Source organism: Massilia sp. W12, from assembly GCF_037300705.1.
Classification (GTDB): Bacteria; Pseudomonadota; Gammaproteobacteria; order Burkholderiales; family Burkholderiaceae_D; genus JACPVY01.
On record NZ_CP147776.1, the window covers coordinates 691039 to 1152411 of the forward strand.

Below are 461373 nucleotides of genomic sequence, written 5' to 3' on the forward strand. Positions count from 1 at the left end.
CTTTGAGCGCACGCAACGCGCCAGCCTGCGCGCACCGGAAACGGTTGAAGACGCGCCCAACGGGGCAGACGCACAACACGCTTTTGAGGAAGACGCGGCGGATGCCGATGCAGCGGCTTGGCAAGCGGAAGATGCTGCGCAACACGATGTCGCAGAGGCGGCGGCAGAGATCGAACAGCCGGCAGAGCAGCAAGCCGGAGAATACACTCAGGAGTGGGACGAATCCATACCGCAAACAGACACAGAGGATGTGACGGATGCATCACTGCTGCAAGGGCAAGAACAAACCGAACCGGAATGGCGGCAGCAGGCAGAGCAGGACAGCGCATATCTCGACCAGCAGGCCCCGCCTGAAGACTGCGCGGCGCAGGCCGGGCAAGAGGATGCCGCCTGGCGCGACGAGGCTTTGCAAGAGAATTGGCAGTGCGCCGGACAAAGCGGCCTGGATGTGTTGGAAGAGTTGATTGTTGCGCGCACCGGTGTGGCGCGCGAGCAGGCGCGCTGCCTGTGTCAGCCCGGTTTCTTTCTGGATGACCCGGTGCTGCCGCCCTGGTTGTATGTGCGGCATGCCGGGGCCGAATTATATGCCCAGCCATTTGCGGCAGGACGCGCCAGCGGCCCGCGCCGTTTCCTGGCGCATTTGCCGCCGCATGCTTTGCTGCCAGCGCTTGCGCCGCATCCGCATTGGCGCCTGCTGGTCGCGCCTGGCGCGCCGGCCTGCGTGGATGCCTGTCCCGGGCCGCAGGATGCGCCGCAGCAAGAAATCAGCGAACAGGAATTACAGGCGTGGCAGAGCGAGCGTCAATCTTGTTTGCAAGCCTTGCAACCGCTGCTGCACGCGCTGCAGGAAATTGTTCCCTCTGTCACGTCCCCCGCCTTGGTCGATTTGTATTTTGAGGCAGCCCCGCATGCGCGTCTGCAGCAATGGCTGCATGCCTGTCTGGATGAAATCCGCGATCAGCGCAAACCCATGCCCTTGGCGCAAATCGAAGCGGCGAACCTGGATGCGCGCCAATCCGCCTTAATCAAAATGGCCACCGTGCTGGAGCCGCGCGCGCGTCCCAAAAACCGGCAAAACCAGAGCCTGGCCAGCGTCGCATGTGTGGTGGCGCAAGCCCAGGGTTTGCATTTGCACAAAGACGCCGATCAGGGCGTGCCGGATGAAAGCTTGCACGATTGGGCCAAACGCAGCGGATTGCGCTTGCGCAAAGTCGCCTTGCGCAGCGGCTGGCGCCAAGCTTCCGGCTTGCCTTTGCTGGCGTTTTACGCCGATGAAGAGGGCCGCCCGCCCGACCCGCAGGCGTTGCGCGGGCCGGCGATTGCGCTGCTGCCGGACGCTGAGCGGCCCTATTGCTGGCAGGATGCCAGCGGCGCCAGCGGCCAGGTGGATGAAGCGTTTGCCGCGCGGCTGGCGCCCTTTGCCTGGAGCTTGCATGGCCGCCTGCCGGATAAGGTCTTGCATATCCCGGATCTTCTCTCTTTTGGCTGGCGCGCCGCACTCCAGGATATCGGTTTATTGCTGGGCGGCGCCTTGAGCGCCGGCATCCTCGGCATCCTGTCCCCACTGGCGGTGTCGTATGTGTTTCACAGCGTGATTCCAAGCAGTGAATTATCGCTATTGCTGAATTTCGCCCTGCTGGTGTTATTGGTCAGCGTGGTGGCCGGCGTGCTGCATTTCAGCGCCGATCTGGCGGCCTTGCGGATCGAGGGGCGACTGGGCAGCGGCCTGCAAAGCGCCATCTTTGACCGCCTGCTGCGCCTGCCGCTGGCGTTTTACGCCTCACTCACCAGCGGCGACCTGGCCAATCGCATCGCCACCGTGGATGTGGTGCGGCGCAGTCTGGCCAGTTACAGCGTCGCCATGCTGACCTCACTTTGTTACACCGCCGGCGCCTTGGCCACCATGTGTTATTACATGCCGCGCGCAGCCTTGCTGGTGGCGCTTTGCATGTTGATATTCTGGTGCGTGGCGGCGCTGCTGGGCTGGAAAATGGTGAAAAGTCTGTACGAAGGCGAGCAAATCGAAGGCAATATCATCGCCATGGTGGTGCAGCTGGTGCAAGGCATCAATAAATTGCGTCTGGGCGGGGCCGAGGATCGCGCGTTTGGTCTGTGGGGACGCGGTTTTGCTGAATTACGCACCCGGCTGGGGCGCGGCAAGATTTTGAATGTGTATCTGCTTGCATTGGTGGCGCTGCTGGAAACCGCCTTGCCGGCCACCGTGTTTGCCTTGCTCGGCTATGGCGACGGCGAAAAACCGGACACTGCCAGTTTTTTAGCATTGATCGCGGCCTTGGCCACCTACAGCGCCAGTGGTTTGAGCGTGGGACAGACATTATGCCGCTTGATCAGCCTCAAGCCCCTGTTTGAAAGAATCCGCCCGATTTTGCAAAATCAGCCGGTGGCGGCGGCGGAGGGCGAAGACCCCGGCCCGATTAATGGGGCGCTGGAGGTGGCCGGCTTGAGTTTTCGCTGGCCCGGACAGCGCGACGACTTATTGCACGACATTTCATTTCAAGCCCCGAGCGGCAGTTTTACCGCGATAGTCGGCAGTTCCGGATGCGGCAAATCGACCTTGTTGCGCCTGCTGCTGGGCCTGGAGCAGGCCAGCGCCGGCAGTATTTATTATGATGGCCGCGATTTGCGCAGTCTGAACCAGGATCAATTGCGGCGCCAGATTGGCGTGGTATTGCAAAGCGGCAAGACCATGCCCGGCACTTTGTATGAAAACATCAGCGTGTCCCACCCCTGCAGCATTGAACAAGCCTGGGAGGCGGCGCGCTTAGCCGGCTTGGAGGAAGATATCCGCGCCATGCCGATGGGCATGCACACCGTTTTGCCGGAAGGCGGGGCTGCGCTTTCCGGCGGCCAGGCGCAACGCCTGTTGCTGGCGCGCGCATTGGCCGGGCAACCGCAAATACTGCTGCTGGATGAAGCCACTTCGGCGCTCGACAACCGCACCCAAGCCTGGATCACCTCATCGCTGGCTGCGATGGCCATGACGCGGGTGGTGATTGCGCACCGCTTATCGACGGTGCAAAAAGCCGATCAGATCCTGGTTTTGCACCAGGGCCGGATTGCAGAGCGCGGCACATATCAGGAATTAATGGAAATGCAAGGCTTGTTTGCCGCCTTGGCGGCGCGCCAACTCAGCTGAAAAATGCCGCGCGCCCTGCGCCAAAGCGCCTTGCAACGGGGCAGGGCTTGGACTATGGTAAAGAGACCGCGCCGCAGGGCGCTGTATGAGGGGCAGCTGTCTGGCTGCTGACGATCTTGATTCCGGCGCAAACATCCTGCGCCGGCCTTTAACGGGACAGACGATGCGCAAGGTTTTGTACATCCTGGGCGAGTTGTCAGATGACGATGTGGAATGGTTGGCTGCGCATGGCAGCCGGGAAAAAGTCAAACAAGGCCATATTCTCGTCACTCAGGGAAAACCGCTGTCCTGCCTGTATTTCATTCTCGATGGTCAATTTGAAGTCAGCGTTGCCGGCGGTGGCCGGCTGGCGCTGGTCGGCTGTGGCGAAATCATCGGTGAAATTTCCATGATAGACGGCAGGCCGCCGACAGCCACGGTCAGCGCTTTGAGCGATGGCGTGGTGTTGGCGCTGGAGCGCAGCCGTTTGCAAAAAAAACTGGCGGCGGATATCGCTTTTGCCGCGCATTTCTATCGTGCCGTTGCGCATTTTCTGGCTGAGCGCATGCGCGCCACAGTGCAGCGCATCGGCAGCAAGCAAGCGCAGGATGTGGAATTGGATGAAAGCTTGCTCGACAACGTGCATCTGGCCGGCGCCAGATTCGACAGAATATTAAAACGCTTCCAAGGCTAGCGGCCAGCCGGGTTGGCGATTGAAAAGCAAAGGCAGCACTTATAACTGAATTCAGCGTGGGAGAACGTCATGGCGGAGAATAAAAAGACTTGGCCCGGGAATGACCTGTCTGATGAAGACTTGGACATGGTGGTAGGCGGGGCTGGCGCGCAAAATGTTGATCTGGACGCCCATCCTGAGCTGCAGCATGGCGAGCACAGCCAGGACGCCAAACCGGGCGATACGGGGAAACCGGGGGATACGGGGAAACCGCCGCAGGGGGATGGCAAAAATCAACCCCCGCAGGGTAAACCCGGCGATACGGGCAAGCCGCCGCAGGGCGATGGCAAGAATCCGCCGCCGCAGGGCAAGCCGGGGGATACGGGTAAGCCGCCACAAGGCGATGGTAAGACACAGCCGCCGCCACAGGGTAAGCCGGGCGATACGGGCAAGCCGCCGCAGGGAGATGGCAAGAATCCGCCGCCGCAGGGCAAGCCGGGGGATACGGGTAAGCCGCCGCAGGGCGATGGTAAGACGCAGCCTCCGCCGCAGGGCAAGCCGGGTGATACAGGTAAGCCGACGCAGGGTGATGGTAAGACACAGCCTCCGCCACAGGGCAAACCGGGCGATACGGGCAAGCCGCCGCAGGGCGATGGTAAGACGCAGCCTCCGCCACAGGGCAAACCGGGAGATACGGGTAAGCCGCCGCAGGGCGATGGTAAAACGCAGCCTCCGCCACAGGGCAAACCGGGCGATACGGGCAAGCCCCCGCAGGGTGATGGTAAGACACAGCCTCCGCCGCAGGGCAAGCCCGGTGATACAGGTAAGCCGCCGCAGGGCGATGGCAAGAATCCGCCGCCACAGGGTAAGCCGGGCGATACGGGCAAACCGGGCGATACGGGCAAGCCGCCGCAGGGCGATGGTAAGACACAGCCTCCGCCACAGGGCAAGCCGGGTGATACGGGTAAGCCGCCGCAGGGCGATGGCAAGAATCCGCCACCACAGGGCAAACCGGGCGATACGGGGAAACCACCTCAGGGCGATGGTAAGACGCAGCCTCCGCCACAGGGCAAACCGGGCGATACGGGCAAGCCGCCGCAGGGTGATGGTAAGACACAGCCTCCGCCACAGGGCAAGCCGGGTGATACGGGTAAGCCGCCGCAGGGCGATGGTAAAACGCAGCCTCCGCCACAGGGCAAACCAGGCGATACGGGAAAGCCGCCACAAGGCGATGGTAAGACGCAGCCTCCGCCACAGGGCAAGCCTGGTGATACAGGGAAGCCGCCGCAGGGCGATGGTAAGACCCAGCCTCCACCGCAGGGCAAACCGGGAGATACGGGCAAGCCGCCGCAGGGCGATGGTAAGACACAGCCTCCGCCGCAGGGCAAACCGGGTGATACGGGAAAACCGCCGCAGGGTGATGGCAAAAATCCACCGACGCAAGGCAAACCGGGCGATACAGGCAAACCGCCGCAGGGCGATGGTAAAACGCAGCCTCCGCCGCAGGGCGATGGTAAGACCCCGCCACCGCCACAGGGCAAGCCGGGCGATACGGGCAAGCCGCCGCAGGGCGATGGTAAAACACAGCCTCCGCCACAGGGCAAACCAGGCGATACGGGGAAGCCGCCGCAGGGCGATGGTAAGACACAGCCTCCGCCGCAGGGCAAACCAGGCGATACGGGGAAGCCGCCGCAGGGCGATGGTAAGACCCCGCCACCGCCACAGGGCAAGCCGGGGGATACGGGGAAGCCGCCGCAGGGCGATGGTAAGACACAGCCGCCGCCACAGGGCAAACCGGGCGATACGGGCAAGCCGCCACAGGGCGATGGTAAGACACAGCCGCCGCCACAGGGCAAACCGGGCGATACGGGGAAACCGCCTCAGGGCGATGGTAAGACGCAGCCTCCGCCACAGGGCAAACCGGGCGATACGGGCAAGCCGCCGCAGGGCGATGGTAAAACGCAGCCTCCGCCACAGGGCAAACCTGGCGATACGGGTAAGCCGCCGCAGGGCGATGGTAAAACGCAGCCGCCGCCACAGGGCAAACCGGGCGATACGGGCAAGCCGCCACAGGGCGATGGTAAGACCCAGCCTCCGCCACAGGGCAAGCCTGGTGATACAGGGAAGCCGCCGCAGGGAGATGGTAAGACACAGCCTCCGCCACAGGGCAAACCGGGCGATACAGGCAAACCGCCGCAGGGCGATGGTAAAACACAACCGCCGCCCCAGGGTAAGCCGGGTGATACTGGCAAGCCCGGCGATTCAGGCAAACCGCCGCAGGGCGATGGCAAGACGCCGCCGCATCACCATACAAACGGCATGCCAGGCATGCCGCCGGTTGGCGGGTTTGGCGACTGGGGCGAGCATGGGCCGCAAAGCGATTATGGCCAGGTCGCACAAGAAGCTTTTATGGAAGCCTGGAATGATGGCGACACTGATATGACGCCGGAAGAAGCCTTCCAATCCGCCATGGACGCCATCCGCGATGTGATGGAAGATTCCGGTCTGGATATGAGCAATTTTGAGACCGATGTTGAAACCGCATTTGAAGTTTTCACCAATGCACTGGAGGATGGTGAAGAACCGAACGAAGCGTTCAATATGGCGCGTGAGGCGGTGGAGGAAGCGAATCGCGACAACTTCGGCCCTGGCATGGGCGGCAGTATGTAAGGGGGCGGCTGCGGGCGCGATGATGTAAGCCTGCAGCGCCCTGAAAAACAAGCGCGTGCTCAGTATGGACGGGATTTATCAGACAGGATGTTGCTTGCCGGAAGCAAACAGGCGCTGACTTGGGCTGCTGCATGAAACACAGCGCAAAAAAGCGCTGCCCAGGCAATCCAAGCGCGCTGCCTTCGGTTAGAATCGCAGCATGAAAATCCTGATCAGCAACGACGATGGCTATCTCGCGCCAGGCATTATTGCCCTGGCGAATGTGCTTGGCCAGTTCGCCGAAGTCACCGTGGTCGCGCCGGACTCCAACCGTTCCGGCGCTTCCAACTCCTTGACGCTCGACCGCCCGTTGCGCGTCTCGCGCGCCTCCAATGGTTTTTATGTCGTCAATGGCACCCCTTCCGATTGTGTGCACATCGCCCTCACCGGCTTGATGGATTCGCGCCCTGATCTGGTGGTGTCGGGCATCAATAATGGACAGAATATGGGGGATGACACCCTGTATTCAGGCACTGTCGCAGCGGCAACCGAAGGCTATTTGTTCGGCATCCCGGCGATTGCTTTTTCGCAAGTCGCGCATGGCTGGACTGAGTTGGACAGCGCCGCCCGCATCGCCGCAGAACTGGTGCAGCGCCGTTTCATCGGCATGCATGCGCCATATTTGCTGAATGTGAATATTCCGAACCTGCCTTACGAAAAACTGCAAGGCTGGCGCGCCACCTGCCTTGGCAAGCGCCATTACGCCGAGCCGGTGATTCGCGAACGCGACCCGCGTGGCAATGAAATTTTCTGGATAGGGCCGCCCGGCCCCACCCGCCTGGCCGGCGAGGGCACTGATTTTCATGCAGTGGCCGCCGGCTTTGTTTCGGTCACGCCGCTGCAAGTGGATTTGACCCACACCACGCAGCTGGCCGTCTTGCGGGAGAATTTTGCGTGAACGGCCGGGGCAAGCAATTTCCGCTGCCCCTGGCGGCTGTGGTCAGCGGTAAATCCGCCCGCGACGCCGCTATCGCCACCCCGCAAACCGCAACCCGAAACGCGCTGGATCATCCCCGTCCGAAAAGCGACTGGCGTCCGCCGGCGCCAAAAGCCCTTGATGTTTTGCCTGAGCGCAGCCCGCAGAATTTTGACGCCATCCGGCGCGCCATGGTGCAACGTCTGCTGCGCCAGGGCGTGCGGGATGAATTGACCCTGGCCGCGATGGATGCGGTGCCGCGCCATCTTTTTATCGATCCAGCATTGAGTGCGCAGGCCTATATTGACGCCTCGATTCCCATCGGGCATCAGCAAACCATTTCCCAGCCGTATATTGTGGCGCGCATGTTGGAAATTCTGCGCAATGGCCGGCAGTTGCAAAGAGTGCTGGAAATCGGCACCGGTTGCGGCTATCAGGCGGCGGTGCTGTCGCAAATCGCCCGCGAAGTCTATTCAATCGAGCGCATCAAACCTTTGCATGATGTGGCTAAAACCAATTTGAGGCCCTTACAACTGACGAATATCCGCCTGCATTATGGCGACGGCATGCTCGGTTTGCCGCAAGCTGCGCCGTTTGATGGCATCATACTGGCTGCGGCAGGACTTGAAGTGCCCCCCGGATTGTTGCAACAACTGGCCCCGGGTGGCCGGCTGGTGGCCCCGGTGGGCGGCAAGCGGCAAGTTTTGCAACTCATAGAGCGCGTCAGCCATACTGAATGGAGCAGTGAGACGCTGGAAGAATGTCATTTTGTCCCGTTATGCAGCGGCACGACATAAGCTGCCGGGATTTTGAAACACGATGTGAAAGCATGAAATCTGAAAAGACTTTGTTGTCATTGTTGGCTGCGCTGGCATTGGCGGCCTGCAGCTCCACCCCGAATAAAGCGCCGGTGATTGAGCAATCCAGTGGCCGCACTCAGGATGCGCGCCCGCTCGCCACGCCTGCGGCCCCCAAAGCGCCGGATGCGCCCGGCCAATACACCGTCAAAAAAGGCGATACCCTGATCCGTATTGCGCTTGACCATGGGCAAAATTACCGTGATCTGGTGGCCTGGAATAATCTGGCCAACCCCAACGATATCAAGGTCGATCAGGTGTTGCGCGTGACGCCGCCGGAATCCGGCCTGACCACGGGCAGCGTGGCGGTGCACAGCGTGCCGCCGCCGGGCAGTACTGCGCCGCAAGCCGTGCCGAATAAAAATTGGCCGCTGGGCGAAAAGCGCCCGTATTCCGACGCCACTCTGGCCGAGCTGCAAAAGGCTGAAGCGCCGCTCAAACTGGCTGAAGCCAAAAAGCCGGCGAAAGTGGATAGCAAGGCCCCGGATACGGCAACCGGCGCCGGCGCAGTGGCCGCCGCCACACCGACGCCCGCCGCGACGCCGGCCCCGGCTGGCAGTTCCGCTTCCGCCAGTGTGCCGAATACAACATCCACACCGACGGCTTTAAGCCCGGAAGATGAAAAAATAGGCTGGATTTGGCCTGCGGATGGCAAGGTGATCGCCGGCTTTGACGACGGCAAGAGCAAGGGCGTGGACATCGCAGGACGTGCCGGGCAGCAAGTTTTGGCTGCGGGTTCCGGCAAGGTGATGTATGCTGGCAATGGAATTCGCGGCTATGGCAATCTGGTGATCGTCAAGCACAGCAACACGCTGCTGTCGGCTTATGCGCATAACCAGGCGATTTTGGTCAAAGAGGGACAAAGCGTCTCGCGCGGCCAACCCATTGCCGAGATGGGTAATTCAGACAGTGATACGGTGAAATTGCATTTTGAGATCCGCCAGCAGGGCAAGCCGGTTGATCCGATGCGCTTTCTGCCCGCGCGTTAAAGCGCCGTTTGGCGTTCGCAGTTTGCTGTCAGGTGCAAAGGTGTCCCCGTTATGCGGGGACTGGGTTCAACCACGAGCAGAAGCCGAATATGAGCCACAAAGCGCAAGACTACCTGGATGACGAAGGCGGGGCCGATGATTATGCGGACGGCCCGGCAGAATTGCAGGACGCTGACGCCGCCGAATTGCAAGGGCAGGAGGGGCACGGCGCCGAGCCTATCGAAGAATTGCGCAGCGTGCTGGCGGCTGAGCTTTCCACTGACACCACACAGCATTATCTGAATCAAATCGGCACCCGGCCCTTGCTCACGGTTGAAGAGGAAGTGCGCTACGCCACCCTGGCCAAACAGGGCGATTTTGCCTCACGGCAAAAAATGATCGAGCACAATTTGCGTCTGGTCGTTTCCATCGCCAAACATTACATCAATCGCGGTGTTGTTTTGCTCGATATGATCGAGGAAGGCAATCTGGGCTTGATGCGCGCCATCGATAAATTCGAGCCTGAGCGCGGTTTCCGTTTTTCCACATACGCCACCTGGTGGATACGCCAAAGCATTGAGCGCGCCATCATGAATCAGGCGCGCACGGTGCGCCTGCCGGTGCATATGGTGCGCGAATTAAATCAAATCCTGCGCGCCAAATATCATCTTGAAGCTCAGCAGCATGATGGCAAAGACGCTACGGTGGAAGACATCGCCCATTTCGTGCAGCGTCCGGTGGAAGAAGTGCAGGATATTCTGGCCCTGTCCGAGCACGCCACCTCGCTTGACGCGCCGCTCGATAATGATCCGCAATCCAGTTTGATGGATTTGCTGCCGGGCGATGGCGATGACAGCCCCGATTCACAAGCCGAGCACCATGAAATGACCATTCTGGTGCGCGATTGGCTGGCCAAATTGCCGGATAAGCAGCGCATCGTGATCATGCGCCGCTTTGGTCTGGATAATGACGACCCGGCCACCCTGGAAACCCTGGCCGACGAAATGGGCGTCACGCGCGAGCGGGTGCGCCAGATCCAGCAGGAAGCCTTATCCAAACTCAAACGCGCCATGGCGGCGCGCGGAGTGGTGCGCGATTCCCTGCTTTAAGCTATTATCCCTGGCTTTTCCAGGCTTCACACACATCATGCAACAACTACTTGAGATTGAATCGCTCGACATGGAGGCGCGCGGCGTCGCCCATTTGCCGAACGAAGACGGCAGCCCCGGCAAAGTGATTTTTGTTGAGGGCGCCCTGCCCGGCGAACGTGTCGAATATTCTTCCTTCAAGAAAAAGAAGAGTCACGAATTTGCCCAGGCGACCAAGCTGCACAAGCAATCCTCATTGCGTGTGGAGCCGCGTTGCCCGCATTTTGGCATGTGCGGCGGTTGCGCCATGCAACATCTGGAGCCATCCGCCCAGGTGGCGGTGAAACAGCGCGTGCTGGAAGATAATCTGGCGCATATCGGCAAAGTCAAACCGGAACAAATTCTGAGCGCGATTCATGGCCCGACCTGGGGTTATCGTTACCGCGCCCGCCTGTCGGTGCGCCATGTGCGCAAAAAAGGCGAAGTGCTGGTCGGCTTTCATGAAAAGCGCTCGGTGTATGTGGCGGATATCAAATCCTGCGCGATTTTGCCGCCGCATGTATCCGACTTACTGCTGCCTTTGCGCAAATTGATTGCCGGCTTGTCGATTATTGAAGACTTGCCGCAAATCGAGCTGGCCGTTGGTGAAGAAGTCACGGTGCTGGTGCTGCGCATCATGCAGGCGCTGACAGAGGCCGATGAGCAAGCCTTGAAGGCATTCGCGGATCAGCACAAAGTGCAATTCTGGCTGCAAACCAAGGGGCCGGATACCGCCAAACCCTTTTACCCGCTCACCCCGGAGTTGTACTATCTGCTGCCGGAATTCGGTGTGCGCATGCCTTTCAAACCGACTGATTTTACGCAGGTGAATCATCACATTAACCGTGTGCTGGTGGCGCGCGCGCTGCGTTTGCTGGATGCGCAGCCGCAAGAGCGTATTCTGGATTTGTTTTGCGGCCTGGGTAATTTCACGTTGCCGCTGGCGACGCAGGCGGCGCAAGTGGTGGGAATTGAGGGCAGTGAGGCGCTGACTGCGCGCTCACTGGAAAATGCGCAAGTCAATGGTCTGGCGCACAAGCTTTCCTTCCGCAATCGCAATCTGTTTGAAATGACGCCGCAGGAATGGCAGACCCTGGGCCAGTTCGACCGCATGCTGATTGATCCGCCGCGCGATGGCGCACAAGCAGTGTGCGAAAGCCTGGCTGGCGTGGCGCGCGAATTCAAACCGCGCCGCATCGTGTACGTCTCTTGCAGCCCGTCCACCCTGGCGCGCGACGCCGGCATTCTGGTGCATCAGGCCGGCTACCATTTGCGCATGGCCGGCGTGGTGAATATGTTCCCGCATACCTCGCATGTGGAGTCGATGGCGGTGTTTGAATTGGTGTGAGGCAAGCAAAACAAAAAAGCCGGTCAGCGCAAACTGACCGGCTTTTTTGTTTTTGCCCGGCATGCAGCCGGGCCGGGATTGCTCAGTCTTCGCCGCCAAAGATGCCCAGCAGGGACAGCAGGTTGGAGAAGATGTTGTACAGGCTGATATAGATGCTCAGCGCTGCGGTGATGTAATTGGTTTCGCCGCCGTTGACGATCTGGTTCACGGTGTAGAGCAGCATCATCGAGCTCAGCAGAATCATCATGGCCGACAGCGCCATCACCAGCACCGGTTGCTGGAAGAAGAAGGCGTTGAGCAAGCCCAGCACGATCACCACCAACATGCCGATAAAGGCCCAGCGGCCAATGCCGGAGAAGTCGCGCTTGGAAACCGTGGCGATGCTGGCCATCACCACCAGAATCGCAGCCGTGCCGCCGGCTGCCATGGTCAGCAATGCCGCACCGTTTTTAAACTGCAGTGTGCGACCGATCAGCGCGGACATCATCAACCCAAGGAAGAAGGTCAAGCCCAGCATCAGCAATACGCCCATGCCGGAATCCTTGAATTTTTCGATCATGAACACCAGACCGTAGAACACGCCGAAAAACACCAGTACGCCGCCCAGCATGCCGAGCGATTGGAACAGGTTGAATTTCATGCTTACGCCCATCCAAATCCCGGCGATGGTCGGCAGCATGGATAGCGCCAGCAGCAAATACGTGTTGCGCAGCACGCGGTTGCGCTGCGCCACATCCATATAAGCGCCGCCGGCACTGTAAATCTGATGCAAGCTTTGGTTCATGTTATTCCTCCATTAGAAATCATAAGCTATACAGGGCCAACGGCCTGAGTGTAGCACTTCGACTGTATTCTAAGGTATTTGTGGACAAATTCATTTCACTTTTCATGAAGTCAGACTGCTAAATAGAGGAAGGATGTTGCGCTGCGTCAGCGCCTGTTGGCGTTTTGGGTTCTGTGTTAAAATCGAAGGTTGCTTGGCATCCCGTATTTCAAACGCGGGATGCCCCTTTCAACTTTTTTGGAGCATTTCTGATGGCAATCGAACGCACCCTGTCTATCATCAAGCCGGACGCAGTAGCAAAAAATGTTATCGGCCAGATCTATTCCCGTTTTGAAAACGCCGGTCTGAAAATCGTTGCCGCCCGCATGACCCATCTGTCGCGCGCTGAAGCGGAAGGCTTCTACGCTGTGCACCGCGAGCGTCCTTTCTTCAAAGATCTGGTTGACTTCATGGTCTCCGGCCCGGTCATGATCCAAGTGCTGGAAGGCGAAGGCGCGATCGCTAAAAACCGCGAACTGATGGGTGCAACCGATCCGAAGAAAGCTGACAAGGGCACCATCCGCGCAGACTTTGCTGATTCCATCGACGCCAACGCCGTACACGGCTCCGACGCTGCTGAAACCGCAGCTGTCGAAATCGCCTACTACTTCCCGGCGCTGAACGTTTATTCCCGTTAATACCGGCTTGGCGCTGTCATTGTCTGAGGCAAGATGACTGAACTCACCAATTTGCTCGATCTGGACCCGCAACAATTGGTCGCGTACTGCGCGGCCTTGGGTGAGAAGCCATTTCGCGCCAAACAACTGACACGCTGGATACACCAGTATGGCGTGAGCGATTTCGCGCAGATGACTGATCTGGCGAAATCGCTGCGCGAAAAACTGGCGGGCCGCGCTGAAATCCGCGCGCCCTCCGTGATCAGCGATCACACATCGAGCGACGGCACGCGCAAGTGGCTGCTCGATGTCGGCGGCGGCAATGCCGTCGAAACTGTTTTTATTCCCGAAGAAAATCGTGGCACGCTGTGCATTTCCAGTCAGGCTGGGTGCGCGGTGAATTGCCGCTTCTGCTCCACTGGCAAACAGGGTTTCAGCCGCAATCTGAGCACGGCGGAAATCATTGGTCAGCTGTGGATGGCTGAATTCGCCCTGCGCCAAAGCGCGGGGATTGAAGCCGGCCCCAAAGGCGAGCGCCGCATCACGAATGTGGTGATGATGGGCATGGGCGAGCCTTTACTCAATTTTGAACCGGTGGTGACGGCCTTGCGCCTGATGCTGGACGATAATGCGTATGGCTTATCGCGCCGCCGCGTCACGGTTTCCACCTCCGGCGTTGTGCCGATGATGGACAAGCTGGCGCGCGAGTGTCCGGTTGCGCTGGCGGTTTCGCTGCATGCGCCGAATGATGCGCTGCGCGACGATCTGGTGCCGCTCAACCGCAAATATCCGTTGGCGGAATTGATGGCGGCTTGCCAGCGCTATCTCGAATTTGCGCCGCGCGATTTCATCACGTTTGAATACTGCATGCTCGATGGCGTCAATGATACTGACGCCCACGCGCGTGAATTGTTGCGTCTGGTGACTCAGGGCGCGACGGCTGTCTCATGTAAGTTGAATCTGATTCCTTTCAACCCCTTTCCGGAATCCGGCCTGTTGCGCTCCAAAAATCCGCGCATCAAGGAGTTTTCCCAGATTCTGATGGATGCAGGCATTGTCACCACTGTGCGCAAAACGCGCGGCGATGATATTGACGCCGCCTGCGGCCAGTTGGCGGGCGAAGTGCAAGATCGCACCAGGCTGCAGCAGAGGATGGAGAAAATGCAGGATAAATACGGCAAGGACTTTGGCCGCATCGTGGAGATCCCATCATGAAACTTGCCTGGCGTGGCGCCCTGCTGTGTCTGACAGCGGGCGTATTGGCCTTGAGCGGTTGCGCAGGCGGCATGCGCAACACCGGCAGCAGCAAGGAATTGCTTACCGCCTCCGATCAAACCCAGCAGCAAAAACGGGCCGATATCCGCCTGCAATTGGCAGTCAGTTATTATGGCCAGCAGCAGTGGGAGATTGCGCTGGATGAAGTCAAACAGGCGTTGCAATCCTGGCCGGAATTTGCCGACGCTTATGGCTTGCGCGGCTTGATCTATATGGAAATGGGCGAAAATGCGCTGGCTGATGAAAATTTCCAGCGCGCGCTGAAGCTGGCCCCGAATAATCCGGATCTGTCGAATAACTATGGCTGGTTTCTCTGCCGCAGCGGGCGCGGGGCCGATGGCTTGAAGTATTTTGACGCCGCGCTCAAGATGCGCAACTACAGCTCGCCGGAAAAAGCCCTGAACAATGCCGGCTCCTGCAGCCTGACATTGCGCCAATACGATCAGGCTGAGCAATATCTGCGTGAAGCCTTCCGCCTCGATCCTGCCGGCGTGATGACCAACAGCAATCTGGCGAAGCTGTATTTTCAGCAAAAAGACTACCAGCGCGCCAATTTTTATCTGACCCGCGTGGTCAAGCAAATGCAAGATCAAATTATGCCCGCAGATATTCTCTGGCTGGGCATTCGTATGCACCGTAAGCAGGGCGATAGCGCCGCTGAGCAAGCCTTGGCGACCCAGTTGCGCCGCCATCACCCCAAATCAAATGAATTCAAAGATTGGCAACGCGGGGCGTTTGATGAGTGAAACAGAAGCAAGCATGGAAAAAGCTCCCTTGAGTGCAGGCATGCGCCCGGGCGCGATGTTGCACGCAGAGCGTGAAAAACAGGGTTTGAGCCTGGAGCAGGTGGCCGAGCAGTTAAAACTGGCGCCGCGCCAGATCACTGCGCTGGAGCAGGATGATTATGCGAACTTGCCGGGTATGGCGATTGTGCGCGGCTTTGTGCGCGCCTATGCCAAATTGTTGAAACTGGATGCCGCGCCGCTGGTGGCCATGATCGAAGTGGACGGCGGTCTGGCGCAGCAAAGCGCGGTGCGGGTGTCGTCCACCCGGTTTGCCGAAACGCCGATGCCTTCGCAGCGCGGGCGCAGCATGACCCCTTTGCTGATCGGCGGCTCTGCGCTGCTGGCGGTGTTGGTGGCCGGTCTGGCCTGGTGGTTGCAACCCGCCGACAATAAATTGCAAGCGGCGCAACGCGAATCCGCCAGCGCCATTCTGAGCGCGCCGACGCCGCCCAATACCATCGTCACCACCTTGCCCTCGCCCTTGCCGGGGACGGAGCAAAATCCGCCGGCGGCAGGCGACAGCACGGCGCAGGCCAGCCCATCGCCGGCCCCTGTGGCGCAGGCCAGTCCCAGCCCGCTGACGAGTCCGCTGCCGATGGCGAGTCCGCCCCCGCTGGCGACGCCGGCGCCCGGCCCGCTGGCGGCGGCCAGCGCCACGCCCAAGCCCCTGACCAGTCCGACGCCGGCCTTGGCCGCAACGCCGACCCCGCCAGCGCAGGCTAACCCGCCGGCTGCGCAGGCCGGCGGCAATAATCAGCTGGTCTTGACCTTGCGCCAGGATTCCTGGATTGAAGTGCGCAAAGTGAATGGCCCGGTATTGTTGTCGCGTCTGGTGAAAGCCGGCAGCACGGAAAGTTTTGACGCCGCCAGTCCGCTGCAATTGGTGGTTGGCAATGTCAACGGGGTCGAGGCCAGCTTGCGCGGGGCCGCCCTGAATCTGAAAAACGGGCCCGGCAACACCGCGCGCCTGACTGTGAAATGAGTGCGCTGATGGAATCCGCATGTTTGCCTGAATTGGATGGCATCGCCAGCGGCCCGGCTGCGCGGCGCAATACGCGCGCAGTCGCGGTGCGCTATGGCGCGCGCCAGGTGTTGATCGGAGGCCAGGCCCCGGTGGTGGTGCAGTCAATGACCAATACCGACACCGCTGACGCGATCGGCACCGCGATCCAGATCAAAGAATTGGCGCGCGCCGGTTCGGAAATGGTGCGCATCACCGTCAATAATGACGAAGCAGCGCAAGCCGTGCCGGCGATTCGCGAGCAACTCGACCGCATGGGGATTGATGTCCCTTTGATCGGCGATTTTCATTACAACGGCCATTTGCTGCTCAGCAAATATCCCGGCTGCGCCGAAGCGCTGTCGAAATACCGCATCAATCCCGGCAATGTGGGACAGGGCGCGAAACGCGACACCCAATTTGCGCAAATGATTGAAGTCGCCTGCCGGCATGACAAACCGGTGCGCATCGGCGTGAACTGGGGCAGCCTCGATCAAAGCCTGCTGGCGCGCATCATGGATCAGAACGGCAGCCGCGCCACGCCCTGGAGCGCGCAGCAAGTCATGTATGAAGCCCTGATCGCCTCCGCGATTGAAAGCGCGCAAAGGGCGGAAGAACTCGGTTTGGGACGTGACCGCATTGTGCTGTCGTGCAAAGTCTCGGCGGTGCAGGATTTGATTGCGGTGTATCGCGAATTGGCGCGCCGTTGCGATTACCCGCTGCATCTGGGACTGACCGAAGCCGGCATGGGCAGCAAGGGCATCGTCGCTTCCACCGCCGCGCTGGCGGTCTTGATGCAGGAAGGGATTGGCGACACCATCCGTATCTCGCTCACGCCGGAACCCGGCGGCGAGCGCAGCCGCGAAGTGATCGTCGGCCAGGAAATTTTGCAAACCATGGGCTTGCGCAAATTTTCGCCGATGGTGATTGCCTGTCCCGGCTGCGGGCGCACCACCTCGACCGTATTCCAGGAATTGGCCGACCGGATTCAAACCTTTTTGCGCGAGCAAATGCCGCTCTGGAAAAAAGACTATCCGGGGGTGGAAGAAATGAATGTGGCGGTGATGGGCTGCATTGTCAACGGCCCGGGCGAATCGCGTCACGCGAATATCGGCATTAGCCTGCCCGGCACCGGTGAAACGCCGGCTGCGCCGGTATTTGTCGATGGCGTTAAAACTGTCACCCTGCGCGGTGAGCGGCTGGCCGAAGAGTTTCAGGCGATTGTAGAAAACTATGTCAAAACCCGCTATGGCCGCGCGCCGCAAGCGGAGAATGGAAAGCCATGAGTGAAAAGAAAAAAGCGGTGAAAGTGAATGCCGTGAAAGGCATGAACGACATGCTGCCGGCCGACGCCGGCTTGTGGGAATTGGTGGAAAACACGGTGCAATCGGTGGTGAAAAGCTATGGCTATCAGCAAATGCGCACCCCGATTGTGGAAGACACCGGCTTATTTGTGCGCGGCCTGGGGGAAGTCACCGATATCGTCGAAAAGGAAATGTACACCTTCATCGACAGCCTGAACGGCGACTCCCTGACCCTGCGCCCGGAAGGCACTGCCGGCGCGGTGCGCGCTGTGATTGAGCACAATCTGACCTATGACAGCCCGAAGCGGTTGTGGTATTACGGCCCGATGTTCCGCCACGAACGGCCACAGCGCGGACGCTATCGCCAGTTTTATCAATTCGGTCTGGAAGCGGTTGGCTTCACCGGCCCGGATATCGACGCCGAATTGATTTTGCTGTGCCGCCGTCTGTGGGACGATCTCGGCTTGCAAGATGTTGAACTGCATCTGAACTCGATTGGCGACGCCAGCGAGCGCGCCGAACACCGCGCCGCCCTGATCGCCTATTTTGAAAAGCATCAGGATCAGCTCGATGAAGACGCCAAGCGCCGCCTGTACAGCAATCCGCTGCGCATTCTGGACACCAAAAACCCGCATATGCAAAAGCTGGTGGATGGCGCGCCCAAGCTGCTCGATTATCTGAAAGAAGAATCGCGCGCGCACTTTGAAGGCGTGCGCGCGATTCTGGATAAGAATGCCGTGCCCTACATCATCAACCCGCGCTTAGTGCGCGGCATGGATTATTACAACCGCACCGTGTTTGAATGGGTCACCACCAAACTCGGTTCGCAAGGCACGATTTGCGGCGGCGGGCGTTACGATCCCTTGATCGAAATGTGCGGCGGCAAGCCGACCCCGGCCTGCGGTTTCGCCATGGGGGTGGAGCGCATTATTGAATTGCTCAAAGAAGAGGGCGCTGATTTCAGCCAGGCGCAATGCGATGTGTACCTGGTGCATCAGGGCGCCGAAGCGCAAAGCGAGGCGATGGTGTTGGGAGAGCGCTTGCGCGATGCCGGCCTGGATGTTGTGCTACATTGTGCGGGCGCCAATGGCATGGGCAATTTCAAGGCGCAAATGAAGCGCGCCGACGCCAGTGGCGCGGCATATGCCTTGATTCTGGGCGAGGATGAAATCGCCAAGGGCGTGGCGGCGGTGAAAAATCTGCGCGGCGAACAAGGCGAACAGCAACAAGCCGAAGTGGCGCTGGAAGAAGTGGTGGAATATGTGGTGGACGCCATTATTTCCGACGATGCGCACGAGCACCTGCATTTACATCCCTGACAATAAAACCAGCGCGCTGCGGCGCGCTTTTACAGACTGAAAAACGGATAGCAAAGCAATGGCATACGATCTCGAAGAACAAGAGCAATTAGCCACCCTGAAAGCCTGGTGGAACACTTACGGCAATCTGGTCACCTGGCTGCTGGTGCTGGCCCTGGCGGCTTTCTCCGGCTGGACGTATTACAACAACGATAAGCGCAGCAAGGCGCTCGAAGCGGCCACTCTGTATCAGGAAATGGATGCTGCGCTGAACGCCAAAGACGCGGCCAAAATCAATCGTGTGGCGCAGGATATGCAAACCCGCTTCGCCGCCACGCCGTATGCTGTGATGGCTTCGCTGCGCGCGGCCAAAGCCGCATTCGACGCCAATGATCTGAAAACCGCCAAGAGCATGTTGCAATGGGTGGTGACACATGAAAAAGAAGGCGAAGCGCTGGCCCTGGCGCGTCTGCGCTTAGCCGGCGTGCTGCTGGATGAAAAAGCCTACGACGAAGGCATGAAGCAACTCAGTGCTGAATTCCCGCCGGCGTTTGCCGCGCAAGTGGCGGATCGCAAAGGCGATATTCTGCTGGCGCAGGGCAAAACCGCTGATGCGCGCGCCGCCTTTGAAGAAGCATTGAAAAAGACCGGCGAAAAAGACGCATTGCATCAATTGTTGAAATTCAAGCTGGACGCCCTCGGCGGCGCCAAGGCTTGAAGCGGGGACTCGATATGAAAAAAAACGGTCTGTTGCTGGCCTTGTGCGGCGTGTTGAGTTTAAGCGCCTGCAGTTCGCTCAATCCTTTTGCCGATCCGCCGCGCAATCCGCCGGCCCAGCTGAGCGAGTTTAAACCAAGCATGGCGGTGCGCCAGGTGTGGAGTTACGCGATTGGCAGTTCGGGCGATTACGCATTCTCGCCGGCGCAAGCCGGCGACAGCCTGTTTGTGGCGGCTGCCGATGGCGCGCTGGCGCGCCTGGATGTGGCTTCCGGCAAAGCGGCCTGGCGCATCCAGACCGGGCAACGCCTGACCGGCGGCGTCGGCGCCGCCAGCGATGGCAATCTGGTGGTGGTGGCGACTGAAAAAGGCGGTTTGCAGGCATATGACGGCCAGGGCAAGCTGCGCTGGAGCGCGCAAGCCAGCAGCGAAGTGCTGTCCGCGCCGGCAGTCGGCGGCGGTCTGGTCGCAGTGCGCAGCCATGACAATAAAATCACCGCTTATGACGCCGAAACCGGCGCCCGCCGCTGGCAGGCGCAGCGCATTGCGCCGCCCTTGACCTTGCGCAATTCCGGCGCGCTGACGATTGACGCCGGGAATGTGTATGTGGCGATGCCGGGCGGGCGCATGCTTGCGCTGTCGGGACAGAACGGCAGCGTGCGCTGGGAAGTGGCGGTGGCTGAGCCGCGCGGCGCTACCGAACTCGAACGCGTCACCGACCTCGCCGGTGCGCCGGTGCTGGCCGGACGTGAAATTTGCGCAGTCACTTATCAGGGCAAACTGGCCTGTTATGACCGCACCAATGGCCAGCTGCGCTGGAGCAAAGAATTTTCCAGCGACGCCGGTATGAGCGTGGACGAGCGTTTTGTCTTCGCCAGCGATGAAAAAGGCAGCTTGTCCGCCTTCAACCGTGAAGGCAAGAGCCTGTGGCGCAATGACAAGCTGGCCTGGCGCCGCCTGTCCGCCCCGGCTTCGATCGGGCGCGCCGTCGCCGTCGCTGATTACCAAGGCTTTATCCATTTCCTGTCGCGTGAAGACGGGGCCTTTTTGGCCCGTCTGCCAGGCGACGGCAGCCCGACGCCCGGCATGCCGCTGGTGGCGAACGACAGGCTGATATTGCAAACCAAAAACGGCGCAGTGCTTGCGCTGGCGGCAGATTGAGGCCAGATGAAACCTGTTATTGCATTAGTCGGGAGGCCGAATGTCGGCAAATCGACACTTTTCAACCGCTTAACCCGTTCGCGTGATGCGCTGGTGGCGGATTTGCCGGGCTTGACGCGTGACCGCCATTATGGCGAGGGACGCATGGGAGAACGCCCGTTTCTGGTGATCGACACCGGCGGTTTTGAGCCGGTCGCCAAAGAAGGCATCCTGTATCAAATGGCGCGCCAGACCAAGCAGGCGGTGGCCGAAGCGGATGTCATTATTTTCCTGGTGGATGGACGCCAGGGACTGACCCCGCACGACAAAACGATCACCGACTTTTTGCGCAAGGCGAACCGCCCGGTGCTGCTGGCGGTGAATAAAGCCGAAGGCATGCGCTACACCTCGGTGACGGCGGAGTTTTATGAGCTGGGCATGGGCGATCCGCTGGTGATCTCGTCCGCCCATGGCGACGGCGTGCTGGATTTGCTGAATCTGGCGCTGGACACCGTTGAAGGCGCGCAGCCGCCTGCGCTGGAAGAAGCTGCGCCGGATGAAGAAGAGGATCTGGGCCGGGCGATTAAAATCGCCGTGGTGGGCCGGCCCAACGTCGGCAAATCGACCCTGATCAACACCCTGGTTGGCGAAGAGCGCGTGATCGCCTTCGATATGCCGGGCACCACACGCGATTCGATTGAAATCCCGTTTGAGCGCGATGGGCGGCAATATGTCCTGATCGACACCGCCGGCATCCGCCGCCGGGGCAAAGTGTTTGAGGCGATTGAAAAATTTTCAGTGGTCAAAACGCTGCAATCGATTTCCGAAGCGAATGTCGCGATTTTGCTGCTTGATGCGCGGCAGGACATTTCTGAACAGGATGCGCACATCGCCGGTTTTATTCTGGAGTCAGGCCGCGCCCTGGTGGTGGCGGTGAATAAGTGGGACGACCTGGATGTCGATCAGCGCGACCAGATCAAAATGGATTTAGAGCGTAAACTCGATTTTCTCTCGTTTGCCAAAACCCATTTTATTTCCGCCTTGAGGGCCAGCGGCATCGGGCCTTTGATGAAGTCGGTGAATGGCGCTTACGCCGCCGCCACCGCCAAGCTGCCCACGCCCAAACTCACGCGCGCGCTGGAAGAGGCAGTGCAAAAGCAAGAGCCTAAACGCAAGGGATCGATCCGTCCCAAGATGCGGTATGCCCATCAGGGCGGACAGAATCCGCCTGTGATTGTGATCCATGGCAATGCGCTGGAAGCGATCAGCGAACCATACCGCCGCTTTTTGGAAAAACATTTCAGGGAAACTTTTTCGCTGGTCGGCACTCCTTTACGTATCGAGTTCCGCAGCAGCAAAAACCCGTTTGTAGTGGAAAAGAAATAAGCGGGCGGCTGCGTCATACGATACTTTGCCTGATGGATTCTCAGTGAATTCCCAATGCGGAAATCCTGGAACTCGGGCACAATGCAAGTTTTCCGGCCAACCGGATGCAGGCAAGCCACACATCGTTTGCGTGTGGCGTCAGGGCGCTGCCAGCGCGGATTGTCCTGACAAGGGTAAATGGAAGCTGTACTTGAAATAAATCGAGTCATCTCCAAATTTGACTACAACAACACGATGGAGCTGTTATGAGCAACAAAGGGCAATTGTTACAAGACCCATTTCTGAACGCCTTGCGCAAGGAACATGTGCCGGTCTCGATCTATTTGGTAAACGGCATCAAACTGCAAGGCCATATCGAATCTTTTGATCAATACGTGGTTCTGTTGCGCAACACCGTGACGCAAATGGTGTACAAGCACGCGATTTCTACCGTGGTGCCGGCGCGCGCAGTCAATCTTTCTCTTGACTCCGAACAGGAATAAGGCGAGCCAATGCCAGAGCAGATCCGTGCGGCCCTGGTCGGGGTAGACTTTGGCAAGGGCGAGTTTGCCGCCAGTCTCGAAGAGCTGGTGCTACTAGCGCGCTCAGCCGGAGCTGAACCGGTCACCGTGGTCACAGCCAAACGCAGCAGCCCGGATCCGGCGTATTTCGTCGGTTCCGGCAAGGCGGAAGAAATCGGTCATGCGATCGCGGATCTGCAGCTCAATCTGGTGATTTTCAACCATGCCTTAAGCCCGGCGCAGCAGCGTAATTTGGAAAAACTGTTGCAATGCCGGGTGCTGGACCGCACCAGCCTGATTTTGGATATCTTTGCCCAGCGCGCCCAAAGTCATGAAGGCAAGGTGCAAGTTGAGTTGGCCCAGCTGCAACATCTGGCCACCCGCCTGGTGCGCGGCTGGACTCACTTGGAGCGGCAAAAAGGCGGTATCGGCTTGCGCGGCCCTGGCGAAACCCAGCTTGAAACCGACCGCCGATTATTGGGCGAACGCGTCAAAATGCTGCGCGCCCAACTCGAACGGCTGCAACGCCAGCGCGAAACCCGGCGCCGTTCGCGTGCGCGCAATCACACCTTTTCAATTTCCCTGGTCGGCTACACCAACGCCGGCAAATCCACCCTGTTCAATACCTTGACCAAGGCCGGCGTGTACGTCGCGGATCAATTGTTCGCCACGCTCGACACCACCTCGCGCAAGATTTATCTGAACCAGGAAGTCGGCAGCGTCGTGCTGTCCGACACCGTGGGTTTTGTGCGCGAATTGCCGCACTCCCTGGTGGCGGCTTTCCGCGCCACGCTCGAAGAAACCATCCATGCTGATTTGCTCTTGCATGTGGTGGATGCGGCAAGTCCGGTGCGCATGGAGCAGATTGAGCAAGTCAATCTGGTGCTGGATGAAATCGGCGCACGCGATGTGCCGCAAATTCTGGTATGGAACAAGATCGACGCCGCCGCCCTTGAGCCGGCAATCGAGCGCGACGAGTATGGTAAAATCCAGCGGGTTTTCATCAGCGCCAGGAATGGCGCCGGACTGGATTTGCTGCGTGCCGCGATTGCAGAATACGCCAGCGCACATGTGGAAAAAGTGCGTGAGGCGCCGCAAGACCCCCCGTTATCCCACGCCCATCTGACCTAAGACCGCGAATATGAAGCGATTATCCCTTTCAAACTGGCTGGGCCGCCTGCGCATTGGGCGCCGCGCGCCCTTTTTTGCCGCAGATGGCAACCGACCGGGCGATGGCCCGCCCGATCTGGATCAGCTCTGGCGCGACTTCAACCGCCGCCTGTCCTCGATGTTTGGGCAAGGCCCGCGCCCGCCTTCCGGCAATAATAACGAGCCGGCCGAAATCAAAGGCGTAGGCGTTGGCATCGGCGTGGTGATGGTGGTGGCCGGGTTCTTATGGCTGTCCAGCGGCTTTTTCATCGTGCTCGAAGGCGAAACCGCCGTGGTGCTGACCTTTGGCAAATACAGCCGCACTGCGCCCGCCGGTTTCAACTGGCGCTGGCCCAGCCCGATTGAAAGCCATCAGGTGGTGAATGTTTCCAGAATGCGCACGGTGGAAGTCGGTTACCGCCGCAGCGCCAAGAATAAGGAAGCGAAAGAAGCGCTGATGTTGACAGATGATGAAAACATCGTCGAAGTCCAATTCGCCGTCCAATACAAATTGAAAAACCCCTCAGACTGGATCTTCAATAACCGCGAAACGCGCGACGATGATGACAGCTTCCTGCGCCAGATCGCCGAAACCTCGGTGCGCGAGGTGGTGGGCAAAGGCAAGATGGACTATGTGCTGTACGAAGGGCGTGAAAAAGTCGCCTACGACGTCAGCCAGCTGATGCAGCAGATTCTTGACCGCTACAAGAGCGGCGTGCAGGTGGTCAACGTCACCATGCAAAACGTGCAGCCGCCTGAGCAGGTGCAAAACGCCTTCGATGATGCGGTGAAAGCAGGGCAGGACATGGAGCGTTTGAAAAACGAAGGCGCGGCCTACGCCAACGACGTGATCCCGAAAGCGCGCGGGCAGGCCGCCCGTATGCTGCTCGATGCGCAAGCGCACCGCTCGCGCGTGGTCGAAACCGCCAGCGGTGATGCCGCCCGCTTCAAGCAAGTGGTGACCGAATACGCCAAGGCGCCGACCGTCACGCGCGACCGCATGTATTTGGAAACCATGCAACAAGTCTTCAATAATGTCACCAAGGTCATGGTGGACAGCAAGACCGGCAATAATTTGATCAATTTGCCGCTGGATAAACTGATTCAAGGCGCGGCTGCAGACCATGCGGCGCAGCAGGCGGTGCGCACCCAGCAAGCTGCCAGCGGCCAGCAGGCGCCGGAACAAAATGTTGATGTGCGCGCGCGCGAATCGCGTAAAGCCGATGTGCGTGAACGGGAGAGCCGCTGATGAACCGCCTGATTTCTCATTTAATCACGCTCGGCCTGGTGCTGATGCTGGTGTACTCCTGCATGTTTGTGGTGGATCAGCGGCAATATGTGATTGTGTTTGCGCTGGGTGAAGCCAAGCGCGTGATCACCGAACCGGGCTTGAATTTCAAGCTGCCGCCGCCGTTCCAAAACACGGTGTCGCTGGATAAACGCATACGCACCATCGACAATACCGACGCCGACCGCTTCATTACGGCGGAAAAGAAAAACATCGTGGTCGATTCTTTCGTCAAATGGCGCATCACCGAACCGCGCCAATTCTTCGTCAGCTTTGGCGTGGATGAAAAGCGGGCGGAAGACCGTATGTCGCAAATCGTCAAAGCGGCCTTGAACGAGGAAATCACCAAGCGCAATGTGCGCGATGTGATTTCCGGCGAGCGCGGCAAGGTGATGGACGCTTTGCGCAAAAAAGTCTCTGAAGAAGCGCGTCAGATCGGTGTGGAAATCGTCGATGTGCGCTTGAAGCGGGTCGATTATGTCGATCAGATCAACACCTCGGTGTACGAGCGGATGAAGGCGGAGCGGGTCAAAGTGGCGAATGAAAAGCGCTCGACCGGTGTGGCTGAATCTGAAAAACTGCGCGCGGAAGCCGATCGCAAGCGCACCGAAATCCTGGCTGAAGCTTATCGCGAAGCGGAAACCATTCGCGGTGAAGGCGACGCCAAGGCCACCCAGATCTATGGCGATGCGTTTGGTCAAAACCCGGAGTTCTATAAGTTCTACCGCAGCCTGGAGGCGTACCGCGCTTCCTTCCGTGGCCATGGCGACGTGATGGTGATCGACAGCAACTCTGACTTCTTCAAGTATTTCAGAGGCACGAATGGCGCAGGCGAAGCCTCCGCTAAGAAGAAATAAGATACGCGCCCCGGCCCGGGGCGCCAGGAATCAAGATCATGCCGAATTGGCTGCTCCCAGAAAATATTGCCGATGTTTTGCCATCGGAGGCGCGCAAAATTGAAGAATTGCGCCGCGCCATGCTCGACAAGTTCCGCTCTTATGGCTATGAGCTGGTCTTGCCGCCCCTGCTGGAATACCTCGATTCACTGTTGGCCGGCGCGGGTGAAGACACCGATTTGCGCACCTTCAAACTGGTCGATCAAATGTCCGGGCGCACCCTCGGCTTGCGGCCGGACATGACGATCCAGGTGGCGCGCATCGACGCCCATCTGCTCAACCGCCAATCCATCACCCGCCTGTGCTATGTCGGCAGCGTATTGCATACCCGTCCCTCGGGGCTGCACGCGACGCGCGAACCGCTGCAAATCGGCGCCGAATTGTACGGCCACGCCGGCCTGGAGGCGGATGCTGAAATTCAAGAACTGGCGCTGGCCTCGCTGCGTTTAGCGGGCGTGACAGAAATGCGCATCGATTTGTGCCACGTCGGCATTTTGCGCGCGCTCTTGCAACAAGACCCGGCCGCCGCCGCGCAGCGCAGCCAGATCATCAGCCTGTTGCGCGCCAAAGACATTCCCGGCCTGCTGGAATTGGGCCGCAGCTTCCTGCCGCAAACCCGCGCCGCCTTGCTCGCACTGCCTGAGCTGTATGGCGATTTGCGCATTTTGCCGCAAGCGCGCGCGCAACTGCCGGCGCTGCCGGCGATCGCCAAAGCGCTGGATGAGCTGGAAGCCCTGGCGCGCAGCGCAAGCCCGGCCCGCGTCACGCTTGATTTAGCCGACCTGCAAGGCTATCAATATGAAAGCGGCGTCACCTTTGCGATCTATGTGCCGGGCTTGCCCAACGCAGTCGCACGCGGCGGCCGTTACGACCATGTCGGCGAAGCATTCGGGCGCGCCCGTCCGGCCACCGGCTTTTCGCTGGATTTGCGCGAATTGGCGCGGCTCTTGCCGGGCGCCGTGCGCAAATCCTCGATCCGCGCGCCGTGGGACGAAGACCCGGCCCTGCGCGCCACCGTGCGCGAATTGCGCGCCGCCGGCGAAATCGTGATCCAGTCTCTGCCTGGACACGAGAATGAACAGGAAGAATTTGATTGCGACCGTACGCTGGTGCGTGCGCGCGATGGCAACTGGATACTCACTAACCAGGAAAACTGATGTCACATCCTAACAAAGCAAAGAATGTGGTCGTCATCGGCACCCAATGGGGCGATGAAGGCAAGGGTAAAGTCGTTGATTGGCTGACTGATCACGCACAAGGCGTGGTGCGCTTCCAGGGCGGCCACAATGCCGGCCATACCTTGGTGATCGGCGGGCAGAAAACCGCCCTGCAATTGATTCCTTCCGGCATCATGCGCGCCGGCGTGGCCTGCTATATCGGCAATGGTGTGGTGTTATCTGTGCCTGACGTGCTGCGCGAAATCGACAAGCTGCAAGCCGCCGGGGTGGAAGTGGAATCGCGCCTGAAGATTTCCGAAGCCTGCCCGGTGATTCTGCCTTACCACCTGGCGCTGGATGCGGCGCGCGAAGCCGCACGCGGCGAAGCCAAGATCGGCACCACCGGCAAGGGCATCGGCCCGGCTTATGAAGACAAAGTGGCGCGCCGCGCGATCCGCGTCGCCGACTTGCTGAATGAATCCCGCTTTATCGAAAAACTGCGCGACAACCTGGACTACCACAATTTCGTGCTGACCCAATATCTGAAAGCGGCTGCGCTGGATGTGCAAAAAGTGGCGGATGACGCGCTGGCTTTAGTGCCGCGCATCAAGCACATGGTGACAGACGTTTCGAGCGCACTGTACGCTGCGCACAAAGGCGGCGCGAATCTGCTGTTTGAAGGCGCGCAAGGCAGCCTGCTCGACGTCGATCACGGCACCTATCCCTTCGTCACCTCCAGCAACTGCGTGGCCGGCAATGCCGCCGCCGGCGCCGGCGTTGGCCCGAATATGTTGCATTACGTGCTGGGCATCACCAAGGCTTATACCACCCGTGTCGGCGGCGGCCCCTTCCCGTCCGAATTGCCGACTGATCAGGGCGTCGGCAAACACCTGTCTTCCATCGGCCATGAATTTGGCGTGGTGACAGGCCGTGCGCGCCGCTGCGGCTGGTTTGACGCCGCCTTGCTGCGCCGCTCGGTGCAAATCAATGGCGTGTCCGGGATTTGCTTGACCAAGCTCGACGTATTGGACGGCCTGCCCAGCCTGAAGCTGTGCACCGGCTACAAACTGGATGGCCGTGAAGTCGATATCTTCCCGGTCGGTGCGGAAGAAGCCGCGCGCTGCGAACCGATTTATGAAGAAATGCCGGGCTGGACTGAAGCCACCGTGGGCAAGAAGAGCATGGACGAATTGCCGGCCAATGCGCGCGCCTACGTTGCCCGCATCGAAGAATTGATCGGCGTGCCGATCGACATGGTTTCCACCGGCCCAGACCGGGAAGAAACCATCGTCTTGCGTCACCCCTTTAAGTGATGCAACCGCGCCTGTCAGGCGCACACTATCAAAGCCGCCTGTTCGCAGGCGGCATTTTTTTCAGCGCAGCCTGATGGCCAAAGGCGCTTGATACGACAAGAAGAAAGGAAAAACCATGACGCCCCCGAAAAATGACGATGCCCATTTGTGGGTCAACTGGGAAGAATATCACCGCTTAATCGAGCGCCTTGCCCTGCTGGTGCATGAATCCGGCTGGAAATTTGACCATGTGCTGTGCTTGGCGCGCGGCGGCGTGCGTCCCGGCGATGTGATTTCCCGCATCTTTGATGTGCCGCTGGCGATTCTCTCCACCAGCTCCTACCGCGAAGATGTCGGCACCAAGCAAGGCGATCTCGACATCGGCAAATACATAACCATGACCAAGGGACACCTGTCCGGCCGCGTGTTGCTGGTGGACGATCTGGCTGACTCCGGCGTGACCTTGAAGCGCGTGCAACAGCATTTGAAAGACTTCTACCCGGACGTGACGGAAGTGAAATCGGCGGTGATCTGGTGCAAAGCCTGCTCCAGCGTGCGTCCTGATTATTATGTCGATTTCCTCGAACACAATCCCTGGATTCACCAGCCGTTTGAAGAATACGACGGCCTGCGCCCGCATCAACTGGCGGCCTGGCTGAAAAAGGGCGAAGTCTGAAAATCATTTGCAGTAAGTTGCGCCGGGCCTCGCGCCCGGCGCATTCCCCCTCAGCAGCTAAGGCGGATTGCGCACCACGCAGCGCTGTTTGCAGCTAAAGTTACCTGCCACCATTTTCTAAAAGTGGCTTTACAAAGCCAATACAGGAGGGCACAATGATTCATATTGTGCAAGCTGAAAAGATGGCTAAATGCCATTGTTTCTATTTCTTTTAAGAAATAAAGCAACTCCACATCCTTCAGCCGCTTCAATTCTTTCCCCGCATCCAAGTTCTTTTTTGCGCCGGACGCATGTCCGGGCTGTGTTAAGGGGCATCATGAGTCTTCGCAATTTTTTTGTCGCAATTCTGTTGAGCAGTTTAAGTCTGGGAGCATGTGCAATGGGTGGCAAAGTGATGTTTTCCGCTGTCACGGCGCAAGTCGTGAAAGGCGGCAAGCCGGTAGCCGGGGCCAAGGTGGTGCGCGAATACACCTGGCATTGGGATGATAAAAAGGTGGTGGAAGAAACCCAAAGCGACAGCAATGGCCGCTTTCAATTTCCGCGAGCGGAAAAGGGTGCGTTTTTAGCATCCTTTATTCCACATGAGCCGGTGATCTCCCAAATTATCAGGATTCACCATGAAGGCAAAGAATTCATGGCCTGGAATCTGAACAAACACAATTACGACGACAACGGCGAGTTGCATGGCAAACCGCTCAAATTCGTTTGCGACCTGCAGGATAAGCCAGGCGCATATCTTGACAAAGACATCTGGGGCTTATGCAAGCCGCAATAAAAAACTTCCAAGGAGACAGAAATGACAGCATTGACCCCCAAACAAGCTGCGCAGATTGCGAAAAAAGTCTATGACTTGCGCAAAGACGCGGATTGGGATTTGCGCGTGGCGCGCGGCGTTGAAGGGCTGGATACCGCGTTCGACATCAATGGCATGTTCACACTCAATGGCGGCAAGCGTATGAACGGAACCAGCGGCGGAACCTTCCTGCGCGCACGTTCCGGTTTTGGTTTCATCGCTTCCGGCGTGGGCAACCGCTCGAATGAATTATTGATTGCAATCCGTGGTACTGCCTCGCTTTTTGATGGCGTGACAGACCTGGTGCAAAGCGTAACGCGCGGCCCGTCCGGCTATATGGTGCATGCCGGCTTTCATCGCACCTTTGATTCCTTCAAAGAAGACATCGCGGCAGCCATTGCAGGCAGCAACAAACCGGCTACCGTGCATGTGGTCGGGCACAGCCTGGGCGGCGCGCTGGCCACCATCACGGCTGATTTTCTGTCTGAACAAAGAACCCCGGTCAAGTTGTACACCTTTGGCTGCCCGCGCGTCGGCTTCACCGGTTTTTCCCGTTCGCTGACGCAAAAACTGGGCACGCAAAATATGTTCCGTGTGCATCACAGCGCAGACGTGGTCTCGATGGTGCCGATTTTTCCGTTTTCGCACACCCCGATCAATCGTGACGAATATTCCCTGCCGTGGAATGGCGCCAGCATTTCAGTCAATGCGCACTTCATGGATAACTACATCCAGACCATTGGCGACATGAACTGGGATGGGTTGATCCGCACCAATCCGGAGCCGTCCAGCTGGCAACAGGCGGAAGATTGGCTCAAGGCTGCCGCCACCAATGGCGGCGTGTGCAAAATGCTGTCTGCCGGCACGCTCTGGATGTTGATGAAATGCATTGACTGGATTCTGGACAAAATCGGCACAGCCACCAATGTGGTGGCCGGTTCAGCTGCCCTGATCGGCGTCACGGTGATGGATCGTCTGGCGCAGATTCTGTATCAAGGCGCCGCTGCCTCGGTGCAAGTGTCGAGCTATGTCGGGAATCTGATGATCGCGATTCTGCGCTTCCTCGGCCGCGCCGTGGTGAAGACCGTCAGCCTCACCGTGCAATTTATCAGCTGGGTTTTAAATATGCTGTACAACGTCATGTCGCAAATCGCACATACTGCATTGCAGCGGCTGTTCTGATGCCCTGGCGGCCCACCCGCCAGGGTGGGCTGTGCAGCATTCCCGCAACATCCTCCATCCGCAGCCGATTTTCCCCCTTTACAGCGCACAATGCTGTGTGCATACTGTCCTTCCGTTTGCCTGAAGGTAAACCTAAAATTATAACTGTATTGCAATACAGTTTTTCCACGCTGAACCGACGCTAAGGCCGACCGGAATGCAGCAGCGCAGAACAGCGGGCGAGACAATTCAGGAGGATTTCATGCATGCTGCAGCACAGCCTTACCGCGACCAAAAGCGCTTCTTGTGGTTTCTATCGCTACTCATACCCGGCATCAGTTTTAGCGGCCCGAATCTGTATCAACTGACCCAAAGCTATGCCGTGTTTTGGCTTCCCGTTGTTCTCAGTTACATCATTTTTCCCCTGCTGGATTTATGGATAGGCGCCGACCGCAGCAATCCGCCGGAAGAAATCGTGCCGCAGATTGAAGCTGATCCGTATTACCGCTACATCACCTTCGCTCTGGCCCCACTGCTGTGGCTGGGCTATATCGGCGGCATCTGGTATTTCACCCAACATCAACTGCCCTTGCATGTGCAAATCGCCGGCGCGCTCACCTGTGGCGGCCTGGGCGGTTATGCGATCAATCTGGCGCATGAATTGGGGCATAAGAAAAGCCGCTTCGAGCGCGGCCTGGCGCGCCTGGTCTTGATGATGACCGGCTATGGCCATTTTTATATCGAACACAATCACGGCCATCACCGCGATGTGGCCACGCCGGCAGATAGCGCCTCCTCGCGCATGGGGGAAAATATCTATCGCTTCATGTTGCGTGAAATGCCGGGCGGCTTGCTGCGCGCCTGGGCGCTGGAAAAGAAACGTCTGGCGCAACTCAACCTGCCGGTCTGGCATGGGCAAAATAAAATCCTGCAGGCCGCCGCCGGCACCTTGCTGATTTACAGCCTGCTGCTGCTCTGGCTGGGCTGGAGCGCACTGCCGTTTATGCTGGGCGCCGCCTTCTGGAGCAATTTCCAGCTGACCACCGCCAACTATATTGAGCACTATGGCCTGCTGCGCCAAAAAGACGCCAATGGCCGCTATGAAATCTGCTCGCCGCGCCACTCTTGGAACAGCAATCAGCTTTTATCGAACTGGGCCATGCTGCATCTGCAGCGCCATGCCGACCACCACGCACACCCGACCCGGCGCTATCAATCGCTGCGCCATTTTGATGATGCGCCGCAATTGCCGAATGGCTATTTCGGTATGTTCGTGCTGGCCTATCTGCCGCCCTTGTGGTTTAAGGTGATGGATGCGCGTTTATTGGAAACTGTCGGCTTTGATGCGCGCCGCATCAATTTTGACCCGAAACGCAAACAGGCCCTGATACAGCGCTATCAATTGGACGGCGCCGGCAAGTAAATCAGCCGCCGCCAGCGCCAGGCTCAGCCTCATCGCGTGCGTCTGGCCTGGCGCATCTGCGCGGCCAGACTGCGCCGCAATTGCGCACATTGCGCCAACACTTCCGGCGTTTCCAGCCAGCTGATGGTGAGCGCAAATTGATAGCCGCGCTCATGCCATTGCTGCAGGCGGGCGCGCATCAAAGCGGGCGCCGGTAAAAAGCGCCACAAGGCCGGCCAATCTGCAGGCGGCGGTTTGTGTTCAAAATCGGTTTTCAACAAAGCCAGATCCTGGCGCGCGCTCAAGGCCTGGCGCACCAAACGGCGCGCCGCATATAAACCCAGGCGCTGTTCGACGCAGGCCAACAGCACAAACACATTATCTTTTTCCAGAAAGCGCAAACCCTGCTCCTGCAAAGCTGTGCGCCAGGCATCGCCATGCGTGACGTGCAAATCCGCCCTTTGCAACACCACGCCGCTGAGCGAGAGCGGGGCGCTGCTGAGCATGCTGTCGAGCGCGCGCATTTGCGCTTCCGGCGCCATCAAATCGAGCAGGCGGCGCAATACCCGGGCGCAAATTTCGATATGTGCGGCCAGCACATCGCGCGTAAAACACTGGCTCGCGGTTTGGCAAATACAGTTGAAAAAATGCGCCGCATCGCGCACATTCTGCAGGCTTAAAAAATCCAGAATCTGGTGGCAAAACTGGGCGAATTCCTGATGGTTCACAAAGCGGTTCGGCAGGCGCGCATAGCGCACCGGATCTTGCAGCAACTCACACACCATGCGCCCGTCATGCTTGGCCGGCATGCTGGTGATATTCAAATACATGCGGAAATGGGTATGCAATTGCAGCCGCATATGGGCATGCGCATCCGCATCCGGCGTATAGGCGAAATCGCTGTGTTCGAGCTGCGGAAAAAGCCAGCACAGGGCGCGCTGAACCTCCTCTTCCGGCGCGGCCACTTCACGCCAGGCGCTGCGCGTATCCGCCGTACTGTAGAGGCCATATTCATCCGCGGCGAAATGCATTTCACGCGGCGCAAATAAATAATGCGGCGACTTGAACAGCACACGCAAGGTTTCCGGCGTGACGATTTGCAGCGCTTCCATCACCAGCACATCGCCCAGATTCAAGCGCTCTTCCAGGCTGCCAAACACCCAGCGCAAGCGGTTTAACCAGCGCTTGGCGTCGCGCGGATGGCGCAATAAGCGCGAGACAAACCACATCGCTTCATCCAATTGCGCCTCTTCAAACGGACTCGGGCGCCAGCTTTGTTGCGCCAGAAAACGCAGACATTCTGCATGCAGCCAATCGCGGAAAATCCAGGGCGTGAGCGGGGGCAGGTGACAGGCCAACTGCACAATCTTTTCCAGATAAGCAAAACCGGAAGCGATATTGCCGTCATAGCAAATCGCCTGCGCCACATAGCGCGCGTCATACGCCAGCAGATAATGCACGCCACGGAAATTGGCCACCGCTTTCACCAGCTGCACCATGGTTTGAATCTCTTGCTTGCGCAGGCGGTCAAGATCATCAATCACCACCACCACGGTTTTATCCAGCGCCTGCAAGGCTTGCTGAATCTGCTTGCGCGCGCCATGCAGACTGGGGCGCGATTCGGCCCCCAATTTTTGCAAAATCTCACGCCCTTCGCGGATTTCTTTTTCGTGGTCTGCGACAAACTGGCCGATTGGGGCCACGCCCGGCACATATTTCAGATATTTCAAATAACTCAGCTTTTCGCCATACGCCGCCAGGCTGCGCGCAAAGCCTTTCAACTCCTTGGACAGCTTGCTTTCGACTTCAGCGAATTCGTGCAGCTGCGCCGCCAGCTCATCCATAAACGCCGCGATCAATTCATTTTCCGAGCCGATTAACCAGGGATTGAATTGCAGCACCACGGTATCGCCGCGCGCCTTGAGCAGCTTGCAAACCCGCTCAATCACCCAGCTCTTGCCGCCGCCCCATTCCCCCTCCAAGCCCAGCACCAGGCTGTCTTGTTGCGGGGCCTGGCGTAAAAATTGCGCCAGTTGCGCGGCAAACTCAGCGCGCCCGAAGGGATCTTCCTGACTGCGCGCGACATCGGCATCCAGATTCATCGGCTTATCCTCTCACAATGCCGCGCTCACCATCTGCAGTGATAAACGCGGCCAATTGATACAGCGCAGAATCAGCGCGCCGCACATCTTCCAGCGCCAGATATTCGGTGCGGCAGGCAGACGGGCTGATATGTTGCAACATAAAGCCGCGCACATCGCTGCGGCCAAAGCGGGTATGCGGATTATCCGCCAGATAACGATCAGTGCGGCTTTGCGCGCGCGAAGGGGAGGTGACAGAACTGCCGCAAAACTCGGTGGCCAGCACCGGATTCGCCGCGCTCACCGGGCGGTTGAAATCGGCCACCAGATTGGAGGCGTAAAAAGTGTGCACATCGCCCGACATCACCAGCGGATTGCGCACCTGGCGCAAGTGCTGCAAGAGTTGCTGACGCGCCGCCGGATAACCATCCCAGCCGTCTGTCCAATAGCGCCCGCCCGCCGCATCTTTCACCGGCAGCTGGCTGTTGCGCGCCATAATGGTTTGCTGCAGCAGCAGATTCCAGCGCGCCGGGCTGTTCTGCAGACTCTTTTGCAGCCACGCTTCCTGCTGCCGGCCCAACATGCTGCGGCGCGCATCGTGCAGGGCGCGGCAAGCCGGGGTGACCGAAGTTGAGCCGCCCTGGCCTGGCTTCAAACAAGCCTGGCCGTCGCGGTATTGCCGGTTGTCCAGCAAATACAAGCGCGCCAGACGTCCCCAATCCAGGCTTTGATACAGTTGAAAGCTGGCAAAAGATGCCCCCGGCTTGATCTGCGCGCGCAGCGGCAAATGTTCGTAATACGCCTGGTAAGCGGCAGCGCGGCGCGCGGCGAATTGCGGATCAAGCCGCTCATCCACCAGATTCGCGTAATCATTCGCCACCTCGTGATCATCCCAGGTCAAGACCCAGGGCGCGGCATGGTGAGCGGCTTGCAAATCCGGGTCAGATTTGTATTGCGCATAGCGGGCACGGTATTGTTCCAGCGTAAAACTCTCATCCACCCGCGCTGCGCTGGCCGGATGCGTCAGACTGTACGGCCCCCATTCGTAGATATAGTCGCCCAGAAACGCCACCAGATCCGGGGCGCTGGCGGCAATCTGCCGATGTGCGCCAAAGGCGCCGAATTCCCAATGCTGGCAAGAGGCCAGCGCCAGCTTGCATTGCGCCGGCAATTCATGCGCGGCCGGCGCGGTGCGCGTGCGCCCGGTCGGGCTGACCGCATCGCCCAGCATGAAGCGATACCAATACCAGCGCCCCGGCTGCAAGCCGCGCACATCGACGTGCACGCTGTGTCCCAACTGTGGCAAGGCGTCACAGCGGCCTGCCGCCGCAATCTGGCGGAAAGCCTGATCATGCGCCACTTCCCAGCGCAAACCAAGCGCAGCAGCGCCGCTGGCGGCGGGGTTGAAGATCTGCGGCAAGACGCGGGTCCATAAAATCACGCTGTCCGGCAGCGGGCTGCCGGACGCCACACCGAGCGAAAAAGGGTAGTCCGCCTGGCGCGCTTTATGTGCGCTGCTGACTTGTCCCGCCTGCGCGGCGCGCAGCAAGCCGGCAGGCAGCGCCAGCAAGGGCAGGCTGGCGGCAGCCTGTAAAAAATGCCGTTTATCCATTGTGCTCAGTGTTTATTCCTTGGCCGCATCATGCACTTTCAAATGATCCGGCAGATCCGGCGCATGGCCGTGCAAGCTTTCCAGCGGCGGCAATTTGCGCGGCTTGCGCTGTTCGTCTGTGGCCACATAGGTCAGCGTGGCCTCGGTGACTTTGACGCAATCCGCCTGCAGCCGGTTGCGCTCGGCAAACACTTCCACATACACCGTAATCGAGGTATTTCCGACTTTCACGATTTCGGCATAAAAAGACAGCAAATCGCCGATGAAACTGGGATATTTGAAGAGAAAGGAATTCACCGCAATCGTCACCACGCGGCCATTGGCGCGCCGCGTCGCCGCCAGCGCGCCGGCGATATCGACCTGGGCCATAATCCAGCCGCCAAACACGTCGCCATGCACATTCGCATCCGCCGGCATCGGCACCACGCGCAATTCCGGGATGCGTCCCGGCGGCAGACCTCTGACCGGCCCCGGCGCCACTGCGCCATGCTGTTTGTCCTGTTCCATATATTCCCCGTTAGCGAAAGCGTGCGATACTTGCTGCATTGGAACATAAAACCGCACAATCCGCCAAAACTATGCGCCGCCACGCCTCTTCGTCCTCAACGCCCCTGCCTGCTGCGCCATCTGCTGATCCGCGCAATGATTGGGCCACCATCAAAACCCTGATGCCCTGGTTGTGGGTGTACAAATGGCGCGTCATGCTGGCCATGCTGTTTTTATTTGCCGCCAAGGTGGCGGTGGTCGGCGTGCCGCTGGTGTTAAAGGAAATGATTGATGCGCTGCAGGAATCCGGCGCGCGCGGCATGGTCTTATTGCCGGTCGGCATCCTGCTTACCTATGGCGCGCTGCGCTTGTCCACCACCATCTTCACCGAGCTGCGCGAATGGATGTTCGCCCGCGTCACCCAGCGTGCGGTGCGCAATATCACACTCTCGATTTTCCAGCACATGCACAGCCTCTCGCTGCGCTTTCACTTAAACCGTCAAACAGGGGGCTTGACGCGCGACATCGAGCGCGGCACGCGCGCGATTTCCTCCCTGATTTCCTACACCCTGTTCAATATCTTGCCGACGCTGGTGGAAATCAGCCTGGTGCTGGGCTATCTGGCCTTGAATTACGACATCTGGTTCAGCCTGATCACCGGCGGCGCGCTGCTGCTGTACATCACCTTCACGGTGCTGGTGACAGACTGGCGCACGCAATTCCGCCGCAATATGAATGAACTCGACTCACGCGCCAACACGCGCGCAATCGACGCCCTGATCAATTATGAAACAGTGAAATATTTCGGCAATGAAGCCTGGGAAGCCAAACGCTACGACGCCGGCTTGCAACAATATGAAGCGGCGGCCTTGAAGTCGCAATCCTCTCTGTCCCTCTTAAACAGCGGTCAATCGCTGATCATCGCTATCGCCCTGACCCTGATTCTGTGGCGCGCCGCGCTCGGCGTGCAGCAGGGCAGCATGACCCTGGGCGATCTGGTGGCGGTGAACGCATTCATGCTGCAACTGTATATGCCGCTCAACTTCCTCGGCGTGATTTACCGCGAAATCAAGCAAAGCCTGGCGGATATGGAAAAACTGTTTGCCCTCTGGCGCGAGGGACGTGAAGTGGCGGACGCGGAAAACGCGCCGGCGCTGCATTTGCATGGCGCCCACATCCGCTTTGAACATGTGGATTTCAGCTATGAAAGCAAGCGCCAGATCCTGTTTGATGTCGATTTCAGCATCGCTCCCGGCACGACCACCGCCGTTGTGGGCAGCAGCGGCTCCGGCAAATCGACCCTGGCGCGTCTGCTGTTCCGCTTTTACGACGTGGGCGCGGGACGCATCTCGATTGATGGCCAGGATCTGCGCAGCGTGACCCAGGCCAGCTTGCGCGCCGCGATTGGCATCGTGCCGCAAGACACAGTGCTGTTCAATGACAGCATCCGCTACAACATCGGCTATGGCAGGCCGGACGCCGGCCAGGATGAAATCGAAGCCGCCGCGCGCGCCGCCGCCATTCACGATTTCATCCAGAGCCTGCCGGACGGCTATGACACCGTGGTGGGCGAACGCGGCTTAAAACTCTCCGGCGGCGAAAAACAGCGTGTGGCGATTGCGCGCACCTTGCTGAAAAATCCGGCGATTTTGATATTGGACGAAGCCACTTCAGCGCTCGATTCCAAATCCGAGCAGGCGATTCAAAGCGAATTACGCGAAATCGCCAAAAACCGCAGCAGCCTGGTGATCGCGCACCGCCTCTCCACCATTGTCGATGCCGATCAAATCCTGGTGATGGAGCATGGCCGCATCGTCGAGCGCGGCGCGCATGCCGAACTGCTGGCGGCAGGCGGCGTGTATGCGCAAATGTGGGCCAGACAACAAGCCCCGCTGGAAGATGTTGCTGCGTGAAGCTTTGCATATGGGCAAGTATTTTCCCGTAGTGCGCGCAAAATCGGCAGGCAAAGTGCTACACTGCGCAGCGACGGCAGCCTAGCCGATCGTTTGCCAATACAGGAGAAAACATGAAACTATCCACTGCGATTGCCATTCTGTGCGGGAGCGCTCTGTTGAGCGGCCATGCAGCAGTCAGCGCCCAAGAATTGACCGGCACCTTGAAAAAGATCAAAGAGTCCGGCACCATCACCCTGGGTGTGCGTGATTCTTCGATTCCGTTTTCTTATCTTGACGATAAGCAATCCTACCAAGGCTATTCGATCGACCTGTGCATGAAGGCGGTGAAAGCGGTGCAGCGTCACCTCGGCATGAGCGAATTGAAAACCGTGCTCAACCCTGTCACTTCGGCCACCCGTATTCCGCTGATGGCGAACGGCACGATTGATCTGGAATGCGGTTCCACCACCAATAATCTGGAGCGTCAAAAGCAAGTCTCGTTTGCGCCCACCATGTTTGTCACCGCCACCCGTTTGCTGGCGAAAAAATCCTCCAACATCCGCAGCTTGGCGGATTTGAAGGGTAAAAACGTGGTGTCCACCGCCGGCACAGCGAATCTGAAGCAGATCACCATCATGAACGGCGAGCAAAACCTGGGCATGAACATCCTGATCGCGAAAGACCATGCTGAATCTTTCCTGATGGTGGAAACCGGGCGTGCGGTGGCGTTTGCCATGGACGACATCCTGCTGGCCGGCTTAGCCGCCAACTCGAAGAACCCGAATGATTATGAAATCACCAAAGAAGCGCTGTCGGTGGAACCCTACGGCATCATGATGCGGCGCGATGACGCCGCCTTCAAAAAGGTGGTGGATACCGCGATTGCGAACGTATATACCTCGGGTGACATCAATGCGATTTACACCAAATGGTTCCAAAGCCCGATTCCGCCGCGCGGCGTGAATCTGAAATTCGCGATGCCTGAGCAAATGCGCGCCGTGTTCGCCAAACCGACCGACTCCGGCGACCCTGCAGCCTATGCCGTGGTGCCGGAAGCGCAAAAAAATCTGGGCAAGAAAAAGAAATAATCTGCTTGCGCAAATAGGCAACGGGGGCTGCGGCCCCCGTTTTTTATGGGTAAGCGGGAGCCGGGATCACAATGCCTTGTGAGGCGGGTGGCATCGCGCTTGACTCGCATCCCTGCCAAAAAACAAACCCCGCCTTTGTCAAAAAGCGGGGTTTGTTATCTCACAGCCAGCGCCTGCCTGCCGCGCTGGCCGCATTTTGCTGACGCATCAGCTCTTGGCCTTGGCTTGCTGCGCGTTGTTGCGGATGGTTTCCAGTGTGGCGTTGGGGGTGATCAAATTGCCGTCGTAGCGCAATTCAATGATGGCCGGCAGGCTGTGTTCGCGCGTGAAGGCGAGGGCGCGCGCTAAGGCCGGGCCGAATTCGCCGGTCGTGTTGACGATTTCCCCTTGGGCGCCATAAGCGCGCGCCAGGGCGGCGAAATCCGGGTTTTTCAGCGTGGTGCCGCTCACCCGGCCCGGATAGTCGCGCTCTTGATGCATGCGGATGGTGCCATACATCTCATTATTGAAGACCAGGATGATGACGCCGGCGCCGTATTGCACGGCAGTCGCCAATTCCTGACCATTCATCAAATAATCGCCATCGCCGGCAAATGTCAGCACAGTGCGTTGCGGCTGGCAAATCTTGGCGGCGATCCCGGCGGGCACGCCATAGCCCATTGCGCCATTGGTCGGGGCCAGCTGCGTGCGCTTGCCGCCATACGGGAAGAAGCGGTGCGCCCAGGATGCATAATTGCCGGCGCCATTGGTGATGATGGTGTCGCGCGGGCATTGCGCAATCACTTCTTGCACCACTTGCCACAGATCAAGCGGCGCTTCATTGCTGGCGAATACCGGCGGACGCGCCTGCCAGGCGGCCAGTTCGGCCTTGGCTTGCGCCAGTTGCTCACGCCAGGCCGGCTGATCCAGCGGAGCCATTTGCGCCAGGGCTTGCGCCATGCTTTCCATGCCGGCGCAAATCATCAACTCGGCCTGATATACGCTGCCCAGCTCATCCGGGTCGGGATGCACATGGATCAGAGTTTGGCTCGGGGTGGGCGCTTGCAGCAAGGTGTAGCCGCTGGTGGTCATTTCCCCCAGGCGCGCGCCCAGCACCAGCAAGACATCGGCGTTTTTCACGCGCGCGGCAAGTTTGGGGTTGATGCCGATGCCGACATCGCCGATGTAGTTCGGGTGATGGTTGTCCAGCAAATCCTGAAAGCGGAAGGCGCATGCGGTCGGCAGGCCGTTGCGTTCGGCAAAGCTGGCGATATTTGCGCAGGCTTCGTTATGCCAGCCCGGGCCGCCTAACAGCAGCAGGGGATTTTTCGCTTGCGCAAGCAGCTTGCGCACGGCGTCGATTTGTTGCGGCGCGGCTTGCGGCTGGGTCGGGCGCGCCGGCTTGCTGTCGGCCACGTCGGCGCGTGTGATCAGCATGTCTTCCGGCAAGGCCAACACCACCGGGCCGGGGCGGCCGCTGCAGGCGACCTGGAAGGCGCGCGCCAGATATTCGGGGATGCGCTCGGCGCGGTCGATTTGCGCCACCCATTTCGCCATTTGCCCGAACATGCGGCGGTAGTCGATTTCCTGGAAGGCTTCGCGGTCGATGAAGTCATTGCCGACCTGACCGATGAATAAAATCATCGGCGTCGAGTCTTGAAACGCGGTGTGCACGCCGATTGAGGCATTGGTTGCGCCGGGGCCGCGCGTGACAAAACAAATGCCGGGTTTGCCGCTCAATTTGCCATAGGCTTCGGCCATGAATGCCGCACCGCCTTCCTGGCGGTTGATGATGAAACGGATATTCGAGTCATGCAGCGCATCCAGCACATCCAGATAGCTTTCGCCGGGTACGCCAAAGGCGATTTCAACGCCATGTACTGCCAGTGCATCGACCAGGATCTGGCCGCCAGTTCGGGAGGTAGTCATTGTGGTGTCGCGGGGGTGTTTTGCAAAAGAACGATACCGTAACAGAAAATCGGGGCAATCGCTATGCCATTTGCAGCTTTGCGCGGGTGCGTCCGGATTCCCTGCTACAATGCGGCCTGATGCAGGCCAGACAGCCGCTGGCCGGCAGATTGAAAAATCTGCCGGCGGGAGGAAGGTCCGGACTCCACAGAGCGGGGTGACGGCTAACGACCGTCCGCTGAAAGCCTGGTTGCCAGGTATAAGGCGAGGAACAGGGCCACAGAGACGAGCGTATTCAGTTACGGTGAAACGCGGTAACCTCCACCTGGAGCAATTCCAAATAGGCACGCGTTGATGTTGCTCGCGGAGCGTGCGGGTAGGAAGCTTGAACCCGGGAGTAATTCCGGGTCTAGATGAATGGCTGTCATAGCGGGCTTGCCCGCCGTAACAGAATCCGGCCTACCGGCCTGCTTCAATTCCTTTCGCCCAGACCATGCGAACGATATAAAAACAACAATAAAATCCCGCGCTGATGAATGACTGCCGGTTATCGTTTCGCCATCTGCACAGAACTGCAGAAACAATCCCTCTCTATAGGAGTAAAATGAGGCGAATTGCCGGCTTGTCGCCGGAGTCGTTGTTTCAATGTGTTTGATATTGCTTTGCGGTATTGGCCTGCACAAAAATTTTGTGCACTTTTCATCTATTCCTTGGTGTTGACGACTTATGCCTCATGACCAGGTGTCTTGTGTGTCCAGCGATGCCCGGCTTGCGCCGGATGCGATGCTGCGCACCATGCTTGACCTGAGTGAAGAGGCGATGCTGGTGATGCAGGGCGGGCGTATCCTGGCGTGCAATGTGGCGGCGGTGAATCTGTTGCAAATGGCGCAGCAGGATTTGTGCGGCATGTCTTTGGTGCGCCTGCTGGCCGCCTGTCCGGAGCAGGTCGGGGCCGCCTGCAGCGCTTTGCTGGAGCGTCTGGCCTTGCCGCCGCAAGAGCGCGAAGTCATTGAAGGCTGGTTGCAACCCGGCAAAAGCGCGCCATTTCTGGCGGAAATCATCAAAAAACCCTGGCCCCAGGATGAAAAAGGCTGGTATGTGTTGCTGTTGCGCAACGTCAGCGCCCAGCGCCGCGTCGAGCAGGCATTGCAGGATAAAACCGTGGTCTTGCAATCTTTGCTGGATAACTTCCCAGGCGGCGTGTCCTTGATCGACAAAGATCTGCGTTTCGTGGTGTGGAATCGCGGCTTGCTCGATATGTTTGAATTCAGCGAAGAGCAGTTCCAGCCTGATAACCCGCCCAGTTTGCCGGATCTTTACCGCTTCAATATTGCGCGCGGCGAATATGGTGAGGTGAGCGATCCGGAAGCCCTGCTGGAACAAATGATTGAGCGCGCGCGCCGTTTTGAAGCGCATTTGTTTGAGCGCACGCGCAACAACGGCGCGGTGCTGGAGATCCGGGGCGCGCCGATTGTGCATGGCGATAAGGGCGGCTTTGTCACCACCTACCTGGATGTTTCCGCGCGCCATGTGATGGCGGAAAAATTGCGCCGCCAATCCGTGCTGTTGCAAGCGGTATTGGAAAATCTGCCGCAGGGCATCTGTGTGTTTGATGAAAAATTGCGCGTTGAATTATGGAATTCGACTCTGGCGCATATGTTGGGCTTGCCGCAGGAATCATTTGTGCGTGGGGTGGAATTTGAAACCCTGTTGCGTTTGATGGCGGCGCGCGGCGATGGCGAATCGCCTGAAACCGAGCGCGAAATCATGGCGCGCATGAACCAGATCCGGTCTTTCCGCGAACACCGTTACGAGCGCACCAGCAAGAGCGGCAGCACGCATCTGGTGCAGGGCAAGCCGGTTTCGATTGATGGCAAGCTGGCGGTTTTCATCACGACGCTGACCGATATCACCGACCGCAAACAAGCTGAATTGGCGCAGTGCGAAAGCAATGCCCAGCTGGCGCGCTTAGTCAAAGAATTGCAGGAAACCCGCGCCGATCTGGTGCGTAGTGAAAAATTGGCGGCGCTCGGGGCGTTGGTGGCCGGGGTGGCGCATGAATTGAATACCCCCTTGGGCAACAGTTTGCTGATGGCCAGCGCGCTGCAGGATGCGACCGGCATGATACGCGGGCGGCTGGAAGCCGGCGGCGTGGCGCGCACCGATCTTTCGGTTTATCTGGAAGAGGCGGCGGACGCCAGCGCCTTGATTTTACGCAATCTGGGCACAGCGGCGGAATTGATCATCCGCTTTAAACAAATTGCGATTGATCAGGCCGGCGCCGAGCGCGGCGTTTTCAAATTGGCTGCGCTGGCGCAGGATACGATTGATTTGCTGCAGGAAAAAATCGATCAGTGCGGGCATGAGGTGGTGATTGATATCGATGGCGCAATCGAAATGGACAGCTTCCCCGGCCCGCTGGAGCAGGTGATCGCCAATCTGGTCAATAATTCGCTGCTGCATGCCTATGAGGGGCGGCGCGGCGGACATATGCGCTTGTCGGCGCGCTTGTTGCCGGCGCGCGCCGCCAGAGGCCCCGGCGCAGCGCTGGAAAAACCATCGCCGCGCGTCTTGCTGGAGTTCCATGACGATGGTTGCGGCATTGCGCCGGACATCCAAAACCGTATTTTCGATCCTTTTTTCACCACCAAAGTGGGGCGCGGCGGCACCGGCCTGGGCTTGTCGATTTCGTATAACATCATCACCTCGCTGCTGGGCGGGCAGGTCAGTGTGCACAGCTCAAGCGGGCGCGGCGCCAGTTTTCTGCTGGATTTGCCGCTGATTGCGCCGCCGCAGGCGGATTGACGCGCAGTATTATGCCGCCGCCTTGTCCTGGCCTGGCGGCAGGCCGGCGAGGGCGCGCAAAGCGCTCAAGTACAATTGTTCCGGATCCCAGTGTTGATGTCTGATGCCAAAAAAATCCAATGCTTGCGCATAACGCTGGGCCAGATGCATATCGGCGATGATGTGCACAGCGGGCGGATGTTTTCCGGCCCCCATGCGCCGCTGCATATCATGCAATTCGGCCCCGATCAGCAGGCCGGACAGATACGAGGCGGCATGCAAGGCCGGCATGTGATCTGTCACCACCAGCGCGCGGCAGGTGAAGATTTCATGCGTCAGCGCGGCGGCCTCGCTGCCAGCACGCCGCAAGCCGGCTTCAAAGCGTCCCTGGTCGTGCTGACGCATAATGGTCAGGCTGGCGAGTGAGCCTTGCCGTCCGAGCAAATCATATAATTCGCCCGTCATATAACTTTCCAGCTCGCGCACCGCGCCGTATTCAAGCCGCACCCATTTGCTGTGCCAGCCCGGCAGCACCACCCAGCCATGTCCTGCGCCTTGCAGTGCGGCGCCGTACAGCAATGTCTCTTCGCCGCGCATCACATCCGGCAAACCGCTCTCATCGGTGTAGCAGACGCCGGGCACAATGCGGCAGCGGGTTTGCGCCAGTTCACGGCGCTTGAGTTTGACTTCACATAACCCTTGTCCGAGCATGGATAAATCCTGTCCCGCGCGCAGATAGGGGGTTTCCAGCCAGCCTTCGCGACTGCCTGCCATGCCGGAAATCAAGACATCCGCATGCCGCAAGGCCCACATGTCCATCAATTCGAGCAGCGCTTCTTCAAACTCGGATTCGCGCGATAAATCGCCTTTGTCATCCAGGTGTTGGCCCAGCATCTGGCCATGTTTGTCGAGCAGCCAGGCGCGCCGGTTGCGTTTGCCCCAGTCAATGCCGATCACGGGTGTGTATCCGGGATTCATTCTCTCTCCTGACGGGCGTATGAGGACAGCCCGATTGTTATCGATATGACAATCAATTGTACGGAGAATGCTGCGCGCCGGCAGCTGGGGATACTACGTAGCCGGCGCTGCAGCGTGGCGGGGCTTCAGTGTTGGGCGGGGCCGGGCGGGGCGGCTTCGGGATCGGCTTCCTGAGCGGTTTTGCTGATCCGGTATTCTTCATTGGCCCAGGCGCCAAGGTCGGCCAGTTTGCAGCGTTCGCTGCAGAAGGGGCGCCAGGGGGAATCGCTGCTCCACACCACGGATGCGGCGCAGCGGGGACAATTGACAGTGGTGGGCATGGCTTGAAATCAATCAGAAATTACACAGTGTGAGTTGAAACGGGACATCATCTTCCAGCGGGCGCGGTTTCATATCGCCATCCTGGGAGGTGAAGCGCACCCACAGCATATATTTATTGGCGGAGATTTCAGGAATCGCACCCAATCCGCCATCCAGCGTCAGGCGCAGCATCTGATATACCTTGCCTTGCAGCATTTGTTGATAGCTGCCGGCATGCGCAATCATTTTCACCGGGCCGCCGGAGTCGCGCAGCAGGCGCAACACCAGACAGAGCGCATCAAACAGCGGCAACAGCGGTGCGAACCAGTGCGCGATGTCCCTGTAACGCGCTTCGGCGCTGTGCTGCTGCCAGGCGTGATAGGACGGCAGGTCAAATTCACATGCGCCGCCGGGGATGATGGTGCGGCCCCGGATGCTCATCAGCCATTCATTGTCGCGCACATTCTGGCCGATTTTGCCTTGTGCGGTGGAAAGTGCTGCGGTGGCGCGGTCAAGCTCATCCAGGATGGCGTTGAGCGCATCCACTTGCACATTCGGATTGGATTTGTAACCCATCAGACTTTGTCTTTGTCTTTCGAGTTCTTGCAGCAAATCCGATTTCAAATCGGCGCGACCAGCCACTTCGAGCATCTCGAAGATGGTGGATAAGGCAACATGGTGTTGCAGTGGATGTTCTTGATGCAAAAAGAACTGGAATTTCTCGTACAGGTCTTCCAACCGCAACAACGTGCGTATCCGCTCGTTGAAAGGGTATTCGTAGACAATCAAAATGACATCCCTTTAAGGTGGGGGCAAAGAATCTCATGATTCTGAACGAATCTGCGCAAAATTACAAATGTCCTCCACACTCTGCACGCATTTTCCTGTGCAAAGCACGGAAGCGCGCCGGATTTTCTGTTAATTCATATTGTTTTGGCAAGTTCCAGATAGCGTTGATGCAGCAGCGCAACTTGCGATGGCAAATTTTCCGGGCCTGCGCTGTTGTCGATCACGTCATCGGCGGCGGCCAAGCGCGCCTGCCGGCTGGCTTGCGCCGCCATAATGGCCAGTACTTGTTCGCGGCTGAACGCATTGCGCGCCATCACGCGTTCGATTTGCTGCGCTTCACTGCAATCCACCACCAGTACGCGGTGCAGCTTTTGGCGCCAGTGGCCGGATTCGACTAAAAGCGGAATCGCGAACATCAGATAGGGGCCGCTGGCCGCTTCGGCGCAGGTTTGCGCCGCTTGCTGGATCAATGGGTGCAGGATTTGCTGCAACTTTTCACGCGCGTCGGTTTGTGCAAATGCTTGCGCACGCATACGCGCACGATCCAGTGCGCCGTCCGCTTGCATAAATTGCGGGCCGAATGCCGCCACAATCGCCGGCATCGCGGCGCCGCCCGGCGCTGTCAGCTGGTGCGCCAGAATATCGGTGTCGATCACCGGCACGCCCAATTCTTCAAACAGACGCGTGACGCTGCTCTTGCCGCTGCCGATGCCGCCGCTGACGCCTACTGTGAAACGCGGCGCCATCACATGCTCAGTAAATTCAGAATGGCGGGGCGGTACAGCATATAAATCAAGCCTGCTGCCGCCAGATACGGGCCAAATGGCATTTGCCCCTTGTCTGGACGGCGATCAATCAGGTTGGCGATGACAAAACCGAAAATCCCGACGACAGAGGACATTAATATGATGGGGATCAGGGATTGCCAGCCAAACCAGGCGCCCAGCGCAGCCAGCAGCTTGAAGTCGCCATTGCCCATGCCTTGCTTCTTTAATATCAACTCAAACAGGTAGTTTACCGTCCATAAAGACATGTAGCCGATCACGGCCCCGAGCACGGCGTTGGGCAGGCTGACCAGACCGGTGATCATATTGATCAGCAAGCCGCTCCATAACAAGAGATAGCTCAAGTCATCGGGAATTTCTTTGATATCGATATCAATAAACGTGATCGGGATCAGTAAAAACAGAAACAGCAGCGCGCCCAGACCATACCATCCGGTGCCAAAGCGCCAAGCCAGCAAGGCCGCCAACAAACCTGTCAGCAGTTCGACGGCAGGATAGCGGACAGATATCGGCGCTTTGCAGGCGCTGCATTTGCCGCGCAGAAAAAGCCAGCTTATAACCGGAATATTTTCCAGCGGGGTGATTTTGTGGCCGCAATGCGGGCAGGCTGAGCGCGGCACGATCCAGTCGTAACGGTCTGTGTGCGGCAGTGGCAGCGCTTCTTTGGACGCCGGCTGGCCGCAGTGACTGCAATCCTGGCGCAAACCCTGCAGCGCGCTGTCTGGTTTGAGATGGTTAAGCTGATCCACCACATAGTTATCAAACTCGCGTTGCCACATACGCGGCATGCGGTGGATTAACACATTCAAAAAACTGCCGATCATCAAACCAAACAGCAGCGCCAGCATGGCTGGCCCGATACTGCCAGGCGGGGCGAACAAAAATTCCATATCAGACCACAGAACCGAGTTTGAAAATCGGCAGATACATCGCTACCACCAGGCCGCCAATCAAGCCGCCCAGAATCACCATGATCATCGGTTCCATCAAAGATGACAGCGAAGCCACCGCGTCATCCACTTCCTCTTCATAGAAGTCGGCCACTTTGCCAAGCATGGAGTCGAGTGCGCCCGATTCTTCGCCAATCGCCACCATCTGCGTCACCATGGAGGGGAACACATCGGCATTTTGCATCGCTACGGTCAGGCTGGTGCCCGTGCTGACCTCGCTTTGAATTTTCTTGGTGGCATCAAGATAGACGGCATTGCCGGACGCGCCGCCCACCGAATCCAGTGAGTCAACCAGCGGTACGCCGGCGGCGAACATGGTGGCCAGGGTGCGTGTCCAGCGTGCAATAGTGGCTTTGCGCACCACATCGCCAAACACCGGCACTTGCAGCAACAGGCGGTCCATGGCTCTTTGCATTTGCAATGAGCGTCGCCAACTCTGGAAGAACATGTACAGACCTGCGAAGATGGAGCCGAAAATGATGTACCAGTACTTCACGACAAAGTCAGAAATCGTGATCACGAATACCGTGGGGGCGGGCAAGTCGGCGCCGAAGTTTTTAAACACATCTTTAAACGCCGGCACCACCCAGATCATGATCACTGAGGTCACCACAAAAGCCACGGCCAGAATCGAGACCGGATAGAACAGGGCGGATTTGATCTTGGCCTTGATGGCCAGGGTTTTTTCCTTGTACACAGCAAGCCGGGTCAGCAGATCTTCCAGAATACCGGCCTGTTCGCCAGCCCCGACCAGATTGCAAAACAGCGCATCGAAATACAAAGGATATTTGCGGAAAGCCTGGCTCATGCTGGTGCCGGTTTCAATATCCGCGCGCAAGTCCAGAATCAATTTCGCCACTGAAGGGTTGGCGTGGCCGCGTCCGACGATATCAAAGGCTTGCAACAGCGGAACGCCCGATTTCATCATTGTCGCCAATTGGCGGGTGAACAGGGTGATGTCTTTATCGGTGATTTTTTTGCCGCTCTTGAAACTCTTTTTCTTGATGCTGGTGACCATGATGCCCTGCTTGCGCAGGGTGACATTGACCACGGCTTCGCCGCCGGCGCGCATTTCGCCTTTGACTTTTTTGCCGGTCTTGTCTTTGCCTTCCCAGGCGAAAATCTGTTCTTTCACGCCTGCCAGGGATTTGCCTGCCGAGGTTGCCATCTTCCGTCTCCTGTTATTCGTTGGTGCAGCCCAGCACTTCTTCCAGGCTGGTGACGCCGCTTCTTACTTTAACCAAACCGGCCTGGCGCAGTGAGCGCACGCCTTCCGCTTCGGATTGCTGGGCGATATCCATCGCCGTACCGCCAGTCAGAATCAGCTTTTCAATTGCTTCGGTGATTGGCATGATCTGATAAATGCCAACCCGGCCCTTATAGCCCAAACCATTACAGCGTTCGCAGCCGACCGGTTCATAGGGCTGCCAGCTGCCATCCACCTCTTCTTCTTTAAAGCCCGCCGCCAGCAGAATTTCCGGCAACACTTCGACCTGCTTTTTGCAGGTGCACAGACGGCGCGCCAGACGTTGCGCGGTGATCAGAATGATGGAGGAGGCGATATTGAAAGGCGCCACCCCCATATTCATCAGGCGCACCAGGGTTGACGGCGCGTCATTCGTGTGCAGGGTGGAAAACACCATATGGCCGGTTTGCGCCGCTTTAATCGCAATATCCGCAGTTTCCAGATCGCGGATCTCACCCACCATGATCACGTCAGGATCCTGACGCAGGAAGGATTTGAGCGCAGCGGCGAAGGTCAAGCCGGCTTTATCATTCACATTCACCTGATTAATGCCGGGCAGGTTGATTTCCGCAGGGTCTTCTGCGGTTGAAATATTGATGCCGGGTTTGTTGATCACATTCAGGCAGGTGTACAGCGACACGGTTTTGCCTGAACCGGTCGGCCCGGTCACCAGCACCATGCCATACGGGCGTTCAATGGCATCCAGCAAAATGCGTTTTTGCTCCGGCTCATAGCCCAGCGCATCAATCCCCAACTGCGCCTGGGTGGCGTCAAGAATACGCATCACCGTTTTTTCGCCGAACAGGGTGGGCAGCGTGCTGACGCGGAAGTCGATGGATTTGGTGGCGGACAGGATCAACTTCATGCGGCCATCCTGCGGCACGCGTTTTTCCGAAATGTCCAGTTTCGACAACACTTTGATACGCGCCACCAGCTTTTCGCGGATCGACAGGGGCGGTTGCGCATGTTCGCGCAAGACGCCGTCGACCCGCATGCGGATACGGTAAAACTTTTCGTATGGCTCGAAGTGAATATCGGATGCGCCCAGATTGATGGCATCCATCAAAATCTTATTCAGGAATTTAACGATGGGGGCGTCATCAATGTCGCTGTTGGCGTTGCTGTCAGCCGCTGCCGCCGCTGCCGCCGCATCTTCCTCATCGCCAAAATTGATATCCTGCTCATCGCCCATCATTTCGCTGATGCTTTGCTCAGCGCTCTTACCCATCGCCACCAGAATTTGATTCAGCGCATCGTGTTGTACGATCACCGGCTCAACCGTGGATTCGGTTTGGAATTTGATTTGATCCAGGGCCTGGGTGTTGGTGGGGTCGGCGATGCCGACGGTGATTTTGTTGCCGCGTTTAGCCAGCGCCAGTACGCGTTGCGACTGCATTAATTTGGGATCAATCAGCTTTTGCGGCAGATTGGCCAGATTGACCGCCTGCAAATCCAGCATCGGGTAGCCGAATGTCTCAGAGCAAAATGCAGCCAGTGAACGGGAGTCGATTGCGCCGCTGCTCAGCAGAGTGTCTATGAAGGGGGTTTTTTCCGCGACCGCCTTCTTGTGCGCAGCATCAGCCTGCTGTGGCGTTAAGCGCCCTGCCTGAAGCAGCGCTCGCGCAAGGCCGGGCATGATCCCGCCTGAAGCTGGTGAAGGAGGAACTGCTGCCATGTTCAGTTTACCGGTTGGTTATTCATCTTGGTTTATGCAAGCCCGGGCTGCTCTGCGGTATAAGCTGCTTGCGGCAGTGAAATCCGGCTGCCCTGGCGCTCATTACGGCAGTGACGCGCTTGTTCTACAGGGCCGGCAAACTTCCTCAGCTTGCAAGCCGCTTTCTTAAGCTTTGCATTTTAACCAAAAAAAAGCTGCAAAACGCTTGATCGCTTTATCCAAATCATGCCTTGGCCCCTCTGATTTGTAAAGGAATTGCTGGGAGTGTTGCAGAATCTTGCGCAGATTGCGGCATGCATAGTTTTTGCTGTAATTGCAAGGAATTGGATCAATGTTTGTTCAAACTGATCAGTTTCACAGTTTTGATGGCCTGATGTTGCGCCTGCACAATTTCAAAAACACAATCATCAATCCGCACGGCGACCGGGTGATCCGGAATTTCCTGCAGGATTTCCAGCAACAGGCCATTCAAAGTTTTCGGCCCATCCAGTGGCAGATGCAAGTCCAGCCGTTTGTTGACTTCACGCAACGCAACGCCGCCTTCCAGTTGACAGCTGCGCTGCGCGTTCCAGCTGAAAGCCTCGTTCCCGCCCGGGGTTGAGGTGGTGAATTCGCCAATCATTTCCTCAATAATGTCTTCCAGCGTCACCAGACCCTGCACTTCGCCATATTCGTCCACGATGATGCCCAGACGCTCGCGTTTTTCCTGAAAATACTGAAGTTGGGCGAATAAGCCTGTATCCGGTGGAATGTAGTATGGCGTTGACAGCAGCGGACGGATGTGGGCAGCGCTGAATTCCTCTGTGTTGAGCAGGGCTAAGGCCTTGCGCACATGCAGAATGCCGACAATCCGGTTGATTTCGCCTTCATACACTGGCAGCTTGTTGTGATAGCAAGTGGCCAGCTGCTGCTTGATGTCGGCTGCCGGGGCGGCCAGATTCAGCGCTTCAATCTGCGCGCGCGGCGTCATGATGTCGTCAACCGAAATAGTCTCCAGGTCAAACAGATTGAGCAAAATGCTTTTGTGTTTTTGCGGAATGAAATTGCCGCCTTCTAACACAATCGAACGCAGCTCTTCAGGCGAGAGGCGCGGCAGTTCGGACGCTTGGGCGCCGGGTTTGATGCGCAACAGCAACAACAGGCGCGACACAAACAGATTCACAAACCAGATGGCCGGCTTGCCCAGCCGCATCAGCGGTTTAATGAGCAAGCTGGAGAGCAGGGAAATTTTTTCCGGGTGGGTGGCGCCGATCACCTTGGGCGGAATTTCAGCAAACACAATCAGCAAAAAAGCGATCGCGGCGGCGGTCAGGAAAATCACGCTTTCCTCATGGCCGAAAGCGGAGATGGCCATGGATGTCAGCAGTGCGGCGATGAGGGCGTTGAGCAGAATATTGGCGATCAGCACCAGCAACAACAATTTATCTGTGCGTTCCAGCAGCCAGAGCGTGGTGATGGCGCGTTGATTGCCGTTTTTCGCCAGATGGCGCAATTTGTGACGGTTGGCCGCCATCAGGGCAGTCTCGGCCATGGCGAAAAAGGCCGAGCAGAGAATCAGCAGGGCCAGCGCAAGCAATTGCGCCCATAAGGGAATGGTGTCCAATCGTTCGCTGCTGTATCGTTGAAAACCAATGCAAGTCAAGATCAGCTGATATTCAGCACTTGTTGTTGCATGGTTTTATGTTTATCCGAAAAGGAAATGGTCGGGGTGAGAGGATTCGAACCTCCGGCCTCTACGTCCCGAACGTAGCGCTCTACCAGGCTAAGCTACACCCCGAATTGATGCGATGTCAATCTTTTTTGATTTTCATCGCTGTCTGAAGAAACGAGATTATACACAGATTTTTTTGAAATCCGCAAGTACTTTTGAATTACTTGCTATCCCGTTTTGCTGTTGACAAATGCGCATTAAGAAGGTTAATGGTTTCTGTCAACTGCGAAAGAGCATAATTGTAGCAGACTTTCTTTGAAAACGCCAGGAGGAAATCCGGAAATTGCGTCGCGCGCTTTTTCCGCCGCCGCCAGAGCCTGCTGACGGGTGTACTCCAGCGCGCCGGAGTGGGTGATGGCGTGCAGGATGTCGTCAAAATGCGACTCATCACCCTGTTCGATACAATTGCGCACCAGTGCGCGCTCGCTGGCGCTGCCATGTTGCATCAGCCAGATCAGCGGCAGGGTCGGTTTGCCTTCGCGCAAATCGTCGCCGACGTTTTTGCCGATCTGGCTGGCGTTGCCGGAATAATCCAGCACATCATCAATCAATTGGAAGGCGGAGCCGATTGAGCGGCCATATTCTGCGGCGGCGGCGATGTGTTCCTCGCTGGCGCCGGCAATCAGGGCGCCGAGTTCGCCGGCGGCTTCAAACAGTTTCGCGGTTTTGCAACGGATCACTTCCAGATAGCGTTCCTCTGTAACATCCGGGTCGTGCATATTCAATAATTGCAGCACTTCGCCTTCGGCGATGATATTGGTGGCGTTGGCCAGAATCTGCATGACGCGCATGCTGTCCACTGAAACCATCATCTGGAAGGCGCGCGAATACAGGAAATCTCCCACCAATACTGAGGCGGCATTGCCGAACAGGGCGTTGGCGGTTTGCCGTCCGCGCCGCATGGAGGATTCGTCCACCACATCATCATGCAGCAAGGTGGCGGTGTGAATGAATTCCACCACCGCCGCCAGCAAATGATGGTGTTCGCCGCGATATTGGAAGCAGTTCGCCACCAGCAGCACCAGGGCGGGGCGGATGCGTTTGCCGCCGGCGCTGATGATGTATTCGGCGATTTGATTGACCAGCGCCACATCGGAATGAAGCTGGCGGCGGATGACTGCATCGACCGCCTGCATATCGCCAGCGATAGTTTCGGCAATCGTATTCTTTTGGATGTGATGAGAAGCCAAGGCGAACCTGCGATATTGAAAAAAGTTGGCCGCAATTATATACGATGGGGCGCTGGCGCAAGCGCAGCGGGCTGCGGCATTGTCCGGGCAGGGCGGTTTGACGTATTTCTGAAAGCTTGCTAGAATTGCGGATTCCCTGCAGGACTATTTGCGTTTGTAAATTGCTTTGCGGGATTTTCATTCATTATTTGATGAGGTTTCCAATCATGTACGCGGTCATAAAAACCGGCGGCAAACAGTATAAAGTTGCCGTTGGCGAAAAACTCAAAGTAGAACAGATACCTGCTGACATTGGTTCCGAGCTCACCATTGACCAAGTGCTCGCAGTGGGCGCTGGCGAAACCATTAAGTTTGGTGCGCCGCTGGTCGAAGGCGCCAAGGTGCTGGTGAAAGTGGCTTCCCACGGTCGTCACGACAAAGTGCGGATTTTCAAGATGCGTCGTCGTAAGCACTATCAAAAACGTCAAGGCCATCGCCAAAATTACACTGAACTCGAGATCCTGGCGATCAACGGTTGAGTCAAGGCCGGTTAATCCGGGTTTTGCGTCCATTTATTCACAAGTTTCCAGGAGCTATCCATGGCACACAAAAAAGGCGGCGGCACTACGCGCAACGGCCGCGATTCAGAATCGAAACGACTTGGCGTTAAAGTGTATGGCGGTCAAGCCATCAACGCCGGCGGCATCATCGTCCGTCAACGCGGCACCCGCGTGCGCGCTGGCGACAACGTGGGCGTGGGCAAAGACCACACCCTGTTCGCACTGAAGGACGGCAAGGTACAATTCGTGGTGAAGGGCGTCGGCCAACACCAGTACGTCAGCGTCGTCGCATAATCTGCACGCTTTCTCCGTCCGCGCCGCTGGTGCGGACGTTGTTACGCTGGTCCGGCCGTTGGCCGGACTTTTTTCATTTTGGAGCACCGCAATGAAATTCATCGACGAAGCAAAAATTGAAGTCGTCGCCGGGGATGGCGGAAATGGTGTCGCTTCCTTTTGTCGCGAAAAATTTCGCCCTTTCGGTGGTCCGGATGGCGGCGACGGCGGCAGGGGCGGCAGTATCTGGGTAGTGGCGGACCGCAATATCAACACCCTGGTTGATTACCGCTATTCAAAAATGTACCGCGCAGACCGGGGCGAAAATGGCCGGGGTTCGGATTGTTACGGCAAAGGGGCTGAGGATGTCTATTTGCGCATGCCGGTCGGCACCCTGATTCATGACGATAATACCGGCGAGCTGATTGCTGATCTGACTGAGCACGGCCAGACTGAATTGTTGGCCAAGGGCGGCGAGGGCGGCTGGGGTAATATCCATTTCAAGAGTTCGGTCAACCGCGCGCCGCGCCAAAAGAGCGATGGCAAGCCGGGCGAGCGGCGCGATTTGCGTCTCGAACTCAAAGTGCTGGCCGATGTCGGCCTGCTTGGCATGCCGAATGCCGGCAAATCCACCTTTATCACCGCCGTATCCAATGCGCGGCCAAAAATTGCCGACTATCCCTTCACCACACTGCACCCGAATCTGGGCGTGGTGCGCGTCAGCCATGAACGAAGCTTTGTGATCGCCGACATTCCCGGCTTGATCGAAGGCGCGGCGGAAGGGGCGGGCTTGGGCCATCAATTCCTGCGCCATTTGCAGCGCACCGGCCTGCTGTTGCATATTGTTGATCTGTCGCCGTTTGAAGAAGGCGTCGATCCGGTCAAGCAAGCCAAAGCGCTGGTCAAAGAATTGAAAAAATATGATGAAAGTCTGGCGGATAAACCGCGCTGGCTGGTGCTGAACAAAATTGACGTGCTGGATGACGATGCGCGTGTCAAGCGGGTGAAAGACTTTATCAAACGCTTTGCCTGGAAAGGCCCGGTGTTTGAAATTTCTGCGCTCTCGCATACCGGCTGCCAGGAACTGGTGAATGCGATTTACCAGCATCTGGAGCAGAAAAAGCACGCCGAGCAACGTGCGGCGGAAACCCGCATGGCGCAAGCTGTGCGCGCAATTGATTCAATCGACCCTGAAGACCCCCGTTTCAAGGTGCTCGACGAGTATTAATACTGAGTTGGCAAACGGGAGATGGCATGAGTGAAATTCGCAGTGTATTGCAACAGGCGCGCCGCCTGATTGTGAAAGTGGGTTCTTCGCTGGTGACAAACGAAGGGCGGGGATTGGATCAGGAAGCGATTGCGCGCTGGGCTGAACAAATCGCAAACTTGCGCCACATGGGCAAAGAAGTGGTGTTGGTCAGTTCCGGCGCAATTGCCGAAGGTATGTTGCGCTTAGGCTTTCAAAAGCGCCCGACCGATGTGCATGAATTGCAAGCCTGCGCCGCTGTCGGTCAAATGGGCCTGGCGCAAATCTATGAGAGCAGTTTTGCTGCGCATCATGTCAAAAGCGCCCAGGTCTTGCTCACGCATGCCGATTTGGCAGATCGTGAACGCTATCTGAATGCACGTTCCACCCTGCTCACGCTACTGTCTTTGCAGGTGACGCCGGTGATCAATGAAAACGACACCGTGGTTACGGATGAAATCAAATTTGGCGACAACGATACCTTGGGCGCTCTGGTGGCGAATCTGGTGGAAGCGGATGCGCTGGTGATTTTGACGGATCAAAAAGGCTTGTATTCCGCCGATCCGCGTAAAGATCCGGCGGCGTATTTGATTGCCGAAGGGCGCGCAGGCGATGAAAAGCTGGAAACCATGGCCGGCGGCGCCGGCAGCGCGATCGGGCGCGGCGGCATGTTGACCAAAATCCTTGCCGCCAAACGCGCAGCCGGTTCCGGCGCGCACACCATCATTGCCTGGGGGCGCGAAGATAACGTCCTGGTGCGCTTAGCGCAAGGCGAGGCGATTGGCACCCAGCTGCTGGCGCAAACTGCACGCACCACAGCGCGCAAACAGTGGATGAGCGACCACTTGCACACTGCCGGCCAATTAGTGCTGGATGAGGGCGCAGTGCAAAAACTGAGTGCGGAAGGCAAGTCTTTATTGCCGGTGGGGGTGATTGAGGTGCGTGGCGAATTTTCGCGCGGTGCGGTGTTATCCTGTGTGGCGCAGGATGGGCGTGAAATCGCGCGCGGCCTGTGCAATTACGGCAGCAGCGAAGCGCGCCGCATTATGCGCAAACCCTCCAGTGAAATTGAGGCGATTTTAGGCTTTGTGGAAGGGCCGGAATTAATCCATCGCGATAATCTGGTTTTGCTGTAAGCATAAAAAAAGCGGATCGGCTGATCCGCTTTTTTTATCAAGTCTTGGCCAATGCTTCCGGCACAAGCAAATTCACCGCCCGGTCTTCCTGCTGGCGTGGGCCGTGCGGCTGGCGCAGATAGCGCGCCGTGTTCCGCTGGCCGCCGGTTTTTTCTTTCCAGTGCACAAAACGCGACAATTCCTGCAAAGCGCGCTGGTACACATCTCGCTTGAACTCAATCACCACATCCATCGGCACCCAATATTCATGCCAGCGCCAGGCGTCGAATTCCGGGTGATCGGTCAGGCGCAAATTCACCTGCGAATCTTTGGCCTGCATGCGCAGCAAAAACCAGATTTGTTTTTGCCCGCGATAATGGCCACGGATTTCACGTTTAATGAAATGATCCGGCACTTCATAACGCAACCAGTCGCGCGTGCGGCCCACGATTTTCACATGTTCCTGGCGCAGGCCGATTTCTTCTTCCAACTCACGGTACATCGCCTGCTCGGGCGTCTCACCATATTTGATGCCGCCCTGCGGGAATTGCCATGAGTGCTCACGCACCCGCTTGCCCCACCACACCTGATTGTGCGCGTTGAGCAAAATGATGCCGACGTTGGGGCGGAACCCTTCACGATCCAGCATGTTATCACCTCGTGTGTCTGTGCCGTGCCGCTGCTAACCTTTCTTTCTGTGTTGTCTTCAAGGGCGCAAAGCTGCGCCTTGCCCGAGCCTGCTGCATCATTTCGGTTCTGCGAATCACGCAAAACAATGGCTCAGCGCACAATTGAAGAAAGTATGGTCGCATCAGCCAGCTAATCCTTTAAAATTGGGATGATTATAACCCTCCTCTTTTCAAAAGAATTACTGTTATGCGTGCCTCCCAATATTTTATTTCCACATTGAAAGAAGCTCCCGCCGACGCTGAGATCGTAAGTCATAAGCTGATGATGCGCGCCGGTATGATTAAACGCCTGGGTTCCGGCATCTATACGTATATGCCGCTGGGCTTGCGCATCATCCGCAAAGTCGAAAACATCGTGCGCGAGGAAATGAATCGCGCCGGCGCGCTCGAACTCTTGATGCCGGTGGTGCAACCGGCCGAGTTGTGGCAGGAAACCGGGCGCTGGGACAAAATGGGGCCGGAATTGATGCGCGTCAAAGATCGCCATGGGCGCGACTATGCGATCCAGCCGACTTCCGAAGAGGTCATTACCGATGTGGTGCGCGGCGAAATCAAATCCTATCGCCAGCTGCCCTTGAATTTTTACCACATTCAAACCAAATTCCGCGATGAGCGCCGTCCCCGTTTCGGTCTGATGCGCGGGCGTGAATTCACCATGAAAGACGCGTATTCATTTGACCGCGATGTGGCCGGCATGCAAAAGTCGTATGAAGCGATGTATGCCGCTTATGTGCGCATTTTCAGCCGCTTCGGCTTGAAATTCCGCGCCGTGGCGGCAGACAATGGCGCGATCGGCGGTTCCGGCTCGCACGAATTCCACGTCATCGCCGGTACAGGCGAAGACGCCCTGGTGTACTGCCCGCAATCGGATTTTGCTGCGAATATTGAAGCCGCTGAAGCACTGGCGCCGCAAACGCCGCGCAGCGCGCCTGCTCAAGCTCTGGAAAAAACCGCGACGCCAGGCAAAGAGCGCTGCGAAGATGTGGCCGCTTTCCTGAATCTGGATTTGCAGCGCACCGTGAAATCTGTGGTCTTGGCGTGCGACCGCGAAGTTGACGGCAAACCCGCCAACCAGATTGTATTGCTGCTCTTGCGTGGCGACCATGATATGAACGAAGTCAAAGTCGGCAAGCTGGAAGGCATGAAAGAAGGCTTCCGCTTCGCCACCGAAAGCGAAATCCTGCAAGCTTTCGGCAGCAAGCCCGGCTATCTCGGCCCGATCGGCGCGCAAGGCGTGCGCATCATCGCTGATCGCAGTGTGGCGGTGATGAGTGATTTTGTTTGCGGCGCGAATGAAGCCGGCTACCACTACACCGGCGTGAATTGGGGGCGTGACCTGGCCGAGCCGGAAGTGGCGGATCTGCGCAATGTGGTGGAAGGCGATCCCAGCCCGGACGGCAAAGGCGTGCTGGCGATTGAACGCGGCATCGAAGTCGGCCATGTGTTCCAACTCGGCACACGCTATTCGGAAGATATGCAAGCCACCTATCTGGATGAAAACGGCAAACCGCAATTGATCCAGATGGGCTGTTATGGCATCGGCGTGACCCGCATTCTGGGCGCGGCAATTGAGCAGAACTATGACGACAAGGGCATTATCTGGCCGGCATCGATTGCTCCCTTCACCCTGGTGCTGTGCCCGATGGGTTACGATCGCAGCGAACAGGTAAAAGCTGAGACCGACAAACTCTACGCCAGCCTGCAAGCGGCAGGTGTGGATGTGATTTTGGACGATCGCGGCCTGCGCCCCGGCGCCATGTTTGCTGATTGGGAATTGATCGGCGTGCCGCACCGCGTGGTGATCGGCGAGCGCGGCTTGAAAGACGGCAATCTGGAATACCAGGGCCGGCGCGATGCGGAAGCGGTGAATATCGCCGCAGCTGACATCCTGTCTTTCCTGCAAGAAAAATTGGCGGCCTGATGCGCAAGTTGTTGTATTGCAGTGTGCTGGGCGCAGCTTTGCTGGCTGCCCCGGCAGCGTATGCCGGTAATCAAAAAGAGGAAAAACTGGCCGATGGCGTGCGCATCGCATTATCCAATGCGATTGCCGATGCGCGTCCGCCGCGCCCGCAGTTTGCAGATATCAACCAGCGCATCTTGTATCTGCGCTGGTTGACAGAAATGTCGCAGCGTTTAGCGCGCCGTGTGCCGGATGTGCAAACCCGGCGTGAATTCCTGGAAACCCTATGGTATGAAGCGCGCCGCGCCGGGCTGGACCCTTCCATGGTGCTCGGCCTGATCCAAGTTGAATCCGGCTTTCGCAAATACGCCGTCTCGATTGCCGGCGCGCGCGGCTATATGCAAGTGATGCCGTTCTGGACCAATGCGATTGGCGATGGCGACCGCCGCAAACTGTTCCATATGCAAACCAATTTGCGTTACGGCTGCCAGATCATGCGCATGTATCTGGACATGGAGGGCGGTAATTATTATCTGGCGCTGGGGCGTTATAACGGCAGCCGGGGCCGGCCTGAATATCCAAATGCGGTGCTGGCCTCCTGGAAGCGCTGGGAATACCATGGCGTGGACGCCAGCTTGAGCGCACAGCACAGCGCGCCGGAAGTCAAGCCGGCGGCGCTGCTGCGATAAGCGCAGTTTGCCGCGCATGTGACAGATCAGAGACAGCCGTAAAAGGGACGGATTGTATTTTGCGTCAGGCGCAGAGATGACGCAGATTGAATGCGTGCAACAGATGTGAAGGCGGGGGAGGTGAGTCAGGGGTGGCAGGCTGCGCACCTTGCGATGCGCAGCGCATGTGCTTAAAACGCATGCTGCCCGGATGCGGCGGCGGCCAAGCCGGGCTTGACCGCCGGAAATCTTCAGCTCAGATGGCCGGAGATCAGTTTGGTCATTTCAAACATCGAGACCTGGGCTTTGCCGCCGAACACAGCTTTGAGCTTGTCGTCAGCATTGATCATGCGCTTGTTGGCGGCATCTTGCAGCGAATGCTGCTTGATGTAATCCCACACTTTCTTCGTCACTTCAGTGCGCGGCAGGCCGGCTTTGCCAACGATGGCAGCCAATTCAGCCGAAGGGGTCATCGGCTTCATGAAAGCAGCATTGGGTTTGCGGGCTGGGGCTTCTTTTGCGGCGGGTTTGGCGGGAGCTTTGTCTGCGGGTTTGGCGGCGGGGGCTTTCTTGGCCGGAGCCGCTTTCTTTGCGGGTTCAGCTTTGGCTGCTGCTGGTTTTTTACTTGTTGCCATCTTCGGGCCTCCTTTTAACTCAATCTATCACAGGGAAAATGCGCGGTTTCTTGCACCCCGCTTATATTGGTGCTGTTTCCCCTGTGACGCAAGTGTTTTTTCGCAATTTCCGGTATGAATTTCTCTCTGTGGCGCCAAGTGTGGCGCATAACCACCGTTTTTTACCTGCCAAGCGTCCCCAGTCTGGCGCAGGACTGTCACAAGCCGGGAATCATGCCCTTCATGCTGCGCATCATTTTCATCATGCCGCCGCCCTTCAATTTCTTCATCATCGACTGCATTTGATCGTATTGTGTCAGCAGGCGGTTGACTTCCTGCACCGGCACCCCGGCCCCGACTGCGATACGGCGCTTGCGTGTGGCCTTGATCAATTCAGGCTTGGCGCGTTCCGCCGGGGTCATTGAATCGATGATGCCGCACATGCGGCGCACTTGACGTTCCGCCTGATCCATATTCGCGCCGCCCGCCATCTGCTGAAATTGCGCCGGCAGCTTGTCCATCAGGCCGGAAAGCCCGCCCATCTTCTTCATCTGGCCGAGTTGCGCCTTGAAATCATTCAGATCGAATTTGCCGCCGACCTTGATTTTTTGCGCCAGCTCCTGCGCCGACTCCATGTCCACGCCTTTGCGCGCCTCTTCCACCAGGGCCAGAATATCGCCCATGCCGAGGATGCGGTTGGCCATGCGCTGCGGGTCAAATGCCTCCAACCCTTCCAGTTTTTCCGAGACGCCGGCGAATTTAATCGGTTTGCCGGTGATATGGCGCACTGAGAGCGCCGCGCCGCCGCGTGAATCGCCGTCCAGCTTGGTCAGCACAATCCCGGTCAGCGGCAGGGTGTCATTAAACGCCTTGGCGGTATTGATCGCATCCTGCCCCAGCATGGCGTCCACCACAAACAGGGTTTCAATCGGGTTTAAAGCCTGATGCAAGGCGGCGATTTCCTGCATCATCGCCTCATCCACCGCCAGCCGGCCAGCGGTATCCACCAGCAGCACATCGTGATAATGCTTTTTCGCATAATCCAGCGCCGCCAGCGCGATATCGACCGGTTTGTCGCTTGCCTGCGACGGGAAGAAATCCGCGCCGGCCTGGGCCGACACGGTTTGCAACTGGGCGATAGCGGCCGGGCGATACACGTCAGCGGAAACGGTCAGCACCTTCTTTTTCTTTTCTTCGCGCAACCAGCGCGCCAGTTTGCCGGTGGTGGTGGTTTTACCCACGCCCTGCAAACCGGCCATCAGAATAATCGCCGGCGGCTGGGTGGCGAAACTGAGCTGGGCCGCCTGTGCGCCCAGATCCGCGCCCATGATGGACGCCAATTCGCGCTGCACCACGCCCACCAGCGCCTGGCCTGGCGAGAGCGAACCGATGACTTCCTCGCCCATCGCCTTTTGCTTGACATTGGCGATGAATTCGCGCACCGCCGGCAAGGCCACGTCAGCCTCCAGCAGCGCCATGCGCACTTCGCGCAGCATTTCGGCGGTATTCGATTCAGTTAAGCGGGCTTCGCCGCGCATCGTTTTGACGACTTTGGCAAGGCGTTGGGTCAGATTGTCTAACATGGCGACATACTCAGCAATGCCGGCAAAAGCCGGCAGGTTGGCGGAAAAATAAACCCCCTATTTTACCGCAAGGGGCAGCACAGGCGAGATACGGTGCTGCAACATGTCGCAACATCGAATTGCCGCTATCATGACGGCACTCACATTTGGAGAAATATGATGACCAGTCTGAATTTGAAAACATCCCTGCGCAAACTGAATATTCTGGGCGTTGCCGTGGCGTTGTGCGGCATGACTGTATCAGCACAGGCGCAAGAAGTGGTGCGCTTGGGGAATTTGAAATTCGCCCACTATGGCGCGATTTCCTACATCAAAGAAATCGCCCCCAAATGCGGCATCAAAGTTGAAGAGCATGTGTTCGCCAAAGGCCCGGACATCATGCAAGCGGTGATCGCCGGTGAACTCGATGTCGGCGCCGCCTCCTCGGAAGCCGCGATTGCCGGCCGCGCCAATGGTGCGCCAGTCTATGTTGTGGCCGGTTTTGCCCGTGGCGGCGCGCGCCTGGTGGCCCGAAGCGACGCCGGCATCAAAGCGGTGCGCGATTTGAAAGGCAAAAAAGTCGGCGTCACACGCGGCGGCATCCAGGAAGTGCTGTTGCTGGCACAGCTGGGCCAGCATGGTTTGAGCTGGAGCGATCAGCCGGGCAAAGATGTGCACATTGTCTATCTCGCCTTTGCTGATCTGAATCAGGCGCTGGCGGCGAAAAACCTGGACGCGATGATGCAATCCGAACCGCAATCCTCGCAAGCCATCAACAAAGGTTTTGGCGTGGAAATCCTGAAACCCTATGACACGCCGATTGGTGAACCGGTGCGCACCCTGGTCATGACGGAAAAGTTTTACCGCGAAAAACGCCCGACCGCCGAAAAATTCATGCGCTGCTTCCTGGAAAGCACGAAAACCTTTATCGACAATCCGGGCCTGGCGGAAAAATACGTGCGTGAAACCATCTTCAAAAATCAAATCACCAAAGATGATTTTGAAGACGCCATCAGCAACTCGCCCTACAGCTACAACATCAGCCCGGAGCATATCCAGATCACCACCGACGTCATGGTCAAATATGGCGTGGGCCGCATGAGCAAACCGCCGGTGGCGCGCGACTGGGTCAAAACCGATTTGCTGGAACAGGCCAAAAAAGGCCTGAACCTGAAATAAGGGCCGCCGATGCGCATGCGCAATCTTTTGAGCGGGCTGATTGTGCCCGTGTTCTTGCTGAGTCTGTGGCATGTGGTGACAGCGCAAGGCTGGGTCAATCCGCAAATGTTGCCATCGCCCTGGGCGGTGGCGCATAAGTGGTGGGAATATATTTGTCCGCAGCAAGCCTTTGAAGGCGGCGGCGTCGCCGCCTGGCTGGCCTGGTTGATTTCGGGCGAAATGGTGAGAGACGCCGCCGGCAGTTTGTATCGCGTGATCACCGGCTTTCTGATCGGAGCCGGACTGGGTTTGCCGCTCGGCTTGTGGATGGGCGCCAGCCCGCTCGTGTATCGCCTCTGGAACCCGGTCTTGCAAGTGTTGCGCCCGATTCCGCCGATTGCCTACATTCCGCTCTCCATTCTCTGGTTTGGCCTGGGCAATCCGCCGGCGGTGTTTTTGATTGCGCTCGGCGCATTTTTTCCCGTGCTGATGAACACCATCGCCGGCGTGCGCCAGGTCGATGCGATCTATCTGCGCGCCGCGCAAAATCTGGGCGCAGGCAAAGCCACCCTGTTTTTGCGCGTGATGCTGCCGGCCGCCGTACCCTACATCTTAGCCGGCGTGCGGATCGGCATCGGCACCGCGTTTATCGTCGTGATCGTGGCGGAAATGGTGGCGGTGAATAATGGCCTGGGATTTCGCATTACTGAAGCGCGCGAATATTTCTGGTCAGACAAAATCATTGCCGGCATGCTCACCATCGGCCTGCTGGGCCTGTTGATCGACAGCGGTATGAACCGTTTGAACAACCACTTGCTGCGCTGGCATCGCGGCCTGGAGCACTCATGAGCGCAGAGATCAGCATTCAAAACGTCAACCAGGTGTTTGGCCAAGGCGAGTCCCCGGTGCAAGCCCTGCAAAACATCGACTTGCATATCCCGGCTGGCCAATTTGTCTGCCTGCTGGGGCCGTCCGGCTGCGGTAAATCGACCTTGCTCAATGCCGTGGCCGGCTTTCTGAAACCCTCCAGCGGCCAGATCATCGTCGGCGGCGCTCAGGTGCAAGGACCGGGGCCGCAACGCGGCATGGTGTTTCAGGAATACGCGCTGTTTCCCTGGATGACGGTGGCGCAAAACATCGGCTTCGGTCTGGATATTCAAGGGCAGAACAAAGCTGCGATTGCGGCGCGCGTGACAGAGCTGGCCGGGAAATTGGGACTCACCGACTTTCTGCAGCGATTCCCGAAAGACTTATCCGGCGGTATGCGTCAGCGGGTGGCGATTGCACGCGTGCTGGCGCTTGATTCGCCGGTATTGCTGATGGACGAGCCATTCGGCGCGCTGGACGCCCTGACGCGCCGCAATCTGCAGGATGAATTGCTGCGCATTTGGCAGGAAAGCGGCAAAACCGTGCTGTTTGTGACACACAGCATAGAAGAGGCGATTTACCTGGCGGATCGCATCATCGTCATGAGTTATCGCCCGGGCACAGTCAAGCGCGACTTAACCGTCAATCTGCCCCGTCCACGGGATGCGGCGGACGCCGATTTCAATGCCTTGAAACGGGAACTTGGCGCGCTGGTGATGCATGAACAGGAACGTTTCCGGCAAGCGGAAATGGGTAAAGCGGTTTCCTGTGATTGAGGATGGCAGGCGCAAAGCGGAAATTCTGATTCAAACCTGGGCTGCAGCCAGTCCGTTTCCAAGGGATTGTGATCCGATTTGAATTTCGCTGTGTCACAAGCTTGCCATCATCCGCTCTGGATGCAGGGTTGGCCTTGTGTTTTTTTGCGGATTTTCGACAAATTCAGGATGAGCGGTTTTTTAAAAACGACAAGCTGAGGCTGAGTGGCTGTGTCAACTTTGCTGCACAGGAAAAACAGAGCGATAAGGAATGGCAAAGCCAAAGTTGCAAACTCCCTGCAACATCTTACATCTGCCTGAAATGCTGCAAATAACTCCTGCTGACCGGCAGCACCTCATCACAGTCGCGCAAATACAAATCAGCAGTTTCATTCACGCCGCGCACCACTTCGCGCACAAAGTGCAAATTCACAATCACGGCGCGGTGGATTTGCACAAAGCAATCCGGGTCGAGTTCTTCGCTCAATTCTTTAATCGTTTTGCGGATCAGCGCCTGGCCGCCTTGCCAGGCCACCATCGTGTATTTATCTTCGGCGCGCAGGAAAATCACTTCCGCCACCGGAATCAAGCGCACGCTGGGGCCGACTGAGGCCTTGATCCATTGCAGCCATTTGCGCGCCGCAGCCGGCGCGGCGCTGAGTTGCTGCAAGACCGCCTCCAGCGCAGGATTCGCGGCAAAGGGACGCAGCAGGCGTTCCTGCAGGCGCGCCACGGTGTCGGCTAAGCGCGCCGGCTCCAGCGGTTTGAGCAGATAATCCAGCGCGCCATGTTCAAACGCCTGCAGCGCATATTGTTCGTAAGCGGTGATGAACACAATATGGGCGCGCCGCGCCAGTGCGCGCGCCACCGCCACACCATCCAGACCGGGCATGCGCACATCCAAAAACACAATTTGCGGCTGCTGCGCCTCAAATATTTCCAGTGCTTCCACGCCATTGCGCGCATCCGGCGTGAAGTCGAGCGCCGGCCACAGTTGCGTCAATTGGCTGCGCAAATGCGCGCGCAACAGCGGTTCATCGTCGGCAATCAGGGCGCGCATGCCGGCTTGGGCGGGAGGCGGAATCAGGGACATAAAGCTTGTTTGTCGTCAAAATGCAGTTCAACGCGCAGACCATGGGGGGCGACTTCCAGCAGCTCCAGCCGCGCTTGCGCGCCATAGCATGCTTGCAGACGCGCTTTGAGATTCGTGAGACCGGCCCCGGGCTGGGCCGATTCAGACAGGCCCACGCCATTGTCGGCGACCCATAATAGCACGCGCCCATCTTGGCGCTGCGCGCCGACTTCAATCATGCCGCCGTGCATGGCGGGATCAATGCCATGCTTGACCGCATTCTCCACCAGGGTCAGCAACAGCATCGGCGGCAGGGGCAGACTGAGCAACTCTGCGGCGGCGTCGAGCTTGAATTGCAAGCGGTCCGGCATGCGCATGCACATCAATTCCAGATAAGCGCGCACCAATTGCAACTCCTGCTCCAGGCTGGCCTGGGTTTGCTCCAGGCGCGGCATGGCGGCGCGCAAATACGCGATCAAGTGACGCAACACCGGCGCCGCGCGCGGCGAGCCGGATTCCACCAGCGCCAGCACATTCGCCAGGGTATTAAACAGAAAATGCGGTTCGATTTGCGCTTGCAGCAGACGCAGGCGCGCATCCAGCAAATCGCGCTCCAATGCGATGCGCTCGCGTTCTGCGGCGCGCTCGCGCGCTTTGCGCTGCAGATACAGCGCCACGCTGGCGAACAAGAGGCCGAAAATCAGCCCGATCAGCGTCAGCGCGATCACGCTGGCGAGCCCATATGATTTACCGAGATAGGCGCTGGCACGTCCTATTCTCGGCAGTGCGATGATGGCCAGCGCGGCTGGCGGTGTGATCAAACTCAGATACAAGAGGCGCGCCAGCGATTGCGGCAACCAGGACGGGCGCCAGGCGCCGGCGGCGCAAAAGGCCAGCAATTGCGCCAGACTGAGGGGAATCATGTGCAATACGCCATCCAAAAATGGCTGGCGCGTCAGGCTGGTCAAGCCCCACGCCACACAAATCGTGTACAGCTCAACGGCGGCGATCTGGCGCCAGGTGGGGAGGCGGGTGCGTGACATGCGACAAGCATAACCGCGCACAGGCCGTGCTTCAAGCCGCAAAAACCGCCGTTTGTCGCAATAAAGCGCGCGCCGCGATTGCTGCAGGGCGCTTGCCGCCTATGCTGGGCCTGAATACATTTTTGAAGGAGGCTTTGCATGTCCACCGTGATCACTTCAGCACCCGTGCTTTACAAAATGGCGCCGCTGGCGCAGCGCGCCATGACGTGTGCGCTTGCCGCCTGGGGCGGCGTATTGATTGCCGGCCAGTTGCTGTTTGCCTTGTATGTCGCGCTGTTTTATGGCGGCGCTTTATTGCGCGGGACGCCGACCGACTGGAATAAAGTGCTGCCGAATGGCTGGACAGCAGGCGATCCCGCCGGCAATCTGGCCTTGGCTGCGCATGTGCTGTTTGCGGTCGTCATCATGTTGTGCGGCATCGTGCAATTACTGCCGGCTGTGCGTCGGCGCGCGCCGCGTCTGCACCGCATCAGTGGCCGCATCTATCTGAGTCTGGCGGTGTTGGCCAGTCTGGCTGGCTTGTACATGGTCGCCACGCGCGGCGTGATCGGCGGCACGGCCCAGCACATCGGCGTGAGCATCGCAGGCCTGCTGATTGTGCTGTTTGCGGCGCAGGCTTTACGCTATGTGCGGCGCGGCGATATTGGCGCGCACCGGCGTTACGCCATGCGCCTGTTCATGGTGGTCAGCGCGGTCTGGTTTTACCGGGTGGGCTTGATGTTTTGGATTGCCGTCAATCGTGGCCCGGCCGGTTTTGATCCCAAAACTTTCACCGGCCCGTTTCTGGACTTCCTGGCCTTTGCCCAATTTCTCTTGCCGCTGGCGGTGTTGGAGCTGTATTTCCGGGTGCAAAACAGCAGCGCCGGCGCGCGCCTGGGCTTTGCCGCCCTCTTGCTGCTCTTGACCGCCGCCATGGCCGTAGGGGTGGCGATGGCAATGATGGGGATGTGGCTGCCGCGTTTGTAAGTGCAGACGCCACCCCTCAAAAATCATGCTTCATCCCCAGCGCCAGCGCGCGCGGTTTGGCGCCCATTGTGCCGGGCGCGCCGGCTTTGCCGCCGGCTCCGAGTTCATAGGCGGACGCCGCGCCATTGCGCAATTGCAGCGCATGCGCCCACAGTTCGCTGCGCTTTGAGAGTTTATAGCGCCAACCCAGTGAGATCAGGCCGGCGGCGCTGTCCGCCCCGGTGTAGATGCCGGAAAACACCGGGGTTTGCGCGCCGCTGCCGGCCCCGGCGCGGTAATACGCCAGTTCAAATTGATGCGCGCCATAGCTTTGACGCCAGTTGAGGCCCCAGGCGCGCTGGCGCAAGTCTTGCAAGCCGGGGTTGTCATAGCGCAAAGTCTGCCACCAAAAACCCAGATAATGTTCAGGCGCGATTTGCCAGCCGCCGGCCAGCATCCAGATTGCGTCATTCAAGCCCTCGCCGCGCACATGGTGGTGAAACTGGGCCGCCAGCGCCAGCGTCCAGCCCTGTCCCTGGTATTGCAATTTATTCGACGAAGCCCTGGCCCCGCAACTGCTTTCCCCCAGCGCATATTGGGTGGCGAAACGCCAACCGCCGGCAAACAGCGGACTGTCGTAGCGGATCGAATTGCCGATCCGGTTATCAAAGGCGAAGCTGTTGGCGTTGCCGTCCGGCCCGGCCACTTGCACACAGCCGCGCGTGCCGCCGCCAGCGAATAAATTGCTGTAGCCATTCGCCCAGAAACCATTCAAATTGTCATTTGTCACACTGGTGACCCAGCCGGGGCCGGCAATCGAGTGCAAATCATCCAGCGGCGAGAGCATAAAGCCGAGCTTCACCTGGCCCCAGGGGCCGGCCAGTCCGACGCTGGCTTCGCGATTGGCCAGACCGCCATCGCCGGTGTCGGCGGAAAAACCGCTTTCCACCATGAAAATCGCCTGCAAACCCTGTCCCAGATCTTCGCTGCCTTTCACGCCCAGCCGGCTGGAGAGACTGTGCAGGCGCGCGCCTTCCGGGTGGCCGGGGCCGTAGCCGGCATAATGCGTCAAACCGAGGTTGAGGCGGCCATAGACTTGCGTATTCGTCTGCGCCTGCGCGGGCAGGGCGCTGCACAACATCGCCAGCGCCACCCGCAACGGCGCCTGGTTCGCGGAAAAAAAGGCAGTCATGGCAAGCTCCTTCTCAAAATGTGGTCAGCGCAAGTTGTGCCACAGGCTGGCGTCTTGCAGCGGGGTTTGCGGCGGCAGCAGCGGATTATGCAAGCGCAGCAGCCGGCGCCGGCCCAAATCGGCCTGCGCCAGCGCAGTGGCATGATGCTTTTGGAAAATAGTTTGAAAACTGCCGTCTTTGAGCATCATGCGCAAGCCGCTTTCGATTCTGCGCCGGCGCGCTGCATCGCCTTTGGCAAAGAAGAAGTAATACGGCCAGGGATAGTGCAAGACCAGATTTTTTTCAATGCGCAGATTGGGAAACGCCGCTTTATGCTGTTCATATTCAGCAAAAATCTCATTCACCCCGCGCGGAAACAGATCAAAGCGGCGATTGTCCAGCATAGCGAACAGATTGCCGTATTTGGCGCGCACCACTTGCATGCCGAGCGCTTCATAAATCCGCGCATCGCCCCAATTTGTTCCCTGGCCCACGCTGAAATGCTTGAGTTGCGCCAGATTCAGCGCTTGATCGAGTTTTTCTTGCATTTCTTGATGGATCAGACACAGGCGGTAGCCCAGCAAGCCCCGGCGCAGCGGAATGCGTAAGGGCAGGAATTGCTGTTCCAATTCAATTGAGGTGGAACTCCAGACAATATTCGGTTCGCGGCCCTGTTCCAGCAAAGCCATATAGCGCGCTTTTGACATTGGTTCCTGCGCCGGGCTTAGCTGGTAGGGGCCGAATTCGGGCGTGGTTTTGTCCAGTGCGGTGCGCAGAATTTCGATCAGATCGGCAAACCGGGTGTCGTTCGGGATTTCATTGGCGGGGTAGATAAAGCGTTGCGGCGTGTTTTGCGCCCACAGCCGGGGGCTGGCGCACAGCAGCAAACTGCTCAAGACGAAACGGCGCGATGCTTGCAAGGCTGGCGGCATGGATAGGCTCCTGCAGTGCGATGAGCAGAATTATGCGCCGCGCCTGTCTGCATGTCTATCGCGTTGTCAGGGCTGGCTTGGCTTACAATCAGCAGATTATTTTCTCTGAATGCATGGATGATGTGTGCCTCGCTTTGGCGCATTCTGCGCTTGGCTGTCTGCCTGCCTGCTTTGCTTCCGTTTGCCTGGGCCGCGCCGGCTGGCGGCGCCCCTGTTTTGCGCGTGGATGGCGTGCCGAATACGATTGCGCAACGCGCGCGCGCCTGCACCCAATGTCATGCGGTGCGTGACCAGCAGGTGGCGGATCAGTATTTCCCGCGCATCGCCGGCAAACCGGCGCCCTATTTGCAGGCGCAGATGCAACATTTCCGCGATGGCCGCCGCCATCATCCGCTGATGCGGCATATGTTGAGCAATTTATCTGATGCCTATCTGGCGGAGCTGGCGGCGTATTTCGCCAGCCAAAGCCCGCAATATTTAAGCCCTGATGCGCCGATTGCCCCGGAGCAGGCCAAGGCCGGTGAGCAACTCGCTTTGCATGGGCGGGACAAGCTGCCGGCCTGCACCGCCTGTCACGGCGTGGATTTGCAGGGCAGGCCGCCGGCGATTCCCGGTTTGCTCGGTTTGCCGCGCGCCTATCTGGCGGCGCAACTCGGGGCCTGGAAAAATGGCGCGCGCAAAGCCACGGCGCCGGATTGCATGGCGCAAGTGGCGCAGCAATTATCGGATCAGGATATCGGTGCGCTGACCGCCTGGCTGGCCACGCAGAATGTGGCCAAGCCGCCCAAGAGCGCAGCCGCGCCGGCCAAATTGCCGCTGGAGTGCGGCATACAGGAGGTCAAATGAATTGGCCGCGACTGCCGCGCTGGCTGCCCTGGCTGATGTTGCTGCTGTGGCTGGCATATGTGGCCTGGGTGCTGATCTGGGCGCGCGCGCAACGCAGCGCGCCGCTGCCGCCGCCTTCCACCTTGTCGCAAAGCGAATTGCGCAAGCGCGGCGAGTATCTGGTCAAACTGGGCAATTGCGCCGCCTGTCACACCGCGCGCGGCGGTGCGCCGTGGGCCGGCGGGCGCGCTTTTGAAACCCCGTTTGGCACCGTGTATTCAGGCAATCTGACGCCGCATCCCGAGCATGGCCTGGGGCGCTGGACGGCGGATGATTTCTGGCGCGCCATGCATGAGGGTAAAAGCCGCGACGGACATTTTCTGAACCCGGTGTTCCCATATCAAAACTTCGCCGCCATCGCGCGCGACGATAGCGACGCCATGTTCGCCTGGCTGCAGCAATTGCCGGCGCAGGCTGCGCCGCGCCGCGCACATGCTTTGCGCTGGCCCTTCAACACCCAATTCAGCCTGGCGCTGTGGCGCGCTTTGTATGTCGAGCCGCAAGCCGCGTTGCAGGAAGCGCCGCAGGACGGCATGGCGCGCGGCGCGTATCTGGCGCGCGGCTTGGGTCATTGCAGCGCCTGCCATGCGCCACGCGACCGTCTGGGCGGTTTCAATCCGGCCAGCCTGGGCGGCGGGAAAATGCCGGTGTCCGGCTGGTATGCGCCGCCGCTTTTGTTGCAAGAGCGTTGGGAAGAAGCGGATTTGCGCCTCTGGCTGGCCAGCGGCCAGGCCGCGCGCCATGCCGCATACGGCCCGATGGCGGAAGTGATTTTCAGCAGCATGCAATATTGGAAGGTGGAAGATATTGCGCTCTTGGCGGCCTGGTTGAAAGCGCAACCGGGACAAACCCTGCCGCCGCATCTGCAGCTGCCCAAGCTTGGCCAATTACAGCCGGAAGAAGCGCAAATCGCGCAGCGCGGCAAGCAGCTGTATCAAAAACATTGCGCTGAATGCCATGGTGAACAGGGGCAGGGCGTGCCTGGCGTGTATCCGGCCTTGAATCGCGACAGCAGCGTGCAATACGCCTTGCCGGAAAACGCCTTGCGCCTGATTTTGCATGGCGGTTTTGCTCCCGCCACCGGCGGCAATCCGCGCCCGTATGGCATGCCGCCCTTCGCCATGCATCTGAGCGAGCAGGAAGTGGCGGATGTGCTGTCCTGGCTGCGGGTGGAGTGGGGCGGCGCGGCCAAAGCCGATCCGGCGGCGGCGCAAAATAAAGTGTTTATCAGCGCACCCGGGGTGGCGCAAATGCGTTCATTACCGGCGGAATAGAGGAGAAGAGTATGCGCAAAGGATTGATCATCAGCGGCGTTTTGATATGGCTCTCAGCCGGCGCTCAGGCCTGGGGCCAGGAGCGGCGCGCCGAGTATATTCCCCTGCTCAAGGCGGCCAAATTGGAAGACGCCTGGCAAAAAGCGCAAACCGCGCTGGCGCAGGATGGCTGCAAGGCCGAGGCGCTGTTGGTGAAGTCTGAATTGCTGTTGGAGCGCAGCGGCGACAATCTGGATGAGCATCTGACGCAAGCGGAGAAATGCGCCGCGCAAGACAGTAAAAACAGTATGCGTCAGGAAACTCTGGGCTTAGCGTATGGCGCGAAAGCCATGAGCGGCATGATGGCCGGCATGCGCTACGCCGGCAAATCGCGCGATGCGCTTTCGCACGCCTTGGAGCTTGATCCGAAAAACATGGGGGCGCGCAAAGCGTTGTTCATGTATTACCTGATGGCCCCCGGGATTGCCGGCGGCAGCCATGAAAAAGCCAGAATTCTGGCGGACGATTGTCAGAAAGTGGATCCCGCCGGGGCCGCCATGTTGCACACGCTGCTCTTGATGGAAGAGAAAAAGCCGTATGACAAAGCGTTCAGCCAGATCATGGCGCAGCCGGGCGCGGATTATGAGCATCAAATCCTGCAATTGATGGTGTTTAACAGCGCCGGGCAAACCTTGCTGGAGCAAAAGAAATTCAGCGATGCCGAAGCCGTGTTTAAACGGGCGGCGGAATTTTATCCGGAGCATGAATTCGGCAATTACGGCCTGGGCCGCGTGCGCCAGGAGCAGGGACAGTTTGCGCAAGCGCTGCCGTTTTTTGAAAAAGCCGGTCAGCTCAATCCGCGCAATGCGCGGGTCTGGATGCGCACCGGTCAAACGCTGCAAGCGCTCGGCGGACAGTCCCAGCGCGCCATCGCTGCGTTTGAAAAAGCCTTGGCGCTGAAGCCCGGCTTGAATAAAAAAATGCGCGAACAGGCGCAAGAAGCTTTGCGCAGTTTGAAAGGATAAGCCATGACGGGATATCAGATCCGTCCCGCCAGCGGGGATGATGCGGCGGCGATTGCGCAGATTTATTCGCACTATATTTTGCACACCACCATCAGTTTTGAAACAGAAGCGGTGGACGGCGCGGAAATCGCGCAGCGCATGCAGGATGTGCAGGCCTGCGGCTTGCCCTGGCTGGTCTTGTGCGCAGAGGGACAGGTGCAGGGCTGGGCTTACGCCAGCCGCTGGCGCACCCGCTGCGCCTATCGCGGCGCGGTGGAATTGAGCGTGTATTTAGCGCCGCAGGTTTGCGGCCGGGGCTGGGGCGAAGCGCTGTACCGCGCCTTGCTGCAGCAAGTGCGCGCCGCCGGCTTGCACACCGCCATCGGCGGCATCGCTCTGCCCAATCCCGCCAGCGTGGCCCTGCATGAAAAGCTGGGCATGCGCAAAGTTGCGCATTTTGAGCAGGTCGGGCGCAAGTTTGAGCAGTATATTGATGTTGGCTATTGGCAGATGGTTTGGGAATAGATTGGCCGCAGCTGCTGTCTTCCTGATAACACGAATTTTGCTCATTACTCCCCCTCTTTATTGTCACTTTTATGCTTGCGCCAAGCGTTTTCAGGAACGGGGGCTGTGTATTCGTCCAAGCTCAGACCTTCGTTTAGTTCAGCAAGTGCATCCAGAAATTCTTCATTTTTTGCTACAGTCGGATCATTTGCGCGCACGGTTAAAATGCCGCGCTCCGAATCAATCACCATAAAAAGCTTTGTATTGGATGGGAGGATTGCCAGCGCTTGAGGGGGCAAGATAAGTTGCCCATCAATAATCTCACTATATACAATTTGCATTGTCATTTCATATTCCATCCAGAGTGTGAGTTGTGTTGCGCGTGATTTGTGGTTTTGGGATGCGTTGCTGGTAAGTAATGCTTGCAAGTTTTGGTGCAGGTGAGCAACATTACCAGAACAATACAAGCAGGGTAACTTCACGCCTCATGTTCATGTTAAGCGAGGCCACAACTCGAAAGAGCGAGTCGGCAAGCTCTTTGTGATCCAGTTTGCAACGATCAAGCCGGATGAAGGTCAAATCCATAGCTTGATGTTAAATTTTCCATTGCAAAAAATTTCAATTGTAATAAAATGTGTGCCGTGTTCTGCGGTGCATCAATTCTGCTGTTTGTTCCCAATACCAGCCAAACGTTTTGCGCAGTGTGTATGCATTGCAGGGGCACTGCTTCGCTTCCGGTATTGAAGCGGGGCTGGAGACAGTCCGGGGCCTCCATGTGTGTTGCTTGAAATAAAGATTTTCGTGGCAATTCACTAATTTTTCGTTGTATCATTCCGCCCTGTCATGTGTTTGACGCCACCTACGTCAAAAAAAGCACATGGCATCTATCTCCAACGGAATCCTCCCTTTGTTTCAACTTCATAACAAAAGCCTTAAGGCTTCAGAGATCATGCACATGAACACCAAACTCCTCTCATCGATGGAACACTACAACCCCAACCGTTTGCTGGACGCCATCATCGAAAAATTACAATTGAAAAACGATGCAGCCCTGTCGCGTGCATTGGAAGTCGCTCCCCCGGTGATTTCCAAGATCCGTCACCATACGCTGCCGATTGGCGCCACGATTTTGCTGCGCATGCACGAAATCAGCGATATGTCGATTCGCGAAATGCGTGAATTGATGTCTTACAAAGAGCAGGAGGATGACGCGCACAACGGCATGCGTGAGCAAGCCTGAAAGCAGAGCGGGCACCCATCCGGCAGCCCCGCCAGTCATCCGGAAACAAGGCCAGCGTTCACAGCTGGCCTTTGTTTTTTGTGCAAGGATGTGATTATTGATCCGCTTTGGAAGTGAAGGCGTCAGCGTAAAATTCTTCCGCAGGCAAGGCCGCGCGGGCGCAAAAATCACGCTGCGCCGCCGCCACCATCAGCGGCGCGCCGCAGGCATACACCTGATGCCCGGACAGGTCGGCGTAATCCGCCAACACCGCCTGATGCACAAAACCGCTGCGTCCCTGCCAGCCGTCTTCCGGCAAGGCGTCCGAGACCACCGGGGTGTATTGGAAATGCGGTATGTCTTCAAGCCAGCTGCGGCACAGCGCATCCATATACAAATCCTGTGGCCGCCGGCCCCCCCAATACAAATGCATGGGACGTTGGCAGCCGAGGAATTTGGCATGTTCAATAATGGCTTTGAGCGGCGCAAAGCCGGTGCCGGACGCCAGCAGAATCATCGGCTTGTCACTGTCTTCGCGCAGGAAGAAGGTGCCCAGTGGAGCTTCAAAGCGCAAAATCTCGCGCTCCTTCATTTTGTTGAACACGTGGTCTGTGAACAGGCCGCCCGGCATATGACGGATGTGCAATTCGAGTTCGTCGGCGGTGTGCGGCGCATTCGCCATGCTGTAGCTGCGCCGCTCGCCATTGGTCAGCATGAATTCCAGGAATTGCCCGGCGTGGTATTGCAAGCGCTCATTGGCCGGCAATTGCAGCTTGAGCACGATCACATCCGGCGCGGCTTTGCTGATCGATTTGACGCGGGTCGGCATTTTGCGCAGCGGATGGTCGCCCACGCCCAGCACTTCACGCGCTTCCAGCGTTAAATCGCTGTGCGGCACGGCGCAGCAGGATAGCATCCAGCCCCGGCTTTCCTCGCCCTCGCTCAAGGCTTTTTCCTGGTGCGGCTGGTGCCGCACTTCGCCATCGATGCGCTTGCATTTGCAACTGGCGCAGGCCCCGTTTTTACAGCCATATGGCAGACCGACGCCGGCGCGCATCGCCGCTTCCAACACGGTTTCGCCCTCGTCACATGTGAATTGACGCCCGCTGGGCATGACGGTGATCTGAAAAGTCATACAATCCCTGATATGGAAAAAAAACATCAAGCAAAATTTGGACGGCCCGGCTTGCTCATGCTCGGCTGCGGTGCGGTGGCGCAACAGCTCTTGCCGCTCTTGCTGCCGCGTTTTCGCGTGTTCGCCGTGTTGCGCGATCCGGCGAAATGCGCGGCCTGGCGCGCCGCCGGCGCGATTCCCATCGTCGCCGACCTGGATGCGCCGCACACCTTGCGCCGCCTGCGCGGTCTGGCGCATACGGTGTTGCATCTGGCCCCGCCGCCCGCTGCCGGCGCGCTGGATAGCCGCAGCCGTCATGTGTGCGCCATTTTACCCGCTGGCGCACGTCTTGTTTATCTCAGCACCAGCGGCGTGTATGGCGATTGCGGCGGCGCGCTGATCGATGAAACCCGGCCCACTGCGGCGCGCAATGCGCGTGCGGTGCGGCGGGTCGATGCGGAGCAGGTTTTGCGCATCCAGGCGCGGGCGCGCGGCTGGCGCCTGACGATTTTGCGCGTGCCCGGCATTTATGGCCATCAGCGTCTGCCGCTGGCGCGCATTGAGCAGGGTTTGCCGGCCCTCTTGCCGCAGGAAGATGTGTACACCAATCACATTCACGAGGAAGATTTGGCGCGCGCCTGTCTGCATGCGCTGGATTTTGGCCGCCCCTTGCGCCTGTATCATGCGGTGGATGATTCGGACATGAAGATGGGCGAATATTTTGATCAGGTGGCCGCCGCCTTCGGTCTGGCGCCGCCGCCGCGTCTGCCGCGCAGCGTGTTGCCGCAATATCTCAGCCCGGCCATGCTGTCTTTCATGGGCGAATCGCGCCGCTTGCAAAACCGCCGCCTGAAGCAGGAATTGCGTCTGCGCCTGCGCTATCCCACTGTGGCGCATGGCTTGCGTGCGGCTTTACAACAAGCCCCGAATTGATGTTGTGCGCCGGACACAGATTTTGACATTCTGTTGAGTTTTGTGATCTGGATTACAAAAACTTGCCAAATTTCCTGCCAGCATGGGCTTGTCATTGGTCAGCACCGGTATTACATGCAACGTTAAGCCGGTATCCCTGGCGGGCCCAGTCAGCTGCCCGCCATGAGGCGAAATGGCAGGCTTTTCACCCTCTGCTCGGGTTTCTTGAAAGCAAGAACAGAGACTATTGTGAAAGCACAGGCAATGCAGTTTGCCGCTTGGCGGTAAGGAGGCAGAAATGGATAAGATTGTGATTGCGCCCAGTAAAGAAGCGGTGCGCCAGTTTATGCAGCAGCGTTTGACAGAGCGCCGCCCGCCGCCCGATGTGCAAACCATACGCCGTCAACTGGGCTGGGAATTACAAGCGGCGACGCGCGAGGCGGCCAAGCGTTGACGTCGCACCAGCCTCACAGCTGGTTGAAAGGGCGCCCGTCGCGCGTATTGCCGGGCGCTGCGCTGCGCAGATTATAGACGCTGCCCTTGCTGCCATCATCCGGCGCTTCGAGCACCCAACTGGTATTATTTTCCAGCACCGGGTCCCATGGCAGGGAGCGCAGATATTTTTTCTCTACCAATTCTTCCAGTGACTCGGGGTAGCGCCCGGTATCTCCATAAAATTTATCGATGGTTTCGCGCGTGATGCGCAAATTGTCCGCCAGAATGGTTTCCCTGGCCGTGTCTATGCTTTGAAAATAGCGCGGCAGCGCAATCGTCGCCAGTAATGAGACGATGGCCATCACCACCAATAATTCGATCAGCGTGAAAGCGCGCCTGGCATTATTCTTCATTGCTTCACCATTTGCGGTAAGGGATGCCGTTCAGACCGGTTTTGTCTGACAGCGAATACACATCATACACATCGTCGCCTTCGCGCGGTTCATTCGCTTCGCTGGCGTAGCTGCGCTTGCCCCAGGTTTGCGCATCTTCCTCATCCGGATTGGCATTGAGCGGGTCGCGCGGGATGCGGCGCAAAAAATAAATTTTATTGCGCTTGGGGTCGCGTTGATCCGCCACCCCCTCGACCAGCAGTTCCAGGGTTTTCGGATAGCCGCTGGCGCCCAGCGGTTTGGGAATCCTTCCCTCATCGCTGGCGCGCTTGTAGGCGTCGATGCCCTGGCGGATTTCGCGCAGGGCGTGGCGCAATTCCTGCTCTTTGTGCCGCTGCACCGTGATTTGCGCCACCGGCAACACGGCGCTGGCCAATAAGGCCAGAATCGCCAGCGTCACCAGCAACTCAATCAGGGTGAAAGCGCGCCGCTGCATCATGGCCGGATTTGCACCACGTAAGGGGCCGGCATCTGAGCCACCACGCCGCTGCCGCTGGCGGTGACCGGGGCAATCGTGATTAACTGCACGCGGCTGGAATCGGTGGCGGCCAGGGCGCGCAAGGTCAGGGTGATGATGGAGCCGCCTTCGCTCGCGCCGCCATTGCTGCGCGTGACCGAGGCTAACACTTGGCCGCTGCTTTCCACCTTGCTGGTGAAAACGGTTTGGCCGCCGCCTTGTTTCAGGAAGTCGCCTTCGCTCACCGCCGTCACTTGCAACACCTTGGGGTCGAAGCCGATCGCCAGCGGCAAACTGGCAATCGGTTGATCCGAGCGCAACACCAGTTGCAGGCTGAAGTTTTCGCCGACTTTGACCACTGGCGGGCCTTGCCATTGCATTTGCGGCGGGGTCGGGGCCGGCGGCGCGCTCCCGGTTTCCAGATTGCCGGTGGCGCCGGTGCCGGCGCTGCTGCCCGGATTGGGCGGGCTGTAAATGCCACCGCTGGTGCTGCCTGCATTGCCGGCGCCGGTTGATAGATTGCCGCCAATGTCTGTTTTCACAGGCGCCGGCGCCGGGGCAGAGCCTGCGCCCATGCCTGCGCCAGTGCTGACGGCGCCTGGCAAGCTGCTGCTTGCGCTTGCGCTGCTGCGCGAGGGCAGGGTGACCGGGGCCGAGGGCGCATCGGGCCGCACGCGCATGCTGGAATCGGTGCCGGCGCGGAATTCGGCGATGGTGGATTCTGGCCGCGTGATATTGCGCACCAGGCGCGGCGTGATGGCCAGCACGATCTCGGTTTTTTCATTATTTCCCAAGCCGCTGCCAAACAGCCGGCCCAGCAAGGGCAATTCGCCCAGGCCCGGCACTTTATTGCCGCTCTTGCGTTCTTCATCATTGATCAAACCGGCCAGCACCTGGGTTTCGCCATCTTTCAAGCGCAGCGCTGTGCTGGCGGTGCGGGTGCCGATGCGGTAGGCGTTGCTGCCGGACTTGGTTTGCGATTCCGAGACGATGTTCGAGACTTCGAGCATGACCTTGATCCCGACATCATTGTCCAGATACACATTCGGCTCGACTTCCAGCTTCAAGCCGACTTCGACATAATTCACGCTCTCCGAGACAAAGCCGGTTGAGGTCGAGGTCGAGGTGATGTTGGGCACCCGTTCGCCGATCATGAATTTGGCTTTTTCGCGGTTGCGCGCGCGGATGCGCGGGTTGGCTAACAGATTCACATCCGAATCCACTGTGCGCGCCACCACCGTGGTCTGGCCGACTGAGGCTTCGACGGTGCGGCTGTTGATATTGCTGCGCACATCGGACAGCAGCAGTTTTCCGCCGGCGGTGGAGGGCAGCAGAGTCAGATTCATTTTTTCCGGCCAGTTGATGCCCAGTTCCGTCAGCTTGGTGCGTTTGATTTCCAGCACTTCGACTTCCAGCATCACTTCCGGCTCGGGTTGATCGTGCAGCGCGATCAGTTTTTCCGCCACCTTGATCGCATCCGCGCTGTCGCGCAGCACAATCATATTCAGCTTTTCATCCACCACCACATCGCGCGTTTTGACGATTGTTTTGATGCTGTTGGCGACTGCTTTGGCTTCGGCATTGGTCAGGAAAAAGCTGCGCACCAGCACTTCCTGATATTCCTTTTGCTTGGCCGGCTGGTTCGGGAAAATCAGGATGGTGTTGCCATCCATGACTTGCTGCTCCAGCTGGTTGGTCATCAGAGCGTAGTGAATCGCCGCTTCGACATTGCTGTTTTTCAGATAAATCGACATCCGCTGATCTTGCCGCACATCTTTATCAAACAGGATATTCAAGCCGGCGGTGCGCGCAATCACTTCAAACACCTGCTTTACGCTGGCGTCTTTGAATTCGATGGTGATCGGTTTGCGCAGCGATTGCGCCATCTGGGTTTGCGGTGAATTGGCGCGCGCCAGCTCATTCAATTCTTTTTGCAGCGCCACGGCGCCGGGGTGGGCCGGGTTTTCCACCAGGATCAGGCTGATTTTGCTGCGTGCGCCGGCATTGTCTTTTTTCTCCAGCGCGCTTTTGGCTTCGTCCAGCCATTTTTGCTGGCGCGCCCGGGCTTCGATCTGCAGCAGGCCGGCGCTGGCGCGCGCATTGCTGCTTTCCAGCGCTAAAACACGGCGGTAGGCCTCAGCGGCGGCGCCCGGATCGCTGGCTTGCAGCCGGTCGCCCTGGCGCAGCAAGTCATACACCGCTTTTTCGCGCGCTTGCATCAAGCCAGCGCGGAATTGCGGCGAACGCGGATCTTCATTCACCGCTTGCTGCATTTTCTGCAGACCTTCTTCGACCTTGTTTTGTGCGATCAGCTCGCGTCCGTCACGATAGGCGCGCTGGCCGGCGCAGGCGCTGAGCAAGAGTGCGGCGGCCAGCGCCAGCACGCCAGCACGCGGCAGGGTGGGGGAGGTGCGCTTCATTCGGCGGCTCCTATGCTCAAGGTTTGGGTTTGCTTCAAAGGCAGATAGGTAAATACCATCGAAGGCGGTTTAATGCTTTCTATCTTGTACATGTTTTGCAGGGTTTCTTTTTCGTGCACGATCAGGGTTTCATTGCCTTGCGCCAGATAAATTTCCCAGCGTCCGTCTTCCAGTTTTTTGCCGATGAAGGTGAATGGCAGCGGCGGCGCGCTGGGCGGCGGCGGGGGCGGTGGCGGCGGCGGCGGTGGCGGCGGCGGCGTCCAATTGTGCGCGCCGAATAATTTGTCGGCGCTTTCCGGGTTCACCGGAGCTGCTTTCAATTCCGCAGCCTTGGCCTGTTTGGCGTCCTTGAATTTGGCGCCCGGTTTGTTTTCCTGCAGAGCATCGGCCTGATGCGCGCCGAATAATTCTTTGCGCTCGGCCAGCAGGCTGATGCTGATCGGACTGGCCGGCGCGGATGCGCCGGCGCTCACACTGGCGCGCGCTGCGCTGGCAGTCGCCGCAGCAGGATTGCCTTTGCGCGGCAACGCCTGCAAATCATCTTCCGCCGGCTTGGGCGCAAACACGCTCAAGCCCACTGTGGCCAGCAATGCCGCGCCCAGCAAAAGCGACCTTTGCTTCATTGATTTTCCTCCTCACCATCTTCGCTTTTGCGCTTGGGATCGATGACTTTTTCGCGTTGCGGGGCGGGATGATCGATGGCGGCCCTGCTGGCGTGCGCTTCCATCAACATGGCGTTGAGCATGGCTTCGGCGATGCTGTCGGCGTCGCCCAGATACAGGCTCAAACGCAGCCGCGCTTCCAGATTGCGATTGGCCACGATTTCCCGTTTGAAGCTGATTTCATCCAGCGCAGCAAACGGGATTTGCAACAGGGTTTGTTCGCAGAATTGGCGCAATTGCCCATACGTGCCTTTCACCGGCAGCGTGATTTGATAATGATAAAAACCGCCGGCTTTATTGAAGCTGAGCTTGTATTCTCCCTGGCGCAGGGTGAGGCCGGCGCGCTCGGCGATGCCAAACAGCAGGTTGACTTGCTGCTCGACATAGCTGCGCTCGCCCAGCGCATCATAAAAGCGCACCAGATTGCGTTCGGCCACCGGCTGCGGTTTGGCCGGCATTGCCGGCACGGCTTTGGGCTGGGCGAAGGCGGCTTTGATTTTCTCCACCGCCTGACGGTTTTGCTGCAGCATGGTGTGTTGCTGCGGCAGCCAGATCTGCCAGCCATACAGCGCCAGCGCCAGACCCAGCAGCGCGCAGGGCGTCAGCCAACCCAGATGCGGCAGGCGCAGGCGCAGTTGCAGGAATAAAGAGGCGGGCGGCGGCAACTTCATGGTTTGCCTCCCTTGATCGGCTTGCCGATCACGTCCGGCTCATTGGCGGCCTTGCGCGCGCGCATGTCTTCCAGTCTTTCCTGGCTGTCATCGTCTTCATTTTCAAAGCCGATCAGCCAGCGCGCTTCAAATTGAAAGCGCAATGGCCGGTTCGGATCTTGTTCATTGACTTCATGTTTGGTCAGCAAAACCTGATCAAAAAAACCGGCCACGCGCAGTTTGCGCATATACGCCGCCATATCCTGACTGGTTTTGGCCTCGGCGCTGGCGCGCAGCAGGCGGCGTTGCGGATCCGGCTCCAGCGACAGCAGGGCGATATTGGGCGGGGTGGCGGCTTCCAGCGCATCCAGCAATTCATGCCAGGGCAGGTTTAGATGCGCCACAGCGGCATTCACCGCCTTGGCCTTGGCTTCGGTGACGGTGGTTTTCAGCACTGGCGGCTTGGCTTTGCTGCGCTCATCCAGCTGGCGTTGATAACGCTGTAATTGCGCGCTGGACTGCGCCAACTCGGCTTCCAGCGCTTGCTGCCGCAAACTCAATGACAGCAGGCTGAGGCCGGCTGCGCCAAGCAGCAGCCAGCCCGGCAGCGATGAGCGCCACAGGCGGCGGCGCCAGTGGCCGGGGGCGAAATCGATTTCCGCACAAGTCATGACAGCACTCCTTGCATGAGGCGCAATGCATAGCTGCCGCCGGGCGCGCTTTGGCCGCCCAGCACGCTGTATGCAAGTTGCGGCAATTCCTGCGTCGCCAGCTTGGCCGGCAGCAAGCCGCCGAATTGCAGCGCTTGCGGTGCGTCCAGGTTCAGGCGCAGGCTTTCGCGCGTCAGCCATTGCGCCAGGGCTTGCGGTTCGTCCCAAAAATCGGGCGCGAGCAGATAGTTTTGCAGCGCTTGCACATGGCCTGCGCTGTGGGCCAGTAAATGCAAACCCTGGTTGTGAAACAGGCACAGCCAGCCATTGCGCACAAGCTTGCCGCGATATGTGCGCAGGATGTCGATGGCCGCCGGGGCGCAGGATAGTTGCAGCAAACCGTGCGCCGCGCATTGCGCTTGCACCCCATCCAGCAGGGCGGTTGGCAGGGCGCAGGCGGCAAAGGCGCGCTGTGCATGCCAATCTGCGCTCAAACGCCAGTTTTGCGCATCTTCGCCATATAAATGCGCGAAACGCAGTTGTGCGGCGGCTTCCAGATCAGCGCTGCGCTGGCTGTTGGCCGGCGGCGTCACCATGAACAGGCGCGCAAACTCATCGGCCAGCACGATTTCGATGCGGCGCGGCAGTTTTTGCGTTGCTGCGGCCTGTTCCAGCAGCGCGCCCAGTCGGGCGGGCCAATCGGTTTGCCAAAACGGCTGTTCCAAGCGGTTTTGCGCCAGCAGCCGGCGGCTGCGGCCCAGCGGCGCGATAAGCGCCAGGGCCATGCCATCCGGGGCTAAGCTCAGGCGCAACCAGGGACGCCATTGGTAAAGCCGCAACGGCCAGGGGCGCGGCGGCATGATCACCTGCTTATGCATGCAATGTCACCCGTTTGATTTCTTCCAAGGTGGTGGCGCCGCGCTTGGCCAATTCCAAGGCTGCTTCGCGCAAGCTGCGCGTGCCATTTTTGCGCGCCACCTCTTTGATCTGGCGGATCGGCCTTTTTTCGATCACCAGCTCACGTATTTCATCATTCATCAACAAAATTTCCGCAATCGCGCGCCGGCCCTTGTAGCCGGTGCCGTGGCAGTCGCCGCAACCGCGTCCTTCCATGAAACGGAAATCCTGCACTTGTTCCGGACTCAGGCCCATGCGCGCCAATTGCGCCGGGTTGGCCTTGACTTCGTGCGCGCAATGCGGGCAGACGGTACGGATCAAGCGCTGCGCCCAGATCCCGTTCAAGGCGGACACAAAGGAATACGGATCCAGCCCCATATGCGTAAAGCGGCCAAACACATCGAACACATTGTTGGCGTGCACTGTGGTCAAGACCAGATGGCCGGTGAGGGCGGATTGCACCGCGATTTCAGCGGTTTCTTTGTCACGGATCTCGCCGACCATGATTTTGTCCGGGTCGTGCCGCAGAATCGAGCGCAAGCCCTTGGCGAAGGTCAGGCCTTTTTTCTCATTCACCGGGATTTGCAAAATGCCCGGCAATTGGTATTCCACCGGGTCTTCAATGGTGATGATTTTGTCGCGCCCGTTATGGATTTCAGTCAGCGCCGCATACAGCGTGGTGGTTTTGCCCGAGCCGGTCGGGCCTGTCACCAGCAGCATGCCATACGGTTCTTCGGCCAGCGCGCGCAGATGCACCAGCGATTCGGCGTCATAGCCCAGCGCTTCGAGTGAAAGCGAGCCATAAGCTTCGATCATGGCGCGCTTATCCAGCACGCGGATCACCGCGTCTTCGCCGTGGATGCTGGGCATGATCGAGACGCGCATATCGATTTCGCGGCCGCCGCTTTCGACCCGGAAACTGCCATCTTGCGGAATGCGCCGCTCGGCGATGTCGAGTTCGGCCAAAACCTTGATGCGCGAGACAACCTGTTCGGCCAGTTCGATCCCGTTCACATTGGTGGCGTGGTCAAGCACGCCGTCGATGCGGTATTTCACCGCCAGCCCGGTGGCGGTGCTTTCCAGATGGATGTCGGAGGCGCCGACTTTGAGCGCGTCGTACAGGGTTGAATTGACCACCTTCACCGCCGGGCTGGCGGCTTCGCTGACCGAGGCGAAAGACAGATGGGCGGCCATTTTTTCGCGCCCGTCGCGCCGTCCTTCCTCGCCGCCCTGGCTCAGATTGTCAACCGCGCGCGCGCCTTCTTCCTGCTTGCTGAGATAGGCGTGGATATCGGTGGCCAAGGCCAGCGCCAATTGCAATTGCTGTCCGGCGCAGTGGGCCGCCAGCAGGGTTTGCAAATCCAGATCAAAAGGATCGGCGATCACGCCCACCAGCTGCGCATCATCGCGCCGCAGCAGGGCGCAGGTTTTTTGCATGGCGCGCGGCAGCGGCAGCAGATCAAATGCGCCTTCCATTTCCAGCATTTGCGCGGTTTCCAGCACCGGCAGTTGAAACGGTGCGGCCAGTGCGTGCACCAGCTGGCGTTGCGGCAGCTGGCAATCCTGTTCCAGTTGCGCCAGCAAAGGGCGCTGGGCGGCGCGCGCGGCCTCGCGCGCGCGTTGCAAAATCGTCGCGTCCAATGGGGGCGCAGCGCCAGGCATGTGGCTCATGACAAACTCCCGGCCAGATCAAAAATAGGTAAATACAGTAACACCACGATCGCCCCCACCACCACCCCGATGCCGGCCATTAAGAGCGGCTCGAAGCTGCGCGTGAAGCGCTCAATCATGCGGCTGATTTCGCCATCGTAAAAGGCGGCGGATTGGGTCAGCATCTGCCCCATTTCGCCAGAGCGCTCGCCCACCCGCAACATGCGCAGCGAGACCGGGGTGCTCAGATTGTGTTGTTCAAAGGCGTTGGAAATCTGGCCGCCGGATTCAATTACCTGGCTGGCGGCTTGCAATTGCTTGCGGATATGCGCGGGTACGATGCCTTGCACGGTATGCAGCGCCGGCACAATCGGAATCCCGCCTTCCAGCAGCATGCCCAGGGTCAGATACAGGCGCGATAATTGGTAAATGCGCAGTCGCTCGCCCAGGCCGGGCAGGCGGCTGATGAGTTGCAGCATGCGCCCGCTTTCAATCAAATGCCACAGCAGTAAGACGATGCCGGCCAGACTGGCCAGAATAATCGCCGCCAGCATGGTGCTGTGCTGGCCGGCGAATTGGCCCCACTCCAGCAAAAGTTTCGACATCCAGGGCAGATCGCGCCCGGCGCCTTTATATACTTCGGCAAAGCGCGGCACCACAAAGCCGATCAGGAAAAACGTCACGCCGCCGCCCACCAGCAGCAAAATGCTGGGATAAATGGCGGCGCTGATGAGCTTGCTTTTCACCGCATCGACGCGCTGCTGATAATCAATGAAACGCCCCAGTGCGCGCGGTAAATCGCTGGTGCCTTCGGCGGCCTTGACGATGCCGACATACAAAGGCGGAAACAAATGGGCTTGTTCAGACAGGGTTTGGGAAAAGCGTTTGCCTTCGCGCAAACCTTGCAGCATACGGGTGAAAATATTGCGGATGACGGGATTGGCTTCTTTTTCCTGCAAGGCTTCCAAGCCTTCGACAATCGACAGGCCGGCGTTGAGCAGGGCCAGTAATTCCTGGCTGAACAGCACCAGCGGCAAGCGGCCAGTGCTTGTCTGTGATAACAGTGAACGGCCTTGCTGCGCTTTGACGCTGGCGCACATCAAACCGCGCGCTTCCACCTGGCGGCGCGCATCCTGCTCATTGTCGGCATCGATTTGCAAAATGCTCATCACATTGTCGGCAGAGAGTGCGCGCACTTCGTATTGCATACGGTTTCCTGGCGGTCGGAAAAGAAAAATGAAAAATTTACTAATAAAAACTAACAGACTGCGGAGTATGCCAGTGCAGAGAGCAAATATACACGCTGAGCAGTGCTTAGTGCGTAAAATCCCGGTTAAAAATCAGTTCTTACGTGATAAAGGCGACAGCACAGAGCAAGAAAATGGAGGTGCATAAAGTGGAGAAAATGCAAGCTCAAGCGACGGATGTGAACGCCTGTCTGGACTTCGCCAGCCCCAATCAGTGGCGGGTGCAGCGTTTGCAGTTGCAGCATGCCGCGCTGTTGCAGGATTTATATCAGCGCAATCCGGCGTATTTCATCATCAGCGGCGACGCACCTGCTGCCCCGGACGCCGCTTGGCGCGATCTGGCCGCAGGTGCGCCGACTGCCTGGCCGCATCGGGCGCGCGCCATGTATGCCCTGTGTGATCAGGACGGGCAGGCGCAAGCCGCAGTGGATTGGGCCGCCGACTTGTTTGCCCCGGGAGTGTGGCATATCGGCTTTGTGCTGCTGGATGCGCGCTGGCAGGGACAGGGGCAGGCGCGCGCGCTGTATCAAGTGCTGGAACAGCATGCTTTGGCGCATGGCGCACGCTGGATGCGCTTGGGCGTATTGCAAAACAATCCGCGCGCGCAAGCCTTTTGGCGCGCCTCTGGCTTTGCTTTTTTGCGCAGCCGCAGTATCGGGGAGCAAGGCGCGCCGCGCATGGCGGATGTGATGCTCAAATGCCTGCGCGCGCACAGTGCGGCGGAGCAGCAACAAGAGCGCGCCGCCTATCTGGCGCAGGTGGCGCGCGACCGGCCGGACGCCGCATAGCTCAATCGCCTGCGCGCCATTCGTCCGGCAGGTCTTGCAGCACGCCAGCCGGACTGTTTGCCACCTGGCCCGGATGGGGCGCCGGATTGCAGGCGGCTTGATCTTCGCTCGCCAGCTCGGCGTCCGGCGCGGCAGCGGCGATTTTCAGCAGGGCTTGGCACAGCAAGACTTCCTGTTCAGACAGCGGCAGCAGCCAGGCCATATCGCAGGCTGCGATGTGGCGCGTCTGGATTGCCTGGTGCAAGGCTTGCCAGCCCGGCCCCAGCGCCTGTCGCGCCGGCCAGCGCAGGCTGGCGATTTCGCCTTGCGGCAGCCAGCCGGGTTGCAGCACGCCGGCTTGTCCGCTGGCGTCGCTCAAGGCATGCGGCAGCGCATGCGCCAGCGGCAGGCAGAGGTCGGTTGTGACGCCGCCATCCGCGCCGCGCCGCCAGCGCAGCAGCCAGGCGGCGTCAGCGCGCATGCCGTGATGCGCCAGTCCCAGCGCCAATTGCTGGCGCGCCCGCATCAGCTGCTCTGCTTGCGGCCATTCCATGCCGGCGGCGCCCGGACTTGGCGCCAAAGGGAGGCAAACCAGCGCTTGCGCCGCTTGGGTTTGGATTGCGATGTGCCCATCTGTCATGGCCGCTCCCTGCGCTGCTCACGGCAGCAGTGGCGAACAATCCTGCAAACCCTGGTGCAAGGCCGCACTCATGCGTGCGCGCTGCAGAGGATCTTGCAAGCGCAACTCTTCATCCGGATGCGCCAGCACCCCGGCTTCAAATAAGAGCGCCGGCATGCTTGCGCTTTTCAGCACCACCAGATCATCAAAATAGTGCACCCCGAGCGCGGCGTCGGCCCAGGGCCGGTTTTCGCCCGGAATATTTTCCGCATGATGGCGGCTATGCTGAAAACCGGCGGCTTGCAGACGCCGCGCCAGCGCTTGCGCACACAGCAGACTGGCGCGCCAAGCCGGGTTTTTGCGGGATACGAACAGCGAATATCCTTGCGCATGGCGCGTGAAGCGTTGCGCCGCGCCCTGCCATTCCCAGTGCTGTAAATAGCGTTCCTGCACCGAATCATGATGCAGCGATACGAGCAGGCTGGCGCGCTGTTTGGCGGCGCTCGCGGCGCGCCCGGCCAAGTCGCTGGCCATGCCATCCGCGCCGATCAAAACATGCGCCTGCCCCGCCTGCTGCAAGTCTTGCGCCAGGCGTTGAGCCAAGGCCAGATTGAAGTCAAATTCGCGCGCGCCGCGCGCACTGATGACTCCCGGCTTGGCGTGGAAATGGCCGATATCGAGCGCAATCACGCTCTCGCGCGCCGGCGCAGTGGCGCAGGCGCTGACGCAACACAGCAGGGAAAGTAAGAGTGACTTCATGGCCGGCGGGAAGGGCTGCAATGCTTCATGATTGCAGATGCATGGGCGCAGGGCAAGCCGGCGCTTGCCCTGGCCCGATAGGTGGATCTCAGGCAGGCGCTTATGCGCGTTGCGGCGTCATTCTGAGCAACATTTGTTGCAGAACCTGTTGCACGCGGGATAAGGCCGGGGCCTGCGCTCCGGCATATTGGCAAGATGCGCTGCCGGCGGCGACGGCGATTTGTAAATGCTCATCCCAATCGCGGTCAGGGAAATGCAAAAGCGAGAACAGCAAGCCGGCCATCGCCGCGTCGCCTGCGCCTACCGTATCCACCACCTTGATTTGCGGCGGGCGGCTGATCCATTCGCCGCTTTCATGCAGCAAGCGGGCGCCGGAAGCGCCAAGCGAATGCATAATCGCCGCTTGCGGGGCCAGGCGGCGCAGTTCACGCAAGGCGCCGGCTTCGTCGCGGGTGCGGAACAGGCCGCATAAATCTTCGCTGGAGACTTTGATCACATGCGCCACTTGGCACATTTCAAACAGAATATCGTCGTAGTCCTCGCCCATCAGCTTGCGGTAATTCGGGTCGTAGCTGATTTTCACGCCTTGCTGCTTTAAGCTGCGCGCCATGCCAAGCAAGGTCTCGCACAGGGGTTGGCGGCTCAAACTGATGCCGCCAAAATGCGCCCATTGCAGCGCGCCGTTCCAATTTTGCGGCAATAACTGGGGATCAAAGTACAGATCCGCGCTGTCGCCGCCGGCAAAGAAATAATCCGGCGGCGCCACCTGGTGCACAAAAGCGAGCAGCGGCGGACGCGTGACTTTTTGCATAAAGCGTAAATCCAGGCCGGCGTTGCGGCTGGCTTTGATGATTTCGTCGCCAAACAAATCCGAGCTGACCGCGCCGGCGAAGGCGCTGCGGCAGGCCCAGGCGGCCAGGGTGCGCGCCACATTCCAGGGCGCGCCGCCAGGGATTTGCAGCCATTGGTGGTTAGGCTGGCGGATCATATCGGTCAATGCTTCGCCGACCGCAATCACTTGCGGCATGGGGGTGTCGTCGTTGGCGACTATGGCGGATGCGCTACTAATCAAAGGCTTGGTATTCATGTTTTGCTTACGCTGTGATGATACTTCGAGGGTGCGGTGGGATGTCGGCAGGCGGGCAGGGTGACTAATGGCCGTATGGCCGTATGGGGAATGCTCGCCAGAAACCGTGACCTGTGATTATAGACAGTCTCGCGCAAAATGCAGTCGCTGTTAGATTTTACGCAATACTTGCTCAACGGAAATTGTTCCCGCCTTTTTGTTTTTTGTGATTTTTATCTGTTTATATCAGGGTGGCCAGGGTCAGTTGATGTTCCAACTCTTTGACCGCTTCCTGCAGGATGGCGTCTTGCTGCTCAATCTTGATTTGCGGATGGTGCAAGCGTTCGATCTGGCTGGCCGCATGCCACATGCCCAGCGTCAGGCAGCCGGTGTGCAGGGCATCGATTTTGGCTTTGCGCACAGGGTCCTGCGCCGTTTGCGCGAGTATGGGGCGGGCTTCCATCAACTGTTTTTGCAGCGCGCGATAATACGCTTGCAAACGTTCGCTATTCAGATTCAAGCGTTGCATCACGGCGCCGGGCTGTTCCGCCAGGCCGCTCCAGACTTTTTTGAGGATTTTGCGCAAATGCGCTTGCGCTTCCTGCGCATTGAAGGGCTTGATGATGTAATCCGTGGCCCCGGATTTGATGGCCTGCTGCACCGTGGCCAGATCAGAGGCGGAAGAAACCAGCACTACCGGCAGCCGGTTTAGCAGCGGATCGCCTTTCACCCGCTGTAAAAATTCAATCCCGGATAAGCGCGGCATGCGGATATCGCAGCAGCACAGCAAGATCTGTAAGCCGTTTTGCAGCAAGTCCCAGGCTTGCTGGCCGTCTTCCGCTTCGACGATTTCAAACGGCCCCAGACTGGACATCAAGTCCACCAGGGCCATGCGGGAAATCACATCATCATCCACCACCAGGACTTTCATGGCGCCTCCGGGATTTGCTTGGCTTGGCTATTGTAACCACATCATGCCGCGCCAGTGTGATTTAAACCAGTGTTGGCATACTCGCATTGTCATAATAAAACGGCGTGACGCGCGCGCCATCCCATTCATAGCGCAAATAGCGCGCATGACGGCAATTCGCCAGCGCCAGCGTGCTGAAGACGGCGGCGCAGACGCTGCCGGGCGCGCGCACGCTTTGGTACAACAGTCCCAGGCTGCCTTGTTCGCGCAGGGTTTTGGCATAGGCTTGCGCCGCGCCGTAATGTTGCGGGTCTTGCAGCGGATCGCTGGCGGCGGCGGCGCGCGCATCATGCAGCCGGCCACACACGTCCACATGATATAGCCGCATTTGTAATTGTTGCGGCGCTTCGCTGGTGGCGCGCATGAAGCGCGCTGAGTGATAACAGGTTTCCGCAATCGCTGTGTGGGCTTGTTCTGCGGCGTAAAACACACCATAGCCGCCATCCGAAAAACGGCTGCCTTCTGGATTCAAATGCGTGAAGGCCGCCATGATGGGGCCAAAGCCCTGGCCATAGCGGCGCTGCTCTGGCGGCACCAGGCTGATTTCGCCGACTTCTTCGCGCAAACGCGGATTGGTCATGGCTTCGAGTAAATATAAAGCCTCGAAATCTTCTTCTTTGGCGACACGGTCAAACAGATTGATACTGGGAAAGCGGGAGGGAATCACACGAAAGCCCGGGCGCCAGTCGATATCGGCGAGCGGGGTGGCGTGCGGACTCAGATGAGGCGGGTTTCCGGTCAGGTGCATGCCTGCTCCTTATTGTTGAATCGAGGGAGGTTGCAGTGGGGCGCGCCGGGTTTTTTTGGATGGCGTCGCCCGCCGGGTTTCCAGTCCCCGGCCAGTCGTGCTGCGCGCTTTGGCAGCGCTGCTGTCTGCGCTTAACCGCCGCGTTGCGCATCCAGATATTGCCGCACCACAAATAAATCAGCCACATTGCCCGATAACATCCGCTGCAAGGCGCTTTGGCCTGAAAACAAGGGGGCGTGGTTGGGACGTTTGATCCAGCCATCGGCGGCGGCGGGATCGGGCAGCAGGATTTGCAGGGCTTTGTAAATACCGAGGATATACGAAATCCGCTCCAATGTGTCGCGTTCCAGGCGCGCGGTATGCGGTTCTTTTTTCCAGCGGAACCAGGTCGAGCGCGCCGGGTTGCCCAGCAGAATCAATTGCTCATCCACCGATAACTGCCACAGATTGGCGATGTTTTGAAAGGCGCGGATGGCGGCGGCGCACACTTGCGGCGATTGTAATTGCAGGCCGCTGTGCAGGGCGGGATGGTGGGGCGCATGATCGGGGCGCATGGTTGGCTCCAAAGTGTATCGTATAGATGCATTCTAATCCAAATCTGGACTTTCTTCAATGAAAGTCTTGTTTGGGATTTTGACGCATCTTCTTCAGCGCGTGCTGGCAGTTTTGCCGCCGGGCAAGCCTGGCCCGGTGTTTATAATCGCTGCAGATTGAGAGGGGGAGATATGCAAAACACAAGCGAGATCATCATCAGCCGTTTGCGCGTGCAAGATGCCGTCATCTATCGCGAACTGATGTTGCAGGCCTACGCCACCCATCCCGACGCCTTCACCTCCAGCGTGGAAGAGCGCGCCGCCTTGCCGCTATCCTGGTGGGAACAATGCCTGGCCACAGGCGAGGCGGCGGAAGTGGTGTTCGGGGCCTGGCTGGATGCGCGCTTGTTGGGCGTGGCCGGCCTGGCTTTTTCGCAGCGCGCCAAAACCCGTCACAAGGCGGATGTGTTCGGCATGTATGTCAGCCCGGAGGCGCGCGGCTTGGGGCTGGGCAAACTACTGCTGCAGGCGCTGGAACACGCCGCACGCGCACGCGGCGTACAGGTTTTGCAATTGACGGTGACTGATGGCAATGCCCAGGCGCAAGCCTTGTATCGCGCCTGCGGCTTTATTCCCTTCGGTCTGGAGCCGATGGCGGTGCGGGTGGGGCAGGGGTTTGTCGCCAAGGAATATCTGTGGCGGCGGCTGCAGGCGTAAAAAAAGCCCCGCATTCAGCGGGGCTCAGATTTTAATTTCAGAGATAGGCGGCGAGCGCGGTTTTCATCTTTTTCAGCGCTGCGGTTTCGATCTGGCGGATGCGTTCCGCCGAGACGCCGAATTCCGCAGCCAGTTCGTGCAGCGTGGCGCCGGAACCGTCGTCATTCGCCAGCCAGCGCGCTTCGATGATGCGGCGCGAACGGTCGTCCAGTTTCGACAGCGCTTCTTCGAGACCTTCCGACTGCAGGCGCATTTGCTGTTTGGCTTCCAGCACGCGGGTCGGCTCGCCCGAATCCGAGGCCAGGTAGGCGATTGGCGCGAATTTGTCGTCCTCATCGTCCGCCGGCGCTTCCAGCGCCACATCGTGCCCGGCCAGACGGGTTTCCATCTCGATCACTTCTTCGCGCTTGACGTCGAGTTGCTTGGCAAGCGCGTCGATTTGCGCCGGGCTCATCGCGTCCAGGCCTTGCTTGTGGCTGCGCAGGTTGAAAAACAGCTTGCGTTGCGCCTTGGTGGTGGCGACTTTCACCAGCCGCCAGTTTTTCAAAATATATTCGTGGATTTCCGCCTTGATCCAGTGCATTGCATACGACACCAGGCGCACGCCCTGGCTTGGATCGAAGCGTTTGACGGCTTTCATCAAGCCGATATTGCCTTCCTGGATCAGGTCGGCGTGCGGCAGGCCGTAGCCTAAATAACCGCGTGCAATCGAGACCACAAGGCGCAGGTGCGAGAGCACCATTTTTTGCGCGGCGGCCAGATCATTGTGTTCGCGCAAACGCTGCGCCAGACTGCTTTCTTCTTCCTGGCTCAGCATCGGCAGACGGTTGACGGCAGAGATATATGCGTCCAGATTGCCCAAGGCGCCGCTGAAACCAAGCTCAAGCGCATTGCTGCCTGCCGGAACCAAAGCCAACTGTGCGGATGCTGCGTTCATATCTTGTTCTCCTTGCTGCTGATGGTGCGGCGTTTGCGCCGCTTGCATTCTGCTGTCCAGCCACATGGCCGGTTTATCTCAGCGCTTATGTTAGCACTCTCATTGGATGAGTGCCAATCCTGTTTTGTAATATGCTTACTTCAGTAAAATCTGAAGGTGCATTTGATGTATACAGTTTTTATCGGATTTGATTTGAATAGAAGCATGTTTTTGCTGAGTTACACATACTTTTTTCAGATTTTATGGAAGTGATCCCGGATAAGCCTATTTCCTCTATATGAAGAGGGAATGCCAGTGCGAGGATACAGGCGTTACAGCGGCGGGTGTTTGTAAATCGGTGAAACAATTTGTTGCAATTGCGCCGCGCGCTTTAATCCGGCTTTTGCAATTCATATTCAAACAGCCAGAAATTATCCAATTCGCGCCAGGCGCAGTGGCTGGCGCTGGCGGCCAGTAATTCCGTCATTTCGGCTTGCTCAGGGAAATTTTTCAGGACTTTGCGTTGCGTGCCGTCATCCAGCGGGCGCATTTGCCAGGTATTGCCCAGCGCATCGCGTTCGACAAGCGGATAGTCGCGGCATTGAACCCGGCTGTTATCGAGCAAAATCACGCGCGCGCCCGGCGCAAGACGCGCATGCAGAGACTGCAAAAACGCGCCGCGCCGCTCAATCGGCACATGGGAAAACCACAGACCGGCAAAGGCGGCGTCAAATTCGCCCAACTCCGCGCCCAGCGCATAGGCGTCTGCAAGGGCAAAGCGCACCTGCGCACAATGCGGGCGCAGGCGGGCGAAGGCCAGCGGCTCAGCGACGCCATCAGTGGCGGTATAGGCGGCGGCATGCGGCGCAATCCATTGCGTCCAATAGCCGGTGCCGCAAGCCACTTCCAGCACGCGCCGTCCGGCCAGGACGTGCGCCAGATGCGCTTGCAAAAACGCTAAATCGGCGGCGCGCTCCGGCTGCAGATACACCCGGTCATAGTAAGGCGCGCGGGCGGCGTAGTAGGCCCGCATTTCCCGGGCAGAATCAAATGCGGTATCGCTGCCTTCATGGTTTTGCATCAGAAAACACCCCTTTTTTCTTCAGTCTGGCATAGCCCAGCATCCAGCCGCCAAACAACAGCGCCAGATTCAACATGCTCATGGCAAGAAAAGACCAACTTGATTCTGCACCGTAAAACAGCAGGGTGAACAGGGTTTGCAAAACGAATAGCAGCAAGGGCGGCAGCAGGGCAGGGCTGCGGTATTTATGAATCAGGAGCGCGCCGGCCCAGACAGAAAACAGGCAGCCCGGCACAACCAGCCAAAGCGCAGTCAGACTGACCGGAAAGCCATCGACAAACATCTCTTGCAACTGCTGCGCGCTATAACCCTGAATCAACAGGATTTCCTGCATGATCAAGCCAGCCACCAGACTGCCGAAGATATCCAGCGCCAGGGCGGCAAGCAGGGCTTTCCATAATGGCGTGCGTGTCTGGCCGGTGTCGAGGTCAGCCTGCGGCGGTTTGAAATTGTCTTGTAAGCTCATGAATCTTAATGCATGCGTTGCAAATGGCGGCGCACGGACAGCCAGGCGCCGCACCAGCCCAGCAAAATCGCAAAAACCAGCAGCAATACGCTATCGATCAGGGCCAGCGGGCGCAATTGGAATTCGCTGGCGTACAAATGCGCCAACTCCGCAATCAGACGGTTAAACGGTTGCAGCGTGAGGGCCACCATGCCCAGAGCCAACAAGCCGGCGCAGAGGCCCAGCATGGCGCCGCCATATAAAAACGGGCGGTGAATAAAGCTGTCGCTGGCGCCGACCAGGCGGCTGACGCTGATTTCCGGCAAGCGTGTCAAAACCTGCAGGCGCACGGTGTTGAACACCACCACCAGCACCACTACCATCAGGGTGGCGGCGATAAACGCCAGCATCAGCCAGGCCAGTTGCAAGAAGGCGGCCAAACGCTTGACCCAATCGGAATCGACTTGCGCCACATCCACGCCCGGCAGGTTTTTCAAATCCTGCACCAGCGCCGGCACCCCTTGCACCGCACGCGGATCGGCCACTTGTTCCAATTGCAGCACCCAGGAATCGGGCAGCGGGTTTTGTCCCAGGCTGCCCAGCACATCGGCCAGCGCGCCGCGCGCCTGCAATTGCGCCAAAGCTTCTTCGCGCGGCACAAAACGCATGCGCGCCCGCACCTTGTATTGCTGTAATAAGCGCTCAATGGGTTCGCCCAGCGCGCGCCCTTCTTCCTGCGTCAGCGCGGGTTTGAGGAAGATGCTTAATTCCGGCTCCACCGCCAATTGGGCCGACAGCGGGCGCAGATTTTGCAACAGGGTGAAGCCGGCCAGCGGCAGCGCCAGGGCGCACGCCACCACCAGCACATTAAAGGCAAAGCCGGCGGGCGCGGCGCGCAGATGGGCAAACGCGACCGCCAGCGCAAAGCTTTGTTGACGCCACCAGTTTTTCATGCGTTTTCTCCATTCGCCGCTGGCGCGCTGTCTGCCGCCAGCCGTCCGGCGTGCAGGGTGATGACGCGCGCCGCCTGCTGCAAAATGCTCTCATCATGGGTGGAAATCAGGCAGGTCACGCCAGCCGCATGAAAACTCTGCAGCGCTTGCATGACTTGTTGTGCGGAAGCCTTGTCCAGATTCGCGGTCGGCTCGTCAGCCAGAATGATTTGCGGGCGGTTGACAATTGCACGCGCAATCGCCACGCGCTGCTGTTCGCCGCCGGACAATGCTTGCGGGCGCGCATGAATTTTGTCCGCCAGCCCAAGCCGCTCCAATGCTGCCTGAGCGCGCTGACGCGCTTCTTGCGGCGCCGCACCCAGCACCACCAGCGGCAGCATCACATTGTCCAGATTGCTGCGGTCTTCCAGCAAATTGGTTTGCTGCAGAATAATGCCCAGATTGCGCCGCAAAAAAGGAATCCCGGCGGGCGGCAGGTGACTGATATCCTGACCATTCACCAGCACCCGGCCCCGGCTCGGACGTTCCAACGCCGCCAGCAGTTTGAGCAGTGTCGATTTGCCGGCGCCGGAGGGGCCGGCCAGCAGCACCATTTCGCCGCGCTGGATGGTGAACGATACGCCGTCCAGCGCGGCAGGCGCGCCTGGATATTGTTTGCTGACCGCTTGCAGTTCAATCATGCCGCCTCTCCTGGCTTCTTGTCTCAGCCAAGCAGGGCGTCAACGAATTCGGCGGCGTTGAACGCTTGCAAGTCTTCAATCTTTTCACCCACGCCAATGAAATACACCGGCACCGGACGGGTGCGCGCAATCGCCGCCAATACCCCGCCCTTGGCGGTGCCGTCGAGTTTGGTGATCACCAGGCCGCTCAATTGCAAGGCGTCGTCAAATGCTTTGACTTGCGCCAAGGCGTTCTGGCCGGTATTGCCATCAATTACCAGCAAAACTTCATGCGGCGCGCCATCCTGCGCCTTGCCCAATACGCGCTTGATCTTTTTTAACTCTTCCATCAAGTGCAATTGGGTTGGCAGGCGGCCAGCGGTATCGACCATCACCACATCCATTTTGCGCGCGCGGCCTGCGGAGACGGCGTCAAACGCCACCGCCGCCGGGTCGCCCGATTCCTGCGCGATCACGGTGACATTATTGCGCTGCCCCCAGATACTGAGTTGCTCACGCGCGGCGGCGCGGAAGGTGTCGCCAGCCGCCAGCAGCACCGATTGGCCATGCGCTTGCATATGCTTGGCCAGCTTGCCGATGGTGGTGGTTTTGCCAGCGCCGTTGACGCCGGCGATCATCATCACCAGGGGTTGATTGCGCCCCAGTACGAAAGGTTTTTGCAGCGGTTGCAGCAATTCTGTGAGCAGGGTTTTCAGCGCGACTTTGACTTGTGCGGCCTCGGTCAATTTTTCATCCTTGACCTTCTTTTTCAGCGCATCCAGCAGATATTGGGTGGCTTCGACCCCGGCATCGGACATCAACAGCGCGCCTTCCAATTCTTCGTATAAATCGTCGTCGATCTTGGCGCCGAGGAAGAGCAAGGACAGATTGGCCGAGGTTTTGGCCAGGCCGGCTTTCAAGCGCGCCAGCCAGGAGCGTTTGCCTTCCGCCGGGTTGGGCGGCGGCGCAACGGTTTCTGTGCTGCTTGCGGATAAATCGCCATATGCGATGCCGGGCGCAAACGCTTGTTCCTGCTCCAGCGGCAGCACGGCGGGCGGCGGCGATAGAACTTCTGCGCTGACGGGCAGGGCGGATGCCAGCGCCGGCGCCGGCGCATCAAGCGGGGCGGCTGGCGCAGTTTGCTGCGAGGTTTCTGCCGGCAAGGTCAGCGGCGGCGTGGCGGCGGTATCAGTGGGCTGGTTTTCCAGGGCAGGCGCTGGCGCGGCATCTGCCGGCTTTTTTTTGAAAAAACTGAACATGGATCAGGTGTCGGGCAATCGCTGAGAATGCCGCATTGTAACAGAGCTGGGGCTGGCGAATCTGCTGTATAGAGCGGTTTGGCGGGCGGGGATTGTTTTCAGCGCAGGCGCTTGCTGCGCGGTGAGGAATGTTATACATGAGAGGTGGCGATATACAGATCATTTTTAAGCAATCCGGCGTAACCCGGCTGGCAGCCATGAGGCCCGCCTGTTTTTGAAATTTGCACCAAACGGCGTATGCCTGCGCCTTTCCCGCGTATGGCGAGCCTCATCCGCCGCCTCACTCGTGGCGCAGGGCTTGAATCGGGTCCAGTCTGGCGGCGCGGCGCGCCGGGACGTAGCCGAAAATGACGCCGATCGCAGCCGAAAAGCCAAACGCCAGCAAATTAATTCCGGGGTTGAATAAAAACGGCATCTGCATCAGCGCGCTTAAGCCGTAGCAGGCGGCAAACGCCAGGACGATGCCAAACAGGCCGCCAAAGGCGGATAACACCACCGCTTCAATCAAAAACTGCAGCAGCACTTCATGCTCCAGCGCGCCGATCGCCAGGCGGATGCCGATTTCGCGCGTGCGCTCAGTGACTGAGACCAGCATGATATTCATGATGCCGATGCCGCCAACCAGCAAACTGACCGCCGCCACCGCGCCCAGCAGACCGGTCATGGTGCGGATCGTGCCGGACAGGGCTTGCGCAATTTGCTTGGTGTCCATCAGATTGAAATTGTCGGCTTCGTTTTCATCCAGCTTGCGCAGTTCGCGCAGCAAGATGCGGATCTGCGCCATGGCGCTGTCGGCGTTGACCCCGTTTTGCAAGGTGATCATGGCCAGCGGGATCTCGCTTTGGCCGGTGATGCGGCGTTGCATGGTGGCCAGCGGCAGCAGCAGGGTGTCGTCTTGATCCATGCCCATGCTGTTTTGTCCCTTCGAGGCGAGCAGGCCGATCACCAGGCAGGAAAAACCGCGCAGGCGGATCGCTTCGCCCAGCGGGTCACGCTTGCCGAACAGCTCGCGCCGCACGGTTTCGCCGATGATGCAGACCGCTTTGCCGCTGCGCTCTTCGTCTTCGCTGAAAGCGCGCCCGGCTCCTAAGCGCCAGTTGCCGGCTTCCAGATAGCTGTTGCCGGCCCCGCTGACGCTGCTGGCCCAGTTGTTATTGCCGGCCACCAGGGTCATGCCGCGTGTGGCGAGCGGAACCACCAGCTGGATGCCGCCAATCTGGTTGCGGATGGCGTCCAAATCGCTTTTTTTGAAATTCGGCGCGCCGGCGGCGTCGCGCGGGCCGCCGATGCGCTGACCGGGGCGCAGTATGAGCAGATTGCTGCCCAGGCTGGAAATTTGCTCTGTCACCATTTGCGTGGCCCCGTTGCCCAGTGTGACCATGGTGACCACGGCTGCGACTCCGATCACAATTCCCAGCACGGTCAGAAAGGAGCGCATTAAATTGCGGCGGATTTCGCGCAGCGCCAGCAGCAGGGCGTTTATGAACATGGCGCGTCCCCTTGCCCGCTTGCGGCTGTGGCGCGCGCCGGGTTGCGCTGATCGCGCGCCACCTGGCCATCGACAAAATAAATCACGCGCCGGGCGTATGCCGCCATCTCCGCCTCGTGGGTGACCATGATGATGGTGATTTTGTGTTCGCGGTTGAGGCTTTCCAGCAGCGCCATGATTTCGTGGCTGCGCGTGGTGTCGAGGTTGCCGGTCGGTTCATCCGCCAGCAAGACCAGGGGACGGGTGGCGATTGCGCGCGCGATTGCGACGCGCTGTTGCTGGCCGCCGGAGAGTTCCGCCGGGGTGTGGTGGCCCCAGCCGGCCAAGCCGACTTGCGCCAGTGCGGCTTGCGCCTGTGCGCGCCGCGCCGCTGGACTTTCGCCGCGATACAGCAGTGGCAATTCGACGTTTTCCTGGGCGCTGGTGCGCGCCAGCAGATTAAAGCCTTGAAACACAAAGCCCAGGCAATGGCGGCGCAACAGGGCGCGCTGGGCGCGGCTGAGGTTTTGCACCGCCACCCCCTGGAACAGATATTCGCCGCTGCTGGGCAGATCCAGGCAGCCGATGATGTTCATGACGGTTGATTTGCCGGAGCCGCTTGGCCCCATCACGGCGACGAATTCACCGTCATGTATGGATAAATCAACGCCGCGCAGGGCTTGGAATGCGGCTTGCCCGCTGCCAAAGGTTTTGCTGATGCCGCGCAGCTCGATCAGGGGCGCGGCGGCGGCGGGCTGATTCATTTGCCGCCTTCTTGCATATCGACAATCAGCGCCATGCCGGGACGCACTTCGCCGCCGGTGATTTCGGTCTGGCGGCCATTGCTCAAGCCGGTTTGGACTGCAATCGCCTGCGGCCCCTGCGGGCCGACCACCCACACCTGTTTTTGCGCATCCGGCGCGGCCTGCGCTTTGCGCGCTTGCGGCGGCAGCTTGGGGATCAGCGCGGAGACGATGCCGCCCTGGCTTTTTTCTTTTGGCTGCGGCGGGGTGAAGCGCAAGGCGGCATTCGGAACCAGCAGCGCGTTGTCGCGTTGCGCGGTGATGATGGTGGCGTTGGCGCTCATGCCGGGACGCAAGGCCAGGTCTTCGTTTTTCACGTCCAGCACGGTTTTGTATGTCACCACATTCTCGCTGATGGCCGAGCCCAGGCCGATGCGGCGGATGCTGGCGGGGAATTGCCGGCCCGGCCAACCGGACACGGTGAAGCTGGCTGGCTGGCCGTTTTTGATTTGGCTGACGTCGGCTTCATCGACTTTGATTTGCAATTCCATTTGCTTGAGATTTTCCGCCAGGGTGAATAAGACCGGGGTGTTTAAGGCGGCGGCTACGGTTTGTCCGGGTTCCACTTTGCGCGTCAGCACCACGCCGTCTATCGGTGAACGGATCGAGGCTTTGCCCAGATTGGTGCGGTCGGTTTTGAGTTGCGCTTGCGCTTGTTGCACATTGGCGCGCGCGCCGGCCAGGGCGGCGTCGGCGCGCAGCCAGGCGGCGTGCGCGGCGTCCAGTTCGTGCCGGCTGGGAATGCCGCCTTGTGACAGTTCATACATTTGACGCAGGCGCTGGCGTTGTTGTGTGCTTTCAAACAGGCTGGCCTCGGCTTGCCGCACGGCGGCTTGCGCGCCGGCCAGGGCGGCTTCGGCGCGTTTCACCGCGTCTTGCAGTTTTTCTGTATCCAGCGTGGCCAGCAATTGACCTTTGCGCACCAGGTCGTTTTCTTGCGCCAGCACGCTGGCTAAGGTGCCGGACAGTTCGCTGCCGACATCGACCGAGGTGACAGGTTGCAATGTGCCGCTGGCGCTCACGCTGACGCTCAGGCGGCCTTGTTGCACGGTTTCAGTTTGGTATTGGATGCGCGCGCCGCTGTTGAATGCCGGCAGCAGCCGCCAGGCGCCGGCGGCCAGCAGGGCAAGCAGGATCAGCCAAACCCAGGGGCGGCGTTTGCTGCGCGCGGATTGTTGCAGGATATCTTGCAGGGATGGCGCTGACATAGTGAGTTCCCGGGAAGCCGGCGCAGATGCGCCGCGCTTTTTATGATAGCAGCGCGCGCCGCCGCGCTGCCCCGGCGCGGCCCGGCTTTGCAATTCTTTACCCGCGCCTGCGGTATTTGCGCCACATCAGTCCGGCGCCAGATGCGCCTGGCGGTATTCCAAGGCTGCCGGCAATAAGGCGGATGGCAGCAGCAGCGGGGCGATCAGCGGCAGCAGCAGGGCGCTCAGCCAGGCCCAGCCGGGCAGCGCGCTCCAGGCCCCGTCAGGCAGCGGCGGCAAGATGCTGTTGAAGAAGCTGCCGCCGGTTTTACGCCAGCGCAGCCACAGCATGACCCAGCCGGAGAGCAGAGAAAACAGCAAGCCCAGCGCAAACAGCAGCAACAGGGCCTGGTTCCACCAGCCGAATTCGCCCCGGTGGAAGGGAATCCCGACAGCGGTGGCTTGGCTGAAGGCGCTCATTTCCTGCCAGCCGCTGTAATACAGGCGGGAGCCGTCGCCGGCGTCGAGCGCCAGTTCAAATTTGTGTTGCGCGGCGTTGGCGTCGGCGTTGCGCACATGCCAATACGGTTTTTGCGCGCCCGGGGCGCTCAGTTGCAAGGCGGTTGGCGGGGCGTGGCGGCGTGCGGCCTCCAGTGCGGCTTGCCAGCTGATGCGCGCGCCGCTGGCGGCGGCGGGACTGGCGGATTGCAGGCCGGCGGGAATGCGTTTGCCGGCCTGGCCGCTCTTTTGCACCAGATAGCGCACATTTTCGCCGCCGTATTTGCTCCAGGTCAGGCCGGTCAGCAGAATCACGGCGCTGATTGCGGCCAGGCTGGCGCCAAGCAAGCCATGCCAGGCGCGCCAGGCGGCGCGGCCCTGTTTGCCTGCCGGGCTGAGGGTGGCGCGATTCCAGCGCGCCGGCCACCATAAAATCACGCCGCTCAACAGCATCACCAGCAGCCAGCTGGCGCCGAGTTCTATCATCCAGCGCCAGCCGTCGCCCTGCAGCAAATGGGCGTGCAAATCGGCGGCCCAGGGCGTGAAACGTTCCGCTTCGTCCAGCGTGCCCAGGGTTTTGCCGGTGTATGGGTCGAGATACACGCTCAGCGTCTCAGCGCTCGGGTGCTCGGGGTGGTGCTGGCCGTGCTGGTGCGGGTTTTTAAAACGGATCTGCAGGCTTTCATCGGCCGCTTGCGGAATGCGCAGATTTTGCAGCCGCCAATGTCCCTGCGGCAGCGCGCTTTCAGCTTGTGCAATCAGTTGATCCAGCGCCAGCATGGGGCGCTTGGCCTGCGACACTTGCAGCAAATGGCCATGGCGCGCCTGTTCGATTTGCGGGCTGAATAAATACACCAGGCCGCTGCCGATGGCGAGCAGGGCGAACGGCGTGGCGATCAGGGTGGCCCAGACGTGGATGCGCAGCAGAATGCTGCGGCGCAGAGCGCGCAAAGCGCCAGGGTTCAGCTCGTCCATTTCAACTCCGCTTGCCAAGTGCGTTGTGGGTAGGGGTGGAAATTCCAATATTGCTGATTATTCAGATTGTCCACGCCGAGTGCGGCGCTCCATTGCTTATTGATACGCCACAGTATGCGCGCATCGGCGGTGAAATAGCGGCTGCCGCCTTGATAAGCATAACCATTGTGGTCGCTATTGTTCAAGCTTGCATATTGCAGGCCGCTGTAGCGCGCGGCCAGGCTGGCCTGCCATTGCGGCGTGATGCGCCAGCCGGCTTGCACGGTGGCGCGCCATACCGGCACGCGCGGCTGCCGTTTGTCGATGGTGTCGCCGGGCGTGCTGACAAAGCCGCGATTGGCGCGGATGCGCGAATCGGTCCAGGTCAGGCTGGCGTCCAGATCCAAACCGCGCCAGAACACATCTTGTGCGTTATAGACCGCTTCCAGGCCCAGGGTGCTGATGCGCGCAATGTTTTGCACCCGGCTGATATTGGCGTTGGCGCGGCTGTCAAACAGGGTTTGCGCATACAGGGCGTCGCGCACGTCTTCGCCAAACAGGGTCAGGCGCAGATTCTGTTTCGCCAGGCTGTATTCCCAGCTGAGTTCGGCGGTCCATGATTTCTCGGGGGCCAGATGCGGGTCGTTGATATATTGTGAGTTCGCGCTTGCGGTCGCGCCATACAACTCGGCCACGGTCGGCATGCGCACGGCGCGTCCCAGCGCGGCTTTGATGACATGCGCCGGCGCGCTCTGCCAGGCCAGCGCCAGTTTCGGCGAGAGGTGGTTTTCCTGCCGCGCGGCATAGCGCTGTTGCCGGGTGGCGGAAAAACGGGTCAGGCCATCGCTGGCTTGCCATTGTTCCAGGCGCAGGCCGAGCACGGCATGCCAATCGGCTTGGAATTTCCAGCGTTCTTGCAGCCACAGGGAATGCAATTGCGAGCGCCCGCCGACTTCATTCGCCAGACTGCCTTGCTGGTCGGTTTGCCAGTTTTGCAGATTGCTTCTGACGATGCGCAGTTTGTAGTGCTCGGCTTGCAGGCCGAAGTCGATGATGTGTGTTCCGTCTGCGCCTTGCGGGCGCCAGGTGGCTTTGGCCGCCAGTGCGCGCCAGCCGGTGCCGCTTTGATCTTGCAGCGTGCCGGGGCCGCCCAGTTTGCCGGCGGGCGGACTGCTGCCGGCGCTGCGTTGCAAGTCGGTGCGGTAATCAAATTGGCTGGCCGAGATTTCCCAATCAAACATGGCGCGCTGATGCTGCTTGAGGTGCAGCGCATGCATCCAGTGTTCCAGCCGCTCGCGGTTGTGCGGGAAATCATTTGCGGCCAGGGTATAGCCTTTGCCGCCGATATTCAGATTGCCGCTGTACACCGGCTTGCCTGCGCTGTCGCGCAAATAGCTTTCGGCCTGGGCGTCGGCGCGGTTTTGCCACAGGCCGAAGCTGTAAGAGGCGCGCAAGCCGGGCTGGATGTCGTATGCCAGCTTGAGTTTGCCGTGCTGTTGCAGGGTGTGGTAGGCCGTGCCGGCGCCAATGATCCACCAGGGCTGATGATTGCGGTCTTGCCCCAGCCAGGCCCCGCTGACCGCTTGCGCATTCGCCGCCGGCGCATTATTGCTCAAGGCGCGGGTGGCGAAGGTTTGCGGCTGGCCCCGGCTGTCTTGCTGGCTCAGATTCAGCCACCAGGAAAAAGCGCCGTTGCGGTCGCCCAGCCCGGCGCTGGCTTGCAGGCCATGGTAATTCGCCGCGCTTTGGTAGAGCGCAAACGCCTGCCGGCTCAAGCCCAGCTTGGCATAGGCTTTAAAGGCTTTCGGCATTTGCGTCACATATTCGATTACCGCGCCGGCGGAATTGCCGCGATAGGCGGCGGAAAACGGGCCGTACATCACATCCACCCGCTCGATTTCGGCTGGCGTCACCATACCCCAGCGCGGCGCATAGGTGGCGCCATTGCCCAGATAGTTGGAGAGCAGCACGCCATCCGCGTACACCGCCGAGCGCGCGCTGTTGCCCGTGCCGGATGCGCGCGAAGACAGCACGGCGTGGTTGTAGTCGCCGGGATAGCGTTTGCGCACCAGCAGACTGGGCAGATATTTGAGCGCGTCTTCGCTATCGCTGGCGTTGATGCTTTCTTCGATCTGACGCGCCGTGACGCCTTCGACTGTGGCCGGAATGTGCGAGGGCAGGGAGGTGGCCTGAGGGCCGTTGATCACCACAGTGCCTATGCTTTTTTCCGGCGCTGCGCTGTGATCCGCCAGGGCGCTGGCGGGAATGCTGGCCAACAGGCACAGCCAAAGGCGTTTGCGGGCAGGCGGATGGATGGCTGAGGGGCGGTTTTTCATGCGCGATAAGCTGGTGCATGTTAAACGCGCAGCTTAAACGCGATTCATGACGCGGGGAATGCGACAGATTGTCGCAGCGGGGGGGCTGCTTGCGTTTATGAGGCCTTGTTGACTCCCTCCAATTGCGCGGGCGCAGGAGATAGCTCCAACATGCGATGACGCTGCAGTTCTGCAGGACTCAGAATGCCGTATGCGGATTTGATCAATTGCAAGTCTGAATAGCCGATGTTTTGCGGCGCAATCTGCTTGTACACTTCGAGCAGGGTGCGGGCTTTTTCTAAATTGGCGGGACTGGCTATGCCCCATTTGCTGAAATGTATTTGGGCGGCATGAATATTTTGCTGCAAGGTAGCGGATTCATCATACAACATGCCTAAGGCTCCGCTGATTAAGCAATTTAATTCTTCCAATGTAAAATCAGGCACGTCGCCCTGACTTGGATCGGCCAATACTAAAATTCCCAGCTCATCCGGATATTCAACTAAAGCATCATTGGCAAGACGGATTAACATAACGTTGTCCTTATTTGTTTGGCAAGTTCACTTTTCAATGCATTAAATTGTCCATAATTCGCATGGGGATGCTCGCTGAGCACCCACGCAACGCCTCCTTCAGTGGTAAATCTCGACAAATGCTGCAGCTTGTGTTGAAGCGCTTGATGCATTGCGGCGGCTTGGCTGCTATACAAGCGGACTTTTAATCTGCTGCCACCCGGGCGGCGCGCTTCAATTTCGTCAGTCAGGAGATAAAAACCCAGGATCGAGATACTATGCAGATCAGGGGTGAGCATTTGTACAGCCCTGTGCGCGATGGCCAAAGCAATTTGAATTCCATTGGCTTGCTTTGCTTTCGCAGAATCCATGCTGCCTTCCGCATCAGAAAATTTTAAGCCGATGACATATCCATCAATTCCCGCTACTTTGTTATAGCTCAGGATGACATGAAAGGGGATTCCTTGCACGCTTACCGTCTCGGTTTTGCTGCGGATTTGATTTAAAAGTGGATGGCCTGCCGTGCCTACTTGGTGTATGGAAAAGTGGGGCGCGACAAGCAAGACAGGCAGCTGTCTTGCCTGGGAGCCTGTCGGGGTTAGAGAAGCGTAGCGAAAAAACAGCAGGGCGAGGATAGATTTTGCCGACTTTGCAGCGTCAATAGCGGAGCTATTGATCAAAAAGACGGTGAGATATGGCCCGTTCTGATGGTTTTGCAGTAGATTTTTTCTAAGTCCGACAGGCTTCTGGCGGCATTGCAGTCAGCGTGGCGCACCCTGCCGCTGCACTTGCTGGCCTTGGCCCATTTCCGGAACCAGCACCAGGCGGCAGCGTCCGGCGATGGTGTCGCCGCGCGGGGTTTTGATCTGCGCCGTATCGCCTTCTTTTTTCCCTTTGCAGGCGTTCAGCACTTCCGCCGGCGGGCCGTGATGGCCGCCCGGGCCTTGCCCTGGCCCTTGCCCGCCCGGCCCCTGGCCGCCGGGAGCCGGTTGCGCCTGGCTGGCGCCGGCCAGCAGGAAGCCGGCAAACAGCATGACAAATTTGGATTGCATTTTTTTCTCCTCAGGCAGGCTGCGCGCATTGGCGCAGCAGGGTTGTCAACTCGCCAGCGCTTTGCAAGATGTGCGTGGCATTCCAGTGCGGGATTTCTTCTGCATCGCAATAACCCCAGGCGGCGGCCAGGCCTGGCATGCCGGCGGCGCGGGCGGCTTCAATGTCGCGCGCATCGTCGCCTGCATACCAGCAATCAGCTGGACGCAGTTCCAGCCGGCGCACCGCTTCCAGCAAGGGGGCCGGATGCGGTTTGGGGTGCGCCGTGCTGTCGCCGGAAATGGCGCAGGCGGCGTGTCCCAGGCCGACTTGCGGCAAGAGCGCATCCGTAAAGCGCGCCAATTTATTGGTGACCACGCCCCAGGCGATGCCTTGCTGCTGCAGATAGTCCAGCAATTCCGGTACGCCCGGAAACAGGCAGCTGCGCACAGCCATGGCCTGTTCATAAATACGCAAAAACTCATCGCGCATGGCCGGCCATTGCGGATCTTGATTGTCGATGCCAAAGGCGGCGCCGAGCAGGCCGCGCGCGCCTTTTGAGGCTTGCACGCGCAGCAGTGCGTAATCGGTCAGAGCGACGCCACGGGCGTTTTGCATGACGTGCACGGCGCCGGCCAGATCGGGGGCGCTGTCGAGCAGGGTGCCGTCCAGATCAAACAGCACGGCTTGCGGGCGGGGCAGGGCGTGCATCAATTCTCCTTGCGACAGGCCACCATGTAATTCACATCGGTGTCCTGATTCAAGGAATACACTTTGCTCAAGGGGTTGTAGGTCAAACCTTTGATCGCATCGAGCTGCAAGCCGGCATTGCGCAGGAAGGCGGATAACTCCGCCGGGGTGATGAATTTTTGATAGTCGTGAGTGCCGCGCGGCAGCATGCGCAACACATATTCGGCGCCGACAATGGCGAACAGCCAGGATTTTGGATTGCGGTTGATGGTGGAGAAAAACAGATGTCCACCCGGTTTGGTCAGGCGCGCGCAGGCGTTGACGATGGATTGCGGATCCGGCACATGTTCCAGCATTTCCATACAAGTCACGACATCGTATTGCCCGGCTTCGCGTTCGGCCAGGGCTTCGGCGGCAATCAGCTCGTAATGCACGCTCACGCCTGATTCCAGGCTGTGCAAATCGGCTACGCGCAGGGCTTTTTCAGATAAGTCGATGCCGCTGACCTGGGCCCCTTTTTTCGCCATGCTCTCAGCCAGAATGCCGCCGCCGCAGCCCACATCCAGCACTTTTTTGCCAGCCAGCGGCGCGCGCGCATTGATCCATTCCAGGCGCAGGGGATTGATTTCATGCAGGGGGCGGAATTCGGATTGCGGGTCCCACCAGCGGTGGGCCAGGTCGCTGAATTTTTGTAATTCAAGGGGATCGGCGTTCATGATCGGGCATAAATGAGCGTAAAACGTTAGTGTAACAGCCCTGGCGCGGGCCAAGCGTTTTGCACGGGTATGGCTGGAATCACGGCGGGCGGAAAACAAAAAACCCCGCAAAATGCGGGGTTTTTTGTCAAGCGGGGAAGAATCAGTTCTTCTTCACGCCCACCACTTCGATTTCAACGCGACGGTTTTTGGCGCGGCCATCAGCGGTCTTGTTGTCAGCGACCGGCGATTTTTCGCCCTTGCCTTCGGTGTAGATACGCTTTTCATCCAGGCCCTTGCCCTTCAGATAGGCTTTCACAGCTTCAGCGCGACGCAGCGACAGTTTTTGGTTGTAAGCGTCAGAACCGACCGAGTCAGTGTGACCAACTGCGATCACCACTTCCAGATCCACGCCTTGCAGCTTGGAGGTCAGGTCGTCGAGCTTTTCTTTACCTTCTTTTTTCAGCACAGCTTTGTCGAAGTCGAACAGGGCGTCGGCGTTGAAGCTGACTTTGGTCGAGATCGGGCCGACTTTGACGCACTTGCCTTCACGCAGCACTTCGTTCGGAGCGCAGGTCACTTGCACCGGCGGCGCGGGGATGTCAACGCACTTGTCGCCTTCCAGACGCTGGTTGGCGCCGCACACCACTTTCTTCGGCACGCACTTGTTGTCCACCAATTCTTCATTCGCTTTGCAGGTCGGAACCAGCGGCTTGTCGCAGCCGCCCACGGCGTCAGCCGGGGTCCAGTAGCCGGTGCGCCAGCACAGGCCGGTGGCGTTGCGGGCGATTACGCCACGGCCATCTTGCACATAGGCGCTGTAGGGGGTGTTGGCTTTGATGTCGTTGGCGAGTGCGGAACCGCATGCCAAGGCTGCTGCGGCAGCAATCACGAATTTGACGAATTTGTTCATTCTTTTTCCTCTCGGGTGTTTGGATTCGCAGAAAAACTGCGCAACGATGACAAGATCGACGGCAATTCTAGCACGGCATCAGAGGCAATACGTGCATTGCTGCAGTGCGGGCAGGCCGGTTCGACCCGTAACGCGGCGCCGGGGAAAAAGGTTGACTGGCGGAAAAATCCCGCAGAGCGTGGCTCTTCCCACAGGAAAATATTGCCGGCGCGCATCAATGCGGCATAATCTTGCCGGTAGGGAATTGTTACAGCTTTCTGCTGTATTGTGGCGTTTGTGCAACGCGCAGGGTGGTTTTTTGCGGCGCCGCAGATGTGCGGCGCCGTATCTCGCAGCGAGCAGGGACTTACTTGGCTGCGCCCTTGCCTTCGATCACCACGCGCCGGTTCGGAGCCAAGCATTCGATCAGCTGTTTGCGCGGCAGTTTGTCATCGCAAGCCTTGATAGCCTGGGTTTTGCCCATGCCCATGGTTTCGATCTGGGTCGCCACGCCTTTGGACTTGAGGTAGGAAGCCACCGCGTCAGCGCGTTTTTCAGACAGTTTCTGATTGTATTGCTGGCTGCCGATCTTGTCGGCGTGGCCGGTGATCACAATCAGATCCACTTTGGCGCAGGTGTCGAGTTTGGGCAGCACTTCGGCGTCGATGCGCGCCTTGGCCGCCGGGGTCAGCACCGCTTTGTTAAAGGCGAATGTCTGGTCAGTCGAGAAGGTGGCTGAGAAATCACAGCGTTTCGGCGGGGCCGGCGGGACTGGCGGCGGGGGCGGCGCCGGGATATCGACGCAGGCGCCGCCTTCCAGGCGTTGATTACTGCCGCATACCGGCGCTTTTTTCACGCACTTATTGTCCACCAGCTCTTCGCCGGAACGGCAATCCGGGACCAGTGGTTTGTCGCAGCCGGCCACGGCGTCAGCCGGGGTCCAGTAGCCGGTGCGCCAGCACAGGCCGGTGGCGTTGCGCGCGATTACGCCGCGCCCGTCCTGCACATACGCGCTGTAGGGGCTGTTGGCTTTGATGTCTTGTTGGGCGTAGGCTGCGCCGCTGAGTGCGGCCAGGGCGAGGCAGAGCGTGGTTCTGGAAAGCATATCCTTCTCCTTGAGATTGAGAAACGCCAAACGGGCGGGAGCCTTGCATCGCCCTATTTTGCGGTAAATGCCGCGCTTTGTGTGGAATTGCGCGCGCTTTTGCGTCTGTTGCGTGGCTAACGCGACAAAATCAGGCGCATCGGGCGCGCTTGTCTGCGGCGCTGCGACAAATTTTCCGGCCCTGCCTGCCGCCATGATAAAATCAGCAGGTTATAAGGCCGGCATTCAACGGCTTTGCGGCAGATTCTTTCTGCCGGTGATTAATCTTTGCAGCGGCTTATGGCCTGCTTGCTTCTATCAGTGCTAGCCAATGGATCAATTCGCAAAAGAAACAATCCCCATTTCCCTGGAAGAAGAGATGCGCAAGAGCTATCTCGATTACGCCATGAGCGTGATCGTCGGGCGCGCCTTGCCGGACGTGCGGGATGGCTTGAAGCCGGTGCATCGCCGGGTGCTGTATGCGATGCAGGAAATGAATAATGTCTGGAACCGCCCGTATGTGAAATGCGCGCGCGTGGTCGGCGATGTGATGGGTAAATACCACCCGCACGGCGATCAATCCATTTATGACACCCTGGTGCGCATGGCGCAGGATTTTTCTCTGCGCTACACCCTGGTGGACGGGCAGGGCAATTTCGGCTCGATCGACGGCGACAATGCGGCGGCGATGCGTTACACCGAATGCCGCCTGGATAAAATCTCAAATGAAATCCTGGCCGACATCGACAAAGAAACGGTCGATTTTGTGCCCAACTACGACGGCAAAGAAAAAGAACCCTCGGTTTTGCCGACCCGTATTCCGAATCTCTTAATCAATGGCGCATCCGGCATTGCGGTCGGTATGGCCACCAATATCCCGCCGCACAATCTGACCGAAGTCATCAATGGCGCCCTGCATTTGCTGGCCAATCCGCAATGCACGGTGGATGAACTGATCAATATCATTCCGGCCCCTGACTTCCCGACCGCCGGCATTATTTACGGCGTGTCCGGGGTGCGCGATGGCTATCGCACAGGCCGAGGCCGCATTGTGATGCGCGCCAAGACCCACTTCGAGGAATTCGGCAAAGACGGCAGGATGGCCATCATCATCGACGAATTGCCGTATCAGGTGAATAAAAAGTCGCTGCTTGAGCGCATCGCCGAAAACGTGCGAGATAAAAAGCTCGACGGCATTTCCGATATCCGCGACGAATCCGATAAATCCGGCATGCGCGTGGTGATTGAGCTCAAACGCAATGAAGTGCCGGATGTGGTGCTCAATAATCTGTACAAGCAAACCCAGCTGCAAGACACCTTTGGCATGAATATGGTGGCGCTGGTGGATGGCCAGCCCAAGCTGCTCAACCTCAAGCAGATGCTGGAATGCTTCCTCTCGCACCGGCGCGAAGTGGTGACGCGGCGCACCGTGTACGAACTGCGCAAAGCGCGCGAACGCGGCCACTTGCTGGAAGGCCTGGCGGTGGCGCTGGCGAATATCGATGATTTCATCGCCATCATCAAAGCCGCGCCCACCCCGCCGGTCGCCAAAAGCGCCTTGATGGAGCGCGAATGGGACAGCTCGGTGGTGCGTGAAATGTTGGCGCGCACCGGCGAAAACAATGCCGCCGGCATCGCCGCTTTCCGCCCTGACAATCTGCCGGCGCATTACGGCATTCAAAAGAATGGCCTGTACCGCCTGTCCGATGTGCAGGCGCAGGAAATTCTGCAAATGCGCCTGCAACGCCTGACCGGTCTGGAGCAGGATAAGATCGTCAATGAATATAAGGAAGTGATGGCGGAAATCGCCGACTTGCTGGACATTCTGGCCCGTCCCGAACGTGTGACTGCGATCATCAAAGACGAAATGGCGCAAGTGCTGTCCGAATACGGCGAGGCCAAAGATACGCGCCGTTCGCAAATCGTGATGGACGCGACTGATCTGGAAACCGAAGACCTGATCACGCCGCAGGATATGGTGGTGACACTCTCGCACGCCGGCTATATGAAGAGCCAGCCGCTGTCGGAATACCGCGCGCAAAAACGCGGCGGGCGCGGCAAGCAGGCCGCCGCCACGCGCGAAGACGACTGGATCGAACAGCTCTTCATCGCCAACACCCACGACTATATTCTGTGCTTCTCCAACCGTGGCCGCATGTACTGGCTGAAAGTGTGGGAAGTGCCGCAAGGCTCGCGCGCCTCGCGCGGCAAGCCGATCATCAATATGTTCCCGCTGGTGGAAGGCGAAAAGATCACCGTGATTCTGCCGCTCTCGGGCGAAAACCGCAATTTCCCGGAAGACCGCTATGTCTTCATGGGCACCAGCCTGGGCACGGTGAAGAAAACCGCGCTGACCGAATTCTCCAATCCGCGCAAAGCCGGCATTATTGCGGTTGACCTGGATGAGGGCGATTTCCTGATTGGCGCCGCGCTCACCGACGGCCAGCATGATGTGATGCTGTTCTCCGACGCCGGCAAAGCAGTGCGCTTTGACGAAAACGATGTGCGCCCGATGGGCCGCACCGCACGCGGCGTGCGCGGCATGAATCTGGAAGAAGGGCAGCAAGTGATTGCCCTGCTGGTGGCGGAAAACGAACAGCAATCGGTGTTGACCGCGACTGAAAACGGTTACGGCAAGCGCACCCCGATTGGCGAGTACACCCGCCACGGACGCGGCACCAAGGGCATGATCGCGATTCAAACCTCCGAGCGCAACGGGCGCGTGGTGGCCGCCACCCTGGTGGATCAGACTGATGAAATCATGCTGATCACCACCGGTGGCGTGTTAATCCGCACGCGTGTCTCGGAAATCCGGGAAATGGGGCGCGCCACTCAGGGCGTGACTCTGATTGCAGTCGAAGACGGCACCCGTCTGTCCGGCCTGCAGCGCATCGTCGAAGCCGATGCGGAAGAAGACAGCAACACTAACGGCGAGGGCGCCGCCCCCGCCGCCGAATGATGAAACAAGGAAAATCCATGAAAAAAATGATTGCATGCGCAGTTGCTTCGCTGGCTTTGCTGGCTTCCCAATCCTCTCTGGCGCAAGCCAGCGCGTCGGCGCATGCCGGCCACAGCCATGGCCATTCGCATGGCGCAGCGGACGCCAAACCGGCCCCGCCGCCCAGCCCGGAAGCTGAAAAAGCCGCACGCGAATTGCTGGCCGTGATGAAATACCGCGACTCCACCGCCGCTTCGGTGCGCATGCTGCTGCAAAACCTGCCGATGGCGCTGATGCAATCCACGCATCAGGAACTGGGCAAGGGCAAGCTGGGCGACGAGCAAAAGAAAGCCGCCATGGCCAAGGCCGAAAAAGATGCGCCGGAAGCCGCCACCAAGATGGGCAATGCGCTGCTGGGTGACAACAAGATGTGGGACGGACTGGAAAAAGAAACCGCGACCGTGTTCGCGCGTCATTTCAAAGCCGATGAACTGCGCCAGCTGGCTGCTTTCTACAAAACGCCGATTGGCGTGAAAGCCCTGCAAGCCTTCCCGCAAGCGATGGGCGAAGCCAGCATGCTGGGACAAAAAACCATCATGCCGCGTCTGCAGCAACAAATCGAAAAATTCGCTGTGGAGCACGCCAAGTAATCCACAGTCTGACAGGGGGCGACCCCTGTCATTTCACAAGGGGTGAGCAGTGAGCGAGGTGTTCAATTTTTCTGCCGGCCCGGCAGTCCTGCCCAAGGAAGTGCTGGCGCAGGCGGCAGCGGAAATGCTGGATTGGCATGGCAGCGGCATGTCGGTGATGGAAATGAGTCATCGCGGCCCGGAATTCATGCAAATCCATCAGCAGGCGCTGGATGATTTGCGCGAATTATTGCAAGTCCCGGCGCATTACAAAATCCTGTTTCTGCAAGGCGGCGGAATGGGGGAAAACGCCATCGTTCCGCTCAACCTGTTAGGCCGCAAGCCGCAGGAACAGCGCGTAATCGACTTCGTGCACAGCGGCGCCTGGTCTGGCAAATCCATCAAAGAAGCGCACAAATACGCCAGTGTGAACGTGGCCGCCAGCAGCGAAGCGCAAGGTTTTTCCTGCGTGCCCGATCCGGCCAGCTGGCGCTTGCGCGATGACGCCGCATATCTGCACGTTTGCACCAACGAAACCATACACGGCGTGGAATTTCCTTTCGCGCCGCAAGCCGCGCGCCCTGATATTCCGGTGGTGGCGGATATGTCATCGCATATTCTGTCCAAAGCCATCCGGGTGGCAGACTACGGCGTGATTTTCGCCGGTGCGCAAAAAAACATCGGCCCCGCCGGCCTCACCATTGTGCTGGTGCGCGAAGATCTGCTTGGCGGCGCGATGTCTGTCTGTCCCACGGCTTTTGACTGGAGCCAGGTGGCGGCGAATAATTCCATGCTGAATACCCCGCCGACCTGGGGCATTTACATCGCCGGCCTGGTGTTTCAATGGATTAAACGCGAAGGCGGGGTGGCGGCGCTGGAAGCGCGCAACAAGCAAAAAGCCGATTTGCTGTACGCCTGCCTCGAAAAAAATCAGGCCTTCTACCGTATCCCGGTGCAAGCGCCATTCCGTTCGCGCATGAACGTACCGTTCTTTTTGCGCGACGACAATCTCAACGCCAGCTTTTTGGCGCAAGCCAAAGAAGCCGGTTTGCTGCAACTCAAGGGCCACAAGTCCGTCGGCGGCATGCGTGCATCGATCTACAATGCGATGCCTTTGCCGGGCGTGATTGCGCTGACAGAATTCCTCGATGCATTCGCGCGCCGGCATGGTTAGCCGGCGTGCTTCTGGTGAGTCCCTTCCATGATCAATGATGACCGTTTAAAACCCTTGCGCGAACAGATCGATGCGATTGACGCGCAAATTCTCGACCTGCTGTCGCAACGCGCGCGCGTGGCGCAACTGGTCGGCCATATCAAGTCTGAAACCCAGGCCCCGGTGTTCCGTCCCGAACGCGAAGCCCAGGTCTTGCGCAAAGTGGCCGATCACAATCGCGGCCCGCTGGCGGCGCACGATATTCAAACCATTTTCCGCGAAATCATGTCGTCCTGCCGCGCGCTGGAGCGGCGCGTGGTGGTGTCCTATCTCGGCCCGTCCGGCACCTTCAGCGAACAGGCGGTGTATCAGCAATTCGGCTCGGCGGTGGAGGGGCTGCCCTGCGTCTCGATTGATGAAGTATTCCGCGCGGCGGAAGCCGGCACCGCTGATTTTGGCGTGGCCCCGGTGGAAAATTCGAGCGAAGGCGCAGTCAACCGCACCCTGGATTTGCTGCTGCAAACCACCTTGCTGATTTCCGGCGAAGTCTCAATTCCGGTGCGCCACAGTTTAATGAGCAAGCGCGGCGATATGCAAGGCGTGAAAGCAATTTGCGCGCACTCGCAAGCGCTGGCGCAATGCCAGGCCTGGTTGAACTTGCATTATCCCGATATCGAACGCATCGCCATGGCCTCCAACGGCGAAGCGGCGCGGCGCGCCGGCGCGGATGACAGCCTGGCCGCGATTGCGAGCGAATTGGCGGGCCAGCAATATGGCTTGCAAGTGGTGAATTCCTCAATTCAAGACGACCCGCACAACCGCACCCGCTTTGCCGTGCTGGGCAATCTGCAAACCCTGCCGTCCGGGCGCGACCAGACCTCGATTGTGTTTGCCGTGCCGAACAAAGCCGGCGCGGTGTACAACATGTTAGCGCCGCTGGCCACCCATGGCGTGTCAATGACGCGCTTTGAATCGCGCCCGGCGCGCATGGGCGCCTGGGAATATTATTTTTATGTCGATATGGAAGGCCATGCGCATGACGCCCATGTGGCGCGCGCGCTGGCCGAGCTGAAAGAACAGGCGGCGTTTTTCAAAATGCTTGGCTCCTATCCGCTCTGCGTTTCTGCGCAGGACAGGGAAGCCTTGCCCTTGCCGCAAGATGATACAAACTGAGCAAACTGCACAAGCGAAAGAGAGCGAATCATGTCCGTATTTGGTTTGGATTACGTAAGAGCGCTGGCCCCATATCAAGCCGGCAAACCGATTTCTGAAGTGGCGCGCGAATTCGGCCTGGATGAAAGCAAAATCATCAAACTGGCCTCGAATGAAAACCCGCTTGGCGTTCCCGCCTCCAGCGTGGCGGCGATGCAAAGCGCGATGGCCGATCTGGCGCGCTACCCGGATGCAAACGGCTTCGATTTGAAAGCCGCGCTGGCCAGCCGTTTCGGCGTGCCGCAAAACTGGCTGACCTTAGGCAATGGCAGCAATGACATTCTGGAATTGGCCGCGCATGCGCTGGTGGCGCCGGGCGAATCGGTGATTTTTTCGGAATACGCTTTCGCCGTGTATCCGCTGGCCACGCAAGCCGTGGGCGGACGCGCCTTGCGCATCCCGGCGCGCGACTATGGCCACGATCTGGACGCCATGGCCGCTGCCGTGCAGGACGACACCAAGCTGATCTATGTCGCCAATCCCAACAACCCGACCGGCGCCTTCATCGCGCCGGACGCCCTGCACGCCTTCCTGAAAAAAATCCCGCAACGCGTGGTGGTGGTGCTGGACGAAGCGTATAACGAATACCTGCCGGCGGACTTGCAATATGACGCCGTGGCCTGGCTCAAAGAATTCCCGAATCTCTTGATCTCGCGCACCATGTCCAAGGCGTATGGCCTGGCCGGTTTGCGCGTCGGCTTTGCAATTGCGCAAGCCGAACTGACCGATATTTTGAACCGCATCCGCCAGCCGTTTAACGTCAACTCGCTGGCGCAAGCCGCCGCCGTGGCGGCCTTGAACGACAGCGAATTCCTGGCCAAAACCGCCGCCTTGAACAATGAGGGCAATCAGCAATTGTGCGCAGGCTTCAAAGCCATGGGGCTGGAATATGTGCCGTCCTATGCCAATTTTGTGCTGGTCAAAGTCGGCGATGACGACGGGGCCGGCGCGCGCATCAATCTGGCTTTGCTCAAACAAGGCTTGATCGTGCGCCCGGTCGGCAACTATGGTTTGCCGCAATGGCTGCGCATTTCCATCGGCCTGCCGCATGAAAACGCGGCGCTGCTGGCCGGCTTGCAAAAAGCGCTGCAGGACGAGGGCCGCGCTTGAATCAGCCCCTGTTTGCGCGCGTCCTGATTGTCGGCGTCGGCCTGATCGGCGGCTCGCTGGCATTGGCGGCGCGGCGCGCAGGCGCAGTACAGGAAGTTCGCGCCTGGGAGCGCACGCCGGAGATCCTGGCGCGCGCGCATGCGCTGGGCATCATCTCAGCGCCCCCGGCGGATATCGCAGCAGCCTGCGCGGCTGTTGATTTGGTCGTGCTGGCCGCGCCGGTGGCGCAGACCGGCGCGATTTTGCAAAGCCTCTTGCCGCACTTGCCGCAAGAGGCTTTGATTTCCGACGTTGGCAGCACCAAGCAGGATGTGGCGGAGGCCGCGCGCAGCGTGCTGGGCGCACAAAGCTGGCGCTTTATTCCCGCCCATCCCATCGCCGGGCGTGAAGTGCACGGCCCGGAAGCCGCCCTGGCTGATTTATTCCAGGGCCGCAAAGTGGTGCTCACGCCCTTGCCGGAAAACCGCGCGCAAGACATTGCCCGCCTGCGCGCGCTGTGGCAAGCCTGCGGCGCGCAAGTGCAAATCTTAAGCCCGCAACAACACGATCAGATTTTCGCCGCTGTCAGCCATTTACCGCATTTACTGGCGTATGCCTTAGTCGAGATGCTGGCCGCGCGGCCTGAACGCGCACAATTTTTCAATTACGCCGCCAGCGGTTTTCGCGACTTCACCCGCATCGCCGCCAGCTCGCCGGAAATGTGGCGCGACATTGCGCTGGCCAACCGCAGCGCCTTGTTGCAGGAAATGGACGCCTATCAGAGCAGTCTGCAGCATTTGCGGCAATTATTGGAACAGGCCGACGGCCCCGCCATGCATGACCTGTTTGCACGCGCCCAGAGCGCGCGCCAGGAATGGCAGCAAAGCCAGGCCAATCCTCTACCGAATTCAGGAAGCACAACATGAAAGCAGTCAAACATTATCCGCGCCATATCGACTTGGCCCCATCCTCGCGCGCCAGCGGCTGCGTGCGCCTGCCCGGCTCGAAAAGCATTTCCAACCGCACCCTGCTGTTAGCCGCACTGGCGCAAGGCGAAACCCGCATCCTCGATTTGCTCGCCTCAGATGACACCCTGGTCATGCTGACCGCCTTGCAAAGCCTGGGCGTGCATTGGCAGCAGGAAAGCGAAGGCGGGCCGTATCTGGTGCAAGGCGCGGCAGGGCGCTTCCCTGTCCAGCATGCGGATTTATTCATGGGCAACGCGGGCACCGCGATCCGTCCCCTGACTGCGGCCCTGGCGCTGATGGGCGGCGACTACACCCTGCACGGCGTGCCGCGCATGCACGAACGCCCGATTGGCGACCTGGTGGAAGCGCTGCAAAGCATAGGCTGCCGCATTGATTACACCGGCGAACCCGGATTTCCGCCGCTGCACATCCAGCGCGGCTTGCCCGTGCCGAAAACCTTGAAAGTGCGCGGCAATGTATCCAGCCAATTCCTGACCGCCTTGCTGCTGGCCGCGCCCTTGCTGGCGCGCGAGCAGGACGTGGTGATTGAAGTCGAAGGCGAATTGATTTCCCGCCCGTATATTGAGATCACGCTGAAATTGATGCAGCGTTTCGGCGTCAATGTCGAACGCCAGGAATGGCAGCGCTTCATTGTGCCGGCTGGCCAATGCTACCTCAGTCCGGGCAGCATCCACGTTGAAGGCGACGCCTCTTCCGCCTCCTACTTTTTGGCGGCCGGTGCGATTGCCGGCGGCCCGGTGCGGGTCGAAGGCGTGGGCGCGGATTCGATTCAAGGCGACATCCGCTTTGCCGAAGCGCTGGCCATGATGGGCGCTGAGATCAAGAGCGGGCCGAACTGGATCGAAGCCAGCGCCGCCGGCCCCCTGCGTGCGCTGGATCTGGACTGCAACCACATTCCGGACGCCGCCATGACCTTGGCGGTGGCCGTCTTATACGCCGACGGCCCCAGCATCTTGCGCAATATCGGCAGCTGGCGCGTGAAAGAAACCGACCGCATCGCCGCCATGGCGGCAGAATTGCGCAAAGTCGGCGCGCTGGTGGAAGAGGGCGCCGACTGGCTGCGCGTAACGCCGCCGGCGCAGATTCAGCCCGCCTCCATCCACACCTACGACGACCACCGCATGGCCATGTGTTTCTCGCTGGCCAGCTTAAACGGCGCTTTACGCGGCGGTAATAAGATGCGCATTCTTGATCCGAAATGCGTGGCGAAAACCTTCCCGGATTATTTCGATGCCTTCGCGCAAATCACCGCCAGGCCTGAGTGAAGCCGAAACAGCCAGGGCCGCCGCCCTGGCTGATTTACGCCGCATTCCCGGCGTGGGGAAAAGCATTGCCCAGGATTTTTATGATCAGGGCCTGCGCGCCGTGACAGACTTCATCGGGCGCGACCCGCAGCAGCTGTATCAACGCCAATGTGAAATCCAGGGCTGCCATGTGGACCGCTGCTGGCTGTACGTGGCGCGTCTGGCGGTGTACTTCGCCGAAACCGCGCCGGCACAGCATGAAAAAAGCAAATTGCTGTGGTGGAATTGGAAAGATCGCGTGTCAGGCTAAGCGAAGCCCTGCCCCACACCCGCAGATACACAAAGTTGCAGGCGCCAGCAAAAAAATGCAGGCTGGGTTGAGCGCAGCGATAACCCGGCGCCCGACACCGGTGGATCCCCAAAGAAATTTGAGCGAGCCAATCCCCCCATCACCCCGCCATCAATTTCTGCAAATCCTCTTCAATCTGCGCACATTCCGCGCGCAGCGATTGCATGAAGTGCTGCAAAATCGCCGAATCCGCCCGGTGCTGCGGAATAATCGCGCTGACGGTATAGCGCACCGCCTCGGAAAAACGGCGGATCTGCAAACCGCGCGCGGCATAATCCAGCGCGCTCAAAGGATTCACAATCGCCAAACCCAAACCCAGATTCACCGTGGCGCATACCGCCGCCGCGCTGTGCGTTTCGACTGCCATTCTGCGCGCCACGCCATGACGGCGGAAAATCTCATCCACCGCCTGCCGATACGGATCAGACGCGCCGAAATAAATAAAATCCTGATCGGCGAAATCCTCAGGGTGCAAGACTTTGCGGGCGCATAAAGGGTGTCCCGCAGGCAAGACGCAGACCACATCCAGCGCCAGCAAAATCTCCAGCGTGGCCCCTTGCGGCGCATGATCTTCCTCACTCAAGCCGAGATGAAAGCGCTGCGCCGCCAAAGCCTGCTGCATCAAAGGCGTTTCCTCCGGTGTGATATTCACGCTGATGCCGGGAAAGGCGCGGCAAAAGCGCGCGCACACGCGCGGCAACAGCGCTTGTGAAAACGCCGGCAGGCAGATAATCGAAATCTGTCCCTGGCGGAATTGGCGCAAGGCTTGCGCGGTGTGCGCAATCCGTTCCAGACCAAACCAGCTGCGCTGCACTTCTTCAAACAGCGCCAAACCCTGCTCCGTCGGCTCCAATTTTCCAGCGCTGCGTTTGAACAGCGTCAAACCCGTCACTTTTTCAAAACGCGCCAATTCGCGGCTGATGGTGGGTTGCGAGGTGTGCAGGAGATTGGCGGCGCCGGTGGTGCTGCCGGCGGTCATGATGGCGCGGAAAACTTCCACATGGCGGGCGCTGAATTTCATGCCTGTTCTGACCTTATATCAAAAATGAATAGCCTATCAAAAAATTGATATTTTTCAAGCTTATTCAGAACCCGCATAATTCAACTCGCAAATAGAGAGTGTGAATCAGGGGTGTACGGACTGCAAACGTTGTTACGGGGGTACGGCGTTTGCAGTCCGATTTTCTCCATGACGGGCTCTCTTTTTTTTCGCCCAGAGAGTTCGCACATGAGTCATTTTTCTTATCAGTCCGGGCAATTGATGCTGGAAGGCGTGTCCGCCGATGCGCTCGCGGCGCGTTATGGCAGCCCGCTGTATGTCTATTCACAGCAGGCATTGCTGGATAATTTGGCGCAATTGCGCAGCGCTTTTTCCGCCTTGTCGCCCTTGCTCTGTTTTTCGATCAAGAGCTGTCCCAATTTATCGATTTTGCGTTTGCTCGGCCAGCATGGCGCCGGCATGGATGTGGTCAGCGGCGGCGAATTGCAGCGCGCCTTGCGCGCCGGCGTGGCGGCGGAAAAAATTGTTTTCGCCGGCGTCGGCAAATCCGCCCAGGAATTGCAATTTGCGCTGCAAGCCGGGGTGTTTTTATTCAACGTCGAATCCGAAGGCGAGTTGGAGCGCCTGGATGCGCTGGCGGCTTCCATGCAAGTGCAGGCGCAAGTCGCCTTGCGCATCAATCCGGACGTGGCCGATGCCGCCACACCCGATAAAACCGCAACCGGAGGGCGGCAGACCAAATTCGGCATTCCGCTGCTGCAAGCGCGCCAGCTGGCCTTGCGTCCCTGGAAGGCGAGCAAGGTGTGCGGCTTGCATGTGCATCTGGGGTCGCCGATCGCTTCGGTTGAGACATATTTGCAAGCGCTCGACCGCCTCGAATTATTGGAACGTGATTTACACAAAGCCGGGCGGCAGATTGAATTCATCAATCTGGGCGGCGGCTTTCCGGTCAGCTATGGCAAAGCGGGCGAGCAGCATGACAGCGTGCAGAAAATCGGCGCGATTTTAAGCGCCCGCCTGCAAGCCTGGCGCGCCGCCGGCAAGCATTTCTTACTCGAACCGGGACGCGCCATCGCCGCCAATGCCGGCGTCTTGTTGAGCCGGGTCGAATATGTGAAACAGGGCTGGGAACAGCGCATCGCCATCATGGACGCCGGCATGCATACTCTGTTGCGTCCCACCTTGTATGAAGCTTGGCACAGCATGTGGCCGACCCGCGACCCGCAGGCGCAAGGCGATTGGCTGCAAGTCTGCGGCGCGGCGCGCGCCGATCTGCAGCCGCTGGATGTGGTCGGGCCGATCTGTGAAACCGGCGATTATCTGGCCCTGGGCCGGCCCTTGCCCAATCTGCAGCAGGGCGGATTGCTGGCGGTGTTTTCCTGCGGCGCATATGGCATGAGCATGGCCAGCCAATACAATTCGCGCGGCCGGCCTGCGGAAGTGCTGGTGCACGGGACGCAACACCGCTTAATCCGCCAGGCCGAAGTGCAACAGGATCTGGTGCGGCACGAACTGGCCTGCCTGGATCAGGCTTTCAGTCAAGACTCGCTCTGACAGCAGGCGCCGTTTTCCCGAACGGCATTGCTGTTTTTTCTGCGGCTGCTTTTGCTTTGCAAAACAGCCGCTTTTTCTTTATGGCGCCGGGTTAAACAAATAATGCCCGAACAGCGCCTGCCAGCCCTGTTTTTCCGCCGCCGACAAATGCCCCATATGCCGCAAGCAATGCAGCAGGCAGGAAATCGCCGCGTGCTGTCCCTCTTGCTGCTGATGCGCCGGCCACCAGTAATTCACCAGCACATTCAAATCTGCCAGCGATTCGACCTGATGCCACCACAGCGGCGGAATATACAGCGCATCGCCCGGGGCCAATTCGACTGTGTGCGCAGCCTCCAGCGCCTGCTGCAAACGCGGCATGCGCAGCAAATCGGGGCGGCGTAAATCGGCCAGACTGATAGGAGTTGGCGTGGGCGCAAAATCGAGCGGGCCGATATACAGATTGCCGACCTGTTCCGGCGGCAGTAAAGTAAAGCGGCGCCGTCCCGCCATGACACAGGCGATATTGCATGATTCATCAAAATGCGCCGGCGTCAAAATCCGGTTGCCGATCCAGATGCGCGGCGCCACCGCCTCATCCAACAGCGGCATGCGGTGGCTGGCCAAGACCCCCGGCAGACAGTCCGCCAGCGGCGCGCTTTGAATCGCCATTGAAGGCGGGTTCGCAAAATGCGAATAGCGCGCCAATTGCTCCAGTGCAGCCGAGACCGTGAGCGGCTTGCGGAAAAAATTAAAACCATCCATCTGCGCGTTGTAAAACACCCGCCCGTTTTCCTCGGGGCGCAGCAAAATCGCCTCCACGCTTTGCCCCGCATCCTGCGCCGCCAGCCATTCCAACAATGCTTGCGGCCCCTGCAGCGCCTTGGACACGCCCGGCCAATGCGCCACCACGCCGCGCAAAATCACGGGTTGCGCAGCGCTTTGCAGCTGGCTGGCTGTGGGAAAATCTTGTGAATATTCAGGAAAAGGGCAGGGTTTCATGGTGTGCGCAGAAAAAAAATTGCGGGGGCAGGCAAGACAGGATTGTAACGTGCGCCAAGCGGGATGTATGCTGACAGGGCAGAGAATGCCGCAATCGCGTAAAATATCGCCCTTTTGACTTTTATAAAGCTTGACGCCCATGTCCATCCAATGGTTCCCCGGTCACATGAATGCTGCGCGCAAAAAAGCCGCAGAGACGATGGAAGACACCGATTTGGTGATCGAAGTCCTGGATGCGCGCCTGCCGCTGGCGTCCAGCAACCCCATGGTCGAACAATTGCGCCTGCACCGACAGCGCCCCTGTTTGAAAATCCTGAACAAATCCGACCTGGCCGACCCGCAAGCCACCAGCGAATGGGCGGCTTACTTCCAGGCGCAAAAAGACACCCATGTGTTAGCCATCAGCTGTAAAAAGCCGGGCGATGTGAATAAAATCCCCGCCTTTTGCCAGCGCCTGGCCCCGCATCGCGGCGTACCGACCAAGCCGCTGCGCATGATGATCATGGGCATTCCCAATGTCGGCAAATCCACCCTCATGAATGCGCTGTTGAAAAAGCGCGTCGCCAAAGTCGGCGATGAGCCGGCAGTCACCAAAACCCAACAGCGTTTGTATCTGGGCAAACACATGGTGCTGGTCGATACCCCCGGCATGCTGTGGCCGAAAATCGAGATGCCGGATGACGGCTTGATGCTGGCCGCATCCCATGCGGTAGGCGTGAATGCGATTGTGGAAGAAGAAGTGGCTGCCTTTTTGGGCGGCATCCTGCTCGAACGCTACCCGCAATTGCTCAGCAGCCGCTATGGCTTTGCCTGCGACGGACTGGATGGCGTGGGCGTGCTGGAACAGGTGGCGCAGCGGCGCGGTTTGCGCATCAAGGGCGGCGAATTCGATCTGGAAAAAGCCTCCCATGTTCTGCTGGTGGACTATCGCAGCGGCGCTTTAGGCCGCATCAGCCTGGAAACCCCGCGCAGCCGCCAGGCCGCGCTGGAACGCTTTGCCAGCGAGCGCGCAGAATATGAGCGCCGCCAGGCCGAACAGCAGCAGGCGCGCGCCGAATTGGAGCAAGCCGGGTGATATGCTGAAATCTGCGCGCCACCCTGGCAACGCCGCAGCAGGCGCGCACTGCCGCGCCTTTTGCCCCGTTGTGAAAAGCTGACAGCAGCCCGCCGCAACAAAGAAATTCCCGCCTTTATTTTTCCCCTATGGTGAAATCAACCTATCATGCATGATAGCGGCATTGCTTATATGTATTGAATATGGTACGTATTAAAATAGTAATAAATTAACCATATTTATTTGAAAGCTATGCCCGAATCAGCAATCCGGGCCGGACTTGCGCCGGCCCCTGCCAGCAAAGGGGAGCAGGCATGCGTGTTAACCGGGGTAAGGCAAACAGGGGATTCGCCGGCGGGCCGCTTGGCCGCTGGTGCGCCGTGTTGCTGCCCTTGTTGTGCAGCGCCTGCTTAAGCCAGCGCGCCGCTTACCATGTGCCGCCGATTGAACTGCCGGCCAGCTATGCGCAAGCGCCCGGCGCCGCCGACCCGCGCAGCGCCGTGCTGCAAGTCGCCGGCCTGGCGCCGGAATTGGACGAGTGGTGGAAACAGTTGGGCAGCGCAGAATTGGAGCGGCTGGTTGCGCAAGCCTTGCAACATAATCCCGATCTGAAAATCGCCAATCTGCGCATGGAACAGGCGCAATTGCGCGTCAATCAGGCGGCTGGCGCGCGCTGGCCGGAACTCAATCTGCCGCTGCAAGCCAAGAGCGAAGCGCCAGAAGATGGCCTGGGGTCCTTGCGGCCCGGCCAGCCCAGTAAAACTCAGCATACCTATCAACTCGGTTTGCGTCTGGATTGGCAACCCGATATCTGGGGCGAAAAACAAGCCGGTCTGGATGCCACCCGCATGCAGTGGTACCGCGCCCTGTTTCAGCGCGACGATACGCGCCGCCAACTATTGGCCAGTCTGGCCAACGCCTATATTGAATACCTGAGTTTGAACGACCGTCTGCGCGTGGCGCGAGAAATCGGCCAATTGCTGGAAGGCATGCTGCTGGCCGTGCAGGCGCGCTATGACAGGCAGGACGCCACCATCACCGAACTCGAACAGCAGCGCGCCGCCGTGTATGCGGTGCGCGCCACCATGCCGGCGCTCGAATTGCAACGCGCCGAAAGCCTGCACGCCCTGCAATTTCTGAGCGGCACAGCACAGCCGCTGCAACTCTCCGACGCCGGCCTGGACTCCTTGCGCGCGCCGCAAGTCGCCCCCGGTCTGCCTGCGCTGTTACTGCTGCGGCGGCCTGATATCCGCGTGCTGGAAGCGCGTTTGCTGGGAGCGGATGCGGATATCGATGTGGCGCGCGCGCGCATTTTGCCAAGCTTCGATTTGTCCATGCAATACGGCATGGGGTCGCATGTGTTGAGCGAATTGTTTTCTCCCCAGGCGCGGCTGTGGAATGTGGTGACGAATTTGTCGGCGAATATTTTCGATGGCGGCAAACGGCGCGCCGAAGTTGATTATGCCCGCTCAGTACACCGCGAAATGGTGGAAAGCTATATGCGCGTGATCTATCTGGCCATGCGCGAAGTCAATTCCGCCCTGACCAGCGTGGATACAGCAAAACAGCGCGCCGGCTTACAGCAAGTGGCGGTGGACGCCTCGCTGCGCGCCTGGCAACACAGCCGCCGCGCCTGGGACGCCGGCGCACTCGATACCGCCAGCCTGCTGGAAGCCGAGCGCAGTTATCAACGCAATCTGGATGAAAGCTTACGGATCCGGCAAGAACATTTGCGCGGTCTGGTCAATCTGTTTGCCGCCTTGGGCGGCGGTGTCACGCCGCAGGCCGCGCTGCCAGGGCAGGGCAGCCGGCCACAACAGCACTATTTACAAGCCAGCGTCTTGCTGGCGCCGGCCAGCCATGCGGCCAAAGCGCACAGCGCAAGACTGGATGGGCAAAGCGCAGCGCCATCCGCCCCTGAGACGCAGGCCAGCACGCCGCCAGAGCAAGAGCCGGCGCGCCTGAGCGCTCCCGGACTGGCCTTGCGGCAGGCCGGGGAAGCGGTTTGGATTGCCGAGCTGGGCGCGCTGGGACAGCGCGCGGATGCGGCGCAACTCTGGCGCCAGCTGCGCCAGCGCTTCCCGCAGGAAATGCAAGAGCGGCAATTGCTGATGCGCAAAGTGGGCGGCAGATTACTCGCCTACGCCGGCAATTTCAGCAGCATCGAAGAAGGTGAACAATGGTGTGAAACGCTGCGGGAAATATTGCCTGCCTGCCAGATTTTGCCGGCCCAAGCGATTGGCGGCCAATCCGCTCCGCTCAAAATGAGCACCGTGCTCGGCGCCAGTGAAGCGCAGTCGCAGGACATGCCCAGGATGCCGGATCTGATGGGCAGCATGGCGCAGGAGGCAGCCGATGGCGCGCGCCAATGAACTCAGCACAGCGCAAAATGACACCGATGGCCTGACCCCGCGTCAGCGCCAGATTTTGCAGCTGCTCAGTGAAGGCAAGGTGAATAAAGAAATCGCCCAGGAATTGCAAATCGGCGTCGGCACCGTGAAACAACATGTGGTGGCTTTATTCAAACGGCTGCACGTCAGCAACCGCGCGATGGCGGTGGCGCGCAGCAAACAGCAAGCCCCGCGCAGCGTCTTCACCAGCCAGCCGCAAGACACCATTCTGCAGCGCCGCCCCTGCCTGATTTTATGCATCGAATTGCCGCCCGCGCATGCCCGCTTGCGCCAATTGCACGGCCACCTGGCCGGCTGCGCCTATCAATATGATGCGCTGCTGCTGGCGCGCAAAGGGCATGTGCTGGAAATGGTGTTCGGCCTTTCGCGCATCAGCGAAAACGAAGCCATCAAAATACTGGCCCTGCTGCAAACCCTCTACCCGCTGGCCGGCAGTCTGCGCGCCGTGCTGTCCGCCGGCCTCTTGTGCGCCAGCATGTACAGTCAGGGCGGATGGAGCGGCGAAGCGATTGCCGGGGCCAGTCTGGGGCGCGCGCGTGAATTATTGCGCCAGACCAAGCCGGAACAATTACTCATCGCCAGCCCCTGCTGTCAATTACTCGAAGCGCTGGGCATGATCGACCCGCAAACCCTGAGCCAGCACAGCCAGGCCGACGGCCACGCCTGCTTTGAGCTGGACGGCCTGCACATGTTGTATTGGCGCGGCGAGCGGCCCGCTTGCGCGCGCGCAGGCCGGGAACAGGAATGGGCCATGCTGAGCCAGGCGCTGGAACGCATGTTTGCGCCGCGCAAAGCGGCGCAACCCTGTCCCTTGCTGCTGCTGTCGGGCGAAACCGGGATGGGAAAATCGATGCTGTGCCGCGAATTGGCGAATCTGGCCTTGGCGCGCCAATTGCCGCTCATGTTTTTACGCGTGGTGGCAGACGTTGACGGCGTGTTTTTGCATGATGTGATTTGCGGCGTCAGCGCCGATTGCGCCAAGCTGGAACAGATCTGGCGCGGGCACGGCCTGTGCATCATCGATGATTTGCATCTACTGCCGCCGGCGCAGCAAATCGAGCTGATTCATACCGTGCAACAGCGCGCCAGCCTGTTGCTGCTGAGTGCGCGCCGCTTTGTCCCCGCCTTGGGGACTTTGGCGCCGGTGCAGGCCGACTTGCGCTTGCAACACCTGCCCCCGGCGGCGATCCAGGACTTAATCAGCACTGTCTGGCGCCAGGAAGCCGGCCAGCACACCCTGGGGCGGCAACAATTGCAACAACTCTGCGAGCTGGCCGGCGGCGTGCCGCTGTTTGCGCTTGAGCTGGCGCGCCATTGCAAACGGCGCGGCGTGCAAAGCGGGCCGGAACGCCGCAACACCCCCGGCCTGACCCTGGCCCTGATTGTGTGCGCCCGGCTGGACGAATTGCAACTCGATTGCCGCCTGTTGCAAATGGCGGCATGCAACCCCGGCATCACGCGCAACGCCTGGCTGCAAGCCGGCGGGGCCGAAAGCGCATTGCAACTGGCGATCGCCAGCGGAGTGCTGCGCGGCAGCGGCAGCGGGGCAGAAATGCGCCTGCAGATCGCGCACCCGATGGTGGAAATGGTGCTGGCCTGGCTGGCGGAGGGCTGCCTGTGAAACGGCTCGCCAATCTGTTTGCCGCCGCCAGCGCCAATCCATTCATGCGCCAGGACAGCAGTGCGCGAGCGCAAGACAGCGCGCCCGATACCGCCCTGCGTTCAGCCTTGCACAGCATCTGGCATTCGCCCGATCTGCGCCGCATGCTGCCCTGGATTGGCCTGGCAGCGCTGCTGGCCAATTTGCTGGCCGTGGTTTTACCCATGGCCATGCTGCAAATCATGGATCGCGTGGTCGCCAATAAATCGCTCGACACACTGTTTTTCCTGGTGCTGGGCATCTTGCTGGCGATTTTGCTGGAAGAAATTTTGCGCTCCATGAACGGCATGATCACTGCCTGGCTGGGGGCGCGTTTTGAACACGCCATGAGCAATCGCGCCTTGGCCCATTTACTGTATATGCCGCTGGAAACCTACCAAAAACAGGAATCCGGCAGCTATTCAGAAAAAATTCAAGCCGCCTCACGCGTCGCCGAATTTTATTCCGGGCAAGCCTTGCTGGTGCTGTTTGACCTCCCGTTTTCCCTGCTGTTTTTGGGCCTGATCATGTTCATTGGCGGGCCATTGGCGATTTTGCCGCTGATCTTGCTGATGGTGTTCGGCCTGGTGGTGATCCGCTTTGCGCGCTGGCTGCGCCAATTGATCATCGAACGGCAAAACCTGGATGAGCGCCGCTTTTCCTTTCTCGAAGAAGTATTGGCGAATATTGTCTCAGTCAAAGTGATGGCCCTGGAGCCGCAATTACAGCGCCGTTACGAGCGCCTGGAAGAGGCCAATGCCGGCATGGGACAGAGCCTGACCCACGCCAACAATCTGGCCGCCAGCATGGGTGGCCTGTTTGCGCAATTGATGATCATTGGCATTATTTTCGGCGGCAGCTTGCTGGTGATGCGCGGCAATATGACGCCTGGCGCACTATCGGCCTGCATGATGCTGTCAGTGCGCGCACTGCAACCGCTGACCCGCTCACTCGCGGTCTGGCTGCGCTATCAATTGTTTATTGAAGCGCGCCAGCGACTGGATCAGATATTGCATCAGCCGGTGGCGCAGGAAATGGGGCGTCCCGCCTTGCTGCCATTGCAGCAAAATCTGCGCCTGCAAGATGTCTGCATGCAAAAAGAAAACGGTCAGACCCTGTTTCAGCATCTCTCGCTTGAATTGGCGGCGGGCGAATGCATCGCCATCAGCGGCGACAGCGGATCCGGCAAAAGCTGCCTGCTGTCATTGTTGAACGGCTCGCTGCGCCCGGCGCAGGGACGGGTGCAGATCGACGGCGTGGATCTGCACAGTTTTGATGTGGCCAGCGTGGCGCAGGAAATCGGCCTGCTGGCGCAAAGGCCGACCATTTTTTCCGGCACCGTGCTGGAAAACATGACCATGTTTCAACCCGGGCTGAACCGCGAAGCGCAACAAATCGCCGTCCAGCTCGGCCTGGAACGCATCGTCGCCGCCATGCCGATGGGCTATGAAACGCGGCTGTCCGAAGGCGTGACAGAAATTATCCCGGAAGGCGTGCGCCAATTGATATGCATGGTGCGCGTGATGGTGCAAAAACCCTCAGTCCTGCTGTTTGACGAAGCCAACACCTCGCTCGACATGGACGCCGACCGCCTGCTGCAAAACTACCTGCGCAGCCAGCAAGGCAAAATGGCCATGGTACTGGTGACGCACCGCCCCTCACTCGCCGCGCTCGCCACGCGCCGCCTGTATCTGTATGACGGCGCCCTGCACACCGAAGCCGCGCCGGAAAGCGTGACGCCGGAAATCGAAAACCACGACCACGACATACCGCCGCAGCCGCAGCAAAGCGAAAGCCTGGAGCAATTTGTGCAAAGGCATTTCCAACAAAGCTCAGACTTTTCCGCATGCCTGATTCCGCTGCTGCGCGCCTTGCAATGGCAGGAAGACCGGCGCGAACTGGCCGAAGCCATCCCGCATCTATCCGGCCAGCTCGACTTAACCGGCCTGTGCATGCTGATGTCGAATCTGGCCTGGCAGGCGCACGCATTTAACAGCAGCCTGCGCGAATTGGATGCGCGCCTGTTGCCGGTCTTATACATACCGCCGCACGCGCCGGCCTGCGTGATCCTGGCGCGCAACGAACAAGGCTGGCTGGTCTGGGACGCCGCATCGCAGAGTGAAATCGTGTTGCCGGCAGACGAGCGGCGGCAAGTGGCGTGCATGTTATTCCGCGCCGGCGAAATCGAACACCTGACCCCGGCCAATAAAAGCTGGATCGCCGAATTATTCTGGAAACAGCGCAGACAGGTCGGCACCGCATTCGGACTGTCCCTGCTGGCGACATTTCTGGCGCTCGCGCCGCCCCTGTTTGTCGCCAGTATTTATGATCGCGTGATTCCTGCCGGCGATATGCGTTTGGGCATGTTATTGCTGCTCGGCGCGCTGCTGGCGGTGGCCTTGGAATGGCGCATGCGCGGACTGCGCAGCCGCATCATGGCTTTCTTCGGCGGGCGCAGCGAATTCTTATTGGGCATCGGCATTTTTGATCACATTATCAGCCTGCAAACCGCCAGCATGGACGGAATTTCAGTGACACGCCAACTCGGCCGCATCAAAAATCTGGAAAGCTTGCGCGACATCTTCCTCGGCCCCCTGGCGCTGCTGGCGTTTGAATTGCCCAGCAGCCTGATTTTATTACTGGCGATAGGACTGATCAGTCCCTGGCTCAGCCTGGTGGTATGTTGCACCGCCGCCTTATTCACCGTGCTTGGCCTGATTTCGCACCATTTCGGCCATGCGATTGCCGGCAACGCCAGCAATCTGGTCAGCGAACGCAATGAATTCCTCAACGAATTGTTAAGCCATATGCGGGCGCTGCGCAACGCCGGCGCGCAACAAGCCTGGCTGCAACGTTTTCGCGATTTGTCAGGCGCAGCGGTGATGGCGAATTTCGCCAGCAACCGGCGCCAAGCCCTGTTTAACAGTTGCGGCCAGCTGCTGGGCGTATGCGCCGGCGTGGCCACCCTGGCCACCTCATCCTTGCTGGCGATCAATGGCGTCTTGAGCGGCGGCGCCATGATCGCCTCGATGATGATCGTCTGGCGGCTGGTGGGGCCGATGCAAGGCATGTTCAACGCCGGCATGACCCTGGTGCGGGTGCGCACCACCATGCGCCAGATTGAAAACCTGATGCACCTGAAAGGCGAGCGCGACGGCGGCGCGCGGCAGGCGATCCGTCCCCAATTTCAAGGTAATTTGAATTTCCAGCGCGTCTCATTCCGCTACGCAAATGACGCCGACCCGGCTTTGCTGGGAATTAATATGAAGATCGACTTTGGCCAATTCATCATCGTCACCGGCCCGAATGGCTGTGGCAAATCGAGCTTGTTGAAACTGGTGGTGCGCCTGTATCAACCGCAAGCCGGGCAAATCCGGCTGGACAATGCCGACATCCGCCAACTTTCCGCCGCCGACCTGCGCGCCCGCATCGCCTATATGCCGCAGCAATGCGAACTGTTTCACGGCACAGTAGCGCAAAATCTGCGCCTGGCCCATCCCGGCGCCTCAGACGCGGAAATCGACTGGGCATTGCAAATGGCCGGCTTGAGCGAAGATGTGGCAGCGTTGGCGCAAGGTAAACACACCCGCATTTCCAACAGCAGCGCCGAATTGCTGCCCAACGGATTTCGCCAACGCCTGTCCCTGGCGCGGACAATCTTAAAGCCGGTGAATCTGGTGTTGCTGGATGAACCGGGCAAGGGCATGGATGAAACCGGTGAGCAAGCCCTGCTGCGCTGCCTCAACTACTGGCGCGGCAAAGCCACGATTTTGATGGTGTCACACAGACCGGGACATATGCGCCTGGCCGACCTGGTGTTATACATGGAACATGGCGCGATCAGCGCCGCCGGCCGCTTTGAGCAAATCAAAGACAAAGTATTGGGAGGGGGACGGAAATGAATCAGCAGCCGGATGCAAGCAAAGGCCAACAGCTGGGCCGGCGCCAGCGCCGCTTATTGGCCGATTCTTTGCATATTGAAGAAGAAATGGCGCCGCGTTTCGTGCGGCGCGGCATTCTGATACTCGCCCTGATTGTATTCATATGCGTGGGCTGGGCCGCACTCACCGAAATGCCGGAAATCGCGCATGCGCCGGGCGAAGTGATACCAAGAGGCGAAATCAAAGTGGTGCAACATCTGGATGGCGGCATCGTGTCGCAGATTCTGGTGGAAGATAAACGCCTGGTGCAAGCCGGGCAAACCCTGCTCAAACTTGATGGCGCGCAAAGCCAGGCCGAGCTGGCCCAATTGCAAGTGCGTTACGACGGCTTGCGCGCCCGCGCCGAACGGCTGGCCGCACAAGCTGATCAGCGTGTCCCGGAATTCAGCAAATTGGCCTTGCAGGACAGGCGCAGCGCGCTTGATCAGCAACAACTGTATCAAAGCGCGCTCAGCACAAAGCAATCCGCGCTGGCGATTTTAGAACAACAGATCGAGCAGCGCGGCAACCGCCTCAAGCAACTGCAAGCCAGTTTGCAGACCGCGCAGGAACAGGCCAAAGTCGCCAGCGAAATGCAAAAGCTGCGCGAAGATCTGGCCGAGCAGCGCCTGATCAACCGCGTCACCCTGTTGGAAACCCGGCGCGCCGCCCTCAGCGCACAGGGCGAAGTCGCCCGCCTGCAGCAGGAAATCGCCGTCATCACGCATGAAAGAGATGAAGTCTTGCAGCGCCGCGCCGACTATCTCAACCAGGCCCGGCGCGATGTATTGGCCGAACTGGGCGCGGTCAATGGCGAAAGCAGCGAAGTCGAACAATCGCTCAAACGCCTGCGCGCCAAAGTCGAACGTCTGGAAGTGCGTGCGCCGGCCACCGGCCATGTGCATGATTTGCGCGTGCAAACCGTAGGCCAGGTGATCATGCCCGGCGCCTTGTTGATGCAAGTGGTGCCGGACAATGTCACGCTGGAAGTGGTGGTGCGCATTTCCTCGCAGGACATCGGTTATGTCAAAGTGGGCCAGCCGGTCAACTTGCGCTCCACCAGCTACGACTATGCGCGCTATGGTTTCGCCAAAGGCGTATTGCAGCGCATATCCGCCTCCCATCTGGTGGATGAAAACAACCGTCCCTATTTCCGGGGCTGGGTGCGCTTAACCCAACCCTGGGTTGGCAACGAAGCCGGCAAATATCCGCTGCGCACCGGTATGGGCGTGATCGGTGAGATCCGCACCGGCGAAAAATCATTGTTAGCCTATTTGACCAAGCCACTGGTCAACGCGGTCTCCGGCGCCTTCCAGGAAAGATAAGGAACTATAACCTTTGGCTGTCTGGCGGCTTGTATTTGCCGCAATACACTGCAAGCTGAGCCAAGGCGCCTGCGCGCCGGCAAACAGATGCGGAGCACATCATGGCAGAGCAAAATAACAATGAAGACGGGGCGCAAGAACAAGCGCAGCATGGCGCCAGAACACAGCAGGATATCAACCAGGAAGCAGCGCTGTTTGATGATCTGACAGTGTTAAGCCGCAACCAGGGCGGGAATGCGGCAGAACAAGTGCTGGACAGAATTGATGCGCCGGAGCGGGGCGAGAACAGCGGCAATGAAAATGTGCAGACCGCCATGCGCGACAACGACCAGCGCGTGCAGCAGCGTGAGCAAAGCGGCCAGCGCATGGAGGAAAATCTGGAAATCGCACGCCAGGGCAGCCGCGCTTCACAGCACATCGCCGGCATGTCCGACCGCAGCGCCGGACGGCAGGATGGCGTACCGATGGAAGAGGGCGTGCGGCCAGCGGCGGAAATTGATCCCGCGATTGACGCTGTGCAGGCTGGCGGCGAACACGATGCGAACGATTTTGGCGAAGTGACCCCGCAAGGCGCAGGCCGCAGCGGCGCCGCCGGCGCGCAAAACCGCGCTGAAACGCCAGCGGAAAAACCGACCCCGAATCAAGCCCCGGAAGGCGCCAGCAGCACAGTCGCCGCAGCGCCAGCCCCCGCCGAAGCCAATCCACAGCCCACCCCGGCAGGCGCGCAAGCGACATCGCCACAAACAACGGCAGAAACCTTCGCCAATATCCCGCAAGCAGAACAGCCGGAAGCCGCGCGTGGCGGGGCGGATGTGGCGCAGAATGTGGCGCCGGTGGTGAATGAAACCCCGGCGCCGACGGAAACGCCTGCGCCGACGGAAACCCCGGCGCCGACGGAAACGCCGGCTCCGACGGAAACGCCTGCGCCGACCGAAACGCCGGCACCGACGGAAACACCAGCACCGACGGAAACGCCAGCGCCGACGGAAACCCCGGCCCCGACCGAAACGCCAGCGCCGACGGAAACGCCTGCGCCGACGGAAACCCCTGCGCCGACAGAAACTCCGGCCCCGACAGAAACTCCGGCCCCGACGGAAACGCCAGCGCCGACCGAAACTCCGGCCCCGACGGAAACTCCTGCGCCGACCGAAACACCAGCGCCGACGGAAACACCGGCCCCGACGGAAACCCCGGCTCCGACGGAAACACCGGCCCCGACGGAAACTCCTGCGCCGACCGAAACACCAGCGCCGACGGAAACACCGGCCCCGACGGAAACACCGGCCCCGACGGAAACCCCGGCTCCGACGGAAACGCCGGCTCCGACGGAAACGCCGGCTCCGACGGAAACGCCAGCCCCGACGGAAACGCCAGCACCGACGGAAACGCCAGCGCCGACCGAAACGCCAGCGCCGACCGAAACTCCGGCACCGACCGAAACCCCGGCTCCCACGGAAACGCCAGCGCCGACGGAAACCCCGGCTCCGACGGAAACACCGGCCCCGACCGAAACTCCTGCACCGACGGAAACGCCTGCGCCGACCGAAACGCCAGCGCCGACGGAAACGCCTGCACCGACGGAAACACCAGCACCGACGGAAACCCCTGCGCCGACCGAAACGCCAGCGCCGACCGAAACTCCGGCACCGACGGAAACACCGGCGCCGACGGAAACGCCTGCGCCGACCGAAACACCGGCTCCGACGGAAACCCCGGCTCCGACGGAAACACCTGCACCGACGGAAACACCAGCTCCGACGGAAACGCCTGCACCGACGGAAACGCCTGCACCGACGGAAACGCCAGCACCGACGGAAACGCCAGCACCGACGGAAACTCCGGCGCCGACCGAAACTCCGGCGCCGACCGAAACCCCGGCGCCGACGGAAACGCCGGCCCCGACGGAAACCCCGGCTCCGACGGAAACTCCTGCGCCGACCGAAACCCCGGCGCCGACGGAAACACCCGCACCGACGGAAACGCCAGCGCCGACAGAAACCCCGGCTCCGACGGAAACACCGGCTCCAACGGAAACACCGGCCCCGACGGAAACGCCTGCGCCGACCGAAACACCGGCCCCGACGGAAACACCAGCGCCGACGGAAACGCCGGCACCGACGGAAACACCGGCCCCGACGGAAACCCCTGCGCCGACGGAAACCCCTGCGCCGACGGAAACGCCGGCCCCGACCGAAACCCCGGCGCCGACGGAAACACCCGCACCGACGGAAACGCCAGCGCCGACGGAAACGCCAGCGCCGACGGAAACGCCAGCGCCGACCGAAACTCCGGCTCCGACAGAAACCCCGGCCCCGACGGAAACGCCAGCACCGACCGAAACACCGGTGCCGACCGAAACACCAGCGCCGACGGAAACACCGGCCCCGACGGAAACGCCTGCACCGACCGAAACGCCGGCCCCGACGGAAACCCCGGCTCCGACCGAAACACCAGCACCGACGGAAACGCCTGCACCGACGGAAACGCCAGCGCCGACGGAAACGCCAGCGCCGACGGAAACGCCAGCGCCGACGGAAACGCCTGCACCGACCGAAACGCCGGCCCCGACGGAAACCCCTGCCCCGACCGAAACACCAGCACCGACGGAAACGCCTGCACCGACGGAAACACCGGCGCCGACGGAAACACCGGCTCCGACGGAAACACCAGCGCCGACGGAAACGCCTGCACCGACGGAAACCCCGGCCCCGACCGAAACTCCTGCGCCGACGCAAACCCCTGCGCCGACCGAAACACCAGCGCCGACGGAAACCCCGGCCCCGACGGAAACCCCGGCTCCGACGGAAACGCCGGCTCCGACGGAAACGCCGGCACCGACCGAAACGCCGGCACCGACCGAAACACCAGCACCGACGGAAACGCCAGCGCCGACCGAAACTCCGGCGCCGACCGAAACACCGGCTCCGACGGAAACACCGGCTCCGACGGAAACGCCAGCGCCGACGGAAACCCCTGCGCCGACCGAAACACCGGCACCGACGGAAACACCAGCGCCGACGGAAACTCCGGCTCCGACCGAAACTCCTGCGCCGACGGAAACACCAGCGCCGACGGAAACCCCGGCTCCGACGGAAACTCCGGCTCCGACAGAAACACCGGCGCCGACGGAAACCCCGGCACCAACGGAAACCCCGGCACCGACCGAAACTCCTGCACCGACGGAAACGCCTGCGCCGACCGAAACGCCAGCGCCGACGGAAACGCCGGCACCGACGGAAACGCCAGCGCCGACAGAAACGCCAGCACCGACGGAAACGCCAGCACCGACGGAAACGCCAGCACCGACGGAAACGCCAGCGCCGACGGAAACGCCAGCGCCGACCGAAACTCCGGCTCCGACAGAAACCCCGGCCCCGACAGAAACCCCGGCGCCGACGGAAACACCAGCGCCGACGGAAACGCCGGCACCGACGGAAACGCCAGCGCCGACCGAAACTCCGGCCCCGACGGAAACGCCAGCGCCGACCGAAACTCCGGCTCCGACAGAAACACCGGCGCCGACGGAAACACCGGCTCCAACGGAAACACCGGCCCCGACGGAAACCCCGGCTCCGACGGAAACCCCTGCGCCGACCGAGACCCCGGCACCGACGGAAACACCGGCTCCGACGGAAACGCCGGCCCCGACGGAAACCCCGGCTCCGACGGAAACGCCGGTGCCGACGGAAACGCCTGTACCGACGGAAACGCCTGCACCGACGGAAACGCCTGCGCCGACGGAAACACCAGCGCCGACAGAAACCCCGGCGCCGACTGAAACCCCAGCGCCGACAGAAACCCCGGCGCCGACTGAAACACCAGCGCCGACAGAAACACCAGCGCCGACCGAAACTCCGGCTCCTACGGAAACACCGGCTCCAACGGAAACACCGGCCCCGACGGAAACGCCCGCGCCGACCGAAACACCGGCTCCGACAGAAACGCCGGCACCGACGGAAACGCCAGCGCCGACGGAAACTCCTGCACCGACGGAAACGCCAGTGCCGACGGAAACACCAGCACCGACCGAAACACCCGCGCCGACGGAAACTCCTGCACCGACGGAAACGCCAGCACCGACGGAAACGCCTGCGCCGACGGAAACACCAGCGCCGACAGAAACCCCGGCGCCGACGCAAACCCCGGCGCCGACGCAAACCCCGGCGCCGACGCAAACCCCGGCGCCGACGCAAACCCCTGCGCCGACGCAAACCCCGGCGCCGACGCAAACCCCTGCGCCGACGCAAACCCCTGCGCCGACGCAAACCCCTGCGCCGACGCAAACCCCTGCGCCGACGCAAACCCCTGCGCCGACGCAAACCCCTGCGCCGACGCAAACCCCTGCGCCGACGCAAACCCCTGCGCCGACGCAAACCCCTGCGCCAACGCAAACACCAGCGCCAACGCAAACGCCAGCACCGACGCAAACGCCAGCGCCGACGCAAACCCCTGCGCCGACGCAAACCCCTGCGCCGACGCAAACCCCTGCGCCGACGCAAACACCTGCGCCGACGCAAACACCTGCACCGACGCAAACACCTGCGCCGACGCAAACACCTGCGCCGACGCAAACCCCTGCGCCGACGGAAACGCCGGCACCGACGGAAACGCCAGCGCCGACGGAAACACCAGCGCCGACCGACACGCCAGCGCCGACGGAAACACCAGCGCCGACGGAAACACCGGCGCCGACGGAAACACCGGCGCCGACGGAAACACCGGCGCCGACGGAAACGCCTGCGCCGACGCAAACACCTGCGCCGACACAAACACCTGCGCCAACGCAAACACCAGCGCCGACGCAAACACCTGCGCCGACGGAAACGCCTGCGCCGACGCAAACCCCTGCGCCGACGCAAACCCCTGCGCCGACGCAAACCCCTGCGCCAACGCAAACCCCTGCGCCAACGCAAACACCTGTGCCGACGCAAACACCTGCGCCGACGCAAACACCTGCGCCGACGCAAACACCAGCGCCGACGCAAACACCAGCGCCGACGCAAACACCAGCGCCGACGCAAACACCTGCGCCAACGCAAACACCTGCGCCGACGCAAACCCCTGCGCCGACGCAAACCCCTGCGCCGACGCAAACACCTGCGCCGACAGAAACCCCGGCGCCGACGCAAACCCCTGCGCCGACGCAAACACCAGCGCCGACGCAAACGCCAGCACCGACGCAAACACCAGCGCCGACGCAAACGTCTGAACCAACACAAACCCCATCGGTGACCACGACGACGACACCGACGCAAACACCTGCGCCAACCCAAACCACCGGGCCGGGGAATGGCAACGGCAACGGCAACGGCAATGCGACGCAAACGCCAGCGCCAACGCAAACGCCAGCGCCAACGCAAACGCCAGCACCGACGCAAACACCTGCGCCAACCCAAACCACCGGGCCAGGGAATGGCAACGGCAACGGCAACGGCAATGCGACGCAAACACCTGCGCCAACGCAAACGCCAGCACCGACGCAAACGCCAGCGCCGACGCAAACGTCTGAACCAACACAGACCCCATCGGTGACCACGACGACGACACCGACGCAAACACCTGCGCCACCCCAAACCACCGGGCCAGGGAATGGCAACGGAAATGGCAACGGAAACGGCAACGGCAACGTGACGCAAACCCCTGCGCCGACCAGCACGCCGGCGCCGACCTTGACGCCTGCGCCGACGGAAACCCCGGCGCCGACGGTTGCGCCGGAACCCAGCGTGACTCCGGCGCCGACGGCTACACCCGCACCGACAGCGACACCGGCGCCGAGTGCGACGCCAGAACCAAGCGCCACGCCAGCGCCGAGCAGTACGCCAGAACCAAGCGCCACGCCGGCCCCGAGCAGCACGCCGGCGCCAACGGCCACTCCGGCGCCGACGCAAACCACTTCGCCTGGAAAGGATAAAGACAAGGACAACGACAAAGACAAGGACAAGGACAGCACCAGCGAACCTGCGACTACCCAAACCGCAGAGCCGGCGCAGACCAGCACGCCCGAGCCGAAACAAACTTCGACCCCCGAACCGAAGCAAACTTCGACGCCTGAGCCGAAACAAACTTCGACCCCGGAACCGGTCAAAACCGAAGCTCCGGCTGAGCCGGTTGAAATTGAGGGCACCAAAGGCAATGATGTGATCAAGGGCAGCGACGCCGATGAAAACATCTATGGCGGCAAGGGCAATGACACGATTTACGGCGGCGCCGGCGATGATCAGCTGTACGGCGAAGCCGGGAATGACTTGTTTGTCTTTGGCGAGCTGGATGGCCATACCTGGGTCGATGGCGGCGGCAGCGGCAAATGGACGGATGTGATTGAAGTCGATTTCGGCGGCGGGCCGGGCGCTTCCACTGCGCATGGCGGCTGGACGCTGGAAATCGATGGCAAGCAAGTCACCAGCGGCAGCGAACACGGCAGCATTGATATCGGCGATGGCAAGCACGCGGTGATCCGCACCGAAGATGGCGTGATTGACATCGACAATATCGATAAACTGCAATGGTAGGCGCGCTAGTTCTCGCAAAGCGGGACGGATGGGCAGCGCAAGGACGCCGCAAGCGCCTTGCGCTGTTCATGGCATGTGTCAAGTTTGCCACTTTGGCGCAGGCCAAAACCCAAGTAAGATAGGGGTCTGCGCCTCACCCGGGAAAAATATGAGCACAGCCCCAGACGCTAGCGAAACTGACGCCGTACAATCCGGGCGGATTTTTGTCGCCATCGCCGCCTATCGCGATCCTGATTGCCGCAACACCGTGCGTGACTTACTGCAAAAAGCCGCCCACCCGTCTCGCGTGACGATAGGCGTATGCCTGCAAATCGCGCCGGAAGATGAGGATTGCCGGCTTGACGCGGAACAGGCCGAATTCGGCGCCCGCCTGCAAATCTTGTCACTGCATGCGGAACAAAGCCGTGGCGCCTGCTGGGCCAGAAACCAGGTGCAAAGCCTGTATGACGGCCAGGACTATTATCTGCAAGTCGATTCGCACATGCGCTTTGTCCCCGAGTGGGATAGCAAAATGATCGCCATGCTGCACGCTTGCGCATCCGCCAAACCGATTCTCAGCACCTACCCGCTGGCCTTTACCCCGCCCGCCGAGTTCGCCGAAGAAGGTATTGTGCATATCCACCCAAAAGGCTTTAGCGAAGATGGGATTTTGGCGCAGCGCTCCACCCTTTCCAGCCTGCGCCACGCGGCCGACCAGCCGCAAGCCGCCTGGCTCATCGGCGCCGGTTTGATTTTCACCAAAGGCGAGTGGGCGCGCGAAGTGCCGTATGACCCCTATCTGTATTTTGAAGGCGAGGAAATCAGCCTCGCGGTGCGTTCCTACACCCATGGCTGGGATGTCTTCACCCCGAATGCGGCGCTGGCCTGGCACGATTACGGCAAACGGCCCGAGCGCGCACGCCATTGGAAAGATCAGGCCGACTGGAGCGAAATGAACCGCCGCTCCTTCGCCCGCATCGCCCACATGCTGCAATTCAAAACCTGCAACAACCCCGACTACTTGCTCGAATCAGCGCGCTATGGACTGGGACAGGAACGCAGCCTGGCCCAATTTGAAGCCGGCAGCGGCATCGACTTTTGCGCCAGACTGTATCAAGGCCAGCCTTTGCCGCTCTCCGAGTTAGCGGCTGATACCGAGCAGCAGGCGCGCGAGCGGCGCGAAACCTTCACCACGATCTGGGTGAATAACGCCTGGCGCTGCCCGGAAACCCGCTCCGGCAATGGCTCCAGCCTGGCGGAAACAGTGGGTTTGCGCCAATGGCTGCCGGAAATTTTAAAATTTCTCAATTGCCAGGTGCTGGCTGATATGGGCTGCGGCGATTTGAACTGGATGCAGGAAATCATCCCGCAACTGCGCTTTTATTTCGCCTACGACATCGTGCCCGGCCTGATCGGCGATTTGCGCCACCGTTTTGTCAGCCACAATAATTGTTTTTTCAGCGAATGGGACTTGGTCTTGCAAACCCCGCCGCAAGTCGATGTGATTTTATGCCGCGATGTGCTGACCCATTTGCCGCTGGATGCCGCCCTGATGGCGCTGCGCCGCTTTCGCGCATCCGGCGCACCGTACTTCATGGCCACCACGCATAACCGGGGCCGCAACCGCTGGGTGGCCAGCGGCTCCTGGTATGCGATGGATTTATCCGCGCCGCCTTTCAATTTGCCGCCGCCGCGCTTGCAATTGCAAGAAGGCGGCAGCAAATTGCTCGGCGTATGGGCCGGCAGCGATCTGCCGGAAGCGCCATGAGATTAGGCCGCGCCGTGCATTGGGAAACGGTGGTGCTGCCAGCGTGGCGGCGCGCCGCCTGCAGCAGCGAAGATGCAAATGCCGACGTGTGGCGCCACCTGCCGCCGGATTGCTGCTGGCTGCAAGGCGAAATTGAGACGCCCGATATTGAAAAAATGTTCATCATCGGCTCCCAGGATTGGTTTGATGTGTTTGGCGCTTATCAATTGGGACATATCGCACAGCGCATTCAGGCTGACCGCGCGGCCCAGGCCCCGGACGATATCTGGCAACATCACAGCCATGTGCAATATCTGTATGACAGCTATTGCCGCCAAAGCAGACCGGCGCAACCCTTGATGCTGGCGGCGGCGGATGCGCGCGGGCCGTTTGTGCTGCTCGATGGCAACCACCGTGCGCTGGCCCTGTATCTGTTGCGTCAATTGGTGGGACAGCCCTGTTTTGTGGCCCTGCATGCGAGTATGGAACAGGATTTTTTATGGATGCGGCGCGCATTGAGCGCCCTGTCATAACCCTTTTGCCTGGAGGCGATATGCGCAAGCGCAGATGGTGCGCGCTGGTTTGCGGCTTGTGTTTGCTGTTTGCGCGCGGCCTGGCGCAAGCGCAAGCCCTGTCTGCTGAATTCAGGCTGGAACTGGAAATTCTGGTGCATTTTTTTCAGCCGGGGCCAGCCAGTTTCGAGGCGCAGAAAAAGCAATATCTGGCAGCGCTGGAAAAAAACCAATTACCATCGCGCAGCCTGGCTTGCGTGAATAACCGCATGACGCGCGCTTGGCAGCGCGAAACCATGTTGCGCGAATTCACACCGCACGCCGGCAATCTGGATCAGGCGCGCCGCTTGAATCTGATGCTGGCGCTGCCGGCGATGCGCAAAGCATACGCCAATCTGTCCCCCGCACAGCAGGCCCAAGACAATCCCCTGCAGCCGATCAGCGGCGGAAAAAGCAGTTTCACGGAAGAAGAATTGGCGCAACTGGTGCTGTTTTCCGATACCCCGGAATGGCAGATTTTTTTGCGTCTGGGCAGTATGGTCAAGGGCGGGGAATTTTTATTGGATGCCTCGCTGGCCTTGCTGAATCAATGTATGAGCAGCGAGCAAAAATAAACGGCGCCACGCGTCATCGCAACAGCAGGAGGTAATATGCAGACATTTTTCAGCTTGCGCGGCATGTGCGCCGGGATGCTCTTGGCCAGTGCTGCAGTATGGGCGCCATTGGCGCAAGCAGCGAAACTCGAAACCGAATTGCAGCGCTTTATCCAACTCTACCGGCCAGGCGAAATGGCCAGTCATATGGTGGCGCAAGTCGTCAAGGCGGGGCATCAACGGGGCGAAATCAGCGCTGCGCGCAAAGACTGCCTGCTCGAAAAATTGAACCCCGGCCTGATGAATCAAGCGGCCCTGATTGTGGCGCGTGAGCGCTTTGGCAATCTGGCGCGTTTGCAGCGCATCAATGAATTCCTCGAATCGTCCACCGGACGCAAAATGATCGATCTGACCAGCCAGCAATTCAGCACGCCGGGGGCGCAGGATTTTTCCAAAGAATATGACGCCGGCAATGTCATGCGGCAAATGAGCGCAAAGGAGCTGGAGGAAATCGGGGCCTTTGAAAAACTGCCGGAATATGCCGATTTCAGCAACTATGTGAACCATGGCTTGCAGCAGATCAACCAAAATCCGCAAGTGCAGGCACTGATCAGAGACGCGCTGAAAAATTGCCAGCCCTGATAGCGCGTCTGCCTGTCATCTCAGCATGGATCGCCGCTGTCACTTGGCTCTACCGCCAGCAACATGTACCCGCGCGCCATGCCGCTTTGGCTGTCTGCGTATTGCATGGCTTGCCACAAGTCGCTCAGCGCGACCCAATGCGGCGGATATTTGAAGCGCGCCACATCCAGCAGCAAAACCAGATCGCGCCCGGCGTGGTAGCCGCCGATGGGGGAAAAATGGCCATCGCCGGTTTGTCCCAAGGCCGCGCGCGAATACGCCGCCAGCAGTGCGCGCCCCGGCAACTCATCTGCGCCGCAGGGACTGCCATCCGGTCTGGCCCCGTGACAGACCTGTTGCACCAATTGGCGGAATTGCTGCAGCCCCGCGCCGCTGGCGTCAGCATGGACGCATTCCGCCGCCAAGCCATTGCAGCGCGCCATGCCGGCCAGACCATGCAGCGAGATACCGTCTTTTTCTATCGCCTGCAATTGCTGGCAGCAATCGGCGATTTCCTCGCTATACCAACGCCATACGCCTTTCCATAAGCGTTTCGGATCGACTTGCAGCGCGTTTAACACCATCACCAGGCTGCTGATGCCGCAATAGCTGGGTTCGGCCTGGGTGTGAAATTGCTCAATCAAGGGGAAAAAATTGCGCATGCCGCCAGCCAGCAGCGCTTCTTGAAACAGCGTGCGGCCGCTGTCGGAGGAAAATGAAATTTGTTGCGCCGGCAGGGCGCGTTTGTAAAAACCGCTTTCGGTCTGGGTGTGGGGTTTGGCTTTGCAAATCATGCTGGTTTCCTGTTGTATCCGCCGTCACAGCCGGCTTGCAGCGCGCGTCAAAACGCGTGCGGCAAGTCACGTCAGAATCCTGCTTGCAAGTGCGGCAAGGGCTTCTTATACTGTATAAAAATACAGTATCACCGCAGCGCAAGCCTGTTGTCTGGCATTGTAGCAGCGGCCTGTTTCAAGCAAAGCGAGAACGCCATGTCTGATCTCTTATCCGCCCGGCCCGCGTCAGCGGCCACACTGCAACAAGATGCGCAAACGCTGCGCGACTTCCCTTGTGAATTGCCAATGCCGGCGCATCGCATCCGCGCCGGGTTTCCTTCGCCGGCGCAGGATGAATCATGCGGCGAATTGGATTTGAACAGTTTTTTAGTGCGCAATCCGGCCGCCAGCTTTGTGTTTGAGGTGCGCGGCGATTCCATGCAGGGGGCCGGGATATTGGAGGGCGACCGGATTATTGTTGATCGCTCGCGCCAGGCGCAGCAGGGCGATATCGTGGTGGCGGCGGTGGAAGGCGAATTTACCGTCAAACGCTTGTTCATGCGCCGCAATCAGCTCGAATTGCACCCCGAAAACCCGGCCTATCCAGTGCTCAAACTGGATGCCGACAGCGATTGTCTGGTGTGGGGCGTGGTGGTCGGCGTGGTGCGCCGGGTGGGCGGCAGGAGTGTGCTGTGAGCGCGCTGTCTGCACCGCAAGCCTTAGCGGCGCCGGAGCGCGCACTCGCGCCGCCGGGGGCGTGCGCGCAGAGCGATAGCGAGGCCGCCGGCCTGATTGTCTTGCCGCGCTTTGCCCTGGTGGATGTGAATAATTTTTATGTTTCCTGTGAGCGTGTGTTTCAACCTGCTTTGGAAAAACAGCCGGTGGTGGTGCTCTCCAATAATGACGGCTGCATTATTTCGCGCAGCAATGAAGCCAAGGCGCTCGGCATCAAGATGGGCGCGCCCTGGTTTGAAATGCGCGAATTGGCCAAGCGCCACGGGGTGCGCGTGTTTTCTTCCAATTACGCCTTGTACGCCAATATGAGCCAGCGCGTGGTTGATGTGTTGCGCAGCTTCACTCCCGATATTGAGGTGTACAGCATTGACGAATCTTTTTTACGGATTGAGCGGGTGGCGGCGGCGCAGGCTGATGCTGTCGGCTTTGCGCAGGAAATACGGCAGCGCATCCGCAACTGGACCGGCTTGCCGGTCTGCGTTGGCATCGGCCCCAGTAAAACCCTGGCCAAATTCGCCAACCACATCGCCAAAACCCGGCCCGGGTTTGAAGGCGTGTGCGACTTGCACAGCCTGCCCAAGGCGCAGCGCCTGCAACTGATGTGGCAAACCGATGTCGGCGAGATATGGGGCGTGGGCCGCAAATTGCAGCGCCGTCTGCGCCAGCTGGGCATTGAAAGCGTGCTGGATTTGCGCAATGCCGAGCCGGAATACATCCGCCAGCAATTCGGCGTCGTGTTAGAACGCAGTTGCTGCGAGCTGCGCGGCCTGTCCTGCCTGAATCTTGAGCAAATGGATGAGCCTAAACAGCAAATTCTGTGCTCACGCTCCTTTGGCGAACCGGTTTTCACGCTGGATGAATTGCGTGAAGCGATTGCCAGCCATGTCGCCAGCGCCGCCGTGCGCCTGCGCCGGCAACACTCGCTGGCGGGCGTGTTGACCCCGTTTATCGAGGGCAACCGCTTCAAGCCCGATTACTACAGCAATGCCCTGACCTTGGCTTTACCGCTTGCGCTGGACGATACTTTGCAGCTCACGCAATACGCTTTGCGCGCGCTGGATAAAATCTACCGGCCTGGCTGCCGCTATCAGCGCGCCGGCGTGCTCTTGAGCGCCTTGTGCCCGCGCGCGCAGCGGCAGTCTGATTTATTTGAAGATGGCGCCGCCTTGCAAAAATCGGCGCGTTTGATGACGGTATTAGACCGTATCAACCAGGAACATGGACGCAACACTGTGCAGGCTGCCGCCGCCGGCATCGGTCAGCGCTGGGGCATGCGCGCCGAGTGGCGCAGCCCGCGCTACACCAGCGATTGGAATGAATTGCCGCGCACCGTCAGCCACCCCGGCCAGGCCGCGCCGGCCAGCGCGGCTTGAGTTTTCGCGCGTTTTGCATCTGCGCCTGCAATCGCGGCGCATGGCAATGTCCGGGGGCGTCTGCGCCTGCCAGTTGCGGCAAGCCTGTGGCGTGGAAAGTGCGTGCAGGCAGCGTGATCAGCCGGGTTTACAAACCGCGTTCCAGGCGGCTGATTGCATCGCGGTAAGCGGCTTTGAGCCGATATACTTGCGCCGGCCGATGTGCGCCAGTGGCTTCTTGTACCCCGGGGACTTCTTCCAACATATCCATTTCCTGTATTTTGCGGCGGAAGCTGACTTTGTTAAGCGGTTCGCCCAGCAGGCTTTCATAGATTTTTTGCAGCTTGGGCAGGGTGAATTGTTCCCCGGCGAAGTGACAGGGCAGTGAGGAATACTGGCTTTTCAAGCGCACCCGCTCACGCGCGGCGGCGATGATGTGGGCATGATCAAACGGCAGCGCCGGCAGATGGTTGACATCGATTAAGCGCACAGCGCCGGATTTTGGGCCGCCCAAGCCGCCAGCCTGCAGCGTGTGCAAGGGGGCTAAGGCGGTGTATGCCACTGAAACCGACCAGCCGCGCGGATCGCGCGCCGGGCCGGAAAAGGTGGCAAGTTGTTCGAGATAAGGCGGGATGATGCCGGTTTTTTCCCGCAGCACGCGCAGGGCGGCGTCTTGGGTGTCGGCATCCTGTTCGGTGTGCACATAGCCGCCAGGCAAGGCGAGCTGGCCGGCATAGGGTTTCCGCTCGCGCAGCAGCAGGGCGGCATGCAAGCTGTCCTGCTGCAAGGTCAGCAGCACCACATCAACGGTGCAGATGACGGAAGGAATAGGGTCCATTGGCGCCTCGCATTGATCAGATGAATGCAGTATGCCATGGATAGTTTAAAAATAAAACTAAGTGTAAAGATCAGGATTGCAGCAGGCGCTTGCGGGCGCGACTTTCATCGCGAACAAGGCCGGGGCGCACACAAGCGCTGATTCGGGGCTAAGGGCTTCAATCCCCTGCCACAAATCAAGCGACGGCTGGTGGCGGCGCCAATGTCGGCAGGTGGCATGCTGCAGCGCTATTCCCGGTGGGCAGGAACGACTTCAGTCGCGAATCAGGCATGGCATTGGCCTTGTGCTATTCGCGGCTGAAGCCTCGCCTGCCAGCATGCAATCACATGTTCGCCGCGCTGCCGGAGTGCTGCCCACAGTCTGGCGAAGTCCCACTGTCCACCATTAACTAAGCGCATACCACTTGCACACTGCTGCGTCCCCCCGCACCTTTTTGCACCACGATCTTGGTCGCGATTTGCTCTGTCATTTCCTGCACATGCGAAATCACGCCGACTTTACGCCCCAACGCTTGCAAATTGTCGAGCGCGGCCATGGCCATTTGCAGGGTTTTGCCGTCCAGGCTGCCAAAACCTTCGTCGATAAACAGCGATTCGACATTGACCCGGTTGGCTGAGAGCGAGGCCAAAGCCAGCGCCAGCGCCAGCGAAACCAGGAAGCTTTCCCCGCCAGAGAGCGAATGCAGGGAACGTTTTTCTTCGCCCATTTCCAAATCCAGCACCAGCGGCGTCAAGCTGCCCGGAATGCGCTCCAGCCGATAACGCCGGCCCAGTTGCTGTAAGTGCAGATTGGCATGCTGCAGCAAAACATCGAGCGTGAATTGCTGGGCGTAGTTGCGGAATTTTTTGCCATCAGAAGAGCCGATCAAGTCCGCCAATGCGGCCCATTTTTGCGCAGTCTGCTGGCGCGCCCCGATTTGCTGTTGAAGCTCCGCCGCCGCCGCCTGTTTTTCATTGTCCGCTTCCAATTTGGCCTGCATGCGCGCGGCCAGTTGCTGTTGCGCGCGCTGCTGCCTTTGCAAGCTGCTGTACGCCTGTTGCAAATGCTGACAACGCTCGCCCGCAGCAGCCAGCAAGGCGCCGGCATCGATTGCCGCATCCGCCGGCGGCCAGCTGGGCGGAGTGCGCCAGGCCGGGGCTTCCGTGACGACCGGCAATAAGCCCTGGCCTTCCTCGGTGCTGGCTTCTGCCGGCAGGGCGCTCAGATCATTAATCCGGCTGCTGGCCGACAGCCATTGTTTGTCGCGCTGGGTGCGCCGTTCGCGCAAGACGGTGGCGGCGTCTTTTTCGCGTTCATCCAAGGCGCGCAATTCATCCGCACGCTGTTGCAGCCATTGCGCGTCATGCGCCAATTGGCGTTGCAATTGACGCAAATCCAGCACGTCTTCTTTTTCCTCGCGCCAGCGGGCCAGCCATTCCGATAAGGCTTCCTGCGCTTCTTGATGCGCCTCGGCGCTGACTTGCAATTGCTTGTCAATCTGCGCTGCTGTCGCCAGCGCTTGCGCCGCCAGCAGCGCAGCTTGTTGCGCTTCTTCCTGTGCTTGCGCGGTTTGTTGCTTGCTTGCCTCCAGACTGTGTTGCAATGCGGTTTGCCAATCCTGCCATGGCCGTTGCGGCGACAGGGTTTGCAGCGCTTGTTGCAATTCCTGCGCCGCTTGCTGGCTGGCGCGCCATTGTTGGCTGGCTTGTTGCGCGCTTTGCGTTTGCTCGGCCAGACGCAAGGCCAGGGCATGACTTTGCTCCAGGGTGCGTTCCTGCGCCTGTTGCAAGGTGCGCGCCTGCTCTTGCCGTTGCCGCCACGCTTGCACCAGGTCGGCGCAGCGCGCCAAATGCAGACCGCCATCTTCTGTGCACAGGGCCGGCAGGCTGGGGCGCAAGGCTTGCGTCAACGGGGCCAGCGCGGCGCGGCTGGCTTGCCAGGCGTTGGCGGCGGCTTGCGCCTGTTGCAAGACATGCGCGGCTTCCTGTTGCGCCGCTTCCTGCCGGCGCATGGCTTGCTGCAATGCGCTGCGCTGCGCTTGCAAAAGCAGGCTGGCTTGTTCGAGCGCTTGATTGTGTCCCTGTAATTGTTCCTGCTCTTCCTGCCAGGCCTGTTCCTGTTGTTGCGCTTCATGCAGCGCGCGTTTGCTGTGTTCGGCGCGCTGTTGCAGCCAATGCGGCAGGGCTTGCGGATCGGCCGCATGTTCGCAGGCGTCCAGCGCTTGTTGCGCCAGTGCGCAATCGCGCAACAGCAGATCCCAGGCGGCGCGGGTTTCCTGCGCGGCGCGCGCCAGTTCTTGCGCCTGTTCTTGCAAGTCTTGCAGCTGGAGTTGCTTTTCCTGCCGTACCGCTGTTTGCTGCACCACTTGGTCATGGCTGTTTTGCCAGGCTTGGCGATATTGCTCTGTTGCTTCACGCAAGGCGGTCAAGCCGGCTTCGGCGGGGCTGGGCGGCGGCGCTTTTTTGCGATAAGGGTGCTGTTTGCCGCCACACACCGGGCAAGGTTCGCCTTCACGCAATTCGGCGCGCAATGTTGCCGCGCTGATGCTGTGCTGCGCCAGCTCATACATTTCCTGTGCCTGGCGCCAGCGCAGCTGTTGCTCGTGCTCCTGCTGTTGCAGCGCCACGCCTTCCTGTTCCAGCTGGCGGCATTCTTGCAGCAAGCTTTGCACGCGCTGTTGCGCCTCTTCTTCTTGCAAACCGGCCTGACGTTGTGCGCTCCAGCTTTGTTCAATCTCTTGAATTTGCGTAAGCTCTTGCCGCCAATTGTGGATTTGCGCTTGCAGCGCTTGCCAGGCTTGCGGTTTTAAGCGGGCCTGGCTTTGATCGCGTTGCTGTTTGCTGGCGCTATGCCGGGCCTCGGCATCGTTGCAAGCTTGTTGCAGGGTTTGAATGCTGGCCCCGGCTTCTGCCAGTGCTTGCGCGCAGTCTTGCTGTTTGCGCACAAAATCCGCCTGCTGCGCCTGTTCTTCCTCAAAGCGGCGCACCAGGCTTTGCTGTTGCTCCCAGCTGTGCGCCAGCTGTTCCAGCGCGGCATGCGCCTGCAGCCAGTCTTGCAATGCTTTGGCCTGGGTGTTTTGCTGCGCCGCTTCCTGTTCCAGGGCTTGCGCCTGCTGTTGCAGGACTTGCAAGGCCTGTTGCCGGCTGTGTTGCGCCTGTTCTTCTTGCGCCAGATTGTCTTGCAGGGCGTCGAGCCGGCTTTGCAGCGCGCGCGCCTGCTCCAAGGCGGGCGCGGCGGCTTGTGTTTCGGCTTCGGCCTGCTTGAGCGCGTTTTGCGCTTGCGCCAGGGTTTGTTGCATCTGTTCTTGCGCCGCTTGTGCTTTTTGGCTGTGCAATGCTTGTTGCTGCGCTTGCTGGCGCAGGGTGTGCAATTCCTGTTCGCAGGCTTGCACTTGCTGCAGCAAAGGGCGCGCGCTTTGCATGGATTGGGTCAACTCCCATTCCTGGCGCACAGTCTGCGCCGCATCCTGCGCTGCTTGCGCCGCCTGTAATTCGTGTTGCGCGCTGTGGCAGGCTTGTTCCAGTTCGCGCCAGTCTTGCAGGGCGCGCCATTCGGTTTGCACATTGCGTTCCAGCACAGACAGGGCTTGCGCTTGCGCCAGCGCCGCTTGCTGCGCGTTGTCCCAGGCTTGGCGTTCGGCGGCGCTGGCCGGTAATTGGCCTTGCAAACCGCTGCGCAGGATGTGCAGCTGCTCTTGCTCTTGTTTATGACGCTCCCAGGCCCGTTTCGACAGGGTGGAGTAGAGCGGGTTGCCGGCCAAAATTTCCAGTAATTCGCCGCGCTCGGCGTCATCCGCTTTTAAAAATGCGGCGAATTCGTTTTGCGCCAGCAGCACGGCGCGCGTGAATTGCTCAAAATTCAGCCCCAGGCGCTGCACGATTTCGGCTTTGACTTCTGACAGCTTGCCGGCAAAAAGCTGGCCGCCGGCGTCGGCGCTTGGGCTGAATTCCTGCAGCGTCATCTCGACTTTTTGCAAAGCGCCGCGCGCCTGATTGCGCGCGCGCCGCACCGCCCAGCGTGCGCGCCAGGCGCGTCCGTCGCTGCCGATGAATTCCACTTGCGCATAGCCTTCGCTGGCGCCGCGCCGCAAGAGATTGCGCGTATCCTGCTGGGTTAAGCTGGATTCGCCCACATCCGGCAGCGCGGTGCGGTTGGCTTTGGCTAAGCGCGGCGTGTTGTCAAACAGCGCTAAGCAGAGCGCGTCAAGCAGGGTGGATTTGCCGGCGCCGGTCGGGCCGCATATGGCAAACAAGCCGCATGCAGCCAGCGGCCCTTGGGTGAAATCTATACAAAATTCCTGCGCCAGCGAGGCCAGATTTTTGCCGCTCACAGTCAGGATTTTCATGCATCCTCCATCAGCATCAATTCTGCGAATAATTGCTGGATATCAGGCGGCGGCGCGCTGCCGTATTTTTCCTGGTGCAAATGGGCGAAAATCGCCGCCGGTTGCAGGCGCTGCACCTCGTCCATGCTGTGATGTGTTTGCACTGGCGCCGCCGCATCCGCTTCCTGCCGGGCATACGCGGTTTCGTAGCCGGCCATGCGCACCGCCTTGCCTTCCAGCGCCTGCTCCAGTCTGATGCGGATATCCGCTTGCGGCCCTTCGATCAAAATATACGGGCGCACCAGCGCTTGCTGTTCAAACGGAACAGGCGGGGCCTCCAGCGCACGCAGCGCTTGCAACACCTCGTCCAGCGGCGCGGGACGCGCCGGCACCCGCAACACCGGCACGCTGCGCGGCACATACAGGCTTTCCACGCTGCGCAAACGCGCGCCGTCCAGCTCCACCAGCAAGACCTGGTGTTTGTAATCGGTTTCGGCAAATGAGAGTGGCAGCGGGCTGCCGCTGTAACGGATATGGTTTTGTCCGCCGACTTGCTGGGCGCGGTGTAAATGGCCCAGTGCGACATAGGCCACGTCGGCCTCAAACATGGCGGCGGACAGCGCTTCGCTGCCGCCGATCACCAGCGGGCGTTCGGAGTCTTCTGACACCTGGCCGCCTTGCATATGACAATGCCCCATCGCCAGCAATGCCGCGCCGGGCGGCAGTTGCGCGCGCGCATGCGCTTGCAAAGCCTGATACAGCTGCGCCACGGCCTGCGCATATGGCAGATGCTCGCCGCGCGCCAAATCGCCCGGGCGCAGAAAGGGCACAGCCAGCACTTGCGCGCCGATGCCGCCGTCTGCGCGCAACAGCGGCGCGCATAATGAATTGAGATCCGGCTCGCCGCGCGCATCGCGCCCCGGCTGGCCGATAATGCGCACCCCCAGCGCGTCTAACAGCGGGCCGGGCGCTTCCAGCCGTCCGGCGGAATCGTGGTTGCCGGCGATGATGATGGTTTGTAAAGCAGGTGCGATGCTGCGCGCCTGGCGCAGAAATTGGTAAAACTGGCGCTGGCTGGCGGCGGATGGATTGGCGTTGTCAAACACATCGCCGGCGATCAGCAGCGCATCGATTTGATATTGCCGCAGGCTTGCGCACAACCAGTCCAGAAAAGCCTGGTGCTCGGCGCTGCGCTCGAATTCGTGCAGACTCTGGCCTAAGTGCCAGTCAGATGTGTGCAACAGACGCATGGTGGCTCCGCAATCGGGAAGGAATTCCTGCATTGTAACAAAATGCTGTATGAAAATACAGTTGTCTGCACAATTTGCGGCATGCCGGCTTGCTGCCCCGGCATGCCGCAGCAAGCCCGCCTTTGCGCTTATGCGATAAAGCTGCAGGCGATGTGCGCGCTGTTGCCGGTTTGCACGCCGATGCGCCAGCCGTTTTGCTCTGGCGCCACATTCAGCAATAAAAAGCCCTGGTAATCCTGCTCGCTCCACAGTATTTCGCTGCTGAATTCCAGTCCGTCCGGCAAGCGGCGCTGGCTGTGTGCTTGCATATCGCTCACTTTGGCGTTGATGAAGTGATAAGGCGCAAAGCAGGGTGAGGCCACCACGCTGTGCGCCAGGATGCTGCGCACGCCATCGCTAAACGCTAATTGGCAGACAAAGTGGGCGTGCAAATCGCCGCATAAAAACACCACATGGCCAATTTCATGTTCCAGCAGAAAGCGGCCCAATTGCGCCAATGAGGCCGGATAGGCTTGCCAGCCGTCGCTGCGGCTGAGATAGTCGCCGGCCTCGTCATGCGCCAGCGGGGCCAGAATGCTGGGACTGGCGATGAATTTCGGTGCGTCCGGCGCGCGCCGCTGTTGCGCCAGCAGCCAATCGCACAGGGCTTGCATTTGCACATCGCTGATTATGCGGCTGGATGGGGTTTCTTCTTTCAGGCAGGCGTGGCGCGCTTCGCGTTCCAGGCGGGTGTCGAGCATGAAAAAAGGCAGGCCGGCCAGCGCAAAGTTGTACCAGTAATGGCGCGCCCATTGTTCGCCGGGGGCCGGCGGCCAGCCATTGCGCGGGCTGTGCGCCCACTGCCAGCCGACAAAGCAGGCTTGTCCCATTTCATTCCACATGCGCAGATGCTCATTCGGCGTTTGCGGCATCGGTTCCCAGTCGTTTTGAATTTCATGATCGTCCAGCATTTGATACACCGGGGTTTGCGCCATGAAGCTGCGCGCATGCGGGCTGTTGAAGGCGTCTTGATAGCGCTCCCAGAAAATCTCCAGGCGCGCATCTTCATCCAGCACGCCGGCGCTGGCGTCCACATAAATCTGATCGCCCAGCATCAGGCAGGCGGCCGGATCAGCCCAGCCCAGACGCATGCCTTGCAATAATTCGGCGAATGGGCGGTCGGCGCGTTGCTGGTCCATCGCATTGCTGGAATAGCGGCAGGAGCCGAGCGCAAATTGCAGCGCTTGGGCGGCAGGCCCGGCCAGCGCTGCGCGCCGTGCGCTGGGGCGGATCTGCACCAGGTTGGCGGCATCCGGATCTTGCTCTAACCAGGCGCAAAACGCATAGGCCTGGGTTTCCAATTGCGGCTCTTGCGCCAGACTGTGGCTGCGCAAGTCGCACAGCTGCTGCGCTAAGCTATCGGCTTGCGGCATGCCGGGGATGCAGGCTGCTTGCGCTAAGCTGCTGAATTGCGCCTGGCTGTGATAGCGCACCGCCAGACGGATCCCGGCGCAGGCCGGATCCAGCGTCAGCTCCGGCAGCGCCAGCAAAAAGCCGGGTTCTTGCAACACTTGATGCTGGGCATAGCTGGCATGCAAGGGCTTGCCATTGGCGTCGCATTGCACGCTTTCGACGCAATCGATGCGGGCGATCTCAGGCGCGGCGCGCAGCCACAGGCGGCAGCGCAAACCGGCTGCGCCATCTGCTTGCAGACTGCCAAGCAAGGGGCCGCAGCTGGCTGCGCGCCGCCGCACAGTTGCGCCGCCGATGGGCGTTGCCGGCAGCATGCCGGCGTGCGCCGGAAACGCTGGCGCATGCTGTAAAAAGGCGACGATTTTGCCGAACACATCGCGCGCCGCATGTTTGCCCACCAGCGGATCAAGATGGCCGTAGCCGGGCAGGTTTTGCACGCTGAACAGGGTTTGCCCGAACACATGGTTCAAAGCTTGCGCTGATTGCTCGACGCCCTCGCGGCTGAAGACGTCATTGCGGTCGCCATGCATGAAGCAGGCCGGGAAGCGGTAAAACGCCAGCATATTTTCCTGCGTGACGTAGAGATTGCGGCCATATTGATCGAGCAGTTTGCCATCCAGCACGGCATGCAGAATCTGGCGGTAGGTGGTCATATTGGTTGCGCCCAACACTTCCGCCAGACGCAAACGGGTCGCCGGCGCCAGATTGTCCAGCTCAAACAGGCGGCCAAACACGGCGGCTGAGCGCAGATATACGGCGATATCGCGCCGCAGGCGCAAAGTGGGACGCAGCTTGCGCTCCTCTTGCGGCGGCAGCGGATATGTGGCCAGCAGGCGGTCCAGCAGCACTTGGCGCCAGTCGGCTTCGCTTTCATTCATACTCGAATCAAGTTCATCGATATCCATCATCCAGTCGCGCATCTGAGCCGCAAATTCACCCCGGATACGGTTGCCATGCGAGACTTTGAACACCGGCCCGACTTGCAGCATGACGGCGGCGCGGATCTTGCTTTTGCCTTGCGCCCCTTGCAGCTGGCCGGACAGCACCGCCAGATTAAACATGGCCGAGCCGATGCAATGCGCCACCACATCCAGCGCTTCGCAGCCGCAGTGCTGCAAGATGTAATCAACCGCCGCCGGGATATCCAGGCGCGCGATATCATCCAGCTTCCATTGCTGTTTGTGGCCGGGCAGGGCGATGCTGCTGCGCAATTCCAAAATCCACACATCGCGCCCGGCCTGGCACAGGCTTTGGGTTAAATTTCCATTCGCATGGTCAATGCAAAACTGTTTGCCGCAAGAGCCAAAGCCATGCAGTAACAATACCGGCGGCAGCGCTGTATCGCTTTGCGGCGGCGGGCGTCGCGCCTGATAACGCGTCAAAGGCAGGGACAGTGTGCCGTTATGCGGCTGGCGCGCATGGCGTAAGGCTTTGCAGTGGTGCTCGCTGCGCAGCAAGCCGGGCAGCTCCGGCGTTTTGCGCAGCTGATGCGCCTCCGGCGCGTAATCCGGTTTGCGCAGATTCCAGAAATGAATGCGCAGCAGGGCGCGCAAAAAGAAACCGCCCAGGCTGATCAAGTCCAGCATGGCGTAGGGGTTTTGCTCACATGCGCTGATCTGAAAAGACTTTTCACGCAATAAACGCACCCAATCCAATTTCACCAGACCGCGCGCCAGATGCGGGCGCGGCTGACCTTGGCGATGCAAGATCAGCGCCATTTCCGACAAGGAGCGCCACAGATTATTGCCGGCGCGGTATTCCACATTTTTCACCCCCACCAGCCGCCAATGTAAATCCGGCCCCAGCGCAGCGCAGATTTCCTGTCCCGCTTTCGGTTGCAAGATATAGCGCAATTGGCGCAAGCTGCCGATGTGGCTGGCTAAACGCAGCAGGGCGCGGATGCGGCGCCACAGCGGCACATGCTGTTCGCCCGCTTTGGCTTTGCGCTGCCGGCTTGACTGATAATCCGGCCACAGCCGCAAGCGCACATATTGCAGCAAGGCGCGCGTCACTTTGCGCGGATTGCGCGCCGGGCACAGATGCAGCCAATGCACTTCGCCATGCAGGGCGATGACGCCGATGCCCTCCAATTCCAGCCGCGCGTTGGCGATTGTCAGGCTGCGTTGCGGATCGCGCACAAAGGCCGGCAAATCCACATCAAACACAAAATCGACGCACAAACGCGCTTTGCAAGGATGGGCGCGCGAGGCGATCTGCAATTCGCCATCCATCACTTCTGAGAAGCGTAACTCGGTAGGTTTGATGCTTGGCGCTTGATAATCCAGCGGCCACAGCGGCAGGCTGCGCGCGGCGTGGGCGAAGCGCTCTGCCGCGCTGTTTGCAGAGCGCGCAGCATCCAGTGCGGCGGGCTGCGCGCAATCCGGGGCCGGCAATTGTCTGGCGCACCGGGTTTGCCAACCATGCTGCTGAATGCAATGCGCCGCCGCACGCTCCGCCAATGCGCTGATGGTCAAGAGCGGATTGATGCCAACCGGGGTGGGCAGGATGGCGCCATCCCAGACATATAAATCCGGCCAGGTTTCATAGCCGCCATCGCGGAACACCGCGCCATATTCATCCACCACGCCCTGTTCGCCATGTTCGCCCATGCAGCAGCCGCCCAAAGGGTGCACAGTAATATGGTGGCCGCCCGGCTTATTGCCTTCCAGCACATGCGCCAATTCAGTCGGCCAGGCGCGCCAGGCCGGATTCGCCAACAGCGTGCCGCCCAACTGCTGCACCGCCGGGGCCAGCCATGTTTCGCTGCGGCTGGCGAAATCCGGCGCGTCTTTGTAGCTGTTCGGGCTGGTTTCCGCCAGCACCTTGGGGCTGCTGACAAATTTCAAGTGGCCTTGATTTGGCGCAAAACCTTTTTGATTGCGCCGCGTTTCTTCCAGCTTGCTGTAATGCAAACTCATACTCCAGCGCAAACAATCGCGCCCCATGCCCAGATACAGCGCACTGTGTGCGATTGCTTGCGGATCCACGCTGTCCGGATCATGTTTCATATGCAGCTCAGAAGGCGCGCTGCGGCTCATGCGGTACAGCACGGCGTTGGTCGTGAGCAATTCAGCAAACAGGCGATACAGCGGCGCCGGCACGGCGCAATCCTGAATCACCAACTGATGATGCGGATGCGCGCGCCCATCCAGCATGGCGCTGATAGTCGGCCCCACTTTGCGCGCACTGTGCGCCACGCTTTGTTCGGCCCCCGGGCGCACCGTCTGGTCTTGCGCATAGCCGGCCCAGATCATGTCGCCATTGCCATTGAAATTGTGTCCCAGACGGGGCGACATGCTCATGCCCTTGTGATGCGAGCGCAGCAGAATTTCTGTGCTGCCCAGGCTGCCGGCGGCGAGCACCACGCAATGCGCCTGCAGCTTGAATTCAAGTTGGCGCGCTTGTTGATTTGGCGTATCGCTCAAGGCGAAGCAGACTTCCCAATGCTTGTCGTTGCTGCTGCGTTGCACATGGCTGACCTTGGCCCCGCAAAACATTTCCACCCCCTGACGCTTGGCCAGGGCCAGATAATTGGTGCATAAGGTGTTTTTGGCGTTGAAATTACAGCCGGTGAAACAATCGCCGCAGCCGTTACAGGCGTGCTGCACAATTCCGTGCGGGTTGACGCCTTCCTGCAAGTTCAGCGCCACTTGCACCGTTTGAAAACGGCTCGCTCCAGCGTGCGGCGGCATATATTGGCCCAGGCGTTGCAGTTGCAGAGTTTTTTGCGTGGCCGGCGCAGCGCATACGGCCAGCATCTGTTCAGCGCGCGCATACCATTGCGCAAAGTCGCCCGCCAGCGCCTCTTCCCGTAAGCTGTGCGGCCAGCTGTTGTCCTGCCACACCGCATCCGCCATGCGCTCCGCCACACCGGCATTAATCAGAGAGCCGCCGCCCAAGCCATTGCCGGACAAGACGGTCAGATCCGGGCTGATATGAATGTCATACATGCCATCCGCATTGCCCTGCACCCGTCCCTTATTGTGACGTTGCAGCCGCACTTCACGCCACAACTCAGCAAAACCGGCGGGAAATTGCCCCGGCAGAATTTCACGCCCGCGTTCCAGCAAGCCGACCCGCAAGGGCGCGCCATCACGGTTTTGCAAACCGGATAAACGCGCCGCCGCCACTGCGCCGCCGTAACCGCTGCCGATAATCAGCACATCAAAATCCACCCCATGACGCTTGCGTAATAAACGTTTGCACAGTACTTCCACTCCAGACGACAGAAATTCATGTATGGCAGGCATAGCATTCTCCTGTAGGGCCGAAAGCAATAATCTTGCTAAACGATAAATAGACGCAAACGCTATGTGCGCATATGTAACAATCATGAGCGCAAAAAAGCCCCGTTGGCGCGCACCGTGCATGGCGCCATCGTTGCTCAGTATTTCGTTATGCCGCGCCGATTGGCGCAGCGCTCAGGCTTGTTGCAGCATACGTGCGATGTGTTCGCGCAATGCTTCCGGTTCAACAGGTTTATTCATCAGTGGCAGACCGCTATCGGCAACATCGCGCAGTTTGGCCGGATCGGTTTCACCCGAAACCAGCAAAACGGCGAGACCAGGCTGACTGTTTTGCAGCAGCTGCGCCACTTGTAAGCCGCTCACCCCATCCTGCAGGCGCAAGTCGGCAATCACCATTTGTATTTGATGCTTTGCGATGATGTCCTGTGCTTCTTCCCTGGTGGCGCAACCATGGGTCTGGATGCCCCAGCTGCCCAGCAGCAGTTGCATGCCATGCCGGATCGGCGCTTCATCTTCCAGCACCAGAATGCGCCACTTGGGATTGATCAGGCGCTGGCTGTTTTCCAGCGGCGCCGCTTCAGCTGCATCTTGTCCTGTCCCGCGCCGATCGAGCGGCGCCAGCCAGGAGAAATTGGAGCCTTCATATGGTGTGGAGGTGACCGTGATGCGGCTGCGCACCAATTCGGCCAGCCGTTTCACAATCGATAAACCCAAACCCAGGCCAAGATCGCGATTGCGGCCAGGATTATCGAGCTGGTAAAACTCTTCAAAAATGCGTGACACTTCCGATTCCGGAATGCCGCGCCCGGTATCCTGCACCGAGATCCGCACCTGTTCGCCTTCGTTGCGCACCGAAACCAGGACTGCGCCGGCATCCGTGTATTTGATCGCGTTTTCAATCAGATTGCGTGCGATTTGCTGAAAAATCAGCGGGTCGGTGAAGCAGCGCAAGGGCAGCAAATCCGTGCACAGGAACAATTTCTTTTGCTGCGCCAGCGGCTGAAATTCCGCCACAATGCGCTGCAGCTCGGCTTTCACATCAAAGCTGCGCGCCTCAATTTGCACCACGCCGGCATCCAGGCGGGACACGTCAAGCAAGGCATTCAACAATGCGGACAGCGCGCGCACCGAGAGATTGATTTGTTTCGAGACTTCTTCCAGCGTGGCCGCTTCCGGTTTTTGCGCCAGCACCGCGCTGTACAGTGACAGTGCGTGCAAGGGTTGGCGCAAGTCATGGCTGGCGGCGGCCAGCACGCGGGCTTTCGCCTGTCCCGCTTCTTCGGCATGGTCGCGCGCTTCTTGCAGCGCTTGCATGGTCTGCTGCAATTCGGCATTGCGCTGCTGCAGTTCTGTATTCATTTGCGCATGTTGATAGCGCATCAGGAAGGAATCGCAAAACACCTGGTGATTATCTTTGGCGAACATATACAGCGTGACGCCAAAGAACAGGATTAAAAAACTGATCAGCGGCTGGCCGGCAAACCAGGTCCAGGCAAAAATCAAGGGGCCAAGCGCGGCCAGCATATACGCCAGCAAGACGCGCGGGGTGGCGGCGGAGGTGGCGATGCCGCCCGCGCTCAAGCCCAGCAAGACCATGGACATCATGGCGCGTTGCGCATCATCCAGCGCGCCAAAAAAACAGAGTGGCGCGAGGCCAAACGCCAGCCCATTTAAAAAGGCAAAACCGGTCAGATATTCGAGCGCGCGGCCCGCATCCGGCATGGCCGACAATCCGCGCTCTGCGGCCTGGGTTTGGCGCATATACTTGCGCGCATACAGCAGGCGCACCGCCAACGCCAGCACCACGCCGCCCAGCCATAGCAAAGCATGGCTGATTTTGACTTGTTTGTGGGTAACCATGGAAAACGCCGCCACACTGGCGGTAATGGCGATGAAAGCGGGATTTTTTTGCACTTGCAGCACCAGCATACGCGCCTGTTCGCGCAACCGCGCCGCGTCCTGCTCCGCCGCCGGCGTCTTGTCTTGCGACGTATCGCCGATGGCGTCTGGCGGCGTTAGCGAATCTGCTTGCCGCGGACTCATGCTTGCGCCTCCGACTGCCCGACCTTCCAACCTCGCCGCCCGGCCTCCACCACCGCCATGGTGCGGCTGCTGACATTCAGCGCGCGATAGATTGCCGCCAGATGGCCTTTCAAGGTGTTTTCACTGATGCCCAGTTTGCGCACAATCAATTTATTCGGCCAGCCGAGCAGCAGACAATCCATGACTTGTTGTTGGCGTTCGGTGAGTTCCAGCTTGGGCGCGTTGTGCGCCGGTTTGTCTTGATTCATAAAGGCCGGCGGCAAATAGATGCCGCCGCCCAGCACCTGTTGCAGCGCCTGCACCATGGTTTCCGGGCTTTCGCTCTTGAGCACATAGCCCATCGCCCCGGCTTCCAGCGCCTCATGCATGCGGCGCGGGTTTTCATCGCTCGACACCACCACGGTGCAAATCTCAGGCCGCATGTCTTTAATCGTGCGGATCACTTCCATGCCATTCTCGCGCACCCCGTCGCCCTTGCAGTCTTTCAACAACAGATCAACCAGACAGAGCTTGATGTCATCATGTTGCTCCAGCAAATCCGCCGCCGCCTGGCAGCTGTCGGCTTCCAGGATGGCAAGATCACGTTGCATCGCCCCCAGCAGCAAGCGCAAGCCGCCCCGGAACAAAGCATGATCATCCACCAGCAACAATTTCATGGGTCAGCTCCACATGGGTTTGTGATTTCTTGTGCTGAATTGTAAGCGGAAATGGAGGGGAGGGGAGTAGCCTGTTTGGGTGGGGAGGGTGTGCTCCGGTTGATGCTCATGGCATAGCCTTTATGTCGTGTGGTGCGGGCGTCAATCGCAATGCTATTTTTCTTTTGCGCCACATGCGGCGTGATCTTCAACTTATGCACGTCTTCAACAAACTCTTTTACCAGCCGCAACATGCATGCTTGCGCCGCACAATTGCTTTGCCATCAAACGAAAATCGCGCCTGCAGCACCACCCACCCCAACCCGCCCCCTGCAAAGCCAAGCCCCGCAGCCCCACAGTCCGCGCCCACCCCAACCCACCATTGCATTATTTGCTGTAATGCACTGTTCTCACCCGTAATTTGATGTAATGGCAATCCCTTCCTGCAAGCACTACCTTTAGGCATCGCTTGCAAACGCAAGCGAATTTCAAAGAGCGGTAGAGCTGAGACCGGGCATACAACAATCTCATTGCGGGCGCATGCCAGGCGCCCGCCGGCCCGGGGAATTCGCGCAATCACATTCATTTTGATTCTTGCATGCCGGCTGTGGCCGACGCATGAATGGCATCACTTATTCAATTTGGTATGGCCCGCATCAAGCAAGCGGCTTGCCGTTGCACGTCCCTCCTGCATGGCGCGAGGGCGCAGGGAGGCTGTTTGCTTGATGTAGGGCAAATCCGGCGCAATGCAGTGCGCGCTCCGGAATTGCCAGATGGAGGAGGGCGTGACAGCAAATCTTTTTGTTGTTTCGCAACATACCGCTGTGTCGCCAGACCCGGCTTTTTTTCATATTTGATTTGTGAGGAAGCTATGCCCATTCAGGTTCAAACCGCCACCCTGCAACCAGGCGCCACCAAGAGCTTTAACTTTTCCGACACCATCACCCAGCGCATGGTCGGCATTTCCGCCTACTCGCTCAGTTATGGCAGCAGCACTGATCATCATGTGGAAACCGTTTCTGTGTCCCTTGTGGTGAATCAATCCGGCAACACCCTGCAAGTCACTGCGCACGCCACCATGGTGGATGCGAATGGGCATAATTTGAGCGCTTCCTCGTCCTCGATCACGGTGGTGGCGGTGGCTTGGGTCGGGCTGGATGATCCGGGCTTGAAACTGGCGAACGCCAATGGCATCGGCAATGGCGGCACGAGCAGCCCGATTGTGTTGTCCAACACCAATCCCTCGATTTTGCAAGCCGCGCTGTCCGGTTTTTATCTCAGCTATGGCAGCACCGACCACCATATGGAAACCTCGGCGGCGGCGGTTGGCACCAGCTTGAATGGCAATGAAGCATCCATCACCGGGGTGGTGTATATGTATGACGAAAATGGCCACAACGCGTCCCAGGCCACGGTTGATGGCGGCATGTTCGCTAATACCGACCCGTCCCTGGGGGCGTATGTGTTGGCGACCGACAGCTTGCAAAACAAGAGCGAAACGCTGACCTTCCCGGCTGCCGTGAATAACGTGTACCCGCTCTTATCCAGCTTCAAAGTGCAATTCCAAAGCAATCATGACCATCATGTCAAAACCATGGGCGCCAGTCTGACGGTCTCGCACCAGGCCGGCAGCAATACCGCCACGGTGACCGGGGCTGCCGTGCTGAAAGACAACAGCGGCAATTCACAAGACAACAATGTCAGCAATGTGACAGGTTTCGTGATCGGTTTTTAAGACGCTGCGGTAAGCGCGGTGAGACTTGCGCCGCGACAGCGGCGCGCCCCAGGTCCGGCCGGGCAAGCGTGGCGCACTTGCCCGGCCTCATTTCATTTTCAGGAGCAGCATGTCATGAGCGATACCTCACTACCCAGCATTCGTACCTTCCAGATGGACGCCAGCACGGTTGGCGTGCTGAAAAGCAGCGTGAATCTGTTTCGCGGCGATGTGAATTTGACCCAAAGCCTGTTTTCCATGCCGGGACGCAATGATAACGACGGCTTGCAAATTGATGTCTCGATTCAATACCAAAGCAATATCAATCTGGACGCCATGACCTGGAATCGCGAACGCCCGACCGGCGTGCTGGGCTTGGGCTGGGAATTGCCCTTGTCGCTGATTTCCTATGATGATCAAGGTTCGCCCTTGCCCGGGGCCGGCATATATTCGATCAGCCTGGCCGGCGTCAGCAGCCAATTGGCGCAAGAGCCGGACACCCCGTTTTTATTCGCCATGGATCAGGCGCTCGCGTCTTCTCTGCAAAACGGGGCGCAGATTCCGCCGGCGGTGCGCAGTGAATTCGTGAAACGCGGCTTGCCGCTTTCGCCCAACAGCGTGCTGCAGGGCGGCGCCGGGAGCTGGCTGGTGCAGGATGACGGGCAGGAGCAATTATTTCAATTGAAACAGCAAAACGGCGCCTTGAATGCCTATGACGGCGGGGTCTCGTTTCAATTGGTGAATTACAAATTCTGGAAAGTGCTGTATTACAGCCAATATGAGCGCTGGCTGGTGATCAATGAAACCGGGCAGCGCATGTCGTTTGGCGGCGGCCTGGGCTATACCGCGCAGCAATACCGCAGCAGCGCCGGCAACAGCATCGAATGGGCGGTGCAATGGTGTGACGCCAACGGCGTCGCCTTATGGGATGGCGACAGCGCGCAAAGCGCCGGCCAGCGTCAGGTGGCGCGCGCCTGGCGTTTGCGCCGCACCTTCAGCCGCTTTGGCGAATCGGTTTCCTATGGGTATAACGAATTCGCGCGCGACGCCAATGGTTTGCTCACGCATGGCGCGGAGCAATTGGTGGGGGCCGGCGGCAAGCCCTATACCAAAGCCTGTTATCTGACCAGCGTGACAGACGTATTTGGCCGGCGCGCCAGCTTTATGTATGCCGACAAGCTGTGGAGCAACGCCAGCCCGTCCAGCCCGCGCGAATACAGCGATCCGCACAAAGCCGTGCCCGACACCACGCCGAATGGCTTCCAAGACCGCTACGAAACCCAATATTTGCAAAGCATTCTGGTCAGCCATACCGATGGCGCGACCTTGTTTGGCTTGAATTTTGATTATGATCCCAGCCCCGGCGCCGGCAGCGCCAGCGCCAGCGCGGTGGCGAATGTGGCCGGCGATTCCGGCGACACCGCCAAGCGCTACCTGAGCGGCTTTGCGCTGCATAATCCTGCCGGCTACAGCCTGCCGGGTTTCCGCTATCACTATTATCTGGATAAGCAGCAAAACACCAATCTGGGCGCCCTCAACAGCATCACCTATCCCACCGGCGGCGTGACCAGCTACGCCTACCGCAGCGCTGTACTGGATATCTGCCAGCGCGAATTGCCCAGCCAGGCCCCGGCCCCCTTGCCGCAGCAGTCGATTGCGCGCGTCTGGTTCGGCCCGGACTATGCCGTGCTGACCTGGAATAACACCGGCAGCCAGATGTTGTCGCTGCAGATTTTCACCTGGAACGGGGCGTGGAATATGTGGCAACCGGCCACTGATTCGCCTCTGATTTTGCAAGGCAATGGCGGCACGGACTCCAGTTCTTTGAATGTGCTGACCGGGGCTGATTTTGTCGGCGTGGTGTATGACACCAGTCAAAACACCAATCTGCACCTGTTCCGCAAAGATCCGGCGCGCCGCGCGCAATGGGTGGCGGCGCAAATCGCCGGCGGCGGCTCGGGCGGCTGCAACAGCCCGACCTGGAGCTGGAGTAAGGCGAATGGCAAAGTCTCGACCTATGCCGGGCGGCGCTATGTGCTGGCGACGCAGATGAACAGCTCGCAAAACAAGGGCGCATATGATGTCTTCACCTGGGACTGGCCAAGCCAAAGCTGGAATCACAGCACGCAGGCGACGCCGACTTACGCCTGGTTTGCCGCCAGCAATGATTATTACGTCAGCATCGACACCGCAGCCAAACTCAGCTTGCAGCATTTGCCGCCGACCGGAAGCTGGCAAAGCGGCGGCGTGCAACAACTCGGTTTTTCCGTCAGTAATCTGACCAGCCTGGCGCTGGCGGCGAATCTGTCCACGGTGGCGGTGTCGCACTTTATTTCTGGCGGCGCTTCGATTGCGCAGCAAAGCTATGATGTGTTCCTGCTGCAAATCAAAGGCGATTTCAGTTTCACGCCGGCGGTCAAATTCAGCTTTACCGATAAATTTGATAAATCCTACCCGACCAGCTGGAGTCCCAGCGTGGTCACCAATGGTCTGGTGGCGGTGGCCGGCAATTTGATGCGCTTTGATGGCCATCAATGGCTGGTCAACAGCAATCTCAAACCCAACAGCGGCAGCGTGTATGGCCAGCAGCGCTATGCCTACGGGCCGGACTTCGCCACCCTGATTCTGGTAAACGGCAATACCGTCAGCGGCAAGCTGCTCGGCTATGACGCAAATAACGCCTCCGGCGTGTGGGACACGCAGCCGACGGCGATCAATGGCTTGAGCGTGCCCAGCGTGAATCAGAGCAGCGCGAACTGGGTCGCCGCCGGCAACCCGGATTATCTGAGCATCGGCACGCAACTGTATTTCCGTGGCGTGGCCAGCAACTGGCAAAACGCGATTGGCCAGAGCATCGCCGATATGCAAACCCTGATCAACCAGGCCGCCGGCACAAGCAATCGCTATCAGCTCAATTCCGCCTCGGTGATCAATCAGGGGCCGGGCTTCATCGCCTGCGCCGTGTACGACACGCAAGGCCCGGCGGGCAGCGCCAGCGCCAGTTCCGCACTGCTGTTGCGCAATGGCGCGGTGTATGGCCCGGCCTCCCTGCTGCCGGGGCAGAAAATGTGGACTTCGCAAGAGAATGATCGCGGCGCCTCCGGTTTGTATCCCGGCGGCCCGGCGGCCTTCTACACTTATCCGGACAGCGTGAATAATCTGGATGGCGCCACCCGCGTGTATTTGCACCGCTACGCCGCGTATGCGATTGCCGGCCCGATCAGCGATTGGCCGGTGGCTGCGATCAGCATTGACGACGGCTTGTCGGAAGCGTTCAGCTCCAGCTATGTGCAAGACCAGAGCAATGCCGCCTGCGACGCCAGCGGCGAAGTGGTGAAGTATTACAAGAGCACGGTGTATGCCGGCGGCAGCCCGGAAAATCCGGTGAATGGTTCGGTCGTCAGCACCTATTTGAACGGGGCCGACACCGATTTGGCCGATTACTACGACATGCTGGATGGGCTGCTGCAATCGGTGCAGTGTTATGACCGCAATGGCGTGCAAATCGCTTCCAGCACCAGTTTCTGGCAAGGCTTTGTCAAGCGCGCCGCCGATCCCAATAATGGCGCGCTGACGCCGCAGCAATTGTATGGCGCGTATGTCTTGAAGCTGCGCCAGGACAATCAAAGCGATGGCGTGCTGAGCAGCCAAATCACTTCCTACACGCCCGGCAATCTGCAGTACACCTACACCGGCCAGCCCGCCAGCGTGTCGCAAACCACCGTCAATGGCGGCGGCCAGACTGAGCAGGATGTGCAAAGCAATGTGTATGCATGCGAAGTCAATCCGGTCAGCCGTGTGTTGAACGATGTCGCCAGCAGCGTGCAACTCAGCGTCAGCAATGCCGGCGTGATCACCTCATCCAGCGTCACCGCCCTGGCTCCCACCGCCACTGTGTGGGGCAGCGATGTGCTGACGCCGGCGGAAGAGGCTGACTTTGGCTGGACTGGCGGCAGCGCCAGCTTCCCCTTCGCCACCTATCAAGCCGGGGCCAATCCGGAAAACTGGCAAGTCACCACCCGCAATCTGCTGCGCGCGCCGAATGGGGCCGTGCTGCAACAGCAAGACGGGGCCGGCACTGTGTGCAGCACGATTTTTGCGCAAACCCTGGGCTTCCCGCTGGCGACGTTCAAAAACGCCACCCTGGCCGAATGCGCCTTCAACAGTTTCCAAAGCTATCAGGACCAAAGCAGCTGGCGCAGCAGCGGCGTGAGCGTGAACACCGAACAAGCCTGGTTTGGCGAACAAAGCTTGAATTTGCCCAAGGGCGCGCAACTCTCCACCAGCGTCACGCCGGGGGCCGGGCGCAGCAGCTATCTGCTCGGGGTGCGCTATCAAACCCCGGCCGGCTTTGACAGCGGCAGCAGCGCGATCAGCGTCAACATCGCCGGCCAGGTGACAAACCTGCCCTGGGCCGACACGCAGGGCGAATGGCAATATATGACAGCCGTGTTCGGCGTGCCGGCGGGGGCCGCCAGCGCCACGCTGAGTATGCAAAACAGCGGTAACGCCACGGTCTTGCTGGACAGCGTATTGTTTGTCCCCTTTGGCACGGATGTCACCGCGCAAAGCTGGTATCACGACACCCGCCTGCTGCGCGCCAGCATGAGCGCCGGCGGCAATACCAACTTCACCCTGTACGACAATTTCAACCGCCCCTTGGGTGCGGTCGGGGCCGACAACCGCCTGCAGGAATTGGATGTGCGCTTCTTGTCGCGCCAGGGTAATCCGCAAAGCGTGTTTGACGACGCCAGCCCGAATGCAGAATTGACCCTGCACTTTGCCGAAGGCGGCAGCGCCGAAACCTTCCGTGACGGCGGGGCCTGGGCGCAACGCTGGCAACCCGGCCAGCCGGCATTGTGGAGCACGCAAAACGGCATACTGCATAAAAACAGCAGCACGCCGGACAGCCTGAGCTGGCGTGGCGAAACCGATAGCGTGGCGGCGTACTTGATTGAATTCACGCCGCAGGGCGCACTCTCCGGCGCTGTCTCGATCAGCTTTGGCGGGAATCAGGAAATCTCCTGGACGCCCGGCCAGGGCTGGGCCTGGCGCGCCGCCGGACAAAGCGTGCAAAACCCCTTGGCGCAAGCGCCGGCAATGGCGCAACAATGGCTGCTGGTGCTGGGCAATGCGCAAGCGCTGTTCTTTGCCGATGGCCAATTGCTGTTCAGCCACGCCAGCAGCGCCACGCCGGCGCAAGGCTTTGCCTTTAACAGCGGGCCGAATGCGCTGCAAATCCAAAATCTGATTCAAGGCGATATGCCAAGATTGGGCTTGTCCTACACCGACGGCGCAGGTCGGCAACGTCAGGTGCAGCAACAATGGGGACAAGACAGCCGCGTCATGGCGATTATTTACGACGCACTGGACCGGCAGATCGCCGCCACCCGTTGCGCACCGGGCGATTTTGGCAGCGGCGCCGCCGCCCCGGCCTTGCAATACCGCCCCGGTTTTGTCGATGTCGGCGCGTTCCTGGCCGCGCAAGCGAACACCTGGGCGATGCGAGGCGATGTGGCCGATTATTACGCCGGCCAGCGCGATGGCCCGATTGTGCGCCCGAATGACCAGGGCTATCCCTACAGCGGCTTGCGCTATGAGGCTTCGGCGCAAAACCGGATTGTGGAAAGCGGCAAACCCGGCTTGCAGCTGTCGATTCACGATGTCAACAGCACCACCCCGGCGCAGCGCCAAACCACCCGCACCAACTATGGCATGAGCACTTCCGCCGACCCGCTGCCGGCTGGCCAATACTATGCCACCAACACCACCACCCCGAGCGGCTACCAGGCGCGGCAATTGGTGGATAAAGACCAGCGCGCGGTGGCGAATATGCAATTTGACCAGGCCGGGCAAAATGTCGGTCAGAGCATCGCCGCGCCCAGCTACAGCGCACAGAGCGGCAGCGCCGGCACGCTTGGCACAATGCATTTGCCCAACGCCTACGGCAACGGGCCGCAACAAAACCCGGCGGCGTTTGTCCGCACCACCTTGCAAAACCCATTGGGACAGGCCAGCCACTACAGCGACCCCGACACCGGGGCTACGCAATATCTGTTCAATGGCAAAGGGCAGCAACGTTTTGTGCAAGTGCCGCTGCAAGCCGGCGAACAATACTTCCTCTACTCCAGCTATGACGCTCTGGGACGTATCGTGGAAGAGGGGATTGTGCAAGCCGCCTGGAATGCCGCTGCGCTGCAAGAGCAGGCCGACAATCCGGACTACCCGACAGCCGCAGATGGCGCCGTGATCTCGCGCCGCTATGCCTACAATGGCGATGGCAGCCAGCCCAATAATCTCGACCGCCTGATCCGCTGCACCACCTATAACCAGGCCCCGGCCAGCGCAGGCGCCAGCGGCCCCATCACGGTCGAAGAGAGTTGGCAATATGACGTGCTGGGACGTGTCACCCAGGCCAGCATGACGGTGAGCGGCAGCGCCAGCCTGCAAGCCACGGCGCGCTACTACTACAACAATCTGAACGAAATTGTGCGGATTGATTTGCCCGAAGGCAGCCCGCTGCCCAGCATCACCTACAGCTATAACGATCAGGGGCAAATCACCGGCATCGGCATTCCCGGTCAGGCGCAAGCCATCGCCAGCTATGTCTGGAACGCCGACGGCCAATTGCAAAGCGCCACACGCGGCGCGCTGGCCGAAGTGTGGAATTACGATTCGCCCGGCAATATCCTGCAACACAGCGTCAGCGTGCAAGGCAATCTGCTGCTTGCGCATGACTTCAGCTACAACCCGGACAGCCAGATCCAGTCGCGCCAAACCACGGTCGGCTTTAACGGCGCCGCCAAAGATTGCACCGTGCAATATCAATATGACGGGCAGCAACGCTTTAGCCGCGCCACCGCTTCGGACAGCCAGCCGGGCAACCAGAGTGTCAGCCAATACGATGCAAACGGCAATATTTACAGCGCCAGCCAGGACGGGCAAAGCTTAAGCGCGCAAATGAAGCCGGGCACTGACCAACTGGCCAGCGCCACCTTGCCGGATGGCAGCCAGGCCAGTTTCAGCTATCGCGCCGATGGCCGCCCCAGCGCATGGCGCGGACTGCAAATGGAATACGATGCCGGGCTTGGCATTGTCTCTTGCGTGGTGAACGGGGCCAGCCAGGTGCGTTATGCGCGCGGCATGAATAATCAGCGCATCGTGCGGCAACAGGGCAGCAGCCAGGAATTGCGCTTTGTCGGCGCCGGCAATACTCCGCTGATGATCTGGCGCGATGGCCGCGCCCAGCTTTGCATCTGGGGGCCGACCGGTCTGGCTGCGGTGCACGATGGCGCCTTGCGCTATCCGATTGCCGACCATCAACAAACCGTCTGGGCGGTGGCTGACAGCGCCGGGCAAGTGGTGGCCAGCTTCAACTATCTGCCGTTTGGCGGTTTGCTGGCGCAAGACGGGCCGGAAGCGCAAAGCTGGCAGTTCAAATATGCCGGCAAGAGCTGGGATCCGGCCTTGGGCTTGTATGACTTCGGGGCCAGACTGTATGACCCGGCCTTGCTGCGCTTCACCGCGCCCGATCCGGTGCGCCAATTCGCCAGCCCCTATGTGTTCGCCAGCAATAATCCGATGAATATGGTCGATCCGAGCGGCAATATCTCGGTATGGGCGCAGGTTGGCATCGGCATCGCGATGGTGGCGGTGGCGATTGCCGGGATCGCGCTTGGCATCGCCACCGGCGGCGCGGCGGCGCCAGTGGCCGGCGCGGCGGAAGCCGCCTTGGTCGGGGCCGAAGTGGGCGGCGAAGCAGCCGTGGTCGGCGCGGCGGTGGCAGGCGAGGGCGCTGCTGCTGGCGCCGCCGGCGCGGCTGGTGCGGCGGAATTGGCGGTGGACGGCGTGGCGGCAGGGGCGGGTGAAGTCGCCGCCGGCGCTGCCGCCGCCGGTGAAGCGGCGGCGCCGCTGACCACTGCGCAAGTGGTCGGGCAAAACCTGGCCTCAATCGGCTGGAGCGCACTGAGCAGCGCAATCACCGGGGCTGGCACCGGCGGCTTGAGTTACGACATCCAGCACGGTCGCGACTTCACCGCCAAAGGCTTCTTTACCGCGATGGGGGTGGGCGCGCTGAGCGGCGCAGTCTCGGGCGGCGTTGGCGGCCTGGCCTCAATGCCGGCCACAGTCGGCTTGACGCAGGGCATGAGCATTACCGCCACAGTCGCCTTCCGCGCTCTGACCCAAGCCACCGCCAGCATGATAGGGTCGGATCTGGCGACCCTCTTGAGCGACGCCATCACCGGGCAAAAAGTCACCGCCGGGCAACTCTTGCTGAGTTCGGCGCAAGGCTTCGGGATGGGCGCATTGAGCGGCGCCAAGAGTGGTTTGGGACAGATCAAACCCGAAAGCGTGGCGGTCAGCGCATCCGACCGCGCCCTGGTGCGGGTCTCGACCTCGCTCGACAGCGCGATTGAAAGCGCAAAGAGCGCAGCCACCTCGCAGGCGGCGATTGCAGCCTACATCGCCGGCGGCTTTTTCCTGGTCAGCGGCTACACCGTGTGGGGCGTGTATGAAGGCAGTAAATCTTCATCTTGATGGCGGTGCGCACTGAAACCGCGTAAGCCGGCAACCCGGCGCGGCCTGGCTTGCGGGCCAGGCTGCGCCGCACAGAAAACAAGGAGCACAGCATGTCAGAACGCAGCATGACGATACATATCGCAAACTGGGTGGAGGGCGTCAACCTGGAGTTTGTCAGCGCCGACGCGAGCCAAGGCCCGCCTATGCAAGCCAGTCCGCCGCAAGCCGCATATGGCGCTTCGCTTACCGCCAGCGCCACCAATAAAAATGGCGGCTGTGTTGGCGCGTTTCGCATGGCCGACGCCGGCTTGAGCTATGCGATTTCTTATAATCATCCATCTGGCAGCGGCAGCACCACGGTCTCGGTGGACTGCATGGCCGGCTACATCAGCGGCGCCAACGCCCCCACTTTTCCCGGACATGACTCGGTGGCGTATTTGAATTTATACCGCGCCATCAACGCCAATAATATGGCCTGGGTCGTGCCGCTCGGTCTGTTGCAAAATCCGCCGCGCAATAATTGCCAGGATTTTGTCAACAGCCTGTTTGGCGAGAATACGCGCAGCGTGAATGTAGTCAAAACCGCATACAACAATCCGTCCCCGAATGGCTATGTGTTGCCGGCGGATTTCACCGGCGGACAGATGGCCGGCTTTGTCGCCAGCTGGGTGCAGCAATGGGTGAATCAGGGCAATCCGGCCAATCCGGCAGTCACCAGCGCGGACGCCAAATTACTCAGCGTATTGGCGAATTACATCAATAGCGCCGCCAGCAATGGCCCGCTGACCTTGTGGATACCGCAAATCAGCTATGTGGCCGGAACCAGTCCCTCAGTGTTTATGCTGAACGGCTATCAGTCCTATCAATTCAAAAACGGGGCGAACTGGGACAGCGATACCGTGAATATATTCCTCAGTCTGTTAGCGGCGGGGGCGCACATGGTGGCGATCAGCGCCAACGCCGATTTACCGCCGGGCGTTGGGGTGCAATCGTTTGATGTGTTCTTCAACAACAGCGGCCTGAGCAGCCGCCATGATCCGGGCAACTCGCATTACGCCGGCATCACCAACACCACCGGGACTTATTATTTGAGCATCCAAGACGACTTCGCGCCGCCCGATTGCTCACTGATCCTGGCTTTCTTAAACGCCCGCACCGTCAACGACAGCAGCCTGAAAGCCGGCCAGTACAACACCTTTATCCAGCTGGAAGGCTGGCAAGCCGGAACCAGCCGCCACAACGCCGATTACGACAACTACAAACAAACCCTGTGGAACGTCTCGACTTTCGGCGCGATTCCATATAGCGAAAAACGCGCCACCACAGTATTTTTAGCGCCGCAAGGCTGGGTTCCGCAGGTGTATCAAATCACCTGCATGATGCCCTACGTCGGGGCCTACGCCAGCAAGAACGGCAAGCCGCAAGGCTGGCTGAACACCAGCCTGGTGCAAATCCCGCCAGACGCGCCGCCGCTGCCGCAGCGGTATATTGAGAGTTGAGGAGGAGAGCAGAACAGTGTAGCGCCGGCGGCGCGCGCGGATGCGGCAAGCGCGCCGGCGTTTTTTGCCGGCTGTTCGGCCTGAGACGGTTCTTGGGCAAGCTGGCAGATGAAAACAGGGGGCTGCCAAGCGCTGCGCGAACGGTATCGCGGATCTCTGCAACCAGAGCGCCAGCGCTATTTTCGCAGGCAGATCGCCCTGAGATGGTCGTCGGGTTTGGCGGGATCAGGAAAAATGCTTCGACAGGCTCAGTATGAACGGTAAAACGCATGCTGGCCTGCTTGTGCGCCAGACGCCGTTTTGTTTCACCCCCTCCTGACATAAACCCTTGATTTCGTTATAATTTCGCACCCGTGAAATGATGATGAAAGCCGCGCATGAGCCTTGCCCCCGATCAAATTGAATTATTAGCCCCCGCCCGCACTGCAGAAATCGGCCGGGAAGCGATTTTGCATGGCGCGGATGCGGTGTATATCGGCGGGCCGTCCTTCGGCGCGCGCCATAATGCTTCCAACAGCGTGCAGGAAATCGCCGGACTGGTCGAATTTGCGCACCGCTTTCACGCCAAAATCTTTGTCACCCTCAACACCATTCTGCACGAAGCCGAATTGGCGCCGGCGCAAAAGCTGGTGCGCGAGCTGTACGACGCCGGGGTGGACGCCCTGATCGTGCAGGATATGGCGATGCTGGAATTAGACCTGCCGCCGATTCAGTTGCACGCCAGCACCCAGTGCGATATCCGGGGCGCGGACAAGGCGCGCTTTCTGGCCTCCGCCGGTTTTTCCCAGCTGGTCTTGGCGCGCGAACTGACCTTGCCGCAAATCGCTGCGATCAAATCTGAAGTCAAGGTTCCGCTCGAATACTTTGTGCATGGCGCTTTGTGCGTGGCGTTTTCCGGCCAGTGTTATATCTCGCATGCGCAAACCGGGCGCAGCGCGAACCGGGGCGATTGTTCGCAAGCTTGCCGCCTGCCTTACACCTTGAGCGATGCCGATGGCCGCGTGCTGGCGTATGAAAAGCATCTGCTGTCGATGAAAGACAATGATCAAAGCGCGAATCTGGAAGCGCTGCTCGACGCCGGCGTACAGTCTTTGAAGATCGAAGGCCGCTATAAAGATATGGCCTATGTCAAAAACATCACCGCCCACTACCGCCTGCTGCTGGATGAAATTCTGGAGCGGCGCGGGCAGTGGCGGCGCGCCTCCAGCGGGCGCAGCGAAATCGCCTTCACGCCGAATGTCGATAAGACCTTTCATCGCGGCCACACCGATTACTTCGCCACCGGGCGCAAAATTGATATCGGCGCTTTTGATTCGCCCAAATTCGTCGGCCTGCATCTGGGCTATGCCGGCAAAGTCGGCGCCGACAGTCTGGAAATCGAAACCGATGAAACCCTGGCCAATGGCGATGGCTTGAACTATATGCACAAGCGCGAAGTGGTCGGGCTGGCGTTGAACAAGGTGCAGCAGCTGCGCCCCGGCCTGTGGCAAGTGTGGCCGAATGAGCGCATGAGCGATTTGCCCGGCTTGAAGAGCGGCATCGCTGTCAACCGCAACCGCGACCACCGGTTTGACCAGGCCTTGACCAAAAAATCGGCTGAGCGGCGTATGGGTTTGCGCATGCGCTTGCGCGATCTGCCGCAAGAATCCGCGCTGCTGTTGGAATTGCAAGATGAAGACGGCATTTTGTCGCAAACCCGCATGACGCTCGATTTGCAAGCCGCCGAGCAGGCCGAAAAAGCGCGCAAATCCTTGAGCGACAGCATCGCCAAACTGGGCAATACGCATTACCGCGCCGATGCCGTCGAGCTGGCTTTGTCCGGCGCCTGGTTTGTCCCGGCGGCGCAAGTCAACGCCTTGCGCCGCGCCGCGATTGAAGCGCACGACGCCGCCCGCATGGCCGCCTATGTGCGCCCGCTGCGCGCGTATGAGCAGGAAGTCATGCCTTACCCGGAAACCAGCTTGAGTTATCTGGCGAATGTGTATAACAGCCTGGCGCGCAAATTTTATGAGCGGCACGGGGTGCAAGTGATTGCCGCCGCCTATGAAGCGCATGAGGAGGAAGGCGAAGTTTCACTGATGATCACCAAGCATTGCCTGCGCTTTGCATTCAATCTGTGTCCGAAGCAGGCCAAGGGCGTGATCGGGGTGCAGGGACAGGTAAAAGCCGAGCCGCTGACGCTGGTGAATGGCAATGAAAAACTGACCCTGAAATTTGAATGCAAGCCTTGCGAAATGCATGTGATGGGCAAGATCAAGAAAAACATCCTGCAATCGGCCCCGCCTTCGTCAGTGCCTTACAGCCCGCTCAAGTTTTATAAGAGCCGGCCCAAGGCTTGATATCGCTTTAGTAAGCTGAAAACGGCAAGCGCGCGGGCGATTGCTGTTTTTTTCGCGCAAGCTGTGTTGCTGCACAGTGGCAGGAGATGTCAAACTGTATGTGCTTAGAAAGTCTTGATCTGCTGCTGTTATCAGGAAAAGCGAAGTGATAAAATTATCTTTTTCACATCTTTTAAAAATTCCCCATGAGTAATAAAGCATCGACAGGCGCCCGTCTGTCCAGCATGCACACGCCGTTGCCGCCCGATCGTTTTGGTGAGCCAGCCTTGACTTTGCGCGAAGTCAGCGGGCGCGAGGCGATCAGCAGCTTGTTTGCCTACCGCGTTCTGGCGCACAGTATGCGGGCCGATTTGTGTGCGTCGGATGTGCTGGGCCAGCGCGTGCACCTGCAGTTGCAAGACCAGGATGGCAAACCCTGTGAGCTGGATGCTGTGGTCAAGGCCTTCAGTTGCTGCGGTCAGGAACGCGATGTTTTTTTATATGAACTTGAACTGGCGCCATGGTTGTGGCTGGCGGCGCAGAACGCCGATTGTCGCTGTTTTCAGGAAATGGATACGCGCGAGATCATCAATCAGGTGATGCAAGCCTATCCCTGGCCGCTGCGCTGGCAGCTCAGCCTCCCGCTGCACAAGCGCGAATTTTGCGTGCAATACAATGAAAGCGACTTTGCTTTTATTTCCCGCCTGCTGGAAGACGAAGGCTTATCGTATTACTTCGAGCACGAAGCAGAGCGGCATACCATGGTATGTCACGATTTCCTGGCGCCTTCGCGCAGTATTGCCGGACATGACAGCTTACCCTACCTGAGCAGCGCCAGCCAGCGCGTGCATGCGCGCGAAGCCTTGCGCGCAGCGCGCCAAAGGCTGCGGCTGCGCAGCGGGCGGCATGTCACAGGCGACTTTGATTTCAAAAAACCGCGACAGACGAAATGGAATAAATACGCCCATCCGAAGCAGCATGTGAATGCAGAGAGCGAGGTGTTTCAGTGGCCAGGCCGCTTCCAAGCGATGAGCGATGGCGCACAGCGCGCGCGCCACCGGCAGGAGGAACAGCAAAGCTTGCATCAAGTGATTGTTTTTGAGAGCGATGTGCGGGCTGCCGCGTTTGGCGCCAGCGGCGCGCATTTTGCCTTGAGCGGTCACCCGCAAGCCGAATACAACCGGCGCATGATTGTGTACGCCAGCCAGATGCGTTTTTGTGAAAATCCCGGTCACAGCAAACATGCAAGCGCAGCACCGGAATGGCGCATCAGTCTGCATGCCTTGCCCATGGATTGCCAATTGCGCCCGGCGCGGCGCACCCCATGGCCATGTATTGCCGGGGTGCAGACAGCGATTGTCAGCACCCCGGGCGAGCATGAAATCTGGACGAATCAATATGGCCAGGTGCGGATTAAATTTCACTGGGATCGCTTGGCGCAGGAAGACGGGCGCGATTCCTGCTGGGTACGGGTGTCCTCCAGCTGGGCCGGGCAGGCGTATGGCGAATTGATGTTGCCTCGCAAGGGACAGGAGGTGATCGTTAGCTTTATCGACGGCAATCCGGATCGACCGATTATCACCGGACGGGTGCATAACGGCGCACAGCACAGCGAGCGGTTTGCGAATGCCAGCGCTTTGCCAGGCGATGTTGCGCTGGCCGGGGTCAAGAGCCGGGAGTTGGGAGGCGCGGCCTATAACCAGTGGCTGTTTGATGATACGACGGGTCAAGTGCGGGCGCAGTTTGCAAGCTCACACGGGAAAAGCCAATTAAACCTGGGATGGCTGGCGCAACCGCGCAGCCAGTCCAAAGCCGCGCCGCGCGGTGAGGGCTTTGAATTGCGCAGCGACCACACCGGGGCGGTGCGGGCAGCCCAGGGTTTGCTCTTGAGTACGGAGGCGCAAAGCGCAGAAAACGGGCCGCAATTGGCGCGCACGACTTTGCTGGATGTGACACAGCAAGCTTTGCAGCAGGCGCGCGCGCAAGCGCAAAACGCCGCCATGCATCAAGCAGGCGGCGGCGATTTAGAGCCACAGGAAAGACTCAGCAAAGCGCTGCAAAACTGGCATCACGGCAGCAATTTGCAAGCCAGGGGAGAGGGCGGTCAGACACCGTTGGCCGCCTTGTCAGCGCTCGCCGGCTTTGCCCTGGCGACCCCGGAATCCGGTTTGCTGGCTACCGGAAAACATCTGGATTGCGTCGCGGAGCAGCATTTGCAAAGCACGGCGGGACAGGATATTCACCAGCGCGCAGGCCGCCATCTGACCCTGTTTGCGCAGAGCGGCGATGTGAAATCCATTGCGCATCAGGGCAAACACATCATTCAGGCGCAACACAATGATGTTTTGATCGCCGCCGAAAAATTGGTGCAAATCAGCTCCAGTGCAAGCGCAGTGACAGTGCTGGCGCAGCAACAAATCAAACTGATCTGCGGCGGCAGTTATCTCTTGATCAAGCCGGACGGCATTGAGCTTGGCACAGGCGGCACGATCAGTATGAAGGCGGCGCATATTGATTACCAGGGGGCGGCCAAGATGGAGGCTGAATTGCCGCAATTCGGTCAAGGTGAGACTGAAAAGCGCTTTGTGCTCAAAGCTGGCAATACCGATACGGTATTGGCGAATGCCGAATACATCATGCAGATGGCCGACGGTCAGATTATCAAGGGTGTGACAGATGCATTGGGGCAAACCGAAAAAGCACTCAAGGACAGCATGCAAGTGGCGACGATTCAATTCTTGGGGAAAAAAACATGACAGCATTGCCGCACAGTACAGCACAGGGGCAGGGCGTGAGTATGGCAGGCGGCTTGCCAGGCGTGGTGCGCCAGCCCTTGCCTTTACCCAATCTGGTGATTCTGGTGCACGGCGTGAATGATGTTGGCGAAGCTTATGCGGCGCAGGATCAGGGTTTATGCACTGGCTTGAACCGGCGCTTGAACCGGGGGCATCAGAAGCCGCAAGAAGGCGATTTATGCCCGATCAATTACAATCCGCCACCCAAGCCCGCGCCCTTGCTGCCCAATCCGGATGCGGTGTATTTCCGCCCCGATGCCGCACAAAGCCACAGCCCGGTGATCCCATTTTATTGGGGCATGCGCGAAGAAGAAGAGCACATTATCAAAGATGCGTACCACGACCAGTGGACTGACCGGCATGGCACAAGAATTGATAAAAACGGGGCCAAGGGCGGAGGCCCGTTTGCGAATGCGACCAATAATTTGAATGCATTCTGGGGCCATGGTTTTACCGGCAAAGTGGCGAATATGGAATGGCTGGGAAAAGTGGGCAGCGCGCCGACGCATGATTTGCGGAAAGCGGAACCGCGTTATTACATGTTGTTGGCGGCGAAGCGCCTGGCGCTGTTAATCAAGCTGATCCGCAAACATCCGGCTTACCAGGCATGCGCCATCAATCTGCTGTGCCACAGCCAGGGTGGCATGATCAGCTTGTTAGCGCATGCCTTGTTAAAAGATGAAGGCGAAGGGCTGGCCGCTGATACGGTGATTTTGCAAAACCCGCCTTATTCGCTGCGCGAACCGGGGTTGGAAGCGGCGGATGGCGTCTTGCACCGGCGTCAGCAAACCACGCTGTCGCGTATCAAAACCTTGAGCGCGATTGTGAATTACATCGGAGCTTGCCGCAAAACTGCGCCAGCGCTGGCGGAAGTGGGACAGCGTTGCCAACAGGAAAACGGCGCATACGGCCCGCATTGGCAGGCCGGGGCCGGGGCTAAATACTGGCTGGATCAGGAATACACCTTTCAAGAGCGGGACAATCGGGGCAAGGTGTATTTATATTTCACCCCGGCAGACGGCACCGTTTCTTTGCGCAATGTGCAAGGGATTGGTTGGGATGGCGTGCCGGATCTGTGCGACAAAACCCCGGATGCGCAAGGGCGAGTGCTGCGCCATCCTGCCTTGAGTGAATTAGACAGCGCCACCTTTCGCCAGCGTTTGTTTATCAATCAAGTGGATCAGGATAAGCCGTATCAAGTCGGGCGCGCGCCGGAAACCGTGCGGCTGCGCAGCTATTTGGGCGGGGTGGCCAGCGCCGGGGTGGACAGTGGCGCGCAGCGGCAGATCAATGGCGAAGCATTAAGCCCGCCCTTTGAATGCTATTTGCAATATGGCGAAGTGGCAGAGGGAAAATTGATGAATGGTCCGATTGATGGCGCAATCGCGATTGCCGCCAAAGGCGGGATGCGCACTGCACAATGCTATTTGGACGACAAACGGGGGCCGGGGCGTTTTCGGCGTTTGCCATTGAGCAAACAAGAATTGCAGGAATTGGAACAAGATCTGCCGGGTCAACGCAGCAGCAGCCTGCCTGAGCAACGCTTGCGCATCACCCATGTGCAACATGGCTTCGGCAGTGAGCATCAAGGCCAGTTACATGTCACTTACACCAGCGAGACCCCGGATGAAGCCAGGCAGCGCTGGCAAAATCAGACAGAAGATAACAGCCACCACTCCTCCATCCCGGCCAACCCGCTGCATGCGGAAAGGGTGACGGCGTATGATGTGTCGCTGGGAAAAGAATTGCCGTTGGCGAAACAGGATAGGGAGTTTTTGGTGTTTTTGCGGGCGGTGGCGGATTGGCGGGTGGATTGGAGCTTAGTTTCTGAAAAAGATTCAAAAACCATGCAGATATTGAAACAGCAACTGGCAAGGTTGACGGCGCCTGGCGCGCAAGCCTTGATTGATGCGGCTGGATTGTATTTTCGGACTGGCAAAGTGCCCGCCGACATTGCGCAAGATGGTAAGTTTCTGATGCCCAAACCCTCAGCGATTTGGAGTCAAACCCTGGAAGACCGCGACCGCGGAATGGAGAAGAGTGCAGAATGAAAACCGTCTTCTTGATGTGTGCTTTATTGCTTGGGCCTGTGTGTTCCGCTCAAACGCTGCTGTATAACCAACACTCGAAAATTTTTAGCAAGGAACAAAGCATGGGAACAAGCCAGACGCAAGCATTATCCAAGCTTGAAATACTGGGCGTGGGCATGTCCGTCGGCAATCTGCGCCAGAGCATGGTGTGGCGCAGTATGTTGGCGCAAGGCGATCAGTTTGTGTTTGCTGACATCATCGGGAAAATGCAGAATGATGTGGATAACGATCCTGTCTCGGAAAAAAGAGCGGCAGATGCTTTGGAGTGGGGAGTGAATCCCTTTATTGAAAAATGGCACATACCTTCGCTCAGTATTTGGCCTGATATCAAAAAAGAAAACAAGCCCTCAAACTACTTCCCGGAGCACGGATCATATGGGTTTTTTTATGATTTCATAAATAGACACAGACCGCCGGCAGGCATGCACCACCACAAAATCGCCAGCTTAGGCGCTTATTTCAAAGACAATCCCGAAGAAGTTTTGGAACATGCTTTCCGTTTCATGGAGCAACATCCGCAACTGCCTGCCATGCTGCTGTATGCAATGGATGGTGAACCGACGCGCAGTTTAACCGCAGACATGTCCCGTGAAAAATTCTGGGAACGCGGCCCCCGCCTGCGCGGTATGCTCACCGAAACCTATATTGCCCTGTTATTGGCGCGCCGCGAGCGGATCGACGCCATGCGTCCGCAAGCGGGCAAGCCCGCCGCGTTTGCGCCCTCGACCTATCTGCCCAAGCCTTGGACGGCAGAGCAGATTGCACAAGTCGATTCTCTGCCCACCATCGCCTGGCTGCACCGTCCACAGCGCATCAGCTATCAGAAAGATAAGAATGGTCAGGCCGTGTTTGACGCCGCCCAGGCCAGCCAGCGCATGAGTCAGCGTGAACAACATGCAGCGATGCAACAAGCGCTGGCGCAGCTGCTGAAACAGGGACAGCCGGCGCGTCTGTTGTATGACACGGGCGAAGATAATGCGCGCATTGTTCCCTTGAGCATGAGCATGCAACAACTGATGCCGGATTTTGATGTATTTGACGCGCAGCGCGGTTTTTCCATCAGCCGCCGTTTGGGCGACACCGGCGCCGCCAGTCCTTTTGTGCAATGGGCGCTGGCGGCGGTGTGGGCGTGGCGCAAGCAGGAAGCCAGTATCAGCGCGCATCTGCGGCAAAAAGATGAGGCCAGCCTGGTCTTCATCAGCCCATCCGGCGACAAGCGCAAGCATCGCCTGGGTGACCCTATCGATTTTGATCTGGCGCCCTTGGATGGTAGCTTCGCCAAACCGGTGCAACACATTCCCCCCCTTGAGGCTGAACCCAAGCCTGCCGGCGCGAAGCTGCCGCCACTGACAAGCCTTGATCCTGAGGCCACGATTCCGCCCGGTGTGCTGAGCGCGCTGCCGCCAGATTGGGACCCCGACGCCACCTTGCCGCCGGGTTTTTTGGCGAGGCCATAATGGCGCAGCCTATCCGCTTGGGCGACACCACCTCACATGGCGGCAAAGTGGTTTCCGCCTCCAGTCATAGCGATTTCCATGGCCGACCCTTAGCCCTGCTGGGCGACGCCTGCACCTGTCCGCTGCATGGGCCGGGCGTCATCGTCAGCGGCAGCGCGCATTGGTCGGCGCAGGGCAAACCGGTGGCCTTGCATGGCCATCAAACCAGCTGCGGCGCCCGCCTCTTGGCCAGCTTGGCGCAAATGGAGGATTGCGGTTGAAGGGCGCCATGCTTGTCTCGCAGTCTGACTGAAAAACAGCCCGCTTGCCATGGCAGGTGCCGAAAAAGGGTAAGCAGCGGCTTCATTTGCATACATGCTTGCCTGTTGCGCAGCATCCGATCCAAGACGCAAACACCACAGGCATTGTCCCCCGATTTGGCAGCACATTCAGTGCATCGTCTCACTTATGCGCACAAGACTTGACCATTGGTGCAAAACGCGTAAGCATGTTCAGGCTTTGTCCCGGCACACGCAGCCAGCCTGGAAATATCACTTAAATAAGATTTCAATAATATGTTATGCATGCATAAAAAGCTTGCAGACAGAATTGCAGACAGCAGCCACGGCGCGCCAGGCCTGGGGCAATCAAATACAGTCATTACGCATTATCCACCGGAGCTTCTGTATGGATGCAGTGCCCCATCTGTTTGCTAACCGTGAATCCATCGCCAATTTGGAAAAGGCGATTCAGGCCCATGCCGTCACCGCTGAGGGCACGCCTTTGCGCCTGCATCTGGCCTGGTATGTGCGGCAAAGCGACCGCGCGCGGGCGCGCGAATTATTGCAAAGCATGGAATTCGCCTCCGGCGTGGCGCGCCGCACGCGCGAATTGGCGCAGGCGCGCAGCCATTTGATTCAAGCGGAATGGCATTGGCTGGATGGCCAGCAGGAAGCCGGCATCGGGCTGGCGCAACAGATCTGGCGTCAGGCCCAGGATTGGCAGGATGATGCCTTGAGCGCAGACGCCTGCCTGCTTTTATGCTGGTTGTATTTCTCGGAAGGCGATGAAGTGAATTGCCGCCAGCATTTGATGCGTATGAAAGAAGTGGCGCAAGATAACCCGGAACGCAGCGCGGTGGCGCATGCTTTGCTGGCGCGCCTGCAGTCGCGCAGTGATTGCCAGCGCGCCGCCAGTGAATGGCAGCGCTGGCAAGAGCAGGCCCCGGCCCCGCTGCCGCAGGCTGCTTGCGTGACGGTGAATTGTCTGAATGGCATGTTGGCGCATGGCCAGAATGAAGATGCACAGGCGGTGCGCCATTTCGCCCTGGCCTGGCAACAGGCGCTGGAATGCGGCCAGATCTGCGAAGCGATTTACGCCGCCAGCTGCGTTGGCGACAGTTTCAACCAACTCAATGAATACCATGCCGCGCTGGAGTGGATGCAGCGCAGCCTGCAGCTGGCGCGCCAGCATGCCTGGCCGGGGCCGCTGGCGATCAGTCTGATACAAAGCGCCAACACCTTGCGCTTGCAGCAAGAACATGAGGCGGCGCGCAAATTGCTGCTGGAAGCCTTGCACTTGCTGGGGCCGCTGGGCAAGGGCTATTACCATGCGCTGGCTTCGATGTATCTGGCGCAAAGCCGGCTCGACTGCGGCGAATATATGCAAGCCCTGCATACGCTGCAGGAGCCGGAGCCGCGCCGCAAAGCGCTGGGCGGCGATTTACTGTCCTGGGCCTTGCGCGCGCAAGCCCAGGCGCTGGCGCGCCTGGGGCAGGAAGAACAGGCGCTGCAAGTGGCGCAACGCGCGCTGCAGACCGCGCACAAGCTGATTGAAGAAAAAATTCCCGCCTTGTGCGTGCTGGCCAGTCTGCACCGCGAATTTGCCCATTTGCCGCCGCCGCCTGAATGCGCTGCGCCGCGCGCCGCCTTGCATTATTTATTGCAGGCGCTGGAACTGGCGCGCGGCATGGAGGGTTACCGCATCCCGGCGGAATTGCATCAAATGCTGGCCGGCGAATACGCCAGCCTGGAGCAACATGCATTGGCGTATCAACATGCTTTGGCGGCGCTGCATGCGCGCGAACAAATCCACACCCGCGCCGCCGACAAGCGCGCGCTGGCGCTGCAACTCAATCACGAAACCGAAAAACTGCGTCTGGAAGCCGAGGCGCGCCGCGCCGAACTGCTGCAGGAAACCAATGAAACCCTGGAATTATTAGGCGGCATCGGCCAGCAAATCACCCTCCATTTGCAAGCCGAAGATGTGTATGCCGCCTTGCACTACCATTTGCACGATTTATTGCAGGTGGACAGTTTCGCCATCTGGCTGCTGGATAAAAGCGGGCTGCTGCTCAAGCGCGTGTTTTGCATTGAATTTGACGAGCGCCTGGATGGCGCCGAAGTGCCGCTCTCGCAACTGCAAGAAGCGCTGGTGCGCTGCGTGCGCGAGCGGCGCGAATTGCGCGACTGCCGCGCCGACAGCGCACGCCGCGCCGCGCATGCGCGCGAAGCCATGGATTCCTCACTCTTTATGCCGCTCTTGCTCGAACACCAGGTGCTGGGGGCCATGAGTTTGCAATGCCAGCCGCCGCATGCTTATGGCACGCGGGAATTGATGATCGCGCGCAATCTGGCCGCATATGCCGCGATTGCGCTGGACAATTGCGCCGCCCATGCCGAACTGGCGCAGGCGCATACCGAATTAGCCGACGCCCATCTCGATCTCGACCGCGCGCACCGCCATTTGCAAGACACCCAGCAGCAATTGGCGCAACAGGAAAAAATGGCCACCCTGGGCCAATTGATCACCAGCATTGCGCATGAATTGAACACTCCCACCAGCGCCATGAAATCGGCGAGTCAGAGCATTGCCGATTTACTGCGCCATGCGCTGGATGAATTGCCGCGCCTTTTATTGAGCATGAATGAAGCGGAGCGCAGCCTGTTTGCGCGGCTCTTGCGGCATGCCGGCGCGCCGCTGGACAGCCGCAGCGAACGCCAGCTGGCGCGCCAGCTGCAACAGGATTTGCAAGAAGCCGGGGTGGCGAATGCGCGGCATAAGGCCGGCGTGCTGGCGCAATTGCAAGCGCAAGGCGATTGGCATGCCTGCCTGCCGCTGCTGCTGCGGGTCGATGCGGATCACATCCTGCATCTGGCGCAGCAACTCGGCAGCGTGTTAGCCAGCGCCGGCGCCATCCGTCATGCAGTCAACAATGTGTCAAAAGTGGTGTTTGCGCTGCGCTCCCTGGTGCAGGCGCCGGGCGAGGCGGAATTGCAAAGGGTGCGCCTGCCGGAGAGTCTGGAAACCGTGCTCACCCTGTATCAAAGCAAGCTGCAGCAAGGCGTGCGCCTGAAGCGGCAATACGAGCAGAATTTGCCGCTTTTATTGTGCCGGCCGCATGATTTGCAACAAGTTTGGATGAATTTGATACAAAATGCCTTGCAGGCCATGCAATATCAAGGAGAACTGACTTTGAGCGTGAGCCGCCAGGAACAGGAGCTGGTAGTGGCCATCATTGATAGCGGTTGCGGGATTGCGGCAGATTTGCAGGAACGCATTTTTGAGCGCTTCTTCACCACCCGTGCAGTCGGGGAGGGCAGCGGCTTGGGATTGACGATTGCGCGCCAGATCGTGCAGCAGCACCGTGGCCGCATTCATTGCCATTCCATTGCGGGATGCGGCAGCAGCTTTTTTGTGCATCTGCCGCTGGAGACGCGGGGGGCGCGATGAAAATGTTCGCCTGCCGCCTCGATGTGCTGGCTTTGCAGCAAGCCGAGGAGCTGGACGCGCAAGGAAAACTGCGGCTGGCCTGGTATTTGCGCCAGTCCGATGTGGCCGCCGCGCAAGCGATTGCGCAGGAATTGGCGCCGCACGCCACGCCGGCCCAGGCGGCGCGCCTGCGCCTGATTGCGGCGGAAGCGGAATGGCTGCAAGACCGCTTCGGCCCGGCCTGGCATATTGCGCAGCAACTCTGGCGCCAGACCCGCAGCGAGCAGGCGGCTGCATTGTTTTCGCCGCATGAGGCGCTGCTGCTGGCGGCTGACGCCGCCTGTCTGATGGCCTGGATTGCGTTTGACCAGGGCCGCCGCAATTTGTCGGAATATTGGTTTGCCGAAATGGAAGCGCTCTCGCACGACCTGCCGCAGCGGCGCGGCATGGGGCGCTTGCGCAGCGCTGTGCTGTACGGCTTGCGCGAACCGCAGCTGGCCTGGCGCGCCTGGCAGGATTGGTCAGCCTTGCAAAAAGTGGCGGATGATCCGGGTTTGCACACCTCGGCGCGGTTTTTGTTGGCCGCCGCCTGCCGCGAAGAGCAAGACTGGGTGCAAGCCCTGGCGCACGCCAGCGCGGTGTTTGATCAAAGCTGCGACGCCGGCATGCTGCGCTTAGCCTTTGCCGCCGCGATTTTCGCCGGCAATTGTTTCAACCGCCTGCAAGCTTCGCAAACCGCGCTGGAATGGGTTGAGCGCGGGCGCGACTTGGCGCAGCGCATGGGTTCGCGCCGCCTGCAATCGCGCTGCCTGAGCCAGAGCGCGGAAATTCATCTGCAATTACAGCAATATCCGCAAGCGCGCCGCCTGCTGCAACAGGCGCAAGCGCTGTTGATGCGCCTGCCGCAAGCGCGCCGCGAATACGCGCTCTGCCTGCAGCAATGGCTGCCCTTGCATCTGGAATGCGGCGAAGCGAAAGAGGCGCTGGAGCGCGGCATGCAATTGCAAGCGATTGTGCAGCCGCAGCAATGGCGCGAATTATTGCAAAGCGCCTTGCTGGCGCAGGCGCGCGCCTTGTTCAAACTGGCGCGCAACGCCGAAGCGCAACAAGTGTTGGACATGTTGTTAGCGCAAAGCAGCCTGGACCCCGGCGCGCACGCCCAGGCGCTGGCGCTGCAAGCGCAATTGCAGCCGGCCGCGCAAGCCCTGGCGCTGTTGCAACGCGCCTTGCAACTCACCCGCGACGATCATGCCTTAAGCGCGCAACTGTTGGAGCAGCAAGCCGCCCTGCACATCGCCGCCGCTGATTACGCCGCCGCCGATCAAGTCTTGCTGCAAGCCCTGCAAGCCAGAATGGAGCAGGATGCGCGCCTGCAGGATGTTTGCACGCGCGCCCTGCAACTTGATCAGGAAACCAGCGAATTGCGGCAACAGACCGCGCGCCAATTCGCCCAATTACAGCAGCAAGCCGAACATACCGCCTTGCTGGCGCAAACCAATCGCATGTTGGAGCAACTGGGCCGCGCCGGCCAGGAAATCACACTCGAATTGCAAAGCGAACGCGTGTGCGCCGTCTTGCACAACCATTTGCACAGCTTGCTGGCGTGTGACGCCTGGGCCTTGCTGGAAATCTGGGGCGATGCTTTATGGCTGCAGGCCGGCGCCCTGGACGGGGTGCGCCTGGAAGAACGCTTTCTGGCCTGGAGCGAATGCGAAAGCGAATTGCACGAAGCCCTGCGCGATGACAGCCTGTTATTGTGTCAGCGCGAAGCCGGCGCTTCCTGCTGCCTGCAAAAAGACAGCGGTTTTACCAGCGCGATGTATTTGCCGCTCTCCAACCGGCACGACAAATTGCTGGTGGCGTATGCGCGGCGCGAACAGGCCTTCGGCGCCACCGCGCAACAGATTTTCAGCAATCTCGGGGCCAGCGCCGCAATCGCCCTGCAAAATTGCGCAGCGCACGATGCGCTAAGCCAGGCGCTGGATGCGTCCGCCGCCGCACACGCGGAATTGCGCCAGGCCCATGCCAGGCTGGACGCCGCGCACCGCGATTTGCAGCAAACCCGCGCCCGCCTGCTGCAACAGGAAAACATGGCCGCGCTGGGGCAATTGATTGCGAATGTGGCGCATGAAGTCAACACCCCCGGCAGCGCCATGCAATCAGCGGCGCAAAGCATACTCGACTCTCTGCAGGAATTATTTTCCGGCAATGGCGAGCGCCTGCTGCAGCTTGACCAGGCGCGCCAGCGCCTGTTTTTGCAACTGGTGCAGCAAGCCGCACACAGCGCGCCGATGCTCTCCAGCAAGCAAGAGCGGCAGATCCTGCGCGCCTTGCAACAGGAATTGGAACAGGCCGGCATCGCCCAGGCGCGCCATATGGCCGGCGTATTGCATGATTTGCGCGCGCAGGACTGGCGCCAATGGCTGCCGCTGTTGCAAGGCGCCGATGCGCAGCAGGTTTTGCAACTGGCGCAGCAATTGGCGCTGATATTGCGCAGCGCCGAGCGGATCCGCCTGGCCTTTGATAATCTGGCCAAGATCGTGTTTGCGCTGGACTCCTTCGCGCCGCGCAACGGCCCGCGCGCCGAATTGCAAAAAGTCTCACTGCGCGACTGCCTCGACGCCACCCTCGCGCTGTATCACGGCAGAATGCGGCGCAATATCGAACTGGATTTGCAATATGAAGAGGTGCCGCCGCTGTGGTGCCGCGCCGATGAATTGAATCAGGTCTGGATCAATCTGGTGAAAAACGCGCTGCAGGCGATGCAATACAACGGGCGTTTGCAAATCCGCCTCTACCGCGAGGGGCAGCAAGCGGTGGTGGCGATTGCTGATTCCGGCTGCGGCATCGCGCCGCAACACCAGGATAAAATTTTTGAGCGCTTCTTCACCACCAAGGCGCAAGGCGAGGGCAGCGGCTTGGGGCTGGACATTGTGCGCGACATTGTGGAAAGCCATGGCGGGCGCATCAGCTTCACCTCGACCCAGGGACAGGGCACTTGTTTTTATGTGCACTTGCCGCTGACCGCGCCAGCCAGCGGAGGGGCCGCATGAAACTGTTCGCCAATCCGGAATTGCGCGCCTTTTTGCAAGACAGCTTGCGCCGTTTGCAAGGCGGGCAACTCTGCCACAGCCTGCTGGAACTGGCCTGGTATGTGCGGCAATGCGATACCCGCCACAGCCTGGACTTGCTGCAACAGCTGGAACAGCACTGGCACTGTTGCGATGAGCAAAGCCGCAGTTCGATGCAGGCGCGCGGCCAATTAATACGCTGTGAAGCCGACTATCTGATATCCACCCGCGCCACACAATTGCAGCAAGTCCATGCGCGCGCAGAAAAAGTGCTGGCGCAGGCGATGGGCATGCGCGATGAAATTTTATGCGCCGACGCCTGTTTTTTACTGGCCTGGGTTGATTTTGCACAAAGCGGCGCCGCCGCCAGCGCCAATTGGCTGCAGGAAATGATGCAACATGCGCTGCCGGATGACTGGGTGCGCGCCGATATCGCCCAGGTGCGCTTAATCCGCCTGCAATCGCTGAATGACCATGAGGCCGCACGCGCCGCCTGGCACGCCTGGCACGCCATGCACCCGTTGCCGGAAGACAGCGCGCTGCAGGCCCACATCGAATCCTTGCAATCCGCGCTCACCTCGCAGCGCGGCGAATACGCCAGCTCAATCCGTCATCTGAGTCTGGCGCATGAATTGGCGCAAAACACCGGCCAGGATTTGCAAGCCTTGATTTGCGCCTGCAATTTAAATGACGATTTCAATCAATTGCATGCTTACGCCAGCGCGCTGGAATGGGCCGAAACCAGCTTGCAAACCGCGCGCCGGCACGGCTGGCCGCGCATGCTGGCCGCCAGTCTGAGCCAGGCCGGCAACACCCTGCATCTGCAACAGCAATACGGGGCTGCGCGCAGCATGCTGCAAGAAGCCCAGCAACTCTTATTGCAAATGCCGCAAGGCCGCACCCACGCCATCAATCTGCAATACTTGGCGGCCAGCTGTCTGGCGCAGGGCGATACCCAGGCCGGATTGCAGCATGCGGCGCAAATGGAGCGGATTGCGCGCAGCCAGCAGTTTGCCGATTTGCTGTCGGTGGCGCACCGCCTGCAAGCCGATGCTTTTTTACAGCTCGGCGATGGCCATGCCGCCTTGCAACAGGCGCAGCAAGCCTTGCATTCCTGCGTGCATGTGAATGCGGAAAAAATCGCCGCCTGCTGTTTGCTGGCGCAAATCTATGCGCGCCATGACTTCGCGCCGCCGCCCGATCTGCAAGCGCCCAGCGCCAGCCTGCATTATTTATTGGAAGCGCAAAGCATGGCCGCCAGCTTGCAGGGGTATCAAGCCACCCCGGAATTGCTGCAGCAACTGGCGGCGGAATACCGCCGCCTGGGACAGTTGCAACAAGCGTGCGAATATGGCCAGCGCTGTCTGCAAGCTTATCAGCGCACCCACACCAGTGCGGCGCGCGCGCGCGCCCAGGCGCTGCAATTGCACAATGAAGCGGAACGCCTGCGCGCCGAAGCCGCCAGCCAGCAATTGCAACTGCAACAGCAAGCAGCGCGCGCCGGCCTGCTGCAGCAAACCGGGGCCACCCTTTTGCAACTGGCGCGGTTGGGCCTGGAAATCACCTCGCATCTGGCCCCGCAGGCGGTGTATCAAAGCCTGTGGCAGCAATTACAGCAATCGATGCGCGCCGACTCCTTCGCCATCTTCCGTCTGGATGAGGCGCAGCACTGCTTGCGCAGCGTGTTTTTTCATGAAGAGAACAGCCCGCAGCTGGACGCGCAAATCGCGCTCGACGCGTCTGACAGCATGACCGCGCTGTGCTGGCGCGAGCAGCGCGAAATCCATGTCAATTTTCCGCCGCACGTACAAGCCCGGGCCAGCGCCCGCGCCGCTCAGCCGATGGGATCGGCGATTTATCTGCCCTTGCGGGTGGAAGGGCGGCAATTGGGCGTGTTGACAGTCAAAGCGCGTGCCGTCAGCGCCTTCGACCGGCGCGAGCGGCTGATCATCCGCACCCTCACGGTGTATGCCGCGATTGCGCTGGAAAACTGCGACGCCTTCGCCAGTCTGGAACAGGCGCATAGCGGACAATTGGAAGCGCACCGCGATTTGCACACCACCCACCGTGAGCTGGAAAGCGCACACCAGCAATTGCAAAACAGCTGGGAACAATTATTACGCCAGGAAAAAATGGCCTTGCTCGGCCAATTGCTGTCGCAAGTCGCGCGTGAGATCCGTCAGCCGACCCAGGCCATGCAAGCCGCCTCGCAGCAAATCAACGCCGCCCTGCCGGCCCTGCTGGAAGCCTTGCCGCAGCTGCTGGCCTGGCTGCTGCAACATGGCCGCAGCACGCCATGGCTGCGCTGGTTGACCCCCGGCGCCGCAGACATGCCCGATGCCCCCCCGCTGTTACAGGAAATCCGCCGCCAGGTCGCCAGTCTGGAACAGGGATGCGACGGAATTTTGCAAGCGGTGGCGGCGATCAGCGCCCTGGTGCAAGCCTTGCGCAGCTTTGTCCGCAGCAGCGGCGAGCTGGCCGGAGCCGGCGATTTATTAAGCGGCTTGCAAGCGGTCTTGACCATTTACCGCCAGCTGTGGCACGGCCAGGTGAGTTTGCGCCTGGACTGGCCGGAACTGCCGGACTGGCCGATCCGTATCGGCGAATTGAATCAGGTCTGGATGCATGTGCTGCAATTCCTGCTGCAAGCCAGCGGCCAGCATGGCCATTTGCACATTGCGCAAAGCCGCGAAGACGAATGGCTGCATGTGCGCTTTGAAATCCAGCCGGAACAGGGCGCGCGTCTGGAAAACCTCGACCCCGGCCCCGGCATTCGCATCGCCCAGCGCATCGTGCAGGAATTGCAGGGCAGCATCGCGTATTACAGTCAACCGCACAGCGCAGCGGTGGAAGTGCTGTTGCCATCTCCGAGCGGCAAAACAGACAGCTAGCAGCCTGCCCGGTGTGGAAAAATTGACTGCATCAGGCTCCAGCGCTTGGCGACGCTGCCGCCTTATCCGCTTGGCGCGCATAGCGCTGATATCCGCTGACCTGCGCCAAGGCCAATATGCTTGCGGGAAAAGAGGAGATATGTTCAATATTTGCAAGGGGGATGGACTTGCGAACGTCAAAAACCGGCGATGCCAGCGCGAAAGGATATAGTCAAAAAACATGCTGCCTGGAAAAAAACAATGCAAAAAGTTTTTCTTAAGACAGTATTTTGCGCATTATTTTTCTATATTGATAAAAAAGATGAGGCAAAAATCAAAGTAAAGCGGCAGACGCTTGTTGCCGGCGTTCTGCAGTTTTCATCTGTTTTTCAGCGCTGCACTATTTTCTGTCAGGGTGAGCGCCTTGCGGCTGAGAAAACTGTCCCCACATCGGGCTGGATGTTGGCATGCGCAGCAAAGCGCCGCCGTCCCGCCGGGCGCCCCGCAGCCACGGGGAAATTTGGGCGTGGACTGTTGTCATAAAAAGTGGCTGATTCGCATTTAAATTTGAGCGCTGAAGTGTTGTACGCTTTGCGGCATGTCCGCCATGCCTTGCAGCGCAGCGCTGGTTCGGGCCTTACGCCCCTTTTTCAGGAGTGATGTATGGATGTGAAACAAGCAGTGTTGGCGCTCAGTGTGACAGCCTTGGCCGGGCAGGCGATGGCGCAGGGCAATGCCGCGCAAAACGTGCTGATGTTGGGCGCCGGCTTGAGCTATAGCGCGGAATATGACGGCGCGGATAAAAAACGGGCCAAGCCGCTGGTCTTTTTTGATTACCAGCACGCCAGCGGTTTTTTCGCCAGCATGATGCGCGGCTTCGGCTATCGCCATCAGCTTGACGCATGGCAATTATCGGCGGCCATAGGCTACGCCCCCGGGCGCGAGGATGAGCGCGGCGGCGCTTTCAGCCGTGGTTCGGACGATTTGCGCGGCATGGGCGACATTCCCGGCAGCGCGCAATTGATCTTGGGCGCGGTCTATGATTTTGGCGCCTTGAAAACCGGGCTGCGCTTCCAGCAACCTTTGTCGCAACGCGAAACCGGGCGCAGCCTGCATCTGAATCTATCCGGCACGCTGTATCGCGACCAAGAGCAACAAGTGGAGCTGGAATGGAAAACCGCATGGGGTTCCGCTGAGCACGCACAAACCTGGTATGGCGTGACGCCGCAGCAAAGCGCCGCCTCCGGCTACCGCGCATATCGGCCGGGCAGCGGGCTGGAAGCGATGGAGCTGCAAGTCAACTGGACCCGCATGTTAAGCGCCCCCTGGTCGCTGCGCATCAGCGGCGGCGTGCAACACCTGCTGGGCGACGCCGCCAGCAGCCCGCTGGTGCGCAACAAGAGCAATCCGAAATTCATGGCGGCGGTGAATTACCGGTTTTGATCAACTGCGCCGGTGAGTCACGCTTGCCGCCCTGCGGGAATGGCTGGCAAAGGGGGATTCCCGTCCCATTTCAGACGCCAGCCAGAGGAAACCATTGTTTCGCGGCAGAAAGGCGCAGCGGCGGTATCAAACAGGCTAAGCAAAGCGATAGTTGGAACAGCGCTGACTGTATGTGTCCGGCGACATCAGCGCTGTTGTGATACTGATGACGCAAGCACAGTGCAGAAATACCGTCATAGCCTTTACAGGAATACAGCGCAAAGGAGATGGCGCCAGCCGCAACCGTGCAACGCGCGGTGGTGGGAAATATGAGGGCTGGCCGCCTCTTTACTTGAGATGTGTTTTGGCATTCCCTCTTTCAAGAAAAACCATGCAGACAGTTTAACGCCACATCGCAAACGGCGATCTGGTGGCGGCTTATACATTGTCTTTTAACTGCGATGGAGCGTGCTGTTCACGTTGCGCGACAGCTGCTCAGCCTGCTTCCGAAAAAATTCTTTGTTACAAACTGAAGGTGATTTCACACCTGATCTCAGCCTGCGCATGTGAGGCAAGGGCTGGATTCTGTAAAGATGCCTTTTACTTTTGTTGCAAACTGTTATGGTTTCAAGTCCCGTCTGTACGCCCGGCTTGCGTCTTCCCTTTTTTGCTTGTCTCTCTGATAAGAAACGCATTTGTGCTTATCAATTCCAGGTTGTGCCGGAAACTGTATTCTTTATTTAAGCGATAATTAAATATTCTTTATTTCTATAATCGGAAAAACAAGTACAAGGTAATAAAATAAAGTGCGCAAAAAGCAGGCACAAATAAAAGCAAAACACCTCAAAAAATTAATAAAAATGCCAAAAAAAACCTTTGACGCGCCTCAAAAAGCGGCCTATATTTCGCTCAGGCAAGGAAATAACAGTCCCGAAAAATAGCAAAAACATGCAAGACAATCGGGGCGTAATCGGCGCGCAGCATGCCAAAAACACAAATCAGCAGCTGCCGGCCTTGCTTTCAACCCTCTTCCACCCATGCGCACACCGGACGCGGATGGGAAAACCGGCAGCACAGGCTGGACTATTTCGGATCAGCGCGCCATTGGCGCAGCTTGGCAGTTATAACAGAGCGCCCAACCCGCAAGCAGGCTTGCAAACCGCCGGGAATGCCGCGCAAACAGGAATGAGGATCATCATGTTGACATTGCAAAAAAATCTGAGCATTGAACACAGCGAACAAGCTCTGCCGGCCTTGACTCTGCGCTTTTCTTATCCGCAATGGACTTACAGCCTGCCGCCAGCTGCAGGGGTTGCGCCAAGCCGCACGCCAGGCTCGCTGCAGACCTTGCTGCAGAGCCAGCAAAGTGGCGCGCGGCAATATCAAATTTCCTTGCCGTCAGCGGATCTGCTGGGGCAGCAGGCATCCGCCTGCGCGGCGTACATGCAGTATGTGCTGTGCGCCCAAAATCCCGATGTGGATCAGCTGGCGCTGCAGATCCAAGTGCAATTCGATGACGCTGACAGCGGCGCAACTTTGGGAGAGCAAAGCTTGCACGCGCTGCTGATGCCTCGCCAGTCTGCCGCTGTGGTTCTGTGCGGCCAAGGCCAGGCCCGTGGCGCCCAGCTGGCGCCGCAGGATTTTTATTTATTGTCGCGCACCGGCTACGAAGCCTTGCATGCCGGTTTTTCCAGCATCACAGGCTGCGCGCAAAGCGGTGTGTTTATCTGGTTGCTGCGTGAAATGCTGGATTATGTGCCGCAAGGCGCGTATGTCCCGGATGTGCTGCCAGCCAAATTGCTGGCGCGTTGCAAAGCGGTGTTGCGCGCGCAAGGGGCAAGACAAATCGAGGCCGCGCTTGATCTGCTGCAAAACCGCTTTGATATTCTGTTTGACTTCAGCCTTTGTTTCAGTCCGTCGCGCATGCTGGATATTGCAGGCCGCCTGCAAGTGGTGAATCTGGATGGCGCGCCGGCGCTTTCGCGTGAGGCTCTGCGCCGCTATCAGATCAGCGTCGAATATCTCTCACCCGATGCGCAACAGGCCGGCAGTTTTCAGGCGGTTGAACTGGATTGGGATGCGCAATCCGGCTCTGCCGGGAAAAGCGGGATTGCTTTTGCTTTTGGCCCGACCTGCCCGGTGCCTTCGCATGTGCAAACCTTGCTGCATGTGCAAGTCAAGGCGCCGGATGGGGCGCTGGTGTGGAGCCAGTCTTTCCAAAAAGATGATCCGGCTTTGCGTTCATTGTTAATTGTCTGCTTCCAACCGCAAGCCAGCCTCAGCGCTGCGGACAGCACCCGCAAGGCGGAGTCCGCGCCGCTGTGTGTCTGAGGCGGGAGTGCGGCTGCTTGGAATGGGAGAAGTTACAGTTTTGCAATACAAAAGCAATGCATGTATGATAAATTGCGCCCAAGCGTGATCTCACGCGCTACTCCAAGAGGATCAAATGAATACTGCCAAGCGTGTACAGATGAGCTTGTGCTCCAGCGTTTTAGTATGTGGTTTGTTGGGTTCAAGTCCGGTTTTCGCGCAAAGCGATATGAGTGAATTAAGCGGAATGAGCGCCATGTCGGTGCTGATTCTGCCGCTGGCCTTGGCGCATGAAGCCGGAAATTTAAGCGTGCAATCGGTGCAAGTCAGCGCGAAGGGTTTGGAGGTGGTGGTGCAATCGGCAGTCAGCGGTGCGCGCCACACCTTCCAGTTTTCCCGCCGCATGGGGCAGGATTTTTCCCAAGCCACGGCGGCCAGTGTGGAATTGGTGGCGAGCGCCAGCGGACAATTGCTGGTGGCTTCCGGCAAAGTGCTGGGCATCATTCCAAATGAACAGGGGCGCGCGCTGTTACACCATTCACGCAACCGGGAGCCGGCTTGAATTCCAACGCCTGATCAACAGCGCTGAGGAATCTTCATGAAAACCGGCAACCCCCTTCATTTTGTGTGCGCCGCTCTGGCGCTGTGCGGCGCCTTGCATGCCAATGCGCGCGAACATCTCCTTTCCAATCAAGCCAGCGATGACAGCATTTACGCCTCCATGATGGTGGTGGGCGGCGCCAGCGTGCTGGCCGGTGGGGCCAGCGAGTTTGTGTTGGAAGCGGTCGAGGCGTCCGGCAAGGGCGTGCTGCTGATCCTGAAAAGCGCGCTCGATGGTTCACGCGTGAGCGTACGCGCCAGCGCGAAGATCGTGCGCGACGCTTCGCTGGCCACTGGCGCCAGTGTGCAAGTGGCGGCGATATCCACCGGCTATGTTTTATTGGCCTCAGGCCGGGTGCTGGGTTTGATTGTGAATGAAAGCGGACAAAGCCTGGTGCACCATTCCCATTCCAGAGAGAAATGATGAACATTTTGCGTCAAAGCTGTTTTGTATTTGCGCTCGGCGCGCTGGTGTTGCACGGCGCGCCGGCGCAGGCCGGGCGCTCGTGTGAAGAGCGCATGATCAAGGCGGACAGTGCGATCAAGGCCATGGATTTGGCGCAGCGCACTAAAAATGCGCTGGAGGAGGCCAATCCGCGCTTTGCTTTTATCGCCCGGGTCGGCCAGGATTTATCCAAATACCAGCTGCGTTACAGCCATGCCGGCCTGGTCTGGCGGGATCATCCCAAGGGCCGCTGGCTGGTGGTGCATGAGTTGAATACCTGCGGTACGGCGCAGTCGGATTTATATGATGAAGGACTGGGCAATTTTTTCCTCGACGATATGTTTGCGTTCGAGACCAAGATCCTGATTCCCGGCCCCGAGCTGCAAAACCGTCTGGAAAACCTGTTCGCCAAGCGCAAATCGTATCTGATGCATTGGCCTGACTACAATATGGTGGCGTATCCCTTTTCCACCAGATATCAGAATTCCAATCAATGGCTGTTAGAGACCTATGCCGCCGCGCATCTGGACAATGTTGGCAGCGAGCCGCGCAAAGAGGCGCAAGCCTGGCTCAAGCAAAACGGCTATCAGCCCAGCACCTTGCGCATTTCCACCCTGACCCGGCTGGGCGGGCGCATGTTCCGCGCCAATGTGGCGTTTGACGACCACCCCTTTGACCGCCGCATGGCAGGGCAGATTGACTCGGTGACGGTGGATTCGATGTTTGGCTTTTTCAAGCAGCGCGATCCGGCGGCGCAGGTGGTGGAGATTAAGTTGCCGTGAGGCATGTCACAGGCTTTGGGTAGCAAAGACAAGCGCACAGCTCGCCGGCGTGTGCGTATGGATGTGCAGGGATTGTGCGATTTTCAGGATGAAGCTGCGGTTAGCCTTGAACCCCTTTTTTTGATGGCAAAAGGAAGCGCCTACCCATGCCGCCACCAGTTCATTAAACAGCAGATGCGCATCGTGATGTTTGGTGGAGGCTGGCAGGGCGACCGGTTTGCCTTGGCTGATCAGCCAAGTGGCGATGCCGGCCTTGATTTCCAGCGGGTCAAGGAATGTGCAGATTGGGAAGGCATCGCATTCGATCTGAAATCGATCATGCAACCAGTCTATTTTACGTAAATCAGATACTGTTTTTTTGATGTGATGAATCTTTTGCACGATTTCAATCGCATCAAGAATTTCCTGTTTAAAATCGAGTATCTTTGTCGTCATTGTCAGGTTTTACTGAGTTCCGCCGCCATCTTTTCAGCCCAATCCGGCTCTTGTTTGTTTAACTTTTCCAGCAAAGCGCGCATTGCTTCGCTTTTGATTTTGACTTTGCTGTTCCGAATCGTGACGCTCAGCTTTTTTTTCTCTTTTTCAGCTGGTTCCTGCTGTGGTTTGGTGAGCGAAGGATGTACCGTGTTGTCGCGCATTTTTATATGCCCTGTCTTACTCGCACGCACAATATTTGAGGCACGGCCTTGTGCTGGCGAATCTGGTTCGTATCCATATCCATGCCTTTTCCCGATATTGCTATGGCTGCAAAAGCATAGTCAATAGCGGTAACGGCTGAATCCATGCTCTTTTGAACTGCTTGCTTGAGCATGGCATGAGCGCAAGCTTTACGCAGTTCAGAAATACCTGCTCAGGGCGTTCGGAATGCTGGATACTCGCCCTTTGATTTGGCAGGTTGAAAGCTAAAAAAAGTGTAGCACAAAAAAGGCAGTCTGCTCATTTCAGGTGATTTTTTTCAGGTGACAGACAGGAGGGCGTTGCCCTCCCTCCAACTGCGCTCACACATCCAACTGCTGCAACAAATACAGCCTCTGATAAATCCCCTGTTCAATTCCCATCAGCTCCTCATGCCGGCCCTGTTCGGCGATGCGGCCATGGTTGAGCACCACGATTTGATCGGCGTCGCGGATGGTGGAGAGGCGGTGCGCGATGGCGATGATGGTGACTTTGCCGTGCAGTTGTTGCAAGGCTTTTTGCACGATCTGCTCGGTTTCGCTGTCAATGTGGGCGGTGGCTTCGTCCAGCAGCAAAATGCGCGGTTCGCCGGCCAGCGCGCGCGCCAGGGAGATCAGTTGCTTTTGTCCGCTGGAAAGGCGGCTGCCGCCTTCGCCCAATGGCGTGTCATAGCCTTGCTCCAAAGCGCAAATGAAATCATGCGCATGCGCGGCTTTGGCGGCGGCTTCGATTTGCGCGCGGCTGATGGTGCGGCCCATGGCGATGTTTTCCGCCACGCTGGACGCCAGCAAGAATGGGTCTTGCGGGGCTAAGCCCAGCTTGCTGCGGAAGGTTTCTTTGCTCAAATCCTGCAGCGCATGTCCGTCCAGCAAAATGCGGCCCTGCTGCGGCTGGTAAAAGCGCAGCAAGAGCGAAAGCAGGGTCGATTTGCCGCTGCCGGTGTGGCCGACAATGCCAAAAAATTGGCCAGGTTTAATCTCCAGATCCAAGCCATGCAAGACGGTTTGCTCTTCATTGTAGGCAAAGCGCACTTGCTCCAGGCGCAGGCCGCCGTGTTCGATTTGCGCCTGGCCCTGGCGCTGGTCTTGCGCGGCTTCGTCGAGCAGGGTGGTGACGCGCGCGCTGGCGATAATCGCTTGCTGCAATTGTGAAAACTGCATCGTGATTTGGATCAGCGGATCAACCACCCGCGAGGTATAGCTCAAAAAAGCGTACAACACGCCGACTTCCATTGCGTCCAGCGGGCGGCGGCCAAAGGCGTACAAAATCGCCACCGTCAGCAGGATGTTCAACATGTCCAGCATCGGGCGCAACATCCAGGCATTGGCGCGCATCTCGCGCATGCGGCTCAAATATTGCTGTTCATTGGCCTGGTGAAAACGCTGGCTGAAGCGCGGCGCCGCATTACTGGCTTGCAAGACGCTCATGCCGCCGATGGATTCCGCCATTTGCGCATTGATTTCGCTGCGCAATTCGCGCGTGCGGGCGACCGCCGGCGCGCTCAGTTTTTGATACAGGCGCACAATCACAAGCACCAGCGGGGCTAATAAGAGCACGATCAGCATCAGGCGCCAATCCAGAAACGCCATCGCCACCATGGTGCCCAACAGCAAAATGCCGGAATCAAGCAAGACAAACAGCACTTGCACATACAGCGCCTTGACTTGTTCGGTGTCATTCGTCACGCGCGAGACCAGCTGGCCGGTGATGGCGCGGTCGAAATACGCCATCGGCAGGTGCAAGACATGGGAAAACACTTGCTCGCGCACGCGTTGCACCGAGCGCATCGCCAGGCCGGCCAGGCGGCGCAACTGCAGATAGCGCAGCAGCGAGGCGAAACTGCCGGCCAGAAATGCGCCCGCCACCAGCCATAAAATCGCTTCAAAATCATGTACCCCGGGGCGCAGATACTGATCAATCACATGTTTGCCCAGCCACGGCGCCAGCACATCGAAAGCGGTGGCGCAGGCCAGCCACAGCACGGCGGCGTATAAGTGTTGGCGTTCCGGTTGCGCAGCGCGCACCAATAAGCGCAAGGCGCTCCAGTTGGCGTTCGCTTTATCGCGTGCGCGTTGGCGTTCTTGCCGTTCAGCTTGCCTCAAGACTGGCCTCCAATTGCTGATAACGCCATTGGCTGGCGTACCAGCCGTTCAATTCCAGCAATTGCTGGTGCGTTCCCTGTTCGATGATATGGCCTTCGCGCAAGACCAGAATATGGTCGGCGTTGACCACGGCGCTCAAGCGGTGGCTGGCCACCGCCACCATTTTGTCTGGCTGCGCGGCGCGCATTTCCTGCAGATGTTGCAAGATGCGGGTTTCGGTGCCGGTATCGACGGCGGATAAGGCGTCGTCCAGCAAGAGCAGGCGGCTGTCGGCCAAGAGCGCCCGCGCCAAGGCCACACGCTGGCGCTGACCGCCGGATAAAGTCAGGCCGCGCTCGCCGACTTCGGTTTGGTAGGCATGCGGAAAGCGCGCGATGTCTTCATCAATCGCCGCCAGTTGCGCGACTCTGCGAACCTCTTCAATATCCGCTTGCGGCTTGGCCAGGGCGATATTCTCAGCCAGGGTGGCGGAGAATAAAAACGATTCCTGCGGCACCCAGCTGCTGGCCTGGCGCAGCGTGTCCAGGCTGTAGTGCGCCAGTTCCGCATCGCCCCAGACAATGCGCCCGCTGTCCGGCGAATATTGGCGCAGCAAGAGGCGGATCAGGGTTGATTTTCCGCTGCCGGTGGGGCCGACCAGACCCAGGGTTTGCCCCGGTTGCAAGGTGAAGCTGATGTCGTGCAAGGCCGTTTGCGCAGCTTGCGGATAGCGGTAGGACAGCTGTTGCACTTGCAGCGCGCCTCGCGGCGCGACAGTCAGCTGGCCTTGATCGGCAATATCCGGCGGCGCGGACAACACCGGCCACAGCCGGCCCAGAGCGGCGCGCGCGCGTTCAATCAAAGCCAGCACCCAGCCGGCGGCGAACATCGGCCAGATCAATTGGCCCAGATACATGCTGAAACTGGTGAGCTGGCCGATACTCAATTCGCCCTGCAAAATCAGCCAGGAGCCAAGACCCAGGGTGGCGGCGATGGCCGCCGCCAAGGTGATGCCGACCGCAGGTTCATACGCCGCTTCCCAGCGCTGCGCGTCATAGCTGGCTTGCGCCGCTTCACCGGCGTGTTGCGAAAATTCGCCGGCGCAATGCTGCTCCAGCCCCAGCGCGCGCACATTGCGCACCCCGGCCAGACTTTGTTGCACATGGTCGTTTAAATTGCCGAAGGCGCGCAGGGCGCGTGTTGAAGCTTCGTGAATGTGTTCTGAGATATACCAGAAGGCCCAGGCCATCAGCGGGAAGGGCAGCAGGGCGACCAGACCCAGGCGCCAATCCACCCCCAGCACCATCATCGCCACCACCAGAATCAGGGTCAGGCTGCCATCAAACGCCGCCAGCATGGCTTCGCCTGCCGCCATTTCAATCGCGTCGATATCATTGGTGGCCAGCGCCATCAAATCGCCGGTGCGGTGCTGATTGTAAAAACCGGGGCCGTGCAACATCAGGCGCTGATATAAGCGGGTGCGCAATTCCTGGCCCAGACGATACGCCACCGCGAATAATTGCAAACGCCAGCCGACCCGGCACAGATAAATTGTGACGGCAATCGCCAGCAATTGCGCCAGTTCCAGCATTAATTCTGTGCTGCTGATGCGTTGCGCGGCAAGCGCGTCAACCAGATGGCCGACTTTGCGCGGCACCAGCACGGTCAGCACGGCAATGCTGGCCAGCAGGAAGGCGGAGATGAGATAGGCGCGCTTATGGCGCAGCACGAATTCGCCAAGCAGGCGGCTTAGGGTCATGCGGGGGCCTCTTTAGCTATGGCGCCGGGGGACGTATTGCCACCCGGCAAACCATCAAGTTTAGCGATGTTCCAAGACTCCCGCAATGAATCGGCGAGGCGGGATTACTCTTGCAGGGTTTCCGGAGTGGCTGCGTTTTCCAGATTCTCGACCACGGCGCTGACAGTGGCGTCAGTGATCTGGCTGTTGACGGCGACGGCGGGCGGGGCCGCGCTTTCCACTGGGGCGCTGGCCGGGGCGGCGGCTTTTTTAGCCGGCTTGGCCGCTTTTCCGGCTTTTGCCGGCGTGACTGCTTGCGGCTCAAGCTTGGCCGGCTTGGCTGCTTTCGGCGCTTTTGCCTTCGCCGGTTTGGCTGCCGCCGGCTTGATGCTGGGCGCTTCCGGCAAATGGGCCGGGAAGTGTTGTGCTGCGGCTTTTAAGACTGGATTGCTGTCGGCGGCTTTTTTCACCTGGCGCGCCACTTTCGCTGCTGCGCGCTCGACATTTTCGACGGCATCCTCGACGCTGTCTTCCAGCGCTTCGACAGCCTCATCCACCGCCTTGACCACGGCTTTTTCAAATTTGCGTCCGGCTTCCTGCGCCACTTGCAGCAGGCCGGTTTCAAATTTGCCGGCGTGTTTGCTGGCGGCTTTCATGACTTCATTGCCGGTTTCGCTGGCGATCTGGCCCATTTTCGCGCCATAGTTCAACAATGCCTGCCATTCCGGCTGCAGATGATCCAGGCTTTTCAGCAGCACATCTTGCGGTTGTTTGGATTGAATCAGTTTCTGCGTCAAGTCATGCGCTTTTTGCAGTTGCGCGCGCCCGGTGTTCAGGCTCAGATCCAGCATGCGCTGGGCGCCGTGCAGGGCGTGGTTGCTGACATCTTCAAACAGATTGACTTGATTTAAGAATTGGGCTTGCCATTGGTCTTGCACTTTATGGTGCAGGCGTTGCTCGCCGGCGAAAGGATTGCTGTAAGAAAACACGTGATTCTCCTCATCTGCAGGAAAGAAGGCGCTGCCATGGCTGTCGGCAGCCGGGCGCAGTGCGATGGTGCACTGCAATATCGGCATTGTAGCGGGTTTTGCCGTGCTTGCCGGCTTAAATAATGCGCAGCAAAGCGATTTTTTTCAATGAAGAGGATTGCGGGGAAAATTCTTGCTGCAAAGCAAAAGAGCGGCTTGCGCCGCTCTCTTTCAGTCATATGCCGGTTTAAGCAAAATTGGCGGCGGCAAAATCCCAGTTCACCAGATTGCCCAGGAAGGTTTCCACATACTTGGCGCGCAGATTGCGGAAGTCGATGTAGTAAGCGTGTTCCCACAGATCGCAGGTGATCAGCGGCACATCCGCCGTGGTCAGCGGGGTGGCGGCGTTGGAGGTGTTGACGATATCCACCGAGCCGTCAGCTTTTTTCACCAGCCAAGTCCAGCTGGAGCCGAAATTACCCACGCAAGCTTTGGTGAATTCGGCTTTGAAATTGTCATACGAACCCCATTTTGCGTTGATCGCATCGGCCAAGGCGCCAGTCGGTGCGCCGCCGCCGTTGGGTTTCATGCTGTTCCAGTAGAAAGTGTGATTCCAGATTTGCGCAGCATTATTGAAGATGCCGCCGGAGGATTTCTTGACGATTTCTTCCAGGCTGGCGTTTTCAAACTCGGTGCCCTTGATCAGGTTGTTCAGATTGGTGGCATAAGCCTGATGATGCTTGCCATAGTGAAATTCCAGGGTTTCCTGGCTGATGTGCGGAGCCAGTGCTTGCATATCATACGGCAGGGCGGGCAGAGTATGTTCCATATTTTCCTCTCGTTGGGTGAATGAAGCGCCTTACGGTAGCGGCAGGCTTGCCCGGGCAAGCCGCGCAACTTCCAAATGAGGCGCATATTGTATGCCGGTTGCCGCCGATGCGCAGACTTGTGCGCAAATACCCGCAACGCGCTTGCGGGTATTCGTGGCGACAGACTTATTCCGGGGTCGCGCCGGCGCGTTTGCGGCTGGCCCGTTTTTTGCCCCCATCCTGTCCCAGCGGCGGATGCGGCTTGCTGCTGGCAAGCTCGAAGCGGGCCGAACTTTGCGCTGTGTGCAAAATCAGGCCGGCTCCCGGCCCCAGGCTGGCGGCGTCGCGCACCAGCGCGCCGGCCTCATCCTGCGCAATCGCATAGCCGCGCGCTAAGGTGCGCGCCGGATTGAGCATATCCAACTGCGCTTTGAGCATCGCCAATTGCTGTGCGGCGTGTTGTTGCCGCAGGTTTTGCGCACGCACCATGCGTTGCTGCAATTGTTGCAAATATTGTTGCCCGGCACGGCTCGACGGCAGGCAGTATGTCAGACGGGTTTGCTGTTGCTGCAAACGGTGGCGCGCGGCTTGCGCCCGGCGGCTCCAGGCGGCCTGCATGCGCTGTTGCAAAGACTGCAATTCCAGACGCAGGCGCGCCAGCCGCTGTTGCGGCCCTTCCAGACGGCGCGTCAGCAGATCAAGGCGTTGCGCCTGTTCGCGCCAGTGGCGATGTTGCAGGGTTTGCAGGCGGCGCGCCGCGCCTTGCAGGACTTGCAACCACTCAGTGCGGCTGCGCGCCGCCAATTCCGCTGCAGCGGTGGGCGTGGGCGCGCGCAAGTCGGCGACAAAATCGGCAATCGTGAAATCAGTTTCGTGGCCAATTCCGGCAATCATCGGCAGGCGGCGGGCGGCAATCGCGCGCGCCACCACTTCCTCATTGAAACTCCATAAATCTTCAATACTGCCGCCGCCGCGCACCAGCAGCAGCAGGTCACACTCGGCGCGCGCATTGGCGGTAGCGATCATCTGCGCGATTTTCTCGCCCGCCCCGGCCCCTTGCACCGGGATCGGGTAAATGATCAGGCGCACATGCGGCGCGCGCCGCGCGAATGCGCTCAACACGTCTTGCAGCGCGGCTGCCTGCAGGCTGGTCAAAATGCCGATGGTGCGCGCAAACAGCGGCAGCGCCAGCTTACGCTCCGGGGCAAATAAACCTTCGTGCTCCAATTGCGCTTTCAAACGCAAAAACTGCTCATACAAATCGCCCACGCCGGCGCGCCGGATCGCTTCCACATTTAATTGATAGTCGCCGCGCGGCGCATACAGCGAGACCTGGGCGCGCACTTCCACCTTATCGCCTTCGCGCGGCGTAAACGAGGCATATTGGGCGCGCCCCTTGAACATCACCGCGCGCACCTGCGCTTGCTCATCCTTGAGCGTGAAATACCAGTGGCCGGAGGCGGCCCGCACCATATTTGAGACTTCGCCGGCCACCCAGCACAGTGGAATATGCATTTCCAACAGCCGCGCCACGCTTTGATTTAACAGGCTGACGCTGAAGATTTTTTTATTGTCCATGGTGTTTCCGTTCAGAAAAGGGCGCGCGGGCGGCTTATCCACAGCCGGCGCAAGGCGCGCCCGCAGGCTGTGGATTTTGCCATATAATTGTCATATTTCACTGTATGAAATCACAGTATTTATCAAGTCATTGATTTTAAAATGATTTTGAAAAAGCAAGCGATTTATCCACAGTTGGAAAAAAGAAAGAAAAAGCGTGTCAGATCAAGCGCTTTGACTGCCTGCACCCAGCTTATTCACATTTTTATCCACACATAGCCCTGTCCCCTTGTGCAGCTTGTTGATAAAACCGCCGCCGCAGCCTGAAACATGTTCCACGCAATCGTTTGCGCGCGCACATGGCATGATTTTGCAGGATTTTGCTGAAAAAATAAGCAGGGATCAGAAATTGCTTAAAATTTGTGCAGAGCAAAAAAATTATTATTTTTCAATGGCTTATATAGTGCTGTGGAAACTTGCGCACATGCTTTTCCACAAAAATTGTGAAAAGATGTGGAAAGCTGCATGGCGCGCCGGTCTGGCGCGCGGCTGAGCGTTCAGGCGCGGCGCTTTTTCCACTTGAACAAGAGGAATGCAGCGCCGGCAAGCAGGCTGGGGCCGGCGATATACAAGAGATAAAACCTGAGCGCCGCCAAATCGTTTTCAAAGTCCCAGCCGTGCTCCAGCACGCGTAAAGACTGGCCCTGCAGCAAAGTGTGGCTCATCTGCGGGTTGTATTTAATGGGAAAATGCGTGCCAACCGGGATGTGCTTGAGATACTCCGGCGCCGACATGGCAGGCGCTTCGAGATCGATGTAGATTTCCTTGCTGCCGTTGACTTCGCCATACAGAAAAGGGGCCCGATGTTCGAGCACCCCGGCGCCGGTGACGGCGAAGCGCGCATCTGTATACTCATGCCGGGCGCTGTAGCGCAGATAGGCGCCAATTGCGGAAATCAGAAACAGGCAATTCGCGCTGAATATGATCAGCGCGCCACACGCCAGCATGATTTTCTTGCGCTTTGCAGACATATGCCAGCCTCCTCACAGTGTGCGCCGATGCGCTTTGCGTTTGCGCAAAACAGATCAGTGCAAGCGTTGCCAATCCCGGGTTTTGCCGGACAGACTGGATTTCAGGCGCAAGATTTTTTGATCCGCCGCCAAAATTTCATCGCTATCGACAAAGCCGGGTGTAATCGATGGATGGCTGGAACGTTCATAGCGCCATATTAATTTATTGCCATCAACCCGCCATGTGCCGGCGGCATCCAGCACTGGTGCGCCATTCGCCCTGGTGCTGCTGGTGAAAGTCTGATCTTCTTTCAAATGCACAACGGAAGCCATGCTGACGCCTTGCTGCGCGACATTGATATGCCACATGCCGTGTAAGGCGGCGGCTTGGATGTTGTGTTGAGCCGATGCGGGCGCACACAGGCTCATGGCAAAGACCAGCAGTGTTGACAGAATTTTCATGATTGATATTGGAGCAGTATTGAATGGGACGGGAAGGCGAAGTTGTGCTTGTGTTTCAGCCTGCCTTATTATAGATGCATGCAGTTTTTCCAGCTTGGCGCTTTGAATCAGGCTAAGCGCTTCCAGGCGGATACCGCTCTTTCACCCCTGCCGGTTTGCTGATGCCATAGAGACGCCATGTTCCTCTCCTTTTGCTTTATCCCGCTCAACACCACACTTGGCGTGCAAGAAATTGCTGCGCTGCGCAAGATATCGCCCTTGTCGATCGTTGAGCTGCGCCTGCATGCTGCGCAGGGCCGCAGTGTGCTGGAGATGCCGGCATTGTGGGGCGACTGGCCGCACAATGTGCCGCAGCTCAAGCTGATCTTGGATGCTATCGAAGATGGCCAACTGCCCTTGCGCGTGGTGTTGGCCGAGGTCTATGAAGATGAAGCCTTATCTGATTCTATTGATTTGACTGTGGATGAGGCGCGGGCGCAGATGGAAGACTATCTGCGGCAAGATCCGCATGCTTGAACTGCCCGCTGTGCTGTGCGGCGCTTGATTTGACTTCCGGCAGTGAGGTGCGGGCGCTGACAGTTTGCCGAACTGCGCAGCGGTATGTGCCGGTGCGCTGCCTAAAAAACAGGCTGAATAAAAATTTCTTTTATTATCAGATGCTTAGCTTGAGGTGGCGAAACTTGCGCACATGCTTTTCCACAAAAACTGTGCAAAGCCGGCAGCTTTTCCCCAGGCTGACCGGCTTGCCTCAGCGCTTTGCAACTTGTGCACATTATTTTGTTTTCTTTGCAATTATGATTTTTCTGTGGATAGATAATAGTTTTCCACTGCCTAAAAATTGAGCATTGAAATTAAATTCAATAAAATCAAATACTTAATCAAAGCTTTTCATGCTTTTCCACATGCTTGCCCACATTTTGTGTGCAAAATGCCTGAGTTATCCACTTCCGCCCCTGTTTGTCTTGTCACGGCGCTTTGCTTGCCGTGTGCGTATCCCTTCATGGCCGGCTTGGCAAATCTGTCTGAAGTCGTGGCGGCGGTCTGCCCTGGGCCTGCCGCAGATCAGCTCAAAGCGGGCGTTTTTTGTGGAGAAATGCATTTTTCTGCTATGAAGCAAGGGACAGAAAAGCGCGCGCGAGGAGGGCGTAAGACAGCCAAAGCGCCGCTGTTTCAGCAGGCCGTGGTTGCAAATGTATGCGCCACTGCGGTGAGGGAGGTGTGCGCTGATTAAAAATTGTGCAATTGCAAAAAATCGTTTTAAATCAATGGCCTAACATCCTATGTGGAAACTTGCGCACACGCTTTTCCACAAAAAATGTGAAGAGCGCGCAATTTGTGCACAGCGTCGCAGATGTTCTGTACGCATGGCGCCTTTTTGCAGGAAGCGCTTGGCAGAAAGCTGTTTTCTGTGGATATCTATCCAGAATAAAACTGCCTAAAATTTAGGCATTAAAAATAAATTCAATCAAATCAATTACTTATAGAGTGCTGACTGCGCTTGTCCACATGCTTGCCCACATTTTGTGTGCAAAATCACTGACTTATCCCCGTAAGCGCATAATTTGCCGCTTTATGCTGAATTTTGCACTGTTTTGGTGCGGAATTGCAGGCGCATAAGCCTGCTTTCAGGCTGGATGGCGTCTGCGCAGCGTTCTGCTTAAAATTTGTGCAGTGCAAAAAAATCCTGCAAAATCAAGCGACTGCAGCGCAGTGCCGGCGTTTCCCCACATGCTTTTCCACAAAATGTGTGCACAGTCTGGGCCGCAGCTTGGGCGATGGGGATAAGCTGGCGGTGGCCGGGTTTTCTTGTAAATTGACAATGTTTTTTAAACAAAGCACGCAGGGTAGCGATGAGATGCCTGCCCAAAAAATGAGCATTGATAGTTTATTCAATAAAATCAAATGCTTATAGATGTCTGTCGGTGCTTGCGCACATCTTTTTCCACAAAAAATGTGCGCAAAGGCAAATGCCGGCGCATCCCGTTTTCTGTGGAAAACGCCTTGACTGCAGCCGCCTGGCGGCGCCGGAGCAGGGCGGACGGGGCTGAAGCGGCATTGCCTGTTTTTTGGGCATTGGAAAAATAGTGTATTAAATCAATAGCTTAGGAATGGGTGTAAAGGCTTGCGCACATGCTTGTCCACAAAAAATGTGGGCAAAGCCAGACTTGTGCACATGCGGTGTGGGCGGCAAGTGATTGATTTGCAAGATTGCGCGCATTGCCGCCGCGCTGCTGTATCATATAGGCCGCCCGTTCGCCGTCATCGCGGCAGTGCAAAAGGAGGGGCGGAGCAGGCCCGCTTTGCCGCGCATCATTCAACAGGAGTGTGTTTTGTTTTCCATTATTTCCCAGGCCGGCTGGCCGATCTATCCGCTTTTGATCGCATCCATCATTTGCGTCGCCCTGATCATTGAACGTTTGCTGTATCTGCGCCGCAACCGCGTCCTGCCCCCGAATCTGCTCAAGGAAGTGATCACGGTGTATCACAATGGCAAGATCAACCCTGAAGTGGTTGACTCGCTGGAAAAAACTTCGCCGCTGGGCCGTGTGCTGGCCGCCGGTTTGCGCAATGTGAATGCGCCGCGCGATGTGATGAAAGAATCGATTGAAGAAGCCGGCAGCGCCGCCGCGCATGAGCTGGAGCGTTTCCTGACCTCAATCGGCACGATTGCCTCGCTGGCCCCGCTGATGGGTTTGTTTGGCACCGTGGTCGGCATGATCGAGATTTTCGGCGCGCACAATGGCCAGGGCACGAACCCCGCTGAATTGGCGCATGGTATTTCGGTGGCGCTGTATAACACCGGCTTTGGTTTGCTGGTGGCCATGCCGGCGCTGGTGTTTTACCGCCATTTCCGCGCCCTCATCAACAGCTTTGTGGTGGAGATGGAGCAGCAGGCGGTGAAATTCGTGGACACCGTGCACGGTTCGCGCAAATAAAGGTGGCGGCATCATGAATTTTCGCAAGGGCCAGGGGCAGGAAGATCCGGAAATCAATCTGATCCCCTTCATTGACGTGCTGTTGGTGATTTTGATCTTTTTAATGGTCACCACCACCTACAGCAAATACACCGAATTGCAAATCACCCTGCCTACCGCAGATGCGGACAAGGCGATGGAAAAGCCGTTTGAGCTGGTGATTGCGATTGACGCTAAGGGCAATTACGCCCTCAATGGCCGCGCGGTCAGCTTCCATGATGTGGATGGGCTGGCGCTGGATTTGAAATCGGTGGTGCAAGCCGCCAATCAAAAAGACCCGGTGGTGATTTTGAATGCAGATCAGTTCGCCACCCATCAATCAGTGATCAACGCCATGCAGGCCGCGCGCGTGGCCGGCTACGGCAAGATCACCTTCACCGCCCAGGCCAGCGGCAAGCGTTAAGCCATGGCCGACATGCAGGGGCGCGTCAGCCGGTATTTACAAGCCGGCTGGCGCTCACATAATTGGCTCTCACGCAGCCTGTTGCCGCTGTCTTCTCTCTACTCCCTGATTTCCAGTGTGCGCCGGCGCCGCTTGCAGGCGCGCGCCGCCCGTTTGCCGCGTCCGCTCGCGGTGGTTGGCAATATTTATCTGGGCGGGGCCGGCAAAACCCCGTTCGTAATCTGGCTGGTGCGGCAATGGCAGGCGCAGGGTGTGCGCGTGGGGGTGATTTCGCGCGGCTATGGGCGGCGCGGCGATGAGGTGCGCGAAGTGCACGCCGACAGCCGGCCCGAAGACTGTGGCGACGAGCCGCTTTTACTCAAGCGCGCGCTGGCATGCCCGCTGTTTGTGGCGCGCCAGCGTTACCAGGCGGGACTGGCTTTGCTGGCGGCTTACCCGGAGGTGGAGATTTTGATCGCCGACGACGGTTTGCAGCATTACGCCCTGGCGCGCGATGTCGAAATTGTGCTGTGCGATACGCGCGGCGTTGGCAATGGCGCCTTGCTGCCTGCCGGCCCATTGCGCGAAGGGCCTGAGCGGGCGCGCGATTTCACCGTGTTTAACGCCGGCGTGAGCGGGCAGGCGGCCCCGGCGGATGCGCCGCAACCCTGTTTCACCATGCGCCTGCAAGCCGGCCTTTGCTGGCGCTTGCAGGCGCCGCAGGAAACCGCCGGTTTGGATGCATTGCGCCAGCGTCATGCCGGTGCGCCAGTTCTGGCGGCAGCCGGAATAGGCGAGCCGGCGCGCTTTTTCGCCCTGCTGGCGCAGCATGGTTTGCCGGCGGCGACGCTGGCCTTGCCCGACCACTACGATTTTGCGCAGAACCCCTTTGCCGCCAGTGACGCGCAACTGATCCTGATTACAGAAAAGGATGCGGTAAAATGCGCCACTCATGCCAGCATGCGCGAGGATGGCCGGATCTGGGTGGTTCCTGTGATTCCGCATTGCGACCCGCTGCTGGCGCAACTGATTTTGGAGAAATGCCGTGGATGCTCGCCTGCTTGACACCCTGGTTTGCCCGGTTTGTAAAGGGCCATTGGAATACGATAAGGCGGCGCAGGAATTGATTTGCCGCGCCGACCGTTTAGCCTTCCCGGTGCGGGATGGCATCCCCATTATGTGGACCGAGGGCGCGCGCCAGATTCCGGCCTGAGCCTGATCACCCTGTCAGGAATCGCTATGGATTTTCACGTCATCATTCCCGCCCGGCTGGCCTCGACCCGGCTGCCGAATAAACCGCTGGCCGATTTGCAAGGCAAGCCGATGGTGGTGCGCGTGGCTGAACGCGCGCGCGCCTCGGGCGCCGCGCAAGTCGTGGTGGCGACTGATCATGCCTCGATTCTGGCCGCCTGCGTGGCCCATGGCGTGAGCGCCTGGCTGACGCGCAGCGATCACCCGTCCGGCACTGATCGCATCGCTGAAGTCGCCGCCGCCATGCAATTGCCGCCGCAGGCGGTAGTGGTCAATGTGCAGGGCGACGAGCCTTTGATTGAACCGGAATTGATTCGCGCCACCGCTGCCTTGATCAATCAAGACACGCCAATGGCCACCGCCGCCCATCCGCTGCATGCGATTGCCGATGTGGCGAATCCGAATGTGGTGAAAGTGGTGCTGGATAAGGCGGGCCGTGCGCTGTATTTTTCGCGCGCTGCGATTCCCTGGGCGCGCGACGCCTGGGCTCAGGGCAGCCCGAATTGCCTGCCGCATGGCATGCCGCTGCTGCGCCATATCGGCTTGTATGCCTATCGCCATGATTTTTTGCAAACTTACCCCACCTTGAGCCAAAGTCCGCTGGAGCAGTGGGAAGCGCTGGAGCAGTTGCGCGTCCTGTGGCATGACTACCCGATTGCGGTGCATACCTGGCCGCATGCCCCGCATGGCGGGGTGGATACGCCAGAAGATTTGGCGCGCGTGCGCGCTTTTCTGGCGCAGGGCGGCAAATGATGCAATCGCTGCTTGGCGGCCAAGGTGCGCAAAAGCGCGCACGGCTTAAAAACTGTGGTAAGTTAGAAAAGATGTGCATTTCGGATATGCTTGTGCTTGATCAGGGCGCGCAGTTTCCGCTTTGCCAATAAGACTAATTCAAACTCGTATCAGGGAATAAACAATGCGTCTGATTCTGCTCGGTGCGCCGGGAGCTGGCAAAGGCACCCAGGCCAATTACATCAAAGAAAAATTCAATATCCCGCAAATCTCCACCGGCGATATGTTGCGCGCCGCAATCAAGGAAGGCACCGAGCTGGGCAAGGCGGCCAAGGTGGTGATGGATGCGGGCAAACTGGTGTCTGACGATATCATCATCGGCCTGGTGAAAGAGCGCCTGAAAGCGGCGGATTGCCAGCAAGGTTATCTGTTTGACGGTTTTCCGCGCACCATCGCACAAGCCGAGGCGATGAAAGAAGCCGGCGTGGCGATTGATTATGTGCTGGAAATCGCCGTGCCCGATGAGGCGATTGTGGAACGTCTGTCAGGCCGCCGCGTGCATGTCGATTCGGGCCGCACCTATCATGTCAAATTCAATCCGCCCAAAGTTGAAGGCAAAGACGATGTCACCGGCGAAGACTTGATCCAGCGCTCAGACGACAGCGAAGAAACGGTGAAAAACCGCCTCAAGGTGTATCACGATCAAACCGAAGTGCTGCTTGGCTACTACAACCAGTGGGCGGAATCGGGGCAGCCGGGCGCGCCGCAATATCGCAAAATTGATGGCGTCGGCGAAGTGACGCATATTCGCGATAAAGCCTTTGCCGCGCTTGGCGCTTAAATTGCAGATGCGCATCAAAACGGACGCCTGACGTCCGTTTTTCATCTGCGCACAGATCCAGCCGGCGTCATGGCGATCCCGTGGCGCCGGCTTTACGTCATCCGCAAGAGGCATCCTTGATTCCTCAGTTGGACGGGAAACAAGTAAGCGCGTCTGTCGCGTTCTCACTAAACGGGGGATGGCGTATTTGCTGGAAATTTCGACACAATCAATGAGTTCTAAAGCTTAAAAGCGATCAACTGAGGAAGCTGGGATTATGCAAATTCAAGATCATGTATTCATCATCACCGGCGGCGCATCCGGCCTGGGCGCTGCGACAGCACGGTTATTGGCGCAACATGGGGCGCGTCTGGTGCTGGCCGATTTGCAGCAGGAAGCCGGGCAAGCCCTGGCGGCTGAACTCGGCGCGCGCTTTGTCAAATGCGATGTCGCCTCCGAAGCCGACGGCCAGGCGGTGATTGCCGCCGCGCGCGAGCTGGGCAGTCTGCGCGGCTTGATCAATTGCGCCGGCATCGCCCCCGCCATCAAAACCGTCGGCAAAGATGGCCCGCACCCGCTCGACGCCTTCGCCCGCGTGATCAATATCAATCTGATCGGCAGCTTTAATATGTCGCGTCTGGCGGCGGCGGAAATCTCGCAGCAGGAAGCCATCAACACCGAACGCGGCGTGATCATCAACACCGCTTCAGTGGCGGCGTTTGACGGTCAGATCGGTCAGGTTGCATACGCCGCCTCCAAAGCCGCTGTGGCCGGCATGACCTTGCCGATGGCGCGCGATCTGGCGCGCAATGGCATCCGCGTAATGACGATTGCGCCGGGCATTTTTGAAACTCCGATGTTGCTGGGCATGCCGGCGGAAGTGCAGGACGCACTCGGCAAATCGGTGCCTTTCCCCTCGCGTCTGGGCAAACCGGCGGAATATGCCCATTTGGCCAAGAGCATTATTGAAAACATGATGCTCAACGGTGAAACCATCCGCTTGGATGGCGCGATCCGCATGCAACCGAAGTAAGCCGCTATCCGGCAGGCGGCTTGCCGCCTGCCTCCTGCCTTTCCCCATTCCAGTCCATGTCCATGAAAATCTCCAGTCTCTTGCCATCCCTGCTGCTGGCCCTGGCCCCGCTGGCGCACAGCGCACCTGCGCAAGACCCCGCCGCGCCGGAAGGCGCCAGCGGCATACAAAGCAAGCAACTGAGTTACGCCAAAAAACATATGGTGGCGGCAGCCAATCCGCATGCGGTGGAGGCGGGACTGGCGATTTTGCGCAAAGGCGGCTCAGCAGTCGATGCCGCCATCGCCACCCAGCTGGTGCTGGGCCTGTGTGAGCCGCAATCGTCCGGCATCGGCGGCGGCGCCTTCATGCTGTTTTTCGATGGGCGTGGCGTGCATGCCTGGGATGGCCGCGAAACCGCGCCGGCGGCGGTCGATGAAAAACTGTTTTTGCAAGCCGACGGCAGCCCCGTGAAACGCTATGAGGCGATTGTCGGCGGGCGCTCGGTTGGCGTGCCGGGCGTCATGCGCATGCTGGAGGCGGCCCATAAAGAACATGGCAAACTGCCTTGGGCCAGCTTGTTTGAACCGGCGATTCAATTAGCGCAGCAAGGTTTTGCGCTCAGCCCGCGCTTACACAAATTGCTCAGCGATGAACCGTTTTTAAAACGCGATCCGGTTGCCGCCGCTTATTTTTATGACGAACAGGGCAAGGCGCGCCCGGTTGGCTATCTGCTGAAAAACCCGGAATACGCCGCCAGCCTGCGCCTGCTGGCCGCCAAGGGCGCAGCCGCCCTGCATGAAGGGCCGTTAGCGCAAGCGATTGTCGATAAAGTCAATAAACACGCCGCCAATCCCGGCAAATTGAGTGTGCAGGACATGCGCGACTACCGCGCCAAAAAGCGTGAAGCGGTATGCCTGGATTATCGCAAGTACACAGTGTGCGGCATGCCGCCGCCATCCTCGGGCGGAATTGCAGTGGCGCAAGTGCTGGGCATGTTGGAAGGGCGCGATATGGCCGCCTTAAAACCGGGTGCGCAAGGCATCAGCGCCGAGGCCATGCACTGGATCAGCCAGGCCGAACGTCTGGCCTACGCCGACCGCGACCACTATGCCGGCGACAGCGATTTTGTGCCGCTGCCGGGACGCGGCGTGGCGGCTTTATTGGATAAGCAGTATTTGAAACAGCGCGCCGCTTTGATGGGCGAAAAAAGCCTGGGTCAGGCCGCGCCCGGTTTGCCGCCGTTCAAACCCGGCGCCAACGATAAGCTGGCGTTTGGCCGCGACCAGTCGCCCGAATTGCCTTCGACCTCGCATTTCTCGATTGTCGATGCGCAAGGGCATGCAGTGGCCATGACCACCACCATCGAAGACGGCTTTGGCGCGCGGCTGATGGTGGGCGGCTTTTTACTGAATAACCAATTGACTGATTTCTCCTTCGTGCCAGCAGATCAGCATGGCCCGGTGGCCAACCGGGTGCAAGGCGGCAAGCGGCCACGTTCGACCATGTCGCCGACGCTGGTGTTTGAACGTGACAGTAAAAAATTGCAATTGGCCGCCGGTTCTCCGGGCGGGCCGGCGATTGCCCTGTACGTCATCAAAACCCTGGTCGGCGTACTGGATTGGAAAATGGATGTGCAGCAGGCGATTGCCCTGCCCAATTTCGGCAGCCGCAATGGCGGTATGGACGTGGAAGAGGGGGCGTTTGATGAATCCGTGCTGCAAGACTTGCGTCAGCGCGGGCATCAGCTGCGCACCTGGTCAATGACATCCGGCCTGCATGCGATTGAGCGCCGCATGCGCGATGGCGAAAGCGTATGGGCCGGCGGGGCCGATCCGCGTCGCGAAGGGGCGGCGCGCGGCGATTGACTCGCCAAAGCCCGTGCTTCCTGTTAATCTGAGCGGCATGGAAAATACGGGAAAAACCGGCTTGATTCTGTCTGGCGGCGGCGCGCGCGCAGCCTACCAGGTGGGCGTGCTGCACGCGATTCACCAGATCCTGTGGGAGGCCGGCTGGCCGCCCGCGCACAATCCCTTTGAAATCATCTGCGGCACCTCAGCCGGCGCCATCAACGCCACCGCGCTGGCTTGCCGCGCCGATAATTTTGACGAAGGCGTGCAAAAGCTGTATGACACCTGGCATAACTTTGAAGTCGGTCAGGTGTACCGCGCCGACTCTTTGGGCGTGCTGCGCTCCGGCGCGCGCTGGCTTTCGCTGCTCTCGTTTGGCTGGCTGCTGCGCAAATGGCATGCGGCGCCGCCCAATTCCCTGCTCGACAATACGCCGCTGGTGGGTTTATTGCACCGCATGCTGGATTTGCCGCGCCTGGATATGGCTTTATCCGAAGGTTTTTTGCATGCGCTGGCGGTGACCGCATCATCGTATACCGCAGGCCATCACATCACCTTTTATCAAACCATGGCCGATGTCGAACCCTGGGTGCGCACCCAGCGCATTGCAATGCAAGATCAGATCGGCGTCGAACACTTGCTGGCTTCCAGCGCCATCCCCTTTATTTTTCCCGCCACGCCGCTGTATTTGAACGGGCGGCGCGAGTTTTGCGGCGATGGCTCGATGCGTCAATTAGCCCCGATTTCACCGGCGATTCACTTAGGGGCCGACCGCGTGCTGGTGATTGGCGCCGGGCGCATGAATGAAAGCAAGCGCGCGCTGCCGGACAATCCGCAATATCCCAGCCTGGCGCAAGTGGCCGGGCATGCGCTGTCGAGCATTTTCCTCGACAGTCTGGCAGTGGATATTGAGCGGCTTAACCGCATCAACGCCACGATTGCCAATATTCCACCGGAATTCCGCAAAAACACCGTACTGCGCCCGGTGCAAATTCTGGTGATTGCGCCGTCTGAGCGCCTGGATGATATCGCCAGCCGGCATACCGCCAGCCTGCCGGCCCCGATCCGCACCTTGCTGGGCGGCATCGGCGCGACTGAGGCGCGCGGCTCGGCGCTGGCCTCGTATTTACTGTTTGAAGCCAGCTATACACGCGAACTGATACGTCTGGGACAGCAAGACACTATGCAAAGAAGCGCCGATGTACTGGCATTCTTCGGCATACAGCAGCGCCCACCCGTGGCGGCGCTTGCCAAGTAAGCAGGCTTGATGCAAGAATGGTAGAAGTGACAAAGCGCCAGTCGGGCGCAGACAAACATGGCGGGTTCAACGGGGTGGCCGCTGGCTGCATACTGGAGGCGGGATGGCAGGGCAGGAAATCGATGTCGCTCAGGTCTTCACACACATGCGCGCTGCGCTGGGGGAGCGCTGTTCGCCTGCGCAAATGCGCGCCGCGCTCGACGCCGCTTTGCAAGAACAGGCTGCGCCGCCAAGTCCGCTCAGTCCCGCCGCACGCGACGCTGCCGACGCCGCGCTGATGCTGGGCCAGCTGGCGCAGCACAGCCTGCCCATGCTGCAATGTCTGTTTGACTATCTTCCGCTCGCAGTTTCCTGGTTTGACGCCGATTTGAATATGCTGGCGTGCAACCGCGCCTATAAAGAATTACTCGATTTTCCTGAAGCCTTATTCGCCAGCGGCGCGCGGCGCTATGAAGACTTTATCCGCTACAACGCCATGCGCGGCGAATACGGTCCCGGCGAAGTGGAACAGATCGTGCAGGAAATCGTCGCCCGCGCCCGTCTGTCCCAACCGCATGTGTTTCAGCGGGTGCGGCCCGATGGCTCGGTGTTGGAAGTGCGCGGCGCGCCTTTGCCGGGCGGCGGCTTCATTTCGCTGTATGCCGACATCACCGCACACAAAAAAGCCGAGCAGGCCGCTTTGCGCAATGAAACTTATCTGCGCGCCGTGATCGCCCAGTTGCCGCTCGGGCTGACCGTGATTGATGAAAACCTCAATATCTTCCTGTGGAACCGGATGTGGGAAAGCGTTTGCGGCGCGCGTCCCGGTTATTTATTTGATGGCGTCACATTTGAAGAAGCGGTGCGCCATTTGGCGGAAAACGGCGAGTATGGCGGCGGCACGCCGCAGCAGATTGATGAGCAGGTCAGCATGCGGGTCGGCTTAGCGCGCCAATTTGTGCCGCACAGCTTCCGGCGCAGCAGGCCGAACGGGCGCGTGGTTGAAATCGAAGGCCGTCCCCTGAGCATAGAAGGGCGCATCGCCGGCTTCATCACGCTGTATAACGACATCACCGACCGCCTTTCGATAGACGATTTGAAGCAGGCCAAGGAAGCGGCGGAAGCCGCCAACCGGATGAAGAGCGAATTCCTGGCTCTGATGAGCCATGAGATCCGCACCCCGCTGGCGGGCGTGATCGGCATGCTCAAACTGGCCCTGCGCGACGCCCTGCTGCAAGCGGAAACACGCGATTTGATCGCGCGCGGCGAAGACAGCGCGCACGCCTTGCTGACCATCATCAATGATTTGCTGGATTTCTCCAAAATCGAAGCCGGCAAACTGACGCTGGAAAACATCGACTTTGATTTGTATCAATTGCTGGGCGATGTGTTGGAAATGTTCAAAGCCCAGGCCAGCCAGCGTGGCTTGAGCCTGCAGCTGGAGCGGGCCCCGGAAATCGGACAATTTGTGCTGGGCGACCCGGTGCGCTTGCGGCAGATTTTGATCAATCTGATCGGCAATGCCCTCAAATTCACCGAGCGTGGCGGGGTGGCGATTCTGGTCACGCTGGAGAAACGCCAATTCGGCGTCAGCCACCTGCGCTTTGCCGTGCGCGACAGCGGCATTGGCATTGCGCAAGATGCGCTGGGGCGGATTTTTGAGAAATTTGAACAAGCCGACAGCGCCACCACGCGCCGCTTTGGCGGCACCGGGCTGGGGTTGGCGATTTGCCGCCAGCTGTGCGAGCTGATGGGCGGCAGCATCGGCGTTTCCAGCGAACCGGGGCAGGGCAGCGAATTTTATTTTCATCTGCCGCTGCCGGATGGCGTGGCCCCGCAACGCGATGCCGATGAAGCGAAAAATCTGCAGCCGCACAGCCACCGCTTGCGCGTCTTGGCGGCAGACGATTTCCCCACTAATCAAATCATCATCCGCATGCTGGTTGAGCAAATGGGGCACAAGATAGACGTGGTGGACAGCGGCGAAGCGGCCCTGGCGGCGGCGGCCAAAGCCGATTTTGATGTGATTTTGATGGACGGGCGCATGCCCGGCATGGATGGCGTCACCGCCTGCCGCTTAATCCGCTCCGGCGGCATGCCGGATGCGCCGGTGCGCGATAAAGATATCTGCATCGTCGCCGTCACCGCCAACGCCAGCGAGCAAGACCGCAATCAATATCTGCAAGCCGGCATGGACAGTTTTCTGTCCAAACCGGTGGAAGAATGCAAGCTGCACCGGCAGCTGGAAAAAGTCATCGAGCGCCAGCTGGCGCGCGGCATCGCGCTGCAGCCGCGCGTGCTGGCCAGCCAGGCCAGTCTGGACGCCATGTTTGGCGCACTGCCGGGTCTGGCGCCGCAAGGCGCCGCGCCGGCATACAATATGCGCAAGATCAGCGAAGAAGAGCGCACCGAGCGCATGATACGGCAGCAAATGCATGGCGCCTTCGTTGATGATGTGCTGGAAAAGCTGGCGCAAGTCGAGCAAATGTTAAGCGCGCGTCGCGCCGATGATTGTGGCCGTCTCTTGCACAGCATGCGCGGCTCTGCGCTGTATCTGGACGGCACGCATGAATTACGCAAATTATTGCTGGAAATGGAGCCCATGGCCGACGCCGCGCGATGGGACGAAGTGGAGCAGCGCATGCCGGCTTTACGGGACAAAGTCGCCCAATGCCGGCAGCAGCAAGGCAACGCCATCAATGGGGAATGCCAATGAGAGTGCTGGTGGTCGATGATGATTCAATCTCGCGCATGGTGCTGCTGCATTTGCTCGGCAGCCTGGGCGTATTTGATGTGATCGAAGCCGAAGACGGTCAGGTCGCCTGGGAATATTTGAGCCGGGGCGAGCCGGTGCAACTGCTGTTTTGCGATGGCCGCATGCCGCGTCTGTCCGGCATGGATTTATTGCAAAAAATGCGCGCCGCACCCCCCTTGGACAAACTGCCCTTTGTCTTTATGTCAGCTTCGGAAGATGAAGACACCGTGCAGCACGCGCTGCAAAGCGGCGCCAACGCATATGTGATCAAACCCTTTGTGCTGGATGATGTGCGGCGCATGTTGGAGCAATTGGTGCGCGAACAATGGCGCGACTTGATCGAGGCCCCCGGCGTCAGCCTGCGCCGCTTGCAATTACAGCCGGCGCAATTGCAGGGCTATTTGCAAGCCTTTGAATTCCAGCTGGAGCAAACCGGGCGCGAATGGCGCAACCGGCTGGACGCCGCCGGCAGCCTGGCGCAAGAGCAGGGCAAAATCAATAGCGTGCAACAAGCTTGCCAAACCCTGGGTTTGCACTATGCGGCGCAGATTTGCCCGCGTTTAAGCCAGGTCAAGAGTGTCGCTGCATTGCAGGCATTGATGACGATTTTGACCAATACCGTCGAATATCAAATCCAGCAATTGCGCGAATTGCAGGGCAGGGTGATGGCTTGAGCCTGGCCTGCCCTATGCGCTCAAACGTCTGCTGACAGCATTTCACTACTGTTCATACGCCACCAGCCGTGGCAATTCCTGCGCGCTGAATTTACTTTCGCGCAAAGTCTGCAGCGCAGCCAGTTTGCCGGCTTCATCGCCCGGCCCGGCAAGCAGGCGTGCGCGTTGCTGCAGGAAGTCGGCAATACGTTGCTTCCATTGCTCCTCTTCGCGATCCACTTCCGCCAGACGGGCGGCGGCTTGCGGCGAAAAGGTGGCGGCGCGGAATTGATAGATTTGCTGTTCGCTCGCGCCTTGCGCACGCATCTGCGTCACCTGCTCCTCGGCGCGCGCAATGCGCAGCGGCGCCTCACGTTCTTCGCGCAGGGCGGGCGGCATGGCGGCGTCGATTTGCGCCAGCTTGTCCTGCTTTTGTTGCGCGTTGAGTTGCTTATCTTCGCTGACTTCAATCCGCGCAATCGCGTCCAGATCGTAGGCGTCGGTAAAGCCGAACAAGGCCTTGGATTCGCTGGCGCTGAAAAAGCGGCTGCGTGCGGCTTGCATGGCTTGAAAGCGTGCGCGCAGCGCAGCCGCTTGCTTGCCCTCCTGGTTGGCGGCGTATTGCGGATTGCTGTCCAGCGCGATCAGGGCGCGCTTGTAATCCAGATAGTTGGCGAACAGGCGGCGCGCCTGTGCTGCGGCCTTGGGTGAAAGTTTGCGGCTTAATTCCAGCTCGGTTTGCTGGATAATCGCCGGCAATGGTTTTTCACCGAGCGCGCTTAAATAATAATCAAACATGCGCGTCAACTCTGCATCCAGCACCAGATCGTCGCCAGGGCCGGTTTTCAAATCGCCATCCGTGCGCGTACCTTCCAGCGAACGGACAAAGGCGTAAGGATCTTGCGGTGCGCGCGGCACAGTGCTTTCTTCCGTCTGGCTGCCCAAGTAATACAGGCCGCCCACGGCGCCTATCAGTAAGCCCAGGGTGGTGAAGGCGAGGGTGCTGCGTTTCATCATGTGTTTCTCCTGTTTGCGGCGTCAGATGCGCTGCGCGCCTGATGACAGCGGTGAATCAGGCGCAAGCAAGGCGCAAGCGGCCACGATAAAGCAGCTTGCGCCGGTCGGCTTACAGTCCCATTTGTTGCAGGCGGTTGGCGTGTTGCCGGAACACTGTCACCGGATTGGTTTCAAACAAATGCACGATGCCCACGCTCTGGTTGATTTCATCCGCATGGTTCATGGCGTAATCGTCGCGGATCACGCGCCCCAGGTGACTGGAGCAGCTGGCCACCAGGCCATCGTTTTTCGCGCCGCCAAAGGCCAGCCCGGTCAAGGCCATCGGCCCATCCAGCGGATCGAATATATTGGTGAAGGTTTTTCCGCCGCTCCAGGAGAAATACGCCACGCCATTGGCGAAATACGCGCCTTCGCCGCATGCGCTGGCGGGCAGGCCGCCCGGGTGCGCAGCGTTAAAGCGCGCCGCCCCTTCGGTCGAAAGTGAGCGCGCGGCGGCCATCGCGTTTTGCGGCAGATTCGGGCTGCCCGAGAGTGCCGACAGCAGTTTGCCCAGGCCATCGGCGATGGTGCGCAGCACTGAGTTCGATAAGCTGCCATCCGGGGCCACGCCCAAAATGATGTCGGCCACTTTGGAGCCTTTATTCACGCCGGCGATTGAGGTCGCCGAAGCCACCAGATCCGGGCGCACCGAGGCCACGTAGCGGATGGTCGGGCCGCCATGGCTGTGCCCCATCAAATTCACCTTGGCCTTGCCGGTGACGGCGACAATGCGTTTGACTTCGCTCAGCAATTGCTCGCCACGCACTTCGGTGGCGTTGGCGGCGGAAACCTGCGGCGTATATACGGTTGCGCCACCGGAGCGCAGTGCGGCCGGAATGCCGTAGAAATATTCCACCGGGCCGATGCGGTCGAAACCGAATAAGCCGTGCACCAGCACGATGGGGTATTGGGTTTGGGTGTAGCCGGCGGCTTGGCCGCTTAAGGGCAGAGTGGCGAGCAGGGCCAAGCCTGCGAGCTTGCGCATGGAAAATTTCACGGTAATCTCCTGGAAATAAACGAAGTGAAGGATCTGCGTCCTTTTCAGATGGGAAGCTTTGCAACCATTGCAGAGCGAGCGCTCGATTTGCAATGAGGAAGAGTATAGGCAAAGAAAATTCGACTGACAACAGTTTTGCCAATATTTTTTCTGTTTCTTTAAGGAAATTGCCATGCGGAAAATTGCGGCGGTGGCATACGGTAGAAAAAGCATTCGACCAAAAGTATTGTTGCAAATAATAAATATTGCATTGCATCAATTATAAGTATTTGTTCTCTAATGCATTTTTTGAATTTGCTCATTGCGAAACTGTTCTATGGTTTTCCTTGGAAAAGGCTAAACTGCTAAAAGTTAGAGATTACTCTCAGTGGCAAACAACGGGAAAAAAAGGCTGGCGATGTTATAATGTTTCCATCAATTAATGTCTGCTTGGCGGATAAAACACAAGCCCGGCGCCGGCCCCATGCCGGCATGCAGACAGCGCCAGCGCAATCCCGCTCCGGTTTTGTGTTGCAGCAGGGCAGAACCGGCTTTTCCAGCAGAAAAGCACAATTCAGATAAGCGAATACAGATGAATATGAACAGCACCGCAAACAGCACCAATCAGCCAGGCAGCGCCGTCGTGCAGACGCCGCTTGAGCTTGCGCCTTTGCCGGTGCGGTTCACCCTGGCGCAGTTTCGCGCCGCGCTGCCGATTGATGAGCACAACATCTGGGGCTATCTGCTGGAGCGCAACAGCGAGCGCATCGGCGTCAAGCGGCGCGAAGTGGCGCGCGACAATCTGCAAAAAATCATTCAAGCCACCTTCCGCCTCGCCAATACGGTGGGTTTCCGCACCATGACGCTGCGCGATTTGTGCCGTGAAACCGGCTTGTCGATGGGCGGTTTATATGGCTATATCGAAAACAAAGATCAGCTGGCGAATATGATTGAAGACATGGTGCGCCATGTGACTGAATTGCTGCCGGGCTGGTTTAAACATGTCGCCATGCCGCTGGATGAAATTGAAGGACTGCTGCGCGCCCATGTGTATTTGTCCGAAATCTTTCAGCCCTGGGCGTATTTTGTGTTCCTGGAGTCGCGCACCTTGCAAAGCGAACAGCGCGATATCGCCAAAGGCTCGGAATTGAATGTGCAAAATCATTTGGCAAGCTTGCTCAAAACCACAGGCCGCTTCGGGCATGAGGAAACCCAGCTGTTAGCGGCGCACTGCATGTCGCTGGTGCAGGATTGGCATTTGAAACGCTGGAAATTCGGCAGTGTGAATGTGGATGCCGATGCATTTGCCGACAGCGTGGTGCAATTTGTGCGCAGCTATGTGCGCGGCATGCGCGAGGACAGCAGCGAAGAGGATGCGCGCTTGCGCCAGCTGGCGGCTTGAGTCCGCTGTCCGCCGCTTCAGCCGCTGAAGCGCTGCAATTGCGCCTCTTTCTTTTCCATATCCGTGTCGGAATCCGCATAGCGCAGCGCGATATCCTGAAATTCCTGCTGGATTTCCATAAACGCATCCACGATGTCCGGGTCAAAGTGTTTGCCGCGCCCCTCGGCGATGATGGCGGCGGCTTGCGCATGGCTCATGCCCTCTTTATAGACGCGGCGCGAAATCAGGGCGTCATACACATCCGCCACCGCCATTAAGCGCGCTGAAATCGGAATCGCATCGCCGCGCAAACCTTGCGGATAACCGCTGCCATCCCATTTCTCCTGGTGGCTGTAGGCGATTTCCTTGGCATATTTCAAAAAATCCACCTCCATTCCCAAATCGCGCTCAGCGGCGGAAATCGCATCGCGTCCCAAAGTGGTGTGGGTTTTCATGATTTCAAATTCATGCGGTTCAAAGCGTCCCGGTTTGAGCAGAATGCGGTCGGGAATGCCGACCTTGCCGATATCGTGCAGCGGCGCCGATTTGTACAGCAGCTCAATGGTTTTATCATCCAGGAAATAACCGAAACGCGGATGCAGCCGCAATTTATGCGCCAGCGCTTTGACATAGTTGGAGGTGCGCCGGATATGGTTGCCGGTGTCGCTGTCGCGCGTTTCGGCCAGTGAGGCGATGGTGTGAATGGTGACATCCTGCAGCGCTTGAATCTCGCGCGTGCGCTTTTCGATTTCATGCTCCAGGAATTTATTCTGATCGCGCAGAAAATCATTCACGCGCTTGGCCGCAAGCTGGGTTTTAATGCGCGCCTGCACAATCGGCGGGCTGATCGGTTTGGTGATGTAATCCACCGCGCCCATTTCCAGACCCTTGGCCTCATCATCCACTTCGCTCATGGCGGTGACGAAAATGACCGGGATATCGCGCGTGGCCGGATTGGCTTTCAAGGCCATGCAGACTTCATAGCCGCTCATGCCGGGCATCATGATATCGAGCAGAATCAAATCGAGGCGGGTTTCTGAAAATGCGATTTTCAGCGCGCGTTCGCCATTGATCGCAATCTTGGTGCGGTAATTGCCTTCCAGCACTTCGCGCAACAGGTCAATATTTTCCGGCACATCATCAACAATCAGGATAACCGGCTTGTCAGCTTGATTCTGGTTCATATTTTTTCCTCAACCGCGTGCATGGCGCTGACCGCCGCCAGCGCGTTTTGCAATAGTTGTGCCGCCTCGTCAAAATCATATGCGGCCAGCGCCTGCTCCAGCGCTTGCGCCGCGCTGTCTTGTTGTGCGGCCTGCAGCAATGGTTTTAATTCTGGCATGCGCTTGATCGCCATGGAGTCATTCTCGTGTATCAATTCCAGAATTTGCGCACCGGATTGTTGTATTTTACGTGCCAAGGCGGGATCCAGCGGCGCCGGATTGGCGTCCGGCGCGGGCGGCGCGCTGTGGCTGACCGGCTTGTTGCTCAGTTGCAGCGTGCGGCGCAAATGTCCCAGCAATTCTTTCATCAATTGCGCCAGCTGGAACAGCATGGCGGCCTGACCTTGTCCGGTATCAGTCAGCGCCGCTTCATCCATCCTTTTTTCCTTGATCCATTTTTCCAGCTCCGCCGCACCGTGTTGCAATTGGGTGGCGCCGATATTGCCGGCCAGTCCTTTCATGGTGTGGGCTTCTCTTTGTGCGGTTTCCATATCTTGCTGCGCCAAGGCAAGGGAGAGTCGGGCGGCCCAATCGGCCTGGGTTTCGACAAAGCGCAGCAATAATTTATGCAGCAATGCGCGGTTGCCGCCGACCCGCTTCAAGGCGCCTTCTAAATCCAGGCCGGGAATCTCGTCGGGCAAGATTTCCGCAGGTTTGGGCGGCGCTGCCGGCGGTAATTGCTGCACCCATTCCGCCAGCGCGGATTGTAATGGGGCCGGTGGCGCGGCGCTCGCAGAAGGCGCTGCCGCGCTGCTTTGGCGCGCTGCCGGCTTGATCCATTTCGCCAGCGTGCAATACAGTTGCTCGACATCAATCGGCTTGGCCACAAAGTCATTCATGCCGGCAGCCAGGCATTTCTCGCGGTCGCCCACCATGGCGTTAGCGGTCATGGCGATTACCGGCAAGGACTGGAGCACGGGATCGCGGCGCAATTGGCGTGTGGCTTCATAACCATCCATCACCGGCATTTGGCAATCCATCAAGACCCCGTCATAAGCTTGAGCTTGTTGCCGCAACATAAACAGCGCCTGTTCGCCATTGCCGGCTATCGCCACGCTGACGCCGATTTCGCGCAGAATGTCCTGCGCCACTTCCTGGTTGACTTCATTGTCATCCACCAGCAGCAAATGCGCGCCGCGCACCGCGTGTGCGGCGGCATGCGAGGCATCTTCCCGTTCACGCCGGCGCGCACGGTACACCGCATCGCGCCCGAAACAGGTGAGCAGGGTGTCGAGCAGGGTGGAGGGACTGACCGGCTTGGTCAGCACGGCGTCGATTTTCAGCGTGCGCGCGCTTTCCTCCAATTCCTCGCGGTTATACGCGGTGATCATGATGAAGGCCGGCACTTGCGCCAATTTCTCATGACGGCGCATGTGTTCAATCGCTTTCACGCCATCCATGCCGGGCATTTGCCAATCCATCAAAACCAGGCCGTAATCCTGGCCCCTCTCCTGCGCCTGTTCCATCGCGGCTAAGGCTTGGGCGCCGCTGGCCACTGCTTCAGCGGCAAAGCCCAGCATGTGCAACATGCTGACCAGAATTTCGCGCGCGCTGGCGTTGTCGTCCACCACCAGCACGCGCATATTTTGCATGCCGATTTCAGCGGCATGCGGCAGCGCCGCCAATTGTTCCTGCGCCAAGCTGAATTCGGCGTCAAAGTAGAAACAGGCCCCTTGCCCCGGCGCACTCTGTACGCCGATGCTGCCGCCCATCATTTGCACCAGCCGGCGTGAAATCGCCAAGCCCAGGCCGGTGCCGCCATATTTGCGCGTGGTCGAGGCGTCAGCCTGGCTGAAGGCGGTGAATAAGCGCGCCTGCTGTTCTTGTGACAGGCCGACGCCGGTATCGCGCACTGCGATATGCAAGCAGATGCGGCCAGGGCTGGGTAATTTGTCCTGCGCGCGCCGGATCGACAGCACCACCTCGCCGCGTTCTGTGAATTTAATCGCGTTGCTGACCAAATTCAGCAATACTTGATTCAAGCGCAGCGGGTCGCCCTGCAAACTGCCCGGCACCCCGGGGCCAATGTCGAACAGCAATTCCAGGCCCTTGTCCTGCGCCTTGATCACAGACAAATCCGCCAATTGTTCCAGCACATCTTCGAGCTGGAAGGGAATGCTTTCAAAACTGAGTTTGCCGGCCTCGATTTTGGAAAAATCCAGGATGTCATTAATGATGCCAAGCAGGTTTTTAGCAGCGGCATCGACTTTTTCCAGGTATTTGCGTTGCTTGGGTTTGAGTTCGGTTTGCAGCGCCAGATGGGTCATGCCGATAATGCCATTCATCGGCGTGCGGATTTCATGGCTCATATTCGCCAGAAAATCAGACTTCAAGCGCGAGGCGATTTCCGCTTCCTGCACCGCCAGCCGCAGCGTTTGCTGTTCGGCCAGGCTTTGCGTCATTTTGTCGAGTGCGCGCAAGAGCTGGCCGGTTTCATCCAGGCTCAGATCAATTGGCACACAACGCAAATCGCCACGCGAGACGCGCTCAGCCAGCGCCACCGCATTTGAAAGCGGCTCGGTGATCGAGCGGGTCGTGCGCCAAACCGAGAGCGCACCCGCAGCCAAGGCCAGCACACCCAGCAATAGCATGGCGTTACGCAATCGCGTCACACGCTGGCTGGACTCAGTCGCACTGTGCATGACTTCATGCTCCTGCAGTTTGACCATCAACTTGATTTCATTCAACATGCTTTCCAAATGCGGCAGGGTTTTTTGCCGCAATAAGCGCATGGCCAGATCCGGCTCTTGAGCCTCCACCAGATCCGCTAATTCGATGAATGAATCGTAATAGCGCGCGCGCGTGCTGGATAAGTCGAAAATATGTTGGCGCAGTTTCGGATGAATGCTGTGTTTTTGCAAATCGGCGAAGGCCTGGTCAATCACTCTTTTTTCATGGTCGATACGCGGGTAAATGGTTTTGCGCTGTTCCAGGTCTGACACCAGCAATTCCTGCGCCAGACGGGCCGCCTGCAAAGCGCTCGCATCAATCGTGTGAATCGCTTTGGTGGCCTGCCAATCTTCATTGAGCAGGTGACGGTTATGTTGCTCGATGTCGGAAATACCCTGCACCGCAGCCCAGATGATGCCCGCCATCAAGAACAGCAAGATGCCGTATCCGAGGCCGATCCGGATGCTGATTTTCAAATCGCGCCAGCGCCTCATTCCTGTCCCCCGTGTTGCGATGTCCGCACGCTCTCGCCAGCTTCCGGGGCCTGCAAGGGCAGGATCATGGATAAGCGCGTGCCTTTGCCGAATTCGCTGTGCAAGGCGATGCGGCCACCCAGAACGCCGCTCACCAGATTATAGACAATATGCATGCCAAGCCCGGAGCCGCCTTGCCCCAGTTTGGTGGTGAAAAAAGGGTCAAACACGCGTTCCAAGTGCTGTTCGCGGATGCCCACCCCGTCATCCGAAAAACAGATTTCCACCTGGCCGTCCGGCAGTAAATGGGTATCCAGATACATATTGCCCTGTTCCCGTCCCTCGAAGGCGTGGGCTAAGGCATTGGTGATGAAATTGGTGACCACCTGTCCCAGCGGGCCGGGGTAAGAGTTCATATTGATGCCGCTTTGCAAATCCAGGTGCAGGTTGTACGGCGTTTTTTTATATAGTGGTTCGAGCGTGATCACCACTTCTTCCAGCACCTGGCGCAAATCGAAGTGGCGCTTTTGATTGCTGGATTGATCCACCGCCACCTGCTTGAAACTGCTGACCAATTCAGCCGCGCGGTGCAAATTGCGCACCAGGATTTCCGCGCCCTTGGCCGACGATTCCAGATACTTGTCCAGCATGGAGCGGCGCGCATTGCCGCCGCGCACTTCCGACAACATTTGATTGGCGCTTTCCTGCAGGGTTGAAGCGACGGTGACGCTGTTGCCGATAGGCGTGTTCAATTCATGCGCGACGCCGGCCACCAGGCTGCCCAGCGCCGCCATTTTTTCAGAGCGGAATAATTCGCTTTGCATGGTTTGCAGTGAAGTCAGGGCTTGGCCCAATTCCTGATTCGCATTTTCCAGTTTTTCAGTGCGCTGGCGCACGCGCTGCTCCAATTCCGTATTCAATTCGCGGATCTGGTTTTCGATTTCGCGTTGGCGCGTGATGTCAATCGGGGAAAATAAAATCAGCTTGCCCACGCCGGTGTCCAAGAGCCGCGCCGATAACTGGCAGATCGCAACGCTGCCATCGCGCCTGCGCATATGCACTTCGATCCGGTCCACCGACTGTTGTTTGAGCAATAAGTCCAGATAGGCCTGGCGCTCATGCGGATAGACCCACCAGCCGATGATGTTGCTGGTTTTGCCGCACACCTCATCCCGGCTGTAGCCGCTTTGCTGCAGCAGCGCATCATTGATTTCCAGCAGCACCTCGCTATCCAAACGCTTCAAGGCCAGCGGCACCGGCGAGTGCTGAAACAGGGAGGCGAATTTGCTTTCACTGTTGCGCAATGACGCTTCCGAGCGGTGCAGGCGGCGGATGTGTTGCAACAGGAAAAAAGTCAAAATCAGAATAAAGCCTATCGTTGCGCCGGAAAACAGGGCGCGGTCGATTGAGCGTTTTTTCCAGGCCGCCAATATGCTGTTGTAATCGCGCGCAAACACCGTGGTCAGCGGATAGCCGCTGATTTTGCGATAAGTGTAGAGCCGCTCGCCGCCGTTGCGCTCATCCAGAAAACCCTGGCCGCTGATAGAGCCTTCCTGCGCTCCGCCATTGAGCTGGCGCAACATCGGGTGCGCTGAAATATCCATATCCAGATAACGCATTTCAAACGGCGAGCGCAACACCACAAAACCCTCATTGGCGAACAGGGAAACCAGGGCGTTGCTGTTTTTCGCCACCCGCGCATAGACATTGCTGAAATAGGAAATCGAGATATCCGTGCTGATCACGCCCAGATAGCGCTGTTTGCTGTCATACAGATTGCGCGCAATCGGCAACACCAGTTGCTGATCATAAAAGCGTTTTAAAGGATGACCGATGATGGCGCCTTTGTGCTCCGGGTGGCGTAACAGAAACCGCAAGTAATTACGGTCGTAGGCGTCAAATTGAAAGGCGGGATAATCCAGTGACGTCACCCAGTTTTCCCCGGCGGGATTGGTGTATTGCAGTGCGGTCAGGAAGCGGTTGTCATGCAAGCCCTGATTGATTAATTGCAAAATTTGCTCACCTTGCAAGCTTTGTGCGGTGTGCCGGTCTTGCGCGATTGCCGCCGCCACGGTATCGAGTTTGCGCTCAGCGTCCTGCAAGGTTTGGCTGGCGTGCTCTTCCAACAGGCGCACGGCGATCAAGCCATTGCCTTGTTCAGATTCCAGCGTCAGCAGACGATCTTGCGCCACCGCCCACCAAGTTTGGCCGATGATGGCGGCGATTGTCAGGCTGACAAAAAATAGCAGGACCGGACCGGCATCAGCCGCCCGGCTTCCCGGCTGCGCTGAATTCATGCAGACACGCTCCGCAAGAAATTAAGAACTTCAGTGTACAGGATTTGCCAGTGTGCGGGCGGATTGGAATGTCGCTGTGCGACGCATCTGCTACACTGCGCCTGCTAATCAGGGAGGAACGCATGAAACCTGTCGTCAAATATCTCGCCTTGGGCTTGGGCGGCGTGTTGTTGCTATTGCTGGCGCTGGGCGCCTGGCTTGCCGCCACCTTTAATCCAAATGATTACAAACCTGAGATTATTGCCATGGTGCAGCAAAAGAAACAGCGCACCCTGGTCATTCCGGGCGAAATCAAACTCAAATTCTTACCCCGCATCAGCGTTGAGCTGGGCGCCTTCAGTCTGTCTGAGCGCAATAGCCAAAATGAATTCCTGGCCGTGCAGCAAGCCAATCTGGCGCTGGAATTCTGGCCCTTGCTGCAAAAGCAACTGGTGGTGGACAAGCTTGCTTTCGATGGCGTGCGCTTGCACCTCAAACGCGACAAAAACGGTCAGACCAATTTGGATGATTTGCTGGAAAAAGAGCCGGACAGCGGGCAAAAACTGCGTTTTGAAATTGCCGGTGTGCAGCTGCGCAATGCCGATATCCTGTGGCAAGACGCGCAGAGCGGACAGCGCGCCGAACTCAAGGGGCTGGAATTGAAAACCGGCCCGATTGCCGAAGGTGTGGCCAGCAAAGTCGAGGCGGCGGCGCAGATTGCCGCCACGCAGCCGAAAGTGCAGGGCAAATTCCAGCTCAACACCGGTTTCCGCTTTGCTCCGGGGCAGGAAAGCAGTTTGCAGAAGTTGCAATTTCAATATGAAGGCGATGCCCTGGAATATAAGCAGATCAAGGCTTCGCTGAGCGGCGATGTGAAATTGCCGCCACAAACCCCGCCCCCGGGCGCCGCTGGCGCATCAGCCCCGGCCAGCGCGGCTGCTTCAGCCGGGGCCGCCGCAAGTCCCCTGGCGTTTTCCATCAGCGATTTCAAACTTGATGCGCAAGCCATGCAGGGCGCGCAAAAATTGCAGGCGCAGATCAGCTTGCCGCTCTTGGATTGGCAAGACAAATTCAAGTTGGAAAAAATGCAAGCCAAATTCAGCTTGCAGCAAAGCGCAGCGCACAGTCTTGAAGTTGATTTGCAAAGCGGGGCCGCGCAGGGCGATGCGAAACAGGTGCGCCTGGGGCAATTGAGTCTGCAATTCAACCTCAAACAGGAAGGCTTGCAAGCCAAGGGGCGTTTGCAAGGCGCACTCGATCTGCAGCCGGAAAAATTGCAAGCGCGCAGCCAGGATTTGCATTTGCAAGTCGAAGGCGAGGCCAGCGGCACGCCGCTGGCGCTGGATTTGCACACCCCCTTGCAGGCTGATTTGCAGCAAGGGCGGATCAAACTGGCCGCACTCAAAGCGCAGGCGCGCCTGCCGCATCCGGCGGCTGCGCGGGCGGGCGCGCCGAAAAATCTGGAGCTGGCCTTAAACGGCGATGTGGAAGCCGACCTCAAGCGCGAACAGCTCGACGCGCGCATGCAAAGCCGCTTTGATGAAAGCAATCTGCAACTCAAACTGGGAATGCGCGGCTTCAAACAAGCGCTGTATCTGGCGGATATCAATATCGATAAAATCGACGCTGACCGTTATCGCGCAAATGCGGAAAAACCGGCGGCGCCAAGCGCCAGCCCGACCCCGGCCACAGCGCCGGCCACGCCAGCGCAGGAGCCGGAAATCGCATTGAAAGCCTTGACCGGGATGAATCTGGAAGGCAGCCTGCAAGTCGGCAGTTTGCATCTCAGCAATTTGAAAATGCAAAACCTGGGCCTGAAGCTGAAAACCCGGCCCGGCAAAGATGGCGGGCGTCTGGAATTGAGCAATTTGCAAGCGCAGCTGTATGGCGGCAAGCTTGACGGCAGCCTGGCCTTGCTGGTGCAGGGCAAAACCCAGCAATTGCAGCTCAAGCAAAATTTGAGCGGCATCAATATCGCGCCGCTGCTCAAAGATCTGCAAGGCAAGGCCGCGCTGGAAGGGCGCGGCAATGTGCAACTCGATCTGCAAACCGAAGGCACGCGTTTATCCAGCTGGCGGCGCAATCTGCAAGGCGGCATGAAAATGAATTTGCAAGACGGCGCTCTGGTCGGCTTTAATCTGGCGCAAATCATCCGCAACGCCAAGAGCGCACTTGGCGCAGCCGAGAGCAAGACCGGAACCTCAAGCCAGCTGGAAAAAACCGATTTCAGTGAATTGGCCGGTTCCCTGCAATTTAAACAAGGCGTGGGCCATAACGAAGACCTGAGTTTAAAGTCGCCCTTATTCCGTGTTGCCGGCTCCGGCGATATTGACCTGGGTGCGGAAAAGCTGGATTACCTGGTCAAGCCCACGGTGGTGGCCAGCTTGCAAGGGCAGGGCGGGCCGGAATTGCAGGCCTTGAAAGGCTTGACCATCCCGGTGCGCTTGAGCGGCCCCTTCACCGCCATCCAATGGAAGATCGACATGGCGGCCCTGGCCAAGGAAGCCGCCGGCCAGAAAGTGCAGGAAAAGAAGGAAGAAGTGAAGAAGAACCTGCAGGATAAATTGAAGGATGGCTTGAAAGGCTTGTTTGGCAAATAAGCGCAGGCGGGCGGCCTTATGCCGCCTGCCATCAGCCGAATTGCGCCAGCTTTGGCAAATCATATTTCAGGCGCACCATGTCATGCGCCAGACTGGCGTCATACACGCCACGGATGCGCCCGGATTGCGCGCGCAAAAAGGTGCGCTCGATGTGCGGCGGCAAGCCATCCGCGCCGGTGGCTGACAGCCAGTCCGGCGGCAGCTGAAAACGCGCAGCGCATGCGCAGCGCCGCTCAGCGGCATCACCGTAATCGAAAAAACGGCAAACCATCAGCCCGTTTCCCCACCCCCAGCGCACTATGCGCGCGCAAGCGGCCGACTGTGTTGATCTTGCAGCCTGACGTCGGCGACTTGCCTGAACTTGGATAAATCATCCCCGCGCGGACGCAGATCCGCCCGCGCATACCAAGGCTGCTGAAGGCGGCGCCTGATATCCAATTGCGTAATGTATTGCTGGTATGCATTTTGCTTCTTCTGTTTTTAGTCATGCAGATGGTTTTTCCGCTGGCATGGCGAAGCAACAGGGTTTGAAGATGGAGCAATCGTGGAAAGAAATATTTCCTGGTGGAAAAGAAAGATATACAATGCACATACTATTTAACATGCATGCTTGTATTCATCGGCTTTGCCGGATTCACCGGTATGCAGACGCGCAAGCGCCAGGGCTTGGCGAGCTCAGCTTGAGTATCGGCGCACTGAAATTTACGCAATAAACATATTGCGCAAGGAATTCATCATGAAAAAAATTGTTATGTTGTTGGCGGCGCTGGGTTGCCAATCTTTGTCAGTTGCCTATGGCGCTGATCTGTATGCCGGTAATGGCGGCGTCAAAATCGGCGTGGATGGCAATGGCAATGGCGGGCGCAGCGTGGCCTGGGACGGGGTGCTGGAAGTCAATGACAATGAAGTGGTGCGGGTGGACAGTATGGATATCTGCTATGTCCGCATCTGGCATGAAGCCTATGCCAAGGATATGACGCCCAACACCACAGCAGTCTTGCGCTCGCTCAGCAAACACGGGGCATGGCAGATTGTGCCGCATGTCTCTGCGCAAGGCATGCTGCAGCCGACGGTGTATGGCGCGATGATACGCAAAGGCAAGAATCTGGTTGAGATCATGCTTGACCCGGATCATATTCTGGCGGAAAGCAATGAAAACAATAATAAGAAAAGCTTCAGCTTGAATTATCAAGGCAATAAATGCGATGTGCGCGGGCCTGGCGCCACCCCCACGCCCACCCCGACTGCGACGCCAATTCCGACGGCCACGCCAACCCCGACTGCGACGCCAATTCCGACTGCGACGCCAACCCCGAGCGCCACGCCCAATCCGCGCCCCACGGCGACCCCGGCGCCAAACCCGCCGTCGCCCAGCCCCACGCCAACGCCAACGCCGCCCAAAAACAATCCAGGACGCGCAGATTTGCAAATCGATACGCTGAACACCCGCATCGCCAATATACTGATTCCGGCTAAAGATACCTTGCTTGAGCTGCCGCCTGGCAGCGCACGCATGCAGGCAGATGGTAAATGCGGATTTGAGATTGTGTTCGCTGAATATAATGCCGGAAAGGGGGATGCCGGCCCTGCGCTGAGCCGGATTTGGCGTGATCGCCTGAGTATCCTGGATTTGCCCCGGCAAGGTCTGCAGGCCAACTATATAACGGCGAGCGGTGCGATGATTTTGCTGCCGCCCGGCCGCAGCCGATTGCTTTGGGAGGTTGACAGCAATAAGCAAGTGCAGGAAGACAGCGAGTCGAATAATCAGATCAGTTTTGATGTGATGGTCCGGGATACTTGCCAGCCCAGCGCTACGCCGACCCCGACGCCTGCGCCAAGCCCCGTGCCGACACCCGGCGCCAGCCCGACGCCTGCGCCAAGCCCCGTGCCGACGCCCGGCGTCAGTCCGACGCCGACTGCCACGCCAGCGCCGCAACCCAGCCCGGTTCCAGGCAAGCCGGCGCGGCCAGTGGAGTCGCCCGTGACAGCCGATTTGCGTTTGATCGGCGGCCTGACCTTAGGCCCGCGCGCATTGGCCTGGGGCGGTGAGTACGCCTTAAGCGCCGCAGATCTGACGCCGGGGCGGGGTTGCCGTTTGCCGCTGCGCTTCAATGTGGAAAACGCCGGCCAGGCGCCCGCCTTTGCGTTTTACGCCAGGGTTTCCTTCGGCAATGGACAGAGTGTGGAAATCGGCCCGTTTAACCAGCCTCCTGGCTCCAAGAGCGAAATGGCGGCGACCCTGACCTTGCCGCATTACACCAGCGGGCTGACTCTGCTGCTCGACAGCCGGAATCAGGTGGTGGAAGCGGAAAAACGCAACAATGTCGGCGCCATCCGCCTGAATGTCGGCGCTTTGTGCAAGCCGCTTAAATAAGTCCTCATCTTCAGGGCGGTGTTGGCATAGCCTGCCAACACCGCCAGCCGCCTCCATCAGCCAGCAGCGCTGACAAAAATTGCAGCAAAGAAACATAATCTCCTTCCAAAAAATTTCTCATTGGCAATTTTTGTCATAAGAACTGACCAATCTTGTCGCCTTCCCGGATCTTACTGCCGCAGTTTGGGCTGGCACGCTGTTTGCTGTACTCCTGACGTAGCCGAAGAAAAACGCAGCATAACGAAAAGATGCGAAAACCCAAGCTGGTAAGGAGAACAAAAATGAACGCAAAATCCATCGCCATCGCCTGCACGCTGCTGTGCGCTTCCTGGCAAGCCCTGGCCGCCGGAGCTGATTTGCAAGCCATCACGGGAATCAAGATTGGCGGTGGGGTTGGCACAGGCGGCAAGCAGGCGGCCTGGGGCGGCGCGCTCAGCCTGAGCGAGGCGGACGCGTTCATGCAAAGCAATGGCAAATGCGCTTTCAATCTCAGCTACATCGTGAAAAACGCGGGCGATATGGCGACTGAAGCGAAATTCCGCAATCAGATCTTCGCCAACAGCACCGTGGTCTCGATTCAAAGCAATCTGTCGGCGGGCGCGGGCGAAAGCCGGGTCATTCATACCCAGGCCTATCTGCCGCAGGGAGATTACCAATTAAGTCTCAAACTCGATACCGACGGCCAGGTGTTGGAATCGAATGAGGCGAATAACCAAGCCAGCATCAAACTCAGCTTCAAGGGCGCCTGCCAGGGCAAGCCGGTTGAGAATAAGACTGGCGAAAGCAAGACCGGTGACAATAAAAATCAAGACAAAACCGGCGACAACAAGAGCGGCGAAGGCAAGCCAGCCGATAACAAGACCGGTGACAATAATAATCAAGGCAAAACCGGCGACAAAAAGACCGATGCGAAAACTGATAAACCAGTGGAAACCCCGCGCGCAGAGTTGCATGCAGTGGGCGGGGTGAAAATCGGCAGCAAGACGGGGCCTTGGGGTGGCAGCGTGGAACTGGGCGCAAGCGATATTGTGCTTGCCGCCAACGGCAAATGCGCCGTCAATCTGAGCTATCAGATTGAAAACAGTGGCCGTGCTGCCGCCAATGGTTTCGCCAACCGTTTCACGCTCAGCAATGGGGTGGGCGCGGAAAACATGAATCTGAAACTGGCCGCCGGGGCCAAAATGGAAGTCAAAACCCAGCTGTACCTGAACCCCATGCAGAATACCCTGACGCTCTTGGTGGATAACGGCAACCGGGTCTCTGAGCTGGATGAAAACAATAACCGGGGACAGATGCGGATTTATGTCGGCAATGCATGCAAGGGCAAGCCGACAGAACAAAAGAAAACAGAAGAGCCGAAGAAACCGGCTGAACCGTCCAAGCCGGACGGACAAAAGAAAACAGAAGAGCCGAACAAGCCGGCTGAGACTTCAGGCGGGAAGTCAAACACCACAAGCAAGGCCAGCGACAGCGGGCGTAAGTAAGCAAAGCAGTGCGGGCATAAAAACCATCAGATTTTCACCCGCAACAGCAGCATTCGGGCAGCCTGTATGCTGCCCGTTTTTTTTCCTTCACATCTGCTTGAACAAGTGCGCATACAGCGGCGAGACCCGCAATAATTCTTTGCGCTGCTTGAGTTTGAGGGACAGCTTGCCGAATTCATCGCGCTGGGCGGCGGCGATACAGTCCGCATTCACGATTGTGCCTCGGTGAATTTGCCAGAATTGCTGCGCATCCAGCTGGGCCGCCAGTTCGCGCAAGCTGGTGCGGATCAGCGCTTGGGCATCCGCGCACACCACATTCACGTATTTATCCGTGGCTTCAAAATACACCACTTCCGCCACCGGAATCATTTTGACCTGATTGCCGATGGCGGCGCGGATAAAGCGCAATTGCTCCGTTCCCGCGCTGCTTGGCATGGGTGGCAAAAACGCCTGCAGGCTTTGCACCAATTGCTGCAAGGCCGGATCAGCCAGGCCGATCGCAGGCGGCGCGTTTTGCGGCGCGGCGACTTGCGGCAAGTGGCGCACCAGTTTTTGCACAGCTTTTTGCAAACGCGCTTCATTCACCGGTTTGAGCAAATAGTCCGTGGCGGATAATTCAAACGCGCGCGCCGCGTATTCATCATATGCGGTGACAAAGCAGACCAGAGGAAAGGGACTGTCCGCCGGCCAGTCTTCGGCCAATTCCTGGGCTGCATCCATGCCGCTCTTGCCCGGCATTTTGATATCCAGAAACAGCAAATCAGGTTTGTGCGCCAAGGCCATTTCTACCGCCTGAACGCCATTGCCGGCCAGCGCCACAATTTCCAATTGCGGCCATACTTTTTTCAACAAAGCGCGCAAAGCGCCTGCCAGGATAGGCTCATCTTCGGCAATCAAGGCGCGCGCCGCTGGCAAACTTGCCGCTTCAGTCATGCTGGATTCCTCACAATGCTTGGTTTATGTCTGTAATTGTTGCAGAGGGATGCGGATTTCCACCAGGGCGCCGCAAGTATGCGGGGCCGGGCGCGGGCTTAAATCCAGGCGCGCTTGTGCGCCATACAATGCTTGCAGCCGTTCACGCGTGTTTTGCAGCCCGACTCTGGCCCCCGGCTGTTGCGCTTTTCCCAAGCCCAAGCCCTCATCTTCGACCCGCAACAACAAAAAGCCGGCTTCCTTGCGCGCTGAGACCAGCACGGCGCCGCCTTCAATCTTCGGCTCCAAACCATGTTTGATCGCGTTTTCCACCATCGGCTGCAAGAGCATGGGGGCGAGTTGCAGCGGCGCCAGGTCAGCGGATAAATCCAGCGAAAATTGTAAGCGCTCGCCCATGCGGATTTGCATCAAGCTCAGATATGCGCGCAGTAAATCGAATTCATCTTGCAGGCTGCAGCGCTCAAGCCGCGCATTGTGCAGACTGGCGCGCAAAAACTGGATCAGCTGGTCCAGCATCAATTGCGCGCGCTCCGTGTCAAAACTGATCAAGCCCTGCAATGTGGCCAGGGTGTTAAACAGCATATGCGGCTCAATCTGCGCTTGTAATAATTGCAATTGCGCCTGCATTTGCCGGCGCGCGATTTGTTCCGCCTCCAGTTTGTGCTGTAAAGCTTCGCTTTTCAAATGATCGATACGGCGCAGCGCCCATAAAGTCAGAATCGACAGCAAAAACATCAGCGCCATCATGGACAGATACCATGACAACTCTCTTTGAATATTCACAAACAGGCGCGCCAGCGGAATGCCAAGGAGCGTACCGCCCAGCGCCAGACCGCCGCCAAGCGAGACGCCGACCGCCAGCATGACATACGGAACCAGGATCGGCATATGCAACAGGCCGCGCGTCTTCATATACCAGACCCCGCTGTGGCAGCTGAAGTAGGTCAGGGTGCCGATGCAAAATGAAAACACCAAATCCTGTTGCAGCCACCGGTAATCATTGCGAAAACTGCCCATCATCACCGCCACGGTGATATTGATCAGGGCGACTTTCCAATAATTGCTGACAAAATGGAAAGCCCATTTCTGTAAGCCGCTGTCCTGTTCTGTATTTTGGGAATTATTCATGGCCTTGAAGACGTTGCAATTCGCGCGCCATCATACGCTGATGCAAGCCGGTATTCGATCCCAGAAAGAAAGTTTTCACGCCATGGCAAAACAAACCGATGCCCCAGCCCAGCACTGGCCAGATGAACCACAAGTGTTGCGGCGTGGTGCTCAGATTGATCCAGATTAAAAAGCTGTTGATCAGAATATAAATCATCAAATGACCATAAAACTCCAGCTTGCGCGCCACCCGGCGCGCAGCAAGTGCGTATTCAGGGTCGTTGTGTGTGCTGTCGTGGTGTTGAGATGCGGTGCAGTTTTGCATGATGTTTTTCCTTTGCAACATGAGTGAGACAGGTTTAAAACGGGCCGAAGCGCGCCAATTCATGCGCGCTCATGTGATTGCGCAACGATTGTTTGAGCGGCGGCCAAAAGGTTTTCACGCCATGCCTGAATAAACCCAGGCCCCAGCCCAGCAAAGGCCACAGCGACCAGAATGATTCGGGCGAGAGAAATAAATTGATCCAGCCAAGCAAGGTCATGACCAGTAAATACGTCATTGCATGGCCGTAAAACTCCAGACTGGCTGGCCCCGCTGCGACAGCATTGGGCGCAGGCGGGAATGCTGCTGTTTGCATCATGTTCTCCATCATGTTCGGTATGGTTGGGGCGTGCAGCTTGTTTGATGCAGGCATTGTGCGGATTGGGGGCGCTGCTTCCCAGTGCAATGCGATGAAAGCGGTAAAACATGGCGTGGAAAAAGGCTGCAACGGCGCGAAACAGTCGGCCAACAGAGGAGGGCAGCGTCATCAGCGCGTCATATCGGCTGCCTACAGTGTGCACCCGGCTTGCTTTATTTGGCTGATAAATGATTTGTATTTAATGAATACAAATCAATGATTGCGTCTTGCCGCATTGCGCGGCTTCATCTGACCTTCCTGGAGAATCCTGATGTCTTACGCAGCACGTCTGGGCGCGGTATTTGCGCTGAGCGCCGTTTTTCATACCGCCACCGCCGCCGAATTTGATTACTACCTGCTGGCCGCTTCCTGGCAACCGGGTTTTTGCAAAACCAAACCGGGCAAACCGGAATGCGCCAATCTGGCTGGAAGCTATGCCGCCAGCAATCTGGTGGTGCATGGCTTATGGCCGAACAATTATGACGGCGCGCATCCGTTTTATTGCGGCGTGAGCAAAGAGCAAATCGCCCTCGACAAGCCGGCCACCTGGTGCAGCATGGCCAATTACGGCGCGTCTTCCAGCACCTTGTCGAATCTGGCGTATTACATGCCAGGCATCCAATCCTGCCTGGATAAGCATGAGTGGTATAAACACGGCGCCTGCGATGGCCGCAGCGCGGATGCGTATTGGAATCAAACCACGCAATTGGTGTCGCGCCTGGGCGCGACCGGCTTTAGCAGCTTTTTGCGCAGCAAAATCGGCCTCACTGTCTCACGCAGCCAATTGCTGAATGCGTTTAACAACAGCTTTGGCCCCAACAGCAGCGCCGCCATGTCTTTGCAATGCGGCAGGGTGAATGGGGTGAGCTATCTGACTGAAGTGTGGATCAATCTGAATCCCGCCACCATCAACCAATTCCCGGCGGCTGCCGCGCTCTTGACCGACGGCGCAATCAGCGGCACATGTCCAAGCAGCGGGATTATGATCGCCAGGCCTTAATGCAAAACAGGGCGGCCTGCCTGCTGACAAAGCAGATTGAAAAGTGGGGATGGGTTGTTGTCAGCGCTGGCGGCTTGATTGCGCTGTGCTTCAGATCCGGGCCGCCTCAACCTGAGCCTGCCAGCCCAATAAGGTTTGCAGCGCCTCTTGCAAGTGTCCCTTGGCGCCACTGGTGTAGCCGCGCAGCGTGGCGGCGGGCAGCGCGGTTTGCGCATCAAGGCCGTGCTGCTGCAACACCCGTTGCAATTGACGCGCAATCGCAGCTCCGGTGTCCACCATTTGCATCTGCCAACCGGCGGCATCCATTACCTGTCCCAGCGCCGGGCGTAAAAAGGGATAGTGGGTGCAACCCAGCACCAGGGTGTCAACGCCTTGCGCCGCCATGGGCGCGAGCCAGGCATGAAGCAGTTGCCGCAAACGCGGGCTGTCGAGTTCGCCCTGTTCCACCAATTCCACCAGACCATGCCCGGCCTGCAAAAAGAATTCGACCTGATAAAACTGCGCCACCTGCTGTTGCAGCAATTTGAATTTTTCCCCCGCCAGTGTGGCGGCAGTGGCCAGCACGCCGACTTTTTTGCTGTGCGAGGCGGCGGCGGCCGGTTTTAAACCAGGCTCCACACCGACCACCGGCAGGTGCGGATGGGCTTGCCGGATCGCTTTGATCGCCGCCACGGTGGCGGTATTGCACGCCACCACCAGGGCTTGCGCCCCTTGCGCCAGCAAAAAATCGACAATCGTCAGGCTGCGCGCGATGATTTCGGCTTCACTTTTCGGGCCATATGGCGCATATGCTGAATCAGCAAAATACAACAGCGCATGCGCCGGCAATTCCGCGCGGATGTGATGCAGCACCGACAAACCGCCCAGGCCGGAGTCAAACACGCCGACCGCAGCCGGGCCTTGCTGCATCACTTCAGACATGGGTTTATGCGCGCTTGATGTCGGCGGCGGCGATTTTGGCCGACCATTCCGCCGGCCCCGTGTTGTGCACGGACACGCCTTGCGCATCGACTGCCACCGTTACCGGCATATCCACCACGTCAAACTCATAAATCGCTTCCATGCCCAGATCGGCAAAACCGACCACCTTGGCGCCCTTGATCGCTTTGGAGACCAGATAGGCCGCGCCGCCCACAGCCATCAAATACGCCGATTTGTGCTTTTGAATCGCCTCAATCGCCACCGGCCCGCGCTCGGCTTTGCCGACCATGGCGATTAAGCCGGTTTGCGCCAGCATCATCTCGGTGAATTTGTCCATGCGTGTGGCGGTGGTGGGGCCTGCCGGGCCAACCACTTCATCGCGCACCGGATCGACCGGGCCAACGTAATAAATCACGCGGTTGGTGAAGTCCACCGGCAATGGCTCACCCTTGGCCAGCATGTCGGCGATGCGCTTATGCGCAGCGTCGCGCCCGGTCAGCATTTTGCCGTTCAAGAGCAGGGTTTGTCCGGGTTTCCAGGAAGCCACCATTTCCGGCGTCAGGCTGTTTAAATCGACCCGCAGCGAACGCTCGGTGTCGGCCTTCCATTCCACTTGCGGCCAATTCGACAGCGAGGGCGGCTCCAGATAAGCAGGGCCGGAACCATCCAGCACAAAATGGGCGTGGCGGGTGGCGGCGCAATTCGGGATCATGGCCACCGGCTTGCTGGCGGCATGGGTCGGGTACATCGCGATTTTCACGTCCAGCACCGTGGTCAGACCGCCCAGGCCTTGCGCGCCGATGCCCAGGGCATTGATTTTTTGATACAGCTCGATACGCAACTCTTCCAGCTTGTTTTGCGGGCCGCGTTGCAGCAGCTCATACATATCAATGTCTTCCATCAGCGACTCTTTGGCCAGCAGCATAGCTTTTTCCGCCGTGCCGCCGATGCCGATGCCCAGCATGCCAGGCGGACACCAGCCGGCGCCCATTTGCGGCACCATCTTCAAGACCCAATCCACCAGCGAATCGGAAGGATTGAGCATGGCGAATTTGGTCTTGTTTTCCGAACCGCCGCCCTTGGCCGCCACAATCACATCGATGGTGTCGCCAGGCACGAGTTGCACATGGATCACGCCGGGCGTGTTGTCGCGCGTGTTTTTGCGCTCAAAATGCGGGTCAGCCACCACGGAGGCGCGCAATTTGTTATCAGCAAAATTGTAGGCGCGGCGGATGCCTTCATTCACCGCTTCTTCCAGCGACATGGTGAAGCCCTCTAAGCGCACACTCATGCCGACTTTCAAAAACACATTCACAATGCCGGTGTCCTGGCAAATCGGACGGCGGCCTTCGGCGCACATGCGCGAATTGGTCAGGATTTGCGCGATAGCGTCTTTAGCCGCAGGGCTTTGCTCGGCTTCATAGGCGCGCGCCAGGTGGGAAATATAGTCTTGCGGGTGGTAGTAACTGATGTATTGCAGGCTGGCTGCGACCGATTCGATCAGGTCGTCTTGCTTGATAGCTGTCATAGTGTCCTCGGCGATTTGCAGGGCGGGCTGGGCAGCTTGCTTGGGATATTGCTGCACAGCATCGAAACAGGGCGATATTGTACACCCGCCGCTGTGGCCGCCGCGCGCAGGCCGCGCCGTTCTGAATTATTTATAATGCCACTTTAATACCAAATAAAAGACCAGTTATAATACCAATGGCGGCGCTTGCGCAATTCGCGCGCTGCCGCCAAAAAAGCGCGGATAATAAAGCGCCCAGCAGCCAGGCAAGCGCCATGCCGCCAGTAAGCTCACTGTAAGTCGCATGCGTTTGAATGAAGACTGCCGCAATAAGAAAATCAGGCGGCCCCGATTTTTGCAATTCTGATGGAGATAAGCATGGCAGAGACAGACAACGCGACGCCCAAGCAAGAGTCGCGCATTTTCCACCCGGCGCCCGGCATGGTGGCGCAGGCCAGAATTTCCGGCATGGAGGCTTACCACGCACTGTGCCGCGAAGCCGAAGCGGATTACGAAGGATTTTGGGCGCGCCTGGCGCGTGAAAATCTGCTGTGGCAGACGCCGTTTTCCACGGTGTTGAATGAAAGCGATGCGCCGTTTTACCGCTGGTTTGAAGATGGCCGCATCAATGTTTCCTATAACTGCCTCGATCGCCATCTGCAAAACGGGCAGGGCGAGAAAACCGCCTTGATTTTTGAAGCCGACGATGGCGCGGTGAGCCGCGTCAGCTACCGCGAATTGCACGCCAAGGTTTGCCAGTTTGCCAATGGCTTGAAATCGCTGGGCGTCAAAAAAGGCGACCGCGTGGTGATTTATATGGCGATGTCGATTGAAGGCGTGGCGGCAATGCACGCCTGCGCCCGCATTGGCGCCACCCATTCCGTGGTGTTTGGCGGCTTTTCCGCCAAATCGCTGCAAGAGCGCATCATCGACGCCGGCGCAGTTGCGGTCTTGACCTGCGACGAACAAATGCGCGGCGGCAAGGCGCTGCCATTGAAAGCGATTGTGGATGAGGCGCTGGCTTTAGGCGGCTGTGAATCAGTGCAAAACGTGGTGGTGTATCAGCGCACCGGCGGCAATGTCGCCTTCCGCGCCAAGGCCGATGGCGGCCCCGATCTGTGGCTGCATGACTTGTTGCAGGGACAGGCCAGCGAATGCGAACCGGAATGGGTGGAAGCGGAACATCCCTTGTTCCTGCTGTACACCTCAGGCTCCACCGGCACGCCGAAAGGGGTGCAGCATTCTTCCGCCGGCTATTTGCTGTGGGCCATGCTGACCATGCAATGGACCTTTGATATCAAGCCTGACGATGTGTTCTGGTGCACGGCGGATATCGGCTGGATCACCGGCCACAGCTATGTCGCCTATGGCCCGCTGGCGATGGGCGCCACTGAAGTTATTTTCGAGGGGGTGCCGACGTATCCGCATGCGGGCCGCTTCTGGCAAACCATCGATAAACATCAAGTCAGCATTTTCTACACCGCGCCGACTGCCATTCGCGCCTTGATCAAGGCTGCCAATGTTGATCCTGCGGTGCATCCTGATCAATACAAACTCGACAGCCTGCGCATTTTGGGGACAGTGGGCGAGCCGATCAACCCGGAAGCCTGGGTCTGGTATTACAAAAATGTGGGACGCGAGCGCTGCCCGATTGTGGACACCTTCTGGCAAACCGAAACCGGCGGCCATATGATCACGCCGCTGCCGGGCGCCACGCCGATGGTGCCGGGTTCCTGCACCTTGCCGCTGCCGGGGATTGCCGCTGCGGTGGTGGATGAAACCGGGCAGGATGTGCCAAACGGGCAGGGCGGGATTTTAGTCATCAAGCGCCCCTGGCCTTCGATGATCCGCACCATCTGGGGCAATCCGACCCGCTTCGTGAATTCCTACTTCCCGCCGGAATTGGGAGGCCGTTTGTATCTGGCCGGCGATGGCGCGATCCGCAATAAAGACACCGGCTATTTCACCATCACGGGACGGATCGACGACGTGTTGAATGTCTCGGGACACCGCATGGGGACGATGGAAATTGAATCGGCCTTAGTCGCCAACCCGCTGGTGGCGGAAGCGGCGGTGGTGGGCAAACCGGACGAATTGACCGGCGAAGCGATTTGCGCCTTCGTGGTATTAAAGCAAGCCCGTCCCACAGGCGAAGAGGCCGCCGCGCTGGCGCTGGAATTACGGAATTGGGTGGCGAAAGAAATCGGCCCCATCGCCAAGCCCAAGGAAATCCGCTTCGGCGACAATCTGCCCAAGACCCGCTCCGGCAAAATCATGCGCCGTCTGCTGCGCGCCCTGGCGCGCGGTGAGCAGATTACGCAAGACACCTCCACGCTGGAAAACCCGGCGATTTTGGAGCAGTTAAAGCAAAGCGCATGACGCCTTGCTGAAGGCTGATGCGGAAATCCGCATCAGCCCAAGTTGCCGCAAGCTTGCCTTGCGGCAATCTTACTCTCCTGCATCACCCCTCTTGTGTTCAGTGCGCAATAAAGTTTTGCGCGGCGTTGGCAAAATGCCGCACTGCTGCCGATTTTTGCACAGAAAGACTGTGCATCATGCTTTACGCTTGCCAAACAGCAGGCTGCAACGAATACTCTGCCTCACCCATTTCAAAACCGAAAGGAGTGTCGCATGAGTGTCACCCGTCCCAATATCGTGTTGATTATGACTGACCAGGAGCGCTTTCCGCGCCACATGGATCAAGTGGATTTGCGCGCGCATCTGCCTAATCGTCATCGACTCTATGATAAAGGCGTGAGTTATCAGAACTTCTACATCAACGCCGCCCCCTGCACCCCCAATCGCTCGGTGATTTTCACCGGCTTATACACGCAGCAGACCTGGATGGTGGGCAATGCGGAAATGAAGCAACCGGATATGGACCCGGCCTTTCCCACCTTTGGCACAGCGTTAAAAGAATTGGGCTACGCCACCAACTACTTCGGTAAATGGCATTTGAGCACTGAGCCGTCCGGCAAACTGGGATTGGATGCCTATGGTTTTGAAAACTTTGCGCTTGGCGAGGAGTTTCACGGCGACGCGAATCAAGGTGGGGAGAAAGATCCGATCATCGCCAAGGCTGCCGCCGACTTTCTGCAAGTCAAGCAAAGCCAGCCCTTTTTGGCCGTGATCAGCTTCATTAATCCGCATGACATCATGTACTTCCCGGACGGCATGATTCCCGCCCAGTCTGAAGGGGTATATGAGGGCATGGACGTGCCGCCCAATTTCGAGACCTTGCAGCAATTGCGCCAGCGCAAACCGGATTGCCAGGCCCAGTACAAGCGTCTGTATGAAGCCGTCATGGGGGACATGCCAGACGACATCAACTCAGAAGCGGGACGCAACGCCTATGTGCACTACATGAATTATTATCTGTGGCTGCAGACCAAGGTGGATGCGCAAATCGGGGTGGTGCTGGATGCCTTGGAAAGTTCGGAAAACCGGCAAAACACGATTGTGATTTTCACCGCCGACCATGGCGATCAAATCGGCTCACATGGTTTGTCCGGCAAGCAATGCCTGGCCTATGAAGAATCGCTGCATGTGCCGTTTTGCGTGCGCGATTACAGCGACCAGGTGATTCCAGCGGATCAAGCGGGCAGTACGCGCAGCCAATTCGGCAGCTCAATTGATATTTTCCCGACCGTGCTTAGCATCGCGCTTAATGGCGAGGCCTGGCCGGAAAACTACAAGCATTTGCGCGGGGTGGATTTAAAACCGAATCTGCGCGACGCCAGTCAGCCGACCAAGAACGAAGTCTTGTTCACCTATGACTTCAATCTGCCCGGCGTGGTGTTTGGCCCTGACCACATCCGCTGCAGCATCACCCAGGATTGGAAGGGCGCGGTGTACAACCACTGGCAGATGGATAACGCCAATCAGCCACAACCAGACGATCCGGACGCCGCCGTCAGTATTCGCAAGGGCGTGGTGGCAAGAGAGTTATACAGCCGCAGCGATGATCCGCTGGAAATGAACAATCTGGCCAATAGTTCAACGCATGCGGATCAGATGGCCCAAATCGAAGCGCATCTCGACCAAGTGCTGGAAACAGAGCTGCGCGCCCCGCTGCCGCAAGAGATGCAAGCCGCATCCGATGCGGCGAAGGCCGGTTATGTGTCGTATCAAGTGTATGGCCCGGCGCCAATGCCGGAAGAAATCAAAAAATTCCGCAAAGATTATTTGGGCTAAGCGGCGGGGATGGTTGGTGCGGCATGCTCTGGTGTGGGGCGGGGCATGCTGTGTTTAAGCTGGTGGTGTTGTATTTGCGCGGCTTGCTCCATCAAATCGCTGTTCACTATTTTTTTCTGGTATATTTCAGTTCACGGGTGAGCTGAAGTTTCTTGCAATTGCGGGCTTGGCTTCACGCTGGGCAAGAGATTTATTCATGCCAGCTTGATGTTGTGTTGAGGCTTTGATCGTGTATTGGTTCACCAAGGCTGTTGCTGAAATTAGAATTGACCCTGTTGTTTTGTAGCTGGTGCAATTATTGAAAACCGTGGTCCCGTGCTTAATACTTCTGTTTGAAGCCGGAAAACCGAAGGTGGGCTTGCTGGGGATGTGTTCTAGTTGAATAAAAAACATGAAAAAAAGACACCTAATAAAAAAATCTGTAATGCTATTCGTTGATTTGAATGCGCAAATGCATAATGCAAATGCGAATAAGGAAGGATATAAAGATGTAAGAAAAATAGAAACAGTCATGAAGTATATTGAAGATAGAATTTTCACGCACTTAAAAGCAAGAGGTGAGGCGGGATGTATTTATCATATTGATGTCAGAATGTATTATGGATGGTTTTCTGGAAAAACAAAAGTTAGTTTAAGGAAGGCATTTGAGGAAAATAAATTCGAACAAAAAATTTTCTATGATGATGAAAATAGATCATCAATCATTTTCAAGAAAATAGATATTGCTACTTGTTTTGGCGATAAATTGCTGGTGCCTAATGGAAAGAGCTTGGATAAAAGATTGATCTTCAAAATCGATGCTCATCTTGTTGATACATGTCGAAATGTGGGGGGGGAGTGGCGTGAGAAAATGGTTGATTCGGCAATGGTTTGTGATATTTTGACTGTTGCAAGAAATTATGACTATGATTTGATTCGAGTGATGACTGAAGATGATGATATAATTCCTGCACTATTTGTTGCGGATAGTCTCGGGGGGGATATACGTGTTTTGAGTACTCGAGAGCATCAAAACAAATATTTAAAGATTGATGATTTAATTTCTCATTTTTAATGGAGGAAGCATGAATATGCGCTACGAGCAAGAATTAAGTAAATTTGCTGATATTGATCAACCATTTCATTCGCAGGAAGAGGACGGCTCGTATAATTTCTATTTTCACCTGAATGGTGATGATGTAAAGGTTGGTATTAGTAAAAATGATGGATTTGTTTCGTTTAGAAGGGGGGAGACAGCAAAGAAATTTTCAAGTTACAAAGGCTTATTAATGTCAGAGGATTTTTGCTTCTTAAAGAAGATGGCGAAAACTCAGGAATTGCAATACAAGGACAACGAATATACTGATATGCGTATCCATGGTTCTTGCGAAGAAGATATAAAAAGTGGAGAAATATTTGATTATGTTGAAAATTTCCTAACTGGAATTAAAAATCCTGATGTTGCAGGGGTTAAGGTCTTAGTAATCGACGGCGTTGCAGGCGTGGGTAAAACACACCTAATTAATAAGCTTGTGAACCAGCGAGCAAAGAATTTTGGACCTGGATGCGCACCATTAATTTTGCACGTCTCAAGTAGAGGTAGGCGTTTAACTAATTTAATGGATTTAGTTGCTTGGACTTTGCAAAATATGAGGTTGAATTACACCTTCGATCAAGTCCCGATTCTAATGAGAAATGGCTTGTTGCAATTAGCTATTGATGGTTTTGATGAATTGGCAGATCCGAATGGTTATGAGTCGGCTTGGGGGGCGATTCGAGATTTAATTAATGATGTAGGTGATGCCGGGGCTCTGATTCTAGCGGGAAGGGATACTTTTATTAATGCAGATGTTGTCAAAAAATATGTGCCAAAGTTGGATTGTGACTTAACAAAATCAATTCATTTAATGCCATTACCTGTTGGTGAGGCAATTGAATGGTTTCAACAGGAAGGCTGGGAAAAGGAAAGAATTGATCATTTGATTTCACTTGGGTTGTTGGAGCGAGAGTCCCCAGCTTTGAGGCCATTTTTTTTAATTCAATTAAATCTTTTAAAAGAAAAAATCAGTGGGGATTTGGGAAATCCAATTGATATACTAGTTAATTCTTTGTTGAAAAGAGAATGCAAGATATTAAAAACTGGTGACATTGATGAAGGCCTTTTTGAGAGTGGCCTCTTGCAATTTTTTATGGAAATTGCGAGAGATATGAGTGACAATGAAATTGATTATATTGATGAAGGAACGTTGAAGCTTCTATGTGAGTTGGTATTTTCTGATTATATTAATCAAGAGGATTTGCGTATTTTAAGTAATAAGGTTAAAAGTCTGGCCTTCTTGGAGGATGGCGGTGATGGGTTGAGAAAATTCCCACATGGAATTTTTCAAAATTATTTTCTTGCAAAATCACATATTCAAATATTGCTTTCTAAAGAGATTGCTGTCCCTAAGTCACTTCGGAGGAATATTTTTGGGGCCGAATTTTTTGAGATTTTTTTGATTGTTTTGCAACGTGAAACAGTTAAGAATTTAAATGATTTCCTTAGGATTGCTCTTGATTTTATTAAAGGAAGAGATTTTGGAGACTTATCTCGCTCAAATATAGCCTGTATGGCAGCAATGATTGCATCCGTACTTAGTGGATCTGATGCACTCCCTGAAGCTGTTGAGATTTATGGTGTAAATATTGCTTTTTTAATTTTTAGGGGAAATGTTTCAAAGATAAGATTTTCTGGTGTTGAAATATCGATGTTGGATATTAGAAATGCAAATATTCAGAATATTGTCTTTAATGATCAGTGTACGATATCTTCTGTCTTGGGGAATAATTCTACGGTGATCCCTGGGAGTTTTCCTGATGTCAATGTTGTTTCAGAGGATTTGTATAAAGATAGATTTAAGACGTACTATAAAAATGAAGCACTAAATTGGGTTAGTGAGAGAAAAGCAGTTAAGGACCGAGTAAAAATGGGGGAATGGGAAAGTTATTTCATTCGGCTGTGTGCTATATTCTCCAAGGAAATTTGGATTAGAGAAGATAAAGAAAATATTCTAGGCAGAATGTTGATTAATGAGAAGAAGAAATGGGCTAAGATTAAGGAAATCCTTGTAAAGCATGAGTTAATTGAGTTTCGAAGTGATGACAAGAAAGCTGGGGGGAAAAAAGTATATTTTTGTAGAATAAAGAAGGTTGGCAATTTTTTATTGAACGATGCAGGGGATGAAAAAGTCGCAATGGTATTAGAGGAGATTAAAAAAATGGACTTGTAGTTGTTTTTTTTTGAGTAAGGAAATAGCGGGGCGGTTCTAAGAAACTGTTTAATAACTCTACCGGTGACTATTCAGCCCCCAAAACTCTCAACAAGTGCTTGTAAACAAAGTCAAACTCGTGCATCCTGTCAGGCATGAAGAAAAAGCCAATCCGCCAGAATTGAACAAGATGAGTCACGCAGAAAAAGATGCGTTGATACTGACATTGTTTGCGAGGTTGGAAGCCTTGGAGAACAGGGTACCGAAAACGAGTCAAAATTCAAGCAAACCGCCATCGTCAGATGGATTGCAAAAGAAAACGCGCTCGTTGCGGGAAGCCTCAGGAAAGGCGGCAGGAGGTCAAGCAGGGCATATTGGAAGCAAATTGGAACGGATGACACAGGTCACTGAAACTGTGCGCAGCCCGCTGCCGCAATATTGCACACGTTGCCAGCAGAGCTTGGCGCATGAGCAGGCGCAACTGCTTGATAGCCGGCAAGTAATTGATATTCCACTGCTGCCGCTGCAAGTGACGGAATACCAAAAAATGGCGGTGCGCTGCCAATGTGGGCAGGTGCATACAGGTGAATATCCAAGCGGGGTAACGGAAAATGTTCAGTACGGCCCCAACATACGCGCCCTGGGTGTGCATTTGACACAGGGCCAAATGCTGCCATACTCCCGCGCCGCGCAATTGATAACAGACTTATACGGGCTCAAAGTTTCGCCGGGCAGTTTGTATGCGTGGGTTGAGCAAGCCAGCGCGACGCTTGCGCCAGTCCGGGATTTGATTGGACTGCAACTGGAGCAATCTGCGCTGGTGCATGCAGATGAATCCGGGCTGCGGGTCAGCGCCAAATTGCAATGGCTGCATACCGTCGCCAATCAGACCCATACCTGGTATGGCGTGCATCCAAAACGGGGCATGGATGCGATCAATGATCATGGCATCTTGCCGCGCTATACCGGTATCCTGGTGCATGATTGCTGGTCATCTTACTGGAACCTCGATTCTACACATGCGCTTTGCAATGCCCATTTATTGCGCGAACTGCTCTATATTCAAGAGCAATCCGGGCAAGATTGGCCGGCGGAATTGGCCAAATTCCTCAAGGGCAGCAATAAAATCTGCCATGCCTTGCGGGTTGGAAATCAAGCCATCACATCCGAGCAAGGCCGCGATTTCTTCACCGTATACGATGGCATTCTCAAGCGGGGTGAAGCATTGCATCCTCCTGCTGTCCCCGATAAAAATAAGCGCGGACGGACCAAACAATCGGATGCTTTCAACCTCCTCAAGCGAATGCGCGATCATACCCAGGCGGTGCTGCGATTTATTTCAGACCCCATCGTGCCATTCACCAATAACCTTGGCGAACGCACCATTCGCATGCCCAAGGTCAAACAGAAAATCTCCGGGTCATTTCGCACTGAGCAAGGCGCTGAGCATTTTTGCATCATCCGCTCTGTACTCGACACTTTCCACAAGCAAGGCCATGGCATGCTTGCTGTTTTACAGAGCGCTTTCTCCTCTGATCAAATTGTTCCAGCCTGGGGCTGAATAGTCACCTAATTTTAATTTTTTTACTTTTAGTTTCTTTTGTGCTGCCACGCGTGCTCAATTTATAGGGGGCTGGCTAATTGCTATAATCGCGATGATGGGATTATGCATTCGCCAGCCATTTATACATCACCAGCGCATCCACCAGTCCAAGTTTCGGATGGCGAAATGCGCGCGGCAAACGGCCTACGGTGGCAAACCCCAGCTTGCTCCATAAATGCACGGCCCCGCTGTTGCTGGAGGCGACAAAATTGAATTGCATCGCCAGATAGCCCAGCTCGCGCGCAATCTGTTGCGAGTGTTCGCACATGGCGCTGGCCACGCCCAGGCCGCGCGCTTGCGAGGCCACCATGTAGCCGCAATTGCAAACATGGCTGCCTGGGCCGGCTTGATTGGTTTTCAGGTAGTAGGAGCCCAGAATACGGCCATCCTGTTCATACACAAAGGTCTGGCGCGGCAGCTCCATCCATAAGCTGTGCGCTTGCACCTGGCTGGTTCCCGGTTCGTATGCATAAGTCTCGCCAGCTTGCACAATCTCTTGAAAAATCGGCCAGATCGCGGACCAGTCGGTTTCGGTGGCGGGGCGGATGGGCATGTTGTGCTCCAAGAAAAGGCTGTTCAGTCAGAGTCCTGACGTCGATTGAATTCTTTTAAAGCGTCAGCGAATATGGCTTCGTGCGGGTCGCAGGCAAGCGCTTTTTCAATTGCGTGCCGGATTTCTTGCGCCGGCGCTTTTTGCCAGCGCAGTAAGCGGCTCAGGTCATACCATGCCCATGCCTGGCGCGCCAGCGGCACATCCATTTGCAATACACGCTGCAACATGTCTTTGGCTTCGCTCAATAAGCGCCGGTTGCTGGCAGGGGATTGCTTGTGAGCTTCTGCCGCCAACTTCATTTTGACTTGTGCAAATTCATGCAGCGCTTTGGCGTCTTGCAAGACCGCTGTGCCAGCTAATTCAAAATAGCGATGCGCTTTTTGAAAGCGCCCGGCACGTTTTTCCTGAATTGCGGCATGAAACGCATCGCCCACGGCATCCAGCAGTGGTAAACGGTCAAGCCAGGCAATCGCTTTTTCTCTTTTATTTTTCTCAAGCCAGGCGCCGGCAATCAGCGTGATGAGGGGGGATGGGTTGCTGCCGGCCCCGCTGGCGTTAAAACTTGCAAACACATTTTCCGCGCCGGAAATATCCTCTTGCGTAATCAATTCTTTGGCTAACTCAAGCGCTACGCCAAGCAAAGTGGGGTTGGTTGAAAAGGTATCGCGCAAGCGTTGCAATGCGCCCTGCTTGTCGCCAATCGCGCGCAAATGCGCCACATCCTGCAGGGTTAAAATCGCTTGATATTCCGGGTGCACGCCAAGCGTCACGCGAAAAAAACTTCTGGCTTCATCAAAATCAAAGCGCGGCGGTGGCGAGCCATTTTGCGCCATGGTGCGCCTGACTTTGGGAATGCCGGTGCCGCGCCCCTCCGCCAATTTCAGCTCTTTCAAAAACTCGCCAATCCGGCGATTTCTGGCGGGCACGGGAGGAATCGGTTCGTCGCCATGCAAATGCCTGAGTTCTATGCCTGGGACTGGGCCGGGGTAGCTGATGATTTCCATCCGGTCGGGATACAGATACACCTTGGTCGGCTCATACGTGTCTTCATAAGAGCGATGATAAACCGCATTCACCAGCGCTTCACGTAAAGCGGGCAGGGGGTAACTGACCCAATGTCCGGCCTGAGTGCGTCCCGGCAATTTTTGTATCATGCGCACTGACAGATTTTCCAGATAGGCCAGACATTCCCGCAGTTGTTCATGCAGCGGGCGATGTTTGAATATTTTTTCCTCCAAAACATTGCCGGTGGCGTCACCAGTGAATTGCACAACTTCGATGCGCGCGCCGGGAAACCATTGCTCCGGGTTTTGACTGAAAAATAACAAGCCAGCATTGCGCGGCGCATCATGGCCATTCACCGGCTCGGCAATCCGTAAAGCCCGGTACAGGGTTTTGGTGTCGATTTCATCCACTAAGCCGCTATCGATATCGTGCAAAAATTCGCGCACTTTGGTTTCACGGATATCCAATACGCTGGCTTGCAAAGCGCGCCTGTCATCAAACGGTACGCGCGCGGTCAATTGCATGAGCTGGGTGCGCAATTCAGGGTAGCGATCCGCCTCAACAGTCTGCGCGCCAAGCCGGATGTAATATCTGCGCCCCGAACCGCTTTCTTCCGGCGCCTGGTGTGGCCGGGTTTGGCTGCCGGGCGCCCAAATCACTAAAATACGACGCCCTTCATGTAATTCCGGCGATAACACAGGCTGATATACCGGGTCGATTTTATTGCAATGACCACGTATCCATTTTTGCGCCAGATCAATTTCCGCTTCAGTCAAACCCTTGGCCGGCAACTGCGCGGCGCCATCCTGCTCGGCCACGCCCAGCACAATATAGCCGCCATTGATATTTTGAAAATCATTGGCGAAAGCACAGATGGTTTGAATGATTTGCTGGCCGCTGGTTTTTTCATCCCAGGAAGCTTTGAATTCGACGCGGGAAGACTCTACGCCGGAGAAGCGCAGCAGATGATCGATATTGATAGGCAGGATGGATGACATCAGATTCAAATCCATGCAATTCTTGTAAAACAGGCTGCAGCCCGGGAATACGGCAGCAGCGCCTTTTCAGCGCCAGCTATACACTTTGCCGCCTCACAATGCAAGGATACAGCAATGTCGCAAGTTTTCAGCCTCACAGTTTCGTTGCAGTTTGCGACTGGGCATGCAGAGTCAGGAAAAACAAAAAACCCCGCAAGCTTGCACCTGCGGGGTTTTAAAATCCTGGCGGAGAAGGGGGGATTCGAACCCCCGATAGGCTATTAACCTACGCCAAAAAATCGCATAACCCCTTGACTTATAAATGATTTTATGCTCTTTTCTTGCCTATTCGTTTTCTTACGCCACCGAATTATACAGAATGAGTGAAAATCCGCAACAGGCGTCAATAGTCAGAAAATTTGCATGCGCGCATTGCATTTGTTTGACACTGAAGGTTTTATTTTGTCGGATCAATTGGCGAAAATTGGCGAAAATCGACTTCCCCGCTAGCGCGCGCCGCCGGAAATAAGGGGAAACAGGGAGTTTGCAATATCCAGCGCCGGCAAGCCGGCGAGAACAAAAACAAGGATGGCGGCCCTGGCGGGCCGCAGCCAGGCTGAAGCCTGGCCATAAACAGCGCCGGCAAAGCCGGCGAGATTTATCACAACCCCGCACAACCCCGCACCAGTGCCTTCAGTTGCTCGCCATATAAGCGACGCTGAATCCGTTCAGCGCGCAAGGCCGACATTTGTTGCCAGATACCAGCATCCGACGGTAAGCCCGCAGTCGCATAGTCGGGGTCTTCAGGGATTTGCGCCGGCTTTACGCACAAGACCGGCGCTGGCATCTGCACTGGAACGGGGATATTCACTGGCGGCGGCGGTGTTGCGCAAGCTGCAAGCAGCACGGGGAGGGCCATCACAACTTTTTTCATCTTTCATCCCTTTCTTTTTTCAATTCGTCAGCAAACGCGATCCTGGCCGCATCGCATTCGTTCACGCCGGTGGGCGCGGCTTGCATCGCGAGCCGCGATGCTTTCGCAAGTTGCACGCGCTGGTTTTCTGCCATCTGTTTCAGAATCACAGTGCTGTTTTCCTGCGCTTTTTTTGATGCGTCTGTCAGCGCTTTCACAGCATCGTTCTGCTGTTTCACAGCGTCTGAAAAGCCATCATTGGCAACTTGCAATTGCCCATTGCGTTCCGCCGCCGCAACCTGGCGCGCCAAGGCATGACTGCGCCCGAGTGCATACCCCCCGGCGCCAAAGACCAGGGCGACAACCAGCACGGCCATCATTAATAACCTGTTCATGCAATCCCCTCCTGATAGCTGACAGATCCGTTTGAAAACGTGGCAGTCAGATTTTGCCGGCGCTGCTGGCCACTTGATAACCCAATGTGCACCCATGTGCCTTCGTAAATCAATTGGTCATACTGGATTTTGCTGCTTTTAATTGCGCGCGCAAGAATTAAAGGAGGCATGCCAGGGGCGAAGATGTCAGCAGCCAAACCGTAACAATGCGCGCTGTTTCGCGCACCGCCGATTGCAGCATTCAGTGCGGGCGACCGGTAGCCACTGCTGACTGCAATCGGCTGGCCGACCAGCGCACGCACTTTTTCAAGCGCGGCGGCCAGCTTGGTCAAATTCTCAATCACAGCAGCGCCAGGCGTGTTATCAATTCCTTTACGCGCTGCAGTCTGAGATGAACATAACTCTTCCAGAGAGAAGTGATTCGATAATTTCATATTGTCTTTCTTACGTCATTCACTGTTGCGGCGGCATCGTGCAGCATTTCCGCCACATCTTGATCTTTCCTTCTCTCAAACCACCGAGACACCGCCCCGCCAATCCACCAAGCCGGTAACGCGCTCGCGGCCATGACGATCCCTGCCAGGACCAGATAGCCATATTCAGGCGCGGCGCCGAACAATCCAGCAACCGCGCGCGCACTGGCAAACGCCCCCGGCCTGGCGTCGTACAGCCAAAGCACCGCACCAGATCCCACAGTGATCGATGTGGTGAATGCCAACGCAAAGCGCGCAAATGCCTCGCGCGGTGTTTTTGGCCACATCAACGCAAAACCGGCAGCGGTGGCCAGACCAGCGGCGCAAGTTGCCGCGCCAAGTGCTTTCAAACCGGCGGCACCGGCAGCGCTTTCAATTGTCATGATTAACTCCACCTAGAGTAATGCTGCTGATTTCGTCTATTGATTCTGCCTGATCGCACCGGTTTTTTGCAGCGCGCATCATGTCAAAATTATTTTTCCCTGCCTCAACCATTGAGGTGTACATTTCTCGGAAATCCCTTACTGACGCAATAGGCAATTCGGTATTATCCAATGCGCGCCACGACTCAACTCCCGCCGGAAGCTTATCGTTGTCGGCGTATTTCCCCAACGCAAGCATTGTTGCGATTGCATCAATATTTGACCTGCTCACTGGGTCGCACTGGATTTTTTTACCACGATGAGAGAAATAAGTGAAATTTTTCGCAGCGTACCAGTTTGCAATCTCAGACATTTTTCTGCTTTTTGCAATAGTTATTTCTGCGTCAGCTTTTTTAATTGGCTTACCTTCAGAAATTGTGTAGTTAAACCAATTCAAAGCAATATCATCATCCACCTGCAGGCATTTGCACTGCTCAGGTTTCACATCCTGAGCAATACCCTGGATGATTTCACCTTCTCTGCCGATCACTAACCAGCCCATCAGCGAACCCCTCTTTTAATTAAAATCCTGGCGTACAGTTCGGGCTGTCCATTTAATGCAGGCAAGCCTAGTTGATTTGAAACACTACTGCCGCGCAATTCCTGCTGCAAATACAACCACTTCGTTTCGCCCAGCACAAACTTATACGCCATCTGCACAACATGTTGCCCAGCACCGACGATGCCGCCAACACTACGGGCAATTGCCGAAACGGATGCAGCATCCCATAGTCGTAACTGCGAAAAACTGACGTTATTACAGGTTGCAAACGCTTGTATTTCATACGCCCCGGCTGGCAACGTTAATACACCGTTTTCGCCAAGGGCTGCGCCTTGTATTTGATTGGCAACTAAAGTATTAAGCCTTCGCGTTACAACGCCATTTAAAACGCCATCGCCTGCCGCTACACCGCTGGCTTGTTTTTCTTCGGCTATTAAATACTCATCGTAGCCAACCGGCCCTTGCCACCCTGTCCGGTCTGTAAATGGCGAAACATTTGATACACCGTTCACCCTGGCGCGATAGCAGAGACCATTTTCCGGTGCAATAACCAAATCTGCAGAATTATAGAAATTCCCAGCTGACCACATGGAAATATACTGGTGCTGTTGCGCAACATCTGCAGCGGCTTGCGCAATTTCTGCATTCCGCAAGGCTTGTGATACGTAGGCTGACGCTAAATTTGCCGATGCCAGCGCAGATTGCGCATATTGCGTCACAGATGCGGCATCGCCTGCTATTGCCGCTGCAGCAGCAGCGGCGGCGGCGGCATCCACGGCTGTCTGGCGCGCACTTTCAAACGTTTGCAGTAAAGAGGCAGTATTACTGGCGAGTTCTGCAATCTGAGATTGCGTTTGTATAATACTGTACTCGCCCGCTGCAATCGTCGCCCCTTTATATGCGCTGCTTAATTGCAGTTGTCCATCAGATATAACTTGCGCTACTTCATACAGTGCGCCATCAGGACCTTGAAATGCATATCCAGCTCGCACCATGAGCGTCCATGCTGTCCCTGTACCACGAACTGTTTTGTCATTAATTACGCAAGATACCAGCCCTGTTCTATACCAAGCCATTTTGCCCCCATTGATCCAGTTGCTCGCGGTCATCGCTGGCCATGATCTGTGCGCGCAACCCCTCTGCCTTGAGGCGCAACGATTGTTCAAAAGCGCTCATTTCTGACATTAAGTTGATTAAGTCCTGTCGATGTAGATAAACTTGTTTATTATCTGCCGTTGTCCAGGAGACCGTATAACCATCCACCTGAGTGGCAAGCTGCGCATGCGTCGCAAGTTTGTATAAATTCCATTGATAGCTCTCCCCAGCATATTCGACCACTGCGCCATGCAGCTTATTGTCGCGGTCGCTTTTTATGCGTTCCCAAGCAGCGGTGCGCACGTTATTAATTGTGCGCAAATCAATGATTATCCGATCTGGCATTTTCCAGCTCAGGCCAGATGTCCGCCTGACCTTTTCACGTTGCGCCAGTTCTTCGAGGCTGTATTCACACAATTTTTGAGTGATCACGTCAACATAATGGGTATTTATAAAACCCCAGCCGATCACTGAATTGCGCTGATATTCAACTTGCGTTTCGGGTATTTCAATTTCGCTCCAAAATTCGCCTGTTGCTTCGTGATACAGGGTCATTTTTACCATGCTCATTATCGTTTCACTCCTAGTAATGTGACAGACCAGCGACCCAGGACCCAGGCGCCATTGTTCCAGTCATTGCCAAACTGCACTTTGAAGGTGACCCAGCCGGGGGGGACAGTTGCTAAGCCGGTTGCCGCATGGGACAGTTGCAAGCCTGCGGCGGCGGAATCACTGCTGTGTACGACGGTCTGCCCTGTTGATGCTGTGATGCGAATGACTGTATTTGTCGCGCCTGCCGGCGCCCCGGCTTGCCAGGCCGCCATGGCAACGATGCTTGCCGCATCGCTGTAATACGCAGTGACTTCGCCTGCTGTCACCCACTGCCCAGGCGATATGCCGTTGTTGTCGCCAGGGCCGGACAGATACAGCGGGATGGTGACGGCGCTGCCTGCTAACTGCAGGGTGTCAATTGCGGCATTGCGGATTTTTACTGATCCAATACTGGCATCTTGTATGAATGCGGCATTGATGAAAACCTGCCCGTTTTGCACGACGAACGGCGCGGCGCTCGCGCCGCTGTTTACATCAATGACAGCAACCCGGTCTGCTGCCAGAAGAATCTGGCTTTCAATAACGCCGCCGCTGGAATTGACGCCTACGCCAAGCCCGGCAAGGTAAGTGCGCCCGTTCGCTGTGAGCTGCGTTTTAATCGTCTGCATCGCAGAAAGATTACCGATAATGCTGGCGCTGACATTGAGCGCTGTTTGTGCGCTGGCGGTTGCACCATCTGCAGTGGCTTGCGCTGTCGTTATTTGTGATGCTTGCGCACTCTGCGTGCTTGTCCGCGCATTGCTTTCTGCTGTGATCGCTGCGCTTAAATTCCCGGTTGTCGCAACCAGGTTATCTATGCGTTGCGCCAGTGCGCCATCGGCATTGGCGCGCGCTACGATTTCCGACGATACCGCTGAAAATGCATTGTTGACATCGGCGACGACAAGATCAACGCGCCGCGCGATGGCGCTATCCGCACTGACCCGCGCATCCGTTTCTGTGCGCACTGCTGCGGCTGCACCGGCGGTGGCGGCGGTTACGCTCACAATTTGCTGTGCGTGGCTGTCCAACGTGTTTTGCGTCGATTGCCGTAGTTCGCTCACTGCCGCACCGCGCGCGGCTGCCTCCTGCGCTACTTGCCGGGCGCTGGTGAGCATCGCATTTAATTGCGTCTGCCCTGCAGCGTCTTGCAATGCTGTTAAATTCCCGAGCAAGTCGATTTGCCTGCGTAATACTTGCCCCAGGTGGCTGGCGTCGATTTGACCTGTCACCCAGTCCAAAATCGCTTTTGCATCGCGGCTGGTTTCGCCTTTAATGCCTGCGCCCGCTGGAAACCAGGGGCCAATAACGCCCACTTTGTCGATTAAGCGCGCCCAGAAATAATAGGTGACGCCTGCGCCTTGTCCGGACAGTGTATGACTGTTGCTTGGCGCGGCAACTTGTACCAGGCGTTCTGCGCTGGCCCGGCTGGGGGTCTGGCTGTACCAGATTTCTGTTGATTCGATTGTCCCAACCAGGGCATCAGGGATTGACCAGGTCAAATCAATGGCGAACACGCGCGACGCGGCGGTCAATCCCCCGACCAGGGGGATAATGCTGCCGTGCAAGGTGTATTCAGTCGCTGGCACATCAGATAAGTCTTGTACTGATGTGCCAAAGACATTAAACGATGCGAGTTTGAAATACACCGTTTTACCCAGCCAGGCGGCTGGATACGTCCAGCGGAAGTTATTACCATTGATGGCGACGACTGCTGTTCCGGCGCTGTGAGCGCTGGCGGTGGACCCAAGCGCTCCTCTTTCGATGCCGCTTAATGTATATCGACCTGGGCCGCTCAACTGGCTGTTTGTAAAAGCAATGTATTCCCCATCCAGATACAGCACATTGACGAGATCATCGCCAGCGCCGCTACCATTTGACAGCAGCATGCCGCCGCTGTCTGTCATATCGACTTCGATGCTGGCAGCGCCGCTGGTGATGGGCGCTGCCAGCTTGCCGTAAAGTGCGCCGCCGCGCAGTGTGCCGATTCGCTGGTAATGCAGGTTGTCCAGCGCCGCATAGACGATGGCGCCGCCCCAGGCCGGGCCGCCGGCGGTGGCAATCCAGACTTGCGGTGTATTCCCTGTGATGCGCGCCGGCGGTTCAAAGATGACGGGCGGACGTGCATTGCCTGGCGGCAGACTGTGATTTTGCGCTGTGCTGCTGCGTTCTGGCGGTGTTTGCGGCCCCGAGTTCGCACCGCGCGGGAAGTCTTCAGCAATAATCGTCAGCGTGCCGCTTTCATCTTCGGATATTTCGGTAATACATACGGGATACGATGTCAGTCCTTGGGCTGCATAGTTGATCGCCACAATGTCCAGGGGTTCCAGCCACACATACGACCATGGCAAGCGGAATTCAAATCGATTGGTGACATATACAGAGCGCTGCAAGATGCTGGCGGCAACCCTTTGTGCGACATTCGCGTCGCAAATTTCTGGCATGTCGATCACATCACGGCTGCGCTTGCCGTTTTGCGCGATGTCCGCATCGTCCATTACTTCGGCGATTGCGTCAGCGTATTCCGCATTGCGATCTGCGTACTTGATACGAATGTGGTTATACACTTCATCCGCTGCGCGCTGACTGATGCTGACAATGGATTCTCCCTCTGCGAGCAAAACAGATTCGTCCAATATGGCCACCGGGTTCTTGTCCGGGTTGTATTGGCCATATTGACTGGAAACGGCGGTATCAGCATACGGCACAATTTTGAGCACGCCGGCTGAATAGACGCAGTCTGCATTGCCGATTTGCAGCAATGTCTTGATCTTGTCCCAGGCGGCTGCCTGATCTATATATGCAGGCGACACCCACAGCCCTGCAGCCAGGCAGTAGGCGCGGTAGGCGTCCAGGTTGCCAATCACATCAGGTTCTAATGCCGCACCTTGTGCGGGATCTGTGAGCAGGGCGGCGATGACGTCAGCGGGTTGTGCGTCTGGGTGATCTGGCGCGATGGAACCAGCGCCGGCGGCGATCACTTCGAAGGTGTGATTGCCCAAGCTGGCGCTGGAACCCAGATCATAGGCCGCGCTGCAGGCGTAGGCGATGCCGCGATAAGCCAGCGCGCGTTCCGGGTGATTTTGCACCATCCAGGGCCATGCGCTCTGTGTTGCGCTGCCTGAATACAGTTCTAAATTGAGTTCCGGCAAAGTGCTTTGCGCCTTGTCTCGCCACACGCGGGCAACACCTGTCACCGGGCCGGATGCCAGGGCCAGGACGGCGGCGGCGGTGTATGTGTAATCTGTTTGACTGGATGTGCTGCCGCCCCCTTTTCCTGTGCGGGTGGTGGTGGTATGCGGGTGGCTTTTAAAGTCTTCCCACTGGATGAGATTGGGCGCCACTCGCCGGGTGCCGAAGACCCAGGGGATTGCACGCCCCAGGGCCGACGTTTGCAGCCGAATATTGCCGATGATGGGGGCGCTGTTGCTGACGTTTTGCCCGCCGCCAAATAATCCGCTCATGCTGTTTTATCCGTATTGATGCGCCAACATCCAATCAGGCGGGTGCGCAAGTTTTCATTGGCGTTCAAATCTGTTTCGCAGACCTGGCCGACTTCCGCCCAGGCGTGAATGATGCAGGGCCAGGTGCTGACGATGCCGGCATGGCTGGCCGTGCGGCCAAATTTAAACAGGGCGATATCGCCCGCTTCTGGTTGATTGATCGGGTAGGCTTTGTCTGATAGGCCGAGTAAGTACAGTTCTTCACCACGGTGCAGGTGCCAATCTTTTGCATATGGGCGCGGGTCGTAATCCTGCTGGAGCACGCCGGCGGCTTGATAGGCTTGCACCAGGAGCATGACGCAATCAACGCCGGCGCCATGCACTTTGCCGGCATGGTGATAGGGCGTGCCCAGCCAGCGCCGGGCTTCTGCCACGGCGGCGTTTTGTTGATCTGCTGTCATTTTATATGGCTGTTTCTGGCGGCGGGACGAAGGGTGTCCCTTGGTAATTGAGCTGATTTGCAAACTTTGCACAGCCACGCGCGCCGCGCGTTTTATCGCAACCCGGCACAACAGTAAATCTGTCGCCAGGGGCGAGGTCTGCCGGCAATGGGTAGGACAGGTACAGTGTTCCGCTCGCATATCGAGCGATTGATCGCATCACGCCAGCATTTGCGCCGCTGGTAATTGTCACGCGCCCAAGGGCAAACCAGTCATCAGGATTGCCCAGGCCTGCGGCGATTGTTGTGCGGTCGGGCGATGTGATGACGGCGCCGGCGACAGTAAATGCGTTCACGTTCAGGCCGCATCCTGTATCAAACAGGGTGCGCATGCAACCGGCTTGGAATAATAAGCGCGGGATCTGTGTATTCAGCCTGGCGGCATCTGATACGACTGTCAGCGTGATGGATCTGTCGATACAGCGTGATTCGGACACATAGCCAATAAACCAGGGTACGGCAAATGCAGTGCTGGTCCACGTCTGTAAAAAGGCTTTATCGAGTTCAACGCGGGCGTTTTTTAACACGCCTTGGCGCACGGCAACCCACCAGGGCAAGCCGCCGATCATGTCACTGTCATTTGCGTGTATGCTCAGTTCAAGCTGCGATACTTGCACGCCGCGCACCAAGTGCAAGCGCGCACCGGAAAAGCTGATGCCATCGGCTGGGTACAATTCACTGCCGGCGCTGATGCTGACATCGGCATCGGTCGCTACAACCGTAGCGCCGGCGGCGGTGGTCAGGCGCAGCAGATTCGCTTTGCAGTAGGCATTGCTGGCCAGCAGGGTTTTCAGTGCTTGCGGTAAGTCCCTCATATGCGTCGCCCCAGGGTGCCGATCAGTTCGATTTTTTTACACTGCCACCAGTTTGCGCCCAAGCGGTCCAATTCGGCATCGTCATTTGCAAACCGGCATCGGTAAAAATATGAGCCTGACCAGGTTAAATTTCCAGCCGGCAAAGGTGCATTGAAGGCGATCAGCCCTGTTTCGCTGACGCCCCAGGCTGGGGCGGCGCTGCCGTTGAGTTTCAGCGCATCGATTTGCTTGACGTTTTGCACGGGTTCGCTCGCCACGCCCAGCGTGCGCTGTAGCTGCGCAGTACGCCGGTCGGCGCTGACAATCAGCGGTTGATCAATTACAGCGCCGTCCTGGTCAAACCAAAAATTGAATGCTTCAAATGCACCTTGGCGCCCATTGAAAAAACCAAGCAATGTTTGCCAGTGCCGATCTGCGCTGGTGGCGCTTAAAAATTCTGCGTGCAAGGTGATGTTGTACAGGGGATTGGCCATCACGGCTGCGCGGAATTCCTGGCCGCTGGCGGCTGTTTTAATTTGCGTTTTAAAACGTGGTCGGAAGCTGGTTTGCCAGTCGATGCCGGGCAAGTCGGGGAAAACGGGTGTTGGCATGATTATCGTTTCTGATGGTCTTGCAGCACTCTGGCAATGATGGCTGCTTTCCGTCGAATATCGTCATCTGTCAGCCTCCCGCTGTGATCGTTGTAATGAATCACAGGCGCCTGGGCGCTGCTGTCTGGTTCTGCACCGTTGCCTGCCAGGTTGCGGATCACGTTTGCGTATGGCGCAGGTAAAATCATTTCCTGCTCGTGAACTTGCACGATGGGGTTTTCAAAGGCGGGGATGCTGTAGCCACCTTTTGCCGACGCCAATGATAAATACCCCATCGCTGCCGCGCTGGCGGCAGCGCCGGCGGCTGGCGCAATCTCCCAGCCAATGACGGGGATTGCTGCTGCACTGGCGGTGGCGGCAGCACCAGCCACGCCCGCATTTGAGATGACGCCCGAGATTGCCGAGACTTTGCTGGCTGCTTGACCCAGTGCGAGATTAATCAACCACTTTGCCAGCATCTGCGCCAGCATACTGATGATGGCGTTCAGCACCACCCGCAGCATGTTGCGCAGGATGTCTGACATTTTCAGTGACCCTTGCAGTGTTTGCGCAATCACTTGTGCCCAGCCTTGTTGTACGGTCTGGAATAACTGCATTTGATCCGCTCGTTGCTCCAACACAACCGCATGCCGAATCTGTTGCATTCGGGCCTGGTGTGCTGCTTCCAGCTCTTCGCGTTTCGCGTGTAACTTCGCAATTGCAACGGGGTCAGTATCTGCCCCAGAACTTTGCAGTTCTGCTTGCTCTTGCTCAATTGCCGCACGTCGGATGGCGATGCGGTCTGCTTCAAACTGCGCTTGCATTTCCAGCAGACGGTCTTTTGTGAGTTGCCCCAAGGCGACTTGCTGATCCGCCTCTTTTTCGGCGAAATCAATACGTGATAATGCTGTTGCGTTGGCGCTATCAGTCTGCACTTGATTAATCGCACGCACCTGTTCTGCGCCTCTCAATTGTTCCGCATTGATTTTTGCCCTGGCATCAATTGCCTGCTTGCTTTGCTCTCCGTACATGTGCGCTGTACGGTTAGCCATATCAGTCAACAGTGTTAAGCGTTGCTCATGGTTGTTCTTAATGCCCTCAAGCTTTGCATTATCGGCTGCGAGCTCGCTTTCAAACGCTTCTTTACGCAACACTTGTTCCAAACTCAAGTATTTTCGCATGACGCCAGTTCGCTCTTCTTGACTCATTTTTACTGTGTCAAGCAGTTTCTTCCAGTAATCGCGCTCGCGCTCTTTACCATATTCCTGTGCGGTGCCTGCTTGCTGTTGCTGCTTTTCATAACCATCTCTGTCGAGTGCTAAGCGCTCTTCCCAGGCGGTCATGCGACTTTTGCTTTTTTCACTATCATTAAATTTATACTGCGGGGAATCAGATGGGGTATGTTTCTGGGTTATTTCAGGACTGGCTTTATGTCCTCTTGCGATGACATTATTAATTTGTTCTCTAGCGCTCCTCGCGTTATCGACGATCCTGTCGAAACTGCGTTGATTAACCGCTTCGACATCTTTAGCGCCATCTTCCCATGCTTGTTTGGCGCCCGAAAAATCACCATGCATCGCGCGTTCTGCGACTTTAGCTAAACGCGCGATTTCGGCCACTGCATTATCAATTAACGCGATCACCATATTAAAAACAGTCATGATGACTGTCCGAAACCCGATACATGCGATTTCAATGATTTTCAACATATTTAAAAATACCTGCATGGCGCTGGGTGCATCATGTCCGAATACGCTGGAGATGATCTCGCCGACGTTACCCCAGCCCGTAGTGATTACGCGCGCGACCTCCATCACCACTGACCCCAGCACACTGATGATGTTAATCACTCCATCGATTGCGCCGCCAAATAAACGACCTGCTGATGGCCCATAATTGGCTAACCATGCGCCCATTTGCGCGAATCGCGGCAATAACACTGCGCCGACTTGTGTTTCCAAGCTGGCTGTCACCAGCTTCATGTCATTTAACGCCAGCTTGTATTCCTTCACCGCTGCGACGTTTTCCTGGCCGACAACCAAGCCCAGCGCTTTAGCTCTCTGCTCGGCGTCTGTTAATGCGGGCGTCGTTAATTTTAAAATTCCTTTCATCTGATTCCATGACTCACCGTATAACTGCATGCCCGCGATGCTTTGTTCCATGGGGTTGGTGATGGCCATTAATTTCTCGTTGACTTCTCCCATCAGGTCTGCGGCTGGTCTGTACTGCCCATTGACGTCCCGGACTGTTATGCCGAGGACTTCAAATGCTTTGGAATTTGACCCGAGCTTTTCGGCCAATTTTGCGGAGGCTTCTGCGATTTGATCTATTTCAATACCAGCGCGCTTTGCTGCCAATAAATACACGCTGGCTTTTTCTGTCGATAAACCAAGAGCGCCTGCCAGTTTATTCGTCTCGCCGACCCATTCTGATTGAGATTCAATAATACCTTTGAAGGCTGCGCCGCCCGCTACCATGGCGGTCAATCCGGCAATCACGCCTGTTAGCGTTTGCATGCTGCCCATCAAGTTGCTCGATCCGCTTCTGAGCGCCTGGAAGCTGGCATTGACTTGAGCAGATGTTTCTTTCGCGCTGCGCGCAACAGCATTCATCGCTCGCGTGAAAATGCCAGGATCGGCGGTAATTTCATAATGCGCAGCATTTTCAGCCATTGCTTTCTTCCTTTACTTTCTAGGCGGGGGGAATGCTGCCATTAATGAGGCGATGTCGGCGCATTCCGGGTGGGGTTGATTTCCCGGACGAATAGCAGCGGTCGAGGGATGGCCGCTGGCAGTTTCGGCTTTCGCTGGTTTAATGCCCAGAAATGCAGCAACGCTTTCATTTACTGGCGGGGCTTGTCGCCAATAATCGAATTGCGTGCGAATGCTCGGTAAATCCCAATCACGCCACGCCTGTGCCGGGGTGCAGCCTGTGGCAGCAATTACGCGGGCGATGGCTCCGTCCAGGGTCAGCCCGGTGCTTCCCCTCTCATCCGGGCTTGTAACTCCCCCAGCTTGAGCGCCATGCCTGAAATTTGCATGACATCATCGAAGAGATCAATGGCGTTGCCTGTATCGACCCATTTATCAATTTCGTCCTGCGTGACATCCGGGTAATTACGAAGTAACGCCGCATGGACGAATTCTGCGATATCCGGGACAGGCGGGATTGCGCCATTAAAGCACGTTGCCAAGCGCCCGCTGTTTGTGCGCAGCCACCCGGCTGATAAGGGCGGCAGTGTATATTCGCGATCCCCTAATTTAATTAATTTACCGGGAATCATTCCGCCCCCGACCAACTGAATAAAATTCCGTTTGCGTCAGGCATCGCGGCCAAATCCAGGTCGTATTGGGCGTAGTCGTCCAATTTCGTGCCGATGGACAGCTTTTTACTGGTCACGCGTGGAAAGCTGATCGTGAAATGCTGTCCCTCAAACATTCCGCCAAAATCGATGCGGAAGGTGGGAGTCGCGCCAACGATGACGTTACGGACAGCCATGCTGCGACCTGTACCGACGCTATAAATGTAATCAAAGAACAGCGTTCTCCCGACATCTGCCGCATTGAATGTGAATTGTCCAGTGCCGTTTGTCGCGTACTGCCCGGGGGCTGGTGTTGCAGAGACGCGTTGCCAAGGGGTACCGTTGACTGATGAGCGAACGCCAACATTGGCAACATACGTCCCACCAGCGGGCGGTGTGACCGTTGTACTGGCCTGCGCGACTGCGCCAATATCGTCGATAACAACTATTTGCTGGCCATTAGCGACGGTTTGACCAAACACCAGGGCATTTAATGTCAACAATGAAAAGTTCATTGCTTTTGCCTTCATTTCAATCTGTCCCTTGCCCCGCATAGCACTGACTGGAAATTGACCACGTCCGTAGGCGAATTTCACTTCAAATTGAATATCAACGGTCACGTCCTGCACAATGCCGACCTGCGCCGGGGTCGGGATGGCAACGGACGTACCATTCGCATCGGTCAACTGCGTACCGAATAAGGTGCCTGTTCCGCAATAAAACATTTCGTCCTCACATGTGATTTTTATCTGACTTGTACTTGATCAGATATTCGGTTCTGGTTACAGCAACATTCTGCGCACTCTCTTCTGCGCGCGCTGTGCCGCTGATTCTGCGTAAATGCGTGACAAGCAGCTTCAATACTGTGTCACGCATCAGCACTTGATGGGCATCTTCGACGATGGCGTCGGCCCTTGTTTCGTAGCCTTCACCTACGACGTGCACATCGATCTGTACGGTCAGTTCGCAGCTGTCGATTGCATCGCTGATGGCCTGGCTGGTTTCAGTGGTCCATGCCACCGCGATTGCTGGACATTCGCTGTCTGTAATTGGTGACAAGCGGCCACGCCAAACACGGCCATCAACCGCCGGGATTGTTGTCAGTGCGCCGGTGATGACTTGCATGATGATTTCGCGCTTGCTCATGCGTCAGCCCTTATTTAACGGCAGCGATACAAATTCGCCATCGCCCAGCGGGATGGGTGTTTGCGCAATCCAGGCTACGCCCGCATGCTGCAAGCGCGTCCCGTATTTGATATTCAGCCGCCGGATGTCTGCCGCCTGCATGGTCAGCGCCGGGCTGGTGATGAGTTGACCCATTCCGCCCAGCATGTCGTTGGCTTGACCTGGTTCGTCGAAGATGGCTGTGAATTCGCCACCGCCTTCCACTAGCCATTTTTTGCCGAAGTCATAGATAAAAACCAGGTTATCTGCAGGGTCAATCATCTGCTTTCTTTTGCACTGGCTTATTCGCTGGGGGCTGCAGCAGCTTCAGTTGGTGCGGGTGAAGCGCTGCAACATCGTCGGGCAAGTCGATTTTATCGCCCACGCTCAAGCATGTGCCGTCGGGCATAGCAAAGCTGCCGGAAATGATTTCATATGTCTTCATTTCTTATCACCACCACCTTCCGCCGCTGGCGCCACCGGCGCCGCAGCGCCTGCGGTCACCAGCGGCGCCAAGGCTGCAGCCAGTTGTGCGTAATCAATCGCCGGCGCTGCAGCGGGGGCCGGGGCGGGGGCGGCTTGACCGGCGCTGATCAGCGGTGCCAAGGCTGCCGCCAATTGACCGTAGTCAATGCCCCCACCAGCAGCCGGCGCGGCAGGGGTCTGGATTTGCTGAGACTGATGTACAGCCGCCAGCACCTTGGTGGCTGTGTTGCAAACTGGTTCCAGTTTATGCGCATGCTCGGTTGCTTCAGTCGGCGTTAAGTCAACTTCCTGACCTTCGTGATAAGTGCTTTCTTGCACACGGGTCTCGCCTGCAACTTTCACAACTTTACGCAAAACAAGCACGAATCCTTTCCGGACCTCGTATGTCGCTACTTTTTCAGACATGTGTTTCTCCATTCAATCAGATAAGGGGGGCTTGGGCTTAACCGAAGCCTGGCGTCAAGGCATCGGTCATCACAGCGAAGGATTGCCCATGCCGCAAACCAAAATCGACGGTTTGAATGGCGCGCACAACGATATCGCCGCTCTTAAACAGCGTGGTGTCATATGGGTTGTAGCCCAGCTCAAAGACGCCCCACTGGGCGATCATGGCTTCTTGCCAATTGCCATAGACGATTTCAGAACAAATCCCGACCGATGTGCCCTTGGTCAAGTTGCCGCGTAATTGATTACTTTCGGCATACGGCTTGCCCTTCAGCTTATCTGGCGAGCCGGCAACCATGCCGCCCTGTGGATCCCACAGCGATACGCCTGTCGTCGCTTTCAGTGACGCCAGATAACCAACACATTTGCTGTTCAGGGCAAATGCATTCGAGCCGATTGCAGCATTCGCAATGCGGGGCGCCGTATACAGCTTGATCAGATCGTCGAAGTCGAGGGCTTTGCCATTCGCGCCACCGATGACCGATAGAACACCGGGTTGATTGACGATGCCAAGCGGTTGATTATTGCTGCCGGTGCCGGAAATACAGGCTTGATCCAGCGCCAGCGCCATCTGCATCAGCAAGTCGATACGCGCCAGCATTTCAATGCTGGGCGTGCTTTGCTGCATCATCAGGCGGGACAGGATTGAATATGCAGTCAGCATTTTCGGACGCAACTGCACTTTATCGAATGTGCCTTCGCTTTCAGAACCGGCTGACATTTCGCCAACCCAGCTTGCTGTGCTGGCGCCAACCTGGCGCGGGATATCAACATTGCCAATCAAGCCGACCAAGGTGCGGACGCCCAGCAGAGGCGTCACCAGCATATTGCGGAAGACTTCGATAAATTCTTCGGCCAGCAACGACGTGGAAACCAATGCGCCACCGGTTGCGGTGGCATTGGTCATGTAAGGGGCGCGCATCTGAATGGCGTCGCGGTAGCGTTTATCCAAATGCATCACGGCACGCTGGTGCTCGGGTGTCGGCGCAAAAGGCATGTCGGCTGACAAGAACAGGCCGTTCGGCGTTGACGGGTCACGGCCAAGCTGACGCGCGATATCATCCGACACTTCTTTTTCCAGCCCGGCTTCTTTGAAGTCGTTATTGGCAACGGCGCGCATGCCTTTCAAAAATGAATATGCCCGCTGTTCTTTGTGGCTTAAATCAACCTTCGCGCCCGCAACCGGACCTTGTTGCGCACCTTTTTCCAGGGCTTCCAAGAATGCTGCACGGGCTTCTTGGACAGTGCTTCCGCCTTCGATGTGCAGTTGTGCCAACTCCGGTTTTTTCCATTTATCGCCCAGGGCACGGATCGACGCAATACGATCACGTTCTGCGGCCCGGATTTGCTCGGGGTTCATCGGTGCACTGCCGCCGCCGCCTGAGCGGGTTTCGTCATGATGTTGATCCATGACGCGGATCTGTTGTACTGGCATCGGGGTTCCTTCGGTTGGTTCGGCTGGCGCCGGGTTGATGTGAGGTTGCCGCGTTTGGATGCGCACGGCTGGCGCGCTGGGGTCTGCACTGCGGTTGATGCCGATACTGGTATCGGCAGGGATAGTGACAATGGATATTTCAAGCGCTTCCCAACGCATGGCTGTATACACATCGTCGCTGCTGCTGCGGTTAGGATCGGCAGTTTCCAGCACGTAATCTGTCGCCTGATATGCAAATGAAACATTCCGTAGAATCAGATCATTCACCATGCCAACGACTTCATTTGCTTTTTCCGTTTTCGCAAAACGGACAATTGCATGACCACGCTTGTCTTCGCCGATCCAGGCTTTTTCAACGACGCCAATGACGCAATCGCGGTCGTGATTAAACAGGAGGGGGGCGCCGTCGTTTAAACGGGCCAGGTCTGCACATCCTGCGTCATGACACAAGATTTCATCCCCGTACCAGCGAGAGACTGCCGTCTCTGACGAAAATGTCAGCTCTAATGTGCGTTGCTGATCATCAATCTGCGGCGGCCCTGCCGCACCTTGCATGCTGACATCTCGGGTCTGCCGCCCAAGTTGATAGCCGTCTGTTAAGCGTGTGCTGGCATCTGGCATTTTTTTCTCCAAAAAAAACAGGGCCGCATCGCGGCCCTTGTTGATTAGCGTTTTAATTACGCTGTTTCTTCTGCTGTGTTTTCAGGCTTTTCTTCTGATGTGACTTGCTGCGCGCCTTTGCCATCGGTCATCGCTGGATCGGAATCCAGTATCAGCCCCAGGAATTGCGCGAACTTGCGTTCTTCTGCAAGCTGCTTCAAGACATCTTCGTAATCACCGCCGTTTTCACTGATCACGTCCCGGCGCGATGTTAATCCGCCGCGAATGCGTAATAAGTCAGATACGGTTTCTTTGTGCGGGTCAATCGCTGACCAGCCACGAGGCATCCAGCGCACATCTGCATAATGATCTGCGTCTGTCTCGTAGGCTGGTAAATCCAGCGCCCCGGACAAAACTGCCAGTTCAAGCCAGCGTTCATAGACAGGCTGTAAGAAGTCTTCAACAAACCAGGCTTGCAAGATGCGCCAGTTGTCCCGCTCTGGCAGCAGCGCCAGGCGTGACGATGAATAGTTCGACTGTGAAAAATCGCCAGACAGCGTTTCAAAGCTCTGACCTATCCCCGCCGCCACGCCGCGCAGCATGACCCGTAAAAACGGGTCCATTGCTGTATTGGGCGACCCCGGATTGAAGCCGGTGAATGTTTCACCAGGTTCCAGACGGCGGACCGTGCCTGGCTCGAAGTCCATCACGTCATCCGTGTAATCCTCTTCATCTTCATCCTGCAGTACTGGCGCTGCTGCTTCCGCCGGCTGAATAAATCCGACGACCGATGCTGTCGCCCTGGCTCTGACGATTTCGGCTTCTTCGTAACCGCCGATGTCGCCCAGTCGTTTTATGGCTGTGTGAAACCACGGGACGCAGCGGGTCTGGTTGTTTTCAAATACGCCCAGATGCAAGATTTCGTCTGCAGGCACACGTTTATACTTTTCCCGTCCACCGATATGGGTGAATTGATAATCGCCAGGGTGACGCGGATAAAAGTAATACGCCACGGGGCGTAGCCATTCGTCCAGCTCGACGCCCATGCGTATTTCGTTGCCGTTTTGCGCTCTGCCGTTGTGTTCGTCTGCCAGTAAGTCTGCGGAGATAATTTCCAGCGCCAGTGGGATGCGGGAGTCAGCAAAGCGGCGCTGCACAAATCGGATAAAAACTTCACCGTCAATTGCGACCATGCCAATCAAGGCCCGCTGCATCGCCTTAAAACTGACCTTGCCAGCGGTATGACAGCGCTTCTTATCTCCCCAGCGTTTCCACAGTTTTTCGATGCGGTCATTTATTGCATCGTCGAGTTGACCGCCGCGCCGCTTTTTGATTTGCGCTTGAAATTCAATGCCCTTCCCAACGATGTTATTGCGGATGTTGCGGACTGCTTTTTTGCCATAATCGTTATCACGTTCCAGCATCTGTGACAGTGCGCGCAAGCGACGTAGTGATAACCGGATTTCCGTATCTGGCGATGTGTTAACAGCCCAGGGATTGCCGTTGCGACTGGGTTTTGCCGCAGCATACATGCGCTGCTTTTGCTGCGCTGGCGCTGGCGCTGCCATTGACGCCGGTGCAGATTGCCGCCGGAATAGGTTTTTTATGAATCGAATCACTTGAACCTCACACGAATAAGCGATCCATCCGGCAAACCAGCACGTCTGCGCTGGTTGCGTTGCGCTGCTCGTAAACGGCGCAACAAGTCAGAGCGCATCGCTTGCAACGCCGCAAGCGGTTCGCGCGCCAGTTGCCTGCCGTTGATTGCGTAATTCAGAACTGCGCCGTTTTGCAGCCTGGCGCTGATCGCCGCATCCAGCGCTTCAAGATCGCGTTGATCTTGTGTGCGGCCATCGAATTGCGCCAGCGCGGCCAAGTTTGGGCGGACTGTCAATACACCTTGCCCGACCTGGCAGCGCTGGCCGGCGGTTGTGATGTACGCGGCCCAGTAAATTGTCACATCAGCGGCGCCAGTGTTCAGCGCTGCGGTCTGCTCTGCAGTGATGCTGCACGCCCAGTTGTTCCCGCTTGCTGGCCCTGTTACGTCCAGCGCCGTACCGGTTGCGCTGCGTAATGCATATTGCAAGCTCGCCGTCGCAGCGCTGACCGGCAAGCCGATATCGGCAGGCGTGTCAGTCCAGCCGACTGTGTCGCCGGCGGAGATTGATTTCGGTATATTCATTGCTTACCAGGAATTTGCAGACCAGCCGCGCTGGCGCGGCTGGCGTTGTTTTTTCTGCGGTGGTGGTGGCGGCGGTTTTGGCTGCTGTGGCGGCGCTGGTTCTTCCTGACTTTCATCAGGCTCTTGATTCGGCGCCGGCGTTTCAACCTGGTCAAACATTTCCGCCTGCCGGATCTTGTTTTCCAGCGCAAGCCATTGGCTTTCTTTGAAAAGATTGATTTTCAAAGAGCGTGCAGCGTGTAATGCATAGACCTCGCAGTCCAGCGCTTCATTCCGCTGTCCTGCCCGGACACTCCACACCTTCACATTCCGCTTTGTCTTGTGCGGAATCTTGACTTCTGCCGTGACCTGATCCCAGTAGTCCGGGCGCACGCAACTATACCAATGCGCCCGCCCTGGCCCGTTCCCCTGTAATTGAAAGCGGGCGGTTATCAGGTCTTTCGCTTTCATGGTGCCGACGATATAAGGGCGCAGGCCATACTTCCAGGCTTTCCCTTTTCTATCGACATCGACCGATTCAGACGGGCGCGTAAAGATTTCCTTTTTGCCGTGATCTGCTGAAGCACCTTTTATCGCCATGTATTGCCGGGCTTGACGCGCCCTGACGAATGCATAAACGGCATCTGACGTCTGGCCATCGGACGAGTCAATGCTCACCGCACGGATGTAAAGTGACGCGCCGCTGGCATGCTGAAACGCACGGGTCAAGAGTGCATCCAGCTCCACCCAGGCGCCAGCTTCCGGGATCAGCGTTTCACCGTGTATTTCTCCCCAGTAGATCAGCCAGGACTCTTCACCCCGGCCCCAGGATCTGATGATGATCGCCAGCCGATCATGCTGCACATCGACGCCTGCGGTCAGCAGCAGGCCGCCCCACGGGATAAAAAATTCCGGGTAATCAATCGCCCGACCTCGCAGTACATCCGCATCTGCCAGGTCTGTTTTGTACTTGTACGGCAAGCCTTCGGTGCTGTTCACGAACGCCCGCATTTTTGTATCGTCGCCCTGGTCTAAGTGGTGCAGGGCGGTCAAATACTTCTCTAGCAGCAGCCGCAACGTGCTGCCGGGAAAGGGGCTGTACAGCTCATTGATATAAAAACCAGCGACCCCGCTAAACGGCGCGGTTGCAACCCACGTTGCCCGGCGCACGTTTCGGTTTTTTTCGATGTCCGTCCACAGTGTGCCGCAGTGCGGGCAACTGTACCGAGCGCTGTTCAAATCGACGCGCCCAAAAATTTCATGCTGTGCCGCATCGCTTTCTATCCAGCGCACATTTTCCCAGGCCAGCACATGCGTTTCGTCACACGCATGGCAGGGGACCAGGAAGACGCGCTGATCAGAACTTTTATATTCAGCATCGATCTTTGAAAACCCGTCCACCGTCGGGGTGCCGCCAAAGATCACTTTGCGGCTGGCATAGGTTTTGCCGCGCTCTTCCAGCAAAACGATGGTATCGCCTTGTTCACGCAAGTTTGTGTTGCAATCGTCTGGTTCCTCAACGATGAGCACAGGCGCGCTGGTTGACTTGACCGAGCCGGGCGAATTTGACCCGACCAGTTTTAAAAATCCGCCGGGAAAACTTTTGAAATTCCAACTGTTGTCTTGATCTTTCCTGCTGTTGACCGGCAGCTTTTGCGTAATGCGCGGGGTGACTTCTGCCATCGGCAGCAGCTTTTCTTTGTTGAAGCTCTTGCCATCCATTTCCTTCGGAAACATGACGATGATGCCGCATGGATCGACATCGATGCGCTTGGCCATGTAGTTCAGCACCACCCCATCTGTCCAGCCGACTTGCGCAGACTTGCGCACGACGATTTTGCGGATGCGCGGATCGTCCAGCGCATCATGCATGCCCCGGACCCAGGGCGTTAAATCCGGATTGTATATGCCAGGCAGTGCGCTGGCTTTTCCGCTCAAGCGGCGATGTTTCCGCGACCAGTCGTAAGTGCTGATGCGCTCAGGTGGCGCCAGTAGTTTGCACAAGCGCCGGATCAGCATCCGGTTCGCTTGCCTCGTACTGGGACAGGTGAGTAAGTGTTGCGCAGACGGCTTCATTCAGATATTGGATATCAATGTCAATCCCGTGCAGCGCATCCAGCGCGGCTTTTAATTTCGCAGGCAGCGCCAGCAGTTCAGCTTTGAATCCGGAAAACATCTGTATCAATTCAGGTTCAAGTTCAGACACGTTGATCAACTGCGCCCGCTTTTCTGCAAGCTCAAGCATGCGCAGTTCGCGGGTCAGCCGTTCTGTCTGTACCCGTTCCATCACCAGATCAGCGCCGGCGGTTGAATGCCCGGACGCCTGCCCGCGCAGGCGTTCAATGTAGATCCGCCGGATTTCGTTCAGCGGCATTTCCCTCCAGTCGATTCCTGCCGCATTCAAGAATTCGCTGGCTGTTTTTTGCGCCATGAAAAGATGTTCTGCAACTTCGACTTGCGTTGGCATATCTGATCCTTATACTTATACCCCCCTCACCCTTTTCAGAACTACGCAAAATCCGGGGTCTTCGTCCCCGCAGGTGTTGATGGCTGGGAAGGACCCGCCAATTTCGAGGGGGGCGGGCTGGTCTTGGTCGGGGTGTGCGATCAGCCTGGCGTGGATTGGCCAGCATGGGCTAAGCGGTCCTTCAGGGCATAACCCATCAAGGGCCACACTTTTGTCAGCGCGTTCGTTTTTGCAATCATGCGCCCGATTTCTGCGTCAAAGTTATCAGGGTGCGCACATGCAGATTCACCTGTCACGATGAATCCGTTTTTTAACATGATCACGCAAAAGGTCAGGCACTCCAATTGACGGCACCCATGTGCATATGCCATAGCATCGGGGATTCTTTGGTGCAATTCTGCCTCATTCATTGCGCCATTAATTCCATGTTTTGCGGTGAAGTAGTGTTCGCTTGCAATGTTCGCCTCAATTTCAGCCGGGGTAATACGTGGTGCGGTCAGCCCCTTTGCCTGAATTTCTTTTTCAATGTCGTTCATGTTTTAAACATCCTGTGTTGTGAATAAAAGGGTTATTTGCGCTTGCGCGCCGCCCAGCGGTAGAGCAGGGCGGCGATACTCAGCACCAGGGTGGTGAGGATCGCCAATGCTGCACTGGCTGCGGCGCGCAGGGTGTTCGTGTTAAATGGGCTGGGGTTCTTCATCTGGTTCGCGATAAGTGTTTAATCTGCTGCCGTAAGATGACCGGAAATTTTTCCTTCATCAGCCGATTCAATGCTGTCTGCACCTTCTTATTGACAAGTCCATTCGGGACTGATGGCCCGAACAGTTCCTGTATCGGCAAGCCAGTCCATCGCGTTTTACCGTTACGGGTTACTTTCTTATGCTTTTTCCCCACACGAACGAAAACACCCTTGTGCCCGTTCGGCATCACCGCGATGAACGCATGTTTTATTATTTTCCTCCCGTTCTTGACATCAACTGACACGCCATCTGCTACCTGCCGTGCGTTGTACTGAATCAGCGGAATGGGCTTGCCGCTGGCTGTCAGCACTGCTGTCAGTTGCACGGCGCTGGCCTTTCTTGTGCTCAGCGCACCTTTTATTGTTGACGCCTTGAGCTTGTACCCCGCCGCTCTGATCTCGCGTGATGCGGCGGTTTTTGCCTGGGCAATAACCTTATTCAATGTGCGCGGGACAGCCTTATCCACCACATCGCGGCGCACCCGGCCTATGTCTGCAAGCACGGCTTGCATGCTGCCCTTCACATCAACTGTGATTGCCATCTTGACTTGACTCGATAAAAGAAACGCCGCCGCCTGAGCAATCAAGCGGCGGCGCAACAGCCCCACCAGGGACCACAGGAGACATATGCCAGTTCAAATCAGTTCGTATCTGCGCACCCGCCGGCGGCGGTTGATGCCGGGCAAGCTGTGCGGCAAGCCAGTCCCGCACCGCCTGTTTGTCTGGTTTTCTCATGTTCAATCGCCGTAAACGACAAGCGGCCCGGGGTTTCCGGGCCGCTGGACGGAATTATGCAACTTATCTGATAAGTGCGGATTTTCGACATATTTTGATGGGTTGTCAAGCCGCAGCCCGGAAAAGGGCATTGCTGGGCATGTTTTGTTGTGAGACAGCATCAGCGCTGCCGACCATGCCCAGCTCGCGCAAGACCGTATCGAATTGCGTCAGGGCGTCCTTTTCTTTATTGGTCAGCCACTTACTGATGGCGGTGACATATTTGCCCATGGTTTGCCGGTTGATTTCATACTCTGCCGCCATCGCATCGACTGGCGTGCGCTCGTTTTTACGCAGTAAATGCCGTTTTACGCAGGCAGCGCGAACTGCAAAGCTGGCATGCGCCCCGCCCAGGATCAGCTTTGCCTCACGGCTTAAGATGCCGATGGCTGCGACCCAGACCGGGTTAGCCTTGCGCCCACTGCAACAGGGGCGGGAACAGGGACAGATATCCCAGGCCGGCGCAGTGCGGGCAATCAGCAAAGCTTGATATAGCTCAGACAGTTCGCCCAGTTCGCGCAATATCATGCCCGCCTGCGCTGACCCATCCAGCCCACCCAAGCCGCGCCCTGATCCGCCGCCAGATGGCCCCGCCAAGCGGCCTAATACCGTCTTTTCGCCCGGCTGATAGTGATGGGCAAAAACCAGTGCGCTGTGTGCGCTCTCAAACAATGCTGCTTCCATTCTCAAATCTCCCGCTTCCGGTTTATTGATGTCCAACCTCAAAAAGGTTAGTCATGCAGGTTGGACAAAAAAAGCCCTTTTAAATCAACAACATGCCTAACTGTCTAACATGTCTAACCATTTTTGAGTAATTAAGCGGCCCCACGTATACGCGCGCATACGCATGCGGGCGCGCGCAAGGCAGGTTAGACAGTTGGACAAATGCCAAAAAAGTCTTATAAATCAATGATTTGCAATGTCTAACCTGTTAAATGGCAGGTTGGACAAGGTTGGACATCAGCCTTTTCCGGTGTCACCCGATCCCTGGCTGTCTGTCTGCGCATCCTCTTTCGGGCGCACATAGTAATAATCCCGGCTTGCGCCTGGCTTGTTTTTGCTTTCGCGCTCTTTTGGCCAACCCAATTGGCGCATGATGGCGCCAATGCGCATGGTTTCCGCTTTGTGCTGGGACAGCTTGGCGACCTCAAATTTCAGGCAATCCAGCAGGATATCTGCCGCCGTGACGCGGTTGCGCGCCGGCATGGGCATTTTGTCACCGCTGGCGCTAACACCATCGAGCCAATCGCGGATGATGGGCAGCCAGACATCCTGAATTTCCCGCGCCACCTGTTGCGGCACAATCAGGTTTTTTTCCTGTTCTCTGGTCGGATACCACTTCGTCCCGTTCAGATACATGTGAACCGCTTCGCCCAGCAGTGCGTCCCGATCCTGCCTTAAGCCTTGCAAGTCGATCTGCTTGACTTCGACCGGCCAGAATCGGCGGTTCCCGGTCGTATCTTTGAAATAGGCGTTTTCATTGGTTGTGGCGGCAAAAGCGGTGACTCGCAGATAATCCCGCGTGCGCCTTGCAAATGGTTCGCGGTAACGGTCTTTTTGACTCGACATGAACGCCTTGATGGCGTTCACCTCTGATTTGTTGAATTGTTCCAGTTCGGCGACTTCGTACAGCCAGACGCCACGGATGGCCATATAGCCATCTTTCGCCCCGATCTGAAACGGGGTGTCAGCAAACCACCGACCGCCCAATATTGATAAGGCGGTGGATTTGCCTTCACCCTGCGCGCCTTCAAAAACAGGTGCGTAGTCGAATTTTTCACCAGGTTGGAACACCCGCATAATCATACCGGTAAAAAACAGGCGGCTGATCAAGTGCGTGTATTCGTTGTCCTCTGTTCCCCAGTACGTTGGCAGCGCCCGTTCAACGCGCGGCACGCCATCCCACCTGTTTTTACAGTCTTCCAGATAATCCCGCACGGGATTAAATGCATGCTCATGCGCGGCCTGGCTCACGGCTTTTTCAATTTCCCCGATGGCGCCCACCACCATCCCATAAAACTGGGACATGAACACGCCAAGCTGGAAATCGTCATTACTGCCCCATTCATCACCCTTTTTCGAGCCAGTCCAGGGCGGATCACGCAACAGCACCTGCATATCTGAGAATTGATCATGCCCAACCAGGCCAGCCAGGGACGGATCACCCTGCAAAATGAACAGCACATTCTCGCGGCAGGCGCGCACCCCGCCATTTTGCGTTTTCAGCAGGCGCTCACGCAATTCATTCCGCACGGCCCGCGCGCCAGCGGGAGGAGGGGTAGAAGCCGGGGGCGCGCCGGCTGGCGCTGGCGGCGGCGCGGCTTGCACCAGCGCCGCCGCGCTCAGCTTAGGGCGCGGCGGCGCTGGCGCTGGCGCTGGCGCATCCAGCGGGATATAACTGGATAAGTCTGTCTCAGGTTCCGCCGTCGCTTGCACGCCGGCGGCTTGCATGATGTCCGCCACCCGCTGCGCGGCGGCGACATCGTAAAACCAGACCAGCACATCGTGCCCGACCAGCGCTTGCCAATCGGCTTTTGCCGCGCTCTCTATCCCGCCCGGCCAGGAAACGATATCGACATGCAGCGCCCAGGCGTGTTCACGGGCGCGCTGGGCGATGCTTTCGGACTCCAGCACCACCACCGGCAAACCTCTGAGGGGGCCGAGTTGATACAGTGGCCGGGGTTCCGGCCACATCATCCAGCGCCACGCCTGGCTGTCGCCATTTGTCGCGAAAACAAGCGGCAGGCGCTTTCCGTTTTCAAATCGGCAAATATAACCAAGCAAGCCCGCAGACGCGCCAAAGCGGCGGTATTCAAATTGCTGCACAACTTTCCCCAGCGTGCTGTGCGCATCGGGCGGCGGTGGCGCATTGTCCGGGACAGGCAGCAGCACTTGCCAGGGCGCCGCCGCTTCCCCCCCTTGCGCCGCTGGCGCAGGCGCGGTTTCCCCTTTGGCCGCTGGCGCTGGCGCGCGTTTGACAGGGACAGGCGGCGCAGGGCGGGCGGCGCTGGGGGCTTTGGCCGGATGTGCAAGCCGGGGATCACGCCAGCCGCCTTGTTTGGCCAGGTAGAAAATGCTCGCAGGCGTTGCAACCTTGTTGCCTGCGCGTTCCGCAAAGGTTCCCCAGCGTTTCGCATTACAGTCTCCCGCGCGATATTTTGACGAGCTGCTACTCCAGTACTCCCAGAGCGCCCGGCCCCGCTCTGATCCTGCTGTCGAATGATAGATCGCCGTGCCAATTTTAATCCAGGTGTCGTGCTCATCCGACGCGATATAGGGCAGGGCGGTTTCAATCCGGCGTAATAATTCCGCATCGGTTTCAGTGTAGGGGGCGGCGCTGGCGGGCGCTGGCGCGGCGCTGCGTTTTTTCGCGGCGTTGACGTGCTCTTGCAGGCGGCTTAAGGCTTCGTCGCTGATGTCCGGGCAACCTTCACCAGCGTAATAATTACCCGTCCACGTAAAAAACTGGCGCCCGCAGAAGACTTCCAAGCCGATCTTGTCGCTTTTGAAGGTTTGACACTGACCCGACATGAAGATATGCAGACCTGTGCCCGATGGGCTTTTTTCCGTGTAGCCGGGACACAGCGCCAACACTTCTTGCGCCAGCGCTGATACTTCCCCGGTGTCGGGGTCAAGGCATTTGTCAATGTCAATCCCGATCAGGCCATCACCTGGAAGAAATGCGAAGCCCAGCCCGATGTATTTCTCCTTGCCACCCTTCGCCAGCGCCGCTTGCGCCTCAGCCAGGGTAACGAGCTGGTCGCGGTCATTCGGTGTGCCTTGCGTTCCGTAACGCTTACGCCCGTTCGCGTAATACGGCACCTTCAGCGGTTTGCCGTCGGGTTTTTTCGGGTTCGACTCGAAACGCCACAGCAGCCACTGGGGCCGGGACGCGAGTGAGGGCGGGACGCGGGCGAAGTCTTCAAGGTTCATTTATCACGCATGGATGAATGAACATAAGAAACTGCAGATGTAAGGCTATCCTCACTTTGCAACCAGAGAAAATGGAGCAATGATATATATTTGGCTAGGCTTCCCTTTCCGCCCCGCTTCTTCAATTGAGAAACAGCAGCAGGAGAGACGCCGCACAGACGAGCTGTGTTGTTCACCCCGCCTAATTCTGCAATCATTTTTTCCATGTTTGTGAATCAGCCTTAACAATATTGGCTGAATTTAACAAGGTTAACAACCTTTGTCAATGGTTAGATTTCAAAGAAATTCCAATCGTGGTAGGATTTGTTAATTCGTAATAATTAGCCTGCCTATCATGAACGACACTTGGAATGACAGACTGAACTTGTTGCTCGACGAACGTAGCCACACAAGCCAGCGGGCTTTCGCCGATGCAATCGGAGTGTCGAACCCATCAGTGACTGGGTATAGATCCGGGGATACTAAAACTGTAGCGCACGACATTTTTTTACGGATTGCAAAGTATTTCTCAGTTTGCCCCCATTGGCTGGCTGGTGATGACTCACTTTGCAAGGATGGGGGAACCCCAGTTGCAAATGTTCACATTGATATTGCATCATTGATAGCAAAGCAAGCAAGTAAACAGCCTTCAAGCACTGTTTTGTTTGTTGCTATGCTGGATTTTTTTTCGTCCCTATCAAGTGAGCAACGAGAGTTTATTGAAGCCTATCTTTCTAGTTCTGATGTTGCTAGAACGATGGCATTGACACTACTTAAGGCGAATAAAGAGGGAGCGCGCGAATCAGAAACCAATCAACTGATTAGCGCTTTTGAAAAAATACAGAAGCAGGCGAAAAAATAAATCCGCCAATTTGAAGCGGATTTATTTGATGTGTCTAAAAAATCAATTATTTGGTTGCCTTTAAACTGCTAATAAAACGAAGTAATGCAACCTGCTCTTCCCCGCCTAAACCTTTGAATTCCTCTATATTCCGCAAGAACTCTTCATTATCTCGAATTTTCTTGGATATGAATAAGAGTAAAAATCCGACGAAAACCGCAAACATTACCCACATCGTTTTAAGCATGATCTCGCTGCGGTTTATCAATAACAAGTACGAGATGCTTAATATCCCCAGTGCTGCAAGTGACTCTCTCAAAAAGCCAAAAATAAGGTGGCCGATACAGGTTGCCGAAACATATGCAGTTGCAAAGAATATTGCACTGAGAGGGATGATGCGAGCGCTGTAGATAAATCGATACAATTCAGGAATGACATTTTTAGCATTCAGCAGGTAAGCGAATCCAATTAAACATTGGCATAACAAATCCACGATAGCTAAAAACAGCATGTGTCGCCGAAGGATAAGGTCTCGCTTCAGGCCATACGCCCATACAGCAATCACTATTGCAAAAAAACCTGAGAACGCAAAATATTCACCAGAGCTTTGATCCACTAATTTTAACTGGTGTAGTCCGACATACGAGAAAATCATTAATCCCGACAAAATCAATGCTGTCGCGATTCTGTCGTGCCATTTAGACATCATCATGCCCCCTCTACTCTATATACCTTCTTGTTAATTTTTTGGAGGCGGACCGTCACTTGCGCCTGGGTCTAACGACACATGATAGTGCTCACTGAGGAAGGCAGATGTGAACGATTGAGGTGCCACAGGTAAGACACCGCCCCCGTCTGTCGAAAAATTATATTCGTTAAAAATCCCTAAATCAAACATGCGTCACCCTCCAGAAGAAAAGAAAATTTGCACAAGTCGTTAAGCTGTGTTAAATTTGTTGAAAATTTAGGCTTGACTAACGGCGAGAGGCTGCGACATGTCTTATTACAGGCCCTTCATCAAAAGCAAGTTTTGGCGGGATCGGCGGCTCAGTACTACCGGCTTTAAAGCGAGGACGCGGCCCACCATCATTGCCAGGATCAGCAGCTAAGGCTGGATATGGGATTGCTATTGCCCAAAAAAAGGCAAGAGAAAGGATTGTGCGCATGGGAATGTCCTGCGGGCGGGAAATAAAAAGTCGATACGTGATTGTACCGATTGCATTTCCCCGCTGCAACCCTGAAGCACATTTAAAACCGGCACCTGTCAAGGTTGACAGGTGACAAAAAACAACAGTTATACGCAATTGGTTATATATAACCAGAAAAGGAAAACACCATGCAAGACCCAGCGCGCCATCCCCTCATCATGGACGAGGCTACGGCTGATGCAATACGTAAACAGTCAAGCTCAGCTGAATGCCTGGAGTGCCAACGCCGTCGATTAAATACGCTCGCGACGCAACGCGGAAAAACGCCGGCTCACCCGTTTCATATTTCACACCAGCAAACCGAAGAACATCGCCAGTTGTCGGCACCGCGCCGGCTGGCATTGGGGCTCGTACTGGCAGTGGCGCAGTTATGCCAGCGTGCCGAAGCATGGCTTCATCGTGAAAAAGAAGGTCAACCCATATAAGGCCTGTCATGTCATCCCTTTTCTGAAAAATTCAAAGTTGGAAAAGTGAAAAGTCTATCACGCAGGATTAACAGGAGAAACACCATGCAAGACATCAAAGATTATTTAACTACATGCGAAGAGCAATGGGATCGCAAGGGCCGCATTGCGCACGCATTTGCAACGTACTGGGGAGCCGCTGATACAGCGTACACGCGCCTGGTTTCACGCATTTTCTTTTGCAGCATGGTGATGCGGGCGCATCACCCCGGCGAACCCCTGCATTACGCGCCGGTGTTTATGGGCGGGCAAGGCGCAGGCAAATCGGAAGCACTGGCCATCTTGGGCGGCAAGTGGTTTTCAGATGCGCCGTTTAGCGTCGGCAAAAAAGAAGATGCTGGCCCGAGATTGAATCGCATTTGGCTGTATGAGATTGCTGAACTGGATATGTTCACGCGGGCCGAAATCGCGGCATTAAAAGCGATTATCTCATCCACAACCTACCACTACCGGGAGCGGCTTACGGCGCGCCGAGTGGCCGTTCCGCTCATCACATGCTTTGCATGCACCACATCTGACAACACCTTTTTCCATGACAGCACCAGCCACAGGCGCTTCTGGCCCGTGGCAGTGCAGCAGGTTGATCTTGACGCCCTGCGCCGTGATCGTGACATGTTGTTCGGCGAAGCCGTGCATATGTGGGAAAACGGCGCACTGTGGTTCCCGACTCGGGAAGAAGAACGGCACGTGCTCGCCCCGGCGCTGCATGCGGCTGATGTGCACTTTGAACAAAACAGACATCAGCTCTCAGGCGCCCACCTGCGCGGCGCGTGTGGTCAACTTTTTTCACCGGCGCAACTCGTCAATGGCGCCGATTAAGTCTTCTATTTGTGTTTCGATGGTTTGAGATAAGCGATTGATTGCCAGAACTTGCATCAGTCCAATCAGTTCCGGCAAGTGGTCTTTGATTTCAGTGACGCCGTATTTTTCTTTTAAGAGTTCCTCAGCTTCAAAGCGCTGTGCCTCTAATTTGAAATTGACTTCGGGTGTTCGCTTCTCTCTGGCCATGATGTCCCCTTTTGTTAAAACAAAAATGTAACACAGGAGAAGAACATGGAAAACACCAATCAAACAAATGCAGAGTGGTCAGCGCTGACATGCCTGTCCCTGGCGCAATTACAAGCTGCGCACGCTCAAGGCGTGCTGCATGCGATTTCTTGCTTTCCCCCACGTAAGGATTCAAAAAATGACTTCTTATACCCACTGTGGGAGGTTTTCGCAGATTTATTTGTCCCGGGCTACGATGGCGCGAAGTGTGTCCCTGTCACCCTTCAGCACTGCAATTCCCTGATGGACTTGCAGCGTACTTTCTCGGAAATGGGGTTTTCTAACCTTGAGTTTTCGATAAAGGGCTACAACACAGCAGAAAATCGCCACAGTACCGACGAATGTTATTTCCATGCTGAAATCCCCTGCCGCCAGCAGAACCCGTTTTGGCGCGCCGGATTTCAAGCCGCATGGATCAATGCTGCATCTGACGTCGCGAAGCCTATGACTGATGCGGAATTTGCAGCGTGGAACGCTGGTGTTGCCTTTGCCGAGGCGATGCAATGACGCCCCGCCTGAAAAGCTGGCTGATCAACGCTGTAATTATTACGGTCGCAATCCTCAGCTTTTACATGATGGCCGCCGGCGCGATTGATGCGGTAGCCGGGCCACCGTACCTGATTGCGTTTCAACCTAAATAAAAAAACCTTGAATGGTGACTTATGACAGTGAAGTCATGTACACATTGCGAGCACTTCCCGCATGCGTTCACATTTCCGCCGTATCCCTGCAAGCACGAGGCGGCGCAACGCATCAATCTTGTCAATGGCCAGCTTAGTTCGTTGGACTGTGAAGACGCGCGCAAACCAGGCGGCCCTTGCGGCATCACTGCAACCCTGTTTTCGCCGATGGAGAAAGTAAATCATGCCTAAAACCAGAAAACCGCGCCGCGATGCGCACCGCGCTGCGATCAACGCCAAGCGCGGCATGGGTGGATTATTTTTATTGCAACGCCGCCAGCCCACAGACCCCGACCGTGCCCGAGCGATGAAAATCGCCAATCACCTGGCGCTGGCCAATATGACCAGCGCGGCCAATCCAACAGAATCGGATTGGGCAAATGTGGGCGGCGCGCTCAACTTCGGGCAAGTGTTGGCGGAAATGGGACACATTGACGGAAATCCTGATGCTGTCGCGATTTTTCAGCGCGCATTGCAAGCTGCGCATGCCTGCCAGATGCGGGCGGCAACTGGCGCTGCCTGGCGCTTTTATGGCCCCGAGCTGCACGCAATTAATGAAGCAATGACGCTGCATGATGCGCAGATTGATGCGTGTTGTCAGCGTGATTTTGATCTGGCTGACGCGGAAATTTTGCGCCGCTTCCAGGCTGGCAACACGTTTGAAAACCTGCAGCCGCTGCAGGCTGCATGATGGGGGAATTAACCATGCATGATGAGAATATTGCTCTTAAGTGCGCCCTGCGCCGGCAAGCACATCAGGCCCACAGCGACAATCTGAACTGGATTGAGCAAGCCAGCACTAAACATGCCCTCAGTGCGCATGCTGGCGTCATTGCAAAACTGAGCGCGGTTGGCGTGCAGGTGGATCTGGATAAATTCGAGCTTGACAAAAAAGAACCCATGAAAGCGCGCTATGCGTTGCGTAATCCTGATAGCCAAAGCGCGCAAGCTGCTGCAATTGAATGTCTGCTGCAGGCTGGCTTTAAAGTGATGCGGCTTTCCGGGACAGAAAGCGCACCGCAAAGATTTGTGCTGTGTATGCGGGCGCCGGATGATCCGGTTATTACGCTGCCTGTCACACTGGATTGCAGCGCTGGATAAAACAATGCGACTTGATTTGCACGCATTGCTTGCATCAAGCGCCGCCCGTGCAGCGCTGACGCATGACGATGGCCGGCCTATGAGCGCCCGAGAAAGCGCCGCTGTGCTGCGCGCCTGGCTGCAGGGCGGCGCAGAGCTTGTGCAAATCACGCCACCCACACAAAGCCCCATGCCGCGCGTTTCTGGCAAGTTGGCAAGTGAGTTTTTAACATTTTTGGAATGCAAACATGACTAAGCCAAATTCATTCAGGAAGATGATTGACGATAAGACGATGCGCCGCGCAAATGCACAGCAAATCGAGTTGCATAATATTTTCGTCGAACCGGGCTTTAATCCAGAGGGCCGGATTTTAAATGATGAAGAAGACATGTCACTCATGCAGCATATTGCTGACGGTGGATCTTATCCCCCCTTGGAAGTTCGCCCCCGCGCAGAAGGCGGGGTATGGATTGTTGACGGACATCGCCGCCGGCATGCAATTCAACAGGCATTAGATAAGGGCTTATTGCCACGTAATGAAAACGGTTCTGTTTGGGTGCATGTTGCGCTGTTTGAAGGCAACGATGTTGATCGTGTTTTGCGCATCGCCACAAGCAGCGAAGGGCGGAAATTAACGCCAATTCAACAGGCAGAAATTTACAAGCGGCTGTCTAAATGGTTGACGCTGGAAGAAATCGCAAAAAAGACGCATAAATCAGAAGCCCACATCCGGCAAATGCAGATGCTTGCAAACGCCAATCACGACGTGCAAAACATGGTTAAAGCAGGCGAAGTATCAGCGACTGAAGCTGTACGAGTGGTGCGAGAACATGGCGAAAATGCGGGACACATTTTGCAAGAAGCTAAAGCGCATGTCAAAGATTCAAAAAATGGCCGCATCACTGCTGCTGCCGTTAAAAAAGCAGCACCACCACCGCCGGCTGCGCCTGCGCAGGCAAAAGCATCTGAGCAACAGCCGTCAGTACCTGCGGCCAAGCAGAGCATTACTGACGCGGACAGATTGGCGGCGCTGGAAGCCGCCATCCGTGACGCAAGCAACCAAGAGCACAGTATCCGCATTGCAAAGTGCCATGGGGAACAGACGCTTGTTTTGCGCCTTGGCCAGACTGACAAGTTTATTCATGGCGCAACACTGAAAAAGGTAGCAGATCAACTGATCAAAGGGCAATTCACAGACCTGGAAACTGAGGGTGACGATGATAAAACAGGCGATTTATTCGACGCTGCCGAGGTGAAGGAATCAGCATGAACGACGATATGAACGACGATATTACCGCCATGCTATTAGCCATAGCAGAACCTGAGACAGATGAAGAATGGACCGCAATGCTCGCTGGCGCTGCTGCTGACTGTGAAAACCTGCAGGCGCTGTTGATTGCGTCAGAAAAAAAGCTCGCTGAAGCGAATGAAAAGCTCGCAAAACTGGAAAGTGCGGCATCTGCAGTCATTGATGGGATTGGCCCTGTTTTCTGGCATCACGCAAATGAAAATATGGATGAATCACTGGCCGCGCTTAAGCGGTTTGCGAATGATTACGTCCGTTGGACGGAAGACCATACCGGCATGGCGCTGGTTTTTCCAGATGCTGGGTGCACATGGGTGTATCTCGATGGTCAGCCGGAAGCAGGACTGATGCATTAAAAAGGCGGCCCTATGTCGATCAATTTAAGCGAGCAGGAAATTCGGGATCTGACGCAAAAGATTCAGCGGAAGGCGCAAGCGCGGGAGTTGCGCGCATTGGGCATTCCCTATAGCGCCCGTTTAGATGGGTCGCTGGTAGTGCTGAAAGAGAATTTACCGATTGTGCATGCTGGCGCCGGACGCGCTGCGCTTGATCCTGCAAGCCCGAATTGGGGGGCCATGTGAGAAAGCGCAACAGCGAAAATAAAGGACTGCCCGCGCGCTGGCGCTGGCGCGGCAAGTCTCTGTATTATCAAGTTCCGCCTGCTGAGCGGGCGTTTTTTGACGATAAAGTCGAGTTTCGACTCGGTGAAAGCCTGTCTGAAGCGATGCAGACTTTTGCCCAGCGCCGGCGGGCAGCGGAAAACGCTGGGGCGATTTTGCCGAGGCAAAAAATCCTGACCGTGGCGGATCTGTTGAATCGTTATGAGCAGGAAGTTATTCCACTCAAATCGCTGGCCACACAGCGTCAAAACCGTAGCGCAATTAAGCGCCCGCGCAATGTGTTTGGCAGCATGGCTATTTCCGCGCTACAGCCTATGCATATTTATGAATATTTCGACCGGGCAGGCGGCACGACTGGCGCCTCAAGGGAGATTGAAATCATTTCCCATGCCTATACAAAAGCTGTCGAATGGGGAATCGTGGCGCGGAATCCGTTTATTGGCCAAGTACGCCTGAAAAAGGCGCCAGGGCGGGACCGTTATGTCGAAGACTGGGAAATCGCCGAGTGTCTGAGCATTACGCCGCCCCGGAAGCATGGCGGGATCGCTATGCTGCAGTGTTATATCCGATTAAAGCTACTGACAGGCTTGCGCCAGGGGGACTTATTACGCCTGCAGGTGGATCAGTTGCGCGACGATGGGATTTATGTGAAGCCGCAAAAGACCGCGCATTCGTCTGGCCGCGCTATCGTGATTATCTGGACTGATGAGCTGCGCGCGGTTGTGCGCGATGCGCTGGAAGCGCGGCCACGTAAGTTTTCTGACTTCGTTTTTTGCAATCTGCAGGGGAAGTCCTATTACAACCCGGAAACTGCCCGCGCCGGCGGCTTTGAATCGCTGTGGCGGGATTTTATGACCCGTGTGCTGGCGGAGACATCGGTAACGGTTCCGTTCACGGAGAACGATTTACGGGCGAAGGCGGCATCCGATGCTGACAACGTGCAGCACGCCAGCGCCCTGCTGGCGCATTCCAATACGCAGACAACGCAACGGTTTTATCGACGGAAGCCGGAAGAGGTGAAGCCGGTTGTGAGGAAGGGGAAGAATGGTGGCGGATGACTTTAAATTTACGCTGTACAACAAAGATTCCTGCCATATCGCTTCGTTGGCCGACCCATCATTAATTGACCAGTCTGGATTGCTTTTACAGTGCGGGGATACACTGAAACAAGGAGATCTATTTACATACCTTGGCCGGGCTGTGCATAGCAAAAAAAGCGCGGGCTTTGCGACGATATCCCTTAACCCCGGCTGGGTGCAGCGATACGAAGGGCGGATCAAGGCGCCGCTTAATTTCCTCACTGCGGAATTTGCACTCTTTACAGCGTGGCACTTTTCCGGGAAGAGCGCACTTGATGGGTTTCCTGGCCGTCATCCCTTTAATTATTTGGCCTATGCCATCATCAACCGGCGCAACCTGCATTTTACTAATGCCGGTTGCGCCGGGCGCGTGATTGAAACAGCCAAGATTGTCCGGCATTTCCGATCTGATTTTGATCGCCGGCGCTGTTCAGCCAGGCTACAGCCTGGCTGCGGCCCGCCAGGGCCGCATTACTTGGTTTTGTTCTCGCCGGCTTGCCGGCGCTGGATATTGCAAACTCCCTGTTCCCCTCATTTCCGGCTGCGCGCGCAAGCGGGAAGGTCGATTTTTTGCCTCAGCGCCGGTGGCCGACAGCCAGGTCAAGCGCCGGTGGCCGACAGCTAGGTCAAGCGCCGGTGGCCGACAGCCAGGTCAAGCGCCGGTGGCCGACAGCTAGGTCAAGCGCCGGCGCCAACAGCCCTTTTCCCGCTGCGCGCGCAAGCCGGAAGGTCGATTTTTTTGCAAAAGGAATTTGAAACCATGAACAGAAAAGCCGTGAAACATTCAGTTGTATCACGGCTTTTCAATAGGCAGACCGGGTGCGGATAGGAAATTGCCAAAAATAAAGCCGCTCAAAGGCGGCTTTATTTCCTGTAAAATCAACAGCTTATGTTCTGGCGGAGAAGGGGGGATTCGAACCCCCGATAGGCTATTAACCTATACACGCTTTCCAGGCGTGCGACTTAAACCACTCATCCACCTCTCCAGTTTTTTCGTAACGTTTTGCGTTGCGAGAAGCTAAGCATTATAGGCCATTTTTGAAAAAAGGGAAGATGTTCCAGCAAATTTCTGCAAATTTTTTTTGAATTTGTTGGAAGCTGGCTTCATTGCCCGCCGGCAGCATCCCGTTTGGGCTGGCTTGCCGCTTGCATCTGGGCCGGGGTGGCTTGCGCCGCCAGGCTTTGTCGGCTCAGATCGACTTCCGCCAGCCGGGTTGAGTTGCGGGTGGTGATGCAGGCGCCGCCGGCGACCAGCATGCTCAAAACAACAAACAGGGCGCCGGCGCGGTGCAGGGTGTTGAAAGCGGACATTGCGGTTCTCCTGAAAAAAACAAGCTTACACTGCGCGCGTGAGTTTTTCGACTTTATAGCCGAGTTCAGTGTCTGACAGCTTGACCAGTTTGACAATCGCCATGGTGCAGTTATCGCCATTGCCCTTGGCGCGCTCCTGCGCTTTTTCAATCAGCATTTCTGCGGCCTGACGCGGACTTTTGAGTGCGACTGCCGCCGCCAGCTCATTGTCGGCAAAATGCCGCCACAAACCGTCAGAACACAGCAAAAACGCATCGCCGGCTTGCAGCGCTTCATTTTTGCCATAGGTGATAAAGGGATTTTTCAGGGTGTTGCCCAAGGCATTCATGAGCAGGGCCGAGCGCCGGTGATTTTTCGCCGCTTCGCGCGAAATGCGCCCGTCCGCGCACAAGGCTTCAATATAGGCTTCATCGTTGCTGCGCTCAGTGCATTGTTTGCCATGAAAGCAATAAATCCGCGAGTCGCCGATATGCAGCCAATACGCCTGGCCTTGCGGGGTGACCAGCAACACCACGAAGGTGGAATGCGGTTCGCTTTGGCTTTCGCCTTCGGGACGCAGGCTGATGCGGTTGAGTTTGATCATGGTGTGCGCTTCATCCACCATGGATTCCAATAACTCACGGATTTTGACCCGCTCCGGGTTCCAGGCTTCAAACAGGCTGCGCGCAGTCAGCAAGGCTTGATCCGCCGCCAATTTGCCGCCGGCGTGTCCGCTCATGCCGTCCGCCAGCACCGCCAGCAGATATCCGGGCGCTGTGGCGGAAGTAAATAAGCCGGTGCGGTCCAGTTGTTCAGGACGGTTGCCTATGTGCTGTGCGGTTCCGGCTTCTATCTTGTATGTGATCTTGTATTGGCTCATGGGTCTGGCTGGATTAAACTATGCTCTGCAAACGCATTCAAGCTCAGTGTTCAGCTTAGCGCGCGCGACACAGCTTGCCAATGCTTTTGCCGATTTGTTGCATTTTGGTGTGCGGAATTGCTCTAAATGCAACAATTATACGCGAATTGCTTGGTTTCCCGGCAGCAAGATAAAGTGGTATGCCGCAACAGACTTCCGTCTCTGGACGACATCATGACTGATATTAAAGACATACAAAACCGTATCATTGAATTGGAAGTGGAGCATCGTGATCTCGATAGCGTGATCGACAGCTTAAGCCGTGAGGGACACCGCGATGAATTGCAGTTGCGCCGTTTGAAAAAGCGCCGCCTGCAGTTAAAAGACTATATCACCTTGCTGAAAATGCAATTGGTGCCGGATATTCCGGCCTGATGTGTAAGCAGCTTTTCTTCCTGATTCATAATCCGTGCGCCGCCAGCGGCGCGCATGACCCCGATTGCAGCGTATCTCATCTTGACTGATTCCACTCCACCAGCGGCGCCTGCGCCCACTGAATCTGATTTGCCGCTTGACTTCGCTGCGCCGCCCGAAGGGGTGCATGATGCGCAAGTTGAGCAGATTTTTTCCGCCGACGGCCCGCTGGGCGGTGCGGTGGGGCGCTTTTCCCCGCGCGCGTCGCAAACTGAAATGGCGAAGGCGATTGCGCAAGCCATCGCCAGTCAACGCACTTTGCTGGCTGAGGCCGGCACTGGCACCGGCAAAACCTTCGCCTATCTGGTTCCGGCCCTGTTATGGGGCGGCAAGGTGATTGTTTCGACCGGCACCAAAAACTTGCAAGACCAGTTATTTTTGCGCGACATTCCCACCGTGCGCAAAGCGCTCAAGGCCCCGGTTTCGATCGCCTTGCTCAAAGGACGCGCGAATTATCTCTGTCACTATCATCTGGAGCGGGTGAAAGAAAACGGGCGTTTGACTTCGCGTGAAGACGCCGGTTATTTACGCGATATTGCGCGTTTTGCCAAAACCACCAAAAGCGGCGACAAGGCTGAGCTGGCGCGGGTGCCGGAAAACGCGCTGGTCTGGAATCTGGTCACTTCCACGCGCGACAATTGCTTGGGGACGCAGTGCCAATACCATCAGGATTGTTTTGTGATGAAGGCGCGCAAAGAAGCGCAGCAGGCGGATGTGGTGGTGGTGAATCATCATTTGTTTTTTGCTGATCTGGCCTTAAAAGAAAGCGGCGTCAGCGAATTGCTGCCGGTCGCCAATACGGTGATTTTTGACGAGGCGCATCAATTGCCGGAAGTCGCCACGCTGTTTTTTGGCGAAACCGTATCCACTTCGCAAATTATTGAACTCTGCCGCGACAGCATTGCAGAGGGTTTGACGCATGCCAGCGATGCCTGTAAATGGCAGCAAACCCTGGCTCCGCTGGAAAAAGCTGCGCGTGATTTACGTTTGAGCGTCGGGCTGGATACGCTGCGTATGTCTGTCACGCAATTGGCGCCTTCATCAGATTTCTTTCCGGCTTTGCAAACCCTGCGCGATGAATTGGATAAGGTGCTGGGCTTATTGGAGTCGCAGGCTGAGCGCGCGGAAACCTTAGCCCAATGCCGCGACCGTGCGGTTGAGCTGGATGAGCGGCTGGCGAAATGGCAGAAAGAAAGCCAGCGCGCGATTACCGCCGGCAGCGCGAATGCCGCTGTAGCGGACGAGGCGCAGGAAGGCGAGGCGGTGTTGTGGATTGAAGCTTTCACCAGCTCGCTGCAAATGCATAAAAGCCCCTTGTCGGTGGCTCCGATTTTTTCCAAAACCCGCGCCGGCATTCCACGCGCCTGGATTTTCACCTCCGCCACGATGGCGGTGAAAAATGATTTCCGCCATTTTGCCGCCCAACTCGGACTGTCCCAGGAAGAGGCGCGGGTGTGGCCCAGTCCGTTTGATTATGGCAATCAGGGCTTGCTGTATGTGCCGACCGGCTTACCGGAGCCGCATCAAATGTATTACACCGATGCGGTGATTGACGCCGCGCTGCCGGTGATCGGCGCAGCGGGCGGGCGCTGCTTCTTTTTATGCACCACCTTGCGCGCGGTCAAGCGCACCGCTGAGCGCCTGCATGAGGAGTTTGCGCGTCAGGGTTGGGATTTTCCGCTGTTCGTGCAAGGCGATGCGGGACGGACTGAATTATTGGATCGCTTCCGCGCGTCCGGCAACGGGGTCTTGATCGGCAGCCAGAGTTTTTGGGAAGGGGTGGATGTGCGCGGCGAAGCGCTGTCGCTGGTTATCATCGACAAATTGCCGTTTGCGCCGCCGGATGATCCGGTGTTAGCCGCGCGCATCGAGGTGATGGAGAAAAAAGGCTTGAATGGCTTTATGCATCATCAATTGCCGGAAGCGATTATCAATTTGAAGCAGGGCGCGGGGCGCTTGATCCGCGACCAGGATGATCGCGGCGTGTTGATGATTTGTGATCCGCGCATTATCAGCAAACCATATGGCCGGCGCATTTGGCAAAGCCTGCCGCCGTTTAAGCGCAGTCGTGAATTGCCGGTGGTGCAGGAATTTTTCCGCCAGTTGGGACAGACGAATAAACCAGATCAGGAGCCGGAATGAAACAGGCAATTTGGCTGGGCATGCTGCTTTTTGCCTGCAGTGCGCAGGCGCAGCCGATCAGCGTGACAGACGACGCCGGACGTCAGGTGCAAATCGCGCAACCGGCGCAGCGCATCATTTCACTGGCGCCGCATGCCACGGAATTGGTGTTTGCCGCCGGCGGCGGCAAGAAGCTGGTGGGGGTGGTGAGTTACAGCGATTTTCCCGAGGAAGCCAAGCGCATTCAAAACATCGGCGACAACCGGCAATGGGATATGGAACGCATCATTGCTTTGAAGCCGGATCTGCTGGTGGTGTGGCAGCATGGCAATGCCGAGCGCCAGGTGGAGGAGTTGCGCCGCCTTAAAATTCCGCTGTATTACAGTCAGCCGAAAACGATGGCGGAGATTGCCGACAGCCTGGAAAAATTGGGGCAGTTAATCGGCACTTCCGGCGCGGCGCGTGAGGCTGCACGCCAATTCCGCACAGAGCTGGCGCAATTGCAAAAGCAATATGCCGGCAAGCGTCCCTTGCGCATGTTTTATCAAGTCTGGGACAAACCGTTGTACACCTTGAATGGGCAGCATATTGTCAGCGACGCGATGCGCTTATGCGGCGCGCAAAACATCTTTCATCAATTATCCGTGCTGGCCCCGGCAGTGAGCACAGAAGCAGTGTTGAAAGAAAACCCGGATGTGATTATCACCGGCGACCAGGGGGAGCAAAGCACCGGCGGCATCAAGATCTGGCGGCAATACAGTGCGCTGCAAGCGGTCAAGAGCGGGAATTTGTATGAAATTGACGGCGCTTTGCTGTCGCGCGCCGGCCCGCGCATGCTGCAAGGCGCACGCCAGCTGTGCCAGGCCCTGGAGCAGGCGCGCGCCAGGCAGGCCAAGCCATGAGCGCGCCGCTCTACCGCCGCATCGCCGCGCTTTCCACCGAGGCGGTGGAGACCCTGTATTTGCTGGATGCGCAGGATTGCCTGGCCGGGATTTCCGGCTATACCGTGCGTCCGTCCCGGGCGCGGGCGGAAAAGCCCAAGATCAGCGGCTTTTCCTCGGCGCAGCTGGAGCGCATTTTGCAGGTGCAGCCGGATTTGGTGATTGCGTTTTCTGATATGCAGGCGGATTTGACGCGCGATTTGATTCGCGCCGGGCAAACTGTGCTGACCTTTAATCAGCGTGATATCGCCGGCATTTACCGCATGATCGCCAGTCTCGGCGCCCTGGTCGATAAGCGCAGTGAAGCGGCGCAATTGGTGGCCGATTTGCAGCAGCAGGTGGCGCAGGCGGTCAGCCGTGCGCAGGGCTGGACGCGCCGCCCGCTGGTGTATGTTGAGGAATGGGATCAGCCGATTATCACCGGCATTGGCTGGATTGCGGAAATGGTGGAATTGGCTGGCGGGCGTTATGCTTTTCCTGAGCATGCCGCCGCGCCCGACGCCAAGAGCCGGATTTTGGCCGATGGCGATCCGGTCTTGCAACGCGCGCCGGATATTGTGATTGCTTCCTGGTGCGGCAAGAAATTCCGTCCAGAGCAATTATGCGCCCGTCCCGGTTGGCAGGATATGCCGGCGGTGCGCAATCAGATGGTGTTTGAAATCAAATCGCCGGATTTGCTTTCACCCGGCCCGGCAGCCATCACGCATGGACTGGCGCAAATCAGCGACATCATCGCCCGTTGGCAGGAGGCGCAATGAATCCCTTACCCTGGCGCACCCTGATGGTGCAAGGCACGACTTCAGATGCCGGTAAATCGACTGTGGTGGCGGCTTTATGCCGTCTGGCGATGCGCGCAGGGGTGCGGGTGGCTCCGTTCAAGCCGCAAAACATGGCTTTGAACAGCGCAGTGACGGAAGATGGCGGCGAGATCGGGCGCGCCCAGGCGCTGCAGGCGCAGGCCGCAGGTCTGGCCCCGCACACGGATATGAATCCGGTCTTGCTCAAACCCTCTTCCGACACCGGGGCGCAAGTGGTGGTGCATGGCAAAGTGCGCGCCGATATGCAGGCGCGCGACTATGATTTGTATAAAACCGTGGCCATGCAGGCGGTGCGCGAATCGCATGCGCGCTTATTGCAGCGCTATGAATTGGTCATGGTGGAAGGGGCGGGCAGTCCGGCGGAGGTGAATTTGCGCGCGCGCGATATCGCCAATATGGGCTTTGCCGAAGATGCGGATTGCCCGGTGATTCTGGTGGCGGATATTGATCGCGGTGGCGTGTTCGCCCACTTTATCGGCACCCTGGCTTGCTTATCCGAAAGCGAGCAAAAGCGCATCATCGGTTTTGTGATCAACCGTTTTCGCGGCGACATCAGTCTGCTCACGCCTGGCATCGAATGGCTGGAGCAAAAAACCGGCAAGCCGGTGCTGGCGGTGTTGCCCTATCTGCATGGCTTGCAATTGGATGCCGAGGATGCGATTCAAAACGCGCAGCAGGACGGTGCAAAAACATTCCGCATTGTTGTTCCGGTTTTCCCGCGCATCTCAAATCACACTGATTTTGATGCTTTGCGCGCCCATCCCGGTGTGGATTTGCAATTCATCGGCCCGCAGCAAAACATTCCGCCGGCGGATTTGATTATTCTGCCGGGCAGTAAAAACACGCGCGCCGATTTGGAATGGTTGCGCGCCCAGGGTTGGGACGCGGCAATTCAGCGCCATTTGCGCTATGGCGGCAAAGTGATCGGGATTTGCGGCGGTATGCAGATGTTGGGGCGCAGTATTGCCGACCCGCAGGGTTTGGAAGGGGCGCCGGGCAGCAGCGCCGGCCTGGGTTTGCTCGAACTCGTTACCGTCTTGCAAGGCGAAAAAACCTTGCGCCGCATGCAGGGCGTATGCGCCTGGCCGCAAGCGCAGGCGGCGCCGGTAGCGGGCTATGAGATTCATCTCGGCGCCTCCACCGGCGCGGCGCTGATGCAGCCGGCGTTTCATTTGCACAGCCTGGATGGAGCGCAGACCTTGCAAGATGGCGCGATTTCATCCGATGGCGCGATCCTGGGCAGTTATTTGCATGGTTTGTTTGATTTGCCGCAAGCCAGCAACGCCTTATTGGCCTGGGCCGGCTTGCAATCTCAACAGGCGCCGGATTTGAACCAATTGCGTGAGCAGAGTATTGAGCGGCTGGCGCAAGCCTGCGCCCCGCTCTGGGATGCATTGTTGCGCTTGCGCAACTGAACTTGCTTTTATGCATGCGCGTGCAGGCCGCATGCTTGCAGCGCAAACGCAACAGCGGCTGCGTGAAAGCGCAGGCCAGTCTGCAGCCGGCAGGGCAAGCGCGTACAATCGCGCTGGGCCAGCAGGCAGGAGGTAAGCATGATGTCTGATCCACATAGCGCCAATCCGCATCAATTCACCCCGGCGCAGATCGAAGGCGTGTATCGCGCAATCTACGAGCGGCGCGATATGCGCCATTTCATTCCCGGCGAGATTCCCGCCGAACAATTACTCCGTTTTATCGACGCCGCTCATCATGGGCCGAGTGTGGGCTTTATGCAGCCCTGGCGTTTTATCCGCATCACCGGGCAGGACATGCGCCGGCAAATCCAGGCGCATGTGGATCAAGAGCGCGTGCGCACTGCGCAAGCCTTGGGCGAGCGCGGCGACGCCTTTATGAAGCTCAAGGTGGAAGGGATTATGCAGTGCGCCGAAGTGCTGATTGTCAGCTTGATGGACCGGCGCGAAGAATATGTGTTTGGCCGTCGCACCATGCCGGAAATGGATTTGGCTTCTTGCGCATGCGCTTTGCAAAATTTTTGGCTGGCGGCGCGCGCTGAGGGGATCGGGGTGGGGTGGGTCTCGCTGTTTGAGCCGGAATTTTTGCGCCGCCTGTGTCAGATGCCGGATGGCAGCAAGCCGGTCGCCATTTTGTGCGTGGGGCAGGTGGCTGAGTTTTATCAAAAGCCGATGTTGGAGCGAGAAGGCTGGGATACACGGCGCAGCTTGCAGGATGTGTGTTTTGAAAATGTGTGGCGGGAAGATGGCTGAGTTTGGGCGCTTTGTTTGTTCTGCGCATATGCCGGCGCCGCGCACCCGTTGTGCTCAGGATGCGCAGGTAAAAACCTGCGCATCACAGCAGTCATGCCTTCTGTTGGCGGCCCTGTCTTAAGCGCGCAGCGCCAGCAGCGCCCGATCCGAACCGAGATAGACCGTGCCGTCGCCAGCCACGGCCAGGCCTTGCAGGGTTTTCCCCAGGCTGCCGGGCAATGGGCCGGGCTGATTGCCGATTTTTCCCCGGCTGCCGGCTACCGTGCTGAGGCTGCCGTTGCGGCCGATTTTACGCAGCCATTGCTTGCCTTCTTCGAGCAGATAAATTTCTCCCTGCGCATTCAGGGCCAATTCGCTTACCCGGCCCAAGCTGGCGCTGACGCCATCCGTATCGCCTGCCACGCCAGCTTGACCGGCGGCTGTGCTGACCTGGCCATCCGGGCTGATTTTACGCACCAGATAGTTTTCGCTATCGGCCACATACAGATTGCCAGCCGCATCGAGCGCCAAGCCTTGCGGGCTTTTGAAACGGGCGGCTTGGCCCTGGCCATTGCTGTCGCCCCTGCTGCCGGGTGCGCCGGCGAAAATGCTGACAGCGCCGCCCGGGGTGATTTTGAAAATGCAGTGCAACAGCGCATCAGCGGCAAACAAGGTTCCATCCGGCAGGGCGGCCAAGCCGCTGACCGACTCAAACAGCCGGGCGATGTGCGCGGGCAGGCTGGCATCGTCGCGCCGCCCGGCAATCTGCGTCACCATGCCATTGGCGGCGATGCGATAGAGGTTGTAGCCACTGCTGAGAAAAATATTGCCCGCGCCATCCTGCGCGATTGCGCCGGGATGGGGAATTTGCGTGATGCCGTTGCGCGCCGGTTCGCCAATCATGGTGCGGGTGCTGATGCTGCCATTGCCATCAAGCCGGTGCACCGCACCTTGGCCGTCCGTCAAGTAGAGTGCGCCATCGCTGCCCAGGCAAAACCTGGAGCTGCCAAAGCCCGGTCTGGAAAAATCCACCGTAATCTGTACGTTGTTGCTGCGCAGGATACGTTCCACGCGCGCAGGCGACAGCGGTTTGAAATCAGCTCCGCCAGCGCGGCTATACAGACCTGATATGCCATTGCTGGCGATACGGTCAACGGAATAATTCGCGATGCTGAGCAGCACTTCGCCGTCCGGCCGCACGGCAATCCCTTGCACGCTCAAAAATGGCATTTGCTGTGTCGCCTGGCTCAGAGTGGAGACGGTGGCGTCGGGCGCGATTTTGCGCAGGCTGTAGAGGTCGCTCAACAGTACATTTCCCTGCAGATCAAGGGCCAGCCGGGCCGGTGCGATGAATTGCGCATTGCGGCCTTGGCCGTCGATCGATTCGCGCAGCGCCTGGGCATTGTTTTGCGGTTTGCCGGCAAATAAACTCAGTTCGCCGCTCGGGCTGATGCGTTGCACCACGGCATATTCACTATCGGACACATACAGATTGCCTGCACGGTCAAACGCCATGCCGCTGATTGCGCCAAAGTGCCGGCTGAACGGTACGCCATTGTCTGGGCTGTGGATGGGGCCATTCAGGGCCAGCGTGCCAACCCGCCCAGACAGGTCGATGGTGCGGATGAGGCCGTGTTCGCTGTCGGCCAGATATAAGCGCCGATCCGGGCCAAACAGCAAGGCGCCGGGCCGGCTCAAACTGGCTTGCGCGCCCACCCCATCGGCCACTCCCGCCACCCCGGTTTGCCCGGCCAGGGTGCTGACCATGCCATCCGGGCTGATTTTACGCAGCACATGGTTGTCGCGGTCAGCCACATAAACATTGCCGGCCTCGTCCACGGCGATGCCATCCGGATGGGCAAAGCGCGCCTGGTTTGCCAAGCCATCGCTGCTGCCAGCCACCCCGGCCAAGCCGGCCAGGGTGCTGACCTTGCCATCGCGCCCAATCACGCGGATGGTATGGTTGCCGCTGTCAGACAGATACAGTTTGCCGGACGCATCAAACACCATCGGCCCTGGATTGAAATAGTGCGCATCCGCCACATTTCCATCCACATTGCCGTCGCCGCCGGTGTCGCCGGCAAGCAATTCAATTCGGGATAGTTGGCTTGCGCTTGGCGTTTGCGCAACCGTGCTTTTGTCGCCGCCACTGCCGCCGCAAGCGCTCAAGAGGCTGGATAAACTCAATAGACCCAGCCCGGTCAGGCAAAGGCGGCGTGAAGGGGAAGAGAGTGACATAGGGGCTCCGATGGGGAATCAGAATGCAGGTGTGGCATCTGCAAGCCTGTAAGTGGAAAGGTATAGATGCAGAATAATATCTTGCAAAAAGGAAGGTTGCAAAGCGCTTGCGGGAGACTGGATTTTTGCTATTTCCAGTGCGCAATATTTGATTGCGCAGGGCGCGCTTTAGCACGGCCCCGTCCCAGCCTGTTTGGCTGGCTGGGACGGGGGCTTTGAAAGGGATTTATTTGCCGGCGCCCCAGGAATCTTTGAGCGTCACGATGCGGTTGAAGACTGGCTTGCCGGGCTGGCTGTCCACCCGGTCAGCGACAAAGTAACCGTGCCGTTCAAATTGAAAACGTTGATCCGGCTGGGCTTCGCGCATGCCCGGCTCCAGCCAGGCTTGCACCACTTGTTTGGCGTCGGGGTTGAGCAGGGTTTTGAAATCCTTGCCGCCGGAATCCGGCATCGCATCCAGGAACAGACGGTCATACAAGCGCACTTCCGCAGCCAGCGCGGTCGGCACGCTGACCCAGTGAATATTGCCTTTTACCTTGTAGTTGGCGCTGCCCGGCGTGCCGGATTTGCTGTCCTCAAAATAATTGCAATGCACTGTTGTCACATTGCCTTCTGCGTCTTTTTCATAGCCGGTGCACTCCACCACAAAGCCGTGACGCAGGCGCACCCGGTTGCCCGGTTTGCCGTCGATTGGCGGATACAGGCGGAAGTAACCTTTGACCGGGACTTCCATGAAGTCGTCGCGCTCAATCCACACTTCGCGCGTGATCGGGAAGTGGCGCACGCCCATCTCTTCGTGATGCGGGTGCACCGGCGAAGTGCAATCCACTGACAGATCCTGCGGGAAATTGTCGATCACCAGCTTGAGCGGATTCAGCACGGCAGTCGCGCGCGGCGCTTTCGGGTCGAGGTCTTCGCGCTGGCAGCCTTCCAGCACAGAAATATCAATCCAGCCATCCGATTTATTGGTGCCGGAACGTTCCGCAAAGAGCTGGATCGCTTCCGGCGTGAAACCGCGCCGGCGCAGGCCGACGATGGTGGGCATGCGCGGATCGTCCCAGCCGTCAACAATGCCTTCTTCCACCATTTGCCGCAGCTTGCGTTTGCTGGTGACGACATAGGTCATATTCAGGCGCGCAAATTCATATTGACGCGGCAGCGGGCGTTGCAACATGCCGCCTTCGGCCAGGGTTTCCAGCAGCCAGTCGTAGAACGGGCGGTGATCCTGGAATTCCAGCGTGCAGATGGAGTGCGTGATTTGTTCCAGCGCATCCGAAATCGGGTGCGTGTAGTCATACATCGGGTAGATGCACCAAGCGTCGCCGGTGCGGTGATGATGCGCATGGCGGATACGGTAAATCGCCGGGTCGCGCATATTCATATTCGGCGAAGACATCGCATCTTCGGAAGGCTTGGCGCGCAACACCAGGCTGCCGTCCGGGAATTCGCCGGCGCGCATGCGCGCAAACAAATCCAGCGATTCTTCCACCGGGCGGTTGCGCCAGGGCGAATTCACGCCTGGCTGATTAAAGTCGCCGCGATTGGCCCGCATTTCTTCCGCAGTCTGGCTGTCCACATAGGCAAAGCCGGCGCGGATCAAATATTGCGCCATTTCATACAGCTTTTCAAAATAATCACTGGCGTAATGCAAATAGCTTTCCGCGCCGTTGTCGCCCGGATACATCCAGTCAAAGCCAAGCCAGCGCACGCTGTCCAAAATCGTGTCAACGAACTCTTGTTCTTCCTTGGCCGGATTGGTGTCGTCGAAGCGCATATGGCAGCGCCCCTGATAATCGCGCGCCAGACCGAAATTCAGGCAGATGGATTTGGCGTGGCCGATGTGCAGATAGCCATTCGGTTCCGGCGGAAAACGGGTGATGACTGAAGGCAGGCCGGGGCGCTGATGTTTGCCCTCGGCTAAATCCTGCTCGATGATGGCGCGCAGAAAGTTGGGGGCGGCTTCTTTACTGTTGTCCGCCGGTTTGGCGGCGTGATTGTCGTGACTCATAGATCCGTAGCGTTCGTAATCGGTGGGCTGCTTGCCTTGCCGCTTGTCTGCGCATGTCCTGGCAAAGCGCAGCAGGCAGGACAAACCTTGCGTGCAAAAGAGTGATTTTGCCGCAAATCGCGGAATTTGACAGCAGTTTTACAGCCTTGCCGATGATGCAAGCCTGATTTCCAGCATTTCATCAGTTAAAAAAAGCTGTTTTCAGCTTATCTGCCGCCGCCGCTCCATTTTTGCTCCGCATTTGCGCGCCACACTGGCATGCATTGAAACTGAGATGAGGAGCAGGAAAATGGACAAAAACAGGAATCACAACGCATCCTGGCGCTGGCCGGCAATGACTGCCGCCGTCTTTTGCGCTGCGCTGGTGCTGCATCCGGACCGGGTGAATGCGGAGGATACGCAGGCGCGGCAAAAACCGAAGATGGATTGCGCGCAGCGCGGCATGCCCAAACCGGATTTGCGCGTCATGCTGGGCTTGGATGAAAAACTGGCGCAGCAAGTGGATGGCATTTTGCGCGAAAACCATGAAAAGCATATGGCCTTGCCGCATGCCGGACATGAAGCACATCTGGCGCTGCAGGCCGAGACGGACGCCAGATTGGCCAGATTATTGACGCAAGAGCAGTTGCAGCGTTTGCAACGCAATTTGCCTTTGCCGCCGCCTGCCGGCATGCCTGAGGAAATGCCGTTTGCGCCGGATGATTTGTATTAAACAGTCCGCTGGCAAGGTTTGCGATAAGGCCCCGGTAACGGGGTGTCTTGTGAGGCGGCGTCCGCGCGGCTGCCGCTTCGCTTGCGGACGGATTTGCAAAAGATTGCAAAACCGTCCATTTTTACACGTTTTTGCACGGATTAGGGGGATTTATGCTGCTGTGCAGCAAGAAAAAGAAAGATTCATTAGTTATATGCTAATTACCTGAAAAATAAAGGATTTTTTCCAATTTGCAAGCTTGTTGCAGCTTGTCAGTGAGAAATTGCGCGGGTAGAATCAAAAGCCTTTTTTATGATTTTTTTAAGTGAGGTTAGTAGATTTCTATGGCTCTTATCGTCCACAAATACGGTGGCACGTCGATGGGTTCAATCGAACGCATCAAGAATGTCGCCAAGCGCGTAGCAAAGTGGCACGATGCCGGTCACCGCATCGTCGTTGTGCCTTCCGCCATGTCAGGTGAGACCAACCGTTTGATTGGTTTGGCAAAAGAAATCACACCGCAACCCGATCCGCGCGAGCTGGATATGATCGCCTCCACCGGCGAACAGGTTTCGGTCGGCTTGTTGTCGCTGGCCTTGCAGGCAATCGGCAAGCAGGCGGTGTCATATGCCGGCTGGCAAGTGCCGATTCTCACCGATTCCGCCTATACCAAAGCACGCATTCAATCGATCGACGATCAGAAAGTGCGGCGCGATCTTGAAGACAACAAGATTGTGATCATTACCGGCTTTCAAGGCGTTGATGAATACGGCAATATCTCCACCCTGGGCCGTGGCGGCTCGGATACTTCAGCAGTGGCGGTGGCCGCCGCGCTGAAAGCGGATGAATGCCTGATTTACACCGACGTTGATGGCATCTACACCACCGACCCGCGCATTGTGTCTGAAGCCCGGCGCCTGTCCCGCATCAGTTTTGAGGAAATGCTGGAACTGGCTTCGCTCGGTTCCAAAGTGCTGCAAAGCCGTTCGGTTGAATTCGCCGGCAACTATCGTGTCCCGACCCGTGTCCTGTCTTCGCTCACCGATCCGCTGATGGATCTGGAGCAAGAAGCGAATTCCGGCACCCTGATTTCGTTTGAGGAAGAAAATATGGAGCAAGCAGTCATTTCCGGCATCGCCTTCAACCGCGACGAGGCCAAGATCACGGTATTGGGCGTGCCGGACCGTCCCGGCGTGGCCTACCAGATCTTAGGCCCGGTGGCGGACGCCAATATTGAAGTGGATATGATCATCCAGAATCAATCGGTGGATGGCAAAACTGACTTCACCTTTACTGTCCCGCGCGGCGACTACGACAAGGCTGTGCGCGCCTTGAACGAACATGTGCGCGGTCATCTGGGCGAAGCCAATATTGTGGGCGACAACAAGGTCTCCAAGGTCTCGGTGGTGGGTGTGGGCATGCGTTCGCATGTGGGCGTGGCTTCCAAGATGTTTGAAACCCTGTCCAAGGAAGGCATCAATATTCTGATGATTTCCACATCGGAAATCAAAATCTCGGTTTTGATTGACGAAAAATACATGGAATTGGCTGTGCGCGCCTTGCACAAGGCGTTTGAACTCGAAAACGCATAAATTTTCGCGAAATTCCTGGATTCGGCTTGACCGGTCTAAAAAGCCATCCTATAATTTTGTCTTTCGCTGCACAACGCAAGCAATTGAAGAGTAAAGCGAGCAAGTGTGGAGACGTGGCCGAGAGGTCGAAGGCACTTCCCTGCTAAGGAAGCATACGGGCTTAAACCTGTATCGAGGGTTCGAATCCCTCCGTCTCCGCCAGAGTTTTTTGCGGCTGTAGCTCAGCTGGATAGAGTACTTGGCTACGAACCAAGGGGTCGTGGGTTCGATTCCTGCCAGCCGCGCCAAATTCCGGCGTTTGCACCGGATGTTAATCGCAAGATTGACGATGCAAGCAAGTTGTTTATGTTTAGCAGTGCGGCTGTAGCTCAGCTGGATAGAGTACTTGGCTACGAACCAAGGGGTCGTGGGTTCGATTCCTGCCAGCCGCGCCATTTGCTAACATGTAACGACACCGAACCATTTTGCGGCTGTAGCTCAGCTGGATAGAGTACTTGGCTACGAACCAAGGGGTCGTGGGTTCGATTCCTGCCAGCCGCGCCAAAATAGAGAAGCCCGCTTCAGTTTTTGCTGAAGCGGGTTTTTTTATAAATAATTCTTGTTGTTTACTCTCTAATACTTAGAGAGTGCTCCGCGATGTTTTTTGTGCTGATCTTTGTATTCTCCAGGGGGGGGGGCGGTATGAGCAATGCAGTAAAAAGAATAGTAGAAGGCAGAACGCAAGAGGTATTGTATATTTATCAGCCAGATGTTGATATTTTCCGTGCGGGTAAAGAAATCTATCCTGGTATGACTAAACTTCGTTACGAAGAGGATGACCGCCCGCCACCAAAGTCGAATGATATTCTCACATACTTAGCCGGAAACGTTCTCAAAGTAAAAGCGGGGTCTGGTGGCATCTCACTCTTTGATGGTATGAACCACCAGAGAAAGATGGGGCGTTCTGATCGTTGGTGGTGTATCCCCAAGGGAAGTCAGATGCCTAAAGACATTATTATTGCTAAAGATGCGAAACCAAATTCAAATGGACTTACGCACTATAGCATTGAGCCTGCAATAGATATGCCCTTGAGTGATTTTGTAGAGAAGCTGAAGGCTTTTGCTGAATTCATGTATAAAGTTTCTAATTCTTAATCGGAGGGGTGCTTTGTTTAACTATAAGGATTTAACGTACATCAGAGTCGCCCTCTTAAGCCATATCGACAAACTTTCTGCAATTGAAGAGGATGATCCTGGTGTTGGTGAAGATGGGTTTTCGGACATCCAAGATGATATCGAATACTTGCAGCGCTTGTCTGATATCGTCGATCATGAAATCGCAGCGATAAAAGCGCAGGCGGTACAGCAAGGGGCAAGGTTGACGGTGGTCGCAAACAACCCTCCATCAGATTGAATGCTTGAGTTAGTCTGGGGCTGTCGAGACTGATGTCTTATAAAAAGGGAGCCTGCCCGGCTCCCTTTTCATTTTTCAACGCTTCACAGCTTATTCGTAATCCGTGATCGGCGGGCAGCCGCAGACCAGGTTACGGTCGCCGTACACATTGTCGGCGCGGCCCACCGGCGGCCAATATTTCTGCTTGCGCAGGGACGCGACAGGGTAGGCCGCTTCGCTGCGGCTGTATTTGTGCGCCCATTCATCGCCAGTGACGGCCAGTGCGGTGTGCGGTGCGTGCTTGAGCGGATTATCCTGACGGTCATATTCGCCGGAAATCACTTTGTCGATTTCCTTGCGGATGGCGATCATGGCGTCGATGAAGCGATCCAGTTCCGCTTTCGATTCGCTTTCCGTCGGCTCAATCATCAGCGTACCCGGCACCGGGAAGCTCATGGTAGGCGCGTGGAAGCCATAATCCATCAAGCGCTTGGCCACATCCTCATTGCTGATCCCGCTTTCCTGCTGCAAGGGACGCAGATCCAGAATGCATTCGTGCGCCACCAGGCCATCGTGTCCGCTGTACAGCACCGGGTAATGCGGGGACAGGCGGCGGGCGACATAGTTGGCCGCCAGCATCGCGGTTTCGGTGGCGGCGGTCAAACCTTCCGCGCCCATCATCGCGATATACATCCATGAGATTGGCAGAATGCTGGCCGAGCCGAACGGGGCGGCAGACACGGCGCCAATGCCGCTCTCTTCTGCGCCATTATGACGATAGCCGCTGCTCAGATGATTCGGCAGGAATTTCGCCAAATGCGCAGCCACCGCCACCGGGCCGACGCCGGGGCCACCGCCGCCATGCGGGATACAGAAGGTTTTATGCAAATTCAAGTGACTGACATCGCCGCCGAACTGTCCCGGCGCCGCAACGCCGACCAGCGCATTCATGTTGGCGCCGTCGATATACACCTGGCCGCCGTGTTCATGCACGATTTTGCACAGTTCCTGAATGCCTTCTTCAAACACGCCATGCGTGGACGGGTATGTCACCATTGCCGCAGCCAGATTGGCGCTGTGTTTTTCCGCTTTGGCGCGCAAATCGTTCAAATCGACATTGCCGTTTTCATCGCAAGCCACCACCACCACTTGCATATTCACCATGCTGGCCGAAGCCGGGTTGGTGCCGTGTGCGGAAGAGGGGATTAAGCAAATATTGCGATGCCCCTCGCCGCGCGAGCGGTGATAGGCTTGAATGATCAGCAGACCGGCATATTCGCCTTGCGAACCGGCATTCGGTTGCAGGGACACAGCAGCATAGCCGGTGGCGGCGCACAGCATGTCTTCCAGCTGCACAATCATTTCGCGATAGCCGATGGTTTGCTCCGCCGGCGCAAACGGGTGGATGCTGGAAAATTCCGGCCAGGTGACAGGAATCATTTCGCTGGTGGCGTTCAACTTCATGGTGCAGGAACCGAGCGGAATCATGCTGCGGTCAAGCGCCAGATCCTTATCCGCCAGGCTGCGCAGATAGCGCAGCATTTCATGCTCGGCATGATAACGGTTGAAGGTCGGGTGTTGCAGATAGGCGCTGTTGCGCGCCAGGGCGGCATCAAATCCCTTGGCGGCATCCGCTTCCAGCGCTTCCACTTTCAGCGTTTCTTTACCAGCCACCGAAGCGAAAATGTCAATCAGGCTTTGCAATTCGGCGCGTGTGATGGTTTCGTCCAGCGCGACGCCCAGGCTGTCTTGCGCGTCGTGACGCAGATTGAAGCCGGCAGCCATCGCCGCTGCATGCAACTCTGCGGTGTGCTGGGTGTTGATAGTCAGCGTATCGAAGAAGCTGGCGTTGCTGCGCTGATAGCCCAGTTGTTGCAGCGCCAGCGCCAGAATCGCGGTGTAGCGTTGCACCCGGTCGGCGATGGTGCGCAAACCTTGCGGGCCGTGATACACCGCATACATTGAGGCGATGACCGCCAGCAGCACTTGTGCGGTACAGATATTTGAAGTGGCTTTTTCGCGGCGGATGTGCTGTTCGCGTGTTTGCAGCGCCAGACGGTAGGCCGGATTGCCTTGTGCGTCAATGGTCACGCCAACCAGGCGGCCCGGCATAGAGCGCTTGAACTCATCGCGGGTGGCCAGAAAACCGGCATGCGGGCCGCCGAAACCCAGCGGCACGCCAAAACGCTGGCTGTTGCCCACCACCACGTCGGCGCCCCACTCGCCAGGCGCTTTGAGTGCGCACAGCGCCAGCAGGTCGGCAGCCGCCACCACCAGCGCGCCGCGCGCATGCAGCGCGTCCACGGTTGCGCTGTAGTCACGCACATCGCCGTTGGCGCCAGGGTATTGCAAGAGCATGCCGAAGCACTCTGTCTCTTGTGCTGCTTGCAGGCTGTTTTCCGGGCCAAAGGTTTGGATTTGAATGTCCAGCGGCGCGGCGCGGGTGCGCAGCACTTCAATGGTTTGCGGCAACACATCGGTGGCCACCAGAAACACATTCGACTTGGATTTGCCCACCCTTTGCAGCAGGGTCATGGCTTCCGCTGCTGCTGTGCCTTCGTCCAGCATCGAGGCATTGGCGATCGCCATGCCGGTCAAATCGGCAATCATTTGCTGGAAGTTCAGGATGGCTTCCAGGCGGCCTTGTGAGATCTCAGGTTGGTAGGGGGTGTAAGCGGTGTACCACGCCGGGTTTTCAAAAATATTGCGCAAAATCACGCCCGGGGTCAGGGTGTTGTAATAGCCCTGGCCGATCAGGCTTTTCAGCACTTTGTTTTTGCCAGCCAATTCTTTCAGGCGCGCCAATGCGGCGGCTTCGCTGCGGCTGTCGCTGAATTCGCCCAGCGGCAGGCGGTCTTTACGCCGGATGCCGGGCGGCACAATAGCGTCGATCAGGGCGGCGCGGCTGGGATAACCCAGCGCGGCCAGCATGGCGGCTTGTTCTGCTTCAGAAGGGCCGATGTGGCGGGCGATAAAAGCATCGCTTTGTTCAAGTTGGTTCAGAGAAGTACGGCTCATAGCGGTCTGTACAAAAAACAATAGGAATCCGGTAGGCGCGGCATGAAGCGGCGCTGAAAATGGCGCTAGCCTGGCGATATTTCCACCGGGAAATCAATTTCGCGCAGGCGTGCAAAAACGCCCGCAGCAGCGGGCGTTGCAATCAGCTGAAGATCAGTCGCTGCTTTGCGCGTAGGCCGTCGGGCTGAGCAATTCGCCCAGTTCAGACGGATTGGACGGCTTGAGCTTGAACAGCCAGGCGCTGTAGGCGTCAGCATTGAGCTGTTCCGGGCTGCCGGCCAGCGCGTCATTGGCGGCAATGATTTCGCCGCTCAGAGGAGAGTAGATGTCAGAGGCGGCCTTGACCGATTCCACCACCGCCACATCCTGGCCGGCTTCGACCACTTTGCCGACCGCAGGCAATTCCAGGTGCACCACATCGCCCAGCGAACTTTGCGCATAGTCGGTGATGCCAACGGTCACACTGCCGTCAGCTTCCACGCGCACCCATTCGTGCGATTCGGTGTATTTCAGATCCTCTGGAATGTTCGACATAATTTGCTCCCAAAAAATAATTGCTTGTCTAAAAAATAAATTAAGCAGCCAGTACTTTACCGTTGCGCACAAAAGGCAGTTTGACCACGCTTGCAGCCAGTTTTTTATCGCGGATCGCCACATGCACCGTATCGCCGATTTGCACGCTCATCGGCAGGCGCGCCAGGGCGATCGCGACTTGCATGGTCGGGCTGAACGTGCCGCTGGTGATTTCGCCGACGCTGCCGTCAGCGCAATGCACTTGCTGGTGGGCGCGCAACACGCCGCCGGATTCGCGCAGCAAAAGGCCGAGGAATTGGGCTTGCTGCCCCCTGGCTTGCAAGGCCGCTTTGCCGATGAAATCACGCTCAGATTGCAGATCGACCGTCCAGGCCAGGCCGGCGTCGAGCGGATTGGTGTCAGTGTTCATGTCCTGGCCGTACAGATTCATGCCGGCTTCCAGACGCAAAGTGTCGCGTGCGCCCAAACCTGCCGGCGCGACGCCGGCGGCTTCCAGCGCTTGCCACAGGGCCGCAGCTTGTTCCGCCGCCACGCCCAGCTCAAAGCCATCCTCGCCGGTGTAACCGGTGCGCGCCACCATCACTTCGCCAAATGCGGTGTCGGGCACGAGCACGGCGTTGAAAGGTTTCATGTCAGCGGAAGGGGCCTGGGTTTGCGGCAGCACTTGCCAGACTTTGGCGCGCGCATTCGGGCCTTGCACAGCGATCAAGGCCAGTGGTTGATTGGCGCTGCGCCGTTCGGTAATGGTGAGATTGGCGCCGCTGGCTTCGTTTTGCTGGCGGATCCAGGCGATATCGCCTTCGGCGGTGCCGGCGTTGACCACCAGGCGGAACCAATCTTCACGGAAGAAATAGACGATCAGATCATCAATTACGCCGCCGGCTTCATTCAGCATGCAGGAATACAGGGCTTTGCCGGGGACTTGCAGTTTAGCCACATTATTGGCCAGCAGACGGGACAGGAAAGGGCGCACATTTGCGCCTTCGAGATCCACCACACACATATGCGCCACATCGAACATGCCGCAATCTTTGCGCACCGCGTGATGTTCCTGAATTTGCGAGCCATAGTTGACTGGCATGTCCCAACCACCGAAATCGACCATGCGCGCGCCGCGCTCACGATGGACAGAATTGAGTGGAGTTTTTTGCGTCATGGAAAGACCTCATCACCAAGTTTGAAATAGGGGATGGCAGACGCTGGAGTCTGGCGGGGATGGATAATCGTAGCGAAAAATCAGCAGGTCGAGGTAAGATTTTACCGGCTTTGCAGTATCAATAGTGGCGCTATTGATCAAAAAGGCGGTGGAATATGGCCCGGCTTGCTGGTTTTGCAGTAGATTTTGTCTATTCCCGGCAGGCTCCCTGGTTCGCTCTGCCAACTGTACCCCTCTGTCCTTGATACCTGAAAGATTACGGGTTGCCCCGTGCGCCCCTTCGGTGGAACCCGCCGTGTGTTGCGGCGTACTCGCTCTCCAGAGTTTGGTTGATGACAGCATACGCTGCGCGAACCTCCCGTCCAGTCCTTTTGCCTGAGAGTTTTTGGGTGATGCCCCTTCGGCGGCAGATTTTCCTGCGCTCTCCTGGATGGGAACCCGCAATATAGGGGTAGTTTGGCGCGCTGTCAAATATTTACCATCTCTGTGCCGGATTCGGCGCGGATGATGTCATTCAAAGCGCTTTATTGCTGCAGATGCACATAAGATAAATGCTTTTTTGGTAAGATGCTAGAGCATGCATCTATGTTTTTTGCCTGAATTTTGTGCGATACTTGCATGGCAATCTGCACAGCCTGTGGGAAGTTTATGCGGCAGGCGCTTGTTACAATTTGGGTGTTGCCTCATGGAAATTTTATGCCACAATACGGTATGAAAGTTGCCGTAAGGAAATGCGGTGTGCCGAAACAGACCAGCCCAGAAACAAGAAAATAAGCGCTGCCTGCGGTCCTTTGCACATCATTCCGTAACCTGACTGAACAAGTATGCGTTTGCGCGCATGCTGCCGCGCCTCACAGAGGTTTGGCGGTTCAATTCAGGGCCATCAGTTTATCTAGTGGGGCAACCGGAGTCTGCGTCGCTGAGCGGATGCGCACATCAATAAGAGTCAAGGCCGGCCGTGCATGTTTGCGACTGAGCACATTGACTCAATACAAGAGTGCGAGAAATCGCGCAGCCGGAATATACAATCAGGTGGGTAATGCCATGGTCGAGAATTTTGTCGCAAGCAAGCAGGCTGTCAAACCGCGCCCCCCGTCGCGCCAGACGGAGGTATTGCAAAGCCTGATTCCGGTCAGCGCACGCGCTGTCAATGAGCTGTACGCCCCTTTTGTCGCCCGTCTGTGCGAAGCCATGATGCAATGCGCCGAAAAAGGCGCTGACGCCAAAACCACCAACTTCTGTTTCCGCGCCAATAATCTGCTGAAAGCCAAGGGCACTGCCTATCTGGGGCTGGTGTTGCAAACCCTGGGCGGTTTGTTGCTGCAGGAAGTCGGGGTGCTGGAACATGGCGTCAAGGCGCGCGCGCCGGTCAAGCTGAGCGGCGGCCTGTCGCTGGTGTCTTACGATGAGATGGAATCCAAGGTCATGCTATCGAGCCTGGCGCGGCCTTTTGAAATCCGCCATGTCGATCAATTGGCCGCCCTGAATATCCGCCTGGCCTTCCTGCTGGAGCGCGACCAGATCAGCAACGCGCAAAATCCTTTCCGCCCCGACATTTTCCTGGCTGCCTTCCAGCAAGCCTGGTCGAGTTTCGATGAGGAACTCAACGCCGACCAGATGTTGCTGCCGTTTTTGACTGAAGATAATTTCATTGATCTGGGGCCGGTGTATCAAGCCTTGAACAATGTTTTGAAATCGCGCGCGATTTTGCCCGGCGCCGTGGACGCCCGGCGCGGCAAAAGCGTGGATATGGCGGATCCGCATCCTACCGTGGCGCCCTTGCCGCCTTCGGCCTTTGCGCCGGATCCTGAGGCGATTCCGCCTTTGCAATTGTCGCAACAGCTGCGCCGCCTGTTCGAGCGCAGCGAGGCATATGGCAGCCCGTGGAGCGCCGGCCAGAATGGCCCCGCACATGGCGCGCCGTCGTTTGGCAATTTCGCTCCCGGCGGCAGCGCCGGTGCGGCGTATCAGGCTGCGGGGGCGGGTGCGGCTGAAGGCGCGGGCGCGCAGCAAGCCGCGCCTGAAGCTGGCGCCGGCGGCAGCGGCGGCGACTTCGTGCCGGATTTGTCGGCGATTCATGACTTTGGCATGAATTCTGCGCAGTCCAGCAAGCAGTTGTTCAGCTTCCTTGCCGATTTACAGCAAAAAGTGTTCAGCAATGGCGGCGCCTCGATGCTGCAGCAACAGGCGCATGCCGCGCAGCACAGCGTTGGCGGTGCTGCACAAGGCGTGGCGCAGGGCGCCGGCGCACTTGGCGCACCCGCCGAACTTGACGCGCAGGCGCAACAGCTGATGCATCTGCCCATGGTCAAGCAGCAAGCGCCAAAAGGCGCTTTGACCCGGATTGATGAAACCACCATCGACTTGCTGGCCAAGATCTTTGAAACGGTGTTCCGTGATCCTGCGATTCCGCTGGAAATCAAAGAACTGGTTGGCGTATTGCAGATTCCGGTGCTCAAAGCCGCCTTGATGGACAAGGAATTCTTCTACCAGGAAGAACACCCGGCGCGCCGTCTGATCGAATTGTTGACCCAGATCTCGATTGGCTGGGAACAGCGTCAAGGCCGTAAAGATCCGATGTATCAGGCGCTGCAACGCAGCCTGGACCGTATCCAGCGCGAAACCGATGTCCAGACTTCGCACTTCTCGGAAGCGGTGAATGAGCTGGAAAGCTTGATCCGTGAAGATGAGCAGGCTACGGAAACCGCCATCGCCGCCCCGATTTCCGCTGCCTTGCGTCAGGAAAAACTGGTGCAGGCCAACAAGACCGCACGCAATGAAGTGGAAATGCGCATTGGCACCGGCGAGGTGGTGGCGTTTGTCGAAACCTTCCTGGAAAACAAATGGGTGAATGTGCTGACCATCGCCTACAGCGTGCAGGATGAAAAGCCGGAAGCGGTCAAGAGCGCTGTCAAGACCATGGATGACCTGATCTGGAGCGTCAAACCCAAGATCACCGCGCAAGAGCGTAAAGAATTGATTGGTAAATTGCCGACCATGCTGGCGATGCTCAATAAATGGCTGAATGTGGTGAAGTGGGATGATGCCGAGCGCCTGCAGTTTTTTGCCGAATTGGCCGAAACCCATGCCTCGATTGTGCGCGCGCCACTCGAATTGACGCCGGAGCGCCAGCTCGAAATCGCGGTTTCTGTGGCCAAGCAGGCCGCCGAGCGGCGTATGCAGCGCGCTGCGCTCAAGCAGGAAGATGAAGAAACCGTTTATGACGAGTCGAATGAAACGGTGGAACGTTTGCAGCGCGGCATGTGGCTTGAATTCGCCGCCAAGGAAAACGGCGGCGTGGTGCGCCGGCTCAAGCTGGCCTGGATCAGCCCTTTGCGCAGCCTGTTTATTTTCTCTGCCGGCCAGCGTCAGGAAAGCTTCTCGCTGTCGGCGGAACAACTGGCGCAGCATTTCCGCGATAAAACCGTGCATGTCCTGCGCACCGGCGGTGTGGTGACCTCTGCGCTGACCAAGGCCTTGGGCGGCAATCCGGTCAATGATGAGGCTGTGCAGCAGTTTGCTTAAATTTTCATGCGTCAGATAACGGCAGCTGAGGCTGCCGTTATTTTTTTGCAGTCAGCCGGAATGCGCCCGTTTCGCGCACACTCTGGCACAATGCAAAACACCACTCCCTGCCAGTTGGAGCAAGCTATGTCGCAACATGAATTCGCTTTTCTTTCGCACATGCCGTTCGCCTCTTGCGCCATGCGCACAGCGCAGACCGGCTTGCCGTTTTGCATCGCCGGCCTGGCCTGGGATGGCGCTGTCACCAACCGTCCGGGAGCGCGTTTCGGCCCGCAAGCGATACGCAGCGCTTCGCATATGTTGTGCGATGCAATACATCCGTTTTTCGATGTCGGTTTGCAAGGTTTTGTCGCGGATGCCGGCGACTTGCGCTTGCCGAATACTTCCCTGAGCGAATTCCGCGCCGCGCTCGAAGCGCAAGCGCCGGCCCTGTTGGCCAAGCATCATATGGTTTGGCTGGGCGGCGATCATTCGGTCACGCTTTCATTGCTGCGCGCTTTGTATAAAAAGCATGGCCGGTTGGCGGTGCTGCATTTTGATGCGCATTGCGATACATGGACAGATCATTTTGGCGAACCTTCCGGCCATGGCACCTGGGTCTATGAAGCGCTGCAGGAAGGCTTGCTGGCGCCGCAAGCCACCATGCAGATCGGCATCCGTTCTTCCGGCGAGCGCGCCGCGCGTGAGTACGTCAACAGCGTCGGCGGCAGAGTATTTACGGCGCGCGAATTGCGCGGCCTGGAAAGCCCGGCGCAATTGCAAGGCGTGATTCAGGAAATCCGCCAACGTGTGCAAGCCCAGGGCTTGCCGCTGTACCTGAGTTTGGATATCGATTGCCTGGACCCCGCCTTTGCGCCCGGCACCGGCACGCCGGAACCGGGTGGCTTAAGCACGAATCAAGTCTTGAGCCTGCTGGAGGAATTGGCTGATCTGCCGTGGTGCGGCATGGATTGCGTGGAAGTCGCGCCGCCTTATGATCACGCTGAATTGACTTCCCAGGCCGCAGCCGCCTTTGTCTGGACATATCTGGCGGGGCGCATCAGCCATATGCGTGGTCACAGGTGATCTATGTTGCTCGATAAAGAAGCCGCATTAACAGAAAAATCCTGGTATGAAGCCAGCGTGCAACGCGCGCCTGCACTGCCGCCTTTGCAGGAAAGGCAGCAGGTCGATGTGTGCGTGGTTGGCGGCGGTTATGCCGGCCTGGCCAGCGCCTTGCATCTGGCGCAACGCGGCTACAGCGTGACGCTGCTGGAAGCGCGCCGTGTGGGCTGGGGCGCCTCCGGCAGAAACGGCGGCCAGGCGATTGTCGGTTATGCCAGCGATGACGCGATTTTGCAGCAGTTTTCCGGCGAAGATGCGCGGCGCGCCTGGATGATCAGCGTCGAAGCCATGGAATTGCTGCGCGCCACAATCGCGCAATATCAAATCGCATGCGACTACACGCCAGGTTATCTGAGTCTGGCGGTGAATGCCAAAAAAGCGCGCCGTTTATTTGACTGGTGCGATGAATTGGAACGCCGTTTTGACTATCGCATGCAAAAAATCCCGGCGCAGGATGTTTCACAATGGATTGCCAGCAAGCGTTTTCACGCCGGCGCCTATGATCCGCTGTCCGGTCATTTGCATCCGCTCAAATATTGCCTGGGACTGGCGCAGGCGGCGCAGCAGCATGGCGTGAAAATTTACGAAAACTGTGCGGTCAACAGCATGCAGCAAGGCCAGCGCGTCTTGCTGCGCACCGCACAGGGGGAAGTCAGCGCAAGTTTTGTGGTGTTGGCCGGGAATGTGTATCTGGATCAGTTTTCGCCTGCGCTGGCGCCGGGTTTGCAAAGCCGCATCATGCCGGTCGGCACTTATATCATCGCCAGCGAAGCCATGACACAGGAGCGCGCAGATGCCTTGATCGCCAAGCGTGCGGCGGTCTGCGACACCAATTTTGTGCTGGACTACTTCCGCCCCACCGCTGACCACAGAATGTTATTCGGCGGGCGCGTCAGCTACAGCACCGCGACGCCAATGAATCTGGCCGCCAGCATGCGCGCGCGTATGCTGGAAGTGTTTCCGCAATTATCTGATCTGCAAGTTCCCTGGGCCTGGGGCGGCTTTGTTGACATCACAGTCAACCGGGCGCCGGATTTTGGCCGCCTGGCGCCGAATATTTATTACCTGCAAGGTTTTTCCGGCCACGGTCTGGCTTTGAGCGGTATGGCCGGCAAGTTGTGCGCGCAGGCGATTGCCGGCCAGGCGGAGCGTTTTGATTTACTGGCGCGCATCCGCCATCTGCCATTTCCGGGCGGGCGCATGATGCGCACCCCGGCCCTGGTTTTGGGCATGGCATGGTATCGTCTCTTGGATTTGCTGTAATTTTTGACCGTCTGCCGGATTTGCGCATTCTGCTGCCAAGCAGCATAATGCAACTTGCAACAGCCTTGGATGTGGTTTCTTTATTTTTTACTGTCAAGTCAGGCAGAAGAGCATGATTGAAAACAGGCAAACCCCGCGCAAGGTGCTGCGGGTCAAAACAAATTTTGCGATAGACGGTGCGCATCCCATGGTGGTGCGCTCTATGGATGTGGGAGCAAACGGGATGGCGCTGAGCTGCCCGGTGCAGATACCTGCCGGCGCGAATTGTTTTGTGGCGTTTGAAATGTTTTTTAATGGTAAAACCTATGCAGTCTCCTCGCGCGCCAAGGTGATGTACTGCATTTACAGCAGTCACGACGGGTTTAAAGTCGGCTTGCAATTCCAGAATATTGACTTGCAAAGCTCAAGCGCCATTGCGCGCTATATGGAAGCTTGACGCGCCTCATACTGCTTGCGGCGCAATTGCAAGCAACTGTCTTTTCCGCATCCGGCTGCTAAACTGAAGGCAGCCCGGCTTGCTGCCGCTGCTTGTCTCAGTTCAGGATTGCCATGGTCGCCAATATCAACAATACCGCAGTGATGAACAGTTTGAGCGCTTCCAGCGTCTCATCGGGCGGCGCTGCGGCCAGTTCGGCCAGCCTGGGCGCTTCCAGCAGTCCCACCAGTGTTTCCCCTGAAGTGTTGGCTCGCATCTCGCGCACCCTGGCGGCGCAAAGCGCGCAAGCCCCGAAACTGAATGCCGCCCTGAATCAAGATCGCGCCAAACTCTCCGGCTTGGGGCAGTTGCAAAGCGCGCTCTCCGGTTTGCAGGACGTGTTGCAAGGGGTGCGCGGCGAGGGCTTGTCCACCAGCGCGGTCAGTGGCAACAGCAAGGTGTTAAATGCGCTCGGTTCGGCCAAGGCGACTGCCGGCACGTATGCGGTGCAAGTCAGGCAGCTGGCGCAAGGCCAGGTGTTGCAGAGCAAAACGGTGAAGGATGCCGATTTGGCCCTGGCGGCTGATGTGCCGACCCAGATCCGGTTTGAATTGGGCAGCAGCACAAACGGGGTTTTCAAAGCCGGTAAGGAAAACAAGAGCATTACCATCAATCCGACCGGATCAAGCTTGTCATCAATTGTGCAAAGCATTAATGACGCCAATTTCGGCGTGAAAGCATCAGTCGTTAAAGTCGGCGCCAGTTTTGCACTGTCCCTGGCCAGCCCCAGCGGCAGCAAAAATGAATTGAAAATCAGCGTCACGGGTGATTCCAATCTGCAAAAACTGCTGGCATATGATCCGAATGGGGCCAAAGCGCTGACCGAAACCGTGCAGGCGCAGGATGCCAAGCTGAGTGTGAATGGCAAAGAATTCACCAGCAGCAGCAATACCGTCAGCGATGCGGTGCAGGGCGTCAGCCTGAAGCTTGTCGCCAAGGGGCAGACAGATGTGGTGGTCAGCCGCGATAATCAGCAAGTGATTAAAAACGTCAACAATCTGGTCAGCAGTTTCAACAGCCTGAACGCCAAAGTGCGCAGCCTGCAGCAAAACGAGTTGAAAAATGAACGCGCGCCGGGCCTGGTGCAAGATCAATTATTGCGCGTCCTGAAAACCGCCAGTGTGACCGGCAGCGATGGCTTTTCCCTGACGCTGGATAAAATCGGCATCAGCGTGCAAAAAAACGGCGATTTGCAGGTTGATCAGGAAAAGCTCAAAAACGCCGTGAATGCCGATCCCGCCGCTGTGGCGCAATTATTCACCAGCAGCAATTCCGGCCTGGCAGAGTCGCTCGACGGCCAGATTAAAGCCTTGACCGGCAATGGCGGCAGCATCAGCCGTGACCTCAGTAATATCAGCAAAAACATCAGCAGCTTGAATCAAAAGAAAGACAGCCTGAGCAAAGCGCTGGCCTTGCAGGCGAATATGCTGGCGCGCCAATACAGCCAGCAAAGCGGGGTTCTCGGCGATGGAGGGCAGACCCGTCCCGGCAATCTGTTCGACATTCTGGGCTGAGCTGAATTATTTCCGTGTAGAAATATTATTTGGCCGCATTGCCATAAAAGCTTCTCTTTTTTTCATATTCCCCGATAAAGACAGCGCTTTTTTACAGCATTGCGCGTGTTCTCCATATTTTTTCCCATTTGTGGGCGTAGAATCCTGTCTGATTCGCCAATAACCGGGCTGGTGCGCCAGCCATTTTCATGTGGAGCCAAGTCCATGAAACTCTCACTTGCAGCAAAATTCAATCTGGTCTTTATTGTGGTGTTCATGGTTGGCTTTGTCGCTGCCGGCTTTGTCGCCGACCGGCTATTGAAAAACAATGCGCGTGAAGAAACCCTGCGCACTGCGCGTATGCTGATGGATTCCGCGCTGGCGACCCGCTCCTACACCACCAAGCAGGTGTTGCCCCTGATTAAACCCTTGATGACGGAAACCTTTCTGCCGCAATCCGTGCCTTCGTATGCCGCCACTGAGCATTTGCATGCCTTGCTGGAAAAGTATCCTGCGTTCTCCTACAAAGAAGCGACCTTGAATCCGACCAACCCGCGTGACCGCACCGCCGATTGGGAAGCGGATGTGGTGAATGAAATGCGGCGGCAGAACACCACCACCGAAATCGTCGGCGAGCGCGATTCCTCCACCGGACGCTCTTTGTACATGGCCAAGCCTTTGCAAATCAAAGACGGCGCCTGCCTGATCTGCCACAGCGTGCCGGAAGCCGCGCCCAAGCCCATGGTGGCGCAATATGGGCCGAATAATGGCTTTGGCTGGAAGCTCAATGAAATCGTCGGCGCCCAGATCATCTCGGTGCCGATGGATGTGCCGATGAAGCGCGCCGCAGAAATCTGGAACAGCTTCATGCTCTCCCTGTTAGGCGTGTTCGCCTTCCTGTTTGTGGCGTTAAACGTGATGGTGTATTTCTTCGTGACCCGTCGCATCACCGCACTGGCGCATTTAGCGGATGAAGTCAGCATGGGTAAATTTGACGCGGCGGAATTCAACACCGGCGGCAGCGATGAAGTCAGCAAACTGGCGCAATCTTTTGGTCGTATGCGCACCAGTCTGGCCAGCGCCATGCGTATGCTTGAAGAATGAATGATGGACACACAATGAGTCTGGAAAAACTTGGCAAATACCGTATCGATGGCGTGCTCGGCAAGGGCGCGATGGGGGTCGTGTACAAAGGATTTGACCCCTTCATCGAACGGGTGGTGGCGATCAAGAGCATCCACAAGCAACTATTAGCGGAACACCCGGAAATGGGCCTGATCGCGCGCTTCAAAAATGAGGCGCAGGCGGCAGGCCGCTTAACCCATCCGAATATTGTCGCAGTCTATGAATATGGCGAAACCGAAGACAATGCCTTCATCGCCATGGAATATGTGCACAGCACCCCGCTGTCTTCGCTCATGCATGAGGGGCGGCCAAATGACGTGGCGGCAGTGGTGTCGTGGATCTCGCAACTCTTGCGCGCGCTCGACTATGCGCATGCGCGCGGCGTGGTGCATCGCGATGTGAAACCGGCGAATTTGCTGATTGAACGCGATGGCCATCTCAAAATCACCGATTTTGGCATCGCCCGCATTGAAGCCTCCACGCTGACCCAGGTCGGCGCAGTGGTGGGCACGCCTTGCTATATGTCGCCGGAACAATTCAGGGGCCAGACCGCAGATCGGCGCTCGGATGTGTTTTCGACCGGCGTGCTGTTGTACCAACTGCTGACCGGGGTGCGTCCCTTCAATGGCAGTTCGCATGAAATCATGTACCAGGTCTTGAATGAAAATCCGCCGCCGCCATCGAGTCATCATGCCGCCCTGGGAAATTTCTTTGATCTGGTGGTGAATAAAGCAATCGCCAAAGATCCGCTGGTGCGCTATGACAATGCGCGCAGCTTTATGGAAGCGCTGTTGCAGGCCTATCGGGTCAGCCGTCAGCCTGGCATAGCGGCTGGCGGTGAAGAAGATATGACTGTGCTGGCCATGCGTGTGCCGCCCGAGCAATTGCAAGAAATCCTGCCGACGCCGCCGCAAGCCCTGCCGGACGCCAGCCAGCTCAACGCCACCTATATGACGGATGCGCCGTGGAAGCTGGAAATTCTGCCTGAACTGGAATCCCTGCTGTCCACCCAGATCGGCCCGGTGGCCAAGGTGTTTGTCAAAAAGTCGCTGCAGAATGCGGAAAGTCTGGACCACTTATGCGAAGACCTGTTGCAGCACATTCCGCATGACAGCGGGCGCACCATGTTTTTGCAAGGGGTGCAGCAATTGCGCAAGAAAATGGGGGGGAGCGTGTCCGGGATTAATTCCGGCCTCAGTTCGGCCTCGCGCATGTCTTCGCCCGGTATGCGCAGCGGCGGCAGTTTGTCCGGTTTGGGCAGCGGCATGAAAACCAGCGCGGCGGCGAATCGCAGCGGGATTTTGCGCACCGGCCTCAACACCACCGCTCTTGGCCCGTCCCTGACGCCGGAATTGCAAGCGCAGGCGGAACAGCGCCTGACTGCCTACATCGGCCCGATCGCCAAAATTGTCTGTAAGCGCGCCGCCGGCAAGACTGCGAATGCGCACGAGTTTTACCACTTGCTGGCGGATAATCTGGCCAGTGAAGCTGAGCGCAGCAAGTTTCTGCGCGAGTGCGGCTTGAACTGAGCCATGATCAGCGCGGCCGATTATCAAACACTGGATGGGATTGGATTAGCCCAGGCGCTGCGCAGCGGCGCACTCGGTCATGAAGAATTGCTGCAAGCCATGCTGGGCGAAATTGAGCGCCTCAATCCGCGTTTGAATGTGGTGTATCGCAGCATGCCGGAACTGGCGCGGCAAATGCTGCCGGCGGCGCGCAACGCTGACGGGGCATTGGCCGGTTTGCCGATTCTGCTCAAAGATTTGTTAGCTGACGTGGCCGGCTATCCGACTGCCAGCGGCAGCCGCCTGTTAGCGCAATGGACGCCGCAACAAGACGCCGAGATTGTGCGCCGCTACCGCCAAGCCGGTTTGATTTTCCTCGGTAAAACCACAACTCCTGAATTTGGCGTGCTGCCGGTCACCGAGTCTGCTTTGAGCGGCGTCAGCTGCAACCCCTGGGACGTGAAGCGCACTTGCGGCGGCTCTAGTGGTGGTGCGGCGGCTGCAGTGGCGGCCCGCATCGTGCCGATTGCGCATGGCGGCGATGGCGGCGGTTCAATCCGCATTCCGGCATCCAACTGCGGCGTTTTCGGCTTGAAACCGGGGCGCGGCAGCTCGCCATGCGGCCCGCTGTTTGCCGAATTCTGGCAAGGTCTGGTGGAGCAGCATGTGCTTACCCGCAGCGTGCGCGACAGCGCCGCCATGCTGGATATCATGCTCGACGGTGCGGATTGGGGCGATGCCCATGTGCGCATGGCGCCGCCGCAGCCGTTTTTACAGCAAATCGAACACAAATTGCCGCGTCTGCGGATCGCCTGCAGTCTGACCCCGCCCATGGGCGGCGCCCCATGTCCCGAAGTCGTGGCGGCGCATCAGCACAGCATCAATCTATTGCGCAGCCTGGGACATGAAGTCGAGCTTGCCAGCCCGCCCTTGGACAGTGCGGATGAATTATGCCGCGTGATGCTGGTGGTGGTTTGCGCCGAGCTGGCGAATTTGTGGCGCAGCGCGCCGCAACTCCTGGGCCGCACAATCGATTGGCGCGAAGTGGAGGCCGGCAATCTGGTGTTGGCGCGCATGGGAGAAAAAATGTCCGCCGGCGAATTGGCCTGGGCGCGCAGCACGGCGTTGCGGCAAACCCGCATTCTGCAAACATTTTTCCAACGCTATGACCTGTTGCTAACCCCGGTCACCAATCAGCTGCCGGCCCTGCACGGGGCTTTGTCCACCAGCAAACATGAAGATGCGCTGGCGCAGTTTCTGCTGGGGCGGCTGGGTTGGAGCGTGATGCTGCGCTTGCCGGCGATGCGCAATATGGTGGCGCAAAATCTTGGCCGCGTCATGCACTATCTGGGCTGGACGATTCCTTTTAATATGAGCGGGCACCCGGCCATGAGCGTGCCGCTGTATTGGACGGAGCAAGGCTTGCCGCTGGGAACGCATGTGGTCGCGCCGATGGGGCAGGAAGGGCGGCTATTGCAACTGGCGCATGAACTGGAATTGGCGCAACCCTGGGCGCAACGCCGCCCGCAAACATAAATCATATGGATAGCATACACGCCGCCTTGCCGCCCAATTGTGATGCCTTGGGCCTGCCGCACCCGTCCTGCCAGCCCGGTTTGGATGATGTTCGTATCGTGTCCCTGGTGCCATCGCTGACGGAGCTGCTGTTCGCCTTGGGCCTGGGGCCGTACATAGTGGGACGCACCGGTTTTTGTATGCACCCGCGCCGCATCGTCAAAAGCGTGGCCAAAGTGGGCGGCACCAAGGATGTCAATCTGGATAAAATCCGCCGCCTCGCACCCACCCATTTGCTGGTGAATATCGACGAAAATGAAAAGCCCTGCGTGGAACAGCTGGCGCAATTCATTCCGCATGTACTGGTCACACACCCTTGCACCCTGCACGATAATTTCACCTTATACCGTTTTCTGGGCGAGGTGTTTTCGCGTCAGCGTCAGGCTGAAAATCTATGCCGCGCTTTGCAGCGCGGAGTGGATGCCTTGCCAGCGGCGCCGGCGCTAGAGGAAGTCTTGTATTGCATTTGGCGCGATCCCTGGATGAGCATCGGACGCGGCACTTATATCAGTCATATGCTGTCCCTGATCGGCTGGCAAAGCTGGCAGCCGCCAGTCGCGCCGGGGGAAGAGGAAAAGCGTTATCCGGTGTTCAGCTGGGAACAGGTGGCGGCCAGACCGCCGGCCCGCATTTTGCTCTCCAGCGAACCCTACCGTTTTGAATTGCCGCACGCGCACGCCTTGCAGCAGCAAACCGGTTTGCCGGTGCAATTGGTGGATGGCGAGATGTTTTCCTGGTTCGGCAGCCGCGCTGTGTATGGGGTGGAGTATTTGCGCGCTTTGCGCGCAGCCGCGCTGTAAAACATTGCGCCGCCCGCAGGCGGCGCAACAGGGGGGACTGGCAGTGCTCAGTGTTCGGTTCTGCCGCTGCGCACCTTCATCTCATGCAAGCGGCCCAAGGCGCTGTCCACACTGCGCTTGAGTTTGTCGGCGGCGCCGGCAATCGCTTGATGCAGGCTGGGGCCGTTGTCGCTGACCGCGATTGGCTGTTGATGCGCCACACGCGCCTCAATCAGGCAACGGTTTTCGCCATCCGCGCCTTTTTCACGATTCGCTTCAGACAGGTGCACTTCGACGCGGGTGATTTGTTCAGCAAAATGATGCAGGGCATCGCGTACAGTTTTTTCGACGTGCTGCATCAAAGGCTCATGCAGTTCGACACTGTTATCGGCATTCACAATTACTTGCAACATGGCATCCTCTTTACGGTAAATGCGCCAGACGCCGGTGCTGTGTTTGACAGCGCTGTTTGACTTGGAAAAACTGTCTGGCGCTGAATTCATCATACGCCTAAAGCCGGGCGTATCCCGTAATTGCGCAGCAAATTTTCACCTGCTTGTGGTTTTTCCCGGCAGGTTTTTTTCAGTGCCCGGCGTTTTGCACGGGTTCTGGAAAACGGTCCATGCGCGACAGCGCAGGAAAGCGCCAGGCCCACAAGGCGGTGACGCACAAGGTGGCGGCGCCGCCAAAGATAATCGCCGGCAATAAGCCGAACCAGCTGGCGGTCAAACCGGATTCAAATTCGCCCAGCTCATTCGAGGCGCCGATGAAGACCGCATTCACCGCGCTGACGCGGCCACGGATGGCGTCCGGGGTTTCCAGCTGCACCAGCAAATGCCGCACATACACGCTCACCATATCGCCGGCACCTAATAAAAACAGCATGGGCAGGGCCAGCCACAGGCTGGCGGACAGGCCGATCACCAGCGTCGCCACGCCATACAGCGCAACCCCGGCAAACAGCGTCGGGCCGACCTTGCGTGTAATCGGGCGCCAGGCCAGCAGCGTGGAGGTGAAAATCGCGCCCAGCGCAGGCATGGAACGCATCAAGCCCAGCGCGCTTGAGTCCGCCTGCAAGACATCATGCGCATACGCCGGCAGCAGGGCGGTGACGCCGCCAAACAGCACTGCGAATAAATCCAGCGACATCGCGCCCAACACCACCGGACGCTTGCGCACAAAATGAATCCCTTCCAGCAGCGAACTCCAGGTGGCCGCACGCGCCGGCGCCGCTTGCGCATTCGGCCGCGTGCACAGCATCAGCGCGCAAGACAAGAGCAGCAGCGCGGCGGAACTCAGATACACCGTCAGCGGCCCGGCCAGATACAGCAAACCGCCCAGCGCAGGGCCGGCGATGACGGCGACATGGAAGGATGAGGAAGACAAGGCGAGCGCGCGGCTGAAATGCTGTGGCGGCACGAGATTGATCAAAATCGCTTGATTCGCCGTCATCATGAAAGCGCGCGCGCAGCCAAATAAAAACAGAGTGGCGAAGATCGGCGTCACACTGCGCAAGCCGGCATGGCTGAACCAGGCCAGCAAAGCCGCGCACAATAATTGCACCGCAAAACACAGCGCGATGATGCGGCGGCGCGGGTAGCGGTCAGCCGCATGGCCGGCGATCAAGATTAATAAAAAGAAGGGTGCGAACTGGGCTAAACCGACATAACCCAAATCCATCACATTGCGCGTCATTTGATACACCTGCCAGCCAATCGCCACGCTTTGCATTTGCACCGCCAGCGTGCCCAGCACGCGCGCACTTAAATACAGGCTGAAATTTTTGTGGCGCAGCACGCTCAAGGCGCTGCCGGCCTGCTCTGGGGTTTCCTGCGCTTGGCCGGTGGTAGCGGAAGGCTTGGACATAAGGACTTGAAAAGTGGCGCGCCAGCCTTATTTGGCGGGATTGCGCTGTAACGCAAAAAATCAAACATTTTTATATTGTGCCTGAATCCGTGTCAATCTGTGCTGGCGCGGGCCGGCTTTCGGATTACACTGAAACGTTGGCGCAAGCAGTGCGCAGGAGTTTGCATGAAAGTCTATAACCTCAGATGTGAAGCGGGCGGCCATGGCTTTGAAGGCTGGTTTGCTTCGCAAGCCGATTATGAACAGCAAAAAGCAAGCGGTTTGCTGTGCTGTCCGGTGTGCGGCAGCGCGCAAGTCGAAAAAACGCTATCCGCACCGCGTTTGAATTTGAAAGGCGGCCACAGCCAGGCAGAGGAAAAATCGCCGGCCCTGCAGGCGCAAGCCCGTTTGCTGCAATTGGCGCGGGAATTGATCGCCAATACCGAAGACGTGGGCGAGCGCTTTGCCGAAGAAGCGCGCAAAATGCATTATCAGGAAAGCGAGGCGCGCAATATCCGTGGCAAAGTCAGCGCGGATGAGCGCGAGGCTTTATTGGACGAGGGCATCGCCGTATTGCCTTTACCCATTCTGGAAGGCATGGACGGGCCGTTGCAATAACGCGGCCCGCGCAGATCACGCGCCGAACACCCGCAACAACAGCCAGCCCGGGGCGCCGGCGAATAAAGCCAGTTTGCCCAGCCATTCAAAATACTGCCGCTGCGCCAGCGCTTGCGCCGGGCGCAATAACATGGCCAGCATGGCGCAGACTTCTATCGCCAGACGCAGCAGCGCGCCGCACAGCGTGATGCCGATGACCCAGGCCGCCCACCATAGCGTCATGCCGCGCAACCAGGCTTGCGCGCCCAGATATTGCCATTCGCCAAAACCGCTGCCAAACGTAATGTTCTGGTGCAAGTAATAGGCCGGCAGCGCCAGCAGCAAGGGCAGCAGGGCGTATTTCATCAATGGCGCGTCCCATAATCCCGGTGACAGACTTTGTTTCAGGTGCTGAAAGCGCGCCAGCCGGCTGGCGGGGGCGCCGGCTGGCGGCAGCAGCGCGTGCAGCACGGCAATCTGGCGGCTGTACAGCGTGTAGCGCGCGCCATCGGCCATGTGCAGCGTCAGGCCGGGGCCGGGCCAGGCCAGGCGCCAGTTTTGCCAGCGTTGAATCTGCGCCAAGGGCAGCGACAGGCAGCGGCTGCCACGCTGAAACTGCAAACGCTCTGCGTCCCACGTCAGGCGGGTGCGAAACAATTGCAGCAAAGCCCAGGCTAAGGCTTCCGGCAAGATGCAAAATGCGGCGAAACTGCGCATTTGCGCCAGGGTGTTCAAGCGTAAGGCTTCGTCGCGCCAAAGCTGCCAGGCCAGCCACAACAAACCCAGCCGCGCGCCAACCCGCAGCAGCGCAGCGCCGGCGCGCACGCCCGGCGGCAGCAGGCTCACTGCGATCGGCTGGCGCAGATCAGGGCGGCGCATTTGCGGCGCATGCCAGCCCAGGCGCACACTGATTGCATGCAGCGCGTACAGCAGCAATACTGTGGCGGCAGCCGGCCCGATCCAATCGCCCCACTGCGCCAGCAAGGTCGGGGGCGGCGTGCGCAGGCTGATTTCACCCACCACCAAACCCGCTTCGCCCATCCGGCTGGCGGCCAGCACATCGCCATACGGATCGATCAAAGCGCTGTAGCCATTGGTGGTGACGCGGAATTGCGGCAAGCGGGTTTCGACGCTGCGAAACGCCGCCGCCGCCTGATGCCATTGCGCGCCCTGCGGCCAGGCGCTGAACCAGGAATCGTTGGACATCGTCAAAATCGCCTGCGCCCCCAGACGCACGCCGGCCAGGCCCAATTGCACATCCATATCGTCGCGGCAAATCAAGGGCAGCACCGGGATTTCCCGGCCATCGCGCAAGCGCAGCGGCAAGACGCGTGCGCCATCGCCGCTTTGCCAGGCGCCGCTCCAGGGCAGGGCGCGGCGCAGCCAGGGGCTGTCAAGCCAGGCCGGAACATATTCTGTAAATGGAAATAAGCGGGTTTTGCGATAGCTGCCGGTTTTGCCGCCATCCGGGCCGAGGAAGATCGCGGCATTGTATTCGCCCCGCTTATCACGCTCATAACTGCCAAACACAAAAGGCGCATTCGCTTCCCGCACAATGCTTTGAATCATCTTATCGAAGTGCGCCCCGGCTGCGCTTTTCGGCTGGCCGAAGGTGGTGGGGTAGGCGGTTTCTGACCACATGACGGCATGTGCGCCCTGACGCACCAGGGCGTCATATGACATCGCGAAATGGGTGTCGAGAATCTTGCTGGTCAGGGCTTGCGCGCCAATCGCTTTGCGCTGTGCTTCATAATCGGTCAGATTGGATTGCACCAGGGCGATGCGCAATGGCGCGCCTTCCACCGGGGCCGGCGCGCGCTGCAAGGCGTACAGGCCAAAGCCTGTCAGCAGCGCAAGCGGCAGAGCCGCCAGTCCGAGTTGAGCAGACCAGGCGCGCCAGCCCTGACGGCGTTGCAAGCAAGCGCCGCACAGCGCTTCATTCACCAGCAAAATGAGCAAAGTCAGGCTGGCTGCGCCGCCCAGTTCCGCACCTTGGCGCAACAGGCGCGCCGGATACAAAATATGGCCCAGCGTATCGCCCAGTAATTTGGGATACAGCCACTCGCAGGCCAGCCAGGCCGAAGCGCCGATCAGCGCGGCCCCGGCATGCCCATAGCGCGGCATGGCCCAGCCGCGCAGCAGCACAAAGGCCAGAATCTGTGGCTGAAACAACGGCGCCAGCAAAACCAGCAAGGCGATGCCGGCCCCCGCGCCGATCCCGGTGTAGGCGCCGATGGCCGCACCGAACCAGGCAAAACCGGCTAATGAAAATGCGCAGCTGATGGCCCAGGCCCAGGCCAGCAGCGGCCAGAAACCGCGCTGCCCATGCAGCCCCAGCAACCAGGGCAGCATAAACACAAAAGCCAGCGGCCAGCTGGCGCCGCCCTGGCCGCAAATTGCGCACAGCAGCGCGCCGCCGAGCAGGGCCAGGGCGTTGCGTCGCAAGCGCGTATGCAGTATGGATTTGATCATGAAGCAACAATCCGCTGTTTCAAAATGAGGAGCTGAGCCTGACTGCTTGTCGGACTTTGAAAAAATCTACTGCAAAACCCGCTGCGCGGGACATATTTCAACCTTTTTTTGTGGAAGCGCCTGGCCCGGCGTTGCCAAGCCGGCACGGCGCTCAGGGTTGCAAGGGTTTGGGCAAAACGATTTGACGCAAGGGCATGCCGGGCGGCGCATATTGCGGCGGCACGACGCGATTTTCCGGCACTTTGATCGGGCGTCCCTCGCGGTCGTAAAAAGTGCGATCCGGCGCAAACATTAATATCGCTTCAATCCGCTGCCCGTCATCGGTGGCCTGATGGTGGCGCACAAAGCCATCCGGCAGCGCAAAATCTTCCGGCACTGCCAGACCGATCAAGGGCGGACGCGTGCCCGGCGGATTAAAGGCGCCCAAGCCCTCGCGGATGCCGGCGGCGTGTAAGCGCTGAATCACTTCTTGCATACTGGGCGTTTCACCGGGTTTGAGATAGTGGCGGATATCCTGGCTTAAATCCGGTTTGGCGGCGGCGACAGGCGGCGCGGCGGCAGCGGTTTGCACCGGGGATGGCGGCTTGAGCGCTGCCTGCGCCGGCAGCGCCGGCGCGGCGGCTGGCGCAGGCCCGGTGGCGCTGGCGGCGACGGCTGTGGCCGGCTGCGCCAAACCCGTCTGCATGCTATTGAGCCAGGCGCCGCCGACCCCGCACACCAGCAATGCCGCCGCAATCGCGGCATAGCCGGTCCAGGACGGCCACAGGCTGTCCCGGTTTGCTGAGTCTGGCGCGGCCATGGCTTATTTCTTCAGCGCAGTCGCTTTCAGCGGCGTGGCCGGGCTGTTGCTCGACACAGACCAGCCCATGCGCTCATGCCCGTATTGATTCCAGATCGGGTTTTTGCCATTGTTGAAGCTGGTATAGCGCGGCGCCCCGGTTCCGCTGCTGCCGCCAAACAGGCCGGCGCTCACCGTGCCGCCATTGTAGGTCGGGTGCACGTCGTCAGACTGGATGTAGTCGTAGCTGCTGCCGGCGGAAGTGAAATGGGTGTTTGCGTCACGCAGGGTGGAGCGCAGGGTGCTGGTGATGCGCGTGACATAGGCGGCCTGGCTTTCGCCCGGAATGTAGCGGATGGCTTCCGAGTCGATCACGCCATCGCCATTGCTGTCATAGTCCGCCGCCATGTATTGGGCGAAGCTGTCAGTGCATTGGAAACCTTTTTGGCGTGCGGAATCGCACATCATATGGTTCATACGCGCCATCACCGGCAGGAATTTTTCCTGCATATTCACAGTGGCGCCGGTGGCGGCGTCGCGGCAGCTGCTTTGCACATTGTCAGCCGCATAGCCCGGGTAGTAGAGATTGGAAATGACTTTCAGCTTGACGCCGGAATAGGCATTGGCGTTGATGTAGTCCATGGCGGCGTTGACATAGGTGCGGCAATTGTTTTCCGCATTCGTCAGCACGCTGTAATCACATGTGCCGCTTTGGCCTTTGAATGCGCTGCGCGCTTGCAGGCCGTCATTGCCGCACATTTCAAACGTAACCGCGCGCGTGCTGCTGGCTTGCATGTAGGAGCGCTCGGAGACGATTTTGTTTTCATACACATCTTTGGCCACGGCGCCGGATTTGGCGCGGCGCACGCTTTCAATATCGGCATTCCACAGTGCCGACAGATATTCTGCGCTGATGGTCGGGGCGGCGTATTTGGCGGCGCTGGTGATCGAGCCGTTATAGCCGGCGTAGATCGAATCGCCGTAAGCCACGATGCGGTATTTGCTGGTGGTGTTGGCGCGGTCGATGGTCCAGGATACGTTTTGATTCAAGGTGCTGGCCCCGGCTTGCGCGCCCAGGCTGAGCAGGAAGAGGGTGGACAACAGTTTTTGCAACGGGGTAAGTGCTTGCGTGTTCATAGTAAAAGCCTCCATAAGGGTAAATCTTATTGTGTTGGTACTATGTGTTACGGTATTGCTGTGCTGCGTTGTTGCTATGGGTGGTACAGATGAATCATTACCTCCTGAAACAGGATGGAAGAAATACGTGCGCAAAGAGGGGAGCACGCCAGCTTTAAAACAAAGGGGAATTCGAGCGAGCGCTCGATTTTTCTGATGCAAATTGCATTGCACTATAGCAAATAATGCCTTGCCTGTGAATTTAATTGAACAAATTTTGTGCAAATTTTTTTGCCCGGAATAAGCCCCCGTGGCGAGGACTTATTCGGTGAAGTAAGGCACGATGCGGCCTGCGCGCGCCAGCGGTTTGGCATGCCATTGCTGGTGTGCGGCACGATGGGCGGGCGCCTGGGCGGCGCTGGCGGAGATGTTTTGCATGATCTGCTCCCGGCTGTGTTGGAGATGGCAAATGATGCAGTTGAATTGTGGAGCAATGATGCGTGAAACCATACTGAGCCAAAGGATGCGCGTCGCGCCTGCGACAGATATTTCCTGATAAGGCGGGGGGCGTCAGTCGGCTTGCAGTCGATGCAGTTTTTGCCACAGTCCACGGGTGCGCTTGTCGCTCCAGCGGGCCTGGGTGGCGGACGGCAAAATATGTGGCAAGGCGTAGCGCAGGCGCAGGCTGTCAGCAGCGCGGCCACAGATAATTTGTGCGTCGCCGGCTTGCCCGCAGTGATGCCAGCGCAGTTGCCGTTTCGGGATTTGTATGCAGCTGTGGCGGCCACCGGCTTGCAGACGCCACAGCAGAATCTGGCCGCCATCGTCAAACAGCAAGCCGCTTTCGCTGCCGGTTTCCGTACAGATTTCGACCCGCACGCAAAAGCCTTGGTGCGCGCGCATAAGCCGCGTTTGCAGACGCAGGGCCAGACAGTGTTCACGCCAGGCGCGCCAGCTCAGCAGCGCAGCGCCCGGCAGGGCGAACGGTGCGGAATGTGCCGGCGGCATCAGCAGGGATAACATGTAAATCTCCAAATCAGCATTGATAACAATGCTTATTGTGCCAGCAGACTCAGGCGCGGGCCTGGGCTGTAAAGCATTTTTTGCTGTAAGACTTTGAAAATATACAGTTTTTTTACAGTGGTCCGGGCCGGCTTGCGGTTTATGCGGCCTTGCGCACCGTCAGATGCACTGAAAACTTGCGGCGCAATTCCACTTTGATGGCGCGTTCTTGCAGCCAGACTTCGCTGCCGATTCTTTGCCATTGCCCCTGTTCGACTTGCCACTGCAGGCGCGGAGCGTGCTGGCGCCAGATGTTTTTGCTTTCATCGGTGGTGTTTAAATCCTGGGTATAGGCCGCGCTTTCGCCCAGAAAACCGGCATAGCCATGCACCAGGAAGCGGCTGGCTTCGGCGCGCGCCAATTCTTGCGCTAAGCGTTCGGCAAAGGGGGCTTGGTGTTCCCACACATAGTCGCGCCGCACGCAGGCCCCGCTCAGGCTGCAGATCAGGTGAATTTCGATATTCTCTGAAGGATCCAGCGGTAAACCCTCATCCAGCAACTGTTGCAACAACTGCGCTTCATTCAGCCCGGGCATGCCTTGTGCGCCGATTTTTTGTCCGGCGTCGCTATGCGCCACGATTACCAGCGTGCCGCCATCGCAGAGTGCGGCCAGATTCGCTGTGCTGTCATGGCAGGCGCGCCGCGCATCGGAAAAGATGCCGCTTTGCAATTGGCGCATGCTGCTGGCTACAGCGACATCATCTTTCATGGTGACCGGTCGGGCGGTCGGGGTGTAGAGGATCGTTGGCATGATGTTTCCTGTTATTCGTCTGCGATGGCTGGATCATGCCTGCTGAATATGGAGCAAACATGGAGCAGCCGATATGCGCATCTTAAGCAGGAGCGGGCTTGTAATCCATTGCAGGCGCTTACGCTTGATTACAGCTCAGCCGGACTTTGCAGTTGGCGCAGCTTTTGCTGCAATTCATCGCGGTAATCGGTTTGCAGGGTGCCCAGCCGGCCATGCAAGGTGGTCAGTCCCAGCACGGCTTGTGCCGGCAAATGCGGGCTGCGGCGGGCGGGCGGCAGGCGCCAGCTCAAGCCCGGCGCCGCCGGCGTGCTCAAGGCCCCTTGCTGCAAACGCCAGGCTTGTGCGCTGCCGGGCGCGCTGATGGCGACATCCAGCAGCGCGATGCCATTGCGCAGCGCCAAGGTCAGGCCGAGGGCGCATACCAGACAGGGCAGGAGGCGGCTGCGCCAATGCAAACCTGTCCCGCCCATCAGGCGCCAGCTGCGCCACAGCAATAAAATGCCGCCCAGATTGCAGGCTTGATCCAGCCAGCGGTAATCAATCTGTCCGCGCATGCTATATGGATTGAGCCAGGCGCAGCCAAGCGCGAACAGAAACAGCATGCCGCCAAGCGCCGCCCAGCGTTGCGCCTGCGCACCGACAGGGGCGGGCGGGCAGGCGCGCATGCGGCGCGGCGGCGGCAGTGCTTGCAAGGCATGCCACAGGCGGCGCGTGTCATCGGCTGCGCTCAGATAAAACAGTTGACGTCCGTCATCAAACGCAATCCAGGCCTGGCGCCGCAAACTTTGCTGGCCGGCATCGGCTTCCAGCCATTGCAAGCCGTCCAGCGCGACACAGCCCTGATACAAATCGCCGCGCGGCGTCAGCATCAGCAAACGCCATTGCTGCGCTTCGCGTAACAGCCAGGCCGGAGCATGCAGCGGCAGGAAGGGTTGCAGCCATGCCGGGCTGCATAAATGGGACAGGCTGCAGACTTGCAGGGGCCAGCTGGCGCCCTGCTGTGCTTGCAGCATGGCGCGCAGTGTGCGTTGCGCGCGCCAGCGGCGGCGCAGGCGCGGCAGGCGGCTGGCGCCAAGCAACACCAGCGGCAGGCAGAGCGCCGCCAGCAAGGGCAGGGGCAGAGAGGGTGGAATCGGCATCGCATGCATTCTTTAAAAAAAGCATGCTAACCGATTTTGCCGCGCCTTATTGGCCGGACGGACTGATGCGGCTGGCCAGCCAACCGACGAAAGCATTGCGGTTGCGCGAGCAAACCCAGACTTTGCCGCTGCCGGAGAAACGCAACACCATGCCTTCGCCGCTGGTCACGCTGTTGACCATGCTGCCAAACAGGCCGGACAGGCCGCCGCGTTTGCCGCCATTGGTGGTGACAGAGATTTCATAGTGCAGGGTATTGTCCCAGCAGACCGCATGCGCATTGTCGATGATCATGTCTTTACCCGGCGTGACTTCGACTTGATACAGAGTGCCGAAACCGGAGACCACCAGCTGCCCCTGGCCTGAGCTTTCCATCACAAAAAAACCGCCATTCCCGCCAAACAGCGCGGAACCGACATTTTGGGTTCTGACATTCAATTCGACATTCTGGGTGGCGGCGACAAAAGCGCCGTCGCTGACCACGTATTGACGCGGGCCGATATCGATCACCGCCATCGCGCCCGGCAGAGTCGGCGCAAGCAGACAGTCGCCGTCGCCGCGCACGGCTTCAATGGTTTGCTGGAAGAACGATTCGCCATTGGCAAAGGTGCGCATCAGGGCGCCGCCCAGTCCGCCTTTCATCTTGCCTTTCAAATCCAGCGTTGATTCCATGGTGACCATGGCATCTGATTCGCAATAAATGCTTTCGCCTTGGCGTAAAGCGACGTGCAGCATCGGGTCATCTGCACCATTCACGGTAAAAACTGGCATGATTATTTTCCTTTTTCAGTGCGCCCCCCGCCGGGCGCTTGGCTTGACGTGCTTATGCAGCGTTTAATCAGATTTTACGGATTAATTAACGCGAAATACTTCTTTATTTCAGAAGTGTTTTCCAGGCATTTCACTCTTTACGTATGGCCCGTGCAAAATACGGGGTGTCGCCGAAACAGGAACTGGGCACACCTTTGTGCTGCGTGTACTGAATGGTGATACGTTTGCCGATTTGGCGATTTAATTCCTGCGCCACCCCTTCATCCGGCACAGTGAAATAAAATTTCTCGGGCGCAGAACCAGGAACTGGATTGAGCAGCAATTCACCTTCCCAGGTTTTACACAACCACCCTTTTTTTGACAATTTTTGCAAGTGTCCGGCGCGATCACCGTCAGAAAACGACCAGCTTAAAGTCAGCCAGGTGTAGCCGGCGGCGCCTGCTGCCAGCAAAGCCGCAGCGGCTAACAACCATTTGCGATAATTCGCGCGCACACTTTGCGCGCGCGCCTGTATTTTGCCAAACATCATGTTCTCCCTGCGCGCCGCAGTTTGCGGCGCGCCTTACTGACAGCAAGCATGTTTTACAGATGTTGACTGATATGCGGCGTCAGTTCGCGGAAAGTGCTGCCATAGCCGGGTTCGCCGATTGCGTGCAGCTTCCATTCGCCTTCATGGCGATACAGTTTGACCATGATTTGCGCGGTGTGATCGCCCAGCGCAGACAGGTTGTAGCGCGCAATTTCGCGCTGGCTGGCGCCGTCCAGCAGACGGCAGCTGGCGTTTTCGACTTGCGAAAAATTCTGTCCGGTAAAACTGTTGACGGTAAACACCAGGCTTTGCACATTGCCCGGCACCCGTCCCAGATCGACGCTGATTTGCTCATCATCGCCGTCCCCTTCGCCGGTGCGGTTATCGCCGCTGTGGCGGATGCTGCCGTCGCGCGACTGCAGTTGTCTGAACCAGATCGTATCGATCGGGTTGCGCTCGGCGTCAAACATGACGCAGGAAGCGTCGAGATCGATTTCGGCGCGCCCGCCGCCAAAACCGAACAGGCCGCGTGATTGCACGCCATCCCAGCCCAGCCCCATCACCACTTTCGACAGGGACGAACCGGCTTCTTTGTTAAGGGAGATTTTCTGCCCTTTGCTCAAATTGATACTCATGACAAGCTCCTTGTTGGTTGGGACAATAATTGTGTGTTGGCGGTGTCTGCGTCCCGGCTTGCCGTCAATTGCGGTTTTGTTATGCGGCGCATCTTAAACACTGACGCCGAAATTACGCGCCAGCGCACCCAGGCCGCCTTGGAAACCTTGACCCACGGCCTTGAATTTCCAGTCACCGTTGTGGCGATACACTTCGCCGAAAATCATTGCGGTTTCCGTCGAGCCGTCTTCAGACAGGTCGAAGCGTGCAATTTCCTGATTGGTGTTGCCATCGACGCAGCGGATGTAAGCGCGGCCCACCATACCGAAGTTTTGCCGGCGCGTATCGGCTTCGTGAATCGTCGCGCCGAAGCTGATGCGATGCACGTCTTGCGGCATATTTTGCAAATTCAAGGTCACGCGCTCATCATCGCCAGCCGCATCGCCGCTTTTGTTATCGCCGCTGTGCTCGACCGAGCCGCATGCGCTTTTCAGATTGTTGTAGAAAATAAAATCCGCATCGCTGCGCACGCGGCCATCTTCTTTTAACAGAAAACCGCTGCCATCCAGGTCAAACGACTGGCCATCGGTCGGGCGCGGATCCCAGCCCAGGCCGATCACCATCTTGGATAAGCCAGGGGCTTCTTTGGACAGATTGACATTGCCGCCTTTTTGCAGAGAGATTGCCATGATGATGCTCCATTAATTAGTAAGAAAAAATATTGTTTCGCTTAATGAGTTTTTTTCCTCATGCGATGAAATGATTTTATGGGATAAATTGAATAACTCAGTCAGGAAAAACGGAAGTTCAGGCAAGAGGAAGCGTCATCCACGCAGCCCTTGAAATTGGCGTGCCACCCCCAATCTTGCACTTTTCGTACGCCCGGCGTGGATGCGCTTGCGCAATGTCCCTGCATGCCGCACAATCGCTGCCGCTGGCGGCCCGGTGATTGTGCTGTGCGCCGCTGCTTCGCACTTATCATCCCGGGAAAATTCATGGAAGTCTTGCGCCATCCTCTTTTCATTCCAATCGTTGTCTCTTGTATTTTTGTGCTGCTGGTGTTGGTCGCGCGGCTGGGGCAGGGCAGTACCCGTGCGGCAGGCTATTTGTTTGGCGGCTTGCTGGGCTTGGCGCTGGCGCTCGGCGTCATTCCCGGCGTTGGCCGCTGGCAGTATGAGGGGCTGAATCTGAATCTGGGCAAAGTGCTGGTGTTTTTCACGCTGGCGCTGATCCTGCCTTCGCCTGTGAAATGGAGCAAAGCAGCCTGGGCCTGGTTGTGCGCCGGCCTGGCCGGCCTGCCATTGCTGGGCTGGCAAATGGGCCTGTTGCATTGGCAGCCGGCGGTTTCTGCGGCCTTACTCTGGTTTGCGTTGAATAATCTGTTTTCGGTGCTGGCGGAAGATTTCTTTTTCCGCCGCTTTGTGCAAGATCATTTAAGCGGCTTGGGCGTGGTGCTGGAGATTTTGGTGACTGGCGCCTTGTTTGGTCTGGCGCATTGGTCATCCGGCCAGACCTATGCTTTTTTAGCCGGCATCGCCGGTTGCTGTTATGCGGCGATGTATCGCGCCAGCGGCGACAGCGTGTGGGCGGTGTCCGCCTTGCATTGGCTGGTGAATTTGACCGGTGCGGTCTTGTTTGCGCATGGCTTGCGCACTTGAAACAACACGCGCCGCCGGCGGGGCGGCGGCGCGCTTGCTTTAATGTTTGAGCTGCTCCTGCTCTGCTTGCGGGTGGCGGCGGCGGTACAGCACCGATGAGTACAGCGATAAACCGATAAACGCCACCCCGGATAAGCCGGTGATCCATTCCGGCACATGGTAGCGCACGCTGACAAACATCAGCAGCGCCAGCACGCCAATTGCATAATGCGCGCCATGTTCCAGGAAGACGAATTGCTGCAGCGTGCCGCGATGCACCAGGAAAATCGTCATCGAACGCACAAACATGGCGCCGACCGCCAGCCCCAGCATGATGATGATGATGTCATTGGTGATGGCGAATGCGCCAATCACGCCGTCGAAAGAAAACGAGGCGTCTAACAATTCAAGGTACATAAAACCGCCGATGGAGCCGCCTTTGACCGCATCGCCGGCTGCCTTGGCTTCGTTTTTCTCCAGCAGCACGCTCAAACCATGCACCGCCACATGCGAGAGCACGCCGAAGAATCCGGCCAATTGCACCGCGCCGCGTTCTGCTTCCGGCATTAATTGACTCGCCAGCCACACTGCGCCCAGCGTCACCACCCAGGACAGCAAGACCGATCCGTATTGCGCCAGCGGCGTTTCAAGCCAGGGAAACCAGTGCATTTCTTTTTCTTCATCAAACAGGAATTGCAATGTCACCAGCAGCAAAAACGCAGCGCCGAAGGCCGAAACTTCAGCATGGTGTGCGCTCAAATGTTTGGAATAGGTGTCCGGCTGTTGCAAGGCGAGTTGAAAGGTCTCCAGCAAACCCAGGCCGGTGACCACGCTCACAATCAGCAAGGGAAACAGGAGCCGCATGCCGAACACCGCCACCAGCATGCCGACAGTCATAAAGAGTTTTTGCCAGAATGCGTTCCAGGTTTGTAACACTGCGGCGTTCACCACCGCATTATCAAAGGAAAGCGAGATTTCCATCAGCGCCAGAATCGAGGCCAGCAGCACAGCGCTGGCGGCGCCGCCGATGCCGCCACGCGAATATCCCCAGAATCCGGCGGCCACAATCGCGACCCCGGTCACCACAAACGAAGAACGGAATTCCCGCATGCATTTCTCCAAAAAAAACAGCCCTTGTGCGGGCAAAACGGCATTGTAGCCTTTTTGCGTGAAACTGCCGTGCTGAAAAAAACGCGCCGCGCGCTTGCGCTACAATACTTGACGAATCAGGCATATTTACTCAGGAACCATCCATGGCGACCAGTTTGAAACAAGGGGAGGCGTTGCGCCTTGCCCGCACGGAACACGATTTAAGCCGTTTTCATGTTTGTCTCGGCTGGAACCGGGAAGGACGGTTGCCGGCGGAGATCCCGGAAATGCATGTCGGCGCCAAACCGCAATCCACCGCCTTTGATCTGGATGTGGTCGCTATTTTGCTCAATCAACAGGGCAAAATCGCTGATCTGGGCAATCATGAGACCGTGCATGGGGTGCGCACCAGCGGCGATGTGGTGTATCACCGCGTCAGACGTCACAGCAGCGGGGCGATTTGGCTGAGCGGCGACAATCGCAGCGGCGATGGCGATGAAGAGCAGATCGTGGTTGATTTGGCAGCGTTGGATGCGGCTTATCAGCGCATCGTGTTCCTGGTGATCATCAATGAGGCGCATCAAAGGCGGCAGAATTTCGCCCAGGTCGGCCATGCGTATATCCGCGTGCTCGACAGCCAGGAGCGCAGTTTGTGCCGCTATGATCTGAGCGACTCGCCGGCGCTGGCGCACAGCTGCGCCTTGACCTTTGCCGAATTGCGGCGCGATGGCGCGGACTGGCAGTTTTGCGCCATCGGTCAGCCGCATGAGGCTGACCGTTTCTCGGAATTGCTCAAACCGTATTTGTAAGCCCGCCTGCGCCAGCCGCCGGGCTTTAAGCCTGATTGGCGCCAATACCGTATTTGCGTTGCACCGCCTGATAGGTTTTCAGCATTTCCGCCAATTGCGCATGGTTCGGTTCGCGCCGTTTGATCTGATCCAGATACTGCCGCGCCTGCTCGCCGAAGGCATGTTCCCAGCCTTGCATATCGAGTTGCCGCATAGTCATATTTGCCGCTTGTGACAGCACTTCGGCGTTTTCCGGCGCCATATGCACTGCTTCCTGCATCAATTGCACCGCGCCACGGATATCGCCCAGGCTGGCTTTTTCCTGCGCCTGACGCAGCAAATCTTTGACCTGTTGCGCCAGCTGGCGGCTGAGATGTTGCGCCAGATCCGGGCGCCCGGAGCGTTCCGCAATCGACATCGCGTCGCGCATGGTGAAATCGGCTTCCATATTGCCGGTCAGACTCATCAGCACCGAGGTCGCCTCATCATCCATTTTTTTGGCGATGCAATTTTGCGCCAGCGTCACCATGCTGCGTTGCGATAAGCCGGGCGTATCGCGCGCCACTTGCACTGCGCGCTGCAATTCGGCGGCGGCGCTGCTTGGGTTGCCGGTGGCGTCATACAGCATCGCCACTGAGATCAAACGGCAGGCTTCCATTTTGGGGATGCCGCGCAAGGATTTTTCCAAGTCCCGGATCACCCCGGCGGCCTGGGTGGCGTCGCCTTTTTGCACCAGCGCCTGCACCAGTTTCAAATGGTCTTCCGGGTCGCGGAATTCGGAATAGCGGGCTTTCGCCACCACTTGCTTTAAAGAGCGCTCGGCGGTTTCGGCATCTTTATTGTCAATCGCCACTTCACCCAGGCGGCGCAGGCGTTTCACCACATGCGGCGATTTGGACACCGCATCCGTCAGCACTTCCTGAGTCGCTTGCAGCTTGCCCATTTTTTCATACACTTTGGCCAGCAAATCGTAAGCGCTGATGAATTTATGATTGTGCGCTGCCAATTGCGACAGAATGCGCTCGGCGTCGTCGAGTTTGTCGAGTTGAATCCAGGCTTTGGCCAGGCCCAGCGTGGCCCAGGGCAGCGGGCGGTCGGTTTCGCACAGCTGGCTGTAAATTGCTTCCGCCTCCTCAGCCTCGCCCAGATTCAAGAGCAATTCAGCGCGCAGCCGCACAAACTCCAGCGCATGGCGTGGAATCTTGCTTTGGCCCAGCTCGCAAATCCGGATCGCCTCGCGCAGATTGCCCTGCATCATGGCCTGGTAAATGGTGAAGAAATCGGCGCGCTTTTCCAATGCGCGCACAATGCGCTGCATCAGCATATCCACCGTGAAGGGTTTGAGAATGTAATCAGTGGGAGAGAGTTCGGCGGCGCCCATCACCTTGCTGTACACCCGCTCGGAGGTGATCATGAAAAAAATCGTCCACAGCTCGATCAGTTTATGGGTGCGCAAATCTTCCAGCAATTGCTGACCGTCCTGGCCATCCTGACCATTGCCCAGATCGTATTCGCATAAAATCACATCATACGGTTTCTTGCGCAATTGCCTGACAGCTGTGCCGGAGCTGACCGCATACTCTATCTTGGTGATATTGCATTGGTTCAGCATATTGTGCAGATTTCCGCGCATACCCACGTTGGGATCAACGATCAGAACGGTCAGGTTGCCATAGTTGCTTGCCATTGCTTTTGCTCCACAAAGGGCGGGCGCTTTGCGCGTCCCGGATAGGTGCAATCCATTGTAGGGAAAAACCGGCATGCCGTGGCGTGAAACAGGCACTGGTAAAGCTTGCAATTCAGAAAAAACCACAAAAAAACCCAAGCGGCCCAAGCGCAAGCCGCCACCCGCCAAAAAAACTGATTCAGCCACAACCGCAGGCCGGGTAAGGCGAAGCGCATACCCAGCCTCCAACACCGCCCGGTCACCCAAGCAATTGGCGCAGGCCCCTGATCACAGCGCCGACAAAAACGCCGTCAAATCCGCTCTTTCCTGTGGCGTGAAACCGATGGCGAAACGGCGCTCATAAAACTGCACCACTTCTTCCAGATTGCGCGCTGAGCCGTCGTGGAAGAATGGCGCGCGCGCAGCCAGGGCGCGCAGGGTGGGGGTTTTGAAGCGGCCAATATCCTGCCAGCGTCCGCTTTGCATGGCAAAGCCAGGGTCGGTGCTTTGCACAGTTTCGCCGGTCAGATTGTTTTTCAGTGTGTACAGCGGCATATCCGGCGTGCGGCGCGCGCCATCCGCCACCCCGGTGTTGAAAAAGCGCGGGGTCGAATGGCTGCCGACATTCGGCGCATTATGGCAGGCGGCGCAGCTGGCGCGTTGCGGCGTATTCGGCACTTGATTCAAGCCGCCCACCCGGGTCACGATAAAGGGTTTGTTATTGAAAATCTGCTCGCCGCGCGCAATCGAGGCGCGCGCACGCGCTTGCGCATCCGGCGGCGCTTGACGCGGGCGCGGAATATCCAGCCCGCGCCAGGCGCCAAACAAATTGAACACATTGCGGTTGAATGGGGCGCGGGTTTGATAATCGCCTTGCGCCGGATCATTGATGCCAAAATAAAACGGCTGGAGCGCCAGCAGCGTTGGCCCGCCCAAAGCGTTCGCCGCATTCAAGCTGCCGGCTGTGCCGTGACTGACTTGCGCGGTGAATAATGTCTTTTCAAAATCCACAATCGCCTTTTGCTCGGCGGCGGTCAAATCCTGCGCCGCTTCCGCATGACCGCGCACCGCGCTATTGGCCTGATGTTGCAAATTCACATCCAGCGGCGCAAAACAGCGCAAAGGATTACTGTTCAAAATACAGATATTGCTGGCGGAATCGCGCAGGGTTTCGCGTCCATCCCACATAAACGCGGCATTCATACGCAGATTGCTGGAGGGCAGCGGGCGGCGGAACAGCGACAATTCTTGCGCGCTGGCGAAATTGTAGGGATCTTCCACTTTCAGGATACTGAATTCGGCATTGCGCGGCAGCGCCAGCCCGACCCGGATCACGCCCCGGTTGAGCAACATACTGTAGGCGTTGCGTTTTTCCTCCAGCGTGCCAACTGCCGCCTTGGGCGAATTGGCCCCGTCAATCAAACGGAAAATCGGATCCAGCCCCTGGGTTTGCGCAAACCGGCTCTGCACCCCAGCCGGGGTGATGCTCATGCCCTGGCTGGCTTGATGGCAGGAAGCGCAGGAACGGCCATTGCCAAACGGCTTAAAAAAAGGATTCGCGGGATCAATTGCGCCGGTGGTGGAAAATGTCTGCACGTTGCCGGCAGCGTTTGGGAAGGGTTGCAAAATCGTGCTGACTTGTGCGCTGGCGCCGCCCTGACACAGCAGCAAAGCCAGGCCGGACAGGCGCAAAATTGTATTTTTCATTGTGTGCTCCTCAGAGTGATCTGTTTTCTGGCGTGCTGCAAGCAAGCGGCTTGCGCCATATGTGCAGATTGCGCAGCAAATGTGGAGGAACAATGGACGCCATAGTCAAACCCGGCAAGCCTGCGCATTCCCTGCGCAGATGCGGCGGGGCGGGCTGAAAACGCGCAGAAATCCACGTTTGCTCCATTTTTCACGCATACAATGATTTGGACGGGGCAAGAATTTGCTCAGGCTTGAGGCCACAGGGGAGAAAAGATGAAAGCAGCCAACAGCAAGATGCAGCGCGGCTGGCTGCGCATGACAATTTCACGCAAGATCAGTCTGGCCGTGGTGGCGATTGTGGTGCTGTGCGTCGGCGCGATGGCGGCGATCACCAGCTCTAATTTGAAGCGCGGCTTTTTGAACTATCTGGACGATTTGCAATTGCGCGAAATCGCCCCGGTGCGCGATGTGATCGCCGAGCGTTATAAAACCGAAGGCAATTTCGACTGGTTGCGGCGCAACCGGCTGGAGATGAAAAAAATCTTTGACTCCGTGCGCGGCAACCCCGGCAAATCCGGCGCCGCCGGCGCATCGCCGGGTGACGGCGCCGGGCCTGACATGCGCGATGGCGCGCCGCCGCAGCTGGCCGATGGCCCGCCGGGGCCGCCACCCGCGCAGCCGGTCAGTGGCCCCGGCATGGGGAAGCGGGTGACGATTTTGGATGAACAGGGCCAGAAAGTCATCGGCCCTGATCCCATGCCAGGCGCCGGCAGCATGCCGCTGATGGCGAATGGCAAACAGGTCGGCACATTTTATCTGGCCGATGCCGATGTGATGCAACTGCGTGAAGCGGCCCCGCTGCGCGACGCCATCATGGCGCGCTTTCAAAGCGAAGGCAATTTTGAATGGCTGCGCCACAATCGTGCGGAAATGCGCAAAATCATGGAAAGCGTGCGCGCTGCGCCGCGCGGCTGGCCGGGGCCGGGCCAGGCCGGGCCGGATAACTGGGGCGGCATGCCGCCGCACGCGCCAGGAAGGGATGGCCCGCCGCCGCAATTGGCGCACAGCGGCGCACCACCGGATCCGCCGCCGCATGAATTACCGCCGCCCGGCGCGGAAGGCCCGCGCGGCGATGGCAAGCAGCGGCGCGGCCCGCTGCCGGGCCAAACTGCGCATGACCCATTGGGATATGGCGGACGTTTGAGCATCGTCGATGCCGAGGGGCGCAAGGTGATCGGCCCCGATCCAATTCCCGGCTCCGGCAGTATGCCGATTGTGGTTGAGGGCAAGCAGGTCGGCACGATTTTTCTGGCGCGTCTGGATCAGATCGGCGCCGCAGCCGATCCTTCCAGCGCGCTCAATTTCGTGCGCGGCCAGATGCGCGACACCATCTGGCTGGCGCTGGCGCTGGCGCTGTTGGCGATTCTCCTGGCGCTGGCATTGGCGCGGCATTTTTTGCGCCCGATTATGGCCCTGCGCCAAGTGACGGAAAAAATCTCACGCGGCGAATTTGATGCGCGCGCGCCATTATTGGGCAGTGATGAACTGGCGCAACTGGCGCAGCATGTGAATCAGATGGCCGAAACATTGGGACAGGCCGAACAGCAAAGACGGCAAATGATGGCCGATATTGCGCATGAATTGCGCACCCCGCTGACGGTGGTGCGCGGTGAGATTGAAGCCCTGCTCGACGGCATTCGCAAGCTCGACAAAAAAGCCATGGAATCGCTGCATACTGAAGTGCTGCGCTTAAATAAAATGGTGGACGACATTCATCAACTCACCTTGGCCGATGTGGGCGATTTGCATTTCCAATTTGAAGAAACAGACTTGATTGAAATGCTGGAACCGGTGTTGCTGCGCTATCAGCTGCGCGCCAACAAGGCAGGTCTGGAATTGCACTGGCAACTGCCGCCCTTGCATGCGCCGCTGAAAGCGGACAGCGGACGCTTGACCCAGGTCATCACCAATTTGCTGGAAAACAGTGTGCGCTACACCGATGCGCCGGGGCGCATTGTGTTGCAGGTGGAAATCGGCGAGGCCTGGGCCAACATCACGATTGACGACTCCGCCCCCGGCGTGCCGGCCGGCGCGCATGAGCGCTTGTTTGAGCGCCTGTTCCGGGTCGATCGCGCGCGCAGCCGGGCGCGCGGCGGCAGCGGTCTGGGCTTATCGATTTGCCAGGCGCTGGTGCAGGCGCATGGCGGTAAAATCCAGGCTGGCCCATCGCCCTTGCAAGGCGTGCGCATGAGCATACATTTGCCTTTGTGCGCGCCGCCCTGCCCGCGTGCGGCGCAGGAGGCCGGGCAGGGTTTGATGCTGGAAACGGTTGAATTGAAAGTGGTCGGCGGGCGCGCCGTGTATCCGCCGCAGATGGTGGAGCAGGCGCGCGAACGCGAGCGGCTTGAGCAGGCGCAAGCTTTGGAAGCGCAGTCGCAAAAGCAGCCAGAAGACAGCGCCGGCCAGCCGCGCGCACGCGCAGTGGGCAACGGCGATACCGGGCCAGGCCCGCTTTGATACGGTATCATGCCGGGCTTTTGCAGACAGGGGAGGGAAGGCATGCAACAGATCTTGATCGTTGAAGATGATGTGAAAATCGCGCAAATTCTGATCGATTATTTGCGCGCCAGCGAATACGGCGTGACGCACCTTGAAAACGGCCAGGACGCGCTTGACTTGCTGCGGCGGCAAAGCTTTGATCTGGTTTTGCTGGACTTGATGCTGCCGGGCTTGGACGGCTTGGAAGTATGCAAAGGGGTGCGCATGTTTTCGCAAGTGCCGATCATCATGATCACGGCGCGGATTGATGAAATCGACCGCTTGCTGGGTTTGGAAATGGGCGCTGACGACTATGTATGCAAACCATTTTCGCCGCGTGAAGTGGTGGCGCGCGTGAAAGCGCATTTGCGCCGCACCGGCAAGCTGAGCGCGCCGCCGCCGGCGCAGGGCTTCACAGTCGAGCGCGACGCCTTGCGCATCCTGGTCGATGGCGCGGCGCTGCCGCTGACCCCGGTTGAATTCCGTTTGCTGGCGGAAATGATTGAGCATCCCGGCCGTGTCTATTCACGCATGCAATTGCTGGACTTGTTGCACGAAGATCAGCGTGACACGAGTGACCGCGCGGTCGATTCCCATGTGAAAAATATCCGTAAAAAAATCAGTGCGCGCCTGCCCGACACGGATTGCTTGCAATCTGTGTATGGTGTTGGTTATCGATTTGAAATGCCGTAACACTAATCTTTTTGCGGTAAATGCATCCATGCGGCAAGATTGAGATGAAATTTTGCGGTTTTCGCATTTTTTTCCTGGTCCCGGACTGTTTGTTGCCGGCTGCAAACAGGTACAATAAAAGCGCAGGGGCTGCCAAGCGTGACCTGAACCCGGAATTGACAGGAAAGAATAATGCTCGAAGCAAGCGAAATATTGAACGCCAGCATCTTGATTGTGGACGATCAACCGGCCAATGTGACCTTGCTGCGTCAAATGTTGCGCAAGGCCGGTTACACCAATATTTCCTCGACCATGACGCCGCAGGAAGTTGCGCGCATGCATCAGATCTATCAGTACGATTTGATTTTGCTTGATCTGATGATGCCTGGCATGGATGGCTTCCAAGTGATGCAGGCATTGAAAGAGGATGCGCCGGACGATTATCTGCCGGTGCTGGTGATCACCGCCGAACCGGCGCACAAGTTGCGCGCTCTGAAAGAAGGGGCCAAAGACTTTGTCAGCAAGCCGGTCGATCTGCTGGAAGTGCAGACCCGCATCTACAATATGCTGGAAGTGCGGCTGCTGTACAAAAAGCTGGAAAACTACAACCGCATGCTGGAGCAGCGCGTGCTGGAGCGCACTGCAGAGTTGCGCGCCAGCGAGGCCCGTTTCCGCCGCCTGACTGAACTGTCTTCCGACTGGTATTGGGAACAGGATGAGCATGGGCGCTTCACCAAAGTTTCCGGCCCGGTGCTGGAAATGCTGGGCATTGTGAGCGATCCCGATGCGCAAGACGATGCTTCCTGGAACCGCGAAGAGCGCGCCGCCCTGGCGCAGGCGCTGGCCGAGCGCAAGCCCTTCCTCGATTTTGTGTATTCACGCACCAACCCGGACGGTTCGCATCAATATCTGCAAACCTCGGGCGAGCCGATGTATGACGATGAAGGCCGTTTCATGGGCTATCGCGGCATCGGCATCGACATCACCGAGCGTATGCGGCCGGAAGAAGGCTTGCGCCGTTTCCGCCGCGCCATGGAAGTGATTTCCGACGCAATTTTCCTGCTCGACCGCAACAGCATGTGTTTCGTCGATGTGAACGACACCGCCTGCGAGCTGGTCGGCTACAGCCGGGGACAATTGCTGGGCCTGGGGCCTGCGGCGCTGGGCATGGGTTCACGCGATGTGCTGGACCAGGTGTTTGATGAAATCGTCACTGGCGAACAGGGCCATCAATTCCAGCGGCGTGAATTGCGCCGGCGCGATGATAAACAAGTCCCGGTGGAAATCCATTGGCAAGCCGCACGCCGCACCGGCGAAGAGCGCATCATGGTGGCAATCGCCAAGCGAATCGAAGAAGAACCGCCGGTGCGTGATGAATACGGGAATGAGTATTAAACCGCCTGTGATTTGCACAACATGAAAAACGGCAGCGATTGCGCTGCCGTTTTTTTTGTTCCCGCTTATTTATAACTGCCCACCAAGGTGGCGTTATTCACCGCCTGCTTGGCCGACAGCAACAGATACCATGTGCCGCCAGCCGGTCTGCTGATGGTGATGCTTTCCGTGTTCGTGCTGCCGTCTGATTTGCGCAAATAGCTGGTGACGCTGGGCGCGCTGCCGCGTTGCAGATACAGATTGCCATTTCCCGTACCGCCCGAGAGTTTGAAGGTCAAACTGCTTTTGCCTGCTGGCACGGACAGACTGTACAAACGGCTGGCTGCGCTGGCCAAACTGCCGCTGTTGACGCTTTGTCCATTGATCAAGGTCACAGTTTGCGTTTGCGTGGCGCAACTGACGCCGACGGCCTGGAATGCGGCTTTTACCGCTGCGACTTGCCAGCCGCGCGCTTGCGCTGCTTTTTCCACCCCGCAGGCGGCGGCATTGAAGGTGCTGGTTTGCGTCCAGTGCAGGCGGTTGGCGTCAGCCATCACCTGAAACGCCATCTTGGTGTTCCAGCCCGGCGTGGTGGCCAGCAGATAAAATGCCTTATTGAAAATGCCGCTGCCGTAATGCACATCCGTAGTGCTGCTGAATTTGCTCTGATGATCCAGCGATTTCCCATCTTTGCCCGGTTCCGCCATATAGCGGATAGCGCCATCCGCTTTCAATACTTCGGCGCCAACCAGGAAATCATTTTTGCCGCGCAAATAGTATTCCGCCGCTTCCCCTGCCATATCCGAAAACGCCTCATTGATCGAGCCCGACATGCCGGAGTACACCAGGCCCGAATTGTGTTCAGTGAAACCGTGTGAAATTTCATGCGCCGCCACATCCAGCACGGTCAGCGGGTAAATACTGGCGTCGCCATCGCCAAACACCATCGCGCCGCCATCCCAATATGCGCCGCCATAATTATTGCCATAGTGCACCTTCATCACCAGCGGCGGATTGACTGCCGTCACGCCGACCCAGGCTTTGTACATATTCTGAATCACACTGCCAAAGAAGTGCGCATCATTCAAGGGCGAAAACGCGCCATTGACCGCGTCGGCCTCGCTGCGCGGGCAGTTGAATTGATAGGGCGCCGGGGTATCGCTGCTGCCGTTGCGCATATGCAAGGTCTTCACATCGGCATTGCTCATGCTGCAATCATCGCTCACCTGCAGCGCGCCATACGTGACACCGTATTCATATTTGCCGGTCTTGCCATTGCCGCCCGGCCCTTGCGCATCTTTATGCGCCAAGCCTTCCCATTGCTGGAAAATCTCACCGCTCATCGCATCTACCATCATAGTCGGGCGGCTGGCTTTGCCATGCTGATGGGTGAGTATGGAAACCAGATAAAACAGTTGCGCGCGCTGCTGCGCATCCAAGCGCACATACAGCTTGGCCTGCTCATTGCTGCTGGCGCTGATGGCGGCGCGCTGCTTTGCCAGCGCAATCGCCGCTTGAGCGGACAGCGCCGGCTTGGCTTGTCCGATATCCTGGGACAGATCGCGCAACATGGCGCCGGAGAATTGTGGCGCGCCTTGCTGTTTGCGGCTTTCCACCACCGCCTCACCCCATACCGGCACGCCTTGCCAGTATTGCTGATAGCGCGTGACTTCAACCCCGCTGGCAGCGTAATGCTGGCGGCGCAAGGGCTTCAATTCTTCCGCGTGCAGACCGGTCACACTATGTGCGGTGGCGGCAGGGGAGAGCAAACCCTGACTTTTAGCGGCTTGCTCCAAATCCACGCGTTGTGCGGCATGGGCTGAGAGGGCACCCAGGGCCAGGGCGCACAGCAGGGTGTTGTGGCGCAAGCGGAAACAGCGTTGTTGTTTTTGCATATCGATTCCTGTGAGATAGGTGAAATGCTGCCGCCATACAGCGCGGCAGTGTGGGGCTGGGGAAATGCCGCCCGTGCGGGCGGCGGAGTAAGGCTGAGGCAGGCCTCAGCCGGAATGCTTACATCGGTTTGTAGGTGACATTCAAGGTATAGGTCGAGCTTCTATAGCCATTGATCATCACATACACATCAGTGGGGGAGGTTTCGAGCAGGTTGCAAGCTTCAGTCGAATTTGAGCCATCTGATTTGCAGTCATACACGCTGATGCTGGCTGGCGCGCCTTTGCGCACATACAAATCCAAATCGCCCGTGCCGCTGGTGCTGACACGCACCTGGTTGCCGCCCTGTGCGCGGAAGGGGCCGAAGAATTTGGTTTCATTGCGCGCCAGCGAACCGCTAAAGGTTTCGGTGCGATCGCCGGATGGCGCCGTGGCGCCCTGGCTGCCCAACTCCACCGCATACGCAGCCGCCAGTTTGGCGAATTTCAATGCATGCTCAGCCTGACCGCCGCTGTTGGCGAAGGTGTCATTAGCGGTGTGGATGTTCGGGTTATAGCTGTTCATCGGCGCTTCAAACGGCATCGAGGTGACATAACCTTTGGCATACCAGGATGCATGGTCAGAGCAGCCATAGCCGCATTTGTCATAGCCGATCTTGATGCCCGGCAGATAGGCCGAGATCAGATTGGCCAGGAAATTGGTCTGCAAATTGTCGGTGTAATCGGTGTACAGATAGATATCGTTGGCGCCGCCCTTGTAATTGGTCATGTCCAACTGCAAGACCCCGACCACATTCACATTCTCATTGGCGAATTTGGTCGCAATTTCCTGCGAACCGCGCAAGCCGACTTCCTCTGCGGCATACGCCATGAGCTTGATAGTGCGGCGCGGCTTATAGTTTTTCACCAGCATGGCGCGCAGCGCTTCAGTCAGCGAGGCCACGCCGGAAGCATCGTCATCCGCACCGGGCGCGCGCGTGGTTTCATTCACACCGCCTTGCACGATGGAATCCAGATGGGCGCCCATGACCACCACTTCACTGGCGTTATCCGTCCCTTTAATGGTCAGAATCACAGATTTTTGCAGCCAGCTGTGGTTGAACTGTTCCACCGTGATATCGCTGCGGCCAGCGGCCATGGTTTGCCATTTTTGCAGCAGCCAGTTGGAAGCGGCGACCCCGCTTTGCGTCTGGTAATAGCGATTCGTGAAATTCGACAGATCGATGATGGTTTGCGCGATATTGGAAGCTTGCAGTTCCGGCAGAACCTGCTTCACCACAGCCTGCTGCGCCACCATATAGCTCGGACGGCCTGCCGCCAGCAATGTTTTGCGCGGGCCTTGCAAAGCGGCCAGCCCCTGGCTTTCGCTGTCATGCAGGATGAAACCGCCGCAGCGCTTCAAATCTTTGTGGATCAGATCGGATAATTCCTGCAACTGGCTTTCGCTGATCTGGGTCAGATGCACTTTTTCGACAGCGGCAAGGCCGGCCCCCGGCAGGATCTGGGCCGAGCGGCGCACTTGTTGTTTAGGCGCGATTTTCTGCAGCTGTTGCAAGGCGGCGTCGCCCAGCGTGATCCAGTGCAATTTTTCTTGGGCGAAAGCGGGGGAGGTCAGGCAGGCGGCTGCCAGTGCAACGGGGAGCAAACGTTTGACAAACATGGATTTCCTTTGTAATTGGATTCTCCGCCCAAACAGGCGGGCGATGGCGCCGGCGGATGCCGGCAAAACGCCAGGCGCACGGCACAGTAAAAACTGGGGGGTAGCGTGGCTTGGCGGTGACTGAAGGGGGACGGAAAAGAAAAAAAACGCGGGCATTGCTGCCCGCGTAAAACTCTCATTCTCACTACTCTCTCCAGCAGAGCCGGTCAGCTTGCGGCTGACCGGCAATGCACTGCACTGGCCCTGTGCACAGGGCCGCCGGCTGCTGCGGGCAGGCAGCCGGTAAAATTGCTTACTGCGCCTTGTAGGTCACAGTCAGGTTGTAATTGCCTGCCGTGTACCCATACACCAGCACATACACATCGGTATTGGTGGTTGAGGTGGTGCTGCAGGTTTCAGTGGAAGTCGAACCATCCGATTTGCAGCTGTAGCTGGTGGTGGTCGGCACGCCGCCTTTCTTCACATACAGATCGATATCGCCGCTGCCGGTGGTCGAGGCTTTAAACGTGCCGTTCGCCGCCAGCTTGAAGGGGCCGAAAGACTTCGAGGCGCCGCGCGCTAAAGAGCCGCTGAAGGTCTCAGTGCGATCGCCCGACGGCGGCGCAGCGCCCTGGCTGCCCAGCTCAATTGCGAAAGCCGCCGCCATCTTGGCGAACTTCAGCGCATGGTCAGCCTGATTGCGGCTGTTGGCGAAAGTATCGTTGACGGTGTGGATGTAAGGATTGCTCGAATTCATCGGCGATTCAAACGGCATCGTCGTGAAATAGCCTTTGTTAAACCAGGAGGCATGATCCGAGCAGGCGTAGCCGCACTTATCGCTGCCCACCGTCACGCCCGGCAGATAGGTCGTGATCAGGTTTTTCACGAAAGCGGTTTGCTGCACGTCAGTGTAGTCGGTGAACAGATAGATATCGTTCGCGCCGCCTTTGTAGTTGGTCATATCGAGTTGCATCACGCCGACCACATTCGCATTGCTGCTGGCGAAGCTGTTGGCGATTTCCTGCGAACCGCGCAAACCGACTTCTTCCGCCGCATACGCCATCATCTTGATGGTGCGGCGCGGTTTATAGCCATTCGCGACCAGCGCGCGCAGCACTTCGGTCATGGTGGCGATGCCGGATGCATCATCATCCGCACCCGGGGCGCGCGTGGTTTCAGTGGTGCCGCTGGTGTTGATCGAATCCAGATGGCCGCCCAGCACCACGATTTCATTCGGATTGTCCGTGCCGTTAATGGTCACGATCACCGATTTTTGCTTCCAGCTGGCGTGCGTGAATTGCGCCACGCTGATATCGGTGCGGCTGCCGGCGATGGTTTTCCATTTATTCATCAACCAGGCCGAAGCATCCACCCCGCCCTGGGTCTGGTAGTAGCGGTTGACGAAGTTCGACAGATCATTGATGGTTTGCGCAATATTGCTTGCCTGCATATTCGGCAGCACTGCGTTGACCGTGCTTTGTTGCGTGATCGCATAGCTCGGACGGCTGGCTTTCACCGCCAGCAGATTGTTGCGGCCGGCCAGCGCGGCGCGGCCAGCGGCTTCGGTCGGATGGAACATAAAGCCGCCGCAGCGTTTCAGCTCATGGTGCACAGCATGTGACAGCGCAAACATTTGTTTTTCGCTGACTTGCACCAGATGCGCTTTTTCACCATCGGCCAGACTTTGCGCGCCGTTGTCGGCCATCACGCTGTGTTTGGCGATGGCTTGCGGCGCCATTTTTTGCAATTGTTTATAAGCCGCGTCACCCAAGGTGATCCAGTGCAGCTTGTCTGCTGCAAAACTGGGGGCGGACGCCAGCAACAAGGCTGCGACTGCAGCCGGAATCAGTTTCTTTACCATGTCGTGTCTCTCTCTATCCCTAGTATTTGAATTCCTCCGTCGCACATGGCGGCGGGGCGGGTATTGTGTTTTGTTGCGGTAAAGCGTGGCAATCGCGTGCCGGAGCGGGTGCTGATGAAACAGACTTGCTGCGCCGCACCCTGGCGCGCTGTGCTGTTACAGCTTGCGGAAAGGCGGCAGACGAAACCGTCTGCCGCCCGGAACATCATCTGAAGGGACGGGGCAGCCCCGTCCCGCAGCACAGAATTACTTGTGAGTGCCGTTCAGCGTGGTGTTGGTGACAGCGCTGTAGCCGTATACCAGCAGGTAGTAGGTGCCAGCAGCCGGGTTGGTCACGGTGATGGTTTCGGTGTTGGTCGAACCATCCGACTTCTTGGTGTAAGAAGTGGTGGTCGGAGCAGAACCCATCTTCATGTAGATGTCGCCATCGCCGCTGCCGCCGGACAGCTTGAAGGTGACGCTGGTCTTACCAGCCGGCACCACCAGGGAGTACAGCTTGCTTGCGCCGCGCGCCAGCGAGATGCCGGTCACGGTTTGGCCATTCACCAGAGCGGTGGCGCCAGTGCTGCCGCCGGAGCAGGACACGCCGACTGCGCTGAAGGCTGCAGTCACGTCTGCCACGGTGTAGCCGCGTGCTGCTGCAGCTTTTTCAACACCGCAAGCGCCGCTGTTGAACGTTTCGTTGGACTTCCAGTGCAGACGGTTGGCGTCAGCCATGACTTCAAACGCCTTGCGCACATTCCAGCCGGCCTTGGTGGCGAGCAGGTAGAAGGCCTTGTTATACACGCCGCTGGAGTAGTGCACGTCCAGGCCGCTGGTGTACTTGGAAGCGTGATCAATGGAACGGCCATCTTGGGTCGGGTTGTTCATGTAACGCAGAGCGCCGCTGGCTTTGAAGATGTCAGCGCCGACCAGGAAGTCGTTGCTGCCCTTCATGAAGTACTCAGCAGCTTCACCGGCCATATCGGAGAACGCTTCATTCATACCGCCGGACATGCCGGAATACACCAGGCCGGAGTTTTGTTCGGTAAAGCCGTGCGACACTTCGTGCGAAGCCACGTCCAGCGAGACCAGCGGGTAGAAGGTGGAAGCACCGTCACCGAAGGTCATGGCGGAACCGTCCCAGAATGCGTTTTCATAGCTGTTGCTGTAGTGCACGCGCATGGTCAGCTTTTGGCTGATCGGGCGCACGCCCAGCCAGCTTTGGTACATGTTGAACACCACATGACCGAAGTAGTAAGCGTCATTGATCGGCGAGTAAGCGCCGTTGATGGCCTTGAAGGTGTTGCGCGAGCAAGCGAATTGGTACGGAGTGGAACCGGAGGTGCCGTGGTTCAGATTGACCGCCATCACATTGGTGGAATCCATTGCGCAGTTGTCAGTCACTTGCAGGAAACCGTAGTTGGTGCCGTACTCGTATTGGCCGGTTTTGCTGTTGCCGCCAGGGCCGGTTGCATCTTTGTGGGTCAGACCTTCCCATTTTTGCATGACTGCGCCGGTGTTGGCGTCAACCATCATGGTCGGACGGCTCGGTTTGCCATTTTGGTGGGACAGGAAGGACACCAGGTAGAACAGTTGGGCTTTGCCGTTGTCGCCCATCTTCACGAACAGCTTGGCGCTTTCGTTTTCAGTTTTGCCATTCACGCCAGCGTGGGTTTTTGCGCGGGACAGAGCAGAAGCTTCGCTCATGGCAGCCTTGGTGGACGGCAGATCTTGCGCCAGATTGCGCAGCATGGTGCCGGACAGTTGCGGAGCCGAAGCGGCAATGCCTGCGTTGGTGTCGCGGGTTTCGACCACGCCTTCACCCCAGACCGGGATGCCTTGGTAGTACTGTTGGAAACGGGTGGTTTGTTTGCCGGAAGCGAAAGTGGCGCTGCGCAGGGGTTTGAGTTCGTCCGCGCTCAGACCGGTGATGCTGTGTACGGTATTGGCGGCGATGCCGGCAACCACCGGAACGGATTCCAAATCCACGCGGTCAGCAGCTTGGGCTGCGAAGGCGCTGAAAATCAGAACCGGCAGCAGGGCCGGACGAACCACATTTTGCAGTGCGAATTTCATGGTGATGTCTCTCTCTTTTCAGGTTGTGAGGATGATTCCTCATCTTTGGCGGCCGCCAGACGGATGTGCTGACGACTGCCGCTTTCCCCTCCCGCCACGACATAGGTGACCGGTATGGGTTTGTATTGGCGCACAGGTGCTAAAAAGCGCCAAAATTCTTGCCGCATCAAACAAACAGCCGCTTCCTGGATAAACGCGTAAAACTGCACACGCGCCTTTATCACTCTGGATAGAGGTGTTCAAGTTGATGCTGTTTATTCCATGGTAAAAAACCGGGGATTCAAAATATTTGTGCAAAAACATAATCCAGAGTTGACATTGCGGTCGATTACAGCGTGCAACGTATCAGCGTTGCATGCGGAAAAACCCGGGATTACGCAGACTGACTCAGCCGGGGCAACGCAATTTGAAAATGAATGAAACTGCGTTGTCTGTCGCTGGCAGAACCGCACTTGAGGGGCGGCTTGCACTGTGTGGCGCCTTGTTGTTCCTTGTTCGTTAGCGCAGGGATAATATAAACAAGCCCGACATGTTTGAAAAGTGATTTTTTCAAATTTCGAAAAAATTTTTTACACATGCAACAAGTCTTATGCTGCAATGCGCAATATTGGAGCGGATTCACCAAAATTGCACATACTCCTCACCCTGTAATGGTGCAAATCAAGCGATATTGCAATGCAATATCATCTGTTTCGATTTATCCCATCAATACAGTTTTATATAAATGCAAAAGGCGTAATAAGCCAGCCACGCATTTATTCAATCGTGGAATACATATTAAAAATTTCCGTGTGGAAATTATTTAGTCAAACCGGCAACCCTCCTAATCCTTTCCCTGTGCGCTGATGGGAAAGTGAATTCAATTCCTGCAATAACTGCTGCATTTTTTGCATGCCCTGCTTACGCTCCTGCTCACTCAACGCTTGATAAGAAGCGGTGCGCTTAAACCATTCAGCACTGATGCTGTCGCCCAAGCGCTCAGACAGCAGATGCCAGGCATAGGCATCCACGCGCTTGTTTTCTTGCAAATACGTTTCCGCGATAATGCCGGCGGAGCGGATATTGCCGGCAAGCAATGCATTTTGAAAAGAAGCGCGCGCCGCCTGCGCGTAATCCATGCCGGCATCAAATTCCGGGTTATGGCGCGCATCTTTCAGCTCGAAATAATATTTCTCGCCCAAGTGCACCATGGCCCACTGATCGCCGTTTTGCGCCAGCGTGCGCAAGGTGCGCAAATCCTTGCTGTAGTATTCGGTCGGCACCATATAGCCGAGTTGTTTCATTTTCCGGCGCCGCTCCGCCTCTTGTGGCGGGATGACTTCCGGATCAGGCGCCGCCTGTCCCTGTGCGCCGGCAGCGGCCATCAGGCCGGGGCCGCTGCGCCAGGGATTGCTTAATTCCGCATCAAGTTGCGCCACTTGCGGCGCGGCGCTGCCGGCGGCGGATTGCGCCGCATGCGTATGGCTGAGCGCGCCTGCCGTATCTTGCTGCGGCAAAGTGGAAGCGCTGGCGGCGGCGCCGGATTCAGCAGCGCCTTGCAAAAAAAAGAAAGCGCTGAGGCCGACCACGCCGACCGTCAAAATGCCTGCTGCGACAGAAACTTTATTCATCATGGGACGCTCCATCGGTCACACGGCGGGCCACAGGCCTGCCGCGTCAAGTCATGCTCAGCGTGGCAAGGCGCTTAAGCACTTCGTCACGCCATTGGCGTAACCCCAGCGCGTAAAGTAGTCGCGTTGCGACGGCGTGCCATGCTCAGCCCAGTCAGCCGCAGCGCGTGCGCTGCTGACTGCTGCTTCCAGAAAACTGGCGTAACCCAGCCTGGTTTGCGCATATTTGATGAACGAACCGCCGGTGCAATCCGCCTGCAATTCCTGATACGGCGCGCTCTTGCGGATATTCCGGGTGAACTGAATTGAGTGTCCCCATTCGTGCGCTAAAACCATTTTGGCGGCATAGTTGCCATGTTGATTTTCCTGGCTTTGCAGGAATTGGCTGCCGACGCTGATGGTGTAAGGGCCGCATGCCATGGCGCTTAATTGGCGTTCGCCGCAGGCATATTGATTCAGATAAATCGTCGGTTGCGCATAGCCGCCCAGCTGACCACGGATTTCACTGGCGCTTTTGCTGATGAAGCTGCCGTTGACGGTGGCGGCATTGGCCAGGGAAGCGCCCAAGAGAGCGGCCAGCAGCGCGCTGTATTTGATGAATTGCATGTGTGTCTCCGGAAAATAGAATGGTTTAATTGCGCCTTTTCCCGACCGGATACAGATGGGGTGTTGTCCCGGTTTAGCCCGGGTTTGTGTCCCGGTTTATGTGGTCTCACATCGTTCTGAGGGTGAGAAGCTGTGTCGCCGGCTGCCCATTTGAAAGGTGGCGGTGGCGTTGCGTGGGTGTCAGGCCTTGTCTCGCTCTATACGCTGGTAGCGTTTTTTCTGCGCCGTATGCTTGCCATGCGCTGCTTGCGTCGCTGTTCCGGTATGGCATCGGAGATCCGGTACAGACGGCCATGCGCAGGATGGTGCTATGGCTGCCTCCTATGCACACTGGCCTGTCCCGATTTACGGCCTTGTTGTATGCAGCGGATGACTGCATTACACCTGATTTTGCGAACTTGGAAAAGAGGGGGGAATTTGCGCTGTGTCCATGCGGAAAGCTGCATCGCAATAAATTCTGTATGAGTTTTAACAAGCTTAATGCCGAGGCTGGAAAATTCAATCATTCTTCACATAAGTGTTTCAAATATAACGTAAAGTGAATGTAATAATAAAAGAAGTTTTTACTTTCGTTGATGTAATAAAACCGCTGCAGTGTTGGAAAAAAGCTTGTGAAGGCAAGGGATGATTATCAATTTCCAGCATTTTCTTTCATTGATGCAATCAATCCTCGCCACAGCTGTGACATTCTGCCCCCCCCTTGCGAGCCGGGGCAGGAGACTGCCACTTCATCCAAGTAATTGATAAATATGAATATTCTATGAGGGAATGGGATTCTGCGGGGATTGCGCAGGCGGCGGGTGTTGGCAAATTTTCCTTTGTTGTTGGACGAATAGCGTTTTTTTAAAATGCAAGCGATAAATAGTTTTTTGATTAATGCGTTGATCAGTTTCTATTTGCGTTGAAATTTCATTTCACTCTTGTCACAGTTCAAAAAAGAGGAGAGATGGCAATATAAAAGTCGAAAAATTTATCTTTCTTTGAAATTGCCATATTTTATATGGCGAAAACAGGTCTTTTTATATTGCATAAAAAACCATGATCGGCTCTTGATTGTGTGCTTGCAGCATCCCGGCTTAGTTGTAAAAAATGCGCGGACATAATTTTGTCACCCGTGCTCAAGCTTCTCACATGATGGTGTGAATGCATGCAATCAACTTGTTGCGCAGCGTTTGCCGCCAGCTTGCTTTTGCGCCTTGTCTGTCCAATTCAATCGCAAACGCCGCCGCCATGCCCGCGCAGAGAAGTCAGCAGAATGCAGGCAAGCAACATTCACGCTTTTTTTGCAGCTTGCTGAATCATGTGGCAGCGTTTCAGTCATAATCGAAACCAATCAAACAGTCAGGCGCGAGGTGGTCGGATGGGCTTATCCTGGTTGCATATTTCTGATTTGCATTTTGAAGGCAAACATGCATGGCGCGATGACGGGCCGCGCAAAAAATTGCTCAAATACTTACGCGAGCGCTTCGAGGAGCAGCCCGATTTGCGGCCTGATTTGGTGTTTTGTACGGGGGATATCGCGTTTGGCGAGAAGGGTGATGAACCGTTGGCGCAGCAATATCAAAGCGCGCAAAAATTTTTTGAGGCACTGTTGACGGTTTGTGGAGAGGGGCAGCCACTGGCACGCGAACGCTTGTTTGTGACGCCGGGCAATCATGATGTGAACCGGTATGAAACCGACGAAGATGCGCAAGAAGCATTAATCGCCAAAGCGAAAAATTCGCATGAGCACTTCAAGAATATGAATAACAGAATCGCGCAACGCAGCAAGGAGTTTTGCAACGCAATGGCGCGCTTGCAAGCCTACAGCATGTTTGTCAAAACCTGGCTGCCGCACCAACATGACGCCGAAGGCCGCTGCCACTATGCGCAGGTATTGCAAATTAATGGCTTGCAAGTCGGCATTGCCGGGTTGAATTCCGCATGGACCTGCGCCGGTCCGCACGATCATGGGCATATTTGGCTGGGGGGACAATGGCAATTCGAGAATGCACAAACCGCTTTGGAAGATGCTGATATCAAAATCGGCATGATGCATCATCCGGCAGATTGGCTGTGTGCAGCCGAACATAGCTACGCCAAAACACAGATTCAAACGCAATACGATTTTTGGTTGAGCGGGCATGTCCATCATGCCTGGGTGGAAGATGGCATCGAGCATGTGAAAGTGGCGGCAGGCGCAGTGGGCGCTGAAACATTCGATGAATTTGGCTTGAATTTGGTGCGCATAGGTGATGATGGGCAAGCGAAAGTGTATTTGCATGCTTTTCGCGATGACTGGATTATCAAACCAATTGCGGGAAAAGCGCCCAAGGGAGTATGGGACATTAGCGCTTGCCTGAAAGCTGGCCTGAAAAATAAATTGCGGGAATTGGCGCAAACGGACAAGCCGGTTCAGCCGGGCGCGAAACTGGGTGGGAGCAGTTCGATTGTGTCCGTCAATCTGAATGGAGCCGGGCAGCCTGAGCCTGCGTCCCCTGACATGTCATCTGTCCCACCATTACTTGACGACGCTACCCGCATCGCCGCCACCATTGCCGCATTGCGTCCCCTGATTGGACGCGCCCAACTGTCTGAATTCTCCACCATTGCATTTGGCCTGAGCGACGCCGAACAAGACGACGCCGACGCCTTGCCGCGTGAGGTGCATTCTGCCCTGGTGGCTGACGACACGCGCATAGCGCGCGCCGAAAGCAGTTTGGAAAGCCTGCTGGAATTGTGCCAAGCCATTACCACCTTCCGGCAGCCCGACGGACTAACGCTGTCCACCCAGCGCAAAGCGGACATACGCGCCAATCTGATCGACGCCGCGCAACAACTTATCTTGCTCAGCGCGGTACGCCGTCCGAATCCCCAAACTGAAGACCCCCAAAACGCCTGGCCTTTGCTCTTGGAACTCTCGATTTCCATTCTGGTGCGTCCTCGCATCAGCACGCATATTGATGCCGACATTCAGGATGGCAAACCTATCGAATATCGCGACTGCAATCTGATGCCACTAAGTGGGCCAGAGCTGGGAGAGATGTCTGACGACCCTGCTGAAGGCATCATGGGGCAGTTATATCGACGACTATACAAAGTCCTATTTCCCACCGCTGAGCGGCTGGCAAAAGTCGATGCGGCGATAATCGGCCGCATCCATGGTTGGCTGAAGCAACGCAAGAAAAATCAAAAACAAGTCATTCTCAGCTTGCGCCTGAATCAACATAACCCACTGCTCACCGCCGATGTGCTGCACAGCTTGCGCAATATTCATGTAGACGTGATTCAATTGACTGATCCCTCGGCAGAAAATCTGATTTTTGAATGGGATGAAGGCATGTGGGCGGCCACATTGGATGAGATTTTCAATGTGCTTCAAGTGTTTGCACCGCCCAAATGAGTATTCATCCCAGTTACGCAACAAAATCAAATACCAGGCGACATCATGACTTCTTCACAGCACGAGATTTTCCAAAACCAACTCGCCGCCTATGCCGACGCCGCCTTTGATTTACCGGCCATGGCGTCCTGGCCTGCGACCCGTCACCATTTTGAGTCTGAACACATCCTTGCGCTGCGTGCTGCGCAGGCGTCTGGCCGGCCCTTGTTGCTGCGCGGCGAACCCGGCACAGGCAAAAGCCAGCTCGCGCATGCCGCCGCCTTCGCCAGCCAGCGCGCGTTTTTGCCTGTGGTGGTGGATGCCCAGGCGCAGGCGCAAGACTTGCATTGGAAATTTGATGCGGTGGCGCGGCTGGCGGATGCGCAAATGGCGGCTATTTTGCAGCAGGGGGCGGACGCCTGCGCCGGCAATCTGGCGCTGCGCCATTACATACAACCCGGCCCGCTCTGGTGGGCGCTGAATTGGCACAGCGCACAGCAGCAGCAAGAGAAGCTGCGCCATATCGAAAACATGGCCCCCGAAACACCGGACAAGTGGCGCCGGGAACAAGGCTGCGTATTATTAATTGACGAAATCGACAAAGCCGAGCCGGATTTTCCCAATGGTTTACTGGAAGTCTTCGCCAACCGCGCATTTAAAGTCCCGCTGCTGGGCGACACCGTGCGCCAAGACCCGCAGCAGGCCGCGCCCCTGATCATCATCACCACCAATGAAGAGCGCGAATTGCCCGCCGCCTTTGTGCGGCGTTGCCTGAGTTTGACCTTGCGCCTGCCCAGCCAGGAAGCGGCGCTGCAAAACTGGCTGGTGACGCGCGGCCAATGGCATTACCCGCAGCAAAGGGAGGAAGTTTTGCACGAGTGTGCGCAGATGCTGATCCAAGACCGCCGTGCCGCTGCCGAATACAAACCGGGCCTGGCGGAATATCTGGATTTATTGCGCACGCTCGACCAATTGGGCGAGGCGGCGCTGGCGCAATTGCCGGCATTAAAACGCTTTTATTTTGATAAGCAGCCAGACTTGCAAGCAGGGGACGCATGAAATCCGGCGGCCTGGGACAGCAAATCGGGCGCGCGGATTTATTGCGCCTCTTGCTGCAATTTGGCGCCGATAGCGCGGACGCTGCCAGGGCCAGCGCCAGCCTGGGGGATATGTGCGGCTATGCCTGGCAAGGCGAAAGCGCGCCGCCGCAAGCTGCCGCGCCGCCAGAGCAGATACTCAGCAAGGTCGGCGCAGAGGAAGGCGGCGCGCCCTCCACATCCCCCGCTGTGCAGAACTTGCGCGCGCAGCAATACCACGCCGTATTGCACCAGCCCGAGGCAACCCCGTCCGACAGTGTGGACTGGCAAGCATTGCTTGCCGCCACAGAAAACCAGTCGCGTCTGATTCCTCCCAGCCCGGCGCCAGCGCGCGCCGTCTCCCCGCTTTCCAGCACGCGCCGCTTAGCCGCCGCCTGCGCGCGCCAGCTTCGCCAGCCGCGCATGGGGACGCAACTGGACATCCAAAAAATCTCGCAAAGCCTGGCCCTGTGTCAGGACATAGATTGGCGCAAGATGCGACAGCACAAAGCGGCATGGCGACCTAACTGCCTGGTCTTGCATCTGGGCGAGGCGGATATGCCGCAGCAAACCGATTACTACCGCGTGGCGCGCGTGGCTTACCGTTGCTCAGGCGGGCAGACGCCGGTGTATTTATCTCTGCAAGGCCATGACTGGTTTGTCAAAACCCGCTATCAAGATCACCGTGAATGGCAAATCTTGCCGCAGCCGCCGCGTTTGAAGGGGCAGACCGGCATTGTGCTCGGACAAGACCCGATGACAGGCGACGCCGCCTTGCGCGCCGGCGCCTGGCGCTTGCTGTGGAGCGCGAACCCGCCGCCATCCGCCAGCCTGCCCCTGATCGCCTGGCGTGAAAGCGCCGCGCTGACGCCACAGCGCCGCGCGCCGGCCTGGGCTGAACTCGCGCCAGAAAAAATCCACATGCTCCTGTGTTTATGCAGCCTGAGCGCGCATGTGGAAATCGCCTTGCTGCGCGCCTTGCGCCAACTGATGTGCTTACCGCCAGCGGCGGAAAGCGTGTGTTGGCTGCATGCGGATGTGCTGCAAGACGGGCTGGCCCTGGCCCTGCGCCACGATATACGACCGCAGTATCTGCGCCAACTGCCAGACCTGCCACTGGAACTTCGGCAGCAGGCGGCGCGCCTGATCGCGCAACATCATGCGCATCTCTCATTCGGTTTGCAGTTGGAAGATGCGCTGTGCGCTACCCACTATGCGCCGGGTGGGGAAGCATTTGATCCCGCGCCCTGGTATGCGCAACTGGCGCAAGACTTGCGCACGCCAGATTTGCCGCCGGCGCAAGCGCGTACAGTTCGCGAGAGCGCCGCCTTTCTCGGGCGGCAAGGCTGGCGCAGCGACAGCCTGGCCTGGCGCGGTTCAGCAGAATTTACGCTGGCATGGGCCATCGCACAGCGCAAAGATTTGCAGCAAGGCGATAGCTTGCCGCCGGAATTTCCACTCGCCATGCGCGCGCCATTGTGCGCAGCGCTGGGTATCAGCATGCCAGCGCCTGAGCATGGGCAATGCCTGTGGCGCGTGCTGCAATGCGACGGGCAAGCCTGGGTGTATGCGCATCCCTTGACAGAACCAGCGCCGCCAAGATATGCGCCAGAACTTGCGCGCTGGCAAGGGCCGGCGCAATTGCAGTGGCGCGTCGAGGGCGGGGCTTGGCAAAGCGTGGAGGCGCCAGAGGAGGGGGGTATATTGTGGGCGCAAATTCCATTGTCTGAGGCGCAGACTGTGGAAATACGCGCTGGTGACAGATATTGCACAGTGGAGCCAGTTGCAAGGCCAACTTGGGCGCTGGAAGTGGGACGCGATGTACAAGGAGGGTATGCCCTGGCGCCAAATCCATGGGGGGAGGCGGTGCGTGTTGGCTTGCCCTTGGATGCGGTGGTGGGGGCTGTGTTCAAGGTGGAAAGTCAGACAGCAATAAGCGCGCACGCCACTTCATCAAAGAAGAAGCGCAAACAGTCGCATCAACTGCATTTCATGCTTAGCCAAAGCCTTGCCTTGGATGCAATTGGCTTGTATGCAAATCTGGAAGTAGTGGGGCCGCATGGCCGCGCGCAACAAGTTTTCCGTTGGATCGCTGCAGGCAGTTTTGCGATGGGGCGGCCTGCCGATGAGGACGGCTATGATGAAGAAACGCCGCAACACGAGGTGCAGATCAGTCAGGGTTTTTGGCTGGCGGATACGGCGTGCACGCAAGCGTTGTGGCAAGCCATCATGGGTGAGAATCCGGCACGCTTCAATGCGGCAAACGGCGGTGGGCCAGAGCATCCGGTGGAGCAGGTCAGTTGGTTGGATGTGCAAGCGTTTTTGCAAAAGCTCAATGCCATGCTGCCGGGCTGTGGCGCATCTTTACCGACCGAGGCGGAATGGGAATATGCCTGTCGTGCGGGCACAACAACACCGTTTCACTTTGGCGCCACGGTCAATCCCGAGCAAGTCAATTATGATGGCAACTATCCCTATCCCTATCCCGATGGGTCAAAAGGCGAATATCGGAATAAAACTGTGCCGGTGAAAGCCTTGCCCGCAAACAGTTGGGGGCTATACCAAATGCATGGCAATGTGTGGGAATGGTGTGCAGACGATAGGCGTGAGTATGCGGCGGGGCGGTGGATAGACCCTGGCTTGGAGGCGGCGCGGGCGCCTCCGGCCAAGCCTGCAAGGCGTGCCCTGCGTGGTGGCACCTGGGGCCTCCTTGCCCGCCACGTGCGTTCTGCGATCCGGTGTGTCGACGCCAGCGAGATGCGCGCCGACAGCACTGGCTTCCGGCTGGCCCTGAGGTTCCCGGCAGGCAAGGGGGGGTAAGGGCCAGCGGGCTGGCCCTGCGCTGTGGGACACAGCGCCTTGGGCGCGGGGCGCGCCCAAGCATCGTAGGGTGCAATAAGCCGAAGGCGCATTGCGCCGCAGCCGTGGCGCATGGGATTGTCTTGCGTGAAGGCAAGGACTTCGGCGTACTCTCGGTGCAATACGCAGCAAAAACGCTGCTATTGCACCCTACGATTTGCCAGCGTTACAGTGTCTTGGACGCGGGACGCGCCCAAGCATCGTAGGGCGCAATAAGCCGAAGGCGCATTGCGCCGCAGCCTTGGCGCATGGGATTGTCTTGCGCGAAGGCAAGGAATTCGGCGTACTCTCGGTGCAATACGCAGCAAAAAACGCTGCTATTGCACCCTACGATTCACCAGCGTTACAGTGTCTTTGATGCGGGACGCGCCCAAACATCGTAGGGCGCAATAAGCCGAAGACGCATTGCGCCGCAGTCGTGGCGCATGGGATTGTCTTGCGAGAAGGCAAGGAATTCGGCGTACTCTCGGTGCAATACGCAGCAAAAAACGCTGCTATTGCACCCTACGATTCACCAGCGTTACAGTGTCTTTGATGCGGGACGCGCCCAAACATCGTAGGGCGCAATAAGCCGAAGGCGCATTGCGCCGCAGTCGTGGTGCGTGGGATTGTCTTGCGCGAGGGCAAAGAATTCGGCGTACTCTCGGTGCAATACGCAGCAAAAAACGCTGCTATTGCACCCTACGATTCTGAGCTTCTGGCGCACCGGTGGATGCCGGCCCGGCTGAACCAGCGTGCTTGTCGTGCGTAGTGGGCGGTTTGACAGGAAGCATTATCTGGCAGGCTGCGCGTTGCGCAATGTCCAAGGCGCCCGGTGCGCTGGTAGGCGCGAAGCCGAACGCCCACCGGGTTGCCGCCTTTTTTGAGGATGGAGAAACAGCATGCGTGATCCCTTAGCAAGTCGATCAGACTTATTGCCCACTCCTTTTCCTCCGCCCTGGGCCAGCGCCTTTGGCGATGATGAATATGGGCTGTGGTTTGAATTCACGGTTGATGAGGTGCGGCAGCGGCTGCGCTGGATTACAGCAGGCAGTTTTGCGATGGGGCGGCCTGAAGATGAAGTTGGCAATGATGACGAAAAGCCGCAACACGAAGTACAGATCAGCCAGGGATTTTGGTTAGCGGACACGGCGTGCACCCAGGCGTTGTGGCAAGCCATCATGGGTGAGAATCCGGCCCGCTTCAATGCGGCAAACCATGGTGGGCCAGAGCATCCGGTGGAGCGAATCAGTTGGTTGGATGTGCAAGTGTTTTTGCAAAAACTCAATACCCTTTTGCCGGGTTGCACTGCATCTTTACCGACTGAGGCGGAATGGGAATATGCCTGCCGGGCGGGGACGACAACTCCGTTTTACTTTGGGGAAACGGTGAATCCCGCTCAAGTCAACTATAACGGAAACTATCGCTATGGCGCGGGTGCAAAAGGCGAATATCGGGAAAAAACCGTCGCGGTGAAAGACCTGCCAGCAAATGGCTGGGGCCTATACCAAATGCATGGCAATGTGTGGGAATGGTGTGCAGACAATAGGCGTGCGTATGCGGCGGAACTGGCGATAGACCCTGGCTTGGAGGAGGCGCGGGCGCCTCCGGCCAAGCCAGCAAGACGTGCCCTGCGTGGTGGCGCCTGGATCCTCGATGCCCGCCTCGCGCGCTCTGCGTTCCGGTACGCCTGCGCCTGCGGGCATCGCGACTACTTCGCTGGCTTCCGGCTGGCCCTGAGGTTCCCGGCAGGCCAGGGGGGGTAAGGGCCAGCGGGCTGGCCCTGCGCTGTGGGACACAGCGCGGGCGGTGCGGAGCACCGCCCCGGGTGCGGGACGCGCCGGGGCAGGCGGCGTGGCTGCGAAAAAAACGCGGGTACGGCCAAAACCGTCCCGCGTTCAACCCTCTCACATGATCGCGTGAGTGCTTGCAATGAATCGTTATGCGCCCGGCAGGGCGCTGGCATTATTTCTGCGTCTTGTAGGTCACGCTCAATTTGTATGTGCCTGCGGTGTAACCCGTCAATTGCAGATACACATCGCCATTCGCCGTCAGGTTCACGCTGCAGCTTTCGCTGGCTGTGCTGCCAACTGAGCGGCAATCGTAGCTGCTGCTTGAAGCGGCGCTGCCTTTTTTGACATACATATCAATATCGCCCGTGCCGCTGGTGATGGCTTTCAAGCTGCCTGCCGCCGCTTTGAAGGGGCCGAAGCTCTTCTTGGCGCCGCGCGCTAAGCTGCCGCTGAAGGTTTCTGTTTTGTCTGTCCCGCTTGGCGGCGTGACCGCACCCTCACTGCCCAATTCAATCGCAAACGCTGCCGCCATACGGGCAAATTTCAAGGCGTGTTGCGCCTGATTGCCGCTATTGGCGAAGGTGTCGTTGGCGGTGTGGATGTGCGGGTTGTGCGCATTCATCGGCGATTCAAACGGCATGCTCGCGGCATAGCCCAGGCGGCTCCACGAAGCATGGTCGGAACAGGCGTAGCCGCACTTGTCGCTGCCGACTTTGACGCCCGGCAGATAGGTGGCGATCAGATTGCCGATAAAGGTGTTTTGCGCATTGTCGGTGTAGTCGGTAAACAGATAGATATCGTTGGCGCCGCCTTTGTAGTTGGTCATATCCAGCTGCATCACTCCGACCACATTGGTCTTGGCGTTGGCAAAGCTGGTGGCGATTTCCTGCGAGCCGCGCAAGCCGACTTCTTCCGCTGCATACGCAATCATTTTGATGGTGCGGCGCGGTTTGTATTTATTCGCGATCATGGCGCGCAAGACTTCAGTCATGGAAGCAATGCCGGATGCGTCATCATCGGCGCCGGGCGCGCGCGTGGTTTCGCTGGTACCGTTCATGCTGATCGAATCCAGGTGGGCGCCCAAGACCACCACTTCTGAAGCGCGGTCTGTGCCCTGAATCGTCAAGATCACCGATGGTTGCGCCCAGCTGCTGTGTTTGAATTGCACCGCGCTGATGTCGCTGCGGCCCTGCGCCATGGTTTTCCATTTCTGCAGCAGCCAGTTGGAAGAATTCACCCCGCCTTGCGATTGGTAATAGCGATTGGTGAAATTCGTCAGATCAATAATGGTCTGCGCGATATTGCTGTCTTGCATGGTCGGCAGAATCGCTTTGACCAGGGCTTGATTGGCGATTTTGTAAGAGGGGCGGGTGGCCGCCAAACCTTGCTTCACCGGTGTGCTGAGCGCCGTGCGCGCCGCTGCTTCATTCGGGTGGAACATAAAGCCGCCACAGCGCTTCAATTCGTGATGCACTTTTTCTGACAGCGCCAGCATTTGCGCTTCTGTCACTTGCACTGCGTGCACTTTTTCCGCTTCGCCAGTGTGTGCGCTGAATTTGCCGGTCGGCAGACCGGAGGCGTCGCTGGCCAGGCTGGCGCTATGTTTCGGGCTTAATGCCGGGTTGATTTTCTTTAATTGCTGAAAGGCGGCGTCGGACAGGGTGATCCAGTGCAATTTGCTGTTGCCGGCCAGGGTGCTTTCTTCAGCATGAACGGCGGGCATGGCAATGCAGGCAAGCAACAGGGAAAGCAGGGTCTTTTTCATTCGGGTCTCGCTCTGTGGGGAGGCGGGGCCGGTGCGGTGCGCCCGGCCCCTGTATTTATATAGTGTGCTGATCTGTGTCGGGCCGGGCGCGGGATGCCGCTATGCGGCATCCCGTGTGGCGTCAAGCAGGATTACTGCACCGTGGCGACCAGGGTGGCGCCGGATACGGTGTTATACGCATTCAACAGCAGGTAGTAAGTGCCTGAAGTCGGGGCGCTGATGGTGATGGTTTCGCTATTGGTCGGGCCGTCAGATTTCTTGGTGTAAGAAGTCGTGGTCGGTGCGCTGGAGCGCTTGGCGTAGATGTCGCCATCGCCCGTGCCGCCGGACAGTTTGAAGGTCAGCGAAGTTTTGCCGGACGGCACCACGATGGTGAACACCTTGGTCGTGCCCTTGGCCAGCGCCACACCGGTCACCGGTACGCCGCTCTTCAACACATTGCCGCTCGGCGGGGTGGTGCCGCCTTTGCAGGAAACGCCGACTGCTGCGAAGGCCTTGGTCACATCCGCCACATTGAAGCCGCGTGCGCCGGCGGCTTTTTCCACACCGCAAGCGCCTTCATTGAAGGTGCTGTTGGCTTTCCAATACAGGTGATTGGCGTCGGCCATCACTTGGAAGGCTTTCTTGGTGTCCCAGCCGCTGGTGGTGGCCAGCAGGTAGAAAGCTTTGTTGTACACGCCGCTGGTGTGGTGCACGTCCATGCTGCTGGTGTACTTGGAGGCGTGGGCAATCGAGACGCCATCTTTGGTCGGGTCGTTCATGTAACGCAGGGCAGTGCCGCGCTTGAAGATTTCCGCGCCAACCAGGAAGTCGTTACGGCCTTTCATGTAAAACTCTGCAGCTTCGCCGGCCATATCGGAGAAGGCTTCGTTCATACCGCCGGACATGCCGGAATACACCAGACCGGAATTTTGCTCGGTAAAGCCGTGCGACACTTCATGCGCCGACACGTCCAGCGAGACCAGCGGGTAGAAGGTGTTGGCGCCGTCGCCGAAGGTCATCGCCTGACCATTCCAGAATGCGTTTTCATAGTTGTTGCTGTAGTGCACGCGCATCAACAGTTTTTGGCTGATCGGACGCAGGTTCAGCCAGTCTTTATACATATTGAAGACCACATGGCCGAAGTAATAAGCGTCGTTGATCGGCGAGTATGCGCCATTGATCGCTTTGAAGGTGTTGCGCGAGCAGGTGAACTGGAACGGGGTGGAGCCGGAGGTGCCGTGATTCATATTGATCGCCGCCACATTGGTGGAATCCATCACGCAGTTGTCAGTCACTTTCAGGGCGCCGAAATCCTTGCCGTATTCATATTGGCCGGTTTTTTGGTTGCCGCCCGGGCCGGTCGCATCTTTATGCGCCAGACCATCCCATTTTTGCATCACGGCGCCATTGTTGGCGTCGATCATCATGTGCGGACGGGTCGGCTTGCCATTTGCCTCGGAGTAGAAAGACACCATGTAGAACAGGTGAGCGCGCTTGTTTTCATCCAGCTTCACGAACAGCTTGGCTTGTTCGTTTTCAATTTTGCCATTGATGCCGGAAGCGGCGCGCGCCGCGCGCAGGGCTGCGGCTTCGTTCAGGGTCGGGCGCGCTGAGGGCAGGTCGGTCGCGACATTTTTCAGCAGGGAGCCGGAAATATTTGTGTTCACGCCGCCGGTAATGCCTTGGGCTTTGCTGCGCGTTTCCACCACGCCTTCACCCCACACCGGGATGCCTTGATGGAATTGTTCATAGCGCGTTACTTCATTGCCATTGGCGAAAGTCTTTTTACGGCTGGCTTTCAGATCATCCGCGCTCAAGCCAAGCTTGGCGTGAATGCTTTGGGCTGCAATACCCTGATCCTGGCTGTCGATATCCAAATCAACGCGGTCAGCGGCTTGGGTGCTGAAGGCTGCGGCCAGCATCAAGGTCATCAGGCTGGGGCGGGCGAGTTGTTGCAGTGCAAAGTTCATGTTGTCTCTCTGTATGGTTGGTTTGTGAATAGTTGGGCTGGTGGCCCTGGCTATGCTGCTGGTGGCTGAGCCACTCTTGCTTGCTGGCTTAACTGCAATGCGGCAAGCCGTTTTTGTTCGCTCAAGGGCGAGCGGGGGCTTGGCCCGATACCGGCAAGATCGGTACGGTGCGTGATTACAGTGTGCGCTCAGGCGCTATAAGGTTTTTGGTTTTACGCTGTGGCGTATTGCCGGTATCACTTCTTGAGCGTAAAGGCTGTTGGAAGCTGGGATGCTGGCAGATGAATATCAACTGGAAATTCTTACGCTGATTTTTGTTGTCTTCGTTGCAAGTTGATGGCGAGATTACAACCTAAATCAGGGAATTTGTGAAGAGCGCCGGATTTGCCCTGCCTGCCCTGACATTTCTGCAAGGAAAGCAATTGCTTGCCTGTTTGCGTTATAAAAATAACAGAAAACGTGTTTTTGTATCATTGCATAACAAGCATGTGCTCGATTTGTTATGAATATAACAAATATTATATAAGTAAAAATACAAGCTTATTTGCGTTAAATTGATATAGTCTGCATCATTTTTCCTGATAAATTTTTCCCCTTGGAAATGAAAAGATTGCAAATTAGAAAATTTTATCCACATCAATATTGTTTTTGAAATATATTTGCCTCCAGAGTCCGTTTGCCTGCAAGAAGTTCTTCACTCCTCAAATGTCTGTCCCGGAATGATCATTGTGCGATGCAATATCATGATTCTTAAGGGAAAAATTGATTGTGGAAAACTTATAACAGGAAAATTATCAATGCCTTCAAACTTTTCCGGGCTTGCGCCTGCATATGACCGGGGTGTGGCGGGCGCTTAGATTCTTCGCGCGTTTAAATATAAACATTTATTTGATAAATAAAACATTAGCCACATTGGCGTTCTGTGCTTGTGCGCATGTGGATGCTGTATAGTCTCGCAGCAAAATGTCAGCAAAGGAGGCGTCATGCAAAGCAGTCAAGGGCATATGCGGGCTGTTGAGATAGCAGGTTTTGGCGGGCCGGAAGTACTGCGGCTATGTTCCATGCCCATCCCGCAAGCCGGGCCGGGTGAAGTGCTGGTGCGGGTGCATGCCGCCGGGGTGAATCGGCCTGATGTCTTGCAGCGCATGGGGAAATATCAGCCGCCGCCAGGCGCCAGTCTGTTACCGGGTTTGGAGTTGGCGGGGGAGGTGGCGGGCGGCGATGTAACGGCGTTTTCGCCTGCCGGCCCATTGCAAATCGGGACCAGAGTTTGCGCGCTGGTGGCTGGCGGCGCGTATGCGGAATATTGTGTGGTTCCGGCTGCGCTGTGTATGCCCTTGCCGCCCGGCTGGGATATGTTGCAGGCGGCCGGTTTGCCTGAAACCTGCATGACAGTGTGGAGCAATCTGGTGCAGCGCGCCGGTTTGCGCGCCGGTCAGCGTGTGCTGGTGCATGGCGGCAGTTCAGGCATTGGCGTGACTGCGATTCAGATTGCGCGCGCGCTTGGCTGTGAGGTGCTGGTGACTGCGGGCAGCGAGGAAAAATGCCGCGCCTGTCTGGCGCTCGGCGCGCAGCACGCCATCAATTACCGCCAGCAGAATTTCGCGCAAGCCGTGCAAGAAATCACCGGCGGGCAGGGGGTGCATGTGGTGCTGGATATGGTGGCCGGCGATTATCTGGATGCCAATTTGCGTATTTTGGCGGATGATGGCTGTCTGGTCATTATCGCGCTGCAGGGCGGCTCCCGCGCCACCCTGGATATGGGGCAGATCCTGCGCCGCCGTCTGCATGTCACCGGCTCCACCTTGCGCCCGCGCGATCTGGCATTCAAAGCCCAATTGGCGCAGGAAGTCACGCAGTCGGTCTGGCCGATGATGGCCGATGGCAGATTTATTCCGGTGATTCATCAGGTGTTTGATTTGGAGCAGGCTGGCGCCGCGCACGCCATGATGGAAAGCAATGCGCATATCGGCAAGCTGCTGTTGCGCGTGGTTTGACCGCTTTGTCCGCATCAGGCTAAAATAGCGGGTTATTGCCCGCGCGGCCTTCTCTTGCCGGGCGGCTCGTATAAATACAGATACGGGGCGCACAGCCCCTGAGACTACACATGCGCCGAAAACTGATTGCTGGAAATTGGAAAATGCATGGCTCGTTGAGCAGCAATGCAGCCTTGCTGGAAGAAATTATGCGCTGGCCGCATCTGGCCGGTGACAAAGTGGAGGTGGCGGTTTGCATTCCCGCCCCTTATCTGGCGCAGGCGCAGCAATTGCTGGGTGGCAGCGCTTTGCACTGGGGCGCGCAGGATGTATCGGAACATCCGTCCGGCGCCTTTACCGGCGAAGTGTCAGCCGCCATGCTGGCTGAATTCGCTTGCCGCTACGCGATTGTCGGCCACTCTGAGCGCCGCACCTGGCACAAGGAAAGCTCGGATCAGGTTGCGCGTAAAGCTGCAGCGGCGCTCAATCGCGGCGTGCAAGCCATTATCTGCCTGGGTGAAACCCTGGTCGAGCGCGAGGCGGGGCAAACCGCCGCCGTGGTTGGCGCGCAATTAGCGGCGGTGTTGGAAACCCTGTCGGCTGAGCGTATGCGGCAAACGGTGTTGGCGTATGAACCGGTGTGGGCGATTGGCACGGGCAAGACCGCCACCCCGGAAATGGCGCAGGAAGTGCATGCCATGTTGCGCGCCCAGGTGGCGGCGGCGCATGGCGCGGAGGTGGCGCAGGGTTTGCAAATTCTGTATGGCGGCAGTATGAAGCCGGACAATGCGGCGCAGCTGTTGGCGATGCCGGATATTGATGGCGGTTTGATTGGTGGTGCGGCCCTGGTGGCGGCACAGTTTTTGGCGATAGCCGACGCGGCGCAGCAAGCTTGAGCGCGGCATTCATTTACATTGGAATAGCAGGATGAATAATTTTTACGGTTTGATGGTGGTATTGCAGGTGCTGTCCTCACTGGTCATCATTGGCCTGGTGCTGTTGCAGCATGGCAAGGGCGCGGATATGGGCGCATCGTTTGGTTCCGGCGCTTCCGGCAGCTTGTTCGGCGCTTCCGGCTCCTCGAATTTTCTGACCAAATCGACCGCGCTGGCGGCGGCCGTGTTTTTCATTTCCACTCTGGTGTTGGCCGGCATCGGCTCCAACCGTCACAGCGGCAGCGTGACTGAGCGTGTGGCAGCGCCGGCCCCGGTGACTGCGCCCGCATCCGCGCCGGCTCCGGCTGCTTCGGCCGCAGTGCCGGCGGCTCCCGCCGCGCCTGCCGCTTCTGTCCCGGCGTCTGCCCCGGCGGCGTCCGCAGCTTCTGCTGCAAGTGGTAAATGATGTGTCCCGCTTTACGGCAAAAAGCGCTTTTTTTGCCGTAAAGCATGCAAAAAGTTTGGATCAGCTTTGAAAATCGCCCTGCAAGGCGTTATAATACTGACCTTTGAAGCCGACGTGGTGAAATTGGTAGACACGCTATCTTGAGGGGGTAGTGGCGCAAGCTGTGCGAGTTCGAGTCTCGCCGTCGGCACCAAAAAAAGCCTGCATGAAAGCAGGTATGAAAATACGTAAAGGGGATATGACAGCAAGCTGGAACAGCGGCTGAGATTGTCCAGTCGAGCCAGCAAGGCGGCGCCGAGCTGGCTTTTTTACGGCAACGAAGAGGCGAAACAAAGGCTTCAACGTACATACAAAGCCAGCTTGCTTTGCAAGCCAGCCGGATGCAAAGACCGGCAGCAGGTGTATCATGTGCGCGGTTGCGGTTTTTGCGTATGTAATGTTCAACGATGGGACTTTATTGTGAACCTCGAGAATTATTTTCCAGTCCTCCTCTTCATCATCGTCGGCGTCGCCGTCGGCGTGCTGCCCCAGGTCCTGGGGCGTTTGCTTGGCCCGCATAAGCCGGATGACGCCAAGCTCAGTCCATATGAATGCGGCTTTGAAGCGTTTGAAGATGCGCGTATGAAGTTTGACGTGCGCTACTACCTGGTCGCTATCCTTTTCATTCTGTTCGATCTCGAAACCGCGTTTTTCTTCCCCTGGGGCGTTTCCATGCGCGAGCTGGGGTGGAGCGGTTTTGTCACGATGCTGGTCTTCATTGCAGAATTTGCAGTGGGTTTTTGGTACATCTGGAAGAAAGGCGCCCTGGATTGGGAGTGAGCCATGTCAATCATTGAAGGTAAATTGAACCAAGGTTTCATCACCACGTCGGCTGACAAGCTGATCAACTGGACGCGCACCGGCTCTTTGTGGCCGATGACGTTCGGTTTGGCCTGCTGTGCGGTGGAGATGATGCAAGCCGGCGCTTCGCGCTATGACCTGGACCGCTTCGGCGTCGTGTTCCGTCCCTCGCCACGGCAGGCGGACGTGATGATCGTGGCCGGCACGCTGTGCAATAAGATGGCGCCGGCCCTGCGCAAGGTCTATGATCAAATGTCTGAACCGCGCTGGGTGATCTCGATGGGCAGTTGCGCCAATGGCGGCGGCTACTATCATTATTCTTACTCCGTGGTTCGGGGTTGTGATCGCATCGTGCCGGTCGATATTTATGTGCCGGGCTGTCCGCCGACCGCCGAGGCGCTGCTGTACGGCATTCTGCAATTGCAAAACAAGATCAAGCGCACCAACACCATTGCGCGTATCTGATGGGCCATCATGACGACGAAAATCGAAACATTGGCGGCGCGGCTTGAACAGCATCTGGGGTCGCGCCTGCAAAAAATCAAGAGCGCATTGGGCGAAGTCACGATAGAAGTCAAAGCGGCTGACTATTTGGACGTGATGCAGCAATTGCGTGACCTGCCGGAATTGCGCTTTGAAGAATTGATCGACCTGTGCGGCCTCGATTATCAAACCTGGGGCGACGGAGTCTGGGATGGCGCGCGTTTTGCCGCTGTCACGCATCTGCTGTCGATCGCAAACAACTGGCGTTTGCGCGTGCGCGTGTTCGCGCCGGACGACGATATGCCGGTGGTGCCGTCGGTGACCGGCATCTGGGCCGCCGCCGGCTGGTATGAGCGCGAAGCCTTCGATATGTACGGCATCCTGTTTGAAGGCCATGCCGATCTGCGCCGCATTCTGACTGACTATGGTTTCATCGGCCACCCCTTCCGCAAAGACTTCCCGGTTTCCGGTTATGTAGAAATGAAATACGACGAGCAATTGAAGCGCGTCGTGTACCAACCGGTGACAATTGAACCGCGCGAAAATGTGCCGCGCGTGATCCGCGAAGAAACTTACGGGGTCAAATAATGGCTGATATTAAAAACTACACACTGAACTTTGGCCCCCAGCACCCGGCTGCGCACGGTGTGTTGCGTTTGGTGCTTGAACTTGACGGCGAAGTGATTCAACGCGCCGATCCGCATATCGGTCTGCTGCATCGCGCCACCGAAAAACTGGCTGAGCAGCGCACCTTCCTGCAATCCGTTCCCTATATGGACCGGCTCGACTACGTGTCGATGATGAGTAATGAACACGCGTATGTGATGGCGATTGAACGCATGCTGGGCATCGAAGTGCCGCTGCGCGCGCAATACATCCGCGTCATGTTTGACGAAATCACCCGCCTGCTCAACCACCTGATGTGGCTGGGCGCGCACGCGCTGGACGTGGGCGCGATGACGGTGTTTTTGTACGCCTTCCGTGAGCGTGAAGATTTGATGGACTGCTACGAAGCGGTGTCCGGCGCGCGCATGCACGCCGCCTACTACCGTCCGGGCGGGGTGTACCGTGATCTGCCGGCCAAGATGCCGCAGCACAAAGCCTCCATCATGCGCAATCAAAAAGCGATTGATGAACTCAACGCCAACCGCCAAGGTTCGCTGCTCGACTTCATTGAAGACTTCACGCGCCGTTTCCCGACCTATGTCGATGAATATGAAACCCTGCTGACCGATAACCGGATCTGGAAACAGCGTCTGGTCGGCATCGGCGTGGTGTCGCCTGAGCGGGCGATGGCGATGGGCTTCACCGGCCCCATGCTGCGCGGCTCCGGCATCGCCTGGGATTTGCGTAAAAAGCAGCCGTATGAAGTGTACGACCGCATGGACTTTGATATTCCGCTGGGCACGAATGGCGATTGCTATGACCGCTATCTGGTGCGGGTGGAGGAAATGCGTCAATCCAACCGCATCATCAAGCAATGCGTGGACTGGCTGCGCGCCAATCCCGGCCCGGTGATTTCCGATAATCACAAAGTGGCGCCGCCTTCGCGCGTGGACATGAAGTCGAATATGGAAGAGCTGATCCATCACTTCAAACTGTTCACCGAAGGCTTCCATGTGCCGGCTGGCGAAGCTTATGCGGCAGTGGAGCATCCGAAGGGCGAATTCGGGATTTATCTGATGTCCGATGGCGGCAATAAACCTTACCGCTTGAAGATCCGCGCCCCGGGCTTCCCGCATTTGCAGGGACTCGATGAAATGGCCAAGGGGCATATGATCGCCGACGCCGTGACCATCATCGGCACCCAGGATATCGTGTTTGGCGAAATTGACCGCTAACCAGTGCATGCGCGCATGCGAACAGAGGCAAATAATGTTGTTATCAGAGCTTGCTTATAAAAAAATCGACCGCGAGGTCGCCAAATATCCGCCCGAGCAAAAGCAATCGGCGGTGATGGCGGCGTTGGCGATCGCTCAGGATGAAACCGGCTGGTTGCCGCCGGAAGTGTTGCAGGATGTCGCTGACTATCTCGGCATGCCGGCTATCGCGGTGCAGGAAGTGGCGACTTTCTACAATATGTACAACACCAAGCCGGTGGGCAAACACAAGATTTCGGTTTGCACCAATCTGCCTTGCGCCCTGTCCGGCGGCGAGCGCGCCGCCCACTACCTCAAGGAAAAGCTGGGCGTGGATTACAAAGAAACCACGGCTGATGGCGAATTCACCTTGATCGAAGGCGAGTGCATGGGCGCTTGCGGCGATGCGCCGGTGCTCTTGGTCAACAACAAGCGCATGTGCTCCTTCATGTCGCACGAAAAGATCGACGGCTTGCTGGATGAATTGAAAGGAGGCAAGAAATGACTTGCCTGCATGGACGCCATATCAAACCGCTGATCCTGGCCGGATTGGACGGACAAAACTGGCATCTGGAAGATTATGTCAAGCGCGGCGGCTATCAAAGCCTGCGCAAAATCCTGACCGAAGGCATGACCCCGGAACAGGTGATCGCCGAATTGAAAGCCTCTTCGCTGCGCGGGCGCGGCGGCGCCGGTTTCCCGACCGGCTTGAAATGGTCTTTCATGCCGCGTCAATTCGCTGGCCAGAAATACCTGGTGTGCAATACCGATGAAGGCGAACCGGGCACATTCAAAGACCGCGACATCATCCGCTACAACCCGCACGCCCTGATTGAAGGCATGGCGATTGGCGCGTTTGCGATGGGCATCACGGTCGGCTACAACTACATCCACGGCGAAATTTTTGCCGACTACCTGCGCTTTGATGAAGCGCTGGAAGAAGCGCGCGCCGCCGGCATGCTGGGCGACAACATCATGGGCAGCAATTTTTCATTCCAGCTGCACGCCTTCCATGGCTATGGCGCCTACATCTGCGGCGAGGAAACTGCCTTGCTGGAATCGCTGGAAGGCAAAAAAGGCCAGCCGCGCTTCAAGCCGCCGTTCCCGGCCAGCTTCGGCCTGTATGGCAAGCCGACCACGATTAACAACACCGAAACCTTCGCCGCCGTGCCTTTCATCATCGCCATGGGCGGTGAGAATTACGCCGCGCTGGGCAAGCCCAACAATGGCGGCACCAAGATTTTCTCGATGTCGGGCGATATCGCCAAGCCGGGCAATTATGAAGTGCCGCTGGGCACCCCGTTTGCCGATCTGCTGGAACTGGCCGGCGGCATGCGCGATGGTAAAAAGATCAAGGCTGTGATCCCGGGCGGCTCCTCGATGCCGGTGCTGCCGGGCGATGTGATGATGGCCACCGACATGGATTACGACTCAATCGCCAAAGCCGGCTCGATGCTGGGTTCGGGCGCGGTGATCGTGATGGACGAAACGCGTTGCATGGTGAAATCGCTGCTGCGTTTGTCTTACTTCTATTTTGAAGAATCCTGCGGTCAGTGCACCCCATGCCGTGAAGGCACGGGCTGGTTGTACAAGATGGTGCACAGAATCGAACACGGCCAGGGCCGTCCGGATGATCTGGACATGCTCAACCGTATCGCCGACAACATCCAGGGCCGCACCATTTGCGCGCTGGGCGATGCGGCGGCAATGCCGGTGCGTGCCATGATCAAGCACTTCCGTGAAGAATTTGCATACCACATCGAGCACAAACGGTGCTTGGTTCCCGCTTACGTATAAAGCTGTCAGGCCAAAGTAAAACCATGGTTGAAATCGAAATCGACGGTAAGAAGGTGGAAGTGCCACCCGGCAGCATGGTGATGGATGCTGCCAACAAGGTGGGCACATACATTCCTCATTTCTGTTACCACAAAAAACTGTCCATCGCGGCCAACTGCCGCATGTGCTTGGTCGAGGTTGAAAAAGCGCCGAAACCATTGCCTGCCTGCGCCACCCCGGTCGCAGCCGGCATGATCGTGCGTTCCAACAGCGAAAAAGCGGTGCAAGCGCAAAAGAGCGTGATGGAATTCCTGTTGATTAACCACCCGCTGGACTGCCCGATCTGCGATCAGGGCGGCGAATGCCAGTTGCAGGACTTGGCGATGGGCTATGGCCCCTCGGCTTCCCGCTACCAGGAAGAAAAGCGCGTGGTGTTCCACAAGAATGTCGGCCCGCTGATCTCGATGGAAGAGATGAGCCGCTGCATCCACTGCACCCGCTGCGTGCGCTTCGGCCAGGAAATCGCCGGCGTGATGGAACTGGGCATGCTCAATCGCGGCGAGCACTCGGAAATCACGTCCTTCGTCGGCAAAACGGTCGATTCCGAACTCTCGGGCAATATGATTGATCTGTGCCCGGTCGGCGCCCTGACTTCCAAGCCGTTCCGCTATTCCGCCCGCACCTGGGAATTGGGCCGCCGCAAATCGGTCAGCCCGCATGATGCAGTCGGCGCGAATCTGATCGTGCAAGTCAAAAACAACCAGGTCAAGCGCGTTGTGCCGCTGGAAAATGAAGCGGTCAATGAATGCTGGATTTCCGATAAAGACCGTTTCTCCTACGAAGCCTTGAACAGCGAAGAACGCTTGCAACAGCCGATGTTGAAGCAGGGCGGTCAATGGCAAACCGTGGATTGGAAAACCGCGCTCGAATACGTCGCGCACGGCTTGCGCAACATCCGCCACGAACATGGCGCGGACGCAATCGGCGCCCTGGTCAGCCCGCATGCCACGCTGGAAGAAATGGCCCTGGCGGCGAAACTGATGCGCGCAATCGGCAGCGACAACATCGACAGCCGCCTGCGCCAGTCTGATTTTTCGCTGGATGGCAAGATCAAGCCATGGCTTGGTATGCACATCGAAGAACTGGGCCATATGGAACGTGTGCTGGTGATCGGCGCCTTCCTGCGTAAAGATCATCCGCTCTTGTCCGCGCGCCTGCGCCAAGCCGTGAAACACGGCGCCAAGCTGATGCTGGTGCATGGCTGCGACGACGACAATCTGATCCCGGCTGCCGCCAAGATGATTGCCGCGCCGTCTGATTGGCTGGCGGCCTTATCGAAAATCGTGGTCGCCCTGGCGGCGCGCAAACAAATCGCCGCACCGGCTGGCTTTGACGCCGTGCAAGCCGATGACGCCGCGCACAAAATCGCCGAATTGCTGGATGGCGGCGAAGGCCGCGCCATCTTGCTGGGCAATGCCGCCGTCGCCCATCCCGAATACGCCAAGCTGCATGCCGCCGCCGAATGGATTGCCGCCAACAGCGGGGCCAAATTCGGCGTACTGGGTGAAGCCGCCAACAGCGTCGGCGCCTATCTGGCCAAAGCCGTGCCGCAAGACAAGGGCGCGAACGCATTCGACATGATCGCCAAGCCGCGCAAAGCCTATCTGGTGTTGCACGCCGAAGCCGAGCGCGATTGCCACGACACGCGCGCCGCCGCAGCAGCCATGCAGGCAGCGGAAATGGTGGTGCTGATGTCGCCGTTCAAGCAGGGCATGGACTATGCCGACGTGATTCTGCCGGTGGCCCCGTTCACGGAAACCGCAGGCAGCTTTGTGAATTGCGAAGGCCGTTTGCAAAGCTTCCAGGGCGTCGTCAAGGCGCTGGGCGAAACCCGTCCGGCATGGAAAGTTTTGCGCGTGCTGGGCAATCTGCTCGACGCACCGGGTTTTGATTACGACAGCGCAGAGCAGGTGCGCGCCGAAATCACCAAGGTTGCGCATGGCGAATTGATCAGCGGCCTGAACAACCAATCCGGCCTCGCACCGCAAGCCGGGCAAGCCGCCGGCGGACTGCAACGTCTGGCCGATGTGCCGATTTATTTTGCCGATGCGCTGGTGCGCCGCGCGCCGTCGCTGCAAGCCACCGCCGACGCCAAAGCGCCGCGCGCCCTGATGAACCAAGCCACCCTCGCCAAGCATGGCCTGCAAGCCGGCGACGCCGTCACCGTGCGTCAAGGGCAGGGCAGCGCCAGTCTGTTGGCCGCATTGCACGCCGGCCTGCCGGATGATGTGGTGCGTATCGCCGCCGCACATGAAAGCACGGCGCAACTGGGTGCCATGTTTGGCGCTGTGACGCTGGAAAAAGGGAAGGGGGCGTAATGGATCAATTGTTGACCCTGGTGCACAAGTTTGGCTTGGACAATCTTGGCTCGCTCTGGATTCCGCTGTGGACGCTGATCAAAATCGTGGCCATCGTGGCCCCGTTGATGATTTGCGTGGCCTACCTCACTTTGTGGGAACGCAAAATGATCGGCTGGATGCAAGTGCGTCACGGCCCCAACCGCGTCGGTTACGGCTTGCTGCAACCGATTGCAGACGGCGTCAAGCTGCTGCTCAAAGAAATCATTTTGCCGGCGCGCTCGAATAAAGCGCTGTTCATTCTGGCCCCGATCATGACCATCATGCCGGCGCTGGCGTGCTGGGCGGTGATCCCGTTCGGCCCGGAAGCCGTGCTGGCGAATGTCAACGCCGGTTTGCTGTTATTGATGGCGATTGCCTCGGTGGAAGTGTATGGCGTGATCATCGCCGGCTGGGCCTCCAACTCGAAATACTCTTTCCTGGGCGCCATGCGCGCTTCGGCGCAGATGGTGTCGTATGAAATCCCGATGGGTTTTGTATTGGTGATCGTATTGATGGTGTCGGGCAGCCTGAACTTCATCGACATCGTGAAATCGCAAGGCGCCGGCTGGGGTGCGGAAAATGGCCTGACCTTCCTGTCCTGGAACTGGTTGCCGTTGCTGCCGATGTTCTTTGTGTACATCATTTCCGGCATCGCCGAAACCAACCGCCATCCGTTTGACGTGGTGGAAGGCGAATCGGAAATCGTCGCCGGCCATATGGTGGAATACTCGGGCATGTCGTTCGCCATGTTCTTCCTGGCGGAATACGCAAACATGATTTTGATTTCCGTGGTGGCCGTGTTGATGTTCCTGGGCGGCTGGATGGCCCCGGTGGCTTTCCTGGACTTCATCCCGGGGTGGATCTGGCTGGGTCTGAAGACCTTCTTCGTGGTCTCGATTTTCCTTTGGGTGCGCGCTTCCTTCCCGCGTTACCGCTATGACCAGATCATGCGTTTAGGCTGGAAAATCTTCATCCCGCTGACGCTGGGCTATCTGGTGTTCGTCGCAGCGTGGATGCAAAGCCCATGGAATATCTGGAAATAATGCGAGGAAAATCATGAATGCAATACGGGATTTTTTCCGCACCTGGGTCTTGTTTGAATTGTTCAAGGGGCTGGCGCTGACCGGTCGCTATCTGTTCGCACGCAAGATCACGGTGCAATATCCGGAAGAGAAGACGCCGATGTCGCCGCGCTTCCGTGGCCTGCACGCGTTGCGCCGCTATCCAAATGGCGAGGAACGCTGCATTGCCTGCAAACTGTGTGAAGCGGTTTGCCCGGCGATGGCGATCACCATCGAATCCGAGCAGCGCGCTGACGGCAGCCGCCGCACCACGCGTTACGACATCGACCTGACCAAGTGCATCTTCTGCGGTTTCTGCGAAGAATCCTGCCCGGTCGATTCGATTGTGGAAACGCATATTTTTGAATACCACGGCGAAAAACGCGGCGACTTGTACTACACCAAGGAAATGCTGCTGGCGATTGGCGACCGTTACGAACAGGATATTGCGGCGGCGCGTCAAGCGGACGCCCAATACCGCTAACCGAACCGGGAATCACAGGCTTATGGACTTCAAAACTGCCTTGTTCTATGTATTTGCACTGGTGCTGTGCATCGCCGCCTTGCGCACGATCACAGCCAAAAACCCGGTGCATGCGGCGCTGTTTTTAGTGCTGTCTTTCTTTTCCGCCGCCGGCATCTGGATGCTGCTGAAAGCGGAATTCCTGGCCATTGTGCTGGTGCTGGTGTATGTCGGCGCGGTCATGGTGCTGTTCCTGTTCGTGGTGATGATGCTCGATATTGATATTGCGCGGATGCGCGAAGGCTTCTGGCAATCCTTCCCGCTGGCGGCGACAGTCGGCGTGATCATCGTGCTGGAAATGGCGGCGGTCTTGCTGCGCGGCTTCTGGAGCCCGGATCAGCAAGCCCCGGCGGCGGCGGCCACGATCGGCGGCACCAAGGAGCTGGGTCTGCAAATCTTCACCAAATACATCTTCGCCTTTGAAGTGGCGGCGGTGGTGCTGCTGGTGGCGATCATCGCGGCTGTCGCGCTGACCTTGCGCCGTCGTAAAGACGCCAAATACTTCTCGCCGGGCGATGCCGTCAAGGTGAAAGCCGCTGACCGTCTGCGCGTGGTGAAAATGCAAGCCGAAGTCGAACGCGCGCCAGGCGCCGACAGTGCGCAATAAGGACCGGGAGACGCTATGACATTGACTCTGACACACTACCTGATCCTGGGCGCAATTCTGTTTGCGATTTCGGTGATCGGCATCTTTTTGAACCGCAAGAACATTATCGTGCTGTTGATGGCGATTGAATTGATGCTGCTGGCGGTGAATATGAATTTCATTGCCTTCTCGCACTATCTGGGCGATGCGGCTGGACAGATTTTTGTCTTTTTCATACTTACCGTGGCGGCGGCGGAATCCGCGATTGGTCTGGCGATTCTGGTGGTGATGTTCCGTAATCTGGATACCATCAACGTCGAAGATTTGGATAGCCTCAAAGGCTGATCGGCTCAACATAACAACACGAAAGTACAGATATGGCAGGGCAACTTAACCCTAACCTCTTGCTTGCTATCCCACTGGCGCCGCTGGCCGGCGCCATGGTGGCCGGCCTGCTTGGCACCCGCTTCTTTGGCAATCTGGTGGGGCGCAAGGTCTCGCACAGTGCGACCATTCTCGGTGTGCTGATCGCCTTCGTGCTGTCCTTCCTGACTCTGCAGGATGTGTTAGCCGGAGCGAAATTCAACGAGACCATTTATACCTGGATGACAGTAGCCGGCTTGAAGCTGGAAGTCGGCTTCCTGGTGGACAGCCTGACCGCCACCATGATGTGCGTGGTCACCTTCGTCTCCCTGATGGTGCATATTTACACCATCGGCTATATGGAAGAGGACGAAGGCTATAACCGCTTCTTCTCCTACATCTCGCTGTTTACCTTCTCGATGCTGATGCTGGTGATGTCGAACAACTTCCTGCAACTGTTCTTCGGTTGGGAAGCGGTCGGCCTGGTGTCGTATCTCCTGATCGGTTTCTGGTACAAACGCCCGACCGCGATCTTTGCGAATATGAAAGCCTTCCTGGTCAACCGCGTGGGCGACTTCGGCTTCATTCTCGGCATCGGTCTGGTGCTGGCCTACACCGGCAGCCTGAACTACGCCGAAGTGTTCGACAAGAAAAACGCGATGGTGCAGGCGATGTTGCCCGGCACCACCTGGATGGTGGTGACGGTCGCCTGTATCTGCCTGTTCATCGGCGCGATGGGTAAATCGGCCCAATTCCCGCTGCACGTCTGGCTGCCGGACTCGATGGAAGGCCCGACCCCGATTTCCGCCCTGATTCACGCCGCGACCATGGTGACCGCCGGCATTTTCATGGTGGCGCGCATGTCGCCGCTGTTTGAATTGTCCGACGCCGCCTTGTCCTTCGTGCTGGTGATCGGCTCCATCACCGCGCTGTTCATGGGCTTTATGGGCATCATCCAAAACGACATCAAGCGCGTGGTGGCGTACTCCACCCTGTCGCAGCTCGGCTATATGACGGTCGCGCTGGGCGCTTCCGCCTACTCGGTGGCGGTATTCCATCTGATGACGCACGCTTTCTTCAAAGCCTTGCTGTTCCTGGCTGCCGGTTCGGTGATTATCGGCATGCACCATGATCAGGACATCCGCAACATGGGCGGCTTGCGCAAATATATGCCGATTACCTGGATTACCTCCCTGATCGGTTCGCTGGCCCTGATCGGCACCCCCTTCCTGTCCGGCTTCTACTCCAAGGACACGATTATTGAAGCGGTGGCGCTGACCAATATTCCGGGCGCAGGCTTTGCCAAGTTCGCGGTGCTGGCCGGCGTGTTCGTCACCGCCTTCTACTCCTTCCGTATGTACTTCCTGGTGTTCCACGGCGAAGAGCGTTTCGGCAAGGCGCATGATCACGGCCACGGCCATGACGATCATCATGACGACCATCACCACGGTCTGGCCCCGGGTCAGAAACCGCATGAGTCGCCATGGGTGGTGACGCTGCCTTTGATTTTGCTGGCGATTCCGTCCGCCTTCATCGGCTTCTTCACCGATGGCCCGATGCTGTTTGAACACTTCTTTGACGGCGTGATCATGGTGGACAATGAACACCATCCGGCAATGGCTGAATTGGCTAAACATTTCCATGGCCCGCTGGCGATGGCGCTGCACGGCTTTACCACCTTGCCGTTCTTCCTGGCCGCAGCAGGTGTCGCCACCTCCTGGTACTTCTATATGAAGAAGCCGTCGATTCCGGCCGCAATCAAAGAACGTTTCAGCTTCCTGTACACGGTTCTGGACAATAAGTACTACATGGATAAATTCAACGAAGTCGTATTTGCCGGCGGCGCCCGCTTATTGGGGCGCGGTTTGTGGCAATTCGGCGACCGTGCGTTAATTGATGGTCTGATCAATGGCGCGGCAGGTTTGACCGGCTGGGTGGCGCGTCTGGTGCGCACCTTCCAAACCGGTTTCATCTATCACTACGCATTCCTGATGATTTTGGGCGTGGTCGGTTTGTTGACGTATTTCATGTGGCACGAGCACCTGTTCATGTTCGCAGGCGCAGTGGCGAAGTAAATCAGCTAAGCATTGGCAAAACAACCATGAATTTTCCTTTATCCGACTCGATTCTCAGCCAGGCAATATGGTGTCCCATCCTGTTTGGCTGCCTGGTCTTGCTGCTTGGGCGTGACGAGCGCGCCTCAATGACGCGCTGGCTGGCGCTGATCGGCGCTGTGATCAGCCTGATCGTCACGCTGCCGCTGATCTCCAACTTCGACGCTGCCGCGACCAGCATGCAGTTCGTTGAAAAACAGCCGTGGATTCAAAGCTTCGGCATCAATTACTACCTGGGGCTGGACGGCATTTCGATGTGGTTCGTCCCGCTCACCGCCTTCATCACCGTGGTGGTGGTGATTGCCGGCTGGGAAGTGATTGAAAAGAAGGTGGCCCAATATATGGGCGCCTTCCTGATCCTGTCCGGTTTGATGGTGGGTGTGTTCTGCGCGCTGGATGGCGTGTTGTTCTACATCTTCTTTGAAGCCACGCTGATCCCGATGTACGTCATCATCGGCGTCTGGGGCGGCCCGAATCGGGTGTACGCCAGCTTCAAGTTCTTCCTCTACACCCTGGCCGGCTCGCTGCTGACCCTGATCGCCTTGATCGTGCTGGCGCGCACTTCCGGCACCTTTGAAATCATGGAATGGCACAAGCTGTCGCTGCCGCTGGATGTGCAGAAATTGCTGTTCCTGGCCTTCCTGGCCGCGTTTGCGGTGAAAGTGCCGATGTGGCCGGTGCACACCTGGTTGCCGGATGCCCACGTTGAAGCGCCGACCGGCGGTTCGGTGGTGCTGGCGGCCATCATGTTGAAACTGGGCGCTTACGGCTTCCTGCGTTTCTCCATGCCCATCCTGCCGCAAGCCAGCCATTACTTTGCGCCGTTTATGATCACCCTGTCCCTGGTGGCGGTGATTTATGTCGGCCTGGTGGCATTGGTGCAAACCGATATGAAGAAACTGGTGGCGTATTCCTCGGTGGCGCATATGGGCTTTGTCACCCTGGGCTTTTTCACCTTCAATGATCTGGGCGTGCAAGGCGCGATCATGCAAATGATCTCCCACGGTTTTGTCTCCGGCGCGATGTTCCTCTGCATCGGCGTGCTGTATGACCGCGTGCACTCGCGTCAAATCGCCGATTACGGCGGGGTGGTCAACACCATGCCGCGCTTTGCCTTCTTCTTTGTGCTGTTCTCCATGGCCAACTGCGGCTTGCCGGCGACTTCCGGCTTCGTCGGTGAATTCATGGTGATTCTGGGCGCAGTGAAATACGATTTCGTGATCGGTCTGCTGGCCGCCACCGCTGTGATTTTGGGCGCCGCCTACTCACTGTGGATGGTCAAGCGCGTGATCTTCGGCGAAATCGGCAATGAAGAAGTGCGCAAGCTGCAGGATTTGAACAAACGTGAATTCTTCCTGCTGGGCGTACTGGCGATCTTCACGATCTGGATGGGTTGCTATCCGGCTCCGGTCACCGATGTGATGCAGACTTCGGTCAAGCAATTGCTTGAGCATGTCAACCATATCGCGCATTGATGACGCATGATGGGAAAAGCGAATGAATAACAGTCTCAATACTGAACAATTAAATCTGGCCTTGATGGCGCCGGAGCTGTTCTTGCTGGTCGCCTCGTGTGCGATTCTGCTCATCGATATGTATTTGCGCGATGGTAAGCGCTATATCACCTACTACCTGACCCTGGGCGTGCTGGCAATCGCCGGCATGCTGAGCTGGAACAGCTGGCAATCCGGCCAAACCGGTTATCTGTTCAACCACATGTTTGTGGTTGACCCGATGTCCGACCTGCTCAAAATGTTCTCCTATCTGGCGGTTGGCGTCACCCTGGTCTATTCGCGCCGTTACAGCTACTACCGAGGCATGCTGGGCGACACCCTGGGCGGTGAGTTTTATGTGCTGACCCTGTTTGCCTTGCTGGGCCAGATGGTGATGATTTCCGCCAGCAATTTCCTGTCCCTGTATCTGGGCCTGGAATTGATGTCGCTGTGTCTGTACGCCCTGGTCGCCTTGCGCCGCGATGCGCCGGTGTCCACCGAAGCCTCGATGAAATATTTCATTCTGGGCGCGCTGGCTTCCGGTTTCCTGCTGTATGGCATCTCGATGATGTATGGCGCCACCGGCACCCTGAATCTGTCTGAAGTGGCGCAAGTGGCGGCGTCGCCGACTGCCAACCGCATCGTGCTGGTGTTCGGCATTGTGTTCCTGGTGGCCGGTCTGGCCTTCAAACTCGGCGCCGTGCCTTTCCACATGTGGGTGCCGGACGTGTATCAGGGCGCGCCGACTTCGGTCACGCTGGTGCTGGGCGGCGCACCGAAATTGGCCGCATTCGCCATCTGCGTGCGTTTGCTGATTGAAGGCATGTCGCCGCTGGCGGTGGATTGGCAGCATATGCTCTTGATTCTGGCGGTGCTCTCGCTGGCGATCGGCAATCTGGCGGCAATCGCGCAAAGCAATATCAAGCGTATGCTGGCGTATTCCACCATCTCGCAAATGGGCTTCATGCTGCTGGGCTTGGCTTCCGGCGTGCTGGAAGGCAAGGAAAACAGCTGGAACTCCATGGCCGGCCCTTACAGCTCCGCCATGTTCTATGTGATTTCCTATGTGCTGGCGACCCTGGGCACATTCGGCATGGTGCTGCTGCTTTCGCGCACCGGCTTTGAAGCTGACAATCTGGATGACTTCAAAGGCTTGAATCAGCGCAGCCCCTGGTTTGCCTTCGTCATGCTGCTCTTGATGTTCTCGCTGGCCGGCATTCCGCCGCTGGTGGGCTTCTACGCCAAGTTCTCGATTTTGGCGGCAGTGGTGAATGCGCATGGCATGTGGCTGGCGGTGTTTGCCGTGCTGGCATCGCTGATCGGCGCTTTCTACTACCTGCGCGTGGTGAAGGTGATGTATTTCGACAAGCCGCTGGATAACAATCCCATCGTTTCGCATGTCGATATGCGCGTTTTGCTGTCGCTCAATGGTCTGGCGATTTTAGTGCTTGGCCTGATGCCTAACCGTCTGATGTCGGCTTGTCTGGACGCCGTCGTCAAAACCCTGTCCACCTGATGGATACCTCAAAAGCAGCCTGGCTGGTCATACTGGCCGGGCTTTTTTTCGCCAATCTGCCTTTCTTCACCCGGCGTCTGTTTTGCGTGTTCAAACTGGATAAGCAGAAAAATTTCGCCCTCCATATGCTGGAGTGGTTTGTGTTTTATCTGCTGCTCGGTCTGCTGGGCGCAGCGCTGGAAGGCGCAATCGGCAACCGCGCTGCGCAAGGCTGGGAGTTTTATGTAATCACGGCTTGTTTAATGCTGGTGTTTGCCTTTCCGGGATTTGTGTTCCGCTATCTGGTCAAGCGCTGAGCATTCGCCAAGCTTTTGGCAGTAAAAACATGCCCGCCGGCAGGGCGGGCAATTTCATTTCTGAGATGAGGCTGCAAGGTGGAGCAAGACCAGGATCAGCATTTGCGTGAAATCCGGGTGGACGGCGAAGACGTCTATCAAGGCCATTTTCTGCGCATTACACGCGATATCGTGCAATTGCCAAATGGCAAACACGCTGCGCGCGAGTATGTGCGCCATCCCGGCGCTGTGGTCGTGCTGCCGATTTTGCCGGATGGCCGCATTTTAATGGAGCGCCAATACCGCTACCCCCTGCAAAGCGTGTTTACCGAATTCCCAGCCGGTAAAATCGATGCCGGTGAATCTTCACTTGTTTGCGCCCGGCGTGAATTATGGGAAGAAACCGGTTATCGCGCCGATAGCTGGCAGTTCGTCTGCCGCATTCATAATGCGATTGCCTATTCAGATGAATTTCTCGATCTGTTTTTAGCGCGCGGACTGCATGCCGGCGAGCGCCAATTGGATGAAGAGGAATTTCTCGATACTTGCAGCATGAGTCTGGCGGAATTATTGCAGGCAGTGCAGACAGGCCAGATCACTGATGTGAAAACGGTGATCGGTATTTTCTGGCTGGAAAAAATACTCAACGGCAGCTGGACGTTGCCGGCCATGCCGCAGCCGTAATCATTTATTCAGCGGCCAGCGGCAGTTCCAGGAAAAAGCAGGTTCCGCTGCCCGGCGTCGATTCAAAATACAATTTCCCGTGCATAATCTGCGCCAGCGTGCGCGAAATCGCCAGGCCCAAACCGGTGCCGCCCTTATTGCGGGTTGAAGAAGAATCCGCCTGGGTAAAGCGCTCAAACACATACGGCGTGAATTCCTGACTGATGCCGCAGCCGTGATCCTGCACCGCAATCCGCACGCACTTGCCTTCAAGGCTGGCGCTCAAGACCACTTCTTTGCCTGGATCTGAAAACTTGCAGGCGTTTGAAATCAGATTCGCCATAATTTGCTGAAAACGGTCGGCATCCACCCACAAATGCGCGGCAGGCGTGGCGCGCAGTTGCAAACTGACGCCGCTTTGCAGCGCAAAACTCTGATGACTTTCACAAGCTTCATGCAGCAGTTGCTTTAATTCATAGCGCGCCGGATTCAGCGCCAGCATGCCGGCTTCCATTTTTTGCATATCCAGCAAATCATTCACCAGCCGCGACAGGCGTTCCGCATTCTTGCCGGCCATATTCAGCAATTGCAATTGGCGCGCAGACAATGCGCCAGCGGCCCCGCCCAGCAATAAGCCAATACTGCCAATCACCGAGGTGAGCGGGGTGCGCAATTCATGATTCACCGTGGCGACAAATTCAGATTTCAATTTATCCGCTTGCAATCTTTCGGTCAGATCGCGCACCACTAAAATCCAGTGCGGCGCAGCATCTTCGCCCTGCAGCGGCGGTTGAAAATGGCTGATGCGCAATTCAGCCGGAAACAAAGCGCCATCAAAACGTTGATGCTGACGCGCTTGTTTGTCCGCCAATAAATCTTGCAGCGTCGCACCTTGCACAAACATGCTGATATTGCTGCCCAGCGCATCTTGTTCCGGGCATAAGTAAATACTTTGCGCAGCCTGGTTAAATGAAATGATTACGCCTGCGCTGTCGCAAGTGATGATAGCGTCCGCCGCATATTGCAAGATTGCCGCCATTTGCTCCAGATTGGCGCGCCGCACATCCTGCTGTCTTAATAAATCCTCATAAATGCGCATCTTTTCATCTTGCGCAGTTTGCTCACCCATGCTGCGCAATTTAACTTGCTGCAAGCTGGCGGCGAGCAGCATGGGCGGGATTTGTACTAAGAAAAGCGGTAAAAATAAAACCAGAATCTGGGCATAGCTGATCATCGGCGGCGGCACAAACAAACCAAACGCCATCATCAGCAGCGATTGCGCAACAAAGATGAAATTCAGGATGCAGACTTCGACAAAACTCAGCCACAGCGCCGCCGCCACCAGAATCGCCATCGCATACACAAATGGAAATGGCAAATTGGCGTAAGTGATCAGAATAATCGCACTCAGAGAGAAAACCACCGGCAATAAGATGCCCGGCTCGATTTGCCTGGAGACCGGCTGCCAGCCGAACTTCGCAATTTGCAGACCCAGAGGCAGCAAGGCCAGCATGCCCAGGCAATTGCCGCTGAACCAGGCATTCCAATTGCGCAACAGCGTATTGGTGTCGGTATGCAGCAAGGCATTGACGCAGGCGCCGGCGAAAGGCGGCAAACAGCAAACCAGAATGGCAAACAGCGGCAAGCGCTTGGGCGATTGCTCGATTTCCTTGGCAAAATAGCGCACCAGCGGCAATCCCAGCAGTATCTGCAATAAATTTAATCCGCTTTCACGCAAGCTGTCCTGCCACACCATCCCTTGCAAAAAGTTGGCGCTCAGATCCAAAACCAGCATGCAACTCAGCGCTTGTATGAGGGGATAACGTTTGCTGGCCAAAATGCTGATGCAAAAGGCCGGTATGAAATTGATCCAAATCAAGGCCCCCGGCTGGTTTGACAGCAAATGGCCAAGCCCATCTAACAGCAGCCCGCATAAACCGAGCAACATCAGTAAAAATTGAGGCGAGGCTTGCATCAGCCAGCCTTGCGCCGCAGCCAGAAGGCAGACATCAATGCCAGCGCGAATAAGCCGCCAGTCGCTATATACAGCCAGTTTTGTTGCTGCGCCGGAGTGTTTTGCTGGCTCGGCATCCAGCGCTGCAAAATGGCGTCACGCTCGACCGGGGTGATTTCCTGCAAGCCGGCCTGGATAATCTCGCCCAATTGCGGAATATCTTTACGCCAAGCCATGGACAGCGGGTAATCAAAGCCGATTGAACCGGCAATACGCAAATCCAGTTTCAGATTTTTTTCCTGGCGTAAAAAATGCAGGCTGGCGGCATCCGCCACCAAGCCGTCAATTTCGCCGCGCGCCAGCAAATCCAGCGCAGCGCCATCGGAAGGCACGGCCAGCCATTTCACCTGCGGATAATTTTCCCGCACAAAACTTTCCACCGCATACCCTTTGCCCACCCCCAATTTCGCGCCACTGAGTTGTTGCAAGCCGGTTTCCGTGCGCGAGGGGTGCAAGGCGAGCACTGCGGGAATCGAGACATAGGCTGAACTGAAGGAGACAAATTGCGCGCGCTCAGGCGTCGGACGTAAAGAGGTGAGCAGATCAACTTCGCCGCGTTTGACTTTTTGCAGATTATCCGAGAGTGGGGCCGCCGGCAGTGCGCGCAATTGCAAACCGGTTTTGCGCGCCGCCAACTCCAAAAAATCAGCCGACAGACCAACCGGCTTATTTTGTTTGTCGAGGTAGATAAAGGGGCCGTAATCCGCTTCCGGCGCCCAGGTGGCTTCTGGATGTTGTTTCAGCCAAGTTTGCAATTCAGCATTTAAGGGAGCTGACTGCACAAGCGTGGCGAACAGCGCCAACACCATTCCCAGAGTGGCAGGTAAACGCATTTCACATTCTCCTCGTGGCGGATAAGCAAGTGTAGCAAGAATGGAGGAAGGCCAAACGAATTGCGCAGGAAACTGTTGTATAGCACCAGCTTATATTAAGTTGGATTGTATGAGAGTGTTGTGATGCTTGAGTGGCTGGGAGGGAAGTATTCTCTGCCTTGGTGGTGGAATGAGGCATGCTGTTGCACATGCCTCAGTTTTCTTGTTGAGGTGATTTCCGATTTCAGCTAGCACTTTCTCAGGTTTAATTGTGCACAAATGAAAAATGAAGCGGGAAATCCATGACGCATGCTTGTCCGGCACACTTGGCTGGTTTGAATTTTGTGAGTAAAACAATTTTGGCGTACACGCTCACAGCTTGACTGGAAAGTCTGCTGTAATTTTTTACTTCCTGCACTGTGCCATCACTGCCGATCCGGGCAATCAGATTGAGGTCGCCAGCAATGCCCATTTTCCGATGCGCTCCGGAAAATGCGGTGTACAGAGGCATCAATCCTTCCAGTGGAAAGGGCGGTTCATCGCCTGCAGGCATTTTCTCGTAGTAGCCGCGCACGATATTTTTTTCTTTTTCAGGCAATTCGTCCCAGCTTTTGTTTAAGCTGATATTACTGTTTTTGATTGACTCATAGGGAAAGGGGAAGGCGGATCGAATATCACCACCTTCGTTCAAATTGTATTCTGAGGGCTTGTCAGCGGCAATTCCTATGCTGGCAGAAAATTTAAGCAATAGTAAGACACCAATCTTCATTAAAGTGTGGCGCATATCTAATCCTCCATATCACATGTGTGCATAATTGTAACACTTTGCTTTTGAAGCTGTCCACATATTAGAAAAAACGGCCTGCAAAAGCAGGCCGTGATTTGCATCGGGCTTACATATTCGGATAATTCGGCCCGCCGCCGCCTTCCGGCGTGATCCAGACAATGTTTTGCGTCGGATCTTTGATGTCGCAGGTCTTGCAGTGCACGCAGTTTTGCGAATTGATCTGCAATTTATCCTGCCCGTCATCGGTCTTGATAAATTCATACACCCCGGCCGGGCAGTAACGGCTTTCCGGGCCGGCGTACTTGCTCAGATTGGTTTGCACCGGCACATCCGCATTTTTCAGCGTCAGGTGAATCGGCTGATCTTCAGTATGGTTGGTGTTGGAAATGAAGACAGAAGACAGGCGGTCAAAGGTCAGTTTGCCATCCGGCTTCGGATAATTGATCGGCGCAAAGTCATCCGCCGGGCGCAGATAGGCATGATCCGGCTTGCTGTGGCGCAGCGTCCAGGGCGCTTTGCCGCCGAACACGATTTGATCAATCCCCACCATCAGCGTGCCCAGCTTCAAGCCCTTGCTCATCCAGGGTTTGAAATTGCGCGCTTTGTACAATTCCTCATGCAGCCAGGATTGTGCGAACGCTTGCGGGTAGGCGCTCAATTCGTCCCACTGGCGGTTCGCGCCCAAGGCTTCAAACGCCGCTTGCGCCGCCAGCATACCGCTCTTGATCGCCGCATGGCTGCCCTTGATGCGGCTGGCGTTTAAGAACCCGGCGTCACAGCCGATCAAGGCGCCGCCCGGGAAGGTCAGCTTGGGCAGCGATTGCAAGCCGCCGGCGGTAATCGCCCGCGCGCCATACGATATGCGGCGACCGCCTTCCAGGAATTTGCGGATTTCCGGGTGCGTTTTATAGCGCTGGAATTCTTCATACGGCGACAGATACGGATTTTCATAAGCCAAGCCGACCACATAACCGACCACCACCTGATTATTTTCCAGGTGATACAGGAAGGAACCGCCGTAAGTGTCATGCTCCAAGGGCCAGCCGGCGGTATGCATCACCAAGCCGGGTTTGTGCATCTTCGGATCGATTTCCCACAATTCTTTCAAGCCGATCGCATAGGTTTGCGGATCGCGCCCCTCATCCAGTTTGTAGCGGGAGATTAATTGCTTGCCCAGATGGCCGCGCGCGCCTTCGGCAAACAGCGTGTATTTCGCGTGCAATTCCATGCCGAGCTGGAAGGAATCCATGGGTTCGCCATCGCGCCCCACGCCCATATTTCCGGTAGCCACGCCTTTCACCGCGCCGGTCTCGTCATACAGCACTTCAGCGGCGGCAAAGCCGGGGAAAATTTCCACGCCCAGCGCTTCCGCCTGTTGGCCCAGCCAGCGCACCACATTGCCCAGCGAGATCACATAATTGCCTTCATTCCGAAAGCAGGAGGGCAGCATCCAGTGCGGGGTGGAAATCGCCCCGGTTTCAGTCAGAAACAGGAAGCGGTCTTCGCTCACCGGGGTGTTGAGCGGCGCGCCTTTTTCTTTCCAATCGGGAATTAACTCAGTCAGGGCTTGCGGATCCATCACCGCGCCGGACAGGATGTGTGCGCCCAGCTCACCGCCTTTTTCCAATACGCACACCGACACTTCGCTGCCTTTTTCGGCGGCCTGTTGTTTGAGTTTGATGGCTGCAGCGAGGCCGGCAGGGCCGCCGCCGACGATCACGACATCATATTCCATGGTGTCGCGCGGGCCGTATTGTTCGAGTATGCTAGCGGTTGTAGTCATTGTTTCACCATAGGTAAGGTTTTTAGCTGCTTGCGGACAATTGTCGTTGATTTTGCCGCACTTTATTAGGCGTCAGCATCTAATCAAGCCGGATTCGTGTAATGATAACGGTTCTGCAGAGAGAAGCAGGCTTTGCGACAGAATTGCTGAGCGGAAATGCAGTTTTTTGCATAATTTTTGTGCAAAAACGTGCTTGGAGCAGGAAAAAGGAGCGCCATCGTGGGTGTCGAAGTCAATCTGGAAGGAAAAATCGCGCTGGTGACCGGAGCTTCCAGCGGTCTGGGGGCGCGATTTGCAAAGATCCTCGCATTGGGCGGGGCGCAAGTGGTGCTGGCGGCGCGCCGCACCGAACGCTTGAAAGAGCTGCGAGCGGAAATCGAAGCGGAAGGCGGCGCAGCGCATGTGGTGTCCTTGGATGTGACTGACCACAACAGCATCAAATCAGCGATTGCACATGCTGAAACCGAGGCCGGCCCGCTTGATATCCTGGTCAATAACGCCGGCGTCTCACACACCGGCCGCCTGCTCGACGTGGCTCCGGACGATTACCACTTCGTCATGAACACCAATTTGCACGGCGCTTTCTTTGTCGCGCAGGAAGTCGCCAAACGCATGGTGGCGCGCGTCAAAGGCGACCCCAAACGCCAACACCGCATCATCAATATCGCTTCCGTGGCCGGCTTGCGCACCTTGCCGCAAATCGGCGTGTACTGCATCAGCAAGGCGGCGGTGGTGCACATGACGCGCGCCATGGCCAGCGAATGGGGCCGCTACGGCATCAATGTGAATGCGATCTGTCCCGGCTATATCGAAACCGAAATCAATCATGATCACTTTGCCACCGAGCATGGCAAAAAACTGATTGATATGCTGCCGCGCAAGCGCATCGGACAACCACAGGACCTGGACGGCTTGCTCTTGTTATTGGCTGCTGATGAATCACACTTCATCAATGGCGCGATTATCAATGCCGACGATGGCATGATGGCGCAATGAGCGGGCCGTGGTTGCACGTGCACACCTGCACGATAGAAATCCGCTGGGGCGATATGGACGCCATGGGCCATGTCAACAACACCGTGTATTTCCGCTATATGGAACATGCGCGGGTAGAGTGGCTGCAACAGATTGAGGCTGCCCCCAATCCCGAGGGGGAAGGCCCGGTGATCATCAATGCCCAATGCAATTTTTTGCGTCAACTGACTTACCCCGGCAAGATCGAGGTGCGCACCCTGGTCGGGCCGCCGGGTTCCAGCAGTTTTGAGGCGCGTTATGAAATCCGCCTGCTTGATGCGCAAGGCATGCCCGGCATGCTGCATGCCGAAGGCAGCTCCAAAATCGTCTGGGTTAATTTCACCAAAGGCAAATCCTGTCCGCTGCCGGAGCGCATACGCGCGCTGTTGCCGGCAGCCGGTCATGCCACTGTCACGTAAGCATCTCACGCTTATGGCGGCATACCACATCATTTCAGTTTTTATCAACCAAGAGGCAGCTTATGAATAAAGTTTATCCTGATGCGGCCAGCGCACTGGCCGGACTGGTCAAGGATGGGCAAACCATCGCCGTCGGCGGTTTTGGCCTGTGCGGCATTCCGGAAGCCCTGATCGCCGCCTTGCGCGACAGCGGCGCGAAAAATCTGACCGCGATTTCGAACAATGCCGGCGTGGACGGTTTTGGCCTGGGCCAATTGCTCACCACGCGCCAGATCCGCAAAATGATTTCCTCCTATGTCGGTGAAAACAAAGAGTTTGAGCGCCAATATCTGGCCGGCGAACTCGAACTCGAATTCACCCCGCAAGGCACGCTGGCGGAAAAGCTGCGCGCCGGCGGCGCCGGCATCCCGGCTTTCTTCACCAAAACCGGCGTTGGCACCGTGGTGGCGGAAGGCAAGGAAGTGCGCGAATTTGATGGTGAACAATATGTGATGGAACGTTCGCTGGTGGCCGATGTGTCGCTGGTGAAAGCCTGGAAAGCGGATAAATCCGGCAATCTGGTATTCCGCAAAACCTCGCGCAACTTCAATCCGAATGTGGCGATGGCCGGCAAGATCACCGTGGTCGAAGTCGAGCAACTGGTGGAAATCGGCGAACTCGATCCGGATCAAATCCACCTGCCGGGCATTTTCGTGCACCGCATTGTGATCAATGCCAGCCCGGAAAAGCGGATTGAACAACGTACCGTCAGAGCTGCATAAGGAGCAAAACATGGCTTGGAACCGTGATGAAATGGCTGCGCGCGCAGCCAAAGAGCTGCAAGACGGCTTTTATGTGAATCTGGGCATTGGCCTGCCGACCCTGGTGGCTAATTTTGTGCCGGCGGAAATGGACATCTGGCTGCAATCCGAAAACGGCTTGCTGGGCATCGGCCCATTCCCGACTGAAGACGAAGTGGATGCCGACCTGATCAACGCCGGCAAACAAACCGTGACCGCCTTGCCGGGTGCGTCCTTCTTCTCCTCGGCTGACTCCTTCGCCATGATCCGTGGCGGCAAAATCAATCTGGCGATCCTGGGCGCCATGCAAGTCTCAGAAAAAGGCGACCTGGCCAACTGGATGATTCCGGGCAAGATGGTCAAAGGCATGGGCGGCGCCATGGACCTGGTGGCAGGTGTGAAGCGCGTGGTGGTCTTGATGGAACATGTGGCAAAGGCTAAAGACGGCAGCACCTCGCACAAAATCCTGCCGGCCTGCAATCTGCCGCTGACAGGCGTGGGCGTGGTGGACCGCATCATTACCGATCTGGCGGTGCTGGATGTGACTGAAAACGGCTTGAAAGTGGTGGAACTGGCGCCAGGCGTGTCGCGTGAGGAAGTGGCGGCGGCGACTGGGGTGAGTTTGGATTTTTCGGCGTTGTGATGCGCAGGGTGGGCACGCATTTGTGCCCACGCCCCCTGGGAGGTGTGTAAAAAATGCGGCTTGTTGCAAGGCCGCATTTTTTATTGCAGAACGTTAATGCCTCAGCTTTTGCGTGCTGCTTGCGAAAAATCCACTTCGCTCAAGTTGATTTTGCCCGCCTCCTGAATTGCAATTCTCTGCAAGTCAGCAAGCGTCTTATATTTCACTTCGCCGGATAAAATCGAGGTTTGCTTTTCTTTTTCGCTGAATCGCAATTCATGATTATTCATCTTCGCTCCTGACTTCATCTGCCGCATCCAAAGCAGGCAAGACCATCTGTCCATTGCCCGCAATTGGGCCATGCGCCAAGCCCAAAGGCTCGTCGAAACCATCCTGATCTGCCAGTATCTCAAGGGAAGCAAAAGATCGCGCCGCTTCTTTTTCCATTTCCGGCAAGATATCTTTGCGGTAATCCTCAAATTCCTGGTCGCTCATATTTGCGATGTTGTTACCCATTAGCCACCGGCCCGCAATCATGATCCTTGCGCCGCGTGGGAGCGATACAGCCGTGCCCACCATGCACGGCTGCCCTTATTGATCCGCATTGATCCTGCGTTATACATAATAAAAATCATTGCCAAAAAAGGTTTTGAAAAATTTAAATGACCCACCCGGTGCAGTAGAACCTGCCGTGCGCCACCCGGTTAATTTTCCAGGCGAGGGATCAGTAATTGAATTGGATTTGCTCACTTCAATGGCTGTCATGATGAAAGCAGCGTAAACTGCTTGCCGTGGATCTTTTGTACTGTTGGCAATATCAAGCGCGGCTTGAATCCGATGAACAATGCCCGTGTCATAATTCGGGTAGTTTTGAAAGCCGGCAAATTGGCCCTTTGCGCGAACCACATCGGCAATGGTCTTGGCCCCTGGCGCACCGTATGGTTTTGGATCTGCCAGCCGGTTATACAAAACCCTATCCATATATTGCATTGCCAATTTGGCATCGGCAAGTGTGTAGGATGAGTTGGATGGGCCACGGCATTCGGCCAGCAGCAGCCGTGTTTCACAGCCGTCGGTCTCATTTTTGTTAGGTAAAACGATCATTCCCACTCCAAGACTAAAGTTAAGTGAATAAAAGTGCCGCTCCCTGGCAGCATTAACGCCGCTGTTTTTCAATCTGAAGCTTTTTGCCTGACTGCTTGCATTCAGCACGAAGTTGCGTCACCCAATCGCGTGTTACCAGATAGGTGCTGCCATGCAGCGCCGCTTCATTCTCGACCACATCTTTTTTTAAATTCAACTTGCGCCGCGATAACTTCAAATCAGTCTCACCTGGCTCATAGAGGATGATTTCCTGTCCAGCATCCCATATCACCCATGCCAGCTTGGATGAATCGGCTGCCAACTTTCCCAGCAGGCAAACCTGGGTGCTTTTCGTGGTTTGGCGTTTTTGGATGTATTGTCTGATGACTTGTTGGTGGTTGCTAAAATCGGCGTCATTGCTGATGTCGAAAACTGGATTTGGTGTGCTGACTTGGGCATGACAAGGTGCGCAGAACAACAACAAGGGCACAATCATTTGCCCTAATCGCAAGCCGCATTGCCAGCGGGTACGAAATAAAACTTGTTTAATCACCGAATATATCCTTATTTTAATGTGGGTCGCTTGAGCAACGGGGGGCATAAATGGAGTTTCAACGATTTTTGAAAGATGTTGGAATGTGAGAACGGACCCCGCTTTCCTTTATTTGCGTCTGATCACATTGATATCCTCAGTCCGCTAACTCGCTGACGGACTGGTCTGCCAGTTTCAGGGCAAATCGTTTGCGCCGCTCATTGCTAATAATCAGTGACTGACCATCCTCAGCCAGCGCAATGCTCGTGATATGGCAATCCTGTACATCGCGCTCAAATTTTTCGTTGATGATGGTTTGATACACCACCAGTCCCCACAATTTTTCATTGGTTTGTGCATCATAGGCAATCAATACACCAGCTTTTTGCTTAAAGCCCAATTCTGTGCCATCAAAAGTTGTCTCATAACGTATTCCTTGATGCAGTAGCGGCGCCACTGGTTTGGGGGCTGTGCGTTTGGCGGAAAATACGGCCATGGGTTTCTTCCTTGCGGCACTTGTTACCGCACCAGGTTTCCGGCGCTGTGATGGCAGGGTGGGAACGTATTTGTGCTCACACGCATCCACCAGCGTGCAATCATGATCGCTGCGCAGCTGCCCCCGCTTTCGCTGCTTGTCTTATCTCTTTGCATCTGGTGAGGCTGAGTCATTTAACAATGTAGTTTTACCACCTGAATCGGATCCATCGGCATTAAATATTTTCCGGCGGGCTTGTTCAGGACTAATAATGCCATAAGCAGCATGTAATAACGCTCTATCGGAATAGCCTATATCTTCTAAGGCAATTTTTTCTTTGTAGTATTTGATCAATCTCCGCGCCTTTTCCATATTAGCAGCGCTGGGAGTTCCCCATTGGGTGTACTCTGCCATGGCATCTGCAATATTTTGTTCTAAGGTGAGAGATTCATCAAACATAACGCCTAATGCGCCGCTAATGACACAATTTAATTCCTCCAATGAAAAATCCGGCACATCGCCACAGCTAGGGTCTGCAAGAACCAAAGCACCTAATTCATCGGGGTATTCAACCAAATCGTCGTTTGCCAATCTGATTAGCATAATGAAATCCTTAATTGTTTAGCAATTTCGTTTTCAAGTACACTCATGTGCTCATAGGCGCTGTAAGGCTTTTCTGTTATCGCCCAAGCGGTTCCTCCTTGGACATCAAACCGAGTGAGATATTGAAGCTTGTCCTTACATGCTTTATGTATGGTGCGTGCTTGCCTAGTGTACGCCCATATTTTTACATCACCACCACCCGGACGATTAGTGTCTATATCATCGGTAAGAAGGTAGAAGCCCAAGATGGCAATCTGATGCAGGTCTGGCTTCAACATTTGTATAGTTTTATGGGAAACCGCTAATGATAGTCGAATCCCATTCGCAGACTTCGCTAGCGAGGAATCCATACTTCCAGTACCATCAGTAAATTTTACACCAACAACATAGCCATCAATGCCGATAACTTTGTTATAACTCAATATAACATTGTATGAAGCGTCATCTACAACAACGACTTCGCTTTTTGTCCGAACTTGATTAAGTAGAGAATGACCAGCCATTAGTACCTTTCAGATTCTGACATGAATCGGAGGGATAGATGCTCTGTGGAACTTGCATCTATTGTTAAAAGAAGGAAATGGATAAAAAATTATATTTTATCATTGCGTAATCGTACTGGATTTCGCAAGCGTGACAACGGAGGCCGTTCTAACATAAGGTGCAAAAAGTTAACAGCTTTTTTTGAAGGTATCCTCGCAATGGAACAGCTAGGTTTCATGCTGACCGACGATGAACCTTGCACGCTCAAGCAGCTCATCAAAAGTTATGATTTCCGGGTTGGTCGTATTTCTGCGAAATAGCTCGAACGAGCGGTATCGTTCTTGGTTCACTCCGTGGATACCCACGAATTCTCCAAGGCGACCAACAACAAGAAATGACTTGGGCTTGTAGTTGTAGGCCTCTTCGCCGGTTGGGTTGCCCTCGTCATCTCTCAATGTGAGCTTCGTGCGTATGGACTCGGATGCGAGCGCCACAGTGCCTTGAACTTGAGATACGCCCCCTGCCAACTCGTCAGACGGCGCCCAGCACCCGGCGCGATAGGGTTTCTTCTGAAGAAGTTCCGTCTGATGGGTCTTGATCTCAACAAAGCATAGACTGGAGATGATCCCCCGAGTGCGAAGCAGCGCATCTACGCGCTTTCCATGCTCAGAGACAGTATACCCATGCACTACCTGCTCTAATTTTTTTTCATTCAGTCCTGACAGATGGAGGTAGGTGAGACCATAGCCAAAGATCCAAGGATTCTTCTCGAAGAAGAGCTGCCAGACGACCTCACTACTGCAGCCCTTTTTGGCTTTTATTTCGTCGAAGTAGGGTTGCTCCTCAAGCAAGCGCTCAAACACTTGGAGTTGGCGCTTTCGATAGCCGACAGCAACCACATCTTCTTTAGTTATTGCAGAACGCAGTACCTCAGCGAAGAGCTCCTGGTTATCTTGAAGGATGGTCTGAGCCTGCTGGTTGGAGAGGGTGATTCGCCGAAGATCCTCGTCAGCGATCTTCACTGGCCCCGAGCCCTTGAACGGTATTGCCTGGATATTGGTTAGGAATTCAACCAACTTTCCGATCTCGTCGCCTACAAATGCGAAGCTTGCGTTGTGAGGTTTGCTGGTGGCGACCGTATACCCTTGCAAGTTAAGGGTAAGCGCCCAACGCCCCCATCTCGATCAGACCTGAATCACAGACCCAAGCGGCAATAGCTCATCCAAGCGATTGGCTGGCCAAGTGGGCAATTTGTTGAGCGTATCAAGCAGCCATTCGTATGGATCAAGGCCATTAAGCTTTGCCGTGGCCAGCAAAGACATGATGCAAGAGGCGCGATGGCCGGCGCGTTCTGTGCCGTAAAACAGCCAGTTCTTGCGCCCGATGGCCACCGGGCGCAAGGCATTTTCCGCCGCATTATTATCTATCGGCAAATCCCCGCTGTGTGCATAGCGCACCCGCGCAGGCCATCGGCTGAGGGTGTACACGATCGCTTTTTGCAAGCCGGAGGACGGACTGGCGCGGGCGCTGGTTTCATTCAGCCAGGTCTCGAATTCCGCTAACAGAGGCAGACTTTTTTCCCGTCGCAAATCCGCGCGTTGTTCTACGCACATGTCTTTTGCTTCGCGCTCAATTTCATATAACTGAGCAAAGCGATGCAAGGCTTCGGTGGTGATGGGCGTTGGACGTGCTGCGTGCAAATCGAAGAATTTGCGCCGCGCATGCGCCATACAGCCCAGCTCCACCACGCCGCCAGCAAATAATGCCTGATAGCCGGAATACGCATCCGCCATCAAATAGCCGCTCCAGCCCGCCAGCATGTTGCGCGCGTGCTGTCCCTGGCGTGATGGCTGATAGTCATACACCACAATCCGTGGCCCAGGCTCCATATCGTTGCTGCGGTACACCCATTGATAGCCGCGCTCGGTTTTGCCGGTTTTCGGCGCTAATTGCGCCACCGGCGTTTCATCGGCATGCAAGCAGCGCCGCTGTCGCAACAATTGCGCCAAGCGATCCGCCAACGGCGCCAGCGCCACGCCTGTACGTCCTACCCACTGCGCCAGCTTGGTGCGGGACAGGGGCACATTATGGCGCTCACCGATCTGCTCCAGGCGATACAGCGGCAGATGATCGAGATATTTCGACACCAGCAACCAAGCCAGCACATCGTGCTCAACGCCGCCGCCGTCAATAATCGACGGTGCGCTGGGCGCCTGATGAATGGATTGGCAAGCCTGACAGGCATATTTCGGATAGCGGTGACGCTTGACGCTGAACACTGCCGGCTGCACCGATAATTTTTCTGTGACATCTTCGCCAACTTTGCGCATCGCTTTGCCGCATTCCGGGCAGTCGCAACTGGCCGGCTCGTGCAACACGTCTTCGCGCGGCAAGTGCGCCGCCAGCGGCAGGCGACCAGGGCGCTTTTGTTTGACCGCTTCTTTTTTTGGGGACGCTGCTGCGAGCTTATCCAACTCGGCTTGCAGCGCCTCAATATCGGCATCCAAATCTTGCTCAAACAAATCGCGCTGCGTGCTGTCAGCCATGCGCTCACTCTTGATGCCGTAACGCATGCGGCGCAAGTACGTGACTTCTTGATGGAGTTTTTCGTTTTGCTGGCGCAGTTGATCCGCATAGCTTTGCACTTGTGCGGCTTGCTGCTCTGCATGTGTGGCGCGTTGTGCGAATGCAGCAGCTTTTTGCTCTGCCTGCGTGGCTTGCTCAATGAGCGCCAACAGCTCTTCCCGTAGCGGGGACGGGATGCCTTCGGTGTGTTGCAAGCGGTGTTTTTGCGCAATGAAATCCATGCCTGAAGTGTAACGCTTTCAAGCGCTTTTTCCTGCGTAAACACCATCTTTTTTGCGGTTTCTTTCATGGGATTTTTTTACCTGATCAAGAACCAGTCGGATCGTTGCCAAAGCGCATTTCAATACAGCCAGGCGGGGATGTGGGCAGCGCTCAGACGGCGCCAATCCACGCCTTTACACAGCCATTCCCATTGTTCTGTGTTGAGCAGAAACACTTGCGCGCCCGGTTCCGGCCAGGTGAAGCCGCCTTGATGCAGACGGCGCTGGCACAGCCAAATGCCGCTGGCGTCAAACACCAGCGCCTTGAGGCGATTGTTGCGCCGGTTGCGAAACACGTATGCAGCGCCATCCGACGGCGTGCGTCCCAAGCTGTGCTGAATGCGCGCGGCCAGGCTATCGATGCCGGCGCGCATATCCATCGCTTCTTGCACCAGCCAGATTTGCTTAGGCTGCGGCCAGCTCACGCCAGTTCTCGCAATAAAGCAGCCAGCCATTGCGCCGGAACATGCAGCGGAATATGCAGCCGCTGCGCGCCGCATTCCAGCGTCAGATTGCCGCTGATGGGGGCAGAAATGGCGCCAGTTGGCGCTTGTGCGGCAACCAAGGTCAGCGGCGCGCTTTCAGATCCGCTGCGGCTGCGCTTGATCCAGTATTGCAGGACCGGCAGATTGATTTCGTGCTGCCGGCAATACGCGCTTTGCGTTTGCCCACTCATGCGCCACGCCCGCACGTGCGCGAGCCATTCTTCTCTGCTTTTCTTCGGTGATTTGCTTTGCATACTTGCCCCTCCTGTTTGATGGGCACAGCATGCGCGGGTTTTGTGGGCTTGGGGAGATGGGGCGGTTGGGCGCTTACAGTTAAGGACAAAGATTCCTCGGTCGTCTTCGAAGAACTTCGCTTTGATACAAGTCTTGGCATCTTCCTTGTGACGAAGCACAAGTTCGCCTTTTATCGTGGCGAAAGCGTATGTCTCCGGCTGCTCTATAAGCTTTGTAGCTATGCGAACCTTCCGCTCGGAATCGCCGAATGCGTCAAGCCTAGGACTGATGTAAGTCTTTCCTGGCTTCGGGTCTTGATAGCTGTCCATCACGGCATTAGTAAATGAAGCCTAACGTTTGGATTCAGAGGATGGCAAAAAAGTAGCCTTTGAGAGTCCGCTGGAATGATTGGTTGGATTCATGGCGCAGGAAGAAGCAGCGTTGTCACAAACTGAAGCGCTTGCTGATCACGTTGCCTGGGCGGGGCGGGGTCAGTTCTAACATTCTAACATTCCAACATTCCTCAATTATTCGCGCCTTTACGTCTCAAATCTTGCAAGAAGGAGTGCTGCCGCTCACACCACTTCTCCATCCTTGCCATTCTGAAACAATAACAGCGCTTGTAGGTAATAATAACAAACCTTGAATTTTAGCAGCAAGCTGTTATTTCTTTCAGCTTGCATTTCAATAAAAATATGCATTTACCAAGGTATTTTCCTGCTGCCAAGCTTGCATTCCGTCAGAGTGTAAGTAAGTTCGACAAGCTCAGGCCTTGTTTTTTACCACCACGCAAGCGCGCAGCAATCCAATGCCCAAGCCGCCCCAAAACTCCGGTCACAATCACTGCGCAGCCCACCCCCCATCCATATTCCACGCCGCTCCCCGGATCTGGCTGCCCGCATCGCTGCATAAAAACACCGCCAGCGCGCCCAATTGCTCCGGCGTGACAAATTCGCCGGACGGTTGTTTTTCCAGCAGCAGGGCGCGTTTCGCTTCTTCGCCAGACAGGCCATCGCGTGCGGCGCGCGCATCCACCTGTTTTTGCACCAGCGGCGTCAACACCCAGCCGGGACAGATCGCGTTTGCTGTCACGCCGCTTTGCGCGGTTTCCAGCGCAGTCACCTTGGTTAAGCCGATCAAGCCGTGTTTGGCGGCGACATAGGCCGATTTTTGCGCCGAGGCGACCAGGCCGTGCACTGAGGCCAGATTGATGATGCGGCCCCAGTTGGCGGCGCGCATGGCCGGCAGCGCAAGGCGGGTGGTGTGGAAGGCGGAACTCAGATTGATCGCCAGAATCGCATCCCATTTTTCCGTTGGGAAATCTTCCAGCGCCGCCACATGTTGAATGCCGGCATTGTTGACCAGAATATCAACCCGGCCAAAGCGTGCGGCGGCGTGCGCCATCATCGCTTCGATTTGCGCCGGCTGGGACATGTCTGCGCCGTCATACTCAACTTGCACCTTGAATTCGGCGGCCAGATCAGCTTGCAATTGCGCGATTTCCGCCGCATCGCCAAAGCCGTTTAACATCAGATTCGCGCCTTGTTGCGCCAATGCGCGCGCAATGCCCAAACCGATTCCCGAGGTGGAACCGGTGACGAGTGCGGTTTTTCCTTGCAACATCGCAGCATCCTTTTTGAAGTTCATCGAAAGCGGCATGGACGCAAACTGCTGCGCCATGTTGCGCCGCAAGCCGGGATTTTACCCCGGTTATCCCTTAAAATGAGCGGGTCTATACAGGAGGTCGCCATGACTTTGCCGCAGCTCCAGCCCCGGATTGAAGAATTGCAATGTTTGTCCAGCGCGGGCTTGCACCGCATGGCCTATAAAGAGTGGGGCAGCCGTGATAACCCGGAGATTTTGATTTGTGTGCATGGCGTGACCCGCGTCGCGGATGATTTCGACGCCTTAGCGCAAGCACTGGGGCATGATTTCCGCGTGATTTGTCCGGATGTGGTCGGCCGTGGCCGCTCCGGCCATCTGCGCAATCCCGCTTTATATCAAATCCCGCAATATGTCAGCGATATGGTGAGCCTGATTGCGCGCGTCACGGCGCATGCGCCGCAGCCGCGCGTTCACTGGCTGGGCACGTCGATGGGCGGTCTGATCGGTTTTGGCCTGGCTTCGCTGCCGGAATCGCCGCTGGCCAGTATGCTGGTGAATGATGTCGGCCCCAGCTTGAATTTTGAAGCGGTGGCGCGAATTGCCGACTATATCGGGCAAGACCCGGTGTTCCCGGATTTTGCCGCCGGCCTGGCTTATGTGCGCACGGTGTCGCAGAGCTTTGGCGCGCATACTGATGCGCAATGGGAAAAAATGGCGCGCGATGTCTTGCGCCAGCAGCCCGATGGCACATGGCGCAAACATTACGATGTGCGCCTGGCGCAAACCTTTAAAAACCTGACGCAGGAAAGCGCAGAGCAGGGCGAGGCGATGTTATGGGCGGCCTGGGATGCGATCCGCTGCCCGACGCTGCTTGTGCGCGGCGCACAATCTGATTTACTGACGCTGGAGACGGCGCGCGCCATGTGCGAACGCGGCCCGCGCCCGCGTATGATTGAGTTGCCCGAAGTCGGTCATGCGCCGACCTTTGTGCATGCCGATCAAATCGCTATTGCACAAGAATTTTTCCTGTCCCAAAAAAAGTGAGAGCAAGATGAGTGAAAACAATCAAGCCAAGCCGCAATTGAGCCGCTTACATGTCGGCGCGCGTTTGTCGGAAGCGGCGATTTTCAATGGCGTGGTGTATCTGGCTGGTCAGGTGCCGGATGACGCCAGCCTGGCTTTGGATATTGAAGGCCAGATGCAGAATGTTTTGCAGCAAATCGACAGCTTGTTGGCGCAAGCCGGCAGTGATAAGAGCCGGGTTTTGATGTGTCAGATTTATTTGCCGGACTTGGCCGATTACGATGGCATGAACCGTGCTTGGGATGCCTGGGTCAGTCCCGGCAATGCGCCGCCGCGCGCCACCGTGCAAGCCAAATTGGCCAATCCGGCATGGCGCGTGGAAGTGGTGTTGTCGGCGGCGCAATATTGAGATAAACAGGCCACAGGCCGGCATGGACGTCAGGGAATATGGTATCGATCGCATTGGCGCGCACTGAACATCAGGCGCAATTGCTTGCAGGCTTGAGTGAAGCGGAAGCGGCGCGGGTGCAATCCGCACTCGATTTCGCCACCCCTTTATATGAGGGGAAGACCGTATTTGCCGGCCAGGACACATTGGATTTTGCTTTGGGCGCAGCCGCTACCGTGGCGACCTTGCGCAGCGATGCGGCGACCCGCATCGCCGCACTTTTGTTTGAGGCGCTGGAAATCGACGCCGGCTTGGGCGAGCGCATCGGCATGGAGTTTGGCAAAGATGTGCAGGATTTGGTGCAGGGCATGCGCCAGTTGTTGCGCCTGCGCACCCTGGCCACTATGGTGCGGGATGCGCCGGTTGAGGGCAAGGGCAAGGGCGCGGCGCAAGCCGCCGGCAGCCAGATCGAGACCTTGCGCAAAATGCTGCTGGCGATGGCGCCGGATATGCGCGTGGTCTTGATTTTGCTCTCGGCGCGCTTAGTCAGCTTGCGCTATTTCGCCGATACCAAGCAATTCGATGAGGTGACGCGCCAATTCGCGCGCGAAACATTGGATATTTATGCGCCGCTGGCCAACCGCCTCGGCATCGGGCAATTGAAATGGGAGCTGGAAGACCTGTCCTTCCGCTTTCTGGAGCCTGAGCAATACAAGCGCATCGCCAAGATGCTGGAAGAAAAGCGCCTCTCGCGCGAAAGCTTTGTGCAGGAGGCGATTGCGCGCTTAAAGTCTGAGCTTGATAGCGCTGGCATCAAGGCGGAAGTGTATGGCCGGCCCAAACATATCTATAGCATCTGGAATAAGATGCGCGGCAAGTCGGTGGATTTTTCCGAGTTGTACGATGTGCGCGCTTTTCGTGTGATTGTGGATGATGAGCGCACCTGCTATACCGTGCTGGGCATGTTGCACAATATCTGGACCTCGATTCCCAAAGAGTTTGACGATTATATTTCGCGCCCCAAGCCGAATGGCTATAAATCGCTGCACACGGTGGTGGTGGCGGATGACGGGCGCGCCATGGAAGTGCAGGTGCGCACCAAAGAGATGCACCATTTCGCCGAATATGGGGTGGCGGCGCACTGGCGCTATAAAGAAGGCGGCAACAGCGCAGGGCAAAAGTTTGATGAAAAAATCGCCTGGCTGCGCCAGCTCTTAGCGTGGAAAAATGATGTCGCCGGCGAGGCGCAGGAGGGCGGCGGGGCGGACTGGAGCGAGCAGATGAAGTCCACCACGCTGGACGATCGCATCTATGTGCTGACGCCGCAGGCGCGCGTGCTCGAACTGCCGGTCGGCTCAACCCCGATTGATTTTGCCTATTATTTGCACAGCGATGTCGGCCATCGCTGCCGTGGGGCCAAGGTGGATGGCGTGATGGCGCCGCTGAATACGGTCTTGAAAAACGGGCAAACCGTGGAAATCATCACCGCCAAAGGGCCGCCGGGCACTGCCGGCCCTTCGCGTGACTGGCTGAGTCCGGGTTACGCCGCCAGTCCGCGCACCCGTGCCAAAGTGCGCGCCTGGTTCCATGCGATTGATCAACAGGAAACCATTGCCGATGGTCGCGGCCAGGTCGAAAAAACCTTGCAGCGCGAAGGCAAGACTTCGGTCAATCTCGAATTGCTGGCGCAAAAACTCGGCTTTAAGAGTGTTGATGAGCTGTATTTGGCGGTCGGCAAGGATGAGTTTTCGCTGCGCACGATTGAGCAGGCCTTGCATGCCGATGTGAATCCGAAAGAGCCGGAGGATGAAGAAGCGGCGGTGGTGAATAAGAGCCGCCATTCTTCAGTGGCGCGCGGCGCTAAATCCGGCGTGCTGGTGGTGGGGACAGACGGTTTGATGACGCAGCTGGCCAAATGCTGCAAACCGGCGCCGCCGGATGAGGTGATCGGCTTTGTGACGCAGGGCAAGGGTGTGTCAATTCACCGCATCGGCTGTAAAAACTTCGCGCAACTGCAATCACGCATGCCGGAGCGCGTGATCGCCACCACCTGGGGCAAGACCGGCAGCGACACCGTGTACCCTGTGGATATCCATGTGCTGGCGAATGACAGGCAGGGTTTGCTGCGCGATATTTCGGATGTGTTTTCGCGCGAAAAAATCAATGTCACCGATGTCAATACGCACAGCGGCAAGGGCTTGGCGCGTATGAATTTCACCTGTGAAATCGGTTCCACCGCGCAATTGCAAAAGGCTTTGCAAAACATTCATGAGGTGCGCGGGGTGCGTGAGGCGCGCCGGCAGTAGGCATCAGGCTGCGCGGGTGAGGCGTTTGAGTCCTGTTGGTATTTGATGGCAGGCGGAGAAATATATGCGGGGCGCGCTGGAAAAAAACGCAGCGGCTTCGCAAAACAAAGAAAAATTTCACAAAAATCCGGATTCGCCTTGCATTTCAAAAATGGGTCTCCTATAATAGCGTCTTCGGGCGGTTAGTTCAGCTGGTTAGAATACTTGGTCGACATCCAAGGGGTCGGGGATTCGAATTCCTCACCGCCCACCAGAATACTCCGGCAAGCCATGTCTCAGACTGGCTTGCCGTTTTTGCAAAGGACATATGATGCGCGCATTCCGAACTACCACGACCACCTTGCTTGGCTAAGGCTTGGTCGTAGTTTTTTGTGAAAGCAGCATCAGCAAAAAAGCGCGGCGAGTCCGCGCTTTTTTCTTGTCTGCAGCCTGAAAATTGCCGGTCTTGCCGCATAGATTCAATGGCATATAACTTTGGAGAGCATCATGCCTGCAATTCGTCTTCCCGATGGTTCTGTGCGTCAATTTGATGGCGCGCTCACGGTGGCGCAGGTGGCGGCAGCCATCGCCCCCAGTCTGGCCAAAGCCGCTCTGGCTGGCCGTGTGAATGGCAAGCTGGTTGATACCTCGCACCTGATTGAGCAGGATGCGGAGCTGGCCATCGTGACTGAAAAAGATGCGGATGGCGTGGATATTCTGCGCCACTCGACTGCGCACTTGCTGGCCTATGCTGTTAAAGAATTGTACCCGGACGCCCAAGTCACTATCGGGCCGGTGATTGAAAACGGCTTTTACTACGACTTTTCCTATAAGCGTCCGTTTACGCCTGAGGATTTGCAGGCGATTGAAAAGAAAATGGCTGAGCTGGCCAAAAAAGATGAGCCGGTCACGCGCAAAGTCTTGCCGCGTGATGAGGCGGTGGCGTATTTCAAATCGATTGGCGAGCACTATAAAGCGGAAATCATCGGCTCAATTCCGGCGGGTGAGGATGTGTCGCTGTATACCGAGGGCAACTTTACCGATTTGTGCCGTGGCCCGCATGTGCCGTCCACCGGCAAGTTGAAAGTCTTCAAATTGATGAAGCTGGCCGGGGCTTACTGGCGCGGCGACTCCAAAAATGAAATGCTGCAGCGTGTGTACGGCACGGCCTGGGCCAAGAAAGAAGATCTGGAAGCCTATTTGCATATGCTGGAAGAGGCCGAAAAGCGCGATCACCGCAAGCTTGGCCGTCAGCTCGATCTGTTCCATATGCAAGAAGAGGCGCCGGGCCTGGTGTTCTGGCATCCGAAGGGCTGGACGGTGTGGCAGCAAGTTGAGCAGTACATGCGTCGCGTGTATCAGGCTGGCGACTATCAGGAAGTGAAGGGGCCGCAAATCCTCGACCGCAGCCTGTGGGAGCGCACCGGGCACTGGGATAACTACCGTGACAATATGTTTACGACCGAATCGGAAAACCGGCAATATGCATTGAAGCCGATGAATTGTCCGGGCCATGTGCAGATTTTCAAATCCGATCTGCGCAGCTATCGCGATCTGCCTTTGCGTTACGGCGAATTCGGCCAGTGCCATCGTAATGAGGCTTCCGGCGCTTTGCACGGCATCATGCGGGTGCGCGGCTTCACCCAGGATGACGGCCATATTTTCTGCAGCGAAGAGCATATCGAAAAAGAAGTGGTGGCTTTCCATCAGCAGGCGATGAAGGTGTATGCCGACTTCGGTTTTAAAGACATCGCGGTCAAGCTGGCTTTGCGCCCGGATAACCGGGTGGGGTCGGACGCGATTTGGGATAAGTCGGAAAACGGCATGCGCGATGCCTTGCGTTCCTGTGGCGTGGAGTGGGAAGAGTTGCCGGGCGACGGCGCCTTTTACGGGCCGAAAATCGAATACCACCTCAAAGATTCCCTGGGCCGCCCCTGGCAGGTCGGCACCATGCAGGTGGACTGGAATACGGCTGAACGTCTTGGCGCCGAATATGTGGCGGCGGACAATACCCGCAAAATCCCGGTCATGTTGCATCGGGCGATTGTCGGCTCGCTTGAGCGCTTCATTGGTATTTTGATCGAAAACCATGCCGGCGCACTGCCGCTGTGGCTGGCCCCGGTTCAGGTCTCGGTGCTCAATATTTCCGATGCGCAAGCCGAATATGCGCAAAAACTGGTGCGCCGTTTGCGCGACGCCGGCCTGCGCGCGCAGGCTGATTTGCGTAACGAGAAAATTACCTATAAAATACGCGAGCATTCCATGCAGAAATTACCCTACATCCTGGTGGTGGGGGATAAAGAGCGTGATGCAAATACGGTGGCCGTGCGGGCGCGAGGCAATGTGGATCTGGGCGTGATGGATGTTGAAGCCCTGCTGCAAAAACTCATACAGGAAGTGGCGGACAAGGTCTGAGCTTTCTGCGCAATCCGCACGGTTTATTCATTTTTAACAGGGATGTCGGGCCAGGCGCCGCATATAAAGAGCAGCGGCGCACCATGCAGACTTTCCTTTTGTGAAGGAAACGGCAATAGCTACCGAAAAGACGCATCGCATTAATGGCGAGATCACGGCCCAGGAAATCCGTTTGAACGGGGTTGATAATGAACAGATCGGCATCGTCAGCTTGACTGAAGCCTTCCGCATGGCGGAAGAGGCGAACGTGGATCTGGTCGAAATCGCACCGAATGCGCAGCCGCCGGTTTGCCGCCTGATGGATTACGGCAAATTCAAGTATCAAGAGCAAAAGCGCGCGCATGAAGCCAAGCTCAAGCAAAAGGTTATCCAGGTCAAGGAAGTCAAATTCCGCCCGGGTACGGATGATGGCGATTACAACATCAAGTTGCGCAATCTGGTCCGCTTCCTTGAGGATGGCGATAAAACCAAGATCACCTTGCGTTTCCGTGGCCGCGAAATGGCGCATCAAGACATCGGTATGCGCATGTTGGAGCGTTTGAAGCTTGATCTGGAACCGTATGGCCAGGTCGAACAGTTTCCCAAGATGGAAGGCCGCCAGATGATTATGGTGCTGGCGCCGAAGAAGAAAAAATAATGCTGACGCCGCCAGCGGCGGCGCCGGGATTAAACAGAACATCCGCAGCCCATGCTGCAGATGAGAGCAGCGCAAGCTGCACAATAAGTGAAAGCAGGCATCCAAGAGCAACTGGCGTTGCCACCTGCAATCATGCCAAAAATGGAGCTGTCCAACAGGACAGAATTGTTATGCCTAAGATGAAAACAAAGAGCTCTGCGAAGAAGCGCTTTCGTGTCCGTCCGGGTGGCACCGTCAAGTGTGGCCACGCCTTCAAGCGTCACATCCTGACCAAGAAAACCACCAAAAACAAACGCCAGCTGCGCGGTATTGTTAATGTTCATGCATCCGACGTCGCATCCGTGATGCGTATGATGCCCACCGCCTAACCACACAAGGAGTCAATATGCCTCGAGTAAAACGTGGGGTTACAGCACGTGCCCGTCATAAGAAAGTTTTGGATCTGGCCAAGGGTTACCGTGGCCGCCGCAGCAAGGTATTCCGTATCGCCAAGCAGGCGGTGATGCGCGCAGGCCAATACGCCTACCGCGATCGCCGTAACAAGAAACGCGTGTTCCGCGCTCTGTGGATCACCCGTATCAACGCTGCAACGCGTCAACACGGCATGACCTACAGCGTATTCATGAACGGCCTGAAAAAAGCCTCGATCGCACTCGATCGTAAAGTGCTGGCCGATATGGCTGTGATGGACAAGGCGGCATTTGCTGCTATCGTCAATCAAGTCAAAGCTGCACGCGCTGCCTGATTCAGGCGCGCCAAGGCCGCGCCGGCGTTAAGCTGGCGCAGACTGAACGGGGCAGGGGTATCCTTGACCCCGTTTTTTGCTTTGCAGGGCCGCCGCACGCGGATGGTTGCGGCAACATCCGGCGCCAAGGCGCCGTTGGGAGGGCGCGACACCGGGTTGCAACGCGCTTGTGCGACTGCAGCAGTTTTTCCGCCATTCCCCTACAATGTTTGTTTTGCCACTGGCAGGATCAAAGATATGGATTCCCTAGAACAACTCGTGAACTCGGCGCAAGCTGATTTTCTGGCGGCTCCGGATGCGGCAGCGCTGGAAAACGCCAAGGCCAAATATCTCGGCAAGACTGGTCAGATCACCGCCTTGATGAAGGGGCTGGGCCAGCTTGAAGCAAGCGAGCGCAAAGCGCAAGGCGCAGTCATTAATGCCGCCAAAGAACAAATCGAACAAGCCTTGAATGCGCGTCGCGACGCACTGGCGAATGCGCAAATGCTGGCGCGTCTGAATGCGGAAAGCATCGACATCACGCTGCCGGGCCGTGGCCGCAGCATTGGCGGTCTGCACCCGGTGCTGCGCAGCTGGCAGCGGATTGAGGAAATTTTCAAATCAATCGGCTTCGCGGTGGCGGATGGCCCGGAAATCGAAGACGATTGGACCAATTTCACCGCCCTCAACAACCCGGAAAATCATCCGGCGCGTTCGATGCAAGACACTTTCTACATCGACGGCCAGGATTCCAGCGGCAAGCCTTTGCTGCTGCGTCCCCATACCAGCCCGGTGCAGGTGCGCTATGCGCGCCACAATAAGCCGCCGATTAAAGTCATTGCGCCGGGACGCACTTACCGCGTCGATAGCGACGCCACCCACTCGCCCATGTTCCACCAGGTGGAAGGCTTGTGGATTGCCGACAACATCAGCTTCGCCGATTTGAAAGGCGTGTATCTGAATTTTGTGCGCGCCTTCTTTGAAACGGACGATTTGCAAGTGCGTTTCCGTCCCTCTTATTTCCCGTTTACCGAGCCGTCGGCGGAAATCGATATCGCGTTTGGCAGCGGCCCGCTGAAAGGGCGCTGGCTGGAAGTCTCGGGTGCGGGCCAGGTGCATCCGACGGTGGTGCGCAATTTCGGTCTGGACCCGGAACAATTTGTCGGCTTTGCGTTTGGCTCCGGCATTGAGCGTCTGACCATGCTGCGCTATGGCATCAATGATTTGCGCCTGTTCTACGAAGGCGATTTGCGCTTCTTGAAGCAATTCAATTGATCCGGGAAATGAAAAAACATGCGGCTGGCAGCGTGCCGCCGCAAGGAAGGCTTTGATCATGCAATTCTCTGAAAACTGGCTGCGCACGATGGCCGATCCGAAGCTGACTTCGGATGAACTGTCCCACCTGCTGACCATGGCGGGGCTGGAAGTGGAAGAAACCGAGGCGGTCGCTCCGCCATTTTCAAATGTGGTGGTGGCCAAGGTGCTGGAAGTGGCGCCGCATCCGAATGCTGACCGCCTGCGCGTGTGCCAGGTCGATGTTGGCGCCGGTGCTGTGTTGAATATCGTGTGCGGTGCGCCGAATGTGCGCGCCGGCATGAAGGCGGTGTGCGCCAAAGCCGGCGCCGTGTTGCCGCCGGGTGATGATGGCAAACCGTTTGAAATCAAAGTGGGCAAGCTGCGCGGGATTGAATCGCAAGGCATGATGTGTTCTGCGCGCGAACTCAAATTATCAGAAGAGCACAGCGGCTTGATGGAACTGCCGGAAGATGCGCCGGTGGGACAGAATATCCGCGACTATCTGGAACTCAACGATCTCAAGTTCACCATCAAACTCACGCCCAATAAGGCGGATTGTCTGTCTGTGCTGGGGGTGGCGCGCGAAGTGGCGGCGCTCACCGGCTGCGAATTGAAGACGCCGGAAATCCATCCTGTCGCAGTGACGCTGGATGAAAAGCTGGCGGTCAAGGTCAGCGCGCCGGATTTGTGCGGGCGTTTTGCCGGTCGCATCATTCGCGGCTTGAACGTCAAAGCGCAAACCCCGGACTGGATCAAGCAACGCCTGGAGCGCTCCGGCCAGCGCCCGGTTTCACCGCTGGTGGATATTTCCAATTACGTTATGTTTGAACTGGGCCGTCCGTCCCATGTGTTCGATCTGGCCAAGATCGAAGGCGGCTTGGAAGTGCGCTGGGGGCGCAAGGGCGAGCAGCTCAAACTCTTGAACGGCAATACGATTGAACTCGACGAATGGGTGGGCGTGATCGCTGACGCCAAGCAGGTTGAATCGCTGGCCGGGATCATGGGCGGCGACTATACCGCAGTCAGCGATGACACCACCGACATCTATCTTGAAGCCGCCTTCTGGTGGCCGCAGGCGGTGCAGGGGCGTTCGCGTAAATTCAATTTTTCAACCGATGCCGGCCACCGTTTCGAGCGCGGCGTCGATTTTGAAAACCTGGTCGAACATATTGAGCGCATCACCGCTTTGATCGTGGAAGTCTGCGGTACGCCAGACACCCGGGTCGGCCCGGTGGATGACACCATTGTCAACCTGCCGCAGCGCAAACCGGTCAAGATGCGCACCGCGCGCGCCGCCAAAATCATCGGCATCCCGTTTACTGACGCGCAAGTGGCGGATATCTTCTCACGCTTGAAACTGCCTTTCACGCTGGAGAATGGCGTGTTTGAGGTGACCCCGCCATCTTTCCGTTTCGATCTGGAAATCGAAGAGGATTTGATCGAAGAAGTGGCGCGCATTTACGGCTTTGACAATATCCCGGCCTTGCCGCCCTTGGCGCGCAGTGAAATGCGGGCCGAGCCGGAAAGCCGGCGCGGCGTGTTTGCGCTGCGCGAACGCATGGCGGATCAGGGTTACCAGGAAGTGGTGAATTACAGCTTCGTGGATGATAAGGACGAGGCGAATCTGGCCGGCAATCAGGCCCCGATCCGTCTGCTCAATCCTATCGCCAGCCAGATGAATGTGATGCGCAGCAATCTGTTCTCCGGTCTGGTCGGTAATTTGTGCTACAACCTCAACCGCAAACAGCGCCGCGTGCGCGTGTTTGAGTTGGGCGCAGTGTTTTTGCGTGATGACAGCGTGCAAGACGGCCCGCTCACGATCAAAGGCTTTGCCCAGCCCAAGCGCTTGGCGGCCTTGGCGTATGGCCCGGCCTTTGATGAGCAATGGGGTATGGCCACGCGCAATGTGGATTACTTTGACCTGAAAGCCGATCTGGAAGCCATGCTGGCGCCGGCGCAAGCGGAATTTGTGCGCACCGAGCATCCGGCGCTGCACCCGGGCCGCTCTGCCGCCGTGATGTTGGATGGTGTGCAAATCGGCGTCTTGGGCGAATTGCATCCACGTTGGCAGCAGCACTATGATTTGCCGCTGGCGCCGGTCTTGTTTGAGTTGGATGTCCAAGCCTTGCAAGCGCGCCATGTGCCCAAATATCAGGACGTGCCGAAATTCCAGCCGGTGCAACGCGATTTGGCCTTTGTCGTCACGCAGCAGACTGCAGCGGCGGATTTGATCAAGGTATTTGACGCCGCGCGCCAAAGCATCCCGGCTTGCGCGATTTTGCAAAGCATGAATTTGTTTGACGAATATCGCGGCAAGGGCTTGGGCGAGCAGGAAAAGAGCCTGGCTTTCAGCGTCACCTTGCAAGATGCGCAAGCGACATTGCAAGATGAGGCTGTGGAGGCGGCGGTGAGCGCACTGGTCGCGCTGGCGGCTGAGCGTTGCGGCGCGCGTTTGCGTTAAAGCGAGGAGGAAAAGAGCATGAGCGTGGATCTGGATCATGATCTGCAGCGCGCCATGCAAGCCGCGAATGCGCGCTTGCAGGCCGAAAAGGAATTGCCAACCTTGACCAAGGCGGAGCTGGCCGAGATGCTGTTTGAGCGGGTCGGCTTGAATAAGCGAGAGTCCAAGGATATGGTGGAAACCTTTTTTGATGAGATCCGCGATGCCTTGGAGCGCGGCGAAGAAGTCAAGCTGTCTGGCTTTGGCAACTTTCAGCTGCGCGACAAACCGCAACGCCCCGGGCGTAATCCGAAAACCGGCGAGGAAATTCCGATTACCGCGCGGCGTGTGGTAACGTTTCATGCCAGCCAGAAATTGAAGGCGATGGTGGAGGGGGAGGCGCAAGTCGCCACTCCGCTGGCCTGAGTAATTTTTCGCATGTGACGAAAGCTTGCCATGACCGACAAAAACCAAAAGAGCGACCTGATTGAATTGCCGCCGATTCCCGCCAAACGCTATTTCACAATCGGCGAGGTGAGTGAGCTGTGCGCGGTCAAGCCGCATGTGTTGCGCTATTGGGAGCAGGAATTCACGCAGTTAAAACCGGTCAAGCGGCGCGGCAACCGGCGCTATTATCAGCATCACGAAGTGCTGTTGATCCGGCGCATTCGCGAATTGTTGTATGAGCAAGGCTTCACCATCAGCGGCGCGCGCAACAAACTCGATAGCCGTTTATCCGGTCAAGAAGAGTTGCCGCCGGAGCCGGAATTCAAGCTTGATCCGGAAGAGCTGCGCGCCGAGCTGCACGCCATTCTTGATTTGCTTGGCAAGCAGCCGGCTGGCAGCCTGTAGGGCTTGCTTGAACGCATTGAAACAGGGCAGGGCGGGGCGCATTTACTGATGGCGCCGCAAGTCGCAGGCATATCTGGCAAAAGACGTGAAATATAGCCTGCCCTGCGGCTTGCCCTTTGCCCAACCCGGCGGGCGGCCTGTCTGGCAGATACTCAATCCTGTTTTGCCTCCGCCGGCGCATCGTTTGCCGCCGGCGCGCCTTTTCCCGCCAGACTGTTCATGGATGGGCCGGCGTTCAGAAGCTGTACTTCAATCAGCATTTTACTTTTCACATCCATGCCGTCCACGCGTCCCGGGGTAAAACGCAGACGCATGAAATGCAAAGCCACTTGTTGCGCCTGTTCACGGTTCAGACTGCTTTTTTGCACTTCCACCCGGTCCATTGCCCCGTCTTCATTGATCATCAATTGTAAAACCAGGATTTGCCCATCAATGCCGGGAATCGCGATGCTTAATTCATTGCTGACGTTTTCAAGCAGGCGTGGGGCTTGGTCTAATTCCTGGCGGCTGAAATAGTAGGCCCCCAGATTGCGAAACATCGCTTGATCTCCCTCTGTGGCTTGGGCCGGGCTGAGCGGTTCTGCGCGGGGCGCCGGGGAGGGCGTTGTACTCAGAAGCGGCGCTGGCTCGCTTGCTTGTGCTTCTTGCTGCTCGGCAAGCGATGCGCTGGCCGGGCTGGCATCGGCAATGGCTGGAGCGATTTGCTGTGGTGCTTCATCGGAAAGAATATCGGCCAGCATGATGTCCGGGCTGGTTTTTGGCGCCAGGCTTTCAGGATAAGACGGCAGAAACAGTAAGAGGTGGGATAAGAGTACAGTCGCGAGGCAGATGCTGCGGGCGGCAGTCCAGGTCTTACCCTGGACTGGGAACAACATTGGGTCAGATGCAGAAACAGCGGATGGGCGTGTACGCGGGATGCGCACACGCCCTTGGTGTTTAGCGATGGTCGATAAGTTCACGCCAGGTTACCCGTTTAACTTTTCCCGAAGGAGATTGAATCGGCGGGGCGGCAACCGTACGTGTGCCATCAGACATCTGAATAATGGCGATGATGGTGTTGTTCGGCAGTTTCGCCACCACCGGACGGGTGGCAATGGTATTGCCGAGGTTTTTACCAACCACGCCGCCAGTGCTGGAATTCACCGGGCCGCCGGTTTTATAGTCCAGGAAGTATACATAACTGTAGCCGCCGATAGTACATGCGCTCGCATTCGGCACATTCGTGGTCAGCACCAGCGTTCCTGAGATCAATTGCGGATCTGTATTGATACGCTCGCCACGATCAGGCAAATCCAGGTACCAGCCGGCCATCGTCGTAAAATCGACCGGGTTGCTGGTGGCGTTACGCACGGATTGGCCAAGTGAGCAGATTGATGACGGCACCCCGGACGGACATGTGCCGGAGGTGATGGTTTGTTGGACAAATTTGCTGCCGCTGCGCGGGTTGCCCCAGTCAGCACTGGCGGTGAGCAGATCTTTTATCGCATAAACCGATTGCACATTTGTGTCCGCCAAGTCACTGGCGCCAAGATAGCGGCCGGTGCCGACGTACACCACTGGATAATTGCCAACCAATGCAATTTCGGGTTTTGCTGTAATCGGTTGCGTTACACCGGTCGGGCCGCTGACTGTCGCCAGTTTTTGCGCTTCGTTACCGGCAGGCTCGACATTGTCATCAATGTCAATGCGCCAGACATTACCCAGTAAATCACCGCTATATGCCCTCACGATGGTGTTGTCCAAATCTGAATCTTCCACCCAGGTGGCGATTTGCCCCAGACCGCTTGGCGTACCGCTTGATCCGGTATTCGTGCTGATTTTGCTCTTGATGCTTCCGGTATAGGCATCCAGCACATATACATAGCCTTTGCCATCGCCTGGCGAAACGTTGTTGTAGCCGGAACTGATCAAGGCGACCCATGTGCCGTCTTTGAGCTTGCCAACGGTGGCTTTGCCGAAGCTGTAGCCAAGATTGGCGTCGCTGCTGTAGCCGCCGCCTTTCCCGGTGTCAGAGGTGAATTCCCACAATGCTTTGGGATTGAGGGGATCGGTCACATCCAGTGCATAGTAGCCGCGACCGCCGGCATTCAAGCCGCCGATAATGATGGTGCGCCAGGAGCCGGCGGCATAAACATCAGCCTGCACAATGGTGCCATCCACGGTGTAAATATGCTGGGTGGCGTAATTTTTATCGGCCAGCTTATACATATTCGCCATCACCAGATTCGGCACATAGGCCCAAGCCTCAACCCCGGTTTCAGCATTGAACGCATGCAACATGCCATCATTCGCGCCGACATACACCATACCCTGGCGTGTGCTTGCGCTGGATTTGAAGGAAGAATAGCCGGAATCGTTGTAATTGAATTGCGGGGTTTTGGTGTACACCGCTTCCGAGTTGACGATATCGCCCAGCACATGATTGCGGGCGCGGAAAAATTTACTGACATCGGTCGCCGGGCCTTCATTGCTGCGATCGCCGCGCAGATATTCCACCAATGCGTTTCCTGCGGCGCTCGTCTGATCGCCTGCCGAGAGGCAGGTGGAGCCGGATGCGCAGAATTGGCTCAGACCCGAAATAGCCGGGGTGGTGAAATAAGTTTTTTCTGTGGCGCTCAAATTCGACCAGTTAAAGATTTTTAAATTATTGGTCTGGCCCGGCGCATAGGTGTAGATAGTGCGGCTGGTATTGGCGTCGAGCAAAGATTGCGCTGACCAGTCTGCTGCCGATGACGGTTGGCCGGTATTGATATCGATTTGATTACGCACCATCTCGCCATCCCAATTCACCGAGGTGAAAGTGGAACTGAACAGGAAATTGTCGCCAGTGGAGATATTCGGATTACTCGTCGTTGCCGCTGATGAAGAGCCGGTGCGGGCCGATACCCCTGCCAAGGCGGATGAGATGCCGGAAGTCAGTAAGGACGGGTTGCTGGCGCTGAAATATGTGCCGTAGCCATTAACAGCCGCATGCCACAGATCGTCAATCGTGGTTTGACCATTATTCGTCGGTTTTGGCCAGTTGCAAATGCCCCCGGTTTGCCAGGTGCAAATACCGGCAGCAGGGCTGGCGCTGTTGCCGTTTTTGATGTTGAAGTAATCGCCACTGGTCGCACTGGCATAACCAGCCGTGTATTGCATTTGACCGTTCGCTCCCAAACCGACAGTAAATGTCGTCATATGTTGATGCGCTGCCGCATCCAGGCCGCTGATCGGCACATTATTGGCGCAGACATCATTGCCGCTGCTTGCCGGCGGCACAGGCGAGCCGGTGCAATTGGAGGTTCGCAAATCAGTTTTGTAATAATAAGCCGCCACATCGGATAAGGTATTTGCTGTTCTGTCCCCGTCCAATTGCGGTCTTTGTAAATCACCATCCTGATCGCCAATTGCAGTCACGCCATCGATTTGATAACCGCCGGGATCGCTCTCATTCCAATAGCCGTCAGTGGAGAGAATGGTGAAATTCTGCTGGCAGGAGTATTGCATTGGATCAACCACGGTGACGCCATTCAGTGAGCCGCCGTTCAAGGCGCCTGCATACAGGCGGCCAGCATTGGTCAATGCTTTTCTTAAGGGGGTCGAGCCGCTTGGGCGCGCCGCCACCATCTTGGCATACCAGGAACTGCGCTGGCTGCTGTTGAAGGTATTCAAATTAATGAAATCAGAGGAGCCTGAGCTGTTGTTAATGGTCAGATAGCCCACCCGATAGCGGCTGTCGATAGGATTAAACGCAATCGAGGTGGACGATTTCATCATTTGCATCCGTGTGTGGTAGTAAGTCCACCAGTTTGCAAAATTGGTCATTTCCTCGTTGTAGGTGCAGGTTGCGCCGGCGCAGTCAGTGCGGGTGGCTGCTTTGGCGGCAGTGCCCGGGAATGGATAGCTGTTGACCGCAGGCACGATGTCGGTGCGCACGAAGGAACCGTAGTATTGCGTAGGGGTGGCGGGCACTGCCGGCTGATAAGGGATATACGGCTGGCCGGTTACGGCGGTCACCCCGCCCGAAAACGCCGGGCTGGCAGGGCTGGTGGCCAGATTGCACAGTGAGCCGGTTTTGCTATGGCTGATGCTGACTGGAAACGTGATATTGCCCTGCGCCAGGGTGCCGTAGATGGTCAACACATTGCCGGCGACAGTTGCGGTATATCCGCTGCCGATCTTGCTGCGTACGCTGTCAGCCAGGCTGCTGGATGAGGTGGACGCGGAAGAGCTGGACGTCATCACATTTGAGCCATTCACTTTGACTTGGGTCACGGTCACTTTATTGCTGCCGTTACAGGTTCCGCTCAATGTAAAAGTGATATTGACTGTGGCTTTTACAGCCGCCACCGGGGCAATATAGGGTTGGCCCGGCACCTCAGGTGAACCGGCTGTGCCTGGCGTGAAGAATTTTGTCGGGTAGCGCACATACTGATAAGTGCCGGTACGGGTCGCCTGACACAGGGTTGCGGTGGCGGTTGGATTGGCGCTGGCGGCGGTGGTTGCAGCACTGGTGCTGCACCAGCGCACATAAGCCGGATGCACGAAGGCGCCGCCTTGCGTAGCTTGGCAGTTTCTCAGTTGAGGCGAATCACAGTATTCGCCGGGCAAAATAGTATAAAAATGAGGGCCGAATGTGCGTGCGCTGACCGTAGAAGCGGCGGGGCTGCCGGTGGCGACAAAACCTGTGCCGGAGCCGGTCGTGGCATGGAAAGTTCTATAACTCTTGCCATTCACAGTGCCGGGCAGAATATAGTTATCGTTGCGCAGGCAGTCTGTATAGCTGGTGTCGGTACACCATTCCAGATCCGGAAACTGCGTGAGCAGGTTGGTCGATTGTGTGTTTTGCACGTTGTAGGCGTCATTTTTCACCGCAGTCCAGGAGGTGATATTCGGCCAGCTGCTGCCATCGGCTTTGATCGGCGGGGTATACGTGATGGCCGGATTGTATGCCACGCCATTGAATGTCGCCGCTAAAAATGGAGGATGCGCACGCCATGTGCCAAATGGCGCCGCAGTCGATGTGCTTTTATGCCAGCAGGCACTGCTGCCCGAACCGCCGCTGCTGGCGCTATCTCCACAGCAGGCGGCATTGTAGGCCCCGCCTGTGGTTTTGCAATAGCTGTCGTTGACATGGTCCGGCATGTAATCCCAATCCATGCTGCCGGAATCATCCAGGATAAACATAATATTCGGCAGAACCGATGAGGTGGCGGATGTCACCAGCGGCGCATTTGAGATATCCGCCAGGGCTGCCTGGGCTAACTGAGGCGTCGCCAGCGGCAGTAAGAGCCACGCCCAGATGGGCAGGCGGCGGTGGGACGGACGTGAGATTTTCATGACTGCCTCTTTCTTTCCAGGCCGGGCGCCTGTTATAACATGACCATGGTTTCCACGAAGCTCGCCGTGCTGCGCGGACCTTGTACGCGGGTGAGGATGCGGTAATACTTGGAGCCGGTAAACGAGGGTTTTGCGTCTCCCCCGCGCCGGCTGGAGCCTGCTCTTTGCTCTGTTGAATCCTGCATCAAGTCCGGCAGTGCGCAACCAGGAGATGCGCCGGTTGAGGTACATACCCGGTCAATCACATATTCAATCGTATTGCCGGTGCTGTCTTCGCCAAGTGAGACGACGCCTGCCGGGCGCAGGGTGTTATCCCAATACGCGCTCCAGCTGGTGCCATTAGGCGGGGTGCGCAGAGTGGCGCTGTAGCCACGGCTGAAGTCGTTGTTGTCTAATACAACTGTGCCGCCATTTTGCTGTAACCAGTTAACCGCAGTTTCCTGTCCCAGGGTTGCGGATAACAGTGTGGCTTGTTGAAATGCCAAATTGCCGGCAATCATCGTGGTGATATGCACAGAACGCACCAGTGCGACGCCTCCCAGCGTCATTGCAACCAGCATAATCAGGGTGATCAGCAGGACCACGCCGCTTTGCTGCACAGGCCGTTTATCGGGAATAGCTTGCATGATGCGCTCCGATTTACTGAGTAATATTCCGAATCGGGATGGTGGTCTCGAATATTTTGTAGCGATAGTGTTGCCAATCGCTCAAATGACTCAAATTCAAGGGCAGGGTGGCGCTGCCTTGCCAGCTTGGCGTGGCGAGTGTGACAGCGGTTTTTTCGTATTGTGCGCTGCGCGCCACCAGGGCCAGTTGAATCCCCAGAATGTTTTGCCAGGATGCGAAGCTTTCTGTCGGCAGTGGCGTGACTTGATCCCATTGTGAGGCGCCGCCACGGCTGACGGTTTGTTTGGCATACCGCGCGCGCATGCTGACGACATTGTCCGCCACAGCTTGCCAGATTGCCGGATCGCTTAAGCCGGTACGGCAGTCGTTTTGCATAAAATCGCATTGCATCAGGCGGCTGTTGCGCACCGCATATGCCAAAATCCGGGGCGACAGGCCGACATCAAACAGCCAATCTCTGACAGTTACGGTAGCGTCCCCTGCGGCGGTCGTGACTCCGCCAGGATCAGTTGCAACCACGCGCGTCATCGTGCGGGCGCAGGGAAATGCGGTTGAGTCAGGCCCTGGAATAACCCGTGTATTGATGTTAAACAGCGCAGGGCTGACCATCCGGAAGTTATCCGGGGAGGGATGGCCATTGATCCGATCTCCGCTTGGAATGCCCATGCCATTGCCCACATATACCAGCAAAGTGTCAGAGTTGCTGTCGCCCGCAGGAATCACATCCGTGCCGGGATTGATAATTGTTGCGCCGATAGCCGGCAGTGTGACGCCTGACTCCAAGCGCAGACTGCAGCCCAGCAAGTTTCTTGCGGTGAAGCCAAAACCGCCTTGCCGGATATCGCGTTGCAGGGAGTAAATCGCCAGTGCGCCGGAAGTTTGCGCATCGTCGCCGCTGGTGGTGGCGCGTTTGCCGGAATCAGTCAAATTAAACACCTGCAGCATCACCAGCATGCCCAACATGCCGATGGCCAGACCGACCAGAACTTCAATCAAACTGAAGCCGCTGCGATGCTTTGCTGGATATGTGGCTGTTGCGTGCATGGCAGTCCTCATAAGTCCGAAACTTGAGCGGAGACCGTGTATTGGTGGTAGGGCGCGCTGCTGGCTTCGCCCGGATGTTTCCAATAAATCGTCAAGGTCGCCACGCTGACTCCACTGAAACTGTTGGCGATAGTCACAACCGGTGGTTTGGCGGAGGCGCCTGGCAAGTTTGCCACCACCCGTGCATACCAGCTGCTGTAAAAAGGATTGGTGATCACTGGCGGCTCATTTTCACGCAGCGGCAAGCCGCCTGAAAAATTACTGCTCATATAATCCTGGCCGCGCTGACTGGCCCACATTTGACCGATATAGTCATTCGCCAACAGCGCCGCATCAGTGCGGTATTTGCTCGCCGCTGCCTGTTTTGCGGATGCCGCATTCAAGCCGACCAGCGCCAGAATGCCGAGTGAGAAAATAACAATCCCAAACACCGCTTCAAGCAGCATGGAGCCGCGTTGAAGTGTGCGCAGAGTTGGACGGGTTTTCATTTCAGCACCTTTGCGGATCGCCTGCCGGGCGGGAATTGCTGCACATACGAACCTGGCCGCCTGCACTGATTTGCAGCGCCAGTTGTTGCTCCGGTTTTTCTGCAAGGCATGTGGCGTTGACAGCGCTGATGCCTGCGCAAATCAGGGCTGCGCCGGTGGTGGCGCGGCCCAAACCGTCAAAGCTGATGGTGCTCATGTTTGAATACAGTTGCACCAGTGAACCGCCTTCTCTCGATTCGGCTCTTTGTAAAATATTGGTGTTGTTGTCACAAGCGCCTTCCGGGCTGTTTTGACTCACCACCCAGAAAGGCACAGTCCCGGAAAGGGCGCAGTCGCTTCCCACATTGTTGGTCAGATACAGTGAAACCGTAGTGTTGCGCCGCACCGCTTCAGCACGGGCGAATTGCAAGCTGGCTTGCAAACCTTCAGCCACTGTGCGGATGCGCGCATTATTAATCCAGGCGCTGATATTTGGACTGGCGGCGGCAATCAACAACACCACAATAGCGATTGCCGCCATTAACTCAACCAGGCTCCATCCGCCCTGTGTCGCTGATTTCAACATTCCCCACCCCGCTTTTGCACCCAGCAATTATTAGGAGAAGGAAGAGACCAGCCTTCGGGCACACTGACTGTGCTTTTCGTATTGGTTTGATCCAGCGCAAAAGAGAAGCCCAGCATGCTGTCTTTGCCCGTGGCCAGCAAACGATAGGTGCTGGCGCCCAAATTGTCGGCAGGACATGTGAAGTCAAAATTTCTGCTGGTGGTGGTGTCAGAGGTGCAGGCCGGTGCGCCGACATAGGTGCGGTTATCCTGGAAAGACTGCTCCAGCAGCGCCTGTTTGGCCGCCAGTTGCGAGGTGGCCTCAGCAATTTTGCCGCGCCGCACATGGTCGGCGTAGTTTGGCAGCGCAACCGCCATAATGATGCCGATCACGGCGACGGTGATCATCAGCTCCAATAGTGTGAATGCCGGGCTGAAGCGCATGACAGGTTTGGAGCGGGAGTAAAAACTGGACGTGTTCATGGCAAATCCTTTCGCGTAAGCTCACTCTAAACCAAGCCCCTGACATTGCCAGCCGGAACCGACAGGCGGCGCAAACAACTGGTGTGAGCGGCTTGCTGTACGGCAACATAGCCCCGGCGCGGACAAGCTGTGCTGCGCTGGAGCCTCAAACCGGCCAGACTGCTCAGTCTGGCGCAGGGCATACTTGGTATTGCGGGTGTTGCACTGAAAACATCGCATCCGGTGCGGCATGGCGGACGGGCGATGGATCTTGCTGATGTTGCATGACTGTCTGTGTTTCAAGCTCAAGCTATTTTTTTCCTGCGGCCTGCGGCTGTCAAGGCATTGCTTGCCTGATTCGGCCCTTGCCGGCGGGGACTGACTTGCCGCCGCAAAATGAATACGTCATACTCATGGGCTTGACTCCCCGATCTTTCCACCGTGCAACCCCGAAAAACATTCATGCCAGTCCATCATTCTTCTATCGCGCAGTTATTTGAAGCGGGTTTTTCATCAGGAAAAAAAATTCTGACAGCTGGCTTGATTGTGTTGCAGGCATGCATCATGCAGCCCGCGCAGGCGGCGGATATGGGAAAAACGCTGCGCGCCGCGTTCAAAACCGCAGAAACCGGTTTTGACCCGGCCCAGGTCTCAGACGTCTATTCAAACGACATCATCCGCGCCATCTTTGACCCTTTGTTGACGTATGACTGGCTGGCGCGGCCTGCGAAACTGGTTCCGAATGTCGCCGTCAGCCTGCCGCAAGTGAATCAGGACGCGACCGAATACACTTTCCAGATCAAACCGGGTATTTATTTCGCTGATCACCCTGTGTTTAAGGGCCAAAAGCGGGAGTTGGTGGCGGCTGATTTTGTCTATAGCATCAAGCGCATTCTGGATCCGGCCACCCGTTCGCCGAATTTGTATATGTTTGAGGGCAAGTTCGCCGGCGCCGACGCCCTGATCGAAGCGGCGCGCAAAAGCGGAAAATTTGACTACGACGCGCCGATGGCCGGTTTGCAGGCGCCGCAGCGTTATACCCTCAAAATCAAACTCAACAAATCAGACTTCAAATTGCCGTTTTTGCTGGCGACAGTAAATACCGGCGCGGTGGCGCGCGAAGTGGTGCAGGCCTACAGTTTGCAAGACATCATGGCGCATCCGGTCGGCACCGGCCCGTATAAGCTCAAGGAATGGGTGCGCGGCGCCAAAATGGTGCTCGAAGCCAACCCGGATTACCGCGAAGAGATCTTCCACGCCACGCCGCAGGCCGGCGATGCGCAGGATGCGCAGATCATGCGCCAGATGCAGGGCAAGCGCCTGCCGCAGATTGGCCGCATCGAAGTTGCGGTGATGGATGAATCTCAGCCGCGCTGGCTGGCGTTTCTGGCCGGCGATCTGGACTACACCATCGTGCCTTCTGATTTTGTGGCGCGCGTGTTCCCCGGCGGGCAGCTGGCCCCGGAACTCAAGCAAGCCGGCATCATCTGGCAAAAAGAAGTCGCGCCCGGCACTTTTTACAGTTTTTTCAATCTCGACGACGCGCAATTCGGCGGCTATACGCCGGAACGCATCGCCCTGCGCCGCGCGATTATTTACGCCTATCGCTTAAATGAGGAAATTGCGCATTACTACAGCAATATGGCGATGCCGGCGCATGGCCCGTTAAGCCCGGGCGTGCTTGGCTATGACCCGGCCTGGCGCAGCGCGCGTCAGGATTTGCAATTGGCGCGCGCCTTGCTGGAGCGCTATGGTTATAAAGACCGCGATGGCGACGGCTGGCGCGAGGCGCCGGACGGCAAACCGCTCGAATTGGTGCGCGGCTCCACTCCCAGCTCGCAAGACCAGGTGCTTGATGAAGTCTGGAAGCGCAGCATGGATGCGCTGGGTATCCGCATCCGCTTCATCAAACAGAAATGGCCCGATTTACTGAAAATGGCGCGCCAGGGACAATTGCCGACCTGGGGCATAGGCTGGGCCGCCCAGATCCCGGACGGCGACACCTATTTGCAATTGCTGTACGGCCCGAATAAAGAAGCAAATAATCTGGCGCGCTTTGATTTGCCGGCGTTTAATCAACGCTATGAAAAAGCCGCCGGCCTGCCGCATGGGCCGGCGCGCGACCGCCTGTATCTGGAAATGCAACAATTGGCGGTGGCGTATGGCGTCTGGCATATGGGCGTGCACCGGGTCGAAAGCCATTTGCTGCAACCGCGTCTGCTGGGCTATAAAATCCACCCCTTCCTCACCAATGCCTGGAAATACATGGACATTGACAAGGACATCAAAGCGCAACATATCAGCCAGGACAAGTAAGCGGCGGGTGCGGCATCGACAGAAATGCCGCCAGCCGGTATACTCTTGCCCTTTTTGTGAGCACATCAGGGATACAGCATGGACGCTGACAACCAGCCCGGCAACGAGCAACAAGCCGCCAGCCCGGCCCCCGAGCGCATCGCGCGTGAGGTCGCGCGGCGCCGCACTTTTGGCATTATTTCCCACCCCGACGCGGGTAAAACCACCTTGACTGAGAAACTGCTGCTGTTTTCAGGCGCGATTCAATTAGCCGGCACGGTCAAGGCGCGTAAAAGCGGGCGGCACGCCACCTCCGACTGGATGGAAATCGAAAAGCAGCGCGGTATTTCGGTCGCCTCCTCGGTGATGCAGTTTGATTACCGCGACCATGTGATCAATCTGCTCGACACCCCCGGCCACCAGGACTTTTCGGAAGACACCTACCGCGTGCTGACGGCGGTAGACTCGGCCCTGATGGTGATTGACGGCGCCAAGGGTGTGGAAGAGCAAACCATCAAGCTGCTCAATGTCTGTCGCATGCGCAACACCCCGATTGTGACTTTCGTCAACAAGCTCGACCGCGAGACGCGCGACAATCTGGAGTTGCTTGACGAACTCGAATCGGTGCTCAAGATTCAATGTGCGCCAGTGACCTGGCCGATTGGCTGCGGCAAAGTGTTCCGTGGCGTGTATCACCTGTTGCGCGATGAAGTGCTGCTGTTTACCGCCGGCGAAGAAAAAGCCGACCAGAGCTATGAAGTCATCAAAGGCATCGACAATCCGCGCCTGATGGAAATGTTCCCGCAGGAAATGGAACAGCTGAAGATGGAAGTCGAGCTGGTGCACGGCGCATCGCATCCGTTTGATTTGCAAGCCTTTTTGGAAGGTGTGCAAACTCCGGTTTTCTTCGGCTCGGCGATTAATAACTTCGGCGTGCGCGAAATTTTAAACGCCCTGGTTGACTGGGCCCCGCCGCCGCGTGAGCGCGACGCCACCTTGCGTCAGGTGCAACCGCAGGAAGCGCCATTCTCCGGCTTCGTCTTTAAAATCCAGGCGAATATGGATCCGGCGCACCGCGACCGCATCGCCTTTTTGCGCGTTTGCTCCGGGCATTTCGAGCGCGGCATGAAGATCAAGCATTTGCGCCTGGGGCGCGAGATCAAACTGTCGTCGGTGGTCACCTTCATGGCCTCCAGCCGCGAACAGGTGGAAGAGGCGTTTGCCGGCGACATCATCGGCTTGCCGAATCACGGCAATATGCAAATCGGCGACAGTTTTTCCGAAGGCGAGTTGTTGCAATTCACCGGCATTCCTTATTTCGCGCCGGACTTTTTCCGCACCGTGCGCATCCGCAACCCGCTCAAGATCAAGCAATTGCACAAGGGTTTGCAGCAATTGGGCGAAGAGGGCGCGGTGCAGGTGTTCAAGCCGGTGCTGGGCAGCGATTTGATTCTGGGCGCGGTCGGCGTGCTGCAGTTTGAAGTGGTGGCCAGCCGTCTGATGAATGAGTACGGGGTGGATGCCGTGTTTGAGACGGCCAGCATTTCCAGCGCACGCTGGGTTTCTTCAGACGATAAAAAAGCCCTGAGCGATTTTGAGCGCTCGCTGGCGCCGAACATCGCCTATGACGCCTCGGGCAATTTGGCGTATCTCGCCACCTCCTCGGTGAATCTGCGTCTGACCCAGGAACGCTGGCCGCAATTGCAATTCCACAATACGCGCGAACATGCGGTGAAACTGGTGTAATGCAGCAAACAGCAAGATGAAAATTTCCGCATTGGATTCTTTCCATGCGGAAATTTTTTTGATATGCTGAAAACTCTGCATTTTTTCAGGAGCCGCCATGAAAACCAAAGCCAGTCAACAAAAGATCGTTCAAGCTGCTTTTGTCAGCGCCTTTGCGCTGTTGACCCTGGCCTGGCTGAGTGGCGCCGGCGTGCTGTGGCAATTCCTGGCCTTTGCCTTGCCGCTCTCGGCGCCGATGATTGCCGGTCTGCAAGCCCGGCGCGCCTTGCGTAAAGCCGCACTGGCGCGCAGTGCGATTCAACGCCGCCTGCAACCCGGCAACCAGCGTTGAGTTCTGCGTCAGGTTCAACCCTGGCGCGTCTTGCCGCTGAAAGGATCAAACCATAGCGCGCTGCGCGCCAAAGGGGTTTGTTCGCTCAGGGTGGGATTGGGAATTTTCAATACGCGGCGCTGGCTCAAGCCGGCGCGCGCGATCAAGTCCGCTTTATGTTTCAAAAACACGGCTTGCAAGCTGCCCTCTTTGAGCATGGCTTCCAGGCCGCTTTCGATTCTCTCCGCCAATAACCCGCCTTGCGCATCACGCCGCACAAAGAAATAACGCGGCAGGGGATAGTGTAAAAGCAGGCTGGGTTCAATCGCCAATTCGGGAAAATGACTGCTGCGCTCTTGAAATTCACGCAAAGCCTCATCCGCCGCACGCGAAAAATAATCAAAGCGCTGCGACTGCAGCATGCCGAACAAACCTTCGTAATTACTGCCTTCCACCACGGGCAGGCCGGCCGCCTGCAAAATCTGCACATCAACCCAGCCGCGCCCTTGACCTGCGCGCAAACGGCGCAAATCATCGAGCGTGCGCACAGCGGCGAATTGGGGCAGATTGGCTTTGCGCACCAGAAAAATGCGAAAGCCCAGCAAACCGCGATCGACCGGAATGCGGATCGGCCGCAGTTTTTGTTCAAGCCCGGGATTGGTGGCGCGCACCATCACATTCAAACGCGATTGCTCCGCTGTGCTCAGCATTTCTTGCGTGACGCGGGCCGGCGTCATTTTTTCCTCACTGGCTTCCATTGCATACGGGCCGTAACGCTCTTCGGTGCGTTCCAGCGCCATGCGTAAAACTTCCCAGTCATATTGATAGCGGCTGTCATGACTGGACTCGGCGGAGGGATGATGAAAAACCTGCGGCGCGCTTGACTGCGCGGCCCGCGCCGGCCACGGCGTCAGACAGGCCGCGCCCGCCGCCAGGAAAAAACGCCTGCGTTGAGACACAGGTTCAAAGGGGTGCCGCATGCGAAGCTCCTGCGATGGGGTATTTGTCACCGTCAATTTGCCGCAGTATACGGGATTTGCCTGTGCTATGTTACTCGCATGTTAAGAGTGTAAGCAGGCGGCATAGTGCAAGGGTGTGGGATGCGGATTGCTTATACTGGAAGGCGTCATTGGAGCATGTCCAATGCACATCATGCTGCCCCATTTCCCTTACACCGTTTGTAATCCACTCATCTGGAGACATGTTTATGCACACCTTTTACCGAGGCGACACCCGCAGCCCCGCCACCCTTGCCGCCAGCGGTTTTGGCATGCGCGGCGAAGCCATCAGCGCAGTCGAAAAAGCCGGCAATATTTACACCTTCATGCTGCACAATTGGTTTAATAAGATGAATGGGGTGGATTTGCAGCGCCATATCATCAACGCCAAAGACGCTGGCCGCCCCACAATTTCCACCGCCTTGGACGAAGGGTGCGGCGGCTATGACTCCGGCAATATCTACAAAATCGAATTTGATGAAAATGTAGTGAAACCCTATGTGTTTACTGCGGATGTGATGCAATCCCAAGAGCACTTTAACAATATGGTGAAAAAAGCCAATGCCGGTTTCGGGCGTGACAAGACATTCACTTTGTATATGGATAATCCGAAAATGGATTTGGCCACCATCATAGGCATTGACTTGCGCGTGAATACCGGCGAAGTCGCGTTTGTGACACCGATTCCGGCGGAGAATATCACCCGCTTCAAGGCCAAAGGCAGCACGGTTTGGGCGGATATGCCTTAAGGCTGCAGCCATCCTGTGCTTGGGGCGGGGCGCCGGTTTTGCTTGCTGCGCGTAGCCATATATGTGAAAATTGCATTCTGAGTTTTTTGATTTTGCTGATGTTTTGGTGTTGATTCGCATCGGTTTCAAAGCAAAAAATGCAGCCTGCGCCTGTGGTGGCGCGGTTTTTTATCTCATGAGGCTTCATCATGCATCTCACTTCTGCCAGCCCTGGTTTTTCAAGCGAAATGTTGGCGCAGGACTTGCGCACTGTGATTGCCGTGCGCACATTCTGGCCGGTTACCATCTTTTATAGTATCTGGCTGTTCATCTGGATATGGATAGTCAGCAAGATGCTGTTGCAGCCTGCATCCCTTGAAGTCATGACACCGGGTTTCATTCTCCTGATGACCTTGTGCAGTTTGGGTATGTTGTTGGGCTTGCTTTGGCAATTTGGCGGCAAAGAAATCATCAGCATTGAGCGCGACTGTTTGCATTACCGCATACAGGTTTTCGGACTCGGCTGGAGCAGGCGATATGCATTGCGCAAGCTGCAGTTTCTTCGGGTGGCGCCGGTGGCCGGCGGCGGTGCGCAATATAGCTTCTCATGGTGGCCGCCTGTCTTTGGCGCGGGCCGTGGCCAGCTTGTGTTTGACTACGAAGGCAAGCCTAAGCGTATGGCGGCTTCGTTGAATGCCGCGCAATGTGAGATGCTGCGGCAGGAATTGCAAGCGCATCTGCAGCCGCGCACCCCAGTGTAAAGCGTGAACCGCGCTGGCTGCAAAACAGCTCAGCGCGTACTCATCGCCGTCACCAATTGCCCCATTAAAGTCTTGATCAAGGCCGCCTCATCCGAGCTGATGCCCTCTGGTGCGGTGTCGCGGCGGTCGCCGTAAAACAGGCCGAATTGCATTTTTTCGACCACAATCGGCAGCACCATCATACTGCGCGCATCCGGCAGCAATTGCTTATGCCAATCCGGCAGCAATTCGCGGATTTTCGGCGTGCAGGCATCGGAAATCATCAAATCCGCACTATTTTCCATCGCCAGATGAAACACATCGCAGGCCGAATCAAATGGAAAGCAAAAGCGCTGCTGACGCGCGACATGCTGCTCGCCCATGGTCAGCACGGCGCGATAACAATGTAAGCGGCTGTCTTTGACGCAAATTGCGGCAAAACGGAAGCCCAGGCTGCTGTACAGCGTCTCCACCACCAGCGTCATCAATTCACTCGGCTTGTAATTGGCGCGCGCCAACATTTGCGTGGCGACTTGAATCCCGGCTAAGAGCATATCGCGCGCCGCCAGCGGTTTGCCGCTGGGGTAGCGCTCATCGGTCTGAATCACATGGTTATCCATGGCCGCCAGTTTCAACACCCCCGGCAAGCTTGGCCCGGCGGGCGCCGCTGGCGGCGGCGCGGTTTCGCGCGGCGCGCTGTCCAGATTCAAGCTCTTGCTGACCTGGGCGATTTCACGTCCGACCAGGCCAAACAGGGTTTTCATACGGTCCAGATCCAAATGCAAGGCCTGACCATAGCGTGCCAACAAGGCCTGCAGCTGCGCGCTGCTGAGCGCTTCGCGGCTCAGAATCAGCGGCGCCACTTCCTGCGCAAACGAAACCGCCTGGCGCAACCACTCCTGCCGGCTTTTGGCCGGGCGCAAGGGGCCGGCGGGCAGGGCGTGCATGGCGTCGGCCAGGCTGTCCGGCATATTCCAGCCGTGCAATACCTGCTCGGTTAAAAATTCGTAGGTGCAACCCAGAGTTTGATGCATCGCCAGCCCGGGGGCCAGGCCATCCTCAATCTTTTCCAGCACTTGGCGGTAAAGCGGGTTTTCATATGAGGCCACCAGTAATTGGCCGAGGTTGCGAAAGAGCGCGGCGATTGACGCTTCCTCGCCGCCGTATTGCGGATTCATGCGCGTCAATTCACGCCCGATCAGACTGGCGCACAGCGATTGCAACAACTCCTTGCGCACCATATCGGCATGCCTGCGGTTGGCCAGATTGTCCACCAGCAGCAAGGCCAGGGCGGTGCTTTTCACCGTATCAAAACCGAGCAAGAAAATGGCGCGCGAAACGGTTGTCACCGGGCTGCTGGCGGCGCTGCGGTAAAACACCGTGTTGGCGAGTTTGAGGATTTTTTGCGTCAGCGCCGTATCCGACAGCACATAGTAAGTCAGGCTGTGCGTGGCTTCATCCTCAGAGGAGGCCAGCTCGACCACGCGGGCAATCGCCACGCCCAGGGAGAGCAAATCCACATCCTTGGAAAATTTCAATAACAGTCGCTCGCGCGTGGCGGCGCTGTCCGGTTTGCGTTCTTCAGTCATGATGGCAGGCATGTGTTTTCCTTGAAACCGGGAGATGTGGACTTAAAAACAAGGCACAGCACAGGCTGTGAGCGACCGGGTTCTTCAGAAAAGCGGGGAAGACCAAAAGGTGTCCCGGCATCGACCACACACCAGGGAAACCAAAGACTTGAATCTGACGCGCAGCAGCAAATCAGGCTTAACGCCAGCTTGATCAGCTGAATTGATATGGCGCCATGGAAATTGCTCTGCGGCAATTTGTTGAAATGATAATAGGACAAAGCCGGACGCACTGCAAGGCTTTTCTGCTGGCAAGCATGGCGCAGGCTTTGCCTTATTCCGCATACTCCACCAGCAACTGCACCTTGGTCTGGCCGTTGAAGGTATTGGCGTCCAGACGGAAGGCCACTTGCGCCTGCGGGGGCAGGCTTTGATTGTGGCCAAACCAGATCGCATCATATTGCCGGCCGCGCTTTTCCAACACCAGCTTTAAATGCTTTTCCTTCAGAATGCGCTGATTCGTGATGCGGAATTCGTCGCAAAACAGCGGCGGCGCAAAACCCTGGCCCCAGACTTCACGCTCCAGCAATTCCAAAAACGTGGTGCTGTAACACTCTTCTTCCAGCGCGCCATCGGTTTCCACCACCCGCTCCAGCGTCGCCTGTGACAGCCACTCCAGGCCGACTTGTTCAAACGCGCGCGCAAAATCCTCGTAATGCTCTGCGGCAATCGTTAAACCCGCCGCCATCGCATGGCCGCCGAATTTTTCAATAATGTGCGGCGCGCGCTTGGCCACCAGATCCAGCGCATCGCGCAGATGAAAACCCGGAATCGAGCGTCCCGAACCTTTCAATTTGCCATGCTCGCCCGGCGCAAAAGTGATCACCGGACGATAAAATTTTTCTTTCAGGCGCGCCGCCACAATGCCGATTACGCCGGCATGCCATTCCGGGTCAGTGACGCAAATCGTATGCTGACTGGTGGGGAAATCATCCAGATGAAACAAGGCGCTTTCCTGCATATCGGCTTCAATTTCACGCCGCCGCAAATTGATATCGTGCAAATCCTGCGCCAATTGCTGAGCGCGCTCGGCGTCATCCGTGATCAGGCATTCAATGCCCAGTGACATATCCTGCAAACGGCCTGCCGCATTCACGCGCGGCCCCAGCGCAAAACCCAGATCAAACGGCCCGGCCAGGCGCGCCTCGCGCCCGGAGACGCGAAACAGCGCCGCCACGCCCGGCTGCATACGTCCGGCGCGCATGCGCTGCAAACCCTGCGCCACCAAAATCCGGTTATTCGCGTCCAGCTTCACCACATCCGCCACCGTCCCCAGCGCCACCAGATCCAGCAAACTGTCCAAACGCGGCTGATTCGCAGCGTCAAAGCGTCCCTCTGCGCGCAACTCGGCGCGCAGGGCCAGCAAAACATAAAACATCACGCCCACACCGGCCAGATTTTTGCTCGGAAAAGGGCAGCCGGCTTGGTTTGGATTCACAATCACCGCAGCATCCGGCAGGCGTTGCCCAGGCAAATGGTGGTCTGTCACCACTACCTGCACCCCGTATTGCGCGGCATACGCCACCCCGTCCACACTGGCAATCCCATTATCGACCGTGATGATGATATCCGGCTGCTTGCTGGCCAAGGCCAGGGCGACGATTTCCGGCGTCAAGCCATACCCGTGCACCGCGCGGTCGGGCACAATGTAATCGACTTGCGCCCCCAGCATGCGCAAACCACGGATGCCAACCGCACAGGCGGTGGCGCCGTCGCAGTCATAATCCGCCACAATCAAGAGTTTTTTGCGCGCGCCAATCGCCTGCGCCAAAAACTGCGCCGCCTCTTGCAACTGCAACATATTCTGCGGCGGCAGCAGGGCTTTTAATTCATGCTGCAATTCCTGTGCTTGCTGCACCCCGCGCGCGGCGTAAATGCGCGCCAACACCGGATGAATCCCGGATTGCTGCAGTAACAGCGCCTGACGCTGTGAATATTGACGCTGACTGATGCGGGTCATAAAACGTCCCGCACATCGGCGCCAGGGGCGGGCGGGGCAATCGGCGCGCGCGTATTCTGCGGCAAGGCGCGCAACAGGCTGCGCCAATCCGGGCGGCGCCAAAAACACATCCGCCGCCACGACTGATATTCCCAAACCTGGGCTTGGCGCTCATCGCACAAAACCAGGCGGATGGCGCGCCCGGCGGCCTGTTGCAAGAGCGGCGCAAATAAAGACGCCTCCAGCGCGGCAAAGGCGGCGCGCCAGCTGCCCCAATCGCCGGCCAAAGCATGCTGACTCAAACTGTCATCCAGCAAAAGCAAATTGGCGCTGTTTGGCGGCGTACAGGCGGCCAGCGCCTGCAACAGCGCATCGCCCTGGCGCACTTGCAGCGCGGGCGCTTGCGCCTGCAGCGGCTGCGCCGCGCCGCCCCATAACCAGAGCGCATTCACCGGCGGCAAACCGCTTTCCTGCCGCGCCTCATTCACAGGATCAGCAAACCAGGCCATTTGAATTTCATTTTGCAGCTTGCGCCAGCGCCGCTCGGTTTGACTGGCGGCATGTTTGGGCAGCCAGATCTCAATATTGTGGCCGCAAGCCGCATCCAGACTGGCGCAATCCAACTCCCGCCAGGCGTCGGCGCGCAACAGCCAGTGCCGCGCATCGCCCCAATGCAAAACCAAGCCTTCTTCCTGCAACAGCGTTTGCGCGCTGGCGAACAGGGCGCGCGCATGTTCCTCAGACAAGGCTAATTGGCGCGCATCCGTCAACACCAGATGATCGCGCGCGATGTGCAAATAAACCGGCGACAGCACAAACCAGGCCGCATTCGCGTCTTGTGCGCCGGCTGCGCCCCAGTGCGCCGCCAGCGTGGCGGCGGGCAGGGCGTGGCAAGCCGGGCCAAACAGCGCCTGCCACAGCTGCGCCTCATGCGGCAGACAGCGCGCATAGTCAGGCGCCGCCGGCAGCGCATGCTGGCGCGCGTGGCTGAGCAGGGTTTGGCAGGCCGGCATGCTCAAATCGCGCAACAGATCGCGCGCCAATTCGGCTGGCGGTAAGGAAAAAGGCAGCAGCACATGGCAGGCGCGCGTATGTGCAGGCAGGCTAAGAGGGGGGCAAACAGCGGCAAAATCGTTCATGCCGCAATTGTATGGCAAACTGGCGTTTTTCACTGACAGGCTTGTGCGCCAAGTCATACCCCATGGGATTTTTTTCAACAGAGCGCTTTGAATGGCGCATCGGCTTGCGTTACACGCGCGCCGGCAAGCGCAGTATGCGCAATGGCTTTATTTCGTTCAGCTCCATGTCGTCCATGTTGGGCATCGGGCTGGGCGTGGCGGCGCTGATTATTGTGATGTCGGTCATGAACGGCTTTCAAAAAGAAGTGCGCGACCGCATGCTCTCGGTTTTGGCGCATATCGAAGTGTTTGATGGCCGCGCCAGCGAAGGCGCGCCCGATCCAGCCGCCTTGCAACCCTGGGCCGAACAAATCGGCAAACATCCGCAGGTGCGCGGCATCGCCCCCTTTGTCGAAGCGCAAGCCATGCTGATGAATGGCGAAACCTTGCGCGGCGTGCTGGTGCGCGGCATCGTCCCTCAGCAAGAAGCCAAGGTTTCCGAGATTCACAAACAAATGCGCCAGGGCGGCCTGGATTTACTCAAAGACGGCAGCTTTCATGTGGTGCTGGGGCGCGAGCTGGCGCGCATCTTGCGGGTGGAAGTGGGCGATAAAATCACCATCATCGCGCCGCAAGGCCAGGTGACGCCAGCTGGCGTCAGCCCGCGCTTAAAACAATTCACCGTCATGGGCTTATTTGACTCCGGCCATTATGAATTCGACTCCACCTTCGCCTACATCGCCCTGGGCGACGCGCAAAAGCTGTTCCGCGACGCCAGCCCCCTGGGCCTGCGCGTGAAAATCGCCGATATGCAACAAGCGCCGGAAGTGAGCAAAGAACTGGCGCAAAGCCTGCCGGCGGCCAGCTATGTGCGCGACTGGACCAGCCAGAACCGCAGCTGGTTCGCCGCCGTTAAAACGGAAAAGCGCATGATGTTCATCATTCTCTCCATCATCGTCGCCGTGGCCGCCTTCAATCTGGTCTCAACCCTGGTGATGACGGTGACAGACAAGCAGGCCGATATTGCGATTTTGCGTACCCTGGGCGCTTCGCCGGCCTCGATCATGCAAATCTTCATCATCCAAGGCAGTTTGATCGGACTGCTGGGCGCTGCCGGCGGCGTGATTTTCGGCGTGCTGGTGGCCTTGAATGTCGGCTCCATCGTTTCCTTCATCGAAGGGCTGGCCGGGGTGCAATTTTTACCCAAGGATATTTACCTGATTTCCAGCATGCCCTCCGATCTGCACTGGGAAGACGTGATCTATACCGCCGCGATTGCGATTGCGCTGTCGTTTGCCGCCACCATCTACCCCAGCCTGCGCGCGGCCCGCGTGCGCCCGGCTGAGGCTCTGCGTTATGAGTAAAGCTATGCACGTTCTAGAATGCCGCGCCCTGGGCAAAGATTATGAACAGGGCAAACAGCGCTTGCAGGTCTTGCGCAATATTGAACTCAGTGTGCAGCGTGGCGAGCGGGTGGCGATTGTCGGCGCTTCCGGCTCCGGCAAATCGACGCTGTTGCATCTGCTGGGCGGGCTGGACGCGCCCAACGGCGGCGCAGTGCGCGTGATGGGGCGCGATTTTGCTGAGATGGATGAAAAAGCGCGCGGCGTCTGGCGCAATCAGCACATTGGCTTTGTCTATCAATTTCACCACCTGCTGCCGGAATTCACCGCGCTGGAAAACGTCGCCATGCCGCTGCAAATTCAGCGCCTCAAAAACAGCGAAGCGGCGCAGCGCGCTGAACAGATTTTGCAGCGCGTCGGCCTGGCTGCGCGCATCAGCCACTTGCCGGGCGAACTGTCCGGCGGCGAGCGCCAGCGCGTCGCCTTGGCGCGCGCCCTGGTGACGCAGCCGGCCTGCGTGCTGGCCGACGAGCCGACCGGCAACCTCGACCGCGCCAACGCGCAACAAGTGTTCGCCCTGATGTTGGAGTTAGCGCAAACCCTGGGCACCGCCTTCGTCATCGTCACCCACGACATGGAGCTGGCAGGCCGCTGTGACCGCATCTTGCGCTTGACCGAAGAGGGGTTAATCGCTGCATGAAAGTGCTGGCGGCGCGAGATCAAACGCGGTGCGCCGCCTCTGCTCGTGTAGGCGCAATCAAGCCCTGTCCCTCCCCCCCGGCCTGGTTTGGCGTGTGGGCTGGGTTGAGCAAAGCGATAACCCGGCGTCTGACCCCTGTTGATGCAAAAAGGAATTTGAGTTTGCCCATCCGACACCGGTGGAACCCAAAATGAATAGGAATTCCCCCGCCAGCCGTCAATCACCTGTTTGTGTGCGATCCATCGCTGAGCAAATAAACCTCAGCAGTAAAGCCTCTGCACAAAGGCCAAACCAGGCGTTGGTGCAAAGGCCGCGCTGCAACGCTCACACAAAACAACGCAGCACTCTGTAACGCAAGCCTCGCATATAGGCTTGCACCGCCTGTTCAGCCGCGCTTCTGGCTTTTTGTTCAGACGCTTCCATCGTTTGCGTGAATTTACGCACTCTTTCAACCCAGGTGCTGCTGTCTTCATCCTGGCTGAATGCCTTCAGATATGCCCGCATAATGTCAGGCTGTATGATCATATTGCTATTTATCTTGTTAAAAGCGAAATTTTCAAGGTAAGCGGCGACAAAGGCGTCAATTGAAGCATAGTGTTTGCACATGTACGGGTCGCGCGGGTCGGCAGAATAGCAGTGCTCCGCAACCTTGCCTTGCCATACAACGAGATGTGTCGGATAGCTGTTGGTATCGATGCCGAGATAGCGATCCGGCACGTAGTCGGCGCTGAAGAAAAAATGCAAATCGCCAAGGCGCGCTTTGTCGCAGTTCAAGGCGAGCAAGCCTGACCGTAGTAACTCTCTAAAGCAGGCAGTACGGAATCTATTCATCATAGGAGAGTGAGCCTTTTCAAAAAACAGGGTCTCAATAAAACAGGGTCTCAATTAATGGTTGTGCGGTGTGGCGGCGTCTGACGATCAAGCGGCGTCGGCTGCATAGTGATCCAACAACAGCGGCCAGGCCTCCAATAGATAATTTTCCGCCTCCACCTCGCTTTGTGCCGCCTGCCGCAACAAGGCTTCAATCTGCTCTGCCGACGCCGTCTGCTGATCCTGCAGCCAGGCTGCAATCAAGCTTTGCGCCTGGGCAAACAAAGCCGCGCCATCGGGCGCAGGCGGCGCATCTGCGGCTTCCAGCAGGGCCAGCACGGTGTCGCCGATGCGTTGCGCAAACGCGGCGCGGCTTTCATCCTCTGCGCGGCGCAGCGCGCAATCTGTCCCGCTCACATGCAGGCTGCCGCCTTCATAGCGCAGCTCCAGCCTCATGGCGTCAGCGGTTTTTTCTGCGCTTGCTTGGTGCGGACATCGCCGGCCGCCTTGTCCAGCGCCGACAAGCGCGCCGCCAGGTTTGGATGCAGGGCAGTGTGGTCGGGAATGCGCGTGGCCGGGTGGGCCTCGGCTAAGCGGCTCCAGAAAAAGCGCGCATTGCCAATCGGGTAGCCGGCCCGCACCAGCAGGAAAATCGCCAGATAATCCGCCTGCGCATCCAAATCCGCCGGATACGGTTTGATGCCGCCATTCGTGATCAAGAGCGAAGTGTCGGGTTTGATCTGCAAAAGATTGTCGATCATTGCCGTGATGGCGCTATTGCCACGGATGCGGCCCGGATGGCCGAGCGCATTGTGCGCCATTTCGCGCGCGATCAAATACGCCACTTCCTCATCGCTGCGGGTAAACGCCAGCATGCCGCGCGTGACCATCACGCGCGCCCCGTCGCCATAGGTGGCGACATTATCCGCATTGCCCAATTCCACCCGCATGCCGCAGGCGCGCGTCAGCGGCGCTTGCACCTGCAGCGTTTCGCCATCGCGCTGAATGGTCAGATTGACCCGCGTTTTGCCCGTCACCAGCGGCGCTAAAATGGTGGCGGCGATGCGCTCGGCGTTCATACCCTGCGGCAATTCACGGCCTTCGATTTTGAGCAGCACATCGCCGCGCTTGATGCCGGCCAGCGCCGCGCCGCTGCCCCCCAGCACACTCATAATCTGCAACTGGTCATGCAAGCCATACACTTCTTGTGCGGCCTGCACGAATTCGGAGGAATAGGAATAACGGTTTTTCGCGGTGAAACCGAGCAGATTGCGCGCCTGGCTGCGGCACAGTTCGGCGTTTTTCAAGAGCAGCGGGGCGGCGATGCGGTCCAGCCGGTCTTGTTGCGCGACCAGCGCCTTGAGACTTTCCGCCGCCGGCGAGGCTTGCGGCGGGGCCGTCACAGTTTGCGCCGGCGTACCCTGCTGCGGCGCCTCCTGCGGCGGGGCGGGGGGCGGCGTATTGCAGCCGGCCAGGGCAAGCAGGGCGAGCAGAACAGGGGCTGGCGAAAAACGTGACATAAGGCAACTCCTTGAACCTGAAAAATGCCGGAATCTGAAACAACATCAGTACCTTAACTTGGCCTCAAAGCGCGCAATCGCTTACGCTTTTCCGGTGCTGCCAAAGCCGGCGCCGCCGCGTTCGCTGGCGTCGAATTCATCCACCACCTCAAAACCGACTTGCAACACCGGCACAATCACCAATTGCGCCAGACGGTCCAGCGGCTGCAGCACAAACGGCGCAGCGCCACGGTTCCAAGTCGAGACCATTAACTGGCCCTGATAATCAGAATCAATCAAACCCACCAGATTGCCAAGCACGATGCCATGTTTGTGGCCCAGGCCGCTGCGCGGCAAAATCATGGCGGCATAGCCCGGATCAGCCAGATGAATCGCCAGACCGGTCGGAATCAGCACGGTTTGCCCGGGGGCCAATTCCAGCGGCGCATCAATGCAAGCGCGCAGATCCAGACCGGCGCTGCCCGGCGTGGCGTAAGCGGGCAGATAATCGCGCATACGGGAATCGAGAATTTTCAGGCTGACTGTTTTCATATTGATAAAATTGAAAAGATTAACATGATGCTTTTGACGGCAGATACAAACGCCATCTTGCCACATCAAGCCGCAATACGCTTTGAACTTGTAACAACAGGGGCAAAAAAGCGTTTATCATTGGTAAAAACAGGAGGGTAAGCGGCATGCAGGAAATACAGCGGGAGGAAGCGGACTTGAGTGCGCCCCAGCGCGCCTTGCTGGCGGAATTGGCGCAAGCCTTGCCGCCGGATGTCTTGTTGCATGGCAGCGAGGCCACGGTGGCGTATGAATGCGATGGCTTGAGCGCCTGGCGGCGGCGTCCGTTTGCCGTCGCCCTGCCATGGGACGAAGCGCAGATCCTGACCATTTTGCGCGCTTGCCGCAAGCACGGCATTCCGCTCACCCCGCGCGGCGCCGGCACCGGCTTATCCGGCGGCGCGCTGCCGGCCCCGGGCGGCATGCTGCTTTCCACCGCGCGCTTAAACCGGATTGTGCGGATTGACCCCGCCACCCGCAGCGCGCTGGTGCAACCCGGCGTGCGCAATCTGGCGGTATCGCAAGCCGCCGCCGCCCACGGCTTGTACTACGCGCCCGATCCATCCTCGCAAATCGCCTGCAGCATAGGCGGCAATGTGGCGGAAAACTCAGGCGGCGTGCATTGTCTGAAATACGGACTGACGCTGCATAATGTCAGCGGCCTGCGTCTGCTCACCATGGACGGCGAGGTATTGGAAATCGGCGGCGGCGCACCCGATACGCCGGGGCTGGATCTGTTGCCGCTGATTGTCGGCAGCGAAGGCATGCTGGGCGTGGTCACGCAAGTGCGGCTGCGCTTATTGCCGCAAGCGCCTTGCGCGCAATTGATCGTCGCTTCTTTTGACAGCGTGAGCCAGGCCGGGCAGGCGGTGGCGGATCTGATCGCCGAGGGCATTATTCCCGCCGGATTGGAAATGATGGATCGCACCTCAGTCGCCATGGTCGAGCCGTTTGCGCGCGCCGGCTACGATCTGGACGCCGCCGCGATTTTGCTGTGTGAAAGCGATGGCAGCGCCTTGCAGGTGGCGCAGGAAAGCGCGGATATGCAAGCGGTGTTGCTGCGCGCCGGCGCCAGACGGCTGCAAATTTCACACGACGAGCAAGAGCGCGCGCGCCTCTGGTCCGGGCGCAAAAACGCCTTCCCCGCCGCCGGCCGCATCTCGCCCGATTATTACTGCATGGACGGGACGATTCCGCGCCGTCATCTGGCGTATGTCTTGCAAAGCATCCAGCAAATGGAACAGGAATACGGTTTGCGCTGCGCGAATGTGTTTCACGCCGGCGATGGCAATTTGCATCCCCTGATTTTATTTGACGCCAATGCGCCGGATGAATTGGCGCGCGCCGAGCGCTTTGGCGCGGCGATTTTGGAATTGTGCGTGGCGCTGGGCGGAACCATTACCGGCGAACACGGCGTCGGGGTGGAAAAACTCGATTCCATGTGCGTGCAGTTTTCGGCGGCGGAAAACAGTTTATTCCTGGCGCTCAAACGGGCCTTTGATCCGGCCAATTTATGCAATCCTGACAAAGCGATTCCGAGCCTGGCGCGCTGCGCCGAATATGGCCGCATGCATATTGCGCGCGGCGATGTGCGCTTTCCCCATTTACCGCGTTTTTGAGGCCCCATGGATGCACAGTTAGCGCAATGGCAAGAACAGATCCGCAGCGCAGCGGCGGCGCGCCGCCCTTTGCGCCTGCGCGGCAGCGGCAGCAAAGATTGGTATGGCGGGCCGCTGCAAGGCGAGATTCTGGACACCCGCGCCTGGCGCGGCATCCTGGCGCATGCGCCGGAGGAATTGGTGCTGAGCGCGCGTTGCGGCACGCCAATGAGGGAAATTGAGCAAACGCTGCAGCAAGCCGGCCAGATGCTGGCCTGCGAGCCGCCGCATTTCGGCCCCGACGCCACGCTGGGCGGCGTGCTGTGCGCCGGCCTCTGCGGGCCGGGACGCGAGCGTTACGGCGCTTTGCGCGATGCGGTGCTGGGCGTGGCGCTGCTGGACGGGCGCGGCGACTTGCTGCGCTTTGGCGGCCAGGTCATGAAAAACGTGGCCGGTTACGATGTTGCGCGCATGCTGCCCGGCTCAATGGGGGTGTTGGGCCTGGTGACGCAGGTTTCCTTGCGCTTGCAACCCTTGCCGCGCGCGCAAGTCAGCCTGTTGCTGGACATGCCGCAAGCGCATGCGCTGCAAGCTTTACAGCGCTGGCAACTGGCCGGGCTGCCACTGGACGCCTCATGCTATTTTGACGGGCAATTGCGCTTGCGCTTATCCGGCCTGGAGACCGTGGTGGCGGCGGCGCAGCGTGAGATTGGCGGCGCGATTGTGGTGAATGGCGCGCAATTCTGGCGCGATGTGCGCGAGCAGCAACTCGATTTCTTTCTTCAGGCGCGCAGCCTGTGGCGCCTTGCGGCGCCGGCAGACGCGCAGATAGCGGCCTTGCCGGGGCGGCAATTGCTGGAGTGGGGCGGCGCTTTGCGCTGGCTGGCGCTGGATACGCCGCCAGACCCTGCATTTGGTGCGCACTTGCGCCAGCAGCTCGCAGCGTGCGGCGGACACGCCACCCTGATGCGCGGAGCGACGGCAGACTGTCCCGCCTTCACGCCTTTGGCGCCCGCCATGCTGGCGCTGCAGCGGCGTGTCAAGCGCGTTTTCGATCCCGCCTTGATCTTCAATCCCGGGCGCCTGTATGCCGGTTTAGAGCAGGATTAAAGTGTGCAAACCCGTTTAGCTGATTTCATTCAGGCGCAGCAGCAGGGACAAGACGCTGAGCGCATTTTGCGTGCTTGCGTGCATTGCGGTTTTTGCACGGCAGTATGTCCCACCTATCAATTGCTGGGCGATGAGCGCGACAGTCCGCGCGGGCGGATTTATCTGATCAAGCAAATGCTGGAAGGCGCGCCGCCAACGCAGATCACGCAAACCCATCTGGATCGCTGTTTGAGCTGCCGCAGTTGCGAAAGCGCCTGCCCGTCCGGGGTTGAATATGCGCACTTGCTGGAAATCGGGCGCAAAGTGGCGCAAGAACAAGTCAAACGGCCCTGGCGCGAGCGCGCCAAACGCGCCTTGTGGCTGAATCTGTTTGCGCGCCCGGCCTTATTCGGCGCGCTGCTGCGCCTTGGCCGTCCCGTGCGGCAGATCTTGCCGGCCCCCTTGCGCGCCAAGCTGCCGCCGCCTTTTCCGAACCAAGGCACATGGCCCGAACCACCTGTTGCGCCAGTCGCACGGGTGCTCTTGTTTGAGCCTTGCGTGCAAGACGCGCTCAATCCGAATCTGAACGCCGCCACCGCGCGCATGCTGGCGCGCCTGGGCGTGCAGACCTTGCGTTTGCCTCAGCCGCAATGCTGCGGCGCGCTGGATTTGCATGGCGGGCGCGAGGCGCAAGCGCAAGCGCGTATGCAAAATATGTTGCAAGCCGCGCTACCGCTATTGCAAGCCGATGCTGATTTGCTGTTGCTTTCCAACGCCAGCGGTTGCGGTCTGGCCTTGAGCGAATTCGGGCGCTATTTCGCGCATGATGCGGCGCTGGCGGCGGGCGCTGCGCTGTTTTCGGCGCGGGTGCGCGATATTGCGCAAATTCTGCCGCAGCGCATCGCCGCATCCCCCTGGCGCGCCCGCTTGCAAGCCTGCGCCAAGCCGCACTTAGCCTGGCATGCGCCGTGCAGCATGCAACATGGTTTGCGCCTGGGCGGACTGGTCGAAGCCTGTTTGCGCGAACTGGGTTTTAGCGTGCATTTGCCGCAGGATGCGCATCTGTGCTGCGGTTCAGCCGGCAGCTGGTCGGTGTTGCAGCCGGCGCTGTCAATCCAGTTACGGGAGCGTAAATTGGCGGCTTTGCAACACAGCCAGGATCCTGCCGTCGCGCCGGAATATATTGTCAGCGCCAATATCGGCTGTCAGGGACACTTGGCCGCCGCCAGCCCGCTGCCGGTGCGGCATTGGGTGGAGTTGCTGGACAGTTTATGCAGCCGCCTCGAAGCGGACGGTACGAAAGAGCAGGGGACTTAAATGCGCCACCGTGCGATGAGAGCAAGAGGAAGCTGAAGCGATAATTTGCAAACGTAAGTCATTGATTTATAGGCGCGTAGATGGAAATTGATTAAATCAGCGTTTTCTAATTGGTGACTGTTCAGCGTGAAAATTTCTATACAAATCAATGAGTTACCTTGGTAATATTTCCAGGTGAAGTCATTTTTTAAATCGAGAAAGGCCTTATATTTCGCGTAAAAATTCGTAACCCATTGATTTATATGGATCTCTTAAACTTTCTTGCAAAACATTGGTGATTTTGCAACCATTTGATTTTAAAGGGTAATTTCAGGGATTCGTAGGGGCTGAATAGACACAAAAATTGTACTTTTGAACCAGGAAAAGTAAACGGTCGAAATGAAATTGCATAGATATTAATTGATTTAATAGGGTGTTGAAAAAAATTAACACTTGGTGATTTCTCATGTTATCTCTACCCCCCCCTGGTCAAAATAGTTGTCGCCTCCAGTGATTTGGAGTTCTAATCCATGCCGGGGGCGATGGAACTGACGATGATGAAATACACGCAAGAGAAGAAAGAACATGTGCTCAAGCTGATGAGCGCACCACAAAACAAGTCTGTGGCCGAGGTCGCTGAGATATGCGGCGTGCCAGAGGCTACGCTTTACCTGTGGCGGAAGCCTAGTTGATTTTCTGGACTTTCCGCTAGATATAGTGGTCAAAATTCTGAGCTCCTTCATTTATCAACACCCTATTAAATTAAAGCGTTGAGGATTAATATTGGTTGACACTTTCAAAGAAACAGAGAGGTACCCCCCCCCTCACCTATTCAGGTGCCTCATATCCACAGCCTTTTACTGGACAAAATCTGCAAATGATATTTTGTCCAGTATTGAGCGATTTTTTTGCAAACTTACGGATCATGGTGTTAGTCGCATTTTTACTCAATATTACCTTCCATTAATTCAATTTTCTTGTTTTCAATAGCAACTTCCAAAACGGTTGATGGACCTCGCAATTTTTCACCAAGAACCCAGACACAACGTTTGGCACGGGTAACGGCAACATAGAGTCGATTGTGTGCAACATAGTTTTGGAACATTCGGCTAGCAGTTGAAGTCACACTCGATGAGTTTGGCACTCGCCCATCATCAACCCCTATCAATACAACAGCTTCAAATTCAAGCCCCCCTACGTAGTCCGCATGCCCCAACAAGAATTGGCTAGCTCTTTCGGCAATTTTTATAGCTTGGATATCTCCACGCTCCTCCAATACAATAGCCATTTTATTGTTGCCATTTACATAGCGTAGCGCATCATCCAAAAGTGCTCGATCAAAATATATCAATGCAACTTGGTGCCTTTTCAAACCATGCATAGCCTTAATCTTCTCTGCCGCCTTAAAACCCTGCTCTAATAGCGAAGCATCATTGTTGATTAGATAATAGCGTGGCGTTGGGTCTTCAATTGTATCGAAAACATAAGAAGCCTCAGAGACTGGGTTGTCAAAATTCGTAAACAGATTTGCACCATGCGATGTGATGGAAAATGCTAAATCTGTAATCGATGGTGAGCATCGGAACACGGCTCGGAGGGTGGTACGGCGCTCTTCATTGCTCATGCCAATTGATTGATGGAAATCTGTGTCATTCCACGCAATGTCGCCCAAGGCCTGTGATAGGTCGATCGCATAAGAAATAGGAGTCGACTTTGAATCTTTAGTCAAATAATGAATTAAAGAAAGTTCATTCATGTTGAATAAATGAACTTCATCAATAAATATTGCGTCATAACCGTCTCGAACCCTGCGTCTTCGCCAAATTGGTGAATCGAGCTTTGACAATGTGGAAATTGCTACGTCATCAGGGTCGAATTGAGAAATTGTATTTAGGATTGAACTATATCGCTTAAAGATATCGAAAATAAATTTCCGGTCGTTATTCGTTTGCAGCGGTAATCCATAATTTGGTCGATTGACAACTTTATATTTCTCAAACTCTTCATCGCATCGCCCTTTGATAACAACGCTAATCTCGTGGCGCACTAACTCAGCAATATGGAAAAGGTCATCCTTCCAGAATGTTTCATAGAGTTCATTACTGATGAAGTCTTTATGTCCAGTCATTTCAATTTTTGTTTCTTCAAGCAATCCGACTAAATGCAAGAGTTGTGCATTTTTTGCCTCAGTGGAATCAGCGTCCAAAAGCTCAGAATCATGGACATCACTTTGCAAGAATGAACGGCAAACATCCTGTAGCGTTTTAATCTCCAAAATAGAATGAACATCGTGCAATTGCATAGATTTGCTCATAACATCGATAAAGTATGACACGTTCTTAACCATGGCTTGGCTAGGGGAAATGAATAAAAATTTCACAGGTGAGCCATTAGCTTTAGCTATGGCTATCCCTTTCAAGCACTTCAAAACCATGCAAATCGTTTTCCCGGATCCTGCTGGACCTTCAATCCTCGCCGGCTCCATATAGTCACGAAGTACAAACTCACGTTGCCGTACCGATAGCTTGGAGATTGGATCTGTCTGCCCGATTATTGTTGATGAAGAGACTGGCGATTCCGTCAAGTCAACACCTAAAAGTACTGAGGTTGGATTGGGCAGGTATTCATTCTTCTTCTGTCCATAAATCTCGTGAGAAAATATTTGATCAATTGCCTTGTTAAAATTCGTTTCAGAGTACTCTTCCCGTATGCCTTCACCTTCGACAGTCCCAAACTTATACGCAAGGAGGTGTTGTCCACTATAACGCTTTGCTATACGACGAGCATTCGGTTCACGTTCAACCGTAATCCGGTAAGAGCTCGCACGATTGATTGGATACGGGAATATGATTGCCTTCGTAGATCCTACTGGCAAATACTCATTATTGTTGAGACTTAATTTATTCCAATATTTAATTGCAAAGCGGAACAATTTCTGAACTGCAGTAAGAACCATCGGGTCAGAAACCTTATTTAGATCAAAGAATTCCAGGTCAAGTGTCAGCGTATTTTTTTCGCTAGAAAATTGTTCGTTAACGGCGGTTAGCACAACACCTTTTTTAGACTCGATGCAACGTACTCCCAGTAGTTCATTGTTAAATTTATCAGGTGATCCTTTGAATAAGGAAATAAGATCCTGAGAATTTTCAAAGTCTATGCTTTGGAATTCACGGTTTGTGACAATTGCCTTCACGGCTCCTTCGGTGATGCCAATATAATCAACGAATTTCATACCTAGCTTTCAGATTAGTTAACTCAGTTATGTCAATATCAGCTGTGCCGATCCTGGAGTAATAATGTGTGAATCGTTGCAATATATGTTCGATATATGGCGACCTTAATACCGAAACAATTTCACCTTGTTCAAGATCATCCAGAAAGAGCTGTCCATACACTCCAGTAGGGTCACGGTCAAATTTGAATTTTTCAATCCCAACTGCAAGTTCGTCTAACAATGAACGTGCTAAAGTTATCGGCTGGGTAAAATCGACAATATAACCCACACTTGGCTCATTTAATTGGATACGTTCGATAAAATGAGAGTCCATCCTAGAGTTGCGCCATAGTGATTCAAGCAACTTATTGTACGGATCTTTAAAAGCTTTTACCTTAGGATTCAGCTGGCCGCCTTCTAGATAGGAGCGCAACATTTCAACATTCTGAATATCTTTTGGGGTAGCACCATTCTTAGTTAAGACCTCGATCGTCGTCTCATATCCATAAATACGGAAAGAGGATGTCGAAAGGCCAAACTTTTTTAAAACAGTATGAGGGATTTCATCAACTACTTTTTTGCTTGATTCAATGATTTCAGATCTTCCAATCTGTTCGAGCCAGTCGGTAAGCGAATAGATTGGAAGACAAAGGATCGTTTTTGATTTGCGATGTGCAATATCGCAACGCGCTGATATAACTAGTCCAAAGGCTTTTTGCTTTTCTGCAACCTTGAGGCAGTTTAATATAGCGCCTTGTGTGAAGCGCCCTAATTCAGGGGAGGAAATTAGTTCTCGCATTTAATAGAGAATATTTATCATAAAAAGATTGAAATAGAAGAAATTTATTTCAACTGGTAATTGTTAATTTCTATATGTTCATATGGACACCCATGTTAAGGTTTTCGGGTTACTCTCCATAGGCTCCTCCTGACTTGCTAATGCTGTATCTGGGCAGCAATAAAAAAGATCCACAATATTTTACCTGGTGAAAATCTGCAAATGATATTCTTCCTAGCACTGAGAGACTTTGTTTGTGGACGTCCATCGCATAACCCTTGTCAGAGAAACAATCCAGACTATCTTCCGCCACGCCCGCTACTACGCCCCTGATTCGAGCGGCGATGCTCTTCCTTTTGCTTCGGCACATTCTTACCGCGATTTTCACGGTCGGTGCTCTTCCCCTTTCTGGCCGCAAGAACTTCTGTCGTGGCCACAAGCATGAGGCCAGCAGTACCCAATACAAACTTCCTTCTATCCATTACAATCTCCTTCACGCTTGCCGATTAACCACTGGGAGATATTCATAGCTAACTATCCACAATTTCATATTACAACGTCAACCTGTAAACTTTAACAGGTAATTGGTAATTTTTAAGTATTGTTAATTATAGCATAAGAAAATTCCCCAACCTTTCAACCACAAAATCTAAATTCCAAGATTTTTCCAAAGCGCTCTTGCCATCGGCCTGTTATCCACCAGCCCCGAAGAAAGGGACACGCCACACTTCCAGCAAAGCCCCATGGCCTGAATATCGCGCCCCTGCTGGCGCTTTAGCGGCGCAGCCGCATTTGTTTGACGCTTTTCCCTATTGCACCTGCGCGCCGGATTCGCTACCCCAGGCGGTCAGCGATATCCGGGTGCGCTACAACGATCCTGCCAATTCGCCACATACTCACTGCCTTGCGCAGCATATGTCTGTGCTCAGCACGAAGAACAGCAAAAAAATTTCAGAAAACTCAGGCAAACTGTGCCTGGCGCCCGTGTTGCATGGTTTCAAACATTTCCACCAATTCCCAATACACGCCCCAGGCAAAGCCCTGGCGCTGGCCGCCGCGCTCATCTAACAGCAGGCTTTGCAAATACGGCAGTCCCTGGCGTTTTTCAATTTGCGCCAGCAGTTGTTGAGACACGCGCGGCAGATCGGCTAAGCGCAGCGGCGGCGGATTTTCCTCCCATTGCGGCACCTGGCAATTGAAGATTTGCATGCAGCGCTCACGCAACTCCATATACGCTTGCTGCTGCCCGCGTTTGCGGTACAGCTCCAGCAAGGTCAGCCAACTGGCGGCGCGCTGATGCTGCGCCACCTCATCCTGCAAAATCCGGATCGCCACATCTTCCTGCTGCAAACTGGCCCAAAAGCGCGCCTCGGTCAGCGCGTCATGCATTTCCTCGACTTCCATCTGGGTATCGACCGCTTTCAAGCTGGCCGGCGCTTCTTCGTCGATGTGATCAAACACGCCTTCGCGGCGCAGATTTTCTTTTAAGCTTTGCGCATGCTTGAGCCAGCCGCCATCCCGCCCGGCCTCATCGCGCAGGGCCGGCAGATCGTCGATTTGCAAGCCGAAATCATCCGGCCCTTCTTGCAATTCCTGCACCAGAAAATCTTCCGCCGCATCCGCCTGGGCTTGCCAGTCGTCATCCTCTTCAATTTCCGGCGGCAGCATGAATCGGCTCATTTCCACTCTGGTCTTGGCCTGACTCACGCTTTGCTGCAGGCGGCGCATATGAAGCAACAGCCAGCCCATCGCGCCCAGCGCCAGACAGAGCAATAAAGCCAGCAGGAAAGCCCATTGTTGCTGACTGTCCCAACCCTGTTTGCTGTTGGCGTGCAGCGCGCTGATGCGGCTTTCCAGCGCTTGCAATTGCGTTTGCAGCAGACTCAAGTGCGCCTGCGCCGCCGGCGTCTGCTCCGGCGCTGGCGCGGTGTCGGCGGCTGGCGCGCTGTCCGTTTCGCCGCGCGGCGGTTGCGGCTTGGTTACGCTGAGCTGCAGCTGCGGTTCCGGGTGTTCCTGCGCCTTGGGCGCGGGCGCGCGCAAGGCTTCCATGCGCGCGCGCGTGAGCGCCAGTTTTTCCGCGCGCGCCTGATCGCGTGCGGTTTGATTGATTTCCTGTTTGTAGTCAGCGGGCAGGGGTTTGAGCTGGGCTTGCGGGCTTTGCCACAGATAATCAAAACTTTCCTGGTCATTGCAGAGATTGCGCACCAGCAGGCGCGCCTGATGCTCTTGCAGCCATTGGCGGGTCGAGAGTTGCAGTCCGCTGCTGCTGCGCTCCACCTGTAAATTCAGCAGCAGGCGCCCATCGGCGCTGCGCAAACTGGCCTGGTAGCAATGCGCGCCATACTGCGCAGCCTGTGGCAATTCCAGATGCGCCAGCACGCCTTGCGCGCCGCTGCTGTGGATTTGCAAAGGATGGGCCGCCAGCAAGCCGGACAGGCCGAACGCCAGCAGTCCGCTGCCGGCCATTGCAGTGCAATGGCGCAGTGACTTTTTGCGGCAGGGGCCAGCTTTGCGCATCTCAACTCTCCATCTGCGCGGCAAAGGTCCAAGCCGCAGCGCAAGCGCCGGTTTCCGGTGGACGGCATTCGCCGCTGTTATCGTGCGCCGGCGATTTGGCCGCCGGCTGCTTCACAATCGAACTGACGGCATACTCGCATAGCCGCCTGCTGTCTTTCCATTACGCAAGATTACGCAAAGCAACAGCAAGCCTACTGTCGAAGGGACAGAAGTGAGGTCTTTTCTGCTGCACATGCGGTAATGCTGCTGGAAGGAATGCGTCCCGGAATGCCTTGTTCCGGAGTTGTATGTTTGATAAGTGCGCGCACTGGTTCATGGCGCTTCTGACATGCGCGCAGGAAAATCTTAACAAATTTGTTGCAAACGTGTTGGTTTGTTACACATTAGTTGCGCTGACTCTTGATTGCCGCGCGGCATGGCGTTGCTTTGAGAGGGGAGGAGGGGACAGAGCGAAGGCGCCGCATGCGGCGCCTTGTTGCAGACTGGCAACGCAGCATTGCGTCGCCAAATCCGCCTGCGCGTAAAAATCAGCAGCAGGTAAACAGATACAGCGGGCCGCAGTCGTTGTACGAGGCAATCGCCAGCGGAATATCCTGCACCAGATCGCCGGTGGGCTTTTTCGGGATGCTGATGGTGATTTCACCATTCGGCAGCGTCCACTTGCGTGCATTATCGTCCCAGCCGAAATTGCCTTGCGGCTCATAGGCGCTGATATTCGCAGCCCATGGATATTGATAGCCGAAATAACGCAGCAGCGCATCGCGCGCGTCATGGATCAGGGCGCGTTTGAATTCCGGATCTTTCCAGGACAAGGCGACCGCGCGCACCCAGACCAATTGAAATTCAAGCAGGGTTTCGTAGCTGGGGATACTGTTATCCAATGGCATGATGTTCTCCTCTTAACGCGATGGGTGCGGCAGGATGCTGGGGAAGGTCGGCGGGGTGTTGCTGAGCGAGCGGGTTTGCACCAGGGAAATATGATGCAAATAGTAATTCGCCAGCGCGCGCGCTTCCAGTTCCGGCTGCGAGACGCCAGGCGCGGCGACCGGTTTGGGCGGCAGCGGCAGGCGGATTTTTTCCTGCTTATTGATGACCCAGCCTAAGGTTTCGCGCGGCGTGTATTCCGATGCGCCTTGCTGCGCCGTGAGGCGATAGGAGAAGGGATAGATATAACCGAATGCATCAAACAGCGCCTTGGGCGTATTGTCTAGCATTGCCTGCTCAAATTCCGGATTGCTCCAGCATTCCGCCACGGCGCATAGAATCACAGCGCGGAATTGCATGAATTTGTCGTAGATCCCCATTGCCGGGACGATCTCAAATGGAGGTGTGTGTTGGTACATGCTTGCTCCCTGGTTAAAAAGCCGGTTTAACATCAACATGTTGCACCGGCTGTGTTTGGCGACTTGCTGCAAGGCAAATCCCCGCCATTGTTGAACTGTACTGCAGTACAGTCCATTACAATTCATTACAGAACTTCGGCACTACCATGAATAAATGAATAAACTACCGGGTGTGACACTATTTAAGTGTTTGCAACGTGGGTGAAGCAATGTACAGGCCTTGGCGGCTGGCTCAGGTCTGTATGGCAAACGGGGTTGGCCAAGACCAACCCCGCTATGCATGCCGGCATTACGCCGCTGACTGTTGCAGGCGCTCGCGCGCGATGCGCAAGGCGCGCCAGGAACCGATACGCTCGGCATGCTGGCAGGCTTGCTGTAAATCCTCTTGTGCGGCATGCGGCGTTTGCTGAAAGCCGGCGCGCAGTAAATACAAGAATGGCAGGAAATAATGTTCGCCGTATTGCACCGATAAGGCCAGCGATTCATCAATCCGCGCCAGCGCTTGTTGCAACTCGCCTTGCTGCGCCAGCAGGGTGGCGGCGGTGGAGCTGTATTGCGCCACGCCCAGCATGCAGCCGAGATGGCGCAGCATGCCTGTCATTTGATCAATTCCGTCCAAATCCTGGTTGCACCAGGCGTGCCGGATCGCGCAATACGCCTGCACTGCCGGCAAACCATATTTCTGCCCCAGCGCCAGGCCGGTTTCGGCCACCTGGCGCATTTCATCGCGCGCTTCCAGGTCTTGCAACATATTCATCTTGTACATGCAAGCCAGACCGATTGAGGCCGGATGCCCGGTTTGCTGCGCCAGCTCAACTGCGGCATCCGCCAGGCGGAACACTTGTTCCAGCGGCGCATCCTGCAAATACACAATATTCGCCTGCGCCGCTGCGGACCATACCCCCATGTCCAGGCCATACAACATGCCGTGATGGCCGTGCTTTTGCAGATCGTAATGCGCCGCCACATATTCAAAATGGGCGCGCGCGGCTTCCAGTTCGCCGTCGATCCAATTCGCATTGCCATGCAGGGTGTGATAAATCAAATGCAAATCCGGGTCGCCGGTCAGCTCAGCCATTTGCAACAGGCGCTGGCACATCTCGCGCGTCAGCGCGCGGTCGTTGGCGACATGGTGATACACCGCCAGCGAGCACAGATTGGCGATGGGATATTTCAAATCCAGATCCGTCATATGGCGTGCGGCTTCCAGCAATTGCTGGGCTTGCTCGGCGCTGGCTTTGACGCGCGGATCTGACCAGCCGAATTGTTGCATCAGCGCATTGGTGCGGATGCGGTTGGCGTCCAGCAGCGCTTCCATGCGCTCGCTGCCTTGCAAGTGCTCGGCCCAGCCATTCACCTGTTCCGCCAGCTCGCAGGCGTCTTGATACACCGCTTGCGAGAGTGCGCGGTTGGCCGCGTCGATGCCATATTTGACCGCCGGGGAAAAGCGCCGCGCCAGACCATAATGCTGCGCCAGTTGCGCCAAACGGCGTTCCACCTCAGCCTTGCCGCCGGCCGCCAGCGCCTGCGCGATGCGTTCATGGGTTTCTTCACGCTGAATGCGCGGCATTGAGTCGTAAGCGGCGTCGCGGATCAGGGCGTGGCGGAAAATATAGCTGTCGCCTTGCACCCGGCGCTGACGGTAGATCAAATCGGCGGCGATTAATTGCTCCAGCTCGGTTTGCAGGGTGGCGTCATCCACCGGGGCGATTTGCAGCAAGAGATCATGATCAAATTCGCGCCCGATGGCCGCGCCCAGTTGCGCGGTTTCCTTGGCCGAACCCAGGCGCGCCAGACGCGCCGCCAGAAAGTCGCGCAGGGTGATCGGGATTTGCGCCGAATCAAACGCCGGCGACAATTCATAACTGCCATCCGGCGTCGCCAGCAAGAGTTCTTTCTCTTCCAGCATGCGCGCCAACTCTTCCACAAACAGCGGAATCCCGTCTGCGCGCTGGGACAGACGTTGCAGGGCGTTCGCCGACAGACGCTTGCCGGGCAGGGCCGCGCCTATCATTTGCGCAGAATCTTCGGCGGACAATTGTTGCAGGCGCAGATGGCTTAAGGCCAATTCGCTTTGCTCGATCTGCGCCGGATAGTTTTCGCGCGAGGTCATCAGCAGCATCATATGGCCGCTGGCTTTGCGCAGCTGTGAAATCAATTCCAGACTGGTCAAATCGATCCAGTGCAAATCTTCGACCACCAGCAACAGCGGTTTGCCGCGCCCCAGATGCAAAATCAATTCCTGCATCACATCCAGCAGGATTTTCTTTTGCCGGTCAGGCGACAATTGGCTGGGCGGATAAGCCGCCGGCAGCGGCAGCGCAAACCAGGAGCACAGCACGGCCAGGCTGTCTTCCAGCGCACAGCCGGCCAATTCGAGCGCATGCGAGAGCAGGGCCACGGCGCGCTCATCATCCTGCTCCAGATGCAATTGCAATTGCTGCTTGAGCATATGCAGGAAAGGATGCAGCGCATTGTTTTGATGTTCCGGGAAAGCGCGGCAATCCGCCACCACCGAACCGGCAGCGCGCGCCGCCACCGAAATCTCATACACCAGACGCGATTTGCCGATCCCGGCCTGGCCGCTGACCAGGGCGCAGGCCACGCCCAATTGCGCTGCCTGCCACACCTCCTGCAACTGGGCCAATTCCTGTTGCCGGCCGACAAAGCTGCGCACTTGCCCGCTGCGCGAAAAATTGAAGGCTTCCGAGCCGTGTTCGCCCAACAGGGGATAGCAGGCCAGGGTGCTTTCCGCGCCGCGCGCGTGCAGCATGCGGCCATCGTCAAATTCAGCGAACTGGTCGAGCAGACGGCGCGTACTGGCCGACACCAGCACTTGCCCGGCGCTGGCCTGACGCTGAATTTGCAGCGCCAGATTGGGCGTATTGCCGGACGGCGTGACGCCGGCGCGCACCAGCACAAAACCGGTATGCATGCCGATGCCGAATTCCAGACCTATGCCCTGGCTTTGCTGCAAGAGGCTGGAGCGGCGCCGCACCTGGCTGGCCATTTCCAGCGCAGTGCGCACCGCGCGCCGCGCATCGGTATCGCTGGCGTGCGGATAGCCGAAATAAAACATTTGCACATCGCCCAGGCTGCCGGCCTGGAAGCCGCCATAGCGCTGCGCGATATCATTCACCAGGCTCATTTGCTCGCGCTGCAGGGTTTCCAGCACATCCGGGTCGGCATCCGGCTGATGCGCATGCACCTGCACGCGGCAGCACAGCACGGTGAGCTGGGCGCGTTCGCTGGCGAAGCTGAGCGACATGCCCGGTAAAAATTCCATGGTGCGCGCCAATTGCGGATTGATGCGCGTGGTGTCGCCGCTGGCGTAGCCGTGCGTGTCCAGCGTCTCGCCCAGCGCGCCGACCAGATTGGCTAAATGGATATTGCGGAAATCGGCATACACGCTGGAAGCGTGCGCGGGCCGCTCATGCGGACTTTTTTGCAGCACCCGGCGCAATAAATCGCCCAGCGCATGACCGACTAAGGCCGGCGGCAGCGCCACCGGCTGCGGACTGAGTTGCTTATGGAAAATCTCGGCCAGGGTCAGACCTTGCATCACCGGGCGGCCGGTCAGGCACTCCAGCATCAGCAAGCCCCAGGCGTATAAATCGCTCTTTACGGTGGGCGGCTCGCCGCGCAGCTGTTCCGGTGCGCTGTAAGAGGGCGTGCCCATGGTTTCCTGGGTCATGGTCAGCTGGCGGTAATCCTGCTGCTGACGTTCCGGGATAAAAGTGGCGATGCCGAAATCGAGCACCTTCACATTGGCGCGCGTGCCGGTGTGCATCACCATCACGTTTTGCGGCTTCAAATCGCGGTGCGCAATCCCTTGCGCATGCGCGCACGCCAGCGCGTCCAGGACTTGTCCCATCAGCTCGCCGGCTTCGAGCGCGTCCAGCGTGCCTTTGCGCGTCAGGTATTCACGCAGGGTTTCGCCGGGGACATATTCAAAGCAGGCGAATAACTGGCCGTTGTTGCAGCGCCCGCGATCCAGCAAGCGCACGATATGCGTGTGATGCAGCTGTGCGCACAGCTCGGTTTCGCGCACAAAGCGCTCCATCTGGCGCTGGCTGCGTTTTTCATCGTCGCCTTCCTGCTGGCGCAAGAGTTTGAGGGCGACGATTTGTCCGGTGCTCAGCTGGCGCGCCTGATACACGCTGCCGGCCCCGCCTTCGCCCAATAACTGCAATAACTCATAGCCTTCCGGCTGGATGTTCATCAGCTGTCGCTCCCGGCTGGCTGGTTGTGCAGCAATTCACCTTCGGCTTGTGAGCCGCGCACGATGCGGAAATCCAATGCGCCGAAACGCACTTCGCCGCGTCGCCTTTCCACCAGTTCAGGCCAGGCCAGCGCTTCCGGCAGCGCTTGCATCAATTGATTGCGCGCCCGGAAAATCTGGATATTGATATGGGACACTTCCAGGCCCAGCATCTGTGACAATTGCGATAAAGCAATCCACCCCTGGCTGCTGGCGTCCAGACCGCGTTTATGGTCAGACAGGCGCTCGCGCGCCAGCGTCAGCAGACAGTAATGATGGGTGCGCTCACCCAGTTCGACCTTGCGCGTGCCGATCGTGACATCGAGCTGCACATGTTCCTCGTCCTGGCTGGCTAAGAAATTAAACAGCGCGGCGGCTTGCTGCTCGCGCCGCACCGAGCGCATATCCACCGTTTCCTGCAATTGCGGCGAACAGACGAATTCATACCGCTTATCATCAATGGTGATGATCTGCCCGTCTTGCAGGCGGCTTTCGCCATGCTCATCTTCCATCACCCATAAACCGGTGTGATTGACGTGCAGCGACACGGTGGCGCGCTCTTCGTCGGGCAGCAGATTGTGTAAGGGATTCAAGGGAATCGGCGCGCTGTCATCATCCAGCGCGGCCAGCACCGTGGCCGGCGCATCCAGGTTTTCCAGCTTCCATTGCGACTCGCGCGCATGGCCGAATTGCAGCACCTGGCCTGCTGCAAGCGTGGTCCAGACATTGGCCGGCAGCCGCTTGCCATCGACAAAGCTGCCATTGCGGCTCAAGTCGATGATTTCCCAGCGTTGGCTGTTCCAGCGGATACTGGCATGAATCTGCGAGGTGTCACTTGCCAGCAATACCGTTTGAGCGCTGGCGGGATTTCGCCCAAACGTATGGGTGGCGCGCAGAACCAGTCGTTTTTGTTGAAATTGTGATGTCAGAATGGCCATCTGATCTTCCTGTGTTTAACTGGCTTGTACAGGCGCCAGTGTAATATATTTCCCCCGCTTTGTTTCAAAACTTGTCCGCTGTATTACGCATCATAAACAGCTGTGATGTGCCTCATTTCCCGCAGCTGGTCACTGTACCGGCCTGCCTGCTTGAGATATTCATAAAACGAATTGCAAGCATTGGGAAATAAAATTTTGTTGATATCTGAACTGGCCCTACACTGAGCATCATTCCAACACAAAACAGCGAGGTCGCCATGCAATATTTTGACGCAGACAGCCGCACCGGCAGAAATCATCTGAAAGAATTGGCGCAGCCGATGTGCTACACCCCCGGCCTGCCGCTCGGCTGCGCCCCGCACACCGAGGGCGGCGGCGCTTTATATGGGGCCTGGCTGCTGGCGCATCTGGGACAGTTGTTGCGTTTGCGTTAAGTTTGCTGATATTTCATGCAAGCGGCTGCGGCAATCTGGCGTAAAACGGGTACACTTTGGCGTTTTCCACACAGCCAGACCCATCATGCAATTCAGCCACGCCATTTTGCGCACGCCCGGCGATCCCGCCAGCGGCCTGACCACCGCCACCCTGGGCGCGCCCGATAAAGAATTAAGTTTGCGTCAGTTTGACGCGTATGCGCAAACCTTGCGCGACTTTGGTTTGCAGATTGATATTTTGCCGCCCTTGCCGGGTTTCGGCGACGCCCACTATGTCGAAGACACCGCCGTGGTGATGCCGGAAGGCGCCATCATCACCCATCCCGGCGCCCCGGCGCGCCAGGGCGAAGTCGAGAGCGTCGCCAGCGCCCTGGCCGCATACCGCAGCCTGCACCGCATGTCTGAGGCCGGCACAATGGATGGCGGCGATGTGCTGCTGGTGGGCAAGCAATTTTTCATCGGCGAAACCAGCCGCACCAATCAAGCCGGCATCAGCGAATTTGCGCGCATCGTCGAAGCCTGGGGCTATACCGTGCAGAGTATCGAAGTCGGGGCCGGACTGCACTTGAAATCCATCGTCAACTATGTTGGCAAAAACACCATGACGGTGAGTGAAGACGCCGCACGCAACCCGGCCTTTGCATCGTTTAACCACATCGTGCTGGCCCCGGAAGAGGAATATGCCGGCAATACCTTGTGGATCAATGACCGCCTGATCACCCCGGCCGGTTATCCCAAAACCCTGGCCGCACTGCAAGCGCTGGATTTGCCGATCACCGTGTTGGACACCAGCGAATTCCGCAAAATGGATGGCGGCTTGACTTGCCTGTCCCTGCGTTTTTAAACTTGAGCGCGCGCCAGCCGCGCGCGCCAAACCCGCGCCTGTCCCTGGCGCATTGCCGGAATTCCTGCAGTTTTGTTCTGAAGGAGAAGCGCGATGCAAGCCCATTTGAATCCGGAAAACTGGCGCCGCCATGTGCGCGGCTGGCAGATTGATGATTGTCTGGTGGTGCAGCCCAACCGCATCGCCTTGCGTCTGAGCGCGCAGGAAAAAGAAGGCGACGCCGGCATCCAGGCGCGCCTCTTGCAAATCCATTTACATTTGAATGATGAAGCGCAGTGCAGCGCGCACACCTTCAGCGCCTGGCCGGGGCCGCAACTCGGCTTGTTGACTGACCCCGCAGGCCAGCGCGTACCGCATGTTTTACTTTCAGCTGACGATAAAGACGGGCAATTATGTCTGGCGGCCTGGGAGCATGCGCATGAAGAATTCATCGAAATCGGCGCCTGGCCGCACATCCGCCGCCTGCGTCAGGTGCGTGAACAAAGTTGGGCCATCGGCGCGCGCTGCCTGTATCTGCGCAGCGAGCGCGGAACCTGGTTGCCGCAATTTGCCCCGGCCCCGGAGCAGGGCGAATTGCGCGATATGGATGCGTTTTCCAGTCATGAAATCTACGCCATCGGCGCCTATGGCGAAGTGTGGCAAAGCGATGGCCGCCGCTGGCGTCTGGCGGCAGAGTTGGATCAGGAACTGTGCGCCCTGGCCTGC

Annotated in this window: 393 protein-coding genes, 8 tRNA genes, 1 other RNA gene, 1 pseudogene and 2 riboswitches (2 of these 405 cut by a window edge); of the genes and pseudogenes, 208 read left to right on the forward strand and 195 right to left on the reverse strand. The window is 57.6% G+C overall.

All coding sequences use genetic code 11. The annotated features are described in order from the left end of the window. From V8J88_RS02750 to rlmD, 8 genes are all read left to right on the forward strand, one after another. Positions 1 to 3157 carry the 3' portion of an ATP-binding cassette domain-containing protein gene (locus V8J88_RS02750; protein WP_338847636.1) on the forward strand. Its footprint begins 116 nt before the window's first position, so 3157 of the gene's 3273 nt are visible here — the last part of the coding sequence; its start codon lies beyond the left edge, outside the window; it ends in the stop codon at positions 3155 to 3157. Between the two features lie 85 nt (positions 3158 to 3242). Next, the gene (locus tag V8J88_RS02755; protein ID WP_338847637.1) at positions 3243 to 3830 is read left to right on the forward strand and encodes a cyclic nucleotide-binding domain-containing protein; all 588 of its coding nucleotides are present in this window, start codon (positions 3243 to 3245) and stop codon (positions 3828 to 3830) included. A 69-nt stretch (positions 3831 to 3899) separates the two neighbouring features. Continuing rightward, positions 3900 to 6479 (forward strand): hypothetical protein, encoded by a 2580-nt coding sequence (locus tag V8J88_RS02760; RefSeq protein WP_338847638.1) that lies wholly within the window; start codon positions 3900 to 3902, stop codon positions 6477 to 6479. A 199-nt stretch (positions 6480 to 6678) separates the two neighbouring features. Continuing rightward, a complete protein-coding gene (gene surE / locus V8J88_RS02765) occupies positions 6679 to 7416 on the forward strand; it encodes a 5'/3'-nucleotidase SurE (RefSeq protein WP_338847639.1) in 738 nt (245 codons plus the stop codon). After that, positions 7413 to 8231, forward strand: a complete 819-nt coding sequence (locus V8J88_RS02770; RefSeq protein WP_338847640.1) for a protein-L-isoaspartate(D-aspartate) O-methyltransferase — start codon at positions 7413 to 7415, stop codon at positions 8229 to 8231. The genes surE and V8J88_RS02770 overlap by 4 nt, the downstream gene beginning before the upstream one ends. A gap of 32 nt (positions 8232 to 8263) precedes the next feature. Next, positions 8264 to 9280 carry a peptidoglycan DD-metalloendopeptidase family protein gene (locus tag V8J88_RS02775; RefSeq protein ID WP_338847641.1) on the forward strand — a complete coding sequence of 339 codons (1017 nt, stop codon included), beginning with the start codon at positions 8264 to 8266 and terminating at the stop codon, positions 9278 to 9280. An 89-nt stretch (positions 9281 to 9369) separates the two neighbouring features. Beyond that, a complete protein-coding gene (gene rpoS / locus V8J88_RS02780) occupies positions 9370 to 10368 on the forward strand; it encodes an RNA polymerase sigma factor RpoS (RefSeq protein WP_338847642.1) in 999 nt (332 codons plus the stop codon). A gap of 37 nt (positions 10369 to 10405) precedes the next feature. Then, on the forward strand, positions 10406 to 11734 hold the full coding sequence (gene rlmD, locus V8J88_RS02785; RefSeq protein WP_338847643.1) for a 23S rRNA (uracil(1939)-C(5))-methyltransferase RlmD: 1329 nt from the start codon (positions 10406 to 10408) through the stop codon (positions 11732 to 11734). An 82-nt stretch (positions 11735 to 11816) separates the two neighbouring features. Here the strand turns inward: rlmD and V8J88_RS02790 are convergent, their stop codons facing one another. After that, a complete protein-coding gene (locus V8J88_RS02790; protein ID WP_338847645.1) occupies positions 11817 to 12518 on the reverse strand; it encodes a Bax inhibitor-1 family protein in 702 nt (233 codons plus the stop codon). 251 nt (positions 12519 to 12769) lie between these two features. Between V8J88_RS02790 and ndk the strand changes: the two genes are divergently transcribed. The 19 genes from ndk (at position 12770) to V8J88_RS02885 (ending at position 32414) form a co-directional block, all read left to right on the forward strand. Beyond that, entirely contained in the window at positions 12770 to 13195 is a 426-nt protein-coding gene (gene ndk, locus V8J88_RS02795; RefSeq protein WP_338847646.1) for a nucleoside-diphosphate kinase, read from the forward strand. Positions 13196 to 13228: 33 nt separating this feature from the next. Further along, the gene (gene rlmN, locus V8J88_RS02800) at positions 13229 to 14389 is read left to right on the forward strand and encodes a 23S rRNA (adenine(2503)-C(2))-methyltransferase RlmN (RefSeq protein ID WP_338847647.1); all 1161 of its coding nucleotides are present in this window, start codon (positions 13229 to 13231) and stop codon (positions 14387 to 14389) included. After that, a complete protein-coding gene (pilW, locus tag V8J88_RS02805) occupies positions 14386 to 15195 on the forward strand; it encodes a type IV pilus biogenesis/stability protein PilW (RefSeq protein WP_338847648.1) in 810 nt (269 codons plus the stop codon). The genes rlmN and pilW overlap by 4 nt, the downstream gene beginning before the upstream one ends. A 13-nt stretch (positions 15196 to 15208) precedes the next feature. Further along, positions 15209 to 16216: a RodZ domain-containing protein gene (locus tag V8J88_RS02810; RefSeq protein WP_338847649.1), complete on the forward strand. Its 1008-nt coding sequence runs from the start codon at positions 15209 to 15211 to the stop codon at positions 16214 to 16216. An 8-nt stretch (positions 16217 to 16224) separates the two neighbouring features. Then, positions 16225 to 17520: a flavodoxin-dependent (E)-4-hydroxy-3-methylbut-2-enyl-diphosphate synthase gene (gene ispG / locus V8J88_RS02815; protein WP_338847650.1), complete on the forward strand. Its 1296-nt coding sequence runs from the start codon at positions 16225 to 16227 to the stop codon at positions 17518 to 17520. After that, positions 17517 to 18857, forward strand: a complete 1341-nt coding sequence (gene hisS, locus V8J88_RS02820) for a histidine--tRNA ligase (protein WP_338847651.1) — start codon at positions 17517 to 17519, stop codon at positions 18855 to 18857. The genes ispG and hisS overlap by 4 nt, the downstream gene beginning before the upstream one ends. A 58-nt stretch (positions 18858 to 18915) precedes the next feature. Further along, positions 18916 to 19554, forward strand: coding sequence for a tetratricopeptide repeat protein (locus V8J88_RS02825; protein ID WP_338847653.1), 639 nt, complete (start codon positions 18916 to 18918; stop codon positions 19552 to 19554). Between the two features lie 14 nt (positions 19555 to 19568). Continuing rightward, entirely contained in the window at positions 19569 to 20714 is a 1146-nt protein-coding gene (bamB, locus tag V8J88_RS02830) for an outer membrane protein assembly factor BamB (RefSeq protein WP_338847654.1), read from the forward strand. A 6-nt stretch (positions 20715 to 20720) separates the two neighbouring features. Next, positions 20721 to 22079, forward strand: a complete 1359-nt coding sequence (der, locus tag V8J88_RS02835; RefSeq protein ID WP_338847655.1) for a ribosome biogenesis GTPase Der — start codon at positions 20721 to 20723, stop codon at positions 22077 to 22079. Between the two features lie 245 nt (positions 22080 to 22324). After that, the gene (gene hfq / locus V8J88_RS02840; protein ID WP_338847656.1) at positions 22325 to 22561 is read left to right on the forward strand and encodes an RNA chaperone Hfq; all 237 of its coding nucleotides are present in this window, start codon (positions 22325 to 22327) and stop codon (positions 22559 to 22561) included. Positions 22562 to 22582: 21 nt separating this feature from the next. Beyond that, the gene (gene hflX, locus V8J88_RS02845) at positions 22583 to 23710 is read left to right on the forward strand and encodes a GTPase HflX (RefSeq protein ID WP_338849988.1); all 1128 of its coding nucleotides are present in this window, start codon (positions 22583 to 22585) and stop codon (positions 23708 to 23710) included. A 10-nt stretch (positions 23711 to 23720) separates the two neighbouring features. Beyond that, on the forward strand, positions 23721 to 24977 hold the full coding sequence (gene hflK / locus V8J88_RS02850; protein WP_338847657.1) for an FtsH protease activity modulator HflK: 1257 nt from the start codon (positions 23721 to 23723) through the stop codon (positions 24975 to 24977). After that, positions 24977 to 25873, forward strand: coding sequence for a protease modulator HflC (hflC, locus tag V8J88_RS02855; RefSeq protein WP_338847658.1), 897 nt, complete (start codon positions 24977 to 24979; stop codon positions 25871 to 25873). The genes hflK and hflC overlap by 1 nt, the downstream gene beginning before the upstream one ends. Positions 25874 to 25911: 38 nt before the next feature. After that, a complete protein-coding gene (locus tag V8J88_RS02860; RefSeq protein WP_338847659.1) occupies positions 25912 to 27069 on the forward strand; it encodes an ATP phosphoribosyltransferase regulatory subunit in 1158 nt (385 codons plus the stop codon). Next, the gene (locus V8J88_RS02865) at positions 27069 to 28382 is read left to right on the forward strand and encodes an adenylosuccinate synthase (protein WP_338847660.1); all 1314 of its coding nucleotides are present in this window, start codon (positions 27069 to 27071) and stop codon (positions 28380 to 28382) included. Before V8J88_RS02860 ends, V8J88_RS02865 begins: the two co-directional genes overlap by 1 nt. Positions 28383 to 28497: 115 nt before the next feature. Beyond that, positions 28498 to 29037 (forward strand): phosphoribosyltransferase, encoded by a 540-nt coding sequence (locus V8J88_RS02870; RefSeq protein ID WP_338847661.1) that lies wholly within the window; start codon positions 28498 to 28500, stop codon positions 29035 to 29037. Between the two features lie 316 nt (positions 29038 to 29353). Next, the gene (locus V8J88_RS02875; protein WP_338847662.1) at positions 29354 to 29812 is read left to right on the forward strand and encodes a DUF6795 domain-containing protein; all 459 of its coding nucleotides are present in this window, start codon (positions 29354 to 29356) and stop codon (positions 29810 to 29812) included. A gap of 21 nt (positions 29813 to 29833) precedes the next feature. Beyond that, the gene (locus V8J88_RS02880; RefSeq protein ID WP_338847664.1) at positions 29834 to 31012 is read left to right on the forward strand and encodes a lipase family protein; all 1179 of its coding nucleotides are present in this window, start codon (positions 29834 to 29836) and stop codon (positions 31010 to 31012) included. Positions 31013 to 31253: 241 nt separating this feature from the next. Continuing rightward, a complete protein-coding gene (locus V8J88_RS02885) occupies positions 31254 to 32414 on the forward strand; it encodes an alkane 1-monooxygenase (RefSeq protein WP_338847665.1) in 1161 nt (386 codons plus the stop codon). Between the two features lie 29 nt (positions 32415 to 32443). On the opposite strand, the gene V8J88_RS02890 is transcribed toward V8J88_RS02885, so the two are convergent. From V8J88_RS02890 to V8J88_RS02900, 3 genes are read right to left on the reverse strand one after another with little or no spacing between them, the layout of a single operon-like run. Further along, the gene (locus V8J88_RS02890; protein ID WP_338847666.1) at positions 32444 to 34495 is read right to left on the reverse strand and encodes a P-loop NTPase fold protein; all 2052 of its coding nucleotides are present in this window, start codon (positions 34493 to 34495) and stop codon (positions 32444 to 32446) included. 4 nt (positions 34496 to 34499) lie between these two features. Then, positions 34500 to 36086: an alkaline phosphatase D family protein gene (locus V8J88_RS02895; protein WP_338847668.1), complete on the reverse strand. Its 1587-nt coding sequence runs from the start codon at positions 36084 to 36086 to the stop codon at positions 34500 to 34502. A gap of 12 nt (positions 36087 to 36098) precedes the next feature. Continuing rightward, a complete protein-coding gene (locus tag V8J88_RS02900; protein WP_338847670.1) occupies positions 36099 to 36593 on the reverse strand; it encodes an acyl-CoA thioesterase in 495 nt (164 codons plus the stop codon). Between the two features lie 71 nt (positions 36594 to 36664). Between V8J88_RS02900 and V8J88_RS02905 the strand changes: the two genes are divergently transcribed. Next, the gene (locus tag V8J88_RS02905; RefSeq protein WP_338847671.1) at positions 36665 to 38485 is read left to right on the forward strand and encodes an ABC transporter ATP-binding protein/permease; all 1821 of its coding nucleotides are present in this window, start codon (positions 36665 to 36667) and stop codon (positions 38483 to 38485) included. A 113-nt stretch (positions 38486 to 38598) separates the two neighbouring features. Beyond that, positions 38599 to 39555, forward strand: coding sequence for an amino acid ABC transporter substrate-binding protein (locus V8J88_RS02910; protein ID WP_338847672.1), 957 nt, complete (start codon positions 38599 to 38601; stop codon positions 39553 to 39555). A 207-nt stretch (positions 39556 to 39762) separates the two neighbouring features. Here the strand turns inward: V8J88_RS02910 and V8J88_RS02915 are convergent, their stop codons facing one another. Beyond that, positions 39763 to 41463, reverse strand: coding sequence for a thiamine pyrophosphate-binding protein (locus V8J88_RS02915; protein WP_338847673.1), 1701 nt, complete (start codon positions 41461 to 41463; stop codon positions 39763 to 39765). 118 nt (positions 41464 to 41581) lie between these two features. On the opposite strand from V8J88_RS02915, the gene rnpB reads away from it, so the two are divergent. Both rnpB and V8J88_RS02925 read left to right on the forward strand, forming a co-directional pair. After that, an RNA gene (gene rnpB / locus V8J88_RS02920) (RNase P RNA component class A) lies at positions 41582 to 41920 on the forward strand. A gap of 272 nt (positions 41921 to 42192) precedes the next feature. Then, entirely contained in the window at positions 42193 to 44247 is a 2055-nt protein-coding gene (locus V8J88_RS02925; RefSeq protein ID WP_338847674.1) for a PAS-domain containing protein, read from the forward strand. Between the two features lie 9 nt (positions 44248 to 44256). Here the strand turns inward: V8J88_RS02925 and V8J88_RS02930 are convergent, their stop codons facing one another. The 10 genes from V8J88_RS02930 to ispB form a co-directional block, all read right to left on the reverse strand. Then, positions 44257 to 45204 carry a 2-dehydro-3-deoxygalactonokinase gene (locus V8J88_RS02930; RefSeq protein ID WP_338847675.1) on the reverse strand — a complete coding sequence of 316 codons (948 nt, stop codon included), beginning with the start codon at positions 45202 to 45204 and terminating at the stop codon, positions 44257 to 44259. A gap of 125 nt (positions 45205 to 45329) precedes the next feature. Continuing rightward, a complete protein-coding gene (gene yacG, locus V8J88_RS02935; protein WP_338847676.1) occupies positions 45330 to 45524 on the reverse strand; it encodes a DNA gyrase inhibitor YacG in 195 nt (64 codons plus the stop codon). A 13-nt stretch (positions 45525 to 45537) separates the two neighbouring features. After that, a complete protein-coding gene (zapD, locus tag V8J88_RS02940; protein ID WP_338847678.1) occupies positions 45538 to 46293 on the reverse strand; it encodes a cell division protein ZapD in 756 nt (251 codons plus the stop codon). Between the two features lie 134 nt (positions 46294 to 46427). Then, a complete protein-coding gene (gene coaE / locus V8J88_RS02945; protein ID WP_338847679.1) occupies positions 46428 to 47039 on the reverse strand; it encodes a dephospho-CoA kinase in 612 nt (203 codons plus the stop codon). Then, the gene (locus V8J88_RS02950) at positions 47039 to 47968 is read right to left on the reverse strand and encodes an A24 family peptidase (RefSeq protein ID WP_338847681.1); all 930 of its coding nucleotides are present in this window, start codon (positions 47966 to 47968) and stop codon (positions 47039 to 47041) included. Before V8J88_RS02950 ends, coaE begins: the two co-directional genes overlap by 1 nt. 1 nt (position 47969) lies before the next feature. Next, positions 47970 to 49196 (reverse strand): type II secretion system F family protein, encoded by a 1227-nt coding sequence (locus V8J88_RS02955; RefSeq protein WP_338847683.1) that lies wholly within the window; start codon positions 49194 to 49196, stop codon positions 47970 to 47972. Positions 49197 to 49209: 13 nt separating this feature from the next. Next, positions 49210 to 50910, reverse strand: coding sequence for a type IV-A pilus assembly ATPase PilB (gene pilB / locus V8J88_RS02960; RefSeq protein ID WP_338847684.1), 1701 nt, complete (start codon positions 50908 to 50910; stop codon positions 49210 to 49212). 367 nt (positions 50911 to 51277) lie between these two features. After that, complete coding sequence (locus tag V8J88_RS02965; RefSeq protein ID WP_338847686.1) at positions 51278 to 52552, reverse strand: CNNM domain-containing protein; 1275 nt, start codon at positions 52550 to 52552, stop codon at positions 51278 to 51280. Between the two features lie 97 nt (positions 52553 to 52649). Then, a tRNA-Pro gene (locus tag V8J88_RS02970) sits at positions 52650 to 52726 on the reverse strand. Positions 52727 to 52866: 140 nt separating this feature from the next. Beyond that, the gene (gene ispB / locus V8J88_RS02975; protein ID WP_338847687.1) at positions 52867 to 53850 is read right to left on the reverse strand and encodes an octaprenyl diphosphate synthase; all 984 of its coding nucleotides are present in this window, start codon (positions 53848 to 53850) and stop codon (positions 52867 to 52869) included. A gap of 206 nt (positions 53851 to 54056) precedes the next feature. Here ispB and rplU point away from each other — a divergent pair, with 206 nt between their 5' ends. The 4 genes from rplU (at position 54057) to proB (ending at position 57044) form a co-directional block, all read left to right on the forward strand. Continuing rightward, entirely contained in the window at positions 54057 to 54368 is a 312-nt protein-coding gene (rplU, locus tag V8J88_RS02980; protein ID WP_338847688.1) for a 50S ribosomal protein L21, read from the forward strand. A gap of 60 nt (positions 54369 to 54428) precedes the next feature. Further along, on the forward strand, positions 54429 to 54683 hold the full coding sequence (gene rpmA / locus V8J88_RS02985) for a 50S ribosomal protein L27 (RefSeq protein ID WP_338847689.1): 255 nt from the start codon (positions 54429 to 54431) through the stop codon (positions 54681 to 54683). A gap of 91 nt (positions 54684 to 54774) precedes the next feature. Beyond that, positions 54775 to 55890, forward strand: a complete 1116-nt coding sequence (gene obgE, locus V8J88_RS02990; protein WP_338847690.1) for a GTPase ObgE — start codon at positions 54775 to 54777, stop codon at positions 55888 to 55890. 35 nt (positions 55891 to 55925) lie between these two features. After that, complete coding sequence (proB, locus tag V8J88_RS02995; RefSeq protein ID WP_338849825.1) at positions 55926 to 57044, forward strand: glutamate 5-kinase; 1119 nt, start codon at positions 55926 to 55928, stop codon at positions 57042 to 57044. A gap of 37 nt (positions 57045 to 57081) precedes the next feature. Here proB and V8J88_RS03000 read toward each other — a convergent pair whose 3' ends face one another. Next, positions 57082 to 57672, reverse strand: coding sequence for an RNA pyrophosphohydrolase (locus tag V8J88_RS03000; protein WP_338847691.1), 591 nt, complete (start codon positions 57670 to 57672; stop codon positions 57082 to 57084). A gap of 227 nt (positions 57673 to 57899) precedes the next feature. Here V8J88_RS03000 and V8J88_RS03005 point away from each other — a divergent pair, with 227 nt between their 5' ends. Beyond that, positions 57900 to 59633, forward strand: a complete 1734-nt coding sequence (locus tag V8J88_RS03005) for a proline--tRNA ligase (protein WP_338847692.1) — start codon at positions 57900 to 57902, stop codon at positions 59631 to 59633. Next, complete coding sequence (locus V8J88_RS03010; RefSeq protein ID WP_338847693.1) at positions 59633 to 60301, forward strand: lytic transglycosylase domain-containing protein; 669 nt, start codon at positions 59633 to 59635, stop codon at positions 60299 to 60301. The genes V8J88_RS03005 and V8J88_RS03010 overlap by 1 nt, the downstream gene beginning before the upstream one ends. 230 nt (positions 60302 to 60531) lie before the next feature. On the opposite strand, the gene V8J88_RS03015 is transcribed toward V8J88_RS03010, so the two are convergent. Then, positions 60532 to 60915 carry an SWIB/MDM2 domain-containing protein gene (locus V8J88_RS03015; protein ID WP_338847694.1) on the reverse strand — a complete coding sequence of 128 codons (384 nt, stop codon included), beginning with the start codon at positions 60913 to 60915 and terminating at the stop codon, positions 60532 to 60534. Positions 60916 to 61112: 197 nt separating this feature from the next. Beyond that, on the reverse strand, positions 61113 to 62477 hold the full coding sequence (gene ffh, locus V8J88_RS03020) for a signal recognition particle protein (RefSeq protein ID WP_338847695.1): 1365 nt from the start codon (positions 62475 to 62477) through the stop codon (positions 61113 to 61115). Positions 62478 to 62708: 231 nt separating this feature from the next. On the opposite strand from ffh, the gene V8J88_RS03025 reads away from it, so the two are divergent. The 3 genes from V8J88_RS03025 to V8J88_RS03035 are packed head-to-tail and all read left to right on the forward strand — an operon-like array spanning position 62709 to position 65257. After that, positions 62709 to 63635, forward strand: a complete 927-nt coding sequence (locus V8J88_RS03025; protein ID WP_338849826.1) for an ABC transporter substrate-binding protein — start codon at positions 62709 to 62711, stop codon at positions 63633 to 63635. Positions 63636 to 63644: 9 nt separating this feature from the next. Further along, positions 63645 to 64463 carry an ABC transporter permease gene (locus V8J88_RS03030; protein WP_338847696.1) on the forward strand — a complete coding sequence of 273 codons (819 nt, stop codon included), beginning with the start codon at positions 63645 to 63647 and terminating at the stop codon, positions 64461 to 64463. Further along, on the forward strand, positions 64460 to 65257 hold the full coding sequence (locus V8J88_RS03035) for an ABC transporter ATP-binding protein (protein WP_338847697.1): 798 nt from the start codon (positions 64460 to 64462) through the stop codon (positions 65255 to 65257). Before V8J88_RS03030 ends, V8J88_RS03035 begins: the two co-directional genes overlap by 4 nt. A 286-nt stretch (positions 65258 to 65543) precedes the next feature. Here V8J88_RS03035 and V8J88_RS03040 read toward each other — a convergent pair whose 3' ends face one another. Next, entirely contained in the window at positions 65544 to 66329 is a 786-nt protein-coding gene (locus tag V8J88_RS03040; protein WP_338847698.1) for a LytTR family DNA-binding domain-containing protein, read from the reverse strand. Next, positions 66320 to 67351 (reverse strand): histidine kinase, encoded by a 1032-nt coding sequence (locus V8J88_RS03045; RefSeq protein WP_338847699.1) that lies wholly within the window; start codon positions 67349 to 67351, stop codon positions 66320 to 66322. The genes V8J88_RS03040 and V8J88_RS03045 overlap by 10 nt, the downstream gene beginning before the upstream one ends. 138 nt (positions 67352 to 67489) lie before the next feature. Here V8J88_RS03045 and V8J88_RS03050 point away from each other — a divergent pair, with 138 nt between their 5' ends. Next, positions 67490 to 68317, forward strand: coding sequence for a DUF2306 domain-containing protein (locus V8J88_RS03050; RefSeq protein WP_338847700.1), 828 nt, complete (start codon positions 67490 to 67492; stop codon positions 68315 to 68317). Positions 68318 to 68333: 16 nt separating this feature from the next. Here the strand turns inward: V8J88_RS03050 and V8J88_RS03055 are convergent, their stop codons facing one another. Together V8J88_RS03055 and V8J88_RS03060 are read right to left on the reverse strand one after the other, a co-directional pair. After that, positions 68334 to 69488: a porin gene (locus tag V8J88_RS03055; RefSeq protein ID WP_338847702.1), complete on the reverse strand. Its 1155-nt coding sequence runs from the start codon at positions 69486 to 69488 to the stop codon at positions 68334 to 68336. Positions 69489 to 69512: 24 nt separating this feature from the next. Continuing rightward, positions 69513 to 70400, reverse strand: coding sequence for an amino acid ABC transporter substrate-binding protein (locus V8J88_RS03060; protein WP_338847703.1), 888 nt, complete (start codon positions 70398 to 70400; stop codon positions 69513 to 69515). A 150-nt stretch (positions 70401 to 70550) separates the two neighbouring features. Here V8J88_RS03060 and V8J88_RS03065 point away from each other — a divergent pair, with 150 nt between their 5' ends. Genes V8J88_RS03065 through V8J88_RS03080 form a run of 4 tightly spaced genes read left to right on the forward strand, consistent with a single transcriptional unit; the run spans position 70551 to position 74067 of the window. Continuing rightward, entirely contained in the window at positions 70551 to 71246 is a 696-nt protein-coding gene (locus V8J88_RS03065; protein WP_338847705.1) for a c-type cytochrome, read from the forward strand. Beyond that, the gene (locus V8J88_RS03070) at positions 71243 to 72559 is read left to right on the forward strand and encodes a cytochrome c (RefSeq protein ID WP_338847706.1); all 1317 of its coding nucleotides are present in this window, start codon (positions 71243 to 71245) and stop codon (positions 72557 to 72559) included. The genes V8J88_RS03065 and V8J88_RS03070 overlap by 4 nt, the downstream gene beginning before the upstream one ends. Positions 72560 to 72570: 11 nt before the next feature. Next, positions 72571 to 73563, forward strand: coding sequence for a tetratricopeptide repeat protein (locus tag V8J88_RS03075; RefSeq protein ID WP_338847707.1), 993 nt, complete (start codon positions 72571 to 72573; stop codon positions 73561 to 73563). 3 nt (positions 73564 to 73566) lie between these two features. Next, positions 73567 to 74067 (forward strand): arsinothricin resistance N-acetyltransferase ArsN1 family B, encoded by a 501-nt coding sequence (locus V8J88_RS03080; RefSeq protein WP_338847709.1) that lies wholly within the window; start codon positions 73567 to 73569, stop codon positions 74065 to 74067. Between the two features lie 44 nt (positions 74068 to 74111). Here the strand turns inward: V8J88_RS03080 and V8J88_RS03085 are convergent, their stop codons facing one another. Next, the gene (locus tag V8J88_RS03085) at positions 74112 to 74393 is read right to left on the reverse strand and encodes a hypothetical protein (RefSeq protein WP_338847710.1); all 282 of its coding nucleotides are present in this window, start codon (positions 74391 to 74393) and stop codon (positions 74112 to 74114) included. A gap of 608 nt (positions 74394 to 75001) precedes the next feature. Between V8J88_RS03085 and V8J88_RS03090 the strand changes: the two genes are divergently transcribed. Beyond that, positions 75002 to 75286: a hypothetical protein gene (locus V8J88_RS03090; RefSeq protein ID WP_338847711.1), complete on the forward strand. Its 285-nt coding sequence runs from the start codon at positions 75002 to 75004 to the stop codon at positions 75284 to 75286. Between the two features lie 94 nt (positions 75287 to 75380). Here the strand turns inward: V8J88_RS03090 and V8J88_RS03095 are convergent, their stop codons facing one another. Next, on the reverse strand, positions 75381 to 76400 hold the full coding sequence (locus V8J88_RS03095; protein ID WP_338847712.1) for a CDP-6-deoxy-delta-3,4-glucoseen reductase: 1020 nt from the start codon (positions 76398 to 76400) through the stop codon (positions 75381 to 75383). Between the two features lie 12 nt (positions 76401 to 76412). Here V8J88_RS03095 and V8J88_RS03100 point away from each other — a divergent pair, with 12 nt between their 5' ends. Further along, positions 76413 to 77312: an NAD-dependent epimerase/dehydratase family protein gene (locus V8J88_RS03100; protein ID WP_338847713.1), complete on the forward strand. Its 900-nt coding sequence runs from the start codon at positions 76413 to 76415 to the stop codon at positions 77310 to 77312. A gap of 277 nt (positions 77313 to 77589) precedes the next feature. Next, positions 77590 to 77745 carry a hypothetical protein gene (locus V8J88_RS03105; RefSeq protein WP_338847714.1) on the forward strand — a complete coding sequence of 52 codons (156 nt, stop codon included), beginning with the start codon at positions 77590 to 77592 and terminating at the stop codon, positions 77743 to 77745. 13 nt (positions 77746 to 77758) lie between these two features. On the opposite strand, the gene V8J88_RS03110 is transcribed toward V8J88_RS03105, so the two are convergent. From V8J88_RS03110 to V8J88_RS03150, 9 genes are read right to left on the reverse strand one after another with little or no spacing between them, the layout of a single operon-like run. Further along, on the reverse strand, positions 77759 to 78139 hold the full coding sequence (locus V8J88_RS03110) for a type II secretion system protein (RefSeq protein WP_338847716.1): 381 nt from the start codon (positions 78137 to 78139) through the stop codon (positions 77759 to 77761). Between the two features lie 4 nt (positions 78140 to 78143). Beyond that, entirely contained in the window at positions 78144 to 78617 is a 474-nt protein-coding gene (locus V8J88_RS03115) for a type II secretion system protein (RefSeq protein WP_338847717.1), read from the reverse strand. Continuing rightward, positions 78614 to 81055: a cohesin domain-containing protein gene (locus V8J88_RS03120; RefSeq protein ID WP_338847719.1), complete on the reverse strand. Its 2442-nt coding sequence runs from the start codon at positions 81053 to 81055 to the stop codon at positions 78614 to 78616. Before V8J88_RS03120 ends, V8J88_RS03115 begins: the two co-directional genes overlap by 4 nt. Then, positions 81052 to 81678, reverse strand: a complete 627-nt coding sequence (locus tag V8J88_RS03125; RefSeq protein ID WP_338847720.1) for a hypothetical protein — start codon at positions 81676 to 81678, stop codon at positions 81052 to 81054. The genes V8J88_RS03120 and V8J88_RS03125 overlap by 4 nt, the downstream gene beginning before the upstream one ends. Next, a complete protein-coding gene (locus V8J88_RS03130) occupies positions 81675 to 82388 on the reverse strand; it encodes a hypothetical protein (protein WP_338847721.1) in 714 nt (237 codons plus the stop codon). Before V8J88_RS03130 ends, V8J88_RS03125 begins: the two co-directional genes overlap by 4 nt. Then, positions 82385 to 83038, reverse strand: a complete 654-nt coding sequence (locus V8J88_RS03135; RefSeq protein WP_338847722.1) for a PilN domain-containing protein — start codon at positions 83036 to 83038, stop codon at positions 82385 to 82387. The genes V8J88_RS03130 and V8J88_RS03135 overlap by 4 nt, the downstream gene beginning before the upstream one ends. Next, a complete protein-coding gene (locus V8J88_RS03140; protein WP_338847724.1) occupies positions 83035 to 83895 on the reverse strand; it encodes a hypothetical protein in 861 nt (286 codons plus the stop codon). Before V8J88_RS03140 ends, V8J88_RS03135 begins: the two co-directional genes overlap by 4 nt. Then, positions 83888 to 85585: an ATPase, T2SS/T4P/T4SS family gene (locus tag V8J88_RS03145; protein WP_338847726.1), complete on the reverse strand. Its 1698-nt coding sequence runs from the start codon at positions 85583 to 85585 to the stop codon at positions 83888 to 83890. Before V8J88_RS03145 ends, V8J88_RS03140 begins: the two co-directional genes overlap by 8 nt. Beyond that, positions 85582 to 86772, reverse strand: coding sequence for a type II secretion system F family protein (locus V8J88_RS03150; RefSeq protein WP_338847727.1), 1191 nt, complete (start codon positions 86770 to 86772; stop codon positions 85582 to 85584). The genes V8J88_RS03145 and V8J88_RS03150 overlap by 4 nt, the downstream gene beginning before the upstream one ends. Positions 86773 to 86969: 197 nt before the next feature. Between V8J88_RS03150 and V8J88_RS03155 the strand changes: the two genes are divergently transcribed. After that, a complete protein-coding gene (locus tag V8J88_RS03155) occupies positions 86970 to 87599 on the forward strand; it encodes a GNAT family N-acetyltransferase (protein ID WP_338847728.1) in 630 nt (209 codons plus the stop codon). A 1-nt stretch (position 87600) separates the two neighbouring features. On the opposite strand, the gene V8J88_RS03160 is transcribed toward V8J88_RS03155, so the two are convergent. The 6 genes from V8J88_RS03160 to V8J88_RS03185 form a co-directional block, all read right to left on the reverse strand. After that, the gene (locus V8J88_RS03160; protein ID WP_338847729.1) at positions 87601 to 88218 is read right to left on the reverse strand and encodes a hypothetical protein; all 618 of its coding nucleotides are present in this window, start codon (positions 88216 to 88218) and stop codon (positions 87601 to 87603) included. 18 nt (positions 88219 to 88236) lie between these two features. Then, positions 88237 to 88956 carry an N-acetylmuramoyl-L-alanine amidase gene (locus V8J88_RS03165; protein ID WP_338847730.1) on the reverse strand — a complete coding sequence of 240 codons (720 nt, stop codon included), beginning with the start codon at positions 88954 to 88956 and terminating at the stop codon, positions 88237 to 88239. Between the two features lie 100 nt (positions 88957 to 89056). Further along, complete coding sequence (locus V8J88_RS03170) at positions 89057 to 89983, reverse strand: carbohydrate kinase (RefSeq protein ID WP_338849827.1); 927 nt, start codon at positions 89981 to 89983, stop codon at positions 89057 to 89059. 280 nt (positions 89984 to 90263) lie between these two features. Beyond that, positions 90264 to 90953 (reverse strand): response regulator, encoded by a 690-nt coding sequence (locus V8J88_RS03175; RefSeq protein WP_338847731.1) that lies wholly within the window; start codon positions 90951 to 90953, stop codon positions 90264 to 90266. A 61-nt stretch (positions 90954 to 91014) separates the two neighbouring features. Next, the gene (locus V8J88_RS03180; RefSeq protein WP_338847732.1) at positions 91015 to 91740 is read right to left on the reverse strand and encodes an RES family NAD+ phosphorylase; all 726 of its coding nucleotides are present in this window, start codon (positions 91738 to 91740) and stop codon (positions 91015 to 91017) included. A 131-nt stretch (positions 91741 to 91871) separates the two neighbouring features. Continuing rightward, positions 91872 to 92294 carry an antitoxin Xre/MbcA/ParS toxin-binding domain-containing protein gene (locus V8J88_RS03185; RefSeq protein ID WP_338847733.1) on the reverse strand — a complete coding sequence of 141 codons (423 nt, stop codon included), beginning with the start codon at positions 92292 to 92294 and terminating at the stop codon, positions 91872 to 91874. A 171-nt stretch (positions 92295 to 92465) separates the two neighbouring features. On the opposite strand from V8J88_RS03185, the gene V8J88_RS03190 reads away from it, so the two are divergent. Further along, positions 92466 to 92990, forward strand: coding sequence for a GNAT family N-acetyltransferase (locus V8J88_RS03190; protein ID WP_338847734.1), 525 nt, complete (start codon positions 92466 to 92468; stop codon positions 92988 to 92990). A 37-nt stretch (positions 92991 to 93027) separates the two neighbouring features. Here the strand turns inward: V8J88_RS03190 and rpoH are convergent, their stop codons facing one another. The 19 genes from rpoH to V8J88_RS03285 form a co-directional block, all read right to left on the reverse strand. Continuing rightward, positions 93028 to 93927, reverse strand: a complete 900-nt coding sequence (gene rpoH, locus V8J88_RS03195) for an RNA polymerase sigma factor RpoH (RefSeq protein ID WP_338847735.1) — start codon at positions 93925 to 93927, stop codon at positions 93028 to 93030. 370 nt (positions 93928 to 94297) lie between these two features. Further along, entirely contained in the window at positions 94298 to 94987 is a 690-nt protein-coding gene (locus tag V8J88_RS03200) for a class I SAM-dependent methyltransferase (RefSeq protein WP_338847736.1), read from the reverse strand. Beyond that, a complete protein-coding gene (locus tag V8J88_RS03205; RefSeq protein ID WP_338847737.1) occupies positions 94974 to 95453 on the reverse strand; it encodes a hypothetical protein in 480 nt (159 codons plus the stop codon). Before V8J88_RS03205 ends, V8J88_RS03200 begins: the two co-directional genes overlap by 14 nt. A gap of 5 nt (positions 95454 to 95458) precedes the next feature. Further along, entirely contained in the window at positions 95459 to 96385 is a 927-nt protein-coding gene (locus V8J88_RS03210) for a permease-like cell division protein FtsX (protein ID WP_338847738.1), read from the reverse strand. Then, positions 96382 to 97065: an ATP-binding cassette domain-containing protein gene (locus V8J88_RS03215; RefSeq protein ID WP_338847739.1), complete on the reverse strand. Its 684-nt coding sequence runs from the start codon at positions 97063 to 97065 to the stop codon at positions 96382 to 96384. The genes V8J88_RS03210 and V8J88_RS03215 overlap by 4 nt, the downstream gene beginning before the upstream one ends. A 23-nt stretch (positions 97066 to 97088) precedes the next feature. Beyond that, entirely contained in the window at positions 97089 to 98303 is a 1215-nt protein-coding gene (gene ftsY / locus V8J88_RS03220) for a signal recognition particle-docking protein FtsY (protein WP_338847740.1), read from the reverse strand. Between the two features lie 280 nt (positions 98304 to 98583). After that, positions 98584 to 99792 (reverse strand): ABC transporter permease, encoded by a 1209-nt coding sequence (locus tag V8J88_RS03225; RefSeq protein ID WP_338847741.1) that lies wholly within the window; start codon positions 99790 to 99792, stop codon positions 98584 to 98586. Next, entirely contained in the window at positions 99783 to 100535 is a 753-nt protein-coding gene (locus V8J88_RS03230) for an ABC transporter ATP-binding protein (protein ID WP_338847742.1), read from the reverse strand. The genes V8J88_RS03225 and V8J88_RS03230 overlap by 10 nt, the downstream gene beginning before the upstream one ends. Beyond that, positions 100532 to 101782 carry an efflux RND transporter periplasmic adaptor subunit gene (locus V8J88_RS03235; protein ID WP_338847743.1) on the reverse strand — a complete coding sequence of 417 codons (1251 nt, stop codon included), beginning with the start codon at positions 101780 to 101782 and terminating at the stop codon, positions 100532 to 100534. Before V8J88_RS03235 ends, V8J88_RS03230 begins: the two co-directional genes overlap by 4 nt. Before the next feature lie 126 nt (positions 101783 to 101908). Then, the gene (locus V8J88_RS03240) at positions 101909 to 103234 is read right to left on the reverse strand and encodes a PepSY-associated TM helix domain-containing protein (RefSeq protein WP_338847744.1); all 1326 of its coding nucleotides are present in this window, start codon (positions 103232 to 103234) and stop codon (positions 101909 to 101911) included. Beyond that, positions 103222 to 105549 carry a TonB-dependent receptor gene (locus V8J88_RS03245; RefSeq protein WP_338847745.1) on the reverse strand — a complete coding sequence of 776 codons (2328 nt, stop codon included), beginning with the start codon at positions 105547 to 105549 and terminating at the stop codon, positions 103222 to 103224. The genes V8J88_RS03240 and V8J88_RS03245 overlap by 13 nt, the downstream gene beginning before the upstream one ends. A gap of 95 nt (positions 105550 to 105644) precedes the next feature. Next, positions 105645 to 106061, reverse strand: coding sequence for a hypothetical protein (locus tag V8J88_RS03250; RefSeq protein WP_338847746.1), 417 nt, complete (start codon positions 106059 to 106061; stop codon positions 105645 to 105647). Next, positions 106055 to 106720 (reverse strand): hypothetical protein, encoded by a 666-nt coding sequence (locus tag V8J88_RS03255; RefSeq protein WP_338847747.1) that lies wholly within the window; start codon positions 106718 to 106720, stop codon positions 106055 to 106057. Before V8J88_RS03255 ends, V8J88_RS03250 begins: the two co-directional genes overlap by 7 nt. Positions 106721 to 106801: 81 nt before the next feature. Then, positions 106802 to 107092 carry a hypothetical protein gene (locus V8J88_RS03260; RefSeq protein WP_338847748.1) on the reverse strand — a complete coding sequence of 97 codons (291 nt, stop codon included), beginning with the start codon at positions 107090 to 107092 and terminating at the stop codon, positions 106802 to 106804. A 10-nt stretch (positions 107093 to 107102) separates the two neighbouring features. Continuing rightward, entirely contained in the window at positions 107103 to 107780 is a 678-nt protein-coding gene (locus V8J88_RS03265; RefSeq protein WP_338847749.1) for an HAD-IA family hydrolase, read from the reverse strand. After that, entirely contained in the window at positions 107780 to 108475 is a 696-nt protein-coding gene (gene ubiG, locus V8J88_RS03270) for a bifunctional 2-polyprenyl-6-hydroxyphenol methylase/3-demethylubiquinol 3-O-methyltransferase UbiG (protein WP_338847750.1), read from the reverse strand. Before ubiG ends, V8J88_RS03265 begins: the two co-directional genes overlap by 1 nt. 142 nt (positions 108476 to 108617) lie before the next feature. Continuing rightward, entirely contained in the window at positions 108618 to 109367 is a 750-nt protein-coding gene (locus tag V8J88_RS03275) for an OmpA family protein (RefSeq protein ID WP_338847752.1), read from the reverse strand. After that, on the reverse strand, positions 109364 to 109582 hold the full coding sequence (locus V8J88_RS03280; protein WP_338847753.1) for a hypothetical protein: 219 nt from the start codon (positions 109580 to 109582) through the stop codon (positions 109364 to 109366). Before V8J88_RS03280 ends, V8J88_RS03275 begins: the two co-directional genes overlap by 4 nt. 131 nt (positions 109583 to 109713) lie before the next feature. After that, a complete protein-coding gene (locus V8J88_RS03285; protein ID WP_338847754.1) occupies positions 109714 to 110451 on the reverse strand; it encodes an OmpA family protein in 738 nt (245 codons plus the stop codon). A 310-nt stretch (positions 110452 to 110761) separates the two neighbouring features. Between V8J88_RS03285 and gyrA the strand changes: the two genes are divergently transcribed. Genes gyrA through V8J88_RS03325 form a run of 8 tightly spaced genes read left to right on the forward strand, consistent with a single transcriptional unit; the run spans position 110762 to position 119994 of the window. Continuing rightward, positions 110762 to 113389 carry a DNA gyrase subunit A gene (gene gyrA / locus V8J88_RS03290; RefSeq protein ID WP_338847755.1) on the forward strand — a complete coding sequence of 876 codons (2628 nt, stop codon included), beginning with the start codon at positions 110762 to 110764 and terminating at the stop codon, positions 113387 to 113389. A gap of 17 nt (positions 113390 to 113406) precedes the next feature. Then, positions 113407 to 114018 (forward strand): DUF2059 domain-containing protein, encoded by a 612-nt coding sequence (locus tag V8J88_RS03295; RefSeq protein WP_338847756.1) that lies wholly within the window; start codon positions 113407 to 113409, stop codon positions 114016 to 114018. 49 nt (positions 114019 to 114067) lie between these two features. Next, the gene (gene serC / locus V8J88_RS03300; RefSeq protein ID WP_338847758.1) at positions 114068 to 115171 is read left to right on the forward strand and encodes a 3-phosphoserine/phosphohydroxythreonine transaminase; all 1104 of its coding nucleotides are present in this window, start codon (positions 114068 to 114070) and stop codon (positions 115169 to 115171) included. A 27-nt stretch (positions 115172 to 115198) separates the two neighbouring features. Continuing rightward, positions 115199 to 116323: a prephenate dehydratase gene (gene pheA, locus V8J88_RS03305; RefSeq protein WP_338847759.1), complete on the forward strand. Its 1125-nt coding sequence runs from the start codon at positions 115199 to 115201 to the stop codon at positions 116321 to 116323. A 30-nt stretch (positions 116324 to 116353) separates the two neighbouring features. Further along, entirely contained in the window at positions 116354 to 117472 is a 1119-nt protein-coding gene (gene hisC, locus V8J88_RS03310; protein ID WP_338847760.1) for a histidinol-phosphate transaminase, read from the forward strand. Beyond that, positions 117469 to 118377: a prephenate dehydrogenase/arogenate dehydrogenase family protein gene (locus V8J88_RS03315; protein ID WP_338847761.1), complete on the forward strand. Its 909-nt coding sequence runs from the start codon at positions 117469 to 117471 to the stop codon at positions 118375 to 118377. The genes hisC and V8J88_RS03315 overlap by 4 nt, the downstream gene beginning before the upstream one ends. Beyond that, a complete protein-coding gene (gene aroA, locus V8J88_RS03320) occupies positions 118374 to 119705 on the forward strand; it encodes a 3-phosphoshikimate 1-carboxyvinyltransferase (RefSeq protein ID WP_338847762.1) in 1332 nt (443 codons plus the stop codon). Before V8J88_RS03315 ends, aroA begins: the two co-directional genes overlap by 4 nt. Then, positions 119671 to 119994, forward strand: coding sequence for a helix-hairpin-helix domain-containing protein (locus V8J88_RS03325; protein WP_338847763.1), 324 nt, complete (start codon positions 119671 to 119673; stop codon positions 119992 to 119994). The genes aroA and V8J88_RS03325 overlap by 35 nt, the downstream gene beginning before the upstream one ends. Before the next feature lie 139 nt (positions 119995 to 120133). Here the strand turns inward: V8J88_RS03325 and V8J88_RS03330 are convergent, their stop codons facing one another. Next, positions 120134 to 121054, reverse strand: a complete 921-nt coding sequence (locus tag V8J88_RS03330) for a LysR family transcriptional regulator (RefSeq protein WP_338847765.1) — start codon at positions 121052 to 121054, stop codon at positions 120134 to 120136. 207 nt (positions 121055 to 121261) lie between these two features. Between V8J88_RS03330 and lysA the strand changes: the two genes are divergently transcribed. Beyond that, positions 121262 to 122587, forward strand: a complete 1326-nt coding sequence (gene lysA / locus V8J88_RS03335) for a diaminopimelate decarboxylase (protein ID WP_338847766.1) — start codon at positions 121262 to 121264, stop codon at positions 122585 to 122587. 78 nt (positions 122588 to 122665) lie between these two features. Here lysA and V8J88_RS03340 read toward each other — a convergent pair whose 3' ends face one another. Further along, positions 122666 to 123568 carry a cupin-like domain-containing protein gene (locus V8J88_RS03340; RefSeq protein ID WP_338847768.1) on the reverse strand — a complete coding sequence of 301 codons (903 nt, stop codon included), beginning with the start codon at positions 123566 to 123568 and terminating at the stop codon, positions 122666 to 122668. A gap of 139 nt (positions 123569 to 123707) precedes the next feature. Between V8J88_RS03340 and ylqF the strand changes: the two genes are divergently transcribed. From ylqF to V8J88_RS03365, 5 genes are all read left to right on the forward strand, one after another. Beyond that, positions 123708 to 124643, forward strand: coding sequence for a ribosome biogenesis GTPase YlqF (gene ylqF / locus V8J88_RS03345; RefSeq protein ID WP_338847769.1), 936 nt, complete (start codon positions 123708 to 123710; stop codon positions 124641 to 124643). 293 nt (positions 124644 to 124936) lie between these two features. Continuing rightward, positions 124937 to 126994: an efflux transporter outer membrane subunit gene (locus V8J88_RS03350; RefSeq protein ID WP_338847771.1), complete on the forward strand. Its 2058-nt coding sequence runs from the start codon at positions 124937 to 124939 to the stop codon at positions 126992 to 126994. Continuing rightward, positions 126978 to 128654: a LuxR C-terminal-related transcriptional regulator gene (locus V8J88_RS03355; protein WP_338847772.1), complete on the forward strand. Its 1677-nt coding sequence runs from the start codon at positions 126978 to 126980 to the stop codon at positions 128652 to 128654. Before V8J88_RS03350 ends, V8J88_RS03355 begins: the two co-directional genes overlap by 17 nt. Beyond that, positions 128651 to 132574, forward strand: a complete 3924-nt coding sequence (locus V8J88_RS03360; RefSeq protein WP_338847774.1) for an ATP-binding cassette domain-containing protein — start codon at positions 128651 to 128653, stop codon at positions 132572 to 132574. The genes V8J88_RS03355 and V8J88_RS03360 overlap by 4 nt, the downstream gene beginning before the upstream one ends. Then, a complete protein-coding gene (locus V8J88_RS03365) occupies positions 132571 to 133917 on the forward strand; it encodes an HlyD family type I secretion periplasmic adaptor subunit (protein ID WP_338847775.1) in 1347 nt (448 codons plus the stop codon). The genes V8J88_RS03360 and V8J88_RS03365 overlap by 4 nt, the downstream gene beginning before the upstream one ends. 174 nt (positions 133918 to 134091) lie before the next feature. Here the strand turns inward: V8J88_RS03365 and V8J88_RS03370 are convergent, their stop codons facing one another. Next, the gene (locus tag V8J88_RS03370) at positions 134092 to 137754 is read right to left on the reverse strand and encodes a hypothetical protein (RefSeq protein ID WP_338847776.1); all 3663 of its coding nucleotides are present in this window, start codon (positions 137752 to 137754) and stop codon (positions 134092 to 134094) included. Positions 137755 to 137778: 24 nt separating this feature from the next. Next, complete coding sequence (locus tag V8J88_RS03375; protein WP_338847777.1) at positions 137779 to 139431, reverse strand: hypothetical protein; 1653 nt, start codon at positions 139429 to 139431, stop codon at positions 137779 to 137781. Between the two features lie 113 nt (positions 139432 to 139544). Here V8J88_RS03375 and V8J88_RS03380 point away from each other — a divergent pair, with 113 nt between their 5' ends. From V8J88_RS03380 to V8J88_RS03400, 5 genes are all read left to right on the forward strand, one after another. Continuing rightward, positions 139545 to 140426, forward strand: a complete 882-nt coding sequence (locus V8J88_RS03380; protein WP_338847778.1) for a hypothetical protein — start codon at positions 139545 to 139547, stop codon at positions 140424 to 140426. A 148-nt stretch (positions 140427 to 140574) separates the two neighbouring features. Continuing rightward, complete coding sequence (locus tag V8J88_RS03385) at positions 140575 to 142173, forward strand: GlcNAc-transferase family protein (protein ID WP_338847780.1); 1599 nt, start codon at positions 140575 to 140577, stop codon at positions 142171 to 142173. Next, positions 142170 to 142685, forward strand: a complete 516-nt coding sequence (locus V8J88_RS03390) for a hypothetical protein (protein WP_338847782.1) — start codon at positions 142170 to 142172, stop codon at positions 142683 to 142685. The genes V8J88_RS03385 and V8J88_RS03390 overlap by 4 nt, the downstream gene beginning before the upstream one ends. Before the next feature lie 20 nt (positions 142686 to 142705). Then, the gene (locus tag V8J88_RS03395) at positions 142706 to 143278 is read left to right on the forward strand and encodes a hypothetical protein (protein ID WP_338847783.1); all 573 of its coding nucleotides are present in this window, start codon (positions 142706 to 142708) and stop codon (positions 143276 to 143278) included. Positions 143279 to 143314: 36 nt separating this feature from the next. Further along, on the forward strand, positions 143315 to 143899 hold the full coding sequence (locus tag V8J88_RS03400) for a hypothetical protein (protein ID WP_338847784.1): 585 nt from the start codon (positions 143315 to 143317) through the stop codon (positions 143897 to 143899). 20 nt (positions 143900 to 143919) lie between these two features. Here the strand turns inward: V8J88_RS03400 and V8J88_RS03405 are convergent, their stop codons facing one another. Next, positions 143920 to 144672: a phytochelatin synthase family protein gene (locus V8J88_RS03405; protein WP_338847785.1), complete on the reverse strand. Its 753-nt coding sequence runs from the start codon at positions 144670 to 144672 to the stop codon at positions 143920 to 143922. 195 nt (positions 144673 to 144867) lie between these two features. Here V8J88_RS03405 and umuD point away from each other — a divergent pair, with 195 nt between their 5' ends. Beyond that, entirely contained in the window at positions 144868 to 145347 is a 480-nt protein-coding gene (umuD, locus tag V8J88_RS03410) for a translesion error-prone DNA polymerase V autoproteolytic subunit (protein WP_338847786.1), read from the forward strand. Further along, the gene (locus V8J88_RS03415) at positions 145344 to 146759 is read left to right on the forward strand and encodes a Y-family DNA polymerase (protein WP_338847788.1); all 1416 of its coding nucleotides are present in this window, start codon (positions 145344 to 145346) and stop codon (positions 146757 to 146759) included. Before umuD ends, V8J88_RS03415 begins: the two co-directional genes overlap by 4 nt. Positions 146760 to 146886: 127 nt before the next feature. On the opposite strand, the gene V8J88_RS03420 is transcribed toward V8J88_RS03415, so the two are convergent. The 7 genes and pseudogenes from V8J88_RS03420 to V8J88_RS03450 form a co-directional block, all read right to left on the reverse strand. Further along, the gene (locus tag V8J88_RS03420) at positions 146887 to 147576 is read right to left on the reverse strand and encodes an NUDIX domain-containing protein (protein ID WP_338847789.1); all 690 of its coding nucleotides are present in this window, start codon (positions 147574 to 147576) and stop codon (positions 146887 to 146889) included. 388 nt (positions 147577 to 147964) lie between these two features. Next, positions 147965 to 151900, reverse strand: coding sequence for an AAA family ATPase (locus V8J88_RS03425; protein ID WP_338847790.1), 3936 nt, complete (start codon positions 151898 to 151900; stop codon positions 147965 to 147967). Continuing rightward, positions 151897 to 153129, reverse strand: coding sequence for an exonuclease subunit SbcD (sbcD, locus tag V8J88_RS03430; protein ID WP_338847791.1), 1233 nt, complete (start codon positions 153127 to 153129; stop codon positions 151897 to 151899). The genes V8J88_RS03425 and sbcD overlap by 4 nt, the downstream gene beginning before the upstream one ends. A 128-nt stretch (positions 153130 to 153257) precedes the next feature. Next, positions 153258 to 158831 (reverse strand): alpha/beta fold hydrolase, encoded by a 5574-nt coding sequence (locus tag V8J88_RS03435; RefSeq protein ID WP_338847792.1) that lies wholly within the window; start codon positions 158829 to 158831, stop codon positions 153258 to 153260. Positions 158832 to 159002: 171 nt separating this feature from the next. Next, positions 159003 to 160871, reverse strand: a complete 1869-nt coding sequence (locus tag V8J88_RS03440; RefSeq protein ID WP_338847793.1) for an ATP-binding protein — start codon at positions 160869 to 160871, stop codon at positions 159003 to 159005. Further along, a complete protein-coding gene (locus V8J88_RS03445; RefSeq protein ID WP_338847794.1) occupies positions 160868 to 161527 on the reverse strand; it encodes a response regulator transcription factor in 660 nt (219 codons plus the stop codon). The genes V8J88_RS03440 and V8J88_RS03445 overlap by 4 nt, the downstream gene beginning before the upstream one ends. A gap of 104 nt (positions 161528 to 161631) precedes the next feature. Then, positions 161632 to 161745: pseudogene (locus tag V8J88_RS03450) on the reverse strand (IS5/IS1182 family transposase); the annotation flags it as partial. 632 nt (positions 161746 to 162377) lie between these two features. Between V8J88_RS03450 and V8J88_RS03455 the strand changes: the two are divergent. From V8J88_RS03455 to V8J88_RS03535, 17 genes are all read left to right on the forward strand, one after another. Then, on the forward strand, positions 162378 to 163241 hold the full coding sequence (locus tag V8J88_RS03455; protein WP_338847795.1) for a hypothetical protein: 864 nt from the start codon (positions 162378 to 162380) through the stop codon (positions 163239 to 163241). 114 nt (positions 163242 to 163355) lie between these two features. Beyond that, positions 163356 to 171758, forward strand: coding sequence for an RHS repeat-associated core domain-containing protein (locus V8J88_RS03460; protein ID WP_338847797.1), 8403 nt, complete (start codon positions 163356 to 163358; stop codon positions 171756 to 171758). Between the two features lie 92 nt (positions 171759 to 171850). Next, a complete protein-coding gene (locus V8J88_RS03465) occupies positions 171851 to 173239 on the forward strand; it encodes a hypothetical protein (RefSeq protein ID WP_338847799.1) in 1389 nt (462 codons plus the stop codon). Between the two features lie 377 nt (positions 173240 to 173616). Further along, positions 173617 to 175578: a U32 family peptidase gene (locus V8J88_RS03470; protein WP_338847800.1), complete on the forward strand. Its 1962-nt coding sequence runs from the start codon at positions 173617 to 173619 to the stop codon at positions 175576 to 175578. Positions 175579 to 175763: 185 nt separating this feature from the next. Beyond that, positions 175764 to 178313 (forward strand): type VI secretion system tip protein TssI/VgrG, encoded by a 2550-nt coding sequence (gene tssI, locus V8J88_RS03475; RefSeq protein WP_338847801.1) that lies wholly within the window; start codon positions 175764 to 175766, stop codon positions 178311 to 178313. Next, the gene (locus V8J88_RS03480; protein WP_338847803.1) at positions 178310 to 180403 is read left to right on the forward strand and encodes a DUF3274 domain-containing protein; all 2094 of its coding nucleotides are present in this window, start codon (positions 178310 to 178312) and stop codon (positions 180401 to 180403) included. The genes tssI and V8J88_RS03480 overlap by 4 nt, the downstream gene beginning before the upstream one ends. Positions 180404 to 180504: 101 nt before the next feature. Further along, positions 180505 to 181899 carry a DUF2875 family protein gene (locus V8J88_RS03485; RefSeq protein ID WP_338847805.1) on the forward strand — a complete coding sequence of 465 codons (1395 nt, stop codon included), beginning with the start codon at positions 180505 to 180507 and terminating at the stop codon, positions 181897 to 181899. Continuing rightward, positions 181899 to 182159 carry a PAAR domain-containing protein gene (locus tag V8J88_RS03490; RefSeq protein WP_338847806.1) on the forward strand — a complete coding sequence of 87 codons (261 nt, stop codon included), beginning with the start codon at positions 181899 to 181901 and terminating at the stop codon, positions 182157 to 182159. Before V8J88_RS03485 ends, V8J88_RS03490 begins: the two co-directional genes overlap by 1 nt. A gap of 406 nt (positions 182160 to 182565) precedes the next feature. After that, positions 182566 to 185610, forward strand: coding sequence for an ATP-binding protein (locus V8J88_RS03495; protein ID WP_338847807.1), 3045 nt, complete (start codon positions 182566 to 182568; stop codon positions 185608 to 185610). Then, positions 185607 to 188642 carry a HAMP domain-containing sensor histidine kinase gene (locus tag V8J88_RS03500; protein WP_338847809.1) on the forward strand — a complete coding sequence of 1012 codons (3036 nt, stop codon included), beginning with the start codon at positions 185607 to 185609 and terminating at the stop codon, positions 188640 to 188642. Before V8J88_RS03495 ends, V8J88_RS03500 begins: the two co-directional genes overlap by 4 nt. After that, positions 188639 to 191551: a GAF domain-containing protein gene (locus V8J88_RS03505; protein WP_338847810.1), complete on the forward strand. Its 2913-nt coding sequence runs from the start codon at positions 188639 to 188641 to the stop codon at positions 191549 to 191551. The genes V8J88_RS03500 and V8J88_RS03505 overlap by 4 nt, the downstream gene beginning before the upstream one ends. A gap of 240 nt (positions 191552 to 191791) precedes the next feature. Further along, the gene (locus V8J88_RS03510; RefSeq protein ID WP_338847811.1) at positions 191792 to 192073 is read left to right on the forward strand and encodes a hypothetical protein; all 282 of its coding nucleotides are present in this window, start codon (positions 191792 to 191794) and stop codon (positions 192071 to 192073) included. A gap of 120 nt (positions 192074 to 192193) precedes the next feature. Then, positions 192194 to 192973, forward strand: a complete 780-nt coding sequence (locus tag V8J88_RS03515; RefSeq protein WP_338847812.1) for a MipA/OmpV family protein — start codon at positions 192194 to 192196, stop codon at positions 192971 to 192973. Between the two features lie 1176 nt (positions 192974 to 194149). Then, entirely contained in the window at positions 194150 to 195283 is a 1134-nt protein-coding gene (locus V8J88_RS03520; protein WP_338847813.1) for a hypothetical protein, read from the forward strand. Between the two features lie 208 nt (positions 195284 to 195491). Next, positions 195492 to 195824, forward strand: coding sequence for a hypothetical protein (locus V8J88_RS03525; protein ID WP_338847815.1), 333 nt, complete (start codon positions 195492 to 195494; stop codon positions 195822 to 195824). 36 nt (positions 195825 to 195860) lie between these two features. Next, a complete protein-coding gene (locus tag V8J88_RS03530) occupies positions 195861 to 196286 on the forward strand; it encodes a hypothetical protein (protein WP_338847816.1) in 426 nt (141 codons plus the stop codon). Next, a complete protein-coding gene (locus V8J88_RS03535; protein ID WP_338847817.1) occupies positions 196283 to 197089 on the forward strand; it encodes a DUF2145 domain-containing protein in 807 nt (268 codons plus the stop codon). Before V8J88_RS03530 ends, V8J88_RS03535 begins: the two co-directional genes overlap by 4 nt. Positions 197090 to 197095: 6 nt before the next feature. Here the strand turns inward: V8J88_RS03535 and V8J88_RS03540 are convergent, their stop codons facing one another. From V8J88_RS03540 to xseA, 7 genes are all read right to left on the reverse strand, one after another. Further along, complete coding sequence (locus tag V8J88_RS03540; protein ID WP_338847819.1) at positions 197096 to 197470, reverse strand: hypothetical protein; 375 nt, start codon at positions 197468 to 197470, stop codon at positions 197096 to 197098. Between the two features lie 56 nt (positions 197471 to 197526). Further along, positions 197527 to 197757, reverse strand: coding sequence for a hypothetical protein (locus V8J88_RS03545; RefSeq protein ID WP_338847821.1), 231 nt, complete (start codon positions 197755 to 197757; stop codon positions 197527 to 197529). A gap of 330 nt (positions 197758 to 198087) precedes the next feature. After that, positions 198088 to 199800, reverse strand: a complete 1713-nt coding sequence (locus V8J88_RS03550; RefSeq protein WP_338849828.1) for an ABC transporter ATP-binding protein — start codon at positions 199798 to 199800, stop codon at positions 198088 to 198090. A 52-nt stretch (positions 199801 to 199852) separates the two neighbouring features. Next, on the reverse strand, positions 199853 to 201604 hold the full coding sequence (locus V8J88_RS03555; RefSeq protein WP_338847823.1) for an ABC transporter transmembrane domain-containing protein: 1752 nt from the start codon (positions 201602 to 201604) through the stop codon (positions 199853 to 199855). A gap of 104 nt (positions 201605 to 201708) precedes the next feature. After that, positions 201709 to 202572: a phasin family protein gene (locus tag V8J88_RS03560; protein ID WP_338847825.1), complete on the reverse strand. Its 864-nt coding sequence runs from the start codon at positions 202570 to 202572 to the stop codon at positions 201709 to 201711. Positions 202573 to 202798: 226 nt separating this feature from the next. Then, positions 202799 to 203380: a Fe-Mn family superoxide dismutase gene (locus tag V8J88_RS03565; protein ID WP_338847827.1), complete on the reverse strand. Its 582-nt coding sequence runs from the start codon at positions 203378 to 203380 to the stop codon at positions 202799 to 202801. A 166-nt stretch (positions 203381 to 203546) separates the two neighbouring features. Beyond that, on the reverse strand, positions 203547 to 204938 hold the full coding sequence (gene xseA / locus V8J88_RS03570; protein ID WP_338847828.1) for an exodeoxyribonuclease VII large subunit: 1392 nt from the start codon (positions 204936 to 204938) through the stop codon (positions 203547 to 203549). A 280-nt stretch (positions 204939 to 205218) separates the two neighbouring features. On the opposite strand from xseA, the gene V8J88_RS03575 reads away from it, so the two are divergent. Next, positions 205219 to 205470: a hypothetical protein gene (locus V8J88_RS03575; RefSeq protein WP_338847829.1), complete on the forward strand. Its 252-nt coding sequence runs from the start codon at positions 205219 to 205221 to the stop codon at positions 205468 to 205470. Between the two features lie 4 nt (positions 205471 to 205474). Here the strand turns inward: V8J88_RS03575 and V8J88_RS03580 are convergent, their stop codons facing one another. Continuing rightward, entirely contained in the window at positions 205475 to 205948 is a 474-nt protein-coding gene (locus V8J88_RS03580; protein ID WP_338847830.1) for a hypothetical protein, read from the reverse strand. A 54-nt stretch (positions 205949 to 206002) separates the two neighbouring features. Next, positions 206003 to 206389 (reverse strand): hypothetical protein, encoded by a 387-nt coding sequence (locus tag V8J88_RS03585; protein WP_338847832.1) that lies wholly within the window; start codon positions 206387 to 206389, stop codon positions 206003 to 206005. A 177-nt stretch (positions 206390 to 206566) separates the two neighbouring features. Between V8J88_RS03585 and V8J88_RS03590 the strand changes: the two genes are divergently transcribed. The 13 genes from V8J88_RS03590 (at position 206567) to V8J88_RS03650 (ending at position 220077) form a co-directional block, all read left to right on the forward strand. Beyond that, positions 206567 to 206905 (forward strand): hypothetical protein, encoded by a 339-nt coding sequence (locus tag V8J88_RS03590; RefSeq protein ID WP_338847833.1) that lies wholly within the window; start codon positions 206567 to 206569, stop codon positions 206903 to 206905. Between the two features lie 322 nt (positions 206906 to 207227). Continuing rightward, a complete protein-coding gene (locus V8J88_RS03595; RefSeq protein WP_338847834.1) occupies positions 207228 to 207620 on the forward strand; it encodes a hypothetical protein in 393 nt (130 codons plus the stop codon). Positions 207621 to 208719: 1099 nt separating this feature from the next. After that, the gene (locus V8J88_RS03600) at positions 208720 to 209325 is read left to right on the forward strand and encodes a MotA/TolQ/ExbB proton channel family protein (protein ID WP_338847836.1); all 606 of its coding nucleotides are present in this window, start codon (positions 208720 to 208722) and stop codon (positions 209323 to 209325) included. A 13-nt stretch (positions 209326 to 209338) separates the two neighbouring features. Further along, positions 209339 to 209767: a biopolymer transporter ExbD gene (locus V8J88_RS03605; protein ID WP_338847838.1), complete on the forward strand. Its 429-nt coding sequence runs from the start codon at positions 209339 to 209341 to the stop codon at positions 209765 to 209767. A gap of 3 nt (positions 209768 to 209770) precedes the next feature. After that, on the forward strand, positions 209771 to 210811 hold the full coding sequence (lpxK, locus tag V8J88_RS03610) for a tetraacyldisaccharide 4'-kinase (RefSeq protein WP_338847840.1): 1041 nt from the start codon (positions 209771 to 209773) through the stop codon (positions 210809 to 210811). Further along, complete coding sequence (locus tag V8J88_RS03615) at positions 210792 to 210959, forward strand: Trm112 family protein (RefSeq protein ID WP_338847841.1); 168 nt, start codon at positions 210792 to 210794, stop codon at positions 210957 to 210959. Before lpxK ends, V8J88_RS03615 begins: the two co-directional genes overlap by 20 nt. 26 nt (positions 210960 to 210985) lie before the next feature. Beyond that, the gene (gene kdsB / locus V8J88_RS03620; RefSeq protein WP_338847842.1) at positions 210986 to 211750 is read left to right on the forward strand and encodes a 3-deoxy-manno-octulosonate cytidylyltransferase; all 765 of its coding nucleotides are present in this window, start codon (positions 210986 to 210988) and stop codon (positions 211748 to 211750) included. Positions 211751 to 211913: 163 nt separating this feature from the next. Further along, a complete protein-coding gene (gene adk, locus V8J88_RS03625; protein ID WP_338847843.1) occupies positions 211914 to 212570 on the forward strand; it encodes an adenylate kinase in 657 nt (218 codons plus the stop codon). A 256-nt stretch (positions 212571 to 212826) separates the two neighbouring features. After that, a complete protein-coding gene (locus V8J88_RS03630; protein WP_338847845.1) occupies positions 212827 to 213582 on the forward strand; it encodes an SDR family NAD(P)-dependent oxidoreductase in 756 nt (251 codons plus the stop codon). Between the two features lie 62 nt (positions 213583 to 213644). Beyond that, positions 213645 to 215429, forward strand: coding sequence for a gamma-glutamyltransferase (gene ggt, locus V8J88_RS03635; RefSeq protein ID WP_338847846.1), 1785 nt, complete (start codon positions 213645 to 213647; stop codon positions 215427 to 215429). A gap of 37 nt (positions 215430 to 215466) precedes the next feature. Next, positions 215467 to 216669 carry a patatin-like phospholipase family protein gene (locus V8J88_RS03640; RefSeq protein ID WP_338847848.1) on the forward strand — a complete coding sequence of 401 codons (1203 nt, stop codon included), beginning with the start codon at positions 215467 to 215469 and terminating at the stop codon, positions 216667 to 216669. A 103-nt stretch (positions 216670 to 216772) separates the two neighbouring features. Then, complete coding sequence (locus tag V8J88_RS03645; RefSeq protein ID WP_338847849.1) at positions 216773 to 219364, forward strand: PAS-domain containing protein; 2592 nt, start codon at positions 216773 to 216775, stop codon at positions 219362 to 219364. After that, a complete protein-coding gene (locus V8J88_RS03650; protein WP_338847851.1) occupies positions 219355 to 220077 on the forward strand; it encodes a response regulator in 723 nt (240 codons plus the stop codon). The genes V8J88_RS03645 and V8J88_RS03650 overlap by 10 nt, the downstream gene beginning before the upstream one ends. 45 nt (positions 220078 to 220122) lie before the next feature. On the opposite strand, the gene V8J88_RS03655 is transcribed toward V8J88_RS03650, so the two are convergent. Both V8J88_RS03655 and V8J88_RS03660 read right to left on the reverse strand, forming a co-directional pair. Beyond that, entirely contained in the window at positions 220123 to 221073 is a 951-nt protein-coding gene (locus V8J88_RS03655; protein WP_338847853.1) for a lipase secretion chaperone, read from the reverse strand. A gap of 109 nt (positions 221074 to 221182) precedes the next feature. Next, positions 221183 to 222097 carry a triacylglycerol lipase gene (locus V8J88_RS03660; RefSeq protein ID WP_338849829.1) on the reverse strand — a complete coding sequence of 305 codons (915 nt, stop codon included), beginning with the start codon at positions 222095 to 222097 and terminating at the stop codon, positions 221183 to 221185. 589 nt (positions 222098 to 222686) lie between these two features. Here V8J88_RS03660 and V8J88_RS03665 point away from each other — a divergent pair. Continuing rightward, on the forward strand, positions 222687 to 223490 hold the full coding sequence (locus tag V8J88_RS03665) for a helix-turn-helix domain-containing protein (protein WP_338847855.1): 804 nt from the start codon (positions 222687 to 222689) through the stop codon (positions 223488 to 223490). Between the two features lie 17 nt (positions 223491 to 223507). Here the strand turns inward: V8J88_RS03665 and V8J88_RS03670 are convergent, their stop codons facing one another. Genes V8J88_RS03670 through V8J88_RS03680 form a run of 3 tightly spaced genes read right to left on the reverse strand, consistent with a single transcriptional unit; the run spans position 223508 to position 230132 of the window. Next, on the reverse strand, positions 223508 to 224653 hold the full coding sequence (locus V8J88_RS03670; RefSeq protein WP_338847856.1) for a two-component system response regulator: 1146 nt from the start codon (positions 224651 to 224653) through the stop codon (positions 223508 to 223510). Beyond that, positions 224650 to 227856 (reverse strand): response regulator, encoded by a 3207-nt coding sequence (locus V8J88_RS03675; protein ID WP_338847857.1) that lies wholly within the window; start codon positions 227854 to 227856, stop codon positions 224650 to 224652. The genes V8J88_RS03670 and V8J88_RS03675 overlap by 4 nt, the downstream gene beginning before the upstream one ends. Continuing rightward, positions 227853 to 230132, reverse strand: a complete 2280-nt coding sequence (locus V8J88_RS03680; protein WP_338847858.1) for an ATP-binding protein — start codon at positions 230130 to 230132, stop codon at positions 227853 to 227855. Before V8J88_RS03680 ends, V8J88_RS03675 begins: the two co-directional genes overlap by 4 nt. A gap of 122 nt (positions 230133 to 230254) precedes the next feature. Here V8J88_RS03680 and V8J88_RS03685 point away from each other — a divergent pair, with 122 nt between their 5' ends. Beyond that, positions 230255 to 232711 carry an AsmA family protein gene (locus V8J88_RS03685; RefSeq protein WP_338847859.1) on the forward strand — a complete coding sequence of 819 codons (2457 nt, stop codon included), beginning with the start codon at positions 230255 to 230257 and terminating at the stop codon, positions 232709 to 232711. 31 nt (positions 232712 to 232742) lie between these two features. Here V8J88_RS03685 and V8J88_RS03690 read toward each other — a convergent pair whose 3' ends face one another. After that, complete coding sequence (locus V8J88_RS03690) at positions 232743 to 232982, reverse strand: hypothetical protein (protein WP_338847860.1); 240 nt, start codon at positions 232980 to 232982, stop codon at positions 232743 to 232745. 465 nt (positions 232983 to 233447) lie between these two features. Between V8J88_RS03690 and V8J88_RS03695 the strand changes: the two genes are divergently transcribed. After that, on the forward strand, positions 233448 to 235085 hold the full coding sequence (locus V8J88_RS03695; RefSeq protein WP_338847862.1) for a hypothetical protein: 1638 nt from the start codon (positions 233448 to 233450) through the stop codon (positions 235083 to 235085). A 281-nt stretch (positions 235086 to 235366) separates the two neighbouring features. Continuing rightward, positions 235367 to 236569, forward strand: a complete 1203-nt coding sequence (locus V8J88_RS03700; RefSeq protein WP_338847863.1) for a CARDB domain-containing protein — start codon at positions 235367 to 235369, stop codon at positions 236567 to 236569. 87 nt (positions 236570 to 236656) lie between these two features. Here V8J88_RS03700 and V8J88_RS03705 read toward each other — a convergent pair whose 3' ends face one another. The 4 genes from V8J88_RS03705 to V8J88_RS03720 are packed head-to-tail and all read right to left on the reverse strand — an operon-like array spanning position 236657 to position 239250. Then, complete coding sequence (locus tag V8J88_RS03705) at positions 236657 to 237502, reverse strand: LytTR family DNA-binding domain-containing protein (RefSeq protein WP_338847865.1); 846 nt, start codon at positions 237500 to 237502, stop codon at positions 236657 to 236659. A 24-nt stretch (positions 237503 to 237526) separates the two neighbouring features. After that, positions 237527 to 238630 (reverse strand): histidine kinase, encoded by a 1104-nt coding sequence (locus V8J88_RS03710; protein ID WP_338847866.1) that lies wholly within the window; start codon positions 238628 to 238630, stop codon positions 237527 to 237529. Continuing rightward, positions 238623 to 238934, reverse strand: a complete 312-nt coding sequence (locus V8J88_RS03715; RefSeq protein WP_338847868.1) for a 2TM domain-containing protein — start codon at positions 238932 to 238934, stop codon at positions 238623 to 238625. Before V8J88_RS03715 ends, V8J88_RS03710 begins: the two co-directional genes overlap by 8 nt. A 34-nt stretch (positions 238935 to 238968) precedes the next feature. Then, positions 238969 to 239250 (reverse strand): 2TM domain-containing protein, encoded by a 282-nt coding sequence (locus V8J88_RS03720; RefSeq protein ID WP_338847869.1) that lies wholly within the window; start codon positions 239248 to 239250, stop codon positions 238969 to 238971. On the opposite strand from V8J88_RS03720, the gene V8J88_RS03725 reads away from it, so the two are divergent. Both V8J88_RS03725 and V8J88_RS03730 read left to right on the forward strand, forming a co-directional pair. After that, positions 239249 to 239509 (forward strand): hypothetical protein, encoded by a 261-nt coding sequence (locus tag V8J88_RS03725; RefSeq protein ID WP_338847870.1) that lies wholly within the window; start codon positions 239249 to 239251, stop codon positions 239507 to 239509. The genes V8J88_RS03720 and V8J88_RS03725 overlap by 2 nt on opposite strands. A gap of 51 nt (positions 239510 to 239560) precedes the next feature. Next, on the forward strand, positions 239561 to 240289 hold the full coding sequence (locus V8J88_RS03730; protein ID WP_338847871.1) for a ribonuclease T2: 729 nt from the start codon (positions 239561 to 239563) through the stop codon (positions 240287 to 240289). A gap of 90 nt (positions 240290 to 240379) precedes the next feature. Here V8J88_RS03730 and murI read toward each other — a convergent pair whose 3' ends face one another. Both murI and V8J88_RS03740 read right to left on the reverse strand, forming a co-directional pair. Then, positions 240380 to 241210: a glutamate racemase gene (gene murI, locus V8J88_RS03735; protein WP_338847873.1), complete on the reverse strand. Its 831-nt coding sequence runs from the start codon at positions 241208 to 241210 to the stop codon at positions 240380 to 240382. A gap of 4 nt (positions 241211 to 241214) precedes the next feature. Beyond that, positions 241215 to 242738 carry a fumarate hydratase gene (locus V8J88_RS03740; protein ID WP_338847875.1) on the reverse strand — a complete coding sequence of 508 codons (1524 nt, stop codon included), beginning with the start codon at positions 242736 to 242738 and terminating at the stop codon, positions 241215 to 241217. A 357-nt stretch (positions 242739 to 243095) separates the two neighbouring features. Here V8J88_RS03740 and acs point away from each other — a divergent pair, with 357 nt between their 5' ends. Then, on the forward strand, positions 243096 to 245096 hold the full coding sequence (gene acs / locus V8J88_RS03745; protein WP_338847876.1) for an acetate--CoA ligase: 2001 nt from the start codon (positions 243096 to 243098) through the stop codon (positions 245094 to 245096). 252 nt (positions 245097 to 245348) lie between these two features. Continuing rightward, positions 245349 to 246911, forward strand: a complete 1563-nt coding sequence (locus V8J88_RS03750; RefSeq protein WP_338847877.1) for a sulfatase-like hydrolase/transferase — start codon at positions 245349 to 245351, stop codon at positions 246909 to 246911. A gap of 126 nt (positions 246912 to 247037) precedes the next feature. Here V8J88_RS03750 and V8J88_RS03755 read toward each other — a convergent pair whose 3' ends face one another. After that, a complete protein-coding gene (locus tag V8J88_RS03755; protein ID WP_338847879.1) occupies positions 247038 to 247304 on the reverse strand; it encodes a hypothetical protein in 267 nt (88 codons plus the stop codon). Here V8J88_RS03755 and V8J88_RS03760 point away from each other — a divergent pair. From V8J88_RS03760 to V8J88_RS03770, 3 genes are all read left to right on the forward strand, one after another. Beyond that, on the forward strand, positions 247303 to 247965 hold the full coding sequence (locus V8J88_RS03760; RefSeq protein ID WP_338847880.1) for a hypothetical protein: 663 nt from the start codon (positions 247303 to 247305) through the stop codon (positions 247963 to 247965). The two genes, V8J88_RS03755 and V8J88_RS03760, sit on opposite strands and share 2 nt — an antisense overlap. A 10-nt stretch (positions 247966 to 247975) precedes the next feature. Continuing rightward, positions 247976 to 250159, forward strand: a complete 2184-nt coding sequence (locus tag V8J88_RS03765) for an NACHT domain-containing protein (protein ID WP_338847881.1) — start codon at positions 247976 to 247978, stop codon at positions 250157 to 250159. A 118-nt stretch (positions 250160 to 250277) separates the two neighbouring features. After that, complete coding sequence (locus tag V8J88_RS03770) at positions 250278 to 251699, forward strand: IS66 family transposase (protein ID WP_338849830.1); 1422 nt, start codon at positions 250278 to 250280, stop codon at positions 251697 to 251699. Positions 251700 to 251802: 103 nt separating this feature from the next. Here V8J88_RS03770 and V8J88_RS03775 read toward each other — a convergent pair whose 3' ends face one another. The 31 genes from V8J88_RS03775 to V8J88_RS03925 all read right to left on the reverse strand — a co-directional run bounded on the left by V8J88_RS03775 (position 251803) and on the right by V8J88_RS03925 (position 281703). After that, the gene (locus V8J88_RS03775) at positions 251803 to 252294 is read right to left on the reverse strand and encodes a GNAT family N-acetyltransferase (protein WP_338847882.1); all 492 of its coding nucleotides are present in this window, start codon (positions 252292 to 252294) and stop codon (positions 251803 to 251805) included. Between the two features lie 23 nt (positions 252295 to 252317). Continuing rightward, the gene (locus tag V8J88_RS03780) at positions 252318 to 254312 is read right to left on the reverse strand and encodes an RNA-binding domain-containing protein (RefSeq protein ID WP_338847884.1); all 1995 of its coding nucleotides are present in this window, start codon (positions 254310 to 254312) and stop codon (positions 252318 to 252320) included. A gap of 625 nt (positions 254313 to 254937) precedes the next feature. Then, on the reverse strand, positions 254938 to 255210 hold the full coding sequence (locus V8J88_RS03785) for a hypothetical protein (RefSeq protein ID WP_338847885.1): 273 nt from the start codon (positions 255208 to 255210) through the stop codon (positions 254938 to 254940). Then, positions 255207 to 255680, reverse strand: a complete 474-nt coding sequence (locus V8J88_RS03790; protein ID WP_338847886.1) for a hypothetical protein — start codon at positions 255678 to 255680, stop codon at positions 255207 to 255209. The genes V8J88_RS03785 and V8J88_RS03790 overlap by 4 nt, the downstream gene beginning before the upstream one ends. Further along, on the reverse strand, positions 255581 to 256018 hold the full coding sequence (locus V8J88_RS03795; RefSeq protein ID WP_338847887.1) for a D-Ala-D-Ala carboxypeptidase family metallohydrolase: 438 nt from the start codon (positions 256016 to 256018) through the stop codon (positions 255581 to 255583). The genes V8J88_RS03790 and V8J88_RS03795 overlap by 100 nt, the downstream gene beginning before the upstream one ends. Next, on the reverse strand, positions 256015 to 256440 hold the full coding sequence (locus V8J88_RS03800; RefSeq protein ID WP_338847888.1) for a hypothetical protein: 426 nt from the start codon (positions 256438 to 256440) through the stop codon (positions 256015 to 256017). The genes V8J88_RS03795 and V8J88_RS03800 overlap by 4 nt, the downstream gene beginning before the upstream one ends. Beyond that, positions 256430 to 256981: a DUF4376 domain-containing protein gene (locus V8J88_RS03805; protein WP_338847889.1), complete on the reverse strand. Its 552-nt coding sequence runs from the start codon at positions 256979 to 256981 to the stop codon at positions 256430 to 256432. The genes V8J88_RS03800 and V8J88_RS03805 overlap by 11 nt, the downstream gene beginning before the upstream one ends. After that, complete coding sequence (locus tag V8J88_RS03810; protein WP_338847890.1) at positions 256981 to 258090, reverse strand: hypothetical protein; 1110 nt, start codon at positions 258088 to 258090, stop codon at positions 256981 to 256983. The genes V8J88_RS03805 and V8J88_RS03810 overlap by 1 nt, the downstream gene beginning before the upstream one ends. Further along, positions 258044 to 258646 (reverse strand): hypothetical protein, encoded by a 603-nt coding sequence (locus V8J88_RS03815; RefSeq protein WP_338847891.1) that lies wholly within the window; start codon positions 258644 to 258646, stop codon positions 258044 to 258046. Before V8J88_RS03815 ends, V8J88_RS03810 begins: the two co-directional genes overlap by 47 nt. Next, positions 258646 to 262131: a phage tail protein gene (locus tag V8J88_RS03820; RefSeq protein WP_338847893.1), complete on the reverse strand. Its 3486-nt coding sequence runs from the start codon at positions 262129 to 262131 to the stop codon at positions 258646 to 258648. The genes V8J88_RS03815 and V8J88_RS03820 overlap by 1 nt, the downstream gene beginning before the upstream one ends. Continuing rightward, positions 262128 to 262571 (reverse strand): NlpC/P60 family protein, encoded by a 444-nt coding sequence (locus V8J88_RS03825; protein WP_338847894.1) that lies wholly within the window; start codon positions 262569 to 262571, stop codon positions 262128 to 262130. The genes V8J88_RS03820 and V8J88_RS03825 overlap by 4 nt, the downstream gene beginning before the upstream one ends. A 1-nt stretch (position 262572) precedes the next feature. Further along, positions 262573 to 263424, reverse strand: a complete 852-nt coding sequence (locus V8J88_RS03830) for a DUF2163 domain-containing protein (RefSeq protein ID WP_338847895.1) — start codon at positions 263422 to 263424, stop codon at positions 262573 to 262575. Then, on the reverse strand, positions 263421 to 264014 hold the full coding sequence (locus V8J88_RS03835; RefSeq protein ID WP_338847896.1) for a DUF2460 domain-containing protein: 594 nt from the start codon (positions 264012 to 264014) through the stop codon (positions 263421 to 263423). The genes V8J88_RS03830 and V8J88_RS03835 overlap by 4 nt, the downstream gene beginning before the upstream one ends. 2 nt (positions 264015 to 264016) lie before the next feature. After that, on the reverse strand, positions 264017 to 266665 hold the full coding sequence (locus V8J88_RS03840) for a hypothetical protein (RefSeq protein WP_338847897.1): 2649 nt from the start codon (positions 266663 to 266665) through the stop codon (positions 264017 to 264019). A 296-nt stretch (positions 266666 to 266961) separates the two neighbouring features. Further along, positions 266962 to 267276 (reverse strand): hypothetical protein, encoded by a 315-nt coding sequence (locus tag V8J88_RS03845; RefSeq protein WP_338847898.1) that lies wholly within the window; start codon positions 267274 to 267276, stop codon positions 266962 to 266964. Further along, positions 267273 to 268019 carry a hypothetical protein gene (locus tag V8J88_RS03850; protein ID WP_338847900.1) on the reverse strand — a complete coding sequence of 249 codons (747 nt, stop codon included), beginning with the start codon at positions 268017 to 268019 and terminating at the stop codon, positions 267273 to 267275. Before V8J88_RS03850 ends, V8J88_RS03845 begins: the two co-directional genes overlap by 4 nt. A gap of 7 nt (positions 268020 to 268026) precedes the next feature. After that, entirely contained in the window at positions 268027 to 268440 is a 414-nt protein-coding gene (locus V8J88_RS03855; RefSeq protein WP_338847902.1) for a hypothetical protein, read from the reverse strand. Between the two features lie 3 nt (positions 268441 to 268443). Continuing rightward, positions 268444 to 268740, reverse strand: a complete 297-nt coding sequence (locus V8J88_RS03860) for a hypothetical protein (protein ID WP_338847905.1) — start codon at positions 268738 to 268740, stop codon at positions 268444 to 268446. Beyond that, a complete protein-coding gene (locus tag V8J88_RS03865) occupies positions 268733 to 268903 on the reverse strand; it encodes a hypothetical protein (RefSeq protein WP_338847906.1) in 171 nt (56 codons plus the stop codon). Before V8J88_RS03865 ends, V8J88_RS03860 begins: the two co-directional genes overlap by 8 nt. After that, complete coding sequence (locus V8J88_RS03870) at positions 268900 to 269262, reverse strand: hypothetical protein (protein ID WP_338847907.1); 363 nt, start codon at positions 269260 to 269262, stop codon at positions 268900 to 268902. The genes V8J88_RS03865 and V8J88_RS03870 overlap by 4 nt, the downstream gene beginning before the upstream one ends. A gap of 124 nt (positions 269263 to 269386) precedes the next feature. After that, positions 269387 to 271444, reverse strand: a complete 2058-nt coding sequence (locus tag V8J88_RS03875; protein ID WP_338847908.1) for a phage major capsid protein — start codon at positions 271442 to 271444, stop codon at positions 269387 to 269389. 56 nt (positions 271445 to 271500) lie between these two features. Further along, a complete protein-coding gene (locus V8J88_RS03880) occupies positions 271501 to 272991 on the reverse strand; it encodes a phage portal protein (protein ID WP_338847909.1) in 1491 nt (496 codons plus the stop codon). A gap of 47 nt (positions 272992 to 273038) precedes the next feature. After that, positions 273039 to 273605: a hypothetical protein gene (locus V8J88_RS03885; protein ID WP_338847911.1), complete on the reverse strand. Its 567-nt coding sequence runs from the start codon at positions 273603 to 273605 to the stop codon at positions 273039 to 273041. A 3-nt stretch (positions 273606 to 273608) separates the two neighbouring features. Further along, positions 273609 to 275660 (reverse strand): phage terminase large subunit family protein, encoded by a 2052-nt coding sequence (locus V8J88_RS03890; RefSeq protein WP_338847912.1) that lies wholly within the window; start codon positions 275658 to 275660, stop codon positions 273609 to 273611. Then, the gene (locus V8J88_RS03895) at positions 275563 to 276051 is read right to left on the reverse strand and encodes a MarR family transcriptional regulator (protein WP_338847914.1); all 489 of its coding nucleotides are present in this window, start codon (positions 276049 to 276051) and stop codon (positions 275563 to 275565) included. The genes V8J88_RS03890 and V8J88_RS03895 overlap by 98 nt, the downstream gene beginning before the upstream one ends. A gap of 140 nt (positions 276052 to 276191) precedes the next feature. Then, positions 276192 to 276587: a Gp49 family protein gene (locus V8J88_RS03900; RefSeq protein ID WP_338847915.1), complete on the reverse strand. Its 396-nt coding sequence runs from the start codon at positions 276585 to 276587 to the stop codon at positions 276192 to 276194. A gap of 32 nt (positions 276588 to 276619) precedes the next feature. Further along, on the reverse strand, positions 276620 to 276751 hold the full coding sequence (locus tag V8J88_RS03905) for a hypothetical protein (RefSeq protein WP_338847916.1): 132 nt from the start codon (positions 276749 to 276751) through the stop codon (positions 276620 to 276622). Next, a complete protein-coding gene (locus tag V8J88_RS03910) occupies positions 276748 to 277389 on the reverse strand; it encodes a phage tail protein (RefSeq protein ID WP_338847917.1) in 642 nt (213 codons plus the stop codon). Before V8J88_RS03910 ends, V8J88_RS03905 begins: the two co-directional genes overlap by 4 nt. A 241-nt stretch (positions 277390 to 277630) precedes the next feature. Continuing rightward, positions 277631 to 278248 (reverse strand): hypothetical protein, encoded by a 618-nt coding sequence (locus V8J88_RS03915; protein WP_338847918.1) that lies wholly within the window; start codon positions 278246 to 278248, stop codon positions 277631 to 277633. A gap of 276 nt (positions 278249 to 278524) precedes the next feature. Beyond that, entirely contained in the window at positions 278525 to 281497 is a 2973-nt protein-coding gene (locus V8J88_RS03920) for a VapE domain-containing protein (RefSeq protein ID WP_338847919.1), read from the reverse strand. After that, a complete protein-coding gene (locus tag V8J88_RS03925) occupies positions 281494 to 281703 on the reverse strand; it encodes a hypothetical protein (protein ID WP_338847920.1) in 210 nt (69 codons plus the stop codon). Before V8J88_RS03925 ends, V8J88_RS03920 begins: the two co-directional genes overlap by 4 nt. Positions 281704 to 281831: 128 nt before the next feature. On the opposite strand from V8J88_RS03925, the gene V8J88_RS03930 reads away from it, so the two are divergent. Further along, positions 281832 to 282338: a hypothetical protein gene (locus V8J88_RS03930; RefSeq protein WP_338847922.1), complete on the forward strand. Its 507-nt coding sequence runs from the start codon at positions 281832 to 281834 to the stop codon at positions 282336 to 282338. A 46-nt stretch (positions 282339 to 282384) separates the two neighbouring features. Here the strand turns inward: V8J88_RS03930 and V8J88_RS03935 are convergent, their stop codons facing one another. Next, complete coding sequence (locus V8J88_RS03935) at positions 282385 to 283029, reverse strand: hypothetical protein (RefSeq protein ID WP_338847923.1); 645 nt, start codon at positions 283027 to 283029, stop codon at positions 282385 to 282387. A 624-nt stretch (positions 283030 to 283653) separates the two neighbouring features. Between V8J88_RS03935 and V8J88_RS03940 the strand changes: the two genes are divergently transcribed. Then, positions 283654 to 283950, forward strand: coding sequence for a hypothetical protein (locus tag V8J88_RS03940; protein ID WP_338847925.1), 297 nt, complete (start codon positions 283654 to 283656; stop codon positions 283948 to 283950). 84 nt (positions 283951 to 284034) lie between these two features. Then, positions 284035 to 284808, forward strand: a complete 774-nt coding sequence (locus tag V8J88_RS03945; protein ID WP_338847926.1) for a VapE domain-containing protein — start codon at positions 284035 to 284037, stop codon at positions 284806 to 284808. Here the strand turns inward: V8J88_RS03945 and V8J88_RS03950 are convergent. After that, positions 284776 to 284997, reverse strand: a complete 222-nt coding sequence (locus V8J88_RS03950; protein ID WP_338847927.1) for a hypothetical protein — start codon at positions 284995 to 284997, stop codon at positions 284776 to 284778. The two genes, V8J88_RS03945 and V8J88_RS03950, sit on opposite strands and share 33 nt — an antisense overlap. 45 nt (positions 284998 to 285042) lie before the next feature. On the opposite strand from V8J88_RS03950, the gene V8J88_RS03955 reads away from it, so the two are divergent. The 9 genes from V8J88_RS03955 (at position 285043) to V8J88_RS03995 (ending at position 290427) form a co-directional block, all read left to right on the forward strand. Beyond that, the gene (locus V8J88_RS03955) at positions 285043 to 285543 is read left to right on the forward strand and encodes a hypothetical protein (RefSeq protein ID WP_338847928.1); all 501 of its coding nucleotides are present in this window, start codon (positions 285043 to 285045) and stop codon (positions 285541 to 285543) included. Continuing rightward, on the forward strand, positions 285540 to 285677 hold the full coding sequence (locus V8J88_RS03960; RefSeq protein WP_338847929.1) for a hypothetical protein: 138 nt from the start codon (positions 285540 to 285542) through the stop codon (positions 285675 to 285677). The genes V8J88_RS03955 and V8J88_RS03960 overlap by 4 nt, the downstream gene beginning before the upstream one ends. Before the next feature lie 223 nt (positions 285678 to 285900). Continuing rightward, positions 285901 to 286407, forward strand: coding sequence for a hypothetical protein (locus V8J88_RS03965; RefSeq protein ID WP_338847930.1), 507 nt, complete (start codon positions 285901 to 285903; stop codon positions 286405 to 286407). Beyond that, positions 286404 to 286817, forward strand: coding sequence for a hypothetical protein (locus V8J88_RS03970; RefSeq protein ID WP_338847932.1), 414 nt, complete (start codon positions 286404 to 286406; stop codon positions 286815 to 286817). The genes V8J88_RS03965 and V8J88_RS03970 overlap by 4 nt, the downstream gene beginning before the upstream one ends. 227 nt (positions 286818 to 287044) lie before the next feature. Then, positions 287045 to 288067, forward strand: coding sequence for a hypothetical protein (locus V8J88_RS03975; protein ID WP_338847933.1), 1023 nt, complete (start codon positions 287045 to 287047; stop codon positions 288065 to 288067). Further along, positions 288064 to 288459 carry a hypothetical protein gene (locus V8J88_RS03980; RefSeq protein WP_338847935.1) on the forward strand — a complete coding sequence of 132 codons (396 nt, stop codon included), beginning with the start codon at positions 288064 to 288066 and terminating at the stop codon, positions 288457 to 288459. The genes V8J88_RS03975 and V8J88_RS03980 overlap by 4 nt, the downstream gene beginning before the upstream one ends. Positions 288460 to 288471: 12 nt before the next feature. Beyond that, a complete protein-coding gene (locus tag V8J88_RS03985; protein ID WP_338847937.1) occupies positions 288472 to 288684 on the forward strand; it encodes a DUF4224 domain-containing protein in 213 nt (70 codons plus the stop codon). Next, complete coding sequence (locus tag V8J88_RS03990; protein ID WP_338847938.1) at positions 288681 to 289781, forward strand: tyrosine-type recombinase/integrase; 1101 nt, start codon at positions 288681 to 288683, stop codon at positions 289779 to 289781. The genes V8J88_RS03985 and V8J88_RS03990 overlap by 4 nt, the downstream gene beginning before the upstream one ends. Further along, positions 289768 to 290427 (forward strand): hypothetical protein, encoded by a 660-nt coding sequence (locus tag V8J88_RS03995; protein WP_338847939.1) that lies wholly within the window; start codon positions 289768 to 289770, stop codon positions 290425 to 290427. Before V8J88_RS03990 ends, V8J88_RS03995 begins: the two co-directional genes overlap by 14 nt. 270 nt (positions 290428 to 290697) lie before the next feature. On the opposite strand, the gene V8J88_RS04000 is transcribed toward V8J88_RS03995, so the two are convergent. The 3 genes from V8J88_RS04000 to V8J88_RS04010 all read right to left on the reverse strand — a co-directional run bounded on the left by V8J88_RS04000 (position 290698) and on the right by V8J88_RS04010 (position 291972). Then, positions 290698 to 290788, reverse strand: a tRNA-Ser gene (locus V8J88_RS04000). Positions 290789 to 290906: 118 nt separating this feature from the next. Further along, positions 290907 to 291113 (reverse strand): hypothetical protein, encoded by a 207-nt coding sequence (locus V8J88_RS04005; RefSeq protein ID WP_338847940.1) that lies wholly within the window; start codon positions 291111 to 291113, stop codon positions 290907 to 290909. A gap of 25 nt (positions 291114 to 291138) precedes the next feature. Beyond that, complete coding sequence (locus tag V8J88_RS04010) at positions 291139 to 291972, reverse strand: protein phosphatase 2C domain-containing protein (RefSeq protein ID WP_338847941.1); 834 nt, start codon at positions 291970 to 291972, stop codon at positions 291139 to 291141. A 213-nt stretch (positions 291973 to 292185) separates the two neighbouring features. On the opposite strand from V8J88_RS04010, the gene V8J88_RS04015 reads away from it, so the two are divergent. The 6 genes from V8J88_RS04015 to bluB all read left to right on the forward strand — a co-directional run bounded on the left by V8J88_RS04015 (position 292186) and on the right by bluB (position 298530). Next, positions 292186 to 292386, forward strand: coding sequence for a YdcH family protein (locus V8J88_RS04015; protein WP_338847942.1), 201 nt, complete (start codon positions 292186 to 292188; stop codon positions 292384 to 292386). A gap of 54 nt (positions 292387 to 292440) precedes the next feature. After that, entirely contained in the window at positions 292441 to 294567 is a 2127-nt protein-coding gene (locus V8J88_RS04020; RefSeq protein WP_338847943.1) for an ATP-dependent DNA helicase, read from the forward strand. Then, a complete protein-coding gene (locus tag V8J88_RS04025; RefSeq protein WP_338847945.1) occupies positions 294564 to 295448 on the forward strand; it encodes a cobalamin-binding protein in 885 nt (294 codons plus the stop codon). Before V8J88_RS04020 ends, V8J88_RS04025 begins: the two co-directional genes overlap by 4 nt. Next, a complete protein-coding gene (locus V8J88_RS04030; RefSeq protein WP_338847946.1) occupies positions 295445 to 296245 on the forward strand; it encodes an ABC transporter substrate-binding protein in 801 nt (266 codons plus the stop codon). Before V8J88_RS04025 ends, V8J88_RS04030 begins: the two co-directional genes overlap by 4 nt. Continuing rightward, a complete protein-coding gene (locus V8J88_RS04035) occupies positions 296242 to 297720 on the forward strand; it encodes a cobyric acid synthase (RefSeq protein ID WP_338847947.1) in 1479 nt (492 codons plus the stop codon). The genes V8J88_RS04030 and V8J88_RS04035 overlap by 4 nt, the downstream gene beginning before the upstream one ends. A gap of 141 nt (positions 297721 to 297861) precedes the next feature. Continuing rightward, entirely contained in the window at positions 297862 to 298530 is a 669-nt protein-coding gene (gene bluB / locus V8J88_RS04040) for a 5,6-dimethylbenzimidazole synthase (protein WP_338849831.1), read from the forward strand. Between the two features lie 117 nt (positions 298531 to 298647). On the opposite strand, the gene V8J88_RS04045 is transcribed toward bluB, so the two are convergent. After that, entirely contained in the window at positions 298648 to 300747 is a 2100-nt protein-coding gene (locus tag V8J88_RS04045) for a hypothetical protein (protein WP_338847949.1), read from the reverse strand. A 226-nt stretch (positions 300748 to 300973) separates the two neighbouring features. Then, the gene (locus tag V8J88_RS04050) at positions 300974 to 302755 is read right to left on the reverse strand and encodes a glutamine--tRNA ligase/YqeY domain fusion protein (protein ID WP_338847951.1); all 1782 of its coding nucleotides are present in this window, start codon (positions 302753 to 302755) and stop codon (positions 300974 to 300976) included. A 289-nt stretch (positions 302756 to 303044) separates the two neighbouring features. Between V8J88_RS04050 and V8J88_RS04055 the strand changes: the two genes are divergently transcribed. From V8J88_RS04055 to V8J88_RS04090, 8 genes are all read left to right on the forward strand, one after another. After that, the gene (locus V8J88_RS04055) at positions 303045 to 303467 is read left to right on the forward strand and encodes a hypothetical protein (RefSeq protein WP_338847952.1); all 423 of its coding nucleotides are present in this window, start codon (positions 303045 to 303047) and stop codon (positions 303465 to 303467) included. 323 nt (positions 303468 to 303790) lie between these two features. Beyond that, positions 303791 to 305038 (forward strand): aspartate kinase, encoded by a 1248-nt coding sequence (locus V8J88_RS04060; protein WP_338847954.1) that lies wholly within the window; start codon positions 303791 to 303793, stop codon positions 305036 to 305038. A 107-nt stretch (positions 305039 to 305145) separates the two neighbouring features. Next, positions 305146 to 305239: transfer RNA gene (locus tag V8J88_RS04065), tRNA-Ser, on the forward strand. A 9-nt stretch (positions 305240 to 305248) separates the two neighbouring features. After that, positions 305249 to 305325: transfer RNA gene (locus V8J88_RS04070), tRNA-Arg, on the forward strand. Positions 305326 to 305395: 70 nt separating this feature from the next. Next, positions 305396 to 305472, forward strand: a tRNA-Arg gene (locus V8J88_RS04075). 32 nt (positions 305473 to 305504) lie between these two features. Continuing rightward, a tRNA-Arg gene (locus V8J88_RS04080) sits at positions 305505 to 305581 on the forward strand. A 138-nt stretch (positions 305582 to 305719) separates the two neighbouring features. Beyond that, positions 305720 to 306172 (forward strand): hypothetical protein, encoded by a 453-nt coding sequence (locus tag V8J88_RS04085; protein WP_338847956.1) that lies wholly within the window; start codon positions 305720 to 305722, stop codon positions 306170 to 306172. A gap of 13 nt (positions 306173 to 306185) precedes the next feature. Beyond that, positions 306186 to 306431 carry a hypothetical protein gene (locus V8J88_RS04090; protein ID WP_338847957.1) on the forward strand — a complete coding sequence of 82 codons (246 nt, stop codon included), beginning with the start codon at positions 306186 to 306188 and terminating at the stop codon, positions 306429 to 306431. Between the two features lie 90 nt (positions 306432 to 306521). Here V8J88_RS04090 and gcvP read toward each other — a convergent pair whose 3' ends face one another. The 3 genes from gcvP to gcvT form a co-directional block, all read right to left on the reverse strand. Then, complete coding sequence (gcvP, locus tag V8J88_RS04095) at positions 306522 to 309428, reverse strand: aminomethyl-transferring glycine dehydrogenase (RefSeq protein ID WP_338847958.1); 2907 nt, start codon at positions 309426 to 309428, stop codon at positions 306522 to 306524. A 153-nt stretch (positions 309429 to 309581) separates the two neighbouring features. Continuing rightward, a complete protein-coding gene (gene gcvH / locus V8J88_RS04100; protein ID WP_338847959.1) occupies positions 309582 to 309962 on the reverse strand; it encodes a glycine cleavage system protein GcvH in 381 nt (126 codons plus the stop codon). A 40-nt stretch (positions 309963 to 310002) separates the two neighbouring features. Continuing rightward, positions 310003 to 311118, reverse strand: coding sequence for a glycine cleavage system aminomethyltransferase GcvT (gcvT, locus tag V8J88_RS04105; RefSeq protein WP_338847960.1), 1116 nt, complete (start codon positions 311116 to 311118; stop codon positions 310003 to 310005). Between the two features lie 225 nt (positions 311119 to 311343). Beyond that, a riboswitch (glycine riboswitch) is annotated at positions 311344 to 311450 on the reverse strand. A gap of 21 nt (positions 311451 to 311471) precedes the next feature. Beyond that, positions 311472 to 311557: riboswitch (glycine riboswitch) on the reverse strand. Between the two features lie 605 nt (positions 311558 to 312162). On the opposite strand from gcvT, the gene V8J88_RS04110 reads away from it, so the two are divergent. The 9 genes from V8J88_RS04110 to V8J88_RS04150 all read left to right on the forward strand — a co-directional run bounded on the left by V8J88_RS04110 (position 312163) and on the right by V8J88_RS04150 (position 323986). Then, positions 312163 to 314643 (forward strand): DUF1631 family protein, encoded by a 2481-nt coding sequence (locus V8J88_RS04110; protein ID WP_338847961.1) that lies wholly within the window; start codon positions 312163 to 312165, stop codon positions 314641 to 314643. 126 nt (positions 314644 to 314769) lie between these two features. Continuing rightward, positions 314770 to 315708, forward strand: a complete 939-nt coding sequence (speB, locus tag V8J88_RS04115; protein ID WP_338847962.1) for an agmatinase — start codon at positions 314770 to 314772, stop codon at positions 315706 to 315708. Between the two features lie 3 nt (positions 315709 to 315711). Next, complete coding sequence (locus tag V8J88_RS04120; protein ID WP_338847964.1) at positions 315712 to 317010, forward strand: FAD-binding oxidoreductase; 1299 nt, start codon at positions 315712 to 315714, stop codon at positions 317008 to 317010. A gap of 112 nt (positions 317011 to 317122) precedes the next feature. Next, entirely contained in the window at positions 317123 to 317446 is a 324-nt protein-coding gene (locus V8J88_RS04125) for a PilZ domain-containing protein (RefSeq protein ID WP_338847965.1), read from the forward strand. Between the two features lie 113 nt (positions 317447 to 317559). Beyond that, positions 317560 to 318999 (forward strand): flagellar filament capping protein FliD, encoded by a 1440-nt coding sequence (gene fliD / locus V8J88_RS04130; protein WP_338847967.1) that lies wholly within the window; start codon positions 317560 to 317562, stop codon positions 318997 to 318999. Positions 319000 to 319203: 204 nt separating this feature from the next. Next, on the forward strand, positions 319204 to 320082 hold the full coding sequence (locus V8J88_RS04135) for a DUF3365 domain-containing protein (protein ID WP_338847969.1): 879 nt from the start codon (positions 319204 to 319206) through the stop codon (positions 320080 to 320082). A 14-nt stretch (positions 320083 to 320096) separates the two neighbouring features. Further along, entirely contained in the window at positions 320097 to 321632 is a 1536-nt protein-coding gene (locus V8J88_RS04140; RefSeq protein ID WP_338847970.1) for a serine/threonine-protein kinase, read from the forward strand. A gap of 3 nt (positions 321633 to 321635) precedes the next feature. Then, on the forward strand, positions 321636 to 323147 hold the full coding sequence (locus V8J88_RS04145) for an amidase (protein WP_338847971.1): 1512 nt from the start codon (positions 321636 to 321638) through the stop codon (positions 323145 to 323147). A gap of 5 nt (positions 323148 to 323152) precedes the next feature. Next, positions 323153 to 323986 carry a helical backbone metal receptor gene (locus tag V8J88_RS04150; RefSeq protein ID WP_338847972.1) on the forward strand — a complete coding sequence of 278 codons (834 nt, stop codon included), beginning with the start codon at positions 323153 to 323155 and terminating at the stop codon, positions 323984 to 323986. Between the two features lie 47 nt (positions 323987 to 324033). On the opposite strand, the gene V8J88_RS04155 is transcribed toward V8J88_RS04150, so the two are convergent. Together V8J88_RS04155 and V8J88_RS04160 are read right to left on the reverse strand one after the other, a co-directional pair. Then, entirely contained in the window at positions 324034 to 324471 is a 438-nt protein-coding gene (locus tag V8J88_RS04155; RefSeq protein ID WP_338847973.1) for an HPF/RaiA family ribosome-associated protein, read from the reverse strand. Between the two features lie 76 nt (positions 324472 to 324547). Further along, entirely contained in the window at positions 324548 to 325831 is a 1284-nt protein-coding gene (locus V8J88_RS04160; protein WP_338847974.1) for an MFS transporter, read from the reverse strand. A 165-nt stretch (positions 325832 to 325996) separates the two neighbouring features. Between V8J88_RS04160 and V8J88_RS04165 the strand changes: the two genes are divergently transcribed. Continuing rightward, positions 325997 to 326428: a DUF1178 family protein gene (locus V8J88_RS04165; RefSeq protein WP_338847976.1), complete on the forward strand. Its 432-nt coding sequence runs from the start codon at positions 325997 to 325999 to the stop codon at positions 326426 to 326428. A gap of 15 nt (positions 326429 to 326443) precedes the next feature. Here the strand turns inward: V8J88_RS04165 and lnt are convergent, their stop codons facing one another. The 10 genes from lnt to V8J88_RS04215 form a co-directional block, all read right to left on the reverse strand. After that, positions 326444 to 328879, reverse strand: coding sequence for an apolipoprotein N-acyltransferase (lnt, locus tag V8J88_RS04170; RefSeq protein WP_338847977.1), 2436 nt, complete (start codon positions 328877 to 328879; stop codon positions 326444 to 326446). 151 nt (positions 328880 to 329030) lie between these two features. After that, positions 329031 to 329678 carry a hypothetical protein gene (locus V8J88_RS04175; protein WP_338847978.1) on the reverse strand — a complete coding sequence of 216 codons (648 nt, stop codon included), beginning with the start codon at positions 329676 to 329678 and terminating at the stop codon, positions 329031 to 329033. Between the two features lie 3 nt (positions 329679 to 329681). Further along, a complete protein-coding gene (locus V8J88_RS04180; protein ID WP_338847979.1) occupies positions 329682 to 330794 on the reverse strand; it encodes an SGNH/GDSL hydrolase family protein in 1113 nt (370 codons plus the stop codon). A gap of 549 nt (positions 330795 to 331343) precedes the next feature. Continuing rightward, the gene (locus tag V8J88_RS04185) at positions 331344 to 331796 is read right to left on the reverse strand and encodes a hypothetical protein (RefSeq protein ID WP_338847981.1); all 453 of its coding nucleotides are present in this window, start codon (positions 331794 to 331796) and stop codon (positions 331344 to 331346) included. A gap of 139 nt (positions 331797 to 331935) precedes the next feature. Continuing rightward, on the reverse strand, positions 331936 to 332586 hold the full coding sequence (locus tag V8J88_RS04190; RefSeq protein ID WP_338847983.1) for a hypothetical protein: 651 nt from the start codon (positions 332584 to 332586) through the stop codon (positions 331936 to 331938). 128 nt (positions 332587 to 332714) lie between these two features. Further along, positions 332715 to 333725, reverse strand: coding sequence for a hypothetical protein (locus V8J88_RS04195; protein ID WP_338847984.1), 1011 nt, complete (start codon positions 333723 to 333725; stop codon positions 332715 to 332717). Positions 333726 to 333771: 46 nt separating this feature from the next. Further along, complete coding sequence (locus V8J88_RS04200) at positions 333772 to 334494, reverse strand: TIGR00266 family protein (RefSeq protein WP_338847986.1); 723 nt, start codon at positions 334492 to 334494, stop codon at positions 333772 to 333774. A gap of 130 nt (positions 334495 to 334624) precedes the next feature. Further along, entirely contained in the window at positions 334625 to 335023 is a 399-nt protein-coding gene (locus V8J88_RS04205; RefSeq protein ID WP_338847988.1) for a hypothetical protein, read from the reverse strand. A 53-nt stretch (positions 335024 to 335076) separates the two neighbouring features. Next, on the reverse strand, positions 335077 to 335658 hold the full coding sequence (locus V8J88_RS04210; RefSeq protein ID WP_338847989.1) for a TerD family protein: 582 nt from the start codon (positions 335656 to 335658) through the stop codon (positions 335077 to 335079). Between the two features lie 93 nt (positions 335659 to 335751). Beyond that, positions 335752 to 336327 (reverse strand): TerD family protein, encoded by a 576-nt coding sequence (locus V8J88_RS04215; protein ID WP_338847991.1) that lies wholly within the window; start codon positions 336325 to 336327, stop codon positions 335752 to 335754. A gap of 306 nt (positions 336328 to 336633) precedes the next feature. Here V8J88_RS04215 and V8J88_RS04220 point away from each other — a divergent pair, with 306 nt between their 5' ends. Then, a complete protein-coding gene (locus V8J88_RS04220) occupies positions 336634 to 337296 on the forward strand; it encodes a CPBP family intramembrane glutamic endopeptidase (protein WP_338847993.1) in 663 nt (220 codons plus the stop codon). 39 nt (positions 337297 to 337335) lie between these two features. Here the strand turns inward: V8J88_RS04220 and V8J88_RS04225 are convergent, their stop codons facing one another. Beyond that, complete coding sequence (locus tag V8J88_RS04225) at positions 337336 to 338385, reverse strand: DUF475 domain-containing protein (RefSeq protein WP_338847994.1); 1050 nt, start codon at positions 338383 to 338385, stop codon at positions 337336 to 337338. A 143-nt stretch (positions 338386 to 338528) separates the two neighbouring features. On the opposite strand from V8J88_RS04225, the gene V8J88_RS04230 reads away from it, so the two are divergent. Next, the gene (locus V8J88_RS04230) at positions 338529 to 339173 is read left to right on the forward strand and encodes a TerD family protein (RefSeq protein WP_338847995.1); all 645 of its coding nucleotides are present in this window, start codon (positions 338529 to 338531) and stop codon (positions 339171 to 339173) included. A 25-nt stretch (positions 339174 to 339198) separates the two neighbouring features. Here V8J88_RS04230 and V8J88_RS04235 read toward each other — a convergent pair whose 3' ends face one another. Continuing rightward, entirely contained in the window at positions 339199 to 340839 is a 1641-nt protein-coding gene (locus V8J88_RS04235) for a tetratricopeptide repeat protein (RefSeq protein ID WP_338847996.1), read from the reverse strand. A 267-nt stretch (positions 340840 to 341106) separates the two neighbouring features. Continuing rightward, positions 341107 to 342525: a cytochrome C gene (locus tag V8J88_RS04240; protein ID WP_338847997.1), complete on the reverse strand. Its 1419-nt coding sequence runs from the start codon at positions 342523 to 342525 to the stop codon at positions 341107 to 341109. A 255-nt stretch (positions 342526 to 342780) separates the two neighbouring features. On the opposite strand from V8J88_RS04240, the gene V8J88_RS04245 reads away from it, so the two are divergent. The 3 genes from V8J88_RS04245 to V8J88_RS04255 all read left to right on the forward strand — a co-directional run bounded on the left by V8J88_RS04245 (position 342781) and on the right by V8J88_RS04255 (position 347112). Then, positions 342781 to 345024 carry an ATP-binding protein gene (locus V8J88_RS04245; RefSeq protein ID WP_338847999.1) on the forward strand — a complete coding sequence of 748 codons (2244 nt, stop codon included), beginning with the start codon at positions 342781 to 342783 and terminating at the stop codon, positions 345022 to 345024. 42 nt (positions 345025 to 345066) lie between these two features. Then, positions 345067 to 345738 carry a response regulator gene (locus V8J88_RS04250; RefSeq protein WP_338848000.1) on the forward strand — a complete coding sequence of 224 codons (672 nt, stop codon included), beginning with the start codon at positions 345067 to 345069 and terminating at the stop codon, positions 345736 to 345738. A 171-nt stretch (positions 345739 to 345909) separates the two neighbouring features. Beyond that, positions 345910 to 347112 carry a PAS domain S-box protein gene (locus V8J88_RS04255; protein ID WP_338848002.1) on the forward strand — a complete coding sequence of 401 codons (1203 nt, stop codon included), beginning with the start codon at positions 345910 to 345912 and terminating at the stop codon, positions 347110 to 347112. A 65-nt stretch (positions 347113 to 347177) separates the two neighbouring features. Here V8J88_RS04255 and V8J88_RS04260 read toward each other — a convergent pair whose 3' ends face one another. From V8J88_RS04260 to V8J88_RS04290, 7 genes are all read right to left on the reverse strand, one after another. Further along, the gene (locus V8J88_RS04260) at positions 347178 to 348986 is read right to left on the reverse strand and encodes a M4 family metallopeptidase (RefSeq protein WP_338848003.1); all 1809 of its coding nucleotides are present in this window, start codon (positions 348984 to 348986) and stop codon (positions 347178 to 347180) included. A gap of 118 nt (positions 348987 to 349104) precedes the next feature. After that, the gene (locus tag V8J88_RS04265; protein ID WP_338848005.1) at positions 349105 to 350643 is read right to left on the reverse strand and encodes a M20/M25/M40 family metallo-hydrolase; all 1539 of its coding nucleotides are present in this window, start codon (positions 350641 to 350643) and stop codon (positions 349105 to 349107) included. Between the two features lie 292 nt (positions 350644 to 350935). Continuing rightward, positions 350936 to 352483: a M20/M25/M40 family metallo-hydrolase gene (locus V8J88_RS04270; protein ID WP_338848006.1), complete on the reverse strand. Its 1548-nt coding sequence runs from the start codon at positions 352481 to 352483 to the stop codon at positions 350936 to 350938. A gap of 246 nt (positions 352484 to 352729) precedes the next feature. After that, entirely contained in the window at positions 352730 to 354541 is a 1812-nt protein-coding gene (locus V8J88_RS04275; protein WP_338848007.1) for a M4 family metallopeptidase, read from the reverse strand. Next, positions 354538 to 354750, reverse strand: a complete 213-nt coding sequence (locus tag V8J88_RS04280; RefSeq protein WP_338848008.1) for a hypothetical protein — start codon at positions 354748 to 354750, stop codon at positions 354538 to 354540. The genes V8J88_RS04275 and V8J88_RS04280 overlap by 4 nt, the downstream gene beginning before the upstream one ends. Before the next feature lie 597 nt (positions 354751 to 355347). Further along, positions 355348 to 356154 carry a hypothetical protein gene (locus V8J88_RS04285; RefSeq protein ID WP_338848009.1) on the reverse strand — a complete coding sequence of 269 codons (807 nt, stop codon included), beginning with the start codon at positions 356152 to 356154 and terminating at the stop codon, positions 355348 to 355350. Between the two features lie 54 nt (positions 356155 to 356208). Continuing rightward, complete coding sequence (locus V8J88_RS04290) at positions 356209 to 356757, reverse strand: hypothetical protein (protein ID WP_338848010.1); 549 nt, start codon at positions 356755 to 356757, stop codon at positions 356209 to 356211. Between the two features lie 1360 nt (positions 356758 to 358117). Between V8J88_RS04290 and V8J88_RS04295 the strand changes: the two genes are divergently transcribed. The 4 genes from V8J88_RS04295 (at position 358118) to V8J88_RS04310 (ending at position 365798) form a co-directional block, all read left to right on the forward strand. Next, positions 358118 to 360139, forward strand: a complete 2022-nt coding sequence (locus tag V8J88_RS04295) for a metallophosphoesterase (protein ID WP_338848011.1) — start codon at positions 358118 to 358120, stop codon at positions 360137 to 360139. Between the two features lie 45 nt (positions 360140 to 360184). Next, positions 360185 to 361177, forward strand: a complete 993-nt coding sequence (locus V8J88_RS04300) for a MoxR family ATPase (protein WP_338848012.1) — start codon at positions 360185 to 360187, stop codon at positions 361175 to 361177. Then, a complete protein-coding gene (locus V8J88_RS04305) occupies positions 361174 to 364014 on the forward strand; it encodes a formylglycine-generating enzyme family protein (RefSeq protein WP_338848013.1) in 2841 nt (946 codons plus the stop codon). The genes V8J88_RS04300 and V8J88_RS04305 overlap by 4 nt, the downstream gene beginning before the upstream one ends. 920 nt (positions 364015 to 364934) lie before the next feature. Further along, positions 364935 to 365798: a formylglycine-generating enzyme family protein gene (locus V8J88_RS04310; protein WP_338848015.1), complete on the forward strand. Its 864-nt coding sequence runs from the start codon at positions 364935 to 364937 to the stop codon at positions 365796 to 365798. A 199-nt stretch (positions 365799 to 365997) separates the two neighbouring features. On the opposite strand, the gene V8J88_RS04315 is transcribed toward V8J88_RS04310, so the two are convergent. Together V8J88_RS04315 and V8J88_RS04320 are read right to left on the reverse strand one after the other, a co-directional pair. Continuing rightward, positions 365998 to 367590, reverse strand: a complete 1593-nt coding sequence (locus V8J88_RS04315) for a M20/M25/M40 family metallo-hydrolase (RefSeq protein WP_338848017.1) — start codon at positions 367588 to 367590, stop codon at positions 365998 to 366000. A 131-nt stretch (positions 367591 to 367721) separates the two neighbouring features. Then, positions 367722 to 369542, reverse strand: a complete 1821-nt coding sequence (locus V8J88_RS04320) for a M4 family metallopeptidase (protein WP_338848018.1) — start codon at positions 369540 to 369542, stop codon at positions 367722 to 367724. Positions 369543 to 370546: 1004 nt separating this feature from the next. Here V8J88_RS04320 and V8J88_RS04325 point away from each other — a divergent pair. The 20 genes from V8J88_RS04325 to V8J88_RS04420 all read left to right on the forward strand — a co-directional run bounded on the left by V8J88_RS04325 (position 370547) and on the right by V8J88_RS04420 (position 388831). Then, positions 370547 to 371539, forward strand: a complete 993-nt coding sequence (locus V8J88_RS04325) for an NAD(P)H-quinone oxidoreductase (RefSeq protein WP_338849832.1) — start codon at positions 370547 to 370549, stop codon at positions 371537 to 371539. Between the two features lie 110 nt (positions 371540 to 371649). After that, entirely contained in the window at positions 371650 to 372414 is a 765-nt protein-coding gene (gene tpiA, locus V8J88_RS04330) for a triose-phosphate isomerase (RefSeq protein ID WP_338848020.1), read from the forward strand. Between the two features lie 31 nt (positions 372415 to 372445). Next, positions 372446 to 372859 (forward strand): preprotein translocase subunit SecG, encoded by a 414-nt coding sequence (secG, locus tag V8J88_RS04335; RefSeq protein ID WP_338848021.1) that lies wholly within the window; start codon positions 372446 to 372448, stop codon positions 372857 to 372859. A gap of 108 nt (positions 372860 to 372967) precedes the next feature. After that, positions 372968 to 373052, forward strand: a tRNA-Leu gene (locus tag V8J88_RS04340). A gap of 266 nt (positions 373053 to 373318) precedes the next feature. Next, positions 373319 to 373678, forward strand: a complete 360-nt coding sequence (locus V8J88_RS04345; RefSeq protein WP_338849833.1) for an NADH-quinone oxidoreductase subunit A — start codon at positions 373319 to 373321, stop codon at positions 373676 to 373678. A gap of 3 nt (positions 373679 to 373681) precedes the next feature. Beyond that, on the forward strand, positions 373682 to 374164 hold the full coding sequence (locus V8J88_RS04350) for an NADH-quinone oxidoreductase subunit B family protein (protein WP_338848022.1): 483 nt from the start codon (positions 373682 to 373684) through the stop codon (positions 374162 to 374164). A 9-nt stretch (positions 374165 to 374173) separates the two neighbouring features. Further along, positions 374174 to 374770, forward strand: coding sequence for an NADH-quinone oxidoreductase subunit C (locus V8J88_RS04355; RefSeq protein WP_338848024.1), 597 nt, complete (start codon positions 374174 to 374176; stop codon positions 374768 to 374770). Then, positions 374770 to 376023 (forward strand): NADH-quinone oxidoreductase subunit D, encoded by a 1254-nt coding sequence (locus tag V8J88_RS04360; RefSeq protein ID WP_338848025.1) that lies wholly within the window; start codon positions 374770 to 374772, stop codon positions 376021 to 376023. The genes V8J88_RS04355 and V8J88_RS04360 overlap by 1 nt, the downstream gene beginning before the upstream one ends. Positions 376024 to 376057: 34 nt before the next feature. Next, positions 376058 to 376546, forward strand: coding sequence for an NADH-quinone oxidoreductase subunit NuoE (gene nuoE / locus V8J88_RS04365; RefSeq protein WP_338848027.1), 489 nt, complete (start codon positions 376058 to 376060; stop codon positions 376544 to 376546). Then, the gene (gene nuoF, locus V8J88_RS04370; protein ID WP_338848028.1) at positions 376543 to 377838 is read left to right on the forward strand and encodes an NADH-quinone oxidoreductase subunit NuoF; all 1296 of its coding nucleotides are present in this window, start codon (positions 376543 to 376545) and stop codon (positions 377836 to 377838) included. The genes nuoE and nuoF overlap by 4 nt, the downstream gene beginning before the upstream one ends. A 23-nt stretch (positions 377839 to 377861) precedes the next feature. After that, on the forward strand, positions 377862 to 380195 hold the full coding sequence (nuoG, locus tag V8J88_RS04375; RefSeq protein WP_338848029.1) for an NADH-quinone oxidoreductase subunit NuoG: 2334 nt from the start codon (positions 377862 to 377864) through the stop codon (positions 380193 to 380195). Next, positions 380195 to 381259, forward strand: a complete 1065-nt coding sequence (nuoH, locus tag V8J88_RS04380; RefSeq protein ID WP_338848031.1) for an NADH-quinone oxidoreductase subunit NuoH — start codon at positions 380195 to 380197, stop codon at positions 381257 to 381259. The genes nuoG and nuoH overlap by 1 nt, the downstream gene beginning before the upstream one ends. Before the next feature lie 13 nt (positions 381260 to 381272). Continuing rightward, positions 381273 to 381761, forward strand: a complete 489-nt coding sequence (gene nuoI / locus V8J88_RS04385) for an NADH-quinone oxidoreductase subunit NuoI (RefSeq protein WP_338848032.1) — start codon at positions 381273 to 381275, stop codon at positions 381759 to 381761. A gap of 22 nt (positions 381762 to 381783) precedes the next feature. Beyond that, positions 381784 to 382407, forward strand: coding sequence for an NADH-quinone oxidoreductase subunit J (locus tag V8J88_RS04390; protein ID WP_338848033.1), 624 nt, complete (start codon positions 381784 to 381786; stop codon positions 382405 to 382407). 15 nt (positions 382408 to 382422) lie between these two features. Next, the gene (gene nuoK, locus V8J88_RS04395) at positions 382423 to 382731 is read left to right on the forward strand and encodes an NADH-quinone oxidoreductase subunit NuoK (RefSeq protein WP_338848035.1); all 309 of its coding nucleotides are present in this window, start codon (positions 382423 to 382425) and stop codon (positions 382729 to 382731) included. 32 nt (positions 382732 to 382763) lie between these two features. After that, a complete protein-coding gene (nuoL, locus tag V8J88_RS04400; protein WP_338848036.1) occupies positions 382764 to 384824 on the forward strand; it encodes an NADH-quinone oxidoreductase subunit L in 2061 nt (686 codons plus the stop codon). A gap of 26 nt (positions 384825 to 384850) precedes the next feature. Beyond that, positions 384851 to 386338, forward strand: coding sequence for an NADH-quinone oxidoreductase subunit M (locus V8J88_RS04405; protein ID WP_338848037.1), 1488 nt, complete (start codon positions 384851 to 384853; stop codon positions 386336 to 386338). Positions 386339 to 386360: 22 nt separating this feature from the next. After that, positions 386361 to 387872, forward strand: coding sequence for an NADH-quinone oxidoreductase subunit NuoN (nuoN, locus tag V8J88_RS04410; RefSeq protein ID WP_338848039.1), 1512 nt, complete (start codon positions 386361 to 386363; stop codon positions 387870 to 387872). After that, complete coding sequence (locus tag V8J88_RS04415; protein WP_338848041.1) at positions 387872 to 388168, forward strand: DUF2818 family protein; 297 nt, start codon at positions 387872 to 387874, stop codon at positions 388166 to 388168. Before nuoN ends, V8J88_RS04415 begins: the two co-directional genes overlap by 1 nt. A 78-nt stretch (positions 388169 to 388246) precedes the next feature. After that, entirely contained in the window at positions 388247 to 388831 is a 585-nt protein-coding gene (locus tag V8J88_RS04420; RefSeq protein WP_338848043.1) for an NUDIX hydrolase, read from the forward strand. A 4-nt stretch (positions 388832 to 388835) separates the two neighbouring features. Here V8J88_RS04420 and V8J88_RS04425 read toward each other — a convergent pair whose 3' ends face one another. From V8J88_RS04425 to V8J88_RS04440, 4 genes are all read right to left on the reverse strand, one after another. Beyond that, the gene (locus tag V8J88_RS04425) at positions 388836 to 390785 is read right to left on the reverse strand and encodes an ATP-binding protein (protein WP_338848044.1); all 1950 of its coding nucleotides are present in this window, start codon (positions 390783 to 390785) and stop codon (positions 388836 to 388838) included. Beyond that, positions 390785 to 391657, reverse strand: coding sequence for a transporter substrate-binding domain-containing protein (locus V8J88_RS04430; RefSeq protein ID WP_338848045.1), 873 nt, complete (start codon positions 391655 to 391657; stop codon positions 390785 to 390787). Before V8J88_RS04430 ends, V8J88_RS04425 begins: the two co-directional genes overlap by 1 nt. Positions 391658 to 391901: 244 nt before the next feature. Continuing rightward, positions 391902 to 392420 carry a hypothetical protein gene (locus V8J88_RS04435; protein WP_338848046.1) on the reverse strand — a complete coding sequence of 173 codons (519 nt, stop codon included), beginning with the start codon at positions 392418 to 392420 and terminating at the stop codon, positions 391902 to 391904. Between the two features lie 109 nt (positions 392421 to 392529). Further along, positions 392530 to 394206, reverse strand: coding sequence for an electron transfer flavoprotein-ubiquinone oxidoreductase (locus V8J88_RS04440; protein WP_338848047.1), 1677 nt, complete (start codon positions 394204 to 394206; stop codon positions 392530 to 392532). Between the two features lie 219 nt (positions 394207 to 394425). Here V8J88_RS04440 and V8J88_RS04445 point away from each other — a divergent pair, with 219 nt between their 5' ends. The 4 genes from V8J88_RS04445 (at position 394426) to V8J88_RS04460 (ending at position 397061) form a co-directional block, all read left to right on the forward strand. After that, positions 394426 to 395202, forward strand: a complete 777-nt coding sequence (locus tag V8J88_RS04445) for an SDR family oxidoreductase (protein ID WP_338848048.1) — start codon at positions 394426 to 394428, stop codon at positions 395200 to 395202. Beyond that, positions 395199 to 395639, forward strand: coding sequence for a thioesterase family protein (locus V8J88_RS04450; protein WP_338848049.1), 441 nt, complete (start codon positions 395199 to 395201; stop codon positions 395637 to 395639). The genes V8J88_RS04445 and V8J88_RS04450 overlap by 4 nt, the downstream gene beginning before the upstream one ends. 62 nt (positions 395640 to 395701) lie before the next feature. Continuing rightward, positions 395702 to 396400 (forward strand): CoA transferase subunit A, encoded by a 699-nt coding sequence (locus tag V8J88_RS04455; protein ID WP_338848050.1) that lies wholly within the window; start codon positions 395702 to 395704, stop codon positions 396398 to 396400. A 10-nt stretch (positions 396401 to 396410) separates the two neighbouring features. Beyond that, a complete protein-coding gene (locus V8J88_RS04460) occupies positions 396411 to 397061 on the forward strand; it encodes a CoA transferase subunit B (RefSeq protein WP_338848051.1) in 651 nt (216 codons plus the stop codon). 101 nt (positions 397062 to 397162) lie between these two features. Here V8J88_RS04460 and V8J88_RS04465 read toward each other — a convergent pair whose 3' ends face one another. The 12 genes from V8J88_RS04465 to V8J88_RS04520 all read right to left on the reverse strand — a co-directional run bounded on the left by V8J88_RS04465 (position 397163) and on the right by V8J88_RS04520 (position 405404). After that, positions 397163 to 397330, reverse strand: coding sequence for a hypothetical protein (locus V8J88_RS04465; protein WP_338848052.1), 168 nt, complete (start codon positions 397328 to 397330; stop codon positions 397163 to 397165). Next, positions 397323 to 397619 (reverse strand): hypothetical protein, encoded by a 297-nt coding sequence (locus V8J88_RS04470; protein WP_338848054.1) that lies wholly within the window; start codon positions 397617 to 397619, stop codon positions 397323 to 397325. The genes V8J88_RS04465 and V8J88_RS04470 overlap by 8 nt, the downstream gene beginning before the upstream one ends. Positions 397620 to 397655: 36 nt before the next feature. After that, complete coding sequence (locus V8J88_RS04475; RefSeq protein ID WP_338848055.1) at positions 397656 to 398144, reverse strand: hypothetical protein; 489 nt, start codon at positions 398142 to 398144, stop codon at positions 397656 to 397658. Positions 398145 to 398196: 52 nt separating this feature from the next. After that, entirely contained in the window at positions 398197 to 398676 is a 480-nt protein-coding gene (locus V8J88_RS04480) for a hypothetical protein (RefSeq protein ID WP_338848056.1), read from the reverse strand. Between the two features lie 136 nt (positions 398677 to 398812). Then, the gene (locus V8J88_RS04485) at positions 398813 to 399151 is read right to left on the reverse strand and encodes a hypothetical protein (protein WP_338848057.1); all 339 of its coding nucleotides are present in this window, start codon (positions 399149 to 399151) and stop codon (positions 398813 to 398815) included. Positions 399152 to 399292: 141 nt separating this feature from the next. Further along, positions 399293 to 399733: a hypothetical protein gene (locus V8J88_RS04490; protein WP_338848058.1), complete on the reverse strand. Its 441-nt coding sequence runs from the start codon at positions 399731 to 399733 to the stop codon at positions 399293 to 399295. Next, complete coding sequence (locus V8J88_RS04495; protein ID WP_338848059.1) at positions 399727 to 400236, reverse strand: hypothetical protein; 510 nt, start codon at positions 400234 to 400236, stop codon at positions 399727 to 399729. Before V8J88_RS04495 ends, V8J88_RS04490 begins: the two co-directional genes overlap by 7 nt. 207 nt (positions 400237 to 400443) lie before the next feature. Beyond that, positions 400444 to 401292, reverse strand: a complete 849-nt coding sequence (locus V8J88_RS04500; protein ID WP_338848061.1) for a Shedu immune nuclease family protein — start codon at positions 401290 to 401292, stop codon at positions 400444 to 400446. A 108-nt stretch (positions 401293 to 401400) separates the two neighbouring features. Continuing rightward, on the reverse strand, positions 401401 to 403023 hold the full coding sequence (locus V8J88_RS04505) for an IS66 family transposase (RefSeq protein ID WP_338844871.1): 1623 nt from the start codon (positions 403021 to 403023) through the stop codon (positions 401401 to 401403). Between the two features lie 119 nt (positions 403024 to 403142). After that, complete coding sequence (gene tnpB, locus V8J88_RS04510; protein WP_338844870.1) at positions 403143 to 403487, reverse strand: IS66 family insertion sequence element accessory protein TnpB; 345 nt, start codon at positions 403485 to 403487, stop codon at positions 403143 to 403145. Further along, a complete protein-coding gene (locus V8J88_RS04515) occupies positions 403484 to 404110 on the reverse strand; it encodes a hypothetical protein (protein ID WP_338848063.1) in 627 nt (208 codons plus the stop codon). The genes tnpB and V8J88_RS04515 overlap by 4 nt, the downstream gene beginning before the upstream one ends. Positions 404111 to 404621: 511 nt before the next feature. Then, positions 404622 to 405404 (reverse strand): 3-hydroxybutyrate dehydrogenase, encoded by a 783-nt coding sequence (locus tag V8J88_RS04520; protein WP_338848065.1) that lies wholly within the window; start codon positions 405402 to 405404, stop codon positions 404622 to 404624. A gap of 126 nt (positions 405405 to 405530) precedes the next feature. On the opposite strand from V8J88_RS04520, the gene V8J88_RS04525 reads away from it, so the two are divergent. From V8J88_RS04525 to V8J88_RS04580, 12 genes are all read left to right on the forward strand, one after another. Then, a complete protein-coding gene (locus V8J88_RS04525) occupies positions 405531 to 406430 on the forward strand; it encodes an alpha/beta hydrolase (protein WP_338848067.1) in 900 nt (299 codons plus the stop codon). Positions 406431 to 406437: 7 nt separating this feature from the next. After that, positions 406438 to 406818 (forward strand): RidA family protein, encoded by a 381-nt coding sequence (locus V8J88_RS04530; RefSeq protein ID WP_338848069.1) that lies wholly within the window; start codon positions 406438 to 406440, stop codon positions 406816 to 406818. Between the two features lie 38 nt (positions 406819 to 406856). After that, positions 406857 to 409103, forward strand: coding sequence for a bifunctional (p)ppGpp synthetase/guanosine-3',5'-bis(diphosphate) 3'-pyrophosphohydrolase (locus tag V8J88_RS04535; RefSeq protein WP_338848071.1), 2247 nt, complete (start codon positions 406857 to 406859; stop codon positions 409101 to 409103). A 176-nt stretch (positions 409104 to 409279) separates the two neighbouring features. Then, positions 409280 to 409356 (forward strand) — tRNA-Val (locus V8J88_RS04540). Positions 409357 to 409589: 233 nt separating this feature from the next. Then, on the forward strand, positions 409590 to 411497 hold the full coding sequence (gene thrS, locus V8J88_RS04545) for a threonine--tRNA ligase (protein WP_338848073.1): 1908 nt from the start codon (positions 409590 to 409592) through the stop codon (positions 411495 to 411497). Positions 411498 to 411597: 100 nt separating this feature from the next. Then, positions 411598 to 412134: a translation initiation factor IF-3 gene (gene infC, locus V8J88_RS04550; protein WP_338848075.1), complete on the forward strand. Its 537-nt coding sequence runs from the start codon at positions 411598 to 411600 to the stop codon at positions 412132 to 412134. A 170-nt stretch (positions 412135 to 412304) separates the two neighbouring features. Beyond that, positions 412305 to 412502, forward strand: coding sequence for a 50S ribosomal protein L35 (rpmI, locus tag V8J88_RS04555; protein WP_338849834.1), 198 nt, complete (start codon positions 412305 to 412307; stop codon positions 412500 to 412502). A 17-nt stretch (positions 412503 to 412519) separates the two neighbouring features. Further along, complete coding sequence (gene rplT, locus V8J88_RS04560) at positions 412520 to 412879, forward strand: 50S ribosomal protein L20 (protein WP_338848076.1); 360 nt, start codon at positions 412520 to 412522, stop codon at positions 412877 to 412879. 237 nt (positions 412880 to 413116) lie between these two features. After that, entirely contained in the window at positions 413117 to 414133 is a 1017-nt protein-coding gene (gene pheS, locus V8J88_RS04565) for a phenylalanine--tRNA ligase subunit alpha (RefSeq protein ID WP_338848078.1), read from the forward strand. Between the two features lie 58 nt (positions 414134 to 414191). Continuing rightward, complete coding sequence (gene pheT, locus V8J88_RS04570) at positions 414192 to 416615, forward strand: phenylalanine--tRNA ligase subunit beta (RefSeq protein ID WP_338848080.1); 2424 nt, start codon at positions 414192 to 414194, stop codon at positions 416613 to 416615. An 18-nt stretch (positions 416616 to 416633) separates the two neighbouring features. Then, positions 416634 to 417020 carry an integration host factor subunit alpha gene (locus V8J88_RS04575; protein ID WP_338848081.1) on the forward strand — a complete coding sequence of 129 codons (387 nt, stop codon included), beginning with the start codon at positions 416634 to 416636 and terminating at the stop codon, positions 417018 to 417020. Positions 417021 to 417050: 30 nt separating this feature from the next. Then, positions 417051 to 417446 carry a MerR family transcriptional regulator gene (locus V8J88_RS04580; protein ID WP_338848083.1) on the forward strand — a complete coding sequence of 132 codons (396 nt, stop codon included), beginning with the start codon at positions 417051 to 417053 and terminating at the stop codon, positions 417444 to 417446. A gap of 152 nt (positions 417447 to 417598) precedes the next feature. Here V8J88_RS04580 and V8J88_RS04585 read toward each other — a convergent pair whose 3' ends face one another. The 7 genes from V8J88_RS04585 to V8J88_RS04615 all read right to left on the reverse strand — a co-directional run bounded on the left by V8J88_RS04585 (position 417599) and on the right by V8J88_RS04615 (position 425953). Beyond that, positions 417599 to 418321: a hypothetical protein gene (locus V8J88_RS04585; protein ID WP_338848084.1), complete on the reverse strand. Its 723-nt coding sequence runs from the start codon at positions 418319 to 418321 to the stop codon at positions 417599 to 417601. A 61-nt stretch (positions 418322 to 418382) separates the two neighbouring features. Further along, positions 418383 to 422768 (reverse strand): PilC/PilY family type IV pilus protein, encoded by a 4386-nt coding sequence (locus V8J88_RS04590; RefSeq protein ID WP_338848085.1) that lies wholly within the window; start codon positions 422766 to 422768, stop codon positions 418383 to 418385. A gap of 32 nt (positions 422769 to 422800) precedes the next feature. Further along, a complete protein-coding gene (locus V8J88_RS04595; protein WP_338848086.1) occupies positions 422801 to 423394 on the reverse strand; it encodes a hypothetical protein in 594 nt (197 codons plus the stop codon). 13 nt (positions 423395 to 423407) lie between these two features. Then, positions 423408 to 424439: a PilW family protein gene (locus tag V8J88_RS04600; RefSeq protein ID WP_338848087.1), complete on the reverse strand. Its 1032-nt coding sequence runs from the start codon at positions 424437 to 424439 to the stop codon at positions 423408 to 423410. Between the two features lie 8 nt (positions 424440 to 424447). Next, the gene (locus V8J88_RS04605) at positions 424448 to 424927 is read right to left on the reverse strand and encodes a hypothetical protein (RefSeq protein WP_338848088.1); all 480 of its coding nucleotides are present in this window, start codon (positions 424925 to 424927) and stop codon (positions 424448 to 424450) included. A gap of 1 nt (position 424928) precedes the next feature. Beyond that, positions 424929 to 425492, reverse strand: coding sequence for a GspH/FimT family pseudopilin (locus tag V8J88_RS04610; RefSeq protein ID WP_338848089.1), 564 nt, complete (start codon positions 425490 to 425492; stop codon positions 424929 to 424931). Next, entirely contained in the window at positions 425486 to 425953 is a 468-nt protein-coding gene (locus V8J88_RS04615; RefSeq protein WP_338848090.1) for a type IV pilin protein, read from the reverse strand. The genes V8J88_RS04610 and V8J88_RS04615 overlap by 7 nt, the downstream gene beginning before the upstream one ends. A 567-nt stretch (positions 425954 to 426520) precedes the next feature. Between V8J88_RS04615 and V8J88_RS04620 the strand changes: the two genes are divergently transcribed. From V8J88_RS04620 to V8J88_RS04630, 3 genes are all read left to right on the forward strand, one after another. Next, positions 426521 to 428248 (forward strand): ABC transporter substrate-binding protein, encoded by a 1728-nt coding sequence (locus V8J88_RS04620; RefSeq protein ID WP_338848092.1) that lies wholly within the window; start codon positions 426521 to 426523, stop codon positions 428246 to 428248. A gap of 78 nt (positions 428249 to 428326) precedes the next feature. Continuing rightward, positions 428327 to 429973, forward strand: coding sequence for a peptide chain release factor 3 (locus V8J88_RS04625; RefSeq protein WP_338848093.1), 1647 nt, complete (start codon positions 428327 to 428329; stop codon positions 429971 to 429973). A gap of 97 nt (positions 429974 to 430070) precedes the next feature. After that, positions 430071 to 430304: a hypothetical protein gene (locus V8J88_RS04630; RefSeq protein ID WP_338848094.1), complete on the forward strand. Its 234-nt coding sequence runs from the start codon at positions 430071 to 430073 to the stop codon at positions 430302 to 430304. Positions 430305 to 430318: 14 nt separating this feature from the next. On the opposite strand, the gene V8J88_RS04635 is transcribed toward V8J88_RS04630, so the two are convergent. Beyond that, a complete protein-coding gene (locus tag V8J88_RS04635) occupies positions 430319 to 431263 on the reverse strand; it encodes a hypothetical protein (protein WP_338848095.1) in 945 nt (314 codons plus the stop codon). A 227-nt stretch (positions 431264 to 431490) separates the two neighbouring features. Here V8J88_RS04635 and V8J88_RS04640 point away from each other — a divergent pair, with 227 nt between their 5' ends. Together V8J88_RS04640 and V8J88_RS04645 are read left to right on the forward strand one after the other, a co-directional pair. Next, positions 431491 to 432030, forward strand: a complete 540-nt coding sequence (locus V8J88_RS04640; protein ID WP_338848096.1) for a hypothetical protein — start codon at positions 431491 to 431493, stop codon at positions 432028 to 432030. A 188-nt stretch (positions 432031 to 432218) separates the two neighbouring features. Continuing rightward, entirely contained in the window at positions 432219 to 432770 is a 552-nt protein-coding gene (locus V8J88_RS04645; protein ID WP_338848097.1) for a hypothetical protein, read from the forward strand. A 29-nt stretch (positions 432771 to 432799) separates the two neighbouring features. Here the strand turns inward: V8J88_RS04645 and V8J88_RS04650 are convergent, their stop codons facing one another. From V8J88_RS04650 to V8J88_RS04660, 3 genes are all read right to left on the reverse strand, one after another. After that, entirely contained in the window at positions 432800 to 434350 is a 1551-nt protein-coding gene (locus V8J88_RS04650; RefSeq protein ID WP_338848098.1) for an HDOD domain-containing protein, read from the reverse strand. A 301-nt stretch (positions 434351 to 434651) separates the two neighbouring features. Then, positions 434652 to 436337 carry a single-stranded-DNA-specific exonuclease RecJ gene (gene recJ, locus V8J88_RS04655; RefSeq protein WP_338848099.1) on the reverse strand — a complete coding sequence of 562 codons (1686 nt, stop codon included), beginning with the start codon at positions 436335 to 436337 and terminating at the stop codon, positions 434652 to 434654. Continuing rightward, positions 436334 to 437512, reverse strand: a complete 1179-nt coding sequence (locus tag V8J88_RS04660) for a hypothetical protein (protein ID WP_338848100.1) — start codon at positions 437510 to 437512, stop codon at positions 436334 to 436336. Before V8J88_RS04660 ends, recJ begins: the two co-directional genes overlap by 4 nt. Positions 437513 to 437517: 5 nt before the next feature. Here V8J88_RS04660 and V8J88_RS04665 point away from each other — a divergent pair, with 5 nt between their 5' ends. Together V8J88_RS04665 and lolD are read left to right on the forward strand one after the other, a co-directional pair. After that, positions 437518 to 438798: a lipoprotein-releasing ABC transporter permease subunit gene (locus tag V8J88_RS04665; protein WP_338848102.1), complete on the forward strand. Its 1281-nt coding sequence runs from the start codon at positions 437518 to 437520 to the stop codon at positions 438796 to 438798. Between the two features lie 4 nt (positions 438799 to 438802). Further along, positions 438803 to 439477 (forward strand): lipoprotein-releasing ABC transporter ATP-binding protein LolD, encoded by a 675-nt coding sequence (gene lolD, locus V8J88_RS04670; RefSeq protein WP_338848104.1) that lies wholly within the window; start codon positions 438803 to 438805, stop codon positions 439475 to 439477. Between the two features lie 324 nt (positions 439478 to 439801). On the opposite strand, the gene V8J88_RS04675 is transcribed toward lolD, so the two are convergent. The 4 genes from V8J88_RS04675 to dut all read right to left on the reverse strand — a co-directional run bounded on the left by V8J88_RS04675 (position 439802) and on the right by dut (position 442338). Then, entirely contained in the window at positions 439802 to 440311 is a 510-nt protein-coding gene (locus V8J88_RS04675) for a hypothetical protein (RefSeq protein ID WP_338848105.1), read from the reverse strand. A gap of 84 nt (positions 440312 to 440395) precedes the next feature. Next, on the reverse strand, positions 440396 to 440743 hold the full coding sequence (locus V8J88_RS04680; protein WP_338848106.1) for a hypothetical protein: 348 nt from the start codon (positions 440741 to 440743) through the stop codon (positions 440396 to 440398). Beyond that, positions 440740 to 441807, reverse strand: a complete 1068-nt coding sequence (locus tag V8J88_RS04685; RefSeq protein ID WP_338848108.1) for a M48 family metallopeptidase — start codon at positions 441805 to 441807, stop codon at positions 440740 to 440742. The genes V8J88_RS04680 and V8J88_RS04685 overlap by 4 nt, the downstream gene beginning before the upstream one ends. 81 nt (positions 441808 to 441888) lie before the next feature. Further along, on the reverse strand, positions 441889 to 442338 hold the full coding sequence (gene dut / locus V8J88_RS04690; RefSeq protein ID WP_338848109.1) for a dUTP diphosphatase: 450 nt from the start codon (positions 442336 to 442338) through the stop codon (positions 441889 to 441891). Positions 442339 to 442484: 146 nt separating this feature from the next. Here dut and V8J88_RS04695 point away from each other — a divergent pair, with 146 nt between their 5' ends. The 4 genes from V8J88_RS04695 (at position 442485) to V8J88_RS04710 (ending at position 447031) form a co-directional block, all read left to right on the forward strand. After that, a complete protein-coding gene (locus tag V8J88_RS04695; protein ID WP_338848111.1) occupies positions 442485 to 443975 on the forward strand; it encodes an FAD-linked oxidase C-terminal domain-containing protein in 1491 nt (496 codons plus the stop codon). Positions 443976 to 443981: 6 nt separating this feature from the next. Then, positions 443982 to 445064, forward strand: coding sequence for a glycolate oxidase subunit GlcE (gene glcE, locus V8J88_RS04700; protein WP_338848113.1), 1083 nt, complete (start codon positions 443982 to 443984; stop codon positions 445062 to 445064). Positions 445065 to 445067: 3 nt separating this feature from the next. Continuing rightward, positions 445068 to 446360: a glycolate oxidase subunit GlcF gene (gene glcF, locus V8J88_RS04705; protein ID WP_338848115.1), complete on the forward strand. Its 1293-nt coding sequence runs from the start codon at positions 445068 to 445070 to the stop codon at positions 446358 to 446360. 533 nt (positions 446361 to 446893) lie between these two features. Next, positions 446894 to 447031 (forward strand): transposase, encoded by a 138-nt coding sequence (locus V8J88_RS04710; RefSeq protein WP_338848116.1) that lies wholly within the window; start codon positions 446894 to 446896, stop codon positions 447029 to 447031. Positions 447032 to 447282: 251 nt separating this feature from the next. Here the strand turns inward: V8J88_RS04710 and V8J88_RS04715 are convergent, their stop codons facing one another. The 7 genes from V8J88_RS04715 to V8J88_RS04745 all read right to left on the reverse strand — a co-directional run bounded on the left by V8J88_RS04715 (position 447283) and on the right by V8J88_RS04745 (position 459390). Continuing rightward, positions 447283 to 449571 (reverse strand): UvrD-helicase domain-containing protein, encoded by a 2289-nt coding sequence (locus V8J88_RS04715; RefSeq protein ID WP_338848118.1) that lies wholly within the window; start codon positions 449569 to 449571, stop codon positions 447283 to 447285. Continuing rightward, positions 449558 to 450352, reverse strand: coding sequence for a hypothetical protein (locus V8J88_RS04720; RefSeq protein WP_338848119.1), 795 nt, complete (start codon positions 450350 to 450352; stop codon positions 449558 to 449560). The genes V8J88_RS04715 and V8J88_RS04720 overlap by 14 nt, the downstream gene beginning before the upstream one ends. 939 nt (positions 450353 to 451291) lie before the next feature. Next, complete coding sequence (locus V8J88_RS04725) at positions 451292 to 452848, reverse strand: hypothetical protein (RefSeq protein WP_338848120.1); 1557 nt, start codon at positions 452846 to 452848, stop codon at positions 451292 to 451294. A gap of 527 nt (positions 452849 to 453375) precedes the next feature. Then, complete coding sequence (locus tag V8J88_RS04730) at positions 453376 to 453735, reverse strand: BMA_0021/BMA_0022 family TOMM bacteriocin (RefSeq protein ID WP_338848121.1); 360 nt, start codon at positions 453733 to 453735, stop codon at positions 453376 to 453378. Positions 453736 to 453747: 12 nt separating this feature from the next. After that, positions 453748 to 454191, reverse strand: coding sequence for a BMA_0021/BMA_0022 family TOMM bacteriocin (locus V8J88_RS04735; protein ID WP_338848122.1), 444 nt, complete (start codon positions 454189 to 454191; stop codon positions 453748 to 453750). A gap of 289 nt (positions 454192 to 454480) precedes the next feature. Continuing rightward, positions 454481 to 458413, reverse strand: a complete 3933-nt coding sequence (locus V8J88_RS04740; RefSeq protein WP_338848124.1) for a TOMM system kinase/cyclase fusion protein — start codon at positions 458411 to 458413, stop codon at positions 454481 to 454483. Then, positions 458413 to 459390, reverse strand: coding sequence for an FHA domain-containing protein (locus V8J88_RS04745; protein ID WP_338848126.1), 978 nt, complete (start codon positions 459388 to 459390; stop codon positions 458413 to 458415). The genes V8J88_RS04740 and V8J88_RS04745 overlap by 1 nt, the downstream gene beginning before the upstream one ends. A 257-nt stretch (positions 459391 to 459647) precedes the next feature. Here V8J88_RS04745 and V8J88_RS04750 point away from each other — a divergent pair, with 257 nt between their 5' ends. From V8J88_RS04750 to V8J88_RS04760, 3 genes are all read left to right on the forward strand, one after another. Then, positions 459648 to 459824 (forward strand): hypothetical protein, encoded by a 177-nt coding sequence (locus tag V8J88_RS04750; protein ID WP_338848127.1) that lies wholly within the window; start codon positions 459648 to 459650, stop codon positions 459822 to 459824. 85 nt (positions 459825 to 459909) lie between these two features. Next, positions 459910 to 460668: an amidinotransferase gene (locus tag V8J88_RS04755; RefSeq protein ID WP_338848128.1), complete on the forward strand. Its 759-nt coding sequence runs from the start codon at positions 459910 to 459912 to the stop codon at positions 460666 to 460668. 93 nt (positions 460669 to 460761) lie between these two features. Next, a protein-coding gene (locus tag V8J88_RS04760; protein WP_338848129.1) for a hypothetical protein crosses the window boundary here: on the forward strand, positions 460762 to 461373 show its 5' portion. Its footprint extends 330 nt past the window's final position; only the first 612 of its 942 coding nucleotides appear in the window; the start codon lies at positions 460762 to 460764; its stop codon lies off the right edge, out of view.

Excerpts from the sequence above, each read along its gene's own strand:
- V8J88_RS03885 (WP_338847911.1), bottom strand. The coding sequence starts at position 273,605 with ATGAATATACCGAAATCAATCTCCGCCGGCGACACAGTCGGCTGGACT.
- V8J88_RS03080 (WP_338847709.1), top strand. The coding sequence starts at position 73,567 with ATGACGGGATATCAGATCCGTCCCGCCAGCGGGGATGATGCGGCGGCG.
- V8J88_RS04730 (WP_338848121.1), bottom strand. The coding sequence starts at position 453,735 with ATGCCATTGGATAACAGTATCCCCAGCTACGAAACCCTGCTTGAATTT.
- V8J88_RS03765 (WP_338847881.1), top strand. The coding sequence starts at position 247,976 with ATGAATATGCGCTACGAGCAAGAATTAAGTAAATTTGCTGATATTGAT.
- V8J88_RS03835 (WP_338847896.1), bottom strand. The coding sequence starts at position 264,014 with ATGCCAACACCCGTTTTCCCCGACTTGCCCGGCATCGACTGGCAAACC.
- V8J88_RS04185 (WP_338847981.1), bottom strand. The coding sequence starts at position 331,796 with ATGTTATCCCTGCTGATGCCGCCGGCACATTCCGCACCGTTCGCCCTG.
- V8J88_RS04440 (WP_338848047.1), bottom strand. The coding sequence starts at position 394,206 with ATGACTACAACCGCTAGCATACTCGAACAATACGGCCCGCGCGACACC.
- V8J88_RS03420 (WP_338847789.1), bottom strand. The coding sequence starts at position 147,576 with ATGGACCCTATTCCTTCCGTCATCTGCACCGTTGATGTGGTGCTGCTG.
- V8J88_RS04020 (WP_338847943.1), top strand. The coding sequence starts at position 292,441 with ATGACCCCGATTGCAGCGTATCTCATCTTGACTGATTCCACTCCACCA.
- gcvP (WP_338847958.1), bottom strand. The coding sequence starts at position 309,428 with ATGAGCCGTACTTCTCTGAACCAACTTGAACAAAGCGATGCTTTTATC.
- gcvH (WP_338847959.1), bottom strand. The coding sequence starts at position 309,962 with ATGTCGAACATTCCAGAGGATCTGAAATACACCGAATCGCACGAATGG.
- V8J88_RS04430 (WP_338848045.1), bottom strand. The coding sequence starts at position 391,657 with ATGCGTTTACCTGCCACTCTGGGAATGGTGTTGGCGCTGTTCGCCACG.
- murI (WP_338847873.1), bottom strand. The coding sequence starts at position 241,210 with ATGTCTGAAGTGATGCAGCAAGGCCCGGCTGCGGTCGGCGTGTTTGAC.
- pilB (WP_338847684.1), bottom strand. The coding sequence starts at position 50,910 with ATGCCCGGCCTTGCGCGAGCGCTGCTTCAGGCAGGGCGCTTAACGCCA.
- V8J88_RS03925 (WP_338847920.1), bottom strand. The coding sequence starts at position 281,703 with ATGGAAAAAATGATTGCAGAATTAGGCGGGGTGAACAACACAGCTCGT.
- umuD (WP_338847786.1), top strand. The coding sequence starts at position 144,868 with ATGTCTGATCTCTTATCCGCCCGGCCCGCGTCAGCGGCCACACTGCAA.
- bamB (WP_338847654.1), top strand. The coding sequence starts at position 19,569 with ATGAAAAAAAACGGTCTGTTGCTGGCCTTGTGCGGCGTGTTGAGTTTA.
- V8J88_RS04310 (WP_338848015.1), top strand. The coding sequence starts at position 364,935 with ATGCGTGATCCCTTAGCAAGTCGATCAGACTTATTGCCCACTCCTTTT.
- V8J88_RS03440 (WP_338847793.1), bottom strand. The coding sequence starts at position 160,871 with ATGAGTCCGCGGCAAGCAGATTCGCTAACGCCGCCAGACGCCATCGGC.
- V8J88_RS04110 (WP_338847961.1), top strand. The coding sequence starts at position 312,163 with ATGGTCGAGAATTTTGTCGCAAGCAAGCAGGCTGTCAAACCGCGCCCC.
- V8J88_RS04225 (WP_338847994.1), bottom strand. The coding sequence starts at position 338,385 with ATGCGGGAATTCCGTTCTTCGTTTGTGGTGACCGGGGTCGCGATTGTG.
- V8J88_RS03985 (WP_338847937.1), top strand. The coding sequence starts at position 288,472 with ATGTCGATCAATTTAAGCGAGCAGGAAATTCGGGATCTGACGCAAAAG.
- V8J88_RS03680 (WP_338847858.1), bottom strand. The coding sequence starts at position 230,132 with ATGAATTCAGCGCAGCCGGGAAGCCGGGCGGCTGATGCCGGTCCGGTC.
- V8J88_RS03775 (WP_338847882.1), bottom strand. The coding sequence starts at position 252,294 with ATGCCCATCCGCCCCGCCACCGAAACCGACTGGTCCGCGATCTGGCCG.
- V8J88_RS04465 (WP_338848052.1), bottom strand. The coding sequence starts at position 397,330 with ATGAATAATCATGAATTGCGATTCAGCGAAAAAGAAAAGCAAACCTCG.
- lolD (WP_338848104.1), top strand. The coding sequence starts at position 438,803 with ATGCACGTTCTAGAATGCCGCGCCCTGGGCAAAGATTATGAACAGGGC.
- V8J88_RS03940 (WP_338847925.1), top strand. The coding sequence starts at position 283,654 with ATGCAAGACCCAGCGCGCCATCCCCTCATCATGGACGAGGCTACGGCT.
- V8J88_RS04715 (WP_338848118.1), bottom strand. The coding sequence starts at position 449,571 with ATGAAATTCGTTGATTATATTGGCATCACCGAAGGAGCCGTGAAGGCA.
- V8J88_RS03485 (WP_338847805.1), top strand. The coding sequence starts at position 180,505 with ATGGGAACAAGCCAGACGCAAGCATTATCCAAGCTTGAAATACTGGGC.
- V8J88_RS02895 (WP_338847668.1), bottom strand. The coding sequence starts at position 36,086 with ATGGATAAACGGCATTTTTTACAGGCTGCCGCCAGCCTGCCCTTGCTG.
- V8J88_RS03005 (WP_338847692.1), top strand. The coding sequence starts at position 57,900 with ATGCGTGCCTCCCAATATTTTATTTCCACATTGAAAGAAGCTCCCGCC.
- V8J88_RS04235 (WP_338847996.1), bottom strand. The coding sequence starts at position 340,839 with ATGGCAAGCAACTATGGCAACCTGACCGTTCTGATCGTTGATCCCAAC.
- V8J88_RS03160 (WP_338847729.1), bottom strand. The coding sequence starts at position 88,218 with ATGACAGATGGGCACATCGCAATCCAAACCCAAGCGGCGCAAGCGCTG.
- gcvT (WP_338847960.1), bottom strand. The coding sequence starts at position 311,118 with ATGACGCAAAAAACTCCACTCAATTCTGTCCATCGTGAGCGCGGCGCG.
- acs (WP_338847876.1), top strand. The coding sequence starts at position 243,096 with ATGGCAGAGACAGACAACGCGACGCCCAAGCAAGAGTCGCGCATTTTC.
- V8J88_RS03460 (WP_338847797.1), top strand. The coding sequence starts at position 163,356 with ATGAGCGATACCTCACTACCCAGCATTCGTACCTTCCAGATGGACGCC.
- hfq (WP_338847656.1), top strand. The coding sequence starts at position 22,325 with ATGAGCAACAAAGGGCAATTGTTACAAGACCCATTTCTGAACGCCTTG.
- V8J88_RS03170 (WP_338849827.1), bottom strand. The coding sequence starts at position 89,983 with ATGCCGCAAGTGATTGCGGTCGGCGAAGCATTGACCGATATGATCCGC.
- V8J88_RS04585 (WP_338848084.1), bottom strand. The coding sequence starts at position 418,321 with ATGTTGTTCCCAGTCCAGGGTAAGACCTGGACTGCCGCCCGCAGCATC.
- V8J88_RS04015 (WP_338847942.1), top strand. The coding sequence starts at position 292,186 with ATGACTGATATTAAAGACATACAAAACCGTATCATTGAATTGGAAGTG.
- V8J88_RS03470 (WP_338847800.1), top strand. The coding sequence starts at position 173,617 with ATGAGCCTTGCCCCCGATCAAATTGAATTATTAGCCCCCGCCCGCACT.
- V8J88_RS03720 (WP_338847869.1), bottom strand. The coding sequence starts at position 239,250 with ATGATGCAAACAGCAGCATTCCCGCCTGCGCCCAATGCTGTCGCAGCG.
- V8J88_RS04175 (WP_338847978.1), bottom strand. The coding sequence starts at position 329,678 with ATGGCCGCGCCAGACTCAGCAAACCGGGACAGCCTGTGGCCGTCCTGG.
- V8J88_RS03435 (WP_338847792.1), bottom strand. The coding sequence starts at position 158,831 with ATGCCTGCCATACATGAATTTCTGTCGTCTGGAGTGGAAGTACTGTGC.
- V8J88_RS03520 (WP_338847813.1), top strand. The coding sequence starts at position 194,150 with ATGTTGACATTGCAAAAAAATCTGAGCATTGAACACAGCGAACAAGCT.
- V8J88_RS02810 (WP_338847649.1), top strand. The coding sequence starts at position 15,209 with ATGGAAAAAGCTCCCTTGAGTGCAGGCATGCGCCCGGGCGCGATGTTG.
- V8J88_RS03500 (WP_338847809.1), top strand. The coding sequence starts at position 185,607 with ATGAAAATGTTCGCCTGCCGCCTCGATGTGCTGGCTTTGCAGCAAGCC.
- V8J88_RS03860 (WP_338847905.1), bottom strand. The coding sequence starts at position 268,740 with ATGATTGACCCTGCAGATAACCTGGTTTTTATCTATGACTTCGGCAAA.
- V8J88_RS03825 (WP_338847894.1), bottom strand. The coding sequence starts at position 262,571 with ATGACAGCAGATCAACAAAACGCCGCCGTGGCAGAAGCCCGGCGCTGG.
- V8J88_RS04055 (WP_338847952.1), top strand. The coding sequence starts at position 303,045 with ATGGACAAAAACAGGAATCACAACGCATCCTGGCGCTGGCCGGCAATG.
- V8J88_RS04245 (WP_338847999.1), top strand. The coding sequence starts at position 342,781 with ATGAAAGCAGCCAACAGCAAGATGCAGCGCGGCTGGCTGCGCATGACA.
- V8J88_RS02865 (WP_338847660.1), top strand. The coding sequence starts at position 27,069 with ATGTCACATCCTAACAAAGCAAAGAATGTGGTCGTCATCGGCACCCAA.
- V8J88_RS04265 (WP_338848005.1), bottom strand. The coding sequence starts at position 350,643 with ATGTTTGTCAAACGTTTGCTCCCCGTTGCACTGGCAGCCGCCTGCCTG.
- V8J88_RS03580 (WP_338847830.1), bottom strand. The coding sequence starts at position 205,948 with ATGTCTGCAAAGCGCAAGAAAATCATGCTGGCGTGTGGCGCGCTGATC.
- V8J88_RS04660 (WP_338848100.1), bottom strand. The coding sequence starts at position 437,512 with ATGACTTGGCGCACAAGCCTGTCAGTGAAAAACGCCAGTTTGCCATAC.
- V8J88_RS03210 (WP_338847738.1), bottom strand. The coding sequence starts at position 96,385 with ATGAAAAACTGGTGGCGTCAACAAAGCTTTGCGCTGGCGGTCGCGTTT.
- V8J88_RS02880 (WP_338847664.1), top strand. The coding sequence starts at position 29,834 with ATGACAGCATTGACCCCCAAACAAGCTGCGCAGATTGCGAAAAAAGTC.
- V8J88_RS03650 (WP_338847851.1), top strand. The coding sequence starts at position 219,355 with ATGCCAATGAGAGTGCTGGTGGTCGATGATGATTCAATCTCGCGCATG.
- V8J88_RS04680 (WP_338848106.1), bottom strand. The coding sequence starts at position 440,743 with ATGAGGCTGGAGCTGCGCTATGAAGGCGGCAGCCTGCATGTGAGCGGG.
- V8J88_RS03150 (WP_338847727.1), bottom strand. The coding sequence starts at position 86,772 with ATGCAATACGAAGTGCGCGCACTCTCTGCCGACAATGTGATGAGCATT.
- V8J88_RS04535 (WP_338848071.1), top strand. The coding sequence starts at position 406,857 with ATGGTATCGATCGCATTGGCGCGCACTGAACATCAGGCGCAATTGCTT.
- V8J88_RS04150 (WP_338847972.1), top strand. The coding sequence starts at position 323,153 with ATGGATAGCATACACGCCGCCTTGCCGCCCAATTGTGATGCCTTGGGC.
- V8J88_RS04190 (WP_338847983.1), bottom strand. The coding sequence starts at position 332,586 with ATGCCAACGATCCTCTACACCCCGACCGCCCGACCGGTCACCATGAAA.
- V8J88_RS04720 (WP_338848119.1), bottom strand. The coding sequence starts at position 450,352 with ATGCGAGAACTAATTTCCTCCCCTGAATTAGGGCGCTTCACACAAGGC.
- V8J88_RS03165 (WP_338847730.1), bottom strand. The coding sequence starts at position 88,956 with ATGAAGTCACTCTTACTTTCCCTGCTGTGTTGCGTCAGCGCCTGCGCC.
- V8J88_RS04735 (WP_338848122.1), bottom strand. The coding sequence starts at position 454,191 with ATGTACCAACACACACCTCCATTTGAGATCGTCCCGGCAATGGGGATC.
- V8J88_RS03235 (WP_338847743.1), bottom strand. The coding sequence starts at position 101,782 with ATGTCAGCGCCATCCCTGCAAGATATCCTGCAACAATCCGCGCGCAGC.
- V8J88_RS04580 (WP_338848083.1), top strand. The coding sequence starts at position 417,051 with ATGACCGACAAAAACCAAAAGAGCGACCTGATTGAATTGCCGCCGATT.
- V8J88_RS03505 (WP_338847810.1), top strand. The coding sequence starts at position 188,639 with ATGAAACTGTTCGCCAATCCGGAATTGCGCGCCTTTTTGCAAGACAGC.
- V8J88_RS02915 (WP_338847673.1), bottom strand. The coding sequence starts at position 41,463 with ATGACTACCTCCCGAACTGGCGGCCAGATCCTGGTCGATGCACTGGCA.
- V8J88_RS04215 (WP_338847991.1), bottom strand. The coding sequence starts at position 336,327 with ATGGCAATCTCTCTGCAAAAAGGCGGCAATGTCAATCTGTCCAAAGAA.
- V8J88_RS03855 (WP_338847902.1), bottom strand. The coding sequence starts at position 268,440 with ATGAGCAAGCGCGAAATCATCATGCAAGTCATCACCGGCGCACTGACA.
- V8J88_RS03710 (WP_338847866.1), bottom strand. The coding sequence starts at position 238,630 with ATGAATAATTCCCAAAATACAGAACAGGACAGCGGCTTACAGAAATGG.
- V8J88_RS04045 (WP_338847949.1), bottom strand. The coding sequence starts at position 300,747 with ATGTCACTCTCTTCCCCTTCACGCCGCCTTTGCCTGACCGGGCTGGGT.
- V8J88_RS03670 (WP_338847856.1), bottom strand. The coding sequence starts at position 224,653 with ATGAACCAGAATCAAGCTGACAAGCCGGTTATCCTGATTGTTGATGAT.
- V8J88_RS04695 (WP_338848111.1), top strand. The coding sequence starts at position 442,485 with ATGCAGGAAATACAGCGGGAGGAAGCGGACTTGAGTGCGCCCCAGCGC.
- V8J88_RS04710 (WP_338848116.1), top strand. The coding sequence starts at position 446,894 with ATGATGAAATACACGCAAGAGAAGAAAGAACATGTGCTCAAGCTGATG.
- V8J88_RS03945 (WP_338847926.1), top strand. The coding sequence starts at position 284,035 with ATGCAAGACATCAAAGATTATTTAACTACATGCGAAGAGCAATGGGAT.
- ubiG (WP_338847750.1), bottom strand. The coding sequence starts at position 108,475 with ATGAACGCCGATCCCCTTGAATTACAAAAATTCAGCGACCTGGCCCAC.
- V8J88_RS03110 (WP_338847716.1), bottom strand. The coding sequence starts at position 78,139 with ATGAAGAATAATGCCAGGCGCGCTTTCACGCTGATCGAATTATTGGTG.
- V8J88_RS03715 (WP_338847868.1), bottom strand. The coding sequence starts at position 238,934 with ATGCAAAACTGCACCGCATCTCAACACCACGACAGCACACACAACGAC.
- V8J88_RS03805 (WP_338847889.1), bottom strand. The coding sequence starts at position 256,981 with ATGGGCTGGTTAGTGATCGGCAGAGAAGGTGAAATCATCCAGGGTATT.
- V8J88_RS03085 (WP_338847710.1), bottom strand. The coding sequence starts at position 74,393 with ATGACAATGCAAATTGTATATAGTGAGATTATTGATGGGCAACTTATC.
- V8J88_RS04675 (WP_338848105.1), bottom strand. The coding sequence starts at position 440,311 with ATGATGAATAGATTCCGTACTGCCTGCTTTAGAGAGTTACTACGGTCA.
- V8J88_RS03535 (WP_338847817.1), top strand. The coding sequence starts at position 196,283 with ATGATGAACATTTTGCGTCAAAGCTGTTTTGTATTTGCGCTCGGCGCG.
- V8J88_RS03090 (WP_338847711.1), top strand. The coding sequence starts at position 75,002 with ATGAACACCAAACTCCTCTCATCGATGGAACACTACAACCCCAACCGT.
- V8J88_RS04165 (WP_338847976.1), top strand. The coding sequence starts at position 325,997 with ATGAAAGTCTATAACCTCAGATGTGAAGCGGGCGGCCATGGCTTTGAA.
- V8J88_RS02885 (WP_338847665.1), top strand. The coding sequence starts at position 31,254 with ATGCATGCTGCAGCACAGCCTTACCGCGACCAAAAGCGCTTCTTGTGG.
- V8J88_RS04010 (WP_338847941.1), bottom strand. The coding sequence starts at position 291,972 with ATGAGCCAATACAAGATCACATACAAGATAGAAGCCGGAACCGCACAG.
- V8J88_RS03960 (WP_338847929.1), top strand. The coding sequence starts at position 285,540 with ATGACGCCCCGCCTGAAAAGCTGGCTGATCAACGCTGTAATTATTACG.
- V8J88_RS03125 (WP_338847720.1), bottom strand. The coding sequence starts at position 81,678 with ATGAAGCAAAGGTCGCTTTTGCTGGGCGCGGCATTGCTGGCCACAGTG.
- V8J88_RS02790 (WP_338847645.1), bottom strand. The coding sequence starts at position 12,518 with ATGAACCAAAGCTTGCATCAGATTTACAGTGCCGGCGGCGCTTATATG.
- V8J88_RS03705 (WP_338847865.1), bottom strand. The coding sequence starts at position 237,502 with ATGACTGAAGCGGCAAGTTTGCCAGCGGCGCGCGCCTTGATTGCCGAA.
- V8J88_RS04755 (WP_338848128.1), top strand. The coding sequence starts at position 459,910 with ATGCAATTCAGCCACGCCATTTTGCGCACGCCCGGCGATCCCGCCAGC.
- V8J88_RS03590 (WP_338847833.1), top strand. The coding sequence starts at position 206,567 with ATGTTCCTCTCCTTTTGCTTTATCCCGCTCAACACCACACTTGGCGTG.
- V8J88_RS04750 (WP_338848127.1), top strand. The coding sequence starts at position 459,648 with ATGCAATATTTTGACGCAGACAGCCGCACCGGCAGAAATCATCTGAAA.
- V8J88_RS04605 (WP_338848088.1), bottom strand. The coding sequence starts at position 424,927 with ATGAAAACCCGTCCAACTCTGCGCACACTTCAACGCGGCTCCATGCTG.
- V8J88_RS03480 (WP_338847803.1), top strand. The coding sequence starts at position 178,310 with ATGACAGCATTGCCGCACAGTACAGCACAGGGGCAGGGCGTGAGTATG.
- V8J88_RS03510 (WP_338847811.1), top strand. The coding sequence starts at position 191,792 with ATGCAAAAAGTTTTTCTTAAGACAGTATTTTGCGCATTATTTTTCTAT.
- V8J88_RS03565 (WP_338847827.1), bottom strand. The coding sequence starts at position 203,380 with ATGGAACATACTCTGCCCGCCCTGCCGTATGATATGCAAGCACTGGCT.
- V8J88_RS04350 (WP_338848022.1), top strand. The coding sequence starts at position 373,682 with ATGTCAATCATTGAAGGTAAATTGAACCAAGGTTTCATCACCACGTCG.
- pheT (WP_338848080.1), top strand. The coding sequence starts at position 414,192 with ATGCAATTCTCTGAAAACTGGCTGCGCACGATGGCCGATCCGAAGCTG.
- secG (WP_338848021.1), top strand. The coding sequence starts at position 372,446 with ATGAATAATTTTTACGGTTTGATGGTGGTATTGCAGGTGCTGTCCTCA.
- V8J88_RS04435 (WP_338848046.1), bottom strand. The coding sequence starts at position 392,420 with ATGCGCCACACTTTAATGAAGATTGGTGTCTTACTATTGCTTAAATTT.
- V8J88_RS04320 (WP_338848018.1), bottom strand. The coding sequence starts at position 369,542 with ATGAACTTTGCACTGCAACAACTCGCCCGCCCCAGCCTGATGACCTTG.
- nuoG (WP_338848029.1), top strand. The coding sequence starts at position 377,862 with ATGGTTGAAATCGAAATCGACGGTAAGAAGGTGGAAGTGCCACCCGGC.
- V8J88_RS03585 (WP_338847832.1), bottom strand. The coding sequence starts at position 206,389 with ATGAAAATTCTGTCAACACTGCTGGTCTTTGCCATGAGCCTGTGTGCG.
- V8J88_RS03325 (WP_338847763.1), top strand. The coding sequence starts at position 119,671 with ATGCCTTCGCGCAAATCACCGCCAGGCCTGAGTGAAGCCGAAACAGCC.
- V8J88_RS03060 (WP_338847703.1), bottom strand. The coding sequence starts at position 70,400 with ATGCCGCCAGCCTTGCAAGCATCGCGCCGTTTCGTCTTGAGCAGTTTG.
- V8J88_RS02955 (WP_338847683.1), bottom strand. The coding sequence starts at position 49,196 with ATGGCAACCTCGGCAGGCAAATCCCTGGCAGGCGTGAAAGAACAGATT.
- V8J88_RS03895 (WP_338847914.1), bottom strand. The coding sequence starts at position 276,051 with ATGCCAACGCAAGTCGAAGTTGCAGAACATCTTTTCATGGCGCAAAAA.
- V8J88_RS03690 (WP_338847860.1), bottom strand. The coding sequence starts at position 232,982 with ATGGTTTGCCGTTTTTTCGATTACGGTGATGCCGCTGAGCGGCGCTGC.
- V8J88_RS03920 (WP_338847919.1), bottom strand. The coding sequence starts at position 281,497 with ATGAACCTTGAAGACTTCGCCCGCGTCCCGCCCTCACTCGCGTCCCGG.
- V8J88_RS04665 (WP_338848102.1), top strand. The coding sequence starts at position 437,518 with ATGGGATTTTTTTCAACAGAGCGCTTTGAATGGCGCATCGGCTTGCGT.
- hflK (WP_338847657.1), top strand. The coding sequence starts at position 23,721 with ATGAAGCGATTATCCCTTTCAAACTGGCTGGGCCGCCTGCGCATTGGG.
- V8J88_RS04125 (WP_338847965.1), top strand. The coding sequence starts at position 317,123 with ATGATTGAAAACAGGCAAACCCCGCGCAAGGTGCTGCGGGTCAAAACA.
- V8J88_RS03405 (WP_338847785.1), bottom strand. The coding sequence starts at position 144,672 with ATGATTTGCAAAGCCAAACCCCACACCCAGACCGAAAGCGGTTTTTAC.
- V8J88_RS03105 (WP_338847714.1), top strand. The coding sequence starts at position 77,590 with ATGGATAAGATTGTGATTGCGCCCAGTAAAGAAGCGGTGCGCCAGTTT.
- ggt (WP_338847846.1), top strand. The coding sequence starts at position 213,645 with ATGAAAATCTCCAGTCTCTTGCCATCCCTGCTGCTGGCCCTGGCCCCG.
- V8J88_RS03935 (WP_338847923.1), bottom strand. The coding sequence starts at position 283,029 with ATGATGATGTCTAAATGGCACGACAGAATCGCGACAGCATTGATTTTG.
- V8J88_RS04285 (WP_338848009.1), bottom strand. The coding sequence starts at position 356,154 with ATGATGAATAAAGTTTCTGTCGCAGCAGGCATTTTGACGGTCGGCGTG.
- V8J88_RS02900 (WP_338847670.1), bottom strand. The coding sequence starts at position 36,593 with ATGGAACAGGACAAACAGCATGGCGCAGTGGCGCCGGGGCCGGTCAGA.
- ispG (WP_338847650.1), top strand. The coding sequence starts at position 16,225 with ATGGAATCCGCATGTTTGCCTGAATTGGATGGCATCGCCAGCGGCCCG.
- V8J88_RS03205 (WP_338847737.1), bottom strand. The coding sequence starts at position 95,453 with ATGAGCTTACAAGACAATTTCAAACCGCCGCAGGCTGACCTCGACACC.
- V8J88_RS03400 (WP_338847784.1), top strand. The coding sequence starts at position 143,315 with ATGCAGACATTTTTCAGCTTGCGCGGCATGTGCGCCGGGATGCTCTTG.
- V8J88_RS03980 (WP_338847935.1), top strand. The coding sequence starts at position 288,064 with ATGAACGACGATATGAACGACGATATTACCGCCATGCTATTAGCCATA.
- V8J88_RS04205 (WP_338847988.1), bottom strand. The coding sequence starts at position 335,023 with ATGATGTTTGGCAAAATACAGGCGCGCGCGCAAAGTGTGCGCGCGAAT.
- xseA (WP_338847828.1), bottom strand. The coding sequence starts at position 204,938 with ATGGACAATAAAAAAATCTTCAGCGTCAGCCTGTTAAATCAAAGCGTG.
- V8J88_RS03240 (WP_338847744.1), bottom strand. The coding sequence starts at position 103,234 with ATGGACGAGCTGAACCCTGGCGCTTTGCGCGCTCTGCGCCGCAGCATT.
- nuoH (WP_338848031.1), top strand. The coding sequence starts at position 380,195 with ATGGATCAATTGTTGACCCTGGTGCACAAGTTTGGCTTGGACAATCTT.
- V8J88_RS04645 (WP_338848097.1), top strand. The coding sequence starts at position 432,219 with ATGCATCTCACTTCTGCCAGCCCTGGTTTTTCAAGCGAAATGTTGGCG.
- V8J88_RS02910 (WP_338847672.1), top strand. The coding sequence starts at position 38,599 with ATGAAACTATCCACTGCGATTGCCATTCTGTGCGGGAGCGCTCTGTTG.
- V8J88_RS04295 (WP_338848011.1), top strand. The coding sequence starts at position 358,118 with ATGGGCTTATCCTGGTTGCATATTTCTGATTTGCATTTTGAAGGCAAA.
- V8J88_RS03495 (WP_338847807.1), top strand. The coding sequence starts at position 182,566 with ATGGATGCAGTGCCCCATCTGTTTGCTAACCGTGAATCCATCGCCAAT.
- V8J88_RS03700 (WP_338847863.1), top strand. The coding sequence starts at position 235,367 with ATGAACGCAAAATCCATCGCCATCGCCTGCACGCTGCTGTGCGCTTCC.
- V8J88_RS03740 (WP_338847875.1), bottom strand. The coding sequence starts at position 242,738 with ATGACAGCTATCAAGCAAGACGACCTGATCGAATCGGTCGCAGCCAGC.
- V8J88_RS03445 (WP_338847794.1), bottom strand. The coding sequence starts at position 161,527 with ATGAAATTGTTGCTGGTGGATGATCATGCTTTGTTCCGGGGCGGCTTG.
- V8J88_RS03965 (WP_338847930.1), top strand. The coding sequence starts at position 285,901 with ATGCCTAAAACCAGAAAACCGCGCCGCGATGCGCACCGCGCTGCGATC.
- V8J88_RS04405 (WP_338848037.1), top strand. The coding sequence starts at position 384,851 with ATGAATTTTCCTTTATCCGACTCGATTCTCAGCCAGGCAATATGGTGT.
- V8J88_RS03115 (WP_338847717.1), bottom strand. The coding sequence starts at position 78,617 with ATGATGCAGCGGCGCGCTTTCACCCTGATTGAGTTGCTGGTGACGCTG.
- V8J88_RS04270 (WP_338848006.1), bottom strand. The coding sequence starts at position 352,483 with ATGGTAAAGAAACTGATTCCGGCTGCAGTCGCAGCCTTGTTGCTGGCG.
- gyrA (WP_338847755.1), top strand. The coding sequence starts at position 110,762 with ATGGATCAATTCGCAAAAGAAACAATCCCCATTTCCCTGGAAGAAGAG.
- V8J88_RS03875 (WP_338847908.1), bottom strand. The coding sequence starts at position 271,444 with ATGCCAGATGCCAGCACACGCTTAACAGACGGCTATCAACTTGGGCGG.
- dut (WP_338848109.1), bottom strand. The coding sequence starts at position 442,338 with ATGAAAACAGTCAGCCTGAAAATTCTCGATTCCCGTATGCGCGATTAT.
- V8J88_RS03465 (WP_338847799.1), top strand. The coding sequence starts at position 171,851 with ATGTCAGAACGCAGCATGACGATACATATCGCAAACTGGGTGGAGGGC.
- V8J88_RS03175 (WP_338847731.1), bottom strand. The coding sequence starts at position 90,953 with ATGAAAGTCCTGGTGGTGGATGATGATGTGATTTCCCGCATGGCCCTG.
- V8J88_RS04275 (WP_338848007.1), bottom strand. The coding sequence starts at position 354,541 with ATGAAATTCGCACTGCAAAATGTGGTTCGTCCGGCCCTGCTGCCGGTT.
- V8J88_RS04005 (WP_338847940.1), bottom strand. The coding sequence starts at position 291,113 with ATGTCCGCTTTCAACACCCTGCACCGCGCCGGCGCCCTGTTTGTTGTT.
- rlmN (WP_338847647.1), top strand. The coding sequence starts at position 13,229 with ATGACTGAACTCACCAATTTGCTCGATCTGGACCCGCAACAATTGGTC.
- V8J88_RS04650 (WP_338848098.1), bottom strand. The coding sequence starts at position 434,350 with ATGCCTGCCATCATGACTGAAGAACGCAAACCGGACAGCGCCGCCACG.
- fliD (WP_338847967.1), top strand. The coding sequence starts at position 317,560 with ATGGTCGCCAATATCAACAATACCGCAGTGATGAACAGTTTGAGCGCT.
- V8J88_RS04475 (WP_338848055.1), bottom strand. The coding sequence starts at position 398,144 with ATGATCGTTTTACCTAACAAAAATGAGACCGACGGCTGTGAAACACGG.
- V8J88_RS03660 (WP_338849829.1), bottom strand. The coding sequence starts at position 222,097 with ATGCGCAAGCTCGCAGGCTTGGCCCTGCTCGCCACTCTGCCCTTAAGC.
- V8J88_RS03810 (WP_338847890.1), bottom strand. The coding sequence starts at position 258,090 with ATGACCGCGAGCAACTGGATCAATGGGGGCAAAATGGCTTGGTATAGA.
- sbcD (WP_338847791.1), bottom strand. The coding sequence starts at position 153,129 with ATGCGTCTGTTGCACACATCTGACTGGCACTTAGGCCAGAGTCTGCAC.
- V8J88_RS03785 (WP_338847885.1), bottom strand. The coding sequence starts at position 255,210 with ATGAAAAAAGTTGTGATGGCCCTCCCCGTGCTGCTTGCAGCTTGCGCA.
- V8J88_RS03040 (WP_338847698.1), bottom strand. The coding sequence starts at position 66,329 with ATGTCCCTGATTCCGCCTCCCGCCCAAGCCGGCATGCGCGCCCTGATT.
- V8J88_RS03035 (WP_338847697.1), top strand. The coding sequence starts at position 64,460 with ATGAGCGCAGAGATCAGCATTCAAAACGTCAACCAGGTGTTTGGCCAA.
- V8J88_RS03955 (WP_338847928.1), top strand. The coding sequence starts at position 285,043 with ATGGAAAACACCAATCAAACAAATGCAGAGTGGTCAGCGCTGACATGC.
- V8J88_RS03970 (WP_338847932.1), top strand. The coding sequence starts at position 286,404 with ATGATGGGGGAATTAACCATGCATGATGAGAATATTGCTCTTAAGTGC.
- V8J88_RS03015 (WP_338847694.1), bottom strand. The coding sequence starts at position 60,915 with ATGGCAACAAGTAAAAAACCAGCAGCAGCCAAAGCTGAACCCGCAAAG.
- ndk (WP_338847646.1), top strand. The coding sequence starts at position 12,770 with ATGGCAATCGAACGCACCCTGTCTATCATCAAGCCGGACGCAGTAGCA.
- V8J88_RS03045 (WP_338847699.1), bottom strand. The coding sequence starts at position 67,351 with ATGTCACGCACCCGCCTCCCCACCTGGCGCCAGATCGCCGCCGTTGAG.
- V8J88_RS03915 (WP_338847918.1), bottom strand. The coding sequence starts at position 278,248 with ATGGAAGCAGCATTGTTTGAGAGCGCACACAGCGCACTGGTTTTTGCC.
- V8J88_RS04485 (WP_338848057.1), bottom strand. The coding sequence starts at position 399,151 with ATGGCCGTATTTTCCGCCAAACGCACAGCCCCCAAACCAGTGGCGCCG.
- V8J88_RS02890 (WP_338847666.1), bottom strand. The coding sequence starts at position 34,495 with ATGAATCTGGATGCCGATGTCGCGCGCAGTCAGGAAGATCCCTTCGGG.
- V8J88_RS04745 (WP_338848126.1), bottom strand. The coding sequence starts at position 459,390 with ATGGCCATTCTGACATCACAATTTCAACAAAAACGACTGGTTCTGCGC.
- V8J88_RS04145 (WP_338847971.1), top strand. The coding sequence starts at position 321,636 with ATGATCAGCGCGGCCGATTATCAAACACTGGATGGGATTGGATTAGCC.
- V8J88_RS03265 (WP_338847749.1), bottom strand. The coding sequence starts at position 107,780 with ATGCACGCCCTGCCCCGCCCGCAAGCCGTGCTGTTTGATCTGGACGGC.
- V8J88_RS03820 (WP_338847893.1), bottom strand. The coding sequence starts at position 262,131 with ATGAGCGGATTATTTGGCGGCGGGCAAAACGTCAGCAACAGCGCCCCC.
- tpiA (WP_338848020.1), top strand. The coding sequence starts at position 371,650 with ATGCGCCGAAAACTGATTGCTGGAAATTGGAAAATGCATGGCTCGTTG.
- V8J88_RS03790 (WP_338847886.1), bottom strand. The coding sequence starts at position 255,680 with ATGGGTGCACATTGGGTTATCAAGTGGCCAGCAGCGCCGGCAAAATCT.
- V8J88_RS04600 (WP_338848087.1), bottom strand. The coding sequence starts at position 424,439 with ATGCACGCAACAGCCACATATCCAGCAAAGCATCGCAGCGGCTTCAGT.
- V8J88_RS04525 (WP_338848067.1), top strand. The coding sequence starts at position 405,531 with ATGACTTTGCCGCAGCTCCAGCCCCGGATTGAAGAATTGCAATGTTTG.
- V8J88_RS03995 (WP_338847939.1), top strand. The coding sequence starts at position 289,768 with ATGGTGGCGGATGACTTTAAATTTACGCTGTACAACAAAGATTCCTGC.
- V8J88_RS04415 (WP_338848041.1), top strand. The coding sequence starts at position 387,872 with ATGGATACCTCAAAAGCAGCCTGGCTGGTCATACTGGCCGGGCTTTTT.
- nuoE (WP_338848027.1), top strand. The coding sequence starts at position 376,058 with ATGTTGTTATCAGAGCTTGCTTATAAAAAAATCGACCGCGAGGTCGCC.
- V8J88_RS04455 (WP_338848050.1), top strand. The coding sequence starts at position 395,702 with ATGAATAAAGTTTATCCTGATGCGGCCAGCGCACTGGCCGGACTGGTC.
- V8J88_RS03890 (WP_338847912.1), bottom strand. The coding sequence starts at position 275,660 with ATGAAGCCGTCTGCGCAACACTTACTCACCTGTCCCAGTACGAGGCAA.
- V8J88_RS04305 (WP_338848013.1), top strand. The coding sequence starts at position 361,174 with ATGAAATCCGGCGGCCTGGGACAGCAAATCGGGCGCGCGGATTTATTG.
- V8J88_RS04635 (WP_338848095.1), bottom strand. The coding sequence starts at position 431,263 with ATGCGGCACCCCTTTGAACCTGTGTCTCAACGCAGGCGTTTTTTCCTG.
- V8J88_RS03225 (WP_338847741.1), bottom strand. The coding sequence starts at position 99,792 with ATGTTCATAAACGCCCTGCTGCTGGCGCTGCGCGAAATCCGCCGCAAT.
- V8J88_RS03295 (WP_338847756.1), top strand. The coding sequence starts at position 113,407 with ATGAAAAAAATGATTGCATGCGCAGTTGCTTCGCTGGCTTTGCTGGCT.
- V8J88_RS03250 (WP_338847746.1), bottom strand. The coding sequence starts at position 106,061 with ATGTTAATCCGTCTTGCCAATGATGCTTTAGTTGAATATCCGGATGAG.
- ffh (WP_338847695.1), bottom strand. The coding sequence starts at position 62,477 with ATGTTAGACAATCTGACCCAACGCCTTGCCAAAGTCGTCAAAACGATG.
- tssI (WP_338847801.1), top strand. The coding sequence starts at position 175,764 with ATGAGTAATAAAGCATCGACAGGCGCCCGTCTGTCCAGCATGCACACG.
- V8J88_RS03760 (WP_338847880.1), top strand. The coding sequence starts at position 247,303 with ATGAAAAAAAGACACCTAATAAAAAAATCTGTAATGCTATTCGTTGAT.
- V8J88_RS03155 (WP_338847728.1), top strand. The coding sequence starts at position 86,970 with ATGCAAGCTCAAGCGACGGATGTGAACGCCTGTCTGGACTTCGCCAGC.
- V8J88_RS03030 (WP_338847696.1), top strand. The coding sequence starts at position 63,645 with ATGCGCATGCGCAATCTTTTGAGCGGGCTGATTGTGCCCGTGTTCTTG.
- V8J88_RS03350 (WP_338847771.1), top strand. The coding sequence starts at position 124,937 with ATGCGTGTTAACCGGGGTAAGGCAAACAGGGGATTCGCCGGCGGGCCG.
- V8J88_RS03905 (WP_338847916.1), bottom strand. The coding sequence starts at position 276,751 with ATGAAGAACCCCAGCCCATTTAACACGAACACCCTGCGCGCCGCAGCC.
- V8J88_RS04640 (WP_338848096.1), top strand. The coding sequence starts at position 431,491 with ATGCACACCTTTTACCGAGGCGACACCCGCAGCCCCGCCACCCTTGCC.
- V8J88_RS03675 (WP_338847857.1), bottom strand. The coding sequence starts at position 227,856 with ATGAGGCGCTGGCGCGATTTGAAAATCAGCATCCGGATCGGCCTCGGA.
- V8J88_RS04625 (WP_338848093.1), top strand. The coding sequence starts at position 428,327 with ATGGACGCTGACAACCAGCCCGGCAACGAGCAACAAGCCGCCAGCCCG.
- V8J88_RS03185 (WP_338847733.1), bottom strand. The coding sequence starts at position 92,294 with ATGCGCCCCGATCATGCGCCCCACCATCCCGCCCTGCACAGCGGCCTG.
- kdsB (WP_338847842.1), top strand. The coding sequence starts at position 210,986 with ATGGATTTTCACGTCATCATTCCCGCCCGGCTGGCCTCGACCCGGCTG.
- V8J88_RS04355 (WP_338848024.1), top strand. The coding sequence starts at position 374,174 with ATGACGACGAAAATCGAAACATTGGCGGCGCGGCTTGAACAGCATCTG.
- V8J88_RS04515 (WP_338848063.1), bottom strand. The coding sequence starts at position 404,110 with ATGGACAGCTATCAAGACCCGAAGCCAGGAAAGACTTACATCAGTCCT.
- V8J88_RS03880 (WP_338847909.1), bottom strand. The coding sequence starts at position 272,991 with ATGGCAGCGCCAGCGCCAGCGCAGCAAAAGCAGCGCATGTATGCTGCG.
- V8J88_RS03120 (WP_338847719.1), bottom strand. The coding sequence starts at position 81,055 with ATGAAGCGCACCTCCCCCACCCTGCCGCGTGCTGGCGTGCTGGCGCTG.
- bluB (WP_338849831.1), top strand. The coding sequence starts at position 297,862 with ATGTCTGATCCACATAGCGCCAATCCGCATCAATTCACCCCGGCGCAG.
- V8J88_RS04740 (WP_338848124.1), bottom strand. The coding sequence starts at position 458,413 with ATGAACATCCAGCCGGAAGGCTATGAGTTATTGCAGTTATTGGGCGAA.
- V8J88_RS03130 (WP_338847721.1), bottom strand. The coding sequence starts at position 82,388 with ATGAAGTTGCCGCCGCCCGCCTCTTTATTCCTGCAACTGCGCCTGCGC.
- lpxK (WP_338847840.1), top strand. The coding sequence starts at position 209,771 with ATGGCCGACATGCAGGGGCGCGTCAGCCGGTATTTACAAGCCGGCTGG.
- V8J88_RS03075 (WP_338847707.1), top strand. The coding sequence starts at position 72,571 with ATGCGCAAAGGATTGATCATCAGCGGCGTTTTGATATGGCTCTCAGCC.
- V8J88_RS04590 (WP_338848085.1), bottom strand. The coding sequence starts at position 422,768 with ATGAAAATCTCACGTCCGTCCCACCGCCGCCTGCCCATCTGGGCGTGG.
- V8J88_RS03280 (WP_338847753.1), bottom strand. The coding sequence starts at position 109,582 with ATGCGCGCCGGCAATATTTTCCTGTGGGAAGAGCCACGCTCTGCGGGA.
- V8J88_RS03000 (WP_338847691.1), bottom strand. The coding sequence starts at position 57,672 with ATGCTGGATCGTGAAGGGTTCCGCCCCAACGTCGGCATCATTTTGCTC.
- V8J88_RS04315 (WP_338848017.1), bottom strand. The coding sequence starts at position 367,590 with ATGAAAAAGACCCTGCTTTCCCTGTTGCTTGCCTGCATTGCCATGCCC.
- V8J88_RS04470 (WP_338848054.1), bottom strand. The coding sequence starts at position 397,619 with ATGGTGGGCACGGCTGTATCGCTCCCACGCGGCGCAAGGATCATGATT.
- yacG (WP_338847676.1), bottom strand. The coding sequence starts at position 45,524 with ATGCCCACCACTGTCAATTGTCCCCGCTGCGCCGCATCCGTGGTGTGG.
- V8J88_RS03180 (WP_338847732.1), bottom strand. The coding sequence starts at position 91,740 with ATGCACCTGACCGGAAACCCGCCTCATCTGAGTCCGCACGCCACCCCG.
- V8J88_RS03330 (WP_338847765.1), bottom strand. The coding sequence starts at position 121,054 with ATGAAATTCAGCGCCCGCCATGTGGAAGTTTTCCGCGCCATCATGACC.
- speB (WP_338847962.1), top strand. The coding sequence starts at position 314,770 with ATGTCGCAACATGAATTCGCTTTTCTTTCGCACATGCCGTTCGCCTCT.
- der (WP_338847655.1), top strand. The coding sequence starts at position 20,721 with ATGAAACCTGTTATTGCATTAGTCGGGAGGCCGAATGTCGGCAAATCG.
- V8J88_RS02860 (WP_338847659.1), top strand. The coding sequence starts at position 25,912 with ATGCCGAATTGGCTGCTCCCAGAAAATATTGCCGATGTTTTGCCATCG.
- V8J88_RS04260 (WP_338848003.1), bottom strand. The coding sequence starts at position 348,986 with ATGCAAAAACAACAACGCTGTTTCCGCTTGCGCCACAACACCCTGCTG.
- V8J88_RS03190 (WP_338847734.1), top strand. The coding sequence starts at position 92,466 with ATGCAAAACACAAGCGAGATCATCATCAGCCGTTTGCGCGTGCAAGAT.
- V8J88_RS03425 (WP_338847790.1), bottom strand. The coding sequence starts at position 151,900 with ATGAAAATCCTGACTGTGAGCGGCAAAAATCTGGCCTCGCTGGCGCAG.
- V8J88_RS04495 (WP_338848059.1), bottom strand. The coding sequence starts at position 400,236 with ATGGCTGGTCATTCTCTACTTAATCAAGTTCGGACAAAAAGCGAAGTC.
- V8J88_RS03355 (WP_338847772.1), top strand. The coding sequence starts at position 126,978 with ATGGCGCGCGCCAATGAACTCAGCACAGCGCAAAATGACACCGATGGC.
- V8J88_RS03490 (WP_338847806.1), top strand. The coding sequence starts at position 181,899 with ATGGCGCAGCCTATCCGCTTGGGCGACACCACCTCACATGGCGGCAAA.
- V8J88_RS04160 (WP_338847974.1), bottom strand. The coding sequence starts at position 325,831 with ATGTCCAAGCCTTCCGCTACCACCGGCCAAGCGCAGGAAACCCCAGAG.
- V8J88_RS04520 (WP_338848065.1), bottom strand. The coding sequence starts at position 405,404 with ATGTTGCAAGGAAAAACCGCACTCGTCACCGGTTCCACCTCGGGAATC.
- V8J88_RS03525 (WP_338847815.1), top strand. The coding sequence starts at position 195,492 with ATGAGTGAATTAAGCGGAATGAGCGCCATGTCGGTGCTGATTCTGCCG.
- V8J88_RS04630 (WP_338848094.1), top strand. The coding sequence starts at position 430,071 with ATGAAAACCAAAGCCAGTCAACAAAAGATCGTTCAAGCTGCTTTTGTC.
- V8J88_RS03780 (WP_338847884.1), bottom strand. The coding sequence starts at position 254,312 with ATGGATTTGAATCTGATGTCATCCATCCTGCCTATCAATATCGATCAT.
- rlmD (WP_338847643.1), top strand. The coding sequence starts at position 10,406 with ATGCAACAACTACTTGAGATTGAATCGCTCGACATGGAGGCGCGCGGC.
- V8J88_RS04460 (WP_338848051.1), top strand. The coding sequence starts at position 396,411 with ATGGCTTGGAACCGTGATGAAATGGCTGCGCGCGCAGCCAAAGAGCTG.
- V8J88_RS04255 (WP_338848002.1), top strand. The coding sequence starts at position 345,910 with ATGCTCGAAGCAAGCGAAATATTGAACGCCAGCATCTTGATTGTGGAC.
- V8J88_RS04240 (WP_338847997.1), bottom strand. The coding sequence starts at position 342,525 with ATGAAAAATACAATTTTGCGCCTGTCCGGCCTGGCTTTGCTGCTGTGT.
- V8J88_RS04685 (WP_338848108.1), bottom strand. The coding sequence starts at position 441,807 with ATGTCACGTTTTTCGCCAGCCCCTGTTCTGCTCGCCCTGCTTGCCCTG.
- nuoN (WP_338848039.1), top strand. The coding sequence starts at position 386,361 with ATGAATAACAGTCTCAATACTGAACAATTAAATCTGGCCTTGATGGCG.
- V8J88_RS04575 (WP_338848081.1), top strand. The coding sequence starts at position 416,634 with ATGAGCGTGGATCTGGATCATGATCTGCAGCGCGCCATGCAAGCCGCG.
- adk (WP_338847843.1), top strand. The coding sequence starts at position 211,914 with ATGCGTCTGATTCTGCTCGGTGCGCCGGGAGCTGGCAAAGGCACCCAG.
- V8J88_RS03145 (WP_338847726.1), bottom strand. The coding sequence starts at position 85,585 with ATGAGCCACATGCCTGGCGCTGCGCCCCCATTGGACGCGACGATTTTG.
- V8J88_RS04120 (WP_338847964.1), top strand. The coding sequence starts at position 315,712 with ATGTTGCTCGATAAAGAAGCCGCATTAACAGAAAAATCCTGGTATGAA.
- V8J88_RS02755 (WP_338847637.1), top strand. The coding sequence starts at position 3,243 with ATGAGGGGCAGCTGTCTGGCTGCTGACGATCTTGATTCCGGCGCAAAC.
- V8J88_RS03665 (WP_338847855.1), top strand. The coding sequence starts at position 222,687 with ATGAACAGCACCGCAAACAGCACCAATCAGCCAGGCAGCGCCGTCGTG.
- ylqF (WP_338847769.1), top strand. The coding sequence starts at position 123,708 with ATGTCCATCCAATGGTTCCCCGGTCACATGAATGCTGCGCGCAAAAAA.
- V8J88_RS03865 (WP_338847906.1), bottom strand. The coding sequence starts at position 268,903 with ATGAAGACATATGAAATCATTTCCGGCAGCTTTGCTATGCCCGACGGC.
- V8J88_RS03140 (WP_338847724.1), bottom strand. The coding sequence starts at position 83,895 with ATGCATAAGCAGGTGATCATGCCGCCGCGCCCCTGGCCGTTGCGGCTT.
- V8J88_RS04155 (WP_338847973.1), bottom strand. The coding sequence starts at position 324,471 with ATGATGAATTCAGCGCCAGACAGTTTTTCCAAGTCAAACAGCGCTGTC.
- V8J88_RS03795 (WP_338847887.1), bottom strand. The coding sequence starts at position 256,018 with ATGAAATTATCGAATCACTTCTCTCTGGAAGAGTTATGTTCATCTCAG.
- V8J88_RS02760 (WP_338847638.1), top strand. The coding sequence starts at position 3,900 with ATGGCGGAGAATAAAAAGACTTGGCCCGGGAATGACCTGTCTGATGAA.
- V8J88_RS03385 (WP_338847780.1), top strand. The coding sequence starts at position 140,575 with ATGAGCACAGCCCCAGACGCTAGCGAAACTGACGCCGTACAATCCGGG.
- pilW (WP_338847648.1), top strand. The coding sequence starts at position 14,386 with ATGAAACTTGCCTGGCGTGGCGCCCTGCTGTGTCTGACAGCGGGCGTA.
- V8J88_RS04615 (WP_338848090.1), bottom strand. The coding sequence starts at position 425,953 with ATGAACACGTCCAGTTTTTACTCCCGCTCCAAACCTGTCATGCGCTTC.
- V8J88_RS03750 (WP_338847877.1), top strand. The coding sequence starts at position 245,349 with ATGAGTGTCACCCGTCCCAATATCGTGTTGATTATGACTGACCAGGAG.
- nuoI (WP_338848032.1), top strand. The coding sequence starts at position 381,273 with ATGAATGCAATACGGGATTTTTTCCGCACCTGGGTCTTGTTTGAATTG.
- V8J88_RS04250 (WP_338848000.1), top strand. The coding sequence starts at position 345,067 with ATGCAACAGATCTTGATCGTTGAAGATGATGTGAAAATCGCGCAAATT.
- V8J88_RS03845 (WP_338847898.1), bottom strand. The coding sequence starts at position 267,276 with ATGATTCCCGGTAAATTAATTAAATTAGGGGATCGCGAATATACACTG.
- rplU (WP_338847688.1), top strand. The coding sequence starts at position 54,057 with ATGTACGCGGTCATAAAAACCGGCGGCAAACAGTATAAAGTTGCCGTT.
- V8J88_RS03230 (WP_338847742.1), bottom strand. The coding sequence starts at position 100,535 with ATGAATCAGCCCGCCGCCGCCGCGCCCCTGATCGAGCTGCGCGGCATC.
- pheA (WP_338847759.1), top strand. The coding sequence starts at position 115,199 with ATGATCAATGATGACCGTTTAAAACCCTTGCGCGAACAGATCGATGCG.
- V8J88_RS04140 (WP_338847970.1), top strand. The coding sequence starts at position 320,097 with ATGAGTCTGGAAAAACTTGGCAAATACCGTATCGATGGCGTGCTCGGC.
- V8J88_RS03695 (WP_338847862.1), top strand. The coding sequence starts at position 233,448 with ATGAAAAAAATTGTTATGTTGTTGGCGGCGCTGGGTTGCCAATCTTTG.
- lysA (WP_338847766.1), top strand. The coding sequence starts at position 121,262 with ATGAGTCATTTTTCTTATCAGTCCGGGCAATTGATGCTGGAAGGCGTG.
- V8J88_RS04230 (WP_338847995.1), top strand. The coding sequence starts at position 338,529 with ATGGCGACCAGTTTGAAACAAGGGGAGGCGTTGCGCCTTGCCCGCACG.
- V8J88_RS03055 (WP_338847702.1), bottom strand. The coding sequence starts at position 69,488 with ATGACTGCCTTTTTTTCCGCGAACCAGGCGCCGTTGCGGGTGGCGCTG.
- V8J88_RS02870 (WP_338847661.1), top strand. The coding sequence starts at position 28,498 with ATGACGCCCCCGAAAAATGACGATGCCCATTTGTGGGTCAACTGGGAA.
- pheS (WP_338848078.1), top strand. The coding sequence starts at position 413,117 with ATGGATTCCCTAGAACAACTCGTGAACTCGGCGCAAGCTGATTTTCTG.
- ftsY (WP_338847740.1), bottom strand. The coding sequence starts at position 98,303 with ATGTTCAGTTTTTTCAAAAAAAAGCCGGCAGATGCCGCGCCAGCGCCT.
- V8J88_RS03950 (WP_338847927.1), bottom strand. The coding sequence starts at position 284,997 with ATGGCCAGAGAGAAGCGAACACCCGAAGTCAATTTCAAATTAGAGGCA.
- hflC (WP_338847658.1), top strand. The coding sequence starts at position 24,977 with ATGAACCGCCTGATTTCTCATTTAATCACGCTCGGCCTGGTGCTGATG.
- V8J88_RS04425 (WP_338848044.1), bottom strand. The coding sequence starts at position 390,785 with ATGCAAGCCTCGCCTCAATTTTTACTGATGTTGCTCGGTTTATGCGGG.
- V8J88_RS03640 (WP_338847848.1), top strand. The coding sequence starts at position 215,467 with ATGGAAAATACGGGAAAAACCGGCTTGATTCTGTCTGGCGGCGGCGCG.
- V8J88_RS02875 (WP_338847662.1), top strand. The coding sequence starts at position 29,354 with ATGAGTCTTCGCAATTTTTTTGTCGCAATTCTGTTGAGCAGTTTAAGT.
- V8J88_RS04200 (WP_338847986.1), bottom strand. The coding sequence starts at position 334,494 with ATGCCAGTTTTTACCGTGAATGGTGCAGATGACCCGATGCTGCACGTC.
- V8J88_RS03260 (WP_338847748.1), bottom strand. The coding sequence starts at position 107,092 with ATGCAATCCAAATTTGTCATGCTGTTTGCCGGCTTCCTGCTGGCCGGC.
- V8J88_RS04035 (WP_338847947.1), top strand. The coding sequence starts at position 296,242 with ATGAATCCCTTACCCTGGCGCACCCTGATGGTGCAAGGCACGACTTCA.
- V8J88_RS04030 (WP_338847946.1), top strand. The coding sequence starts at position 295,445 with ATGAGCGCGCCGCTCTACCGCCGCATCGCCGCGCTTTCCACCGAGGCG.
- V8J88_RS04210 (WP_338847989.1), bottom strand. The coding sequence starts at position 335,658 with ATGAGTATCAATTTGAGCAAAGGGCAGAAAATCTCCCTTAACAAAGAA.
- V8J88_RS03850 (WP_338847900.1), bottom strand. The coding sequence starts at position 268,019 with ATGTTTTATTGCGGAACAGGCACCTTATTCGGTACGCAGTTGACCGAT.
- V8J88_RS04085 (WP_338847956.1), top strand. The coding sequence starts at position 305,720 with ATGAGCAATGCAGTAAAAAGAATAGTAGAAGGCAGAACGCAAGAGGTA.
- V8J88_RS03530 (WP_338847816.1), top strand. The coding sequence starts at position 195,861 with ATGAAAACCGGCAACCCCCTTCATTTTGTGTGCGCCGCTCTGGCGCTG.
- V8J88_RS03245 (WP_338847745.1), bottom strand. The coding sequence starts at position 105,549 with ATGAAAAACCGCCCCTCAGCCATCCATCCGCCTGCCCGCAAACGCCTT.
- V8J88_RS03365 (WP_338847775.1), top strand. The coding sequence starts at position 132,571 with ATGAATCAGCAGCCGGATGCAAGCAAAGGCCAACAGCTGGGCCGGCGC.
- V8J88_RS04620 (WP_338848092.1), top strand. The coding sequence starts at position 426,521 with ATGGGAAAAACGCTGCGCGCCGCGTTCAAAACCGCAGAAACCGGTTTT.
- rpoH (WP_338847735.1), bottom strand. The coding sequence starts at position 93,927 with ATGAACGCAGCATCCGCACAGTTGGCTTTGGTTCCGGCAGGCAGCAAT.
- V8J88_RS04725 (WP_338848120.1), bottom strand. The coding sequence starts at position 452,848 with ATGCGCAAAGCTGGCCCCTGCCGCAAAAAGTCACTGCGCCATTGCACT.
- V8J88_RS04450 (WP_338848049.1), top strand. The coding sequence starts at position 395,199 with ATGAGCGGGCCGTGGTTGCACGTGCACACCTGCACGATAGAAATCCGC.
- nuoK (WP_338848035.1), top strand. The coding sequence starts at position 382,423 with ATGACATTGACTCTGACACACTACCTGATCCTGGGCGCAATTCTGTTT.
- V8J88_RS03455 (WP_338847795.1), top strand. The coding sequence starts at position 162,378 with ATGCCCATTCAGGTTCAAACCGCCACCCTGCAACCAGGCGCCACCAAG.
- V8J88_RS03215 (WP_338847739.1), bottom strand. The coding sequence starts at position 97,065 with ATGATTGAACTGCAAGCGGTCAGCAAACAATATCCAGGCGCGCCTGCC.
- V8J88_RS03975 (WP_338847933.1), top strand. The coding sequence starts at position 287,045 with ATGACTAAGCCAAATTCATTCAGGAAGATGATTGACGATAAGACGATG.
- V8J88_RS04300 (WP_338848012.1), top strand. The coding sequence starts at position 360,185 with ATGACTTCTTCACAGCACGAGATTTTCCAAAACCAACTCGCCGCCTAT.
- V8J88_RS04390 (WP_338848033.1), top strand. The coding sequence starts at position 381,784 with ATGGACTTCAAAACTGCCTTGTTCTATGTATTTGCACTGGTGCTGTGC.
- lnt (WP_338847977.1), bottom strand. The coding sequence starts at position 328,879 with ATGATCAAATCCATACTGCATACGCGCTTGCGACGCAACGCCCTGGCC.
- V8J88_RS02930 (WP_338847675.1), bottom strand. The coding sequence starts at position 45,204 with ATGAATCCCGGATACACACCCGTGATCGGCATTGACTGGGGCAAACGC.
- V8J88_RS03930 (WP_338847922.1), top strand. The coding sequence starts at position 281,832 with ATGAACGACACTTGGAATGACAGACTGAACTTGTTGCTCGACGAACGT.
- hisS (WP_338847651.1), top strand. The coding sequence starts at position 17,517 with ATGAGTGAAAAGAAAAAAGCGGTGAAAGTGAATGCCGTGAAAGGCATG.
- V8J88_RS03815 (WP_338847891.1), bottom strand. The coding sequence starts at position 258,646 with ATGAGCATGGTAAAAATGACCCTGTATCACGAAGCAACAGGCGAATTT.
- nuoF (WP_338848028.1), top strand. The coding sequence starts at position 376,543 with ATGACTTGCCTGCATGGACGCCATATCAAACCGCTGATCCTGGCCGGA.
- surE (WP_338847639.1), top strand. The coding sequence starts at position 6,679 with ATGAAAATCCTGATCAGCAACGACGATGGCTATCTCGCGCCAGGCATT.
- V8J88_RS03200 (WP_338847736.1), bottom strand. The coding sequence starts at position 94,987 with ATGCAAAACCATGAAGGCAGCGATACCGCATTTGATTCTGCCCGGGAA.
- V8J88_RS03100 (WP_338847713.1), top strand. The coding sequence starts at position 76,413 with ATGGAAAAAAAACATCAAGCAAAATTTGGACGGCCCGGCTTGCTCATG.
- V8J88_RS02825 (WP_338847653.1), top strand. The coding sequence starts at position 18,916 with ATGGCATACGATCTCGAAGAACAAGAGCAATTAGCCACCCTGAAAGCC.
- V8J88_RS04050 (WP_338847951.1), bottom strand. The coding sequence starts at position 302,755 with ATGAGTCACGACAATCACGCCGCCAAACCGGCGGACAACAGTAAAGAA.
- V8J88_RS04595 (WP_338848086.1), bottom strand. The coding sequence starts at position 423,394 with ATGCAAGCTATTCCCGATAAACGGCCTGTGCAGCAAAGCGGCGTGGTC.
- recJ (WP_338848099.1), bottom strand. The coding sequence starts at position 436,337 with ATGACCCGCATCAGTCAGCGTCAATATTCACAGCGTCAGGCGCTGTTA.
- V8J88_RS03095 (WP_338847712.1), bottom strand. The coding sequence starts at position 76,400 with ATGACTTTTCAGATCACCGTCATGCCCAGCGGGCGTCAATTCACATGT.
- V8J88_RS04025 (WP_338847945.1), top strand. The coding sequence starts at position 294,564 with ATGAAACAGGCAATTTGGCTGGGCATGCTGCTTTTTGCCTGCAGTGCG.
- V8J88_RS03390 (WP_338847782.1), top strand. The coding sequence starts at position 142,170 with ATGAGATTAGGCCGCGCCGTGCATTGGGAAACGGTGGTGCTGCCAGCG.
- aroA (WP_338847762.1), top strand. The coding sequence starts at position 118,374 with ATGAAAGCAGTCAAACATTATCCGCGCCATATCGACTTGGCCCCATCC.
- thrS (WP_338848073.1), top strand. The coding sequence starts at position 409,590 with ATGCCTGCAATTCGTCTTCCCGATGGTTCTGTGCGTCAATTTGATGGC.
- V8J88_RS02775 (WP_338847641.1), top strand. The coding sequence starts at position 8,264 with ATGAAATCTGAAAAGACTTTGTTGTCATTGTTGGCTGCGCTGGCATTG.
- coaE (WP_338847679.1), bottom strand. The coding sequence starts at position 47,039 with ATGGCGCCGCGTTTCACAGTAGGCGTCAGCGGCGGCATCGGCAGCGGC.
- rplT (WP_338848076.1), top strand. The coding sequence starts at position 412,520 with ATGCCTCGAGTAAAACGTGGGGTTACAGCACGTGCCCGTCATAAGAAA.
- V8J88_RS03010 (WP_338847693.1), top strand. The coding sequence starts at position 59,633 with ATGCGCAAGTTGTTGTATTGCAGTGTGCTGGGCGCAGCTTTGCTGGCT.
- nuoL (WP_338848036.1), top strand. The coding sequence starts at position 382,764 with ATGGCAGGGCAACTTAACCCTAACCTCTTGCTTGCTATCCCACTGGCG.
- obgE (WP_338847690.1), top strand. The coding sequence starts at position 54,775 with ATGAAATTCATCGACGAAGCAAAAATTGAAGTCGTCGCCGGGGATGGC.
- V8J88_RS04290 (WP_338848010.1), bottom strand. The coding sequence starts at position 356,757 with ATGCAATTCATCAAATACAGCGCGCTGCTGGCCGCTCTCTTGGGCGCT.
- V8J88_RS03730 (WP_338847871.1), top strand. The coding sequence starts at position 239,561 with ATGTCTTACGCAGCACGTCTGGGCGCGGTATTTGCGCTGAGCGCCGTT.
- V8J88_RS03555 (WP_338847823.1), bottom strand. The coding sequence starts at position 201,604 with ATGACCCTAAGCCGCCTGCTTGGCGAATTCGTGCTGCGCCATAAGCGC.
- rpoS (WP_338847642.1), top strand. The coding sequence starts at position 9,370 with ATGAGCCACAAAGCGCAAGACTACCTGGATGACGAAGGCGGGGCCGAT.
- V8J88_RS03515 (WP_338847812.1), top strand. The coding sequence starts at position 192,194 with ATGGATGTGAAACAAGCAGTGTTGGCGCTCAGTGTGACAGCCTTGGCC.
- V8J88_RS03340 (WP_338847768.1), bottom strand. The coding sequence starts at position 123,568 with ATGAAACCCTGCCCTTTTCCTGAATATTCACAAGATTTTCCCACAGCC.
- V8J88_RS03725 (WP_338847870.1), top strand. The coding sequence starts at position 239,249 with ATGTTCTCCATCATGTTCGGTATGGTTGGGGCGTGCAGCTTGTTTGAT.
- V8J88_RS03285 (WP_338847754.1), bottom strand. The coding sequence starts at position 110,451 with ATGCTTTCCAGAACCACGCTCTGCCTCGCCCTGGCCGCACTCAGCGGC.
- V8J88_RS03135 (WP_338847722.1), bottom strand. The coding sequence starts at position 83,038 with ATGACTTGTGCGGAAATCGATTTCGCCCCCGGCCACTGGCGCCGCCGC.
- V8J88_RS03685 (WP_338847859.1), top strand. The coding sequence starts at position 230,255 with ATGAAACCTGTCGTCAAATATCTCGCCTTGGGCTTGGGCGGCGTGTTG.
- V8J88_RS03830 (WP_338847895.1), bottom strand. The coding sequence starts at position 263,424 with ATGAGGGACTTACCGCAAGCACTGAAAACCCTGCTGGCCAGCAATGCC.
- V8J88_RS04060 (WP_338847954.1), top strand. The coding sequence starts at position 303,791 with ATGGCTCTTATCGTCCACAAATACGGTGGCACGTCGATGGGTTCAATC.
- V8J88_RS03275 (WP_338847752.1), bottom strand. The coding sequence starts at position 109,367 with ATGAACAAATTCGTCAAATTCGTGATTGCTGCCGCAGCAGCCTTGGCA.
- V8J88_RS03630 (WP_338847845.1), top strand. The coding sequence starts at position 212,827 with ATGCAAATTCAAGATCATGTATTCATCATCACCGGCGGCGCATCCGGC.
- V8J88_RS03645 (WP_338847849.1), top strand. The coding sequence starts at position 216,773 with ATGGCAGGGCAGGAAATCGATGTCGCTCAGGTCTTCACACACATGCGC.
- V8J88_RS04180 (WP_338847979.1), bottom strand. The coding sequence starts at position 330,794 with ATGAACACGCAAGCACTTACCCCGTTGCAAAAACTGTTGTCCACCCTC.
- V8J88_RS02905 (WP_338847671.1), top strand. The coding sequence starts at position 36,665 with ATGCGCCGCCACGCCTCTTCGTCCTCAACGCCCCTGCCTGCTGCGCCA.
- V8J88_RS04195 (WP_338847984.1), bottom strand. The coding sequence starts at position 333,725 with ATGCCGATTCCACCCTCTCTGCCCCTGCCCTTGCTGGCGGCGCTCTGC.
- V8J88_RS03900 (WP_338847915.1), bottom strand. The coding sequence starts at position 276,587 with ATGAACGACATTGAAAAAGAAATTCAGGCAAAGGGGCTGACCGCACCA.
- V8J88_RS03755 (WP_338847879.1), bottom strand. The coding sequence starts at position 247,304 with ATGTTTTTTATTCAACTAGAACACATCCCCAGCAAGCCCACCTTCGGT.
- V8J88_RS04220 (WP_338847993.1), top strand. The coding sequence starts at position 336,634 with ATGGAAGTCTTGCGCCATCCTCTTTTCATTCCAATCGTTGTCTCTTGT.
- rpmA (WP_338847689.1), top strand. The coding sequence starts at position 54,429 with ATGGCACACAAAAAAGGCGGCGGCACTACGCGCAACGGCCGCGATTCA.
- hisC (WP_338847760.1), top strand. The coding sequence starts at position 116,354 with ATGTCCGTATTTGGTTTGGATTACGTAAGAGCGCTGGCCCCATATCAA.
- V8J88_RS02950 (WP_338847681.1), bottom strand. The coding sequence starts at position 47,968 with ATGGAATTTTTGTTCGCCCCGCCTGGCAGTATCGGGCCAGCCATGCTG.
- V8J88_RS04360 (WP_338848025.1), top strand. The coding sequence starts at position 374,770 with ATGGCTGATATTAAAAACTACACACTGAACTTTGGCCCCCAGCACCCG.
- V8J88_RS04490 (WP_338848058.1), bottom strand. The coding sequence starts at position 399,733 with ATGCTAATCAGATTGGCAAACGACGATTTGGTTGAATACCCCGATGAA.
- V8J88_RS04505 (WP_338844871.1), bottom strand. The coding sequence starts at position 403,023 with ATGGATTTCATTGCGCAAAAACACCGCTTGCAACACACCGAAGGCATC.
- rpmI (WP_338849834.1), top strand. The coding sequence starts at position 412,305 with ATGCCTAAGATGAAAACAAAGAGCTCTGCGAAGAAGCGCTTTCGTGTC.
- V8J88_RS04135 (WP_338847969.1), top strand. The coding sequence starts at position 319,204 with ATGAAACTCTCACTTGCAGCAAAATTCAATCTGGTCTTTATTGTGGTG.
- V8J88_RS03050 (WP_338847700.1), top strand. The coding sequence starts at position 67,490 with ATGTCCACCGTGATCACTTCAGCACCCGTGCTTTACAAAATGGCGCCG.
- V8J88_RS03605 (WP_338847838.1), top strand. The coding sequence starts at position 209,339 with ATGAATTTTCGCAAGGGCCAGGGGCAGGAAGATCCGGAAATCAATCTG.
- glcE (WP_338848113.1), top strand. The coding sequence starts at position 443,982 with ATGGATGCACAGTTAGCGCAATGGCAAGAACAGATCCGCAGCGCAGCG.
- V8J88_RS04610 (WP_338848089.1), bottom strand. The coding sequence starts at position 425,492 with ATGTTGAAATCAGCGACACAGGGCGGATGGAGCCTGGTTGAGTTAATG.
- V8J88_RS03070 (WP_338847706.1), top strand. The coding sequence starts at position 71,243 with ATGAATTGGCCGCGACTGCCGCGCTGGCTGCCCTGGCTGATGTTGCTG.
- V8J88_RS03840 (WP_338847897.1), bottom strand. The coding sequence starts at position 266,665 with ATGGCTGAAAATGCTGCGCATTATGAAATTACCGCCGATCCTGGCATT.
- V8J88_RS03025 (WP_338849826.1), top strand. The coding sequence starts at position 62,709 with ATGACTGTATCAGCACAGGCGCAAGAAGTGGTGCGCTTGGGGAATTTG.
- V8J88_RS03800 (WP_338847888.1), bottom strand. The coding sequence starts at position 256,440 with ATGACAATTGAAAGCGCTGCCGGTGCCGCCGGTTTGAAAGCACTTGGC.
- V8J88_RS04325 (WP_338849832.1), top strand. The coding sequence starts at position 370,547 with ATGCGGGCTGTTGAGATAGCAGGTTTTGGCGGGCCGGAAGTACTGCGG.
- V8J88_RS04530 (WP_338848069.1), top strand. The coding sequence starts at position 406,438 with ATGAGTGAAAACAATCAAGCCAAGCCGCAATTGAGCCGCTTACATGTC.
- V8J88_RS03395 (WP_338847783.1), top strand. The coding sequence starts at position 142,706 with ATGCGCAAGCGCAGATGGTGCGCGCTGGTTTGCGGCTTGTGTTTGCTG.
- V8J88_RS03655 (WP_338847853.1), bottom strand. The coding sequence starts at position 221,073 with ATGATGAAACGCAGCACCCTCGCCTTCACCACCCTGGGCTTACTGATA.